Source organism: Frigoribacterium sp. CFBP 8751 (genome assembly GCF_014841545.1).
Taxonomy (GTDB): domain Bacteria; phylum Actinomycetota; class Actinomycetes; order Actinomycetales; family Microbacteriaceae; genus Frigoribacterium.
In genome coordinates, this window is the sequence record NZ_JACYUB010000002.1 from 284,587 (window position 1) to 730,337 (window position 445,751).

Below are 445,751 nucleotides of genomic sequence, written 5' to 3' on the forward strand. Positions count from 1 at the left end.
GCGGCCGGACATCTGGAAGAACGCATTCCCGAGAAGGGGCAGGACGTCGTGGCCACGCTCGGGCGCTCGTTCAACGGGATGGCCGACGCCATGCAGCGCCAGATCTCGCAACTGGCCGAACTGTCGCGCGTCCAACAACGCTTCGTCAGCGACGTCTCGCACGAACTGCGCACGCCGCTCACCACGATCCGTCTGGCCGGTGACGTGCTCTACGACCAGCGCACCTCGTTCACGCCCTCGGCCGCCCGCACGGCCGAGCTGCTGCACACCCAGGTCGACCGGTTCGAGCTCCTGCTCGCCGACCTGCTCGAGATCTCGCGGTTCGACGCGGGTGCCGTCGAACTCGAGACCGAGCCCGTCACGGTCGTGCGTCTCGTCGAGGACGGCGTCGACGAGTTCGGTCCCCTCGCCGCCGAATCCGGCAGCGTCGTGTCGGTCGTCGCCCGGGGTGGGTACTTCGAGGCCGAGATCGACCCGCGACGGCTGCGCCGCATCCTGCGCAATCTGCTGGGCAACGCGATCGAGCACGGCGAGGGTCGGCCGATCGAGGTCGAGGTCGACAGCGACGCCACGGCCGTCGCGGTGGCCGTGCGCGACAACGGCGTGGGCATGAGCCCCGCCGACGCCGCACGGGTGTTCGACCGGTTCTGGCGGGCCGACCCCTCCCGCAAGCGCACGATCGGGGGCACGGGGCTGGGCCTGGCGATCAGCCTCGAGGACGCGGCCCTGCACGGCGGCCGGCTCGAGGTCTGGTCCGAGCCGGGGTCGGGCAGCCGGTTCGTCGTCACCCTGCCCCGCGTGGCAGGCGGTCGCATCGAGGGGTCGCCCCTGCCGGTCGTGCCGCCGGACCGCCGGGGCGAGACGACCGTCCCGGTGACGGGCGAACCGTGGTCGGGTTCGGTCCCGGCCGTCGAGGCGCCGGGTTCGTCGACCCTGTCGTCGTCGCAGAGGGGAGTCGACGATGACTGAACGGCGACGGAACGCGTGGGGCCGTCGGTCGGCGGTGCTGGCGGCCCTCGTGACCGCCGCGATCGCCCTGACCGGGTGCGTGGGCATCCCCGACGGCGGTCAGGTGCAGCGAGGCGACACCGTGAGCGACGACGTGGTGAGCGACTTCGTCTTCCGGCCCAACGGTCCCGTCGCCGGCAGCTCGCAAGAAAGGCTCCTGCGGGACTTCCTCTCGGCGGGCACCGGGTCCCAGGACAACTACGGGGTGGCGCGTCAGTTCCTCAGTGCCGGCTTCGCCGACGAGTGGGAACCGCGGGCCAGCGTCACCATCCGCCCCGGGGTCGGGTCGACCTCGCGGGTCGGCGGGTCGACGCTCGACTACGCCTTCGTGGGCTCGGCGACGGTCGACTCGGCGGGGCACTACACCCCGGCCACGTCGTCGACGACGACGTCCCTGGCGTTCTCGTTCGTCCGCGAGGGCGGCGAGTGGCGCATCAGCGACGCCCCCGACGGCATCATCCTCTCGCCGGCCACCTTCGACTCGGTCTTCCGGTCGCACGCCGCCTACTTCTACGACCCCACGTTCACCTATCTCGTGCCGGACGAACGGTGGTTCCTCGCCCGGTCGTCGACGAGCACGCGCCTCGCGACGGCGCTGCTCGACGGGCCGTCGGACTGGCTGCAGGGCGCCGTGGTCTCGGCCTTCCCCGAAGGGACCCAGCTGTCGCTGACGGCCATCACCGTGGACGACGGGACGGCCCGTGTCGACCTCACCGCCGACGCCCTCGAGGCGACGCCCGACGCCCGGGCCCGGATGCAGGCCCAGCTGCTGGCGAGCTTCTCGACCCTCGCGACCGTGACGGCCGTCGAGCTCAGCGTCGAGGGTGCCCCGCTGTCGGTGCCGGCCATGCAGCAGCCCGTGCCGGTGCGTGACCCCGCGGTCGACGCCCGGCCCCTCGTGCTGACCGAGGGCGTGCTCGGATTCGCCACCACGAGTGCCACGAGCCGGCTCCCGGGGCTCTCGGACGCGGTCGAGGCCCTCCGGCCCCGGTCGGTCGAGCTGTCGGCGGACCAGACGAGCGCCGCCGTCGGCACCTCGTCGGGCACGTACGCCGTCACGGCCTCGGGAGGAGCCCGGCTGGTCGACGCCCGGACCGGACTGGTCGCCCCCTCGCTCGACGACGCGGGCTTCGTCTGGTCGGTCGTCGCCGACGACCCGTCGAGTCTCACCGCGTACGCGCTCGACGGCACGCCCCACCCGGTGGTGGCGTCGCTGCCGGCGGGTCCGAGCGTCACGACGTTCCGCATCTCGCGCGACGGCACCCGCGCGTTGCTGTTGCTCGACGACCAGGGCGAGTCGCGCCTCCTCGTGGCCGCCGTCGTGCGGGACGCCGACGGGGTCCCGCTCCGGCTGGGCCAGCCCCTCGAGCTGTCGGCTCCGGACGGCGCGCCCGTCGACGCGACCTGGGCCGATCAACTGACCGTCGCCGTCCTGACCTCCGTCGGCGAGTCGTCGCGCGTGACGATGTCCGAGGTCGGCGGGGACTCGTCGAGCGCCGGCCGCCCGTCCGGCGAGGCGGTCGCGATCGTCGGCGGCAACGGTTTCGACCGTCTGCTGCTGCTGGGTGCCGACGGCGACGTGCTCGAACCCCGGGGCAGCAGCTGGCAGGCGACGGGGCTGACGGCCGACCTGGTGGCGACACAGCGCTGACACCCGGGGAAGGACTCCTCCCCAGGACGGGCCGCCGGACGGCCGTCCACCACGGACGACGGAGGCACGGTGTACGCGCCCGGGGGAGTCCACGCTGTCGGCATGCCCCGGCCCTCGCGTCCCCGTCCGGTCCACGTCGTGCGGGACGCCCTCGCGCGGGCCGGCCGCGAGGCGCTGTCCGTCGTGTCACCCGTCTCGTGCGCGGGGTGCCGGAGGGCCGACGTCGGTCTGTGCGACGACTGCCGGCGTCGACTCGTCCCCGAGGTCGTCCGGGTCGACCTGCCCGACGGGCTCCCGGTCTTCGCCGGACTCGTCTACGCCTTCGAGGCGCGGGGTGTCGTGCTGGCCTTCAAGAACGGCGGTCGGGTGCGCCTGGCCGAGGTGCTCGCCCCGGCCCTCGCCGCCGCCCTCGAGTGCTGTGCCCGCCACGCGACGGCCGAGGGTGCACCCGCCGTCGACGGGGGCCCGGGCGATCGGCCGCTGCTGGTCGTCGCGGTGCCGTCGTCGCGACGGGGGCGGCGTCGGCGGGGCTACGACCCGGTCGACGTCGTGCTGCGCCGGCTCGGCCTCGTGGCCGGCACCCGCCTCCTCGTGCCGACGGCGCGGGCCGGCGGCGGCCAGAAGGGCCGCGACCGGCAGCAGCGTCTCAGCGGACGCGAGGGCAGTCTGCGCGTCACCCGCGATCTCTCGGGGTCGCGTGTCGTCCTCGTCGACGACGTCGTGACGACCGGCGGCACCCTCCAGGAGGCGCGGCGCGCGCTGGCCGCCCGGGGCGCGGTCGTGGTCGGTGCGGCCTGTCTCGCCGCCACCCCGTTGCGGTCGAGCCGAGGTGGCCCCTGAGCGAACGGTGAACGGTGCGTGACACGGGGGTGTCCGGGTGGCTACGGTGGGGCGAAAGGCGTGAAAGGACATCCGCCTGGCTGACAGGCGGCACGTCGATAGCCACAGGAGGTCGTCATGGAAATTTCCGTCACGGGTCGAAACGTCGGCATCACCGATCGTTTCCGCGAGTACGCCACCGAGAAGGCAGACAAGGTCGCCGCGCTGGCCACGAAGGCCCTGGCCCTCGAGGTCAAGGTGTCGCGGCATCACGAGAAGTCCGGCGGGCAGGCGGGCGACGACCGGGTGGAGATCACCCTGATCGGCCCCGGCCCCCTCGTGCGGGCCGAGTCCACGGCCGCCGACAAGTACGCGGCGTTCGATCTCGCGATCGGTCGCCTCCTCGAACGGGTGCGCCGGGCGAAGGACCGGCAGAAGATCCATCGTGGGCAACACCGACCGACGTCCCTGCGCGAGGCCGCCACGGCCGACTTCAGCGGTGTCGGCGTCACGCCCGCAGCGGCCGAGACGCTCGACCAGGTCCGCACCGGGGCCGTGACGGTGGTGGGCGACGAGGCCCCCGACGACGAGCTCGACGAGGACTACTGCCCCGTGGTCATCCGCGAGAAGGTCTTCGCGTCGACGCCCATGTCGGTCGACGACGCGCTCTACTACATGGAGCTCGTCGGTCACGACTTCTACCTCTTCATCGACGCCGAGACCGAGCGCCCGAGCGTCGTGTACCGGCGCAAGGGCTGGGACTACGGCGTGATCGGGCTCGACCAGGACTCGCCCGACCTCCAAGAGACCGCGACGGCGCTGCGGGCGGGCCTGGTGAACTGACCCCCGAGGCATCCGGCGGCCGACACCCCGGGAGGCGCGGGCACGTCCCTGCCGCCTCCCAGGGGGTCGGCCACTACGCTTGCTAAGATCGTGGGCCGGTCCAGGACGGACCGTCGACACCTCGGTGCTCCGATGCGGATCACCTCAGCGAGACCGCGGAGCGTTCCGCGGGTTCGACCGAACACATGGGAGCACACCAGTGGCCAACGTCCTCGAGAAGGTCCTCCGCGTCGGCGAGGGCCGCACGCTGCGCAAGCTGAAGGCCTACGCCAAGGCGGTCAACGAGCTCGAGGACGACTTCACGACCCTCACCGACGACGAGCTGCGCAACGAGACGGTCGAGCTGCGCGAGCGCTACGCCTCGGGTGAGTCCCTCGACGACCTGCTGCCCGAGGCCTTCGCCGCCGTCCGTGAGGCGTCGAAGCGCACCCTGGGACTGCGCCACTTCGACGTGCAGCTGATGGGTGGCGCGGCGCTGCACCTCGGCAACATCGCCGAGATGAAGACCGGTGAGGGCAAGACCCTCGTCGCCACCACGGCGGCGTACCTGAACGCCATCGCCTCCCGCGGCGTGCACGTCATCACGGTCAACGACTTCCTCGCGAGCTACCAGTCCGAGCTGATGGGGCGCGTGTTCCGTGCACTCGGCATGACGACCGGCTGCATCCTGTCGGGTCAGACCCCGGCCGAGCGTCGCGAGATGTACGCCGCCGACATCACCTACGGCACCAACAACGAGTTCGGGTTCGACTACCTCCGCGACAACATGGCCTGGCAGGCGCAGGACATGGTGCAGCGAGGCCACTTCTTCGCGATCGTCGACGAGGTCGACTCGATCCTCATCGACGAGGCCCGCACGCCGCTCATCATCTCGGGTCCCTCGTCCGGCGAGGCCAACCGCTGGTTCACCGAGTTCGCCACCATCGCCCGGCGTCTCGTGTCGGGTACCGACTACGAGGTCGACGAGAAGAAGCGCACCGTGGGCGTGCTCGAGCCCGGCATCGAGAAGGTCGAGGACTACCTCGGCATCGACAACCTGTACGAGTCGGCGAACACCCCGCTCATCTCGTTCCTCAACAACGCGATCAAGGCCGACGCCCTGTTCAAGCGTGACAAGGACTACGTGGTCATCAACGGCGAGGTGCTGATCGTCGACGAGCACACCGGCCGCATCCTCAGCGGGCGCCGCTACAACGAGGGCATCCACCAGGCCATCGAGGCGAAGGAGGGCGTGTCGGTCAAGGCCGAGAACCAGACCCTCGCGACGGTCACGCTGCAGAACTACTTCCGCCTGTACAAGAAGCTCTCCGGCATGACCGGCACGGCCGAGACCGAGGCCGCCGAGTTCATGAGCACCTACAAGCTCGGGGTCGTGCCCATCCCGACCAACCGGCCGATGCAGCGCATCGACCAGACCGACCTCGTCTACAAGAACGAGACGAGCAAGTTCGACCAGGTCGTGGAAGACATCGTCGAGCGGCACGAGAAGGGTCAGCCCGTGCTGGTCGGCACGACCAGCGTCGAGAAGAGCGAGTACCTCTCCCGACTGCTCGCCAAGAAGGGCGTCAAGCACGAGGTTCTGAACGCCAAGAACCACGCTCGAGAGGCGGCCATCGTGGCCCAGGCCGGTCGTGCCGGTGCCGTGACCGTCGCCACCAACATGGCCGGTCGCGGTACCGACATCATGCTCGGCGGCAACGCCGAGTTCCTCGCCGTCGCCGAGATGAACGCCAAGGGGCTCAGCCCGGTGGACACCCCCGACGAGTACGAGGCCGCGTGGGACGACGTCTTCGCCGCCCAGAAGGCCGCCGTGCAAGAAGAGGCCGAGAAGGTCGTCGAGGCGGGCGGGTTGTACGTCCTCGGCACCGAGCGTCACGAGTCCCGTCGCATCGACAACCAGCTGCGCGGTCGGTCGGGTCGTCAGGGTGACCCCGGCGAGAGCCGTTTCTACCTGTCGTTGACCGACGACCTGATGCGCCTGTTCAACTCGGGTGCCGCCGAATCCCTCATGGGCCGCGGCAACGTGCCCGACGACCTCGCGATCGAGAACAAGATCGTCGGGCGGGCCATCCGCTCCGCTCAGTCGCAGGTCGAGTCGCGCAACGCCGAGATCCGCAAGAACGTGCTGAAGTACGACGACGTCCTCAACCGTCAGCGCGAGGCCATCTACGGTGACCGTCGACACATCCTCGAGGGCGACGATCTGAAGGATCGCAGCCAGAAGTTCCTCGAGGACGTCGTCAACGAGGTCATCGACCAGCACACGGGTGACGGCAGTCCCGACGACTGGGACCTCGACGCCCTCTGGACCGAACTGGGCACCCTGTACCCGATCTCGATCACCATCGACGAGGTCATCACCGAGGCCGGCTCGAAGGGCAAGGCGACCCGGGCGTTCCTCGGTCAAGAGATCCTCTCCGACGCCAAGGTCGCCTACGACGCGCGCACCGAGACCCTCGGCGAGCCCGCCATGCGCGAGCTCGAGCGTCGAGTCGTGCTGTCGGTCATCGACCGTCGCTGGCGGGACCACCTGTACGAGATGGACTACCTGAAGGACGGCATCGGTCTCCGGGCCATGGCCCAGCGCGATCCGCTCGTCGAGTACCAGCGCGAGGGCTACGCGCTCTTCCAGAGCATGATGGGGCAGATCCGCGAAGAGACCGTGGGCTTCCTCTTCAACCTCGAGGTCGAGGTACAGGGCCAGGTCGGTGCCGCCGAGGCGCCGGTCATCGCGGCCAAGGGGCTCGAGGCCGAGAAGCAGCCGCAGGCGCAGCTCGCCTACTCTGCTCCCAACATCGACGGCGAGGTCGAGGTGCGCAACCAGCGCGGTCAGCTCGAGAAGGGCGCGACCGCCAAGGCACAGAAGGCCCAAGACGAGGCTGAGCGCTCCGAATCGCCCGAGATCGCCGCGGCACGGGCTGCCGGCGGCCCGGCTGCCCGTCAGACGGATGACGGCAAGGTCGGCGCCTTCGGCCAGAAGACCGGTGGCTCCGAGGCGCCGGTCAACCGGGCTGAGCGTCGGGCGTCCGGCAAGAAGACCCGCTGATCACCTCGTCCGACCGACGATCGATGCGCCCCCGAGCCTGGTTCGGGGGCGCATCGTCTGTCACGAGGGTCTCGGTCGACCGTCAGAGCACGTGCACGGCGGCTGCTCGCCACCGGCTGTCGTAGGTCTCGAGACGGACGGCGACCGCCCGACTGCGACCGCGCCCGTGCAGGACGACGACGGATTCGATCACCCCGTCGGCGGGCGAGCTCGACCGGATGCTGCCGATCGTGAACACCGGTCTCTGTGCACGGGTGCCGTGGGCCGATCGGGCCCGGGCTGCCAGGACGACGCGTTTGTGCAGGGTGCGGTAGACGTCTTCGGTGACCCACCGCGAGACCTGGTCGAGCTCACGTGCCCCGGCGAGGATCTCGACGACGCAGCGGACCAGGTTCTCGACGAGCAGGTCCGGATCGTCGGGGAACGGTGATTCGGACGGGGTGCCGGCCGGTGGGACGGGTCGGACGTGGGATCTGGTGCCGGACGGGCGACCGTCGGGTATGGGGGCCGATGCCGGAGCGGTCGGCTCCGCCCGGCCCGGGTCGCCGAGCGGCGGCACGGGCCTCAGGTGCGGGCGAGGTGGTGCTGGGGGCCCGAGGGGCTCGGCAAGGGCGAGGGCGTGGGTGTTCGAGGGCATGGGCAGTCTTCCTGTTCACGTGCGTCCGGGCATGACTAGAAGATATGACATGTGAGATGCCTAAACCAGACCGACTCGACGGTCTGTGGAGAATTCGCCGGCATGCGGTCGTGCTCGGAGGCGACCGACGTCCCCGGACGGGTCGTCGACCTAGACTGAACGGGTGTCGACGCTCAGTGATCTCGTTCTCGCCCAGGGCCTCTCGAGCGAGGTGGACGTCGAATGGCTGCACCTGCTGGTGGGGGACTGGCAGCTGCTCGCCGACCTCGCCTTCGCCGACATCGTGCTCTGGGTGCCCACACAGGCCGGCAGCTTCGTCGCCGTCGCCCACGCGCGTCCGTCGAGCTCGGCCACGCTGTTCTACCGTGACTTCGTCGGACAAGAGGTGCGCCCCGAGTGGCGCGAGCAGATCGAGCAAGCCTTCACGACGACCCGCATCGTCGACTCCGCCGCACCCGACTGGTACGAAGAGACGCCCACGCGCGTCCGGGCCGTGCCCGTGCTCCGGCGCCTGGGGGCCAGCCGACCCGACGTCACCGACGCGCCGATCGCGATCATCACCCGGCACACGAACCTCAGCGAGGCCCGCACTCCGAGCCGCCAAGAGCTGACCTTCAACCAGTGCTCCAATGACCTCTTCGCCATGATCGCCGCCGGTGACTTCCCCGACCTCGGGGCTCCGACGGGTCCGCGACGAGGTGCACCCCGCGCCTCCGACGGGCTGCTGCGTCTCGACGTCGACGGCATGGTGACCTTCGCGAGCCCCAACGGCCTGTCGGCGTTCAACCGCATGGGATTCGCCGGCGAGCTCGAGGGCGAGTCGCTGGCCGAGGTCACCACCGGGCTGCTCGCCGGCAAGCTCGTGATCGACGAGTCCCTGCCGCTGGTCGTCACGGGTCGGGCGCCCTGGCGCACCGACATCGAGGCGCGGGGGGTCACGGTGTCGCTGCGGGCGATCCCGTTGCGTGACCGCGGTGAGCGCGTCGGGGCGATCGTGCTCTGCCGCGACGTGACCGAGCTGCGTCACCAGGAGCGCGAGCTGATCACCAAGGACGCCACGATCCGTGAGATCCATCACCGGGTCAAGAACAACCTGCAGACGGTTGCCTCGTTGCTGCGCATCCAGGCCCGACGCACCCGTACCGACGTCGCCCGCGAGGCGCTGACCCAGGCCATGCGCCGCGTGCAGTCGATCGCCGTCGTGCACGACACGCTGTCCGAGGGGCTCAGCCAGAACGTCGACTTCGACACCGTCTTCGACCGGGTGCTCATGCTCATCGCCGAGGTGGCGTCGAGCCACAACACGACGGTCCGCCCCACCATGACGGGCAGCTTCGGCGCCCTGCCGAGCGAGTACGCGACGCCCCTGGCCCTCGCGCTGACCGAACTCGTGACCAACGCCGTCGAGCACGGTCTCGACGGCCGCGACGGCGAGGTCGAGATCGTCGCCGACCGCCGGGCCGAAGAGCTCACGGTCAAGGTGCGCGACAACGGCGTCGGCCTGCCCGAGGGCAAGGTCGGCGCGGGCCTCGGCACCCAGATCGTTCGCACGCTGATCCAGGGTGAGCTCGGCGGCACCATCGACTGGCACACCCTCGTCGGCAACGGCACCGAGGTCACCATCGAGATCCCGTTCCGGTGGCTCACCCAGCCCTGACCTCGTGCGTACCTCCGGACGCGACGAAGCCCGGCACCTGTGATCAGGTGCCGGGCTTCGTCATCGGCCGAGGGGCCGGAGGTCGTCCGCCGGAAGCGGTCGACGAGGGATCAGCTGGCGCGGCGGGCGCGAGCGGCGCGACGCTTGAGCGCACGACGCTCGTCTTCGCTCAGACCGCCCCAGACGCCCGAGTCCTGAGACGTCTCGAGCGCGTACTGCAGGCAGGTCTCGGTGACGGTGCAGCGCCCGCACACGGCCTTGGCCTTGTCGATCTGGTCGACGGCGGGACCCGTGTTGCCGACGGGGAAGAAGAGCTCCGGGTCAGCCTGCAGGCAAGCGGCTTTGTCGCGCCAATCCATCGATGGGTACTCCTTAAAAGTGCAGAACCAGGCACGTCGAAGCGCCTGGTTCGGGATGGGGAAAGAGAAGAATGCGGGAGGCGCGCACCGCAATGTGCGCGTCACTTCGACCTCGAATATGGTCGCATACTGGTACGGCCAAATCAAGGATTTTTCGGAGGCTCACACGTGACCACAGCAGGCCCTGACGGCCCCCGAGACGAGACCGGTCGGTCTGCCGAGGCCCGTCGACCCGCCCTGCTCTGGGTCGTGATCGTGCTCCTCGCGGCCGAGTTCCTGCTCGTCGCCGCGACGGCGGTGTTCCTGCTCGTCGAGCTGCTCGTGGCGCGCCCCGACTCGTATCCCTCGGCCGTCGCGATCTTCGTGCTGACCCTGCTGGCGACCGCCTGGCTGGCGTCCATCGTCGTCGGGACCCTGCGGGGTCGAGCCTGGATCCGTGGAGCGGCGATCGTCTGGCAGGTGCTGCAGTTCGCGGTCGGCATCGGCAGCCTGCAGGGCGTCTTCGCGAACCCGACCATCGGCCTCGCGCTCCTCGTGCCGGCCGTCGCGGTCGTCGTCCTCCTGCTCGTGCCGTCCGTGGTCGCCGCCACCTCGGCCCGCGATCAAGAGCCGCACGTCTACTGACGGTCCTCGAACGCAGGAGGGCCGGTGCCGGCCCCGAGGACCGGCACCGCGCCTCCTGCGTTCGCGTCGACGACAGGCGTCAGTCGAGGCCGAGCTTCTTGCGGAGCGACGCCACGTGCCCCGTCGCCTTGACGTTGTAGAGGGGCAGCTCGACGCCACCCTGCTCGTCGACCACGAACGTGGACCGGATCGTGCCCGTCACGATGCGGCCGTAGTTGTTCTTCTCTCCGTAGGCGCCGTACGCCTGGTGGACCGTCAGCTCGGGGTCGCTGAGCAGCGGGAAGTTCAGCCCCTGCTCGTCCTTGAACTTCTGCAGCGCGCCGGGCTCGTCCTTCGAGACGCCCAGCACCTGGTAGCCCGAGGACTTCAACGAGTTGATGTTGTCGCGGAAGTCACACGCCTCCGTCGTGCAGCCCGGCGTGGACGCCGCCGGGTAGAAGTACACGATGACCTTCTGCCCCGAGTAGTCGGCGAGCGAGACGGGCGAACCGTTCTCGTCGTCGAGGGTGAACGTCGGCGCGGCAGCGCCCTTCTCGAGCTTCGTGGACATGGTGCTCCGATCTGCGGGCGCCGCGGACGGCGCCGGTGGTTCTGAGTGGGTCAGATCTCATGCTAGTGTTGACCGTCGTTGCGAGAGATCGCAGCACGCACCTCTAGCTCAATTGGCAGAGCAACTGACTCTTAATCAGTGGGTTCTCGGTTCAAGTCCGAGGGGGTGCACGAAAGAATTGGGTCCCCCGTGTTCTGCTTCGCAGAACCGGGGGATTCTTTCGTCGTGTGGGTCTGGTCCGCTCCGCGGACCGCGGCCCACCCTGCACGGGGAGCGAGCCGGACCCGCCAGGTCGCCGTTGCCCGGGGGTGACGTCGCTTCGCTCGTCACGGGGGTGACGTTGCTTCGCTCGTCAGGGGGGTGACGTTGCTTCGCTCGTCACGGGGGTGTCGTTGCTTCGCTCGTCACGGGGTGCACGGGGGTGTCGTTGCTTCGCTCGTCAGGGAGATGCCGTCGGCTCACTCGTCGCGGCACGGGGACGGGGACACGGCAGAGGCGCGGATGACCTTGACGGTCTGCCCGCGCCTCCTGCGTCCGATGGGGTGAGGCTACTGGCCGTCGCGGGGGACCTGCGAGGCGGCGTCGCGGCCGGTCACGGGGTAGGGGCCCGTCATGCCCTCACGGAGGCGGGCGGCGGCGAGGATGCGGTCGCGCTGCAGGTGCCAACCGAGCATCAGCAGGGGGATGATCACGACGAGCGACATGACCGTGAACGACCCGATCGGCCAGTCGATCGCCATCAGGACGACGACCGCGGCCAGGAAGGCCAGCGTCAGATAGCTCGTCACCGGCGCACCCGGCAGCTTGAACGAGGGCTCCTTCGCCTTGCCCTGTTTGGCCCACTGACGGAGTCGCATCTGGCAGAGGATGATCGTGCCCCAGGCGGTCAGGATGCCCAGGGACGCGATGTTCAGCACGATCTCGAACGCCGTGTTCGCCCCGACGATGGCGTTCAGCACCACGCCCAGCAGGGTGATGCTCGCGGTCAGCAGGATGCCGCCGAACGGCACCCCGCCCTTCGACATCTTCGTCGTGAACTTCGGGGCCGAACCGTTCATGCCCATCGAGTGCAGCACCCGACCGGTCGAGTAGAGGCCCGCGTTCAGGCTCGACAGCGCCGCCGTCACGACCACGAAGTTCATGATCGACCCCGCGATGTCGCCCACCTCGGGGCTGCCGATGCTGCCGAAGAACGTGACGAAGGGGCTCTCGCCGGCCTTGTAGGCCGTGTAGGGCAGCAGCAGCGACAGCAGCACCAGCGACCCGACGTAGAACACCGCGATGCGGATGATGACCGTGTTGATCGCGCGGGGCACGACCTTCTCCGGGTTCTGGGTCTCGCCCGACGCCGTGCCCACCAACTCGATCGCGGCATAGGCGAAGACGACGCCCTGGACCACGATCACGGCCGGCAGCAGTCCGTTCGGCAGGATGCCCGACGACGCCACGAGTCCCCAACCGGTGTCGACCGCGGCACCGTCGTGTGTGACGGGGAAAGCCGCCGCGAGCCACACCACGCCGACCACGAGGAACACCACGAGGGCTGCGACCTTGATGATCGCGAACCAGAACTCCATCTCGCCGAAGACCTTCACGGCCAGCAGGTTGACCGAGAGCACCACGGCGAGGGCCACCAGGGCCAGCAACCAGTCGGGTGCCGCGGTGAACGCCGACCAGTAGTGCAGGTAGAGGGCGACCGCGGTGACGTCGACGATGGCCGTCATGGCCCAGTTCAGGAAGTACATCCACCCGGCCGCGTAGGCGAACTTCTCACCGAAGAACTCGCGGGCGTACGAGACGAACGACCCCGACGATGGGCGGTGCAGCACCAGTTCGCCGAGGGCCCGCAGGATGAAGAACGCGAAGACGCCACAGATCGCGAACACGATCGCGAGAGCCGGACCGGCCGAGGCCAGACGGCCGCCGGCTCCGAGGAAGAGCCCCGTGCCGATCGCCCCGCCGATGGCGATCATCTGCAGCTGACGCGGCTTGAGACCGTGCTGGAAGCCCTCTTGCTCGTGCGAGAAGTCTTGCGGGAGGTGCGTCTCGGTGGAGGCGTCGCCGCCCCCGTTCGTGGGACTCGTCATCGGTCGACCGTAGCCCCTATCGGTTTCGTCCGCATCACCGTCGCGAGACAGGCGAACCCCCAGGAGGCGCGGTGCCGATTCACATGCGGGTAACGAATGGGTGACGATCGACGAGCCCGCAGACATGGGCGACACGCCGGGACGCACCGTGACCGGGGTACGCCGGAGGCGTGGTCGGGCCGGTTCGCAATTCGGATGGACGACGGATGTCGGCTACGGTCGTGGAGGCCCGGGAGACCGGGCCCGTCATCATCAGGACGCGCCGACCGATGGTCCGACCAGTTCGGGTTCCGGTCGTCGTACGGTCTGGTGGCGCGAGGGTCCGGTCCCATGACCGACCCGGCGGAGGACAGGTTCGCCCCGTGGTTCCACGGTGGGCTTGAGCCGACACGGTCCGCACGCGTCGTCGACCCGTTCGCCCGACCCGATCGCCGCCGACGGCGAGCCGGCCCGAGCGGCCGGTGCCCTCTCGGCGTGCCTGGAGACACCTGTGACCACTACGCCTGCCGTGCGTGCCCGGAACCTGTACAAGGTGTTCGGCCGCCGACCCAAGGACGCCGTCGCCCGACTCGAGGCGGGTGCCTCCCGCTCCGAGGCCGCAGGCCTCGGCACCGCCGCCGTCATCGACGCGTCGTTCGACGTCCAGCCCGGCGAGATCTTCGTCGTGATGGGGCTGTCCGGCTCGGGCAAGTCGACCCTCATCCGCATGCTGAACGGCCTGCTCGAGCCCACGTCCGGCTCGGTCGAGGTCGCGGGCTCCGCGATCTCGGACGTCCCGGCCAAGCGGCTCCGCGAGGTGCGACGGCAGAACGTGTCGATGGTGTTCCAGCACTTCGCACTGCTGCCGCACCGCACCGTCATCGACAACGTCGCCTACGGCCTCGAGGTGCAGGGGGTCGCGAAGGCGGCTCGTCTGGCGAAGGCTAGGGAGGTCACCGAGATCGTCGGCCTCGCGGGTTGGGAGGACAAGCTGCCGAGCCAGCTCTCGGGCGGCATGCAGCAGCGCGTCGGCCTCGCCCGCGCCCTCGCCGCCGAGACCGACATCCTGCTGATGGACGAGGCGTTCTCGGCCCTCGACCCGCTGATCCGCCGCGAGATGCAGGAGCAGCTCGTCGAGCTGCAGGCGAAGCTCGGCAAGACGATCGTCTTCATCACCCACGACCTGAACGAGGCGATGTTCCTCGGGGACCGCATCGCCGTGATGCGTGACGGCCGCATCGTGCAGATCGGCACGCCCGAGGACATCCTCACCGACCCCGCGAACGACTACGTCGCCCAGTTCGTGCAGGACGTCGACCGGGCCCGGGTCCTCACGGCGGCCAGCGTCATGGAGCCCGCCCGGGCGGTCGTCCCGCTCACGGTCGGCCCGCGGGGCGCCCTGCGGTCACTGCGCGACCTGCAGACCGCCGCCCTGTTCGTCACCGGCCGCGACCGCAAGCTCCTCGGCTGGGTGCGCGACCGACACGTCATGCGCCAGGTCAAGGCGAACGACACCGACCTCGCGGCCATCGTCAACGCCGAGTTCTCGAAGGTCGGGCCCGAGGCGGCCCTCGTCGACCTCTTCGAGCTGGCCGTCGAGAGCCCGCTGCCGATCGCCGTCGTCGACGGCGCCGACCGTCTGCTCGGCGTCATCCCGCGCGTGACCCTGCTCGCGGCGCTCGGCAACGTCGACACGACCACCTCGCCCATCCCCGTGCTCGAGCCCGTCACCCGCATCTCGGACGTCGAGCTCGACGCCACCCTCGAAGGAGCAACCCGATGAACGAGTACCTCCGCATCCCCTTCGGCTCCTGGGTCTCGGACGTCGTCGACTGGATCACCACCAACCTCGGCGGCTTCTTCGACGTCGTCCGCCTGGTCTTCACGTTCTTCTACGAGTGGGTCGCGTACTTCCTGAGCGCGCCTCCGTTCTGGGCGGTCGTCATCGTGATCGCGGCCCTCGCCTTCGTCGCGAAGGGCTGGAAGTTCTCGGTCGGCACGGCCGTCGGCCTGCTGTTCATCGGCACGGTCAACCAGTGGGACAACGCGATGTCGAGCCTCGCCCTCGTGCTCGTCGCCAGCACGCTCGCGATCGCTCTGAGCATCCCCCTCGGCGTGCTCGCCGCGAAGTCGACCGTGGCGTCGCAGATCATCCGGCCCGTGCTCGACTTCATGCAGACGACGCCCGCCTTCGTCTACCTGATCCCGGCCCTGCTGCTGTTCCGCGTCGGCGTCGTGCCCGGCATCGTCGCGACCATCGTCTTCGCGATGGCCCCCGGCGTCCGCCTGACCGAGCTCGGCATCCGCGGGGTCGACAAAGAGGTGGTCGAGGCCGGCCAGGCATTCGGCTCGTCGCCGTGGCGCATCCTGCGTCAGATCCAGCTGCCGCTCGCGAAGCCCAGCATCATGGCCGGCGTCAACCAGGTCATCATGCTCTCGCTGTCGATGGTCGTCATCGCCGGCATGGTCGGCGCGGGCGGGTTGGGCGGCGACATCGTCGCGAGCCTCAACCGCATTGACGTGGGGCTGGGCGCCGAAGCCGGAGTCTCGGTCGTCATCCTGGCGATCGTCCTCGACCGCATGACGGCGGCCCTCGGGTCCGACCGTCGCGGTCGGCGGCTGGCCAGGGCGCAGAACCGCCGGTCCGTTCCTCCGACCCCGGCTCCCGACCGCGCGGAGGCCGAGCAGCCCCTGCCCCCGGCCGACCGCCGCGAACCCGCGACGGCCTCGGCCTAGACCCCGACCACCTGCGGGACGGGAGCACCACGTACCCACCCGACCCGCGCCTCCTGCACCACCCGAAAGGACCACATGAAGAAGCGCACCATCGCCGCATCGATCGCCCTCGGCACCACCGCCGTCCTCGGACTGGCCGCCTGCTCGCCTCCCGGCAGCAGCTCGTCGGCCGAGGGCGAGACCCTCGACAACGGCGACCAGGCCGTCGTCGACCTCGCCGTGTTCAACGGCTGGGACGAGGGCATCGCGGCCTCCTGGCTGTGGAAGACCGTCCTCGAGGAGAAGGGCTACACGGTCAACCTCAAGCCGGCCGACGTCGCTCCCGTCTACAGCGGCCTCACGACGGACGACTACGACGTCGTGCTCGACACCTGGCTGCCCACGACCCACGCCTCGTACATCGAGCAGTACGGTGACGACCTCACCGACCTCGGCGCCTGGAACGACGGCGCCAAGCTCGCGGTCGCCGTGAACGAGGACGCCCCGATCGACTCGCTCGACGAGCTGGCGGCCAACGCCGACCTGTTCGGTGGCAAGATCGTCGGCATCGAGCCGGGGGCGGGCCTCACCGCCGCGGTCCAGGACGAGACGATCCCGACCTACGGCCTGGACGACATGCAGCTGCAGACCTCGTCGACCGCCGCCATGCTCACCGAGCTGAAGAGCGCGACCGATGCGGGCGAGAACATCGCGGTGACGCTCTGGAGCCCCCACTGGGCCTACGACGCCTTCCCGATCAAGGACCTCGCCGACCCCGAGGGCACCCTGGGCGACGCCGAGGGCATCCACTCCTTCGGCGGGAAGAGCTTCACGGCGAACTTCCCGCAGCTGACCGAGTGGCTGCAGGGCTTCGACATGGACACCGAGACCCTGTCCTCGCTCGAGAACGCCATGTTCAACGGTGACGAGGTCGACGGCGACGACTACGCCCCCGTCGTCGAGAAGTGGATCTCCGAGAACCAGGACTACGTCGACGGCCTCACCAGCTGATCCGATCCCGGCACGACGTCGCCCCGGCCGAGCCCCGCTCGACCGGGGCGACGTCGTGCCGGGCGACCGGCGGGGTGCCGGGACCGGGACCCGTCGGTGGGTGACGCAGCCGGGTGAAACCACAGCCGGACGACATCCGACGCACAGGCAACCCCGAGGTCACACCCCGGGAGGCGCGGGTAGCGTCGTCGACGGACGTCACCGAGACGCCCCCGCAGCACCCGCACCTGCAGCACGAGAGGCACCAGACGTGAGCACCACCGCACCGACCGACGTCCTGAGGAGAATGGCCCGCGTCATCACGCGCACCATCTCGTCCGACCTCGTCCAGGTGTCGACCCCCGACCGCGTGCTCGGCCACGTCCGGGCCGAGCAGGGCACGTTCGTCGCGCTGCGCGGCGCCGACCCCCGCTGGGGCGAGGTCGTCGGGCGGTATCCCTCCGAGGGGCTCGCCCTCGAGGCCCTGCGGCAGCGCAAGCGCTCGATCTGATCCACCGCCACGCCGGGCCGCCCTCGAGCGGCTCCTCGGTCAGGCCGGACGGACGCCCGGGAGCCTAGCCGCCGACGCCGGCGAAGAACGACGTGAGCTGGCGCGTGATCCGATCGCGCGCCTCCTCGTCCGAGATGGTGGCCGAACCGTCGCCCGACTGCTCGCCGTAGCTGCCGAACTGCGCGTGGTTCGACCCGTCGATCTCGACCACCGATGCGCTGCCCGGCAGCATGTCACGGTACGTCGCGATCTTCGCCGGGGTGCTCAGGCCGTCCTCGGAACCCCCGATGCTCAGGACCGCCAGCTGGTCGTCGTCCGAGAGATCGGTGGTCGCGCAGTACGAGCCGAGGAGCACCAGCGCGTCCACCGTCCGGTCGTCGGCGGCGTACTGACAGGCGCGCACGCCGCCGAGCGAGTGGCCACCGACGGCCCACGTGTCGACCTCGGGGGCGAGGTCGGTGAAGGTCGAGAACGGACGGGGGTCGAGGATGCCGAACCCGAGAGTGGGTCGTTCGACGACGACGGTGACGCCGGTGGCGACGAGCCCCGCGAAGGTCTGCTCGTAGGCCTGCGGGTCGACCCGGGCGCCGGCGACGAAGACGAGACCCTGGCCGGTGGGGGTCGTCTCGGCCGGTCGCATCACGACCGTGTCGGGCCTGCTCGTCACCTCGACCCGGTCGTCGGCGGACACCGAGGCGAGCGAGGCGGCCGTCGCCGACATCGGCGTCTTGGCCCAGACGAAGAACCCCGTGGCGGCGAGCACCACGACCGCGAACAGCCCGAGGGCCACCCCCTTGAGCACGCGTCGTCGTCGTGACCGGTGACGCAGGGGCGTCGACGGCATGGCGGACTCGTGACGGGAAGCTGTGGATCGTCTCACCGTTCCATCGTCCCAGGGTCGAGCCGGGACGGAGCCGTGCGTCATGCGTCAGGCTCGGGGGATGCCCTGGATACAACTCGTCATCTCGCTCGTCGCCGCCGTCGTCCTCACCTTCGTCGTCTCGGCCGTGGTCGGTGCGGTCGTCGGAGTGGTCGCGAAGCGCAAGGAGTGGGCGCAGGCGTTCGTGAAGCGCATGCGTCGCCCGTTCCGCGCGACGCTGCTCGTCGTGCTGCTCGTCATCGCCCTGACCACGTCGTTCGACTCGCTGCTGCCCGCGGACTACCCGGGGGAGGGCTGGGTCTCGCAGTCCTTCCGGTGCGCCATCATCGTCGTCGTGGCCTGGTTCGTGGGTGCCCTCGCGATCTTCTTCGAGGACCTCGGTCTGTCGCGCTACCGGGTCGACACCCCCGACAACCGGGTGGCCCGTCGCGTCCGGACGCAGGTGCTCATCCTGCGCCGGTTGACCGTGGCCCTGATCGTGATCCTCGCCGCGGGCACCGTGCTGCTCGGGTTCCCGGGCGTCGAGGCGGTGGGCGCGAGCGTCCTCGCCAGCGCGGGACTGGTCTCGGTCGTCGCGGGCCTCGCGGCTCAGTCGACGCTGGCCAACGTCTTCGCCGGCATCCAACTGGCCTTCAGCGACGCGATCCGCATCGACGACGTCGTCGTGGTCGAGGGGCAGTGGGGCCTGATCGAGGAGATCACGCTCTCGTACGTGGTCGTGCACGTCTGGGACGACCGCCGACTCGTGCTGCCGTCGACCTACTTCACGACCACGCCGTTCGAGAACTGGACGCGGCGCAACAGCGAGCTGCTCGGCGCGGTCGAGTTCGACCTGGACTGGCGCGTCGACCCGGGCGCCATGCGGAAGGAGCTCGACGTGATCCTCGCGGGCACCGACCTCTGGGACGGGCGCACCAAGGTGCTGCAGGTCACCGACGCCCAGGCCGGCTACGTGCGCGTCCGCGTGCTGGTCACGGCGAAGGACGCCCCGACCCTGTTCGACCTGCGCTGTCTCGTCCGCGAGGACCTCATCGCCTGGCTGCACGCGAAGAGCCCGCAGTCGATCCCGCGGACGCGGGTGCAGATGGTCGAGGCCGAACCGGTGCCGACCGGGCGGGCTCCCCGCTCGACGTCGGACGCCTCCGGTCTGTTCAGCGGCGACAACGCGGACTCCGAGCGCACCGCGCTGTTCACGGCGGCCATCCCGATCCACGACATCGCCGAGTACGAGGCCTCGCTCGGCGCCGAGGCGGAACACGACCCGCACGTCGCGGGCCGGCCCGGGGGCTCGCCCGTCGGCCGTCCCGACGGCGACCCGGCCGGGCCGACGCCCGGCGTCGACGGGCGTCGCTGAGGCGACCACACGGACGAGGAGGCGCGCCCCGCCAGAGCGGGACGCGCCTCCTCGGTGTCTCGGCGGACGTCAGTCGTCGTCGTTCGCGGCCTCGATGACGTTGCCCACGGCGATCGCGGTGGACGCCGCCCAGCTGATCGCCATGAGGGCGAGGCGCCAGTCACGCGGCCCGGCGCTCAGGCTCTTGAGGAGGCTGATGCCGGAGAAGATCGCGCTGATGATCGCGCCGTTGAAGAGGAATTTGCGCACGGTGGGGCTCCCAGGGGTCGTTTCGACCACGGTACCGCGTGACGTCGCACGAGTCCGGGTGGGGGTAAGTTGAGCTGCCCGGCGTCCCGTGCCGGTGCGTCCCGCGGTCGAAGGAGAATGCCGTGCGCACTGCCGTGCTCGGAGGACTGTTCGTGGCGCTCGGCCTCGTGGCCGTCGTCACCGGAGTCCTGACCGGCGACGAACTCCTCGCCCTCGTCGAGCGGGTCGCGCCCGTGCTGGGGTTCGTCGTCGGCCTCACGATCGTCGCCGAGTTGGCAGCGGAGGCCGGCCTCTTCGCCTGGTTGGCGTCCGCCTCGGCCCGGCTCGCCGGAGGTCGGGTGTTCGTGTTGTGGCTCCTGGTCGTGGCGCTCGCCGTGCTCTGCACGGTGTTCCTCTCGCTCGACACGACGGCCGTGCTGCTCACGCCGGTGGTCGTGATCGTCGCTCGGCACGCGGGCCTGCCGCCGATGCCGTTCGCCCTGACCACGGTGTGGCTGGCGAACTGCGCCTCGATGCTGCTGCCGGTCTCGAACCTCACCAACCTGCTCGCCCTGCACGAGCTGGGGTCGCCGGCCCCCGTGCAGTTCGCCGCCCTCGTCGCGCCGGCCGCCGTGGTGGGCGTCGTCGTCCCGGTCGTGGCGATCGGACTGCGCTACCGCCGTCAGCTGGTCGGCCGGTTCGAGGCGCCGTCGTCCGAGCCCGTGGCCGATCGCGTGCTCTTCGGCGTGGCCGCGGTCGCGACGGGACTGCTCGTGCCGGCCCTGGTCTCGGGCGTCGAGGTGTGGATCCCCGCGGCCGTCGCCGCGGTCGTGCTCGTCGTGGCCACGGCCGTGCGGCGTCGGGGCGTCCTGCGGCTGGGCCTGGTGCCGTGGGGCACCCTGCTCTTCGCGGGCGGGCTCTTCCTCGTCGTCGAGGCCGCCCACTCGCTCGGCCTCGCCGACCTGCTCGGTGCCGTGGTGGGCACGGGTGACCAGCTGCCGGACCTGCTGCGGCTCGCGGGCGGCAGCGCCGTCGCCGCGAACGTCGCGAACAACCTGCCGGCCTACCTCGCCCTCGAACCGGTGGCCGGATCACCGGTGCGGCTCGTCGCCGTGCTCGTCGGGGTCAACATCGGCTGCCTCGTCACGCCCTGGGCCTCGCTCGCGACGCTGCTCTGGCACTCCCGGCTGTCGTCGATGGGCGTCGAAGTCGCGTGGGGGCGGTTCGTGCTCGCCGGGCTCGGGGTGGCGGCGGTCGCCGTGCCGCTCGCGGTCGTCGCGACGGTCCTGGTCGTCTGAGGGGGCCGGGCGTCGGCGCCCGACGCGGGTGCGGTCGCGAGGTGACGACGCGCGAAGGCGAGCGTCCGCCTCAGCTGGCCGAGCCGCGCCTCCTCGTCCCCGGCGGTGTGCACCTCGGCGGCGACGACGCCGGACCATCCCGACCGGGCCAGGTGGGAGAGGACCTCGGCGACCGGCTGCGTGCCCTGACCCGGCACGAGGTGCTGGTCGTGCAGCCCACCCGGCCGGGACGACACGACGCCGTCGGTCAGGTGGACGTGGCGCAGGCGGGGCCCCAGGGCCAGGGCGAGGTCGAGTGCGTCGCGACCGGCCACGGCGGCGTGCGAGAAGTCGAGGGTGGCCGCGTCGACGTCGGTCGCCACGGGATCGGGCCCGGGGCGGTAGGCGTCGAACCCCACGGGCCCGAAGCGGAGGGGGAACATGTTCTCGACCGCCAGGGTGACGCCCGTCACCTCGGCGATCTCGCGGACGACGTCCACGAAACGGGCCGCGAACGACCTCTGCCAGACGAACGGCGGGTGGACGACGACGGTCGAGGCACCCAGCTCGAGGGCCAGCTCGGCCGACCGGCGGAGCTTGTCGACCTGGTCCCGGCCGAAGGCGAAGTGCGCGACGGGCAGCACGGGGGCGTGCACCGAGAGCACGGGCAGGCCCCAGCGCGCGGTCGTGACGCGGAGGAGGTCGGCGCGGCGGGTCGTCCGGTCGGCCGTCACCATCACCTCCACCCCGTCGAAGCCGGTGAGCCGCGCGAGCCGGAAGGCCTCGTCGGTCGACAGCGGGAAGACGCAGGACGTGCTCATTCCGACCGTGATCACGCGGCCAGGCTACGACCGGGGCGGCAGGGCGACGTCGACCCCGCGGTGAACAGTGCGGGAACGGCGGACTACAGCCAGTCGCGACGCTTGAACTGCCACCAGAGCAGGCCGCCGATCGCCACGATCAGCACGCACGACGTGACGAAGCCCGCGGGGGACTGGAACCCCGGGTACGGCACGTTCTGACCGTAGAACCCCGTGATCGCCGTGGGGACGGCGATGATGGCCGCCCAGCTCGTCACCTTCTTCATGATGAGGTTCATGCGGTTGGACTGCAGGTTGAGGTTCGTGTCGAGGATGGTCGAGACGAGGTCGCGCAGCGAGTCGTTCTGCTCGGCCACGCGCAGCACGTGGTCGTAGACGTCCTGGAAGTACGGGTGCATGGCGGAGTCGACCTCCTTGAGGTCGCGGCGCAGCAGGGTGTTCAGCACCTCGCGCATCGGCGACGCGACCCGCCGCAGCTGGACGAGGCTCTTGCGCAGGGCGAACGAGCGCTTCTGCACGTCGATGGTGCGGGGCGCGGGGTCGAAGAGGTCGTCGGCGATGCCCTCGATCTCGTCGTCCAGCGCGTCCGTGGCGTCGAAGTGCCGGTCCACGACGCAGTCGAGCAGACCCCAGAGGAAGTACGAGACGCCGTGCGACGCCAGGTCGCGGTTCTGGTCGAAGGTCGCCTGCAGCCGGGTGACGTCGAACTCGGGATGGTGGATCGTCACGAGGGCACGCTCCGTGATGAACGCCTTCACCTCGCTCGTGTCGAGCACGCCGCTGGCCCGGTCGAACCGCACGTCGTAGAGAGCGGTGAACAGATGGTTGTCGTAGCGGTCGACCTTGGGGCGCTGTCCGTCCTGAAGCGCGTCCTCGACGGCGAGCTCGTGCAGACCGAGTTCGTCCTCGAGCGAGGCGAGGTCGCCTGCTGTCGGGTCGGTGAGGTCGATCCACACGTGGCAGCCGTCGGTCTCGAGGTGGTCGCTCACCTCGTGCAGCGGGAAGTCGTGGGCGATCAGCTCGCCCCCGCGGTAGGCGCGCGTGACGATGGTCGTGTCGGACTGGTCGCCCTCGTCGGCGGTGCCGTGGGGCCCCTCGGTGCGCGGGGGACGGGTGTCGGTCATGAGGCGCATGCTATTCCCGTGACCTCGTACACGAAGCAGCGTGCCGACGCCCCCGTCGGGTTCTTCGAGGCCGAGGCGGCCGGGCTCGCCTGGCTCGCCGAGGCCACACCCCGAGGAGGCGCGCGCACCGTGGGCGTGCAGGCCGCGTCCCCGGGGCGCATCGACCTCGATCCCGTGCACGAGGTCCGACCCACGGCCGAGGCCGCCCGGGCCTTCGGCGAGGCGCTCGCGGTGACCCACGCGAGCGGCGCGGACGCGTTCGGCGCGCCTCCTCGGGGGTGGACGGGCCCGTGCTTCATCGGCAGCCGATCGATGACCGTGCGACCGAAGGCGACCTGGGGCGTCTTCTACGCCGAACAGCGGGTCCTGCCGTACGCCCGCGTCGCCGTCGAGGCGGGCAGCCTCGACCGGGCGGGCCTCGAGGTCGTCGAGCGGGCGTGCCGCGTCGTCGCCGACGGTGCCTTCGACGACGACGTCCCGCCGGCTCGCCTCCACGGCGACCTGTGGGCCGGCAACGTGCTCTTCGACGGCGGGGGAGTCGTGCTGATCGACCCGGCGGCCCACGGCGGGCACCCCGAGACCGACCTGGCGATGCTGGCGTTGTTCGGCTGCCCGCACCTCGACGACGTGCTGGCAGGCTACGAGACGCGCTCGCCGCTGGGGGAGGGATGGCAGGGCCGCGTGCCGCTGCACCAGCTGCATCCGCTGGCCGTGCACGCCGCCGGTCACGGGCCGAGCTACGGCGTGGCGCTGGTGCGGGCCGCCGAGGCGACCCTGCGCCTCGTCTGACCGGCGCCGCAGAGGGGTACGCCGGCCGCCAGGGGGCGTCTGGGCGCCGCTGATAATCTGGCCGTCCCGCGTCCGTGCGGGCGATCCGACAGGAGCTGACCCACCCCCATGCCTGACACCCCCGCACGCTACGGCTTCGTCGTCGTCTCCAACCGCCTCCCCGTCGACCGGGTCGTCGCCGACGACGGTTCGGCGTCCTGGCAGCACTCGCCCGGGGGTCTCGTCACCGCCCTCGAGCCGGTCATGAAGGCCAACGACGGTGCGTGGGTGGGCTGGGCGGGACAGCCCGACCTCGAGTTCGAGCCCTTCGAGGCGGACGGGATCGAGATCGTCCCCGTGCCGCTCAGCGCCGACGAGGTGCAGCGCTACTACGAGGGCTTCAGCAACGACACGCTGTGGCCGCTCTACCACGACGTCATCGCGGCACCGACCTACCACCGGGTCTGGTGGGAGTCCTACGTGCAGGTCAACCAGCGCTTCGCCGACCGGGCCGCCGAGATCACCGAAGAGGGCGGCACCATCTGGGTGCAGGACTACCAGCTGCAGCTCGTGCCGAAGATGCTGCGCGAGGCCCGACCCGACGTCACCATCGGGTTCTTCAACCACATCCCGTTCCCGCCGCTCGGCATCTTCTCGCAGCTGCCCTGGCGGCAGCAGATCGTCGAGGGCCTGCTCGGCGCCGACGTCATCGGCTTCCAGCGGGCCGACGACGCGTCGAACTTCTCGCGCGCCGTCCGACACCTGCTCGGCTACTCGACGACGCGCCCCTACATCGAGGTGCCGGTCGACGACGAGTCCGCGCCGGTGTCGCGCCGCGGCACGAAGGTGCGCCGGGTGCTGGCGAAGCACTTCCCGATCTCGATCGACGCCGCCAGCTACGAAGAGCTCGCCGCCCGACCCGACGTCCAGGCCAGGGCCCGCGAGATCCGCGAGGGCCTCGGCAACCCCAAGACGATCATGCTCGGCGTCGACCGTCTCGACTACACCAAGGGCATCCGGCACCGCATGAAAGCCTTCGGCGAGCTGCTCGCCGACGGTCGGCTCAGCGTCGAGGACGCCACGCTCGTGCAGGTCGCGAGCCCGAGCCGCGAGCGGGTCGAGACGTACAAGCAGCTGCGCGACGAGATCGAGTTGACCGTCGGCCGCGTGAACGGCGACTACGGCACCATGAGCCACACGGCCATCAGCTACCACCACCACGGTTACCCCCGTGAAGAGATGGTGGCGCTGTACCTCGCCGCCGACATCATGCTGGTCACGGCCCTGCGCGACGGGATGAACCTGGTCGCGAAAGAGTACGTGGCGGTGCGTCGCGACAACGACGGCGTGCTCGTGCTCAGCGAGTTCGCCGGCGCGGCCGACGAGCTCAAGAGCGCCCTGCTGATCAACCCGCACGACATCGGCGGCCTCAAGAACACGATCATGCGTGCCGTCGAGATGCCCAAGCGGGACCGCACCACGCGCATGCGGGCCCTCCGCCGCCGCGTGCTCGAGAACGACGTGGCCAAGTGGTCGGCGTCCTTCCTCCAGGCCCTCGAGAACGTGCGACCGGGGCAGCAGATCACCCCGGCCCCGGCCCCGGCCTCGGACGCGACGGGCGGCGACGCCTCGTGACCGGTTCCGACTCCCTGGCGCTCAGCGACGCGCTCGGTCGCCTCGCGACGACCCCGCGCCTCCTCGTGGCCCTCGACTTCGACGGCACCCTCGCCCCCGAGGTCGACGCGCCCCTGCAGGCCCGGGCGCTGCCCGCGGCCCTGGACGCGATCACGCGCCTGTCGGCCCTCGACCAGACCACCGTGGCCCTGGTGTCCGGGCGCGACCTCGCCTCGCTGGTCGAGGTCAGCCAGACCCCCGACGAGGTGCTGCTGGTCGGCTCGCACGGCATCGAGGTCCGGATCGACGGTCACGAGACCTCCTTGAGCGACGACGAGCGGGCTGCCCGCGCGCGCCTGTCCGACGCCGTCCACGGTGCGGCCGAGGGGCGTGAGGGCGTCTTCGTCGAAGAGAAGCCCGCTGGCCTCGCCCTGCACACGCGGCTCGCGGACGCCGCGACGACCGAGGCCGTCCACGGTGCCGCCCGCGAGGCCGTCGGTGCGCTCGGCGGCATGCACGAGCGGATCGGCAAGAACGTGCTCGAGTTCGCCGTCCGGGCGACCGGCAAGAACGACGGCATCGACCAACTCCGTGAAGCCGTCGAGGCCACGGGCGTCCTCTACGCGGGGGACGACGTGACGGACGAGGACGGCTTCCGAGCGCTCGGCCAGGGCGACCTGTCGATCAAGGTCGGCCCGGGAGAGACAGGGGCGATGCACCGCGTCGCGGACCCCGCCGCGATGGCCGACCTGCTCGTCGAACTGGCCGGTCTGCGTGAGCACCTGGGGCATGCCTGACCCCGCATGTCTTGCACGGGTGTGATGATCCGGTCTGAGCATTCCCAGGCGACCGCAAGGTAGTCTGGACTCTCCGCCGCGACTCCCCGCCGCCGCTCAGCCGAGCCGGTTCGACGAGGTCGCCAGCCGACGGAGGTCGCCGTGATCGTAGTCCTGACAACGTTCGCCGTGGCGGCCGTCGTCGTGGCCTGCGTCGGAGGGCGACTCGGTCGATCGCTCTTCCTCTGGGCGTCCGTCGTGCCCTTCGTCGCCTTCGTCTTCACGGCGTTCCAGGGGCCCGCGGTGCTGTCGGGTGAGGTTCCCACCGAGGCCGTGCCCTGGATCCCGCAACTCGCCATCTCGCTCACGCTGCGCATGGACGTGCTCGCCTGGGTGCTCGCGCTGGTCGTGACCGGCGTCGGCGGCCTCGTGCTCGTCTACTGCGCCCGGTACTTCGAGCGCGACGAGGCCGGTCGAGCTCGGTTCGCGGCCGTGCTCGTGGCCTTCGCGGGGGCCATGTACGGCCTCGTGACGAGCGACGACGTCTTCGTCCTGTTCGTCTTCTGGGAGGCCACGAGCGTCTTCTCGTACCTGCTCATCGGGCACTACACGGCGAAGCAGGCGAGCCGCGGTGCCGCGTTGCAGGCCCTCATCGTCACGACCGCGGGCGGGCTGGCGATGCTCGTCGGCCTCGTGATCCTCGCCGTCCAGGGCGGCACCAGTTCGCTGTCGCAGCTCGTCGAGCAGCCGCCCACCGGCACGGTGGTCACGGTGGCCGTCGTACTCGTGCTCGTCGGGGCCCTCTCGAAGTCGGCACTGGTGCCGTTCCACTTCTGGCTGCCGGCCGCCATGGCCGCACCGACGCCGGTCAGTGCTTACCTCCACGCCGCGGCGATGGTCAAGGCGGGCATCTACCTCGTCGCCCGGCTCGCGCCCGGCTACCACGACCAGCCCGGCTGGCAAGAGATCATCGTCACCGTCGGGGTCGTCACGATGGTCCTGGGCGGCTACCGCGCCCTCCGCCAGCACGACCTGAAACTCGTCCTGGCCTACGGCACGGTGAGCCAGCTGGGCTTCCTGACGATCGTGGTCGGTTTCGGCACCCGCGACGCGGCCCTCGCCGGGCTCGCCCTGCTGGTCGCCCATGCCCTGTTCAAGTCGACGCTCTTCCTCGTGGTGGGGGTCATCGACCACCGGGCGGGCACGCGAGACCTCCGCAAACTGTGCGGGCTGGGTCGCCAGGCGCCCGTCCTCCTCGTGGTGACCATCCTCGCCCTCGCGTCCATGGCCGGCGTGCCGCCCACCTTCGGCTTCGTCGCGAAGGAGGCCGTCCTGACGGCACTCTACGACGACGCCGTGACCGGCTCGGCCTGGGGCGTGATCGCGCTGGTGGGTGTGGTCGTCGGGTCGATCCTGACCACCGCGTACAGCCTGCGTTTCCTCTGGGGGGCCTTCGGGCGCAAGAAGGGCGTCGAACCGGTCGACTTCGTCCGCGAGCACGTGGACTTCCTCGCGTCGCCGATCGTCCTGGCCGTCGCCGGTGTGGTCCTCGGTCTGGTCTCGTACCAGGTCGGCCCGGTGTTCGCGCGCTACGCCGACACGCTCCCCGCCTCACCGGGCGAGCACGAGCCGTACTACCTGGCGCTGTGGCACGGAGTCGAGCCCGCGCTCGGTTTCACCGCGATCTCGCTCGTCGTCGGCGGCCTGCTGTTCTGGCAGCGTGACCGGGTGTCGCAGGTGCAGAAGGCCGTCTCGTTCCTGCCCCGCGCCTCCGAGGGGTACGTGCGCATCATGGCGACCATCGACCGCACGGCGTCACGGACGACCGCGACGACGCAGCGCGGCTCGCTGCCGTTCTACCTCGCGACCATCCTCGTCGTGTTCATCGCCTCGTCGGCGGTGACGCTGGCGCTCAACAGCGACTGGCCGACCACCGCCGTGCTCTGGGACTACCCCGCGCAGCTCGCCATCGGCGGGTTGATGATCATCGGCGCCATCGCGTCGGCGCTGTCGAACAAGAGGTTCCAGGCCGTGGTCCTCGTCGGCGTGACCGGCTACGGCATGGCCGCGCTCTTCGCCCTGCACGGGGCCCCCGACCTGGCCTTGACGCAAGCCCTGATCGAGACCATCACCCTCATCGCGTTCGTCCTCGTGCTGCGTCGGCTGCCGGCTCGCCTGGGCGAGCGGAACGGGCGCACCCACCGCGCGATCCGGGCCGTCATCGGCGTCTCGGTCGGCTCCGTCATGGCCGCCATCGCCGTCGTCGCCCTCGGGGCGCGTTCGATCCCCACCATCTCCGGCGCCTTCCCCGATCTCGCCGTCGACGGTGGCCACGGCCGAAACGTCGTCAACGTGACGCTCGTCGACATCCGCGGGTGGGACACCATGGGCGAGATCGCCGTCCTCATCGTCGCTGCCACGGGCGTGGCGAGCCTCGTCTTCCTGACCTCCCGCGCCGACGTCCTGCCCCGGCCCGAGCGGCGCACGCGCGCGCAGCGCTTCCTGGCACGGGTGCGACCCGTGCGCGAGCCGGCCCCGGTCGTGCCCGCCGGCGGGGCGACGGCACAGATCGGCGACAGCACCGAGGGCGACCGGCGCGCCTGGCTGTTGGCCGGGCGCAAACTCGCTCCGCAGAACCGGTCCATCTTGCTCGAGGTCGTCGTCCGGCTGATCTTCCACGCCATCATCGTCGTCTCGATCTACCTGCTCTTCGCCGGTCACAACCTGCCCGGTGGCGGCTTCGCCGGCGGTCTGGTCGCGGGCTTCGCCTTCGTGGCGAGGTACCTCGCCGGCGGGCGGTACGAACTCGGCGCAGCCGCACCCCTCGACGCCGGCAAGCTCTTGGGCGCCGGTCTGCTCACGGTCGCCGCGACGGCACTCGTCCCGCTCTTCTTCGGCGTCGACGCCCTCACGTCGACCTGGTTCGAGGCCGAGGTGCCGCTGCTCGGCCACGTCGAGTTCGTCACGTCGACGTTCTTCGACGTCGGCGTCTACCTCGTGGTCGTCGGACTGGTCCTCGACGTGCTCCGCAGTCTCGGAGCCGAGGTCGACCGTCAAGAAGAAGAGGACGCGTTCGGCCACCCGAGCGAGGTGTCCGAACCCGAAGAGGAGCCGCTCCCCGTGTCCGTCGCCGGTACGTCCCCGACCGAGCGGGGGCGCGCATGAGCGTCTCCCTCGTCCTGATCGTCGTCATGGCCGCGCTCTACGCCTGCGGCGTCTACCTGCTGCTCGAGCGCAGCATGACCCGGGTGCTGCTGGGCTTCCTGCTCGTCGGCAACGCCACGAACATCCTCATCCTGCTCATGTCCGGGCGACGCGGCGCGGCTCCCGTGGTCGACGGACAGGCCGATCCGGCCGACTTCGCCGACCCGCTGCCGCAGGCCTTCGTGCTGACGGCCATCGTCATCACCTTCGGCATCTCGGCCTTCATGCTCGCGCTGATCTACCGGTCGTGGCGACTCGCCCAGGGCGACACCCTCGCGGACGACGCCGAAGACCTCGAGATCGGACGTCGAGGCGTCCCGGCCGAAGAAGAGTCCGAGCAGGGCGACGGCGACGACGAGGCCGGTGGTGACAGCGAGTTCGGCAGCCGGGCCGAAGCGGCCGTCCCGGCCGACGATCGGCGGGCGAGCGACGACCGTCTGCCCCACGGCGACCGGCCCCACCACGACGAGAAAGGGCACCGAGCATGACCACCAGCTACCTCGTGCCGCTCGTCGTCCTGATCCCGCTGCTCGGTGCGGCGGCGGCACTGATCCTGGGTCGGCGGCCCCGGCTGCAGGCCGTCGTCTCGATCGTCGCCCTGGCCCTCGTCGTCGTGATCAGCCTCGTGCTGCTCGTCGTCGTGGACACGCAAGGAGCGATCGCCGTGCAGGTGGGCGGTTGGCAGGCGCCGTTCGGCATCACGCTCGTCGTCGACCGTCTCGCCGCGCTCATGCTCAGCATCTCGTCGATCGTCCTGCTGGCGGTGTTCGTGTTCTCGGTCGGGCAGGGCCAGGCCGACGGTGACGGCGAGGCCCCGGTCTCGATCTACAACCCGACCTACCTCATCCTCGCCACGGGCGTCTTCAACGCCTTCATCGCGGGTGACCTCTTCAACCTCTACGTGGGCTTCGAGATCCTCCTGGTGGCCAGCTACGTGCTGATCACCCTCGGCGGCACCGAGCAGCGCATCCGGGCCGGCGTGGTCTACATCGTCGTCAGCCTGGTCTCGTCCGTGCTGTTCCTCGCGTCCATCGCGATGATCTACGGCGCGCTCGGCACGGTCAACATCGCCGACATCGCCCAGAAGATGGACACCATCCCGCCCGACGTGCAGACGATCATCCACGTCATGCTGCTGACGGCGTTCGGCATCAAGGCCGCCATCTTCCCGCTGTCGTTCTGGCTGCCGGACTCGTACCCGACCGCTCCGGCCCCCGTGACCGCCGTGTTCGCCGGGTTGCTGACGAAGGTGGGCGTGTACGCCATCATCCGCACCGAGACGGTGTTGTTCGTCGAGAGCAACGTCAACGTCTATCTGTTGATCATCGCGTTGCTGACGATGATCGTGGGCATCCTCGGAGCGGTGGCCCAGGCCGACATCAAGCGACTGCTCTCGTTCACGCTGGTCAGCCACATCGGCTACATGATCTTCGGGATCGCCCTCGGCACCGTCGAGGGTCTGGCGGCGACCATCTACTACGTCGTGCACCACATCACGGTGCAGACCACGCTCTTCCTCGGGGCGGGGTTGATCGAACGGCGAGGCGGCACGGCGTCGATCACCCGGCTGGGCGGTCTGCTCAAGGCGGCGCCGATCGTGGCCGTCCTCTTCTTCATCCCGGCGCTGAACCTGGGCGGCATCCCGCCGTTCTCGGGTTTCATCGGCAAGGTGGCGCTCTTCGAGGCCGGCGCCCGGCTCGACGATCCGCTCGTGTACGTCCTCATCGGAGCCGGGGCGCTCACGTCCCTCCTCACGCTCTACGCCCTCATGCGTGCCTGGAACCTCGCGTTCTGGCGTCCCAAGGCCGACGTGGACGACCACGAGTCGCCCTTCACCGAGCATCTCGAAGAGGCCCCGGGGCGGGTGGCCGTCCAACAGCGTCGCACCAACCCCCGCACCATGGTGGGCGCGACCGCGGGCATGGTGCTCGTCTCGCTCGCCCTCACCTTCGCCGCCGGCCCGCTCTACGGCGTCGCCGAACGGGCGGCCGGTCGGGTGTACGGGTCGAACGACTACGTGCAGACGGTCTTCCCGGGCGGCCGAGGCGAGACGACGTCCGACCCGTCGTCGCCCGAGCCCGAACCGGCCTCGGACTCCGCCGACGAGGGGAGCACCCCGTGACCGGTCGTCCCACGCGCGGCGAGGTCGGCCGCAGCCTCGCCCGTCAGCTTCCCCTGCTCGTCGGGCTGGTCGTCCTCTGGATGGCCTTGTGGAACCAGTTCACCGTCCTGGCCTTCGTCACCGGCGTGGCCGTGGCTCTGCTCGTGACCCGGGTGTTCTTCCTGCCGCCGGTCGAACTGAGCGGCCGGTTCAACCTCTGGTACGCCGTGGTCTTCCTGGCGCACTTCGTGGTCGACCTGGTGCGCGCCTCCGTCATCGTCGCCTGGCAGGCCGTGCGTCCTCGTGGGGTGACCTCGAACGCCATCGTCGCCGTCCAGCTGCACACGAGGTCGGACTTCATCATGACCCTGGTCGCCGAGGCGATCTCGCTCGTTCCCGGGTCGCTCGTGGTCGAGGCCGACCGCGAACGGTCGATCCTCTACCTGCACGCCCTCGCCGTCGAGGACGTCGCCGGCGTCGAGGACGTCCGTGACGGCGTCCTGGTCGTCGAGGCCCGCCTCGTCCGGGTGCTCGGCAGCGACGACGACCGACGTCGCATCGCCGACGGAACCCCGGCCGCCGCCGAGGTCCACGAACCGATCAGCCCGTCCTCGTCCCACGAAGGAGGTCCCTCGTGACCGTCGTCGCCTACGTCGTCGGTGCGCTGTTCGCGTTCGCCGGGCTCGCGTCGGTCATCCGCATCGTGCGGGGGCCGTCGATCCTCGACCGCATGATCGCGTCCGACATGCTGCTGACCACCCTGATCTGCGTCCTCGCCGCCGACATGGTGTTCAACGGCCACACGCGGACCATCCCGGTCATCCTCGGCCTGGCGCTGACGGCAGTCCTCGGTTCGATCACGGTCGCGCGGTACGTCTCGAAGCAGGACCCGTCGTGATCCCCGAGATGGTCTACGAGGTCGCCGCCTCCGTCATGTTGATCGGTGGGGCGCTGCTGTCGGTCGCGGCAGGCATCGGGCTCCTGCGGTTCCCCGACGCCCTGTCGCGCATGCACGCCGCGACCAAGCCACAGATCTTCGGCCTCATCCTCGTGCTGGCGGCGATCGCGCTCGACCAGCACACCGTCGGCACGATCGCGTCCCTGCTCGTCGTCCTCGTCTTCCAGATGCTCACCGCCCCCATCTCGGCGCACATGATCGGGCGGGCGGGGTACCGCAACGGCGACCTGTTGCGGGACCAGTTGGTCGTCGACGAACTCGACGACGCCGTGGCCCGGGCCGCCGGCGAGATCGCCGAGACCACCGAGGGCGACGTCGCCGATCTCGACGTGTCCGACCTGCCCGTCGGGTCGGCCGACGCCCTCGCCGTCGAGATGGACCGGGTGGGCGACTCCTCAGGGCTCGACGACAGTGAGGGCGACGACGAGGCCCGCGACCACGAGGGCCGGCGCACCCGCTCACGCGACGCCGCGGCGGGGGAGCCGGGCGAGCTCTGAGGCCTCCGGCCACGATGGACGGCACGGGCCCGGTCACGGCCTAAACTCGACCCATGCCAGAGAAGCCCACCCCGGACGGGATCGACATCAAACCCCGCAGCCGCGTCGTCACCGACGGCGTCGAGGCCACCACGTCGCGAGGCATGCTCCGTGCCGTCGGCATGGGCGACGAAGACTGGAGCAAGCCCCAGATCGGCATCGCCAGCAGCTGGAACGAGATCACCCCCTGCAACCTGTCGCTCGACCGACTGGCCCAGGGCGCCAAAGAGGGCGTCCACGCGGGCGGTGGTTACCCGCTGCAGTTCGGCACGGTCTCGGTGTCGGACGGCATCTCGATGGGCCACGAGGGCATGCACTTCTCGCTCGTCTCGCGCGAGGTGATCGCCGACAGCGTCGAGGTCGTCATGAACGCCGAACGTCTCGACGGGTCGGTGTTGCTCGCCGGCTGCGACAAGTCGCTGCCGGGCATGCTCATGGCCGCGGCCCGCCTCGACCTCGCCAGCGTCTTCCTCTACGCCGGCAGTGTCGCCCCCGGCTGGGTCAAGCTCAGCGACGGCACCGAGAAGAACGTCACGATCATCGACTCGTTCGAGGCGGTCGGTGCCTACAAGGCCGGCAACATGAGCGACGACGACCTCAAGGCGATCGAGTGCGCCATCGTTCCGGGCGAGGGTGCCTGCGGCGGCATGTACACCGCCAACACCATGGCCAGCGTCGCCGAGGCCCTCGGCATGAGCCTCCCCGGTTCCGCGGCCCCGCCGTCGGCCGACCGCCGCCGCGACTACTTCGCCCACCGTTCGGGCGAGGCCGTCGTCGAGATGCTCCGCCTGGGCATCACGACGCGCGACATCCTCACGAAGAAGGCTTTCGAGAACGCCATCGCCGTGGCGATGGCCTTCGGCGGCTCGACCAACGTCGTGTTGCACCTGCTCGCCATCGCGTACGAGGCCGAGGTCGACCTCACCATCGACGACTTCAACCGCATCGGTGACAAGGTGCCGCACATCGGCGACCTGAAGCCCTTCGGCAAGTACGTCATGAACGACGTCGACCGCATGGGCGGCGTGCCCGTCGTCATGAAGGCCTTGCTCGACGCGGGCCTGCTGCACGGTGACTGCCTGACCGTCACGGGCAAGACCGTGGCCGAGAACCTCGAGTCGATCAAGCCGAAGCCGCTCGACGGCGAGGTGCTGCGGACGCTCGACAACCCGATTCACGCGACCGGCGGTCTCACGGTCCTCAGCGGCTCGATGGCTCCCGAGGGGGCCGTCGTCAAGACGGCCGGCTTCGACGCCTCGGTCTTCGAGGGGCCTGCGAAGGTCTTCGAACGCGAGCGTGGCGCGATGGACGCCCTCACCGAGGGGCGCATCGAGGCCGGCGACGTGGTCGTGATCCGCTACGAGGGCCCCAAGGGCGGCCCAGGCATGCGCGAGATGCTCGCCATCACCGCAGCCATCAAGGGCGCTGGGCTCGGCAAAGATGTACTACTCTTGACGGACGGACGATTCTCAGGCGGCACAACCGGCCTGTGCATCGGCCACATAGCACCCGAAGCGGTCGACTCCGGTCCGATCGCCTTCGTGCGCGATGGTGACTTGATTCGGGTCGACATCGCCGCTCGCTCGATCGACCTACTCGTCGACGCCGCAGAGCTGGACGCCCGCCGAGACGGCTGGGCACCGCTTCCTCCGCGCTACACCCGCGGTGTCCTCGCGAAGTACGCACGCCAGGTCCGTTCCGCGGCCGAAGGCGCCGTCACCTACTGACGCCTCCCGCCCCCGGGCCGAGCCGACCTGTCGTCGCACCCACGTGCCCGGCGGTGTCCCGTACCGTCACCATCGATCATCGACCACGAACAGGGAACCGGCACTGATGCCTGCAGAGTCCACCCCCACGCCCGGCACCGCGACACGGACGGCCCGGCCGAGCGCTGGCGCGTCCGTCGGGGCGCCCCCCGCGCCTCCCGTGCTGACCGGATCGGGTGCCATCCTCAAGTCGCTCGAGCACCTCGGCGTGACCGACGTCTTCGGGTTGCCCGGCGGCGCCATCATCCCCTTCTACGACGAGTTGATGGCCTCGACCGCGATCCGGCACATCCTGGTCCGCCACGAGCAGGGTGCCGGCCACGCCGCCGAGGGCTACGCCGCCGCGTCCGGCCGCGTCGGCGTCGCGATCGCGACGTCCGGCCCCGGTGCGACCAACCTCGTCACGGCCATCGCGGACGCCTACATGGACAGCATGCCGCTGCTGGCCATCACCGGGCAGGTCTTCTCGACCCTCATGGGTACGGATGCCTTCCAGGAGGCCGACATCGTCGGCATCACGATGCCGATCACGAAGCACTCGTTCTTGGTGACCAAGCCCGAGGACATCCCGGCGACGCTCGCCGCGGCGTACCAGATCGCGAGCACGGGCCGTCCCGGCCCCGTGCTCGTCGACATCACGAAGGACGCGCAGCAGAACAGCGCCCCCTTCATCTGGCCGCCCGTCGTCGACCTGCCGGGCTACCGGCCGGTCACGAGGGCACACGGCAAGCAGATCACCGCTGCGGCCCAGATGATCGCCGATGCGAAGAAGCCGGTCTTCTACGTCGGCGGCGGCGTGATCCGCGCCGAGGCATCGGCCGAGCTCAGAGCCCTCGTCGAGTTGACCGGGGCTCCCGTCGTCACCACGCTGATGGCCCGCGGCGCGTTCCCCGACACCCACCCGCAGCACCTCGGCATGCCCGGCATGCACGGCACCGTCCCGGCCGTGCTCGGCCTGCAAGAGAGCGACCTCATCATCGCCCTCGGCGCGCGGTTCGACGACCGGGTGACGGGCAAGGCCGAACTGTTCGCGCCCGATGCGAAGGTCGTGCACGTCGACATCGACCCGGCCGAGATCTCGAAGATCCGCATCGCCGACGTCCCGATCGTGGGTGACGCCAAGATCGTCATCCCCGACCTCACGAGCGCCTTCGCCGAGGTCACGGGCGGCGTCAAGCCCGACATCGCCGCCTGGTGGGAGCACCTCGACGGGCTGCGCGAGCAGTTCCCGCTCGGCTACACCCAGCCCGACGACGGCCTGCTCTCGCCGCAGGCCATCATCCAGCGCATCGGTCAGCTCTCCGGCCCCGAGGCGATCTACGCCTCCGGCGTCGGCCAGCACCAGATGTGGGCGGCCCAGTTCATCGAGTACGAGCGACCGCACGCCTGGCTCAACTCGGGAGGCGCGGGCACCATGGGCTATTCGGTCCCGGCCGCCATGGGGGCCAAGGTCGCCCAGCCCGACCGGGTGGTGTGGGCGATCGACGGCGACGGTTGCTTCCAGATGACCAACCAAGAGCTGGCGACCTGCGTCATCAACGACATCCCGATCAAGGTCGCGATCATCAACAACTCGTCGCTCGGCATGGTGCGGCAGTGGCAGACGCTCTTCTACGAGGGGCGCCACTCGTTCACCGACCTCAACACCGGTCACGAGACGCGGATGGTGCCGGACTTCGTCAAGCTCGCCGATGCCTACGGCGCCCTCGGCATCCGGGTCCGCACCGAGGACGAGGTCGACGCGGCCATCGAGCTCGCCCTCGCGACGAACGACCGACCGGTCGTCATCGACTTCGTCGTCAGCCGCGACGCGATGGTCTGGCCGATGGTGCCGCAAGGGGTCTCGAACTCCGAGATCCAACACGCCCGTGCCCTCGCTCCCGAGTGGGACGACGAGGCGCCCGGCACGAGCGCCTCCGACACCACCCGTGACGGCGACATGACCGGAGAACACGCATGAGCCACGTCCTGTCCCTGCTCGTCGAAGACAAGCCGGGTCTGCTGACCCGGGTGGCCGGCCTCTTCGCCCGCCGCGGGTTCAACATCGAGAGCCTCGCCGTCGGCAAGAGCGAGGTCGAGGGCCTGAGCCGCATCACGGTCGTCGTCGACGTCGAAGAACTGCCGCTCGAACAGGTCACCAAGCAGCTGAACAAGCTGATCAACGTGATCAAGATCGTCGAGCTCGACTACTCGCAGTCCGTGCAGCGCGAGCACCTGTTGATCAAGGTGCGCGTCGACAACACGACCCGCTCACAGGTGCTCGAGGCCGTCACCCTCTTCCGCGCCTCGGTCGTGGACGTGTCGACCGACGCCCTCGTCATCGAGGTCACGGGCGACACGGGCAAGACGACCGCGCTGCTCCGGGTGCTCGAGCCCTACGGCATCAAGGAGATCTCGCAGTCCGGCCTGCTGGCCATCGGCCGCGGTGCGAAGTCGATCACCGACCGCGTCTTCAAGAACTGAACCCGCGAGGGGTCGCGCACCGCACCTCCTCGCCCTCACGCCCCACCGTCACCACCCAAGGAGAACCACACCGTGACTGAAATCGTCTACGACAACGACGCCGACCTGTCGATCATCCAGGGCAAGAAGGTCGCCGTCATCGGCTACGGCTCGCAGGGCCACGCCCACGCGCTGAACCTCCGCGACTCCGGCGTCGAGGTCGTCGTCGGGCTGAAGGAGGGCTCGAAGAGCCGCGCCAAGGCCGAGGAGGCCGGCTTCACCGTGCAGACGCCCGCCGAGGCCTCGGCCTGGGGCGACGTCATCGTCATCCTCGCTCCCGACCAGGTGCAGCGCCACGTGTACGCCGACGACATCGCCCCCAACCTCGCCGACGGCAAGGCCCTCGTCTTCGGACACGGCTTCAACATCCGCTTCGGCTACATCGAGGCGCCCGAGGGCGTCGACGTCGTCCTCGTCGCCCCCAAGGGCCCCGGACACACCGTCCGTCGCGAGTTCGAGGCGGGCCGCGGCGTCCCCGTGATCGTCGCCGTCGAGAAGGACGCCTCGGGTTCGGCCTGGGACCTCGCCTGGTCGTACTCCAAGGGCATCGGTGGCCTGCGTGCCGGCGGCATCAAGACGACCTTCACCGAAGAGACCGAGACCGACCTCTTCGGCGAGCAGGCCGTGCTCTGCGGCGGCACCTCACAGCTGATCCAGTACGGGTTCGAGACCCTGACCGAGGCCGGTTACCAGCCGCAGATCGCCTACTTCGAGGTGCTCCACGAGCTGAAGCTGATCGTCGACCTGATCTGGGAGGGCGGCCTGGCCAAGCAGCGTTGGAGCGTCTCCGACACGGCCGAGTACGGCGACTACGTCTCGGGCCCCCGCGTCATCACCCCCGACGTCAAGGACAACATGAAGGCCGTCCTCGCCGACATCCAGTCGGGTGCCTTCGCGAAGCGCTTCATCGACGACCAGGACGCCGGCGCCCCCGAGTTCCAGCAGCTGCGCAAGAAGGGCGAGGAGCACCCGATCGAGGCCACCGGCCAAGAGCTGCGTGCCCTGTTCGCCTGGAAGCAGCAGGACTCCGACTACGTCGACGGCAGCGCTGCGCGCTGACCCGACATCGTCACTGAACCACCCGAGAGGGCCCCGCACCACCCGGTGCGGGTCCCTCTCGCCGTCCGTCGGCCAGGTGACGTCGTGGCATGATCTAAGGCATGGCTCAGAGCAAGAAAGCAGTGCACTTCGGCGCCGGCAACATCGGCCGCGGCTTCGTCGCCCAGTTCCTCCACGCGAGCGGCTACGAGGTCGTCTTCGCCGACGTGAACGACGACCTGATCGGGGCGCTGCAGTCGCAGTCGTCGTTCGAGGTCCACGAGGTCGGTGAAGACAGCCGCACGACGGTGGTCGACGGCTACCGAGCGATCAACAGCCGCACCGACGAGGCGGCCCTCGTCGCCGAGATCGCGACCGCTGACGTCGTGACCACCGCGGTCGGCGCCCGCATCCTGCCGTTCGTGGCACCGGTCATCGCCAAGGGGCTGGCCCAGCGGTCCGCCGACCTGGCGCCGCTCTCCGTCATCGCGTGCGAGAACGCCATCAACGCGACCGACTCGCTCGCGGCCGCCGTGCGTGAGCACGACCCTGCCGAGAACGCCGTCTTCGCGAACTGCGCCATCGACCGCATCGTGCCCGAGCAGGCCGGTGGCACGCTCGACGTCACCATCGAGTCGTTCTTCGAGTGGGTCGTCGAGAGCACGCCGTTCGGCGAGCACCGCCCCGACATCGAGGGCGTCACCTGGGTCGCCGACCTCGAGCCCTTCATCGAGCGCAAGCTCTTCACGGTCAACACCGCCCACGCCGCGGCCGCCTACCACGGGTTCCGCAAGGGGCTCGCGAGCATCCGCGAGGCCCTCGACGACGCCGAGGTCATGGCCGAGGTCCGCGGCGTCCTCGCCGAGACCAAGGGACTGCTCGTGGCCAAGCACGAGCTCGACGCCGCCGAGCAGCAGGCCTACATCGAGAAGAACCTGGTCCGCATCGCCAACCCGCATCTTCCCGACACCACCGAACGCGTCGGCCGCAATCCGCTCCGCAAGCTCAGCCGCCACGAGCGGTTCGTCGGACCGGCGGCGCAGGCCGCCGAGCGCGGGCTGCCCTACGACGCCCTCGTGCGCGCCGTGCGTGCCGCTCTCGACTTCTCGGTGCCCGACGACGTCGAGAGCGTCGAGCTGCAGTCGCTGCTGACCTCGGGCCTCGGGGCCGACGAGCTCACGCGCACGCTGACGGGCGTCCAGGACGACCACCCGCTGTTCCCCGCGTTGCTCGCGGCGGTCTCGTCCAAGCTCACCGCATGACGCCAGCCGAGCCGCAGGCGCCGGCCGGTGGCGACCCCGACGACGCCCTGACCTGGGGCGACGAGGCCGACAGCAGTCACGTCGAAGGGCCCACGCCGACGGGTCGTCCGCGTCGCGGCAGGCGGTCCGACTCCACCGACGACGAGCTCGGCGTCGACCTCGACGACGAGTCGGGCGACGCGGACGCCGAGGACGACGTCGACGACGGCCCGGCCGTGATGAGCTCGGCGTCGCTGGTCGTGCACGGCGTGCTCGGTGGCGTGTTCCTCCTCTGGGCCGCGGGCTGGATCGTCGCCGTGGGCGACTTCACCAACCCGTTCACCGACGCGATCTCGTCGCTCATGTGGAACCTCGGCGAGTTGTTCGCCGTGGCGGCTCCGATCGCGTGGTTCGTGGCGGTCATCGTGCTCGTCCCCGTCGACCGCACCGGGCGCCGTCTCGCCTGGATGGCCCTCGGGGCGCTTCTCGTGGCCCCCTGGCCCCTCGTGATCGGAGGCTCCGCATGAGCGACCACGAGCACGACGCCGTCTCGGTGACGGCCGGTGACGCGAGCGAACCGGGCCGCGCCTCCTTCTTCTTCTACCTCGCGGTGGCGATCGTCTTCGCCGTCTTCTTCGCCTTCGACCTGTTCGAGGCGATCTCCAACCTCGTTCTCGTGCCGCAGGTCTTCACGCAGAACAACGACTTCTACCGTGAGAACGGCCTCGACGGCCTCGTGGTGTCGCCGCCTTGGGTGCCGCTGATCGTCGGGGTCGTCGTGCCGCCCCTGGCGTTCGTGGCCGCGATCGTGGTGGGTCGCCGTCGCGAACTGTGGAAGTTCACGCTCGCGCTGTTCGCGGCCCTCGGTCTCGTGGCTGCCGTCTCGCTGACCCTCACGACGTACGTCACGACCGTCTGAGCGAGCCGAGGAGGCGCGGGTCGGGTCCTCGACGCCGCCCGTCGGGTCCAGCGTCATCCGGGCGTAACGATCCGCGCGAGTCGATAGAGTCGTCACCAGCCGCGCCCACGGCGCGTCGCGGCTCCTCACCGAACACCACCCAGAGAAGGACGTCCGCCCCGTGGCCAAGCCCGTCGTGTTGATCGCAGAAGAACTGTCACCCGCCACCGTCGACGCCCTCGGGCCCGACTTCGACGTGCGATCGGTGGACGGCACCGACCGCCCCGCCTTGCTGGCCGCCCTGGCCGACGCCGACGCGATCCTGGTGCGATCGGCGACGCAGGTCGACGCCGAGGCCATCGCCGCCGCTCCGTCGCTCAAGGTCGTCGCGCGCGCCGGTGTCGGGCTCGACAACGTCGACATCAAGGCGGCCACCACGGCCGGGGTCATGGTCGTCAACGCTCCGACGTCGAACATCATCTCGGCCGCCGAGCTCACGGTCGGCCACATCCTGAGCCTTGCGCGCCACATCCCGGCCGCGCACTCCGCCCTGGCACAGGGGCAGTGGAAACGGTCGAAGTACACCGGCGTCGAGCTGTACGAGAAGACGGTCGGCATCGTCGGCCTCGGGCGCATCGGCGCCCTGATCACGGCGCGCCTGCAGGCCTTCGGCGTGAACGTCGTGGCCTACGACCCCTACGTCACGCCGGCCCGCGCCCAGCAGCTCGGGGTCACGCTCCTGTCGCTCGACGAGCTGCTGGCCACGAGCGACTTCGTGACCATCCACATGCCCAAGACCCCCGAGACCACCGGCATGATCGGCCTCGAGCAGATGAAGGCCATGAAGAAGTCGGCATTCGTCGTCAACGTCGCCCGCGGCGGCCTCATCGACGAGGACGGCCTGTACGAGGCCCTCACCACCGGCGAGATCGCCGGCGCCGGGCTCGACGTGTTCGTGAAGGAACCCCCGGTCGACCAGAAGCTCCTGGGTCTCGAGAACGTCGTGGTGACCCCCCACCTCGGTGCCTCCACGGACGAGGCGCAAGAGAAAGCCGGCGTCTCGGTGGCCCGATCGGTACGGCTCGCGCTCGGCGGCGAGCTCGTGCCCGACGCGGTCAACGTCGCCGGTGGCGTCATCGACCCCTACGTGCGTCCCGGCATCCCCCTGGTGGAGAAGATCGGTCAGGTGTTCTCGGGCCTCGCCGACAGCCCGTTGACGAGCGTCGACGTCGAGGTGCGCGGCGACCTGGTCGAGTACGACGTCAGCGTGCTGAAGCTGGCGGCCCTCAAGGGCATCTTCACGAACATCGTCAGCGAGTCGGTGAGCTACGTGAACGCCCCGTTGCTGGCCGAGCAGCGCGGGATCACCGTGCGTCTGCTCACCGACCCGACCAGCGACGAGTACCGCAACGTCATCACCCTGCGCGGCTCGCTCAGCGACGGTTCGCAGATCTCGGTCTCGGGCACCCTCACCGGGACGAAGCAGGTCGAGAAGATCGTCGAGATCAACGGCTACGACGTCGAGGTCCCCATCGCGGCCCACCACCTCGTCATGGTGTACACCGACCGCCCCGGCATCGTCGCGGTCTACGGTCGCGAGTTCGGCGACGCCGGCATCAACATCGCCGGCATGCAGATCGCCCGACAGAGTGCCGGCGGTCAGGCCCTCAGCGTCCTGACCATCGACAGCCCGGCCCCCGACGAGCTGGTCGAGAAGGTGCGCGTCGCCATCGACGCGAAGACGCTGCGCGAGATCGACGTCACGCTGTAGTCGTCACGGCGCCCGACGACGAACCGCCCCTCATCCGGTCAGACCGGAGAGGGGCGGTTCGTCGTCGGGGGACCTACAGGTCGAGTGACTCGTGGGCCTCGAGCTTCACCGCGTCACCACCGACCGATTGCGCGGAGGCCTTCATGCGGTCGAAGTGCATGGCGAGTCCGGGCGCGGAGAGGGTCTGCTCGTGGGTCGGGAACGCCAGTCGGGGCTTGACCGCCGCGACGTAGTCGATGACCTCGGACACCTTGAGCCACGGTGCTCCGACGGGGGTCGCGAGGACGTCCACCGGCACCGGCGGCACCGTGAACTGGTCGCCCGGGTAGAACAGCGAGCCGTCGACGAGCACGCCGACGTTGTCGATGACCGGGATGCTCTCGTGGATGACCGCGTGGCGCGAGCCGTGGAACGCGAGCGTGAAGGGGCCGACCTCGACGGTGTCGCCGTCGGCGACGACGTGCACGTCGAAGCCCTCGGCGGCCGTGGCCACGCCCGACGGACCGTAGACGGTCGCGTCGGGGTTCGTGGCGAGCAGGTGGGTCAGCTGGTCGGGGGTCCAGTGGTCGGCGTGCTCGTGGGTGACCACGACGGCGTCGACGTCGTGCAGGTCGACGAGGGGGGCCGTGAACGACCCGGGGTCGACGACGAGCTTGCGCCCGTCCTTCTCGAGGATCAGGCAGGCATGTTCGAGCTTCGTGAGGCGCATGAGAGCGACTGTACGCGTGTCGGGTGGCTCGATCTCGACGCGCCGGTGCCTCGATTTGTGACGGGCTCGCGGGGTGTGGCATACTCGACGAGTTGCAAATACGGCCCCATCGTATAGCGGCCTAGTACGTCGCCCTCTCACGGCGGTAACACGGGTTCGAATCCCGTTGGGGTCACCACCAGCACCGACAAGAAACCGCCAGGCTCTCGCCTGGCGGTTTTCTCGTTTCCGGGACGGCACGGCACGGCACGGAGCGGAACGGCACGACCCGAGACAGAACGAGACCGCCGGGCTCGCGCCGGGCGGTCTCGTTTCGTGCCTGCTGGCTCAGCCCTTCGTGGCACCTGCCAGCAGGCCGCGGACGAAGAACCGCTGCAGGGCGAAGAACACGATCAGCGGCACGATGATCGAGATGAACGCTCCGGCCGTCAGCAGCTCCCACGACTGGCCGTACGACCCCGAGAGGTCCTGCAGGGCCTTCGTGATCGGCAATCCCTGCCCGGACGTGAAGACGGTGGCCACGAGCAGGTCGTTCCAGACCCACAAGAACTGGAAGATGCCGAACGAGGCGATCGCGGGCATCGACAGTGGCAGCACGATGCGGAAGAACACCTGTCCGTGACCGGCTCCGTCCATGCGGGCGGCCTCGATCACCTCGGCCGGGATCTCCGAGATGAAGTTGTGCAGCATGAAGATCGCCAGCGGCAGCGCGAAGATCGTGTGCGCGATCCAGACCTTCGCGAACGAACCGTCGAGGCCGTTCACGCCGAGCCCCGGCAGGATGTACAGGCCACCGATGCGCAGGCCGTCCGAGAACAGTCGAAGCAGCGGCACGAGAGCCATCTGGATCGGGACGATCTGCAGGGCGAACACCAGCACGAACATGGTGTTGCGTCCCTTGAAGTCGATCCAGGCGAACGCGTACGCCGCGAGGCTCGCGATCGTGATCGGGATCAGAGCGGCGGGCAGCGTGATGACCAGCGAGTTCAGGAACGCCTTGCCCAGCGTGAGGCTGTCACCCGAGTTCAGGGCGTTCACGTAGTTGTCGAGCGTGAACCCCGGGTTGGCGAAGACGGTCCACCATCCGGTGGTCTTGATGTCGTTCGCGGGCCGGAACGACGAGATGAAGAGGCCGGCCGTGGGCAGGGTCCAGATCACGGCGATGATCAGCGCGGCGATGGTGGCGCCGCGGCTGGTCGTGCCCTTCTTCAGCTTGCCGCTCGAGGTCTCGATCTTCGCGATTCCTCGCTTGAGCTGTCTCTCGGTGCCCGAGCCGACGGCGACCCCGACGGGGGTGGGTGTGGCAGTCATCGGATCTCCCTCTGCTTCTGGATCTGACGGGCGTTGTAGATCACGATCGGCAGCACCAGCACGAACAGGATGACGGCCAGTGCCGAGCTGTAGCCCGTGCGGCTGCCGAGCTGGAACTGCCGGACCATCTCGAACGCGAGGATGGTCGTGTCGTTGCGGCCCCCGGTCATGGCCGAGACGATGTCGTAGACCTTGAGGGACGCGATCGAGATGGTGGTGAGCACCACGATGATGGTCGTGCGGATGCCGGGGACGGTGATGTGCCGGAATGCCTGGAACCCGTTGGTGCCGTCGAGTGACGCTGCCTCGAGCTGCTCGGCGGGGACGCCCTTGATGGCGGCCGACAGCACCGTCATGGCGAACCCGGCCTGCGTCCAGATCAGCACGATCACGAGCAGGAGCGTGTTCCACGGCTCGAGCCCCAGCCAGTCCACGGGCTGGCCACCGAAGGCCACGAGGACACCGTTGAGCAGACCGATCTGCTCGCCCTGGCGGATGTCGTAGAAGAACTTGAAGATGATCGAGGCGCCCACGAACGAGATGGCCATCGGCATGAACACGAGCAACTTGAGGAACTTCTCGCCGCGGCTCTTGTCGATGAAGACGGCGTAGGCCAGACCGATCGCGGTCGCCGTGATCGGTGCCAGCAGCACCCAGACGAGCGTGTTGCCGAAGGCGGTGAGGCCGTCGGGGCTCGTGAACACCCAGACGAAGTTGTCGAGACCGGCGAAGCCGGAGCCGTCGTTCTTCATGAAGGCCTGGCCGGCGGTCGTGATGGTCGGGTAGATCAGCCCGATCAGGAGGAAGAACACGGCCGGGGTCATGAAGGCGATCAGCTGCAGCGAGTACCCGGCTCCGCGTTTCGAGCGGTAGTCGAGCAGGAACAGACCGCCGCCGAGGACGGCGGCGACGGCGGCGACCCAGATGACCGAGTTGTAGAGGCCGAACGCCAGCAGCACGACGACCGGGACGACCACGCAGACGGCCAGTCGGATGATCGTGTACTGCAGGCCTCGGCGGGGGGCGAACTCGACGAAGACGAGCACCACGGCCACGAGGGCGGTGAAGGCGACGAGGATCAGGGGGATCTGCGCCAGGGGCGGGATTCCCGCCAGCCACTGGAAGAAACTGGACATCTCTGTCCTTTCACGTTCGGGTCCGAGCAGGACGCGGCCGGACGCCGTCGCCCGGGGCGGCGAGCGGGGCGGCGAGCGGGCGCGGGGTCAGGGGCCACCGACGTGCGGTGGCCCCTGTGGCGCGGGTGTTACGAGGTGTAGCCGGCCTGGATCTCGTCGAGCACCGTGTCGGTGTCGGTGCCGTCGATCCAGTCGACCATGCCCTTCCAGAAGCTGTCGGAGCCGACCGACTTGGGCATCAGGTCGGAACCGTCGAAGCGGAAGGTGGTGTCGGTGCCCTGGAGGATCTCGACGGCGCCCTTGAGCAGGTCGCTGCCGGCGTTCTCGGGGTCGAGGCCCTTGTTCGCGGAGATGACGCCACCGAGGGAGACGCGGCTGTTGGCCCAGTCGGCACTGGCGAGGTACGCCTGCACCTTGGCGGTGTCGTCGTCGTTCGAGAACGCGGCGACGAACTCACCACCACCGGTGACGGCTGCCGGGTCGTCCTCCTTCATCGGCGGGGTGAGGAAGGCCCAGACGTCGCCGTCCTCGGCGACCGTCGCCGGCTGACCGCTCGCGTTGTTCGCGGCCGTCAGGAAGCCCTCGAAGAACGAGGCCTGGTGGGTCAGGGCGCAGCTGCCGTTCGCCACGTTCGTCGCGACGTCGCCGAAGGCGGTCGAGTTGATCGACTTGACGTCGCCGTAGCCGGCGTTCACGAGGCTCGGGTCGAGCAGGATGTCGCCCACCGAGTCGAACGCTGCCTTGATCTCGGGGTCGGTGAACTTCGTGTCACCCGCGACCCACGAGTCGTAGGCGTCGGGGCCGGCCTCGCGCAGGACGAGGTCCTCGACCCAGTCGGTGCCGGGCCAGCCCGAGGCCTCGCCCGAGTTGAAGCCGGCGCACCACGAGGGGCCGCCGGTCTTCTCCTGGATGGTCTTCGAGAGGGCGACGAGCTCGTCGTAGGTCTTGGGGACCTCGACGCCCCACTCCTCGAACTTGGCGGGGGAGTACCAGACGTAGCCCTTGACGCTGGCCATCAGGGGGGCGCCGTACTGCTTGCCGTCGACCTGACCGTACTTCTGCCAGTCCTCGGACCAGCCCTCCTTGACGTTGGACAGCGCATCGGCGGGCAGTTCTTGCACCTTGCCGGACGCGACCGTGTCGGCCAGCAGGCCGGGCTGGGGGAAGATCGCCAGGTCGGGGGTGTCGCCACCCTGGACCTTGATGCCGATCTGCTTCTCGAACTCTTTGTCGCCCGTGTACTTGATCTCGATGTCGTTGGCCTTCTCCCAGTCGGCCCAGGACTGCTCGAGGAGCGTGGCCTCGTCGCCGTTGATCGTGCCGTAGACGTTGACGACGCCGTCGGCGGTTCCGACGTCGCCGGCACCCGCGCCTCCGGCGTTGGGGTCGTTGGGGTCGGCCGTGCCGGAGCAACCGGCCAACAGGAAGCTCGACGCCGCCAGGATGGCCAGGGGGCCCGTGAAGCGGCGGTGCAGGGATGCTCGCATTGGTGTCTCCTCATTGAGTCGCAAGAGCGGACGGCCCGTGCTGTCGGGATGATCGTCCGCCGCACGTCGTCGTCGACGCGCGTCGACGATGAGTGTCACATACTCGCAGGAGGCGCGCAACCGGATCTGCTAGGTCGTCCGCTCGGGGGGAGCAGGCGCCGAGGTGCCCCGCACGACGAGCCGTGGTGCCACGAGGACGTGGGGGGCGTCGTGGCGTCGACCCTCGATGCGGTCGACGAGATCGTCGACCGCGGCGGCGGCGATGTCGGCGCCGGGCGGGTTCACGGTGGTGAGCGGGGGTGAGGTCATCTCGGCGGCGAGGTCGCCGATGCTCAACGCGACGACCGTGAGATCGTCCGGGATCGACCGGCCGGCCGTCGCCGCGGCCTGCACGAAGCCGGCGAGCGCCATCTCGTTGAAGGCGAGCACCGCCGTCGGTCGGGCCGCCGAGGCGACGAAGGCGTCGAAGGCCCGGCGGCCCCCCGGGACGGAGTCGTCGGCCGAATGCGTCTCGAGCGTCAGGCCCCTCTCGCCGACGGGGCGGACCAGCGCCCTCGACGTCCGGTCGAGCGGACCGGACCCGCGCTCGGGGGTCCGGATGCTCTGCCCGAGGAAGAAGACGCGCCGGTGGCCGAGGTCGGCGAGGTGGTCGACCGCCTGACGGGCCAGCGAGTCGTAGTCGGCGTCGACGAACCAGAGCCCGTCGACGTCGTCGGGGCGCCCGATGTTCGTGAACGGCAGACGGGACCGCGACAGCACGGCCACGCGGTCGTCGCGTGCCGTGAGCTCCATCAGGATCACGCCGTCGACCAGGCCCTCGCTCACGAGGCTGCCGAGTCCCTCGACGTCGTCGATGGGGTTCGACCACAGCAGCAGGTGGTAACCCCGGCATCTCGCCCGGTCGGTGGCCGCCGCCACGTACTCGAACTCGGACGACGTGACGCCGCGGCGTCCGTACGGGTAGTGCAGGGCGAGGATGCCGCCCCGCGCGCCGGCGAGACCCCGGGCGAACGCGTTGGGCGTGTAGTTCAACTCGGCCATCGCCGCTTCGACCCGGCGGCGGGTGGCGGCGGAGATGGTCCGTCGCCCGCTGATGGCGTACGACACGGTGCTCGACGAGACGCCTGCCAGACGCGCCACGTCGTCACGGGTTGCCGGCATTCTCGTCCACCTCGTCGTCGATCGTGTGCACAGCATACGAGCGACGGCCCGGTGGTCCGCGCGGCCGACCGGTCCGTCAGAGGCGGGTCAGGAGGGCCACACCGGTCGGAACTGCACGCTGATGCGAGGACCGACGGCCTTCTTGGTCTTGGCGATGGCGTGCTCGTGGGTCCGTTGGCAGCTTCCGCCCATCACCAGGAGGTCGCCGTGGCCGAGCGGGAACCGCCGGGTCGTGCCGGTCGAGCGGGACCGCACCGCGAGCGTACGCGGTGCCCCGAGCGAGAGGATGCCCACCATCGTGTCGCGGTCGATCGTGCGCCCCACGTGGTCGCCGTGCCAGGCGATGCTGTCGTCGCCCGTCCGGTAGAAACACAGCCCCGCCCGGTCGAAGCGCTGCTCGACGGGGGCACCGCGCTCGTGCGCGTAGTAGGCGTTGAGGTCGTCTCGAGCCTGGGCGAGCACGGGGTCCGGGAGTGCGTCGCCCACGTCGTAGGACGAGACGAGCCGGGGCACCTCGACCACCCGGTCGTACATCTGGCGGCGGTCGGCTCGCCACGGCACGTCGGTCACGAGACGCTCGAACAGGGCGTCGGAATTCGACGCCCAGCCCGGGACGACGTCCAGCCAGGCGCCCTCGTCGAGGTCGAGGTGGTCGACGCGCCCGACGAGCGGCGCGAGGTCGGGGCCGTCGGACAGGCCGTCGAGCAGAGAGGCGGTGAAGGGGAGGCTCATCCCGACACCCTACGCTCGATTCGAACACGTGTTCGAGCCGGGCGGACGAGGCGTCACCCTCCGGACGAGCCCGTCGGGACCGCGAGGCGATCGGGGGAGACCAGCACCCGCGCGACCCCGTCGACGTCCACGTCCACCAGCCGCCCCGCCCAGGCGTAGACCTGCAATTCCGCGGCGTGTTCCCAGAGGGCGCGCCCGCTCGAGAGGTCGAACGCCACGAGGGTCGACCGGCCGCCCGAGCTGCCGTACGCCAGGGCGTAGCCGACCGTCCGCCCCGCGGCCGCGAGGACGGCTCCGTCGGGCAGCGACACCCGTGCGCCGGCCGAGCCGGTGGACCCGTCGAGTGCGCGGACCACGACCGGGCCGGGGCCCGCGGCGGTCGCCGTCGCGAAGACGCGGTCGTCGGTCTGACCGGGCAGGCCCTCGAGGGCGGACGAGCTCGACGCCCGGTCGGTCCACCGCGCCTCCCCGGTCGCGAGGTCGAGGCACGTCACCGTCCGCGAACGCACGTCGGTGACCGCGAGGCACGACCGCGTCACCGAGTAGCCGCCCCGGACGTCGCGGTCCGAGCTCCAGAGACGCTCGCCGCCGGCGGTCAACGCGACGAAGCCCGCGTCCCCGCGTCCCGTGGCCGCGCCTCCTCGGGGGGCGTAGACGACGTCGTCGTGGACGACGTAACCGATCAGCCGGTCGAGCCGCGCACCCCAGGGGCGCTCGACGCCGGTGACGAGGTCGACCTGGACCGAGCCGTCCGCCCGGGCCACGACGAGCCGGTCGGTCAGGGCGAGGGCGACGCCCGTGGTCGAGGCGGGTCCACTCCACACCACCCGGTCGAGGTCGCGGGCGTCGCGCAGGTCGTAGCGGTAGACGCCTCCGACGCCCTGCTGTCGTCCGGTGACCACCACGGCTCCGACGGTCTGGAACTGGTCCCCGTCGCCGGCCGAGCCGGTCTCGACCACCTCGACGGGACGCCCGGTCTCGAGGGACAGCGTCGCCAGCACCTGTTCGCCGTCCACCGCCGCCCGGACGAGCACGAGTCCTGCCCCGGGCACCGTCGTCACGGACGACACGAGGGCGGGTCCGGTCAGGTCGAGCCCGGCGAGGTCGTCGGCGACGTCGTGCACCCAGCGGAAGGTGCCGCGGTCGACGTCGAGCGCACCGACCCGTGTGCCGACTCCCTGGGTCGGGGTGGCACAGTCGCCGTCGTTGGCGAAGCCGTAGGTCCAGGCCCCGGCGGCGCTCACGAGCGCGAGCCCCTGCTCGACGGGTGTGGCCCGGTAGCGGAGGCACTCGGCGGGGGCCTCGGGCGCGAGGGCGGCCCGCAGGTCGACCCGCCACCCGGTCGTGCCGGGTTCCTGCCGGAGGTCGTCGACCTCGACGCCCTGCCAGGGCGGGTCGGCCCCGTACTCGGGCTGCGTCGGTGCGACGAGGGCCGTCGTCGCGAGCGCGGCCAGGGCCACGACGGCGTAGGTCATGGCCAGCCGGCGTCCCGGCCTCACGACGTCGCCCCGACGCGGGCGGTGTCGACGAGCCGCCGGGCGACCCCCTGCTCGTCGATCCGCACGAGGTGACCGCCCCAGAACGCCACGCTGCCCGACGTCGAGGTCGTCCAGAGCGGCCGGCCGTCGTCCAGGTCGAGGGCCGCCACGTTCCGCCCCGACGAACGACCGTCGTCCGTCTGCAGGTAGAGCACCGACCGGCCCGCCGCGGCGAGGTCGTCGAGCAGTCCGACGGACGAGCTGAAGCGGGTGTGTCCGTCGGTGCCGTCGAGGGCGAGCAGGCGTGACCCACCCGATCGCTGCACGACGACGAACACGTCGGCCGCGCGCTGACCCGGCACGGCCTCGACCGCGAACGGGGCACCCAGGTCGGTCGTCCAGCGGACCGTGCCGTCGCGGGGGTCGAGGCACTCCGCCGCCGTGTCGCCGCCGGTGACGACGACCACGCACGACGGCGTGACCGCGAGCCGACGGCCGCTGGTCGGGCGGCTCCAGACGGCCTCACCGTCGTCGTCGAGGGCCTCGACGGTGCCGTTCGCACGGGTGCGCTCGATGCCGAAGGCGACGACGCGGCGCCCGTCCTCGGTCGTCACGGACGAGCCGACGGGCGGTACGGCGATCTCGCCCGGCGACGCCGCGAACGGTCGTTCCCGGCCCGTGGCGGCGTCGACGAACACGGTCTCGCCGCCCCGCGACACGAGGGCGCCGTCGTTCAGCAGCGCCGGCGAACTGCCCGAGTCGACCCCGCCCTCCCACACCGGGTCGGCGAGACGCGAGGCCTCCACCAGTTGGTAGCGGTCGCCCGACCCGGCGATGCCCGAGAACGTGCGCAGCTGCAGGGGTCCCCGCGAGTCGACGCTGACGCTGGGCAGGTCGCGCCGGCCGCGGGTCGACTCGACGAGCGAACCGTCGCGCAGGTCGAGGGCGGCCAGCACGGTCGCCCCCGTGGTCTGGGTCTGCACCAGCACGCGACCGGCCGACGGGACGACCTGCGTCGCGGGGATGCTCAGGGCGTCGGTGTCGGGGACGTCACGGGCCAGGTCGTGCACCCAGCGGACCGTGCCCGTCGCCGTCTCCACCAGCCCGATCAGGCTCGTGTCCGCCGCGGACGCGTACGACCGACAGGCCGGCGCGCCCAACGCGTCGCCGAAGTCGAGGTCGACCGAGGTGCCGACCGCCACGAGTCCGTCGACCGCCGGGGACGCCCAGAAGTTCAGGCACCGACGGGGTGCGTCCGGCGCGAGCGTCGCCGCCAGGTCGAGGGTCCAGCCGGTCGCGTCCGGCGACCGTCTGAGGTCGTCGACCGCGAGCCCCGTCCAGGGGCGGCCGTCGCCGTACCGCGGTGCCACCGAGACCGCCCCGGCGGCCACGAGCGTGCACGCCACGACCAGTGCGCCCAGCACGCCGACGAGGCGACGACCCGGGGAGGCGCGGCGCCAGCGGCCGGCGACCCGCGCCTCCCGGGGGTGGTCGCGTGCGCGCTCGGGGTGGCTCATGTTCGGCCTCCTCGTCGAGCGCAGCCGTCGTCCGCCCGACGGGTGTCGTCATGCTATTCGGAGCCCTCGCCCCGGGCGCTCGCCGCAGCCGTCGGGTGCGCCGGGAATGGCCGTCGTGGGGGCGGGGTTCACCCCACGACCGTCGAGAAACCTGCCCGAAACACTGGCGTAGACTCCACGGATCATCTTGCCGTCGATACAGGAGAAGGGGCGTGCCCGTGGGTAGGACGCTGGCCGAGAAAGTATGGGACGACCACGTCGTCGTCAAGGGCGAAGACGGCGCCCCCGACCTTCTCTACATCGACCTCCACCTCGTGCACGAGGTCACCAGCCCCCAGGCCTTCGACGGACTGCGCCAGGCCGACCGGCCCCTGCGTCGCACCGACCTGACGATCGCGACCGAGGACCACAACACGCCGACCCTCGCGATCGACAAGCCGATCGCCGACCTGACGAGCCGCACGCAGATCGAGACGCTCCGCCGCAACACGGCCGAGTTCGGCGTCCGCCTGCACCCGTTGGGCGACGCCGAGCAGGGCATCGTGCACGTCGTCGGCCCCCAGCTGGGCCTGACGATGCCGGGCATCACGGTCGTCTGCGGCGACTCTCACACCTCGACCCACGGGGCGTTCGGGGCCATGGCGTTCGGCATCGGCACGAGTGAGGTCGAGCACGTCATGGCGACGCAGACGCTGCCGCTCAAGCCGTTCAAGACCATGGCGGTCACCGTCGAGGGCACGCTGCGCCCCGGCGTGACCGCGAAGGACATCATCCTCGCGGTCATCGCCCAGATCGGCACCGGCGGCGGGCAGGGCTACGTGCTCGAGTACCGCGGCAGCGCGATCCGCGCCCTCTCGATGGAGGGGCGCATGACGATCTGCAACATGTCGATCGAGGCGGGTGCCCGGGCGGGCATGGTCGCGCCCGACCAGACCACGTACGACTACCTGCAGGGTCGGCCGCACGCTCCCACGGGTGCCGACTGGGACGAAGCCGTCGCCTACTGGGACACCCTGCCGACCGACGACGACGCCGTGTTCGACGCCGAGATCTTCCTCGACGCCGACACGCTCGAGCCCTTCGTCACGTGGGGCACCAACCCGGGCCAGGGCGTGTCGCTCAGCGACTCCGTGCCCGACCCCGAGTCGGTCGTCGACCCCAACGAGAAGGCCGCGGCGACGCGTGCGCTCGAGTACATGGCCCTCGAGGCCGGCACGCCGATGAAGGCCATCCCGGTCGACGCCGTGTTCATGGGGTCGTGCACCAACAGCCGCATCGAAGACCTGCGTGCGTTCGCGTCGATCATCCGCGGTCGCACCAAGGCCGAGGGCGTGCGCGTCATGGTCGTGCCGGGGTCGGCTCGCGTCCGGCTCGAGGCCGAGGCCGAGGGGCTCGACCAGGTCTTCATCGCGTTCGGCGCCGAGTGGCGCTTCGCCGGGTGCTCGATGTGCCTCGGCATGAACCCCGACCAGCTCGCACCGGGCGAGCGGTGTGCGTCGACGTCGAACCGCAACTTCGAGGGTCGCCAGGGCAAGGGCGGTCGCACGCACCTCGTGTCGCCCCTCGTCGCCGCCGCCACCGCGGTGCGCGGGACCCTGTCCTCGCCGTGGGACCTCCGGTCGGACGACGACCACGCCGCCGCGGCGGCCTCCGACGCCCGGGCGACCGACGAACCCGTCCTCGCCGACGGCACCGATCGAGCAAGGGCCCTCTGATGCAGAAGTTCACCACCGTCACCGGGGTCGCCGCGCCGCTGAAGCGCTCGAACGTCGACACCGACCAGATCATCCCGGCGCAGTTCCTGAAGCGGGTCACCAAGACGGGCTTCGAGGACGCCCTGTTCTTCGGGTGGCGCAACGACCCCGAGTTCGTGCTGAACCGGCCCGAGTTCCAGGGCGCGCGCGTCCTCGTCGCCGGGCCGGACTTCGGCACCGGTTCGAGTCGTGAGCACGCCGTGTGGGCGCTGCGCGACTTCGGCTTCGACGTCATCATCAGCTCGCGCTTCGGCGACATCTTCCGGGGCAACTCCGGCAAGCAGGGACTGCTCGCCGCGGCCGTCGCCGAGGACGACGTCGAGCGCATCTGGGCCGAGATCGACCGCCGGCCCGGCGTCGAGATCACGGTCGACCTCGTGGCCCAGACCGCCACGGTCGGCAGCCTCACCGTCGGATTCGAAGTCGATGCCTACACTAAGTGGCGTCTCCTCGAAGGCCTCGACGACATCGGCCTGACGCTCCGCGACGAAGCGGCCATCACAGAATTCGAATCCCGCCGCGCCGCCTGGCGCCCGAAGACATTGCCGGTGAAGTAAGTGAACTCTCTCGTCCAAGACGCAGCAGCAGCAGGTGCCCGTGTGGGGTTGACCTCCGATGAGATCGTCATCCGCGGCGGCAAGCCGTTGATCGGTCGCATCGAGGTGCGTGGTGCCAAGAACCTGGCCACGAAGGCCATGGTCGCGGCCCTCCTGGGCGACACCCCCAGCATCCTCAAGGACGTCCCCGACATCAGCGACGTCAACGTCGTCCGCGGCCTGCTCTCGGTGCACGGCGTGCGCATCACCGACCCGGCTCGCGGCGAGATGATCCTCGACCCCTCCAACGTCGAGTCGGCCCACTTCGCCGAGATCGACGCCCACGCCGGCTCGAGCCGCATCCCGATCCTCTTCTGCGGACCGCTGTTGCACCGCCTGGGCGAGGCGTTCATCCCCGACCTCGGCGGCTGCCGCATCGGCGACCGACCCATCGACTTCCACCTCGACGCCCTGCGGGCCTTCGGTGCCGTCGTCGACAAGTCGTACAACGGCATCCACCTCACCGCGCCCGACGGCCTCACCGGCGCCAACATCGAGTTGCCCTACCCGAGCGTCGGAGCCACCGAGCAGGTGCTGCTGACCGCGGTGCTCGCCAAGGGCGTCACCGAGCTGCGCAACGCCGCGATCGAGCCCGAGATCATGGACCTCATCGCCATCCTGCAGAAGATGGGCGCCGTCGTCTCGGTCGAACCGAACCGCGTCATCTTCATCGAGGGCGTCGAGAAGCTCCGCGGCTACACGCACCGGGCGATCAACGACCGCAACGAGGCCGCGAGCTGGGCCTCGGCCGCACTCGCCACCAAGGGCGACATCTTCGTCGAGGGTGCCGACCAGAAAGACCTGATGACGTTCCTCAACGTCTTCCGCAAGGTCGGCGGCGACTTCGACGTCCACGAGGACGGCATCCGCTTCTTCCACCCCGGTGGCGAGCTCAAGCCCGTCGTCGTCGAGACCGACGTCCACCCCGGGTTCATGACCGACTGGCAGCAGCCGCTCATCGTCGCGCTCACGCAGGCGCAGGGCACCTCCGTCGTCCACGAGACGGTCTACGAGAACCGCTTCCAGTTCACCGAGGCCCTCAACGACATGGGCGCCGACATCACGGTCCACAAAGACGGACTGCCCGACCACGACCGCCGCGTCGCGCGTCGCGAGTTCGAGCAGGCCGCGGTCATCAACGGACCGACCGCCCTGCACGGAGCCGACATCCGCGTGCCCGACCTGCGCGGCGGGTTCAGCCACCTCATCGCGGCCTTGACCGCCGAGGGCGAGTCGAAGATCAGCAACGTCGGCATCATCAGCCGCGGTTACGAGCACTTCATCGCGAAGCTCCGCAAGCTGGGTGCCGACTTCGACTTCAAGGGCTGATCGACCGGTGTCGACAGCCGACCCCGACGCCCCTGTCGTCCCGGTCCCGGCGCGCAGGCGTCGCAAGGAGAAGGGCGCGTTCTTCCGAGTCCTCGCGACTCCTGCCGCGCCCCTCTTCGACCTCATGGCCCGGATCGACATCGTCGACGGCGACAAGCTGCCGACCGAGGGCGCCTTCGTCCTCACCCCGAACCACTACACGAACATCGACCCGGTGGTGGTCGGTCGTGTGATGTGGTCACTCGGGCGGGTGCCGCGCTTCCTCGCGAAGGCGTCCCTGTTCCGGGTGCCGGTGTTCGGCCGCATGATGCACGCGATGGGGCACATCCCCGTCGAGCGGGCGGGTCGCACCCACGACCACGACCCCCTGGCGGCCGGGCGTCTGCTCGTCGCCCGGGGCGGTGGCGTGATCGTCTACCCCGAGGGCACCCTCACCCGCGACCCCGACCTCTGGCCCATGAAGGGCAAGAGTGGTGCCGTGCGCCTCGCCCTCGCCGCCGGGGTGCCGGTCGTCCCGATGGCGCACTGGGGCAGCCAGCACCTCATGGGTCGCTACTCGAGTCGGCTGCACGCCTTCCCGCGCAAGCGCATCGCCGTCGTGATCGGCGACCCCGTCGACCTCTCGGCCTTCCGCGATCGTCCCCTCGACCAGGCCTCGGTCACGGCCGCCACCGCCCTCGTGATGGACGCCGTCACCGAGCTGGTCGAGCGGCTGCGGGGCGAGAAGGCACCCGTCGAACGCTGGAACCCCACCAAGAACCACCAGAAGGAGACAGGCCGCTTTGAGTAGCTCCGAGTCACGCGAAGGCGCCATCGAGGCCCTCGGAGAAGGGGCGGTCACGACCGAGGCGATCTCGATCGTCATGCGCGACTCGATCCCGCGCCGGGTCGCCGTCCTGGGATCGGGCAGCTGGGGCACGACCTTCGCCAAGGTCCTCGCCGAGGGGGGCGCGGACGTCACGCTCTGGGCCCGTCGACCCGAGGTGGCCCGCGAGATCACCGAGAGCAAGCGCAACAGCGACTACCTGCCGGGCATCAACCTGCCCCGCACCCTCGTCGCGACCCCGTCGGTCGAGCAGGCCCTGGCGGGTGCCGAGCAGGTCTACCTGTCGGTCCCCAGCCAGACGCTCCGCGACAACCTGACCGCGATCCGCGGCATGGTCCCGTCCGGCGTGCCGGTCGTCAGCCTGATGAAGGGCGTCGAGAAGGCCACCGGGTTGCGCATGAGCGAGGTGATCGAGGCCGAGCTCCGCATCGACCGCGACCTGATCGCCGTCGCGTCGGGGCCCAACCTCGCCCTCGAGATCGCGAAGCGGCAGCCCACGGCCGCCGTCGTGTCGTCGTACAGCCTCGACACGGCGACCCTGGTGGCGGCCACCGCCACCAACCCGTACTTCCGGTCGTTCGTGAACACCGACGTGATCGGCACCGAGTTCGGCGGAGTCCTCAAGAACCTCATCGCGGTCGCCATCGGCATCGTCGACGGCGTGGGGTACGGCGAGAACACCAAGGCCTCGATCATCACGCGCGGGCTGGCCGAGATGACCGCGTTCGCGGTGTCGTTCGGGGCCAAGGCCGAGACCCTCGCCGGCCTCGCCGGCCTGGGTGACCTCATCGCCACCTGCGAGTCGCCGCTCTCGCGCAACAACACCGCGGGTCGGCTGCTCGGGCAGGGTTACGCCTTCGGCGACGTCGTGCGCCAGATGAACCAGACCGCCGAGGGGCTGGCCTCCGTCGCTCCGATCCTCGAACTCGCCCGGTCGCGCGGTGTCGACATGCCCATCGTCCAGCAGGTGGCCGAGGTGCTCGCCGGTACACTCGACCCGCGCAACATCGCCCCGCACCTCACCGAGACGGACGAGCCGCAGGGCGAGTGACCGCCGGTCGTCCTCGCCGGGGGCGTGCGACGACCAGAGCCCGCCCACCGCGGGTCGGCCCGCGGGCCGTGACACCGACGAAAGGCCCCTCATGGCGAGCACCGAGCCCACCGCGACCACCCGCCTCGCCGCGGCCGACATCTCGTCGGCCGACATCTCGTCGGTCGACGTCTCGTCGGTCGACGTCTCGTCGGTCGGGACCTCGGCACCCGGGGCGGCGAAGACCGTCGTAGTCGTCCTCTTCGGTGGCCGCTCCAGCGAGCACTCGATCAGCTGCGCCACGGCCGGGGGAGTCCTCTCGGCGATCGACCGCACCCGCTACGACGTGGTGCCCGTGGGCATCACCGTCGACGGGGCGTTCACCCTCCAGCCCGACGACGCGGCGAGCTTCGCGCTCGATGCCGAGACGCTGCCGACCGTCGTCGACAACGGCACGCGCGTGCACTGGCCCGAGTCGTCCACCACCCGTGAGCTGACCGTCACCGAGCCCGACGGCACGACGCGCCTGCTGGGCGAGGTCGACGTGGTGTTCCCGATCCTGCACGGTCCGTTCGGCGAGGACGGCACGGTGCAGGGCCTGCTCGAACTGACCGGGCTGCCCTACGTCGGGGCGGGCGTCCTCGCCTCGTCGCTCGGCATGGACAAGCACTTCACCAAGACGGTGCTGCAGGCGGCCGGCGTGGCCGTCGCCCCGTGGCGCACCGTCCGCCGTCGAGACTGGGATGCCGCGCCCGACCGTGTCGCCGGCGACGTCGAGGCGCTCGGCTACCCGATGTTCGTCAAGCCCGCCCGAGCCGGGTCGAGCGTCGGGGTGTCCCGCGTCGACTCGCCCGCCGATCTCGCCGCGGCCATGGCGAAGGCCTTCGCCGAGGACCACAAGGTGCTCGTCGAGTCCGCCGTCGTCGGTCGCGAGATCGAATGCGCCGTGCTCGGTGGACGCGACGGGGCGGCGCCCCGCACGTCGGTCGCGGGCGAGATCGTCCTCGCGGACGACACGTTCTACGACTTCGAGTCGAAGTACCTCGGCGCCCCCGGGGCCGACCTGGTCTGCCCCGCCGATCTCGCACCGGGCGACCTGGCCGAGATGCAGCGGCTCGCCGCCCTGGCGTTCGAGGCGATCGACGGCACGGGCCTGGCCCGGGTCGACTTCTTCTTGACGGACGACGGGTGGGTGATCAACGAGGTCAACACGATGCCCGGCTTCACGCCCATCTCGATGTTCCCCGCCTGCTGGCTCGCGAGCGGCCTCAGCTACCCCGAGCTGATCGACGAACTCATCGCTCTCGGCCTCGAGACCGAGCGCTGACGGAGCTCGTCCGCCCCCGAGACCGGCCCTAGGGCGTCGGCGTCGCGGTCGGCTCGTCAGCCGACCCGGCGGAGCCGGGCAGGTCGCCGGCTCCGACGCACTCCTTGCCGTCATTCGGCAGGTAGCCGACCGCGTCGGCCAGGTCGCGCAGCACGTTGCCGCCGTTCGCCTTGGTGGTGTCGACGATCACCTGCACGCCGGGCTCACGGCCGTACGTGGTGAGGATCGAGGTCTCGGCGTCGTCGGGGTCTTGATCGACGAGCCAGTCCACGCCCTGGATGTCGTAGCAGGGCAGGTCGGACACGGCGGGCGTCTCGACGCCGCAGTGCAGCAGCACGCTCGTCGGCGAACCCCAGGCGCCGGTCGCCTGGGCGTCCGTCTCGCGGCGGTCCTGTCCGTCGTCGACGACCTCGGGCAGGTGGACGGTGACCTGCGCGCAGGCCGGGTCGTTCGCCCCCGCGGCGGGCTGCATCGGGACGGCTTGCGAGCAGCCGACGAGCGTCGTCGCGAGACCGGCCCCGACGAGCACGAGGGCCTGGACGCGAAGACGGGGACGGAGGCGCGCGGTGAGGCGCGAGGACGGGTTCGACATCGCATCCAGGCTACCGTTCAGCACATGGAACGACGCTCCACGGACCCCCGCCCGGCCGACGCCGACACCGTCGAGGGCGTCGGCGAGCTCGCCACCCTCGCCCGCATCCTGCCCCGCCTGCCCCGCGGCGACGACACGCTGCTCGGTCCCGGTGACGACGCGGCCGTGGTCGCGGCACCCGACGGCCGGTTCGTCGTCACGACCGACCTCATGGTGCACGGCCCCGACTTCCGACGCGCGTGGTCGACGTCGTACGACCTCGGCTGGAAGGCCGCGGCGTCGAACCTGGCCGACGTGGCGGCGATGGGCGCTCGGCCCACGGCGCTGGTGGTCGCCCTCGCAGTGCCCGGCGACACCGGCGTGACCGAACTCGAGGCCTTCGCGGACGGTCTGCGTGCGGGTTGTTCCGTGATGGCCCCGGGCACGGGGGTCGTCGGCGGCGACCTCTCGGTGTCGCCGACCTTCACGGTCGCGGTGACGGCGTTCGGCGACCTCGAGGGGCGCCCGCCCGTGCGGCGGGACGGGGCGCGCGTCGGCGACGTCGTCGCGGTGTCCGGCGCGCTCGGCCGCTCGGCGCGCGGGCTCGACCTGCTGTTCCGCCTCGGCGTCGACCACGACGGGGTGCCCGACACCGCCGCGGCCGCCGCCCTGCGCGAGCGCGACCCGGACGTCGGCTGGCACCTCGCCCCCACGCCACCCGTGGCCGACGGCCGCTCGGCGGCGCTTGCCGGGGCGACCGCGATGCTCGACCTGTCGGACGGCCTCGCCCTCGACGCCGGCCGGGTGGCCCGCGCCTCCGGCGTCGTGGTCGACCTGTCGGCCCGGGCGCTGGGCGACGACCCGCGGCTCGCGCTCTCGGGCGGTGAGGACCACTCCCTGTTCGCCACGTTCCCGCCCGACGTCGCGCTGCCCGGTGGTTTCCACGCCGTCGGCACGGTCCGTGATCCGGCAGGAGGCGCGCCCCGCGTCACCGTCGACGGTTCCGACCTCGGCGAGTCCGGCGGGTGGGACCCGTACCGCCTGTGGTCGGGGGCGCAGGGCTGACGAGCCGGCCCGCGCCTCCTGCCGGGGGTCAGTCGCGCAGCGCGAACCAGACCGTCGTGTCGCCGTACTGTTTCTCGACGTCGAGGGTGAGGCCCTCGGGCCAGCCCGGTTCGCCGTCGCGCGAGGCGCGCTCGACGACGACGAGGGCCTGTTCGTCGAGCGAGGGCAGCAGGGCCGTGAGGTCGGCGGTGAGGTCGGTGGCCGACAGCTCGTAGGGCGGGTCGAAGAAGACGAGGTCGACGAGCGCCGAGCCGCCCTCGAGGTACGACCGCACGGGCTGGGTGACCACGTCGACGCGCGGGGGAGTGCCGCGCGGCGGTCGGGGTGCCCGCGCCAGCACGGACTCGACGTTGCGGCGCAACACCTTCGCGGCGGCCGGGGCCTTCTCGACGAGGACGACCGAGGCGGCCCCTCGCGACGCCGCCTCGAGCCCGAGGCCCCCCGTGCCGGCGTAGAGGTCGAGCACGCGCCGGCCCCGGATCTCGTCGCGCGCGTCGAGCGACGAGAACAGCGCCTCGCGCACCCGGTCGCTCGTGGGCCGCGTCCCGACCTTGGGGACGACGAGCGAGAGGTTGTCGGCGAAGCCGGAGATGATGCGGGACATGGGGTCAACCATGCCAGGTCGACGCGCGACACCCGGCGCGCACCGGGCACGCACCCGGCACGCACGCGGTTCGAGCATCCCGACAACGCATCACCGTCGACCGCCCCGCCCGGTCGTCGGACCTGCACAACCGAGTTGGCGGTGCCCGCCGACGTCGGCAGCATCGGTGCCATGACCAGCGTCGATCGTACCGTCAGGCCCTCCTTCACGAAGTCGCTCTTCGCGGGGCGCATCGCCTCCGAACTCGTCTTCCCGTACCCGCAGATGACGGCGGCCGAGAAGGCCCGGGTCGAGACGGTCTCGGCGTCCGCCCGTGAGGTGCTCGCCGGCTACGACCCGCTGAAGGCCGAACGCGAGGGATGGATCGGCGACGACCTGGTACGCGAGCTGGGCGAGCGGGGCCTGATGGGACTCTTCGTCTCCGAGGAGTACGGCGGACTCGGGCTCGGCCAGAGCGCCTACTGCCGCGTGTACGAGGAGTTCGGTCGGGTCGACGGCACCCTGGCCACGGTCATGGGGGTGCACCAGTCGATCGGCACCAAGCCGCTGCACCTCTTCGGCACCGACGACCAGAAGGCCCGTTGGCTGCCCGACCTGGCGAGCGGCCGCAAGCTCGCGGCGTTCGTCCTCACCGAGCCGAACGTCGGCAGCGACGCCTACGCGCTCGAGACCCGGGCCGAGCGGCAGAGCGACGGCAGCTGGCTGCTGAACGGCGAGAAGCGGTGGATCGGCAACGGCGACAAGGACGTCCTGACGGTCTTCGCGCAGAGCGACCTCGGGCACGTCGCGCTGATCGTCGAGAAGGGCATGGAGGGGCTGAGCACCGGCCCGCGGTTCGAGACGCACGGCCTCAAGGCCAACCACCTGCAGCGCGTGCACTTCAAGGACGTCCGGGTGCCCGCCGAGAACCTCCTCGGCGAGCCGGGCGACGGCTTCCGCATCGCGGTCAACACGCTCAACAACGGTCGCATGTCGATGGGCACGGCCATCGCGGGCGGCATGAAGAGGTTCCTCGAGCTGAGCCTCGACCACACGGAGGCGCGGCACCAGTTCGGCAGACCGCTCGCCGACTTCGAGATGGTCGGCGACAAACTCGCGTGGATGACCCAGCAGATCTACGGCGTCGAGTCGATGTCGTACCTGACCACGGGCCTCGTCGACCGCGGCGACACCGACTTCGCGCTCGAGTCCGCGCTGACCAAGGTCGCGGCGAGCGACACCGGCTGGTACGCCCTCAACCGGGCGGTGCAGCTGCACGGAGGCGAGGCGTACATGGAAGGTCACCCGCTCTCCAAGGCCCTGCGCGACTTCCGGATCTTCCCGATCTTCGAGGGGGCCAACGACGTCCTGCGCGCGTTCGTCGCCCTGAACGGCCTCAAGACGCTCAGCGAAGAGCTGCCCGACGTGGCGTCGCTCCGCATCGGTGAGCCCGGACGGGCGCTCGGGGTGCTCGCGCCGTACGTCGCGGGCCGCGTCCAGCGCCGCATCCGGCCCGAACGGCCGGTCGGGGTTCATCCCGCACTCGCCAAGCAGGCCGCCGAGCTCGGAGACCAGGTCTCGCGGCTGCGCGAGCGCACCGAGGGGGCGCTCCGCAAGCACGGCAAGAAGGTGCAAGAGAAGCAGCTCGTGCAGAAGCGCCTCGCCGACGCGGCGAGCGGCATCTACGCGCAGACGGCCGTCCTGTCGCGGGCCTCGACGGCCCTGCAGGAGGCGCGGGCCGACTCCGACGCGGAGCGTCACCTCGCCGTCGGATTCTGCAAGCAGTCCGCGCGCGGGGTGGGGCGACAGCTGCGGGCCCTCGAGGTGAACGACGACGGGCACGTGGCCGACCTCGCGAAGGCGACCCGCGCCTCCGGCGGGTACTCCTTCTCGCTCTGACCGCGGGTCGGCCCGACGGGGCCGGCGCCGTTCGGCGAGGGGGCTGTCGGGGGCGGGCACTAGCGTGGGGTCCGTGCCCGACTCACCCCTCGACGCGTCGCTGGCCGGGGCCCTCGGCGGCCGGACGGCCACCGCCCTGCAGAAGGCCTTCGGCCTGCGCACGGTCGGCGACCTGCTGACGCACTTCCCTCGGCGCTACGCCCGGCGGGGCGAGCTCACGGCGCTCGACCAGCTGCCGCTGGGCGAGTCCGTCACGATCGTGGCCCAGGTGCTGGACGTCCGCGAACGCACGATGCGCGCCCGGCGCGGGTCGATCCTCGAGGTGCGCATCGGCGACGGCCAGGGCATCCTCACGCTCACCTTCTTCAACCAGGCGTGGCGGGCCAAGGACCTGGTGCCGGGTGCCCGGGGCATCTTCGCCGGCAAGGTCGGCGACTACCGGGGGCTGCGCCAGCTGGCGCACCCCGACTACGAGCTGTTCGACGCCTCGCACGAGGCCGTCGCCGGGGTCGGCGACCAGCAGGCCCAGAAGTGGGCGAAGCAGCCCATCCCGATCTACCCGGCCAGCGCCTCCGTGGCGTCCTGGCAGGTGCAGAAGTCGGTCGAGGTGCTGCTCGACGGCCTGCCGCCGATCGACGACGCGGTGCCGGCGTCGGTCCGGTCCGAACTCGACCTGATGCCGGTGTCCGAGGCGTACGAGCGCATCCACCGTCCCGAGACCGATCGCGACCACCTCACGGCCCGCGACACCCTGCGGTTCGACGAGGCCTTCGTGCTGCAGAGCGCCCTGCTGCAGCAGCGAGCGCTCGTGCGTCGGTCGGCCGCGACCCCCCGTCGGGCCGCACCCGACGGCCTGCTCGCCGCCTTCGACGCCGCCCTGCCCTTCGAGCGGACGGGCGACCAGCGCCTCGTCGGCGACGAGATCACCCGCGACCTCGAGGCCGAGGTGCCGATGAACCGCCTCGTGCAGGGCGAGGTCGGCTCGGGCAAGACCCTCGTCGCCCTGCGGGCCATGCTCGCGGTGGCCGAGAGCGGCGGCCAGTCGGCCCTGCTGGCCCCGACCGAGGTGCTCGCGGCTCAGCACCTGCGATCCATCACGGCCACCCTCGGTCCCGACCTGGCGGCCCGCCTCCGCCCGACCCTGCTGACCGGCCAGATGACGGTCGCCCAGCGCAAGAAGGCGCTGCTGTCCATCGTCAGCGGCCAGGCGCACGTCGTCGTGGGCACCCACGCCCTGATCAGCGAGGCCGTCGAGTTCTTCGACCTCGGCCTCGTCGTCGTCGACGAGCAGCACCGCTTCGGCGTCGACCAGCGTGAGGCGCTGCGCAAGAAAGGCGCCACACCGCCGCACGTGCTCGTCCTGACCGCGACGCCGATCCCGCGCACCGTGGCCATGACGGTCTTCGGCGACCTCGACGTGTCCACCATCGCCGAGCTGCCGAAGGGGCGCCAGCCGATCGAGTCGTTCGTCGTGCCCCTCGCCGACCACCCGACCTGGGGCGGTCGCATCTGGCAGCGCTCGGCCGAAGAGGTGGCGAAGGGGCGACAGGTGTTCGTCGTCTGCCCGGCGATCGACGCGGTCACGGCCGAACCCGGCGACCCGCCCGATGCCGAGGTCGCACCCGGCGACGACGCGCACGGGGCCGACGTGGCCGAGGCGCCGGCACCCGAACGCGCGAGCGTCGAGGGGGTCATGGCCCGGGTGCCCACCATCCCCGTGTTGGCCGGGCTGCGCATCGAGCCCCTCCACGGACGCATGTCGTCCGACGAGAAGGACGACGTCATGCGTCGCTTCGCGGCCGGCGACATCGACGTGCTCGTGGCGACGACGGTCATCGAGGTGGGTGTCGACGTGCCGAACGCCTCGACCATGGTCGTTCTCGACGCCGACCGGTTCGGCGTCTCGCAACTGCACCAGTTGCGCGGTCGCGTGGGCCGCGGCGGTCACCCGGGGCTCTGTCTGCTCGTCACGCACGCGGCGGCCGACACGATCGCGCGTGAGCGGGTGGACGCGGTCGCGGCCACGCTCGACGGCTTCGAGCTCGCGCAGGTCGACCTCGACCTGCGTCGCGAGGGCGACGTGCTCGGCAACCTCCAGTCGGGCGGCCGTTCGTCCCTGCGTCTGCTGCGGGTGGCCCGCGACGGCGACCTCATCGGCCTCGCCCGCGAGCACGCGGCCGAGGTCCTCGACGACGACCCGCGCCTGGTCGACCACCCCGCCCTCGCGGCGGCCATCGCGCGTCGACTCGACGACCGGGGCCGCGAGGCCATGGGCAAGAACTGAGCGCGCCGTGGTGCGTGACGCGTCCTCGACGCCGCCTTCGCCCTGGGTGTCCGTCCGGGGTCGGCGGGATACAGTGACCGGATGAGCAGGATCGCCGTCGTGCCGGGTTCGTTCGACCCCGTGACCCTCGGGCACGTGGACGTGATCGCCCGAGCCGCCAACATCTTCGACGAGGTCCACGTCCTCGTCGTCCACAACCCCGAGAAGAGTGCGCTGCTGCCCCTCGCGCAGCGCGTCTCCCTGCTCACCGAATCGCTCCGGGCGGCCGGGCTGCCCGAGACCGTCACGGTCCACAGCTGGAGCGTCGGGCTGCTCGTCGACTACTGCACCGAGGTCGGGGCGAGCGTGCTCGTCAAGGGCATCCGCTCGCAGGTCGACGTCGCCTACGAGACCCCGATGGCGATCATGAACCGCAGCCTCGCCGGTGTCGAGACCGTCTTCTTGCTCCCCGACCCGGCCCATGCCCACGTGTCGAGCTCGCTCGTGCGGCAGGTGGCCTCGCTCGGCGGGGACGTGTCGCCCTACGTGCCCGACGCCGTCGCCGCCTACCTCAGCACGACCTGACCCCGACCCCACCCGACGAGGACGCCGCGATGACCACGACCAACGACCCCACCGTCGAGCCCGCCGCCGTCCGCGCGACCGGCTCCGGGCCCACGATGTCGCTCGCCGAGGTCCAGCAGCGCGCGAGGGGCATCCTCGAGGCCGTGGCCACCGTGATCGACGGCAAGGACGGCGCCATCTCGACGGCGCTCACCGTCCTGCTCGCCGAGGGCCACCTGTTGATCGAGGACGTCCCGGGGGTCGGCAAGACCCAGCTGGCCCGGGCGCTCGCCAAGGCGGTCGACGCGACCGTCACCCGCATCCAGTTCACCCCCGACCTGCTGCCGAGCGACATCACGGGCGTCTCGGTCTACGACCGGCAGAGCGGGGGGTTCGAGTTCAAGCCCGGTCCCGTCTTCGCCAACGTCGTCATCGGCGACGAGATCAACCGCGCCTCGCCGAAGACGCAGTCGGCGTTGCTCGAGAGCCTCGAAGAGCGCCAGGTGACCGTCGACGGCACCACGCACCCGCTGCCCTCGCCGTTCCTCGTCGTGGCGACGCAGAACCCCGTCGAGATGGAGGGCACCTACAACCTGCCCGAGGCCCAGCGCGACCGGTTCATGGCCCGCATCTCGCTGGGCTACCCCGACGCCCGCAGCGAGTTGCGCATGCTGCAGCAGCGTGAGCGGGTCAGCCCCCTCGACACCCTGCGCCCGCTCGTCTCGCTCGACGAGCTCACGCGCATGATCGCCGCCGTCCGCACGGTCTACACCGCGCAGGCGGTCGAAGAATACGCCGTGCGGATCGTCCAGGCGACGCGCGTCCACCCCGACGTGCGTCTCGGGGCCAGCCCCCGCGCGACCCTGCAGCTCATGCGGGCGGCCAAGTCCTGGGCCGCCCTCAACGGCCGTGGCTACGTGGTCCCCGACGACGTCGACGCCCTCACCGGTCCCGTCCTCGGCCACCGGGTCATCCTCGCCGGTCGAGCCGGTGCGGGGGCGGTCTCCGCGGCCTACGACCTCGTCGCCGAGGTCGTCGAACAGACCCCCGTCCCGCTCGGCGACGCGACCGACGCGCGCTGACCGTGAGACGGGGTGGGGTCCCCAGGCCGACCGGCCGAGGCGTCGGCGTGCTCGCCGCCGGGGTGCTCGTCGTGCTCGTGGGCTGGCTGCTGCAGGCCCCGGCCCTCGTGTTCGCCGGCTCGACGCTCGTCGTGCTGATCGTGGCCGTCACGGTGTCGCTGCTCTTCCGCACGGCCGACGTGCGGGTCGCCCGCCGTTTCACCCCCGACCGCGGCGTCGCGGGGTGGTCCGCCGTCGAGACGGTCACGGTCCTTCCCCGAGGGGGGCGGACCTCCGGTACGGTGCGGGTCCGCGAGCAGCTGCCGTTCGGGCGACTGTCCGACTCCGAGGCCGCGGCCGTCCTGCTCGTGCCGGGCCGCGCCTCCTCGGCGGTCTTCCGTCACCACGACCTGCCGCGCGGTCGGCACCGCATCGGCCCCCTGCACGTCGACCTCCTCGAGTCGTACGGCGTCGCCCGGCGACGGGTCGTGGCGGCCGGCGTGGCCGAGTTCGTCGTCGTGCCCGACGTCGTCGAGGTGGGTCTCGGGCGCGAGTCCCGTGCCCTGGGTGACGGGTCGAGACGGCAGCGCGAGCACAGCCTGGCCGGTGGCGAGGACGATCCGGTCACGCGCGAGTACCGCCGGGGTGACCCGATGCGTCGGGTGCACTGGAAGGCGACGGCCCGGCACGGTGAGCTCATGGTCCGACAAGAAGAGCAGCACGGCCTGCCCAGCGCGCGGGTCGTCATCGCCGTCGCGGCCGAGGGATGGTCCGACGCGCGTCCGACGGTGCCGCCGACGAGCGGCGTCCGGGTGAGGCCGGCGACCGCCTCGATCCCGCTCGTCAGCGACGCGTTCGAGTGGGCGGTCTCGTTCGCCGCGACCATCGCGGTCGAGATCGGCCACGCGGGGTCCGCGACCGTGCTGACGACACCCGGCGGCACGCTCGTCGCCCGGCACGACCCGGAGTCGACCACGGGGTTCCTCGACGACCTCGCCGACCTGCGGCTCGACGACGCGCTCGGGGCACCGGCTCCCGCCCCGTCGCCCCGGGAGCCCGTCGTGGCGGTCGTCTCGGGCCTGGGCCGGCTCGACCTCGAGCTGCTCGTCGCCTCGAGGGCTCCCGGGTCGTCGGCGATCGCCGTCGTCGTCACGGCCGCCCTGCCCCTCGGCGCCGGCCTGACCTCACGACCCGCACGCCTCGCCGACGGTCCGGGCCGGGGCGACGACCGCGTGCTCGCCCCCGACGAGGTCGCCGGCGCCCTGCGTGACTCCGGCTGGCGGGTCGTCGAGACCGACTCGAGCGTCGACGTCGGCCGCCTGATCACGACCTCGGGGGTCCTCGATGACTGACTCGTCGACGCGCGTGGGGTTCTTCGGGGCCGAGCCCACGGGCGCGGCCCGCTGGCAGACCACGGCTCTGCTCTGGCTCGTGCTCGTCCTCTCGCTCGCGAGCCTGCACCCCGTCTTCGTCGGGGTGGGCTGGTGGATCACCGGTGCCGTCGTGGCCGCCGTGGTGCTGGGGGGTTCCCTCGCCGTCCGGGCGCTCGGAGGAGCCTCCTGGGCGGGCGTGGTCGGCGGGGCGGTCCTCGGCGCGCTCGTCACGACGGCCTTCGCCTCGGGGGGGACGGCCCTGCTCGGCGTCGTGCCGACGGGTGCCACCTTCGCGCGCGTCCCCGAGCTCTCGGCTCAGGCCAACGCGGCCATCGTCGAGGGATCGGCCCCCGTCGAGGTCAACGACGGCCTGCTGGTCACGGTGGCACTCTCGGTCCTCGTCGTCGCCGTCGTCACCGACCTGCTGTCGTCGGTGGGGCAACTGCCGGTCGTGACCGGGGTCTTCCCGGCCCTCGTCCTGGCCGTGCCGACCTTCGTCCCGGGCGTCGTGACGAGCTGGCCCTGGGTGGTGGCGACCGTGCTGGCCTACCTCGTGCTGCTGATGGTCTCCACGGGGCGACGACCCTCGCGCGCCGGTCTCGTCGGTGCCGCCGCGTCGGTCGCCGTGGCCGGGCTCCTGACCGCCGTCGTTCCCCTCACGGGCGTGGCGCCGTTGACCGGTTCGGGCACCGGTGCCGGCCTCGCGACCGGCGTGAACCCCATCATCGACCTCGGCGACGACCTGCGGCGGGGTGCCCCGGTCACCGTCCTGTCGTACCGGACCGACGATCCGCAGGGCACCTACCTCAAGCTCGTCGACCTCGTCGACTTCTCGGGCCGCACCTGGAGTCCGGCCGACGTGCCGCTCGACCCGCTCAACACGCTCGACACCCTGCCCGACGCTCCCGGCATCGACCCGGGCACCGCACGACGAGACGTCACGACGGACGTCACGATCGGGGCGCTCCGCAGTCCGTACCTGCCCGTCCCGGTGCCGCCGACCACCATCGAGGGGCTCGACGACGGGTGGCGGTTCGTCGACGAGAGCGGCGTCACCGTCCGCAGCGACTCCGAGGGCACGCAGGGCCTCGAGTACGAGGTGACGAGTCGGCCCGTCGACCCGAGCCCCGAGCAGGTCGTCGCCTCGCTCGACGACACGGGGCCCGACATGGCGCCCTACCTCTCGGTCGACGAGGTGCCGCAGGCCGTCACCGACCTCGCCGCCGAGGTGACCGTCGGCTCGGCCAACCCGTTCGACGCGGCCGTCGAGCTGCAGGACTTCTTCCGCGACGGCGACTTCACGTACTCGGAGGACACCCCTGTCCAGCGCGGCTACGACGGCAGCGGCCTCGACGCGATCGAGACGTTCCTGCAGGTCCGCAGCGGGTACTGCGTCCACTTCGCCTCGGCGATGGCGGTCATGGCCCGGACGCTGGGCATCCCCTCGCGGGTGGCCGTGGGCTTCCTGCCGGGCGACCTGCAGGGCGTCGGTGACGACGCCGCGTTCCGGGTGAGCAGCGACGACCTGCACACCTGGCCCGAGCTGTACTTCGCCGGGCTCGGCTGGGTCCCCTTCGAGCCGACCGTCGGCCTCGGCGCCCCTCAGCAGTACCTGCAGCAGACCGGCGTCGAGCCGAGCGACGTCCCCAGCGACGACGCGAGCACCGCGCCCGACGCGAGCACGGCCCCGTCGGCCTCGACCGCCCCGACCGGTGCGGCTCCGAGCGTGAGCGCCACGCCGACGTCCGCCGCCTCGGGTCCGGGCTCCGGCGTCGGGCCGGTCCCGTCGATCGCCCTGTCGGTGCTCGCGGCGCTCGTGCTCGCCGCCCTCGTCGTCCCCTCGGGTCTGCGCGCGGGCCGCCGACGTCGCCGATTGTCGGCGTCCCCGCCCGACCTGGCGCTGCACGCCTGGCACGAGGTGGTCGACACCGCTCGAGACCTGGGTGTCCCGGTGACGGCCACGATGACCCCGCCGGCCGTCGCCGACCTGCTGGCGCAGCGACTCGGGGTGGGGGGCGTCGGCCACGGTGCCGTGACCGGCACGGCGACGGCGCCGTCCTCCGGCCGGACGAGCAGGGCCGAGGAGGCGCGGGTCGCCTCGGTCGCGCTGCTGGACGCCCTGCAGGCCGAGCGCTTCGGGGCCGAGCCGGCCGCTCGGCAGGTGCAGGCGGACGCGCGCCGCGTGATCGACGGGCTCCGCGCCTCCTCGTCCGTGGGGCAGCGCGTCGTGGCGACCATCGCGCCGCGATCGCTCGTCGGGGGCACGGAGGCGGCGTCCGGCTCGACGGCGTAAACTCTCTCTTCGTGCCTCATTTCAGCCAGACCGCCTACACCGTCCCGGTGTTCGACCTCGTGCACCGTCCGGGCGAGATGCGCGAGCACGAACTCGACGTCGTCGTGCCCGAGAAGCTCGGCGAGGGACAGATCTCGGTGCCGAAGGGTGCCGAGATCGCTATCGACGTCAAGCTCGAGGGGCTGCACGACGGCATCCTGGTGTCCGCGCACGTCTCGGGCACGGCGGTCGGTGAGTGCAGCCGATGCCTCCGTGACATCTCCGAGCCCGTCGAAGTCGATTTCGCCGAGCTTTTCGCGTACGATGTCGACGAAGCTTTTGACTATCAGGTTCAAGACGATCACGTGGATCTTGAACCCGTGGTCAGAGACGCAGTGGTTCTGTCACTGCCCTTCCAGCCGGTCTGTCGGCCGGATTGTCCGGGCCTCGACCCCGAAACGGGCGAGCGCGTGGACGACATCCCCGACTACCAGCCCCGCGAGATCGCCGACCCCCGCTGGTCGGCCCTGGCAGGGTTCCAGGCTGAATCGGCACCCGCCGACGGCACGTCACAGGGAACCGGTCACGACGACCAGCGCCCGGCCGACGAGCAGCACTGAACACCACCGCGTCACCCACCATCGTCAGACCCAGGCACCCGTGAGGGTGCCGACAGAGAGAAGAGAAACCCATGGCCGTCCCGAAGCGCAAGCAGTCACGCTCCAACACGCACGCTCGTCGTTCGCAGTGGAAGGCCACGCCGGTCCAGCTCGTCAAGACGATCGAGAACGGCAAGGTCACCTACAGCCTGCCGCACCGTGCCAAGGTCGTCGAGGACAGCGCCGGCACCGCCCTGTACATGGAGTACAAGGGCCGCAAGGTCGCCGACGTCTGATCACCGACGTGAACCCGTCCACCCTCGCGGTGAGCGCATGAGTCAGCCCGAGTCGAGCCCTGGTGCCGACCGGGCTGTTCTCTTGTCCCGACTGCAGATCGAGCTCAGCGACGACCTGATCGACCAGGCGCTCACGCACCGGTCGTACTCGTACGAGCACGGCGGCGTCGGCAACAACGAGCGCCTCGAGTTCCTCGGCGACTCCATCCTGGGCCAGGCCGTCACGGTCATGCTCTTCACCGAGAACCCCGACCTCGACGAGGGCGACCTCGCGAAGCGTCGGGCCAGTCTCGTCAGCACCGTCGCCCTGGCCGAGGTCGCACGGATCATCGGTCTCGGCCCGTACCTGCGCCTCGGTCGCGGCGAAGAGTTGACCGGCGGTCGGGACAAGCACTCGATCCTGGCCGACACCGTCGAGGCCATCATCGGCGCGACGTACCTCGAGGCCGGGGGCGAGGCTGCCACGGCACTCGTGCTGCGTCTCGTGGCGCCGCTGCTCGTCGACCCCGATCGTTTCGGTGCCGCGATGGACCCCAAGACCAGCCTGCAAGAACTGGCTGCGACCCTGGGTCGGGGCATGCCTTCGTACTCGGTCACCGACAGTGGTCCCGATCACGACAAGCGTTTCCACGCGGTCGTCGCCCTGGGTGACGAGCAGGGCGTCGCCGAGGGGTCGGGCAGCAGCAAGAAGCAGGCCGAGATGGCCGCCGCCCTCGGGGCCTGGACGTCGCTCAACGCGTCGGCCGCCGGGGTGGCCGCCGCCCGTCGGGCCGCCGCCTCCACCGCCTGACCGTGCCCGAACTGCCCGAGGTCGAGGTCGTCCGGGCCGGTCTGCACCCCGTGGTGGCCGGTGCCGTGGTGACGGCGGTCGACGTCCTCGACCAGCGGTCGCTCAAGCGGCACCGCGGTCCGAGCGACGACTTCGTCGACCGCTTGGTCGGTGGCACGATCGACTCGGCCGTCCGCCGGGGCAAGTTCCTCTGGTTCCCCTTCGAGCCGGCCGAGCCGCACGAGCAGCCCCTGGCCCTCGTGGCTCACCTCGGCATGAGCGGTCAGGTCCTGCTCCGCAGCCGGGACGCCGAACCCGATCGCCTGATGCGCATCCGGCTCGAGGTCGACAGCCCGTCGCTCGGCCCCGTGCGACTCGCCTTCGTCGACCAGCGCATCTTCGGCTCGATGGCCCTCGACGAGACCGTGCCCACGCTGGACGGGCGGGCGGCGGGGTTCGCCGGCCCGCGCCTCCTGGGGTCCGACGCCGAGGCCGCGGTCGAGGCCGGGACGGACGCCCGGCCGACCACCACCGCCGGTACCGACGCCGATCCGGACGCCTGGGTGCGCCGGGTGCCGCAGCAGGTCTCGCACATCGCGCGCGACCCGCTCGACCCGGCCTTCGACGAGCCGCGGGTGATCACCCGCCTGCTGGCCCGACGCACCGGTGTCAAGCGCGCGCTGCTCGACCAGGGTCTGCTGAGCGGGGTGGGCAACATCTACGCCGACGAGAGCCTCTGGGCCGCGCGGGTGCACCCCGAGCAGCCGACCGAGTCGTTGTCGAGGGCGCGGGCCCGCGTGCTGCTGGCCGAGGTGCGGGTCGTGCTGCTCAAGGCCCTCGGCGAGGGCGGGACGAGCTTCGACGCCCAGTACGTCAACGTCAACGGCCAGTCGGGTTACTTCAGCCACCGCCTGGCCGCGTACGGGCAGCAAGGTCGCCCCTGCCCGCGGTGCGGCACCCCCATCGTGCGCGAGGCGTTCATGAACCGCTCGAGCCACTTCTGCCCTCGCTGCCAGCGGGTGCGCACGCGCTGACCCCCGCCTCGTCCGGCGCCGCCCGCCTCCCCGGACGGCGGGGCCTCCACCCGTATCCTTGAGAACGGGTCACGACCTGCCGTCGACGCCCCGGTCCGCCCGGTCCACCACCCGTCACGAGCCCCGAGGAGGCGCGGCGCATGTACCTGAAGAGCCTCACGCTCAAGGGCTTCAAGTCGTTCGCCTCGGCGACCACGTTCGCCTTCGAGCCGGGGGTCACCTGCGTCGTCGGCCCGAACGGTTCGGGCAAGAGCAACGTCGTCGACGCCCTCGCCTGGGTGATGGGCGAGCAGGGGGTGAAGAACCTCCGCGGCGGCAAGATGGAGGACGTCATCTTCGCCGGCACCTCGACCCGCGGTCCGCTCGGTCGGGCGCAGGTGGTGTTGACGATCGACAACTCCGACGGGGCCCTGCCGATCGACTACACCGAGGTGACGATCAGCCGTACCCTCTTCCGCAACGGTGGCAGCGAGTACGCCATCAACGGCGAGGGGTGCCGGCTGCTCGACGTCCAAGAGCTGCTCAGCGACTCCGGCCTCGGCCGCGAGATGCACGTCATCGTGGGGCAGGGGCAGCTCGACGCCGTGCTGCGCGCCACCCCGGAGGACCGCCGGGGCTTCGTCGAGGAGGCCGCCGGCATCCTCAAACACCGTCGTCGCAAGGAGAAGACCCTCCGCAAGCTCGAGGCCATGCAGACGAACCTCACGCGGCTCAGCGACCTCGCGGGCGAGCTCCGCCGTCAACTCAAACCGCTCGGGCGCCAGGCCGAGATCGCCCGCGAGGCGCAGACCATCGCCGCGGTCGTCCGGGACGCCCGCGCCCGTCTCCTGGCGGACGAGGTCGTCGCCCTGCGGGAGTCGCTCACGGCCCGGTCGAGCACCGAGGCCGAGCGCAAGAGCGAGCGCCTCGTGCTGCAGGACCGCCTCGACGAGAACAAGCAGCGTGAGCACCGCCTCGAGCAGGCCATGGTCGGCGACGCCGTCGACGACGCCCGCCGGGTGGTCTTCGGACTCGAGTCGGTCCACGAGCGCCTGCGCAGCCTGTCGAGCCTCGCGCAGCAGCGGCTCCAGCTGCTCGCCCAGCAGGCGGACCAGCCCGCCGTGGCGACCACCGTCAGCGCGGGCATGGTCGCCGACGCCCGCGACGAGGCCGAGCGCCTGCGCGGCGACGTCTCGCAGGCCGAGGCGGCGGTGGGGGCGGCCGGGGCCGAGCTGGCCACGGTCCGTGCGTCCCTCGACGCCCTCGACGTCGAGATCCAGGCGCAGAGCGTCCTCGTCTCGCAGCACGACCTCGAGGCCACCCGCCTGCGTGGCGCCCTCGAGACGGCGCGGTCGGGGCTCGCCGCCGTCCGGGGCGAGCAGCTGCGTCAACGCGCCGCGCTCGAGGCCGCCGAGGCGCGTCGGGACGCCGGACGGGCCGAGTACGCCGAGCTCGAGCAGCGGTCGCCGCGTGCCGACGCCGACGGGGTCGATCACGCCGCCGTCCAGGCCGAGGCCGAAGAGCAGCTGACGGCTCTCACGGCGAGCGTCGACGAGCTGCGCGACCGCCTGCACGCGGCCGAACGCGAGCGCGACGCCCTCGCGGCCCGGCGGAGTGCCCTGTCGCTCGCCCTCGACCAGAACGACGCCACGGCCGCTCTCGTGGCCGCGGGCCGACCGGGCATCCGAGGCCTGGTGGCCGAGCACGTGCAGGTGCGTCCCGGTTACGAGGCCGCCGTCGCCGCGGCGCTCGGCAGCGTGGTCGACTCGGTGCTGGCCGACGACGTCGAGGCCGCGGTCGACGCCGTCGCGCACGCCACCGAGGCCGAGCTCGGCCGGGTCGAGGTCGTCGTGGCCGAGCCCGTGCGTCCCCTGTCGACGCTCGACGTCGACCTCCCGACCGGAGCCGTCGCCGCCACCGCCGTCGTCACCGCGCCTCCCGGGGTGCTCGGGCTGCTGGCCGCCACCGTCGTGGCCGACGACCTCGTGGTCGCGCGCTCGGCCTGGCAGGCACTCGCCGGCCACCCGGTCCCCGTGACCGTCATCACACGGGCGGGCGAGGTGCTGACCGACTACGTGCTGCGCGGCGGGTCGGGTGCCGAGCGGTCGCGCCTCGAGCTCGTCGCCGAGCGCGACGCGGCCGCCGTCCGGCTCACCGGCGTGGCCACCGAGATCGAGCGCCTCGCCCCCGAACTCGCCGAGCTGCGGGACCGCCTCGCCGCGACGCGCACCCGTGCGAAAGAGGCGGCGGCAGCCGCCCGGGACGAGGAGGCGCGGGTCACCTCCCACGGGCAACAGCTCGGTCGTCTGCGTGCCCGGGTCGAGGCCGCCGAGGCCGAGGTCGACCGTCTCTCCGACGCCCTCGACGCGTCGGTCGAGGCCGTCGACGCCGCGAGCCGTGCCGTCGACGCGGCGTCGGCCGCCCACGACGAGCACGCTGCCCGCCCGCGGCCGCTGCTCGACGCGTCGGCGCGTGACGGCCTGCTGGCCGAGGTCGAGAGCGCGCGGGCCGTCGAGACCGAGCGTCGCATCGCCCTCGAGACCGTCCGCGAACGGGTCCGCGCCGAGATGGCCCGGGCCGAGGCACTGCAACGCCAGCTCGACGAGCAACGGGCGGCCGCCGAGCTCCAGGCGCGTCGGACGGTGGTGCGGCAGCGGCAGACGGCCGCCACGTCGTCGGTGCTCGAGGCCCTGCCGCCGACCCTGGACGCGGTCGCCCGGTCGGTGGCCGAGGCGCGCGCGGTGCTGGCCGAGGCCGAGGCGGCCCGGGCAGAGCAGAACACCGAGCTGCAGGCGCTGCGCCGGGCCGAGCGTGAGCTGCGCGACCGGCTCGCCACCGTGACCGAGAGCGTGCACGGACTCGAGATGGAGATCTACGAGAACAAGCTGCACCTGTCCGGGCTGCTCGAACGAGCCGGCTCCGAGCTCGGCCTCGTCGAGGACGTGCTCGTGGCCGAGTACGGACCGCACGTGCCCGTGCCGGGTGACGACGAGGTCGTGGTCCGACCGTCCGTCGACGCCGAGGTCGACCTGGTCGACGTCGAGGCCGCGGGCGAGGACGACGCCGCAGGCGAGGACGACGCCGCGGGGGAGCGTGCCGCCCGTGCCGCCGATCGCGCACCCGACGGCGCCACCGACCTCGACGACGCGACGCTCCCCGGGGGCGACGCCGCGCCTCCCCGGGGCGTGCCCTTCGAGCGGGCGGCCCAGCAGCGCCGGCTCGCCGTGGCCGAGAAGAAGCTCGCGCGGCTCGGGAGGGTCAACCCGCTGGCCCTCGAGGAGTTCGCGGCGCTCGAACAGCGCCATCTCTTCCTGACCGAGCAGCTGGCCGACCTGACCGGCACCCGCAAGGACCTCCTGACGATCATCGACGAGATCGACGACAAGATGCAGACCATCTTCGCGAGTGCGTTCGCCGACACCCAGGCCGCCTTCGACCAGGTGTTCCCGATCCTCTTCCCGGGAGGCAGCGGCTCGCTGCACCTGACCGACCCCGACGACCTGCTGGCGACCGGCATCGAGGTGACGGTGAAACCGGCCGGCAAGAAGATCGAGCGGCTGTCGCTGCTGTCGGGCGGCGAGCGGTCGCTGGCCGCCGTGGCGCTGCTGATCGCGATCTTCAAGGCCCGGCCGAGCCCGTTCTACATCATGGACGAGGTCGAGGCGGCCCTCGACGACGCTAACCTCGGCCGGTTGCTGACCATCTTCGAGGACCTGCGCGAGTCGAGCCAGCTCATCGTCATCACGCACCAGAAGCGCACGATGGAGATCGCCGACGCCCTCTACGGCGTCTCGATGCGTCAGGACGGCGTCAGCGCCGTCGTCGGTCAGCGCGTCGTCGCCGAGCGCGGCACCGCCGCCCCCGCCGCCTCCTGACCCCCGTTCGCCCTCCCCGAGCCGAACCACCCGCCCTCACCCCTGCCCGCTCCGCCCGCTCGTCCCCGCCCGCCCCTCCTGTGCACATCGCGACCAGGAGGCCTCCAGCCGTCTGCTCGGGGAGAACTGAGCGGCGCGTCGCGCAGGAGTTGTCGGGTTCGGCCCGCCGTGAGCCCTGCGAGCGGTCGGGTTCGGCACGCCCCGACCCCTCCGAGCGGTCGGGTCCGGTACGCGGTGATCCCTCGCGTCGGTCGGCTCGGACCATGCCAGGGCCAGGGGCCTGACCCGACACGACCCGACGAGAAACGCAGGAGGCGCGACCTGCGTGGCCGCGCCTCGTTCGTTCTCGTCGTGCCCCGTGGGGCACCGGGTGTCAGTCGATCGGCGTGTCGAGGACCCCGCCGTTGATGCTCAGCACGTGCCAGGCGGTGCCGTCCCACTCGACCGTGTTCGCCGCGGCGTTCTCGATGTGCGGGACCTCGCGGCCGAGGATCTCGGCGAGGGTGAAGCGGATGATCGTGCCGTGGCAGACGACGACGATGTGGGCGTCGTCACCGTCGAGCGGCAGTCGCGTGTCGCGGATCATCTCGAGCGCGCCGACGCCCCGGGCGGCGACCGACTCGCGGGGTTCGATGTCGGGGTAGTCGGCGTTGGGCTGGTCGGGGATCGGCGACTCGGGGGTGCGGCCCTCGTGCGAGGCGTAGTCCCGCTCGATCAGTTCGTCGTAGGCGTCGCCCAACTCGATGCCGAGCTCGGCGGCGATGATCTCGGCGGTCTCGCGGGCGCGCCCGAGCGGCGACGACACGATGGCGCTCCACTCGACGCCGGCCAGCAGCCGCGCCGCCTCGAGGGCCTGGCCGCGACCCGTGTCGTTCAGCGGGATGTCGGACGAGCCCTGGAGCTTGTGGGCGAGGTTCCAGTCGGTCTGACCGTGGCGGATGAGTTCGAGGCGCATCGGGGTGTTCCGTTCCATGGTGCGGCCGCGGCGGTGCCGCGGGGGAGTGACGGCGGGCGGCCCCGCATGGAGGCCGCCCGCCGGGGGATCAGTGGTCGTCGTCGGTGCTCGCCGTGACGCCGGCCTTCGCGCGGGCGTCCCGTCGGGTCTTCGCGAGGCTGGCGACCGTCGCGACGGCGATGGTCAGCACGATGAAGCCGAGCGAGAACCAGATCGGGATCTCGGGGATCCAGGTGATCGGCTCGCCGCCGTTGATGAACGGCACCTCGTTGACGTGCAGGGCGTGGAACAGCAGCTTGACGCCGATGAAGGCGAGGATGACCGCCAGGCCCTGGGCCAGGTACACGAGGCGCTCGAGCAGACCCGAGATGAGGAAGTACAGCTGACGCAGGCCGAGCAGCGAGAACGCGTTCGCCGTGAAGACGATGTAGGCCTCTTGCGTGAGGCCGAAGATGGCCGGGATCGAGTCGAGCGCGAAGAGCACGTCGGTCAGGCCGATCGCGACCATGACGAGGAAGAGCGGGGTGAAGAGGCGCTTGCCGTCGACCTTGGTGGTCAGCTTCTGGCCGTCGTAGTCCTGCGAGGTGGGGATGACACGGCGCAGGGCACGGATGAGCTTGCTGTCCGCCTCGTCCTTCTCGTCGTCGCCGTGGCCGCCCTTGACCTGGCTGTAGGCGAGCCAGAAGAGCAGGATGCCGAAGAGGTAGAAGACCCACGAGAAGTTCTCGATGATGACCACGCCGGCCGCGATGAACAGACCGCGCGAGAGCAGGGCGATGGCGATGCCGACGAGCAGCACCTTCTGCTGGTAGATGCGGGGCACCGCGAAGCTCGTCATGATGATCAGGAAGACGAACAGGTTGTCGACCGAGAGGGCCTTCTCGGTGATGTAGCCGGCGAAGTACTCGCCACCGAAGGTCCAGTTCGAGAAGACGCCGACGCCGACGCCGAACAGGACGGCGATGCCGATGTAGACGCCCGACCAGATGGCCGACTCGCGGATGGTCGGCTCGTGCGGCGTGCGGACGTGACTGAAGAAGTCGAAGAACAGCAGGCCGATGATGCCGGCGATGGTGATCGCCCAGGTCAAGAAATGGACGTCCATGTGTGTACCTCCAGTACGCAGCGGGTACCGAAGGTCTCCTCCACTCGCGTCGCGTCCTGATCAGGACGGCTGCGAACCGGTGCACCGGGTCGAGATCGGTCTCTTCCGTATTGACGACGCCACCGCGTGGGAGTACTCCCCTTCAACCTGGCGAGCTTACAGCCTCTGCACGTCCGCGGTCTCGTCCGGGGCCGAATAAGCTGGCCCGCATGGCTTCCCCCTGGTCCCTCTCCGGTGCCCTCCGTGGCATGTTCGCCAAGAAGACGATCGACGAGACCACGTGGGACGACCTCGAGGCCGCCCTGATCGGCGCCGACTTCGGCCCCGACGTGACCGAGCAGATCATCGACGACCTGCAGGCGAAGGTGCAGCGCTACTCGACCACCGACCCCGCCGACCTCAAGCGCATGCTGCGCGAGACGCTCGAAGAACGGCTCTCGAAGCTCGACTCGACCCTCAAGCTCAGCGCCCGACCCGCCGTCGTGCTCATGGTCGGCGTCAACGGCGTCGGCAAGACGACGACCATCGGCAAGTTCGCCAAGTTCCTGCGGAACTACGACCGCTCGGTCGTCGTGGGGGCGGCCGACACCTTCCGTGCGGCGGCCGTCGAGCAGGTCGCGACCTGGGCCGAGCGTGCCGGCGCCCGCATCGTCCGCCCCCAGCAGCAGGGCCAAGACCCTGCGTCGGTGGCCTTCCAGACCGTCGAGCTCGCCATGCGCGAGGGCATCGAGATCGTCCTGATCGACACGGCGGGGCGACTGCAGACGAAGTCGGGCCTGATGGACGAGCTCGGCAAGATCAAGCGCGTCGTCGAGAAGCAGACCGAGATCGCCGAGGTGCTGCTCGTGCTCGACGCGACGACCGGCCAGAACGGCCTGGCCCAGGCGCAGGCCTTCATCGAGCACGCCGGGGTGACCGGCCTCGTCCTGACGAAGCTCGACGGCTCGGCCCGCGGCGGATTCGTCCTCGCGGTGCAGGAGCAGACCGGCATCCCGATCAAGCTCGTCGGTCAGGGCGAGGGCATCGGCGACCTCACCGGCTTCACCCCCCACGTGTTCGTCCAGAACCTCATCGCGTAGGCGCCCACGCGCCCCGGCACGGACGCAGGAGGCGCGGGTCACGCGACCCGCGCCTCCTGCGTCCACCCCGGGGCGCGTCACACGGCCTGGCGCCCGGCCCCCGCCTCGAGCAGGTGGCGCAGCGCTTCGGGCACGACTCCGCCGCGTGCCTCGGTCGCCCGCGCCCACAGTCGACCTGCACGGTACGACGACCGCACGAGCGGCCCGGCGAGCACACCGCTGAAGCCCATGTCCTCCGCGATCTCGCGGAAGTCGACGAACTCGTCCGGGTGCACCCACCGGGCGACCGGCAGGTGCCGGGGGCTGGGGCGCAGGTACTGGGTCAGCGTGATGATGTCGGTGTGCGCCTCCCGGAGTCGTTCGAGGGCGTCGATGACCTCACCTCGTTCCTCACCCATGCCGAGGATCAGGTTCGACTTCGTCACGAGGCCGGCGTCGTGACCCTGCGTGATGACGTCGAGGGACCGCTCGAAGGTGAACGCGGGGCGGATGCGCTTGAAGATGCGCGGCACCGTCTCGACGTTGTGGGCGAAGACCTCGGGCCGGGCGTCGAAGACCTGCCCGAGCAGGTCGGGGCGAGCGTTGAAGTCGGGGACGAGGATCTCGACGCCCGTGCCCGGGTTCAGCTCGTGGACGCGGCGGATGGTCTCGGCGTAGAGCCACGCGCCTCCGTCGTCGAGGTCGTCGCGCGCGACGCCGGTGACGGTCGCGTAACGCAGCCCCATCTCGCGCACCGACTCGGCGACGGACAGGGGCTCGCGGCGGTCGATCGGGCTCGGCTTGCCCGTGTCGATCTGACAGAAGTCGCAGCGGCGCGTGCACTGCGAGCCGCCGATCAGGAACGTCGCCTCGCGGTCCTCCCAGCACTCGAAGATGTTCGGACAGCCGGCCTCCTGGCAGACGGTGTGCAGCTTCTTGTCGACCACGAGCTCGGTCAGGGCGCGGTATTCGGGGCCCTGCTTGGCGGTGGTCTTGATCCAGGTCGGCTTCTTCTCGATCGGGGTCTCGGCGTTGCGGGCCTCGACGCGCAGCAGCCGTCGGCCCTCGGGGGCGGTCGTCGTCATCGGTGGGCTCCCACGGGGTCGGGTCGGGCCGGCCGGCGTCCGCCGGTCTCGAGGCTGGTCAGGTACGCGGTCAGGGCCGTCTCGAGGGCGTCCGCGACGTCGGTGACGGCCACGCGCCTCCCGGAGGCGCGGGTCAGGCTGGTCACGCCGGCGTCGGTGATGCCGCAGGGCACGATCTGGGCGTAGGGGGACAGGTCGGCGTCGCAGGTGAGGGCGACTCCGTGCATCGTCACGCCCTCGGCGACCCGCACGCCGACCGCCGCGACCTTGTCGTCACCGAGGGGCCCCGGCACCCAGGCACCGCTGCGCCCGGCCACTCGCACGGCCGACACTCCGACGCCCGAGCACACCTCGATCAGGCACGCCTCGAGCGCGCGGACGTGCGCGACGACGTCGAGCGGCTCGGGCAGGCGCACGATCGGGTACGCCACGAGCTGGCCGGGGCCGTGCCAGGTGATGCGTCCGCCGCGGTCGACCGGGACGACGGGGGAGCCGTCGCGAGGCAGGTCGGTCGGCTGCGTGCGCGTACCCGCCGTGTAGACGGACGGGTGCTGGCAGAGGACGAGTGCCGAGTCGAGCCGGCCGGCCACCACGTCGGCATGCAGTCGCCGCTGCAGGCGCAGCCCCTCGCGGTAGTCGAGCGGCGGACCCGTCAGGCCGACACGTCGCGTCGTGGTCATGCCCCGAGGGTAACCTCATTGATGCACCGAGTACAAGAAAGCCGAGCCGAGGAGGTGCGGCCACGCAGCGCGGGACGCCGACGGTCGGTTAAGATGGGCGCACCATGGCCACTTTTGGAACCCTCTCCGACCGCCTCGCGGAAACCTTCAAGAACCTCCGCAACAAGGGCAAGCTGAGTCCCGCCGACGTCGACGGCACCGTGCGCGAGATTCGTCGCGCCCTGCTCGACGCCGACGTCGCGTTCGACGTCGTCAAGGCCTTCACGAACACGGTGCGCGACCGCGCCCTCGGCGACGAGGTCAGCAAGGCCCTGAACCCCGCGCAGCAGGTCGTCCAGATCGTCAACGAAGAACTGGTGCAGATCCTCGGCGGTCAGCAGCGTCGGCTCGAGTTCGCCAAGAACCCGCCGACCGTCATCATGCTCGCCGGCCTCCAGGGTGCCGGCAAGACGACGCTCGCGGGCAAGCTGGCCAAGTGGCTCGCGAAGGACGGCCACACGCCCATGCTCGTGGCGGCCGACCTCCAGCGTCCCAACGCGGTGACGCAGCTGCAGGTCGTCGGAGAGCAGGCCGGCGCCCACGTCTTCGCGCCCGAGCCCGGCAACGGCGTGGGTGACCCGGTGAAGGTCGCCAAGCAGGCCATCAAGTACGCCCGCGACAAGCAGTACGACACGGTCATCGTCGACACGGCCGGTCGTCTCGGCGTCGACGCCGAGCTCATGAAGCAGGCCGCGAACATCCGCAAGGCCGTGGACCCCGACGAGGTGCTGTTCGTCATCGACGCGATGATCGGTCAGGACGCCGTCGCCACCGCCAAGGCCTTCCAGGACGGCGTCGACTTCACCGGCGTCGTGCTCTCGAAGCTCGACGGCGACGCCCGCGGTGGTGCCGCCCTCAGCGTCGCGTCGGTCACCGGCCGCCCCATCATGTTCGCGTCGACGGGCGAGTCGCTCGACGACTTCGAGCCGTTCCACCCCGATCGCATGGCGAGCCGCATCCTCGACCTCGGTGACATCCTCTCGCTCATCGAGCAGGCCCAGCAGGCCTTCGACGAAGAAGAGGCGATGGCGGTTGCGCAGAAGATCGCGACCGACTCCTTCACGCTCGACGACTTCCTCACGCAGATGCAGCAACTGCGCAAGATGGGCTCGATCAAGGGCATGCTCGGCATGCTGCCGGGCGCCAAGGGCATGCGCGAGCAGCTCGAGAACTTCGACGAGCGCGAGATCGTCCGCACCGAGGCGATCATCCAGTCGATGACGCAGCAAGAGCGTGCGATGCCCAAGCTGCTCAACGGCTCGCGTCGCCTCCGCATCGCGCGCGGTTCGGGCATGACCGTCACCGACGTCAACCAGCTCGTGCAGCGCTTCGAGCAGGCCTCGAAGATGATGAAGACCGTCGCCAAGGGCGGCGTGCCCCAGGTCCCCGGCATGGGCCCGATCCCCGGCGCCTCGTACGCCGGCAAGAAGGCGCAGCCCAAGAAGAAGGGCTCGAAGGCCGGCAACCCGGCCAAGCGCGCCGCTCAGAACGCCGCCCTCGCCACCGGCGCCAAGCCCGCTTCGTCCGCTCCCGGCGGTTCCGGCTTCGGACTCGGCGGCGGTGGTGGGGCCACGGCCGGCGGCACGGCACCCTCGCCCGAAGAGCTCGCGTCGCTGCAGAAGATGCTCGGGCGCGGCTGACCCGACCCGCGCCTCCTGTTGATCGACGACGCCCGTCCCGCATGACGCGGGGCGGGCGTCGTCGTCCGTGCCCGACGTCGTCCGTGCACGACGTCGGACGCGGCGACTCACTCGGCTGCGGACAACCCCTCGTCGAACTCGCGGACCAGCGAGGCCACGACGGGCCGGAGGTCTCCGCCGTGGGCGGCGGCGACGGCGAGCTGGCGCTGGTAGCTGGCCCCGCGGTCGGTGATCACCGCGAGCGAGTGCAGTTCGTCGAGGCAGCCGAGGCGTTCGGCCGCCGGCTCGAGCGACGTCACGAGTTCGCGCAGGTCGTCCGTCACCAGTCGTTCGTCGCCGGCCGCGTTCTGGATCACGATGGCGTCCATGCCGTACCGGGCGGCGCGCCACTTGTTCTCGCGGACGAACCACGGCTGCATGCTCGTCAGGGTCTCGCCGCGGTCGAGCCGCTCGGACATGTCGTCGACGAGGCACTGCACCAGTGCCGTCACGGCGGCGAGCTCGTCGGTCGTCGCGATGCCGTCGAAGACGCGCGTCTCGAGGGTGCCCCACTTCGGCGAGGGACGCAGGTCCCAGCGCAGTTCGCTGTGGTCGTCGATCACGCCGGTGTGGGTCATGTCGGCGACCATGGCCTCGTATTCGGACCAGGTCGCGAACTGGGGCGGCAGACCCGCCGTCGGCAGCTGCTGGAACATCAGGGCCCGGTTCGAGGCGTATCCCGTCTCTTCCCCGACCCAGAACGGGCTGGACGCCGTCAGGGCCTGGAAGTGCGGCAGGTAGGTGAGCATGCCGTTGAGGATCGGCAGCACCTTGGCGCGGTCGTCGATGCCGACGTGCACGTGGACCCCCCAGATCATCATCTGGCGGCCCCACCAGCGCGTGCGGTCGATCAGCGTGGCGTAGCGCTCCTTGTCGGGGGTCACCTCCTGGTCGACGTAGCGGCTGTAGGGGTGCGTTCCGGCACACATCAGGTCGGCGCCGAGCACCGAGGCGGGGCCGCGGACCTGGTCGATCGTGCCCTTCAGGTCGTCGACGGCGTCGGCGACGCGGTGGTGGACGCCCGTGACGACCTCGACCGTGTTGGTGAGCAGTTCGTTGGTCAGCCGCTCGGGGCCGCCGTCGTTCACGTGCGCCAGGTCGGCGAGGATCGCCGGGGCGTGCGGCGCCAACTCGCCCGACTCGTGGTCGACGAGGGCGAGCTCCCACTCGACGCCGAGGGTCGACCGCTCTGAGGTCGTGAAATCGATGCGCATCCGCGTGGCCTTCCCGTGGGCGTCAGGGCGGGTCCATCCTGCCAGCCGGGGCGCGCAGGGGGCCGTCGACGGAGCAGGTGGGCACGTCCTGAGTCGTCCGATGACGCCGGGGAGGCGCGGTGCCCAACACGACGCGAAGCAATTCGTGCAGATGGCCTTTCGTCTGCAACAATGGGAGGTCGAGTCTTCTGTCGTCCGACCCTCTAATCAGGCGACGTTCGACTCCCATCAGAGCTTTCGAGCCGAGTGTGCCCCCACGCTCACGGCTGGCTACTCGCCCACATCACATCACACAGGAGAATTGTGGCTGTCAAGATCCGTCTCAAGCGCATGGGCAAGATCCGCGCCCCCTACTACCGCATCGTCGTCGCCGACTCGCGCACCAAGCGTGACGGTCGCGTCATCGAAGAGATCGGCAAGTACCACCCCACCGAAGAGCCTTCGTTCATCGAGGTCGAGTCCGAGCGTGCGCAGTACTGGCTCTCCGTCGGCGCACAGCCGACCGAACAGGTCGCCGCGCTGCTGAAGCTCACGGGTGACTGGGGCAAGTTCAAGGGCGACGCCGACGCCGTCAGCACCGTCAAGACCAAGGCCCCGAAAGAGGCCTTCGTCGCCGACGAGAAGAAGAAGCCGGTCCTCGTGCCCAAGACCGAGAAGCCCGCCGTCAAGGCCGAGGCTCCCGCCGAGTCCAGCGACGACGCCGAGACCACCGAGGCGTAGTCGGTGCTCGCACCTGCACTCGAACACCTCGTCCGGGGGATCGTCGATCACCCGGACGAGGTGCAGGTCGTGGAGAAGAACTCCCCGCGAGGCGACGTCCTCGAGGTGCACGTCCACGCGGACGACCTCGGTCGCGTGATCGGCCGCGCCGGCCGCACCGCCAAGGCCCTCCGCACCCTGATCACGGCACTGGCCGACGGCAAGCGTGTCCGGGTCGACGTCGTCGACGGCGATCTCTAGAGCCGTGCCGTCCGACCGCAAGACCGAACTCCGGGTGGGGCGCCTCACCAAGGCCCACGGCCTCAAGGGCGCCCTCAAGCTCGAACTCTTCACCGACACCCCCGAACAGCGCTTCGTGCCGGGTGCCGTGTTCCGCCTGCAGGTGCCCGCCGACAGCGCCTGGCACGACAAGACCCTCACCCTCACCGAGTTGCGCTGGTACAACAGCCACCCGGTGGGCTTCTTCGAGGGCGTCGACGACCGCACTGCCGCCGAGTCCCTCGTCAAGGCGATCCTCTGGGTCGACCAAGACACGGACGAGCTGCCGCACGAGGACGACGCCTGGTACGACCACCAGCTGGTCGGCCTCCGCGTCGAACGTGACGGTGTCGTCGTCGGCACCGTGGCCCGGGTCGATCACCTGCCGGCCCAAGACCTCCTCGCGGTCGACACCGCGTCGGGCGAGGTTCTCGTCCCGTTCGTCTCGGCCCTCGTGCCGAAGGTCGACGTCGAGGCCGGCGTGGTCGTCGTGACCCCGCCGCAAGGGCTGTTCGAAGAGCTGGCCGACGACACGGACGACGAGCCGGCGTTCGACGGCGTCGACGAGCCGGCCTCCGAGGGCGAGTCCGCTCCCGACGACGAGCGCTGACGCGTGCGCATCGACATCGTGTCGATCTTCCCCGAGTTCTTCGGGGTGCTCGACATCTCGTTGCTGGGCAAGGCCCGGCAGCAGAAGCTGCTCGACGTCGCCGTGCACGACCTGCGTGACTTCACGCACGACCGGCACCGCACCGTCGACGACACGCCCTACGGTGGCGGGGCCGGCATGGTCATGCGTCCCGAGCCCTGGGGCGAGGCGCTCGACCACGTCTTCGGCGACACGTCCACGCCCGACGACACGATCATGATCGTCCCGTCGCCGGCGGGCACGCCGTTCACCCAGGCCATGGCGCGGGAGCTCGCGTTCGCGCCTCATCTGGTCTTCACCTGCGGCCGGTACGAGGGCATCGACCAGCGCGTCGTCGAGCACGCCGCCACCCGGGCGACGGTGCGTGAGATCAGCCTCGGCGACTACGTGCTGAACGGCGGCGAGGTCGCGGTCACGGCGATGATCGAGGCCATCGGGCGTCTCGTCCCGGGTGTCGTGGGCAACCCCGAGAGCCTCACCGAAGAGAGCCACGAAGACGGCCTGCTCGAGTACCCCAGCTACACCAAGCCGGCGTCCTGGCGTGGTCTCGACGTCCCTCCCGTGCTGCTCAGCGGCAACCACGCGGCCATCGCGACCTGGCGTCGTGAGCAGCAGCTCGAACGCACCCGTCGGGTGCGGCCCGACCTGCTCGGCTGACGGGGTCCGCGGGTCGAGGTGCGGGCCAGGGTCCGCGGCCCCGCCTCGTCCAGGTCAGCCGCGTGCGGTGAGCACGAGCGGTCCGTCCTCGGTGACGGCCACGGTGTGCTCGACGTGCGCCGCCCTCGAACCGTCGATGCTGCGCAGCGTCCAGCCGTCGGCGTCGGTGACGATCTCGTCGGTTCCGCGCATCAGCCAGGGTTCGATCGCGACGACGAGCCCGGGCCGCACCGGCCAGCCCCGGCCCGCGCGTCCGTCGTTCGGGACGTGGGGATCGCCGTGCATGGTCCGTCCGACCCCGTGGCCGCCGAACTGCAGGTTGACGCCGTAGCCCGCGCTGCGGGCGACCCGGCCGATGGCCGCCGAGACGTCGCCCAGCTTGGCGCCCGGCCTCAGGGCGGCGATGCCGGCGTCCAGAGCGACCTCGCACGTCTCGATCAGGCGGAGGTCCTCGGGCGACGCCTGCTCGCCGACGACGAACGACACGGCCGAGTCGGCGACCCAGCCGTCCACCGAGGCGGCGAAGTCGAGGCTGAGCAGATCGCCGTCGCGCAGCCGGTGGCGGTGCGGCAGGCCGTGCAGGGCCGCGTCGTTGACCGACGTGCAGATCACCTTGCCGAACGGACTCGCACCGAACGACGGGTGGTAGTCGACGTAGCAGCTCTCGGCGCCCGCCTCGCGGATCATGCCGTGCGCGAGCTCGTCGATCTCGAGCAGGTCGATCCCCGGTCGTGCAGCAGCCCTGGTCGCCTCGAGCACGCGGGCGACGAAGGCTCCGGCGGGCCGCATGCGCTCGATCTCGTCGGGCGTGCGCAGTTCGATCATGCAGCCATTCTTCACGATCGTTTCGTAGCCTCGACCGCATGACGATGCGCCGGGTCTTCTACCGCCTCCTCTGGGTGGCCGTGTTCGTGCTTCCGCTCTGGGTGCTGCTGGGCCGGGCGTTCTTCGGCGTCCCGTTGGGACTCCAGTTCGTGGGCCAGCTGCTGCTCGTGCCCCTGCTCTTCGTGGGGCAGGCGGTGGCCACCGGTGTGGTGGTGGGTCGCCGCAGCGTCCGACAGGCGAAGGCCGTGTCGTGGGCCGACGTCGGTCTGCTCACGCTGTCGTGGCTCGGGCAGCTCGGTCTCGGGTTCTTCATCGTCGACAGTTCCGCCGAGTCGGCGTCCGCGTCGGCCTTCACGCAGGTCGCCGGCGGGGCCTCGTCCCTCGACCTCTCGACCGCCCTGTTCGCGCTCTGTGCCGTCGTGACGATCGCGGCGGGCGTCGGCCTGTTCGCCTCGGCCCTGTGGCAGTTCGTCAAGGAGGCGCGGGCCCGCATGGCCACGTCGCTCGCCGATCTCGAGAGGGTCGCGTCGGGCACCGGGGCCGCCGCGGGGCGTCGGCCCGGCTACGGCGACGACGGCCCCGTCATCACCATCACGCCGCGAGGCTGACACGGGCGCCCGCGCTGTGGCACAATAGGCGCTTGTGCCTGCGCACGACTCTGCCACAGGGGAGTCTGCCGATCCAGAGCACACCTTCTTCATCATGACGGGCGCGTGACGTGCCCCAGACACGCAGTCGACCTGTGGCGGTTGCAGAGAGCGAACGACAATGCACATCCTCGACGCGGTTGACTCCGCCAACCTCCGCTCGGACGTCCCCGACTTCCGCGCCGGCGACACCGTCAAGGTGCACGTCAACATCATCGAAGGCACGCGCTCGCGCGTCCAGGTCTTCCAGGGTGTCGTCATCGGCAAGCAGAACGAGGGCATCCGCGAGACCTTCACGGTCCGCAAGGTGAGCTTCCAGGTCGGCGTCGAGCGCACCTTCCCGGTGCACTCCCCGGTCATCGACCACATCGAGGTCGTCAGCCGTGGTGCCGTCCGTCGCGCCAAGCTGTACTACCTGCGCGAGCTGCGCGGCAAGAAGGCCAAGATCAAGGAGAAGCGCGACAACTAGTCACGCGTCCCCGCGACATCCACCGAGCTCCCCGCCATCTAAGATGGCGGGGAGCTCGGGTGGTTAAATGACGAATGACACAGTGAGGCGCGCCCTGCGTCCTCGACGCGACGACGGCGGGAAGCGCGGCATCGGCACGTTCGTGCGCGACGTCCTCGTCATCTTCTTGGCGGCCCTCCTCATCTCGTTCCTCATCAAGACGTTCTTGATCCGGTCGTTCTACATCCCGTCCGGGTCGATGGAACAGACGCTCCAGATCAACGACCGCATCATCGTGAACGAGCTCGTGCCCGACCTCGTCGACGTCAAGCGTGGCGACGTGGTGGTGTTCACCGACCCGGGTGGGTGGCTCGACGGCACGGCGCCGATCAGCACCACCACGGGCAACCCGGTGTCCGACGGCATCTCGTGGTTCCTGACGCTGGTCGGGCTCGGTGCACAAGACAGCAACGACCACCTGATCAAGCGGGTCATCGGCCTGCCGGGTGACACGGTAGAGTGCTGCAACGACTTCGGCCAGATGTCGGTCAACGGCGTCCCCCTCGACGAGCCCTACGTCAACCTGCCTCCGGGCGAGACCCGCGTCTCGGCCGACGACTTCTCGGTCACGGTCCCCGCCGACTCCCTGTGGGTCATGGGCGACAACCGCTACAACTCGAAGGACAGCCGCTACAACGGCGCCACCCCGAGCAAGGGGTTCGTCCCGATGAGCGACGTCGTCGGGCGCGCCTTCGTCATCAGCTGGCCCACCGACCGTTGGACGTGGCTCGGCGACTACCCCGACGTCTTCCGCGGCACCGAACGAGAGGGCGAATGAGCCCCGTCGTCGACCCCACGCTCGAATTCGAGCGCGAGCTGCACGCCACCGGAGCGACCTGGGTGATCGGCTGTGACGAGGTGGGTCGGGGTGCCATCGCCGGGCCGGTCGCCGTCGGGCTCGGGGCGGTGCACGTCGAGTGCCTCGACGTCCCCGCGGGTCTGCGCGACTCGAAGCTCCTGTCCGAGAAGCGACGCGAGGCCCTTTACCCGCTGGCGACGTCGTGGGTGTCCCATCACGCGGTGGGCTTCGCCGAGGCGCACGAGGTCGATCGGCTGGGCATCGTCGTCGCGCTCGGCCTGGCCGGCAAGCGTGCCCTGACCGCGCTGCACCACGCCGGCGTCGGCATCATGCAGTCCGTCGTGGTGCTCGACGGCAACCACGACTACCTGTCGCCCCAGCTCACCACCCCTCCCCGCATCACGACCCGGATCAAGGCCGACCGCGACTGTGCGTCGGTGGCGGCGGCGTCGGTCATCGCCAAGGTCGAGCGCGACCGGCTGATGATCGAGGCCGACGGCGTCCACCCGGGCTACGGCTGGGCCGGCAACAAGGGCTACGGCTCGTCGGCGCACTACGGTGCACTGTCCGAGTTGGGGCCGTCGCCACTGCACCGTCTCACCTGGTTGCACTGACTCCCGGGGCAGAGGTCCGAACCGGCAGGCCTTCGGCGTCCGCCGCCCCGGGGGCCGCGTAAGATGATCCTCCGATGGACGAGGACGATTTCGAAGACTACGACCGCGAGGTCGAGCTCGCGCTGTACCGCGAGTACCGCGACGTGGTGTCGCAGTTCCGCTACGTGGTCGAGACCGAGCGGCGCTTCTACCTGGCCAACGAGGTCGACCTCGTCCGGCGCGACACCGAGCACGACTTCTACTTCGAACTCTCGATGACGGACGTCTGGGTGTGGGACGTCTACCGTTCCGACCGTTTCGTCAAGTCGGTCCGGGTGCTCACCTTCAAGGACGTGAACGTCGAAGAGCTCACGACCCGCGATCTCGAGCTGCCGAAAGAACTCGCCCTCGACGAGTAGTCCCGGCCGCGACGTGACCCGTTGCCGCGGGATGCGACTCGTCTGACACGGCTCGTCCCCAGCCGTCACCGGATCGGTGGCGTCCCCAGACGATGTCCCGCCCGCCCCCCGAGGGACAGGCCTCCGCCAGCCTGCTGGCAGGAGGTCAGACATGGCGAAGAAGGACGAATTGGGTCGGCGCGGCGAAGACGTCGCGGCCGAGTACGTCGAGGCGCAGGGCATGCGGGTCGTCGAGCGCAACTGGCGGTGTCGCGAGGGCGAGATCGACCTGGTCGCCCTGGACGGAGACGTGCTGGTCGTCGTCGAGGTCAAGACGCGGTCGGGCACCGGCTACGGCCACGCCCTCGAGGCCGTGACGCCGGCCAAGCTGGCGCGTCTGCGACGGCTGGCGGGCGCCTGGTGCCAGGCGCATCCCTCCACGACGCCCCGGGGGTTGCGCATCGACGTCGTGGGCATCACGGTCGAGCGGTGCGCGGGGCACGAGCGCATCGACCACGTCCGCGGGGCGGGAGCATGAGCGTGGCGCGGACGAGGGCGGTCGCCCTGCTGGGGGTCGACGGTGCCCTGGTCGAGATCGAGGCCGACATGGGTGCCGGGCTGCCGGCGTTCGTGATCATCGGTCTGCCCGACACGTCGCTGGGCGAGGCCCGCGACCGGGTCCGGTCCGCCGCGACGAACTCCGGGTGCGCCTTGCCGGCGCGCAAGCTGACCGTCAACCTGTCACCGGCCTCGCTGCCCAAGCAGGGGTCGTCCTTCGACCTCGGCATCGCCATCGCGGCCTTGGCCGCAGCCGAAGTCGTTCCCGCCGAGTCCGTCGAGCGCGTCGTCCACCTGGGCGAGCTCGGTCTCGACGGCCGACTCCGCCCCGTCGACGGCGTCCTGCCCGCCGTGCTGGGTGCGCGTCGGGCGGGGGCCACCACCGTCATGGTGCCGACCGACAACGCCGACGAGGCGGCCCTCGTGCCCGGCATCCGCGTGGTGCCCGTGCCGAGCCTCCGCGAGGCCGCCATCTGGCACGGCGCAGGTCTCGAACCCGAACCGGTTGAGGCCATCACGAGATCGCGCTCCGAACCGACGGTGCCGGCCGAACTCGACCTCGCGGACGTCATCGGCAACGTCGACGCCGTCGAGGCGCTCGTCGTCGCCGCGGCCGGCGGTCACCACCTCCTCATGGTCGGCCCTCCCGGTGCGGGCAAGAGCATGCTGGCGGCCCGCCTGCCGGGACTGCTGCCCGACCTCGACGCCGACTCGGCCCTCGAGGTCGCGTCGATCCGCTCCTTGGCCGGGGTCGCCGTCACGGGCGATCTCGACCGGCGTCCGCCGTTCGAGGCGCCTCACCACACGTGCAGCGCGGCGGCCTTGGTCGGCGGCGGCAGCGGGGTCATCCGGCCCGGTGCCGCGTCGAGGGCGACCCGCGGCGTGTTGTTCCTCGACGAGGCGCCCGAGTTCCAGCAGACGGTCCTCGACTGCCTTCGCCAGCCTCTCGAATCGGGTGAGACCGTCGTCCACCGGTCGAGGTCGGTGGCTCGCTTCCCGGCGAGGTTCCAGCTGGTCGCCGCGGCCAATCCTTGCCCCTGCGGGCAGTACGGTTCCCGCGACTCCGACTGCAGCTGTTCCCCGCATCAGCGGCGTCGGTACCTCGGCAAGCTCTCCGGGCCGCTCGTGGACCGCATCGACCTGCAGTTGCGGGTGGCCCGCATCAGTTCGTCCCAGTTCCGAGCCTCGGCCGACGTCGTCCCGACGACGACGCGCCAGGCTCGCGACCGCGTCGACCGGGCCCGTGACCGTGCCGCCCGTCGGCTCGACGGCACCCCCTGGCGGTTGTCCGGCGAGGTCCCCGGTACCTGGCTGCGCGACCCGGCGAACCGCCTGGCCGTGGCTGACTCGCAGCCCGTCGACCGGGCTCTCGAGACCGGTGCCCTGACGATGAGGGGCTACGACCGCGTGCTGCGCGTCGCCTGGACCCTCGCCGACCTCGACGGCGACCCTGCCCCCGTCCGCCGTCACGTCGTGCGGGCCCTGAGCATGCGGCAGTCGCTGTGAGCGACCTGCTCAGGGCGACCTCCACCGAGCTGGCCGATCTCGTGCGGCCCGTCCTGCCGGACGTCGACGATCTCAGCGAGGCGCAGACCGTCCGGGCCTTCGCCCTGGGCGCCTGGACGGGCGTGGTCGAACCGGGGGACGCGGTGGGCGGGGTCGTCCGGGCGTTGCTCGGGCCGACCGTCGGTCTCCGCGTCGTGCTCGAGGCTGCGGTCGGTCGGGACGAACCCCGCCCGGGTCTCCTGTCCGGGGCGCTGGTCGAGGCCGGGGCGACCCTCGACGACGTCGAGCGGCTCGACCTCGTGCGGGCGTTGAAGAGGTGGCGGCCACGACTCGAGACCGGGGTGATCCTCCGGTCGTTCCACACGGCGACCGTCGTGGGATCGAGGCTGCTCGTGCCGGGTACGCCGTTCTGGCCCACGGTCCTCGACGAGCTCGGAGACCATGCCCCCGTGGCCCTCTGGGCGCGAGGTCCGGCGTGCGTCCCGGTACCGGCGTCGAGCATCGCCATCGTCGGTTCGAGAGCGGCGACGGCCTACGGCGAGCAGGTGTCGGCCGAGCTCGCCGACGGCGTGGCCGACCGCGGCCTCGCGGTCGTCTCGGGTGCCGCCTACGGCATCGACGGTGCGGCCCACCGGGCGGCCCTGGCCGCGTCGGCGACGACGATGGCGGTCATGGCCGGGGGAGTCGACCACCTCTACCCGGCCGGGCACGACGGCCTGCTGCGACGCATCCTCGAGACGGGTCTGATGATCTCCGAGGCCCCCTGCGGGGGCAAACCGTCACGGTGGCGTTTCCTGCAACGCAACAGGCTCATCGCGGCCCTGACGGCCGCGACCGTCGTCGTCGAGGCCGGCGGACGCTCGGGGTCGCTGAACACGGCCGCTCACGCCCAGTCGCTCGGTCGTCCGGTCGGGGCCGTGCCCGGTCCGGTGACCTCGCCGTCGTCCGTGGGCTGCCATGCCCTGATCCGATCCGGTCTGGCCGAGTGCGTGACGAGTGCCGACGAGGTCCTCGCACTCGCCGGGGTGCCGACCGACCTCGTCGTGGCGTCGTACCAGGGGCGGCGGCTCGACCCCGAGACGATGCGGGTGCTGGACGCCCTCAGCACGACGGCGACCCGCGAGACCGACGAACTGGCCGTCGCGAGCGGTCTGTCGCTCGAGACGGTCCGCGACGTGCTGGCCGAACTCGACCTCTCGGGCGCGGCCCGACGGCACGGGTCGGGGTGGCGACGGGTGCGGGGGCGCCGTGATGGTTAGCCTGTCGGCATGCGAGGGCCGGGGTCGAGACGCGAGGGGCGGACCCTGCCGTGACGCGCCTCCTGGGCGAGGTCGAACGGTTCGCGGACCACCTGCACGACGGTCGGGGGCTCAGCGACCACACGGTGCGGTCGTACGGTGCCGACCTCGACTCGCTCGTCGTCTTCGCCGAGAAGCGGCTCGGCCGCCCGGGCGAGGTCGGCGACCTCGACCTCGACCTGCTGCGCGACTGGCTCTGGCAGGGCACGCAGGCCGGGCTCGCCCGGGCCACCCTCGCCAGGCGGTCGGCGAGCGTCCGGGCCTTCACCCGATGGCTCGACGAGACCGACCGGACGCCGGTCGACGTCGGCGCGCGGCTTCGCGCGCCGAAGCCCGAGAGTCGTCTGCCCCGCGTCCTCACCCGTGAGCAGGTCGACGGCCTGCTGGCCTCCCTCGCCGTCCGTGCCGACACGGGCGACCCCGGTGCGCGTCGGGACCTCGCCGTCGTCGAGCTCCTCTACGGGGCGGGCCTGCGCGTGTCCGAGCTCGTCGGTGCCGACCTCGGCGACGTCGACCTCGAGAGACTGACCGTGCGGGTGACCGGCAAAGGGGCGAAACAACGCGTCGTGCCGTTCGGCGTCCCGGCGGCCGAGGCCCTGGGACGCTACCTCGAACGCGCCCGCCCGACGCTCGTCACCCCGGCCACGGACCCTGCGTTCTTCGTGGGGTCCACCGGAGGGCGGCTCGGTACGAGGGCCGTCTACCGCTTGGTCGCCGGGCTGCTCGCCGACCTCCCGGGCGGGGGGCCGGCGGGGCCGCACGCCCTGAGGCACACGGCGGCCACGCACCTGCTCGACGGGGGCGCCGACCTCCGGGCCGTCCAGGAGTTGCTCGGCCACGCGAGCCTCGGCACCACGCAGATCTACACGCACGTCTCGACCGACCGGTTGCGGGACAGCTACCGTTCGGCACACCCGCGCGCCTGACGGCGCAGAGGACACCGGCACGGCCCGAGGCGCCTGACGCACGCGCCCGAGCGACGCGTTCCGAGTGGCACCGGTGCTCAGCGGGGCCGTGTCGGCAGCAGCACCGACGGTTCGATCCCGCCCAGGAACAGCAGGGGCGAGACGTACTCGCCGTCGATGCGCGCCCCCACGTGCAAGCACGGCCGGTCCGAACAGTGCCCCGGCACGAGCACACCGACGGTCTGCCCCCGCGTGACGACGTCGCCCTTCGAGACATCGGCCACCACCGGCTCGAAGCTGCTCAGCACTCCACCCGAGTGGGCGATCGACAGCACAGGGCGGTCCACCACGACCCCGGCGAAGTGCACCACCCCGTCGTCCGGCGCGGTCACGACCGAGCCCTCGGTCGTCCCGACGTCGATGCCGCGGTGCCCCGGCGACCACGGGTTCGGCGGCCCGACGAAGGGCCGGACCACCGGGTGGGGCGAGGCGACGGGCCAGGCCCACACCGCGCCTCCTGCGTTCTCCGCCGGAGGTGATGCGAACGCCGGCGAGGACGTGGACGACCCGGCGACGAGGACCGCCAGGACCGTCGTCGAGGCCCCGACGAGGCGGCGGAGCGACCGCGGAGGACCAGAACGCATACCGGTACCTTGCCGGTTGCGCAACCTTTCTCGGCGAGGCGTAAGGTTCACCCGTGCACGAACACCCCGTGCACACCGTTTGTGGGGGAGTCGTGGCCACGAGCCCTGCTCCTCGAGCCGTGAAGGAGTACAGGTGTCGAACACCACTGCAACGACGAAGAGCTTGAACAGGCGGGTGACCGCGCTCGCCGTGGCGGCGGCCATCGGCGGGTTCCTGTTCGGCTTCGACTCGTCCGTCATCAACGGCGCCGTCCAGTCCATCACCGACGAGTTCGGCCTCACCGAGTTCGCCTCGGGCTTCGCGGTCGCCTCGGCCCTGATCGGTTGTGCCATCGGTGCCTACGTCGCCGGCCGTCTCGCCGACAAGATGGGCCGCATCAAGGTCATGCTGATCGGTGCCGGTCTGTTCCTGATCAGCTCGATCGGTGCCGCCGCGGCCTTCGCCGTCTGGGACCTCGTCCTCTGGCGCGTCATCGGCGGCCTCGGCATCGGCATCGCCTCGGTCATCGCTCCCGCCTACATCAGCGAGGTGTCGCCCAAGGCCATCCGTGGTCGTCTGGCGTCGTTCCAGCAGCTCGCCATCACCCTCGGCATCTTCGCCGCCCTGCTCTCGGACCAGCTCTTCGCGGTCACGGCGGGCGGTGCCTCCGAGCCGTCGCTCTTCGGCCTCGCGGCCTGGCGCTGGATGTTCCTGGTGGGCATCGTGCCGTCGGTCGTCTACGGAATCCTCGCCTGGCGTCTGCCCGAGTCGCCGCGGTATCTCGCCGGTGACGGGCGTGAGGCCGAGGCCAAGAAGGTCCTGCAGTCGATCGTCCCCGCCGAGACGGTCGAGACGAGCCTGAAAGAGATCACCGACTCGATCCGCACCGAGGCCGAACTCGAGAAGAAATCGTCCATCCGCGGCAGCCGCTTCGGCCTTCAGCCCATCGTCTGGGTCGGCATCATCCTCGCCGTGCTGCAGCAGTTCGTCGGCATCAACGTGATCTTCTACTACTCGACCACCCTCTGGCAGGCCGTCGGCTTCCAGGAAGAGGACTCGTTCCTCATCTCGACCATCACCGCCGTCGTCAACGTCGCGGTGACCTTCATCGCGATCGGGCTCGTCGACAAGGTCGGTCGCCGGCCGATGCTGCTGACCGGCTCGATCGGCATGTTCGTCAGCCTCGCCGTCACCGCCCTGGCGTTCAGCCAGGCCACCACCTCGGCGAGCGGCGACCCCTCGCTGCCCGGCGCCTGGGGCCCGGTGGCGCTCGTGGCCGCGAACCTCTTCGTCGTGTCGTTCGGTGCCACGTGGGGCCCGCTCATGTGGGTGCTGCTCGGCGAGATGTTCCCGAACAGCATCCGTGCCACGGCGCTCGGCGTGGGCAGCATGGCGAACTGGATCGCCAACTTCATCGTGACGGTGTCGTTCCCGACCCTCGCCGCCCTCAGCCTCACGCTGTCGTACGGCATCTTCGCGTTCTTCGCGCTCGTCTCGTTCTTCTTCGTCCTGGCGAAGATCCCCGAGACCAAGGGCCGCTCGCTCGAAGAGATGGGCATCTCGGCCGTCCAGGCCGACACGGGTCGGTCCACGAAGGCCTGAGCCCGGCAGAAGCACTCTCGGCAAGCGAACGTCCCGTCCAGATCCTGGGCGGGACGTTCGCTTTCCGAGACTGCTCTCGGTCACCGACGCGTCGTCCGAGCGCAGCGCACTCGGGTGTCGACCACCGCCTCTCCTCGCCCGAGGTGGTGCTAACATGAGCGATGCAGCCTGCTCAGCAGGCTGACTTCGCGTGCCCTGTGCGTCCTCGGACGCACCGACGTCGAGGCGACCTGGTCGCCTCGCGCCGCTCCCGGCCTCCACGTCCACTCGGTCCGAACGCGCCTCACGGTGTGCTCGGCGGACGTGTGCCCGGGCACCAGGCAGTGGCGACCGACCGGTCGCCCGACAACCGACAAGCAGGCGCACCCGCGGGTGCGCCCAGAAACAAGGAGAACGACCATGGCCGTCGTCACCATCCGCCAGCTGCTCGACAGCGGCGTCCACTTCGGACACCAGACCCGCCGCTGGAACCCGAAGGTGAAGCGCTTCATCCTCGCCGAGCGCTCGGGCATCCACATCATCGACCTGCAGCAGTCGCTCGGCTACATCGACAGCGCGTACGACTTCGTCAAAGAGACCGTCGCCCACGGTGGCACCATCCTCTTCGTCGGCACCAAGAAGCAGGCCCAGGGCTCCATCGCCGAGCAGGCCAACCGCGTCGGCCAGCCCTTCGTCAACCAGCGCTGGCTCGGTGGCCTCCTGACCAACTTCCAGACGGTCTCGAAGCGCCTCGCCCGCATGAAAGAGCTCGAGGACATCGACTTCGACGACACGACGCAGGGCTTCACCAAGAAAGAACTGCTGATCAAGAAGCGCGAGCTCGACAAGCTGCACAAGACGCTCGGTGGAATTCGCAACCTGACCAAGACGCCGTCCGCCCTCTGGGTCGTGGACACCAAGAAAGAGCACCTCGCGATCGACGAGGCCAAGAAGCTGGGCATCCCGGTCATCGGCATCCTCGACACGAACTGCGACCCCGACGAGATCAACTTCCCGATCCCGGGCAACGACGACGCGATCCGTTCCGTCGGCCTGCTGACGCGCATCGTCGCCGACGCCGCTGCCGAGGGCCTCGTGCAGCGTCACCAGAAGCCCGAGGACGCCGACCAGCCCGTCGAGCCCATGGCCGAATGGGAGGCCGAGCTGCTCGCGCAGGGCGAGGCCAAGGCCGCTGACGCTGCTGCCGAGGCACCTGCTGCCGAGGCGCCCGTCGCCGAGGCCCCCGTCGAGGAGAACGACGCCGATGCACAGGTCGCCGCGAAGCCCCTGGGCGAGCCGGTCGTCGAGCCCGTCGCCGAGGCGACCGAGGCCACGGCCGCCGAGCCGGCCGACGCCGACTCGAAGTAGTCCTCCTCCACCTCTCCGACTCCACGAAAGGAAGTCAGACACATGGCCAACTACACCATCGCTGACGTCAAGATCCTCCGTGACCGCCTCGGCGCGGGCATGGTCGACAGCAAGAACGCCCTCGAAGAAGCCGACGGCGACATCGAGAAGGCCGTCGAGATCCTCCGCGTCAAGGGGCTGAAGGGCGTCGCCAAGCGCGAGGGCCGTCAGACCACCGCCGGTCTCGTCGCCGCCAAGCCCGGTTCGGGCTACGCCACGTTGATCGAGCTCGCCAGCGAGACCGACTTCGTCGCGAAGAACGAGAAGTTCGTCGCCCTGGCCGACCAGGTCCTCGAGGCCGTGCACGCGGCCGGTGCCTCCAGCGCCGCCGAGGGCAACGCGGCCGCGATCGGCGGCCAGACCGTCGAGGCCTTCGTCAACGACGAGGCCGCCCTCATGGGCGAGAAGGTCGAACTGCGCACCGTCAACCGCATCGAGGGCGAGCAGTTCGCCATCTACCTGCACAAGACCTCGAAGGACCTGCCCCCGCAGGTCGGCGTGGTCGTCGGCTACACCGGTGACGACGCCGAGACCGCTCGCTCGATCGCTCAGCACATCGCCTTCGCCGCGCCGACGTACCTGTCGCGCGACGAGGTGCCGGCCGAGCAGGTCGACAAGGAGCGTGCCATCGTCGAGGAGACCGCGAAGAACGAGGGCAAGCCCGAAGCGGCCCTGCCCAAGATCATCGAGGGTCGCCTCACCGGCTTCTTCAAGGAGATCGCCCTGCTCGACCAGGCCTACGCGAAGGACAACAAGTTGTCGGTCGCCAAGGTCGTCGACGAGGCCGGACTGTCGATCACGGGCTTCGCCCGCATCAAGGTCGGCGCCTAAGCAGCACCGTGACGGGGCCCGAGACGAACGTGTCTCGGGCCCCGTTCCCGTGCCCGGCCGAGGTGACGACGCCGGGCGCATCATCGGCGACGGACGGCGACCAGCCCGAACTCGCTAACCTGGCTACGGCCACGACGAGACGGAGACTCGCATGACATCGGAAACCACCGGACGACGACGCGTCCTGCTGAAGCTCTCGGGCGAGGCCTTCGGCGGCGGCCAGCTCGGCGTGAACCCCGACGTGGTCGGTGCCATCGCCCGTGAGATCGCCGACGCGGCGACCGACGTCGAGATCGCGATCGTTGTCGGCGGCGGCAACTTCTTCCGTGGCGCCGAGCTCAGTCAGCGCGGCATGGACCGAGGCCGAGCCGATTACATGGGCATGCTGGGCACGGTCATGAACGCCCTCGCCCTCCAGGACTTCCTCGAGCAGGCCGGTGCCGCCACGCGTGTGCAGTCCGCCATCGCGATGACCCAGGTCGCCGAGCCCTACATCCCTCGTCGTGCCGAGCGGCACCTCGAGAAGGGACGCGTCGTCATCTTCGGTGCCGGCGCCGGTCTGCCGTACTTCTCGACCGACACCGTCTCGGCCCAGCGGGCTCTCGAGATCGGGGCCTCCGAGGTCCTCGTCGCCAAGAACGGCGTCGACGGCGTCTACTCGGCGGACCCCCGCCACGACCCGTCGGCGGTCAAGCTCGACCGGCTCACGTACCAAGAGGCACTGATGCAGGGGCTCAAGGTCGTGGACTCGACCGCCTTCAGCCTCTGCATGGACAACGGCATGCCCATGCACGTGTTCGGCATGGAAGGCGAGGGCAACATCGCCCGCGCCATCCGTGGCGAACGCATCGGAACCATCGTCAGCAACTAGACGACTAAACTCGACCGCGAACCGAACAAGGAGCACCAGTGGCGATCAACGACGTACTCACCGAGACGCGCGAGAAGATGGACAAGGCGCTCGACGCGGCCAAGAACGACTTCGGCACGGTGCGAACCGGCCGCATCAACCCGGCTCTGTTCCAGAAGATCCCGATCGACTACTACGGCAGCCCGACCCCGCTGGCCCAGCTCGCCTCGCTCCAGGTGCCCGAGGCGCGCACGATGATCGTCACGCCGTACGACAAGACGGCCCTCAAAGAGATCGAGAAGGCCATCGCGACCTTCCCGAACCTCGGGGCCAACCCGACGAACGACGGCACCATCGTCCGCGTCACGATCCCCGAACTGACGCAGGAGCGTCGCAAAGAGTTCGTCAAGCTCGTCCGCAGCAAGGGCGAGGACGCCAAGGTGCAGGTGCGCAACGTCCGTCGCAAGTCGAAAGAGGCGCTCGACGCCCAGAAGACCGAGGTCGGCGACGACGAGGTCGCCCGCGCCGAGAAAGAGCTCGAGTCGATCACCAAGGGTTACATCGACTCCATCGACGACGCGCTGAAGAAGAAAGAAGCGGAGCTGCTCGAGGTCTGATGAGACAGCGACCCGACGGCGCCGGCCCCGACGACTCGTCACCGGCTCAGAAGAGCACCCTCGGCAGTCGCCGGGCCGACTTCGACGCTCGTGCGCAGGCGGCCCGGCACGACATCGAGAACCAACTGCGAGCCGGCAAGGCGCGCCTCGACTCGCGCAACGAGAAGTTGACGGCGCGCACCGGACGCAACCTGCCGGCCGCCATCGCCGTGGGTGTGCTGCTCGGGGCTGCGGTCCTGCTGAGCCTGATCTTCGTCAAGGCGTTCTTCATGATCGTGGCGGCGGCCCTGATCGGCTCGCTGTGCTTCGAACTCGCCAGCGCCCTCCGCTTCGCCGGGCGCGACGTGCCCCGCCTGCCGAGCGTCCTCGCGGGCGTGGCCGTCGTCCCCGCGGCCTTCTACGGGGGAGCCGGGGGCCACTGGGCCGCACTCGTCGGTGGCATCGTCGTCGTGTCGCTGTGGCGTCTCGTCGAGTTGGCCCGTCCTTCGCACCGTGGTGGCGCCTCCTCGCTCGGTCGTGACCTGGGTGCCGGGGCGTTCGTTCAGATCTACTGCTCGTTCCTCGGCAGCTTCATGGTGCTGATGGCCGCCCGGCCCGACGGCCAGTGGTGGACACTGTCGGCACTCATCGTGGTGATCGCCGTCGACACCGGCGCCTACGCGACCGGGCTCAACTTCGGCAAGCACCCGATGGCTCCCCGCATCAGCCCGAAGAAGACCTGGGAAGGTTTCGCCGGCTCGGTGGCCGCCAGCCTCATCGCGGCCGTGCTGCTGTCGGTCTTCCTGCTCGACGAGCCGTGGTGGTTCGGCCTCGTCTTCGGCGGCGTCATCATCGTGACGGCCACCATCGGCGACCTGTCCGAGTCGCTCATCAAGCGTGACCTCGGCATCAAGGACATCAGCACCTGGCTGCCCGGTCACGGCGGTTTCCTCGACCGGCTGGACAGCACGCTGCCGTCGGCCGCTGCGGCCTACGGTCTCTACCTGCTCTTCGCGTAGGGGCGTTCCGACGACGGTGACGGGCCGCGCGTCCAGCCGCTTGCCATCGGGCCATGCGGCATGATGGTGGCCGTGAGCAGCACATTCCCGATCGTTCCCAAGGGCAAGCGGGGTTACGACGTCGACGAGGTCGACGCGTTCCTGGACGAGGCCCGCAAGGCCTATGCCGGCGATGCCAGCCTCGGCATCGACTCCGCCCGCATCCGACGCACGGCCTTCGGGTTGACCAAGAACGGTTACTCGACGGCACACGTCGACGCCGCGCTCGAACGTCTCGAGGACGCCTTCGCCAGTCGCGAGCGTGAACGAGCGGTCTCGTCGGGGGCCGAGTCCACGTGGTTCTCGACCGCACGGTCCGGCGCCGAGGACATCGTGGCCCGACTCGAGCGACCGCAGGGACATCGGTTCGACCGGGTCGGCATCCTCACGACGGGGTACCACCCGCGCGACGTCGACCGCCTCACGCGGCGCCTGCACGGGTACTTCACCGACGGTCGTCCGCTCAGCATCGACGACGTCCGGGGATCGGTCTTCCGGGCCAAGCGTGGTGGCTACCGGGAGAGCCAGGTCGACCTCCTGCTCGACACGGTGGTCGACGTCATGCTCGCCGTGCGCTGACGGCCACGGCCACGGCCACGGCCACGACCACGACCACTGCTGCCGCTCCGCCCGGCGGCGGGTGCATCCCGACACGCTGAGGCGTCGACCCTGGCTCTCCGGCGTCCCATCGGTTACCCTGGACGGACTCATGGGCAGGCACGCAGCGAATCCGACCCCCGGTCCCTCTCGACGAGAGCACCCGGCCGCGGTCGAACGACCCTCGACCCGTCGGCGCGTCCGCGTGCCGGCTTCGCAGAGCGTCGTCCGACGGTCGGCGGCCGGGTCCCTCGCGACCACCGGGCCCGCCCGCGACACCGCCTCCGCTGCTCGTCGACCGGGTGTCCCTCGTCGAGTCGTCCTGCCTCTCGTCGGTTTCTGTGCGTCGTTCGCGTTCGTGTCGGCATCCCTCGTCAACCCGCTGGCCGGTGCCGAGGCCGCGACGACCGTTCCTGGTGCCGCGTCGGTGCTGACCGCCCCCGGCCAGACCCTCACCGTCGCCGGTGCTGCCGTGACGGTGGCCGATCGGGACGCCTACGGAGTCACCGAGTACGTGCCGCCGCCGCCGCCGCCCGTCGTGGTGGCCGAGACCGAGAAGCCCGAGGCCTCCTCGGGTGCGACCTCCGGCACCGCCAAGAAGTCCTCGGCCGCTCCCGTGGCGGGAACTCCCGATCCGGGCAGTGCCAAGGCCGTCGCTGCAGAACTCGTCGCAGCTCGTGGCTGGGGTTCCGACCAGTACGACTGCCTCGTGTCCCTGTGGCAGAAAGAGTCCGGCTGGAACGTCTACGCGTCCAACCGTTCGAGCGGTGCCTACGGCATCCCCCAAGCGCTGCCCGGCAGCAAGATGGGTTCCGTCGGTGCCGACTGGCAGACCAACCCCGCGACGCAGATCACATGGGGCCTCAACTACATCGGTGGCCGGTACAGCACACCTTGTGGTGCCTGGGGTCATTCGGTCGCCAACAACTGGTACTGACCTCCCGCGCGCCCTCGACCCCGAGGGCCGTTGCTACGCTGGTCGTCATGCCCCGCAGCAACCGCTCCCGTCGCTCGCGCGACCGGCGTGAGGCCGACGAGGCGTACGACATCAGCCGGGCGTCCTTCGGCGGCCTGACGGTCGAGACCAAGCACGGACGTTCGTTCAACGTGCAGTCGGTCTCGGCGTCGTCGGCCGTCAAAGAGTACGTCTGCCCCGGCTGCTCGCTGGGCATCGCTCCCTCGACACCGCACGTCGTGGCCTGGCGCGCTGACGGGCTCTTCGGCGCCGAGGACGACCTGGCGGCGCGCCGTCATTGGCACACCCACTGCTGGAGGATCTCGTGACGACCCCCGACACCCACACCCTCGAGATCCGCGGGGGAGTCCTGCTGCCCGCGCGCCGCGAAGACGTCGAACTGCACACCGGCGACGGTCTCACGCTGGTGGGCGAATTGAGCCTCCCGGCGGACCGCGAGCCCGTCGGCACGATCGTCGCGCTGCACCCCCTGCCCACCGCCGGCGGGTTCATGGACTCCCACGTCATCCGCAAGGCCGCGGCCCGCCTGCCGGCTCTGGCCGACCTCGCCGTGCTCCGCTTCAACTTCCGCGGGGTGTCGTCCCCCCGCGGCCGGTCCGAGGGCGAGTTCGGCGAGGGAGTGGCCGAAGCGGCCGACCTCGCCGCTGCCGTGGCCTTCGTGCGCGAGCGGGGCCTGCCCGTCCCGTGGTTGGTGGGTTGGTCGTTCGGCACCGAGGTCGCCCTGAAGCACGGCCTCGACGTCGAGGTGGCGGGGGCCGTCCTGTTGTCCCCGCCCCTGCACCGCACGTCCGATGCCGAGCTCGAGGCCTGGCACGGTTCCGGACGGCCCGTGGTCGCCGTCGTCCCCGAGTTCGACGACTACCTGCGGCCCGACGAAGCGCGACGACGGTTCGCTCTCGTGCCCGAGGCCGAGGTCGTCGCCGTCGAGGGTGGCAAGCACCTCTGGGTCGGTGAGAAGCAGACCAGCCGCGTGCTGGCCGAGATCGTCGGTCGGGTCGCCCCCGGTGCCCTGCCGCTGTCGTCCACCTGGCCACCCCGCGCCTCCTGACGGCACGGCCGCCGGGTGGCGGCCCGCGTCGCCCACCATGGGCGCGGCCGGCGGTGCCGATCGCCTCAGAGCTGGTTCTGGCGCGGGACATAGACCTCGCGGATGATCAGCAGGATCGACGCGGCGACCGGGATGGCGATGAGGGCGCCGAGCACGCCCAGCAGCGTGCCACCGACGAGGGCCGCGATGACGACGATCACGCCCGGGACGCGGACCGCCCGACGCATGATGCGAGGACTCAGCAGGTAGGCCTCGACCTGCATGTAGACGAGGTAGTAGACGGCTGCGGTGACCCAGGTGGCCGGTGACTGGGGCAACAGCGCGATCTGCGCCAGGACGATGATCGCCGAACCGCTGATGGTGCCGACGAGGGGGATGATCGAGCCGAGGAACGCGATGAACGCGAAGACTGCCGGTTGTTGGGCGCCGATGATGGTGAGGAACACGAAGCTGAGGATGCCGTTGAGTGCCGCCAGCGTGAACTGACCGATGACGTACCGACCCACCGACTGGCTGATCTGTTCGGAGATGTCGATGAACGTGGCCCGTTTCGAGGCCGGGACGAGCTGGTACAGGGCGCGCTTGACGCTGTTGATCGACGACGTGAAGTAGATCGTCAGGATGACCACGACGACCGTGCCGAACAGGCCGTTGCCGATCGCGACGCCGACGGCGAGGACTCCGCCACCGATCGTGACGACGTTGTCGGGGTTGGTCAGGAAGTCGACGATGGAGTCGAGGGCGTTCTGCACGTCGAAGACGTTCTGCGGGACGAGTTCTTGCAGGTTGTCGACGAACTGCTGGGTGGTGACGCTCTGCAGGTACGAGGTCAGCGCCTGGATCAAGCTCGTGGTCTGCTGCACGATGACGGGCACGATCGCGAACACGACGCCCACGAAGGCTCCGACCACCGCCACGAGGACGATCACGATGGCGATGCCCCGGGGCACCCGGCGCTTCTCGAGCCACGAGACGATCGGGTCGAGGCCCAGCGAGATGAACAGGGCCGCGCCCACGTAGGTCAGGATCGTCGAGAGTTGGCCGACGGCGCCGCCGATCACGAGGGCGACGAGCACACCCAGGCCCGCGAGCAGGCCGATGCGGAACGGATTGTGGATCTTCACGGGCGGGCTCCTGTCGACGGCGCGGGCCGGTCGAGGCCACGGCGGCACCGACTGCCCGACACGGCCTGTCGCCCTACTCTGGCGTACCGCCGCCGACTTGTCCGATCATGCCACGCAGGTTCTCGAAGTAGTCGGCGACGGCGTCGCGTTCGCGCGTGATCTCGGCCAGGCGCTCTTCGGCGTCGCCGATGAGGTCGTCGGCCCGCTGCTGAGCATCGGCCAGGATCGACTGCGAGCGTTCGTCGGCGTTGGTGAGTACCTCGTGAGCCGTCTCGTCGGCATCCGTCCGCGTCGTGCGTGCGTACTCGTTCGCGCTGCGCTCGAGCTCGTCGGCCTCGCGTCGCACCTCGGAGGCACGACGGGTGGCCCCGGCGAGCTGCTCGGCCGCCGAGTCGAGCAGTTCTTGGGTCTCGGCGACGGCTTGCTGGTGTCGCTGCGTGAGCTCGACCTCGGCCTCGTCGCGACGGGCGAGCAGCTCGACCTCGAGGTCGGCTCGTCCCTGGTCGACGTCGCGACGCAGGTCGGCCGTGGCCCGCTCGCGGTCGGCCTCGAGCCCGGCACGGACCCGGATGTCGTCCGCGGCCAGTCGGGCGCGCTGCGCCTCGGTCTCGTCCGCCAGGGCGGCGCGGGCCTCGGCGGTCTCGGCGGCGAGCTCGGCGCGGGCCTGCTCGATCTCGGACGCGAGGCCGGCCCGACGGTCGGCGTCCTCGCGGGCGAGTCGGTCGGCCTGCGCCTCGCTCTCGCGGGTGAGGCGCTCGTCGGTCTCGACCGTGACGCGCTCGATGCGCTCCCGTGACGTGGTCTCGGCGAGGTCGAGCTCGTCACGGCGACGCCGGGTCTCTCGGTCGAGCTCGGTGCGGGCGTCGGCCACCTCTTTCTCGAGTTCGGCTCGGGCCTGTCCGATCTCGGCCGCGAGGCGGTCGCGACCGGTGGCGATCTCGCGTTCGAGTTCGACCCGGGTGGACTCGACCTCGTCGGTGAGGTCGGCACGGGTGGCATCGACGTCGCGGGCGAGGAGCGCCCTGGTCTCGGCGACCTCGTGGGCGAGCTCGGCTCGGGCCGCGGCGACGTCGCGCTCGAGTTCGGCGCGCTGGGCCGCGACGTCGTCGGCCAGATCGGCGCGGGCGGCTGTGATCTCGCGCTCGAGTTCGGCGCGGCGGGCGCCGACCTCGGCGTCGAGGTCGGAACGGGTGGTCTCGTCGAGCCGGGCCAGTTCGGCGCGGACCGTGACGCCCTCGCGGTCGAGGTCGGCGCGCTGGCGCTCGGAATCGCTCTCGAAGACGGCTCGGGCCTCGCGTGTGTCGGCGGCGAGCGTCTCGGCTTCGTCGCGGGCCTCGGCGAGGTCGCGGGCGACGGCGGCCCGCTGCTCGGCGACCTCGTGCTCGACCTCGGCCCGAAGCGCTGCGGCCTCGCGTCGCGCCGTCGAGACGTTCTGGGCGGCCTCGGTGGCCGCCGAACCGCGGATCGAGATGGCGTCGCGCTGAGCCTCTTGCAGCAGATCGCGCGCCTCGGCCTTAGCACGCGCGACCAGGCGGTCGGCGTCGGCGGTCGACTCGGCGACCTGCGCCGCGGCACGGCCCCGGGCGTCGTCGAGCACGGCCGCGGCCCGTTCGGTGGCGTCGTCGACCAGGCGCTTCGCCTCGGCCGTGGAGGACGAGCGCAGGGCCTCGGCGTCGATGTCGGCCTGGCTGATCAAGAGGGTGGACTGCTGTTCGGCCAGACGCAGGGTCTGCTCGAGCTTGCTGCCGAGGCCCGAGTACGTCGGGGTGCCGGCCTCTTCGAGCTCGGCACGGATCTCGTCCACCCGCTGCTGGAGGAACGCGACCTCGCTCGCCCGGTCGGCCCGGTCGGCGTTGGCCTTGATGAGCTCGCGCCGCAGGTCGCCGAGCACGCGGTCGACCTCGTCCTTGCGATAGCCCCGGAGTTCGATGCCGAAATCGGCTTCGTCAGCGGCCACGATGTCTCCTTCGGTGCAGGGTTCGGGCCAGGGGAGCGCGGCCCGCGACACGATGCTAGTGGGATGCCCTCGACGGACGCCGACCGACAGGTTAGGCGCCTCTCAGCCTCGTCGGATACGCTGAGCCGTCTTAAATTCTGCTGCCGCGCCCGGCCTCCTGGCCAGGCTCGTGCGAGGCCCGTCGTCGACCACGACGGTTCCTGGCGCCCCGACCGGGATGGTGGCTCGGAGGGAGAGAAACGTGCGTTTCATCGTCGCAGTCGTCGTCGTCGTCCTGGCGGCGGTGATGGTGGCGTTGGGCTTCGCCCAACGCACCGTCTTCGCGCCCCCGCCGAGCGTGTCGTCCCAGGTCGACACCAGCGACTCCGACGCGACCGTGACGGTCGTCCCGGCCTCGGCACTGCACGGTCACGACGGGCGTCAGACGGTGTCGGTCTCGGGTGGCGACACCGCCTTCGCCGCCTACGGCCGCACGTCCGACGTGCTCGGCTGGGTGGGTGACGCGAGCTACAACGAGGTCGAGTACGACCAGACCACCGGCGAGCTCGCCAGCCGCACGGTCGCCGGCGACACCACCGAGGTCCCCGACCCGACCGACTCCGACCTCTGGTTCGACCAGTTCACCGGCAGCGACCTCACCTTCTCGCTCGACGCGCCCGACGACGTCTCGCTCGTCATCGTCTCGGACGGCACGCAGCCGGCCCCGGCCGACGTCCGCATCACCTGGCCGCTCTCGACCGCGACGCCGCTGGCCGGCCCTCTGATCGTCGGCGGCCTCGTGGTCCTGTTGATCGGCATCGGCCTGTACGTCTGGGCGATCCTGCACCACCGACGCACGCGCGGCCCGCGCCGGCGCTCGGGCGACGGCAAGCGACCCCGTCTGTCGCGTCGGGCCGGCCGCAAGGCGGTCAAGGCGCTCGACGCCGCCGGCACCGAGACGCTCGCCCCCGGACGTGGTCGTGCCCGCGCCATCCGTCGTCTCTTCGCCGTGGCACCGATCGTGCTCGTCTCGTCGCTCGCCCTGTCGGCCTGCACCGCCGACTACTGGCCCCAGCAGGCGCCGGCGGCCGGTTTCGACTCGGCCACCCCGACGCCGACGCCCACCTCGACCGATGGCACCGAGTCCGGTGACCAGGGCACGGCGCTGCAGCCCCCCGTGATCAGCGTCGCCCAGGCGAAGAGGATCGTCGAACGCATCTCGGCCACCGCGACCGAGGCGGACGCCTCGCTGAACGCCGATCTCGCGGCCACCCGCTTCACGGGTCCGGCGCTCGAACAGCGCCAGGCCAACTACACGATCCGTTCCAAGGACGCCGCGGCCGCCGCCCCCTTGGCCATCCCGACCGGCACCGTCACGCTCACGTTGCCCCAGCAGGCCGATTCGTGGCCACGGTCGGCGTTCGTCGTCGTGCAGGACGCCGACACGAGCGTCGCACCCGTCGCCCTCACGCTCGAACAAGAGACCGCCCGAGACCCGTACAAGGTCGAGTACGCCGTCAGCCTGCAGACGCAGACCCCGTTGACGGTCGCCCCCGCGTCGATCGGCGCCGCCCGGCTCTCGCCCGACGTCAAGCTGCTCAAGCTGCAGCCCGACCAGCTGGCCGAGGCCTACGGCGACATCCTGCGCAACGGCGACGAGAGCCAGTACGCCGCCCAGTTCCAGACCGACGGCGACAGCCTTCGTGAGAAGATCGGCAAGGCCTACAAGGACGCCAAGCGGGCGGCCCTGCCGACCACCGCGTCGATCGACTACACGTCGCAGGCCGACGACGAGACCCCGGTCGCGTTTGCCACCAACGACGCCGGCGCCATCGTCTCGGTCGCGTTGAACGAGATCGAGACCGTCAAGCCGACGGCCACCGGCGCCAAGGTCAACCCCGAGGGCACCGTCAAGACCCTGCTGGGCCTCGACGAGTCGTCGAAGGGCATCGAGGCGACCTACGGTGTCGAACTCTTGTTCTCCGTCCCGCCCGTCGGCAGCGACGACCCGATCGTCCTGCTCGGTTTCAGCCAGGCCCTCACCTCTGCCAAGGAGCTGCCATGACCAACCTTCCCCCCGTTCCCGCAGGTCTCCGCGGCGCCGTCGACCTCTCGTCGCTCGTCAACCGCCCGCCGGCCCCGGCCCCGGCCGGCCCGTCGGACGGCTCGCCCGTCGGCGGCGAGACCGCGGGAGGCGCGGGTGGCGCCCCGGCCCCGGCCGCCGGTCAGGTCGCGGTGCCGGGCCTCGTGCTCGACGCGACCGACGCCACCTTCACGCAGGTCCTCGAGATCAGCAACACCGTCCCGGTGATCGTCGACCTCTGGGCGGAGTGGTGCGGCCCGTGCAAGCAGCTCTCGCCGGTCCTCGACAAGCTGGTCGGCGAGTACGCGGGCCGCCTGCTGCTCGTCAAGGTCGACGTCGACGCGAACCCCCAGCTGACGCAGGCCTTCCAGGCCCAGTCGATCCCCGCGGTCGCCGCGGTGATCGGCGGCCGACCCGTGCAGCTCTTCGTCGGAGCCCTGCCCGAGGCCCAGGTGCGCGACGTCTTCGAGCAGGTGCTCGAGCTCGCCGCGCAGAACGGCGTGACGGGCACCGCGGTCGTCGACGGCGCCCCGGTGGGTGAGGCCGACGAGGTCGAGCCCGCGCCCGAGCCCTTGCCCCCGCACCACCAGGACGCCTACGACGCGATCGACCGGGGCGACTACGCCGCGGCGATCACGGCCTACAAGACCGCCATCGCCCAAGATCCTCGTGACCAGCTGGCCGTGGCCGGTCTCGCCCAGGTCTCGCTGCTCGAGCGGCTGCAGGGCGCGTCGCTGGCCGACGTCCGTGCGGCGGCCGCCGCCGCCCCCACCGATCTCGACGCCCAGCTCGACGTGGCCGACCTCGACCTCAGCGGCGGCCACATCGACGACGCCTTCGACCGCGTGCTGACCGTCTTCCCGTCGCTCGACCCCGAGGGTCGTGACGCGGCCCGGGCTCGCCTCCTCGAGTACTTCGAGATCGTCGGGGTGGACGACCCCCGGGTGGCGACCGCCCGCCGTCGTCTGGCGATGCTGCTGTACTGAGCCGCGCCTCCTGCGTGGACGACGGAACCCCCGCGACCCGGAAGGGTGGCGGGGGTTCCGTCGTCGAGAGGCCGTGGCTCAGCGGCGCAGCTTGAGCCAGACGACGCCGAGCGGCGGCAACTGCACGTCGGCCGCGGCGGGGCGTCCCGCCCAGGGGTCGTCGGTCGCGGTGACGCCGCCGAAGTTGCCGACACCCGAACCGCCGTAGACCTCGGCGTCGGTGTTGAGGATCTCGTCCCAGCGACCGGCCGCGGGCAGACCGAAGCGCATGCGCACCGGCTCACCCGAGAAGTTCGCCAGGACGGCGATCGACTCGCCCGAGCCGGACTTGCGCATGAAGGCCACGACGCTGTGCTGCGCGGCACCGCCGTCGATCCACTCGAAGCCGTCGGTGTCGAAGTCGTGCGCCCAGAGAGCGGGCTCGTCGCGGTAGACCTCGTTGAGGCGGGCCACCAGGCCGTGGAGCCCCTGGTGGGCGGGCTGGTCGAGGATCCACCAGTCGAGCCCTCGTTCTTCGCTCCACTCGCCGGGTTGCCCGAACTCGCTGCCCATGAAGAGCAGCTGCTTGCCGGGGTGGCCCCACATGTACGCGAGGTAGGCCCGCACGTTGGCGAGCTTCTGCCACTCGTCGCCGGGCATCTTGTTGAGCAGGGACCCCTTGCCGTGCACGACCTCGTCGTGGCTGATCGGCAGCATGAAGTTCTCGCTGAACGCGTACACGAACGAGAAGGTGATCTCGCCGTGGTGGTGCGAGCGGTAGAGCGGGTCCTCCGCGACGTAGCCGAGGGTGTCGTGCATCCAGCCCATGTTCCACTTGAGGCCGAAGCCGAGGCCGCCCTCGCTGGTCGGGCGGGTGACGCCGGGCCAGCTGGTGCTCTCTTCGGCGATCATGACGATGCCCGGGTGGCGCTTGTAGGCCGTGGCGTTCGCCTCTTGCAAGAAGCTGATGGCTTCGAGGTTCTCGCGTCCGCCGAACTCGTTCGGCAGCCATTCGCCCTCGTTGCGGCTGTAGTCGAGGTAGAGCATCGAGGCCACGGCGTCGACGCGCAGCCCGTCGATGTGGAACTCCTCGAGCCAGTAGAGCGCGTTCGAGACGAGGAAGTTGCGCACCTGCGAGTCGCCGAAGTTGAAGACCAGCGTGCCCCAGTCGGGTTGTTCGCCGCGGCGCGGGTCGGAGTGCTCGTAGACGGCGCGGCCGTCGAACTTCGCGAGGGCCCACTCGTCCTTCGGGAAGTGCCCGGGCACCCAGTCCATGATCACGCCGATGCCGGCCTGGTGCAGCCGGTCGATCAGGTGCCGCAGGTCGTCGGGGCTGCCGAAACGGCTGGTCACGGCGTAGTAGCCGGTGACCTGGTAGCCCCACGAGCCACCGAAGGGGTGCTCGGCGAGCGGCATGAACTCGACGTGGGTGAAGCCGAGCTCGCCGACGTACTCGATCAGCTGGTCGGCCAGTTCGCGGTAGTTCAGCCCGGGTCGCCACGAGCCGACGTGCAGTTCGTAGACACTCATCGGGCCGGCGTGGACGTCGTTCTCGGCGCGGGAGGCCATCCAGGCGTCGTCGGACCAGGCGTGGGCGGCCTTGGTGATCACCGAGCCGGTGAGCGGCGGCACCTCGGAGGTGCGCGCCATGGGGTCGGCGCGCTCGACCCAGACGTCGTCGGGGGTGAGCACCTCGTACTTGTAGATGCCGTCCGTCACGCCCGGCACGAAGAGCTCCCAGACGCCGTTGCCGTCGAGGCGGCGCATGGCGTGCCGCTCGCCGTCCCAGCCGTTGAGGTCGCCCTTCACGCGGACGGCACGGGCGTGCGGCGCCCAGACGGCGAACGAGGTGCCGGTCACGCCCTCGTGCTCGCGCACGTGGCTGCCGAGCATCTTCCAGAGCTGCTCGTGGCGGCCCTCGCCGAAGAGGTACAGGTCGAACTCGGTGACGGTGGGGGCGAAACGGTAGGGGTCGTCGGAGACCCACGCCGCGCCTCCTTCGTAGGTCGCCTCGATCGTGTACGCGCCGACGGGCTCGCTCGTGACGCCCTGCCAGAGGCCGTGGGCCACGTGCTCGAGCGCGAACGACGCCCCGGAGGCGCCGGTCACGGTGACCGTCTCGGCCAGCGGTCGGACGACGCGGACGGCGGTGCGGCCGCCGCGGGGGTGGGCGCCGAGGACGGCGTGCGGGTGGCCGTGGGTGCCGGCGGCGGCGGAGAAGACCTCGTCGTCTCCCAGGGAGAACAGGCCGTCGGTGTCGCTCGTCTCGGCAGGGTCGACCCGGGTGTCGGTGCCCTGGTCGAGGCCGGCGTCGGGGCCGGTCGGGGGAGTGGTGGTCATCGGGGCGCTCCTACGGGGCTCGGTTGAGGTCGACGGAGAGCACGTGCACCGGTTCGACGAAGGCGTCCAGTCGGACGTAGTTGTCGTCGCCCCAGGTCCACGACTGACCGGTGATGAGGTCGCGCACGGTGTAGGTGCCACCGGGCTGCAACCCGAACTTCGTGACGTCGAGGTGGACGGTCGTCTCGCGCGCGGAGTGCGGGTCGACGTTCGCGACCACGATGATGCCGTCGGCGCGTCCACTGCGGGTGTGCGCACGCGACAGGTACTTCGAGAAGACGAGGATCGACTCGTCGTCGCTCGAGTGGATCTCGAGGTTGCGCAGCTGACGCAGGGCCGGGTGGGAGGCGCGGATGCGGTTGAGCTGCGTCAGGTACGGCGCGAGCGAGGCCCCGGCCTCTTCGGCGGCGGCCCAGTCGCGGGGCTTGTACTCGTACTTCTCGTTGTCGATGTTCTCTTCGCTGCCCGGTCGCGCCACGTCCTCGAAGAGCTCGTAACCCGAGTACACGCCCCAGGTCGGAGAAGCGGTCGCGGCGATCGCGGCCCGGATCTTGTAGGCCGCGGGTCCGCCGAACTGCAGGTAGGGCGTGAGGATGTCGTGCGTGTTGACGAAGAGGTTCGGGCGCAGCCAGGCGCTCGTCTCCTTGGACAGCTCGTCGAGGTACTCCTCGAGTTCCCATTTCTCGTTGCGCCAGGTGAAGTACGTGTACGACTGGTGGAACCCCACCTGCGCCAGTGCCTGCATCATGGCCGGCTTGGTGAACGCCTCCGAGAGGAAGACCACCTCGGGGTTCGTCTGCCGGATCTCGTGCAGCAGCCACTCCCAGAAGCGCACCGGCTTCGTGTGCGGGTTGTCGACGCGGAAGATCGTGACGCCGAGCTCGATCCAGTGCCGCACGATGCGCAGCACCTCGCGGCTCACGCCCTCGTAGTCGTTGTCGAAGTTGAGGGGGTAGATGTCCTGGTACTTCTTGGGCGGGTTCTCGGCGTAGGCGATCGTGCCGTCGGGCAGGGTCGTGAACCACTCGGGGTGCTCGGTGACCCAGGGGTGGTCGGGCGAGCACTGCAGCGCCAGGTCGAGGGCGAGCTCGAGGCCGGCGTTCTTCGCGGCGTCGACGAACCAGCGGAAGTCCGCGACGGTGCCGAGGTCGGGGTGCACCGCGTCGTGCCCGCCGTCGGCCGAGCCGATGGCGTACGGCGAGCCCGGGTCGGCCGGACCGGCGGTCAGCGAGTTGTTCGGGCCCTTGCGGAACGTCGTGCCGATCGGGTGGACGGGCGGGATGTACACGACGTCGAAGCCCATGCGGGCGATCGACGGGAGCCGGCGGGCCGCGGTGCGGAACGTCCCGCTCTTCCACGTGCCGTCGGCCTGCTTGCGAGCGCCCTCGCTGCGGGGGAAGAACTCGTACCAGCTGCCGAGGCCGGCACGGCTCCGCTCGACGCGGAGTGCCTCGGGCGCGCTGCGCGTGACGAGGCTCGCGAGCGGCTTCACCAGGAGGACAGCGGCGAGGCGCGGGTCGGTGGCGACGCGGAGGCGCGCGGCAGGGGAGAGGGCGGGATTCGCGAGTGCCTTGGCCGCGTCGCGGATGAGGGTCGTGTCGGGGTACTCGTCGACGGCGTCGGTCAGCAGTCGACTGCCGAGGGCGAAGGTGACCTCGACGTCGAGTCCGGCCGGCACCTTGATCTCGGCCGCGTGCAGCCACGTGGCCCAGTCGTCGGTGTAGGCCTCGACCTGCCAGGCCCAGTCGCCTTCGGTCTCGAGCTGCACCTGGGCCGTCCACCGATCGGTGCCGGGGATGCCGGCGACCATGCGGTGCCGGGTCTCGGCGCCCTCGGGGTCGATCGTGACGAGGTCGGCCCCGATCAGGTCGTGGCCCTCGCGGAAGACGGTCGCCCCGAAGGTGACCACCTCGCCGGAGAAGGCCTTCGTCGGGAACACTCGGTCGGGTGTCGTCGGGGTGAGGCCCGTGATGGGGATCCGCCCGACTCTGGGTTCGTATGCTGTCGCCACGCTGTCGACCGTACCCGGTCTGGCCCGCCCGGTCCCGACCCTGACGCGACCCGGGCCCCGGACGGGGTGCCGGGGGCGGATCGGGGTGCGGTTCGCGCATTTCGGGGTACAAACGCGTGTCCACCCTGTCACCGACAGACGTCACGGTCCGTTTTGTCCCCCCAACTGGGTGCATGCATCGGCATGGATGGCCTGTCGGCATTTCGGGGGACCGCGTAATGTCGGATCTGTCGTCGCGGCCTGCCCGCCCGAAGAACCCGAACTCCTCGAGAGCCCGGCGCCCGACGACATCGATCGGTCGCCCGACCCGGAGCCGACAGCCCCTGCATCGCCGTGTGCCACCCCGACGTCGACCCGACCGACGGCGCACGGCGGTGCTCGAGCGCGCCTCGGCGTGCGGAACAGGACCCACATGAACAAGCTCGTCAAGGGTGCCGTCGCCGGTGCCGCCGGCATCGCCCTCCTCCTCGGCGGCGCCGGGACCTTCGCCCTCTGGAACGCCAGCACCGAGGTCAACGCCGCCAGCGTCGCCTCGGGCACCCTCTCGCTCACCCAGTCGTCGGCGGGCAGCTGGACCGACGTGACCAACGGTCGCAGCACGGCCCTGACGGCCGCCCAGGTCGCCGCCTACAAGATCGTCCCCGGCAGCAAGCTGCAGTTCACGCAGCCGATCACCATCGCCGCCTCGGGCAACGACCTGCGGGCCGACCTCACCTACGACGCGGCCTCGGTCACCGGCAGCCTCAAGCCGTACGTGACGAACACGCTGACCCTCTCGACGGCCGCCGGCTCCACGACCCTGCCGTCCGGCGTCACCGCGGGCAGCACGGCCGGCAGCTACGTCGTCGCCCCCGTGTCCGCCGGCAGCACGTCGGCCGTCGCGACCTTCGTCGTCGAGTTGCCCTCGACGGTGTCCGACGCCGCGAGCCAGGGCGGCACCCTCGACCTGAGCAAGCTGACCTTCACGCTCAAGCAGCGCGCCATCGCGTAGCCGGTGCCGGTGGCCCGACGGCCGCCGCACCCCGCCTCTCCGACCGGCGACCGGACCGCACCCGACGCGGTCCGGTCGCCCCCTCCCGTCCGACCCGCCCGACCAGGGGCTCACGGGCCACCGCATCGCACGACCGACCACCAGGGGGTGAGACGTTGACCGGACAGCCCGGCGGACGCGCGCGTCACCGCTCGCCCGAGCGCGCCTCCTCGTCCCGTCGTCCGCTGCGCTCGCTGTGGGCGGGGACGGCGATCGTGGCCGGGGCGGTCACCGTCGCGCTCGTGGCGACCGGCGGGACGTACGCGCTGTGGAACTCCGCGGTCGCCCCCACGGCCGTCACGGTCGCGTCGGGCACGGCGGGACTCTCGGTCGGCGGCGTCAAGGCCCTCGACACCTCCGCCCTCGGCCCCGGCGGCGCCACCGCGGGCACGTTCAGCGCGACGAACACGGGCTCGGTCGCCCTGGCCATGCGGGTGTCGGCCGGGACCACCACGGCGTCGGCATCCGCCCTGCCGGGCGAGCTCACCGTGACGCTGGCCGCCGTCACGAAGTCCGCGGACTGCGTCGTGGGCGTCGGCGGGTACTCGGCGAGGCCCTCGACCTTCGACACCGGCAGCGGCTACTTCACGCTGCCGGCCGGCGTCACCGTCACCGGCTGCGTCGTCGTCACGCTCGACTCGGACGTGCCGGCGACCCTGCAGAACCAGACCTCGTCGATCGGGCTCGTCCTGACCGGGACGCAGGTGGCCCCGTGACCCGGCGCCGCGTCGTGAGCGGACGGCGGCACGCGATGGGCCCACGGCCCCGGTCCGGCGTGCGCTCGGTCCTGGCCGCCGTCGTCGTCGGCGTGATCGTCGGCGTCGCCCTGGCCTCCGGAGGGGCGGCCTCGGCTCTCTGGACGGCGTCCGCCACCCTCACCGAGCAGGTCAAGGCCGGCGCCGTCGGGCTCACGGCCGGCACGGTCGACGGCCTGCAGGCCGACTACTCCGGATCGACCCGGTCGCTCACGGCGCCCTGGACCTTCACGAACTCGGGCACGGTCGCGGCCACGTACTCGACGCGCGGCAGCCTGAGTTCGGGAAGCTCCGCCGACCTCGCCGCGTCGATCGCCGTCGTCGGCTGGCCCGTGTCCGCGGCGTCCGCCTGCACCTCGACGGCGGCCGTCGGCTCGGGGAGCGTCAGCGGCACCTGGTCGGCCGCGCCGAACCTGTCGGGCAGCCTCGCCGCCAAGGCCAGCGCGACCTGGTGTCTCCGCACCTCGATCGCGACCTCGTCGCCCACCGGACGCGTCAACCCCGTCCTCACCGTGTCGCTGGCCGCAGGGTCGTGGACCGCCACCCCGCAGGACCGCCGCATCGTGCAGAACAACACGATCGTCCCCGCGCAGACCGCGGTCTGCCGCACCGACGGCGAGGCCTACGCGTGGCTCGACTTCGACCCGTCGACCCGCGCGACCGCGACCCGCTACGCGACCTACGTCGGCAGCACCCGGGTCTCGAACAACGAGCAGACCGGCGACTACCCGCACTTCGCCTTCACCCGCGACAACGTGCCGAAGGACCCCTTCGGCGACGGCCTGATCAGCGTCGACATCCGCGTGATGGTCGACGGCCAGCCGACCGACCTCATGGCCGTCGGCACGCTCAAGGTGGTCTACGACCAGTACGGGACGAGGAACATCCAGTGCGGGTGACCGGCGGCCGGGCGATCGCGGTCGTCGTCGCGGTGCTCGTCGCCACCGGCGGCGTCCTGTCGGCCGCGGCTCCCGCCACGGCCGCCGCCGCGCCCCGCCTGATGGTCAGCGGTGACGGCGAGCACTGGCAGGGCCGCCTCGACTCGGCGCTGTTCGGCGACGACCTGCGGCTCGTCCCCGGGGCGAGCACGACGGGCACCTTCTGGGTGAAGAACCTCTCGAGCGAGCCGGCCGCGCTCAGCGCCCGCCTCGTCGACGTCACGACCTCGTCGCCCGCCTTCGCCGAGGCGGTCACGGTCAGCTCGCACTCCGACCTCGACGTCGGCGACCTGCCGCCCGTCACCCTGGCCGGTGACGGCTGCACCCCCGTGCTCGCGCCCGTCCGGCTCGCCGCGGGGCAGGAGGTGCCGGTCACCGTCTCGGTCGCCCTGGACGGTTCCGCCGCCGACGGCACCGGCGACCAGACCCTCGACTTCGGCGTGCTCGTCACGCTCACCGGCCTGGCCGGGGCGGCCGTGCCGGCGGGGTGCGCGTCGGCCGGGACCGCCGGTGCGGCGGACGTGGGCGCGGACACGGACACCGACACGAGCGCAGGAGGCGCGGGGGGCGACCGCGTCTCGAGCGCGACGATCGAGGCGGTGACGCCCCGCGCCTCCTCGGCTGGTGAGGCCGGCGGGGCGGCGTCCTCCGTCGGCGACGGCGGATCGGACGGAACCACCGACGCGTCGGGCACGGACACCGAGCTGCCCGTCCACGCCCTCGACGTGCTCGACGACTTCGTGCCCGTGCCGTTGCGCGGCAGCTGGCTGCCGCTGCTGATCGCGGCGATCGCCGTGCTGGCGGGTGCGTTCGTGGCGGTCGGCCGGCGCCGCCCGGGCGACGAGGACACCGCGGGGGAGCAGTCGTGAGCGGCCGCCGTGCCGCCGTGCGGGAGAAGGGCCTGCTGCACGCGCTCGGCCTCGGCCTCAGCGCGGGGCTGTTCGTCCTCGTGCTCGGGCTCGCGACGGTGCTGATCGTCGTGCCGAAGGTCGCGGGGGCCACGCCGCTGACCGTGCTGACCAGCTCGATGGAGCCGCGACTGCCCCCGGGCACCCTGATCGTGGTGAAGCCGACGCCGGTCGACGAGATCCGGATCGGCGACGTCGTGACGTACCAGATCGAGAGCGGACGACCCGAGGTGATCAGCCACCGGGTGATCGAGATCGTGTCGTCGTCGGACGGCGGCACGGCCTTCGTCACGAAGGGCGACAACAACTCCGAGCCCGACGCCGCCCTCGTGCTGCCCGAGCAGATCCGCGGGACGCTGTGGTACTCGCTGCCCTGGCTCGGCTTCGTCAACCAGGTCGTGAACGGCGACGCCCGGTCGTGGATCGTGCCGCTGCTGGCGATCGCCCTGCTGGGCTACGCGGGCTACTCCCTGGCCACCGGCCTGGTCGAGGCACAGCGTCGGCGGGCGCGGACGCGGAAGGCCCGTCCGGCCCCGCGCTGAGCGAGGGGCCGGACGGGCCCGGGGGAGGCGTCTACTTCGTGAAGCCGACGACCGTCCAGTCCACGTCGCTGGCCCCGGCGCGGGCGCCGAAGTTCGCGAGCTTGGGGCTCTGGAACGAGATGTACGGCGCCTGGATGATCGGCATCGAGTGCCCGATCTCCCAGATCTTCTCGTCGGCCTGGTTGTACAGGTCGGCGGCCTTCTCGGGGTCGCCCTCGGCGACGGCCTGGCTGAGCAGGTCGTCGATCTCGGGGCTCGATACGCGGCCGTAGTTCTGGCCCTGCTCGTCCGAGTTGTAGATGCTGACGCCGGACGCCTGGTAGCCGGTGCCGGCCCAGACGAAGATCGTCATGTCGTAGTTGCCCGGGGTGACGTTGTCCTCGAAGAACGAGTCGACGCTGACGGCGTTGATCGTCAGCTTGATGCCGACCGCGGCGAGCTGGCTCTGCATGACCTCGGACAGCTGCTGCGAGATGGGGGTGCCGGACGGGATCGTCACGGCGATCTCGAGCTGCTTCCCGTCCTTCTCGAGCACGTCGCCGTTCAGCTCCCACCCGTCGTCGGCCAGGATCTTCTTCGCCTCGTCGACGTCGTAGTTCCCGGTCTCCTTCGCGTTGTCCTGGTAGGCGCCGTCGGTGCTGAGGAAGAGGTGGTTGTTCAGCGTGGTCAGCTCGTAGGGCAGGGTGCCCGTGATGACCTTGCCGAGTGCCTCGCGGTCGACCGCGTGCTGGATCGCCTGACGGATCTTCTCGTCGGCGAGCACGCCCTTGGTGCTGAAGTCGACGTGCGTGTAGCGAGCCGACGGTGCCGCTCGGATGTCGGTGTCCTTCGCGTCCTTCAGGCGGTCGTAGCGCTCCGACGAGTTGCCCGTGACGAAGTCGATCTCACCGTTCAGGTACGCGTCGACGTCGGCGTCGCTGTCGAGGGCGCGGAAGACCACCGAGTCGAGCTTGGGGGCGTCGCCCCACCACTTGTCGTTCGGCACGATGGTGACGGTCTGCGCGGTCGTGTCGATCTTCTCGACCTCGTACGGGCCGCCCGAGACGGGCAGGGTGTCGACGTAGGCCGTGTTGAAGGCGTTCGGGTCGTTGTAGAGGCTCGCCGGGTAGAGCGGGGCGAACATGCTCTTCCAGTCCGAGAACGGCTCGGAGTAGGTCACGACGACCTGCTTGTCGCTCGAGCCCGCCTCGACCGAGGCCATGCGGTCGGGGCCGAGCGTGCTGCCCACCAGGTACTCGGGGTTCGAGCCGTCCAGTGCGGTCTTCCAGGCCTGGAAGTCGGCGACCGTGATCGGGGTGCCGTCGTTCCACACCGCGTCGGGGTTGATGTCGTAGGTCACGACCAGCGGGTCCTCGCTGGTGGCCTCGGCGCTCGTGACGAGGTTCTCGTCGATCTGGGCGACGCCCTTCTCGTCGATGCGGAACGGCTGGGGCAGCACGGCGCTCTCGATCAGCGAGGCGTCGGCCAGGGCGCCGTCGAGCTGGCCGTAGTTCCACTGCGAGGGCAGCTGGCTGAGCGGCAGGGTCAGCGTCCCGCCCTGCTCGACGTCGGCCGCCGCCGTGGCGTTGATGTCGCCGTCGGGGGACAACTGGCCGTTCTTGGCAGCCCCGTCGCCGTCGTCGCCGCCGCCACCGCTGCACGCCGTGACGACGAGGGCGATGCTGACGAGGCCGGCTGCGAGGCCGAGCTTCTTCGTGATCTTCATGGCACTCCGAACTGAAGGGTGGTGAAAAGTGCTGATCAGACGGGATGCTGCATCGTCATCGACTCGTGCGGGCACGCGTCGCGACACCTCCCGAGAGCTGACCGCGTGTGCCCAAATGTACGGACGCCTTGAATCCACGCAAACTTTCATGTGAATTTGTTACACGCTCGAAACCTGGCCAGCTGGTCGGGTCGCGGGGTACGTCTAGTGTGATCTGCCATGGCTCGATTCCTCGCCCGCCGGCTGGTGTACTACGTCGCCCTGGTCTTCATCGCGACGTCGCTCACCTACTTCCTCGCCTCGGCGACCCTCAACCCGCGCTCCGTGTACGCGGACCGCAACCCGCGTCCGTCCTCCGAGATCGTCGACGCGAAGCTCAGCTCGATCGGGGTCAACGACAAGGACCCCCTCGGCGAGAGGTACGTCCACTGGCTCGGTGGCGCGGTCACCGGCGACCTCGGGCAGACCATCCAGGACAAGCCGGTCGCGGCGGAATTCGGGCCGAGGCTGGGAGTCAGCCTGCGCCTCCTGCTGGTGGGGTCGATCCTCGGCATCGTGCTCGCGGTCGTGGTCGGCACCTGGAACGCCATCCGGCAGTACGCGTTCTCGGACCGGGTGTCGTCGGTGCTGTCGTTCGTCCTGATCTCGACGCCGGTGTTCCTCACGGCGGTGTTGCTCAAGATCGGGGCGACGAAGCTCAACGACGTCCTGGGGTACCAGCTGATCACCTTCACGGGCGAGGCGACCCCCAACCTGACCGGCGGGCTCGCCACGATCGCGTGGGACCGCATCGCCCACCTCCTGCTGCCGACCATCTCGATCGGCGTCGGGTTGATCGCCGTCTACAGCCGGTACCAGCGGGCGACGATGCTCGACGTGCTGCAGGCCGACTACATCCGCACCGCCCGCGCCAAAGGACTGCGACGTCGCCCGGCCATCTTCAAGCACGGGCTGCGCACGGCGTTGATCCCCATGACGACGCTGTTCGCCTTCGCGTTCCTCGGCGTGCTGACGGGAGCCACCTTCACCGAGAAGATCTTCGCGTGGAACGGCCTCGGCGCCTGGTTCATCGACGCCGTCCAGGCCAACGACATCAACGTGGTCGTCACGTACACCCTCTACAGCGCCGTCGTCGTGCTGCTCGCCGGCTTCGTGTCCGACGTGCTCAACGCGGTGCTCGACCCGCGCGTCCGAGCGCAGAAGTAGGGCCGCCCCATGACCCGGTTCACACCCGACCTGCTCGAGGGGCCGTCCGACGCCGTCGTGCCCGAGTCGCGAGAAGAGGTCGCGGCGACGTCGCCGAACCGCCTCGTGCTGACCTTCCGGCGGCTCTTCGCGAATCGCGGTGCCACCGTCGGCCTCGTGACGATCGTGCTGCTCTTCGTCTTCGCCTTCGTCGGCCCGCTCGTCTCGCCGTACGCCTACAACTACATCGACTACACGGCCCTGTCGTCGCCACCGAGCGGCGCGCACTGGTTCGGCACGAACAACATCGGCCAGGACGTCTTCGCCCAGACCGCCCGGGGCCTGCAGAAGTCGCTGCTGATCGGTCTGCTGGTCGCCCTGTTCTCGACGGTGATCGCCGGCATGCTCGGCGCGATGGCGGGCTACTTCGGCGGCTGGATCGACCGGGCCGTGATGGTGTTCGTCGACCTGCTGCTCGTGCTGCCGTCGTTCCTGATCATCGCGATCCTCTCGCCGCGCCTCAAGCAGTACGGCTGGTTGATCCTCGTGGCCCTGCTCGCCCTCTTCGGCTGGATGATCACGGCCCGTGTGGTGCGCTCGCTCACCCTCAGCATCAAGGAGCGGGAGTTCATCCGGGCCGCCCGGTACATGGGCATCGGCCACTTCACGATCATCGTGCGACACATCCTGCCGAACGTCGCGTCCTTCCTCGTGATCGACGCCACCATCGCGATCGGCGCCGCGGTGCTCACCGAGTCGGGGCTGTCGTACTTCGGCTTCGGCGTCCAGCCGCCCGACGTCTCGCTCGGCACGTTGATCGCCCAGAACCAGAGCGCGGCGACCACCAAGCCGTGGCTGTTCTTCTTCGCGGCCGGTGCGCTCATCGTGTTCGCCCTGGCGAGCAACCTGCTCGGCGACGGGCTGCGCGACGCACTCGACCCGACCTCGACGGCGGGCCGAACGGGCCGCCGCCGCCGCACCCGCGGTCGGACGGCCGAGAGCCGAGGAGGCGCGGCGCCGCTCGGACGCACCGGCGGCGTCTCCGAGGCGGCGAGCCCCGCCCCCGGGGCCGACGTCGGCTCACCGGCACCGACCCGCACGAACGACGAGAAGGGGGAGCGCGCATGACGCTCACCGAACCGGTCGACCGCACCCGCGCCTCCTCGGCTCCGGTGCTCGAGGTGCACGACCTCACCGTGACCTTCCCGACCCCGGACGGCGACGTGCGCGCCGTGCGCGGCGTCGACCTGACGCTGCGCCGCGGCGAGGTGCTCGGCATCGTCGGCGAGTCGGGCTCGGGCAAGTCGGTCACGAGCCTCGCCGTGCTCGGGCTGTTGCCGGCCACCGCCAAGGTCACCGGCTCGATCACGCTCGACGGCGAAGAACTGCTCGGCCGCGGCGACAAGGCGATGTCGGCGATCCGCGGCAAGCGCATCGCCATGGTCTTCCAGGACCCGCTCTCGGCCTTCACCCCCGTCTACACGGTGGGTCAGCAGATCGCCGAGACCGTGCTGATCCACCGCGGCGGCACGAAGAAGCAGGCCCGCGAGCGGGCGATCGAGCTGCTGGGACTCGTGGGCATCCCCGAGCCGGAGCGACGCGTCGACTCGTTCCCTCACGAGTTCTCGGGCGGCATGCGGCAGCGCGCGATGATCGCCATGGCGATCGCCAACGACCCCGACGTCATCCTCGCCGACGAGCCGACCACGGCCCTCGACGTGACGATCCAGGCCCAGGTCATCTCGGTGCTGCGCACGGCGCAGCGCGAGACCGGGGCCGCGTTGCTGTTCGTCAGCCACGACCTCGGCGTCATCGCCGGGTTCGCCGACCGCATCGCCGTGATGTACGCCGGCCGCGTCGTCGAGACGGCGACGGCCGACGACCTCTTCGCCCACCCGCGCATGCCCTACACCGTGGGTCTCATCGGCGCGCTGCCGCGGCTCGACCAGCGGTCGGACCAGCCGCTCGTGCCGATCCCGGGGACGCCGCCGTCGTTGCTCTCGCTGGCCCCGGGGTGCCCGTTCGCGGCACGGTGCCCGCTGGTGACGGCCGAGTGCCGAGTCGACGAGCCCGCGCTCGAGCAGGCCCCGGCGGTCGAGGCGGGTCACCGCGCGGCGTGCCTGCACGCCGACCAGCTGGTGGGCGAGGGCACCGACCCCGAGGACGTCTACGACCTGCCGCCCGTGCCGACCTCCGGCCTGGCTGCGGTGCCGCGGGCGTCGCGGGACCGGGTGCTGCACGTCGACGGGCTCGTCAAGACGTTCCCGCTCACCAAGGGGTCGGTCTTCAAACGTCGCGTGGGCAGCGTCTGGGCGGTCGACGGGGTCGACCTCGACGTGCGCGAGGGCGAGACGCTCGGCCTGGTCGGCGAGTCCGGCTCGGGCAAGAGCACGACGTTGCACGAGATCATGGACCTCCGGGTGCCCGAGGCCGGGACCGTCGAACTGCTCGGCACGGCCCTCGACCGCAAGCTCGACGGATCGACGGTGAAGCGCCTGCGCGGCGCGGTGTCGATGGTCTTCCAGGACCCGATGGCGAGCCTCGACCCGAGGCAGCCGGTCAGCGACATCATCGCCGAGCCGTTGCTCGCCATCGGTCGGCCCCGCGACGAGGTGTCGCGTCGGGTGCCCGAGCTGATGCGCCTCGTGGGGCTCGAACCCGCCGCCGCGACGCGCTACCCGCACGAGTTCTCGGGCGGGCAGCGGCAACGCATCTCGATCGCGCGGGCGCTGGCCGCCGATCCGAAGCTGATCGTGCTCGACGAACCGGTGTCGGCGCTCGACGTGTCGATCCAGGCCGGCGTGCTGAACCTCCTGGCCGAGCTCAAGGCGAAGCTCGACCTGTCGTACCTGTTCGTGTCGCACGACCTCTCGGTCATCCGCCACGTGGCCGACCGCGTCACGGTGATGTACCTCGGACGCACCGTCGAGACGGGCCCGGTCGACGAGGTGTTCGAGCACCCGCTGCACCCGTACACGCAGGCGCTGCTGTCGGCCGTGCCCGTGCCCGACCCGGTCAAGGAGCGGGCACGTGAGCACATCGTGCTGCCGGGTGACCCGCCGACGCCGACGGTCAAGCAGACCGGCTGCCGGTTCCGCAGCCGCTGCCCGCTCTACGCGATGCTGCCCGAGGCGCAGCGGTCGCGCTGCGAGGACGAGGTGCCCACGATGCTGCCGCACGGCCGCGACGGCGCCGACCATACGGCCGCCTGCCACTTCGCCCGCGAGAAGCAGCTCGTCTGAGGCCGCGAGACCCCAGGATCTCGCCGAGGCCCCCGTGCGCGAACCGGGGTCTCGGCGGATGCCTGGGGTCTGAGCTCGCCGAGGGTCAGCGGAGGAGCGCGAGCGTGAGGGCGACCACGAGCACGTCGACCGCGACCGTGGCCCAGAAGGCGAGCTGGAACGACCGCTTGCTCGTCTTGTGGCGCAGCAGCTGTTGGGCGACGAGGGCCGCGGGCCAGCCGCCGAGCAGGCCGAGCAGCAGAAGCGTCCGCTCCGGCGTGCGGCGCCGTCCTCTGCGGGCCGCGGACTTGTCGAGTGCGTAGACGAGGGCCGTCAGCGCGTTGACGCCGACGAGTCCGCCGACCAGCCAGGGCGCGAGTCCGTCGAGTCGCGGGGACGTCGAGTCGCGGGTCAGGGTCCAGACGGCTGCGGCGGCGCCGAGCGCGACCACCAGCCCGACGACGAGGGCGACCGTGCCGGACCGCGTGGGACGGGGTGCCCGGGCCCGAGGCGCCGACCAGCGCGAGCCGACGGCGGACACCCGCACGGCCGCCGGGCCTCGGTCACCGTGGCGGTCGACCTCGTACGAGAACGTCTCGCCGAGCCGCGGTCGGGCGGTGCCGCGGCCGAACGCCGTGATGTGGACGAACGCGCGGCCCCGTCCCGAGGTCGGGGTGAGGAACCCGAAGCCGCGGTCGTCGTCCCACGAGGTGAGCGTGCCCTCGATCCGGGCCGGGCTGCCGTTCATGCGCCCGACCCTAGCCCGCGTCGCCCGTGCCGCATTCGGCCATCCCGCCACGAGGTCGACATCCCGCCACGATTTCGCGTGGCGGATTGTTCACTTCGTGGCGGCGTGGCGGCAGATCCGAGGAGGCGCGGCACGGGTCAGTCGCGACGGATCGCCGCGTAGGTGCCCCCGGTGGCGCGCACGAGGTCGTCGGGAGCGATCTCGATGTCGAACCCGCGCCTCCCGCCGCTGACGAAGACCGAGGCGAAGGAGGCGGCGCTCGCGTCGACCACGGTCGTCGCGGCGGTCCTCTGGCCCAGCGGGCTGATGCCGCCGACGACGTAGCCCGTGCGACGTTCGACCAGGGCGGGCTCGGCCAGCGAGGCCTTCTTCGCCCCGGCGGCGGCCGCGAGCGCCTTGAGGTCGAGTCGGCCCGACACGGGGACGACGCCCACGACGAGGGTGCCGTCGGCGTCGACCACGAGGGTCTTGAAGACGCGGTCCACGGACAGGCCGAGCTCGGCGGCGGCCTCCTCGCCGAAGTTCGTCGCCGTGTCGTGGTGCTCGTAGGTGTGGGCCGTGAACGGGATGCCGGCCGCGGTGAGCGCGACGGTGGCCGGCGTGGCGGGGCCGCGCGCGCCTCCTGCGTGTTTCGTGCTCACGGGGTGGACTCGACCGTCGTGGCGCGGAACACCACCACGGTCGGCCCCGAGACGAGCAAGTCGTCACCGGGGGCCGACGCCTGTGGCAGGCTGCGGTCGTCGCTCGACCAGAGCGCCTCGTACGCCGTCACCCCGTCGTGCCGGGGGAGCGTCACCGGGACGGCGGTCTCGGCGGCGTGCACCACGACGAGCACCGTGTTGGGGGCCTCGTGCTCGGGCGTCGAGGCCGCGAGGTACTGCATCGTGCGGACGCCGGGGTCGTTCCACTCGTCGGGACGCATCTCGTCGCCCGAGGCCGAATGCCACGACATCTCGTTGGCGCTGAGCGTGCAGGCGCCGTCGAGGCCGAACCTCGACGGTCGCAGGGCGGGGTTCTCGGCCCGCAGCCGGGTCAGCGTGGCGACGTCGTCGTGGAGGGCCCGGTGCCAGGGTTCGTCGGACCAGTCGACCCAGGTGAGCTCGCTGTCGGTGCAGTACGCGTTGTTGTTGCCGTGCTGGGTGCGACCGCGTTCGTCGCCGGCGGTCAGCATCGGGATGCCGGCCGACACGAAGAGGGTGGCGAGCAGGTTGCGCATCGACCGGCGGCGGGCGTCCGAGATCCAGGGGTTGACGCTGTCGCCCTCGACGCCGTGGTTGAACGACCGGTTGTCGTCGGTGCCGTCGCGGTTGCCCTCGCCGTTGCTCAGGTTGTGCTTGCCGTCGTACGAGACGAGGTCGAGCAGGGTGAAGCCGTCGTGCGCCGTGACGAAGTTCACGCCCGACAGGGGACCACGCTCGTGGGCGTAGACGTTGCTCGACCCGCTGAGCTTGGAGGCGAAGCTGCCGAGCCCCGACGGGGGAGCGCCCTGCGAGCGGGCGGCGGCGATGTCGGTCAGCCAGAAGTCGCGGGCCCGGTTGCGGAACCGGTCGTTCCACTCGATCCAGCCGTCGGGGAACGCGCCGGTCTGCCAGCCGCCCAGGCCGACGTCCCACGGCTCGGCGATCATCTTCACGCCCTCGAGGGCGGGGTCGTCGACGATCGCGTGCAGCAGCGGGTGCTCGGGGTCGAAGACGTGGTCCGCGCCGCGACCGAGGGTGGCGGCGAGGTCGAAGCGGAACCCGTCGATCTGCACCTCGTCGGCCCAGTACCGCAGGGAGTCGAGCACGAGCCGCGAGGCGGCCGGCGTGCTCGTGTCGAGCGAGTTGCCGCACCCCGTGACGTCGACCGGCCGCCCCTCGGCGTCGTGCCGGTAGTAGGCCGACCCGTCGAGACCGCGCAGGCTCGTGACCGGGCCGCCGACCTCGCCCTCTTCGGCGGTGTGGTTGTAGACCACGTCGAGGTAGACCTCGATGCCGGCCTCGTGCAGCAGGCGCACCATGCCCTTGAACTCGCGCAGGACCGCCGAGGCGCCGGCCAGCTGCGCGTCGCGGCTCGCGTAGGCGGCGTGCGGGGCGAAATAGCCGAGGGTGTTGTAGCCCCAGTAGTTCTCGATGCCCTGTGCGACGAGGCGCTGCTCGTCGACGTGTTGGTGCACCGGCAGCAGCTGCACGGCCGTGACGCCGAGGCCCGTCAGGTAGGCGATGGTCGACTCGGCGGCGAGGCCGGCGTAGCTGCCCCGCAGCTCTTCGGGCACGAACGGGGCCAGCCGGGTCAGGCCGCGGACGTGCGCCTCGTAGACGACAACCCGGTCGAGCGGCGTGCGGGGCTTCGCCACCCCGCCCCAGTCGAACGACTCGTCGACGACGGTCGACTGCCACGTGCCGCGTCCGGTGCGACCGAGGCCGCGTGCGTACGGGTCGAGCAGCTCGAGCGACGGGTCGAAGGCGTTGCCGCCCCCGGCGGGACCGTCGGCGCGCAGCCAGTAGCGACGCCCCGGGGTGAGGGCGCCGTCGGTGGCGCTCCACACGTCGTGCTCGTCGCGCACCATCGGGACGACACGGTCGTGCGGGGCGTCGTCGACCACGACGTCGACGCGGGACGCCGACGCCGACCAGACGCGCAGCGTCGGCCCGTCGGGGCCGGGACGGATGCCGAGATCGCGCAGGGGGTCGGGGTCGGTCACGCGTTTACAGTAGAGGAGGCGCGTGTCGGCCCCGAAATCATCGAGCGTCACCGCCCCACCCAGCCTGAGGACCCGAACATGAGCGTCTACCTCGACCACGCGGCCACCACGCCGATGCACCCGGCGGCCATCGCCGCCTACGCCGAGGCGCTCGGCACGGTCGGCAACCCCTCGTCCATCCACTCGGCCGGCCAGAACGCCAAGCGCGTCCTCGAGGAGGCCCGCGAACGCGTCGCCGCGACCCTCGGCTGCGACCCGATCGAGGTCGTCTTCACCTCGGGCGGCACCGAGGCGGTCAACCTCGCGATCAAGGGACTCTGGTGGGCGAGGCAGTCCGACCGACCGCGCCCGCGCCTCCTCGTCCCCGCCGGCGAGCACCACGCCACCGTCGACACCGTCGAGTGGCTCGAACGGTACGAGGGCGCCGTCGTCACCTGGCTGCCGCTCGACGAACAGGGTCGGCTGCGCGTCGACGCCCTCGCCGCGGCCCTCGACGAGCACGACGACGTCGCCCTCGTCAGCCTGCTCTGGGCCAACAACGAGGTCGGCACGATGCAGCCCGTCGACGAGGTCGTGGCGCTCGCCGCGGCCCACGGGGTCCCGGTGCACTCGGACGCCGTCGCGGCCTACGGGCAGGTGCCCATCGACTTCGCGGCCTCCGGGCTCGCGGCGCTCAGCGTCAGCGCCCACAAGATCGGCGGACCCATCGGCATCGGTGCGCTCGTGCTGTCGCGATCGGCGACCGTCGTGCCCCTGATCCACGGCGGCGGACAGCAGCGGCAGGTGCGGTCGGGCACGCAGGACGCCCCGGCCGCCGTCGCCTTCGCCGTCGCGGCCGAGCAGCCGCACGGGGCCTACGAGCCGTTGCGTGACCGACTGATCGCCGGGGTGCTGGCGTCGGTGCCCGGGGCGGTGCTGCGGGGCGACCCCGTCGACCGGCTGCCCGGCAACGCCCACTTCACCTTCGACGGGTGCGAGGGCGACTCGCTGCTGTTCCTGCTCGACGCCGCCGGCGTCAGCGTCTCGACCGGTTCGGCCTGCCAGGCCGGCATCCCCGAGCCGTCGCACGTGCTGCTCGGCATGGGCCTGCCCGCGGACGCGGCCCGCGGCGCGCTGCGCATGACGATCGGGCACACGAGCACCGACGCCGACGTCGACGCGCTGCTCGCGGCGCTGCCGACGGCCGTCGCGCGCGCCACGACGGCCGGCTACGCCGACCGGGCCCCGGTGCTCGGCGCCCGCTGATCCGACGCCGGGACGGCGTCCCCTGCGGCGCCCCCCGAACGGGTGGGTTGTCGCCCCCGCGCGGGGGTGGTGTACTCGTCGTCAACACACGTGAGCACGTCTCACCGGCCGGGCCCCACCATCCCGCGCCGCCGCCGCATCCCGGCACGCCGCCCGCTCACCACGGGCGTCCATGGCACCACCCGAGCGCCGCCCTCACCAGGCTGCGCGGATCAGGAGCACCACCATGCCGCAGCACAGCCCTGCCTCCGACGCCCCTCGCGACGACGCCTCCCTCGACGACGTGGCGACGCTCGACCGGGCCACGCCGAGACCACGGCGCCTCCGCAAGATCGCGGCGCTCACCGCCGGCGGTGCCCTCGTCGTCGGCGGCCTCGGTTACACGGTCGCCGCCTGGACCGACAGCGAATGGGTCTACGCCGGCGACGGTTCCGGGGGCCCCGGCATCGGCACGGGCACCTTCGAGGTGCAGCAGAGCGTCACGTCGCCCTACACGGCGGGCTTCGCCGACTTCGAGGCCAACCCCGGCCAGGCCATGCTCTTCACCCCGGGCTCCCAGACCCTGAGCCCCGGCGAGAGCGTCTACGCCGGCGTCGCCCTCCGCACGACCGCGACGACGACCGTCCCGGCCGACGTCCAGGTCCGGGCCGCCGTCCCCGCGACGGGCGTGACCGTCGCCGACGCCGGGGGTTCGCTCTTCTCCGCGCTGACGGTCCGCGTGGCCACCGTCGCGGTCTCCGGCACGGGAGCCGCCCCGACCTGCACCGCCGCCGCCTTCACCGCGCCGACGACCATCGGCACGGGTCCGCTCGCCTCGACCGGTGCCACGGCGCCGCAGCGCCTCGCCGCCGGGTCGGCCAGCACGCAGTTCTACTGCTTCGAGGTGACCCTGCCGCAGAGTGCCGCGACGGCCGCGTCCACGGCCCTTCAGGGCCGCACGGTCGCCCCGGCGTGGGAGTTCGCCTCGACCAGCGTCGAGTGACGGGCCGACCGATGGTCGACATCGAGACCCGGCCCCGAGCGGAACGCGGGGCCTCCGGGGTCGAGCCGCGCCGGGCGGACCGACGTGAGCGCCGTCGCCGTCGGCCGCGCCGTCGTGCGGTCGAGGTCGCGAGCACCGTCCTGCTGTCGGTGGTCGGCCTCGTCGGTGCGATCTGCCTTCTGTGGCTCGCCGTCTCGACGGTCCTCGGCCTGTCGCTCGTGGTCGTCCTGACCGGTTCGATGAGTCCCACCGTGCCCGCGGGCGGTGCCGTCGTCACGCGGCCGATCGCCGCGGTCGACGTGCGGCCCGGCGACGTGGTCACGGTGCCCCGGCCCGGCTTCGAGGTCCCGGTGACCCACCGCGTGGTCTCGACGAGTGCCGTGCCCGGGGACGCCGCCGCGCGATCCCTCGTGCTGCGGGGCGACGCCAACGACACCGACGACCGCGATCCCTACGTCGTGCGCGACGCCCGGATCGTCGTCGCCTCGGCCCCGGGCCTCGGCTTCGTCCTGACGACGATGTCGACCCCGCCGGCGCGAGGCCTCGCGGTCGCCGTCGTCGGTGCCGCCGTCGTGCTGGCCTTCTGGCCGACGCGACGCGGCGCGGCCCGTCGAGGGTGAGGACGACCGTGGACCCGGCGACCGGTGCGGACCGCGGGACCGCCACCCGCGGGCGCCGCGCCGCGCCGACGCTGCTGGCCGTCGTGGGGACGGCCGCGTTCGTGCTCGGCGGTGCCCTCACCGTCCAGGCCGGCACCGCCCGGGCCCTCGAGCCCGTGCCCGAGACCGGCCTCGACGGCCACCTCGTGCTGGCCGACGAAGTGGTCGGCACCGAGGACATCGCCCCCGCGGCCCCGGGTCGCTGGCAGATCGCGACCGACGTCACCACCGGCGACCGGGTGGCCCTCGGCCTCGAGCTGGTCAGCTCGGGCTCGCTCGTCGACGACGAGGCCGGACTGACGTTGGGGGTCGAGACCTGCGACGTCGAGTGGCAGCAGGTCGAGACGACGCCGCTGTGCGCGACCGGGGCGCGGACCGTGACCGCCCCGACCCGCGCCTCCTCGTTCGTCGACGGCAGCCCCTCGTGGCCGGTGCGTTCGGTCGGCAGCACGGGCCGGGTCTTCGTGCTCGTCAGCCTCGGTCTCGCCGGAGGACGTTCGGCGGACGACACCTCCTCCATGGGTCGGACCGCCCGCGTGGGCGTCGGCATCACGGCGACGGCCCTGGACCCCGTCGAGACGCTCCCGGCCGAGCCCGTTCCCGAACCCACCGTCACCGCCACCCCCGGTGACCCGGCGGAGCCCGGGCCCGACGCGACGGACGAGGCGGCACCCGGCCCCGCGATCGACGGCTCGGACGACGGACGCCCCGGCGACGGACGCCCCGTCGGCGTGACCCTCAGCGGTGTGGCTGCCCCGCGCTCCCTCGCCTTCACCGGAGGCCTCTCGCTCGGTCCGGCGATCGCGGGTGCCGGCGCCCTGCTCGTCGGCCTCGCGTTGCACCTCCGGGGACGACGCCGGGCGGTGACGTCGTGACCGGCACGCACGCCGGGCGACGACGCCCGACGGGTGCCGGCCGTCTGGTCGCGGCGCTCACCGCGCGCCGGGCCGTCGTCGCGGTCGCGGCCGTCGTCGCCGTCGTGGGCGCCGTCATCGTGCCCCCGCCGCCCGTGACGACCGCCGCCTGGACCGACTCCGAGCGCGCGTACGGGCTCGTCGGCACCTCGAAGTTCACCTGCGGCACCGACACCGGCTACGCGGCCGCCGCGTCCAGCCGGTTCGTGCGCGGCAGCCTGGCCGGCACCGACCTCGACACCGTCGCGGCCGTGCGCGGGGCGGACCTGACGCGCACCCGATCCGGCGTCGTCACCGCGGTGCCGACGTCGCCCGCCCCGACCACGGACGCCGGAGGCACGACGACCTTCCGCAATCCCCTCTCGGCGAGCGCGGGGTCGGGTCTCGTCGGCCTCGACCTGGCCGGGCTCGGCACGAACCTTCCGGCGGGATCGGCCGGGGCGCTGAACCAGTTCACGCGGGTCGCCCCGACCGGCACGGCGGCCGCCGCCTCGGGCCTGGTGAGCGATTCGGGCGGTCTCGGCGTGACGTCGACGACCCCGGCGTCGGCCCTTCCCGGCCCGGCCCGTGTCGGCCTCACCTCGGTGCTGCCCGCCTCGACCGCCCTCGACCGGGCCGACCTGACCGTGGGGGCGGTGGCGTCGACGGCGACCCTCGACGGGTGTCGGGCCCTCGAGAGCCGCATCTGGGGCGACGGCAGCGTGACGGGCGTGACCCGCGACTACGGCGTCGCCGGTCTCGCGCTCGAACTGCGCAGCCCGGCGGTGGCGGGGCTGTCCGGACAGGTGTCGAGCACGGTCACGAGCCTGAACACGGCAGTTACGAGACTCGTCGGCGTGGACGGGACGATCTCTGGCACTGTCAAGACAGGGGTGTTGGGCACGGTCAACGCCTTGACGAACCTCCTCAGCCTGGGATCGGTCAGCGGCGACGTCAGCATCTCGGGCCTGAACTTGCAGACCGCGGTCGATCCGCTCGTGGCGGGCTCCCTGACGAGCGCCGACGGCACGGTGACCATCACCCCGGCGACAGGACTGGTGACGGTCGACCTGGCCAAGCTGTCGGGACCGTCCGGTGGCATCAACGGGCTGGCGCCGAACACGGAGATCGTGCTCAGTGCGACGGCGATGAACGCGATCACGGCGACGGTGAGTGGGCTTCTCGACGGGTTCACCTCGTCCCTCGTCACGGCGCTGAGGGCCGCGGTCGACAAAGCGACCCTGAACGTCGCGTTGCGAGTCGACCTCACCGCGACGCTGCTCGGAGTCGCCGTGCCGGTCCTCAAGGTCGACGTCGTCGTCCAGGGGTCGCTGTCACAGGTGCTCGCATCGCCGTCGACCGCCAAGGCGTCCGTGACCGGCACCGTGTTGCCCGTGCTCGGTCTCGGTGCGGCCCTCAGCGCGGTGCTGAACGGACTCCTCACGCCCCTGGCGAACTCCGCCCCGACTCTGGTGGGGTCGATCGCGAGCCTGCTGACGACCACCCTCGTCACCCCGATCACGACCCTGGGTACCACGCTCTCGACCGCGCTCGCCCCGGTCGTTACCGCGGTGGGCACCCTGACCACCCGTCTGCCGTCCGTGCTGTCGCTGCGCGTCAACCTGCGCCCCGACCAGGCCGGCTACCCCGGGGGCGTCGTGACCACCGCGCCGGCCGACAAGTGGTCGACGAGCCCGTACCAGGTGGGGGCGCTGCGGGTGGCCCTGTCGGCCGGTGCGACGACGGTCACCTCGATCGACTTCGCGACCTCCCGCGTCGGCCCCGTCAGCACCCTGCCCCGGTAGTCGCCGCGCCGGCCACGGCGACGGCGTCGACCCGAGGAGGCGCGGGTCGGGCCGCGCAGGCCCCCTCGCGTCAGACTGGGCCCATGCAGCTCTACTCGGCCTCGCCCCTCGTCCGTACCCGCCAGGTGACCGGAGACGTGGTCGCGATCGGCCTCGTCGTCCTCTTCGTCGTGCTCGGGGTGAGCATCGCGTCCTTCATCGGCTCGTTCGCCGACCTCGGCAGGCAACTCGAGGAGGCGGGGGCCGGCTTCCAGGGCACGATGCAGGACGCGTCGCGCGCGCTCGAGGGGTTGCCCTTGGTCGGCGGTGCCGCCAGCGCACCGTTCGACGGGGCCAGCGGCGCCGGACAGTCCCTGGCCGACGCCGGACGGCAGCAGCAGGAGGGTGTCGCCCGGGCGGCACTGGTCGCCGGACTCGTCGTGGCCGGGGTGCCGAGCCTCGTGGTGCTGTGGGTCTGGCTGCGTGGGCGGATCGCGTTCGTGCGCCGCGCCTCCTCGGTCCGTTCGCTGCTCGCCCTGCCGTGCGGCGAGGACCTGCTCGCGCTGCGGGCCCTGACCGGCCGCGACGCCAAGGCCGCCCTCGCCGTGTCGCCCGACCCCGTCGCGGCCTGGCGTGCGGGGGAGCCCGCGGTCGTCCGCCGCCTCGCCGACGTGGCCCTTCGCGAAGCGGGCGTCGCCCGGCGCTGACCGGCGCCGGCCGGTGCCGCACCGGGGGGAACGGGACGAGGGAACCTTTCCGCCCGATCGGACATGTAGGGGAAGCGGCAACGGATCAGAGGGGACGTCGACATGACGACGAGAAGCGAGCGCGACGGATGACGGCGACGGGGGACGACGAGGTCTGGGCCCGGGCGGTCGCCGGGGACGCGGCCGCCTTCGGGGCCGTCTTCGACCGCCACCAGGACCGGGTGCACGGTCACGCCCTGAGGTTGTGCCGTCACCGGCACGACGCCGAGGACGTCACGGCCGTGGTGTTCCTCGAGGCATGGCGCCGTCGGGACGCGGTCCGCGTCGTCGACGGCTCGGTCCTCGCGTGGTTGCTGGTGACGACGGGCCACGTCGCCCAGAACCTCGCGAGGTCCACCCGTCGCCATCGTCTCGCCCTGGCCTCCCTGCCGCCGCACCCCGTCGTCGACGATCCCGCCGACGGCGTCGCGGCGCGACTCGACGTCGTCGATCGGGACCGGCGGCTGCGCCTCGCCCTCGACGGCCTCGCGAAGGCCGATCGGGACGTCCTCGGGCTCTGCGTGCTCGAGGAGTTCCCGATGGCGACCGCGGCCGAGGCGCTCGGCGTGCCGGTCGGCACGGTCAAGTCCCGACTGTCGCGGGCCAAGGCGCGACTCGCGCGAGCGATGTCGGCCTCCGAGCCGTCCACCGAACGACCCGTCACCCTGAACGGAGAGACCCGATGAGCGACGCACCGAACGTCCGTCCCGACGACCGGCACGGTCGGCCCGGTCTCGATCGTGATCGTGCCGAGGCCATCCGCGGCCTCCTGACCGAGACCGTCGAGCGCGAACCCGAACGCGTCCGTTCGACCCGTCGCCGCCGGGTCGTCCTGCTGTCGGTGGCCGGGGTGGCCGCCGTGGCGCTCGCCGTCGGGGGCGTCGCGCTCGCCGGGGGTGGCCCCCTGCCGTCGGGAAACGGTGAAGCGGCCCCCACCTCGCTCCCGTCCGATCGACCCGAGGACGATCCCGGCACGTCGCCGGGTGTCGTCGAACCGGCCGGAACGCCGTCGGCGACACCGGTCCCACCACCGGCACCGACACCGGTGGTGGACGATCCGACGGCCCCGTCGACCTGGGTCGTGTCCACCGATCGGATCGGGCCGCTGGTCCTCGGCGGCCTGCTCGAGGAGCAGGCCGCCCGGCTCAGCACCTTCGACCGGCACCCGGACGACGGCTACGGCTGCCCGGCGTCGTTCTTCTCGGACGGCCGGGGACTGAGTCTCGCCCTCTCGCGCGGGTCGTCTCCGGACGCGACCGAGATCGCGACCGTCTCCGCCGACCCGACGTTCGACGACCCGGCCGCCCTCGCGAGCGCCACCCCCCGGACCGCGTCCGGCATCGGGCTCGGCGACGACGAAGCGACACTGCTCGCCGCCTACCCGGATGCCGAACGCACGCTCGACCACCACGAGAACTACGGGACGCAGTACGCCGTCGCCGGCGACGACGGGCAGTACCTCGTCTTCGTGGTGGGGACGTCCGACCGGATCACCGACATGAGCGTGGGCACGACGCGCATCGCCCCGCCCGAGTACTGCGGATGAGACGAGACCTCACCCTGTCGGCGGGAGGCGCGGGGCGGGTGGCGCGAGGCGCGCGGCGGGCGGCGCGGGGCACGGGCAGGCCCGGCCCACCCGGGCCGGGTAAGCTCGGGGACCATGATCGCACTGGATTTCTCTGAGCAGATTGCCGCCCTCCGGGCCACGTTCGAAGACATCCGTGCGGTGATCGGGCAAGACCGTCTCGTCGCCGAGATCGCCGAGCTCAGCGAGCAGGCCTCGGCCCCCGACCTGTGGGACGACACCGACAACGCCCAGAAGGTCACCAGCGCCCTCAGCCACCGGCAGTCCGAGCTCGAGAAGCTCGAGACCACCGAAGCGCGGCTCGACGACCTCGTGGTGCTCGTCGAGATGGCGAACGACGGCGACGACCAAGAGAGCGCCGACGAGGCGCAGGCCGAGCTCAAGGCGTTGCAGAAGATGATGGACGTCCTCGAGGTGCAGACCCTGCTCGACGGCGAGTACGACCCGCGCCCGGCCGTCATCACGATCCGCGCCGGGGCCGGTGGCGTCGACGCCGCCGACTTCGCCGAGATGCTGTTGCGCATGTACCTGCGCTACGCCGAGAAGCACGGCATGTCCGCCACGGTGATGGACACCAGCTACGCCGAAGAGGCCGGCATCAAGAGCGCCACCTTCGAGATCGACGCCCCGTACGCGTTCGGCACGCTCAGCGTCGAGGCCGGCACGCACCGGCTCGTGCGCATGAGCCCGTTCGGTGCCGCCGGCAAGCGTCAGACCAGCTTCGCCGCGGTCGAGGTCATCCCGCTGATGGAAGAGACCGAGTCGATCGACATCCCCGAGAACGACATCCGCGTCGACGTGTTCCGGTCGTCGGGCCCCGGCGGTCAGAGCGTCAACACGACCGACTCGGCCGTCCGCCTGACGCATATCCCCACCGGCACCGTCGTCTCGATGCAGAACGAGAAGAGCCAGATCCAGAACCGGGCCGCCGCCATGCGCGTGCTGCAGTCGCGCCTCCTGCTGCTGCAGAAAGAGGCCGAGAACGCCAAGAAGAAAGAGCTGGCCGGCAACATCACGGCCAGCTGGGGCGACCAGATCCGCAGCTACGTGCTGGCGCCGTACCAGATGGTCAAAGACCTCCGCAGCGAGCACGAGGTCAACAACCCCTCGAACGTCTTCGACGGTGACCTCGACGGCTTCATCTCGGCGGGCATCCGCTGGCGCAAGCGCGACGACCAGGACTGACCAGGCGTCGCCTGCCCGGCGGCTCCCAGCACATCCATAGCCGCCTCGCCGCAGCGAGTCGCTGCGATGATCGTCGCGGACCGCGCTTAGGGTGATCCCCGTCATGATTCGGTTTGATGAAGTCACCAAGGTCTACGTCGGCAACCCCCGACCCGCGCTGAACGCCGTCACCCTCGAGATCCTCAAGGGCGAGTTCGTGTTCCTCGTCGGGGCGAGCGGCTCCGGCAAGTCGAGCTTCCTGCGGCTCGTGCTGAAGGAAGAGAAGCCGTCGCAGGGGCAGATCCACGTCCTCGGCCAGCGTCTCGGCACCCTCTCGAGCCGCAAGGTCCCGTACTTCCGGCGCAACCTCGGGGTCGTGTTCCAGGACTTCCGGCTGCTGCCGCAGAAGAACGTCTTCGACAACGTCGCGTTCAGCCTGCAGGTCATCGGCAAGAGCAAGGGCTTCATCCAGGAGGCCGTCCCCGACGTCCTCAAGATGGTCGGCCTGGTCGGCAAGCAGCACCGTCTGCCGCACGAGCTGTCGGGTGGCGAGCAGCAGCGCGTCGCGATCGCCCGCGCGATCGTCAACAAGCCGGCGATCCTGCTGGCCGACGAGCCCACCGGAAACCTCGACCCCTCGACGAGCGCCGGCATCATGACCCTGCTCGAGCGCATCAACGCCGGTGGCACGACGGTCATCATGGCGACGCACGACGCCGGCATCGTCGACCAGATGCAGCGTCGGGTCATCGAGCTCAGTGCGGGCAACATCCTCCGCGACGAGCGTCACGGTGGTTACCAGACCCAGGCGGTGCCCATCCAGGCCATCGGGGTCGAGGACCTCAGCACGAGAGGAGCCGACGCATGAGACTCGGACTCGTCATGAGCGAGGTCGGCAGCGGCCTCCGTCGCAACGCCTCGATGGTCGTCTCGGTCGTGCTCGTCACGTTCATCTCGCTGACCTTCGTCGGCACCGCGGCCCTCCTGCAGATGCAGATCACGCAGATGAAGGGTTACTGGTACGACAAGGCCCAGGTCGCCGTCTACCTCTGCACCGACACCGACACGACCGGCAACTGCACCGGCGCGATGGCGACGAAGGACCAGATCGACGGCGTCCGCGCCCAGCTCGACAGCGACGTGCTGACGCCCTACGTCGACAAGTTCTACTTCGAGGACCAGACCCAGGCCTACGACCGCTTCAAGCAGCAGTTCGCCGACAGCCCGGCGACCGAGTTCGTGCAGCCCGCCTACCTCAACGAGACCTTCTGGGTGAACCTGAAGGACCCGACGCAGTCCGACGTCCTCACCGAGAGCCTGTCGAGCCTGGCCGGCGTCCAGAGCGTGGTCGACCAGCGCGGGTACCTCGATCCGATCTTCGCGGTGTTGAACGCCGCGAGCTACACGGCCATCGGCATCGCCTCGCTCATGCTCATCGCGGCCGTGCTGCTGATCGCCACGACCATCCGCTTGAGCGCGTTCAGTCGGCGACGAGAACTCGGCATCATGCGCCTGGTCGGTGCGTCCAACCGGTTCATCCAGACGCCGTTCATCCTCGAGGGGGTGATCGCGGCCCTCGTGGGATCGTTGCTCGCGGGAGGGGCGATCATCGCGATCGTGAACTTCTTCGTGAAGGGCTACCTCGCGGTGACCTTCCAGGGCACGCCGTTCATCGGCCTGCGCGACGCGGCCCTCGTCGTGCCGATCGTCATCGTCGTCGGCATCCTGCTCGCGGCCCTCAGCGCGAACGTCGCCATCAGGCGCTACCTCAAGGTCTAGGAGCCGGCCACGTGAAGGAGGCGCGGTGCCCGTCACACGGGCACCGCGCCTCTTCGGCTGTATACTGAACGGCTGCCTGTCGGCAGCACCCCCACCCGAACGACCAGGAGGCCAGCGTGGCGAAAGAACGCGGTGAGAAGGTCGTGGCCACGAACCGCCGCGCGCGCCACGACTACACGATCGACACCACCTACGAGGCGGGCATCGTGTTGAGCGGCACCGAGGTCAAGTCGTTGCGACAGGGTCGTGCGTCACTGGTCGACGGGTACGCCTTCGTCGACGCCGGCGAGGCGTGGCTCGACGCGGTGCACATCCCCGAGTACACCGAGGGCACCTGGAACAACCACGCGCCCCGACGCAAGCGCAAGCTGCTGCTGCACCGTCACGAGATCGACAAGATCGGGCAGAAGACCAAAGAGGGCGGCTTCACGGTCGTGCCGCTCAAGATCTACTTCAGCGACGGCCGGGCCAAGGTCGAGATCGCCCTCGCCAAGGGCAAGCGCGAGTACGACAAGCGCCAGACCCTGCGCGAGCGCACGGCGACCCGCGAGGCCCAGTCGGCGATGTCGGCGCGCAAGCACCTGGGGGAATGACCGACCGGGCGTGACCGGTGGCGCGAAGGCGTCCGACGACGTAGACTGATGGGCCGCACGGAAACGTGCGTTGGTAATTCAAGAGCGTGTGACGACGGCCCCCTCATGGGGATGATCGGTTTCGACATCGCCTGTGTGCGAACGAGAAGCGGGCCGAGGATCCAGGGTTATCTCGTAAACGATCTCTGGAAAACAATAAGTGCCAATAACAAGCGCACTGACTTCGCTCTCGCTGCGTAAGCAGTAGAGCCACATGGAGTCCGTCAGTCTGGTGACCGCCTTCTAACCAGATCCTGACGTCATTTAGATGGCTTGCTGTGTGACTACGCCTGGGGGTCACACGGGACTTGCACTCGGGCTGGGCTCGTCGACCTAAAAGCCAGTAACAAAGGTCGGAGCCGAGCAGAACGCCTCATCTGGCTACGCCCGTAGAATGCGTGCAATCTCAGCGATGGACGGGGGTTCAATTCCCCCCATCTCCACCATCGGTCGTCGTCACACCCTCTCGAACACGAACGCCCCCACCAGATCAGGTGGGGGCGTTCCTGCGTCCGCGGCCTCACGTTCCGCGCCGTGTCGCACCGCCGGATGAGCATCGCGCCGCCCATTTCGACGGTGCGATGGTCATTCGGCGGTGCGACACCCCTTCGGCCACGTCGGGTGGCCGCCGCCGGACGCGGAACGGCCCCCGCCGCTGCCGAGGCAGCGACGGGGGGCGTCGTCGTGGTGCGGGTGTTACTCGCCGGCCACGTCGCTGGTCGCGAGCTTCGCGCGACGGCGAGCGAGGACCATCAGCGTCGAGCCCAGCAGCAGGACGGCGGCGCCGATGCCGATGGCGGCCTCGGTGCCTTCGCTACCGGTGAAGGCCAGGCCCGTGGGGGTGGCGATCGGGGTGGCGGGAGTGCCGGCCGGGACGACCGCGGCGATGAGGCTGAAAGCCACGTCGGCCGAGGGGTCCGAGACGATCGGCTGACCGGCGGCGTCGAGCACCGGCAGGCCGTCGGCGTCGAGGAGGAACGACACGGCGGCAGCCGTGTAGTCGTTCGGCGTCAGGGCGAGGGTGACGGTCCAGTTGCCGGCGGCGTCGACGACGATCGGGTCGGCGGGGTCGGCGGGGACCGCAGCGGCGGCGGCGCGTCCGTTCTCGGCGGCCTCGAGCTCGTCCAGCTGGTCCGTCGGGACGACGGCGAGCAGGATGTTCGAGCCGGGGGTGCCGGTGCCCTCGAAGGTGACCTGGTCACCGACGACGACCTGACCCTGGGTGGGCGAGGTGATGACCGGGGCGTCGAGGACGACGGCGGTCGGGGGAACGACCACGGCGGGCAGGCTGAACGAGCGGGTGACGTCACCCGAGCCGGCGCCGCCCGTGACCTGGGTCACGTTGACGGTCTGCGCCACCGTGGCGTCGTCCGGGTAGGTGTAGTCGAGCGACCACTGGCCGTCGACGACGGCGACGGCGCCGGTACCGGGGAGGCGGTTGCCGTCGGTGTCGAGGACGTTGACGGTCGAGCCGGAGGTGCCGGTACCCGAGAAGGTGACGGTGCGCGTGGCGGTGGTCGTGCCCTCGGCGGGCGTGACGACGTCGAGCGTCTGGCCCTGCGGCAGGACGAAGGCGACGGGGGTGTCACCCGTGCCGGCGCCGCCGGTGACCTGGGTCACGCGCACGCTCTGGTTGCGGTCGACGGTCTCGGGGTAGGTGTAGACGAGCGACCACTGGCCGGCGACGACGACGACGGCGCCGGTACCGGGGAGGCGGTTGCCGTCCGTGCCGAGCACGTTGACGGTCGAGCCCGAGATGCCGGTGCCCGAGAAGGTGACGGTGCGCGAGGCAAGCTGCTGAGCGACCTCGGGGGTCGTGACCGAGAAAGTCTCGGCCGGGGTGACGGCGGGCAGGACGAAGGCGCGAGCCTGCGGGTCGCTGAAGCCGCTGCCGCCGTAGAGGCCGGTGACGTAGACGCTCTGGTTGACGGCGTCGGTGTCGGCGTACGTGAGCGTCGTCGACCAGGTCGTCGAGTTCCCCGTGTTGATGCGGTCCGCGCGGGTGCCCGAGTCGTCGGTGCCCTTGTAGACGTCGACGGTGGCTCCGGCCGCGACGGTGCCGGACACGACGACGGTCCGCGACGCCGTGGTGGCGCCGGCTTCCGGGGTCGAGATGACCAGCGAGGCGGGGGCGGCCTGTGCCGCGGTGACGGAGAGGAGGGCCCCTCCGAGGGCGAGCGTGAGGACGGCCGGAACGGCCACCGCACGGCGCCAAGAGAACTTGGTGATCACGTGGTGAGTGCTTTCTTGATCGGTGGTGCAAGCGTCATCGCTTGTCCGCCACGGCCCAGCGCCGGGTGAGACACGCAGTGCCGGCCCGGAGGGCAGCACCCCCTCAAGCTATCTTCAACCTGAGAGAACCACACTGTTCGGTCCAGAAAGCGCCGGGTGATTTCAAAGACACCCACGCATCACCCCTGCGCGGGGGCCATTCAGCCCAGAATCTGCTATCGACCTGTTCGGGGGGTGATCATGCCGGCGCCGGGCCCGACGACCCCCGCCGCACGAGTGACGCGGGCGGCGCCTCGACCGACGCCACGCCCTCGCCCGCCAGCACGGCGAGCAGCATGCCCGCCGCCACCTCGCCGATGCGCTGCACGTCGTGGCTGACCGCCGACAGCGACGGTGTCGACAACTGGCACTGCGACGAGTCGTCCCAGGCGACGAGCGTCAGCCGGGTCGGCACCTCGACCCCGAGGCGCTGTGCCGCGGCGAGGCCGCCGAGCGCCATCTGGTCGTTGTCGAAGACGACGGCCGTCGGCGGCATCGGCTCCGAGAGCAGACGCGAGAGGGCGGCCGCGCCGGCGTCCCACGAGTAGTCGCCCTCGATCGTCCGGACGACGGACGAGGAGGCGCGACTCGCGGCGACCAGCGCCTCCTGCCTCACCTGCGTGTGCAGCAGCGCCGCCGGGCCCGACACGTGCGCCAGCCGACGGTGCCCGTCCGCGACGAGCGCGGCCACCGTGTCGCGCATGGCGACGCCGTCGCCGGTCCAGACGGCGGGCAGGTCGCCCGAGAGCGCGGGGTCGCCGAGCACGACCGCGGGCAGGCCGAGCTCGCGCAGCAGGGCGGGGCGGGGGTCGTCGTCGGTGAGGTCGACCAGCACCACCGCGCCGAAGTCGCCCGAGGTCGCCCACCGCCGGTAGGCCGCCAGTTCGGCGTCGCGATCGGCGAGGGCCTGCAGCAACAGGGTGTGGCCCCGGGGACGCAGCACGCGTTCGATGCCGGCGATGAGTTCGTGGTAGAACGGCTCCGCCCCCAAGATCTCGCCGGGGCGGACGAGGGCGAGACCGACGCGACGGCGGTCGCCCGGCCCGGCAGGGGCCACCCGGGTGTCGACGATCGAGTCGGTCATGCGCCCGAACCTACAGCCCCCGACAGGTCGGAGCGACGCCCGTGGTGACCCGCGACCCCGATCCGACCGCGCCTCGGCCCGCCTCGTACCCGCGGCCCACGACGCAGTCCCCGGCGCAGCCCGCACCGCAGACGAGCCGCGAACTCGTCGTCGACCTCGTGCGGTCGTCGGGTCCGATCAGCCGGGTCGAGCTCGCGCAGGCCAGCGGGTTGACGCAGGCGTCGATCTCGACGATCGTCCGGCGGCTGCTCGACGAGGGCCTCGTCCGCGAGACCGGTCGGGCGGCGTCGACGGGCGGCAAGCCCCGCACCATGGTCGAGATCAACCCGCGGGCTGTCTACGGCATGGGCGTGCAGATCGGCGCGGACTCGCTCACCTACGTCGTCACCGACATGCGCGGGGGAGTCGTCGGCCGCCTGCAGGTCGACGCCGGACCGGCCGCGTCTGACGACGTCACGGCCGCCGCTGTCCGCGTCGTGGACGGCTTCCACGACGTCGTCGGCAGCCTCGGACTCGCGAGCGGGGCGGTGGCCGGCCTGGCCGTCGTCGGCCCGCGGGCGACCCTCGCGCACGGTGTCCGCACGGGCCCGCGCTCCACCGAGAGCGCTCTCCACGCCGGGCTGCACGCCGCGCTGGCCCTGCGCCTCGGCCTGCCCGTCATCGTCGACAACGACGCGGCGGCCGCGGCGCTCGGCGAGTTCTGGAGTCGCCAGGTGCCGCGCTCCGAGACGTTCGCCTGCGTGTACCTCGGCACGGGGGTCGGATCGGGCATCGTGCTCGACGGGGCGCTGCACCGCGGCGCGAGTTCGGGCGCCGGCGAGCTCGGCCACGTCTCGATCGACCTCGACGGTGAGCCCTGCTACTGCGGCAACCGCGGCTGCCTCGAGCTCGCCGCCTCGCCGGGGGCCGTCGTGGCTCGGGCGCACCGCGACGCCGCCGCGTTCGACGACCTCGGCCTGACCTGGGCTCCGGGCGGGGTCGCGCGGGACTTCGACCTGCTCGCGCGGGCCGCGATCGCCGGTCACGTCGCGGCCGACGCCCTGGTCACCCGGGCGGCCGGGCAACTCGCCGCGGGCGTCGTCACCCTCGCCAACCTGCTCGACCTCGACCGCGTCGTCCTGAGCGGCCCCGGGGTCGCGGTCGCCGGCTCGATCTACGCCCGCGCGGCCGTCGAAGCCCTGGCCCGCACGGCGTTCTCGCGGGGCGTCCACACGACACGGGTCGAGGTCTCGACCGACCCGCGCGACGCGGCCGCGATCGGCGCGGCCGCCCTCGTCGTGCAACGCGCCATCTCGCGCTGACCCCGCGGCGCGGTGCGGCAGGAGGAGCAGGTCACGATCCCGACACGGGCTCACGACTTTCTTGACTCGCTTACGTAAGTCGTCTAAGAAAGACCCCGGGACCAGGCGACGGCGCCTGGCCAGACGAAGGGTCGACGATGCCTCTCTCCATGACCAACCGCCGACGGGTCGGATTCGGTGCGATCGCACTCGCGACCGCCGCGGGCCTGGCGCTCACCGGCTGCACCGCCTCGAGCGGAGGCGACGAAGGCGGGATCACCGCCAACACGGGCCCCGCGGGCGACCTCACCGCCAACTTCAACCCGTTCTCGGCCACGGCCGACAGCACCTCGCAGGGCCTGCTCTACGAGCAGCTCTTCTACTACAACGTCCTCACGGGCGCCGACCCCAAGCCGATGCTGGGTGAGGACTACGAGTGGAACGACGACGGCACCGAGCTGACGGTCGACCTGCGCACCGGCGTGCAGTGGAGCGACGGCGAGGACTTCACGGCCGACGACGTCGCGTACACGTTCCAGACGATGCTCGACAAGCCCGAGCTGAACCGCGTCGGCTTCGAGGGCACCGTCGAGGCCACGGACGACGACACGGTGGTCTTCACGTTCGACGACACCTCGTTCGTCAAGGGCCCCGACATCCTCGGCCAGGCCGCGATCGTGCCCGAGCACGTCTTCTCGAAGCTGTCCGACATCGCCACCGACCCGGTCGAGAAGCCGATCGGCACCGGCCCGTACATGCTCGACACCTTCACCCCGCAGAGCTACGTCTATAAGGCGAACCCGAACTACTGGCAGTCGGGCAAGCCCGAGGTCAAGAGCATCCGCTACATCGCCCTGGCGAACAACACGTCGGCCACCGACGCGATCGTCGGCGGCGACCTCGACTGGTCGAGCATCTTCATCCCCGAGGCCGACAAGGTGCTCGGCAGCAACCCCGACGTCAGCTACGTCGCCACCCCGCTGCAGCAGATCACGTTGATGACCTGCTCGAACGCCGACCTCGGCTGCACCGGCCCGCAGACCGACCCGGCCGTGCGCCAGGCGATCTACAAGGCGATGAACCGCGACCAGCTGAACGACCTGGCCTTCTCGGGCACGAACAAGCAGATCTCGCCGACCTTCATGACCCTCGGTCGTGACGACGACTACATCAGCCCCGACGTCGAGAAGGAGACGCCGATGACGGCCGACACCGAGGGCGCCGACGCGCTGTTGCAGTCCGCCGGCTACGCGAAGGGCTCGGACGGCATCTACGCCAAGGACGGCCAGAAGCTGCAGCTCGAGATCCAGGTCGTCACGGGCTACTCGGACTACATCGCGGCGATCGACGCCATGGCCGAGCAGCTGCGCGCGGTCGGCATCGAGATCACGCAGAGCGCCAAGTCGTACAACGAGTGGGTCGCCGCCCGCAACAACGGGCAGTTCCAGCTGACGATGGACTCGCTCGGCCAGGGCCCCTCGACCGACCCGTACTACCTTTACAACGGCAACTTCGACTCGACGACGACCTCGCCGGTGGGCGAGCAGGCGATCAACAACTTCGCCCGCTACTCGAACCCGACCGTCGACGCCGCGATCGTCGCGGCCGAGCAGACGGACGACGTCGCGGCGAAGACCGAGCAGTACTTCACGATCCAGAAGGAGATCGTGAAGGACATGCCCTACATCCCCGTGCTGCTGCAGTCGACGCTGACCGAGTTCAACAGCGCGAAGGTGACCGGCTGGCCCACGGGCGACGACGACACCGAGAACTTCCCGGCGACGTGGAAGACCTGGGACAACGCCCAGACCGTCCTGAACCTGAAGCTCAAGTGATCGTGGTCGGAACCGAGAAGGTCAGGAGGCGCGGGTGAGGTACGTCGCCCAGAAGGTCGGCTTCTACGCGGTCGCGTTGTTCGCGGCGCTGACGCTGAACTTCTTCATCCCGCGGTTGCTGCCCGGTGACCCGGTGGACATCCTGCTGGCCAAGATGCAGCAGAAGGGACCGGTCAGCGAGGCGACCGTGACCAGCCTGCGCCTCCTTCTCGGTTCCGACTCGGACGAACCGCTGTTCTCGCAGTACGTGCAGTACCTCGGCAACCTGGCCCGGGGGGACCTCGGCATCTCGGTGTCGTACTTCCCGGCCGGGGTGTCGACCATCATCGGCCAGGCCATCCCGTGGACGATCGCCCTGATCGGCATCGCGACGATCTTGTCGTTCGTCTTCGGGGTGGGCCTCGGCACCCTCGCCGGGTGGAAGCGCGGCTCGGTGCTCGACAACTTCATCCCCGTGACGACGATGTTCCAGGCGGTGCCGTACTTCTGGCTCGCGCTCATCCTGTTGTACGTGTTCGGCAGCGTCCTGCGGGTGTTCCCGCTGTCGGGCGGTTACAACGTCTACGAGGCGACGCCGGGGCTCAACTGGACGTTCGTCCAGAGCGCGGTCCTCTACGGCACGCTGCCGGCGCTGACGATCATCATCTCGTCGGTCGGCGGCTGGCTGCTCGGCATGCGCAACATGATGGTGTCGACCCTCAGTGAGGACTACATCGTCACCGCCGAGGCCAAGGGCCTGTCGCCGATGCGCATCCGGCAGTCGTACGCGGCCCGCAACGCCGTGCTGCCGCAGTTCGCGGGCTTCGCGATCTCGCTCGGGTTCGTCGTGTCGGGCTCGATCGTGACCGAGCAGGTGTTCTCGTACCCGGGCATCGGCAACGCGCTCTTCACGGCGACGCAGAACAACGACTACGCGCTGATGCAGGGCATCTTCCTGGTCATCACCCTCGCCGTGCTGGGGACGAACTTCATCGTCGACCTGATGTACGGCTTCATCGACCCGCGCACGCGCGCCAAGCGTTAGGACGACGAGCATGTCCACGATCGACCTCGGCCAGCTCGCCGACCCGAACTCGCCCACCGGTGACAGCGGCGCGGGCGCCGGCCGGAAGGGCCTCACGCGGGTCTTCCCGCACGTGACGCCCAAGCTCTGGGTGGGGGCCGGCATGATCGCCGCCATCGCCCTGTTCGGCCTGGTCTTCCCGTTCGTCGTCCAGAACCCGCAGGCCATCAGCGACGTCGGCCTGAGCGCCCCGAGCGGTGACCACCTGCTCGGCACCACGCAGACGGGGCAGGACGTCTTCGCCCAGCTCGCCTACGCCACTCGCGGCTCGCTGCTGATCGGGGTGCTGGTCGGCGTCGTCGCGATGGCGCTCGCCATCGTCTTCGGCGTCATCGGCACCTACGTCGGCGGGTTCGTCGACGAGGCGTTCTCGTTGTTCTCGAACGTCGTGCTGGTCATCCCCGGCCTGCCGCTCGCGATCATCGTGTCGAGCTACGTGCCGCAGAAGGGCCTCGTCGTGATCGCCTTCGTGATCGTCATCACGAGCTGGGCGGCCAGCGCCCGCGTGCTGCGCGCCATCACGCTGAGCCTGCGGTCGCGGGACTACGTCGCGGCGTCGCGGGTGTCGGGCGAGAAGACCTGGCGCATCGTCGCCGTCGAGATCCTGCCCAACGTGCTGCCGGTGCTGGCGAGCCAGTTCTTGTTCGCGGTGATCTTCGCGATCCTCGCCGAGGCGGGCCTGTCGTTCCTGGGGCTCGGCGTCTCGGGACAGTTCACCTGGGGCTCGATGCTGTACTTCGCCCAGAACGGCCTCGCGCTGCGACTCGGCGCCTGGTGGTGGTTCGTGCCGCCGGGGCTGATGATCGCCCTCCTCGGCTGCGCGCTGTCGCTGATGAACTTCGCCATCGACGAGATCATCAACCCGAAGCTGCGCGACCAGACCCGGGCCGGCGTCAGCCGGGCCGACCGCAAGCGACTGGCGCGGGCCGAGGCTGCCGCCGGCACCACCGAGGGGGCCACCGCATGAGCACCGTCCTGACCGTCGAGGACTTCAGCGTCGACTACGCCGTCGAGCACCCCGTCCACGCCGTCAAGAACGTCAGCTTCGAGCTGGCCCGGGGCGAGATCCTCGGGCTGGCGGGGGAGTCGGGCTGCGGCAAGACGACCCTCGCCTACGGCATCAACCGGCTGCTCAAGTCGCCGGCCGTCATCACCGGCGGGCGGGTGGTCTTCCACGACTCCGAGGGGGCCGACATCCTGCTGCCCGAGCTCGACGACAAGGCCCTGCGGGCGTTCCGCTGGGACAAGCTGTCGATGGTGTTCCAAGGGGCGATGAACGCCCTCAACCCGGTCACGACGATCCAGGCACAGCTCGAGGACGTCTTCAGGACGCACCGGCCGTACTGGAAGAAGGCCGACCGCGTCGAGCGGGCGGGCAAGCTGCTCGAGACCGTCGGGGTCGACCGCAGCCGGCTCAAGTCGTACCCGCACGAGCTGTCGGGTGGCATGCGCCAGCGCGTGATGATCGCGATGGCGCTCGCCCTCGGCCCGCAGATGATGATCATGGACGAGCCGACGACCGCCCTCGACGTCGTGGTGCAGCGCGAGATCCTGCGCGAGATCAAACGGTTGCGCGACGAGCTCGGCTTCGCGGTGATCTTCATCACGCACGACCTGCCGCTGCTGCTCGAGATCAGCGACCGCATCGCCGTGATGCGCGCGGGCGAGATCGTCGAGATCGGCGAGTCCACCGAGCTCTACACGAACCCGCAGCACGAGTACACGAAGAAGCTGCTCGGGTCGTTCCCGAGCCTGACCGGCGACCGCGGGGCGTTCATCCGCAGCGGGGTCGACGAGACGGCCGGGGGCGACGCGACCCGCGCCTCCTCGGGGCACGAGCAGGCGACGTCCGTCGCCACGAGCACAGGAGGCGCGGCGTGAGCACGCTCGAGTTCCGCAACGTCGTCAAGGACTACCGGGTGCGCGGGGGACGGGGTGAGAAGGGTCGCCTCCGCGCGGTGGACGACGTCAGCTTCACGCTCGAGGCCGGCAAGACGGTCGCCCTGGTCGGGGAGAGCGGCAGCGGCAAGTCGACGATCGCCAAGATGCTGCTGCAGCTCGAGCGGCCGACGAGCGGGTCGATCGTGCTCGACGGCGCCGTCGCGCCCCGGCACGGCGAGGCCCTGCGGCGCTACCGCAGCGACGTGCAGATGGTGTTCCAGGACCCGTTCGCGTCGCTCAACCCGTTCCACTCGATCGGGCACCACCTGGCGCGGCCGCTGTTGCTGCACGGCAAGGCGACGCGGTCGACGGTCGACGAGAAGGTGCGCGAGCTGCTCGGGCGGGTGCAGCTCGGCCCGGCCGCCGACGTCGCCGCGCGTCGACCCCACGAGCTGTCGGGCGGGCAGCGGCAGCGCGTGGCGATCGCCAGGGCGCTGGCGCCCGAGCCGCGCATCCTGATCGCGGACGAGCCCGTGTCGATGCTCGACGTGTCGATCCGGCTCGGGGTGCTCAACCTGCTGGCCGAACTGCAGCGACAAGAAGACCTGGGCGTGCTCTACATCACGCACGACCTGGCGACGGCCCGCCACTTCTCGGACGAGATCCTCGTGATGTACAAGGGGCAGGTGGTCGAGCGGGGGACCCCGGACGACGTCATCCTGAACCCGCAGCACCCGTACACGCAGCAGCTCGCCGAGGCCGCCCCCGACCCCGAGAAGCGCATCGCCGAGCGGCGCGCCGCCCGCGCCTGACCGGCACCGCGCCTCCTGCCGTCCGCCTCCTGTACGCGGACCGCACCGCACCTCCTGCACCTGAACAGCCCGCACCTGCACACCTCACACCCACCCGGCCATGAACCCGGTTTCGAACCCTGCACCCCGTTGCTTTCGGGTGTTTCGTTCGAAACCGGGTTCATGGTGGGGCGGGCCCGACTCCACGCCACACCCTCGATCGCTGGGAGCGACATGAGCACCACCGAGACCACCACCACGGCCACCGTCGTCACGACCCGCGCGACGCAGCGCACCGCCCGCACCCTGCACACCGGCTGGAGCCTGCGCAGCACCGCCGGCCCCGTGCCTCCCGAGATCGCGGCCGTCGACGTGCCCGCCACCGTCCCGGGCACGGTGCACACCGACCTGCTGGCGGTCGGCCTGATCGTCGACCCGTACCTCGACGCGAACGAGCACCTGCTCACCTGGATCGGGCAGGCCGACTGGTCGTACACGTCGTCCTTCGACTGGCAGCCCGACGGGCACGACCGCCACGAGCTGGTGTTCGCGGGCCTCGACACGGTGGCCACCGTGCTGCTCAACGGCGAGGTGGTGGCCGAGACGCGCAACCAGCACCGCACCTACCGCATCGCGGTCGACGACCGGCTGCGCGAGGGGTCGAACGACCTCGAGGTGCGGTTCGGCTCGCCGGTGGCCTACGCCGATGCGCAGAGCCTGGCGCTCGGCTACCGACCGCACGTGAACCACCACCCCTACAACGCGATCCGCAAGATGGCGTGCAGCTTCGGCTGGGACTGGGGTCTCGACACGGCGACCTCGGGCATCTGGAAGCCCGTGACGCTCGAGTCGTGGTCGTCGGTCCGGCTGGCGGCGGTGCGACCGGTCGTCACGGTCGACGGGGCGCGGGGCGTCGTCGACGTGCACGTCGACCTCGAGCGCGCCGGGGCGGCGGCCGGGCCGGTGACGGTCCGGGCGACCGTCGGCGACGTCACGCAGGAGGCGCGGGTCGAGCCGGGCGCGGACTCCACCGTCGTGCAGGTGGTCGTCGACGACCCCGAGCTCTGGTGGCCGCGCGGTCACGGCGGGCAGCCGCTCTCCGACGTGAGGGTCTCGGTGACCGGGGGAGCGGGCGGGGACGCCAGCCGCGCCTCCTCGGGGGGTGACGGCGACGGGGTCGACGCGACCCGCGCCTCCTCGGGTGTCGACGCGCCGGGCGCCGAAGCGCCGGCCGGCGAGGGCTCGGCGGACGACGTGCTCGACGAGTGGTCGTCGCGGATCGGGTTCCGGACCGTCGAGGTGCAGGTCGACCCCGACGAGATCGGCACGAGCTTCACGGTCGTGGTGAACGGCGAGCCGCTGTGGATCAAGGGGGCGAACTGGATCCCCGACGACGCGCTCCCGCACCGCATCGGGCGTGACCGCTACCGGGAGCGCATCGAGCAGGCCGAGTTCGGCAACGTGAACCTGCTGCGGGTGTGGGGTGGCGGCATCTTCGAGTCCGACGACTTCTACGAGTTGTGCGACGAGCGGGGCATGCTCACCTGGCAGGACTTCCTGTTCGCCTGTGCGGCCTACGCGGAAGAGGACCCGCTGCGCGGCGAGGTCGAGGCCGAGGTGCGCGACAACGTGACGCGGCTCATGACCCACCCGAGCCTGGTGCTCTGGACGGGCAACAACGAGAACATCTGGGGTCACGACGAGTGGGGTTGGGAGCGTCGGCTCGACGGGGCGACCTGGGGGCTGGGCTACTACCTCGACCTGCTGCCGGCGTTGGTGGGCGAGCTCGACCCGGGGCGTCCGTACGCGGCGGGCAGCCCTTGGTCGGGCAGCCTGGACGTGGCGCAGAGCGACCCCGACCACGGGTCGGTGCACCTGTGGGAGCAGTGGAACCGCAAGGACTACCCCACCTACCGTGACGTGGTGCCGCGCTTCGTGGCCGAGTTCGGCTGGCAGGGGCCCCCGACCTGGTCGGCGATGACGCGGGCGATCCACGACGAGCCGCTCACCCCCGAGTCGCCCGGCATGATCGTGCACCAGAAGGCGATGCAGGGCAACGACAAGCTGACCGACGGGCTGCTGGCGCACTACCCGCTGCCGAACGAGATCGAGGCGTGGCACTGGGCGATGCAGCTGAACCAGGCGAACGCGGTGCAGGTGGCGCTCGAGCACTTCCGGTCACACGCTCCGCGGTGCAGGGGGGCCGTGGTGTGGCAGATCAACGACTGCTGGCCGGTGACGTCGTGGGCCGCGGTCGACGGCGACGGGCAGCGCAAACCGCTGCTCTACGCGATGCGGCACGCCTTCGCCGACCGGCTGGTGACGATCCAGCCGCGGGACGGCGGCCTCGCGGCCGTGGTGGTCAACGACACGGAGGAGGCGCTGGTCGGCCCGCTCACGCTGCGGCGCGTCGCGTACGACGGTCGCGTCCTCGCCTCGGAGCAGGTGTCGCTCACGGTGGCGGCTCGCGACACGGTGACCGTACGGGTGCCCTCGACGGTGGCGGAGTTCGGGGCGCCCGAGTCGGAGCTGCTCGTCGCGTCGGTGGACGGGGTGGCGCGCGGGCTGTGGTTCCCGGTCGAGCCGCGGGACTCGGCGCTCGCCGCGGCGGCGTTGACGACGTCGGTGACGGTGCTGGCCGCGGGGGCGGGCGTTGCCGGGGGCGTGGGCGTGGCGGCGGGCGCGGGCTACCGGGTCGAGGTGACGGCGGGTTCGCTCGTGCGCGACCTGGCGCTGCTCGTCGACAAGGTCGACCCCGCGGCGACGGTGGACGAGATGCTCGTGACCCTGTTGCCGGGCGAGACGGCCGTGTTCACGGTGGCGTCCGACGCGGTCGGCGTGGGGCAGGAGCTCGTCTCGGGGCGGGTGCTGCGCACGGCGAACGAGCTGATCGGGTGAGGCGATGCGACCTGGTCGGCGTCAGGCCGGCCAGGTCGCCCAGACCGCGACGCCGTTGAAGACGACGTGCGCGACGATCGCGCCGCCGAGGCGTCCGGTCACGCTCGCGAGGGTGCCGACGATCAGGCCGAAGACGAAGGTGCTGACGACGATGATCGTGGCCGTCGTCGGCGCGACGTTCAGCCCGACCGCGACGTGCAGCACGGCGAAGAGCGCGGCCGACACGATGACAGCGCTCGTGGTCGCAAGGACCCGCAGGAGCCGCGTGTCACCCGTCAGCGCCCGGTCCAGTGACCGCAGGAGCAGCCCGCGGAAGAAGACCTCCTCGACGAGGGGAGCGACGAGCACCGGGGCCAGGATCAGCACGACCGACGTCGCCAGGTCGGGGCCGCCGTCGAGGGTGGGCTGAGGCGCCAGCCCCGTGTCGCCGGTCGACACGAGGTTGAGGCCGGCGTCGAGCCCCCGGGCACCCATGCCGGCGGCGAGTCCCCAGACGAGGTCCGTCCATCGGAACGAGAGACCGAGCGTGCGTCGCGCGCCGCCTCGGCCGAGCCCGGTGCAGGCGACGACGACGGCGATGACCAGCGGCACCCACACGACGACGTAGCTCGCCGCGGTGCCGAGCGCCGGGGAAATGCCGGGGGACCGAGCGATGAGGTCGCCGACGATGCGGGCACCCACCACGACGGCCCCCAGCGCGAGCGCCGCGTAGGCGAGGTCCCAGCGCGCGGATCGGGTTCGAACGTCTCGGCTGTCGATGTGGGGGGCCGCCATGCCCCCAAAACTAGGGCACGAGAAACGCCGGGAGGCGGAGCAACATGTCGTCCAGGCGGAGTCGACACCGCCCCGAGGATCGAAACGTCCGCCGTGGCTCGTCCGAGGTGCCAGGATCGACCTACGACGAGGAGGTCGAGTGCTGGACAGTGCCGGAACGCGGCCCCGGGAGGGCGCCGGATCGATGGCGGGTGCAGGCCGAGCCGTCTGGATCGATCTGTTGCGTGGCTGCTCGATCCTCCTGGTGATGGTCTTCCACTCGTACATCTTCGCCGCGAACGACACCGGTGTGAGATCGTCCGTCCTCGATGTGGTGACAGGGACGTTCGAGCCCCTGCGGATGCCGACGATGATGCTGCTCTCGGGTCTGTTCGTGCCCCGTTCCCTCGAGAAGGGAGCCCGGCCGTATCTCGTCGGCAAGCTGCGAAGGATCGGCTACCCGTACCTCGTCTGGTCGGTGTTCATGCTGGTCTTCCTGTTCGTGGGTTCTCTGACGGTGGGGCTTCGATTCGACCCGGCCTGGGTCGGGCGTGTCTTCTACGACCCCATCGAGCACCTCTGGTTCCTCGGGTACCTCTTGATCTATTTCGTCCTGGCATATCTCTTCAGGTCGTTGCCGAGCGTTCCCGTGATCGCCGTCGCGGTCGGCCTGTCACTCCTGCCGCTCGCCTTCGAATGGCAGCACTTCTGGCAGTTGCTCGCGTTCTTCCTCGTCGGTGTCGCTGTCAGCGGTCGAGCCGGCCCCCGACTCGCCCTGCCGACGGTCCGCGGTCGGGCGTGGTTCCTGCTCTTGACGACCCTCGCGGTCTCCATGGGGCTCGTCGTCACCGGTCTCATGGATTCCTTCCGCTTCTGGCTCTTTCCCTTGTCTCTCCTGGGCATCGTGGGAGCTGCGGGTATCGCGCGGCGCGCTCCCTCGAGCCGAGTGACGGGTGGCATCGCCTTCGTCGGACGACATTCGATCGTCTTCTACCTCGTGCACTGGCCCGTCGCGATCGTCTCGTCCGAGATCGCGGCGCACCTGCTCGCGCTTCCTACGCTGGCCGTGTCAGGAGTGAACCTCGTGGCGAGTACGGCGGTGTGCACCCTGCTGGCGTTCGCCTACGGCCGCTCGGCGATCGTCCGGGGACTCTTCGTCGCGCCGCAGCGGAGGGGCTGGCGCTAGCTCGCGTCATTGGACCTACGAGGCCTGCTCATGTGGGAACATTGCCGAGATGTACCCCGGATCAGGGCGGGTGCAACATCGAGCAAGGGGAACCCAGCCGTGGAGCTTCGCGACTACATCACCGTCCTCCGCAAGGGGTGGGCCTTCATCGTCGTCATGGTGTTGGTCGGCGTGGGGGCGGCTGCCGCCTACTCGCTCGTCAAGACCCCGGACTACAGCGCCTCGGCGCAGGTCTTCGTCTCGACGCAGACCAGCGGGAGCGTCGCCGACCTGGCCCAGGGGAACACCTTCACCCAGCAGCGTGTGAAGACCTACGCGAGCCTCGTCACGACGCCGATCGTGCTGCTGCCTGTCATCTCGAGTCTCGGTCTCAACATCACGGCCGAGGAGCTGGCCGAGAGCATCACCGCCAGTGCGCCGCTCGACACGACCTTGATCCAGATCGACGCCGTCTCGGACGACCCGGTCAGGGCTGCCGACATCGCCAACGCGACGTCGCAAAGTCTGACGAACGCCGTCGAGCAGATCGAGTCGACCGGTGACAGCGGTGGGTCCCAGGTCAAGCTGACCCGTGTGCAAGAGGCCCAGGTGCCCGTGTCGCCCGTGAGCCCGAACGTGCCGCTCAACATCGCTCTCGGATTCCTCGTCGGACTCGGGATCGGCATCGGCATCGCCGTCCTCCGTCACGTTCTCGACAACCGCGTCCGCAACGAGGCCGACGTGGAGCGCATCAGCTCGGCGCCTGTCGTCGGCGGCATCGCGTTCGACCCGAAGGCGCAATCTCGTCCGCTCATCGTGCAGGCCGACCCTCGCAGCCCGCGTGCCGAATCGTTCCGCACGCTGCGGACCAACCTGCAGTTCCTCGACCTCGGGGGTCGCGCCCGCACGTTCGTCATGACGTCATCGGTGCAGAGTGAGGGCAAGAGCACCACGGTGGCCAACCTGGCCATCGCCCTCGACAGTGCCGGGGCCAAGGTGATCGTCATCGACGCCGACCTGCGTCGTCCGAAGCTCGGCCAGTACATGGGTTTGGACGATGCGGCCGGTCTCACCGACCTCCTGATCGGTCGCGCCGAGCTGTCGGACGTCGCCCAGCCGTGGGGTCGCGGCCAGCTGCACGTGCTCCCGGCCGGGCAGATCCCGCCGAACCCGAGCGAACTGCTCGGCTCCCGTGCCATGTCCGACTTGATCCGCGAACTCGAGATGCGTTTCGACTACGTACTCTTCGACGCGCCGCCCTTGTTGCCGGTGACGGACGCTGCCATCCTCTCGAAGAGCGCGAGCGGTGCGATCGTCGTCGTGTCCGCCGGCAAGACGCACAAGAACCAGCTCGCCGGCGCGGTCAGCGCCCTCGAGAGCGTCGGCGCTCCCATCGCGGGCTTCGTCATGACGATGATGCCGACCAAGGGCCCCGACGCTTACGGCTACGGGCGTTACGGGGGAGCGTACGGCTACGGCATCGACGACGATGGCGACACGAAAGCGGAGAAGAAGGAACGCATCCGCGTCGGCAGCGCCGCTCGCAAGGCCGCGAAGTGACCTCGGCCCGTCCGTTCACGATCCTCGTCGTCTGCACGGGCAACATCTGCCGATCGCCCTTGGCCGAGCAGCTCCTTTCCGCTCGGCTCCTGGGTGCGGCCACGCCGTTCGTCGTGACGAGCGCGGGAACGATGGCGCAGGACGGGGCTCCGATGGACGACCTCGCGGCCGAGCAGTCGCGACGTCACGGCGGCGTGCCGGACGGGCACGAAGCCACCTACCTGACCGAGAAGCTGGCCGAGAGCGCCGATCTCGTTCTCACCGCCTCACGCGAGCACCGATCCGCCGTCGTACGTCTGTCGCCCCGGGCGACTCGGCGCACCTTCACGCTGCGTCAGTTCGCGCGACTTGCCGACTCACTCGGCCTTGCCGAACTCGAGGCGGCCGGGGACACCGCAGAGGTGGTCCGCCTGGTCGCCGGACAGCGCGGCATGATCCCTCCCGCGACCGACCCGGACGCCGAGGACGTCGTCGACCCGTATCGTCGATCGGTCGACGTCCACGAGAGGGCGGCCTCGGACGTGGATGACGCCGTCACCTCGATCGTGGCGGCCCTCCGGGCACCGGATCGTCGCTTCTCGGACGCCGGCGGAGGACCGGCCGCATGAGGTCGGCGGGGGAGAGCATGGGGGGTGGTCGCGGGGTGTGGTGGTTCGCCCTCCTCGGTGTGCTGGTTCTCGTCGACGTCGGGCTCATCGTCGCAGCCGTCTCGTCGACGCAACCTCGGGCACAGGCCGAGGCCGGACCGATCCCGACCTTCTCGCAGGAGCCAATCAAGGACGTCGTTACCCCGCCGCCCTCCGAGACGCCCACTCCGACTGCCTCGTCATCTGCTGCGGGGAGCGACAGCACCCCGCAGGTGTTCCTGTCGGCCGTCAGCGAGACGGAAGCCTGGCGGGCGACGAGCGGCGACTGCGCGGGAACCCCGGCGCGTGTCGAGCGGACCACCGACGGCGGAGCTACCTGGGACGCGGTGACCATTCCCTTCGACCTGAGGACCGTCGTGGCCTTGAGTGCGGGGTCGGAGCGCACCTCGGTGTACGGGGGTGTCGGTGACACCTGCGGCCTGGGGTACTGGTCCACGTTCACCGCAGGGGAATTCTGGAAGGAGTACCCCTCGGACGCCATCGGTGTTTCGTATCTCGACCAGGCGACCTCGACCGTCGTCTCGGCGACGGATGTCTCACCTGCTCCCTGCGACGCACCGAGGCGTGTCCTGGTGCAAGACACCACGACGATGGTCGTCTGCGACGGCCTCCTCGAGACGTCGGGATCGGCAGGGTGGACGCCGCTCATCGTTGCCGGCGTTATGGACGCCACCCCTGCGGTCCCCGGATACTTCCTCGCCTTGCGAGACGCCGAGGGCTGCGACGGCATCGCCGTCGCCACGGTCGCCACGCCCCTGTCCGAGGGCGTCGAGCCGACTCGCGTGGGTTGCGTCTCGGGCGCCGACGGAACCGTCGCCATCGCGGTCACCCGGGTGGGAGACGTCATCTGGCTCTCGTCGGCCGACCGGTCGTGGGTCTCGACGGATGGCGGTGTGACGTGGTGACCACACGCGAGCCCTCGGCTGCGGTCGTGCCGTTCGACTGGAGCCGTGTGTACGCGCGTCGGCTCGCCATCACCGATCTGCTCGTCCTCGTCTGGGTCGTCTTCGGAGTCCAGATCGCCTACTTCGGACTCGATGCGAACAATGTCGCGTTCTCCGGCAGGCTCAACGAGTTGCGGTTCAGCTACTACGGCTTCTCGATCGCCCTCATCGTGGCCTGGATGGTCATGTTGAGGCTGTTCGACACCCGGGATTACCGGGTTCTCGGGGGCGGGACCGCAGAGTACCGAGCCATCGCCGACAGTACGGCCCGACTCTTCGGGCTGGTCGCCGTGGTGTCGTACCTGTTGAAGATCGACATCGCGCGGGGCTACATCCTGATCGCTCTTCCCCTCGGCATCGTCGTGTTGATGCTCTCGCGGTGGATGTGGCGCCAGTGGTTGTCGTTGAAGAGGCAGAGCGGCGCGTATTCCGCGCGGGTGGTCCTGGTGGGCTCGCCGACGACCGCCCTCCACATCGCTCGCGAACTCGCGCGTCATCCCGAAGAGGGCTACTTCGTCGTCGGTGCGTGTGTCACGTCGGGTGCCGTCGGAACCATGCTGCCCGGGACGTCGATCCCCATCCTCGGGGATGTGTCCGACGCGCTGTCATCTCTCGACTCCGCCGCGGCGGACACCGTCGTCATCACGGGATCTGAACAACTGGGCCCTCAGGAGATCAAGACCCTCAGCTGGGGGCTCGAGGCCGGTCAGCGTCACTTGATCGTCGCTCCTAGCCTCACCGACGTCGGAGGACCCCGCATCCACACACGACCTGTCGCCGGGCTTCCCCTCATCCACGTCGAGACCCCTCGCTACGCCGGCAGCAAGCTCTTCACGAAGCGCGCATTCGACATCCTGGGATCTGGGGCGTTGGTCATCGTGCTGTCTCCGGTTCTGGTCGTGCTCGCTTTGGTCGTGAAGCTGACGAGCCGGGGGCCCGTCTTCTACCGGCAGGAACGGGTCGGGCTGAACGGAGAGCACTTCGACATGCTGAAGTTCCGGTCCATGCGTGTCGATGCCGATGCCGAACTTGCTTCCCTCCTGGCTGCCCAGGGCTCGAGCGACACGCCACTCTTCAAGGTGAAGGACGACCCTCGTGTGACGTCGATAGGACATGTGCTGCGCAAGCATTCATTGGACGAGTTCCCTCAGCTGTTCAACGTCCTCCTCGGGTCGATGAGCCTGGTCGGCCCTCGCCCCCAGCGCGACGGCGAGGTGGCGCTCTACGACGATGCAGCGCGCCGCCGGCTTTTGTTGAAGCCAGGCATGAGCGGCCTCTGGCAGGTCGGCGGTCGGTCGTCCCTTGGGTGGGAGGACGCCATTCGACTCGACCTCTATTACGTCGAGAACTGGTCGATCACGGGCGACCTCGTTATCCTCTGGCGGACAGTTCGTGCAGTTCTTGCGCCGGGTCGAGACGCCCACTGATGGCCGTTGCACAGAGCCCGGGACCGACCTCCAGGTCCGGCGCCGTTGCCGTCGTTGTCGCACTCACGTGGTTGCTCGTCGGCCCGCGGGTGGAGCTCGTGGGCGTCGGTGGCGCATCCTTGCGACTCGAGGATTTCGTTCTCCTCTTTCTCGGTATCTTCGCGCTTAAGAATTGGAAGAGTGTCCGCGAGCACCGTCTCATCCGTCCCGGGATCGGGCTCGTTCTCGTCGTTGCACTTATCGCTGTGGGGGTGGCCACAGCGCTCGGAGCGGTTCAGCCCCTTCCGTCGCTTCTCTACGCCCTTCGGCCCGTCGAATACTGGGTGGTCTACCCCGCACTCGCCATCGTCTTGTGGCGCGATCGATCTCGGGTCGTGTCTTACGTCCAGTTCTGCCTGGCACTCGTCACCGTCCTGAACACCGGTGTCGCCGCACTCCAATACCTGGGCGACGTGTCCATCGGCTTTTCAAAGTTCAGCAACCAGAGGGGGGCGGGCCTCACCGCCGGCCCCTATGAGCTCGGGGCGATCTCCGCGTTGTTGGCGTGTTACTGGTTCGCGCACCGTCGCCACGTTCTCGTGCTGTGTTCTCTCGCGTCCGTGCTCATGTCGCAATCTCGCGTGTCACTGATCGCCGTGGTGATCGCGCTCCTGATCATCCGGTTCTCGGTTCGTCGCGCAACCGAGGGCGGGCAGGGACCTCCGGCTCGCATTGGCAGGTCGAACGGGCCACATCCTCTTTCGGTGGTGACGTGCATGGTCCTCGTCGTGGGTGCCGTCGTCGCCGGTCCTACTCTCAACGCCACGCTCGTGCAGCCAGCCCTCGCCCGCGCTCAGAGTACGTCCCTTAGCTCGAGTTGGACATCGGCATCGTCGGTCGTGGCGCGGACACCGCACGTGCAGACAAGTGACGAATATGCGTTGATCGCCTACGACGGCATCGGGGAGAGCATCCTCAATGCCACGGCTTCAGCGGATGCGAGCAGCGCCGTACGCTTCTTCCGGTGGCAATTGCTCCTTCGAGAGACGACGGCTGATCCTGTGCACGTCGTCTTCGGTCTCGGTCCGTCTTTTCCCGGTCCGTCCGTCGACGGTGCTCTCTTGCGCATCTTCTTCGAGACCGGTCTGCTCGGCATCGTTGCCTGGGGTCTGCTGGTGAGGAAGTGGCTGCAGGGTGTTCCGGTCTGGTTCGCGGCGGCAATCGTCAGCCTCCTGGTCGGCTCGATGTTCATCGACCTCCTATTTGCACTGCGACCCATGGTCGTCGTCTGGATGCTCTTCGCTCTTGCCGGCGGTCCGAGATCTAAGAATGAGACAGCGATGAAGTCGAGGTCCCCGGCGGTGCTAAAAGGCACTGGCCGGGCGTCGAAGAACGAGGTGGTTTGAATGATCTCAGTTGACATGATCGTCCGTTCCGACGCGCTAACGAAGGGCGGAGGCGACATGATTCAGGTCGACCAATACAGAAAACATCTACCGACAGAGATGTTCGACGTGCGGATCGTGCCGTTCCACCCGACGATGGCTCTGCGCGATGATGCACTGGTGCACGTGGTGAATGTAGACAGGCCCTTCGACTTCGTCCTGGCCACGTCAGCGGCACGCGGCCGACCCATGATCGTCAGCCCGATTCACCATGACCTAGCCGCCGTCCGGCGCATGCGTTCGGCCGAACGTGGGCTCGGCGCCCGAAGCCTGGTCGGACGACTGCTTTCCGAGAGTGGTCGCGAGTGGGCCGCCACCTGTGTCCGTTCGCTCAAGCAGAGATCGAGCACACGCGACGCGTTCGTGGTGCTGCGGACGATGCTTGGACAGCTGAGACGAGTGTCTCGTGTTTGGTCTGACGTCGGACGGGCGTTAGATGACGCTTATTCCGTTTTCCTCCTCGCACCCGGAGAGGGCCGGTCACTGTCGCGTGACACGGGATGGAAGGGTCAGAATTCGGCTCTTGTCCCCAACGGTTCGCCGTTCGACACGTCTCGGCCGGAAGGTCAGCCGTGGCTGAGCCGAGACATTGACCTGATCGTGGTGGGCCGAGTGGAACCTCGGAAACGGACTCTCGATCTAGTTCGCCTGGCGGCGGCGCGGGGCGTTGACATCACTGTCGTCGGGCCACTCCATGCTCATGAGAGCCCGTTCGGGATGGCCTTTCGTGCGGCGGTGGAGCAATCGCCGACAATCACATGGACAGGTCCGAAGTCGTCCGAGGAAGTGCTCGAGTTGATGGGCCGGTCGAAGGTCTTGGCGAACGCGTCCTGGGTCGAGGTCCAGAGCCTGGTCGAGCTCGAGGCGGCCCACCTGGGCTGTTACGTCGTCTCGTCCGGGACAGGTCACACTTCTGACTGGATTCCGGCCAGTGTCTCGACCGCGGAAAACGACGATCTCGTCGACTTGCTCGAGCGGGCCGTTCACCTCGCCACTTCTTTAACAGGACCCGAAGCGGTCGCTTACCCGCACACGTGGGCGAGTGTGACAGCGCATGTCGCCGATGCCTACGTAGCTGCATCGGAGACTGTCCTCAGATGAGCCGTCCAGGCACACCGACGATGGTCGAACCTGCCGGATAGCTCTTCGTCACGACGGAACCGGCCCCCACCACGCATCCGGCTCCGAGCTCGACGCCGTCCAAGATGGTCACTCCATGACCCAGCCAGCACTTGTCGCCGATCTTGATTCCACGTCGGACGACGTCTTTGTCATCGGCTGTGCCGTGGGCATCGCGTGCGTGGTTCTCAGCGACCATCGTCACGCGCGCGCCGATCTGACACCGAGCGCCGATCTCGATGGGCCCACCGACGCCGAGGATGACCGATGGCCCGACGTACGTGTGGGACCCGATGGAGAGGCCGTCACCGGGATTGGACGGGTGGGATGAGCATTGAATCCATCCGTTCTCACGAAGTGTGACTCGATCCCCGAGCTTGATGCCGTTCTTGGACAACGCGAGGATCGTGAAGTTGTTGCCGACGAAGCACAGGCGCCCGACCTGAATCTTGTTCCAGTACGAGATGTCCGTTCCCCGGCCCAGAAAGAAGGGAAGCCGGACGGATCCCAGCCTCCACGAGTTCAGCACACCCCGAATGGCGGGCCGCAAGCCCTTTCGCAGATACCAGCCCACGAGCTGTCTCTTGCGGGCAACTCCGGTCATGGAGCTGTGCGCGTCGGTCTTGTCTGTACTCGTCAAGGAGTTTTCTCGTTTCGTATGAGGACGACGATCAGGGAAAAGCAGGCGACCGCGTACGCGGCGACCAGGGGCAGAGCCATCGTCGTCGGAGTCACCGACGTGCCCGTGGACACGGACAGGCATCCGAGCCCGACGACCGCAAAACATGCCATGGCCGCGTGCAGGGCGCTCTTCCCTCTGCCCTCTCGCGCTGCTCGGGCACTCAGTAGGACGAACAAGCCTCCGAATACGCCAGCCAACGCTGTGACGGGCAGCGCTGAACCGGAAGGGCGGAAGGCCTCACCGAAAAGTACTGGAACCACGAGGTGGCCGACGCCGGTACCGAGGGCGCCCAGTGTCAAGAGCAGCGAGACGGCAACGGACGAGGACCACAGGACGCCGCGAGAGTGAGCAAGGCGCAGAAATCGTCCTTCGAGCGTCGTCGCCGCCAGGATCAGCACGGAGGTGGCGATCTTACTGACTGCGTAGAAGCCGAGCAGTGCCGTCGACGCCAGACCGCCGTAAATGACGGCGTCGATGTTAGAGGCCAGGAGCGGCGCCAAGAGGGCCGGCGCCAGAACGGCGGCTTCTTTCAGCAATCGCGTGGAGTCGCCTGCGGTGGGCGCCGGGTCATCCCCGAGCGACTCCGTCGCCTCGAGCCTTTTCGACCGCAGGACCCGGGAACGGATCGCCGTGCCGATGCGGAGCGCTTCGGCAGCCAAGGTCACCACGATGCCGGTCGCGACCGTCAATGAGCGTGAGAAGAAGAGAACGAGATTGAGGACAAATTCTGCGGCGGGCGGTCCGCCCGCCAGAGCAGCCACCCGGCCTTGGTTTCCCTGCCATTGCGCCTCGGCGACTTCCAGTTGTGTCGTGGCGAAGAGCGGACCTGCGAACGAGGCCAGCAGCAGGCCGTATCCGACAGGGGCACCCACCTGGAGGAAGGCGACTGTGACGAGGGGCAGACCGATGACGATCCCGACGGCGGTCGTCGCGAGGATTCCCCATCGTCCTAGGAGCGAACCCGGCCGGGCTTGTCGGTGGGCCCGTTGATAGTGGGCATGCCGATAACCGAGCGCAGACGCAGCGGCGATGATCGTGAAGCTCGACTGGAAGAACGCGAATTCTCCGCGACCGTCCGGACCGAAAAGTCGGGCACGGAGGGGTGCCAGGAGAAAGGGTAGGAGGCTGGCAACAATTACCGCGATGGTGAGCACCGAATCCCGCCCGAAGGAGTTGCGGGTCGGCATTAGCGTCGCACTTGAGTCGAACGGCGCGCGATGCCCGCGATGAGTGACGTCGCCAGGAATCTCATGTGAATCGCGCCTATCACGAGTAACGCCTGAGCGGCAGACTTTCGCAGATTCTTCTCGTAATACGTAGCCATGGCATCGTGGAAGGCACGGTGTGACGCGGGGCTCCGAGGCCAACCGCTGGAAACGCCCTTCACATGAACGGACGGTTCCATCTCGACGACGACGACCGAACGGCCATCACGCTGCGCGTCCCGGCACAGTTGCAGGTCCTCACCGTACATCCAGTAGTCCAAATCGAAGATCGAACCAGAACCGTCACGAAAGGAGGGGCTCAGCATCATGAGCGCACCTGTCGTCGCCTCGACTCTGCTGTATGCCGTACCGGAGGGAAGGCGGGAGGGAGTAACGGACGAGCGGGTGCCTGCGTTGTAACGCCACTGGCGCGGAAGCAGCCGGCCGAACACCCCGTAGAGGGAGCCTGACGCGAGGCTCGGGAGCGATCGTCTGCTGGCGTTGTCCTCGACACCGTCGAGCCCCACGAGCGGAGTCGTCGCTATCCCGACGTTCGGAATCTCGCGAATGGCCTCGAGAAGGCCTCGGACGGTGCCACGACGCAGTACCACGTCCGGGTTCAGGCACAAGATGGGTGCTTCCGAAGAGGTGAGGGCCTTCCTGCCGACCTCGTAACCACCGGCAAAGCCCGTGTTCGTCGACTCGATCAAGACGACGTCGAGGGGATGATCTCGGACAAATTGCCGGATCACGGTCGTGGTGTCATCAGAACTTCCGTTGTCGACCACGACGACCCGCAGAATGTCGTCGCCTTCTGCTTCGAGCGACGTAAGGAAGGCCGCAATCGTCGACGCACTGTTGTAGGTGACCGTGATGACGACACACGTGTCTGACCTGATGCTCGAGATGGTTGGTCCCCTGCCCTTATCCGCCCGGTCGAGATGCGTCATCTCGATGACGCTAGGGTCAGAGCCTAGGTGCAATGCACCTCAATAACCGAGTTACTACCGCTGGGTGTCGTGCATCGACACGAACCCCCTCGTGAGAGATCGTGAATGATGAGCATTCTCGTCGACTGGAAAGTCAACGCGGGCGATCGAAGAATCCAGATGGCTCTCACGCTGTTCCGGCTCGCCGGTTCGGTGAGGCGACCCACGAGTCGTTGCCCTGGACCGGTAGCGCGATTGGTGTCAGCCCTCTACACATTCCTCGTCGAATGGATGTGGGGCATCGAGCTACCGTGGGCTACGACTGTTGGTCCGCGCCTCCGCATCTTCCACGGGACGGGTCTGGTCGTGAACGCGGACGCTCGACTGGGGGCTGACGTGGTGCTTCGGCAAGGTGTCTGCATCGGGTCTCGACATGACGGTGGCCCGTCGCCCGTCATCGGCGACGGAGTCGCCTTCGGAGCCGCGTCCCTGGTGTTGGGTGGAATCCGATTGGGGGACTCCAGCGCGATCGGTGCGGGCGCCGTAGTCCTTGTCGACGTTCCCGATCATGGGCGAATGGTTGGAAACCCCGCTCGGCTCCTCTGATCGTCTCGATCAGTCGGGTCGTCCGATCACGTCCGCGACTTCAGAGGCGACTATTTGCCGGCCGGCCTCGTCGGGGTGGATACCGTCCTCGAGAAAAGTCAGAGGCGTGTCATTGACGGACACGTACTCGAAATCGAATCGGAGACTCGCCTCCTCGAGGTAGGCGCCGACGTCACGAACACGGGCGTGGGGAGCCGTAGGTGGGTCGAACGGTGCGACGACGATGACTCGACGGGGACGGTCCTCATCGATCGTGGAGAAGGCGTCGTCGACAGCAGTTTGGACGTCTTCGTCATCAAGGACCGCATCGTTAAGACCGAGCGCGATCACGAGGACGTCGGGCCGGGTCTCGAGCATGATGGCCAACCGTGGCTGGATGGGGTCGTCCTTACAAGGTCCGGCATTTAGAAAGCCCGTCCCCTGCTTTCCATCGACCAACACGTCCATTCCGGTCATCAGACCCACGTCATAGGGAAAGGCGTCCAGTGGATTCGGTAGTTCCGCCCCCTGTGCCCACGAATCGCCTATGACGCCCAGAAGGGGTTTGCCACCCTCGATCGATGCCAGCCGGGCGTCACCGACTCGGGCTTCGATGCCTTCGGACGCAAGGCAAGACCGCCATAGTCTGTACTCATGGCGCACGGACGGCACCGCCGCCGCACCCACGACGACCGCAACCACCACGGCGGCGCCGGCTATTACAATCTTTCTTGTTCGTCGCATCCCCATACTTCATCAAAGTAGCGGTGTTTGGCCTCTTCGCCCGAGCGGACGGGGAGTGGCAGGGCTTCTGCTTAGATGTGAACATGACAGGGCGTCGAGTGTCATCGCGTGACGTCTCGCCGAGAAGGACCGTCCTCTGGGTCCTCGTGGCAGGCCTCTTCCTTGTTGTGTGCGCAGGTGCGTGGATCGGCATCAGAGGAGGGTTGGCAGTCCACCATCTCAACTCGGCGGCCACTGCGGCGCGTGAAGCCCAGGCAGCGGTGCTTGCGGCTGACACCGGTGGTGCGGAGACCGCGGTCTCGCGTCTGCATGACGAAGTCCATGCCGCCGAAGGTCTGACGGACGACCCGATATGGGCGGCAGCGGAGTCCCTTCCATGGGCCGGGCGCAACCTGGCTGCTCTTCGAGATGTCACCACGATCCTGACCGACATCACCGACGATGCTGTCACGCCCGTCGTCCATGTCGCAGGCCGTCTGGATGTGAAGCAGTTCACTCCGGACGGGGCAGGCATCGACCTTCAGCCCCTTCTGGAGGCCCGACCGGACGTCCTGTCGGCTGATGCGTCTTTGAAGGGCGGGTTGTCGTCCGCCGAGAACATCGACCGGAAGGGATTGATAGAGCCCCTTGCCGACGCGGTCGATCAGCTCGTCGATGTCCTGGGCGACGCCAGCGCCCAGGTCGACGTCGTGGCTCGCGCGGTCGACCTGGCCCCCGGCATGCTGGGCGCGGACGGCCCCCGCGACTATCTCGTCCTGTTCCAGAACAACGCCGAGCTCCGCGCCACGGGCGGCATCCCCGGGGCCGTCGCCTTGCTCCGGGTCGAGGGCGGCAAGATCTCGCTGGTCCAGCAGGCGTCGTCGGGTGACTTCCCCCGAGCGGATGCTCCGGTGCTGCCCCTGCCGGTCGAGACGCGGGGGCTCTACGGAGCCATCACGGGTCAGTACATCCAGGACGTCAACCTCACCCCGCAGTTCCCGCTCAGCGCGCAGCTGGCCCGCGAGATGTGGAAGCGGCAATTCGGCACCGAGGTGGACGGTGTCCTGTCGATCGACCCGGTCGCCCTCAGCTACCTCCTGACGGCCACCGGCCCCGTCACCCTGCCGACCGGCGACGTGCTGACGTCGGACAACGTCGTCTCGACCCTCCTCAGCACCGCCTATTCGCGATACTCCGACCCGACTCAGCAGGACGACTTCTTCGCCGGGGCCGCGGCCACGGTCTTCTCGAGCATCTCCTCGGGCAACCTCGACGCGTCGGCCCTGCTCGCCGGCCTCGCTCGAGCGGGGGAGGAGCGTCGCGTCTACTTGTGGAGTGCCGACGACACCGAGCAGAGCCGGATCGCCGAGACGACCCTGGCAGGCGAACTGCCGACGAGCACGGCCGACCAGCCGAAGTTCGGCGTCTACTTCAACGACGGCACCGCCTCGAAGATGGACTACTACCTCGGTACCAAGATCTCGGTCGGCCAGGCCGTGTGCCGTCAGGACGGCAGGCCCAGCTGGGTCGTCGACGTGACCCTGAGCAACAACGCCCCGGCTGACGCGGCGACATCGCTGCCCGAATACGTCACGGGAGGCGGTCAGCTGGGGACGCGGGCGGGCGACATCAGCACGAACGTGAGCATCTATGCCCCCAGTGCGGGGGTGTTCGTCACCGCGGCCGAGGATGGCGCCGAGGTCGGCTTGCAGACGGCCTCTGATTCCGGATTGTCGGTCATCCAGTACCAAAAGACGCTCTCACCAGGACAAACGTCGATGATGCGCGTCGAGTTCCTGGGGGGCGACGCGATCGGGGACGCGACAGCTTCGCTTCCCGGCATCGAATCGACCCCTACTGTTCACGGGACCGAAACACAATCCCTAAAAATTAACTGTGAATCGCGCCTAAGCTGAGGGAGCGTCCAGTTTCCGCAGGGGGAACTTGAAGAGGCGCCAACCAACGTCTCAGGGGATCACACATGAAGAAGTTCGTCGCCACTGCTCTGCTCATCGTCGTGGGGCTTTTCGCCGTCCCGACCGCTGCCAGCGCCTACGCGCCTTCCACCAACGTCACCGTCAGCGGCAACGCTGTCGCGGGAAGCGTCGTCGTCGTCAACTTCGCCGGTGCCACCTTCGCACCGGGCGAGACCATCAACATCGCCGTGACCGGCGAAGGCCGCGTCACGCTGGCCGCCATCGAGACGGTGTCGATCACCAAGACGGCTTCCGCCACGGGTGCCGCCACGGCCAACGTCACGCTGCCCGCGAACGCACGAGGCACGTACGCGCTCACGGCGACGGGCCAGACGTCGGGTCGCGTGGCCACGGCCGCTCTGACGGTCGTCGCAGCTGACGCCGGATCCGCTGCCGTCGGTGGCAACAACGGCCTGGCCTTCACCGGCTCGACCGTCCCCACCCTCGTCATCTGGGGTGCCGCCGGCGCCGTCCTGCTCGGCATCGCGCTCATGGTCGTCCTGACCCTGCAGCGTCGCGCGCGCAGCAACGCGTAACACCAGCTCTCACCACGAAGGCCCCGGGCATCAGCCCGGGGCCTTCGCGCGTGCCGGGGGCCTCTCGGATCGAGCGCGGGCCTTCCGCCCAGGTCGACCTGGCCGCTGCCCCGGTCGGGTGGTTGCCGGACCCGTCACGGCCGTCCTTCACACCATCGGCGCCGTCACGCTCGAGAGGCGGCCCGCCGATGTACCACGTCGAGCACCACGACCCCGACCAGGGCCCCGATGACGGCCCCGGTCGTGTTGGCCAGCACGTCGTCGGCCGAGGCGAAGCGGCCGGGCAAGAAGACCAGCTGGCCGAGCTCGATCGTCGAACTCGCCACGAGGCCGGCCACGGCGCCCCACCACCAGCGGTCGAGGCCGACGAGCAACACGACCACCACGCCCAACGGCACGAACAGGGCGATGTTGGCCGTGAACTCGACCGTCGAGTAGTCCACCCACACCGGCACGCCGATCCCGTGCAGCACGTCGAGCCCGCGCTGCAGCGTCGGACCGAACCCCTCGTCGACCGGCCGGGCCGTGAAGGCGATCGACGCCAGCACGAGGGCGTAGACCACGGCTGCCGCGATCGCCCCCGCCCGCACCCTGCGCTCCGGGGTGCCGACCGGCGTCGGCGACCCGACGACGACCGCCGCACGCGCCACGAGCAGCCCGAGCGCCAGCCCGACCGCAGCCGCCCACAGCAGCGACGCGAGGCGTCCGCCCGTCGCGCCCGCGTCTCCTGAGGTCACCGCGGCGTCCGGACTCGTGGTGAGGGCCACGAGAACGCTCGCGACCACGACAGCCCCGACGGCCACGGCACCTGCCGTGCCACGATGACGCCGCGGCGCGGCCAGAGCCACCACGGGCAGCACCGGCACGACGGCGGCGCTCACGGCCAGGGCCTGGACGAACCCGTCCGACAACGTCAGCAGCCCCGCCGATCGGGCCGCGCCGACGATCGTGGAGGCCGCCGCCCGGGCGAAGGTCGCGACGAGGGCCACGTCGGTCACGGCCCCGAGGGCGACGACCAGACAGGTGAGGTACACCGCGAGCACGACGGCCGCGGTGACGCGGCGGCGGCGGGCGGTCATCGCCCCACGCTAGCGGCCCCGCCCCGCACCTGAACGCTCGCTGTGATTCGGTCGCCCTGCCCGAGCCGGGCAATAGCCTGCGAGAGATCGGGCACGTCCCGTGCTCGCACGTGATCAAGGAGGATCACCATGGCAACGAATCACGCGGTCGCCTACAAGGGCCCCGGCCAGGTCGAGGTCATCGACGTCGACTACCCGACCTTCGAGCTGAAGGACGGCCCCGGCGTCAACCCGGCCAACGTCGGGCGCAAGGTCAACCACGGCGCGATCCTGCGCACGGTCGCCACCAACATCTGCGGCTCCGACCAGCACATGGTCCGCGGCCGCACCACCGCCCCGACGAACCTCGTGCTCGGCCACGAGATCACCGGCGAGGTCGTCGAGGTCGGCCCCGACGTCGAGTTCATCAAGGTCGGCGACATCGTCTCGGTGCCGTTCAACATCGCCTGCGGCCGCTGCCGCAACTGCAAGGAACGCAAGACCGGCATCTGCCTCAACGTCAACCCCGACCGTCCCGGCAGCGCCTACGGCTACGTCGACATGGGCGGCTGGGTCGGCGGTCAGGCCGAGTACGTGCTCGTGCCCTACGCCGACTGGAACCTCCTGAAGTTCCCCGACGCGGACCAGGCCATGGAGAAGATCCTCGACCTGGCGATGCTCTCCGACATCTTCCCGACCGGCTTCCACGGCGCCGTCACCGCGGGCGTCGAGGTCGGCTCGACCGTCTACGTCGCCGGAGCCGGCCCCGTCGGCCTCGCCGCCGCCACCGGAGCCCTGTTGCTCGGCGCCAGCGTCGTCATCGTCGGCGACATGAACGCCGACCGCCTCGCACAGGCCCGCAGCTTCGGCTGCGAGACCGTCGACCTGACCAAGGGCGACCCGGCCGACCAGATCGACCAGATCCTGGGGGAGCCCCTCGTCGACTGCGGCATCGACGCGGTCGGCTTCGAGGCCAAGGGGCACGGCGGCGGGTCGGGTGACGAGGCGCCTGCCACGGTGCTGAACTCGCTGATGGACATCACCGCGGCGGGTGGCGCCCTCGGCATCCCGGGGCTCTACGTCACCGGCGACCCGGGCGGAGTCGACGAGGCCGCCCAGAAGGGCTCGCTGTCGCTCAGCCTCGGCACCGGCTGGGCCAAGTCGCTGTCGTTCACCACGGGCCAGTGCCCGGTGATGAAGTACAACCGACAGCTGATGATGGCGATCCTCCACGACCGCACGAGCATCGCGAAGAACGTCCACGCCCAGGCGATCAGCCTCGCGGACGCCCCGCGCGGCTACGCCGAGTTCGACAAGGGCGCCGCCACGAAGTACGTCCTCAACCCGAACGACCTGATCAAGGCGGCCTAGCGCCCGTCGCCCCCCGCGCCTCCTCGGCTCTCGGTCCCCCCGACCGACGGAGCCCGGGAGGCGCGGGTCGGCCCACCCGGGCTGCACCCGTTCCGCAGCCACTCGCGTCGTTGCATGCCGTGCACGGTGTATGACGGAACGATCCCATGACGAAGACATCCGACACCCCTGCCCCGGGAGGCGCCGACGCCGCCCGCTCCGCCTCCGGCCACGGCCGCGCCGCCCGCTCCGACGAGGAACGCCAGAAGTGGCGCGCGTTCGCCGTGTGCGTCGGCGTCGCCGCCCTGACGATCCTCGACCTGTCGAAGGTCAATGTCGGCCTGCCCAGCATCGAGGCGTCGCTCGGCGCCGGGCCCACCGCCCTGCAGCTGATCGTCGCCGGCTACGCCCTCGCCTTCGGCCTGTCGCTCGTGCCGTCCGGCCGCCTCGGCGACCTCAAGTCGCGCCGCATGATGTTCGTCATCGGCCTGACCTCGTTCACCGTCGCCAGCCTGCTCTGCGCCCTCGCCCCGACCATCGAGTTGCTCGTCGCCGCACGCATCCTGCAGGGCGTCGCCGCCGGCATCCAGATGCCGCAGGTGCTCGGTCTCATCCAGCAGCTCTTCCAGGGCAAGGAACGCGGCCGCGCCTTCGGCTTCTTCGGCGCCATCATCGGCGTCAGCACCGCGTTCGGCCCGACCCTCGGCGGCCTGCTCATCGCGATCGGCGGCCCCGAGGACGGCTGGCGCCTGCTGTTCTGGATGAACATCCCGCTCGGCCTGATCGCCATCTTCTTCGCCCTCAAGCTGCTGCCGAAGACCCGCACGGCCTCGAACGGCCACAACGAGCTCGACCTGTTCGGCATCGTGCTGCTCGGCCTGACGATCTTCACCCTCATGCTGCCGTTCGTGCTGACGACAGGCCAGGGGGACGACCCCCTGCGCTGGCTGTTCTTGATCGGCTTCGTCGGGTTCGGCGCCGCCTTCGTCTGGTGGGAGCAGCGCTACAAGGCCCGCGGCAAGTCGCCGGTCGTGCACTTCAGCCTGTTCTCGCTCGCGTCGTACCGCAACGGCACCCTGATCGCCACGGTCTACTTCTGCGCCCTGCCCGCGACCTTCCTGCTGACGACGTTGTACCTGCAGCAGGGGCTCGGCCTCGAGCCCGTCTACGCCGGCATGGTCACCATCCCGTTCGCCCTGACCAGCGCCGTCGCCGCGTTCTACGGCGGACGCCTCGTCGACCGCTTCGGTCGCAGCCTGGTCGTGCTCGGGCTCATCCTCGTCGCGGTGGGCTTCGTCGCCCTGCTGCTCGCTGCCGTGCTCACCCCGCGCGACATCACGCCCTACGCCATGGGCATCGGCATGCTCATCGCCGGCACGGGTGGTGGCTTCGTCATCTCGCCGAACCAGACGCTGACGTTGGCCGAGGTGCCCGTCGAGATGGGCGGCGTCGCCGGCTCGATGGGGCAGGTCGGCCAGCGCGCCGGCACGGCCATCGGCACGGCGGCCGCGGTCTCGACGTTCTACTCGGTCATCGCCGGGGCCGGGGGAGCCGAGGGCGCCGACCTCGACATCTACCACGAGGCCTACCGCAACGGCTTCTTCGTCACGATCGCCCTGGTGTCCGTGGCGCTCGTGCTCGGGCTGATGGACCTCCGCGCCCGCAAGAAGGGTCGCGTGGGCGACGGGGCTGAGACCGCTGCTGCGTAGTCGGTGACCTCCGTCGTCGGGGTGACCCGCGCCTCCTCGCTGAGACGCGCCTCCTCGCTGAGACGCGCCTCCTCAGCGAGACGCGCGGGGTGGCATGCCCCGCAGGTCAGAGGCGGGCGAAGGCCTCGACGACGTAGCTCGTGACGTCGACCTGGCGCGTGCCCGGCAGGGCGATCGACGCGGGGTCGACCGAACCGGCGGCGGTGCTGGTGGTGGCGGAGACGGAGACGGCGGGCGTGACGAACATGGTGGGCCTTTCGGTCGGCTGATGAGGCGGTTGACGGGGCCCGGCCGCCCGTCACAGGGAGACGGGCGGCGGAGCCCCTGACGTCCCTGCCCGAGATGCTCGGTGCTCCTGCTGGAGCCGGCGACGTCGTGCGACCAGTCAAGCCGTCCGGACGTTGCGTGAACATGAGCGCAGGGCTGAGTCGCCCTCCGTCGCAGGGATGAACCTCGACCACCGTCATCCCGCCACGAAAAACGAGCCGCCACGCAAAAACGTGGCGGCTCGTGTACTTCGTGGTGGCGTGGGCCCCACAGCGGTCAGGCAGGAGGCGCGGCCACGACCTCGAGGACGCTCTCGTGCAGCAGTCCGTTCGTCGCCATCGCGGTGCCGTGCCAGGGGCCCGGCTGGCCGTCGGCGCTCGTGAAGCGACCGCCGGCCTCCTCGACGACGACGGCCACGGCCGCCATGTCGTAGGGCTGCAGGTCGAACTCGCCCGCGATGTCGAGCGCGCCCTCGGCCACGAGCATGTACGACCAGAAGTCGCCGTACGCGCGCGTCCGCCAGACCCGACCCGTCAGTTCGAGCAGCTGCGGCAGGCGCCCGGCGTCGATCCAGTACTCGAGCCCGTTGAAGCTCAGCGACGCGTCGGCCAGGTCGCGCACGCCCGACACCCGCAGCGGCCCATCGTGCTCGGTCGAGAAGGCGCCACCACCTTGCGTCGCCCACCAGCGCCGGCCGAGCGCCGGAGCGCTGACCACGCCCACCACGGGCACCCCGTCGACGACGAGCGAGATCAAGGCCGCCCAGACCGGCACCCCGCGCAGGAAGTTCGCCGTGCCGTCGATCGGGTCGACCACCCACTGGCGGTGCGAGGGAGCGTCGTGGCCGTACTCCTCGCCGTAGAAGGTGTCGTCGGGGCGGGCGACGGCGACCCGCTCGCGGATCGCCCGCTCGACGGCCTGGTCGGCATCGGTCACGTGCGAGCGGTCGGGCTTGAGCGACACGTGCAGGTCGGCCGACCGGTACCGCTCGGTGCTGATCGCGTCGGCCAGGTCGGCCAGCTCGAGCGCGAGCGCCAGGTCGTCCGCCCAGGGCGTCCCGGGCGATCGGTCGGACGAGGAGGCGCGGGTCGGCTCGGCAGCATCGGTCACCCCGTCAGCGTACCCAGCCCGCCCTGCTCGTCCGCGCGCTGCCCGCCTGACCGACCCGCGCCTCCTGGGCTGGCGTCGCCGAAGCGGGCGTGTTCGTCGACGGCGGGCCTGCGCGGCCGGCCGTCGAGCACGGACTCGCCCGCTTCACAGGTCGCGGCGGTGCGCTAGCCGAGTTCGTCGCTGCGCGCGTCGTCGGCGGCCGCCGCGAGGTCACGCGCGCTCACGCCGCCCTTGGACGCGAGCAGCGACTGCAGCGACTCGAGCCGTTCGCGACCGACGTCGCCGAGCTCGCCGGCCTCGATGCGGTCGACGATCTCCCAGTCGTGGGCCTCGGCCAGCGGGATGCCGTCGACCGGCTCGCCCTCGGCCGGGATCGCGTGCGCCGCGAACGACTTGAGGATGTTCTCGGGGTCGACGTGGCCCAGGCCGAACGAGCGGACGCCCGGGGTGTCGACGATCCAACCGCCGGTCGGCACCTTGAACGACACCGTCGACGACGACGTGTGCCGCCCGCGTCCGGTGACGGCGTTGACCACGCCCACCTCGCGACGCGACCCGGTCAGGGCGTTGACGAGGGTCGACTTGCCGACGCCCGAATGGCCGACCGTGACCGTCACGTGCCCGTCGAGGATGCCGCGCAGCTCGTCGAGCGCGGGGGAGACCTGCCCGCCCGGAGCGACCTCGTCGAACGAGGTCGACGTCGTCGTGACGATGCGCAGGTCGAAGCACGAGAAGTGCGCCGCGAACGGTGCCGGGTCGGCGAGGTCGGTCTTGGTGATGCAGAGGATCGGTTCGACCCCGGCGTCGAACGCCGCCACCATGTAGCGGTCGACCAGGCGGGGCCGGGGCTCGGGGTCGGCGGCGGCGACGACGATCAGCATCTGGTCGGCGTTGGCGACGATGACGCGCTCGACCGCGTCGCTGTCGTCGGCGCTGCGCCGCAGCAGGGTCGAGCGGTCGTGCACCTTGACGATGCGGGCGAGCGACCCCTCGGAGCCGCTCGTGTCCCCGACGACACCGACGCGGTCGCCGGTCACGACGCTCTTCTTGCCGAGCTCGCGGGCCCGCGCCGTCGTGATCTCGCGTTCGTCGGGGGTGCCGGCGTCCATCAGCACGCCGTAGCGGCCACGGTCGACCGTCCAGACGACGCCCTCCTCGGCGTTCGCGTAGGCCGGGCGCTGCTTGGTGCGCGGCTTGTTGCCCTTGGGGTTCGGGCGCACCCGCACCGAGCTCTCGTCGTACTGGGCGTAGTCGCCCTCGTCCTCGGCGTCGTCGCCGTCGCTCCACCAGCTCATCGTGTCTCGCTCATCGTCGACCGTGCCTCGCTCGTTCCGTGCCGTGCCCCGCTCATCGTCGTCGGCCCGGCGCCTAGAGGAACCCGAGCAGGTCGATGTCGGCGGGGCTCTGGCGGACGGACCGGCCGAGCATCTCGTCCCACAACTCGACGAACTGCGGCAGCGTCTTGCCCACGACGCGCACGTCGTCGAGCTCGACCCCCTCGACCGCGAGGCCGATGATCGCCGCCGCCGTCGCCATGCGGTGGTCCTCGTAGGTGCGCCACTGGCCCGCGTGCAGCGGGGACGGCTCGATGCGCAGGCCGTCCTCGAGTTCGGTCACCGCGCCTCCGAGGGCGTTGATCTCGGCCGCCAGGGCCGCGAGGCGATCGGTCTCGTGACCGCGCAGGTGGCCGATGCCGGTGATCGTGCTCGGGCCCGACGCCAGGGCGGCGAGGGCGACGAGTGCGGGGGCGAGCTCGCCGCCGCGGGACAGGTCGACGTCGACCCCGGGCAACGAGCCGCCGCCGACGAGGCCCACGCCGCCGTCGACGGTCAGGGTGTCGCCGTCGAGCGTGACGGTCGCGCCCCAGAGCGGCAGCAGGTCGATCAGGTCGGCCCCGACCTGGGTCGTGTCGGCGGGCCAGTGCGCGATGGACACGGTGCCGCCCGCGACCAGGGCGGCCACGAGGAACGGTGCCGCGTTCGACAGGTCGGGTTCGATGATGACCTCGCGCCCTGCGATCGGCGTCGGCGGCACGACCCAGGTGCCGACGGCGGGCGAGGCGACCTCGACCCCGCGCTGGGCGAGCGCGTCGATCGTCATCTCGATGTGGGGCAGGCTCGGTAGGCGTTCGCCGGTGTGGGTCAGGGTGAGGCCGCGCTCGAAGCGGGGGGCCGACAGCAGCAGCCCCGAGACGAACTGGCTCGAGGCCGACGCGTCGATCTCGACGTCGCCGCCCTCGACCTCGCCGGTGCCGTAGAGGCTGAACGGCAGGGCGCCGCGGCCGTCGTCGTTCACCTCGACGCCGAGGGCACGGAGCGCCTCGATCGTCGTGCGCATGGGTCGCTTGCGGGCGCTGGCGTCGCCGTCGAACGTGACCGGGCCGAGGGCCAGCGCCGCGACCGGGGGCAGGAACCTCATGACCGTGCCGGCCAGGCCGCAGTCGATCGTCGCCCCGCCCTGCAGGTCGCCCGGCGTGACGACCAGGTCGGGCCCGAAGGGGGAGTCGTTGGGGAACTCGGTGACCGTCGTACCCAGCGCCCTCAGCGCCTCGATCATCAGCGCCGTGTCGCGCGAGTGCAGCGGCAGGCGCAGCGTCGAGGGCGACGACGCCAGCGCCGAGAGCACCAGTTCGCGGTTCGTCAGCGACTTCGACCCGGGCAAGGACGAGGAGGCGCGCAACGGCCCGGAGGCGGTGGGCGCCACCCAGCGCCCCTCGTCGACCTCGGGAACCTTTCCGTCGCCGTAGGGAGAGAACTCGGGCCCGGAATACCTGTACACCTGCATCGGTTCACCACAGTAATGCAGCAAGAACCTGGAGGACCTGTGCCTGTCGCACTCGCACCGAGGGAAATCACCGTCGCCGAACTAGAATCGGCCCTGATGAGCACCCCCGAGGGCCACGAGCCCACACCGACCGATGCCGCCGTCGAGCCGACCGAGGCCGACGTCGACGCCGCCCTCGAGGCCGTCGACGCCGACGCCGTGAAGCGCGCCCTGTTCGAAGAGCAGGCGCTTCCGTTCATGGACCAGCTCTACGCCGCGGGCATGCGCATGACGCGCAACCCCGCCGACGCCAGCGACCTCGTCCAAGAGACCTTCGTCAAGGCGTACGCGGCGTTCGCGCAGTTCCAGCAGGGCACCAACCTGAAGGCCTGGCTCTACCGCATCCAGACCAACACGTTCATCAACACGTATCGCAAGAAGCAGCGCGACCCGTACCAGGGCACGATCGACGAGTTGGAAGACTGGCAGATGGGCGGCGCCGAGTCGGCGACCCGCGCCTCCGGCTCGACCCGCTCGGCCGAGGCCGAGGCGATCGACCACCTCCCCGACAGCGCCGTGAAGGACGCCCTGCAGAAGGTCCCCGAAGACTTCCGCATGGCCGTGTACTTCGCGGACGTCGAAGGCTTCTCGTACCAAGAGATCGCCGACATCATGAAGACCCCCGTGGGCACCGTGATGAGCCGCCTGCACCGCGGCCGTCGCCTGCTCCGTGAACTCCTCGCCGACTACGCGCGCGATCGTGGCATCGCCGTCCCCGTCGGCCCGTCGAAGGGCGCAAAGAAATGACCGATTGCGGTTGCACCAAGGCCAAGGCCGAACTCGAGGACTACCTGCACAACGAGTTGTGCCGCGAGGACGCGGCCGACATCCGCGAGCACATGGCGAACTGCGGCGACTGCTCGGGCGAGCACAAGGTCGGCGTCGTGCTGACCGAGGCCGTCCAGCGCGCCTGCCGCGAGACGGCACCCGAAGACCTGCGGGCGACCGTCCTGGCACGGTTGCGCGAGCTGCAGTCGGCGCACCGCTAGTCGTCGCGCTCCGTGCCGAGCCGGTCGTCACATGACGAACGGCTGCGCTAGCGTCGAGGCATGACCGCAACGGTGCAGCCCCTCGGCATCCCGACCACCAGCGACCTCGACGACCTCGTGTCGTTGATCGGCCTGCTCGGCTACGCGCTCGACGCGGACGTCCTCTCGCGGCGGCTGGCACGGCTGACGGCCGACGCGGGGCACGAGACCTGGGTCGTGCGAGGCGACGACGGGCGCATCACGGCGGTCGCCGGTGGCCACGTCGTGTGGGCCTACAACGACGATGCGCCGACGGCTGAGCTGCTGTTGCTCGTGGTGTCGGCCGAGGCGCGCCGCGACGGCGTGGGGTCGTACCTGCTCGGTCACTTCGAGACGTGGGCCCGGGGGCACCAGGCGCGCGTGCTGAACGCGGTCTCGGCTGCCGCGACCGACTCGGCCAACCGCTTCTACCGCAAGCGTGGTTACCACGAGGCCGGCGTCCGCTACTCGAAGCTCGTCTGACCGCCGCGGCTTCCCACCGCTGCGACGGCGGCGTCATCGTCGGCTGAACCTGCCGCCGGCGGTCGGCAGCTCAGGACTCACGGTGCGCTGGGCGCGCGTAGACGCCAAGAGGGGCACGTATTCCTGAGTTGCCGACGACGGACCCCCGTGGCCGCTGATGTCGCAGGTCGCGTGTCACCTGTCACCTGTCGCGCGTTCTGGATGGTGTGTCGGGTGTCGCGGTCGGCAATTCCTGGCCGGTGTCGTCGCGCAGCGTTCTGAGCGGTGCTGAGCGCACAGGAGTCCTGAGTTGCCGACAGCAGGCCGGGGCCGGGGCCGGAGCGGCGGGGTGCTCGTTCTGCTCGACCACGGGCGCGGGAGCCGACAGCGTGAGGTGTGGGCGGGCCGGTGTCGGCAACTCAGGAGAACGGTCGCGAATCGGGCGGCTGGCGCGCGGCGAGGCGACAAAACTCCTGAGTTGCCGACAGCGGGCCGGGGCCGGAGCGGCGGGGGCCGAGTTCGGCTCGGAGAGTCGGCGCGGAAGCATGCGTGCCCGCGGGTGCAGTCGGGCGCACGTCGGCAACTCAGGAGAACGGTCGCGAATCGGGCGGCTGGCGCGCGGTGAGGCGACAAAACTCCTGAGTTGCCGACGCGCGACGCGCGACGCGCGACGCGCGACGCGCGACGCCGGCGACGGGGGCAAGAGGCGAGGGTGGACGACGGGACAGGCGAGACGACCGTGGCCGCGCCCCCGGCAGGAGGCACGGCCACGGTCGAGCGGGCAGGCGACCCTCTAGAGGTCGAGCGCCTCGGCGATCAAGGTCGCCTGCTGCGCGGCGCTCGCCTTGTTCGACCCGGCGGCCGGCGAAGCCGACGCGGGACGTGACGCGACGCGGATCTGTCGGTCGAGGTGCTTCTGCAGCTCGAGCACGACGAACGGCCACGCGCCCTGGTTCTCGGGCTCTTCTTGAGCCCAGACCAGCTCGGCGGACGGGTAGCGGTCGAGCACGCGGCGGATCTCGTCGAGCGGCAGCGGGTAGAGCTGCTCGAGACGGACCAGCGCGACGTCGTTCTGGACGCCCCGCTTGTCGAGCTCGGACGAGAGGTCGTAGTGGATCTTGCCGCTGTGCAGGACGACGCGCTTCGTCGACTCGGGTTCGGACACCCGCGTGCAGTCGAGCACCGGCTCGAAGCGACCCGAGGTGAAGGCGTCGACCCCGCTGGTCGCTCCGCGCAGCCGCAGCATGGCCTTCGGCGTGAAGACCACGAGCGGACGACGCGGGCGGGCGTAGGCCTGACGGCGCAGCAGGTGGAAGTACGACGCGGGCGTCGACGGCCGGGCGATCGTCATGTTGTCCTCGGCACAGAGCTGCAGGAAGCGTTCGATGCGGGCGGACGAGTGGTCGGGGCCCTGACCCTCGTAGCCGTGCGGCAACAGGAGCACGACGCTCGAACGTTGTCCCCATTTCTGCTCGGCCGACGAGATGAACTCGTCGATGACCGTCTGGGCGCCGTTGCTGAAGTCGCCGAACTGGGCTTCCCACAAGACGAGTGCGTCGGCCCGTTCGACCGAGTAGCCGTACTCGAAGGCCATGGCCGCGTACTCGCTGAGCAGCGAGTCGTAGATCCAGAGCTTCGCCTGGTTGTCGGCGATGTTCTGCAGCGGCAGCCACTCCTGGCCGTTCTCACGGTCGTGCAGCACCGAGTGCCGCTGCACGAAGGTGCCGCGACGGCTGTCCTGACCGGCGAGGCGCACGGGCGTGCCCTCGGTCAGCAACGAGCCGAAGGCGAGCAACTCGGCGAAGGCCCAGTCGATGCCGCCGTTGCGGCTCATGTCGACGCGCTTCTTCAGCAGTTGCTGCAGCTTCGGGTGCACCGAGAACCCGGCCGGCGGGTTGTCGTGCGCGTCCCCGATGTCGTGCACGAGCTCGAGCGAGACCCCCGTGGTCTCGGGCTCGCCCCGGGCGTCGTCCTGCTGGGCGACGGGACGCTCGAGGTCGGCGACGTCGCCGTCGTCGCTCGTGACGACCGGGATCGACCCGGTCTGGGCGGCGTGCGTCTCGGCGAAGGCGCGCTCGAGGCGCTCCTGGAAGTCGCGGTGGGCGCCGTCGTACTCGTCTTGCGTGATGTCGCCTCGACCGACGAGGGCCTCGGTGTAGAGGGTGCGCACCGAGCGCTTCTGCTCGATGAGGTTGTACATCAGCGGCTGGGTCATCGAGGGGTCGTCGCCCTCGTTGTGGCCGCGTCGGCGGTAGCAGACGAGGTCGATGACGATGTCGCGCTTGAACTGCTGACGGTACGAGAACGCGAGCTCGGCGACGCGGGCCACGGCCTCGGGGTCGTCGCCGTTCACGTGGAAGATCGGCGCCTGGATCGTCTTGGCGACGTCGGTGGAGTACACAGAGGTGCGCGACTCGGACGGCGGCGTCGTGAAGCCCACCTGGTTGTTGATGACGATGTGGATGGTGCCGCCGACGCGGTAACCGCGCAGCTGCGACATCTGCAGCGTCTCGACCACGACGCCCTGACCGGCCATGGCCGCGTCGCCGTGGATCAGGATGGGCAGCGTGCTGAAGGCGCCGGTCGTCCCGCGGTCTTGCTTGGCGCGCACGATGCCCTCGAGCACGCCGTCACCGGCCTCGAGGTGCGACGGGTTCGCGGCCAGGTACACCGGGATGGTCTCGCCGACGGCGCTCGTGAACTCGCCCTCGGTGCCGAGGTGGTACTTGACGTCGCCCGAGCCCTGGACCGTCTTGGGGTCTTGCGTGCCCTCGAACTCGCGGAAGATTTGACCGTAGGTCTTGCCGGCGATGTTCGTCAGCACGTTCAGGCGCCCGCGGTGGGCCATGCCGATCGCGACCTCGTCGAGGCCTTCGCGGGCGGCGTGCTGCATGACCGTGTCGAGCAGCGAGATCGTGGACTCGCCGCCCTCGAGGCTGAAGCGCTTCTGGCCGACGTACTTCGTCTGCAGGAAGGTCTCGAAGGCCTCGGCCTCGTTGAGCTTCGCGAGGATGCGCATCTGCTCGTCGTGCGAGGGCTTCGTGTAGGGCACCTCGAGGTGGTCCTGGATCCACTTGCGCTGTGCCGGGTCCTGGATGTGCATGTACTCGACGCCGATGGTGCGGCAGTACGAGTCGCGCAGGATGCCGAGGATGTCGCGCAGCAGGGCATGGGTGCGGCCGCCCAGGCCGCCGGTGACGAATTCGCGGTCGAGGTCCCAGAAGGTGAGCCCGTGGCTCTCGATCGCGAGGTCAGGGTGCGTGCGCTGGCGGTACTCGAGCGGGTCGATGTCGGCCATCAGGTGGCCGCGCACGCGGTAGCTGTTGATCAGCTCTTGCACGCGGGCCGTCTTGCTGACGCGCTCGGCCAGGTTGACGTTGATGTCGGCGTTCCAGTGGATCGGCTCGTACGGGATGCGCAGCGCCGCGAAGATGTCCTCGTAGAAGCCGCGCTGCCCGATCAGCAGCTCGTGCACCTTCTTGAGGAACTCTCCCGAGCCCGCCCCCTGGATGACCCGGTGGTCGTAGGTGCTGGTCAGCGTGATGGTCTTGCCGATGCCCAGCTCGACCAGGGTCTTCGAGGCCGAGCCCTGGAACTCGGCCGGGTAGTCGAGCGCACCGGCGCCGATGATGGCCCCCGCGCCCTTCATCAGACGGGGCACGCTGTGCACGGTGCCGATGCCGCCGGGGTTGGTCAGCGAGATCGTGTTGCCCTGGAAGTCGGCGGCCGCGAGTTTGTTGTCGCGGGCCCGCTTGACGATGTCCTCGTAGGCGGTCAGGAACTCGCCGAAGTGCATCTCTTCGGCCTTCTTGATGCCGGGCACGAGCAGGGCACGGGTGCCGTCGGGCTTCGGGATGTCGATCGCGAGGCCGAGGTTGAGGTGCGCCGGCGTGACGACCGACGGCTTGCCGTCGACCTCGTCGTAGAAGACGTTCTGGCTGGGGAACTCTTTCAGGGCCTGCACCAGGGCCCAACCGATGAGGTGGGTGAACGACACCTTGCCGCCGCGCGCGCGCTTGAGGTGGTTGTTGATGACGATGCGGTTGTCGATCATCAGCTTCGCCGGGATCGTGCGGACGCTCGTCGCGGTGGGCACGGTGAGGCTGGCGTCCATGTTCGTGGCGAGCGACTTGGCCATGCCGCGCAGGGGCGAGACGACGTTCTCGGCCTCGGGCGTGGGCTGCTCGCCGGGGGTCGTGGGCTTCGCCTTGGCCTTGTCGGGCACCTGGGCCGGGATCGGCTTCGCCGCGGGTTCGACCGAGGTGGTGCGCGCGGCGGCCTTCTGACCGGCGGCCGCGGCGGCGGCGGGTGCCGGGGCCTCGGCCGCCGGCACGGCACCGGAGGACGCAGGAGGCGCGGGTGGGGTCTCGACGGACGGTGCGGCGGGCGACGTGGGCGCGGACCCGCTCTCGGGCGGCGTGTAGGCCTCGAGGATCGGCCACCACGACTCGTCGACCGAGTTCTTGTCGACCACCCACTGCTCGTAGAGCTCGTCGACGAGCCACTCGTTGGCCCCGAACTCGGCTGCAGCGCCGTCGTCAGTTGTACCGGTCACGTGGCTTGACACAGCCGATCGCCCACTCTCCGTTGATTGTTGATCAGTGCGTGGGCTGCGACGCCCACCTCTGCCAGCTTAAGCGCAAACGGCCGGTCCTCGGCGGGACGACTCACAGGGATTACCGTGGACCCATGCGGTTCTACGAGACGACCCCCACGCACGATCTGACCTACTCCGACGTGTTCCTCGTCCCGAGCCGGTCGTCGATCACCAGCAGGCTCGACGTGTCCCTCGCCCCGGGCGACGGCACGGGCGCCACGATCCCGATCGTGTCGGCCAACATGAACTCGGTCACGGGCCCTCGCCTGGCGGCGACCCTGGCCCGTCGCGGCGGGCTCGGCGTGCTGCCGCAGGACATGCACCTGCAAGACCTCGACGCCGCCATCCGCTGGGTCAAGGCCCAGCCCGTCGACTACGACACGCCCTACTCGCTCGACGCGGGGCAGACCGTCGAGCAGGCGCTGTCGGTCGTCCCGGCCGTCGAGGGCCACGGCATCGTCCTGCACGACGGCACGGGGGCCTACCTCGGCTGCATCGCCACCTCCCGCCTGGCCACGGCCCCGCGGGACGCGGTGCTCGGCGACCTGCTGCACGGCGCCCTGACCTCGCTCGACGCGGACGACGTCGACAGTCCGCGCGACGCGTTCGACCGCATGGTGGCGGCCGACATCCACTTCGCCCCCGTGCTGCGGCACGGTCGGGTCGTCGGCACGGTGAGCCGCAAGAGCGCGCTGCGCTCGACGATCTACCAGCCCGCCGTCGACGCCGACGGCCGGCTCCGCGTCGCCGCGGCGGTCGGCATCAACGGCGACGTCGCGGGCAAGGCGAAGGCCCTCGCCGCGGCAGGCGTCGACGTCCTCGTGATCGACACGGCGCACGGCGACCAGGACGGCATGATCCGGGCCGTCCAGGCGGTGTCCGCCCTCGACCTGGGCCTGCCGATCGTCGCGGGCAACGTCGTCACCGAAGAGGCCGTGAGGCACCTCGTCGCCGCGGGCGCGTCCATCGTCAAGGTGGGCGTCGGGCCGGGTGCCATGTGCACCACGCGCATGATGACCGCCGTCGGTCGTCCCCAGTTCTCGGCCGTGCTCGAGACGGCGGCGACCGCCCGTGCCCTCGGGGCGCACGTCTGGGCCGACGGCGGCGTGCGCTACCCGCGCGACGTGGCGCTCGCCCTCGCGGCGGGCGCGTCGTCGGTGATGATCGGCTCGTGGTTCGCCGGCACCATCGAGGCTCCGGGCGAGCTCGCGAGCGACGAGCGAGGCCTCTACAAAGAGAGCTGGGGCATGGCGTCGACCAAGGCCGTGCGCGGTCGCTTCGAGCGCCTCGACCCGTACGAGCTGGCCCGCAAGACGCTCTTCGCCGAGGGCATCTCGTCGTCGAAGATCTACCTCGACCCGCTGCGTCCCGGCGTCGAGGACCTCCTCGACATGATCACGTCGGGCGTCCGCAGCTCGTTCACCTACGCCGGGGCGACGTCGGTCCCCGAGTTCGCCGAGCGTGCGCTCGTCGGCGTCCAGTCGGCGGCCGGCTACGAAGAGGGCAAGGCGCTCCCCGTCAGCTGGTGAGACGGGGCCGAGATCGCGCGACGGGAACCGTCCCGGTGCCGTAAGATCTCCCGTCTATGGATGACCCTCCGTCTCAGACGACCGCACCCTCCCACCATCTCGCGCCGTGCCTCCTGACCACGGGCCCTTCGGCCGCCGAGCGGGGTGACTCCGCCCGGTGAACGAGTGGATACTGCTCGCGTTCGGCCTGCTGCTCACCGTCGGCACCGGCCTCTTCGTGGCCAGCGAGTTCTCGCTGGTCAACCTCGACCGGTCCGACCTCGAGGCCCGTCAGTCCCGAGGTGAGAAGGGGCTCGCCCCGACCATCGGGGCGCTGCGCATCACGTCGACCCACCTGTCGAGTGCCCAGCTCGGCATCACGCTGACGACCCTGCTGACCGGCTACACGATGGAGCCCGCGATCTCGCGCCTCCTGTCGCCGCCGCTCACCGCGGTCGGCGTGCCCGAGGGGGTCGTCGCGGTCGGTGCCCCGATCGTCTCGATCGTCGTCGCGACCCTGCTGTCGATGATCATCGGCGAGCTCGTGCCCAAGAACTTCGCCCTGGCCCTCCCGCTCAAGACGGCGAAGCTGGTCATCCCGTTCCAGGTGCTGTTCACCACGGTGTTCAAGCCCGCGGTCGCCCTGCTCAACAACACGGCCAACGCCGTGCTGCGCGCCATGGGCATCGAACCGAAAGAAGAGCTGTCGGGTGCCCGGACGGCCGAAGAGCTGTCGTCGCTCGTGCGCCGCTCGGCGACCGAGGGCAGCCTCGACCGCGACACGGCGACCCTGCTCGCCCGCACGCTCGTTTTCAGCGACCACACCGCCTCCGACGTCATGACCCCGCGGCCCCGCCTGTCGACCGTCGCGCGCGGCGACTCGGCCGAGACCGTCCTCGAGTTGGCTCGACGCACCGGCTACTCGCGGTTCCCGGTGACCGACGACGGCATCGACGACGTCGTGGGCCTCGTCCACGTCAAGCAGGCCGTCTCGGTGCCGCGTGAGAAGCGAGCCGACGTGCCCGTCTCCGCGCTGCTGACCGACGCCGTCCGCGTGCCCGAGACGATGACCCTCGACAACCTGCTGGGCGAGGTGCGCGGTCGCGGCTACCAGATGGCCGTCGTCGTCGACGAGTACGGCGGCACCGCCGGTGTCGTCACCCTCGAAGACCTGATCGAAGAGCTGGTCGGCGAGGTCAGCGACGAGCACGACCGCAGCCGGGTCGACGTCGTCCGCTCGCGCAACTGGCTGACCTTCCCCGGCCTGCTACGGCCCGACGAACTGCTCGAGCGCGCCTCGGTCAAGGTGCCGGAGGACGGCCCCTACGAGACCGTCGGCGGCTGGCTGATGAGCGAGCTCGGCCGCCTGCCCAAGGTCGGCGACGTCGTCGAGACCGACGACGGCGCGTTCCGGGTCGAACGGCTCGACGGCCGACGCATCGACCGCATCCGCTTCACGCCCACGCCCGACGACGTGCCCGAGGTCACGACGACCGAGCCGGGCCGACGCGACGGCCGTGGGCGGGACGACCGCGACCGGTCCGGTCGTCGTGACCCGAAGGCACCGCGCGAGGAGGCGCGGCCCGAGAAGGTGCGCACGGGCGTCGAGGACGACCGTCGCGCGGTCCGCACGAAAGAGGTGACCCGATGAGCAGCGACTGGTGGGGCATCGTCTGGCTCGTGGTGCTGTTGGCCGGCAACGCGTTCTTCGTGGCGGCCGAGTTCGCCGTGATCTCGGCCCGCCGGTCGCAGATCGAGCCCAAGGCCGAGGCCGGCAGCCGGGCCGCCAAGACCACGCTCTGGGCCATGGAGCACGCGACGATGATGCTCGCGACGACGCAGCTCGGCATCACGATCTGCTCGCTGCTGATCCTCAACGTGTCCGAGCCGTCGATCCACCACCTGCTCGAGGGGCCGCTCGGCTGGACCGGGCTCAGCCCCGAGCTGGTCAGCGTCGTCGGTTTCGTTATCACGCTGGTGCTCGTGTCGTTCCTGCACGTCGTGTTCGGCGAGATGGTGCCGAAGAACATCTCGTTCTCGCTGCCGGACCGTGCCGCGCTGCTGCTGGCCCCGCCGCTCGTCGCCATCGCCCGCGTGCTGCACGTGGTCGTGCTGGCCCTCAACCACTCGGCGAACGCCGTGCTGCGGGCCTTCAAGGTCGAGCCGAAGGACGAGGCGACCAGCGCCTACACGGTCGACGAGGTCGCGACGATCGTGGCCCAGTCGCAGCGTGAGGGCATGATCACCGACGCCACCGGCACCGTGCGTGCGGCGTTCGAGTTCACCGAGAAGACCGTCGCGCAGACGGCCGTCCCGATGGACGAACTCGTGACCCTGCCCGAGGACGCGACGCCGCACGACGTCGAGCGCGCCGTCGCCCAGCGCGGCTTCTCGCGGTACGTGCTGGTCGACGACGGCGGTGACCCCACGGGGTACCTGCACCTCAAGGACGTCATCGACCTCGACGAGGACGAGTTCGCCGACCCGGTGCCGCCGAAGCGCATCCGGCAGCTGATCTCGATCTTCCAGGGCACCGAGCTCGAGGACGCCCTGGCGACCATGCGCCGCAGCGGCGTCCACGTCGCGCGGTCCTTCGACGAGACCGGCGCCACGCGCGGCGTGCTCTTCCTGGAAGACATCCTCGAAGAGCTCATCGGCGAGGTGCAGGACGCGACCCGGCGTCGCTGAGCGAGCCTCCGCAGACGACGCGACCCGCGCCTCCTGACCCGAGAGGGTGAGGAGGCGCGGGTCGCGTCGTGCAGGGCCGTCGCGGCCCCGGGCGGCTCAGCGCACGCGGAACGGGGCTCGCTCGTACTGCGACGGCACGTAGTCGAGCTCGACCCCGAGTTCTGCCGCGGCGCGCAGCGGGAAGTGCGGGTCGCGCAGGAACTCGCGCGCCATGAGCACGACGTCGGCGCGACCGCTGGCCACGACCTCGTTCGCCTGCTCGGCGCCGACGATGAGGCCGACGGCGCCGGTCTCGACGCGGCCCTGGGTGCGGACGTGCTCGGCGAAGCGCACCTGGTAGCCGAGGCCGACCGGGATGCTCACGCCGGCGACGAGGCCGCCGGTCGAGATGTCGAAGAGGTCGGCGCCGGCGTCGTGCGCCCAGGCGGCGACGGTGGCGGTGTCGTCCTCGTTCCAGCCGCCGTCGGCCCAGTCGGTCGCCGAGAAGCGGACGAGCAGCGGGTACTCGTCGCCGACCTCGGCCCGCACGGCCGCGACGACCTCGAGCAGGAACCGCGCACGGTTCTCGAGCGACCCGCCGTACCGGTCGTCGCGCTCGTTGCTCAGCGGCGAGAGGAACTGGTGCAGCAGGTAGCCGTGGGCGGCGTGCAGCTCGATCAGCTCGAAACCGGCGTCGACCGAGCGGCGCGCGGCGACGCGGAACGCCTCGACGAGGTCGCCCACCGCCTCGGTGGTCAGCGCGACGGGCTCGTCGTAGCCCTCGAAGGCGACGGCGGAGGGGGCGACGGTGGTCCAGCCGCCCTGTTCGGCGGGGACGGTGCCCTGCGTCTCGCTCCACGGGCGGAAGGTCGAGGCCTTGCGGCCCGCGTGGGCGAGCTGCACGCCGGGCACGGAGCCCTGCGAGCGGATGAACGCCGTGATCGGGCGGAACGCCTCGACCTGCGCGTCGTTCCAGAGCCCGAGGTCTTGCGGCGAGATGCGGCCCTCGGGCGTGACGGACGTGGCTTCGGCGATGACCGCACCCGCGCCTCCTCGGGCGAGCGAGCCCAGGTGCACGAGGTGCCAGTCGGTGGGGACGCCGTCCTCGAGCTCTGCCGAGTACTGGCACATGGGGGCGACCCAGAGGCGGTTGCGGAAGGCCTGGCCGCGCAGGGTGATCGGGTCGAAGAGGCCGACGCTCGTGCCGGTGGGCACCGCGGTGGCGTCGGGGGTGGTCGTGGGGACTGCGTCCGTCTGGGTCACGAGGGGGGTCATCGCCTTTCGGTGGGGAGGGCCGCGAGCTCGTCGACGAAGCGTCGGAGCGGCTCGGGCCCGGTGTAGAGGTGCCCGGTGATGCCGAGCGCCTGGGCGGCCTCGACGTTGTCGGACCTGTTGTCGATGAACACCGTGGCGGCGGCCGTTGTTCCGAGTTCGGCCAGGGCGTGCTCGAAGATGGTGGCCGACGGCTTGAGGTCGTCGAGTTCGGCGCTGACGAAGACGTGCTCGAACAGCTCGCCGAGGGGCGAGTGCCGGAACGGCGACGCGAAGTCGAGACCGGCGTTCGAGAGGATCGCCAGGCGCGTGCCGCCGTCGGCCAGGTCGGCGATGACGTCGAGTGTGCCGGGCTCGGGGACGAACCACGACGGGAAGTCGGCGGCCCAGAGCTCGTGCACGCGGGTGTGGGTCCAGGCGGCGCCGGTGTCGGCCTCGATCGCACGCCAGTACGCTCCGGCGCTGAGCGTACCCCGGTCGAGGGCGTGGCGGTGGCGACCGTAGCAGGGCCAGAGCACGTCCGGGTCGACGCCCGCGAGGTCTTCGATGCGGCGGCGCGACGCGTCGTCGGGGAACCGCGCGATCACCTCGCCGTAGTCGAAGACGACGGTGCGGCCGGGGAGTGAGATGCTCATCGGCCCACCGTATCGGCGGGCACGGGTCGGTCGGGGCCGACTACCGTCGGGGCGTGACCTCCGACACCCGCTTCACCGACTGGACCCCTTCCGACGCCGCCGACCGGATCGCCGTCCCCGCGGTCGACGACGACAAGTACAGCCGGGGCGTGCTCGGCGTCGTGACCGGCTCGAGCTCGTACCCGGGCGCCGCCGTGCTCGGGGTCGAGGCCGCGCTGCACACCGGGGTCGGCATGCTGCGTTACCTCGGCCCCGCCCGCGCGTCCGACTTCGTGCTGCACCGTCGACCCGAGGCCGTCACGAGCCCGGGTCGCGTGCAGGCATGGTTGCTCGGCTCGGGGGTCGACCCGGACCACCTCGACGACGAGACGCGCGACGGGTTCGCGACCGCCGCCTCCTCGGGGGTGCCGCTCGTCCTCGACGCCGGGGCGTTGTCGCTGCGCGAGCACGCGACCGGGCCCGTCGTGCTGACACCCCACTTCCGCGAGCTGGCGAAGGCGTCGGGACGCGAGGTGGACGACGTCGCGGCCGACCCGGCGGGCGCCGCCGAACGCGCGGCGGGGGAGTGGGGTTGCACGGTGCTCGTGAAGGGCCACCGCACGTACGTCGCGTCGCCGGGCGGCACGCGGCTGGTCGCCGCCAGCGCCCCGTCGTGGCTCGCGACCGCCGGTGCGGGTGACGCGCTCGGAGGAGTCCTCGGGGCCCTGGTCGCGACCCACGCCGACGAGATCGCCGGGGACGAGGAGGCGCTGGCCCGGTTGGCCGCGACGGCTGCGGTCGTCCACGGCCTCGCGGCGTCCCGGGCGGGTGCCGGGGGACCGTTCACCGTGCTCGGCCTGGTCGACGCCCTGCCCGCCACGATCGCGGACCTGCTGCGCCGGGGCTGAGCCCGGCCGTGGCGGGCCCGACGCGAGCGCCCGAGGGTCAGGAGGCGGGGGTCGCCGCCACGAGGAACTCGACCGTGCCCTGGTCCTCGACCTTGACGAAGCCGAGGCTCGGCGCGTCGACGCCGTAGTCCGAGAAGGTCACCGGGATCGATCCGCTCACCTGCACGCCGTCGCCCGAGAGCGCCGCCTGCAGGGGTACGGTGACGGTCTTCGTGACGCCGTGCATGGTCAGCTCGCCGGTCGCCTCGACCTTGGCCACCTCGCCGTCGGACGGGACGGCCGCCTCGATCGGCTGGGTCAGCGTGAAGGTGGCCGTGGGGTACTGGTTCACCTGCATGGCGGTGCCCTTGAAGTAGTCGTCGCGGTTGCTGCTGTCGGTCGCGATCGAGGCGACGTCGACGTCGATGGTCGCGGCCGAGATGGTCGTGCCGTCGACGGTGATGGTGCCGGAGACCTGGTCGGTCTTGCCGACGACGGTGACGTCGGTGCCGTTCAGCACCTCGTCGACGCGGTAGCCGGCCGTGCTGCCGTCGCCGATGCTCCAGTCGCCCGTGAGTTGGCTGGGGTCGAGCGTGCTCGAGCCGGGGGTGAGCGAGGCGGTGGGTGCGGCGTCGGGTTCACCGACGATCACGTCGCGGTAGAAGGCCGGCCCGGCGAAGGCCGCGGTGGCCCCCAGGACGACGACGACGGCTGCGGCGATGCCCAGCCCGATCTTGGTCTTCTTCTTCATGGTGTCTTCGTCCTTCGGAGGGGTCGGCGTGACGCGCGGCGAGTCCACGGGGCTGGCTCCGATGGTGGCGTGCCTCTTTTGCAAGAACCTGGGAGGCGCGGGTGAAGACGGTGGGCGTCAGGGCGCGGTGAAGCGGGTGAGGAACTCGCGGGTGCGGGCCTCGCGCGGCGCCGTGAACAGCTGGGCGGGCGGGCCCTGCTCGGCGATGCGGCCCCGGTCGAGGAAGACGACCCGGTCGGCGACGTCGCGGGCGAAGGCCATCTCGTGCGTCGCCATGAGGATCGTCGTGCCGACCTCTTTCAGCGTGCGCACGAGGTCGAGCACCTCGCCCACCAGCTCGGGGTCGAGCGCACTCGTGATCTCGTCGAGCAGCAGCACGGCGGGGCGCGGGGCCAGGGCCCGGGCGATGGCGACCCGCTGCTGCTGACCGCCCGAGAGGCGGTCGGGGTACGCGCCGGCCCTGTCGCCGAGGCCCACGCGCGTGAGGACCTCGAGGGCGCGCTCGTTCGCGGCGGCCTTGGGCTGGCGCAGCACGTGGCGACTGGCGAGCGCGACGTTGTCGAGCACGGTCAGGTGCGGGAAGAGGTTGAAGTGCTGGAAGACGACGCCGATCCGGGCACGGACGGCGTCGACGCGCACCCGGGGGTCGGTGATGTCGTCGTCACCGAGCACGATGCGGCCGTCGTCGATCTGTTCGAGCAGGTTCACGGTGCGCAGCAGGGTCGACTTGCCCGAGCCGCTGGCCCCGATCAGCGCCACGACCTCGTCTCGCGCGACGTCGAGGTCGATGCCGTCGAGCACGACCGTGTCGCCGAACGACTTGCGGACGCCCTCGAGGCGCAGCACCGTCTCGGGGCCGTGAGCGGCGGGGGTGACGGGCACCGCGCCTCCTGCGGTGGGCTCGGGGGTGGGGGTGCTCATACGACGCTGCCCGCCTGTTCGCGACGACGGAGGCGCGCCGACAGCCAGTCGGTCAGCCAGATGGTGGGCAGGGCGAGCAGCACGAAGAGCAGCCCCGCGAGCACGTAGGGCGTGAAGTTCGCCGCGGTCGCCGTCTCGATCTGCGCGGCGCGGACGGCGTCGACGGCCCCGAGCACCGAGATGAGCCCGACGTCTTTCTGCATCGAGACGAAGTCGTTCATGAGGGCGGGCGTCACCTTCCGCAGAGCCTGCGGGAACACGACGAGGCGCAGGGTCTTGGCGTGGCTGAGACCGAGGGACCGTGCCGCGAGGCGCTGCGACGGGTGGACGGCGTCGATGCCGGCGCGGATGACCTCGGACACGTAGGCCGAGTAGGTGAGGATCAGCGCGATGGTGCCCCAGAACTCGGCGGGCAGGCGTGGGATGCCGAGGCCGAGGCCCGGCACACCGAAGCCCACGAGGTAGAGCACGATGATCAGCGGCATGCCACGGAACAGGTCGGTGTAGCCCCGCACGAGTGCCCGGACAGGGAAGAACACCGGCCCCCTGAGGGTGCGCAGCGCGGACAGGACGGTGCTGACGACGGCGACGCCGACGGCCGCGACCAGCAGGACCCGCACGTTCAACCAGAGGCCCTCGACGACGCGGGGCCAGGCCGAGGCGAAGGTCGCCCCGTCGAGGAAGCTGAACTGGACGCGGGACCAGCCGGGCGTGCTGGTGACCGCCCACCAGGCGAGGGCGGCGAAGGCGACCGTGCTGACGGCCGCGATCACGACGGAGCGGGTCGACTGCCGTCGCCGGAACGCGCGTCGGTCGAGTTCGAGGTCGCTGACCACCACCGGGTCGGCCGCGACCGTGCGAGGCGCTACGACAGCTCTTTCACGTCGTAGTCGGCGAGCCACTGCTGCTGCAGCTCGGCGAGGGTGCCGTCGGCCCGGAGGTCGTCGACGGCTTTCGTGACGTCGGCGGTCAGCGAGCTGCCGAGCGGAAGGACGATGCCGAGCTGGTCGCTCGCCCCGTCGGTCGCGGGCAGCTGACCCAACACGACGCCGCCCTCGACGAAGTAGGTGGCGGTCGGGACGTCGAGGACGATGGCGTCGACCTGACCGGCCTCGAGCGCCGCCTTGGCGTCGTCGTTCGAGTTGTAGGCCTGCACGCCGCCCTCGGGGTCGATGGCGTTCTCGGCGGCGGTGAAGCTCGTCGTGCCGCTCTGGGCACCGATCGCGAGGCCCTTCAGGCCGGCGATCGAGGTGGCGTCGGCCGCGGCGGTGCCGGGCAGGGTCACGACCGCCTGGCGCGTCTCGTAGTAGGCGGGCGAGAAGTCGACGGCCTTCTTGCGCTGGTCGGTGATCGAGAACTGCTGCAGGTTGAGGTCGAAGGTCTTCGGCCCCGGCGCGATGGCCTCGTCGAACGTGGTGCGCACCCAGACGACGTCGGAGTCGTCGTAGCCGAGCTTCTCGGCGACCGCGTAGGCGACGGCGGCCTCGTAGCCCTTGCCCGAGGTCGGGTCGTCGTCCTCGACCCACGGGCCGTAGGCCGGCTCACCCGTGGCGACGGTGAGCTCGCCCTCGGTGACGGGGCCGACGGCCGCGGCGCCGTCACCCGAGCCCCCGTCGGACGAGCAGGCGGCGAGCGACCCGGCCAGCACGAGGGCGGCGGCGGTCGCGACGAGTCGGAGGGAGGCGGGTCTGCGCATGAGTGGGATCGTAGCGGCGACCGCCGACGTCGGCCGACGCATGACGCCCGGTGTCGGGACCGACGGCTAGCCTGTGGGCATGCCGACCCCCGTGCCCTCCGCGTCGGCCGACCCCGGTGCGCCCGCCGTCCGTGACGCGCGGTCGTCGGGCACCCGGCCCGTGGTCGACGGTCGCACCGCGTTCGTCGAGCGGGCGAGGTCGCTCGCGGCGTCACCCGTCGTGCTCGGCATCGCCTTCGTGCTCGTGCACGCCTGGCTCGTCCGGCTGAACCTCGTCGGCGGCAACCGCACCCTGGGCGACGTCGACGTCGTCTACCGCACCTGGATGCAGCAGGGCATCGGGGGCGGCGACTGGGTGGGCGTCGACCGACCGTGGGTCTACCCGCTGCTCGCCGCGGTGCCGATGCTGGTCGCCCGGCTCGGTGGCGACTCGGGCTACGGGGCGGTGTGGCTCGTGCTCGTGTCGCTGCTGAACGCCGCGGCCTTCGTCGTGCTCGTGGCGCGGCGGCGCGCCGGGTCCGTGGCCGCCGCGTGGTGGTGGCTCGCGTTCCTCGTCGCCCTCGGGCCGATCGCCCTCGGTCGCATCGACGCCGTCACGGTCGCCGTCGCGCTGGTGGGGCTGCTGCTCGTCTCGACGCGGCCCTCGCTCGCGTCCGCCCTGCTCACAATCGCGGCCTGGGTCAAGGTCTGGCCCGCCGCCCTCGTGGTGGTCGCCGTCCTCGCCGTGCGTCGTCGGGTCGAGGTCGTCGTGGCCGCGACGGTGACGAGCGCGGTCGTGGTGTCCGTCTCGCTCGTGCTCGGCAGCGGGTGGAACGTGGTCGGCTTCGTCGGCCAGCAGGCCGGTCGCGGTCTGCAGGTCGAGTCGCCCGCGGCGGTGCTCTGGCTCTGGCGCGCCGCCGCCGGGGTCCCCGGCACCTTCGTCTACTACGACCGTGAGATCCTCACCTACCAGATCGCCGGCGACGGGGTCGGGTTCGCCGCGAAGGCGATGAGCCTCGTGATGGCCGCGGTCGTGCTGGGCGTCGTGCTGCTGGGGCTGCGGGCGGTGCGCCGCGGGGTGACGGCCACGCGCCTCCTGGGTCCGCTGTCGCTGGCCGTCGTCGTCGCCCTGATCGTGACCAACAAGGTCGGCTCGCCGCAGTTCGTGGCGTGGCTTGCGGTGCCCGTCGTCGTCGGGCTCGTGCTCGCGCGGTCGGGCGGGCCGCGGTTCGCCGTGCCGGCGGTGCTGGCCGTGGTCGTGGCGGGGCTGACGCAGGTGGTCTACCCGCTCGAGTACGACGCCCTGCTCGCCGCGCGAACCGACCTGGTGGCCGTGGTCACCGTGCGGGCCGTGCTCGAGCTGGGTCTGTTGGCGTGGACCGTCGTCACGCTCTGGCGCGTGCGCCCGGCACACGCGAGGATGGACGCATGATCGTCGCGTTCTCCGTCTCGCCCAGTGGTGCCGCCCCCGAGGGCGGGCCGTCCGCCGGCTCCGAGCCCGACTCGGTCCACTCGGCCGTGGCGGCCGCCGTCGCGGTCGTACGGGCCTCGGGCCTGCCGAACCACACCTCGTCGATGTTCACCGAGGTCGAAGGCGAGTGGGACGAGGTCATGGCCGTCGTCAAGGCCGCCACCGAGGCCGTGGGGGCTTTCGGCTCGCGCGTCTCGCTCGTGCTCAAGGCCGACATCCGACCGGGGCGCACCGGCGAGCTGACCGGCAAGGTCGAGCGGCTCGAGGCGGCGCTCGGCGCCACCGATCACGCGGCCTCGCCGGTCACGGCCGCCCCGGGGGCGTAGGCCCCGTGCCGGGGCGACCGAGCCGCCGGGGGACCGCCCTCCTGGCCGGCGGCGTCACCGTGGTGCTGGTGGCCGCCGTGGCGATCGGCGTCGGTGTGTCCCAGGGCGAGCCATCCGCGCCGTCGACGAGCGCGAGCCCGACCGTCGTGGCCGCACCCACCCCGACACCGACGCCGACCCCCGAGGCCGTCCCCGCGCCTCCGTCGCCCGAGGCCCTCGCGGGACTGCCGCTGGCGTTCTACGACGCCGTCATCCCCGCGCTCCTCGACGGTGCCGACGTCACGCCCGAGAACGCCTGGGCGGTGGCCACGCCGACCGCGCCGCTCGTCGCGCTGTACGCGAGCCCGGCGGCCGACGCCGTGCCGGTCGCCACGCTCTCCTCGACGGTGCCGACCCTGAACCTTCCCGCGGCGACGGCGGTCTGGGGCTCCCGAGAGGGTGCCGACGGCGGCATGCTGCTCGTCTCGACACCGTCCCGCAACGCGACGCCCGGTGACGGAGGCGTGCCGGCGGCGCCGAGTGCGACCTTCGGGTGGGTGCGCGCCGCCGACGTGTCGGTGGTGGGCGCGGCGTCGAGCGTCGTGGTCGACACCGCGGCGTCCACCCTCTCGATCGTCGGGCCGGACGGGGTGGCGTCCGCCTCTGAGGCCGTCCGACTCGGCACGCCGGACGACCCGACCCCGTCGGCGACGGCGACCTACATGCAGGCGAACTACGTCGACCGCTCGATCGGGTACACGCAGGGCAACCCCATCGCCCTCACCGGGGCCCACTCGTCGCTCCTGCCCGAGTACGGCGGCAACTCCGCCCTCACGGCGATCCACTTCTATCCCGACCCGACCGGGGCGTCCCACGGGTGCGTGCGGGCGTCGGCGGCGATGACCGCTGCGCTGGCCGCCCTGCCGGTCGGCACCGCGATCACCTTCACCTGACCTCGTCGCACACCGATCGGGTCGGCGGCACCGATCGCCCCCCGATACCGATCGGGCCCGCGACACACTGGTGTCACGTGCCGACAGGGTCGTAGACTCGTCTTCGCATCGCGCGGTCGAATCGATACGACCCGACGTCGAGCACCTGCCGGGTGTCGACGCCGCCCTCGGGCCCGCGCCCCTCCCAGCTCGACGGCGAGCCGTGGCAGGCTCCCTCGCTGACACCCCTCGAACTCGAAGGCCCTCGCTCGTGACCCACCTCTCCCGCCGTCGTCGCACGGCCGCCCTGATCGCCCTCGCCCTGGGTGGTTTCGGCATCGGCTCGACCGAATTCGTCGCCATGGGCCTGTTGCCGAACATGGCGGGCGACCTGCTCCCCGACCTCTACTCGCGGTCGGCGGACGCCGGCATCGCCCAGGCCGGCTGGTTGATCAGCGCCTACGCCCTCGGCGTCGTCGTGGGGGCCCCGACCATCGCCGCGATGTCGTCGCACTTCCCGAAGAAGAAGCTGTTGCTCGCCCTGCTCGCCGCCTTCACGGTCGGCACGATCGCCTCGGCGCTGCTGCCGTCGTTCGGCTGGGTGCTCGCCGCCCGCTTCGCCGCGGGCCTGCCGCACGGCGCCTACTTCGGCATCGCGTCCATCGTCGCCGCGTCGATCATGGGCCCCGGCAACCGAGGCAAGGGCGTCGCGCTCGTGCTCAGCGGCCTGACGATCGCGAACGTCATCGGCGTGCCCTCGATCACCTGGCTCGGCCAGCAGTCCGGCTGGCGGGTGGCCTACCTCGCGGTCGCCCTCATCTTCGCGCTGACCTTCGTCGCCGTCGCCTTCGCCGTGCCGCACCAGGACGGCGACGCGTCCGCCTCGATGAAGCGCGAGCTGCGGGCGTTCAAGCAGCCCCAGGTGTGGCTCGTGATGGGCATCGGGGCCATCGGCTTCGGCGGCTTCTTCGCCGTCTACAGCTACATCGCCAACGCCGTCACCGAGGGAGCGGGCGTCTCCCAGGGCATCGTGCCGTGGGTGCTCGTGACGGTCGGCGTCGGCATGACCATCGGCAACCTGCTCGGCGGCTGGCTCGCCGACCGCTCGCTCAAGCTCGCCATGTACCTCGGCTTCGTCGGCCTCATCGCGGCCCTCTCGGCCTACGCGCTCACCTCGAGCTCGATCGTCGGCATCTTCGTCAGCACGTTCTTCGTCGGCCTCGTCGGCTCGAGCGTCGGCCCGTCGGTGCAGTCCCGCCTGATGGAGGTCGCGGGCGAGAGCCAGGTCATCGGCGCCGCCCTGAACCACTCGGCCATGAACCTCGGCAACAGCTTCGGCGCGTACCTGGGCGGCGCGGTCATCGCGGCCGGCCTCGGTTTCTCGGCGCCCGGCTGGGTCGGCGTCGTGCTCGCCCTCGCCGGAGTCGTCCTCACCATGATCAGCTTCGGCATGCAGCGGGTCGACGACCGACGCGGTGGGGCCCGGGCCACGGCCGCCGAACGCGAGTCGGTCTCGGCGTAGGCGTCCTCGGGGCGCCGGCCCGCGCCTCCTGAGGCCGTGCGCGACCGCCTGCGGGAGCGGATTGCCGGTCGCTGCACGACCGACGTCCCGTCGCCGTGCCGAACCCGATCGCGCCCCTAGGCGTGCCGACCCCGACTCGTCTCGTTCATTCGGCCGTGCCGAACCCGACGGGTCTCGGGCCGTCGGGCGTGCCTAACGTGACTTGTCTCGGACCGTCGGGCGTGCCTTACCCGACTCGTCTCGGGCCGTCAGGCGTGCCGAATCCGACAGAACGTGTTCGACACGCCGCTCAAGTCCTGGCTCCACCCCGTGTCGAGCGCTGGCTTGTCGCGATTTGCACAGGGCAGGGCAGGGCACGGCAGGGCGGCGTCGCGGGGGAGCGGCGGGTCAGGAGGCGCGGGTCGCGCACACGACGAACGGCCCGGCCCACGAGGGGGCCGGGCCGTGCTCCGGGGTGACGCCGGGCGTCAGAAGCTGGTCTGGGCCGGCGTGTCGGTCTGCAGCAGGATGCCGTCCTGGATGGCGCGCTTCCGCAGGGCGACCTTGGTGCCCACGTCGTAGCCGGCCACGCGGTACTTCTCGCGGATGCGCTTGAGGTAGCTCTTCGCGGTCTCTTCGCTGATGCCCAGCTGGTAGGCGACGGCCTTGACCGGCTCGCCACCGCCGTAGAGCGCCATGACCCGGCGTTCTTGTGCGCTGAGCTTCGGCACGCCGCCGACCTCGGCGGCGTTCAGGGCCAGGTCGAGTTCGGCCGAGATGTACGACTCGCCCTTGGCGGCCGAGCGGATCGCCTCGACGATCATCTCGGCGTCCTCGCTCTTGACGAGATAGCCCAGGGCGCCGGCGGCGAGGGCCTCGCGCACGACGTTCGGCTCGGAGTAGGTGCTCATCAGGACGGTCTTGACGCCCGTCGTCTTGAGCGTGTTGATCTTGAGCGAGATCGGGATGTTGTCCTTGAGGTCGAGGTCGAGCAGCACGACGTCGACGGGGAACTCGGGGTGCGTGAGCAGCTCGGGCCAGGACGCGACCGCGGCGACCATCGAGATGTCGCTCGCGGCACCACGAATCCACTCGCTGAGGGCGCCCAGGAGCATCTTGTGGTCGTCTACGAGGGCGAGGCGGATGCGGTCGTCGTGGTCTGACACGTCGGGACCTTCTTTCAGGACGGTGTGGGGTTCATGCTACGGGCGGGGGTGGTGATCGGGCCGGACCACGCGGGGTGCTCGGCGGCTCAGGCCTCGGCGGGGTTGTCGACGATGCAGCTGACCGAGATCTTGACGCTCGATTCGTGGGACGACACCACGTACTCGCCGGCGCGCTCGAGAGCGTTCCAGGTGGCGGGCGTGACGCGGTTGCGGCGGATGCCCGTCGTCGAGATCACGACGGGTACGCAGACGCTGCGACCGGCGAACGACTGGGACGCGGCGGTCACCGGGCCGAGGGCCAGCTGGATGGTCGTGCCCGGTGCTCTGCTCTTCGAGTCGCCGAGCAGCAGCCAGACGCCCTGCAGCAAGCCGTCGCGCTGTGCCGGGGCGAGGAGGCCGGCCAGCGACGACGGGTCGACCAGCGTGACCGACCGGCCGAGGTACTCGGACTCGGTGACCGCGTGGTGCAGCCAGGTCTCGCGCCGCCCCTCGATGAGGTGCAGGCGGAGTTCGGTGGCGAGCGACGCGGCCTGCGAGGCGACCTTGGGCGAGAGGGGCAGCGGCACGTCGCCGTTGGCGACGCCGTCGAGCAGCTTCTCGGCCGCGAGGTCGAGTCGCGCCAGTTCGTCGCTCGCGAGCATGCCCACCGCGAAGCGGGGTTGCGACACGTTGCTCTGCACGAGCACCCGGTCGAGCTCGACCTGCACCATGCGACGGAACCGGTGGACCGCGAAGGTGGCGATGGCGCTCGGCAGGACGGCCAGGGCCACGACGGTGATCTGCTGCGGGCCCGAGTCGCTGGTCACGGGGGTCGAGAGCGCCACCATGACGACGAGCGCCACGAACAGCAGGGCGGTGGCGATGACGACCTCGCGCACGGGCCTCAGGGTGACGATCGGCAGCAGGCCGAAGCCGACGGCCACGCTCGAGGTGGCGTAGGCGCCCACGTCGTGCAGGGGCCAGATGGCGACGAAGTCGAGCGCGACGACGACGGCCAGGACGACCCCGATCACCGCGAACACCCCCGTGGTGAGTCTCTCGCCCCGGACGGTCACCAGCACGGCCGTGCCGATGAAGGTCGCGACGTACAGCAACCACGAGATCAGGACGGGGGCCACGTCGGGATAGGCCGACAGGTGGCTGAGGAAGAAGGCGAGGCCGTAGACGGCCTGGAGTGCGGCGACGACGGCTGCGCCGACGCCGAGGTAGCCGGTGCCGAGGGTCGCGCCGGCCGCTCGCGCCTGGCGCAGCGAGCGTGCGCCCGTCGAACTGATCGGCAGGCCGCGGGCGGCTCGGCGGCCCCGGACGACTCCGAGGGTGTTCTCGTCGATGCTCATCGTGGGGCCTCCAGGACGACGGTGGTGCCCGAGCCGGGGGACGAGAAGAGGCGGGCGCTGCCGCCGACCTCGTGCAGCCGGCCGACGACGGACTCCTTGAATCCCAGGCGTTCTTCGCTGATGCCTGCGAGGTCGAAGCCGACACCGGCGTCGGTGACCATCGCGCGCACCATCGAGTCGTCGTGGATGATCGTGACGTGGGCCTCGGTCACCCCGGCGTGACGACGAACGTTCTCGAGGCACTCGGCGAGGGCCAGCAGGAAGGCGTCGAGCACGTGCGTGGGCAGCAGCACCTGGCCGGTGCCGTGCCAGCTCACCTCGAGACCCATGCGGCCGAAGCGCTGCTTGACCGACTCGAGGGTCTGGCCGAGCGGGGACTCCTCGACGGTCTCGAGGCTGTAGTCGCCCGAGGCCTGCGGTTGCGGTGTGCCGCCGAGACGCAGGTGGCGCAGCAGGCGGGCGTCCTCGGCGGCCTGGTCCTGCAGGGCCTGGGGCGTGACGCCGAAGCCCGAGTGGGCGAGCAGGGTCAACGTGGCCAGCACCGTGTCGTGCAGCAGGCGTGCGCCCTGTCGTCGTTGCGCCTCGGTCTCGCTGGCCTGGCGTTCGGCCCGGTGGGCGTTGCCGATGCTGTAGATGCGGCGGGCCGCCAGGGGCACGGCGCGCCCGAGCCAGAGGCCCGTGACGAAGCAGGAGACCCAGCCGAGCAACACGGCGGCCACCGGGAAGGTGAGGAGCGAGCCGGTGGCCAGGGCCACCAGGGCCAGCTCGACGACGAAGGCCACGATCGCCGTGGTCAACCGCGGTCGACTGGACGAGAGCATCAGGCTGAAGGCGGCGGTCGCACCACCGGCCAGGGGGATGATCGCGGTGGCGAGCGGGCCGTCGTCGGGCCCGCCGGCGGGCAGCAGCGCCACCACGGTCGCCGCGATGCCCGAGGCCAGTCCGACCGGGACCCAGACGCGGGCGCGCGGCCCGGTGACGAAGAGCAGCGACACGACGAGCAGCGCGACGAGCGGGGCGATGGCCGCGAGGTGCAGGGGGTCGGTCACGCCGGGGATCGCCAGGGCCACGATCGAGACCGCCGCGCAGGCGAGCCCCAGGGTGCTGGTCGTGCTGCTGAGCAGACGATCGCGCTCTTGGGCGAAGATGTCCATGATTCGTGAGTGGCTTCCGACGGTGGCGTCACGGCTGCCGGGTGGCTGGTGACTCCTCATGTTTTCACACCCAGCCCCTTCTCAGGGGGTCGTGCGGGGCCAGAATCGCCGACTGCCGAGGTAACGATCCGGTCGCGACGCCGAACTGTACCCCGCGGTGTCCACCGAACTGGGGTCAGGCGAACAGGCGACGCAACTGGGCGCCCACCGCGTCGCCCTCGATGAGGAATCCGTCGTGTCCGTAGGGGCTCTCGACCACGGCCACGTCGTCGCCGTCCAGCCCGTGCCGCAGGTGTCGTGCGATCACCCGCTGGTCGGACACGGGGAAGAGCCGGTCGCTGTCGACGCTGAGCACGAGCGTCCGGGCCGTGATGCGGTTCAGGGCCGCCGCCACGCCACCACGGTCGCGCCCGACGTCGTGCGAGTTCATCGCACCCAGCAGGGTCACGTAGCTGCCCGCGTCGAAGCGCCGGGTGAACTTGTTGCCGTGGAAGTCGAGGTAGCTCTCGACCTGGAACCGCCCCGGGCCGCCGAGCGGCGAGATCTCGCTCTGCCAGCTGCGACCGAACCGGGCGTTCAGCTCGTCGGGCGAGCGGTAGTTGAGCAGGGCCATCCGCCGGGCGAGCGCGAGGCCTCGGTACGGGCCGTCCACGGAGTCGTAGTAGTCCCCGCCGTCGAAGGCGGCGTCCATCCGGATCGCCTCGTACTGCACCGTGTTCAGGGCGATCTGGTCGGCGCTCACGACCGGCGGCGCGGCCAGCACGGCGAGCCGGTCGACGCGCGCCGGGTGCGTGACGGCCCACTCGAGGGCGTGCATGCCGCCCATCGACCCGCCCACGACCGCGGCCCACCGCTCGATGCCGAGGCGGTCGGCCAGTGCCGCCTGGGCGGCGACCTGGTCGCGGATCGTCAGGTGGGGGAACCTCGACCCCCACTCGACGGCGTCCGGCGCGAACGACGAGGGGCCGGTGCTGCCCTGGCAGCCCCCGAGCACGTTCGGTGCGACGACGAACCAGCGGTCGGTGTCGATCGCGAGCCCGGGGCCGACGACGCCGTTCCACCAGCCGGCCGTGGGGTGGCCGGGGCCGGCCGCTCCGACGACGTGGCTGTCTCCCGTCAGGGCGTGCGAGACCAGCACGGCGTTGCCGCGGTCGGCGTCGAGTTCGCCCCAGGTCTCGTAGGCCATCCGTGGGCGGGGCAGCGTGACGCCGCTCTCGAGCTCGAGATCGTCCAACGCTTCGAAGAGCCGGGCCCCGGGATCGTCCCCGTCGCGCCAGGCGCCGGTGACCGGCGGGCGGCCGAGCATCGCCAGGCGCGTGCGCTCGCTGATGACGCTCGACGGGACGGTGTCCTCGGGTGTGCTCTGCCAGTCCATGTGACGTCCATCCTGGACGAGCCGAGGAGGCGCGGTGCGTTTGTTACGCGCACCGCGCCTCCTCGGATCGGTCACCTCGTGCCTCGCGGAGGCTGAGACAGTATGTGACATACTGTGTCGGTCCGTCGAGCTGGAGGAACCCATGCATGCAGTCGTGTCCGCCCGAGACGTCGTGAAGGCCTACCCCGGTCCCCGGGGAGGGGAACGGCGAACCGTCCTCGACAGCGTCTCGCTGAGCGTCGCGCCGGGTGAGATGGTCGTCGTGGTCGGGCCGAGCGGGTCGGGCAAGTCGACGCTGCTGCAGTGCGCCTCGGGGCTCGACTCCGTCGACGGCGGCTCGGTCGTCGTGGCCGGGATCGACCTGGCGGCCCTGCGTCCCGAGGCGGCCGCCCGGTTCCGCCGTTCGACGATCGGCTTCGTGTTCCAGTCGTACAACCTGGTGGGCGCGCTCACCGCGGCCGAGAACGTCGCGCTGCCGCTGCGCCTCGCTACCGGCCGTGCCGACCGGCGGGCCGTGCGCGAGGCCCTCGGCGCGGTCGGGTTGGCCGACGCGGCCGACCGCCGGCCCGGCGAGCTCTCGGGCGGGCAGCAGCAACGGGTCGCCGTGGCGCGGTCGCTGGCGACACGTCCGGCCGTGGTCTTCGCCGACGAACCGACCGGTGCCCTCGACACGGAGTCGGGCACCCGCGTCCTCGACCTGCTGCGCGACTACGCCTCGGGCACGACGTCGGTGGTCATGGTGACGCACGACCTCGAGGCCGCCGCTCGGGGTGACCGAGTGCTCGTGCTCAGGGACGGGGTCGTGCACGCCGAGCTCGTGGCCCCCGGCCCGGACGACGTCCTCGCCGCCGTCGCGGGGGCCCGAGGGGGATCGCGGTGATCGCGCGGCTCGTCGTCGCGGACCTCGTCGCCGGCTGGCGCACCTGGCTCGGCGCCTTCGTGGTTCTCTTCCTGTCGGGTGTCGTCGCGCTCGTCTGCGCGGGGGACGTCTCGACCGCCCGCGCCATGGACGACCCCGAGCAGGCCGCCGCCCTGATGAACCACGCGATGATCTACTCGGCGATGAACGGCCTCGTCGTCGTCGGCGGCGTCGCGCTCCTGGTCGGCTACGCCGTGCGTCTGCAGCGCACCCGCCACGCGCTCTGGCAGTTCGCCGGCCTCACCCCGCGCTCGATCGCCGCGGTCGTCCTCGCGCAGGTCGCCACGGTCTCGGTCCTGGCCTTGGTGGCGGCCTCGGTCGCCGTCGTGCCCGTGCTCGACCTGCTGTTGAACGGCCTCTCGCGACCTGTCCGGGCCGATCCCGACGCCCCGCTGGTCTCGATCGCCCTGAGTCCCGGCCCCGTCGCCGTGGCCGCCCTCGTCCACGTCGGCGTGGCCGTCGCCAGTGCGGGCCTCGCGGCGCGGCGGGCCGGGCGGACGCCGGCCCTGGTCGCCGTCCGGAGGTCGCTCGACGAGACCGTGCGACCAGGCGTCGGACGACTCGTGGCCACCGGGCTCACGGGGGTGCTCGCCGTCGGGGCCTACGTCGGCTACCTCCTCGGCGATCGCGGCGTGACGGGGCTCTTCCCGATCGCGTTCATCGCACTCTTCGCCGCCGCCGCACCCTGGCTGACCGGCACCGCCATGCGCCTCTGGACGGCTGTCCTGCCGGCGGGCGTCGGCACGACCTGGTTCGTGGCCCGACGCAACGCCCTGCACGCCGTCGCCCGGAGCCAGGCGTCCGTGGCCCTGTTGACGGTCGCCGCGGCGCTCGGTGCGTTCACCGGCACCATCGGTCTCTGGGACGATCCCGGAACGCTCGTCCAGGGCCTGGCCCTGTTCGGCGTGCCGGTCGCGGTCGTCCTGCTGACCGCGGGCACGACGATCTTCATGGCGACACCCGACAGGCGCCGCGAGGGCGCAGCGCTGGTGGTCGCGGGAATGACCTGGCGGGCCGTGACCCTGGCTGCGGCGATCGAGGCACTGGTGGTCACCGGGACGGCGGGACTCGTCGCCACGGTCCTCGCCCTGCCCGCGACGATCGTGCCCTTCGCCGGGCAGCAGGCCGTCGACTCGCTGCGTCCGCTGCCCTGGGTGCTGCTCGTCGGGTTCTCGCTGGTCGTGGTGCTCTCGATCGCCCCGGTGCTGGCGGCGCGTCGTCGTCCGCTCGTGCACGACCTCGGGGTGGCGGCCTGACCGACGGGTCGGCCGCCACCGGCAGGCGCCCGTCCTAGCTGCTGCGGAGCGCCTCCCGGGTGACGGCGCGCGCCGCCGCGAAGCCGGCGTCGAGGTCGGCCTTCAGGTCGTCCACGTTCTCGAGGCCGACCGAGAGGCGGACGAGTCCCGGCGTGACGCCGGTCGTCAGCTGCTGCTCGGGGGTGAGCTGCGAGTGGGTCGTCGACGCGGGGTGGATGACGAGGCTCCGCACGTCGCCGATGTTCGCGAGGTGGCTGAACAACTCGAGCCCGTCGACGAGGGCGCGTCCGGCGTCGACCCCGCCCTTCAGCTCGAACGACAGCACGGCGCCGACGCCCCTGGGGGCGTACTTGTTGGCCGCCGCGTACCACGGGCTGGTGGGCAGACCCGCGTAGTACACCGCGGCCACGTCGTCACGCGAGTCGAGCCACTCGGCGATCTCCTGGGCGTTCTGGACGTGCCGCTCGATGCGCAGGCTGAGCGTCTCGATGCCCTGGATCAGCGAGAACGCCGTGTCGGGGCTGTTCGAGGCCCCCAGGTCGCGCAGGAGCTGCACCCGTGCCTTGATCACGTACGCGAGCGCGTCGCCGACGGCCTGCGTGTAGACGGCCCCGTGGTACGACGGGTCGGGCTGCGTGAGGCCGGGGAAGCGCTCCGCGTTCGCCGACCACGGGAACGTGCCGCCGTCGACGATGAAGCCGCCGATGACCGTGCCGTGTCCGCCGAGGAACTTCGTCGCGGAGTGCACGACGATGTCGGCGCCGTGCTCGAGCGGCCGGATCAGGTACGGCGTCGCGATGGTGTTGTCGACGATCAGCGGCACGCCCTCGGCGTGCGCGACGCCCGACACCTTCTCGAGGTCGAGGATGTTGATCTTCGGGTTGCCGATGGTCTCGGCGAAGAACAGCTTCGTGTTCGGCCGCACCGCACGGCGCCACTCGTCGGCGTCGTCCTGGTTCTCGACGAACGTCGTCTCGATGCCGAGCTTCGCGAGCGTGTACTTGAAGAGGTTGTAGGTTCCGCCGTAGATCGACGACGACGACACGATGTGGTCGCCCGCCTCGGCGATGTTCAGCACGGCGAAGGTCGACGCGGCCTGGCCCGACGCCACCAGCAGGGCACCCGTCCCGCCCTCGAGCGCGGCGATGCGCTTCTCCACGACGTCGTGGGTGGGGTTCATGATGCGCGAGTAGATGTTGCCGTTCTCGGCCAGGGCGAAGAGGTCCTGCGCGTGCTGCGCGTCCCGGAAGACGTACGACGTCGTCTTGTAGATCGGCGTGGCACGGGCGTGGGTCGTCGGGTCGGGCTGGGCCCCGGCGTGGATCTGCTGCGTCTCGAACTTCCAGGCGGGCTGGGCGTCGGTCATGGTCTGCTCCTGCGGTCGGGGTGCGTGAGGTGGGGTCCGTCCGCCGGGTGGTCGGCGGGGTCTGCGGTGACAGCCACGGTACGGACCGGGCCCCCGACCGTCCACGATGCCGGACACGCGACGTAACGGGGCCGCTAGCGTGGGCCGGGTGCGTCCGCAGCGGGCGACGACGACGAACGACGCAACAGGAGGCACACGTGACGAAGCGGGTCGTGGTGACGGGAGCCAGCTCGGGCATCGGAGCGGCGACGGTGCGGCTGTTCCGCTCGCGCGGCTGGGACGTCCTGGCGGTCGCCCGGCGCGAGGAGCGCCTCCGTGCGCTCGCCGACGAGACGGGGGCGACCTGGTTCCCGGCCGACCTCACGCGCGACGACGACGTGGCCGCCCTCCGTGCCCACGTCGAGTCGACCGGGCCGTTGCACGCCCTGGTCAACAACGCCGGCGGCGCCTTCGGTCTCGACAGCGTCGAGAACGGCTCGATCGACGACTGGCAGCGCATGTTCGACGTGAACGTGCTCGGCACCAAGCGGGCGGTCACCGCCCTGTTGCCCTCGCTCCGCGGCGGAGCCGAGGAGGCGCGGGGCGCCGACATCGTCACGGTCACCTCGATCGCCGGTCACGTCGCGTACGAGAACGGCGGCGGCTACAACGCCTCGAAGTTCGCCGAGCACGCCCTCGTGGCCGTGCTGCGGCTCGAGCTCGCGGGGGAGCCGATCCGGGTGATCGAGATCGCCCCGGGCATGGTGCACACCGAGGAGTTCTCGCTCGTGCGCTTCGGCGGGGACCAGGACCGAGCCGACGCCGTCTACCGCGACGTCGAGGCGCCGCTGACGGCCGACGACGTCGCCGAGGCGATCGTCCACTCGGTCGAACTGCCCGCCCACGTCAACCTCGACCTGGTGACGATCAAGCCCGTGGCACAAGCGGCGACCTACAAGGTGGCCAAGGGCGAGCTGAAGGTCAAGAAGGACTGACCGGGCCGGGGGAGCCCGCGGACCGGGCGGCGCGCAGCCGGGCGAGGTCGCCCTCGACGAGGTCGCGCAGCCGCTCGTGGCGTCCGTCGTCGTAGTCGTCGTCCGGGCGCGCCGCCCAGCCGAGCCGATCCACGACGGTCTGGCCGACGTCGTCCCAGGCACGTGACCGGGCGGCCGCCACGACCTCGGCCACGAAGTCGTCGTCGTCCCGGCGCGAGGCCAGCGCCCGGGCCACGCCCTTCGAGGCGGCCTCGCGCAGCTTGAGCGCGTCGACGTCCTCGGGGCGGTAGTCGAACTGGTGTCGGGACTGCCCGTACGACCGGCCGGTCATGCGCCGCAGCCGCCGCACCCGCACGGCGGCCGCGGCCTGCTCGGTGGTCAGGCGGTCGATCTCGTCGCGGGTGACCCGGGTCGCGACGGCCTCGTCGAACGGCAGGCGCTCCTGCAGGGCGCGGCGGATGATCTGGTTGGTCACGGCGACGACGAGGGCGGAGCGGACGATCAGCAGGCCCTCGTCGACGGCGCGCTCGAGCGCCGTGCGTTCGGCGCGTCGGCGCGTTCCCGGTCCGTGGGGCACTGGTCGACGTCCTCTCGTGGTCTGACGGGTGAGGCCCCGACCCTACCGGCGTGCCGGGGGCTGCCGACCGGGCGGGTGGCCCGGGCGCGGGGGTCGGGGCGGCGCACCACACGGGTCACGAGCGGGTGGTTCCGACGCGGGGCGGCCCGGCGGACGACCGGGCGGACCTCGCCGACGGTGCCCGCGCCTCCTGCCGTCCGGTGGCCCGGGGGCCGCGGAACCGCGCAGGACGGCGGGCATCACCCGGGGGGAGCCGACGCGGGTCGGGCCCCACCCGGACGTCACCCGGACGAGGCCCCCTCGAACGGGGGACCCCCTCGTGCCTCGTCTTCCCAGGAGGCGCCCCGTAGCGTTGTCGAGGTCAGGACGCTCCGAACCCGAATCCGGGGCGTGCCTCTGCCGCGGTCGCCCGAATCGACCACCGGCCGACGACGCCGGGCCACCCACCCGACGACGTCCCCCGAACGCACCCTCCGACGATGGTCGCCACCCGAACGCGCCGCCCCGCGGCGTGACCGGCGCCCGTCGACGACCCCAGAGGAACCCCCGTGACCCTCCGCGTCCGCACGCCCCTCCCCGCCGTCCGCCCGTCCACCTGCCGCTCCCCCCGGGGAGGTGTCGCGTGAACCGCCCCGCCCCCCGCGTCAGCGTCGTCGTCTGCGCCGACGAGTCGACCCCGTTCGACGGTCTGACCGCAGCGCTCGACTCCGTCCTCCGCGACGGGGACGTGCACGACGTCCTCGTCGTCGTCGACCGTGCGCCGCGACTCCGCGACCACCTGCGCCACCGCTACGACGACCTCGTCGTGGTCGACAACACCCGCACGCCGGGGCTCGCCGGCAGCCGCGACACCGGCATCGAGTCGGCGCGAGGCGACGTCGTCGCGTTCCTCGACGCGGACTGCGTCGCCCACGCCGGCTGGGCCCGGGCGCTCGCCGCGCCGTTCGACCAGGTGGACGTGATCGCCGTCGTCGGCCGGACCGAGGCGACCTGGTCCGGTGCCGCCGCGTCGGCACTGCCCGACGACCTGCTCTGGGCCGTCGACTGCACGCCCCGCTCGCGTCCCGACGGTCTCGTGGGGCTCGACGACGTGGCGGGGGCGACCGTGGCGTTCCGCCGCTGGGACCTCCTGCAGGTCGGCGGCCTGGCCAGCGGGGTCGACGTCCGAGACGCCGTGCCCCGCGGTGCCGAGTTCGTCGAGCTGTGCCTGCGCCTGGCGGCGGACGAGCCGGAGGCGCGGGTCGTGTCGACCTCGTCGGCCCGCGTCTCGCGCACCGTCCGTCCCGGTGAGACGAGTCGGCGGTCCGTCGTCGGCGCCGCCGTCGACCGGGGTGTCGCCCAGATCGCCCTGCGACGCGCGGTCGGAGGGGACGGCGACGCCGACACCGACCGACGTGTCACGGCCGGCCGACTGGCCCTCGGTGCGTGGCGGACGCTCCTGCGCCGTCGTCGCGGGGCGACCGTGCTGGCAGCCGGGTCGATCGGTCTCGTGGCCGGACGCGTGCTCGGTCTGGTGCGCGGGACGCGCATCGGCCTCCCGGTCGACCAGCTCGAACCGCTGCGCTCGGCCACCGTCCGCCACTGACCGGGGCCAGGACCTCGACCTCGACCTCGACCTCGGGGACGGGGCGGGTCGACGGCTCCGGCGTCCACCGCGCGCCTCCCACGGACGACGCCGGTCGGCACGGCCCGCGGGGTCGCACGATGGGGGCGTGCCCATCCCGACCAGAGTCGCCGGCCTCGAGGCCCTCGACGAGTTCCTGCCCCGCGCCGGTTCCGCCTACGCCCGTGACCGCAATCATGACCTGGGGGTCTCGCGGCGCACCGTCTCGGGGCTGTCGCCGTACCTGCGCCACCGCCTCGTGACGGAACGCGAGGTCGTCGGCGCGGTCCTCGAGCGGCACACGCTCGGTGCTGCCGAGAAGTTCGTGCAGGAGGTGTTCTGGCGCACCTACTGGAAGGGCTGGCTCGAGCAGAACCCCGAGGTGTGGCGCCGGTACCGCCGGGACGTCGACCGCGCCGTCGACGCCGGCGTCCCCGCGGGGTACGAGGAGGCGGTCGCCGGCCGCACCGGGATCGACGCGATGGACGCCTGGGTGCGTGAGCTCGTCGACACCGGGTACCTCCACAACCACACGCGCATGTGGTTCGCCAGCATCTGGATCTTCACGCTCGGCCTGCCGTGGCAACTGGGCGCCGACTTCTTCTACCGACACCTGCTCGACGGCGACGCGGCCTCGAACACCCTGTCGTGGCGATGGGTCGCCGGCCTGCAGACCGCCGGCAAGACCTACCTGGCGACGGCCTCGAACATCTCGCGCTTCACCGACGGCCGGTTCTCGCCCGCGGGCCTCGCCACCACGGCCCGGGCCCTCGACGAGGAGCCGCTGCCCCCGCGGACGCCCGTCGAGGCCGCCGACGTCGTCGGCTCCCCGGGCGGGCGGGTCGGACTGCTGCTCCACGAGGAGGACCTCGAGCCCGAGAGCCTGCTCGCCGAACGCCCCGGTCTCGTCGCGCAGCTGTCGGCCACCGCCGTCGTCGCCGACCCCGGGTCACGGTCTCCCCAAGGGGCCTCGGCCGCCGTCGTGGCCTTCACGACGGGCGCCGTCGACGACGCGGCGACGCGCACGCCGGACTCCGGCGGTCGGCCCGCCCGGACGCTGTCCGACGCGCTGCCCGCCACCGTCGTCGAATGGGCACGGTCCGAGGGCCTCGACACGGTGGTGACGCCGTACGCGCCGGTCGGTCCGGTCCAGGAACGTCTCGAGACCCTCCGTGCTGCCCTGTCGGTCGAGGGGATGGAGCTCGTCACCGTCCGACGGCGCTGGGACGGCGAGGCCTGGCCGTCCGCCTCCCGGGGCTTCTTCCCGTTCCGCGGTCGCATCCCCGAGCTCGTCCGCCGGCTCTGAGGCGGCCCGGGCGAGGGCCGGGGCGGCAGCTCGTCCGAGGCTGTGGACCGTCCAGGCGGTCGTCCGTACCGTGGAGGTCATGGACCAGACCACGCCGGGGGCCGAACCCGATCCGGTGTCGCGCACCGCGCCTCCGTTGCTCCGTCCCGCGTTCATCCGACAGCACTGGGGCGGCCTGGCCTTCGCGCACTGGCGGGTCGAGCCCGACCGTGTCGCACCGTTGCTGCCGCCCGGCACGCGGCCCGACGTGTTCGACGGATCGACCTGGGTCGGGCTGATCCCGTTCAAGCTGACCGGCAGCGCCTTCGGGCCGCTGCCCGCCGTGCCCTGGGCCGGGGACTTCCTCGAGACGAACGTGCGGTTGTACTCGGTCGACGCCCTGGGCCGTCGGGGCGTGGTGTTCCGCACCCTCGAGGCCCAGCGTCTCGTGTCGGTGCTCGCCGCGAACGCGGGCCTCGCTCTGCCGTACCGGTGGGCGTCGATGCACGAGTCCCGGGCCGACGGGGTCGTGACGTACCGCAGCACCAGGCTCGGGCCGGGGGCGAACCCGTCGTCACGCCTGTCCGTCCGACCCACCGACGAGGTGGTCGAGGGCGATCCGCTCGCCGAGTTCCTCACCGCCCGATGGGGCATGCACGTCGCCCGGGGCGGGCGCACGAGGTACTGGCCGAACCGGCACGACACCTGGTCGCTGCGCCGGGCCGAGCTGGTCGACCTCGACGACGAGCTGGTGGCCGACGGCGGCCTGCCGGGCGTCACCGACCGTGAGCCCGACTCGCTGCTCTGGTCCGACGGCGTCGACACCGTCTTCGCGCCTCCCGGGGGTGCCTGGGTCCCTGCGTGACGCGTGGTGGCGTACGCGCGTTACGGTTGTCGGCATGGTCACCCCACCCGACGACAGCCAGGCCGCCCCCGCACGACCCGAGGTCGAGGCTCCCGAGAGGGAGGTGCTCGGCTGGCTCGAGTTCGGAGAGGCCGCGCGGCACCTGGCCTCGGACGTCGTCCAGGCGGGGTTCACGCCCGACGTGATCGTCGCCGTCGCCCGCGGGGGGCTCGTGCTCGCCGGGGCCGTGGCCTACGCGCTCGACACCAAGATGTGCGGCTCGATCAACGTCGAGTTCTACACGGGCGTCGACGAGCGACTGCCCGAGCCCGTCCTGCTGCCCCCGACCCTCGACGCCCCCTCGCTCGAGGGCAAGAAGGTGCTCGTCGTCGACGACGTGTCCGACTCGGGGCGCACCCTCGTGCTCGTGCGCGACCTGCTCGCCGAAGTGGCCGCCGAGGTGCGCACCGTCTGCCTGTACAGCAAGCCCCGCACCGTGCTCGAACCCGACTTCGTCTGGAAGCGCACCGACCAGTGGATCACCTTCCCGTGGAGCGCCCAGCCGCCGGTCACGCGTGAGGTCGGCGCGGGGGTGGGCGCGTGAGCATCCACCTGGTGGGCGGCGGCTGGTCGCCCGACGACACCGAGCTCTACGACCTCTTCGTGGCCGAGGCCGCCGTCCGCGGGGCCGCCGTCGGCCGGGGCGTGCCGCGCATCGCCGTGCTCATCGTCGTCGCCGACGACTCGCCGTCCGCCGAGTTCCGCGACGGCTACCCGGCCATGCTCGCCGCCGGCGGCCGCTGCGAGGCCCTCACCACGATCGTCGCCGCGGGTGACGAGTTCGACACCCGCGTGCTCAGCGACGTCGACGGGTTGCTCGTCGCGGGCGGGCTCACCCCGGCCTACCTCGACGCCGTCGCGCCGCTGATCGACCAGGTGCGCCTGCTCGTCGCCGACGGGCTGCCCTACCTCGGCTTCTCGGCCGGTGCGATGATCGCCGCCGACCGTGCCGTGCTCGGCGGCTGGTTGATCGGCGACGTCCCGGTCTGCCCCGAGGACGCCGCCGAAGACCTGGACGAGGTGACCCTCGCCGACGGACTCGGCCTCGTCGACCTCGCCATCGACGTGCACGCCGCCCAGTGGGGCACCCTGACCCGACTCATCGCCGCCACCGAGGCCGGACTCGTCCGCGGCGGCGTCGCCATCGACGAGAACACCGCCCTGGTCGTCGGCGAGGGCGCCCTCGCGGTGCTCGGCACCGGCAGCGTCTGGCGGGTCGAACCGCAGCTCGACGACGACGGCGAGATCGTCGGCGTCTCGGTCGGCACGCTCGGGGTCGAGTGACCGTCGAGGCGCACGACCACCGTCGACCCCTCTCGGAGCAGATCGACCCGTCCTGGGCGACCGCACTCGAGCCCGTGGCCGACCGCATCGCCGACATGGGCGAGTACCTGCGGGCCGAGGTGCGGGCGGGGCGTGGTTACCTGCCCGCCGGCGCGGACGTGCTGCGCGCCTTCCGTCAGCCCCTCGACGAGGTGCGCGTCCTGATCGTCGGTCAGGACCCCTACCCGACGCCCGGCCACCCGATCGGGTTGTCGTTCGCCGTCGACCCGCACGTCCGACCGGTCCCGCGCAGCCTCGCGAACATCTACCGCGAGCTGCACGACGACCTCGGCGTGCCCGTCGTCGAGCACGGTGACCTGACCTCGTGGTCGCGCCACGGCGTGCTGCTGCTCAACCGGGTGCTCACGGTGCGTCCGGGCGAGACGGCGTCGCACCGCGGCAAGGGCTGGGAGCCGGTCACCCAGCGCGCCATCGAGGTGCTGGCCGCACGGGGCGGGCCCCTCGTGGCCATCCTGTGGGGCCGTGACGCGTCGGCGCTCAAGCCGATGCTCGGCGACGTCCCCTCGATCGAGTCGCCCCACCCGAGCCCCCTGTCGGCGTCGCGCGGGTTCTTCGGATCGCGGCCGTTCAGCCGGGCGAACGAGCTGCTCGTCGCCCAGGGTGGCGAACCCGTCGACTGGACGCTGCCGCCCGCCGTCTGAGCCGTGACCGGTCGGCGTCCGTCCCGGAAGCGGGCGTGTTCGTCGGATGCGGGCCGCCCCGAGCGCCCGCCGACGACGAACACGCCCCGCGTCCGCGCCGGGCCCACGTCCGGCGTGGCAGAGTGGGCCCGTGCTCGAAGAGGAATACCAGCCCCGCCGGCGCCTTCCCCGGGCCCTGCGGCCCCCGGTCCCGGTCGAGCCCGGGTTCTCGTTCGAGATCCGCCCCGCGACGCCCGCCGACCTGCCCTACGTGCGCGAGATCTACAACCACTACGTGGCGAACTCGTCGGTCACCTTCGACGAGGACGCCATGACCCTCGCCGAGTGGCGTCGCAAGTACGCCTTCGTCACGAAGCTCGGCATGCCTTTCCTCGTCGCGGTGAACCCGTCCGGCGAGGCGCTCGGCTACGCGGTCGCGACCCCGTGGGGTGGCAAGGCGGCCTACCGCTACACGGTCGAGAGCTCGATCTACCTGCGGGCCGCGTCGACCGGCAAGGGCCTCGGCCGTGCCCTGCTCGAAGCACTCGTCGAGGCCTGTCGTGACGCCGGCATCCGCGAGATGATCGCGGTCATCGCCGACAAGAACGCCGAGGCGTCGATCGGCCTGCACGAGCGGATCGGCTTCACCGAGGTCGGTCGCATGGGCCGGGTCGGCTTCAAGTTCGGCCGCTGGCTCGGCACGGTCACGATGCAGAAGTCGCTCAAGAAGCGCCGCCGCGGCTGAGCCTCAGAGCGACGGCCCGACGATCTCGCGCAACACGCGTTCGGTCGCGTCCGCGGTGGCGGGCTCGCCGCGCCAGAGCATGCGGACGATCAACCCGTCGACCGCCAGGGCCACGACGTCGACCCGCTCGGTGGGCACGCCCGCCCGCCTCAGCGCGTGCTCGAGCGACGAGTACCAGAGGTCGGCGTCCTCGCGCAGCGACTCGTCCCGCATGGCGGTGAAGAGCAGCTCGTACTGCGCCCGGGCCGACCCGCGCTCGGTGATCGCGTACCGGACGAGGGTCTCGGCCAGGTCGGCCAAGGAGGCGCGCTCGAGTCGGTCGAACGACCGCACCCAGTCGGTGGTCGCGTGGCGCAGCGCCGCGCGCAGCAGGTCGTCGCGTCCGGCGAAGTAGTACGTCGCCGCCGAGACCGGGACGCCGGCGGCGCGGGCCACCGCCCGGTGCGTCACGGCCGAGGGGCCGCCCGCCTCGAGGACGGCCAGGACGCCGTCGAGCAGCGCGCGCCTCCTGGTCTCGCCCTTCGGGGTGAGGGCCTGGCCACCGGGGCTGGCGGAAGGGCCGCCGGGGCCGACGGACGGGCTGCCGGGGCCGGGGGCCGAGCCGCCGCGGGCCCGGCCGTCACCCGCCGTCGTGTCGGTCACCGGGGTCAGGCCGCGGCCTCGTGGCGACCGCCGAGCTCGAGCATGGTGACGCCGCCGATGACCAGGACGATGCCGCCGAGCTGGACGAGGGTCAGGGGCTCCTTGAAGAAGATCCAGCTGATGAGGGCGACGAGCACGACGCCGACGCCGGCCCAGATCGCGTAGGCGATGCCGAGCGGCACGCCCTTGGTCAGCGACTGCGAGAGCATCGCGAACGCGAAGACGTAGCCCACGACGACCGCCGCGTACTGCCACCACTTGGCGTCGGGGCCGCTGGTGACCTTGAGGAAGCTCGTGGCGAAGACCTCGCCGACGATGGCGAGCGCGAGGAAGAGGTAACCCATGACGGTGTCCTGTCGAGACGTGCGACGGTCCCGGCGGCGACCTGCGGCCGAGGGAGCACGAATGGGACAAATGTACCAGAAACAGCCGTCCGTGCCCGGGGCCGCGGCCTAGGCTCGACGGGTGTTCGAACTCCACCACCTGAGCGCCCACGAGCAGTGGGACTGGCTGCGCCGCGGCGAGGTCTCGCCCCGCGAGCTGACCACCCACTACCTCGAGCGCATCGCCCGCCTCGACGGCGACCTCGGCGCGTTCGTCACGGTGACCGGCGAGGCCGCCCTCGAGCGGGCCGACGCCCTGGCCGCCGCCGGGCCCTCGGTCGCGCCGCTCTGGGGGCTGCCGCTGGCCGACAAGGACCTCAGCGACCGGGCGGGCGTGCCGACCTGGTCGGGATCGCGGCTGAGCAGGGGGCGCGTGCCCGAGGCGTCGTCCGAGATCACCGAGGTGCTCGACGAGGCCGGCGCGATCAGCGTGGGCAAGACGGCCACGCCCGAGTACGGGCTGACCGCGTACACCGAGACGCTCGTCGGTCCTCCGACGCGCAACCCGTGGTCGCTCGAGGCGGGCGCGGGCGGCTCGAGCGGTGGGGCCGCGGCCGCCGTCGCCGCCGGGCTGCTGCCGTTCGCGCCCGGCTCGGACGGCGGCGGCAGCATCCGCATCCCGGCGGCCGCCACGGGCCTCGTCGGCCTCAAGCCCTCGCGGGGGCGGGTGCCGGCGCAGTCGGGTCTGACCAGCCTCGCGGGCCTGCCGGTCGGCGGGGCGCTGGCTCGCTCCGTGGCCGACGCCGCCCTGCTGCTCGACGCCATGGTGTCGCCCGACGGTCGCGACCCGCGGCACCACCAGGCGCTCTGGGCTCCGCTGTCACCCGACGGTGCCTATCTCGGCACCGCCGTGCGCGGCGAGGGACGCTTCCAGATCGCGGTCATGACGACCAGCCCCTGGGACGACGCGTTCGACGTCCGGGTCGACCCGCGCCTCCTTGGCGTCCTCGGCGAGACCGCCGACCTGCTCGCGACGATGGGGCACGGGGTCGACGAGACCAGCCTGCCGTCGTCGGACTACCCGGCGCTCTTCCGCACGATCTGGCAGGCGGGGGCGGAGGGCATCCCGGCCGAGACCGAGGCCGAGCTGGCACTGCTCGAGCCGATCACCCGGTGGCTGGTCGAGCAGGGCCGACGCGTGACGGCACGCGAGCTGTCGGCGGCGCTCGTCGGGCTGGCGGCGTTCGAGCGCGCCGTCGTCGAGCGGTTCTCGGCCTTCGACGCCGTCCTGACGCCGACGCTCGCGATGGTGCCGCGCCCGATCGGCTGGTACGACGCCGAGGACGCCGAACGCAACTTCGAGCAGCAGTGCCTGTACTCGCCGTTCACGTCGTTCGTCAACGTGGCCGGGTTGCCCGCGATCAGCCTCCCGGTGGGCGAGGTCGACGGCGTGCCCGCCGGCGTGCAGCTGATCGGGCGACCGGGACGCGAGGACGTCCTGCTCGCGATCGGCGCCCAGCTCGAGCGGCGGCTGCGGTGGCAGCGTCGGCACCCGCCGATGTGGTGAGCCCGCCTGCGCCCTGTGACGAGTCGACCTGCCTCCCTGTGACGAGCCGTGGTCTCAGTCGAGCGTCGGCACCGAGTCGACGAGCGTCCGTGTGTAGTCGTGCTGCGGTCGGCGCAACACGTCGTCGGTGACCCCCTGCTCGACGACGCGACCGTCGCGCAGCACGGCGACCCGGTCGGCGAGGTGCTGCACGAGCCCGATGTCGTGCGAGACGAGCAGCAGCGACAGCCCGCGTTCGTCGCGCAGCTCGCGCAGCAGGTCGAGGATCTGCGCCCGCACGGTGACGTCGAGAGCACTCATGGGCTCGTCGCCGATCAGCAGCCGCGGCCGGTGCACGAGGGCCCGGGCCAGGGCGATGCGCTGCCGTTGGCCGCCACTGAACTCGTGGGGCCAGGCCTCGGCGTCGCGCGCCGCCAGACCCACGCGCTCGAGCATCTCGGCCACCAGGCGGTCGTGGTCGCCCTCGACGCTCAGCGCACGCAGCGGCTCGGCCACGGTGTCGCCGACGCGCATGCGGGGGTCGAGCGAGCTGTAGGGGTCCTGCAGGACGATCCCGGTCTGCCGCCTCAGCCAGCGCAGGCGGGACGCGCGGTCGGGGGCGACCGTCCGGCCGTCGAACGTCACGGTGCCCGAGGTCGCCCGGTCGAGGGCGAGCAGCAGGCGCACGAGTGTCGACTTGCCCGAGCCCGACTCGCCGATCAGGGCGACGCTCTCGCCGGCCGCGACCTCGAGGTCGGCGTCGACGAGCGCGTGGCGCACCGGCCCCGGCTGGAAGGGCGACCGGCGCGGCAGCGTGAAGGTGCGGGTGAGGCCCCGGGCGACGAGCAGAGGAGGCGCGGGTGCGGTCGTCGGGTCGCTCACGAGGTCCTCCAGGTCGTCGCCCTCGTGGCCTCGACGAGTCCGCGGGTGACCTCGTGCTCGGGGCGGTGCAGCAGCTGCTCGACGGGGCCGCGCTCGACGACGCGCCCGTGCGACAGCACCGCCGCGTGGTCGGTGATGCGCGAGAGCACCGCGAGGTCGTGCGTGACGAAGAGCAGCGACGTCCGCTGCTCGTCGACCAGGCGCTGGAAGAGCGCGAGCACCTCGGCCTGCGTCGTGACGTCGAGGGCCGTGGTCGGTTCGTCGGCGAGCACGAGCCCGGGGCAGTTGATCAGGGCCATGGCGATGCCGACGCGCTGCCGCTGACCGCCCGAGAGCTGGTGCGGGTAGAGGTCGACGACGGCCTCGGGGTCGGGCAGGCCGACCTCGGCGGCGGCGGCCACCGCCCGGGCGCGGGCGTCGCGGCGACCGACGCGGCCGTGCAGGCGGAGGGGCTCGGCGATCTGCCGCCCGACGGTGACGACGGGGTCGAGGGCCGTGCGGGGGTCCTGGAAGACCGTGCCGACGACGCGGCCGCGCAGGCCGGCCAGCTCGCGCTCGGACGCCCCGAGCAGCTCGCGCCCGTCCAGCCGGATGCTGCCCGTGGCGCGGGCGCCGTCGGGCAGCAGGCCGAGGACGGCCAGCGTCGTCATCGACTTCCCCGAGCCGGACTCGCCGATCAGCCCGACCCGCGCCCCGTCGGGCACGTCCAGCGAGAGGCCGTCGACGACGCGGCGGTCGCCGACGGTGACGGTCAGGTCGTCGATCACGAGGCTCACGAGACGACCCCCGGGGTGGTCGGGGTGCCCGCGGCACCCGGGGCGGTCGCCCGCGGGGGAGCGGTGGACGGGCCCGACGTCGAGGGGGAGCCCGGGGTGCCGCGTCCCCTCCGCCGGGACCGCAGCCGGGGATCGGAGGCGTCGCGCACGGCGTCGCCCAGCAGGTTGAGCGCCAGCACGGTCAGCGTGATGGCCAGCCCGGGCCAGACGACCGAACCGGGGTGCACGCCGATAAACTTCTGCAGGTCGCTCAGCAGGCGCCCCCACGAGGCGGTGTCGGCGGGGGCGCCGTAGCCGAGGAACGACAGCCCCGCCTCGGCGAGCACGCTCGTGGCCATGGACAGCGAGAGCTGGACGACGACGACGGGCGCGATGTTCGGCAGCACGTGGCGACGCAGCACGGCCCCGGTGCCGAGCCCGTTCGCCCGGGCGGCGAGCACGTAGTCGGTCCGCGCGACCTGGCGGATCTCGGACCGGCTGACCCGGGCGATCGTCACGCCGTAGCCGACGCCCACGGCGACGACCACGACGGTGAGCGACCCGCCGAACGCCGCGGCGAGGGCCATGGCGATCAGGAGCGTCGGGAACGCCACGAGCACGTCGATCAGCACGGCGACCGACTCGCGCACCCAGCGGGCCGTCAACGAGCCCAGGGCGGCCAGGCCGACCCCGACCACGGTGGCGACCACGCCCGAGGCGACGGCGACCACGACCGTCGTCCCGGTGGCCGCGAAGACGTAGCTGAAGATGTCCCGGCCGACCGAGTCGGTGCCGAAGGGGTGCCCGAACGAGGGCGTCAGCCAGGCCGAGTACGGGTCGGTGTCGAACGGGTCGAGCGGGGTCCAGACCCGGCTGACCAGGGCCGACAGGACGATCAGGGTCAGCCAGCCGACACCGAACGCGCCCTGCGGTCGACGCAGCAGCTCGCGGACGAACGCACCGCGCCTCATCGGTCGCCCTCGCGGAGGCGCGGGTCGAGCCGTCGGTGCACGAGGTCGATCACGAGGCCGATGAACAGCACGAGCGTGGTCAACGTCATCAGTTCACCCTGCACCTTCGTCAGGTCACGGCGACCGACGTCGGTCACCAGCATGCGGCCGAGTCCCGGCAGCGTGAACAGCTGCTCGATGACGACGGCCGACACGATGAGGCCCGCCACCTGCAGGCCGAGGATCGACACGACGCTGAGCATGACGTTCGGCAGCCCGTGCTTCACGAGGGCACGCGACCGGGTCATGCCGTTGGCGGCGGCCGTCCGCACGTAGTCCTGGTCGAGGGCCCCGAGCGCCGCCGAGCGCGTGAAGCGCAGCAGGACGGCCCCCTCGACGATGCCGATGGTCAGGGCCGGCAGCACGAGCGAGCGCAGCGCCCGCCCGGGCTCGCTCCACCCGTCGGCCGGGAACCCCTGCGTGGGCAGCAGCCGCAGCGTCACGGCGAAGACGCCGATCAGCAACATCCCCGCCCAGACGACCGGGACGGCCGCCAGCAGCTGGGCCCCCGTGCCGAGGACGACCCCGGAGGCGCGGCCGCGGCGGAGCGCGCTCGTCACGCCGAGCGGGATGCCGATCAGCAGCCCGAAGACCAGGGAGAGCGCCGCGAGCGGCAGGGTGACGGCCAGCTTGTCGAGCACCTCGTCGATCACCGGCGTGCCGGTGACGAGCGACTCGCCCAGGTCGAGTCGCACGAGCCCGCCGGCCCAGTCGAGGTACTGCACCACGACGGGCCGGTCGAGGCCGAGCTGCTGACGCAGGGCGGCCACCTGCTCAGGCGAGCCGGTCGTCCCGGCGATCGCCTGGGCGACGTCTCCCGGCAGCAACCGCAGGGTCGCGAAGATCAGCACGCTCGCGACGGCCAGCCCCCCGACGAAGAGGAGCAGGCGGCCGACGACGAAGCGGGTCACTCCGTCGTGGCCAGGTCAGCCAGGTCGAGGCGGGTCGTGGTCGAGCTCGTCGGGAACCCGGTGACTCCGTCGTGGATCGCCGTCAGCGTGGTGGCTGTGTAGAGCCACTCGGCGGGGGCGTCGTCCGAGACGATCTTCGCCGCCTCGGCCAACTTCTCGTCGGCGACCTGCGGGTCGGTGGCCGCGATCGACTCGGCGTAGAGCTGCTGCACGGGCGCACTGTCGTAGCCCCAGTAGTAGTCCGGGTTCGCCCAGTTCGAGAAGTCGTGAGTCTCGGCGTGGTTCACCATGCTGAGCTCGAAGTCCTTGTTCACGTAGACGTCGTCGAGCCAGGTGCCGAAGTCGACCTGCTGCACCGTCAGCGTGACGCCGACGGCCTTGAGCTGCGTCGTCAGCACGTCGCCGATCGCGGTCGGGTAGACGTTGGGGTACTCGAGGGTGAGCGACAGGTCGCCGTCGTGGCCGGCCTCGGCGAGCAGGCTCTTCGCCTCGTCGGGGTCGTAGGCGTCGACGCTCGTGAGGTCTTCGTAGCCGGGGTCGAGTTCGGGGATCGGGCCGCCCTGGTCGACGGCCGACCCGCCGACGGCGGCGATCAGTGCGTCGTTGTCGATCGCGAGTCGCAGGGCCTTGCGGACCTTCGCGTCGGTGAAGGGTGCGACGGCGTTGTTGAACGCGAGCGTGTACTTGTCGGTCGTCCTGCCCTTCTCGAGCGTGATGCCGTCCACGCCGTCGAGCTGGCTCGACAGGGTCGCGTCGACCGCGGTCTGCACGTCGACGTCGCCCGAGATCGAGGCGTTGATCGCCGCGGACGGGTCGGTCACGTAACGGAAGGTGACGCCCGCGACCTTCGCCGGGGTGCCCCAGTAGTCGTCGAAGCGCCCGAGCTGCACGTTGTCGCCCTGTCGCCAGCTCGTCAGCTCGAAGGGGCCGGTGCCGTTCGCCGTCGTCGAGAGGTCGTTCGTCGCCGACTGCTGCAGCACGAGACCGGCCCGCCCCGTGAGGTCGAACAGCAGGGACGAGTCGGGTCGCGAGAGCGTGAGCACGACGGTGTCGGCGGCGGGCGCCGTGATGGTCGAGACGGCGGCGAGGTCGGCGTGGTTCGCGAGCGAGGCGTCGTCCTTGACCTGAGACAGCGACCAGACGACGTCGTCGGCCGTCATCGCGGCACCGTCGTGGAAGGTCACGCCGTCGTGCAGCGTGAACGTGTAGGTGAGGCCGTCGTCGCTGACCGTGTGGCTCGCGGCCAGCACGTCGCGGATCTCGTTGTCCTGCGTGCGGCCGACGAGGCCCTGGTAGACGTTGTCGATCAGCACCTGGTCGAGGGCGATGCCGGCCGTGGTGCGGATGTCGAGGTCGCTCGGCTCGAGCACGAGACCGACCGTGACGGTCGCGTCGGGGTCGGGGGTGCCCGACCCGTCGGGGGACGAGGCGGACGAGCAACCCGTCACGACGAGCAACAGCGCGGCGACGGCGGCGGAGAGGGGGAGGGTGCGCACCTGGTGGGGCCTTCCGGGGATGGCCGTGGCGGATCGTCCACGGCGACGAGGGACCGGGGGCGCGGGAGAGCCCCTCGGTCGTTCGGCGGGGGAGTCCCGGTCGCTGCTGAACCGGTCCACGCGATCCGCCACCGTGTTGCTGTCGGACACGGTACGGCCCCTTGTGCCGGGCGTCGCTGACGGACTCCCGAACCCGACAGAACTTACCATCACGGCAGCGAGGTCGCTGTCAATCGAGAGACCCGTGTGGCGGATGAGGCAAGCCTTACCTATATTGAAGGGGACATGCTCCTCGTAGACCAGAACCCGCCCCTGCCGCACGACGCCCTGCGCGTCCTGTTCGCCGCAGACGCGACGTCGATCCCCGTCCTGCGAGAGATGCTCTCGGTCCTTCCGATCTGCGCCCGGGGTCAGGTGTTCGTCGAGGTCGAGAGCGCCGACGACGTCGTGCCGCTCGCCTCGCCGGGTCGCGTCACGGTGACCTGGCTCGCCCGTGACCGCCGCTCGGGCGTGCCCGGCACCAGCACCGCCTGTGCCCCCGGTCAGGCCCTCGAGCGGGCGGTCCGGGCCTGGCTCGGCGAGATGTACGTCGAACCCGAGACCGTCGCGACGGGCGACCACGTCGTCTGGATCGGCGGCCCGCCCTCGTTCGCCTACGACCTGCGGCACGACCTGCACGAGCTCTTCCACGTCGGCACGCCCGCCGACGCCTGAGCGGCGCCCCTCGATGACGATCACGTCCACCGCCACCGCCACCGCCACCGTCGAGCGCCCGGCGAAGCCGGCCCACCGTCCCTACCGCGTCCGGGTCGCGGCCGTCCGTCGCCTCGCCCCGTCGTTCGTGCGCATCACGTTCACCGGCGACGACCTCGGCGACTTCGGGGTCGACGGCCTCGACCAGCGCATCAAGGTCGTGCTGCCCCTCGAGGCCACCGGCTACGACACGTTCCCTACCGTCGACTGGTACGCCTCGTGGCGCGCCCTGACGCCCGAGCAGCAGAACGTCTTCCGCACCTACACCGCGCGAGCCGCCCGCCCTGCGCTGCGCGAGGTCGACGTCGACTTCGTCTGCCACGGCGACACCGGCCCCGCCTCGGCCTGGGCCGGTCGTGCCCGGGTCGGCGACGACCTCGTGCTGATCGGTCCCGACGCGACGAGCGGCGTCACGGGCAGCGGGGTCGAGTGGTCACCGGGTGACGCACGCACCGTCCTGTTGGCCGGTGACGAGACGGCGGCCCCGGCGATCTGCTCCATCGTCGAAGCACTGCCGAACGACGCCAAGGGGTGCGTCTTCATCGAGATCCCGACCGCGGCCGACGAGCTCGACCTCGTCGCGCCTCCCGGTGTCGACGTCCACTGGCTGCCGAGGCGGGACGCCACGTCCGGCCACGGTGAGGCCCTGGTGATCGCCGTCCGTCGCTGGACGGCCCGCTACGTCACCGCCTGGCACCACGGCGTCGAGGTGAGCGAGGTCGACGTCGACCACGACCTGCTCTGGGACGTCCCGCAGGGCGACGACCCGCGCGGTGCCGCCGTCAGCTCCGACCTCTACGCCTGGTTCGCGGGCGAGGCGGGGGCGATCAAGACGCTCCGTCGCTTCCTCGTCAGCGAGGTCGGCGTCGACCGACGCCAGGTCGCCTTCATGGGCTACTGGCGGGTCGGCAAGTCCGAGTCCTGAGGCGAGGGTCTCGACGACGAAGGAGGCGCGACCACGTCGGTCGCGCCTCCTTCGTCTCGTCCCCTGGTCGCGCCTAGACCTCGGCGGGCAGGCCGACGAGCTCGGAGGTGCGCTCCCAGAGGGCCTCGGCGAGCAGCGGGTCGGTCGCCTGACGGTGCAGGCGACCGTGCGGCGTCAGCTGGTCGAAGTAGGTACCGCTCTCGACCGCGATCGTCGTGGGCCCGGCGAGCTGGATCAGCGGCACGGCACCGGCCGGGGCCGAGATGCCGTAGTTGCCGTTGGTCAGCACGTTCGCGACCCGCATCGAGCGCGAGTCCGAACCGAAGCCGGTGACCACGATGCCCGGGTGGAACGAGAACGCCTCGAGCCCGGTGCGTTTGGCCAGCTCGCGGATGAAGAGGACGGTCTCGATCTTGGTCGTGCCGTACTGACGCCACCCACCGCCCCAGCGACGTTTAGCCCAGTTGAGGTCGTCCAGTCGCACGTGGCCCAGCAGGTTGGCCGTGCTCGCCGTCGAGACGACGCGGCCCCCGCTCTCGACGAGGCGGGGCAGGAGCAGCCGGGTCAGGAGGAACGGTGCGAGGTGGTTCGACTGCAGGGTGCGCTCGAAGCCGTCCGCCGTGACGCCCCGTTCGCTGACGAGACCGCCGGCGTTGTTCGCGAGGGCGTCGATCCGCGGGTAGCGGTCGAGCAACCGGTCGGCCAGCGACCGGACGTCGTCGAGTCGGTCGTAGTCGACCAGGAAGGCCGTTCCGCCCACCTCGTCGGCGACGGCCTGCGTGCGCTCGGGATCGCGCCCGACGACGCCGATCTCGGCGCCGCCCTTCGCGAGCTCGCGGGCGGCCTCGCGGCCGATGCCGCTGCTCGCCCCGGTGATGATCACGGTGCGGGTCATCGATATCCGCCCTTCTCGAGGCCGGCCTCGATCTCGAATCTGTTCGACAGCGGGTCGCTGCCGGCCAGGAAGTACAGTACGGGCATCAGCATGCCGTACCTCCGCCACTGACGGACGTGCACGGCCTCGTGTTCGAGGACGCGCGGCCCGTCGTTGTCCCGGGTGAGGTAGACCCGACCGACGCAGGTGCCGCCGCGCTTGAACGCCCAGCGGGGCAGTCCGCTACACACGATCAGGTCACCGACCACGCGGACGCGCCCGACGCTGAGCGGCACCCCGACCGCGAGCCCCACGGCCGTCGCCCAGGCGCAGCCGAGTCTCGAGATCGGGGAGTCGAGCAGCGGGTTCCTCACGGACGGCCGTACGTGTCCAGCAGGCGCAGCCAGACCTCGCTGACCGTGGGGTACGAGGGGACGGCGTGCCAGAGCCGGTGGATCGGCACCTCGCCGACGACCGCGATCGTGGCGGCGTGCAGCAGGTCGCTGACGTCCGGGCCGACGAAGGTCGCGCCGACGATCACCTTGCGGGACTCGTCGACGACCAGACGCGCCTGACCCTTGTACTCGTCCGAGTGGATCGCCGAACCCGCGACCGCGGCGAGGTCGTAGTCCACGACCTTGACGTCGATGCCGCGCTTGCCGGCGGCGTCGGCGGTGAGGCCGACGCTCGCGACCTCGGGGTCGGTGAAGGTGACCTGCGGCACGGCCGCGTCGTCGGCCGTGGCGACGTGGGCGCCCCACGGCTCGGCCTGCACCGGCTTGCCGAACGCGCGGGCGGCGATGACCTCGCCCGCGGCACGGGCCTGGTACTTGCCCTGGTGGGTCAGCAGCGCGCGGTGGTTGACGTCGCCCACGCCGTAGAGCCAGTCGGTGCCCTTGACGAGCATGGTGTCGTCGACGTCGAGCCACTCGCCGGGGGTCAACCCGACGTTCTCGAGGCCGAGGTCGGTGGTGCGGGGCACGCGGCCGGTCGCGACGATGATCTCGTCGGCGATCACCGTCGAGTCGTCGTCGAGGGTGACCTCGACCGTGTCGTGCTCCGTGCGCAGCACGTTCGAGGGCGAGACGCCGAGGCGCACGTCGACGCCGAGACCGCGCAGCGAGTCGGCGACGAGTTCGCCGGCGAAGGGCTCCTGCCCGCCGAGCAGACCGCTGCGCGCGATCAGGGTGACGGTGGAGCCGAGCTGCTGGTACGCCGTGGCCATCTCGGCCGCGACGACGCCGCCGCCGACGATGACGACGCTCTGCGGCATCGACTTGACGCTGGTGGCCTCGCGGCTGGTCCAGGGCTTCGCCTCGGCGAGACCGGGGATGTCGGGCAACAGAGCCGACGAACCGGTCACGGCGGCGACCGCGTACTTCGCCTGGTGCACCTCGCCGTTCACCGTGACCTCCTTGACGCCGGTGATGGTGGCGTGACCGCGGATCAGGTCGATCCCGGCGCCCTCGACCCAGTCGGCCTGGCCCGAGTCGTCCCAGTTGCTGGTGAACGAGTCACGGCGACGCAGCACGGCGGCGACGTCGACGTCGCCGGTCACGGCCTGCTTGGCCCCGTCGAGCGTCTTGGCGGCACGGACGACGGCGCTGGACCGCAGCAGCGCCTTCGAGGGCATGCACGCCCAGTACGAGCACTCGCCACCGACGAGCTCGGCTTCGACGAGGCCCACCTTGAGGCCGTTGCGGGTGGCGTAGTCGGCCACGTTCTCGCCGACAGCGCCGGCTCCGATCACGATGAGGTCATAAGTCGTCATGGCCCCGACGCTAGTCTCACCGGGACCTGCGTTCTCAGGCGGGTTCACCCGGGGGCATGGCCGTTTCGTGAAACTCTCCTGGGTCTTTCCTGAACGGCCTGAGCGAGATCCGGGAGGCGCGGGTAGCGTCCCTCACATCAGCGCACCACCGCGATCCTTGCGGCGGAGCGCGTCAACCTACGAGGAGGCACACATGGGACTCGACGACAAGATCAAGAACGCCGCTCAGGACATCGCCGGCAAGGCGAAAGAAGCTCTCGGCGACCGCAAGGGCGACGACGAGCTGAAGGCCGAAGGTCAGAAGGACCAGGCCGGTGCCTCCGCCAAGAAGGTCGGCGAAGACGTCAAGGACGTCTTCAAGTAGGCCGATCCGCCTCGTTCTCGAGCCCGTCCACCCTTTGGGGTGGGCGGGCTCTTTCGTGTGCCCACGGCCGAGGAGGCGCGGTCAGCGTCCCGTGAACTCCGCGGCGGTCCGCGACACGAAGGCCTCGAACCCGATCCGGGCGTCATCCGACGCGAGCAGCCGCACGAGCTCGGGCTGCAGACGGGCCTCGGCCGCGGCGTCGCCCTCGCGGACCGCGAGTCGGGCGTTCTCCAGGGTCGCCTGCACGGCCAGGGGGGCCTGCGCCGCGATCCGTCGGGCGAGGTCGAGGGCGTGGTCGAAAGCCGATCCGACGTCGACCAGGTCTTGCACGACCCCGATGCGCCGCGCCTCCTCGGCGTCGAGGAGGTCGCCGGTCAGCAAGTACCGCATGGCGTCGCCCCAACCGACCCGGCGGGGGAGGCGGACGGTCGCGCCGCCGAACGGGAGGATCGCCCGGCTCACCTCGATCTGACCGAAGCGGGCGTCGCGGCTCGCCACCACGACGTCGCTCGCCAGGGCGAGTTCTACCCCGAGCGTCAGGCAGGTGCCCTGCACGGCCATGACCACGGGCTTGCTCACCTGACGACCGTGCACCTGCCACGGGTCGAGGCCCCCCTCGGGGACGACGTCGAGGCCCTCGGCCGTCACCGCGGGCACCACGTCGCCGAGATCGAGGCCGGCGGTGAAGTGGTCCCCGTGGGCGAAGAGCAGCCCGACGCGCAGGTCGGGGTCACGGTCGAGCTCGCCGTAGGCCAGGGCCAGCTCGCGCAGCATCCGGAGGTCGGCGGCGTTGCGCTTCTCGGGCCGGTCGAGGCCGATCAGCAGCACGTGGCCGTCGCGCTCGACCGTCACTCGCGGACGGTCCTCGCCCGAGGCGGCGCGGTCTGCCGGGTCGGCGCTCGTCGGACCGGCGCTCATCGCGAGAGGGCCCCGAGGATGCGCAGGATCGCGCCCATGTCGTCGGAGGCCGCCGCGGCGTCGACCGGTGCGAACGAGCACAGGCCGGCCCCGACGAGGGTGAACCGCTCCTTCAGGGCCGTGATCGTCTCGATCAGCACGCCGAGCTCGAGCCCGAACGGCTGGGGGTCGAGCAGACCCTCGATCACTCCCGGGTCGAGCACGTCGAGGTCGACGTGCAGGTAGACCTCGGTGGCGCCCGAGGCCTCGACGGCGGCGACGACCTCGGCGGGGTCGAAGTCGAGCGACGACACCGACGGGACGTGGCGACTCTCGATGTAGCGATCTTCGGCGTCGTCGTAGCTGCGCGCCCCCGCGAGCACCACCCGGGCGGGGTCGAGCGGTTCGGGCGTCGGGCCGGGTCCGATGGTCGGGAGGTCTTCGGTGGCGTCGCCGATCAGGGCCCGCAGCACCATGCCGCTGAAGGCACCGCTTTCGCTGCTGCGTGGACTGTGCAGGTCGGGGTGGGCGTCGAACCAGACGACGGCGGTGCGGGGGGTGACGGCGTGACGGACGGCCGCGAACTCGACGCCGCAGTCACCGCCGACCACGATGGCGGGGGAGTCGTCGGTCCGCAGCTCGCGCCCGACGGACTCGGCGATGGTGAGGACCGACGAGAGCCGGTGCACGCGCGTGCCGAGCGAGTCGCCCGCACCCACCGGGACCTCGACCACCGTGGTGGCCGTCGACGGCAGGTCGCCGAGGACGGCGTAGGCGCCTTCGGCCAGCCGCATCGCACGCGACGACGGAGAACCCTGCCACTGTGGAACCACGACGAACCTCACGGGCGTCAGTCTGTCACGAGCGGGTGCCCGTGCTCCAGGCCCAGGGGCGACTCAGTGCTCCGACGGCGCGTTCGAGGGGCCCCCGCCCGACGAACCGCTGCCAGAGGGTGGCGTAGAGGAGCGTGAGGACGACGGCGACGACCAGGTGGACCAGGGGAAGGCCGTAGGCGGCGGTCGGGTCGGACAACCGGTACACGGTGAACAGCGGCGCGGTGATCAGCACGTGGGCCGTGTAGACGGTGAGCGGTTGCGCGCCCGTGGCCGCGAGGGGTCGCAGGACGGTGCGGACGACCGCAGCCGCGCCTCCTCGTCCCTGCCGCTCGGGCGTCACGGGACGACGCGCGGTGGTGGCGAGCAACAGCAGCCCGAGCGCGGCGGCGGCGACGCCGCCCGAGCCCACGATCTCGGCCGGCATGCCCTCGTGGTCGGCCGGGTCGAGCCAGGGGACCGAGGAGGCGCCGGGCAGGAAGCGCGCCGAGTACCCCACGATCGCAGCCGACGTTCCGACGACGAGCAGCGTGACCTGGGTGCGGGTGCGGGCGAGGTCGGAGCGCGCCGCGGCGAGACCGACGAGCACGAAGGGCGTCCAGACCAGAGCCGGGTAGGCGCCGACCAGGAGGGCCTCGGTCGCGAGACCGGGGGCGCCGGACAAGGCGGTGTCGCCGTAGGCGTCGACGGGGACGAACGAGGCCAGCCACGGGGCCACGACGGCGAGCAGCGCCGCCGCCGCGAGCAGCACGGTCCGAGGGGCGAACAGCAGCCCCAGCGCCAGGACGAACATGACCCCGTAGTACGGCAGGATCACCAGGAGGTAGGGATTCCAGGCCTGCAGGGCGAGGCCGAGAACGATCAACAGCCCGGCACGGATGGCGATGCCGCCGACGACCCGCCCTCGAGTGCCGCGGGGCGTCGGCCTCGCGCCTCCTGACATGAGCCCGAGCGAGACCCCCGCGAGGGTCGCGAAGAGGATCGCCGACCGCCCGTCGAAGACGCGCTCGTCGAGCAACAGCCGAGGCCACATGTGGGCGGCGAACATCCCGATCACGGCGAGGCCGCGGGCGACGTCGACTCCCATCAGGCGGGGTGCCGCCCGGCGCGCCGGCACCGGCGGGACGTCCGCCGGTGCCGGAGTGCGGGGCAGCGGCTGGCTCACTTGTCGAGCGCGCCGAGCTTGAGGGCGGCGAGGCGGGCGTCGACCTCGGTCTGCTCACCGAGGTCGTCCAGGCTCTCGAACTGCGCGTCGAGGCTCGAGGCGGCGAGTTCTTGACGACCGAGCATCTTGGCCTCTTCGCGGCGGACCTTGTCCTCGAAGCGGCTGATCTCGCTCGTCGGGTCGAGGACGTCGATGCTCTGGACGGCGTCGGCGACCTTGGTCTGCGCCTCGACCGTCTTCGAGCGAGCGTTGAGCTCGTCACGCTTGGCGGCGAGCTGGTCGAGCTTGGACCGCATGCCGGTGAGGCCCGTCTTGAGCTTGTCGACGACGTCGGTCTGGGAGGCGATCTGCGGTTCGGCGGTCTTCGCCTCCTTCTCGCTCTGCAGCTGCTTGCCGAGCGCCACGCGGGCGAGGGCGTCGAACTTGTCGGCGTCGACCGTGTTGCCCGACGAACGCAGTTCGTCGGCCTTGTTGCTCGCGGCGAGTGCCTTGCGCTCCCAGTCCGCGGCGGCGGCGACGTCCTCGGCGTGGTCCTGCTCGAGCAGGCGCAGGTTGCCGATGGTGGTCGCGACGGCCTCTTCGGCCTCGGCGATGCTGTTGGTGTAGTCGCGGACCATCTGGTCCAGCATCGTGCTGGGGTCCTCGGCCTGGTCGAGCAGGCCGTTGATGTTCGCGCGGGTCAGTTGCGCGATGCGTCCGAAGATCGACTGCTTTGCCATGGTGCGTCCTTTCGAGAGGTGGTGCCGTGGGGTGGTGCTCGTCGTATTCGTGGTGCTGCTCGTGCGGGCGGGGCGGGGTGGGGCGAGCGGACCTAGAACCGGCCGCCGCCGGAGCTGCGGCCGCCGCCGCCACCCCCGCCGCCGAAGCCGCCTCCGCCGCCCCCGCCGAAGCCGCCTCCGCCACCGCCGCCGAAGCCGCCTCCCCCGCCGAAGCCGCCGCCACCCCCGCTGAAGAGTCCACCGAGCAGCATGCCGGTGACGATGCCGCCGAGATCGGCCCCGGCCGACCCGCGCGTGCCGACGCCGCCGCCGAACGGGCTCGCCTGCTGGTAGGACGAGACCTCGGCCTCGGCGCCGGCCGCTGCGGCCTGCGACAGCTGGACGGCCTGGTGGGCCTCGAAGAGGGCGGCGTCGCGGTCGGACGTCGCGAGCGACACCGCGGTGGCCAGGTGACGCTCGGCCTCGGACAAGCGGGTGCGCGGCTGCGGGCCGATGCCGCCGCGGCGCGTCTCGATGAAGTCACGGGTGGCGCTGATCTGGCTGCGGGCGGTCAGCAGCGCCTGGTCGAGGGCCGCCTGGGCCCGGCGCTGCTTCTCGGTGTCTTCGCGCACGGCGGCGAGCACCTGGTCGATGCGGTCGTTGGCGGCACCGAGCGAGGCGACGACGGCGAGCGGGTCGTCGGTCGTCGTCTCGGCCAGCGTGACGGAGGCCCGTGCGGCCGAGACGGAGCCGGCGACGTCGACGCCCTGCGGGGCCGTGCCGTCGGGCAGCCCTTCGGCCGTCGCGATGTCCTGCCGAAGGTCGAGGGTCATCGCCGTGATGGTGCTGCCCGCCGTCCTCAGCGACTCGGCGGCCCCGTCGACCGCGGACAGCAGCTGGTCGACCTGCGCCAGGGCCTGACGGGCCTCACGGACGGCGATGACGGCCTCGGAGGTGGAGGACGACGCCACTGCGGTCGCCGCCGTGCGGGTCCGCTCGTCGGCGAACTCGAGCAGGCGATCGGCCTGGTCGTCGTTCTGGTCGATCGACGCGACCGCCCGTGCTGAGTAGATCGTGGTCAGTTCGCCGATGACGGTGCGGGCCTCGGCGAGCCGGGCCCGTCGCGTCTCGATCTCGCCGGGGAGCGCCGCCACGTCGCGCGGAGCCCGACTCTCGGCCTCGCGCAGCTCGTCGAACGCGGCGGACTGTTCGGCGAGCGACGCGTCGGCCGCCTCGCACAACTCGATGATGCGGGTGGTCCACTCGCGGCGTTGCTCGGGGGAGTCGGGAACGGAGTCGTCCAGCTTCTGCTGCAGGGCGAACGCCTCGCGGGCGTGCACCCGGGCCGCGTCGAGGGCCTCGGCGAACGGCCGGGCCGCGTCGTCGCCGAACTGTGCCGCCGCGAAACCGACCTCGTGTGCGCCCGCCGTCAATTCGTCGTCGAGGGCGACCAACACCCGTGCGGCACGCTTGTCGAGTTCGTCCTGGCGCGCCTTCTGTGCGTCGGACTCGCTGCGTCGACGTCGTGCCCGGCGGACCACGACGACGACGGCGATGGCCGCCGCGACGAGGACCAGCACGAGCAGCGCCCAGAGCACCCAGCTGAGGTCGGGGCCGGCCTCGTCGTTGCGGATGCCGTCGGCCAGGGCGACGGCGGCACCGGCCCAGTCGCCATCGCGCAGCTCGGGGACGACGACGTCGGTCTGCAGCGCCTCCCGGTCGGATTCCGGGATCACGGACGTGTCGGCCGAGAGGTCGTAGAACTGGTCGTCGACCGCCACCGAGAGCAGCACGTCGTTCGCACCCAGTTGGTTCAGGGACGCCGTCGCCTCGCCCCAGGCCGTGCGGTCGGAAGGCGAGGAGAAGGAGTCGACGTAGACGACGAAGAGGTTGACGCCGGTGTCGGTCGAGAGGCGGTCGAGGGCGTCGGTGACCTCGGTCTCGTCCGCGCTCGACAGGACGTCGGCCTGGTCGACCACGTAGGCGCCCGAGAGGTCGACCGGCTCGACCGCCTGGGCGGGGACCGCGCCGAGGGTGATCGTGCCCACCACGGCCAGGACCGCCGCGGCGACGGTGGTCACCGTTCGTCTCGTCGGTCGTCGGCCGGTCGTCGATCTCGTGCTCACGACGCTCCCCTCGCTCGTTGCGGGGGAGTCTATCGACGGCCCCCGTCAGACCGCCCGCGTCGTGATGCGCACGGATCGGTCGACGACGACCCGGTCACGGGACGGGTCAGGAGACGAAGAGCAGACCGACCGACGCGACGGCACAGACCGCCCCGACCGCGTAGAGCACGACCCCCACGGTGCGGGGTGCCCGTCCGTCGTCGTGCGGAGGGTGGACGCGGGCACGGTGCGGGCGGTCCGGGTCGTAGTGCACGGTGAGCTCGGTCTCGAGCGGCGTCGTCACCGGGACGTCGCCGAACTGCGTCTCGTGCAGCTGCCCGTCGACGTCCATCCACCGGGCGGTCGCGGCGCGGGCCCAGTCGGGCGGCGGGATGACCACGCCGACGGTGCTCTCGAGGCGGGTCGCGCGGCGCCGCAGCACCCAGCCGGCCAGGAGGAAAGGCGTGCCGACGATGAACCCGAACCAGCCGAAGAGCTCCACCACCGGCGAGATGACGGAGAAGGCGTCGCTCATGCCACGATCGTACTGTGCCGCCGCGCACCCCGTGACGAACCCGGAGCCCCGTGAACCCCAGCCCCCTCGGCCGTGTGCCGTCGCCCTTGCTCGCCGTCGCGGCGATCGTCTCGGTGCAGTTCGGGGCGGCCCTCGCCAAGACGCATTTCGAGGCCCTGGGGCCCCTGGGCGCCGCTGCGCTCCGCCTCGCGTTCGGCGCCACCCTGCTCGTGCTGGTCTTCCGCCCGCGCCCGTGGCGGTGGCCCGGCCGCACGTGGCTCGGAGTGCTCGTGCTGGGTCTCGCCCTGGCCGGGATGAACTCGCTCATCTACCTCGCGATCGACGTCGTGCCGCTCGGGGTCGCGGTCACCCTCGAGTTCCTCGGTCCGCTCGTCGTCGCACTCGTGCAGACCAGGCGGTGGTGGGACGCCGCCTGGGCCCTCCTCGCCCTCGCCGGGGTCGTGCTGCTCGGCTCCGACTCGACCGGCTCGATCCCGATCGCCGGTGTGCTGCTCGCCCTCGGCGCCGGGGCGTTCTGGGCCTGTTACATCCTGGCGAACGCCGCCCTCGGTCGCGGTCGCGACCCGATGGGTGCCCTCGCGACCGCCATGCTCGTCGCCGCGGCCGTCGTGGTGCCGTTCGGAGCACACGACGCGACGGTGGCCGTCCGGGCCGACCCGCGCCTCCTGCTGGTCTTCCTGGTGGTGGCGGCCCTGACCTCCGCGATCCCGTACGCCCTCGAGTCGGTGGCGTTGCGGCGACTGCCGACCCGCGTGTTCGGCGTCCTGTCGAGCCTGGGGCCGGCGGTGGCCGCCCTGGCCGGGCTCGTCGTGCTCGGCGAGGCGCTGGGGGTGCGCGAGGTCGTCGCCCTCGCCTGCGTCACGGCGGCGAGCGTCGGGGTCACGATCGCGGCCGGTCGACGCCGGCGTCGTGGGCCCTTGCCCGAGGCCCCGCCGGCCTGATCGGACGCCGAGGCCTCGCGTCCGTCCGAGGGGCGAGTCAGAAGACCAGTCTGACAACTCCACGGGGACTTGTACCCCACATGCGGGGTACGCTGCGATGACGGCCCGGTTACGAGGGCCGGAGAACGATGAAGGAGACATCATGGGTGCTGTCTTGGAGCGCACGTCCCGAGCGGAGGTCGTCCCCCTGGGTGACGGATTCCACCGCGTGTCGACGCCGACCGCCGGGGTGATCGGGTTCGTGCACGAGTCCGACGGGTTGTTCGAGGTGCTGCGGGGCCGCGTCCGCACCGCCGTCCGGCGTGAGGGTTCGTACCGCACGCTCGATGTCGCGGTGATCGCGCTCACCTACAGTTGAGTTCGACCCACCACTGACGCACGCCTTCGGGCGGACGTCCTCGAGGCCTCGCCGTCGGCGGGGCCTCACCTCTCTGTCCACCCTCGCCTCGCCGGAAGGCCCCCCGTGACCGTCGTCGGGTACGCCCGCATCTCGCGAGACGACCCGTCGTCCGATCGGCAGACCGAGCGCCTCAGGGCGGTCGGGTGCGACCGCGTCTTCGTCGACCACGCCACCGGCACCAGGCAGTCCCGCCCCGAGTTCGCCAAGGCCATCGGCAGCCTGCGCGAGGGTGACGTCTTCGTCGTGACGAACGTCGACCGCATCGGCCGCTCGGTCGCCGAGCTGGTCGGCGTGATGGCGACCCTCGACGCGCTCGGCGTCGCCTTCCGCTCGATCGACGAGCAGATCGACGAGCTCAACGCCTACGGCCGCTTCTTCTTCCGCGTCACCGCCGCCCTGGCCCGCTTCGACGAGCAGGTCGGCGGCGAGCTCCACCGCGCCGAGACCCGCAAACGGCAGGAGGCGCGGGTCGCGCAGACCCCGAAGCCTCCGGTCTCGAGACGCCGCCTCGACGCCGCCCGCCAGTTGCGCGCCGGGGGAGCGAGCATGCGCGAGGCCGCCGAGCACGTCGCCGTCTCCGAGCGGGTCCTCCGCCGCGAGCTCGAGCGCGACGACGCCGACCGCGCCCGCCGCCAGCAGCCCGACTGATCCGACAGGGCCGCTGTCCGACCGGCGACGAAGGACCGTCGCATCGAGAGGGCCTCGAGAAGAGAAGTGGTGCCCCCAGGCAGATTCGAACTGCCGCCCCTGCCTCCGGAGGGCAGTGCTCTATCCCCTGAGCTATGGGGGCCCGGGAACGTCGTCCAGGTTAGCAGCGAATCGGTCCGGTCTGGGACGACCTGACGGTGTGGGGTGCATCGTGGGGGAGTGACCGACGACACCCGCACCGACCGAGCCGACACCGGCACCCGCTCAGACCGAACCGACCCCGACGGCCCGACGCTGCGCGAACGCCTCCGCTCCGCCAAGGTCTTCCACCCCGAGCTGCCCACCTTCGACGTCGACGACGTGGCCGACGACGCCGTCGACCAGTTCGTCGCGTGGCTCGTCGAGGCCGTCGACCAGGACGTCGCCCAGCCGCACGCCATGGTCATCTCGACCTCGTCGTCCGACGGCGACGTGACGGCTCGCACCCTGTTGCTCAAGGACGTCGACGACGGCGCCCTCTGGTTCGCCACCTCGTCGATCAGCCCGAAGGGTCGGCAGATCGCCGAGAACCCCCGGGTGGCCCTCACCCTCTACTGGCGTGAACAGGGCCGTCAGGTCCGCGTGCTCGGTCGGGCGACGCCCGGCCCGCGCGACGTCAGCGAGAAGGACTTCACCGCTCGCCACCCCGACTCCCGTGCCGTGGCGATGACGCAGACGCAGAGCAGCCCGATCACCGACGAGGCCGAGACGCGTCGTCGCCTCGCCGAGGCCAAGGCGGCGATCGAGTCCGACGACACCCTCGTGCCCGACGACTGGACCGCGTGGCGGGTGGACCCCACCTCGATCGAGTTCTGGCAGGCCACCACGGGCCGCGACCAGGTGCGCCTGCGGTACGACCGCGACGGCGACGGCTGGACCCGCGCCTCCTTGTGGCCCTGACCGCCACGGCGGGCGCCGACGGCGCGACCGCGACCGAGGCCGTGACCTTGGCGCGGACGTAACGCGGCGACACGCACCTGGCGGGCCGTCGGCCGCGACGGCAGCATGGTCGCATGACCTCGTACCGCGCCCCGTCGATCCGCCCGAGCGACCTCACCGTCGCCTCGATGCGTCTCGCCGTGGTCGAGGTGACGCGGCACCGGCCGCATGCTCCCGAGTACCACGCCTACGTCGACGACATGAACTCCCGGGTGAGGGCGACCGCCGAGGCCGCGGGCTGGCAGGCGACGCGCCTCGCCGCGGGCGACCTCGGCACCGACGAGCTGCTGCGGGTGACCGCCGACGCCGACGCGATCGTCGTCCTCGGTGGCGAGGACCTCTCGCCCCGTCATTACGGAGGCGCGACCGGCTACCCGGGGGAGGGCCGCCACGACCCCGTGGCCGACGAGGCCCAGCTCGCGCTCGTGCGCCACGCGGTCGCCCGCCGCACCCCGCTGCTCGGGGTCTGCCGCGGCCACCAGGTGATCAACGTCGCCCTCGGCGGAGACCTCGTGCAGCACCTGGACGACCACGACGGGGTGCACCGCACCCCCGACGCTCCGGTCGATCAGCTCATGCACCCGCACGCCGTCGGGCTCGAGCCCGGCAGTCGCCTCGCCCGGGCCCTCGGCACCGAGCCCGTCGTGCAGAGCGCGCACCACCAGGCCGTCGGCCGCCTGGGCCGGGGCCTCCGCGTCGTCGGCCGCGCCTCCGACGGCACCGTCGAGGCCGTCGAGCACGACTCGGCCCCGGTGGTGGGCGTGCAGTGGCACCCCGAAGACAAAGGAGCCCCGGTCGGTCAGCTCGAGGCGCTGTTGGCGTCCTTGGCCGCCTCCGTCGAGGCGGGGCGCCTCGCCGCGTCCGCTGGCTCGCGAACGGACCAGGAGGCGCTGGTCGCCTAGGCCGCGCCCGTCACCCGAGCGCGCCTCCCGCGCCCGCGCCTCCCGCCCCCGCGCCTCCCGCGCTCAGTCGACCTGCTTCAGCGCGGAGAGCACGGCCGACACGACCGGCTCGGCGTCGCCGGGTTCGAGGAACGTCGTCGAGCGGGCCACGACGAAAGCAGGGGACGAGAACGCCTCGGCCGTGCCGATCTCGCCCGGGGTGTCGAAGTAGCCCTCGACGCCGAAGGTCGGCACCGAGTTGCTGGTGGCGACGAGCTCGTTGGCCAGTTCGTCGAGGCTGTCCGGGTCGAAGTGCGCCACGCCGACCGTGACGGTGGTGCCGCCGGAGTCCTGCCACGTGCACGTCGTGCCGTCCGCGTCGGCCACTTGCTGCAGGGCCTCGCCGTCGCGACTCTCGTCGCCGCTCGCGCTCTCGTCCGGCACGGCCGTCAAGCCCGGGTACCAGGACGCGAGCGAGCCCGTGTCGAGCAGGTCGTCGCAGTCGATCGTGAACGGGGTGCTCACGAGGTCGGGCGTCGGCGTCGCGGTCGGCGTCGCGCCGGGGGTCGCGGAGGCCTGCGCATCCGACGTCGGCGTGGCGCTCGGTGCGGCCTGCGACGGGGCCGTGCAGGCGGTGAGGGACAGGGCGAGGGCACCCGTCACGACGAGGGTGCACAGGACGACGGGGGAGCGGGTCGGGGCAGGGCTCATCCCCCCATCATCACCGACGGCGGGCTCGTCGTCGGCCCCGTGGCTGCCGGTAAGATCGACCCTCGTGACTCCCGCCGAACTCTCCACGTCCCTGCTCGCCGTCGTCCAGGGCGTCCTCGAGCGCCGAGGCACCGTCGACGTGGCGGTGACCGAGGGCGACGTGGCGCTCGAACGGCCGAAGAACCGCGACCACGGTGACTGGGCATCGAACGTGGCGATGAAGTTCGCCAAGCGCGTCGGCACGAACCCGCGCGAGCTCGCCACCGAGATCGCCGCCGAGCTGGCCGAGGTCGACGGGGTCGCCGACGTCGACGTCGCGGGCCCCGGGTTCATCAACATCCGCCTCGACGCCGCCGCCGCGGGTCTGCTCGCGCGGTCCGTCGTCGAGCAGGGCGAGGCGTACGGCCGCGGCGACTACTACCGCGGCGTCACGATCGACCTCGAGTTCGTCTCGGCCAACCCCACCGGCCCGATCCACCTCGGCGGCGTGCGCTGGGCCGCGGTGGGCGACAGCCTGGCCCGCGTCTTCCAGGCCCAGGGCGCGCTCGTCACCCGCGAGTACTACTTCAACGACCACGGCGGGCAGATCGACCGCTTCGCGCGCAGCCTCCTGGCCAGCTCGCTCGGCGAGCCCACCCCGGACGACGGCTACGGCGGGCAGTACATCGCCGAGATCGCCGCGCGTGTCGAGGCGACCTTCGACGGCGACGTGCGCGACCTGCCCCGTGACGAGGCGCAAGAGCTGTTCCGGGCGGTCGGCGTCGACTTCATGTTCGCCGACATCAAGACGTCGTTGCACGACTTCGGCGTCGACTTCGACGTCTACTTCCACGAGAACTCGTTGCACGAGTCGAAGGCCGTCGAGCGCGCCGTCGCCCGCCTGCGCGAACTCGGCCACGTCTACGAGTCCGAGGGTGCGACCTGGCTGCGCACCACCGAGTTCGGCGACGACCGCGATCGCGTCATCGTCAAGAGCGACGGCGAGGCCGCCTACATCGCCGGTGACCTGGCCTACTACCTCGACAAGCGCGAGCGCGGCTTCGAGCGCAACCTGATCATGCTCGGCGCCGACCACCACGGCTACGTCGGCCGCATGATGGCGATGTGCGCGGCGTTCGGCGACGAGCCCGGCGTCAACCTCGAGATCCTCATCGGCCAGATGGTCAACCTGCTGCGCGACGGCGAACCGATGCGCATGTCCAAGCGTGCGGGCACCGTCGTCACGATGGAGGACCTCGTCGACGCCGTCGGCGTCGACGCCGGCCGGTACTCGCTGGTCCGCAGCCCGGTGAACAGCTCGATCGACATCGACCTCGACCTGCTCACCAAGCGCAGCAACGACAACCCGGTCTTCTACGTCCAGTACGCCCACGCCCGCACCCGCGCGGTGGCCCGCAACGCCGAGGCCGCCGGGGTGACGCGTGACGCGTTCGACGCGTCGCTCCTCACGCACGAGACCGAGAGCGCCCTGCTCGGAGCCCTGTCCGAGCTGCCCCGCGTCGTCGTCCAGGCCGCCGAGCTGCGCGAGCCGCACCGCGTGGCCCGCTACGTCGAAGAGCTCGCCGGCACCTACCACCGCTGGTACGACAACTGCCGCGTCACGCCGCTCGGCGACGACGAGGTCACCGACCTGCACCGCACCCGCCTCTGGCTCAACGACGCGGCGGGCCAGGTCATCCGCAACGGGCTCGGCCTGCTGGGCGTCTCGGCACCCGATCGCATGTGATCTCCCACGCCGCGCCTCCTCGGTCTCGACCGCAGGAGGCGCGGCGTGAGCGATCCTCGCCGCCCGGCTGACAAGATGGCCCGATGAGCGACATCGAGTCCGACTTCTTCGAGGCCAAGCCCGTCGCCCGTCGCCGGGGCCGAGGCGTCGGCATCTTCTTCTTCGTGCTGGTGGGGCTCGTCGTGGTCCTCGGCATCCTCGCCGTGGTCGCCGACCTCGTCGTCCGGACCGTCGCCGAGGACCAGGCCGAGAAGCAGATCTCGCAGCAGCTCGGCGACGCCGCCGGCCCCGTCGACGTCCAGATCGGCGGTTTCTCGATGCTCTGGCAGCTCGTGCAGGGCAGCATCGACCAGGCCACCATCTCGTCCGCCGGATCGTCGGGCGGGCTCTCGTTCGACTTCGACGTCCGGGACGTCCCGACCGACCTGAGCGGTTCGACCGGCGCGATCACCGGCACGGTCACCGCCGACGCGGCGACCGTCAACGGCCTCGCCGCCGTACAAGAGAGCGGCGGAGCGATCTCGTTCGGCGACGGACAGGTCACCTACGCCCGCGACTTCACGATCCCGCTGGTCGACACGGTCGTCCCCGTGGACGTCGTCGCCACGCCCTCGATCACGAGCGAGGGTCGAGTCATCTCGCTCACGCCGACGACGGCGTCGCTCCGGGACACGTCGGTGTCGCTCGACCTCGCACCCTTCATCGGCGGCTACGCCTTCGACGTGTGTGCGGCGCAGTACCTGCCCCAAGGCACCACCCTCACCGGCGTCGACGTCACGTCGACGGCGGCGACCCTCGACGTGACCTCACCGGGCCTGCCGATCTCGTCGAGCGGCATCGGCACCAAGGGCTCCTGCTCCTGACCTCGCCTGCGCCGTCGAGGACGTCCCGACCGTGGCCGTCACGGTCGCCGGCGGTCGGTAGGCTCTGATGTCGTTCCCCGTCCTTCGAACCCCCGAGGTCCGCGTGTCCCCGAACCCCCTGGCCCCTGCCTGGCTCGTCGAGCCGACCGACGCCGACGCCCTCGATCCGGCGGTCTGGTCGGCGACGGCCCAGCGGTCGTCCGACGGTGAACTCGTGCTCGGCGGCGTCACCGCCTCCGACCTCGTGGCGTCGTTCGGCACGCCGCTGTACGTCCTCGACGAGGACGACGCCCGCACCCGGGCCGTCGAGGCCGTCCGCTCGTTCGAGCGCGAGGCGGCTCGCATCGGCACGAAGGCGACGGTCTACTACGCCGCCAAGGCGTTCCTCTCGGCCGAGGTGGCCCGCTGGGTGGCCGAGGCGGGCATGGCCGTCGACATCTGCACAGGCGGCGAGTTCGCCGTCGCCCGGGCCGCGGGCGTCGACCCGGCCCGCATGGGGTTCCACGGCAACAACAAGTCGCTCGCCGAGATCGACCGCACCGTCGAGGCCGGCATCGGCACCGTGGTGCTCGACAACGCCGCCGAGGTCGGCCGGGTCGCCGCGGCGGCCGAACGGCACGGGCGCGTCCAGCGCGTGCGCCTCCGGGTCAACTCGGGCGTCCACGCCTCCACCCACGAGTACCTCGCCACCGCCCGCGAAGACCAGAAGTTCGGCGTCCCGCTCTCCGAGACCGCCGACATCGTCGGCTCGATCCGCCGGCAGCCCTCGCTCGAGTTCGTCGGGCTGCACTCGCACATCGGCTCGCAGATCTTCGGTTCGGACGGCTTCGCCGAGGCCGCCCGTCGCCTCCTCGCCGTGCACGCCGACCTGCTCGCGACCGGCCCGGTCCCCGAGCTCAACCTCGGCGGCGGTTTCGGCATCGCCTACACGAGCGCCGACGACGCCCGCCCGCTCGACGACCTCGCCGTCGCCCTGGTCGACATCGTGCAGGCCGAGTGCCTCCGCCTCGGCGTCGACGTGCCGCTCCTCGCGGTCGAGCCCGGGCGCGTCATCGTCGGGCCCGCCGGCACCACGCTGTACGAGGTCGGCACCATCAAGGACGTCACGGTCTCCTCCGACGAGGGCAGCGCGGTGCGACGGTACGTCAGCGTCGACGGGGGCATGAGCGACAACGCGCGGACGGCCCTCTACGCGGCCGACTACTCCGTGCGCATCGCGAACCGCACCTCCTCGGCTCCGCCCGCGCTCGTGCGCGTGGCCGGGAAGCACTGCGAGAGCGGCGACCTCGTCGTGCTCGCGGACTACCTGCCCGGCGACGTCGCCCCGGGCGACCTGCTCGCCGTGCCCGCCACCGGCGCCTACTGCCACAGCCTCGCGAGCAACTACAACCACGTCGGGCGTCCCCCCGTCGTGGCCGTCCGTGACGGTCGGGCCCGCGTGATCGTGCGGGGCGAGAGCGAAGCCGACCTGCTGGCCCGCGACGCCGGCCTCGACTGACCGACCCGCGCCTCCTGACCTCGTGCGAGCACCGCACCCCGACGACGAAGCACCCGAGAACGGACTGACATGATCGAATACCGCAACGTGAGGGTCGCCCTGCTGGGCGCCGGCTCGGTGGGGTCGCAGGTGGCGCGGCTGCTGCTCGAGCAGGGCGACGACTTCGCCGGGCGCGCGGGGGCCGGACTCGAGCTCGTCGGCATCGGCGTGCGCGACGTCGACGCGCCGCGCGACGTCGACCTGCCGCGCGAGCTGTTCACGACCGACGTCGAGTCGCTCATCGTCGGTGCCGACATCGTCGTCGAGCTGATCGGCGGACTCGAGCCGGCCCGCAGCTACGTGCTGCAGGCGCTCAACTCGGGGGCCGACGTCATCACGGGCAACAAGGCCCTGCTCGCGAGCCACGGCACCGAACTCTTCGACGCGGCCGAGCAGGTCGGCGCGCAGGTCTACTACGAGGCCGCCGTGGCCGGGGCCATCCCGATCATCCGCCCGTTGCGCGACAGCCTCGCCGGCGACCGCGTCCAGCGCATCATGGGCATCGTCAACGGCACGACCAACTTCATCCTCGACCGCATGGACACCGACGGCTCGAGCCTCGAGGACGCCCTGGCGACGGCCACGGCCCTGGGGTACGCCGAGGCCGACCCCACGGCCGACATCGAGGGCTACGACGCGGCGCAGAAGGCCGCCATCCTGGCCAGCCTCGCCTTCCACACGGCCGTTCCCCTCGCCGCCGTGCACCGCGAGGGCATCACCTCGGTCACGCACGACCAGGTGGTCGCCGCGCGCAAGGCCGGGTACGTCGTGAAGATCCTCGCCATCTGCGAACGCCTGGTCGACGACGAGGGAGTCGAGGGCGTCAGCGCCCGCGTGTACCCGGCGCTCGTGCCGCTGAGCCACCCGCTCGCGGCCGTGCACGGAGCCAAGAACGCCGTCTTCGTCGAGGCGGAATCGGCCGGCGACCTCATGTTCTACGGCGCCGGCGCCGGGGGAGTCGAGACGGCGTCCGCCGTGCTGGGCGACCTCGTCTCGGCCGCTCGACGGCACGTCATCGGAGGCCCCGGCGTCGCCGAGTCCACCCACGCGAACCTGCCCGTCCTGCCGATCGGCCGCGTGTCGACCCGGTACCAGATCGCGCTCGACGTGGCGGACCAGCCGGGCGTGCTCGCCGAGGTCGCCGGGGTGCTCAGCGACCACGGCGTGAGCGTCCACAGCGTCGAGCAGACGTCGGGTGCGACGCCGGGCGTCACGGTCGAGGGTGACGCCGTGGCCACCGCTACGCTGATCATCGGCACCCACCGGGCGCGCGAGTCCGACCTCGCCGCGACGGTGACCGCCCTGAAGAACGCCACGGTCGTGAACTCCGTCACGAGCGTGCTGAGAGTCGAAGGAGCCTGATGGCCCACCAGTGGCAGGGTGTCCTGCGCGAATACGCCGACCGTCTCGACGTCACCGACGCCACCCCGATCGTCACGCTGGGCGAGGGCGGCACGCCGCTCATCCCGGCTCCGGCGCTGTCGAACCGCACGGGCGCCAAGGTCTACGTCAAGTACGAGGGCATGAACCCGACCGGTTCCTTCAAGGACCGTGGCATGACGATGGCGATCTCGAAGGCCGTCGAGCACGGTGCCAAGGCCGTCATCTGTGCGTCGACCGGCAACACGTCGGCCTCGGCTGCGGCCTACGCCGCCCACGCCGGCATCACCGCCGCCGTGCTCGTGCCCGAGGGCAAGATCGCCATGGGCAAGCTGAGCCAGGCCGTCGCACACGACGGTCAGCTGCTGCAGATCCAGGGCAACTTCGACGACTGCCTCGACATCGCGCGCGACCTCGCCGCCAACTACCCGGTGCACCTCGTCAACTCGGTCAACAACGACCGCATCGAGGGCCAGAAGACCGGTGCCTTCGAGGTCGTCGACGTGCTCGGCGACGCCCCCGACTTCCACTTCATCCCGGTCGGCAACGCCGGCAACTACACCGCCTACACGCGTGGCTACCGCGAGGACCTCGAGATCGGTCGCGCAACCAAGCTGCCGCGCATGTTCGGCTTCCAGGCCGCCGGCTCGGCGCCGATCGTCGCGGGCGAGGTCGTCAAGGCCCCCGAGACCATCGCCAGCGCGATCCGCATCGGCAACCCCGCCTCGTGGCAGCTCGCCCTCGAGGCGCGCGACCTGACCGACGGCTGGTTCGGCGCCATCACCGACGAGGCCATCCTCGCCGCGCAGAAGATCCTCTCGGCCGAGGTCGGCGTGTTCGTCGAGCCCGCGTCGGCCATCAGCGTGGCGGGTCTGCTCGAGCGCGCGGACGCCGGGGTCATCCCCGCCGGTGCCACCGTGGTGCTCACCGTCACCGGCCACGGCCTGAAGGACCCCCAGTGGGCCCTGCGTCGCTCCGACGGCAGCGACGTGCAGCCGACAGTGGTAGCGAGCGACACGGCCCGGGTGGCCGAGGTGCTCGGTCTCGCACCGGCCTCTGCATGACCTCCGGGGTCGTCGGGCGTTCGGTGCTGGTCAAGGTCCCCGCGACCTCGGCCAACCTCGGCCCCGGCTTCGACACGCTGGGCCTCGCGCTCTCGCTCTACGACGAGCTCGAGGTCACGGCGACCGACGAGCCCGGCGTCTCGGTCGAGGTCACGGGCGTCGGGGCCGGTCAGGTGCCCACCGACGGGTCGAACCTCGTCGTGCAGGCCGTCGCGGCGGCCTTCGCGTCGGTCGACGTCCCCTTGCCCGGCCTGCGCCTCCGGGCTCGCAACGCCATCCCGCACGGCCGGGGACTCGGGTCCTCCGCGGCCGCGATCGTCTCGGGCATCATGGCCGCGAAGGGGCTCCTCGAGGGCACGGTCGAGCTCGACTCGGCGGCGTTGCTCGCCCTGGCGACCGACATGGAGGGGCACCCCGACAACGTGGCGCCGGCGCTGTTCGGCGGCCTCACGATCGCCTGGATGAACTCGCACGGCCCGTCGCACAAGCGCCTGCTCGTGCACCGCGGCGTCTCGCCCGTGGTGTTCGTCCCCGAGTCGACCCTCTCGACCAAACTCGCCCGCAGCCTGCAGCCCGCCTCCGTGCCGCACGAGGACGCCACGTTCAACGTGTCGCGGTCGGCGCTGCTGGTGGCGGCGCTCGTGCAGAGTCCCGAGTTGCTGCTCGCTGCCACCGAGGACCGCCTGCACCAGAGCTACCGCGCCAGCGCCATGCCCGAGACCGACGCCCTCATCCGCATGCTCCGCGACGCCGGGCTCGCGGCCGTCGTCTCCGGGGCCGGTCCCTCGCTCCTGGTGCTCGGCAGCGACCCGGCCCAGCGCCTGTTCGCCGCCGAACTGGTGCGCGAACACGCCGTCTCCGCGTGGCGTCCGTTGATGCTGGCCGTCGATCTCAAAGGTGCTACAGTGGTGCCGCACCCGGTAGAAAACTCAGATTTCCTGGGCATCTAGCTTCGTCCCCGCCGTTCTTCGTGGGGGCTACCGCGTGGGGTCACAAGTCTTCGAGTCCCCGGGTCGCACATCCCGTAGTGCACATCTAGCAGTGCTCGTCTGCCGATCTGGTCGGCGCGCACCGCACCTCCCAGGCCTCCTGCTCATCCCGGGCAGCTGCTCGTTCAGGGCAGAGCCGGCACAGGGTCAGCCCCTCGGGGCGAACCCGATCAGTGCAGGTCCGAGGCCACGAGGTGTGACCAGCTCTGCCCCGCCGATCAACGCGGGGGAGCGAAAGGAACCCATCACTCGTGACTGACGTCCAGAACGGCGCCGCTGCGCCGTCCACGCCCGAACTCACCGCCATGCGCCTGCCCCAGCTGCAGGCCCTCGCCTCGTCGCTGGGCATCAGCGGCATCTCGAAGCTGCGCAAGGGCGACCTCGTGGCCGCCATCGCGGCGAAGCAGGGCGAGGGGGCCGCGGTCGAGGTCGCCCCCCAGCCGACGCTCGACGGTGTCGTCGACGCCGGCGTCCCGGCCTCGGTCGAGACCGCCGTGGCCGAAGGCACCGAGGCCGCCACGGTCGAGGCGGCCACCCCGCCCGCCGAGGCACCGACCCGCGCCCGCCGCGGCTCGCGTCGTGCCACGTCCGCCGCCGGGGCTCCCGAGTCCCGTGCCGCCGGCGAGCACGTGAACGCCGGCGACACCGGTGTCGCCCCTCTCGTCGAGGTGCCCGCCACCGAAGCCGCCACCGTCGGCGCCCCCACCGCCGAGCAGGGTTCGACCGAACAGGGTTCGACCGAACAGGGTTCGACCGAGCAGGCCCCGGCCGAGCCGGTCGCCGCCTCCGAACGTCCGTCGCGCCGTCGTGGCTCGCGCCGCGCCTCCGACGCGTCCGTCGCCGCCGACGCCGCGCAGCCCGGCGCCTCGGTCGAGACCCCGGCCGCCGACGAGTCGACCTCCACCGAGACGGCCCCGTCCGCCTCCGCCGACGAGGTGGGCTCCGACCCGCAGGCCCAGACCGACCAGGCCCAGACGGACCAGCAGGGCGGAGACCAGCAGACCGGTGGCCAGCAGGGTGGTGGCCGTCGGAGCCGCAACCGCAACCGTGGCAAGGGCGGTCAGCAGCAGGCCCAGGCCGACCAGAACGGTGGCCAGCAGAACGGTGCCCAGAAGGCCGACGCTCCGCAGAACGGCCAGCAGCGCGGCGGCCAGCAGCAGAACGGCCAGCAGCAGAACGGCCAGCAGCGCGGCGACGAGCAACGCGCCGAGCAGCAGGCCCAGCGTGAGGCCGGCGAGAAGAACGACGCCGCCCGCGGTGAGCAGTCCGGCAACGGCCCCCAGTCCGGCGGTCAGAACGACGAGGGCGGCCGACAGGGCCGTGGCCGTCAGCGTGACCGCAAGCGTGGCCGTGGTGGCCAGAACGACGACGTCGAACCCGAGATCGGCGAGGACGACGTCCTCATTCCCGTCGCGGGCATCCTCGACGTCCTCGAGAACTACGCCTTCGTGCGCACCACGGGCTACCTGCCCGGTGCGAGCGACGTCTACGTCTCGCTCGGCCAGGTCAAGAAGTACCACCTGCGCAAGGGCGACGCGGTCGTCGGTGCCATCCGTCAGCCCCGCGAGGGCGACCAGGGCCAGGGGCGCCAGAAGTACAACGCGATCGTGCGGATCGACTCGATCAACGGCCAGCCCGTCGACGAGGCGGCCAAGCGCGTCGAGTTCAGCAAGCTGACCCCGCTCTACCCGCAGGAGCGCCTCCGACTCGAGACCGAGCCCCAGAAGCTCTCGACCCGCATCATCGACCTCGTGTCGCCGATCGGCAAGGGGCAGCGCGGCCTCATCGTCTCGCCGCCCAAGGCGGGCAAGACCCTCGTGCTGCAGTCGATCGCCAACGCCATCGCGATCAACAACCCCGAGGTGCACCTCATGGTCGTGCTCGTCGACGAGCGCCCCGAAGAGGTCACCGACATGCAGCGCACGGTCAAGGGCGAGGTCATCGCCTCGACCTTCGACCGCCCCGCCGAAGACCACACGACGGTCGCCGAGCTGGCCATCGAGCGCGCCAAGCGCCTCGTCGAGCTGGGCCACGACGTCGTCGTGCTGCTCGACTCGATCACGCGTCTCGGTCGTGCGTACAACCTGGCCGCACCCGCTTCGGGCCGCATCCTCTCGGGTGGCGTCGACTCGTCGGCCCTCTACCCGCCGAAGCGCTTCTTCGGCGCGGCGCGCAACATCGAGAACGGTGGTTCGCTGACCATCCTCGCGACCGCTCTCGTCGAGACCGGTTCGAAGATGGACGAGGTCATCTTCGAGGAGTTCAAGGGCACCGGCAACATGGAGCTCCGCCTGTCGCGCCACCTGGCCGACAAGCGCATCTTCCCCGCCGTGGACGTCAACGCCTCGGGCACGCGTCGTGAAGAGATGCTGCTCAGCCCCGACGAGGTCAAGATCACCTGGCGCCTGCGCCGGGCCCTGGCCGGACTCGACCAGCAGCAGGCCCTCGAGATCGTCCTGCGCAACCTGCGCGAGACGCAGTCGAACGTCGAGTTCCTCGTCCAGGTCCAGAAGTCGGTCCCCGCCTCGAACGGACACGACTCCGGCCACAAGGAGCACTGAGCGTGTTCGAGTCGGTGGCCGTGCTGCTGGCCGAGCACGACGACCTGCAGACGCAGCTCAGCGACCCGGCCGTCCACGCCGACGCCGCACGCGCCAAGAAGATCAACCGCCGCTACGCCGAGCTCAGCCGCATCGTGGCTGCCCACTCGGCGTGGCAGCAGGCGGGTGAGGACCTCGAGGCCGCCCGTGAACTCGCGAAAGAGGACGAGGCGTTCGCCGACGAGGTCCCCGGCCTCGAGCAGGCGCTCGACGAGTCCCAGGAACGCCTGCGGCGCCTCCTGATCCCGCGCGACCCGGACGACGGGCGCGACGTGATCATGGAGATCAAGGGCGGCGAGGGCGGGGCCGAGAGCGCCCTGTTCGCGGCCGACCTGCTGCGCATGTACCTGCACTACGCCGAGTCGAAGGGCTGGAAGTCCGAGATGATCGCGAGCGACGACTCCGACCTCGGCGGCTACAAGAACGTGCAGGTGGCGCTCAAGTCGAACGCGTCCGACCCGTCCCAGGGCGTCTGGGCCCACCTCAAGTACGAGGGCGGTGTTCACCGCGTCCAGCGGGTGCCGGCGACCGAGTCGCAGGGGCGCATCCACACCTCGACCACGGGCGTGCTCGTGTTCCCCGAGGTCGACGAGCCCGAAGAGGTCGACATCAGCCAGAACGACCTCAAGATCGACGTCTACCGGTCGAGCGGCCCTGGCGGCCAGTCGGTCAACACGACCGACTCCGCCGTCCGCATCACCCACCTGCCCACGGGCATCGTGGTCGCGATGCAGAACGAGAAGAGCCAGCTGCAGAACCGCGAGGCCGGCATGCGCGTCCTGCGGGCCCGCATCCTGGCCCGTCAGCAAGAAGAGCAGGCGGCCATCGCGTCGGACGCCCGCAAGAGCCAGATCCGGGGCATGGACCGGTCGGAGCGCATCCGCACCTACAACTTCCCCGAGAACCGCATCGCCGACCACCGCACCGGCTACAAGGCGTACAACCTCGACGCGGTCATGGACGGTGCGCTCGGCCCGGTGGTCGACTCGTGCATCCAGGCCGACGAAGAAGCGCGTCTCGCCGAGATCGGCGACACCGCGTCGTGAGCGACGCGATCGCCACGGCCTTCGAGGGCGTGACGACGGTCGACGCCGGCCTCCGGGTCGCGTCGGCCGTCCTCGCCGACGCCGGGGTGCCGTCGCCCGACGTCGACGCCGAACTCCTGCTCGCCCACGTCACGGGCCTGGCCAGGGGAGTCGTCCGGGCGAGGGCCGTCACCGCGTCGCCCTTGACGACGGACGAGCAGGAGGCGCTGGTCGCCGCGATCACGCGCCGTGCCTCCCGCGAGCCCCTGCAGCACATCACGGGGTGGGCGTCCTTCCGGCACCTCGAGCTGCACGTGGGGCCCGGCGTCTTCGTCCCCCGGCCCGAGACCGAAGGCGTCGCCCAGCTCGCGATCGACGCTCTCCGTGCCGTTCCGGACTCGTCGCCCGTCGCCGTCGATCTCGGAACCGGCAGCGGGGCCCTCGCGTTGGCGATGGCTTCCGAGGTGCCGACGGCCACCGTCGTCGCCGTCGAGCTCTCTCCCGACGCGGCGGTGTGGACGCGTCGCAACATCGCCGCGGTGGGTGTCGACAACGTGCGACTCGTCGAGGGCGACCTCACCGACGCCGTGCCCGAACTCGATGCCACGGTCTCGGTCGTGGTGTCGAACCCGCCGTACGTGCCCGTCGGCATGGTCCCGCGCGACCCCGAGGTGCGCCTCCACGATCCTGCCCTCGCCCTGTACGGCGGCGAGGACGGCCTCGACCTCGTCCGGGCTCTGTCCCTCACCGCCCGACGGCTGCTACGCCCCGGGGGAGCGCTCGTCATCGAGCACGGCGAGCTCCAAGGAGGCGCGATCCGCGACCTCCTGACGGCCGACGGATGGCGCTCCCCGGCCACGCACCCCGACCTCACCGGTCGCGACCGGGCCACGACGGCGGTGCGCTGACCGGGTTCTCCCGGTCCGTCGCACTATCATCGTCAGGTCATGGCCACTTTTCACGACTGCTCCGTCGACTCCGAACTGCTCGCCGGCATGCGCATGGCGCGCGGTGCCGTCGGGCGAGGCGAGCTCGTCGTCCTGCCGACCGACACCGTGTACGGCGTCGCGGCCGACGCGTTCGATCCGACCGCCGTGCAGCGCCTGCTCGACGCCAAGGGCCGAGGCCGTCAGTCACCGCCTCCGGTGTTGATCAAGGGGCAAGAGACCCTCGCCGCGCTCACCGACCGAGTGCCCGAGGTCGTCCGTCCGCTGCTCGACGAGTTCTGGCCCGGCCCGCTCACGGTCATCTTCCGCGCGCAGGCGTCGCTCAGCTGGGATCTCGGCGAGACGCGCGGCACCGTCGCCCTGCGCGTGCCGAGTCACCGCATCGCCCTCGAGTTGCTCGAAGAGACCGGCCCCCTCGCGGTGTCGAGTGCGAACCTCACCGGCCGCCCCGCGGCCGAGTCGGCGGGCGACGCGCGCCGCATGCTCGGCGACTCGGTGTCGGTCTACCTCGACGACGGCGCCGCGGGCACGACGTACGAACACCGGCCCGGCGCCAACACGGGGTCGACGATCGTCGATGCCACGGGCGGTGCCGACGGGGTGCTGCGCATCGTGCGCCACGGCGTCCTGTCCGACGCCGACATCATCCGCGTCGTCGGGGTCGACGCCCTCGCGTGAGGTACTACCTCCTCGCGCTGGCGATCTCGGCGGCGGTCAGCTTCGTGCTGTCCGTCGTGGTGTGGCGGGTGGGCCTCAAGTACCGCCTCTATCCCAAGATCCGCGAGCGTGACGTCCACCAGACGCCGACGCCACGACTCGGGGGCATCGCGATGTGGGCCGGCATCGTCGTCGCGCTCCTCGCGGCGTGGTTCGTCTTCCCGCTGATCTCGGGAGTCGACTACTTCCGTCTCGTCTTCGCCGACGCAGGGCCCCCGTTGGCCATCATCGGCGCCGCCACGATCATCGTCGTCATCGGAGTCGTCGACGACCTGTACGACCTCGACTGGATGACCAAGCTGGCGGGTCAGATCATCGCCGCCGGCGTACTCGCCTGGCAGGGCGTGCAACTCGTCTCGCTGCCCATCGGGGGCAGCCTGGCCATCGGCTCGCCGTACATGTCCCTCGTGCTCACGGTCCTGACGATCGTCCTCGTGATGAACGCCGTGAACTTCATCGACGGTCTCGACGGCCTCGTCGCCGGGGTCGCCATCATCGCCAACGGCGTCTTCTTCGTCTACAGCTTCGTCATCTCGATCACCATCGGCCAGACGGAGTACTTCAACCTCGCGGCCCTGCTCTCGGCCGTGCTGATCGGGGCCTGTCTCGGCTTCCTGCCGCTGAACTGGCACCCGGCCAAGCTCTTCATGGGCGACGCGGGTGCGCTGCTCACCGGCCTCGTCATGGCGACGAGCGCGATCTCGGTCACCGGGCAGATCGACCCGGCCGGGATCTCCCGGACGGCCCTGCTGCCCGCCTTCATCCCGATCATCCTGCCCTTCGCGATCCTCGTCGTGCCGTTGCTCGACTTCGGCCTGGCCGTCCTCCGGCGACTGAGCGCCGGCAAGTCCCCGTTCACGGCCGATCGCAAGCACCTGCACCACCGCCTGCTCGACATGGGTCACTCCCACTTCCAAGCCGTCCTGATCTTCTACGCCTGGACCCTCGTGGCGGCCGTCGGGGGATTGATGTTCCTCTTCGTGAAACCGACCTACCTGGTCGCCGTGTTCCTCGGTGTCGGCCTGGTCGCCTGCACGGCTGCCACGTTGTCTCCACTCAGCCGGCGCAAGAAGGTCGAGATCGCGGTCCAGACGACCCGCACGGGTGACCTGTCGACGACGGAGTCGGACCGGTTCGACCCGCTCGACGCCGCCGCGGACGTCCTCGACCCGCACGACACCGACACCGCGGCCAAGGCCGTGGTGCCCGAACTGACGAACCCGAAGGACCCCGCATGAACGCCAGCTCGATCTTCACCCAGATCCTGAAGTACACGGGCGTGCTCGCCCTCGTCATCGCCGTCGTCGGAGGGGGGCTCGGTTACTTCTTCGCCGGCACCGACGGCCTGTGGAGCGCCCTCGTCGGGGTGGGGCTCGCGATCCTCTTCGCGGCGATCACGGCCGCGAGCATGCTGGTGGCGATCCGTTTCACGCTCGGGGCGTTCTTCGGAATCGTGATGGGCGCCTGGTTGCTCAAGCTGGTCATCTTCATCGTGTTGCTGGTCGCGTTGCGCGACCAGCCGTTCGTGAACGACGTGGTGCTCTTCCTGGCCCTCGTCGTCTCGATCATCGGCACGCTGGCCGTCGACGCCCTCGTGGTCGTCCGGGGGCGCCTGTCGTACGTGAGCGACGCCGCGCTGCCCCCCGCTCCGCAGGACTGACGACCATGCGTGCACACGGTGAAAATACCTCGACCGATTCGTGGAAGCTCCCATTACCTTGATAGGGTTGACGACGTTCCCCGGCCGCGTCTCCAGCGTGCACGGATGACAAACCCCACCAATCGTCGCGACACTTCAGGGTGCTCGCCCCGACACAGGAGATAGCGCTGATAGCGAACGCTGTGAACCTGCTCTCCGCTGCCGAAGCCGGCCACGGGGACGGGGGATTCCACGCCCCGACTCTTGACGAGTTCTTCCCTCCCGCCATCTTCTTCGAGGGCACCCCCTTCGAGCTGAACCGCATCATGCTGGTCCGCCTCTTCGCGATCGCGGTCATGTTGCTGCTGTTCTGGCTGGCCCTGCGCAAGGGGCGGCTCATCCCGTCCCGCGGGCAGAGCATCGCAGAGCTGGGCCTCGACTTCGTCCGCATCCAGATCGTCGAGGAGATCCTCGGCGAGAAGCTCGGACGCAAATACCTGCCGTTGCTGGCCGCCATGTTCTTCGGCATCTTCGCCATGAACATCACGGGCATCATCCCCGGCCTCAACATTGCGGGCACGTCGGTCATCGCCATGCCCCTGCTGTTGGCGGTCGTGGCGTACATCATGTTCATCTACGCGGGTTTCCGTGAGGCCGGCGGCGCGACGTTCCTGCGCAACGCCCTCTTCCCGCCCGGTGTGCCGTGGGTCATGTACATCCTCTTGACGCCCATCGAGTTCATCAACATCTTCATCGTGCGGCCGATCTCCCTGGCCCTCCGACTCCTGTTGAACATGATGGTCGGCCACCTCTTGCTGGTGCTCTGCTTCGCGGCGACGCACTTCTTCTTCTTCAGCATGAGCGGGGGCTTCATGGCCTTCGGTGCTCTCACCCTCATCGGTGGCTTCGTGATGACCATCGTCGAGATGGCCGTCGCCGTGCTGCAGGCCTACGTCTTCACGCTCCTCGCCTCGGTCTACATCCAACAGGCCGCGGCGAAAGAACACTAAATACAGACGAAGCACGTCATCCGACGTGCATCGCCCAACCGGAAGGAAACACAAGTGGACACCACCACGATCCTCGCTGAGATCAACGGCAACATCGCGACCGTCGGCTACGGCCTCGCTGCGATCGGCCCCGGCATCGGCATCGGCATCGTCGCGGGCAAGACCGTCGAGGCCATGGCCCGCCAGCCCGAGCTGGCCGGCCGCCTGCAGGTCACGATGTTCCTCGGCATCGCGTTCACCGAGCTGCTGGGCTTCATCGGCCTCGCCGCCGGCTTCATCTTCTCCTGATCAGTTAGGACGACACACCGATGATCGAGACGATCCTCGCGGCCGAGGGTGGTGCGCCCCAGGGCGCCGCCATCTTCTTCCCCGCTGGTTACGACATCCTCTGGTCCTTGGTCGTCTTCGTGGTCATCGCCGCGTTCTTCGGGCTCTTCGCGATCCCCAAGTTCCGCAAGATCCTCGACGAGCGTGCCGAGCGCATCGAAGGTGGCATCAAGCACGCCGAGGCCGCACAGGCCGAGGCTGCCAAGGCCCTCGACGAATACAAGAAGCAGCTGGCCGACGCTCGTGCCGAGGCCGCTCGCATCCGTGAGGCTGCGCGCGCCGAGGGCAACGAGATCATCGCCGAGCTCAAGCAGCAGGCGCAGGCCGATGCCGACCGCATCACCGCCTCCGCCCACGCGCAGATCGAGGCCGAGCGGCAGGCCGCCGTGGCGTCGCTCCGGTCCGAAGTCGGATCGCTGGCCATCGACCTCGCCTCCGGCGTCATCGGTGAGTCGCTGAGCGACGATGCCAAGGCCTCGGCCGTGGTCGACCGCTTCCTGGCCGAGCTCGAGGCGGACGAGAACGCTAAGGCGGGCCACTGACGATGGGTTCCATGTCCCGAGAAGCACTCGGTTCGGCGCGGTCGGTCTTGTCCGACCTCGGCGGGTCGGTCGACCTGACGACCGGCGAGCAGTTGCTCGACGCCGGTCGGGTCATCGGCGGCTCCGTTCAGCTGCAGTCGTATCTCGCCGACCCCGCTGTCGACGTGGCGACGAAGAAGCAGCTGCTCGACCGGCTCTTCGGGTCGTTCTCCGAGTCGACGCGAGCCGTGCTCGTGTCGGTCGTCGGCAGCCGCTGGTCCTCGTCCGACGACCTGCTCGCCGGCATCGAAGAGGTCGCCTTCCGGGCGATCGCGACGACCACCCCGGCCGACAGCAGCATCGAGAACGAGCTGTTCGCGTTCGACGCGGCCGTCCGCACCGATGCCCAGCTCGAATTGGCCATCGGCTCCAAGCTGGGCGACCCCGCCTCCAAGGCGGACCTCGTCGAGCGTCTGCTGGGAGGCAAGGCCAGTCGCCAGACCGTCGTCATCGTCGTGCACCTGGTGCAGCAGCCTCGTGGGCGTCGGATCGGTGAGCTCCTGCGTCACGCGGCCGACATCGTCGCCGACCAGTCCGACCAGCTCGTCGCCACCGTCACGAGCGCCGTCCGCCTCGACGATGCCCACGTCACTCGACTGCAGCACGGCTTGGCCAAGCAGTTCGGGCGTAGCCTGCGCATCAACCAGGTCATCGATCCCGCCGTCGTCGGCGGTCTCCGGGTCCAGGTGGGCGACGAGGTCATCGACGGCACCGTCGCGACCAAGCTCAGCCTGCTCCGCCTGCAGCTCGCCGGCTAGTCACGCTCTCACACACAGACTCGAGGCCTCCCGAAGCCTCGCTACGAATAGGAATCACAATGGCAGACATCAAGATCAGCCCGGATGAGATTCGCGACGCGCTGAAGGACTTCGTCTCGTCGTACGACCCGTCGAAGGCCTCGACCACCGAGGTCGGCCACGTCACGGACGCAGCCGACGGCATCGCGCACGTCGAGGGTCTCCCCGGCGTCATGGCCAACGAGCTCATCCGCTTCGCGGACGGCACGCAGGGTCTGGCCCAGAACCTCGACGAGGACGAGATCGGCGCCATCGTGCTCGGCGAGTTCTCCGGCATCGAAGAGGGCATGGAGGTCACCCGCACGGGTGAGGTCCTGTCCGTCCCCGTCGGTGACGGCTACCTGGGTCGCGTCGTCGACCCGTTGGGTGCTCCCATCGACGGTCTCGGCGACATCGCCACCGAAGGTCGCCGCGCCCTCGAGCTGCAGGCTCCTGGTGTCATGCAGCGCAAGTCGGTCCACGAGCCCATGCAGACCGGCATCAAGGCGATCGACGCCATGATCCCCGTCGGCCGTGGCCAGCGTCAGCTCATCATCGGTGACCGCCAGACCGGCAAGACGGCCATCGCGATCGACACCATCATCAACCAGAAGGCCAACTGGGAGTCCGGCGACGAGAACAAGCAGGTTCGCTGCATCTACGTCGCCATCGGCCAGAAGGGCTCGACGATCGCCTCGGTCAAGGGTGCCCTCGAAGAGGCCGGAGCGATGGAGTACACGACGATCGTCGCGGCTCCCGCCTCGGACCCCGCCGGCTTCAAGTACCTCGCCCCGTACACCGGTTCGGCCATCGGTCAGCACTGGATGTACAGCGGCAAGCACGTCCTCATCATCTTCGACGACCTGTCGAAGCAGGCCGAGGCCTACCGTGCCGTCTCGCTCCTCCTGCGTCGCCCGCCGGGACGTGAGGCGTACCCCGGAGACGTCTTCTACCTGCACTCGCGTCTCCTCGAGCGTTGCGCCAAGCTGTCCGACGAGTTGGGTGCCGGTTCCATGACGGGTCTCCCCATCATCGAGACCAAGGCCAACGACGTGTCGGCGTACATCCCGACCAACGTCATCTCGATCACCGACGGCCAGATCTTCCTGCAGTCCGACCTCTTCAACGCCAACCAGCGTCCCGCGGTCGATGTCGGCATCTCGGTGTCCCGCGTCGGCGGTGACGCTCAGGTCAAGTCGATCAAGAAGGTCTCGGGCACGCTGAAGCTCGAACTCGCCCAGTACCGCTCGCTCGAGGCGTTCGCGATGTTCGCGTCCGACCTCGACGCGGCGAGCCGTCGACAGCTCGCACGGGGTGCTCGTCTGACCGAGCTCCTCAAGCAGCCGCAGTACTCGCCGTACCCGGTCGAGGACCAGGTCGTCTCGATCTGGGCCGGCACCAACGGCAAGCTCGACGAGGTCCCCGTGCCCGACATCCTGCGTTTCGAGCGAGAGCTGCTCGACTACATGGGCCGCAACACGTCCGTGCTGTCCGACCTCCGGGAGAAGAACGTCCTGTCGGACGAGATCGTCGCAGCTCTCGAGAGCGGCATCGACTCGTTCAAGCAGGAGTTCCAGACCGGTGAGGGCAAGCCCCTCGCCTCCGTGGGACGCGAAGAGTTCGAGGCCACCGACGCCGACGACGTCAACCAGGAGAAGATCGTCAAGACGAAGCGCTGACGCGCCCGTTCGACGTTCACGACTGACGAGACAACAGGAGAGTAATGGGAGCCCAACTCCGGGTCTACCGGCAGAGGATCCGCTCTGCGCAGACGACCAAGAAGGTCACTCGCGCGATGGAGCTCATCTCGGCCTCGCGCATCCAGAAGGCGCAGGCCCGGATGAAAGCCTCCGGGCCGTACTCGCGAGCCATCACACGCGCGGTGTCGGCCGTGGCGACGTTCTCGGACGTCGACCACGTGCTGACCACCGAGCCCGAGACGGTCGAGCGTGCCGCGATCGTCGTGTTCACGTCCGACCGCGGTCTCAACGGCGCGTTCAGCTCGAACACGTTGAAAGAGAGCGAACAGCTCGCACAGCTGTTGCGGAGCCAGGGCAAAGAGGTCGTCTACTACCTCGTGGGTCGCAAGGCCCAGGGATACTTCGCCTTCCGACGTCGTGACGCCGAGCAGGTGTGGACCGGCAACACCGATCAGCCCGAGTTCGCCACGGCGAAAGAGATCGGCGACGCGGTCGTGTCCAAGTTCCTCACCGAAGCGGCCGAAGGTGGCGTGGACGAGATCCACATCGTCTACAACCGTTTCGTGAACATGGTCAGCCAGGTCCCCGAGGTCGTCCGTCTGCTTCCCCTCGAGGTCGTCGAGGGCATCGAAGAGCCTGGTGAGGACGAGGTCCTGCCGCTGTACGACTTCGAACCCGATCCGACCGAGGTGCTCGACGCTCTGTTGCCGGTGTACATCGAGAGCCGCATCTTCAACGCCATGCTGCAGTCGGCCGCCTCCGAGCACGCCGCCCGTCAGAAGGCCATGAAGGCTGCCAGCGACAACGCCGACACCCTCATCCGCGACTTCACCCGTCTGGCCAACAACGCGCGTCAGGCCGAGATCACGCAGCAGATCTCCGAGATCGTGGGCGGCGCAGACGCCCTCGGGTCGGCCAAGTAGAGCTCTGCACCACAGCATCATCATCCGAAGAGAGAGAAGCCATGACTGACACCGCAACCGCACCGGTCGCGACCGAGTCGGCTCCCGGCGTCGGGCGCATCGCCCGGGTCACGGGCCCCGTCGTCGACATCGAGTTCCCGCACGATGCCATCCCCGGCGTCTACAACGCGCTGACCACCAAGATCACCATCGGTGACACGACCACGCAGATCACGCTCGAGGTGGCCCAACACCTCGGTGACGACCTCGTTCGTGCCATCGCCCTCAAGCCCACCGACGGCATCGTCCGCGGGCAAGAGGTCATCGACACCGGCGCCCCCATCTCCGTGCCCGTCGGCGACGTCACCAAGGGCAAGGTCTTCAGCGTCACGGGCGAGATCCTCAACCTCGAGGGTGACGAGACCGTCGAGATCACCGAGCGTTGGCCGATCCACCGCAAGCCCCCGAAGTTCGACCAGCTCGAGTCGAAGACGCAGCTGTTCGAGACGGGCATCAAGTCCATCGACCTCCTGACGCCCTACGTGCAGGGTGGCAAGATCGGCCTCTTCGGTGGTGCGGGCGTCGGCAAGACCGTCCTCATCCAAGAGATGATCCAGCGCGTCGCACAGGACCACGGTGGTGTGTCGGTGTTCGCCGGTGTCGGCGAGCGTACCCGTGAGGGCAACGACCTCATCGCCGAGATGGACGAGGCGGGCGTGTTCGACAAGACCGCCTTGGTCTTCGGCCAGATGGACGAGCCGCCGGGAACCCGTCTCCGCGTCGCGCTCTCGGCCCTCACCATGGCCGAGTACTTCCGTGACGTGCAGAAGCAGGACGTGTTGCTCTTCATCGACAACATCTTCCGCTTCACGCAGGCCGGTTCCGAGGTCTCGACCCTGCTCGGTCGCATGCCTTCTGCCGTGGGTTACCAGCCCAACCTCGCCGACGAGATGGGCGTCCTCCAGGAGCGCATCACCTCGACGCGTGGTCACTCGATCACCTCGCTGCAGGCGATCTACGTGCCGGCCGACGACTACACCGATCCGGCCCCCGCGACGACCTTCGCGCACCTCGACGCGACCACCGAGCTGTCGCGCGAGATCGCGTCGCAGGGTCTCTACCCCGCGATCGACCCGCTGACCTCGACCAGCCGCATCCTCGACCCCCGTTACCTGGGCCAGGCGCACTACGACACGGCCATCCGGGTCAAGGCCATCCTGCAGAAGAACAAAGAGCTGCAAGAGATCATCGCCATCCTCGGTGTCGACGAGCTGTCCGAAGAGGACAAGATCACGGTGTCGCGTGCCCGTCGCATCCAGCAGTTCCTCTCGCAGAACACGTACATGGCGAAGAAGTTCACCGGTGTCGAGGGATCGACCGTCCCGCTGAAGGACACCATCGAGTCCTTCACCGCGATCGCCGACGGCGAGTTCGACCACGTCGCCACGCAGGCCTTCTTCAACGTCGGTTCCATCTCGGACGTCGAAGAGAAGTGGGCTCAGATCCAGAAGGAGAACGGCTGATCGTGGCTGCTCTCACTGTCAGCGTCGTCTCGGCCGATCACGAGGTGTGGTCGGGTGAGGCGTCGTCGATCGTCGCTCGCACCGCCGAGGGTGAGATCGGAATCCTTCCCGGTCACGAGCCGATCCTCGCCATCCTGGCCTCAGGCCAGGTCAGGGTCCGGTTGTCCGACGGCACCACCGTCGAGGCGACCGCTAACGACGGCTTCCTCTCCGTCGAGAACGACACCGTGACGGTCGTCGCGCGCAACGCGCAACTCAACTGATCACCAGCTGTCCGCACCACCGAGTTCGATGCTGTTCCTGCTGCCCCCGTCCGAGACCAAACTCGACGGGGGCAGCGTCGGTTCACGGCTCGACGTGGCGGCACTGTCGTTCGACGAACTCGAGGGCCCACGCCGCGCCTCCTTGGCTCTGCTCGACGAGATGTCGGCAGACGTCTCGGCCGCCGCCGTCGCCCTCAAGCTCGGACCCACCCAGGCTCACGAGGTCGAGCGCAACCAGCAGGTGACCGTGTCGCCCACGATGCCCGCTCTGGCGCGCTACACGGGCGTCCTCTTCGACCCCCTCGATGTGGGGCTGCTCGGTGACGACGCGTGGAACTGGGCCCACCGACACGTGGTGGTGCACTCGGCCCTGTTCGGGTTGCTCCGGGCCGGTGACGAGATCCCGGCCTATCGGCTGTCGCACGACTCCAAAGTGCCTGGGACGACGTTGAAGAAGCTCTGGCGCGGACCGGTGTCCGAGGTGCTGGCCGGCGTCGACGAACTCGTCGTCGACCTGCGATCGGAGGGATACGTCGGTCTCGGGCCGACGGGGCCCCGATCGACGTACGTCAGGGTCGTCTCGGATGCGGGCGACCGGCGTCGGGCCCTCAACCACTTCAACAAGAAGAGCAAGGGGTTGTTCGTCCGGGCGCTCCTGACGGATCGCCCCGAACTGCGCGACATCGGCGATCTGACGCACTGGGCCCACGGTCGGGGCTTCGTGCTCGAGCCAGGGGACGAGACGGTCCTCGTTGCCGAGTCTGTCCTCGCGGCCTCGGTCTGATCGTCGGGCGAACGACCGGTCCCGGCTCAGTCGAGCGGCACAGGACCGTCTCGGAACGCGATGCCCTCGTGCCGCAGGAGCCACTTCTTCGTCTCGACCCCCTCGCCGACGGTGTATCCGGTGACGCCGCCCGTCCGGCCGAGCACGCGATGGCAGGGGACGAGCAGAGGGAGCGGGTTCGTCGCGACGGCTCCGCCGACGGCTCGACCCGCCCGGGGGTTGCCGAACGTCCCGCCGAGCCGTCCGTAGGTCGTGGCCCGACCCCACTCGACCTCGAGCAGAGCGGACCAGACCGAGCGCTGGAAGCTCGAACCCACCAGCCGGAACGGTAGGTCGAAGCGGGTGCGCACCCCCTCGAAGTAGCCGTCGACCTGTCGTCGGGCGGCGTCGAGGAGGCTGTCGGGCCGTTCGGGGTGATCGTCGTGGGGCAGCACACCGTCGCGCTCGATCGCCAGGCCCTCGACGGCGAAATGCCGGCTGACGATCTCGATGCGTCCGACGGGGGAGTCGAGCCGGACCAGTCCCGGCGGTTCGTCGTCGCCGGCTCGGCCGGGCGGCAGCGGGGGCACGAGGACGAGGTCGGTCATGGCGTCACGCTAGGGCGAGTGTCCGGGCCGATTGAGGGTGTCCGGCGCCGATGTGCGTCGATGGCATCCCGCCGAGCGTGGGGAGGAGACGTCGTGCGGCGCTACTCCGACGAGGTGTGGGTCGCGCCGCGCGCTAGCGTGGAGGTCGTGGTCGCCGACGCGCACCACGGCCCCCGGTGAGAGGAACGAGATGCCCGCCGAACATCGTCCAGACCCGTGGCACGAACTCCACGGCATCGACGACACCGTCGTCGGCCGTCGCGCCCGTCCCTCGGGCCCCGCGGACGCGGACGACACGGTCCTCCGAGCGTCCCCTCCGGTGCCCGCGCCGACGGGCCGAGAGCCGAACGCGTCCGCCCGTCCCGCCCCGCGCCTCCACGGGGTGAGGGTGGCCGGGCAGGACCTGCTGCTCGACTCGCCCGTCGTGGTCGGGCGCCGGCCCGCCGGTCCGCGCCTCGGGTCGGGGCCCGTCCCACGGCTGGTGACGGTGCCGTCTCCCCGCCACGAGGTCTCGGGCGCCCACGTCGACGTGCGCCAGCAAGGAGGCATCGTCGTGGTCACCGACCTGCGTTCGACGAACGGGACCCGGGTGACCGAGCCCGGACGCGTTCCCGTGGTTCTGCGGCAAGGCGAGTCGCTCGTCGCGCGTGCAGGCACGATAGTGGACGTAGGTGACGGGAACCTTCTCGAGATCCTGCCTCCCCAGCGCATCATCCCGACGAAAGAACCCCTCCTGTGACAGAGCTCGGCCGCCCCACGACCGCCCACGCCCTCGGCCTCGACGGCCCGGGGCTCACCTTCGACTGGGCGGGGGTGACCGACGTGGGTCGTCGCCGAGCCCACAACGAGGACAGCTACCTCGCCGCGGCCCCGCTCTTCGTCGTCGCGGACGGCATGGGCGGACACAGCGCCGGCGACGTGGCCAGCGACGCGGTCGTGCGCCGCATGAGCGAGATCGCGTCCCGACCGTTCGCCACGACGGACGACGTCGAGACGGCTCTGCGCGTCGCCACCGAGGACATCGCCGTCGCGGCGGCCGACACCGAGCTCGGGGTCGGCACGACGGCCACCGGGGCGTTCCTGTCCCGCGAAGCAGACGGCGCCGAGGTCGACTTCACGGTCTTCAACGTGGGTGACTCGCGTGTGTACATGTTCGAGGACGGCCGCCTGCGCCAGGTCACCGTCGACCACTCCGTCGTCCAGGAGATGGTCGACGCCGGGCTCCTGCACGCGGACGACGCCGAGAAGCACCCCGACAGCAACGTCATCACCCGGGCGGTCGGGTTCGACGTCGATCCGCGACCGGATTACTGGCGGGTCCCCGCCCGGCCCGGCCTGCGCCTCCTGGTCTGCTCGGACGGCCTCACCAAAGAGCTGTCGGCGGACCGGATCGCCGAGGTGCTGGGCGGTGTCGAGGGTGCCGAGCAGGCGGCGACGGCCCTCGTGGAGGCCGCCGTCGAGGCGGGCGGGCGCGACAACGTGACGGCTCTCGTCGTGGACGTCCGCGGCGTCGAGACGCCGGACGCCGACTAGGCGCGACACGCATCCGCGGACGACCCGGCCCCCGAAGTGGGGGGAGTCGGCCTGTCCACAGGGGGGCCCACGGGCCTCTCGGGCGTCAGGGGCTCCCACGTAGAATGGCAGCGGTCGGACCGACGCCGACCAGCTCCACCCAGCCGACCCGGCATCGATCCCCAGAGGAGGCGACGTGGCTCGACGACTGCCTTCAGCGCCCCCCGTGCTGCCGGGATTCTCACACGTGCGCGTGCTGGGGTCGGGCGGCTTCGCCGACGTGTTCCTCTACGAACAGAACATGCCGCGCCGGCAGGTCGCGGTGAAGGTCATGCTCAGCGAGGTCGTGAACGACCAGGTCCGACAGATGTTCCAGGCCGAGGCGAACCTCATGGCCCAGCTCAGCGCACATCCGTCGATCCTCACGGTGTTCCAGGCCAGCGTCTCGGCCGACGGCCGCCCCTACCTGGTCATGGAACTCTGCTCCTCGTCGCTGAGCGAGCGGTACCGGCGCGACCGCATCCCCGTCGCGGACGTGCTGCGCATCGGCGTCAAGATCGGCAGCGCGGTCGAGACGGCCCACCGGCAGGGTGTCCTCCACCGCGACCTCAAACCGTCGAACATCCTCATGACGGCCTACGGCCATCCGGTGCTGTCCGACTTCGGCATCGCCGCGTCGCTCAGCGAGAGCGAGCCGCAAGAGGTCGTCGGCATGTCGATCCCGTGGTCGGCGCCCGAGGTCTTGCTCGACGAGACGAACGGCACGATCGAGTCCGAGGTGTGGTCGCTCGGCGCGACGGTGTATTCGTTGCTCGCGGGCCGGAGCCCGTTCGAGGTCCTCGGCGGTGACAAGAACGGCGCCTCCGACCTCATCGGTCGCATCGACAAGGCCAAGCTCGTGCCCACCGGTCGGACGGACGTCCCGCCCACGCTCGAGCGACTGCTCGCGCGGTCCATGTCGCGTCGCCCCGAGAACCGCCAGGCCAGCGTCCTCGAGTTCGTGCGCGAGCTCCAGCAGGTCGAGAGCGAGATCGGCGTCGTGCAGACGCCCATCGAGGTGGCCGTCGACGACTGGGCCCTCGCGACCGTGGCAGACCTCGAGGACAAGACGCGCCTCCGAGGGGTGACCCCGGTGCAGGCCTCCCGGCGTCGTCGCCGACGTCGGGCGACCGAGGCCCAGGTCCAGGCGCAGCACGGCGGTTCGTCGCAACAGAGCCGCGCGGTGCCCCGCAGCACGGGAACGCGCCCGGCGCGACGTCGGTCCGTGCTCGTCATGACCTGGGTCCTCGTGGCGGTGTCCGTCGTGGGCATCGGCCTGGCGGCCGCGGCGACGCTCGTGCTCGTCCGCTCGACGTCGACCGACATTCCCCGGGTGGCCGACGTCGCGTCGTCGAGCGACGGGTCCTCGGTGGTCTTCACCTGGAGCGATCCGGGGCTGCGGGCAGGTGACACCTACATCATTTCGACTGGCGGGCAGACGAGCCAGCAGTCCGCCGACCGGTTCGTCGCCACCCCCGCCGACCCGGGTGACGAGGTCTGCATCACCGTCACCGTGAGCCGCGGTGGTTCGACCGGCCCGGCGAGCAACGAGAACTGCGCGACGGCGGGTCAGGGCTGATGGGACGGCTGCTCGATTGGGCTGCCCGTCGTCGATCCGCCGTGGTCACGGGCGTCGGAGTGGTCGTGGTGACCACGCTCGTGACGACGATCGCCGTGGCCAGCAACGGCTACGAGGCCCAGCGAGTAGACCTGTCCGACGGCACCGTCTGGGTGGCCAACGGCGAACGATCTGCGATCGGCCGGGCGAACACCGACGTCCTGCAGCTCAACTCCGCCGTGCGCGGCACCGGTGCCGACCTCTCGGTGGCTCAGCGCGGGCAGGACGTCCTGCTCGTGGACCGCAGCAACGCCACGGTCGGCGTCGTCGACACCGCGACGGCCGAGGTCGCCGAGAGCGTCCCGCTGCCTCCGGAATCACCCGACGTGTCGATCGCGGGCGACCGGGCGCTGGTCGTCTCGCAGGGCACGGGCGAGGTGTGGAGCCAACCGCTCTCCGACCTGTCGTCGTTCAGCACCGAGGTCGACCCCGATCTCAGCCTCGGCAAGGGCCTGGTCACCAGCGTCACGGCCGACGGGACCGTGGCCGCCTACTCGACCGACACCGGCCGGGTGTCGCTCTTCGACGGCACGGTGTCACCCGACGTCACCGAGACGCACGACGTGCCCGCCTCGTCGTCCGCCGGGTACCAGGTGGCCTCCGTGGGCAGCCACTGGGCCGTGCTCGACGCCGTCACCGGGGCCCTCGTCGTCGACGGACGGCAGGTCGACCTGTCCGACCGGGCGTCCGGCGGACTCGCCCTGCAGGCCGGGTCCGACACGGGCGACGAGGTCCTGGTCGCCACGTCCACCGGACTCCTGTCCGTGGCGGTCGACTCGTCGCGGGTCACCGAGGTCGTCGGCGGACGCGAGGGCGAGCCCGCACGACCCGTGGTCGTCGGCGACTGCCGGTTCGCCGCCTGGGCGGGTGGTTCGGCGTGGAGCGACTGCGCATCGGCCCGCGGGGGAGTCCTCGACCTCGACCAGGTCGCCGGAGGCGCGGACCTCGTCTTCGACGTCAACGCGCGTCGGGTCGTGCTGAACGACCCGGCGACGGGGCGGTCGTGGGCCGTGCAGCGTTCCGGCCAGCTGATCGACAACTGGTCCGACCTCTTCCAAGAGGACCGCGACCAGGAGGAACAGCAGGAGAACGACGACGAGCAACCGCCCGAGCTCGATCTCGATCAGAAACCACCGGTCGCCGTCGACGACGCGTTCGGCGCGCGACCGGGTCGTGCGACCACCGTGCCCGTCCTGCTCAACGACTACGACCCGAACGGCGACCCGCTCGTGGTCGACGACGTGTCCCCGCTCGACGACTCCGTCGGCAGGCTCGACCTCGTCAACGACCGGCAGCAGGTGTTGCTCACCCTCACCGACTCGGCCTCGGGCGCGTTCACGTTCGACTACACGATCTCGGACGGTCGGGGCGGGCAGGCGAGTGCGACGGTCACCGTCACCGTGCGCCAGCCGTCCGAGAACTCGCCGCCGCAGCAGGCGCGCAGGACGACCGCGTCGGTGTCGTCGTCGGGGCGTGTCACCACCTCGGTCCTGGGCGACTGGGTCGATCCCGACGGCGACGCCTTCTACCTGACCTCGGCGGGTGGGGTGGCCGGGGTGTCGTACAAACCGTCGGGGGACGTCGTCTACCAGGACGCCGGCGCGGGCGACACGACCGTGGACGTCCCGTTGACCGTTTCGGACGGCCGTGACGAGGGGCGAGGGACGCTCTCGATCGATGTGATGGGGGCGGGCCAGGTCCCGCTCGAGGCCCTGCCGTTCTCTCAACAGGCCTACGCGGGCCAGCAGCTGACCGTGAGACCGCTGACCTACGCCCGGGGCGGTACGGGCACGATCAAGCTCAACAGCGTCCCGGCGAAGGACGACGTCACCGTCACGCCGAACTACGAACAGGGCACGTTCCGGTTCCTCAGCGACACGCCGGGGACCCATCTCCTCGAGTACACCGTGACGGACGGCGACCAGACGGCGACCGGCACGGTACGGGTGGACGTCCAGTCCCCTCCGGACGCGGGCACGCCTCCGATCACGACGCCCAAGACGATTTTCGTCGAGACGCTGGGCACGCAGACGCTCGACGTCGTGGCCACGGATCGCGACCCGGCCAACAACGTCCTCATGCTCACGGCGACCGACGCCGTACCCGCCTCGTCGGGGGTCAGGGTCGAGACCCTCGACCAGCGCTACGCCCGCATCACGCTCGCGGCTCCGCTCGACGACGGGCCGGTCACCTTCGGCTACACCGTCAGCAACGGCCTCGCCTCGGCCACCGGCACGGTGACGGTGGTCGAGATCCCGCGCCGGGCGATCACCCAGCCCCCGATCGCGACCGACGACCAGGTGACCGTCCGGGTGGGGGACTCGATCGACATCGACGTCCTCGCGAACGACGAGCAGCCGGACGGCGACGAACTCACGCTGGTGCCGCGACTCGAGAGCGACGTCCCGGCCGGCAGCGGGTTGTTGTTCGCGTCGGGCAACCGTCTGCGGTACCTGGCCCCCTCCACCCCGGGCAACGTCACGGCGACGTACACCGTCGAAGGTCCGGACGGACAGCGGGCGTCCGCCCAGGTCGCCATCGCGGTCCGCGAGGTCGACGCCGGCAGCAACGCGGCCCCCTCGCCCCAGTCGGTGACGGCGCGCGTGGTCGCCGGCGAGACCGTCCGCGTCGGCGTCCCCCTCGACGGGATCGATCCCGACGGCGACTCGGTCCAGCTGCTCGGGGTGGGCACGAACCCCGAGAAGGGCAGCGTGGCGACGGTCGGCACCGACTACGTCGAGTACCAGGCGAACGCCAGCTCGGCGGGCACCGACAGCTTCACGTACACGGTCGTCGACGGGTTGGGGGCCCGGGCGACCGGCACGGTCCGCGTGGGCATCTCGACCCGCGCCGACGGGTCGCGCAACCCCATCGCCGTCGCGGACGCGGTCACCATGCGACCAGGGGGTTCCATCACCGTCCGGGTGCTCGACAACGACTCCGACCCCGACGGAGGCACGTTGTCCGTCGACGCGGTCGAGCCGAACGGCGACGGCGTCGTCGCCAAGGTCGTCTCGGGGACGATGGTGTCGGTGACGCCCCCCGAGACACCGGGCACGTACGGCCTCGTCTACACCGTGTCGAACGAACGCGGTGGTCAGAGCTCGACCTTCGTCACCGTGACGGTCGACCCGGATGCGCCGCTGAACTACCCTCTCGCCGACGACACGGTGCTCGGACTCAGCGACATCGCCGGTCGGCAGACCGTGACGGTCAACCCGCTGACGAACGTGTTCTTCTCCGACGGCAGCACGTCCCAGCTCGACCTCGGACTGGCTCCGGGCTTCGGCTCGACCGCCGAGGTGACGCCGAACTCGCGCGTGACCGTCCGCATCACCGACTCGAGCCAGATCGTCCCGTTCTCCGTCTCGAGGAAGGACGACCCGGGCATCCGCGCCTACGCGTTCATCGTCGTGCCCGGGTTCGACGACGCCCTTCCCCAGGTCGACCGGACCGTCCGTCCGATCACGGTCGAGAGCGAGAAGGCCGTCACCATCGACCTCGACCGTTACGTCATCTCGGCCGGTACCAACGGCGTCCGACTGACCGACCCCGGAACGGTCCGGGCGACGAACTCGAACGGTGACGATCTCGTCGTCGACGACACGACCCTCCGCTTCACGTCGGCCGACCTGTTCTCGGGCACGGCCTCGATCTCGTTCCAGGTGACCGACGGCCGCTCGGCCGACGACCCGGACGGACGGACGGCGTCGCTCGTGCTGCCCATCACGGTGACGTCGCGAGAGAACCAACCGCCCGTCTTCAACGGCGTCTCGGTCGACCTCGAACCGGGCCAGTCCCGCACACTCGACCTCACCAGGCTCACCACGTATCCGTATCCGGACGACGTCGACGAGCTCAGCTACTCGATCGAGCAGAGCGGTGTGGCGGGCTTCGGCTACGACCTGTCGGGGTCCAAGCTCACGGTGTCGGCGGATGCGGGGGCCGCCAAGGGGACGAGCAGGTCGCTGCCCGTCGCCGTCAGCGACGCACTCAATCCGGGCCGGAGCGGTGCCGTCACCCTGTCCGTGGTGGGATCGACCCGACCCCTCGCCCAACCGGCGGCCGACCGTGCCGTCGTCAAGCGCGGGGCGTCGACCACGGTCGACGTGCTGCAGAACGACCAGGCCACGAACCCCTTCCCCGGCCAGGCGCTCCGGGTGGTGGCCATCAGGGGGCTGAACGGGTCGTCCGTCCCGGCCGGTGTCTCCATCACGCCGAGTGGTGACAACCGCAGTCTCGCCGTCTCGGTCGCGGCCTCCGCAGCCCCGGGCGACACGAACCTCCAGTACCAGGTGGCCGACGTCACGAACGACCCCGACCGCTACGTCTGGGGCACCGTCACGATCAGCGTGCAGGACGTTCCGAACGCCCCCAACGCACCGGTCCGATCGGGCACCTTCACGGGGGGAGAGCTCACCCTCAGCTACACGGCACCCGCGGCCAACAACTCGCCCCTGACCGGCTACCGTCTGACCGGCACCGGCTCGGCCGGCGGTTCGTACTCCAGGAATTGCGGACTGGCCACCGTGTGCACCCTGACCGACCTGCCTGCCGGTCAGCGGTTCTCCTTCTCGGTCGTCGCCACCAATGCCATCGGAGACTCCGCCTCGTCGGCATCGAGTCCGGCGTACAGCGCCGACTACGTGCCCGCCGCACCCACCGGCCTCAGCGCGACCGCGGTGTCGTCGGGCCAGGGGGACACCCGGATCTCCTGGACCGATTCGCCCGACCCTCGCCCAGGATCCGCGATCCAGTCGTACGTCGTCGAATGGTCGGGGCCCACGACGGGATCTCAGACCGTTCGCCGTGGGGCGCAACAGAGCGTGATCGCCGGGCTCCTGCCGAACCAGAACTACACGGTGAACGTGTACGCGAAGAACGACGCCGACGTGGACAGCGAGGCGGCATGGGCCCGGGCGTCCCTGACGCGAGTCGTCCCCGTCGGGAGCCCCGGGGTGCCCCAGGTCACCGCCACCCCGGTGAGCGGTGGCGTGCAGATCACATGGACGCCGTCGACCGCGAACGGGGGATCGGCTCCCGCATACCGGGTGGTCCGCATCGCGAACTCGGACGGGCCGGTGTCCTGCGACACCGCCGGTGACGCCGTCCCCCTCGCCGGCGGGGGAGCGATGGACTCGTCCGCGGAGGACGGGGTCACGTACCTGTACGTCGTGAAGGCGGACAACGGCACCTTCTGTTCCGCGGGTTCAGGTCGTACGACGGCGCTCAAGGCCCCGGGTGCTGCTCGCGCGACCGTGGCGACGGATGAGAACGGCGGAGGCCGTTTCGACGTGAGGGTCTCCGCGGCCGACGTGGTGACAGGCACGGCCGCACGGTACGAGTGGTCGCAGAACGGGCAGACGGGTTGGCAGGCCGTCGCGACCGACGGCTTCATCTCCTCCGGGGGCTACGGCACGGAACTCGAGGTCTACGTCCGAGGCTGTCGGGACGCCTCGGAGACGTTCTGCGGCACGGCGTCCGGTCGCTACGCCGCGACGCCCGTGACCGTCAGGCCGGTCATCGTCTCGTGCGTCCCCGGCGAACCCCTCGTGGTCAACCTGCCGTCGAACGGTAGCCTCGACTTCTCGGCGACGGTCGAATTCAATGTGTCGCCCGTCATCCTCGACAACTGGCAGTCGGGTAACGGGAACGGCGAGTACACGACGTCGTCCCGGGTCGAGCCGACGGCGACGGAGGTCCGCATCCGCGGGACGGTCGACGGAAAGACCGACAGCGGCTACGCACAAGTCACCTGCGGCTAGAGCCCACGAACGACACATCGAGGAACGAAGACACATGAGCATGACCCCCGAGCAGGCGACCTGGTTCTCCGACATCTTCGGACGCCTGGTGGCCAACGTCGACCAGGTGCTCCTGGGCAAGACCTTCGTCGTGCGACTGTCGTTCACGGCTCTGCTGAGTGAGGGGCACCTGCTGCTCGAGGACTTCCCGGGGACCGGCAAGACCTCGCTCGCCCGCGCGATCGCCCAGAGCGTCCAGGGCACGAGCAACCGGGTCCAGTTCACGCCCGACCTCCTCCCCGGCGACATCACCGGCGTCAGCATCTACGACCAGAAGGCCGGTGAGTTCGAGTTCCACCGTGGGCCGATCTTCTCCAACATCGTGCTCGCCGACGAGATCAACCGGGCCAGCCCCAAGACGCAGTCCGCACTGCTCGAGGTCATGGAAGAGAGCCGTGTGACGGTCGACGGCGTCAGCCACCCCGTGGGGTCGCCGTTCATGGTGATCGCCACGCAGAACCCGGTCGAACAGGCCGGCACCTACCGTCTTCCCGAGGCCCAGCTCGACCGGTTCATCATGAAGACCTCGATCGGCTATCCCGACCACGCGGCCACCGTACGCATCCTCGAGGGCTCGGCCACGCGGGTCCACGAGGGCAGCCTCAACCCGATCGTCCAGGCGGGGGTCATCACCGAGATGGCCCAGCTCGCCCGAACCGTGCACGTCGAGCCCACCATCAGCGACTACGTCGCCCGACTCGTCGACGGCACGCGCACCGCCCAAGAGGTCCGCCTCGGCGTGAGCGTGCGCGGCGCACTGGCCCTCGTCCGCTCGGCCAAGACCTACGCGGCGTCCCTCGGCCGCCACTACGTGATCCCGGACGACGTCAAGTCGCTCGCCGAGCCCGTGCTCGCCCACCGGCTCGTGCTCGACCCCGAAGCGGAGTTCGACGGCGTCACGCCGTCCAGCGTCGTCAGCCAGCTGCTCATCGAGACGGCGCCACCCGCCGAACGGGTAGCCGTGTGAGCGAGCGTCCCCGAGGCACCGACCGGGCTGCCCGGCCCGTGCCCGGGTCGACCGCGGACGGCTCCCGCGCCGGTCGCACGCGACCGCGGGGCGGCACCCGTGGTGTCGACCAACGCTTCGACTCCGCGTTCTCGACGGGGACGCAGGGGCTGACGAACGCCCGGACACGGATCGTCGGCGACCGCACCGGCATCGGAGCGGACCTCCTCGTCCTGCTCGTCAGGACGACCCGTGGAGCTCGCCGGGGCGTCCGCGGGGCCTTCACCAGCGCCTCCTCGGTCGTCACGCCCTTCGGGTGGTCGATGCTCGTCGCCGCACCGGTGGCGCTGCTCGTCGGCTACCTGCTCGGCTGGACCGAGTTCGTGGTGGTCGGTTTCGCCGCGATCGTCCTGCTGCTCGTCGCGGGGCTGGCGCTGATCGGCCGGAACTCCGTCCGCATCACCCTCGAGATCCCGCACGAACGGGTGGCCGTCGGCGCAGAGGCCGCCGGCACCGTGCGGGTGCGGAACGCGAGCGCCCGCCGAATCCTCGGCGTGTCCGTCGAGGTCCCCGTCGGCCGGGGGCTCGCCGAGATCGACCTGCCGAGCCTGCGGTCGGGCGACGAGGTCACCGAGTCGTTCGACCTGCCCACCACGCGGCGGGGCGTCGTCGCCGTCGGACCGGTCAGCACCGTCCGCGGCGATCCGGTCGGCCTGGCCCGACGCGAGATCGAGTGGACCGGCGTCACCGAGGTGTTCGTCCATCCCCGCACCATCGGCATCCCGAGCACGAGCACAGGTCTCATCCGCGACCTCGAGGGAAACCCGACGCGCGACCTCTCGCCCAGCGACATCTCGTTCCACGCCCTGCGCGAGTACCAACCCGGTGACGAACGACGGAACATCCACTGGAAGTCGACCGCCAAGACCGGCACCTACATGGTGCGGCAGTTCGAGGAGAGCCGTCGCAGCCACCTCGTCATCGCCCTGAGCCTGGCGGCCGGCGACTTCGCGAACGAGGACGAGTTCGAGCTCGCCGTCAGCGTCGCGGGCTCCCTCGGGGCCCGCGCGATCCGAGACGCCCGGGAGGTCAGCGTCGTCGTCGGCGAGACCACCCCCGAGTTCGCCAAGCGCAAGAACCTCGAGATCCGCTCGCTGAGCACGCTGACGCGCAACCGGTTGCTCGACGAGCTCGCGGTCGTCACCACGGCCGAATCCGCCCTCGCCATCGCCGACGTCTCGCGGGTCGCCGGCGACCAGGTCGTGGGGATCTCGGTGGCGTTCCTCGTCGTCGGGTCCACGACGACCGTCACCGAGATGCGCGCTGCCGCCATGCAGTTCCCGCTCGGGGTCGAAGCGGTCGCGATCGTGTGCGACCCCGAGACGGTCCCCGGCATGAGGCGCATCGCCGATCTCACCGTGCTGACCATCGGCTTCCTCGAGGACCTGCAGAAGTCGCTCGCCCGGACGGCGAGCGCATGACCGCCGTCGACGAGGTCCGGACGCCGGTGGGGCCGGTGACACCTCCTCCCCGCGTCCGGTCACGCACCCGGCCGTCGCGACTGCGGGCGCCGTTCGTCTCCTCCGTCGTGGCGTTGTTCGCGGCTTCGCTCGGCACCGCGACCGCGACGTTCTGGCCGGTGTACGAAAGTGCCGCCTTCGTGGTGCTCGTCCTCGTCGCCTTCGCCGTCGGTGTGGTCATCGCGCTCGGCTCGGCCGTCCTCCGGCTGTCGAGCGTGTGGGTGTTCGTCGCCACGGTCGTGGCGTACCTGCTGCTCGGAGTGCCGCTGGCCGTGCCGTCTCAGGCCCTCGTCGGCGTGCTGCCCACGGGCAGGGGCCTCCTGACGCTGGTCTCGGCGACGGCTCTCGGCTGGAAACAGCTCGTGACCATCGCCCTGCCGGTGGGCAGCTACGAGGCCTTGCTGGTCCCGGTCTTCGCGCTGGTCCTCGTCGGCACGGTCGTCGGGATCTCCGTCGCCCTCCGCAGCCGACGCGGAGAAGTCGCCGTCGTCGTCCCGGTCGTCGTGTGGATCACGGCGATCGTGCTCGGTCCGGGCGACCCCTGGTGGCCCCGCGCCACCGGACTCGCCGTGCTCGTGACGGTGGTCGCCTGGGTGGTCTGGTGGCGCCTCCGTCGGCGTCGCGTCGCGCTCGACGCCCTCTCCGCCCGCGCCGCCCCGAGATCGGCCGGGCACCGCCCGGTGGCGGTCCGGGCCGTGGTCGGCACGCTCGTCACGCTGGTCGTCGCCGCCACGGCCGGCACGGTCGCCGTTTCGGCGATCCCGCCGGCCACGTCGCGAACGGTGGCCCGCACGGTCGTCGAGCAACCGTTCGACCCGCGCGACCACGTCAGCCCGCTCAGTGGCTTCCGGGCCTACGAACAGGAGCCGATGGTCGACCAGACGCTCCTCACGGTCTCAGGCCTCCGTGACGGACAACGACTGCGTGTCGCCACGCTCGACACCTACGACGGTGTCGTCTACAGCGTCGGCAGCGGGGAGGTCGACAGCGCCTCCGGGTTCTTCACGCGGGTGCCGTCCGAGGTCGACCAATCCGAGGTCGACGGAGACGCGACCTCGGTGGACGTCACGGTCGGTGCCTACGACGACCTCTGGCTCCCCACCGTCGGCCGGCTCGAGTCCGTCTCGTTCGACGGAGCCACGGCGGACGCCCGGCGGGACGCCTTCTTCTACAACGACGTCACGGGAACCGCGGCCGTCCTCGGCGGACTCCGGCAGGGCGACTCGTACCGGCTGGACGCGGTCGAGCCCCGGCAGCCCGGCGACGACGAACTCGACGCGCTCACGCCGGGTACGGCGACCGTGCCGACACCGCGGGACGTGCCCGACGAACTGTCGTCCTCGCTCGAGGAGGACGTCGCCGGGGTCGAGGGGCCGGGGGCGCGCCTCCGGGCGGCGCTGGGTGCGCTGCGCGAGGACGGTTACGTGAGCCACGGGGTCACCGCCGACGAGCCCGTCAGCCGATCGGGGCACGGCGCGGACCGCATCGCCCAGCTCTTCACCGACCCCGTCATGATCGGCGACGCCGAGCAGTACGCGACGGCGGCCGCGTTGATGGCCGATCAGTTGGGGTTCCCCGCGAGGGTGGTCATGGGATTCGCGCCGGAGGCCGATGGTGGCAGTGTCGAGGTCACCGGCTCGAACGTGTCGGCCTGGATCGAGGTCGACACCGCCCAGTACGGCTGGGTGGCGCTCGATCCGAATCCGGCCGAGCGGCCGATCCCCGAGGACCAGGTGCAGGACCCCACGCAGATCTCCCGTCCCGAGTCCGTCGTCCAGCCCCCGCCCCTGGACCCTCAGATGCGCGACGACCAGACCCCACCGCAGTCCGAGCAGGACGACCCCGAGGACCCTCCGGCCTGGTTGGCCGTCGTCCTGGCGATCGTCCGCGTCGTCGGCTGGAGCGCCCTCGTCGCCGGCCTGCTCGCGGCCCCGTTCGTGACGATCGTCGCCCTCAAGTCGCGGAGGCGACGCCGCCGCCGGACGGCGACGAGTCCTTCCGCCCGCATCAGCGGCGGCTGGCACGAATTCCAGGACGCCGTGGTCGACCACGGCATCCGCACCCCGCCGGCCGCGACGCGGAGCGAGGTCGCCGCCGTGGTCGGTGGTTCGCGCCCCGCGGTGCTGGCCCGAGTGGCGGACCGTGCGGTGTTCTCACCGAACCCGCCCGCCGAGTCCGACGCCGACCGCGTCTGGACGGCCGTCGCCGAGATGCGGCGGGCCCTCGGGGTGGGGCTCACGAGGCGGCAGCGTTTCGCCGCGGCGGTCTCGCTCCGATCCATGCGTGGTTACCATGGGCGCACCCCTCCCGAGCGACAGAGGAACGACTGATGTACTGCCCCACCTGTGCCAGCCCCCTGCCCGTCGGCGCGATGTTCTGTGGCGAGTGCGGTCGGGCGGTCTCCAGCGCAGACCTCGCGGCCGCCCGCCGTCGGGCCGATGCCGCCGCCGAGCACGTCGACGCCGCCAGCGCCCCCGACCTTCCCGAGGCTCCCTCGCGGGCGACGTCGCACCCCCGCCGCGGCGATGCGGAACCACCGTGGTGGGTGCGCGATCGCCAGACGGACGCCGGCGCGGCCGAGGTCGGGTCGACCAGCACCGACCACCCCCGGTCCGGGGTGCCCGCTTCGGTCCCCGAGCCCCCGGCGTGGCCCGTCGACGACCGACCGGTCGAGCGCAGGGTCGAGGACGACCGTCGAACACCCGCCGAGGAGGCGCAGGCGGGGTCCCCGAGGCCCCCTCGTCCCGACGCTCCCGCGATTCGCGACGGTCAGGTCGACGCCCCCAGAACAGTGGCTCCTGATGCGGTCGAACCGCCCACGCCGCTGCGATCGCCCGCCAAGCACCCCGACAACGGACCTCGCCCCACGTCGGCCCCGCTCTGGACGGCGTCCCTGACGCCCGTCGGGTCGGACGAACCGTCTCCCGGCGCAGCGTCCGCCACCGAGCACCCGACCTCCGAGGCGGCCGAGGTCCGCCCGGACGACGAGCTCGGGTTCGCCGAGGTCGAGCCGTCCGCCATCGACGAGGGCGCCCCTCCGGTTGAAGCCGACGATCGTGAAAGGGCCGACGGCCTCGAGGTCTCCGCGTCGTCCGGCGAGCCCGCTCCCGCATCCGTCCCCACGCCTGAGGTGGCCCCGGTCGAACGGCCCACGCCTCCCGTGGGGCCCCCGCCTCTGGTGCGTCCGACGGCCGACGCGCCCCGGGACGGAGACACCGCTCCGTTGGCCGCTCTCGGCCGGGACTTCCGTCCGTCGAACCCCGGTGCGTCGCGGCCCGCTCCCATCGAGTCCGGTCGACCCGAACCCGTGCCGCTCGTCGAGCCCGTGCCGCTCGTCCGGCCCGGATCAGGCGTCGTGCCCGAACGGTGCACGCACTGCGGCGCGGCGATCGGCGAGGACGACATCTTCTGCGGTGAATGCGGTGCCGTCGTGCAGTCGGTCGCCCTGTCGTTCACGGGGCCCGTCGTGCCGCTCCCGCCCGAATGGCGACCGGACGACGGGTCCGCCCTCCGCCGCGGTCCCGTCCTTGAGGACGGTGAGTCCGCCGGATCAGGCGCCGACGACGCCGGCACCGACGACGCCGACAGCGACGACGTCGCCACCGGCGGCGTCGGCACCGTCGACGACGGCACAGACGACGTCGGCACCGACCAGGGTGATGCGGGCTCCCGAGGCGACGTCCCCGCACAGGGTGACGTCGAGGATCAGCATCAGGCGGCAGCACGCCCGGCCCCTGCGCCGATCGACCACGTCCCGGGCTTCCGGGCCGAGCGCCCGGCCGTGACGCCGACGCCGATCGTCGCCGACGTGCCCCCGGCCCCGACCTCGTCCTCGGCCCCGCCCTGGCGGCCTCGTCGTCCCCCCGTCGACCTGCCGGTGGACGACGACGACGTCGACGAGACCCGCATCGTCCGTCGTGGTTGCCTGGGCACCCAGTACGTCCTGCAGTTCAGCACGGGTGAGAGCATCACGGTCGACGGCACGGGCCTCGTCGGTCGGGCACCGACGCCCCAACCGGGGGAGCGGTTCGATCAGCTCGTCCGGATCGTCGATCCCGGAAAATCCGTGTCGAAGACGCATCTCGAGTTCGGCCAAGAGGCGGGGACCCTGTGGGTCAGCGACCGGTGGTCGGGCAACGGCACGGTCGTCCGACCTCGTGACCTCCCGCCCCGCCGTGCCGATCCGGGTGTCCGGGTGCGGGTGACGCGTGGCACCCGGGTCGAGATCGGCGAGCAGTTCTTCGTCGTCGTCTGACCGACGGCTCCTCCCCACCCGGCAGGGTGGGCGGGTGTTCCCCGGCCCCGTCCAGCGGGCACCGATCGGGGCGACCAGTTCGCTCCACTGGATGCATGGACCCCTCGAACCCCGGGACGCTGTCGACCTCCGCCACGTCCTCGACCCCCCTGACGTCCCCGCGCGTCGCCCCGCGCGTGCGACTTCCACCGGCACCGGCCCGGCCCCGTCCGACGGCCGCGCCGGTCGCGGCGATGTCGACGGGTGCCGTCCTCTCGGGGTGCGGTGCTCTCGTCCCCTGGACAGGCCTGCCCGCCGTCCTCGTGTCCTCGGTCCTCACGGCTCTCGCGGTCCTGGTCGGCTGGGCCGTCGACCGTGTCGTCGGGGCGACCCTCTCGGCCCGTCGCGAACGATCGCGATTCCTGGAGTCCCTCGACGCGGTCGACGAGGTCGTCGCGCGCTTGCGAGCGGCACGGTCGCGTGAACTGGCCGACTGGTACCCGACGGCCGATCGGTTCGGTGCGTCCGACGCCGGACGTCGTCCGACCCGGGTGCTGGTGCTCGGGGTGGGTCGCGCCTCCAGCGGGCTGGTGCTCGAGGGGCGTCCCGAGGACGACCTCGAGGCGGCCGACCCGGCCGTCGCCCGACTGGCGCGCCTCCGCGCCGAGGCGGCCACCCTCGACGAGGCACCGCTCTGCGTGCCCCTCTCGTCGACCGTCCGTGTCGTCGGACCGCCTGTCGTGGCCGAGGCCGTGGCATCGGGCCTCCGCCGTCAGCTGCGGTCCGCGGGGGCTTCGGTGGCCCAGGCGGCCGAGGCCGTCGACTGCGTGCTCGTCGGCACGGTTCCCGCGGTGGGGGACCTGCCCGCGGCCGAACCGCCGCCGGTCGACACCGTCGTCGTGATCGGTCCGGACGGCGACGCCACGGTCACCCTCAAGGACGGCCGGCCGTGTCGGCAGAGCCTGCGGGTCGCCTTCGTGTCGGTGTTCGACGACCCCGCTCGACGGGTCTAGCGGTCGAGACCGCTGCCGAGACGGATGCGACCCACGAGACCGTCACCTCCGGTGACCTTCTCGAGCGTCCGCTCGATCACACGATCGGCGGCGGCCGAGTCGACGGCCCCCTCGTCGACCAGGAGGCGCAGCGCCACCAGGGTGCCGGCCCTCACGTTCCCGTCGAGCACCTTGACGGCCACGGCGACGCCGTCGGTCGTGCCCATCACCATGACGCCCTCGGCGCCCAGCTTGGCCAGCACGCCGAGCTCGTCGATCGTCACCGTGTTGGCGCGACCGGGGCCGTCGATCGCCCAGGCGTCGCCGAGGACGGCCTCCACGAGGTGCGCCGCGTGCTCGTCACGTCCCGCGCCGGTCGGGCGGACCGACCCGGTGATGCGGGCGATCGCCCGGGCCAGGCCGACCACGGTGGTCGCGATCACCGGGGCGCCGCAGCCGTCGACACCGGCGTGGTCGACGGTCTCGCCGGTGAACTCGGCGACCGTCTCGCGGACGGCGGCCTGCAGGGGATGGTCGGTGGCGACGTAGCTCGACGGGTCCCAGCCGTTCTCGGCGCAGGCCAGCAGGAACGAGGCGTGCTTGCCCGAGCAGTTCATGGCGAGGCGGCGCTTCGCGGAGGCCTCACGGGCGCTGGCCCGGTCGCCGGGCCAGTCCGGCGGGCAGAGGAGGTCGTCCTCGGTGCTGCCCGAGCGGCCGAGCAGGGCCTCGACCACGTCGAGGTGGGCCCGCGTACCGGCGTGGCTCGCCGTCGCCAGCACGGCCTGAGGGCCGTCGAGCGAGACTCCCGACCGCAGCACCGTGAGCGCTTGCAGCGGTTTGAGGCAGGAGCGCGGGTAGATCGTCGCCTCGGCGTCCCCGACCCGACGCAGTTCGTGCCCGTCGGCGTCCACGACGACGCCCGCACCGAGGTGACGGCTCTCGTCCCAGCCCGAGCGTTCGAGCACGGCCAGCTCGACGCTGCCCGAGGCGGTCAGAGGGTGACGGGAGGGCACGGCGGGGCGGGGGTCGGTCATGATGGGGAGTGTACCGAGGCCCGCCACGCGACCACGTCGCACCGACGAGGGGCCCGAGAGGGAGGCAGCATGCTCGACCACGACTACGCCGTCGACGTCCAGTGGACGGGCGACCGGGGCGAGGGCACCACCTCGTACCGTTCGTACGGCCGGGACAACACGATCGTCGCCCCCGGCAAGCAGCACGACATCCTGGCCTCGGCCGACCGCACCTTCCACGGCGACGCCGACCGGTGGAACCCCGAGGAGCTGCTGCTGGCCGCACTGGCGCAGTGCCACCTCCTCAGCTACCTGCACGTGGCCGCCACCGCGGGCGTGGTCGTGGTCGCCTACGAGGACGCCGCCGTGGGGCGCATGACGCAGACGCAGGACGGCGGCGGACGGTTCACGTCGGTCACCCTGCGGCCCCGGGTGACCGTCGCCGACGACGGCATGGTCGAGCGCGCCCTCGAGCTGCACGCCGAGGCGAGCCGCAAGTGCTTCATCGCGGCGTCCGTCGCCTTCCCCGTCGGGCACGAGCCGACCGTGGTGGCGGCGTCCAGAGAAGCCGACCGGGCGTGAGGCAGAATGGCACGGCACCTTCGCCGCGCCGAGTCCCACGGCGCGAGCCCCGTCACTCCGACCGAGAGATCCCCATGCGCCGCTCCCTCGCCCTCCTGGCCGTCCCCGCCCTCCTCCTGTCGTTGGCGGCCTGTGCCGGCGACGCCGGTGGATCGTCCGACACCGCCACGTCGACCAGCTCGGCGTCGTCGACCTCGGACGTCCCGCTGCGGGCCTCGGGCGAGCCCCAGGCCCCGCAGGCCGGCTTCCCGACCGTCGAGCTCGACGGCGACGGCCGTCCGACGGTGACCGTCCCCGAGGCCGACGCGCCGACCGAGCTCGGCGTCGAGACCCTGATCAAGGGCGACGGTCCCACGGTCCAGGCCGGCGACACCGTCACGGTCCAGTACCAGGGCGTCATCTGGAACACCGGTGAGATCTTCGACGAGAGCTGGTCGCGCGGTGCGCCGGCCACCTTCTCGACCGACCAGGTCATCACCGGCTTCGCGGACGGCATGGTCGGGCAGACCGTCGGGTCGCAGACCGTCGTCGTCATCCCGCCGGCCGACGGCTACGGTGAGGCCGGCGCCCCGCAGGCGGGCATCTCGGGCACCGACACGCTCGTCTTCGTCATCGACATCCTCGCCGTCTCCTAGTCGGCCGTCGCCGTCGACCCCCGAGACGACTCTTCGATGACCCGCACCGCGCCTCCTCGTCCGTCCACCCGTGTCCGTCGGGGACGGCTCGTCGCCCTGGCGGCCGTTCCGCTCGTCGCCCTCGTGCTGAGCGGTTGCACGGGTGGTTCCGACCAGCCGTCTCCCACGGCGAGCGGCGCGACCGGCGACTGCAAGGCGCCGACGTCGGGGGCGCTGTCCGACGGCGTCGACGTCACGGGCGAGGTCGAGAGCAAGCCCGAGGTCGTCTTCGACACCCCGCTCGAGGTCCCGTCGACCCAGCGCACCACCTTGATCGAGGGCAGTGGCGAGGTCGCCGGGCCGGGCGCGGTGGCGAACGTCCGCATCGCCGTCTACGACGCGACGACCGGGGCCGAGGTCACGTCGGCCGGTTTCGACGAGGGCCAGCAGCCCACGCAGCTCACGGTGAGCACCGACTACTACGTGCCGGGCATCGTCGACGCGATCGCCTGCGTGCCCTCGGGTAGCCGCACGGTGACCGTCGCCTCGGCGGCCGACATGACGACCGCGACCGCGGGGGAGCAGGCCGCCACGCCCACGCCCGTGGTGATCGTCGCCGACGTCGTGTCGATCGTGCCGACCAAGGCGACGGGCGAGGCCCGGCCTCCGGTGGACGGCTTCCCGAAGGTCGAGCTCGCCGACGACGGTCAGCCGACCGTGACGATCCCGCCCGGCACCGAACCGCCGTCCGACCTGCAGATCGAGGTCCTCAAGAAGGGCGACGGCCCTGTCGTCCCCGACCCCGCGAACGTCACCGTCCAGTACCAGGGCGTCAACTGGACCACCGGCGAGGTCTTCGACCAGAGCTGGGGCAAGGGCACGCCGACGCCGTTCTCGACCGACCAGGTCGTGCCCGGATTCGCCAAGGCCATGATCGGTCAGACGGTCGGCTCGCAGGTGGTCGTGATCATCCCGCCCGCCGAGGGCTACGGCGAGGCCGGTCAACCGTCGGCCGGCATCGGGGGCACCGACACACTCGTCTTCGTGATCGACATCCTCGCCGTCGCCTAGGCGCTGGTCGCCCAGGCGAGGGTCGCCGAACCACGGGTCGTCTCGCGGCGGCGGACGGCCCCGGAGGCGGTCGCCCTAGGCTGGCCCCATGCGACGCATCACGATCCTCGGCTCCACCGGTTCGATCGGGGTCCAGGCCCTCGACGTCGTCCGGGCCCATCCCGACCTCTTCGAGGTCGTCGGCCTCTCCGCCGGCTCCGACCGTCAGGGCGTGGCGGCCCAGGCGGCCGAGTTCGGTGTCGAGCACACGGCCCTCGGCACCGACGAATCGGTGCAACTCGTCCGCGACGTCCGCGCCGACGTCGTCCTGAACGGCATCACGGGGTCGGTCGGCCTCGCGCCGACCCTCGCCGCCCTCGACTCGGGTGCGTCGCTCGCCCTGGCGAACAAAGAGAGCCTGATCGTCGGCGGCGACCTCGTGAAGGAGCGAGCCGCTCCCGGCCAGATCGTGCCGGTCGACTCCGAGCACTCGGCCATCGCGCAGGCCCTGAGGTCGGGCTCCGATCGCGAGGTGCGCCGGCTCGTCCTGACGGCGTCGGGCGGTCCGTTCCGCGGCCGCACGCGGGACTCGTTGGCCGACGTCACGCCGCGCGAGGCGCTCGCGCATCCCACCTGGGACATGGGCCTGGTCGTCACGACGAACTCGTCGACCCTCGTCAACAAGGGGCTCGAGGTCATCGAGGCGCACCTGCTGTTCGACGTCGACTACGACCACATCGACGTCACGGTGCACCCGCAGTCGATCGTCCACTCCATGGTCGAGTTCGTCGACGGCTCGACCATCGCCCAGGCCTCGCCCCCCGACATGCGCCTGCCGATCTCGCTCGGACTCGCCTGGCCCGACCGCGTCGAGGGCGTGGGCGTCCCGCTCGACTGGACCCGCGCCTCCACCTGGACCTTCGAGCCCCTCGACGAGCGGGCCTTCCCGGCCGTCCGGCTCGCGAAGCAGGTCGGGCGGGCCGGGGGCACCCATCCGGCCGTCTTCAACGCGGCGAACGAGCAGGCCGTCCTGGCGTTCCACGCGGGACGCGTCGGGTATCTCGACATCCTCGACGTGGTCGAGGCGGTCGTCGACCGGCACACCGCGGGCGAGAACAGCCTCGAGGGCGTGCTCGACGCCGAGCGCTGGGCGCGTGCCGAGGCGGACGCGCTGCTGGCCCGCTGAGCCCGCCGCCCCAGTTCGGGGCTCCCAGCGTCGTCATGGCGTCGGCGCGGTGGACGTCCGGCCACGGGCGGCTACCCTTGCCCGGTGCAGACGATCCTCCTCTTCGTGCTCGGCGTCCTGGTCATGGTCGTCGGGTTGGCCGTGTCGATCGCCCTGCACGAGGTGGGCCACCTCGTGCCGGCGAAGAAGTTCGGTGTGAAGGTCGGCCAGTACATGATCGGCTTCGGGCCGACCGTCTTCTCGCGCAAGAAGGGCGAGACCGAGTACGGCGTCAAGGCGTTGCCGCTCGGCGGCTACATCTCGATGTCGGGGATGTTCCCTCCCGGAAAGACCGGGGGAGGCGCGCGCCAGTCGAGCACCGGCTTCTTCAACACCCTCGTGCAGGACGCCCGGACCGCCAGTGCCGAGACGATCGACGAGGGCGACGAGTCGCGGACCTTCTACCGCCTGCCCGTGTACAAGCGCGTGATCATCATGCTCGGTGGCCCGTTCATGAACCTGCTCATCGCGATCGTGCTGTTCGCCGTGCTGCTCTGCGGCTTCGGCGTCCAGCAGGCGAGCACCACGGTCGGCAGCGTCAGCACCTGCGTCCTGCCCGCCGGGTCGACCGAGACGAGCTGCCCGTCCGACGCACCCGAGGCTCCCGCCTACGCCGCGGGCATGCTCAACGGCGACCGCATCGTGTCGATCGACGGCACGACCGTCTCCGACGGCGACCAGATCACGGGCATCCTGCAGCGTTCTCCCGGCGAGACCCTGGCCGTCGTGGTCGACCGCGACGGCACCGAGCGCACGCTCCAGGTGACGCCGGCCCTGTCCGAGCGGTACGTGACCACGTCGAGCGGGGCCGTCGCGACGAACCCCGACGGCAGCTCGCAGACGCAGGAGGTCGGCTTCGTCGGCATCGGCTTCGCCTACGAGAAGGTGCGTGAACCCGTGACGGCCGTGCTGCCGGCCGTGGGCGACAACATCGCACACGTGGTCGGCGTCATCGTCACGCTGCCCCAGCGTCTCGTCGGGGTGGCGCAGGCCGCCTTCGGCGGGGCCGAGCGCGACCCGAACGGCCCCGTCAGCGTCGTCGGCGTCGGGCGCATGGCGGGCGAGATCGCGAGCCTCGACACCATCCCGGTGGTCGACCGCATCAGCACCCTCGTCGGTCTGCTCGCGAGCCTCAACGTCGCGCTGTTCGTGTTCAACCTGGTGCCGCTGATGCCGCTCGACGGCGGACACGTGGCCGGCGCCTTGATCGAGGCGATCCGCCGCGGCTTCGCCAAGCTCTTCCGCCGACCCGACCCGGGCCCCGTCGACACGGCCAAGGCCATCCCCGTCACCTTCGCGATCGTCATCCTCCTCGGCGGCATGACGGTTCTGTTGACCTATGCCGACATCGTGAACCCGATCGACCTCTTCGGCTGACGTCAGGTCACGGACGTCGCGTGACCGGACGGTCACCCGCCCGTCACGCGGCGTCCAGCGCCGAGGTTTACGATGACACCGTGCCAGCAGTCAATCTCGGAATGCCGAAGGTCCCCGAAGTCCTCGCCCCGCGTCGCAAGACGCGGCAGATCAAGGTCGGCAAGGTGCTCGTGGGTGGCGACGCCCCCGTCAGCGTGCAGTCGATGACCACGACTCCGACCCCCAACATCAACGCCACCCTGCAGCAGATCGCCGAGCTCACGGCCAGCGGCTGCGACATCGTGCGCGTGGCCGTGCCGAGCCGTGACGACGCCGAGGCCCTTCCGATCATCGCGAAGAAGAGCCAGATCCCGGTCATCGCCGACATCCACTTCCAGCCCAACTACGTGTACCAGGCGATCGACGCCGGCTGCGCGGCCGTCCGGGTCAACCCCGGCAACATCCGCAAGTTCGACGACCAGGTGGGCAAGATCGCCGCCGCGGCGAAGGCCGCGGGCGTCTCCATCCGCATCGGCGTCAACGCCGGCTCGCTCGAGCCCAGCATCCTGCAGAAGTACGGCAAGGCGACGCCCGAGGCGCTCGTCGAGTCCGCCGTGTGGGAGGCCTCGCTGTTCGAAGAGCACGACTTCCACGACTTCAAGATCTCGGTCAAGCACAACGACCCGATCGTCATGGTCAAGGCCTACCGTCAGCTCGCCGAGCGCGGTGACTGGCCGCTGCACCTCGGCGTCACCGAGGCCGGGCCCGAATTTCAGGGCACGATCAAGTCGGCCACGGCGTTCGGCATCCTGCTGAGCGAGGGCATCGGCGACACCATCCGCGTCAGCCTCAGTGCTCCGCCCGCCCAAGAGGTCAAGGTCGGTCTGCAGATCCTGCAGTCGCTCAACCTGCGCGAGCGCAAGCTCGAGATCGTCAGCTGCCCCAGCTGCGGCCGCGCTCAGGTCGACGTGTACAAGCTCGCCAACGACGTCACCGAGGGGCTCGAGGGCATGACCGTCCCTCTGCGCGTCGCCGTCATGGGCTGTGTCGTCAACGGCCCGGGCGAGGCCCGCGAGGCCGACCTCGGCGTCGCGTCCGGCAACGGCAAGGGGCAGATCTTCGTCAAGGGCGAGGTCATCAAGACCGTCCCCGAGTCCGAGATCGTCCAGACGCTCATCGACGAGGCCAACCGCCTCGCCGCCGAGATGCCCCCCGGCGAGCTCGGCTCGCCCGAGGTCGTCACCGTCTGATCCGGCACGCCCGGCGGGCGACGCGACCCCTTCAGGAGGGGCGGTGCGAGAATCCTCGCACCGCGCCTCCTGCCTGCGGTCGCGTCCCTGCCCGGGGCCGCCCTGACCGTGTGTCGTCGTGTGACGCCCCGATGTGACGCGCCCCGGGGCGTCGGCCAGCATGGAGTGCGCACCGCGACAGCCTCGGCCCACCCCCGAGCGGTGCTCCCGCAGCGCCCCGAGAGGAACCCATGACCAGCAGCGCCCCCCTGATCGACGCCCCCAAGAAGGGCCCCGGTCGACTGATCGCCATCATCGTCGCGGTCGTCGTCGTGCTCGCCGCCGTCGGCATCGCGATCGGAGTCAGCCGTGGCGGTGGCGACGACGAGACCGTCCGCATCGGCGTCGTCGGCGCGAGCGACCCGTACTGGGCCGACTTCGTCCAGGCCGCGGCCGACGAGGGCATCACGGTCGACCTCGTGGACTACTCGGACTACGAGCAGCCGAATCCGGCCCTCGCCGACGGCGAGATCGACCTGAACCAGTTCCAGCACATCGTCTACCTCGCGCAGTACGACGTGGCCTCGGGCAACGACATCGTGCCGATCGGTTCGACGGCGATCTACCCTCTGCCGCTGTACTCGTCGAAGTACACCGACCTGAGCGACTTCCAGCAGGGCGACACCATCGCGATCCCCGACGACTCGAGCAACCTGGCCCGCGCCCTGCTCGTGCTGCAGTCGAACGGCCTGATCTCGCTGAAGGACGGCGGGACGATCTTCTCGGGCGTCAACGACGTCGACGAGTCGAAGTCGAAGGTCAAGGTCGCCACGGTGAGCGCCGACCTCGCCGCCACGTCGCTGCCCGACTACGCCGGTGCGATCATCAACAACGACTTCGCGACCAAGGCCGGCCTGTCGACCGACGACGTCATCGCCCAGGACGACCCCGAGGACCCCTCGTCGGTGCCCTACGCCAACGTCTTCGCCGCCCGCGCCGAGGACAAGGACAACGCCACCTACCAAAAGCTCGTCCAGATCTACCAGGACACCAAGGCCGTCACCGACGGCGTGGTCGACAACTCGGGCGGCACGGCGATCATCACGAAGATCCCCGTGGGCGACCTCGAGAAGTCGCTGACCGAGACCGAGAAGCTCGTCGAGCAGAACGGCTGACCCCACCAGGTCGCAACCCCCGGCCCGGACCGCGCGCAGGCACCCGCTCGCGGTCCGGGCCTCCGCCCGTGCCGAGGAGAACGCGTGCCCGCCATCACCCTGACCGACGTCGTCAAGACGTACCCGCCCCGCGAGAAGGGCGCCCCACCGCTGACCGCGGTCGACGGCGTCAGCCTCGAGATCGCCGAGGGCGAGATCTTCGGCATCATCGGCTACTCGGGCGCGGGGAAGAGCACCCTGGTACGCCTGGTCAACGCCCTCGAGCCCACGACGAGCGGGAGCATCCGCGTCGACGGTCGCGAGATCACGGGCCTTCGTGAGCGTGACCTGAGGGGGGTCCGGGCCGGCATCGGCATGATCTTCCAGCAGTTCAACCTCTTCTCGTCGAAGACGGTCTGGGGCAACGTCGAGTTCCCGCTCAAGGCAGCGGGCGTGCCGAAGTCCGAGCACCAACGGCGGATCAGCGACCTGCTGCACTTCGTCGGCCTCGGTGACAAGGCCCACGCGCGGCCGGACCAGCTCTCGGGTGGGCAGAAGCAGCGCGTCGGCATCGCCCGCGCGCTCGCGACGAACCCCCGCATCCTGCTCGCCGACGAGGCGACGAGTGCCCTCGACCCCGAGACGACGAGCGAGGTGCTCGCGCTGCTCAAGCGCGTCAACGCCGAGCTCGGAATCACCATCGTCGTGATCACCCACGAGATGGACGTCATCAAGTCGATCGCCGACCGGGTGGCCGTGATGGACTCCGGACGCGTCGTCGAGACCGGCCCCACCTTCGAGGTGTTCTCCGACCCGCAGCAGGCGTCGACCAAACGGTTCGTCTCGACCGTCATCGCGGGCACGCCGCACGGCGACGAGCTCGAGACGTTGCGGGCCCGGCACGACGGCACCCTCGTGTCGGTGCGCATCGCCGAGGGCGGCGTCGACCAGCGCGACGTCTTCGCGCTGCTCGCCCGTCACGGCCTCTCTTTCGAGATCGTCTTCGGGGGCGTGAACGACATCCAGGGGCGCACCTTCGGCACCCTGACCCTCGCCGTGACCGGTGACGACGCGGCCGTCCGGGCGGCCGTCGCCGAGTTGGGCGACAACGCGACCGAACTGCCCCCCTCGCCGACGGCCTCGGCCGCACCCACGGAAGGACGCTGACATGGACTCCCTGATCGAACTGCAGCCGATGCTGTGGCAAGCCGCCGTCGAGACCGTCTACATCGTCGCCCTGACGCTGCTCTTCGGCGGCATCGGCGGGCTCGTGCTCGGCCTGGCGCTCTACCTGACGCGGGGCGGGGCGTTGTTCGCGAACCGCGTCGTCTACGGTGTGCTGAACGTGGTCGTCAACGTCTTCCGACCGATCCCGTTCATCATCTTCTTGGCCGCGGCCCAGCCGTTGGCGAGGTTCGTCATCGGGTCGGGCAGCGGCAACCCGGCCATCATCTTCACCCTGTCGCTCGCCGCGTCGTTCGCGATCTCGCGCATCGTCGAGCAGAACCTGCTCACCGTGCAGCCGGGCGTCATCGAGGCCGCACGAGCCGCGGGGGCCGGCCCGGCCCGCATCATCGGAACGGTGCTGCTGCCCGAGGCGCTCGGACCGCTCGTCCTCGGATACACCTTCATCTTCGTCGCACTGGTCGACATGTCGGCGGTGGCCGGGTACATCGGCGGCGGCGGGCTCGGCAACTTCGCCCTGCTCTACGGCTACCGGCAGTTCGACCCGGTCGTCACGTGGGCCGCGGTCCTGCTCATCATCGTGCTGGTGCAGCTCGTCCAGTTCCTCGGCAACTGGCTGGCGAGGCGCGCGCTGCGGCGGTGAGGCACGGCGGCCGTGGGCAACGGCGCTGTCGGGGTACTGGTTTACAGTGGGGCGCGTGACCGACACCGCCACCGCCAGCCAGACCCCGCCGCCGGCCTCGGCCCCCGTGACGCCCGCCGAGCTCGAGCGGGCCCGGCAGATCGTCGGGGCCGTGTCGGAGGCGTTCGGCCGCAAGGTCGTGGGTCAGACCGCCCTCCGTGACACCCTGCTCGTCGCCCTGATCACCGGCGGGCACGTCCTGCTCGAGAGCGTCCCGGGGCTTGCCAAGACGACCGCCGCCCAGACCATCGCGCAGTCGATCGACGCCAGTTTCCGGCGCATCCAGTGCACGCCCGACCTGCTGCCGAGCGACATCACGGGCACGCAGATCTACGACGCCCAGAAGTCCACGTTCGTCACCCAGCTCGGGCCCGTCCACTCGAACTTCGTCCTGCTCGACGAGATCAACCGGTCGAGCGCCAAGACCCAGAGCGCCATGCTCGAGGCGATGCAAGAGCGGCAGACCACCATCGGTGGCACGGTGTACCGGCTGCCCTCGCCCTTCCTCGTCCTGGCCACGCAGAACCCGATCGAGCAAGAGGGCACCTACCAGTTGCCCGAGGCGCAGCTCGACCGCTTCCTGTTGAAAGAGATCCTCGACTATCCGACCCCGGCCGAAGAGGCAGAGATCATCCGGCGGATCGAGAGCGGCGTCTACGACGAGGCCGCGTCACCCTCGGCCGGCGTCGGCCTGGCCGACGTCGTCTACCTGCAAGACCTGGCCAAGCGCGTCTACGTCGACGCGTCGATCGTCAACTACATCGTGCAGCTCATCTACGTCACCCGGCACCCGCAGCAGTACATCCCGGCCACCCTCGCCGACTACGTCGAGTTCGGTGCCAGCCCGCGGGCGAGCATCGCCTTCATGCAGGCGGCCCGTGCCCTCGCCCTGCTGCACGGTCGCGACTACGTCATCCCCGAGGACGTCAAGCACCTGCGGCACTCCGTGCTGCGCCATCGCATGATCCTCAACTACGAGGCCACGGCCGACGAGGTCGCGCCCGAGACGATCATCGACGCCGTGTTCGGCGCCGTCCAGACCCCCTGACCCCGGTGGCCAGCCTGCTGCTGCGCGTGCGCACGAAGATGGGGCTCTTCGCCCACCGACGCACCATCGACCTGCTCGAGGGCGGATACGCCTCGGTGCACCACGGGCGCAGCCACGACTTCGACGACCTCAGGGCGTACGTCCCGGGCGACGAGGTGAAGGACATCGACTGGAAGGCCACGGCCCGTCACGGCGAGCCGTTGGTCAAGCGGTACATCGCGAGCCGGCGGCAGAACCTCGTCCTGGTGATGGACACCGGTCGAAACATGGCGGCGACGGCCACGAGCGGCGAGTCCAAGAAAGACATCGCGCTGATGGCGGCGGGCGCCCTCGCCTACATCGCCGCCAAGCACGGCGACGTCGTGTCCCTGGTGGCGGGTGACTCGTCGGGGACCCGCGCGCACCCGGCCGGCGCGACCGAGGCCCACCTCGAGACCCTCCTGCGTCAGGTCGACCGACGGGTCGACCTCGACGCCCCGACGAGCGACCTGGCCTCGGTGCTCGAGTGGGTCGCGCGAGGCATCCGGCGTCGCTCGATGCTGTTGGTGGTCACCGACGACGTCGCGATCGACGAGCGCATCACACGATTGCTCCGCCGTCTGCGCGCCCAGCACGAGGTGGTCTGGCTGACGATCGGAGACGCCGACCTGATGACGCGAACGGGGCACGCCGGCGAGGTCTTCGACGTCCGAGAGATGTCCGGGCTGCCGGCCTACCTCCGGGAGAACGCGCAGCTCCGACGCGAGTTCGACGACTCGTCCGTCCGACGCGTGGGCGACACCGAGCGCGAGCTCCTCGCCCTCGGCATCAGCAGCCAGCGACTCGGCAGCCAGGCCGAGGTCGTGCCGGGCCTCTTCGCCCTGATCGAGAAGCACCGTCGTGTCGGGCGCTGACGACTTCTTCGGGCCCTACCAGTACCCGCTCTGGGTGCTCTGGCTCGTGCTCGGCCTGGTCGGGCTGGCCCTCGTGGTCGCCTGGTACGTCTTCGTGTTCCGCTTCTCGGCACGGCGACTTCCCCCGGCCCGGCGAGCGGCCCAGGCGGCGTCCCGACCGGCCGCCCTCGCCGACACCAAGGCGAAGTACCTCGCCCTCATCGACGAGGTCGAGACGGCCGCGAGTTCGGGGCGGCTGAACGACCGCGGGGTGCACTCCCGGCTCAGCCTGCTGTTGCGGTTCTTCGCGCACGAGACGAACGGCGTCGACACGCACGTGATGACCCTCGCCGACCTGCGCGAGTCGAACCTGCCCCGGCTCGCGGGGGCGGTCGAGCAGTACTACCCGCCGGCCTTCCGGCTCGAAGAGCCCGGCGACCCCGCCCGTGCCGTCGCCACCGCGAGAGACGTGGTGGCGTCATGGGGCTGATCTTCTGGTGGTTGCCGCTGGTCGCCCTGGCGGTCGTGGCGGTGGCGGCGTGGCTCTACGTGCGCTGGAGGCGCCGAGACAGGGCGCGCCTCCGTCGTCTCGGCGTCCCGGTCGCGCACGGCGAGCGACTGACCGCTCTGCCCGCCTACCAGCGCGTCGTCCGGCGCTATCGTGCCGTCCTCGCGGTCGTGCTCGTCGCCATGGTGGCCCTGACCGGCATCAGCGTCCTGCTCGCCGCCCGGGTCTCGAGCACCGACGTCGTCGAACCCCAGTCGTACAAGCGCGACATCATGCTCTGCCTCGACGTGTCGGGCTCCATGACCGAGGTCGACTCCCAGATCGTGGACACGTTCTCGACCCTCTCGCAGGGGCTCGACGGCGAACGCATCGGGCTCTACCTCTTCGACAGTTCGGCCGTGCAGGCGTTCCCGCTCACCGACGACTACGACTTCGTCCGCACGCAACTCGAGCAGTACCGCGACTCGTTCGACACCATGGGCGAGAACGGGACCCGCTACTGGACGGGCACCGACCTCGGTGACGGCGCCTCGTTGATCGGTGACGGCCTGGCCTCGTGCGTCCTCGGCTTCGGCGACGACGACAGCACACGACCCAAGTCGGTCGTGCTCGCCACCGACAACTACGTCAACGGCAAGGCCCTGCTCACGCTCACCGAGGCTGCCGACCTGGCGGCCGAGCGCGACGTCCGGGTGTACGCCGTGAACCCCGCCGACCACGCCACGGACGCCGTGGCCGACCAGGTCGCCGCCGAACTGCGAACCGCGGCCGAGTCGACCGACGGTGGCTACTACGCCCTCGACGATTCGGCGACCGTGCCGCAGATCGTCGACGAGATCGACGCCCGTGAGGCGGGGCTGTTCACGGGGGCTCGACGACTCGTGGTGACCGACCACCCGCAGGCTCTGGCGATCGCCGCCTTGCTCGTCGCGATGGGCGGGCTCGTGATGCTCTGGCGGGTGCGGCTGTGATCGCGGGGGCGCTGGTCTTCCAGCCCGTCCTGCCCTGGTGGCTCCTCGGCGTGGCCGCCGTCGCCCTGCTCGGGTTCACCGGCTGGCGCGTCGTGGCCGAGCGGAGCCGGCGGCGGGCCCTGCTCACCTGGGTGCGACGTCTCGTGATCGTCGCGTTGTTGCTCGTCGTCGCGGTACGACCGAGCCTCCCCGGTGGGTCGGCTCAGGCGTCGGTCGCCCAGCTCAACGTCTTCTTCGTGGTCGACACGACCTCGAGCATCGCGGCGGAGGACTGGGGTGACGGCCAGCGTCGTCTCGACGGGGTGCGGTCCGACATCGCCGAGGTGACCTCGCAGCTGGCGGGCGCGCGGTTCTCGTTGCTGTCCTTCGACAGCACGGCCGTCCTGCGGACGCCGCTGACCGACGACGCCTCCGCCGTGGTGGCCGCCGCGGACGCCATGAACCAAGAGGTCACCTACTACTCGAGCGGCAGTTCCGTGAGCGAGGCGAACGACCTGCTGGCCGAGCGGCTGACCGAGGCTCGGCAGAGCGCCCCGGAGCGGGCCAACGTCGTCTACTACCTCGGCGACGGCGAGCAGACCAGCGGCACCGAGCCCGAGAGCTTCGCGGCCTCGGCCGGCGACGTCGACGGCGGTGCCGTCTTCGGCTACGGCACCGAGCAGGGAGGCAAGATGCGCGTCTTCGACGGCTACGGCGACGAGTACTCGACCGAGGAGTACATCCAGGACCGCACGCAGGCCGGTGATCCCGACGCCGTCTCGAGGATCGACGAGGACGCCCTGCGGCGCATCGCCGATCAACTCGGCGTGCCGTACGTTCACCGCACGGCCGACACGTCCGTGGACGCTGCCGTCGCCGACGCCCGCGACGGGGCCGTCGCCTCCGACGAGGGACGAGCCGACAGCCTGATCGACCTCTACTGGCTCGCCGCGATCCCGGCGTTCCTCCTGCTGTTGATCGACGTCGCCCTCGTGGCCAGGGCCCTGGGCGAGGTCCGTCCGACACGAGCCCTCCGCGACGAGCGTGGGCCGGGCCGCGGGCGTGACCGTGCTGCGGCGTCGGCCGTCGACGCCGCCCGACCCGAGGGGGGAGCACGCCCGTGACCGACACCCTCGTCCCACCGCCCGTCGACGAGATCCGCCGCGCCCACGAGGCCGAGGCCGGGCCCACCGTCGAGCAGTACCGCAAGCGCCTCCGGCGTCGGCTGCTGCTCTGGTCGGCCCCGGTCGTCCTCGTGGTGTTGCTCGTCGCGCTCAAGCTGCTCAGCCTGCCCACGTTCGCCGCCCTGACGCAGTGGTCGTACGGCGATCAGCAGTTCGAACGCAGCGCCTCCCTGTCCGAGCCGCTCGGCGTCGCCAACGTGGTCGAGCCGTGGGTGCACCACTTCGACCGGGGCACCGCCTACGCACAGATCGGCGTGCTCGACGTGGCACGGCAAGAGTTCGTCACGGCGCTCGACCTCGCCCCCGACGACGCGACGATCTCGTGCGTCATCCGGGTCAACCTGGTGCTGACGATCGAGGCGCAGGGCGACGCGGCCCTGCTCGAACTGCGCTACGCCGACGCCGAGGCGCTGTACGAACTGGGACAGAAGACCGTCGACGAGGCGCCCGAGGGCTGTTTCCAGCCGCCGGACGACCCCCGACAGCCCGACACGTCCCAGCCGCTCGACGACGCCCAGCAACGCCTCGACGAGAAGGGGCAGCAGGCCCAGGGGGGCCAGGGCGACGAGCAGCAGCCCGGCGGCGACGACGGCAGCGATCCCGGTGCCGGGGGAGACGAGCCCGACGAAGGCGAGGGCCAGGCCGAGTCCGACGACCCCCTCGACCAGCTGCAGCAGCAGGGCGAGGAGAGCCAGCAGCAGCAACAACAAGACACCGACCGCGACCGCTACTACGAGCAGAACCCGGGCGACTACGACGGCAAGCCGTGGTGAGCTGGGCGCGCCCCTAAGCTGGACGGGTGTCCACACGTCTCTCCCAGCTCTTCGTCCGCACCCTCCGAGAAGACCCCTCCGACGCCGAGGTGACCAGCCACCGCCTCCTCGTTCGCGCCGGGTACATCCGACGTCAGGCGCCGGGCGTCTTCGCCTGGCTGCCGCTCGGCCTGCGCGTCAAGGCCAGGATCGAGGCGGTCATCCGCGACGAGATGCAGGCGGCCGGTGCCCAAGAGGTGCACTTCCCCGCCTTGCTGCCGCGTGAGCCCTACGAGGCCACCGGCCGCTGGACCGAGTACGGCGACGGCATGTTCCGGCTGAAGGACCGCAAGGACGCCGACTACCTGCTGGCCCCCACGCACGAGGAGGCCTTCACCCTGCTGGTGAAAGACCTCTACTCGTCGTACAAGGACCTTCCCCTGACGCTGTTCCAGATCCAGGACAAGTACCGCGACGAAGCGCGGCCCCGGGCCGGCCTGCTGCGTGGCCGCGAGTTCACCATGAAGGACGCCTACTCGTTCGACGCGTCCGACGCCGGGCTCGACGAGAGCTACCAGAAGCAGCGCGACGCCTACGAGCGCATCTTCACCCGTCTCGGCCTCGAGTACGTCATCGTCAAGGCGGACGCCGGGGCCATGGGCGGTTCGCGGAGCGAGGAGTTCCTGCACCCGACCGTCATCGGCGAGGACACGTTCGTCCGCTCGGCCGGCGGCTACACCGCGAACGTCGAGGCCTTCACGACGATCGTCCCCGACACGGTCCCGCTCGCGGGTCTCGCCCCCGCCCGCCGCCTGGCACCGGCCGACACGCCGACCATCGACTCGCTGGTCGCGCAGCTCAACGAAGACGAGGCGCGCGACTCCGGGCCCTGGACGGCCGCCGACACCCTGAAGAACGTCGTCGTCGCGCTCAGTCATCTCGACGGAACCCGCGAACTCGTCGTCGTCGGCCTGCCCGGTGACCGCGAGGTCGACATGAAGCGGCTCGAGGTCGCCTTCGCGCCGGCCGAGGTCGAGGCCGCCGGCGACGCCGACTTCGTGAAGAACCCAGTCCTGGTCCGCGGATACCTCGGCCCCCAGGTGCTCGGCGGCGAGTCCGACTCCGGCATCCGCTACTTCGTCGACCCCCGCGTGGTCGAGGGATCGGCCTGGGTCACCGGGGCGAACGAGAAGGGCGTGCACGTCGCCGACCTGGTCATGGGTCGCGACTTCACCGCCGACGGCACCATCGAGGCCGCTCAGGTCCGCGAGGGCGACCCCGCTCCCGACGGCTCCGGCCCCATCGAGACCGCCCGCGGCATGGAGATCGGCCACGTCTTCCAGCTCGGTCGCAAGTACGCCGAGGCGCTCGGCCTCAAGGTGCTCGACGAGAACGGCAAGCAGGTCACGGTCACGATGGGGTCGTACGGCATCGGCGTCACGCGCATCCTCGCGGTGATCGCCGAGGCGAACAACGACGCCAAGGGCCTGATCTGGCCGGCGAACGTCGCTCCCTTCGACGTGCACGTCGTGGCGACGGGCAAGGACCCCGTGGTCTACGAGGTCGCCGAGAAGCTCACCGCCGACCTCGAGGCCCACCGTCTCGACGTCCTCTACGACGACCGTCCCAAGGTCTCGCCCGGCGTCAAGTTCGGCGACGCCGAACTACTCGGCGTGCCGCAGATCGTCGTCGTCGGCCGCTCGGCCGGCGAGGGCGTCGTCGAACTCTGGGACCGCCGCACGGGTGAGCGCACCCCGGTCCCCGTGGCCGAGGCCGTCGCGAGCCTCACGGCCCCGCGGGCGTCCTGAGCGCCGGCACCGCGCCTCCTCGTCCCGGTCGGGACGACCCCGAGGAGGCGCGGTGCCGACCCCGGCGAACGGTCCGCCGGGCGCCCCGCTCTCGGGTACCGTAGAGCCATGCTGTGCGCGCCATCGTGCGTGCAGCCTGCAGATCTGAATAGTGGAGGCCCTCAGTGGACATCGACCTGAGCGTGCTGCGTCTCATGGAGCGCGAGCGTGAAATCCCCTTCGACGAACTCGTGCGCATCATCGAGCAGGCCATCCTGACGGCCTACCTCAAGCACACGAACCAGCCCGAGAGCCGCATCCCGGCTGCTCGCGTCGAACTCGACCGCAAGACCGGACACGTCTCGGTCTTCGCCATCGAACGCGACGACGAGGGCGAGGTCGTCGGCGAGTCCGTCGACAGCCCCAGCGACTTCGGCCGGATCGCCGCCTTCGCGGCCAAGCAGGTCATCAACCAGCGCCTGCGCGACATCGGCGACGACAAGGTGCTCGGCCAGTTCAAGGGCCGTGAGGGCGACATCGTCGCCGGTGTGATCCAGCAGGGGCCGAACCCGCGCATGATCCACGTCGACCTCGGCACGGTCGAGGCGATCCTGCCGCCCGAAGAGCAGGTGCCGGGTGAGAAGTACGCCCACGGGTCGCGCATCCGCGTGTACGTCACGGGCGTCAGCAAGGGCACGAAGGGGCCGCAGATCACGGTCTCGCGCACCCACCCGTCGCTCGTGCGGAAGCTCTTCGCCCTCGAGGTGCCCGAGATCGCCAGCGGTGTCGTCGAGATCGTCTCGCTGGCTCGCGAGGCCGGTCACCGCACCAAGATGGCCGTCCGGGCGACCGAGCCCGGCGTCAACGCCAAGGGGGCCTGCATCGGCGAGATGGGGCAGCGCGTCCGGGCCGTCACCACCGAGCTCAACGACGAGAAGATCGACATCGTCGACTACTCGAGCGACCTGCCGACCTTCGTCGCCAGCGCGCTGTCGCCGGCCAAGGTCTCGTCGGCCTTCGTGATCGACGCGTCCACCAAGGCCGTGCGGGCTCTCGTGCCCGACTACCAGCTGTCGCTCGCGATCGGCAAAGAGGGTCAGAACGCCCGCCTCGCCGCGAAGCTGACGGGCGCGCGGATCGACATCCAGCCGGACAGCATCCTCGAAGACGACTGATCTCTCCGACACGACCACGACACGACGAGGGCGACCGGCGCACCACGCCGTTCGCCGTCGGCGTCTCCCGTCCGACGACCCGAGGGGGTAGGGTGGAACCCGTCAGAACGTGCATCGGTACTCGAGCGCGCGCTCCACGATCCGCACTCGTGCGGGTCGTCGCCCGAAACGGACGTCTCGTGGTCGATCCGACCGCGACCCTTCCCGGGCGGGGTGCGTGGTTGACGCCGTCGATCGACGCGTTCGAGTCGGCAGTGAAGCGCAGGGCTTTCCGCCGTGCACTCCGCCTCGACTCCGAACCCGACGTCGACGAGCTCCGCGACCACCTCACGCGGATCACCACGTCACGACCCATCGCCACGACAGAACAGGCTGAACGGCACATGGACAACTAATGAGCAACCACCAATGAGCGGCTCGAAATGAGACCCGTCCAGAACTGAAGGCTCTTCCCGTCTCGGGAAGGGCCCGAGACAGGAGAACTGTGGCTAAACCACGCGTACACGAGATCGCCAGCGAGCTGGGGATCGACAGCAAGACCGCACTAGAGAAGCTCAAAGAGATGGGCGAGTTCGTCAAGGGACCGTCGTCCAGCGTCGAGCCTCCCGTCGCCCGCAAGCTGCGCCAGGCCTTCGCCGGTGCCGCGAAGCCTGCGACCCCCGCTGCCAAGGCTCCTTCGACCGGTGCCGCCGCGCAGCCCGCGAGCTCGGCACCCAAGCCCGGCGGCCCTCGTCCGGCTGCTCCCAAGCCCCCCGTCGCCGAGCCGACGCCCGCCCCCGTGGCGGCGGCCGAGCCCGACGTCGACGCGGCGCCCGCGCCCGTCGCCCCGCTGACGGTCGCCGAGCGACAGGCCCAGGCCGAGGCGCAGCGCGCCGCAGCGGCGTCAGCCGCCAAGGACGGCGCGGCGGCTCCCGCCGACGACGCCGCGAAGCCCGGTGCCGCCGGTCCCAAGCCCGGCGGCCCCCGCCCCGGTGCCCCGCGTCCCGGCAACAACCCCTTCGCCAGCAACCAGGGCATGGGACGCCCCAGCGCGCCTCGTCCCGGCGGCTCCGGTGCGGCCAGCAGCATGCCGCGCCCTGGTGGCGCCGCAGGCCCCCGCCCGATGGCCCCGCGTCCCGGCGCTCCCCGTCCGGGCGCCCCGCGTCCCGGTGTGGGTGCAGGCCCCCGTCCCAACGGCTTCGGTCAGCGTCCCGCCGGTGGCGGCGCAGGTCGTCCCGGCGGTGCCGGTGGTGGCTTCCAGCGTCCCGGTGCCGGTGCTCCCGGCGCGGCCGGCGGTTTCCGTCCCGGCTTCAGCGGACCCCGTCCCTCCGGTGGTGGCGGTCGCGGCCGTGGCCCCGGTGGCGGTACGGCCGGTGCGTTCGGTCGCGGTGGCGGCAAGAGCAAGGCTCGCAAGTCGAAGCGGACGAAGAGGGCCGAGTTCGAGATGCGCTCGGCTCCGTCGCTGGGTGGCGTCAGCGTCCCCCGTGGCGACGGCAGCACCATCGTCCGTCTCCGTCGCGGTGCGTCGATCAGCGACTTCGCCGACAAGATCGACGCGAGCCCCGGCAACCTGGTGACCGTCCTCTTCCACCTCGGTGAGATGGCGACGGCGACCGAGTCGCTCGACGAGGCGACCTTCCAGGTCCTCGGCGAGGAGCTCGGCTACAACATCCAGGTCGTCTCGCCCGAGGACGAGGACAAAGAGCTGCTCGAGGGCTTCGACATCGACCTCGAGCAGGAGCTCGAAGACGAAGACGAGTCCGTCCTGCAGATCCGTCCTCCCGTCGTCACCGTCATGGGTCACGTCGACCACGGCAAGACGCGTCTCCTCGACGCGATCCGCAACGCCAACGTGGTCGCCGGCGAAGCCGGTGGCATCACGCAGCACATCGGCGCCTACCAGGTGTGGGCTCCGCACGAGGGCGTCGAGCGCGCCATCACCTTCATCGACACCCCCGGTCACGAGGCGTTCACCGCCATGCGTGCTCGTGGTGCCCAGGTGACCGACATCGCGATCCTCGTGGTCGCGGCCGACGACGGCATCATGCCGCAGACGGTCGAGGCGCTGAACCACGCCCAGGCGGCCGGCGTGCCGATCGTGGTCGCGGTCAACAAGATCGACAAAGAGGGTGCGAACCCGGCGAAGGTGCGTCAGCAGCTCACCGAGTACGGCCTCGTCGCCGAGGAGTACGGCGGAGACGTCATGTTCGTCGACGTGTCGGCCCGTGACAACAAGAACATCGACGCCCTCCTCGAGGCCGTCCTGCTCACGGCCGACGCCGGTCTCGACCTGCGTGCCAACCCCGACAAGGACGCCCGCGGTGTCGCCATCGAGGCCCGCCTCGACAAGGGCCGCGGTGCCGTCGCGACGGTGCTGATCCAGTCCGGCACGCTGCGCGTCGGTGACGCCATCGTCGCCGGCACGGCGTACGGACGCGTCCGCGCCATGGTCGACGAGAACGGCGACTCGGTCGACGAGGCCTACCCGAGCCGGCCCGTGCTGGTCCAGGGTCTGTCGAGCGTCCCCCGAGCCGGTGACACCTTCCTCGTCACCGAGGAGGACCGCACGGCTCGTCAGATCGCCGAGAAGCGAGAGGCCGTCGAGCGCAACGCGTCGCTGGCCAAGGCCCGCAAGCGCATCTCGCTCGAGGACTTCACCCGTGCTCTCGAAGAGGGCAAGGTCGAGGCTCTCAACATCATCATCAAGGGTGACGTGTCCGGTGCCGTCGAGGCGCTCGAAGAGTCCCTGCTCAAGATCGAGGTGGACGACAGCGTGCAGCTGCGCATCATCCACCGCGGTGTGGGTGCGGTCACCGAGAGCGACGTCAACCTGGCGACGGTCGACAACGCGGTCATCATCGGGTTCAACGTGCGTCCCGACACGAAGGCTCGTGAGCGTGCTGCTCGCGAGGGTGTCGACGTGCGCTTCTACTCGGTCATCTACGCGGCGCTCGAGGACATCGAGAACTCGCTCAAGGGCATGCTCAAGCCCGAGTTCGAGGAGAAGCAGTCCGGTGTCGCCGAGATCCGCGAGATCTTCCGTTCGTCGAAGGTCGGCAACATCGCCGGTGTCATCGTGCGGTCGGGAACGATCACCCGCAACGCTCGTGCCCGCGTCATCCGCGAGGGCGTCGTCGTCGGCGACAACCTCGCGATCGACTCGCTGCGTCGCTTCAAGGACGACGTCACCGAGGTGCGGACGGACTTCGAGGCCGGCATCGGTCTCGGCAAGTTCAACGACATCCAGATCGGCGACGAGATCGAGACCATCGAGATGGTCGAGAAGCCCCGGGGCTGACCCAGGGTCATCGCAGTACACGAGGCCCCGCTCCGACTACGGTCGGGGCGGGGCCTCACCCCTCTCGCCACGGCGGCGAGCAGCACGAACAGGAGTGAACAATGGTTGACGCGCAACGCGCCCGCAAGATGGCCGACCGCATCCACGAGATCATCGCTCGGCGTCTCGAGCGCGGCATCAAGGACCCCCGCCTCGGGTTCGTCACGATCACCGACGTCAAGGTGACCGGCGACCTGCAGCACGCCTCGGTCTTCTACACGGTCTACGGCACCGACGAGGAGCGTCGTGACACCGGTGCGGCCCTCAAGTCGGCGACCGGCATGCTGCGCAGCGAGGTGGGCAAGAACATCACCGCACGCCTCACGCCGAGCCTCGAGTTCATCCTCGACGCACTGCCCGAGAACGCGGCCTCGATCGACCGCCTGCTGCAGGAGGCCCGTCAGCGCGACCACGAGAGCCAGTCCCTGGCCTCGTCGGCCGAGTACGCCGGCGACGCCGACCCGTACGTCAAGCCGCGCGACCTCGACGCGGACGACGACCTCGACGACGCCGAGGACGACCTCGACGACGACCTGGCCCTGGACGACGAGCTCGAGGCCCCGGCCGCAGGCGCCTCGACCGAGCCCGACGGCTCCACCCGCTGACCGCAGCGTCCCTCCGGACGCCCGCCCGCCTCAGTCGGGCAGGCGATAGCCCTCGTCGGGCGACCCCGTGGCCAGGCCGTCACGGAGCAACCCGGCGAGGGCTCTCGCGCGTTGCCCGTCGTCCGTCCAGACCGTCTCGATCTCGGCCGAGCTGACGGGCACGTCGCTGGCCCGCAACTCGGCCATGATCAGCCCCCGCACCTGGCGGTCCGATCCTTCGAAGCGGGCCTGCGTCCGGAGGCGCGGCCCGGCATGCGCAGGACGACCCGCCAGCACCCACGCGCACTGCTCGACCAGCGGGCAGACGTCGCACTTCGGCGACCGCGCCGTGCAGACCAGCGCACCCAACTCCATGACGCCCGCGTTCGTGACCCGCGCCTCCTCGAGGTCGTCGGGCAGCTGCGACTCCATCAGGGGCAGGTCGCGCGAGGCCTTGGGGGCCCACGGTTCGGCGAGACCCTCGACGGCACGGGCCAGGACGCGGCGGACGTTCGTGTCGACGACCGGGTGACGGTGACCGTAGGCGAAGACCGCGACGGCACGTGCGGTGTAGTCGCCGATGCCGGGCAGTGCCAGGAGAGACGGGACGTCCTCGGGCACGACGCCGCCGTGCCTCTCGGTGATCGCCACGGCGGCGGCGTGGAGGGCCAGGGCCCGACGCGGGTAACCGAGGCGCTCCCAGGCCCGCACGGCCTCGGATGCAGGCGACGCCGCCAGGTCGCCCGGCGTCGGCCAGCGTTCGAGCCACTGCTCGAGGCGCGGGACGACGCGGGCCACGGGGGTCTGCTGCAGCATGATCTCGCTGACGAGCGTGCCCCAGGCCGTGAATCCGGGACGCCGCCACGGGAGGTCGCGACCGTTCTCGCGGAACCAGGCGTTGACGGCGGGGGAGATGCTCACCGTAGGAGCCTACGGCTCGCCCTCGACCTCCCCGGCGCTGTGTCGGCGGTCGGGCGTACGGTGTCGACATGACCACCCGATGGGCCCCTGCCAAGAAAGACACGCTGCGCGAACTGGCGACCGAGATCGTCCACAACTACGGGCGCGGCCGCGTGCTCGTCGCGATCGACAGCGACGGAGGCGCTGGTGCGGCCGGTCTCGCCGACGACCTCCTCGAGGCCTTCCGCGAGCTGGGGCACGCGGCGTTCCGCGCCTCGCTCGACGGCTTCGAGAAACGTCCCGACGCGGCGCCGCGCGACTCCGCTCCCGTGCTGGACGAGAGCCTGTTCCGCCGGGTCCTGGTCGAGCCGTTCCGGCTCGGCGGCAGTGCGGGCTGGGTCGAGCGGGCCTGGGACGCCGACGCGGACCGTTCCGTCGAGTCCGCCTGGGTCACCGGTCCGGCCGACGCGGTCCTGCTCGTCGACGGCACCGACCTCGCGCGCCCCGGCCTCGCGGGGCTGTGGCACTATCGCGTCTGGGTCACCGCCGACGATTCGCGACTCGACGCCCGGGCCGAGGCCTCGGCCGTAGTGGACAACTCCGACCGCGAGCACCCCCGTCGACGCTTCGACGACGCGTGCTGAGCGCGTCCCCGGCCCCGTCGCGGTCCGGCTGCGCTAACGTCGTCGGGTGAACAGCGGCCTCCTCCTCGTCGACAAGCCGCAGGGCATCACCAGCCACGACGTCGTCTCGCGCGTGCGCAAGGCCGCGGGCACGCGCAAGGTCGGCCACGCCGGCACGCTCGACCCGCTGGCCACGGGACTGCTCGTGCTCGGCCTGAACTCGTCGACGCGCCTCCTGACGTTCCTGGTCGGCCTCGACAAGGGCTACGACGCCACCATCCGTCTCGGCGTCTCGACCACCAGCGACGACAGCGACGGCGAGGTCGTCTCGACGACCTCGGCCGGCGGCGTCACCGACGACGCGATCGACGCCGGCGTGGCACGACTGACCGGGCCGATCAGCCAGGTGCCCACCACGGTGAGCGCGATCAAGGTCGACGGCCGTCGCGCCTACGACCTCGCCCGTGCCGGGGTCGAGGTCGAGCTGAAGGCCCGCGACGTGACGATCACCGAGTTCACCGTGCTCGACCGACGCGACGCCGTCGTCGACGGGGTGCCCGTGCGTGACCTCGACGTGCGGGTCTCGTGCTCGTCCGGCACCTACGTCCGGGCTCTGGCCCGCGACCTCGGAGCCGACCTCGGCGTCGGGGGACACCTGACCGCGCTGCGTCGGACGCGGGTGGGGCCGTTCGACGTGACCCGCGCCTCCGTCCTCGAGGGCATCGACGTCGCTCCGGCGCTGCTGCCTCCCGTCGACGTCGCCCGGACCCTCTTCCCGGAGTGGTCCATGACCGCGGCCGAGGCCGTCGACCTCGGGCACGGCAAGCGCGTGGCCGTCGATCTCGACGACACCCCCGGGCCGGTCGCCGCCGTCACGCCCACGGGCAGGCTCGCGGGCCTGGTCTCGGTGCGGGCCGGCGCCGCGAAGCCCATCGTGAACTTCCCGACCGACGAGGTGCAGGCATGATCGAGTGGTTCACCTGGGTACAGGTCGTGGTGGCCGTCGTGGCGGGAATCGTCTGCGTGGTCGCCTGTTTCGCGAAGCGTCAGCCCGACGACATCACCGTCGGCACCGGGGCCGTCGTGCTGCTGCTCCTCCTCGTGCAGCTCGTCGTCGCGATCGTGGCCCCGTTCGTCGGCAACGCGCCGACGGGCAACCTCGTCGAGTTCTACATCTACCTCGTCTCGGCCATCCTGCTGCCGCCGCTCGCGACCGTCTGGGCGCTCGTCGACCGCACCCGCTGGAGCAACCTCGTGCTGGCCACCTCGTCGTTCGCGATCGCCGTGATGGTCTACCGCATGTTCCAGATCTGGACCGTCCAGGGCCTCTGACGCACCCGGTCGGCGGCGGGCCCGCCGGAGTCCTATCCTTGACGGGATGGTCACTCAGAAGTCAACGCGCGCGGTCGGCCTCGGCCGGGTCCTCATCGCCGTGTACGCCCTCCTCGCCCTCGCCGCCACCGGTCGGTCGGTCTTCCAGATCACGACCCAGTTCTCCGAGGCGCCGCTGGCCTACACCTTGAGCGCGTTGTCGGCCGTCGTCTACATCGTCGCCACCGTGGCCCTGATCGCGCCCGGCCAGGGCTGGTACGCCGTGGCCTGGGCGACCATCAGCTTCGAGCTCGTCGGCGTCCTGATCATCGGTCTCGTGACCGTGCTCGACCCCGAACTCTTCCCGCACGACACCGTGTGGTCGTTCTTCGGGCGCGGGTACGGCTTCGTGCCGCTCGTCCTGCCCGTGCTCGGCATCCTGTGGCTGCGTCGGCAGGGGCGCGCGACGCAGGCGGCGGGTGGCACCGGTGCCGAGGGCGCGGGGGCCGGCGGGTCTCCTCGCGACCCGGGCACGACGAGGTAGCGCGCGTGCAGTTCTACGACCTGGTCGGCGACGTGCCGCCCGACTTCGGGCCGAGCGCCGTCACCATCGGCAAGTTCGACGGAGTCCACGTCGGCCACCGCGCCGTGATCGACATGCTCGAGGGGGTGGCGCGCGACGAGGGTCTCGTGTCCACCGTGGTCACCTTCGACCGGCACCCGTTGGCGGTCCTGCGACCCGACGACGTGCCGACGGCCCTCGTCAGCAACCGGCAGAAGCGCGAGCTGCTCGACGAGGCCGGGGTCGCCGCGACCCTCATGCTCACCTTCGACGCCGAGCTGCGGGCGCTGACGCCCGACGAGTTCGTCGACCGCATCCTGGTCGGGGCCCTGCACGCCCGCGTCGTGTTCGTCGGTGACGACTTCCGCTTCGGCGTGCGCGGCAGCGGCACCGTCGACACCCTGCGCGAGCTCGGTGCCTCCCGCGGGTTCCGGGTCGTGTCGATCGACGACGTGCGACCGAGCGGTGGCCGTCGGGCGTCCTCGACCTGGATCCGTGAACTGATGGACGCCGGTGACGTCCGCCAGGCCGGCGTCCTGCTCGGGCGCGAGCCGTCGGTGCGCGGCATCGTCGTGCACGGAGAACAGCGCGGCCGAGAGCTCGGCTTCCCGACGGCCAACCTGGCCCGCGACAGCGAGGGGTTCGTCCCGGCCGACGGCGTCTACGCCGCTCGCGTGGTGGTCGGCGACACGCTCTACCCGGCGGCGGTCTCGGTCGGCAACAACCCGACATTCGAGGGGGTGCCGGCCAAGCAGGTCGAGGCGCACCTGCTCGACGTCTCACTCGACCTCTACGGGCTCGAGGTCACCGTCCACTTCGTCGACTGGGTACGGGGCAACGTGCGCTTCGACGGGCTCGAGGCCCTGATCGCGCACATCCGGGCCGACGTGGTCCGCACGCGCGAGATCCTGGGGCTGCCGACCGCCTGAGGCCCCGTGGGCCCGACGGTCGTCACCATGTCGAGGAGGCGCGGGTCGGGTCGTCGACGCGACCCGTGCCTCCTCGGCTGGTCAGTACGACGTCGTGTCGTCACCCGCGCCCGAGGCGCGGCCCGTCTCGAGGCGGTGCGCCAGGTCGGCGAGGATCGTGCCGCTGGCGCTCGTGCCGAAGCGCGTGACGCCGAGGTCGAGCATCTCGAGCACCGTGTCGAGGCCGCGCACGCCGCCCGAGGCCTTGACCTGCACCGAGTCGGAGACGGCGTCGCGCATGAGGCGCAGGTGCGGGAGCGTCGCCCCGCCACCCGCGAAGCCGGTGGACGTCTTGACGAAGGCGGCCCCGGCGCGCTCGGCGGCCTTCGAACCCGCGACGATCTGGTCGTCGTCGAGGTGGGCCGTCTCGAGGATGACCTTGACGAGCGTGTCGCCGGCCGCCTCGACCACGCCGCGCACGTCGTCCTCGACCTCGTCGGTCATGCCGCTGCGCAGCCAGCCGATATTGACGACCATGTCGAGCTCGGAGGCGCCGTCGGCGATCGCCTGCCGCGACTCGGCGGCCTTCGCGGCCGTCGAGGTCGTGCCGTGGGGGAAGCCGATGACGGTGCCGACGAGCACGCCGGTGCCCTCGAGGCGCTCGACGGCGTGCGCGATGTCGGAGGGGCGGACGCAGACGCTGAAGACGTGGTTCGCGGCGGCGTCGTCGAGGGCGGCGTCCACCTCGGCGCGGGTGAGTTCGGGCTTGAGGATCGCGTGGTCGATCATGCCGGCGACGGCGGAGACGGTGGGGAGCTGCTGGGTAGTCATGATGGGGTCCAGCGTAGCTTGGGCCCATGTCTGCGAACACTCCCGACGGCGTGCCGTCGAGCACCCCCGTCACGAGCGACACCGACCACGCCGTGGCCTCCCGCCGGGTGCTGGTGACCGGGGCGACCGGGTACATCGGCGGGCGGTTGACGCCGCGCCTCGTGGCCGCCGGGGCGGACGTGCGGGTGCTCGTGCGCTCGCCCGAGAAGCTGCGCGACGTGCCCTGGTCCGGCGACGTCGAGGTCGTCCAGGGCGACCTGACCGACCCCGAGACGGTGCGTCCCGCCATGGAGGGCGTCGACGTCGTCTACTACCTCGCCCACGCGATGGGTGGCAAGGGCGACTTCGAACGCGCCGAGGCCGATGCGGCGCACACCGTCGCCGACGCCGCGCGCGACGCGGGCGTCCGGCGCATCGTCTACCTCGGCGGACTGCACCCCGAGGGCGACCTGTCCAAGCACCTGCAGTCGCGCAAGGACGTCGGCGACGTGTTGCTCGCGAGCGGCGTCCCGACCGTCGCCCTGCAGGCCGGCGTCGTCATCGGCTCGGGCAGCGCCTCGTTCGAGATGGTGCGCCACCTGACGGACGTCCTGCCCTACATGCCGGCACCGAAGTGGGTCCGCAACTTCATCCAGCCGATCGCCGTCCGCGACGTGCTGCACTACCTGCTCGGCGCGGCCGACGTGCCCGACGACGTCAACCGCACCTTCGACATCGGCGGCCCCGACGTGCTCCGCTACGGGCAGATGATGAACGGGTACGCCCTCGAGGCCGGCCTCAAGCAGCGGCCGATCGCGTCCCTTCCCGTCTTCACGCCGTGGCTCGCCTCGCAGTGGGTCAACCTCGTCACGCCCGTGCCCCGCGCCCTCGCCGTCCCGATCATCGCGTCGCTCCAGTACGACTGCGTCGTCCGCGAGCACGACATCGACACCGTCGTGCCCCCGCCCGCCGAGGGGTTGCTGCCCTACCGTCGCGCCGTCCACCTCGCCCTGCAGCGTGAACAGGACGGCGACGTCGAGACCAGCTGGCAGGACTCGTCGGTCGCCGGCGCACCGAGCGACCTGCTGCCGAGCGATCCCGACTGGTCCGGGCACATCGTCTACACCGACGACCGGCAGACGGACACCTCTGCTCCGGCCGCCGAGCTCTGGAAGGTGCTCGAGAGCATCGGCGGCGAGAACGGGTGGTACTCGTTCCCGCTGGCGTGGTCGGCCCGGGGCTGGATGGACCGACTGGTCGGGGGAGTGGGCCTCCGGCGAGGCCGTCGCAGTGCGACCACCCTGCGGGTCGGCGACGCCCTCGACTGGTGGCGGGTCGAGAAGCTCGAGCGCGGCCACCTCCTGCGGCTCCGGGCCGAGATGAAGGTCCCGGGAGGCGCGTGGCTGGAACTCACGGTCGAGCCGCGTCCCGACGGTGGTTCCCACTACCGCCAGCGCGCGGTGTTCTTCCCGCAGGGGCTCGGCGGGCGCCTCTACTGGTTCGCGATCCTGCCGTTCCACGGCGTCATCTTCTCGGGCATGCTGCGGCGCATCACGGCGACGGCCGAGCGGGAGGCGGCCGCCCGGGCGACCGGTGGCCGGGTGGCCGGTGCCGCGGCCGGGGCCGCGACCGACGCGACGGCCGTGGCGTGACCGACCCGCGCCTCCTCGTCCTGGCGTCGTCGCCCGGGCCGCTGTACCCGGCGGGCGACGAGGCCATGTCGCCGGTGCCGTTGTGGCTCGGGGTCCTGTTCGGGGTGCTCGTCGTCGTGTCGTCGTTCGTCGTGCTGCTGCCGCGCGTCCGCCACGCGCTCGACCGCGTGTGGTCGAAGAGGCCGCGACGCTTCCGACAGTGAGGACCGGGCTGCGGCGCGCGCGCCGGTTCGCGGCTCCCAGCGGGTGATGGCACGATGGGGGCACTTCAGCAGACCACCAGGAGGTCGTGATGACACACCGAGAGACCGTCGCCTTCGTCGGCGACAGCTTGACCGAGAACGGCGACTGGGCGGCGTGGTTGCCCGACGAGCAGGTCGTCAACCTGGGCGTCGGGGGCGACACGGTCGCCGGCCTGACGGAACGGCTCCACGACGTCGTGGCAGCGAACCCCGACTCCGTCGTGCTCATGATCGGCACCAACGACTTCACCGCGCGACGCTCGGTCGAACAAGTGGTCCGCGGCATCGAGAACCTCATGGTGGCGATGCGTCGTGAACTGCCCGGGACGCGACTGCTGCTGCAGTCGATCGCGCCGCGGGGGGCGGAGTTCGCACCCCGCCTGAAGGACGCCAACCGGCACCTCCGCCAGTTCTCGTCGACCGTCCGGGCGCAGTGGCTCGACCTCTGGCCCGCACTCGCCGACGAGTCGGGCGACGCCCTGCGACCCGAGTTCGCAGCCGACCACGTCCACCTCACCGACGCCGGCTACCAGGCCTGGCTGGGCGAGTTGCAGCCCGCCCTCGAGCGCCTGCGCGACGAGCCTCCGATGAGCCGTCCGATCAGCGTGCTCGACGTCGCCTACGACATCGAGTAGGCGGTGCCCACCCCCACTGCCCCCGCGTTCACGCGTCCGGCCCTGGCGCCCGGCTTGATCGCGGCCATCGCGCTCCTCGCGGGGACCGCGTTGCTCGACTCCGACGTCTTCACCGTGTTCCGGTACGTCGTGTCGATCTTCGCCCTGATCGTCCTCGTGTTCGCCTACCGGGGGCGGCTCTGGTGGGCGCTGCCCTTGCTCGCCGCCGTGGCCGTCCTCTGGAACCCGGTGTTCGTGGTGCCCGTCCAGCCCGAGCTCTGGCAGGGCCTGCAGTTCGTCGCCGCCGCGCTCATGATCGCGGTAGGGGTGCTCGTGAAGGTGCCGACCGAGGCCGCGACGACCACGAAGTCCGCCCCGGTCCGGGGGCGCCGCTGACCGTCAGGGGCAGCGGATCCTCCGGGGTGCCTCCGACCCCGTAAAATGCCGAGGGTGCGTCCGCCCGCCCGAGGCCCGCACGGAAGGTTGAGTCTGCATGGCCACGGAGATCCCCGGTACGTCAGAGATGGTCGGCACGTCCGAGAGTCCTCTGCTGACCCCTCGTCACCGAGCCGGTGGTCTCGACCGAGAGGACGTCGTGGTCCGCAAGGGGCAGTTCACGCTCCTGAACGGTCACCTCACGCCCCAGCAGTCGATGATCGAGGACCTCCTCTACATCCGTCGGGTGCTCGACGCCGCCCAGGTGCCCTTCCTGCTCGTGCGCGGCAACGACGTCCGCCCCGTGATCGCCGTCGACACGGTGCACCGCGACCGCTTCACCGCCGCCATGATCGCGGCCTCTGCCACCGAGCCCTTCTACGCCAAGCCCCGCAAGGGTCAGGCGTCCCTGGTCGTCGAGGGTGGGCTCGAGCTCGAGACCGAGCGCGTCTTCCGCGTCTACCGGCCCCGGGTCGAACCCATCGGCCGCCTCCGCTACGGTGCGGGCACCGCCGTGCAGGTCGAGTTCTGGATCATCACCGACGACGAGATCCTCGCCCCGACCGAGAACGCGCTGATGCGCACCGAACTCCCTCGTGCCGAGGCCGTCGAAGAGACCGTCGAACGGTACGGCATCGAGTGGCCCACCCTCGAGCACATGTTCGACGACCACGCCACCGACATCACCTTCGACATCGACATCGTCTTCTCGTGGGTCGACGGCAACTCGATCGAGTACCAGCGTGCCCGCGCCGCGCAGGCCAAGCGCCACGTGGTCGGCGAGGGTGACGACTCGGCGGCCCGGTTCCGCCAGATCGACGAGCTCAAGTACGCCCTGCGGTCGGTCTACATGTTCGCGCCGTGGGTCCGCAACATCTACATCGCGACCGACTCGCCCGTGCCCGAGTGGTTGGGCGAGCACCCCCGTGTGCGCGTCGTGCGCAGCGAAGAGTTCTTCAGCGACCTCTCGATGTTGCCGACGCACAACTCGCAGGCCGTCGAGTCGCAGCTGCACCACATCGAGGGGCTCAGCGAGCACTTCCTCTACTCGAACGACGACATGTTCTTCGGGCGACCCGTCGCGCCGAGCATGTTCTTCTCACCGGGATCCGTCACGAAGTTCATCGAGGCCGACACGCGCATCGGGCTCGGGCACAACAACATCGACCGCAGCGGGTTCGAGAACGCCGCGCGGGTCAACCGGCGCCTCCTGCAGCAGCGCTTCGGGCGCGTCCTCACCCGCCATCTCGAGCACACCGCCGCACCGCTGCGCCGCAGCGTCCTGTTCGAGATGGAGCACGAGTTCGCCGACGAGTTCGCCGCCACGGCCGGCAGCCCCTTCCGAGCGAAGGAGAACATCTCGGTCACCAACTCGCTCTACCACTACTACTCGCTGATGACGGGCCGCGCGATCGTGCAGGAGAACGCCAAGGTCAGCTACATCGACACCACGATGGTGTCGGGGCTGGCGTCGTTGTCCGAGGTCTTGAAGAAACGTGCGTTCGACTTCTTCTGCCTCAACGACGGCAGCTTCCCCGAGGTCACCGACGAAGAACGGACCGCCACGGTCACGGACTTCCTCGAGCGCTACTACCCGTTCCCCGCACCGTGGGAGAAGGACGAGATGCAGCGCATCGCCCTCGAGAACGCCGAGCAGGACAGACGGGCACTCGGTGCCGAGGCGGCTCAGTCGGGTGAGGCGACGGGATCGTCGTCGCACCGGGGGCTCGAAGGATCGGACTGACGCCGGTCTCGCCCACGGGCGAAGCCCGTGCGACCCGGGGGCGGGGTGCCCGCAGGGCGTTGTCCCCGTGGAGTCGGAACGGTCCGTGCGGTCCGTCAGGCCTCCGAGGTGCCGAAGCGGGCCGCTTGCTCCCCTGAGAGGGCTGCGTCGAGACGCGCGAGCATGTCGGCACCCATCGTGGGCAGGTCGTCCAGCCGGAACCATCGGGCCTCGGTGTTCTCGCCGTCCGCGGGGGAGGGCTCGCCCGAGACGTAGCGCATGACGAAGGTGTGGTCGAGGTACTGCGCGCGGTCACCGTTCGGGTAGACGACCTCGCCGGTCACCCCGATCGACGCCAGCCGCTCGGGGACGACGTGCAGGTCGGCTTCCTCGAGGGTCTCGCGGACGGCGGCGTCGGCAGGGTGCTCACCCGGGTCGACGATGCCCGTCACCGGCGTCCAGGCACCGGTGTCGGATCGGCGGACCAGCAGCGTCTCGTCGCCGCGGACGACCACCGCGGTCACTCCGGCCAGCCACAGCGGTGCCGTGCCGATCTTCTCGCGCAGGGACAGGACGAAGTCTGGGGTGGCCATGTCAGCACCCTACCGACGGCCCGCCGTAGGCTGACGACATGCGACTGCCCTGGACCCTTCACGGCTCGGACGTGCGGCGGATCTCCGACATGGCGGGCGAGTCGCTGCTGTTGGCGGGTGGGGGCAGGGCGATCCTGCTGCAACTGGCGAACCCCGGGGTGGGGCACGGTGTCGCCGAGCACAGCGACTTCGTCGAGCGTCCGTTGTCGCGGCTGCACGGCACCATGACGTATCTCTACGCCATCGTCTTCGGCACCCCGTCCGAGGTGGCCCACGTCCGCCGTGTCGTCGGGCGGGCGCACCGTCCGGTGCACGACGGAGGGTCGTCGTCGGTGCGGTACGACGCGTTCGACCCCGGGCTGCAGCTCTGGGTGGCGGCGACCCTCTACGACTCGGCCGTGCAGCTGTTCGAGCGGGTGCACGGGCCGATCGACCCGGCCCATGCCGAGACCGTCTACCAGGATTACGCCCTGGTGGGCACGTCGCTGCAGATGCCACGCGAGCTGTGGCCGGCCGACGTGGCATCGTTCCGGCGGTACTGGGACGACGCCGTCGATCATCTCGTCGTGGACGACGTCACGCGTCGGGTCGCGCACGAGCTGTTGCACCCGACGACGGGACCGTGGTGGCTGAGAGCGGTGATGCCGCTCGCCCGGCTCGTCACCGCGGGGTCGCTGCCGAGCAGCGTCCGCGACGACTTCGGGCTGCCGTGGTCGACCGGCGCCCAGCGTCGCTACGACCGGGTTATGCGCGTCACGGCTGCTGTCGTCCCGCATCTGCCCCCGCGCCTCCGGCACGTGCTCCGCGACGGGTACCTGCGGCGGCTGCGCTCGGCGATGGTGGCCGAGGCTCGGACGCGCACCCCCAGCTGACCCGACCCGTCGCCGGCGTCCGGGTCGGCACCGCCTGTCTCCCGTCCCGGGGCCACGTCCCTCGTCGGCAACTCCTGCTGCCTGCCGCACGACGGGCCCGGTCGGGCGGCGCAGACGGTCGCGCGGCGCAGCAGGCCGGAATTGCCGACGGTGGGCGGGATCAGCCACGGCGGGCGGGACCTGGCCGGCAGGCGAGACCCACTAGGCCCGCGCGGGCGGGGTGATGGCGGGCGGGCCCGCTCGGTCAGAGCGTGTCGATCGGCCCCGTCAGCGTCAGGTCGCGCGGCACGACGGGCACCGGGGCCGTGTCGGTCGCCCGGTGGCGGGGGGCTGCCGGGGCGATGCGCACGCCCGCGACGGCGAGCCGTTCGGCCACCACGTCGGCCGGGACGTACTCGCCGACGGTCTCGTAGGTGCCGATCGGCACGACCGAGTGCACGACCGTGCCCTCGTAGACGTGCACCAGGTTGAACGCCTGGGCACCGTCGCGGCCCCGGGTGCCGCCGCCGGCGACGTTGAGGTCTTGTGTGTAGCAAGTGGCCGACGCGACCGACACGGGCACGCCCGCGAAGGTGGCGTTGGTCGAGTAGTGCAGGTGTCCGGCGATGATGGACCGGACGTCGCTGCCCTCGATCACCTCGGCCAGGGCCGCCTGGTCGCGAAGCTCGACGAGCGCCGTGAGGTCTTGCACGCTCGGGACCGGCGGGTGGTGCATGGCGATGATCGTGCCGTCGGGGGCGTCGGTCGAGAGCTCTTCGGCCAGCCAGTCGAGCTGGTCACCGGACAGTCGGCCGAAGTGGTGGCCCGGCACGGTCGTGTCGAGGGTGATGACGCGCAGGCCGTTGACGTCGTACACGAGGTCCACGGGTCGCTGCGAGGGCAGCTGCCCGAAGAGCTCGGACCGGAACGCGCTGCGGTCGTCGTGGTTGCCCATGGCCCAGATGACCTGGGCGCCGAGCCGCTCGGCGACGGGCTCGATCAGGGCGCGGAGCTTGCGGTAGGCGTCGGGCTCGCCCTTGTCGGCGAGGTCGCCCGTGAAGACGATGGCCTCGGGCCGCCCGTCGGACGCCTCGATCTCGTCCATGATCTGACGGAGCCGGGCCTCGCTGTCGACTGCGCCGTAGAGGTCGCGGTCACCGCCGACGAGGTGCGTGTCGCTGAGGTGCAGGATGAAGTGGTTCGGCCTGGGGTGTTCGGCCGTCCGGAGATCCATGGTTCTCTCAATCGATGTCGCCGACGCGGGCTCGGGACGAGACCCTCGTTGTTGATTCGTCACCAGTCCATCACCCGTTTGCCATGAGTGGGGTGAACGTGCGCGCGCGTTTCGGTGAACGGTCGTCGAACAGGCCGCATTCCCGAGCGACGACGCTAGCCCGGCACACGGGACGACGCGACCCCCAGGAGGCGGGGGTCGCGTCGTCGGCGCAGCGAACGGTCCGAGGCGTCAGGGCTTGAGGACGACCTTGATGCAGCCGTCCTCCTTGTTCTTGAAGACGTCGTACATGGCCGCGGCCTCGGAGAGCGGCACCGGGTGGGTGACGAGGTCCTCGGTGCCGAGCGGGTCGGTGGGGTCCTCGACGAGCGGCATCAGCGTGTCCATCCACTTCTGGACGTTGCACTGGCCCATCTTGATGGTGATCTGCTTGTCGAACAGCGTGAGGAAGGGCGTGGGGTCGGCGGTGCCGCCGTAGACCCCGCTGAGCGAGACGGTGCCGCCGCGGCGGACGATCTCGAAGGCGAGGTGCATGGCGCCGAGGCTGTCGATGCCGGCCTTCTGCATGACGGCCTGGCCGATCGTGTCGGGCAGGGCGGCCGCGAACTTCTGCACGAGGCCGATGCCGGCGTGCTCGTGGGCCTCCATGCCGACCGCGTCGACCACGGAGTCGGGGCCTCGGTCGTCGGTCATGCGCTTGACGACGTCGGCGACGTCCTTCGTCAGGTCGAGGACCTCGACGCCGTGGCGCTCGGCCATGGCACGACGCTCGGGCACCGGGTCGATGCCGATGACGCGGTAGCCGCGGTACTTGCCGATGCGCGACGCGAACTGGCCGACCGGGCCGAGGCCCAGCACGACCAGGGTGCCACCCTCGGGAACCTGGGCGTACTCGACGCCCTGCCACGCGGTCGGAAGGATGTCGCTGAGGAAGAGGTAGCGCTCGTCGGGCAGGTCGGCGCCGACCGTGACGAGGTTGGCGTCGGCACGGGCGATGCGCAGCTGCTCGGCCTGGCCACCGGGGACCTGGCCGTAGAGCTTGCTGAAACCGTAGAGCGTGGCGCCCGAGTCGTACTCGGTGACCTGCGTGGTCTCGCACTGCGAGAAGAGTCCGCGGTCGCACATGAAGCAGTGGCCGCAGGCGATGACGAAGGGGACGACGACGCGGTCGCCGACCTTGATGCGGCTGACCTCGGAACCGACCTGGGTGACGACGCCCATGGTCTCGTGGCCGAGCACGTCGCCCTTGTCCAGGAACGCGCCGAGTGCGTCGTAGAGGTGCAGATCGCTTCCGCAGATCGCGGCCGACGTGACCCTGATGACCGCGTCGCTCGGCTCGATGATCGTGGGATCGGGGACGTCCTCGACGGAGACGTTGGTGACGGACTGGTACGTGAGTGCCTTCATCGTTCCCGTCTACGCGCCCTCGCCCGGTGCCTCCTGGACGAGGGGTACAGCGGGTACCGAAAAGCCTCGGGGCGGCCGGGCCTGGGCCCGACCGCCCCGAGGCGGATGACGCGTGTGGTGTCGCCTAGGCGACGGCCGTCGCGGAGGCGACGATGTTGACGACCTTGCGGCCGCCCTTGTTGCCGAACTCGACCGAGCCGGGGGCGAGGGCGAAGAGGGTGTCGTCGCCGCCGCGGCCGACGTTGACGCCGGGGTGGAAGTGGGTGCCGCGCTGGCGGACGATGATCTCGCCGGCGAGGACGACCTGGCCGCCGAAGCGCTTCACGCCGAGGCGCTGTGCGTTCGAGTCACGACCGTTGCGGGTGGACGATGCGCCCTTTTTGTGTGCCATGTGGTGTCAGCCCCTTAGTTGGTGGTGATCGAGGTGATCTTGACGCGGGTCAGGTCGGCACGGAAGCCCATGCGACGCTTGTAACCGGTCTTGTTCTTGTAGTTCTGGATGACGATCTTCGGGCCGCGCAGGTCGTTCAGGACCTCGCCCTCGACCGTGACCTTGGCCAGGTCGTCGCCCGACAGGATGGTGTCGCCGTCGACGTGCAAGACGGGGACGAACGAGACGGTGTCGGCGGTCGCGGCCTTGAGGCGGTCGACGGTCAGGATCGTGCCGACCTCGACCTTCTCCTGACGGCCACCGGCGCGCACGATTGCGAAAGCCATGGGAACTCCAAAAAAGTGGGGGATGTGACGCCCGGACTGCCGGACGACGTCGTGGTGCCACGAAGGCAACTTGGATAGTCTTTCACAAATGTCACGACCGATCAAACTTCGCCGCCCGCCGCAGTTCACGGCCGAGATCGTCGACGACGCCCGCGAACGCCTGCTCGACCTGCTCGACGATCTGAAGACGCTCACCACCGACCACGCCGACGACATCGAGGTCTGGGGCTCGGCCGTCACGGCCGCCGGCTGGGAGATCGCGAGCCTCGGCCAGTGGCTCGGCTTCGAGGGCGAGGCGGTGTTGCTGCTGGGTGGCGCGTCGTACCCCGAGATCGCCGAGCACCAGGGCACGAGCGCGTCGGCCGTGTACGCCCGCGTCGGCCGGTCGCTCACCCTCGCGCCCTACGCGCACGCCTCCGGCGCCGACGGGGCGACCACCCGCGTCTCGGCCGAGGGCCTCGACCAGGCCCGGGCCGAGTACGACCAGGAGGCGCGGGCCGGCGACCCGACGGACGTCGCCCCGGCGGCCGCGCCCGTCGGCGACTCCCTGGCCGACCGCGTGCCCGAGGTGCTGCGGAACGGGGCCCGGCGCACCACCGAGATCGTCGCCGCCCTGCCCGACTACCGGCGCAGCAGCGTGCTGTCCACTCTGAGCGTCCTGGCTCGACAGGGAGTGGTCGAACGGGTGGGGCACGGCGTCTACGCCCTACCCCACCCGCCGTCCGACTGACCCCGCGGGTGGTCGCCCGATCAAGCCGGTGCGACGGCCCCGGCCCCGGCCCCGGCCCCGGCCTCGTCGAGTCCGAACGCCCGCAGCTCGTCGTCGGTGAGCATCCGCGACCGGATCAGGAAGCGCTTCCCTTCGGGGCTCTCGACCGAGAACCCGGCCCCGCGACCCGGCACGACGTCGATCGTGAGGTGCGTGTACTTCCAGTACTCGACCCCAGCGGTTGGGGGTCGTGGTGGGGGAGTGCTTGGCCCGCAAGTACGGGGCTGAGGCGTCACGAGGGGTTGGGCGTCATGGCCCTCCGCCGGGGCTCCAGCGGACTAGCTTCGGACTGTGCAACGAGTTCGACAGCCTGAACAGCGCTGTCGCTTGGACGCTTCAGCGCAAACCCGAGATTCGTGACCTCATCAGCGGGTCCGCCCTCGAGCAGGGGGAGGGTTCCCCCTCGTAGGCCTGCTCAGCCCCTCGGGGTCAGGCGGTGTCTATTGTGGACACTTTTTTCGCAGGGCGACATGCGAGATGGCCCCCCTGCCAAGCAGCATGAGGGGCCATCGCCTCAACAAAGTCGATGAGGAATGCTGATTGCGTGCGTGTTCAGGCGACGCTTCCGGTCGTCGCGATCGAGCGCCACACGTCGAACTGACGATCGTTGCCACCGATGGGGTAGCCCCACGCTGCCACGGCGCAGTCCAGCTCTTCGCCGGCCCTGAGGCTGCGGTAGTAGTTCGGACCAACGACTGCGATGCCCCGGTTGGGTGCCTGGATGAGGATCATGTCTGAGTCTTTCCGTTTGGTGTCTGCAGGAGGAGTGGTTGGAACGTAGGCGCGAACAAAGTCGAAGTGCCAGGCTTCTCGTGGGCTGAAGGAGTCTCCGGTGGGTTCCCACCCATATGCCGGGGCGTTGGAGTTCATCCAGTTCTTTTGCGCCGTGCCATATGACGCGACCCCAGCGCCGAAGTCTGCGGCGACACCCCAACCGTGATTCGAAGTACCGGGCACCGCCGCTGGGCTCTGCCCTTGGCGAAGCGCCCAGTACGATCCCTCGAATGAGATGTTGGTGGCGTAGCTGACGCGCGTATACCGGGATGTGAAGTATGTGTACTGAAGGTCGTAGGTTCTGTACGCCTCGGTGATCGGGAGCGCCCTTCCGAAGGCGCTGTTGAAGGCTGCATTGAGCTGGCCGTATGACTGTGCGGCGTCTGGGCGTAGGTAAGGACTTCCGGTGCCGACGCTTACTTGCGTCATGGCTGAGGTCGGAACGCGTCCGTTTGCGTGGCCTCCCCACTCGCGATTGATAGCGACACGGGCAGCGTTTTGCTCAGCCAGGGCGAAGGTCTTCATGCCGGCCGCTTCGGCTTGACCACCGCGCAATGAGGGCGTCAGAACTGCTGCGGCCACGCCTGTTGCTGCAGCAAAGCCGAGAATCTGCCGTCGACTCACCCCGCCCAGGGGAATGTCATCCGGCCGGATGTTTCGAGGTTTGTTCACGTCTCGACCATGGCAGACGCCTGGATCGTGCCAACAGTCCGAATTTATACCGACAAGTTTGTACCCTTTGCCCGCTTCAGGGCCTCAACGACTCTGGATGCCTACGTCCCCTCCTGCCTCAGGCTGAGGATCGGACACGGTAAGCGGCAGCAGCCGCGATGGCTGCTGCCGCTCCCGCGGACCATTTGCGGACTGCTCAGTCTTTGAAGTAGTCCAATTCGGCCTCGGTGAGCATCCGCGACCGGATCAGGAAGCGCTTCCCTTCGGGGCTCTCGACCGAGAACCCGGCCCCGCGACCCGGCACGACGTCGATCGTGAGGTGCGTGTACTTCCAGTACTCGAACTGGCTGCGCGACATGTAGACCTCGATCGGGTCGATCCCGTCGACGTGCAGGTCGCCGAGGTGGACGTCGACGGCCCCCACCCGGAAGAACCCGACGGGGTAGCACATGGGCGACGAGCCGTCGCAGCAACCACCCGACTGGTGGAACATCAGCGGGCCGTGCTGCGCCGTCAGGGACACGAGGAAGGTCGCTGCCTCGGGTGAGACGTCGACCCGGGAGGGGGTGGCGGCGACCGCCCCGGAGGCGGGGGCTGGCGTGACCACGCCGACCCGCGCCTCCTCGGCTGACGCTGCTGACGCTGCGGGCGCCGCAGCGGCCGTCTGCTCGGGCGTCATCAGAAGAAGCCCATCGGACCGTCCGCGTAGCTGACCAGCAGGTTCTTGGTCTGCTGGTAGTGGTCGAGCATCATCTTGTGGTTCTCGCGACCGATGCCGGACTGCTTGTAACCGCCGAACGCGGCCCCGGCCGGGTACTGGTGGTACGTGTTCGACCAGACGCGACCGGCCTGGATGTCGCGGCCGGCCCGGTACAGCTGGGCGCCGTTGCGGCTCCAGACTCCGGCGCCGAGGCCGTAGAGGGTGTCGTTGGCGATCTTGATGGCGTCGTCGTAGTCGCTGAAGCTCGTCAGAGACAGGACGGGGCCGAAGATCTCCTCCTGGAAGATCCGCATCGAGTTGCGGCCCTCGAAGATCGTCGGGTTGACGTAGTAGCCCTCGGTCAGGTCGCCGCCCAGGTCGGCACGGTCGCCGCCGAGCAGCAGCGTCGCGCCTTCCTGCTTGCCGATGTCCATGTAGCTCAGGATCTTCTCGAGCTGGTCGTTCGACGCCTGGGCGCCGATCATCGTGTCCATCGAGAGTGGGTTGCCCTGCTTCACCTTCTTCACCCGCTCGACGCCGTCGGCGGTGAACTGGTCGTAGATCGACTGCTGCACGAGCGCCCGGCTCGGGCAGGTGCACACCTCGCCCGAGTTGAGGTTGAAGAACGAGAAGCCCTCGAGCGCCTTGTCGTAGAAGTCGTCGCGTTCGTCGGCGACGTCGGCGAAGAAGACGTTCGGGCTCTTGCCGCCGAGCTCGAGCGTGACCGGGATGAGGTTCTCGCTCGCCATCTGCATGATGAGGCGCCCGGTGGTGGTCTCGCCCGTGAACGCGATCTTGCGGATGTTCGGGTGGCTCGCCAGGGGAGCGCCGGCCTCGACGCCGAAGCCGTTGACGATGTTGAGGACGCCGGCGGGCAGGAGGTCCTTGATCAGGTCCATGAAGACGTGGATCGACGCGGGCGTCTGTTCGGCCGGCTTGAGGACGACGCAGTTGCCGGCCGCGAGGGCGGGAGCGAGCTTCCACACGGCCATCAGCAGCGGGAAGTTCCACGGGATGATCTGCCCGACCACGCCGAGCGGCTCGTGGAAGTGGTAGGCGACGGTGTCGGCGTCGATCTCGCCGGTGGAACCCTCTTGTGCCCGGATGGCTCCGGCGAAGTAGCGGAAGTGGTCGATCGCGAGCGGAACGTCGGCGGCGAGGGCCTCCCGGATGGGCTTGCCGTTGTCCCAGGTCTCGGCGACGGCGAGCATCTCGAGGTTCGCCTCCATGACGTCGGCGATCCTGTTGAGGATCAGCGCGCGCTGGGCGATCGTCGTCTTCTTCCACGAGTCGAACGCGCGCCAGGCGGCCTCGACCGCCTTGTCGACGTCGGCGGCGTTGCCCCGGGCGACCTCGGTGAAGACCTTGCCGTTCACCGGGCTCGGGTTCTCGAAGTACTGCCCGCTCGCCGGGGCGACGTACTCGCCGCCGATGAAGTGGTCGTAGCGGGGCTTGAAGGCCACCTTCGCGTCGGGCCGTCCCGGCGCGGCGTAGGTGTTCGGGGGAGTGGTGACGGTCATGACGGTCCCTTTCGACGACGGTGTCGGGTCGGCGGCGGGGGTCGCCCGCCGGTGGCGGCAGGCTACGTCGGGGGAGGTTGCATCGGGTTGCGCGTCACGGCCCGCAAGCGGGCGGGCGCGGTCGCCGGGTTCCGGGGTCGCGGGGCTCCGGAGGCGCGGGGTCGCGTGGTCCCGGAGGCGCGGGGCGCGAGGGCGCGTCAGTCCCCGTTCTCGAGCGCCTCGAGGTGCGCGACGAGGTGCGTCCGTCGGGGCGATCCGGGGGGCAATCGACGCAGCAGCTCGAGCAGGACGCGGACGTCGTCGCGACCCGCGGTCGACTCGGAGTACGACAGCAGGGTGTCGATCGAGCCCCCCGTGAGGAGCGCGTCCCGGACGGTCGCGGCGACCTCGGCCCGCAGCGCGACGATGCCGGGTGCCGTGGACGAGGGAAGGGCCGGGCCGGTGTCGGCCCGCACGGCCGCGCGGTGGGCCCCACGATCGACGAGACCGACGAGCGTGTCGAGGTCGAGCGTCACCGGGCGGGGCAACCGGTACGGGCGCGACAGCGGGACCAACGTCGGGTCGAGGGCCTCGACGACGTGGCGGAGGCGGACCATCTCGGGCCGGAGGGTGGAGACCGCGTCGACGTCGCCGTAGACCGCGTCGGCCAACTCGTGGGCCGTGTAGCCGGCAGGACGGTGGGCGAGCAGGGCCATGATCTCGGAGTGCCGGGCACCCAGCGCGATCCGGCCCTCCCCGACCGTGAGCACCGCCTCGTCCCGACCGAGGGTCGTCAGGCCTGCGGGGGCGTCGGGCCCCGGGTGGACCGGGTGGACCGGGTGCCGCGGGGTGCGGGTCGGGGCGCGACCGGCCGCGGCGAACCCCAGGAGCGCGAGATGCGCCTCCACGGCCGCGACCGTCGCCGTGACCAGGGGCAGCGTCAGCGAGCCGGCCGCCCGCTCGTCGCCCGTGATGTCGACGACGCCGATCAGGTGCCCGTCGACGGGGTCGTGGACCGGCACGGCCGTGCAGCTCCAGGCCCGCACGCGGTGGTTCCAGTGTTCGTCGCCGCGGATCTGCACGCCCCGGTCGAGCACGAGGGCCGTGCCCGGGGCCGAGGTGCCGACCCGCGCCTCCGACCATCCGGCGCCGGCGACGAACAGCATGTCCTCGGCCCGGCGGCGGGCCGCGGGGTCGCCCTCGACCCAGAGCAGGCGGCCGTGCTCGTCGCCGACGGCCACGAGCAGGCCCGAGCCCGCGACGTCGTCGACCAGGAGGCGGCGGACGACGGGGAGCGCGAGTGCGAGCGGGTGGTCGCGGCGCCAGTCGTCGAGGTCGTCCTCGGGCAGCTCGAGCCGGGGCAGGCCGTCGGGATCGAGCCGGTGCCGTGAGGCGCGGTCCCACGAGTCGCGCACCACCCGGCGCTGCGGCCCGACGTCGCGGGGCGGACGGCTCGCGGTCAGCGTCATGGAGCACCAATCGTCGTCGATCGGGGCGAGTCGGCCGTCGTGCGGCGTCGTCGCCGGGGTGTTGTCAGCGTACGGCGGCGTGCGGCCGCGGGGAAGGTCGCCGCGTGGGGGTCTGCTGTGACCTCAGGGTCGACGCACCGCGTCGCGGGTGGCCGTGATCGTCGCGTCCAACGCCTCGGGCCACGGGGTCGGTCCGATGCCGAGCAGGCGTTCGCTCTCGGACGAGTCGACGACGAAGGGCGAATCGAACTGGTACTGCATCGCCCGCACCTCGCGGAGGAACGGCACCGTGCGGGTCAGGCCGGCCCACAGCAGCTGATTCCACGGTCGGACGCGACCGGTCAGGCCGTACCGGCGCCGCGCCTCCTCGGCGATCTCGACCCGGGAGGCGTGGGTGGCGTGCGGTGTGAGCCAGGCCCGACCCCACTCGTCGCGATCGATCGCCGCCACGAGGGTCGAGACGACGTCGGGCAGGTACGCCCAGGCGTGCGGCTGGGTCACGTCGCCGACCGCGTGGGCGGTGCGGCCCGCGACGAGCGGCCCGAAGAAGTCGCTGCCGAGGTGGGCGTTCCGCCCGGCGCCCGGCCCGAAGTAGTCGCTCGCGCGCACCTCGACGGCCCGGACGCCCCGGTCGGCCGCGGCGAGGAGGCGCGTCCAGCTGTCGGCGCGCACCCTGCCCTTCCCCTCGGCGGAGGCGAGGGGCGTGTGCTCGGTCATCGGCTCGGTCACCGGCCCGTGGCCGTAGAGGTTGCCCATCAGCACGATGCCCGCCCCTGTGGTGGCGGCCGTCTCGATCAGGGCCGTGGTGATGGCCGGCCACTCGACGCCCCAGGCGGGGTAGGGCGGGTTCGAGCAGACGACGATCGTGTCGGCACCGTGGGCCGCGCGCGTCAGGGCGGCGGCGTCCTTGGCGTCGAGCGTGAACGGGGCGGCCCCGGAGATCACCGTGCCGCGGCGGGTGGCGACGCGTACGGTGTCGCCCCGCTCGGCGAGGCGGCGGACGAGGGGGGTGCCGATGGCTCCGGCTCCGACGACGAGATGGGTGGGCATGGGGTCCTCCTGGGGTGATGAGCGAGAGCGGTGCTCTCGGATCTGACCCTAGGGTCGGGCAGCTCGACATGCAAGAGCGGTGCTCTCGTTTGTGTCCCGTGCTCTCGGAGGACAGGATCGGGGCATGACCACGAACGCAGGGGACGACGACGGCGCCCGGACCGCCGGAGGCGTCCGCGAGCGGGCACGGATCGAGATCGTCGAACGCGCCCTCGCCTCCGCCCACCGGCAGCTGGCCGAGGTGGGCGCGGCCGCCCTCTCGGTGCGAGCCGTGGCCCGCGACCTGGGCATGGCCTCGTCGGCGATCTACCGGTACTTCCCGAGCCGCGACGCCCTGCTGACCCGCCTCATCACCGACGCCTACGTCGACCTCGCCGACGTCGCCCGGAAGGCCGAACAGGCGGTCGACCGCGCCGACCACCAGGAGCGGTTCCGTGCCACGGCCCGCGCGACCCGCCGCTGGGCGATCGCCGACCCGCACCGCTACGCCCTGCTCTACGGGTCGCCCGTCCCCGGGTACGCGGCCCCGGTCGACACCGTGGAACCGGCGATCGCGGTGGGTCTGCTGTTGCTCGGGGCGGTCGACGACGCGGCGGCGAGCGGAGCCTCGCTGCGGGCGATGCCCGTGCGGGCCGGCCTGTCCGACGAGTTCGCGCAGCTCGCCCAGGGCCTGGGAGCATCGGTCGCCCCCGGCGTGCTGGCCTCGGGCATCACTGCCTGGACCTCCCTCTACGGTCACCTCGGCTTCGAGCTCTTCGGTCACCTCACCGACGTCGTCGTCGATCGCGACGCCTGGTTCGAGACCTTCCTCGACGAGCAGATCGCGCGGATCTGGGGCTGACGTGCCGCGCGCGGCAGGACGCGCCCCGACGTCAGGAGGCGCGGGTCCCGGCAGGAGGCGCCGGTCCCGGCAGGAGGCGCGGGTCAGCTCGCGCAGTCGATGCAGAGCCGAGCGGTGGGTCGCGCCTCGAGCCGGGCCTCGCCGATCCGGGCCGAGCAGCGCTCGCAGCGGCCGAAGGTGCCGTCGGCGAGCCGGGCCAGGGCGGCCTCGGCGTCGCCGGCACGGTCGAGGGCCGAGCGTCGGACGGCGTCGAGCTGTGACCGCTCGTAGGCGATAGTGGACCCCTCGGGGTCGTGCTCGTCGTCGACGTTGGCTCCCTCGCGGGCCGCGGCCACCGCCTCCATGTCCCCGAGCAGTCGCGCGGCCAGCGCCTGCGCCTCGTCGCGCGTGACGCGCAACCGGTCGGAGGGGTCGATCACGAGGCGGCGCCTCAGGCCCCGACGAGCGACGGCACCTCTTCGCCCGGGCGAGGCGGTGCCGGGGGAGTCCCGTCGCCGAACGGACGGCCGCCGAGCTGCTCGCGACCGTGCTCGGTGAGCCACCCCGAGGCGTCCGGCCCGACCGGGACGATGCCCGTCGGATTGATGTCGGAGTGCACGACGTAGTAGTGCGCCTTGATCTGGTCGAAGTCGATCGTGTCGCCGAACCCGGGGGTCTGGAACAGGTCGCGGGCGTAGGCCCAGAGCACCGGCATCTCGGTCAGCTTGTTCCGGTTGCACTTGAAGTGGCCGTGGTAGACCGCGTCGAACCGGGCGAGCGTCGTGAACAGCCGGATGTCGGCCTCGGTGATGGTGTCACCGACCAGGTACCGCTGCCCGGCGAGCCGCTCGGACAACCAGTCGAGGCGCTCGAAGAGGGTGCGGTAGGCCCGCTCGTAGCTCTTCTGCGATCCGGCGAAACCGGCGCGGTAGACGCCGTTGTTGACGTCGCGGAAGACCACGGCGTTCACCTCGTCGATCTCGCCGCGCAGGGCCTCGGGGTAGAGGTCGGGGGCGCCCTCGCGGTGGTGGGCGGCCCACTCGGTCGCGAAGTCGAGCGTGATCTGCGGGAAGTCGTTCGTGACGACCTTGCCGCTCGGCACGTCGACGATCGCCGGCACGGTGATGCCGCGCGGGTAGTCGGGAGTGCGGGCGAAGAACGCCTCCTGCAGGCGCTCGATGCCCAGCACGGGGTCGCGACCGTCGGGGTCGAGGTCGAAGGTCCAGCTGCGGGCGTCGTGCGTGGGGCCGGGCAGACCGAGCGAGATCGCGTCCTCGAGCCCGAGCAGGCGTCGCGAGATGACGCTGCGGTTCGCCCACGGGCACGCCCGGGCGGCCACGAGGCGGTAGCGGCCGGCCTCGACCGGCCAGCCGTCGACTGCGTCGCGCGTGATGCGGTCCTCGATGTAGTTGGTGTCGCGGGTGTACTCCTGGCCCGGCTCGACGTAGCTTCCCTTGGCCTGCTGATCGCTCATGGCGCCACCCTACGCACGGGGCGTCGGCAATTCCTGGCCGCTGCGACGCGCGCGGACGAGCGGCGGCCCCGGCGGGCGGGGTGGCGACAGGGGTCAGGAATTGCCGACGGCCAGGGACGAGGAGGCGCGGGTCGCGTTCCAGTCCCGCCACATCGCCTTGAGGTCCCACGCGTTCTCGGCCTCGAGCGAGATGCCGCGCTCGCCGGTGCGACGCGTGCGCCCCTGGATCACCATCAGCTGCGTGCCGAACAGCAGGGAGCCGGCGCGGGCCTGCGCCTCTTCGAAGAAGGTGGAGTCGGAGCAGCCGCTCCCGTCGTCGAGGCTGATGAAGACCACGCGCTTGCCGCTGCGCATCGGCGGGGTCTGGGTCGCGATGCGGATGCCCGCCACGAGCACGGTCGTGCCGTTCCAGTGGTCGCGCAGGTCGGCGGCGCGCACCACGCCCAGGTCGTCGAGCATGGGCCGGTAGCTCTCGATCACGTGTTCGCTGACCTCCATCGACAGGATGTCGAGCTCGTCGGCGACCCGCTGCCGGGCGTCGACGTCGGGCGTGCCGGTCGGCACCGTGTCGGAGTCGTCGATCGAGAAGTCGAGCTGGTTCTCGACGTCGGTCGCCTTGGGGCGCGACGACCGGCCGGTGAGCGCCCGCACCCGGGCCAGGACGTCGCCGCGGGTGCGGCCGGGACCGGCGACCGAGTCGAGTGCACCGACCTGCGCCAGGCGCTCGAACAGCGACCGGGACGGCGTCGCCCGTTGCCAGAAGTCGGTGATCGAGTCGTAGGGGCGGTTCACGACCACCCGGGCCAGCTCGGCGTCGCTGATGCCGTGCACGTCGGCCAGCGACAGCCGCAGCCCGAGGTCGCCCACCCGGGTCGGCGCGATCGGGGTCGCCGGCGGTCGGAGGCGCTCGACCCGGTAGACGTCGGTCGAGGCGTTGACGTCGAGCGGCAGCACGGGGACGCCCATGCGTCGCGCCTCGGTCAGCAGCAGCCGTTTCGGGTACATGCCGGGGTCGTGGGTGAGGACGCCGGCCAGGAACTCGGCCGGGTAGTGGGTCTTCAGCCAGGCGCTCTGGTAGGTCGGCAGGGCGAACGCGGCCCCGTGCGCCTTGCAGAAGCCGAACGACCCGAAGCCCTTGAGTGCGGCCCAGATCCGGTCGACCGCGGCGTCGTCGAAGCGTCGTCGCCCGGTCGCGGGGTCGAGGTTGCCCCGGGTGCGCTCGCGGAAGGTGGCCTCGAGCGCGTCGTCGTCGCCCTTGCCCATGTGCCGCCGGATCTCGTCGGCCTCGGCGAGCGACACCTGCATCGTCGCCTCGAGGATGCGCAGCACGTGCTCGTGGTAGATGACCACCCCGTAGCTGTCGTCGAGGAACGACGCGAAGCTCGGGTGCAGGTAGTCGGGCTGTTGGAACCCGTGCTTGGTGTCGAGGAACGGCGCGATCATGTTGCCCTTCATCGGGCCGGGACGGAACAGCGAGATGTCGGCGATCAGGTCTTCGTAGCGGTCGGGCTGCATCTTGCCGATCAGCTCGCGCTGCCCTGGGCTCTCGATCTGGAACATGCCGAGGGTGTGCGTGGTGCGGATCGCCTCGAAGGTGGGTTCGTCGTCGTGGGGGATCTCGTCGAGCTCGATGCGGCCCTGACGGTTCACGTAGGGCACGTCGACCGGCAGGGCGCCGGCTAGGGCGGCACGCGGGCCGTTGACGCGCTCGATCTCGTCGAGGGCGTAGGCGAGCGAGCTCTGCATGCGGACGCCGAGGACGTCGAGCTTGAGCAGGCCGGCGTCGTTCATGTCGTACTTGTCGAACTGGCTCATCGGCAGGCCGATGCCGCTCGGCTGGACGGGGGTCGTGCTGAGCAGGTCGGAGTCGCCGAGGATCACCCCGCACGGGTGCATCGAGATGTGCCGGGGCAGACGGTCGAGCCGTTCGCTGAGGTCGACCAGCAGGTCGATCTGGTCGTTGCTGCGGGCCAGTTCGGCGATCTCGCGCAGTTCGGGTTTCTCGGCCATCGCGGTGCGCAGGTCGCGGGCGTTCGACCGCCAGACGTTCTTGGCCACGAGGTCGATCTGCTCGTCGTCGAGCCCCAGTGCGAGACCGGCGTCGCGCACCGCACCGCGCCCTCGGTAGGTGGACTGCATCGACATGAGCGTGACCCGGTTGCTGCCGTACCGGTCGAAGATCGCCCGGTAGACCTCGTGCCGCCGGGCCGCTTCGACGTCGATGTCGATGTCGGGCAGGGTCTCGCGCTTGTTGCCGAGGAACCGTTCGAACAGCAGGTCGTGCTCGATCGGGTCGACGTTCGAGATGCGCAGCAGGTAGGTGACGAGGCTGCCGGCACCGGAGCCCCGCGCCGCGTTGCGCACCCGCAGGTCGCGCATCAGCGCCGAGACGTCGGCCACGGTGAGGAAGTACCCGGCGAAGCCGAACCCGGTGATGATGCCGAGTTCGTAGCGCATGCGGTCCTCGACCTTGTCGCGCAGGGCCCGGTCGGCGTCGCCGAAGCGTTCGGTGACACCGGCCTGGGCCTGCCGGAACAGCGCCTGGTCGGGGTCGCCGTCGACGCCGATCGCGCTGAGCTCGGGCACCTTCGGGCGGCCCCAGCCGAGGTCGGCGACGGGGTCGAGCCGGCACCGGTCGGCCAGGCGCTCGGTCGCGGCGAGCATCTCGTCGCCGGCGCTGCGGGGCAACGACGAGGCGTCGCTCACCAGACGGGCCAGCCGGCGCATGTCGGCCGGGTCCTTGAGGTACGCCTGGGCGTTCGGCTGCGGCCGGAACGAGCCGAGCGCGGCCAGGTGGCCGGCCGAGTCGAGCACGTCGGCCGTGACGGCCTCGTCGGGATCGAGGTACCGCACGGCGTTGGTGAGCACGGCCGGCACCCCGACGTGGTCCGCGAGCTCGAGCATGCGTGCCGCGTGCCGGATGCTGCGGCTCTCGCCCGGCTCGGTCAGATGGCAGACCACCTCGACCACCACGCCGCCCGGCAGCGTCGCCGCCCAGTCGGCGAGTGACGCAGCGGCCTCGCCGTGTCGCCCCGCCTGGACCAGCCGACCCACGTCGGAGTCGGGCCCCAGCAGCACGGTCGCCGCCGGCTCGGTCTCGCCCTGGACGAAGCCCCGCACCCGGGACCGGGCGATGGTCGCCACGCTGTTGGCGCTGCCGCTGGCGCGCCGGGTGGCTCGACCGTGCGACGCGCTGATCAGCCGGCACAGCGCCGCCCACCCCGCCTTCGCCGGCCCGCCGCCCCGCGCCCCGTGCGCCAGCACCACGATGCGGTCCACCCCGCCGGCCCCGCCACCGCCTCCGTCGAGATCCACGCCGCCCACGAACCCCTCACGGTCGTCCCGGCAGCCCAGCTCGACCCCGACGATCGGGTCGACGCCCGCCGTCCGGCAGGCCCCGACGTGACGGATCGCCCCGTACAGCCCGTCCCGGTCGGTGATCGCCGCCGCGTCGGCACCCGCCGCGACGGCGGCGTCGACGAGCGCCTTCGGGTGCGCCGTGCCGTGGTGGGCACTGAACGCCGACGCGACGCGCAGGTGGGTGAAGCTCATGGTCGGTACCTCGGGCTGCAGAACCCCCGGCCGGGTCGTTCGAACAGGTGTTCGACCAGTGTACGTCGCTCCGATCGAGCGTCGCACCCCCCCTGGTCCGTCCCTCCTGCGGCCTGTCATCATCGGGGCATGCCCGATCGACGCCCCACCCCGACCGATCGACGGGCCACCCCGACCGATCGACGGGCCGCCCTGCGTCGCGACGCCCACACCGCGACCCACTGGACCCGCGTCCTGCTGGCCCAACCGCGCCTCCTCCTCGCCGTGAAGACCGCGCTCGCCGCGGCCCTCGCCTACTGGATCGCGCCGCAGGTGCCCGGCGTCGCGGCCGACTACCCGTACTACGCGCCGCTCGGGGCCGTGATCGCGATGTACCCGACCATCAAGAGCTCGCTGCGTCAGGGGTTCCAGGTGCTGGTCGGCGTGATCGTGGGTATCGCCCTCGCCACGGCGGTCTTCTCGCTGCAGGACGGTCAGCCCGGCGTGTTGGCGGTGGCGCTCGTCGTCGGGGTCGGCGTGCTCGTGGCGGGCATCCGCTGGCTCGGCGCGGGTCGCGACTGGGTGCTCACGGCCGGGCTCTTCGTCCTGCTGCTCGGCGGCGCGAACGCCGAGGCCTACTCGCTCGGCTACATCGTGCAGATCGGGGTCGGCGTCGTCGTCGGCGTCGTGGTCAACCTGGTGCTCGTGCCGCCGCTCTACGCCTCGCGCGCCGAGGAGCGCCTCCTCCGGGTGAAGGACTCGCTCGCCGACCGGGCCGACGAGGTGGCCGGCGTGTTCGAGACCCCTTGGCCCCTCGAGGACGACGAATGGGAGCGTCGCGTGGGCGTCCTGCCGAGCACCCTCCGCCGCGTCCGGGACACCGTCGCGTACGCGGACGAGTCCCGTCGCATGAACCCGCGGTGGTTGCTCCGCCGCCGTGACCTCGGCCAGGAGTACGCGGATCTCGCCACGTACGAGCGCGTCTCGTTCCACCTCCAGGACGTCGCCGAGGTCTCGGGCATCCTCGGTCGCCGGATCGGCCGCCAGATCGGCATGCCCGACGACCTCGCGCCCGACGTCGCCCACGCCGTGCACGGCGTCGCCACCGTCATCCGGCGCCACGGGGCCGAGGACGTCGACGCGTTCACCGACGCCCGGCGACGCGTCGCCGACCTCTGGGACGCCGTCGACCGCCACCGCGACCGCCCGACCACGGACACGAGCGGCGGCGTCTCGATCGCCGTCTCGCTCGGGCGCATCATCGCCGCGCTCGACCCCGACGACACCACCGCGCCCCGCCCCGAGGACGACGCCGCCGAGGAGGCGCGCACGGCCGACGACGACGGCACCGGCGGCCAGGTGGGCGGCACCGACAGCACGGGGCCGGTCGACGACGACAGCGCGCCCCGCGACACCGCCCCGCACGACACCGTCCAGGACGGCGACGCCGACCCTGCCCGCTGACCCCGATACGGCGCTCACCCCCGGGGAGCAGTACGGTTGACCGGGCACCGGCGCCGAGACGCGACCCGTGCCCTCCGCGGCCGGGGCGGTCGACGGGAATGCCCGTCCCCCCTGTGCGTTGACACCCGTGGCCCCGAGAACCCCCGCCGCCTGATCGACCAGCGACGACACGATCGTCGCCCTCCCATGAAAGCTGCACTGTGACAGACACCACCACCCTCATCATCCTCGGAGCCAGCGGAGACCTCACCGAGCGTCTGCTGCTCCCCGGCCTCGCGAGCCTGCTCAAGAGCGACCGCGGCGTCGACGTCCAGCTCATCGGCACCGGCCGCAGCGAGCGCAGCCCCGAAGAATGGGACGACGTCGTCAAGACCGCCTTCAACGGCGACGCCGGCAGCGACCTCGCCAAGAAGACGCTGGCGTCCAGCCGCTACATCCAGGGCGACCCGACCACGGTCGAGCACCTGAAGGCCCTGTTCGAGGCCAGCGAGGGCACCCCGGTGATGTACTTCGCCCTGCCGCCCGCCATCAGCACCAAGGTGATCCAGGCGCTCGCCGAGATCGACCTGCCCGACGGCCTGCGCCTCGCCCTCGAGAAGCCGTTCGGCTCCGACGAAGAGAGCGCTCGCGAGCTCAACGCCGAGTTGCTCAAGATCGTCCCCGAAGAGCGCATCCACCGCACCGACCACTTCCTCGGTCGCGCGACGGTCCTCAACATGATCGGCCTGCGCTTCGCCAACCGCCTCTTCGAGCCGGTCTGGAACAGCGAGAACATCGAGAAGGTCGAGATCTTCTACGACGAGGTCCTCGGCCTCGAGGGTCGCGCCCAGTACTACGACAAGGCCGGCGCGCTGATCGACATGATCCAGAGCCACCTGCTGCAGGTGCTCGCCGTCATCGCGATGGACGCTCCGTCGAGCATCGACTCGGTCGAGCTGCGCAGCGAGATCGCCCGCGTCCTGCGCGCGACCTGGGTCAAGGACGCCGACCCGGTCGCCTCGAGCCGTCGCGCCCAGTACGCGGCCGGCACGATCGACGGCAAGGACGTCCCCGCCTACGCCGACGAGGACGGCGTCGACGACGAGCGCCAGACCGAGACCCTCGCCGAGGTCGAGTTCGAGGTCAAGACCCGTCGCTGGGCCGGCGTCCCGTTCATCCTGCGTTCGGGCAAGGGCATGACGAAGATCCGCAAAGAGGTGCTCATCACCTTCAAGCCGGTCCCCGCGCTGCCGGAGGGTCTCAACGGCTCCTCGACGCCCGACACGCTGCGCATCGAGATCAGCCCCGAGACGATGGAGCTCGGCGTCACCACCAACGGCTCGGGCAACCCCTTCGACCTCGAGAAGTCGACGATGTCGGTCACCCTGGGCAAGCCCGAGCTCACGCCCTACGGCGAGGTGCTCAGCGGCATCTTCCACGACGACCCGACCCTGTCGATCCGTGGCGACGTGGCCGAGCGCTGCTGGGCGATCGTCGCCCCCGTGATCGAGGCCTGGAAGGCCGACCAGGTGCCGCTCGACACCTACGCCGCCGGGTCGACCGGCCCGTCGGACTGGCCCGCCTGATCCTGGTCGCCCACTCCTGACCGGCAGACCTCGACGGCCGCCCCGCTCTCGCGAGCAGGGCGGCCGTCGTCGCGTCCGGCAGCCGAGGAGGCGCGGGTCGGGTCACCCGCGGTCGTGCGCCTTCCCGATCGCGTCCGCCGCGCGCACCAGCGCCAGGTGCGACAGCGCCTGCGGGGTGTTGCCGACGTGGCGTCCCGTCGCGACCTCGATCTCCTCGGAGAGCATCCCGACGTCGTTGCAGTAGCCGACCAGCCGGTCCATCAGGGTGACGGCGTCGTCGACGCGCCCCGAGGCGGCGTACTGCTCGGCCAGCCAGAACGAACAGGTCAAGAACGGGTTCTCCGCCCCGTCCAGGCCGTCGATGCCGCTCTCGGTGCGGTAACGCCTGAGCAGACCGTCCTGCAGCAGGTCGTGCTCGATGGCGGCGACGGTGCCGAGCATCCGGGGGTCGTCGGCGGCGACGAAGCCGACCTGCGGCAGCTGCAGCAGGGACGCGTCGACCTCGGTCGTGCCGTAGTGCTGGGTGAAGGAGGCGCGGTCGGCGTTCCAGCCTCGTGTCTCGATCTCGGTGCGCACCTCGTCACGCAGTCGGCGCCACCGGTCCACGGGGCCGTCGAGGCCGAACTGCTCGATGCCCTTGATGGCCCGGTCGAGAGCGGCCCAGATCATCACCCTCGAGTGGGTGAAGTGCTGCAACTCGCCGCGGATCTCCCAGATGCCGTTGTCGGGCCGGGCCCAGTTGTCCTCGACGTACTGCATGAGGGCACGCTGCAGGGGCCACGAGTACTCGCTCTCCTCGACGCCGAGCAGGCGGGCTTCGTGCAGGGCCACCATCACCTCGCCGAAGATGTCGCCCTGGTACTGCTGGTACGCGGCGTTCCCGATGCGCACCGGTGAGGCCCCGTCGTAACCGGGCAGATGCCCGAGCTCGCTCTCGTGCAGGTACCGCTCGCCGGCCAGGCCGTACATGATCTGCACGTCGGCGGGGTCGCCGGCGATGGCACGCAGCAGCCAGCCGCGCCAACGGTCGGCCTCCTCGGCGTAGCCGTGCAGGATGAGTGCCTGCAGCGTCATCGACGCGTCACGCAGCCACACGTAGCGGTAGTCCCAGTTGCGCGAGCCGCCGAACTGTTCGGGCAGGCTCGTGGTCGCCGCGGCGACGATGCCGCCGGTGTCCTCGTTGGTGAGGGCTCGGAGGATCAGGAGCGACCGGTGCACCTCGGGGCCGTAGGCCTCGGGGGCCGAGCAGCGTGAGGCCCACTCCTGCCACCAGGCGACGGTCTCGTCGATGCCGGCCGGCACGTCGAGGGGCGCCGGCGGTTCGCGATGGGACGGGTACCAGGTGAGGCTGAGGTCGACCGTCTCGCCGGGGGATACGTCGAACGTCGCCTCGTGCGTGTGGTCGGTGGCCGTCAGTCGGGGGCCGCGGACCACGACGGCGTCGGGCCCGGCCGTGGCGACGAGTGCCGTCTCGTCGCCCTCGGGGATCTGACGGACCCAGGGGAGGGCCGTCCCGTAGCCGAACCGAATCGCGAGGTCGACGTGCATCGAGACGGTGCCCGAGACCCCGGTCACCCGGCGGGCGACGTCGGCCCGCCGATCGCCGTAGGGCATGAGGTCGATGACCTCGACCACGCCGGTGGGCGTCGTCCAGCGGGTGACGAGCACGAAGGTGTCGTCGACGTATCGCCGGGTCGAGGTGGCGGCGGCGTCGGAGGGGGCCACGAGCCACCGTCCGGCGTCGTGGTCGCCGAGCAGGGCACCGAAGGTCGACGCGGAGTCGAAGCGGGGGAGGCAGAGCCAGTCGATGCTGCCGTCGGAGCCGACGAGGCCTCCGGTGTGCAGGTCGCCGATCAGCGCGTAGTTCTCGATGGGCAGGGGCATGCGCTCATCAAACCAGTGCGGCCTCGGTCGGGGTCGGCGTTGCCGGCGTCAGCGTTGCAGCGTCGGATCGGGCCAGAGCGTCTCGACCTTGGGCTTCTGTCGCCGGGTGCGAGCCCAGACGACGAACCCCGCGAGGGTGAACGCGCCGTAGAAGACGTACATGAACGCCGAGGCGTAGTAGCCGGCGCTGAACAGCAGGGGAGTGCCGACGAGGTCGACCGCGACCCAGATCAGCCAGAACTCGACCCAGCCCTTGGCCATGCCGTAGGTGGCGAGGAGCGACCCGGTGAAGATCCAGGCGTCGGCCCAGACGGGTTCGTACGACCCCAGCAGGCGGAAGACGGGAGTCAGCACGGCGGTGCCGCCGACCAGGCCGACGACGATCAGCACCCGGTTCTTCCACCCCGCCCAGCGGGGCTCGACGGCCACTCCGCCGGTGTCGCCGGCGTGCTTCCAGCGGTACCAGCCGTAGATCGACACGACGATGAACATCACCTGGCGTGCGGCCTGCCCGAGCAGGTTCACCGGGTTCGGGGTGTCGAACACCGCGCCGAGGAAGACGGTGAACAGCAGCGCGTTGCCCACGATGCCGATCGGCCAGGCCCAGACCTTGCGTCGCATGCCGCCGAGGGCGCTGAGCAGACCGAAGACGTTGCCCACCACCTCGCGCCAGAGGATCGTCTGGTCGCCGATGTGCAACTGGGCGTCGAACAACCACAGCAACGGATTCATCGAGAGGCTCTCTTCGGTCGGGGAGGCGGGTGGTGCGGGACCACGGCGTCCCCGAGGCGCGGGGCGCCTGGTGCTGCAACGAGTGTGGCACGGGGGGAATTCCCGACGTCACACGGCTCACTGCCGTCGTCGTCCGACGGACGCCCAGGGGTCAGGCGAAGAGCTGTTGCTCGACCCGGTCGTCGAACACCCCGAGCAGCAACCACGAGTCGCCCCGGCCGTCGAGCGCCAGGTCGAAGGTGCCGTCCACCCGGTGGGCGCCGTCGGTCAGCGGCACCGCGTCGACCCGCCAGACCGTCATCTCGAGCAGGTGGGCGCTCGCCCCGCGCGGCGCCCGGGTCGCCGACCGCCACCAGTCGGTGCGCGTGACCCAGAGCTCGGGCGAGCTGACGACGCCGTACACGACCCCCCGCCACTCGAAGCGCAGGGGCGCCCCGTCGGCGGTCGTCTCGACCGGGACCTTCTCGTCCACCCTCATCTGCCGACCTCTCGTTCGAATGTGTGTTCGAACGGAGTCTACGAACCCCCACCGACATCGGCCACCCCCTCTGTGGGCGGAAGCCGAGGTGCTGGGGTCGCACGCGGCCTCACCAGCCGGGCAGCGCCTCCTCGACGTGGGTGACGGCCTCACGGGGCAGTCCCGCCTCGTCCGCGAACGACCGCCACCTCCGCACCGCGTCACGCACCTCGTCGACGATGCCCGACGCGTCCCGCACCAGGAAGCGATCGGCCAGGCGCATCACGTCGGCCCGCGAGACGTCGCGGTAGACGCCGTCCACCCCCATGAGGTGCTGGTACGTCCACCGCCCGGTCGGGTTGTGCGCGAACGTCACGTCGTACGCGGGCGACAGTCCCCACGACGCCTCGGGCCCCGCCAACAGGAACGACGAGTTCTTCGTGTGGTCGTCGTTGTTGGCCGCCAGCACGTTGAAGACCATCCGGCGGAACGCCTGCGCCATCGCCTCGTCGCCCAGTCCCAGGCGACGCACCACGTCGAACAGCTGCCCGTAGTCGTGCGCCTGCCGCTGCCGGAAGTCGAGATGGGCCGCCCCGCACAGCGTCAGGACGTGCGCCTTGCCCTCGACCCGACGGTCGAACCGACGCGTCATGAAGTGCGAACGCCCGTTCTCGTCGAGCAGCCGGCACTCGGCCATGTCGATCCCCGCCGCCCCCGCCATCAGCGAGTACGCGTACTCGACCCGACCGGCGAGGCCGCCCGACCCCAACTCGGAGTCCGGGCCCAACCCGTCCAACTTGATCAACCAGTGCTCGAACCCGTCCGGCGCCGCGAGCTGACCCGACCGGATCTCACCCGTCCCACGGTTCCACGCGACCACCGCCTTCGCCCGCGCCCCACCCGCCGACGTCCCCACCTGGATCAAGGACCGGATGGCCGACTCGGTCCCGTGGTCGTCACTGAAGCTGGCGTCCAGCACGCTGCGTGCCCCCTCGACCAGCGCGCTCAACTCGAGCGCACTCGTCGTCCGTTGACGCGGTCCCCTCGACGGCCGGAACTCCAACGCCCCCATGGCCCGGTCCGCCATGTACGCCAATCGGTCCAGGGGGCTCACCTGCTGCCGCGACACCCCCTGCCGCACCAACCAGGCGTCGATCACCGCGTTGCCGAAGTCGTCCGGCATCGCGTCCGCCAGCACGGCAGGAAGCCGGTGGAAGGTCGCCTCGGGCAGCTGCGGGAAGACATGCCGCCGCGTGCGGACCGGCATCGTCAGCGGCGCCAGCTCGATGCCTCGAGCCACCCAGTCCGGGTAGTACTCGAAGACGTACGCCCCGAGCCCCGGGTCGAGCGCCACGGCCCCCACCCGCAGGCCCCATGCCGTCACCTCGACCGCCCGGACGGGGACCCAGCTCACGAGCCGCCGCCCGACGATCGTGCGCCTCGTGGGCGGTACACCCGACGTCGCGGCTCGTCGCCCGACGACCTCAGCACGTCGAGCGGGCTGACGGCGCTCGCCGGGGCGATGTTCCCGAGGGCGTCGTCGGCACCCAGTGCCCGCAGGACGCGGACGAGCGAGCGCAGGGTGCTGCCCCGCCCGGCCTCGAGTGATTGCACCGTGCTGGGTGACAGGTCGGCCCGTCGAGCGAGCTCGAGCTGATCGAGCCCCTGGTCGAGCCTCAGGCGACGGACCTGTTCGCCGACCTGGCGTTCACGCTCGTCGGTCGAGACGAGCGGGGGCGCGCTCGCGGAGGGTGTCTGATCGTCGTCGAACGCGATGCTCCAATCACGGGATGAACCACGATAACAGCGATCTCCACCCAGAAGACAGGACTATCCCACTATTCCGAGAACATCACGAATGGCCGGGGTCAGTCGATCACGCCGTTGTCGAGGAGTTGCTCCCACAGGCCGGCGCCGTCGGGTGCCGACACCCAGACCACGTCGCTGCCCTCGGCGTGCTCCGACCGCGACCGGCCTCCGGCCAGCACGGCCTCGCTGGGCGACAGCTGGCGGATGGCCACGGCGGCGACGTTCTCGGGGTGGTCGTGCAGGAACGTCCCGTACAGCTCTTCGTCGTGCTGCCCGTCGTCGCCGACGAGCAGCCACTTGAGCTCGGGGAACTCGTCGGCGAGACGGCGCAGGGACTCCTGTTTGTGCTGGCGTCCGCTGCGGAAGATCCGGTCGTGGGTGGGGCCCCAGTCGGTCAGCAGCAGCGCGCCGCTCGGGTACAGGTTGCGGGACAGGAAGCGGGACAACGTCGGCGCCACGTTCCAGGCCCCCGTCGACAGGTAGATGACGGGGCACCCGGGGTTCGCCGCGTTCAGGCGTTCGTAGAGCACGGCCATGCCGGGCACGGGACGCCGGGCGTGCTCGTTCAGGACGAAGGTGTTCCAGGCGGCGAGCAGGGGCCGGGGCAACGAGGTGACCATCACGGTGTCGTCGATGTCCGAGACGATGCCGAACCGCGCCTCCGGATCGATGACGAAGATCGGCGCCTCGACCGGCACCGACCCCTCGGTGGTGAGGGTCGCGACGTGCCAGCCGGGTTCGAGGTCGACGGCGATGCGAGCGTCGAGCACGCCGCCGCGGTCGGCCTGGACGCGCTGGACGCGACCGCCGAGCGAGATCTCGACCAGGGCCTTCTCGACGGGCACGCTCGTGAAGCTGCGCCACCCCCGGACGTTGAGGCGGTCGACGCCCGACAGCGTGCCCGTGCGGGTGAGCAGGACGCGCGACAGCACCCGGGCCCATCCCGGAGCGCCGTAGCCGGTGTACGGCACGACCGTGGGGAGGAGTCCTCGACGCCGAGCCCGCTTCTCACGGAAGCGGTGGACCGAGTTCTCGATGCGGGCCGCTCGGTGCAGGAAGGGCTCGACGGCGGCGGGCGGTGCCTTGCGGGTGTCGGGCATCCGCTCAGTCTCGCACGACGGGTCGTCGAACGGGCGGGTCAGTCGACGGGAGCGAGCAGACCGGGGTGGTCGACCGACGACGAACCGACCTCGGGGCCGACCTCGTGGTGCAGCAGGCGCTCGGCGATCTCGTCGCTGAGGCCCGCGATGCCCTGCACCAGGTCGTCGTCGCCCTCGGTCTCGGGGTCGAGCCAGTCGTCCATGACGTCGGTGCCGACGAGCACCGGCATGCGGTCGTGCACCTCGGACACCGGACCCGAGGAGGCGCGGGTCAGCACGGTCGTCGACAGCAGCCACCGAGACGGGGCGCCGACCTCGGCCGACGGGTCGCGCCACCACTCGTAGAGCGCACCGAAGAGGACCACCTCGTCATCGGGCAGCCGCACGAGGACGGGGCGCTTCGAGCCGTCGGGCAGGGTCTGCCACTCGTACCAGCCCGTGGCCGGGACCAGGCCACGGCGCGAGACCACGGCGTCGCGGAACGAGGGTTTCTCGGCGGCCGACTCGGATCGTGCGTTGAACAGCGGGGGACCGGAGTCGGGGCCCGCCGAGCCACCGGGCACGAGACCCCAGCGGGCCGACGCGAGGCGTCGGACCGGCGGGCCACCGGCGTCGTCACCTCGAGGTGCCGCGTCGACGAGGAGACTCACCGGCCGAGTCGGAGCGATATTCCAGGAAGGCTCTGGGAGAGTGTCTCCTGATACATCGACGTCGAACAGGGCCACCAGGTCGCTCGAGGCGCGTGCCATCACGAATCGTCCGCACATGCGATCCATTCTGGTGGCAGCCGCCGACATCCGGTGACCGACACCTCGGTCCCCTTCCGACGTCATCGCACCGTGCCCGACCCCGTCGAGGCATCGCCACGAAACGGAGAAACGTTGCTCGTCACCGACGTCAATGACGCATTGCCCGGGGGTTCACCGCTGCTCAGGAACGAGCCCGTCCAGGCTCGCAGTTCCGCGCGGCTCACCGGGCTGCTCGACGCGGCCGCGGCCATCATCGACGAGATCGGCTACGAGCGTCTGACCACGGCCATGGTCGCCGAGCGGGCAGGTGCCTCGATCGGCACGGTCTACCGCTACTTCCCCGACCGCATCGCGGTCGTCGACGCCCTCGCCCTGCGTTCCGTCCAGCGTCTGACCGTCCGGGTCGGCGAGGCCGTGTCCGACGACGCCGTCACCGACTGGCGTCGTGCCGTCGACCTCTTCGTCGACGCCAAGGCCGAGATGTACCGCAGCGAGCCCGGTTTCCGGTCCATCCGCTTCGCCGACGCCCCCGACGTGCGCACGCCCGAGACGCGCCAGTACACGAGTCCGCTGGCCGAGCAGTTGCTCGCCGTCTTCGTCGACCACTGTGCGGTCACGCGCACCGACGAACTCGAACTGGGCCTCCAGGTGGCCGTCGAGATCGCGAACGCCCTGCTGGCGCGTGCCTTCATCGACGACGCCGAAGGCGACGACCGCTTCGTCGGCCAGTGCCGCATCGTGCTGGCGGGCTACCTCGAGCCCCTCGTCGACGCGCGCTGACTCCGCGGGCCGCGTGACGGCGGGTGTCACGGGCCCTGGCGGGGTCGCTGACACATCGTCGAGATCTGTGGTTGGGTGAACGCCCTGGCAAGTGTCGATTCGTGCTGCCCACGAGGAATGAGCCACCCATGATCGAGTTCCGCTCCGTGACGAAGCAGTACCCCGACGGCACCCTGGCGGTCGACGACTTCAGCCTCGTGATCCCGTCCCGCAAGACCACGGTCTTCGTCGGGTCGAGCGGGTGCGGCAAGACGACGATCCTGCGGATGATCAACCGCATGGTCGACCCGACGTCCGGCGTCATCGAGATCGACGGCAAGTCGATCGGCGACCTCGAGCCCGTCGGCCTCCGCCGCAGCATCGGCTACGTCATGCAGAACTCCGGACTGCTGCCGCACCGCAAGGTCGTCGACAACATCGCCACCGTCCCCGTCCTCACGGGCACGTCCAAGAAGGTCGCCCGCGACCGAGCTCTCGAGCTGATGGACACGGTCGGGCTCGACCGCGACCTGGCCCAGCGCTACCCGAGCCAGCTGTCCGGCGGGCAGCAACAGCGCGTCGGTGTCGCCCGCGGCCTCGCCGTCGACCCGAACATCCTGCTCATGGACGAGCCCTTCGGTGCCGTCGACCCGCTCGTCCGGTCCGACCTGCAGCAAGAGCTCATCCGGTTGCAGCGCGAACTCGACAAGACCGTCGTCTTCGTCACGCACGACATCGACGAGGCCTTCTATCTGGGCGACCAGGTCGTCATCCTCGAGAAGGGTGGCCAGATCGCCCAGCAGGGCAGTCCCGCCGAGATCCTCTCGGCGCCCGCGACCGACTTCGTCGCCGAGTTCATCGGGGCCAACCGGGGCAAGCGCGCCCTGCACGTCGAACAGACCCCGACCGGTCAGGTGGTGGTCGACGGCGACGGACGCACCGCCGGGGTGCTGACCGAACCGGTCCGAGGTGGGCGGACGTCGTGAACTGGATCTGGTCCAACAGCGACTACATCCTCGACAAGACGATCGTGCACCTGGGTCTGAGCGTGCCGCCGGTCATCCTGGCGTTCGTCATCTCGCTGCCGATCGGCTGGGCGGCCAATCGCTTCACCCGTCTTCGTGGAGTCGTCCTGGCGGTGGCCGGGTTGTTCTACGCCGTGCCGTCTTTCGCGCTACTCGTCGTGCTCCCCGGTCTGATCGGCTACAGCATCCGAAGCAACACGAACCTCATCATCGGACTCACGCTCTACGGCATCGCCCTCATGGTCCGGTCCGTCGCCGACGGTCTCCAGTCGGTCGAAGCTGACGTCAGACAGTCCGCGACGGCGGTCGGATACTCCGGGTGGCAGCGCTTCTGGCGCGTCGAGATCCCCCTGGCCGGTCCGGTGCTGCTCGCCGGTCTCCGGGTCGTCCTGGTCAGTACCATCAGCCTCGCGACCGTGGGCGGCATCCTCGGCATCAACGGACTCGGGCTGCTCTTCAACGACGGCCTGCAGCGCGACATCATGGCCGAGATCGTGGCCGGGATCGTCCTCACGATCGTCATGGCCCTGGTCCTCGATGGGCTGCTGGTGCTGCTCGGACGCGCTCTCATGCCCTGGACGAGGGGTCGGTCCGCGACACGGACGGGCACGCCCACCGTGGCCCGCCAGAAGGTCGTGGCACCGTGAACCTCTTTCTCGACGCATTCGCCTGGCTCGCCGATCCTGCCCACCTCTCCGGTGCCGACGGGGTCCCGACCAGGTTGGGCGAGCATCTCTGGTACACGATCGTCGCCGTGGTGATCGCTTCGGTCCTCGCAGTCCCGGCTGGTTACCTCATCGGGCACACGGGTCGTGGCCGAACCCTGGCCGTCGCCCTGACCGGTGGCGCCCGGGCGTTGCCGACCGTCGGGTTGGTCTTCCTCCTGGCGCTCCTCGTGGGGATCGGCATCACCGCGCCGATGATCGCGTTCGTCGTCCTGGCGATCCCCTCGGTCCTGGCCGGTGCCTATTCGGGCTTCGAAGCCGTGGATCGCAAGACCATCGACGCCGCCCGGGCGGTCGGCATGACCGAGTGGCAGATCGTCACCAAGGTCGAAGTGCCCCTCGGGCTGCCCCTCCTGATCGGTGGCATCCGTTCGGCCACGCTGCAGGTCGTGGCCACGGCGACCATCGCCACGGTGGTCGGGGCCGGGGGCCTCGGCACCTACATCTTCCGCGGCCTGCGATCGAACGACTACACCCAGATGCTGGCCGGCTCGATCGTCGTCATCGCCCTCGCGGTCGTCCTCGAGATCCTCTTCTCGATCGTCCAGCGTCTCGTCGTCCCCGCCGGGGTCACGGCCGGACGCCCCTCCGACACCCGCTCCAAGGCCGCCCGGCCCGGGGCGGTCACGGCAACACCCCTCACGAAAGGCACACAGTGATCACAGCGAACAAGAAGGGCCGGCTCACCGTTCTCGGCGCAGTCGCGATCGGGGCCATGGTGGCCCTGGCAGGGTGCGCGTCGAGCGACCCGCTGAGCTCCGGCGACTCGTCCGCGTCGGGCGACGGCGACACGCTCGTCATCGGATCGCAGCAGTACTACTCGAACGAGATCATCGCCGAGCTCTACGCCCAGGCGCTCGAGGCCAAGGGCTACAAGGTCGACCGTCAGTACCAGATCGGTCAGCGCGAGGTCTACCTGCCCGAGCTCGAGTCGGGCAAGATCGACGTCTTCCCCGAGTACACCGGCAACCTGCTGCAGTACTACGACAAAGAAGAGACCGCGAAGTCGCCCGAAGAGGTCGAGACGGCCCTCGCCGCCGCCCTGCCCGACGGTCTGACCGCGTTGAAGGCCGCTGCGGCGTCCGACCAGGACAGCTACAACGTGACGAAGGAGTTCTCCGAGGAGAACGACATCACGAGCCTGGCCGACCTGAAGAACTACTCGGGCACGCTCACGTTGGGTGCTCCGCCCGAGAACGCCGAACGCCCCTACGGCCCTCCCGGCCTGAAGAGCATCTACGGCGTCGACGTCACCTCGACCCCCATCGACGACGGCGGTGGCCCGCTGACGGTCAAGGCCCTCACCGACGGCAGCGTCCAACTGGCCGACATCTACACGGCCAGCCCGTTGATCACCGAGAACGACCTCGTCACCCTCGAGGACCCCGAGAACATGATCCTGCCGCAGAACGTGGTCCCGATCGTGTCCGACAAGGTCGACTCCGACGCACAGGACGTCATCGACAGCGTCGACGCGGTCCTGAGCGCGTCCGACCTGCAGCAGCTCAACTCGAAGAGCCAGACCGACAAGGAGTCCTCGGCCACCATCGCCAAGGACTACCTGACCGAGAAGGGCCTGCTCGACAGCTAGGCATCCCCGTCGAGGGCCCCGTTCCGTGCGCGGAACGGGGCCCTTCGTCGTCCGGGGCCCCGCCCGCGGAGCGACCACGAGGAGGCGCGGGTCAGGGCGCGTCGTCGCCCGCGTCCCCGTCGGGCCGGGCCATGTGGCGTTCCTCGCGGCGGTGCAGGACCTTCTTCACGACGACGACGAGCAGGACGAACACGGCGATGATGCCGACGAAGACGTAGCCGGCCTGGTGCAGGCCGTCCGCGAGCTCTCGGTAGCTGCCCGCGGCCGCCGCGCCGACGGAGACGTAGGCGAGCGCCCAGAGGATGCACGCGGGGGCCGTCCAGGTGAGGAACGTCCGGTAGCGCATCGGGCTCGTGCCCACGGTCAACGGGATCAACGAGTGCAGCACCGGCAGGAACCTCGACACGAAGACGGCGATGCCGCCCCGTCGGGCGAGGTAGTTCTCGGCCCGGGCCCAGTTCGCCTCGCCGAGGCGTCGGCCGAGGGCACTCGCCCGGATCCTCGGCCCGAAGAACCGGCCGAGAGCGAAGCCGACGCTCTCGCCCACCAGGGCGCCCAGGACGAGGGCGACCACGAGTGCCCCGAACTCGAACGGTGACGCCACCGCCGTCGCCGACACGATCGCCACCGTGTCGCCCGGCACGACGAGGCCGAGGAGAACCGACGTCTCGAGCACCATGGCGACACCGGCCAAGACCGTCCTCAGCACGGGATCGACGGACTGCACCGTGTCGAGCAGGGTCGTCAGCACGTCGTTCACCCGCCCGAGCCTATTCACAGCGAGTGCACGGCGCCCGGGTACCGTAAGCGACAGGTGTCGTCTATCTGCGGATCTATGCTCGTCACGTCCCGACGGTGCGACGCACGACCACCACCACCACCATCCGAGGGAGAAGGCACATCCTGATGAACGAGCTGCTCGACCCGCTGCTGTTGTCCCGCTGGCAGTTCGGGCTCACCACGATCTACCACTTCCTGTTCGTGCCCCTCACGATCGGCATGGCGTTCACGGTGGCGGTGTTCCAGACGGCATGGGTGCGCACCGGCCGCGTCCACTACCTGCAGCTGACCCAGTTCTTCGGCAAGATCTTCCTGATCAACTTCGCCATGGGCGTCGTGACCGGCATCGTGCAGGAGTTCCAGTTCGGCATGAACTGGTCCGACTACTCGCGATTCGTCGGTGACGTGTTCGGCGCCCCGCTCGCGCTCGAGGGCCTGCTCGCGTTCTTCCTCGAGGCGACCTTCATCGGCATCTGGATCTTCGGCTGGGACAAGGTGCCGCCGAAGCTGCACCTGCTGAGCATCTGGGGCGCGACCGTCGGCAGCATCCTCTCGGCGTACTTCATCATCGCCGCGAACGCCTTCATGCAGAATCCGGTCGGCTACGACATCAACGATGAGAAGGGCCGGGCCGAGCTCACCAGCATCTGGGAGGTCCTGACCAACAAGGTGGCCCTCGCCGCGTTCCCGCACACGATCTTCGCCTGCTTCATGGTCTCGGCCGCGGTCATCGTCGCGGTCGCCGCCTGGCACCTGTCGCGCAACCAGCACCTCGAGACGATGCGGCCGGCCCTGCGGTTCGGTCTCTGGACGATGGTCGCCGCCGGCGCGCTCACCTTCATCACGGGCGACCAGCTCGGTCTCGCCATGGTCGAGACCCAGCCCATGAAGATGGCGGCCGCGGAAGCGCTGTACAAGACCAGCACCGGTGCCGACGCCTCGTTCTCGATCTTCACCCTGGGCACGCCCGACGGGGTGCACGAGCTCTTCAGCATCAGGGTGCCGTACCTGCTGTCGTTCCTGTCGACGCACACGTTCGACGGCACGGTCGAGGGCATCAACGATCTGCAGGCGCAGTACGTGCAGCTCTACGGTCCGGGCGACTACACCCCGATCATCTGGGTCACCTACTGGTCCTTCCGCTGGATGATGGGCCTCGGCATGGTCAGCGTCCTCGTCTCGCTCGTCGGCCTCTGGATCACCCGCAAGGGGCGCCTGCCGCAGAACAAGTGGGTGTGGCGGGCCGCGGTCTTCAGCTACCCGATGCCCCTCCTCGCCATGATCGTCGGCTGGGTCTTCACCGAGATGGGACGGCAGCCCTGGCTCGTCTTCGGGCTGCTCAAGACCGAGGACGGCGTCTCGCCCGGGGTCACCGGCCTGACGGTGCTCATCTCGCTCGTCGCCTTCACGCTGATCTACGGCACGCTCGCGGTCGTCGAGTTCAAGCTCATCGTCAGGGCCGCCCAGAAGGGGCCGGCCGACGCCCCCGAGCCCGACCCCGTGTCGGGCGAGATCCGACACGAGGCGACGGTCTACTGATGTCCACGACCCCCATCGAACCGACGCGAGAAAGGCTCTGACCATGGACCTCCCCACCCTCTGGTTCGTCATCCTCGGGTTCTTCTTCGTCGGATACTTCGTGCTCGACGGCTTCGACTTCGGGGTCGGCATGTCGCTGCCCTTCCTCGGCCGTGACGACACCGACCGGCGCGTGCTGATCAACACGATCGGCCCGGTCTGGGACCTCAACGAGACCTGGGTCATCGTCGCCGGTGCGTTCCTGTTCGCGGCCTTCCCCGAGTGGTACGCCACATTGTTCAGCGGCTTCTACCTCCTGATGCTGCTCATCCTGCTGGCCCTGATCGCGCGGGGCGTCTCGTTCGAGTACCGCCACCAGCGTCCCGAGTCCTCGTGGAAGCGCCGCTTCGACCTCATGATCGTCGTCGGCTCGGCCGTGCCGGCGTTCGTCTGGGGGCTGGTCTTCGCCAACGTCGTCCAGGGCGTGCCGCTCGACGAGGGGCACAACTACACCGGGACGCTGCTCGACCTGCTGAACCCCTACGCCCTGCTGGGCGGCCTCACGACCCTGCTGCTCTTCTTCACGCACGGCGTGGTGTTCGTCACGCTCAAGACCGAGGGCGAGATCCGTGGTCGGGCCAGGCGTCTCGCCACCCGGGCCGGGGTCGTCACGATCGTCGTCGCCGCGGCCTTCCTGGCCCTGACCTCGCTGATGCACGGGACCCTCGTGTCGGTCGCCCTCTCGGCCGTGGCCGCCGTCACCCTGATCGCGTCGTTCGTCGCGAACCTCCGCGGGCGTGAGGGGCGGTCCTTCGGCCTCATGGCCGTCACGATCGCCCTGGCGGTGTCGAGCCTGTTCGCGGCGCTCTTCCCGGGGGTGATGCCGGCGAGCAACGACCCGGCGAACAGCCTCACGATCGCCAACGCTTCGAGCTCCACCTATACCCTGACGATCATGAGCTGGGTCGCCCTCGTCTTCGTCCCGCTCATCCTCGGCTACCAGGGCTTCACCTACTGGATCTTCCGCAAACGGATCACCCGTGCGGCGATCCCGGCCGCGCACTGAGCCGGCGTCCGTGAAGCCGCTCGATCCGCGCCTCCTGCGCTACGCCTCCGCCGCCCGGGTGTTCCTCGGGCTCGGCGCCGTGCTCGGCCTCGCGCAGACGGTCGCGATCGTCGCCGTGGCCTGGTTCACGACGACGGCCGTGGTCCGGGTCGTCGAGGGGAGCACCTCCGGGCTCTCGACCGCCCTGCTGGGGCTCGGCGTCTCGGTGGCGGCACGGTCGCTCGTGGCGTGGGCGCTCGAGGTGACGGCCGCGCGGGCCGCGGCGCAGGTCAAGAGCCAGCTGCGGTCCCGGGTGGTCCGTGCGGTCGCCGACCGGGGGCGCGCCTGGGTCGACCGCCACTCCTCGGCGCGCGTCGCGACCCTCGTCGGCCCGGGCCTCGACGCTCTCGACGAGTACTTCGCCCGCTACCTGCCCCAGCTGGTGCTCACGGCCCTGGCGACACCGCTGGTGATCGTCGTCATGGCGCTGCACGACTGGTTGTCGGCCCTCATCGTCGTGCTGACGCTGCCGTTGATCCCCGTCTTCATGGTGCTGATCGGGTGGACGACCCGTGCCGCCCAGAACCGGCAGTGGGACCGCCTGACGCACCTCGCCTCGTCGTTCGCCGACGCCGTGGGCGGGGCGTCGACCCTCAAGGCGTTCGGTCGTGAACGGCGTCAGGTCGAGCGGATCGGCCGGCTCACCGACGACTACCGCGTCGAGACGGTCACGGTGCTGCGCGTGTCGTTCCTCAGCGGCTTCGTGCTCGAGCTCGCGGCGTCGTTGTCGGTCGCGCTCGTCGCCGTGTCGATCGGCATCCGGCTCGTCGAGGGATCGATGGGTCTGACCGCCGGGCTGTTCGTGCTGCTGCTCACCCCCGAGGCCTACCTGCCCCTGCGCCAGGTCGGAGCCAACTACCACGCCGCGGCCGACGGGGTCGCGGCGGCGGAGGACGTCTTCGAGCTGCTCGACGACGAGTCGGGCGACGTCGCGCCCCCGCCGACCGGGCCGACCGGGTCCGCCGGGTCGAGGACCGTCGACGATCGGGCCGAGCCCCCCGTCGAGGCCGACGCACTCGTCGTCGACCGGGTCTCGGTGAGCCGAGGAGGCGCGGTGCGGCTGGCCGAGACCTCCTTCGTCGCCGAGACGGGTCGCGTCACCGCGGTCGTCGGTCCGAGCGGGGCCGGGAAGTCCACCCTGCTCGACGTCGTGCTGGGTCTGGAACGGTGCGGGGGCCGGGTGGTCTGGCGCTCGTCGGGCCGTGCCCCCGCCCGCCACGAGATCGCCTGGTCGGGCCAGTCGCCGATGCTGTCGTCCGGCACCGTCGCCGAGAACGTCGCTCTGGGAGACGCGGGTGAGCCCGACACCGAGGCCGTCGTGCGCGCCCTCGACCTGGCCGGCGCGGCCGGCCTCGACCCGGCGCTCGTGCTCGGGGCCGGCGGCCAGGGGTTGTCCGGCGGCCAGGCGCAGCGGGTGTCGGTGGCCCGGGCGCTGTACCGGCTCGACCGGGTCGGGGCGCGCCTCCTGCTGGTCGACGAGCCCTCGTCGGCCCTTGACCGCGTCACCGAGGCCCGGGTCGTCGACGGCCTCCGCCGCATCGCGGCCACGGGTGTCGCCGTGGTCGTCGTCACGCACCGCCGCGCCGTGAGCGACGCGGCCGACGTCGTCGTCCCGATCGGAGGCCTCTCGTGACCCGCTCGTTGCTCCGCACCGCCCAGCCCGCCGGGCGTCGGGCCGCCCCCGGCATCGTCTCCGGGTCGCTCAGCGCCTTGTCGGCGGTGGCGTTGCTCGCGGCGTCGGCGTACCTGATCACGCGGGCCGCCGAGCAGCCGCCGATCCTCTACCTCTCGCTCGCCGTGGTCGGCGTCCGCGCCTTCGCCCTGACCCGGGCGGTCTTCCGCTACCTCGAACGGTTGTCGAGCCACGACGCGGCCTTCCGCCAGCTGGCGGTGGTCCGCACCGAGCTCTACCGGCGCCTGATCCGCGTGGCCCCGGCGGGCCTCGGCCGCACCGACCGCGGCGACCTGTTGGCGCGCGTCGTCGGGGACGTCGACGCCCTTCAAGACCTGCCCCTGCGGGTCGTGCAGCCGCTCGTGGTGTCGGGCCTCACCTCGGTCGTCGCGGTCGTCGGCGTCGCCCTCGTGTCCCCGGCCGCGGCGGTCGTCCTGGCGGGTGCCCTCGTCGTCGCGTTCGTCGTCGGCTGCGTCGCCGCCGACCGGCTCGCCCGCCGCAGCGAGCGCACCCTCGCCGACCGGCGGGGGGTGCTCTCGGCCGCCGTCGTCGATCTCGTCCAGAACCTCGACGTGCTCGCCGCGTTCGAGGCGGTGGACCGCCAGCTCGGCCGGGTCGCGGGACTCGACGACGACCTGCGCCGCGCCTCCTCGCGTCGTGCCCTGACCGCGGGCGTGGTCGCCGCCGTGCTCTCGGCGCTGTCGGGTGCCGCCGTGCTCGCGACGATCCCCGTCGTCGCGCCCGGCGTCGCCTCGGGAGGGCTGACCGGCCCGGCCTTCGCGTTGGTGGCCCTCGTGCCCCTCGCCGTCTTCGAGGTCGTCGGAGCCGTCCCGACGGCCGTGCTGGCCTGGCGTCGCGTCCGGGCGAGCGGTGACCGCGTCGAATCGGCCGTGCCGGTCGAGGTGCCGGCCGGCGTCGTCGACGACGAGGCCGTCGGAGGGGCGGACCCGGGCCCCGTGGAGCCTGTCCGCGCGGGCGGCTCCGCCGTGTCGGCCCCGGCACCCGCCCTGCGTCTGCACGGCGTCTCGGCGACGTGGCCGGGGGCGGCCGGCCCCGCTCTCCGCGGCGTCGACCTCGAGGTGGCCGTGGGCGACCGCCTCGTGGTCGAGGGGCCGAGCGGCGCGGGCAAGACCACGCTGGCCTCGGTGCTGGCCCGGTTCGTCGAGCACACGGGTCGCTACGAGGTCGGGGGAGTCGACACGGCGACCCTCGCCCCGGCCGCCGTCCGGGCCGCGGTCGGCCTGATCGAACAGACGCCCTACCTCTTCGACGAGTCCCTGCGTCAGAACCTGCTCTTCGCCCGCGACACGGCCACAGACGACGACCTGCTCGCGGTGCTGGACCGCGTCGGGCTGGGTCGCTGGGCGGCCGAGCGTGGCGGGCTCGACGCACCCGTGGGTGAACGGGGAGTCCTCGTCTCGGGTGGCCAGGCCCAGCGCATCTCGCTGGCCCGAGCCCTTCTGCGGGGGTTCCCGGTGCTCGTGCTCGACGAGCCCACGGCCGGACTCGACCCCGAGACCGCCCGACGGCTCGTGCGCGACGTCCTCTCCACCGCCCGGGACGACGGCTCGACGGTCGTCGTGATCTCGCACGTGGAGGTGCCTGCCGAGCTGGTCACGCGTCGCGTGCGCATCGAGGCGGGCCTGCTGAGCGAGGTCGAGGTCGGACCCGACGTCGCCCTCGACGACGACGCCTGACGGCTCGACACCTTCGCGGTCGTCGGACTGCGGTCGTCGGACCGCCGTCGTCGGCTGCGGTACTCGGGCTGCGGTCAGGTGCCGACCGGGCGTCGCAGGCGGTCGAGTCGGCCGCGCCAGAGCGCGAGACGCCCGGGTTCCTCGGCCGGGGCCGGGCCGTCGACCCAGCCGGTGACGATGCGGATGCCGTGCAGTGCGCCGAGGCTCCAGACCTCGAACCCGTCGAGTTCGTCCGGCCGGGTGTGGTCGTGCAGCACGTCGACGCCGAGGACGGCGGCCAGCGTCGTCAGGCTGCGGACCGTCACGCCCGGCAGGCGGGGCAGGTCGTCCGCCGGCAGGCACAGGGCGTCGCCGCGCCACCAGACGATCGAGCTCCAGGCGCCCTCGACGACGTGCCCCTCGGGCGAGAGCAGCACCGCCTCGTCGGCCCCTCGGGACCGGGCGTCGGCCACGAGCGATCCGAGGGCTGCGAGGTCGGGCCCCTTGACCGTGGGCTGCGTGCGGGGGTCACGGTCGGCCGTCGCGAGGACGACCGAGCGGCGGCGCGGGGGAGCAGGCCGGAGGCGCAGCCGCAGCCGCAGCCGTGCCTGACCGTCGGCGTCGGCTCCGTCGCCCGTGACGAGCTCGGCGCGCGGGAACCAGGCACCCGTCCGGGGCATCATCGCGACGGCCGCCGTCCAGAACGCCGAGACCTCGTCGACGTCGGGCCCCCCGGGCACCTCGGCGACCGAGCCGGCGAACCGGTCGCGGTGCACGTCGAGCGCGAGCGCCGCGCCCTCGTCCACCAGCCACGAATCGGCCACCAGGAGGCGCGGGTCGGCCTCGCCCGACCCTCCGCCCCCGCTCGTCGTCAGCTCGTCGCCCTGCCAGACGTGCAGCACGTCGCCTCCCGGCCGCTCGGCACTCATCGGGTCGGGGCTCCACTCATAGGATCAAGGGTATGCGCCCCGCGGTCGTCCGATCCTCCCTGCCGTGGCGCGACCCCGAGGCCGTCGTCCGGCACCTGGCCGCGACCGGCGACGTCGTCTGGCGCGACGCCGGGGTGGACGCCGTCCGGGGCCGGTCCGTCGTCGGGTGGGGCCCGGCCCGGACGGGTGACGTCCGCGACGGTGGCGCCGACCGGCTCTGGCACGAGGTGCGCGACGACCTGGCCGACGTCGAGCCCGACAGCCACCCGCTCGGCTGGGCCGGCTGGCTCGGCTACGGCTTCGGCTGCCGACTGCTGGACCGTGACGACACCGAGGGGCACCGCCCGGCGGCCACCGCCTCGACCGTCGCCGCCGACGGAGACCCTGCCGACCTCGCCCTGCTCGACGTCGACCGCGCCCTGGTCTTCGACCACGCCGCACGTTCGGTCGAGGTCGTCGCGCGGGCCGGCGACCCGTGGCCCCTCTCGGTCGCCGAGACCTGGGCCGACGTGCCACCCGTGCCCCCGGTGCCCGGGTCGACCCGCGCCTCCTCGGTGGGCTCCGCCCCACCCTCCGTCCGCTGGCGGCACCGACCCGACGAGTACCTCGACCTGATCGAGGGGTGTCGTCGAGCCATCGCGGACGGCGAGGCGTACCAGCTCTGCCTGACGACGGCGGTCGACGTCGACGGGCCGGTGGACGCGCTCGAGACCTTCGCGCGCCTCCGTCGGTCCTCGCCGGCTCCGCACGCCTCGTTCGTGCGCATCGGCGGCGTGGCCGTCGTCGGGGCGTCGCCCGAGTCGTTCGTCGAGGTGACGACCGACGGCCGGGTGTCGTCGTCGCCGATCAAGGGCACGCGACGCCGCGGGTCGGGCGCCGACGACACGGTGCTCGCACGCGAGCTCGTCGAGAGCGACAAGGAGCGCGCCGAGAACGTCATGATCGTCGACCTGGTCCGCAACGACCTCGCCCGGGTGGCCCGCCTCGGCACGGTCGAGGTGTCCGAGCTGCTCGCCGTGCACTCGTACGAGCACGTCCACCAGCTCGTCAGCACGGTCAGGGCCCGGCTGGGGGCGGGGCGCACCGCGGCCGACGTCGTCGAGGCGGCCTTCCCGGCCGGGTCGATGACCGGCGCGCCGAAACGTCGGGCCGTCGAACTGCTCGCCGACCTCGAGGGGGCGCCCCGGGGCGTGTACTCGGGTGCGACGGGCTGGCTCGGACGGGACGGCTCGGCGAGCCTCGCGATGACCATCCGCTCGATCGTGGTGCACGGTGGCCGCGCGGCGGGTGCGGGACGGCCCGCGCGACCGGCGGGTGCGCGCGTCGGCGTGGGCGGTGGCATCACCATCTCGTCGGTACCGGTCGACGAACGCGACGAGGTCGAGCTCAAGGCGGCGGCCCTGCTCGCCGTGCTCGGCGTCCGTGCCGCCGACGGGGCCCCGGTGCGCATGTCGTGACGGCGCGCGCCGTTCGGTAGCCTTGGCGAGGATCGCCGAGCCCAGCGCACGTCGCCGTGCCCTCGCGCGGGCGGTCCGAACCCACCGCACCGACTGCCAGCAGTGAATGAGAGCCCCGTGGCACACGAGCACGACACGACCGCGACCGACGCCTCCTCGGCCACCCCGCCCCACGACGGCGTGCCCGAACGCGAGTACGACGTCGCCCGCCTGCAAGAGAAGTGGCAGGCCCGGTGGGACGCCGAGCAGCCGTTCGTCGTCGACCCCGACGACAAGCGCCCCCGCAAGTACATCCTCGACATGTTCCCGTACCCCTCGGGCGACCTGCACATGGGTCACGCCGAGCAGTACGCGCTCGGCGACATGGTGACGCGGTACTGGCGCCAGCAGGGCTTCAACGTGCTGCACCCGATCGGCTGGGACAGCTTCGGGCTGCCCGCCGAGAACGCGGCCATCAAGCGCGGCGTCGACCCCCGCGAGTGGACCTACGCCAACATCGCCCAGCAGAAGCAGAGCATGAAGCTCTACGCCCCGTCGTTCGACTGGAGCCGGGTGCTGCACACGAGCGACCCCGAGTACTACAAGTGGAACCAGTGGCTGTTCCTCGAGATGTACAAGAAGGGCCTGGCCTACCGGAAAGACAGCTGGGTCAACTGGGACCCGGTCGACCAGACCGTGCTCGCCAACGAGCAGGTGCTGCCCGACGGCACGAGCGACCGGTCGGGTGCCGTCGTGGTCAAGAAGAAGCTGACGCAGTGGTACTTCAAGATCACCGACTACGCCGACCGCCTGCTCGACGACCTCAACCAGCTCGAGGGCCGCTGGCCGACCAAGGTGCTCAACATGCAGCGCAACTGGATCGGCCGCTCGATCGGTGCCGACGTGCACTTCACGATCGAGGGCCGTGACGAGAAGGTCACGGTCTTCACCACGCGTCCCGACACCCTGTACGGCGCGACGTTCATGGTCGTCGCCCCCGACTCCGACCTCGCCGCCGAACTCGTGGCCGACGCGACCGACGACGTCAAGGCGACCTTCGCCGAGTACCTCGTCGACGTGCAGAAGGCGACCGAGATCGAGCGTCAGTCGAGCGAGCGCCCCAAGACGGGCGTGCCGCTCGGCCGGGTCGCGGTCAACCCCCTCACCGGTGACCCGATGCCGGTCTGGGCCGCCGACTACGTGCTGGCCGACTACGGCCACGGCGCGGTCATGGCCGTGCCCGCGCACGACCAGCGCGACCTCGACTTCGCCCGCAAGTACGACCTGCCGGTGCGGGTCGTGGTCGACACGAACGCGCCCGTCACGGGTGTCATCCCGAAACTCGAACTCGACGAGGACGGCCAGGCGATCCTGCCCGACGACCTGCCCGACCTGAACCCCCGCGAGACCGGCGTGGCCCTGACCGGCGACGGCCGACTGATGAACTCGGGCGCCCTGACCGGCCTCAGCAAGTCGAACGCCATCAAGCGCGTCGTCGAGCTGCTCGAGGCCTCCGGCGACGGCAAGGCGGCCAAGACGTACCGCCTGCGCGACTGGCTGATCTCGCGCCAGCGTTTCTGGGGCACGCCCATCCCGATCGTGCACGGCGCCGACGGCGTCGAGGTGCCGGTGCCCTACGACGAGCTGCCGGTCCGGCTGCCGTCGACCGAGGGGCTCGACCTCAAGCCGAAGGGCAGCTCGCCGCTCGGTGCCGCCGAGGACTGGGTGAACGTGCCCGACCCGCGCGACGGGTCACCGGCGCGCCGCGACGCCGACACGATGGACACGTTCGTCGACAGCTCGTGGTACTTCTTGCGCTTCCTCGACCCGACCGACGCCGACCGCGCCTTCGACCCTGCTCAGGCCAGCAAGTGGGCCCCGGTCGACCAGTACGTCGGAGGCGTCGAGCACGCCATCCTGCACCTGCTCTACGCGCGCTTCATCACCAAGGTGCTCTTCGACCTCGGCCACGTCGACTTCACCGAGCCCTTCAGCGCGCTGCTGAACCAGGGCATGGTGCTGCAGGACGGCGCGAAGATGAGCAAGAGCAAGGGCAACGTCGTCAGCCTCTCCGACGAGATCGACAAGCACGGCGTCGACGCCATCCGCCTGACCATGGCCTTCGCCGGCCCGCCCGAGGACGACATCGACTGGGCCGACGTCTCGCCCGCGGGCTCGGCCAAGTTCCTGGCCCGGGCGTTCCGTCTGGCGAGCGACGTCGACAGCTCGCGCGACGTGGTGTGGGCCGACGGCGACCAGGCCCTGCGCCGCGTGACGCATCGATTCCTCGCCGAGGCCCCGGGGCTCAGCGAGGCGTTCAAGTACAACGTCGTCGTCGCGCGCCTGATGGAGCTCACCAATGCCGTCCGCAAGGCGATCGACTCGGGGCCCGGCGCGTCCGACCCGGCCGTGCGCGAGGCGACCGAGACCGTCGCGCTGGGGCTGTCGCTCTTCGCTCCCTACACCGCCTCAGAGATGTGGGAGAAGCTCGGCTACGACGGAGGCGCCCTCGCCACGTACGGCTGGCGGAAGGCCGATCCGACCCTGCTCGTCGAGACGAGCGTCACCGCGGTCGTCCAGGTCAACGGCAAGGTGCGCGACCGGCTCGAGGTGTCGCCCAAGATCGGCTCCGACGAGCTCGAGGCGATGGCCCGCGAGTCCGCGGCCGTGCAGCGCGCGATCGGTGACAAGCAGATCGTCAACGTCATCGTGCGGGCGCCGCGCCTGGTGAACATCGCGGTGAAGTAGCCGCCCGGGGGCGCGTCTCGTCCCCACCCGTCGACGGCCGTCCTGGTTCCCCAGGGCGGCCGTCGTCGTCCGCGCGGGCGGACGCCCGCTCGTACCGTGACGGGTCATGACCGTCAGCTTCCGCACCGCCGTCGACCCGTCCGAGCCGGGTGGTCCGCGGTGGCGCGTGGGGCTCGGCGCGGTCGTCGTCCTGCTCTTCGTCGTGTTGGCGGTGAGCGTCGCCGTGTCGGCGTTCGCCACCCGAGGAGGCGCGGCGGACGAGATCGTGACCGTCGAGCCGAGCACCGGGGCCGAGGCCGGGGCAGGGTCCGGCACCGCGCCTCCCGGGGGTGCCTCGGTCGTCTTCGTGCACGTCCACGGCCGGGTGGCGGCACCCGGCCTGTACGAACTGCCGCAGGGCGCCCGCGTGGTCGACGTGGTCGCCGCGGCCGGCGGCTTCACGGCCGAGGCCGACCAGGCGGCCGTCAACCTCGCGAGGGTGCTCGTCGACGGCGAGCAGCTCCGGGTGCCGGCCGTGGGCGAGACCGTGGACGACGCGGTGGCGGGCGGTGGTGGTGCGACGGCGGGTGGGCCGGCGGCGGGCGGGCCGGTGCCCGGGGGAGCGGCGGCGGTCGGCGGTGGTGCGGTCGACCTGAACCTCGCGGACGACGCGGCGTTGCAGACGTTGCCCGGGGTGGGCCCGGCGACCGCGGCGGCGATCCTGTCCTGGCGTGACGAGAACGGGCGCTTCCGCAGCGTCGACGACCTGCTCGGCGTGCCGGGCATCGGTCAAAAGACGCTCGAGAAGCTGCGCGACCGGGTGCGGGTGTGACGCCCGGTCGCGTGCTCGACCTGCGGCTCGGGGTGCCCGTGGCCGTGGCGTGGGTCGGGCTCGCGGTCGGCTCGACCCGGCCCGGGCTCTTGCCCGTCGTGGCCGCGGCCGCCCTCGTCGTCTGCGTCGTCGCGGTCGGGCTGGTGGTCGTCGCGCGGGTGGGCGTGCTCGTGGCCGGGCAGGTCCTGCTGGTGGTCGCCCTGAGTGCGGGGACGTGCGCGGGGCTGACGGGCCAGGCGGCGGTGCGCGACGATCGGCGCCACCCGCCGGGGCTCACGACGTCGGTCGGTCACGCGGTCACCCTCGAGGGGCGCCTGCTCGACCGGGTCGAGGGACGGGCCGACGTCCTGACGATGTCGGTCGATCGGCTCGACGTCGGCGGGGGGACCGTGGCGCTCGGGGCTCGCGTGCCGGTGCGGGTGTTCGGGGCGCGAGTCGACGGTCGCCGCTCGGTCGAGATCGGCACCCGGGTCTCGGCCCGGTTGGTCCTCGCCCCGGCGAGGTACGGCGAGTCGGTCGCGTTCGAGGGGCGGGCGGTCGAGCCGCTCGCCGTCCGCTCCGAGCCCGGGCGGGCGTCGGCGTGGTCGAACGGGCTCCGGTCGGCGTTCCGCGCCGTGGCCGCCGACTTGCCGGGCGACGGCGGAGCCCTGTTGCCCGGGCTCGCGATCGGCGACACGTCGGGTGTGCCCGACGACCTCGACGACGACATGACGCAGGCGTCGCTCAGCCACCTCACGGCCGTGTCGGGCTCGAACTGCGCGGTTCTCGTCGCACTCGTGATGCTCGTCGGGTCGGTGCTGAAGGTCCCGCGGTTGCTGCGGCTCGGGGCGGCCGTCGTCGTGCTCTCGGCGTTCGTCGTGCTCGTCACGCCCGAGCCGAGCATCGTGCGGGCCACCGTCATGGCGGTGCTCGTCCTCGTGCACCTCGCCGTCGCCCGACCGATCGCCGGCGTGCCCGTCGTCGCGCTGGCGGTCGCCGGGCTGCTGTTCGTCGACCCGTGGTTGGCCCGCGACCTCGCCTTCGTCCTGTCGGTCCTCGCGACGTCGGGGCTGGTCGTGCTCGGCGGGCCGCTGACCGCCCTGCTGGCGCGCCTCGTGCCCGAACCCGTGGCGGCGGCCCTCGCCGTGCCCACGGCCGCGCAGCTCGCCTGCCAGCCCGTGTTGCTCGCCCTCGAGCCGAGCATCGCCCTGCACGGCGTCGTCGCGAACGTGCTCGCCGGCCCGGCGGCTCCGGTGGCGACCGTGGGCGGACTCGTCGTCTGCGTGCTCGCGCCCTGGGTCCCCGTGACGGCCACGGTCGTCGCCTGGGCCTCGTGGCTGCCGTCGTCCTGGGTCGCGGCCGTCGCCCGGTCGGCGTCGAGCTGGCCGGGCACACGACTCGCGTGGGACGGCTCGGCGCCCGGCGTGGCCGCCCTGGTCGGCGTCACGGCCCTCGTCGTCGTCGCCGTGGTCGCCCGGGCCCGGGGCCGCACGCGAGCCGTCGCGACGACGTTGTTGGTGAGCGTCCTGGTGGCGACCGTCGGCGTGGTGGGCGGGCGCACCCTGGTGACTCGCGCCTCCGTGCCCGACGACTGGGTCGTCGCCCAGTGCGACGTGGGACAGGGAGATGCCGTGCTCGTCCGGAGCGCGCGGGCCGTCGCCCTGATCGACGTCGGCGACGACGAGGCCGCTCTCGACCGATGCCTCTCGACGTTCGGCGTGCGCCACGTCGACCTGCTCGTGCTCACCCACTTCGACCGTGACCACGTCGGGGCGATCGACTCCGTGGTCGGTCGGGTCGGCACGGCTCTCGTCGGGCCCGTGGGGCGCTCGGACGACGCCGAGGTCGTGGCGGCGCTGCGCGACGGTGGTGCCGAGGTCCAGGAGGCGCAGGTCGGCACCCGGGGACGCCTCGGCGACCTCACGTGGCGGCTCCTCTGGCCGCCCTCCTCGACCCCGGCGGGTAACGACGCCAGCCTCGTGTTGCGCCTCGACCCGGGCGGGTCCTGCCGGGTCGGATGCCTCTCCCTGCTGGCCCTCGGCGATCTCGGTGAGACCGCCCAACGCCGTCTCGCCTCGTCACCCGACGGCGAAGAGGGGCTCGGACGGGTCGACGTCGTGAAGGTCTCGCACCACGGGTCGGCGGACCAGCACGCCGAGCTCTACGAGCGGGTGTCGGCCCGGGTGGGGCTGATGGGGGTGGGTGCCGACAACTCGTACGGTCACCCGACCGACGTCGCGCTCGACCTGGTCCGGCACGGCGGGGGAGTCGTGGTCCGCAGCGACGAGGCGGGTCAGGCCGCGGTCACGCCCGTCGACCGTGGGGGCGGCGACGTCGGCCTGCGGATCTGGCGGGAGCACGCGGGGCCCCGGGACCCTGACGACACGTCGGGCACGTCGGTGGCGTCCTCTAGCATCGGAGGTGGCGCGGCGGGCCCCGCGTCCGTGGGACGACGTCCGAGAGGCAGCATGGCAGCGCGAGCGAGTGGCAAGACGGCGAAGAAGGCCTCGGTCGCGATCGACCAGGTGGGGTGGGACAGAATCCGGCCCGCGGCCGTCGTGCTGGTGAGCGGGCCCGAGCAGTTCCTCGCCGATCGGGCCTCGCGCCAGCTGCGCGACCAGCTCGCTGCAGAAGACCCCAGCCTCGAGGTGCACGACCTCGAGGCCGACCACTACCAACCCGGTGAACTCGTGACCCTGGCGAGCCCGTCGCTCTTCGCCGAGCCCCGCCTCATCCGCGTCTCGAACGTCGAGAAGTGCACCGACGCGTTCCTCACCGAGACGCTGCGCTACCTCGACACACCCGCCGACGACACGACCCTGGTGCTGCGCCACGGGGGCGGGGTCCGCGGCAAGAAGCTGCTGGACGCCGTCCGGGGCGGCACGGGCGGCGGTCTCGAGGTCGTCTGCGCCGAGCTCAAGAAAGACACCGAGAAGCTCGAGTTCGCCGCCGCCGAGTTCGCCTCCGAGCGACGACGCATCTCGCAGGGGGCGCTGCGGGCGCTCGTCACGGCCTTCAACGACGACCTGGCCGAGCTCGCCAGCGCCTGCCAGCAGCTGATCAGCGACGCCGCGGCCGAGATCACCGAGGCCACCGTCGAGAAGTACTACTCGGGCCGGGTCGAGACGAACGCCTTCAAGGTGGCCGACGCGGCCATCGCGGGTCACCAGGGCGAGGCCCTCGTGTTGCTCCGTCACGCGTTGTCGACCGGGGCCGATCCCGTGCCCGTGGTGGCGGCGTTCGCGATGAAGATCCGCACGATGGCCAAGCTGCAGGGTTCCTACGGCGGCTCGGGTCAACTCGCCTCACGCTTCGGGCTCGCCCCGTGGCAGGTCGAGCGGGCGCAACGCGACCTCCGTGGCTGGTCCGAGGACGGGCTGGGCCGGTGCATCGAGCTTCTCGCCGAGACCGACGCGGCCGTCAAGGGTGCCGAACGCGATCCGGTGTACGCACTCGAGCGGATGGTGACCATGATCTCGACGCGCGGTGCCCTGTTGTCGTGAAGAGCGCCTCCTGACCGTCCGGACGACTGTCCAGTCGGCGTCGGCATGCGACGAAGGGCCCGTCTCGATCGAGACGGGGCCTTCGTCGTCGAGCCCGGAGGCTCGGGGGAGGGGAGCCTAGAGGGCGCCGACCTGCTTCGCGATGGACGACTTGCGGTTCGCGGCCTGGTTCTGGTGGATGACGCCCTTGCTGGCGGCCTTGTCGAGCTTCTTCGACGCGAGGAGCAGAGCCGAGGTGGCCTTGTCCTTGTCGCCGGCGGCGATGGCCTCGCGGGTGGCGCGGACGGCGGTCTTGAGCTCGCTCTTGACGGCGCGGTTGCGGTCCTGGGCCTTCTTGTTGGTGCCGATGCGCTTGATCTGCGACTTGATGTTTGCCACGTGAACTACTTTCTGGATTCTGTGTCTCGGACGGGTGTGCGCCAGCCGAGCGTCCGACCGACGTGAATCGGTGGACCCGGTGCTGCCGCCGGTGATGGCCACCGGAGCGGCTCTCGGCTGCGATCGCGTTCCGCCACTGCAGACGTAACGCGCAAGCCAACAGGCAACGTTACCAGCAGCAGGCTCGACTCTCAACGAGCGTCGGCCCGACGGCGTGCCGTGTCGTGCGTAGTACCGTGCCATCATGCCCCAGCTCGCGCCCCACATGACCACCGTGCCCGCGTCCGGAATCCGTCGGGTGTTCGAGCTGGCGGCCCAGCTGGACGGCGTCGACATGCTCGTGGTGGGCGAGCCCGACGTGCCCGTGGCCCGCCACATCGCCGATGCCGCACGCCGCGCCTGGGCCGACGACCGCACGGACTACACGCCGAACGGGGGCATCCCGGCCCTGCGCGAGGCGCTCGTGGCCAAGCTCGCCCGGGAGAACGACGTGCACGTGGACCTCGAGCAGGTCTGGGTCACCGTCGGCGGGACGCAGGCCCTGCACCAGACGATGGGGCTCCTGCTGGCGGCGGGTGACGAGGTGCTCGTGCCGGACCCCGGCTACACGACCTTCACGATGAACGCCCGCATGCTCGACGCCGTGCCCGTGCCCTACACGCTGGCACCCGACCTCGACTTCCACCCCGACCTCGACGAGCTCGAGAACCTCGTGGGGGACCGCACCCGCGCCCTCGTCGTCAACAGTCCGTCGAACCCGCTCGGCGTCGTCTACCCAGAAGAGACGCTGCGCCGTCTGCTCGACTTCGCCCGCCGGCACGACCTCTGGGTGATCAGCGACGAGGTCTACGAGTACTTCACCTACGGGCCGAAGCACGTCAGCCTCGCCTCGCTCGACACCGACGACCGGGTGTTCAGCGTCTTCTCGATGAGCAAGACCTACGCCATGACGGGCGTGCGGGTCGGCTACCTCGTGACGCCCAAGGGTCTCGCCGAGACGATGCGCACGGTCCAGGAAGCGGCGATCAGCTGTGTGGCCGAGCCCGACCAGCACGCCGCCCTCGCGGCCGTCGTGGGGGATCACCAGCCCGTGGCCGATGCCCGGGAGCACTACCGGAGCAACCTCGACCTCGCCACGACGCTGCTCGACGAGCGGGGCATCCGATACCTCGAGCCCACCGGCGCCTTCTACCTCTGGATCGACGTGAGCCACGCCTCGCAGGGCGACGTGGCGGGATGGGCCGAGCGGTTCCTGCTGTCGGAGCGCGTCGCGGTCGCACCGGGCAGTGCGTTCGGCCGGAGCGGCGAGGGGTGGATCCGCGTCTGCCTCGCGTCCGCGCCCGAGGTGATCACCCGCGGGCTCGGCAAACTGCCCGCGCCGGTCGACCCCCGCTGACATCCGGGGGTCAGCCCCCTGGGGTCGCCGCGAGGGTCTTCCTAGGCTCGGAGCATGACGAACCAACCCGTACACACCACCGTCTCCGCCCCCACCACCGGCGTGCGCTCGCCCCTCGCCGTCTGGAGCCTCGTCCTCGGCCTCGCCTCGATCGCCTTCGGCTTCACCTTCGTCGTGCCGATCGCCGGTCTCGTCCTCGGCATCCTGTCCCGCCGCCGTGAGCCCGAGGGGCGCACCATGGCGCTCGTCGGCATCATCTCGTCCGCCGTCATGCTCGTGGGCACGCTGATCGCCCTCGCCGTCGGCCTGGCCGTCGTCGGTGGCGCGGGCGTCATCGCGCTCCTCCCCGGCACCACCGCCTGACCCGCGACCCGGCCGACCGGCCAACCCGCCCGCCCGCCCGGCCCGTCCCGCGGTCCGGCCGTCCGGCACCGCAGTCGTGCCCGCGCGCTCGCCTCCAGGGCCTGCCCCGCGTCGGCAACTCCTGTCTCCCGTCGCGGCACGAGCGGCGGACCGGGGAGGCGCGGTGTCGTCCGGGGCACCAGGCAGGAGTTGCCGACGGCCGGGCCCCGCGCGGCTCGACGCCCGATCCGTCGCCCGGGCGTGGGAGAATCGTGCGGTACCCCCGCCCACCACCCCCAGAGGATCGTGTGAGTCCCCAAGCAACCCGCGCACTCGAGCCGGCGTCGACCGAGCCCGAGTCCCTCCGCAACTTCTGCATCATCGCGCACATCGACCACGGCAAGTCGACCCTGGCCGACCGCATGCTCGGCATCACCGGCGTCGTCGAGTCGCGCGCGATGCGTGCCCAGTACCTCGACCGCATGGACATCGAGCGCGAGCGCGGCATCACGATCAAGAGCCAGGCCGTCCGCATGCCGTGGGAGCGCGACGGCGAGACGTTCGCGCTCAACATGATCGACACCCCGGGCCACGTCGACTTCAGCTACGAGGTCTCCCGTTCGCTGGCCGCCTGCGAGGGCGCGATCCTGCTGGTCGACGCGGCCCAGGGCATCGAGGCCCAGACCCTGGCGAACCTCTACCTGGCACTCGAGAACGACCTCGAGATCATCCCGGTGCTCAACAAGATCGACCTGCCGGCGGCCGACCCCGACAAGTACGCCGCCGAGTTGGCCGGCCTGATCGGCGGCGACCCCGCCGACGTGCTGCGCGTCAGCGGCAAGACCGGCATGGGCGTCGAAGAACTCCTCGACCGCGTGGTCGACCGCATCCCCTCGCCCGTCGGCGTCAAGGACGCACCGCCCCGCGCGATGATCTTCGACTCGGTCTACGACAGCTACCGCGGCGTCGTCACGTACATCCGCATGATCGACGGCACCCTGCACCCGCGCGAGAAGGTGCAGATGATGTCGACGAAGTCGACGCACGACATCCTCGAGATCGGCGTCTCGTCGCCCGAGCCCGTCCCCAGCCAGGGGCTGTCGGTCGGCGAGGTCGGCTATCTCATCACCGGCGTGAAGGACGTCCGCCTCTCGAAGGTGGGCGACACCGTCACGACGGCGGCCAAGCCCGCGACCGAGGCCCTCAGCGGCTACACCGAGCCGCTGCCCATGGTCTTCTCGGGGCTCTACCCGATCGACGGCAGCGACTACCCCATCCTGCGCGAGGCCCTCGACAAGCTCAAGCTGTCGGACGCCGCGCTGGTGTACGAACCCGAGACCTCCGTGGCCCTGGGGTTCGGCTTCCGCTGCGGGTTCCTCGGCCTGCTGCACCTCGAGATCGTCACCGAGCGCCTCGAGCGTGAGTTCGGCCTCGACCTCATCACGACGGCGCCGAGCGTCATCTACGAGGTCACGACCGAAGACAAGCAGACCGTCACGGTCACCAACCCGAGCGAATTCCCGGGCGGCAAGATCACCAGCGTCAGCGAGCCCATGGTCAAGGCGGGCATCCTCGCGCCCAAGGACTACGTCGGCGTCATCATGGAGCTCTGCCAGCAGCGCCGCGGCACCCTGCTCGGCATGGAGTACCTCGGCGAGGACAGGGTCGAGATCCGTTACGCGATGCCCCTCGGCGAGATCGTGTTCGACTTCTTCGACAGCCTCAAGTCGAAGACGGCGGGCTACGCCAGCCTCGACTACGAACCCATCGGCGACCAAGAGGCCGACCTGGTCAAGGTCGACATCCTGCTGCAGGGCGAACAGGTCGACGCGTTCAGCGCGATCGTGCACCGCGACAAGGCCTACGCCTACGGGGTCCTCATGACGGGCCGGTTGCGCGAGCTCATCCCGAGGCAGCAGTTCGAGGTGCCCATCCAGGCCGCCATCGGTGCCCGGATCATCGCCCGCGAGAGCATCCGCGCCATGCGCAAGGACGTCCTGGCCAAGTGCTACGGCGGTGACATCTCGCGCAAGCGCAAGCTGCTCGAGAAGCAGAAAGAGGGCAAGAAGCGCATGAAGACCATCGGTCGGGTCGACGTGCCCCAAGAGGCCTTCATCGCCGCCCTCAGCGGTGACGTCGAGAAGAAAGACAAGAAGTAGGGCGCATGCGTCGAGCCACCCACACCGAGACCCGCACGACCTACGGCGAGGTCGGGGCGACGCAGGCCCCCGACCTCATGCAGTACCCGCCGAAGGGATTCAAGCCGGCCGAGTACCGGGCGCGCGTCGGCCACGGCGACGCCCGCTTCGCCGCGGCCTGGATCGCCACGATGACCTGGCAGATCCAGGAACGCAGCGGCATCCGCGTCCGGGTCGACAGCGTGCCGCCGGCCGACGAGAGCGAGTACACGCCCGTCCAGTTCGACGAGCACGGGCAACCGGTCGACGCGGCCGAGTGGACGACCGCGCGCGACGAGTCGCGGTACTCGCCCGACGGCACACCCCTCCTCACGGCGGGCACGACGGCCACGCTCAGCATCGAGGCCTACGGGCGCACGGTCGAGGCGCCGGTCCGCGTCGTCTACGTCATCGACGAACCGAAGCGCAAGGGCTTCGCGTACGGAACCCTCGACGGCCACCCCGAGAGCGGCGAGGAATCCTGGATCGTCGACCAGACCGACGACGGTTCGGTCTGGCTCTCCATCAGGTCGTTCTCCAAGCCGTCGAGCGCGAAATGGCGCCTCGTGGCACCTTTCCTGCGACGCACGCAGGCGCAGTACACGAAGCGGTACCTGCGGGCCCTGAGCCTCAACGAGAAGGGCGAGCAGACCGACGAGGTCGTCGTCGTGGAGGACACCGAGGCCGGGGTCGGCGATCCCCGCGGCGACGACCGGCCCCCGACCGGTCCGCGCGGCGACGCCTCGGGAACCGGCGCCTGACGGTGCCCGGAGCCCTTCCCCTCGGCGATCCCGCCCCCGTCGACGGACGCCTGCCCGAGACCGTCGCGGTCGGCGCGGACGACCGCAACTTCGGGGTCTACCTGCACGTCCCGTTCTGCCGCGTGCGCTGCGGGTACTGCGACTTCAACACGTACACCGGCGACGAACTGCGGGGCGCACGCCGGGACGACTACGCCGGGCAGGCCGTCGCGGAGATCGAGCTCGGGGGACGTGTGCTGCGCGAGGCGGGTCTGCCGCCGCGCCGCGCCTCCTCGGTGTTCTTCGGCGGGGGCACCCCGACGATGCTGCCCGCGGGCGACCTGACGTCGATGCTGCACGCGATGGTCGACACCTGGGGTCTCGAGCCCGGCGCCGAGGTGACGACCGAGGCGAACCCCGACTCGGTCGACGCCGCGTACCTGCAGCAGCTCGCCGACGCCGGGTTCACGCGCGTCAGCTTCGGCATGCAGTCGGCCGTGCCGAGCGTGCTCGCCACCCTCGAGCGTACGCACGATCCCGAGCGCATCCCGTTCGTGGTGCGCTGGGCGCGTGACGCCGGGCTCGACGTCAGCCTCGACCTCATCTACGGCACGCCCGGCGAGACCCTCGACGACTGGAGGCGTTCTCTCGACGTCGCCCTCGAGCAGCAGCCCGACCACCTCTCGGCCTACTCGTTGATCGTCGAGGACGGCACGAAGCTCGCCCGCCAGATCAAGCGCGGCGAGGTCCCGATGCCCGACGACGACACCGCGGCCGACATGTACGAGGTCGCGGACGACCGGCTCGCCGCGGCGGGGTACGACTGGTACGAGGTCAGCAACTGGTCGCGTGGCGTCGAGCACCGCTCCCGCCACAACCTGGCCTACTGGCAGGGCCACGACTGGTGGGGCGTCGGCCCGGGCGCGCACAGCCACGTCGGCGGCGTCCGGTGGTGGAACGTCAAGCATCCGGCTGCCTACCAACAACGCATGGCCGCGGGCGAGTCACCGGCCGCGGGGCGCGAGACCCTCGACGACCAGACCCGTCGGGTCGAGCGCGTCCTGCTCGGGGTGCGCATCCGCGAGGGGCTGCCGACCTCCGAGCTCGACGACGACGGGCGCCAGGCGGTCGCCGGCCTCATCGCCGACGGCTGGGTCGAGGGGCGCCCGGCCCTGCAGGGTCGCGTGGTGCTCACCCGTGAGGGGCGCCTCATGGCCGACGCCGTCGTGCGGCGCCTGCTGCCCGACTGACCCGGCGTGCCCGGATCGAGTCACGTTCTCGGTCGGCGCCCCGAGGCGACGGACCCGGAGGCACGGGCCCGGGAGGCACGGGCAGGGGAGGCACGGGCCCGGAACGCAGGAGGCGCGGCTCCCGGGGGAGTCGCGCCTCGCGTCGTGCCCGTCCGGGCCGGTCGACCGCCTACTTGATGAACTCGATGGTCAGCGGGTACTTGTACCACTGGCCCTTGTTGGCCGCGACGGCGGCGATGATCGAGAAGATGATGACGAGGATGCCGGCGACGAGTGCGAGCACGCCTCCGATGACGATGATCGACAGGATCGCCGAGATCACGTAGACGATGGCCATCGTGATCTGGAAGTTCAGCGCGGTCTTGGTGTGTTCCCGGATGAACGGGCCACGGTCCTTCAACACGAGGTAGCCGACGAGAGCGGGGACGAACGCGAAGATGATGCCGCCGAGGTGGATGAGCGTCGACCACAGCTTCTCGTCCTCGGGGCGCATCGGCTGGACGGGCTGCGGCTGGTAGCCGGGCTGCTGGCCGTAGCCGGCGCCGGGCTGCTGGCCCTGACCGGGCTGCTGGCCGTGGCCGTAGGGCTGGCCGGGCTGCCCGTTCTGGCCGGGTCGCCCGTTCTGCGGGCCGTTCGGCTGGGCGGGAGGGTTCTCGGTCATGGCTGCACCTGTTCGTGAGTGTCCTGCGGATGTCCCCGCCACCCTAGGGCAGCCGGGCGCGGCGCGAGTAGGCCTCGCGACGGAGGTGTCGTACGATTGGCAGTCCGGCACGTCGAGTGCCAGGACCGGTCGCCCGGCGGGCGGACGACCCGGGGCGTCGAGCGAAGAGAGGTGCGTCATGGTCTCCGAACGCGGTCTCGAAGTCCTGCGCGTCATCGTGCACGACTACGTCGCGTCCCGTGAGCCCGTGGGCTCCAAGTCCATCGTCGAGCGACACCAGTTCGGCGTCTCGGCGGCGACGATCCGCAACGACATGGCGCTGCTCGAAGAAGAAGAGCTCATCGCGGCCCCGCACACCTCGTCGGGTCGGGTGCCGACCGACAAGGGCTATCGGCTCTTCGTCAACCAGCTCGCCGACCTGAGACCCCTCAGCGCCGCCCAGCGTCAGGCCATCGAGACCTTCCTCGGCGACTCCACCGACCTCGACGAGGTGCTGGGGCGAACGGTCCGTCTGCTGTCGCAGCTCACGAACCAGGTGGCGCTGGTGCAGTACCCCACCTTCTCCCGGGCCCGCGTGCGTCACGTCGAACTGGTCAGCCTGGGCGACGGCCGCGTCATGACGGTGCTCATCACCGACAGCGGCCAGGTCGAGCAGCGGGCCGTCGACATCCGCACCGCCGTCGACGAGTCCTTCCTGTCCGAACTGCGGGCCGCCATCAACGCCGCGGTCGGCGGACGGCCCCTCGGTGAGGCCTCCACGGCCCTCACCGACCTGCCGACGCGCTTCCGCCCCGATCTCGCGGCGGTCGTCGGCGTCGTCGTCGCGAGCCTCACCGAGCAGATCGCCGCCGGACGCCAGGACCGCCTCGTCATGGCCGGTGCGGCGAACCTGGTGCGCACGGGCGACGACTTCAGCGGTGACCTCTTCCCAGTGCTCGAGGCGATCGAAGAACAGGTCGCCCTGCTGCGGTTGTTCGGCGAGATGCAGCTCGACGCCGTCGACGTGGCCGCGAGCATCGGACGGGAGAACGCCTCGTTCGGGTTGTCGCAGGCGTCGGTGCTGGCCAGCGGGTACTCGACGCAGGGCAGCGAGATCGCGAGGCTCGGCGTCCTCGGGCCCATGCGCATGGACTACTCGACCAACATGGCGGCGGTGCGTGCCGTCGCCCGTTACCTGTCGTCGCTGCTCGCCGAGCGGTAGCCGACGCCGACGGCCCCGGCCGTTCCACGACCCCATCCCGTCCCGGTCCGCCGGGCCCGGCCCCGCCGGGAAGACCACCACACCACACCAGAGGCAGACGAGAACCAGTGGCAGATCATTACGACGTCCTCGGAGTCGACCGTCAGGCGACCCCGGAAGAGATCAAGAAGGCGTACCGCAAGCTCGCTCGCGAGCTGCACCCCGACGTCAATCCCAGCCCCGACGCGTCCGAACGGTTCAAGGACGTCACGCACGCCTACGACGTGCTCAGCGACCCGCAGCAACGCGAACGCTACGACCTGGGTCCGCAGCCCGGCTTCAGCGGCGGTGGCGGTGGCGGGGCCGCCGGCTTCGGCGACATCTTCGACGCGTTCTTCGGCGGTGGTGGTCAGGGCCAACGTCAGGGGCCGCGGTCCCGGCGCGAACGCGGGCAGGACGCGCTCCTGCGCCTCGAGGTCGACCTCGAGGACATCGTCTTCGGCACGCAGCGCGACATCGAGGTCGACACGGCCGTCCTCTGCGACACGTGCAGCGGCTCGTGCTGCGCACCCGGCACCTCGCCCCAGACCTGCGACATCTGCGGTGGCTCCGGGCAGATCCAGCGCACCGTGCGCTCGCTGCTCGGCAACGTCATGACGTCGAGCCCGTGCGGAACCTGCCGTGGGTACGGCACCGTCATCCCCAACCCCTGCCCGACGTGCCAGGGCCAGGGGCGCGTCCGGGCCCGGCGTTCGATCCCCATCGACATCCCCGCGGGCGTCGACACCGGGCTCAGGCTCCAGTTGCCCGGTCAGGGCGAGGTCGGCCAGGCCGGCGGCCCGAACGGCGACCTCTACCTCGAGGTCAAGGTGCGGCACCACGACACCTACAGCCGCAACGGCGACGACCTGCTGGCGACGCTCGAGGTGCAGATGACCGACGCCATCCTCGGCACGACGACGACGCTCACCGGGCTCGACGGCGAGATCGAGGTCGAGATCAGGCCCGGCACCCAGAGTGCCGACATCCTCACCGTGAAGGACCGCGGCATCACCCGACTGCGCGGAACGGGTCGCGGCGACCTCAAGATCGGCGTCCAGGTGGTCACCCCGACCAAGCTCAGCCACAAAGAGCGCGAGTTGATCGAGAAGTTCGCCTCGGGTCGGCGCTCTGCGGCTCCCGAGCTGTCGCACTTCCAGCAGGGCCTCTTCGGCAAGTTGCGCGACCGCTTCCTCAACTTCTGATCGTGGCGCACTTCTACCTGGTCGACGACCTGGTCGCCGCCGAGGTCGGTTCGACCGTCGAGCTGACCGGTTCCGAGGCGCGGCACGCGGTGACGGTCAGCCGTGTCCGGGTGGGCGAAGCGCTCACCCTCGGCAACGGTCGGGGCTTGGTGGTCCAGGGCGAGGTGAGCGAGGCGGCGCCCGAGCGGCTGGTGCTGCTCGCGACGCGGGTGGTGCGGCACGAGGCGCCGACGACGCGGCTGGTCCTCGCCCAGGCCCTCGCCAAGGGCGACCGCGACGAGCTCGCGGTACAGGCCGCGACCGAGCTCGGCGTCGACGAGATCGTCCCGTGGGCCGCGGCCCGCAGCATCTCCCGTTGGGAGGGTCCCAAGGTCGCCAAGGGGCTCACCCGCTGGTCGTCGATCGTGCGCGAGGCGACCAAGCAGTCGATCCGTCCGTGGGCGCCCGAGGTGTCCGGGCTCGCGACGACGCGGCAGCTGGCCGAGCGCGCCTCCCGCGATCTCGTCCTCGTGCTCGAGCCGTCGGCCGAGCAGGCGCTCACGGCGGTCGACCTCACCGCAGGAGGCGCGGTGCCCGACCGCGTCGTCGTGGTCGTCGGTCCCGAGGGCGGGGTGTCGCCCGCCGAGCTGCAGCAGCTAGCCGAGGCCGGTGCCCGCGCCGTGCGCCTCGGGGACGCCGTCCTGCGTACCTCCACGGCCGGTCCGGCCGCCCTGTCCGTGCTGAGCGTGCGTCTCGGCCGCTGGTGACCGCCACGCCCCCGGGGGTCGTGTCGGCGGTCGTCGCTACGATGGGCAGCATGTCCGAGACCTCCGACGAGCCCACCGTCTTCAGCCGCATCGTCGCGCGCGAGATCCCCGCCGACATCGTGTTCGAGAGCGACACGGTCATCGCGTTCCGCGACATCGCGCCCCGGGCACCCGTCCACCTGCTCGTGGTGCCCAAGACCCAGGCGTACCGCGACGTCGTCGAACTCGCCGAGGGCGACCCCGCGCTGCTCGCCGAGCTGGTGGCGACCGCCTCCCGGCTCGCGGCCGACCCGGCGGCGTTCGGGGAACACTACGGGTCCGAGTTCCGTTTGATCTTCAACACCGGCGCATCCGCCGGGCAGACCGTGTTCCACGTGCACGCCCATGTGCTCGGCGGATCCCTGGAGGAAGGCACCCTTGCCCACTAGCGACACGAATGCCACCGGCCCCTCGACACCGACGACGGGCGACGACGTCCGGCGTGTCGACGTCACCGTCGACGGCGTCGCCATGGTCCAGCTGCTGGGCCCGCAAGACCGCCTGCTGCGTGCGGTCGAGAAGCAGTACCCCGAGGTCCGCGTGCTCGTGCGCGGCAACGAGGTCACCCTCGAGGGGCCCTCGTCCGCGGTCGGCCGGGCCGAGGGGCTCGTCGACGAGCTCGTCTCGATGGTCCGCGGCGGCCACGACCTCGGCCCGGCCGAGGTCGCGACGTCGGCCCGTCTGCTCGACTCGGGGCAGGGCAGCCCGTCCGAGGTCTTCGGGCAGCCCATCGTCACCAGCCGCGGCAAGGGCGTGCGGGCGAAGACACCGGGTCAGAAAGAGTACGTCGACGCGATCGACCAGCACACCATCACGTTCGGCATCGGCCCGGCCGGTACGGGCAAGACCTACCTGGCCATGGCCAAGGCCGTCCAGGCACTGCAGCGCCGCGAGGTCCAGCGGATCATCCTGACGCGCCCCGCGGTCGAGGCCGGCGAGCGGTTGGGCTTCCTGCCCGGCACCCTCACCGACAAGATCGACCCGTACCTCCGACCGCTCTACGACGCGCTCAACGAGATGATGGACCCCGAGATCGTGCCCAAGCTGCTCGCGGCCGGCACCGTCGAGGTGGCCCCTCTGGCCTACATGCGCGGTCGGACGCTCAACGACGCGTTCGTCGTCCTCGACGAGGCGCAGAACACGACGCCCGAGCAGATGAAGATGTTCCTCACCCGGCTCGGCTTCGGCTCGCGCATGGTCGTCACGGGCGACGTCACCCAGGTCGACCTGCCCACGGGGGCCAGCGGGCTCCAGCTCGTCACGACGGTGCTCGACGGCATCGACGACATCCATTTCGCCCGTCTCACCAGCGATGACGTGGTGCGGCACACGCTCGTGGGCCGCATCGTCGACGCGTACACGACCTACGACGCCGAACGTCAGGCCCAGCAGCACCGCCGTCACGAAGCGGCGAACGACCAGGTCGAAGCGGGCAACCGCTCCGAGCGCCGGGCCGACGCCCGCGACCGCCTGCCGAAGAAGGGAACCCGGTGAGCATCGAGGTCGCCAACGAATCCGCCGTCGAGGTCGACGAGGCCACGATCCAGCGCCTGGCCACCTTCGCGCTCGACCAGATGCACGTGCATCCCGAGGCCGAGCTCGCGATCGTGTTCGTCGACGAGGCCGCGATGGAGCAACTCCACGTCCAGTGGATGGACGAACCCGGCCCGACGGACGTGCTGAGCTTCCCGATGGACGAGCTGCGTCCGGGCACCGAGGACGAGCCGACGCCGGCCGGCCTGCTCGGCGACATCGTCGTGTGTCCGCAGGTGGCCGTCGCACAGGCCGCCACGGCGGGGCACAGCCCCCTCGACGAGATGCTGCTGCTCACCTGTCACGGCGTCCTGCACCTCCTCGGGTTCGACCACGCGGAGCCCGACGACGAGCGCGAGATGTTCGGTCTGCAGCGCGAGATCCTCGCGGCCTTCGCCGCGGCCGACACGAGTCGGTGACGCCGTGATGGTCACGGTCTTCGTCGTCGTGGCGGTCTTCCTGGTGGTCTTCGGTGGCCTGTTGGCCGCGGCCGACTCGGCCCTCGGCGTGCTCAGCCGCCAGGACCTCCTCGACGAGGCCGACGACGATCCGCGCCACGCGACGGCGTTGACCGCCATCGCCGCCGACGTCGGGGCGCACGTCAACGCCGTCAACTTCGTGCGCATCCTGGCCGAGACGTCGGCGGCCGTACTCGTGTCGCTGTCGTTCGCGTTCTCGGTCGAGCCCTGGTGGTTGGCCCTCCTGCTCTCGGCGCTCATCATGACGGTCGTGTCGTTCGTCCTCGTCGGCTCCAGCCCGCGCAGCGTCGGTCGCGCCCACGCTCGTGGTCTCGTGCGGCTCACCTCGGGGCTGGTGCGGTTCGTCCGGGTCGTCCTCGGGCCCCTGGCCGACGCCCTGGTGGCCGTCGGCAACCGGGTGACCCCCGGTCGTCCGCGCAGCGCGTCGTTCTCGTCCGAAGAGCAGTTGCTCAGCATGGTCGACGAGGCGACCGAGCTCGACGTCCTCGAAGAGGACGACCGCGAGCTCATCCACTCGATCTTCGAGTTCAGCGACACCGTGGTCCGCGAGGTCATGGTGCCCCGCACCGACATGGTCACCCTCGACGCCACCGCCTCCGTCGGATCGGCGATGAGCCTCTTCCTCGGCCGAGGCGTGTCCCGCGTGCCCGTCGTCGGCCGCGATTCCGACGACGTCGTCGGCATCGTCTACCTGCGCGACCTCGCCCGACGATTGCACGAGCACAGCGGCGACGACTCGGCTCCCGTCACGACCCTCGCCCGTCCGGCGGTCTTCGTGCCCGAGTCCAAGAAGGCCGACGACGCGCTGCGACAGATGCAGCTCGACAAGAACCATCTCGCCATGGTCGTCGACGAGTACGGCGGCATCGCCGGCCTCGTCACGCTCGAGGACCTCATCGAAGAACTCGTCGGCGACATCAGCGACGAGTACGACCGCGAGGTCGCCCCGCAGCGCGAGGTCTCCGCAGGGGTCTTCCGGGTGAGCGCCCGTCTCCCCGTCGACGAGCTCGGCGACCTCTTCGGCCTCGAGCTCGACGACGACGACGTGGACTCGGTCGGCGGGTTGCTCACCAAGGTCCTGGGGCGATTGCCCGAGCAGGGGTCGGTCGTCCGCGTGTCGGGTCTCGTGCTCACGGCCGATCGCACCGAGGGTCGCCGGCACGACCTGCAGACCGTGCTGGTCGAGCGTGATCCCGACCTCGCGGACGCACAGGCCGCATTCGCCGACGCCGCTCGCGACGACTGAGCACCGGGTCGCGTCGACCCTCCACCTCCCACCCGTTCCACCACGTTCACGAAAGGCCCCCATGTCGACCACCGGAGACGACCTCACCCCCTCGGCCGCGCCTCCTCGGGGGTCGACCTACCGAGCCGGGTTCGTCTCGTTCGTCGGTCGGCCCAACGTCGGCAAGTCGACGCTGACCAACGCCCTCGTGGGCCAGAAGGTGGCCATCACCTCGTCGAAGCCGCAGACGACCCGACGGGCCATCCGCGGCATCGTGCACCAGGCGACCGGTCAGCTGGTCCTGGTCGACACCCCGGGCATGCACCGTCCGCGCACGCTGCTCGGCGAGCGGCTCAACGACATCGTCCAGACCACGCTCGGCGACGTCGACGTGATCGGGTTCTGCGTGCCGGCCGACGAGAAGCTGGGCCCGGGCGACCGGTTCATCAACGAGCAGCTCGACCAGTACCCGAGGGCCAAGAAGGTCGCGATCGTCACCAAGACCGACGCGACGTCGCGGCCGGCGGTCGCCGAGCAGTTGCTGGCGGTCAGCCGGCTGCGCGACTGGGAGGCCATCATCCCGTTGTCCGCCGTCAGTGACGTGCAGCTCGACGTCCTCACCGCCGAACTCATCAAACTCATGCCGGTGTCGCAGCCGCTCTACCCGTCCGACGCGGTGACCGAAGAGGGCCTGACCGACCGGGTGGCCGAGTACGTGCGTGAGGCCGCCCTCGAGGGCGTGCAGGACGAGCTGCCGCACTCGCTCGCCGTGACGATCGACGACATGGTCGAACGTGACGACAAGGACCTCCTCGAGATCTACGCGAACCTCTTCGTCGAGCGCGACAGCCAGAAGGCCATCGTCATCGGCAAGGGGGGTCAACGCCTGCGCGAGGTGGGTGAGCGTGCGCGGGCGCAGATCGAGCCGCTCATCGGCAAGCAGGTCTTCCTGTCGATCCGCGTGAAGGTCGCGAAAGACTGGCAGCGCGACCCGAAGCAGCTCGGTCGGCTGGGGTTCTGACACCCTCTCCCGGTCGCTCGGCGCGTCCCGGGCGGGCGGTTGGCCCTCGTCCCTGCGGATGATCGTGATGGTCCCGAGGTCGTTCACGCACGGCGGCCGGCCCGGACGGGCCACCGCAGGTCGTACGGTGGTCGGGTGATCTTCCGACGCCTCGCTCCCTACCAGGTCGCCGTCGACCTGTCGGCGGCGTTCCTGCTCGGCGTGGTCGGCCTGGTCTTGTCGGACGGCGTCGTGACGACCCCGTTCGTCGTGCTGGGCATGACGGTCACCTTCGCCCTGAGGCGGCTGTCGCCCGGGCTCGCCCTCACTCTTGCCTGGCTGGTCGCCGCGTCCCAGATGGTCACGGGCAGCACGCCCGGTGTCACGAACCTCGCGATCTGCGCAGTGCTGTACTCCACGGCCGCGTACGGCACCGACCGGGTCAAGTGGTCGGGCCTGGTCTCCGTGGGCGTGGGCGCCCTCCTGGGCACGTTCTACCTCTCGTTCGTGCAGCAGAGCCTGTTCGGCGTCGACTACGACATCTACGCGGTGACCGACGTCGTCCGCATCCTCCTGCAGCTGGGGATCAGCCTCCTCGGATTCCTCGCCCTGCTCGGTCTGCCCTGGGCCGGCGGGCTGCTGGCCCGGGCGAGATGGTCCGAGCGGCTCAGCCGTGAGGCGCGGCTCGTCGCCGAGCGCGAGACCGCCCGTGCCGAGAACGACGCCGCCCGGGCCGAGCGCGAGGCCGCCCGAGCCGAGCGGGACATCGCCGTCGAGCAAGAACGCAACCGGATCGCCCGGGACATGCACGACGTCGTCGCCCACTCGCTGGCCGTCGTGATCGCCCAGGCCGACGGGGCCCGTTACGCCGCCCGGGTCGACCCGACCTCGGTGGACGGGGCGCTCACCACCATCGCCACGACGGCTCGGGAGGCCCTCGGCGACGTCCGCGTGCTCCTCGGTCAGTTGCGGCACAGCCAGGGAGAGGCGCCGCAGCCCGCCCTCGGTGATCTCGACCGGCTGCTCGACCAGATGCGCGGCTCGGGCCTCACGGTCGACCTGCGCGTGACGGGTGAACCCCAGGTGCTCGGGACCAACCGGCAGCTCGCCGTGTTCCGCATCGTCCAGGAGAGCCTGACCAACGTCCTCCGGCACGGTGCCGTCGACCAGCCCGTCGGCCTGCACTTCGACTGGCGCTACGAGGCCCTGCACCTGGTGGTCTCGAACGTCGTGCGACCGCCGACACGTCCGGTCGACACGACCGGCGACGAGCGGCGGGGCGGCCACGGGCTCGACGGCATGCGGGAGCGTGCCACCCTGGCGGGCGGCTCGCTCACCACCCAGAACGCCGACGGACGCTTCGTCGTCCACGCCATCGTGCCGACCCTGGCACTGACCCAAGAGGTACGCATCCGATGATCGACATGCCCGGCCGCTCGACGGCACCCATCCGCGTCGCGCTGGTCGACGACCAGGCCCTGTTCCGTGCGGGCATCAAGATGCTGGTCGGCTCGCAACCCGACCTGGAGTTCGTGGGCGAGGCCAGCAACGGCGACGAGGGCGTGGCGATGGTCGCGCGCGCCACCCCCGACGTCGTCCTGATGGACATCCGCATGCCCGTCATGGACGGCATCGCCGCCACCACCGCCGTCCTGGCGCAGGCCGAGGCCGCCTCGCGCCGTCCGCCGCGCATCATCGTGCTGACGACGTTCGACCTCGACGAGGCCGCCACCCGCGCCATCCGAGGAGGCGCGAGCGGTTTCGTCCTCAAGGACGCCGACCCCGAGTTCCTGCTCGCCGCGATCCGCACCGTGCACGCGGGCAACGCCGTGATCGCGGCGTCCGCCACGCGAGAGCTCTTCGAGCACTTCGACGGACGTGCCTCACGCGCCCGGGCCGTGCCCGAGTCGTTCGGCACCCTCACCACCCGGGAGCGGGACATCTTCGACCTCGCGGCGCGGGGCCTCAGCAACTCCGAGATCGCGTCGCGGGAGTTCCTCAGCGAGGCGACCGTCAAGACCCACATCAGCCGTGTGCTGTCGAAGCTGTCCCTGCGTGACCGGGTGCAGCTCGTGGTCTACGCGTACGAACACGGGCTCGCCGAGTAGGTCCGAGCTCGAGGCGAGTCCCTGGCCGACGTCGACAGGACGCCGGTCGGGCGCCGTGCCAGGGCCTTCACGCGTACCGGCGCCGACACCGGCACCGTGCAGAGACTGACCGCAACTGATGAGGATGCTGTGACCGAGCGGCGTGGCTCGTGTCGGCTCACTCCGTGGCGGCAGAGTGTCACCTGGGTGGTCATCACCCCGATCCTCCGCCGAAAGAAGCTCTCGAATGAACTGGTTGCTGTCGGTCCCGTTGTTGTCGTCGACGTCGCTGCTGGTGGTCGACGTGGTCGCCGTCCTGATCGCGATCGCGCTCCTCGTCCGTCCGCGGACCCGACGGACGTGGTGGCGGTGGATCGCCCTCGCGGTCCTCGCCGGGGCCGGCCTGGGCGCCGTCGTCACCTGGTGGCTCGGCGACGTGCGCGACGTGCTGGGACTGTCGCCCACCTGGGTGGACCGTTTCTGGGTCGCCGCGGTGGTCGCCGGCCTCGGGGTGGTCGTCGTCAACCTCATCCGTACCCGGTGGTGGCGCAAGGTCGTGGCCGTCGTGGCGGTCCTGGTGTTCGCCCTGGCCGGCGGACTGGCGCTGAACCGGGACGGCAGCGTGTACCAGAACCTGTCGCAGGCGCTCGGCCTGGACGAGGTGCCGGCTCTTCCGGCGACCGCCACCGCGCCTCCGTCCGCGGCCTCCGCGTCGACGGAGTTCGACCCGACCCTCTGGTCGACCTGGAAGGCCCCGTCCGACCTGCCCGCCACGGGCCGGTACGGCAGCGTGTCCATCCCCGGCACGGTCTCGCACTTCCCGGCACGCGACGCCGTCGTCTACCTGCCTCCGGCGGCCCTCGTGGCGAACGCCCCCGCCCTCCCCGTGATGATCATGATGTCGGGGCAACCCGCCGAACCGAGCTCGGTGGTCACGGCCGGCCACCTCGTCGAGACGCTCGACGCCTTCGCGGCGAAGAACCACGGTCTCGCACCGATCGTCGTCGTCCCCGACCAGTTGAGTGCCGACGCGCACAACCCGATGTGCGTCGACGGCGTCCTGGGCAACAGCGCCACCTACATCACCACCGACGTGGTCGACTACATGACGAGCCACTTCCACGTGGCCTCCGGCCCGAGGGCGTGGGCGGTCGGCGGGTTCTCGCAGGGCGGTACCTGCTCGATCCAGTTCGCCGCGTCGCGACCCGACCTGTTCTCGACCTTCATCGACGTGTCGGGTGAACTCGGCCCGTCGATCGGCGACGAGAAGACCACGATCGACCAGGGCTTCGCCGGGAACCGAGCGGCCTACGAGGCGGCCCAACCGCAAGCGATCATGGCGAAGCACGGGCCCTACGCGGACACCGCGGCGTTCTTCGCCGTCGGTGCGACCGACGGCCCGTACGGTCAGATCATGACGGTGAACTCGGCGGCGGCGGCGAAGGCGGGCATGGCGGTGACGCGCTACGTCTCACCGGGCAGCGGACACGACTGGACGACCGCGACCAACGGCTTCGCCCACGGCATCGGGCAGTTCTACCCGCGCCTCGGCCTGAGCGCGGCGGTGCAGACCCCGTGAGCGCCGACGTGACCGAGGCCGGCCCGGACGCACCGACACCGCCCGATCCCCACGAGCCCGTGCCCCACGAGCCGGGGCGGGTGCGACAGGTCGCAGAGGGCATCGGCACCCGTCTGGTGGCGTTCGCCCGCGTCCGTCCCGTGAGTCTCGCGCTCGCGCTGCTGCTCGTCGTGCTGGCTCTCGCCTCGGGCAGCCTGACGCACGCTCCGAGCGAGCGGCTGCGGGAACTCGTCGGCGCGGGGCTCGACCCCTTCGAGGACCGCACCTCGTGGCTGCTCGTCTTCGGGTCGGTGTTCTTCGCCGGCGGTCCCGCCCAACTCGTCCTGGCCGTGGTCGGCGTCCTCGTGCTCGTGGGCGCCGCCGAGCGCCGCATGGGCCCGTGCCGCACGGTCGCGGCCTACCTCGTGACGGCCGTCGTGGCGACCGGCGTCGGCGTCGCGGTCCAGGCCCTGGGGCAGGCGCTCGGCGAGACCTGGGCCCTCGAAGTGGCCGCCGAGTCCACCCTCCACCCGCTCACGCCGGCCCTCGGCACGATCATGACCGCCAGCGCGTTCTCCGGACCGCTCTGGCGACGCCGCATCCGGCTGGTCGGCTTCTCGTTCGTGTTCGCCTTCGTGCTGTACGACGGGCATCCCTCGGGTCTCTACGCGCTCCTCGGCGCCCTGGTCGGGCTCGCGTTCGGGGTGGTCCTGGCCGGCCGTCCCGCCGAGCGCGGATGGCTGCGCAGCTCGCACCACGAGGTGCGACGCCTCGCCTCGACCATCGTCGCGGTGACGGCCCTCGGTCCCGTCCTGACCCTGCTCACCCGCAGCCCCATCGGGGCGCTCTCGCCCCTCGGCATGCTGTTCCGTGACGTCCTGCCGGGGCGGTCGCTCTCGGCCGCCTGCGCGGCGGCGGGACAGGGCGCACCCGACCGGCACGCGCCCCCGATCGGGGCCTGCGCGCGGGCCGCGGCCCTCGCGGGCATCGACACCGTGCCGACGGTCCTGCTCAGCCTCCTCCCACTGGCGGTGCTGCTCGTGTGCGCCTGGTACCTGCGGCGTGGTCGTCGCCTCGCCCTCGACGTGGCCGTCGCGGTCAACGGGCTGCTCGCCGTCTTCGCCGGTCTCTACTACGTGGTGCTCCCCGTCACGACCGATCCGGTCGTCGACCAGCCCCGCCACGTGGTCGAGAGGGGCGTGCTCGCCGTGCTGGCGGTCGCCGTGCCGGCCGCGGTCGCCGTCGGACTGTTCCTCCTCCGTCGTCACTTCGGCATCGGGGCCGAGGGGACGCGACGGCCGCGGTTCGCCCTCGTCGTCGTGCTGTCGGGTGTCGTGCTGGCGGTGACGTTCGCCGTCCTCGCGTGGCTGGGGCGCGCCTCCTTCGTGCCGACGATCGAACCGTGGACGCTGCTGCTCGACGTGCCCGAACGCTTCGTGCCGGTCGGTTTCGTCGGGCTCACCCGCATCGGGCCGGTGCCCGACGGCGGCGTCGTCCGGGCCGCGTTCGAGTGGGTGGGGCCGCTCTGGTGGCTCGTCGTGCTGGTCGGGCTCGTGGTGGGTGCGACACGGCCGGGGGACGTCCGTCCCGACGCGGCGCGTGCCCAGGTGCGCGAGATCGTCCACCGGGGTACGCCGGGCACCTTGTCGCACATGGCCTTGTGGGAGGGCAACCGGTACTGGTTCACGGCCGACGGTCGCGCGGCCGTCGCCTATCGCGTCGTCGCGGGGATCGCGGTCACCACGGGTGAGCCCTTGTGCCCGGCCGACCGGCTCCCCGAGGTCACGCGTGAGTTCGCGCGCTGGTGCGACGACCAGGGGCTCACCCCGGTCTTCTACAGCGTGAGGGGCGAACTCTCGCCCCTCTTCGCCGACATGGGCTGGTCGACGCTGCCCGTCGGCGAAGAGACCGTGCTCCACCCGGCCACCTTCGCCATGACCGGCAAGAAGTGGCAGGACGTCCGGTCGAGCATCAACCGCGCGACCAAGAACGGGGTCCGGGCCGAGTGGACCCGCTACGCCGACCTCCGGCCCGCGGTCGCCCGCCAGATCGGCGAGATCAGCGAGCAGTGGGTCGCCGAGAAGAACCTGCCCGAGATGGGCTTCACACTCGGCGGCGTGGACGAGTTGCGTGACCCCGACGTGGCGCTGATGCTCGCACTGGACGAGGACGACTCGGTCCAGGCGGTGACGAGCTGGTTGCCCTCCTGGCGCGACGGAGAGGTCGTCGGCTGGACGCTCGACTTCATGCGACGCCGACCCGACAGCATGAACGGCGTGATGGAGTTCGTCATCGCTTCGTCGGCACTGGCCATGAAAGAGCAGGGGGTCGAGTTCCTCAGCCTGTCGGCGGCACCGCTCGCGACGAGCGCGTCCTCCGACGGCCCGGCGTCACAGACCGAACGTGTGCTCACCTTCCTCGGACGGGTGCTCGAACCGGCCTACGGCTTCCGGACCCTGCTGACCTTCAAGAAGAAGTTCCAGCCCGAGTTCGTGCCCCTCGTCATGGCCTTCCCCGATCCCGTGCAGCTGCCGGCCATCGGCACGGCCCTCGGTCGCGCCTACCTGCCCGACCTCTCGGTCGGTGCCGTCGTGCGGCTCGTCCGCACGGTGGTCTGATCGCGCGGGGGAGCCGAGGAGGCGCGGTGCCCGTCCGCGACGACCCGCGCCTCCTCGGTCGGTGCTAGCCTCGTCACGTGTTCACCGGCCTGCTCCTTCTTAGCTGCCGCGGCGAGTCCTGACCCAGGCCCCCCTCGTCGCGGAGTTCGTCGTCGGCCGACACCCCCGCGAAGAGCAGCCCCTCGAGGGCGAGAGAGACCACAGGACATGAAGAACGCACAGCAGCCGTCGGCCATGCCGATCCACAAGTACCGGCCCTTCCACGAGCAGATCGCCGTCGACCTGCCCGACCGCACCTGGCCCTCGAAGCGCATCACCGAGGCGCCGCGCTGGTGCGCCGTCGACCTCCGCGACGGCAACCAGGCCCTGATCGACCCGATGAGCCCCGAGCGCAAGCGCATCATGTTCGACCTGCTGGTCGGCATGGGCTACAAAGAGATCGAGGTCGGTTTCCCGAGCGCCTCGCAGACCGACTTCGACTTCGTGCGCAGCCTCATCGACGAGGGCGCCATCCCCGACGACGTGACGATCCAGGTGCTGACCCAGGCGCGCGAGCACCTGATCGCCCGCACCTACGAGTCGATCGCCGGCGCCAAGCAGGCCATCGTCCACCTGTACAACTCGACGAGCGTGCTGCAGCGCGACGTCGTGTTCCGCACCGACCGTCAGGGCATCGTCGACATCGCGCTCGAGGGCGTCCGGCTGTGCCTCGAGGCCGAGAAGACCATCCCCGAGACGGCCGTCTTCTACGAGTACTCGCCCGAGAGCTACACCGGCACCGAGCTCGACTTCGCGCTCGACATCTGCAACCAGGTGATCGAGGCCTTCGACGCGACGCCCGCGCGTCCCGTGATCGTCAACCTGCCGGCGACCGTCGAGATGGCGACCCCCAACGTCTACGCCGACTCGATCGAGTGGATGCACCGCCACCTGGCCCGTCGTGACAGTGTCATCCTGTCGCTGCACCCGCACAATGACCGGGGTACCGGCATCGCCGCCGCCGAGCTGGGTTACCTGGCCGGGGCCGACCGCATCGAGGGCTGCCTCTTCGGCAACGGCGAGCGGACCGGCAACGTCGACCTCGTCGCGCTGGGCATCAACCTGTTCACCCAGGGCATCGACCCGCAGATCGACTTCAGCGACCTCGACATGGTCAAGCGCACCGCCGAGCACTGCAACCAGCTGCCCGTGCACGAACGCAGCCCGTGGGCCGGCGACCTCGTCTACACGGCGTTCTCCGGCTCGCACCAGGACGCCATCAAGAAGGGCTTCGAGGCCATGGCCGCCACCGCGGCGTCCCGCGGGGTCGACGTCGACGAACTGGAATGGGCCGTGCCGTACCTGCCGGTCGACCCCAAAGACCTGGGACGCAGCTACGAGGCGGTCATCCGCGTCAACTCGCAGTCGGGCAAGGGCGGCGTGGCCTACCTGCTCAAGGCCGACCACGCCATCGACCTGCCCCGCAAGCTGCAGATCGAGTTCAGCGGCGTCGTCCAGTCACGCACCGACGAAGAGGGCGGCGAGATGACGAGCGCCCACATCTGGTCGATCTTCCAGGACGAGTACCTGCCCGCCGACGAGGCCGACGACAAGTGGGGCCGCTTCGAGCTGACCCGCACGAGCACCGCGAGCGACATGTCGGGCGAGACCGTGCTCGACGTCGACCTGCGGGTCGGCGAGACGGTCGAGTCGACGTCGGCCCGTGGCACGGGGCCCATCGCGGCGTTCATCGCCGTCCTCGCCGAGCAGGGCGTCCAGGTCAAGCTGTACGACTACGTCGAGCACACCCTCAGCGCATCGGGCGACGCTCAGGCCGCTGCCTACGTCGAGCTCGACGTCGACGGCACCCGGCTCTGGGGCGTCGGCATCGACGCCGACATCTCGACGGCCTCGCTCAAGGCCATCGTCTCGGCCGTCAACCGCGCCATCCGCACGACGACCGACGTGCTCGAGCTCGCCTCGGTCTAGGCGGCCCGCTCCGTCCCGACCCGCCCCCGGTGCCCTCGGCGCCGGGGGCGTCGACGTGTGGCAGCAGGTGTCGTGTCGCCGGAGGTGTCGTGCGGCCGCAGGTGTCGGCAACTCCTGGCTGGTGTCGCGCGCGGGTGCGGTTCTGCGGCGTGTCGGGGTCCGCTGGCGCAGGGTGCAGGAGTTGCCGACGAGAGCGGGCAACTCCTGCCTGGTGTCGCGCGCGGGTGCGGCGGCGCGGCCGGCGGCGTGCCGGTACAGAGAGCCGAGCGCCGGCGGCCGGGGTCAGCGGGGCCGGCGCCAGCGGGGGAGCCGGCTGAGGGCGCGCTGCTCGGGCAGGGTCCAGCCGAACCGGACGGCCAGCATCCGGATGACCAGCGTGATCGACGTGCCCGCGATGGCGGACACGGCCACGGGTGCGCCGAGCGACACCGCCACGACCAGCACGATGGTCCCTCCGGCCGCCGCGACGGCGTAGAGCGAACCGACGTGCATCATCGCGATGGTGAGGTTCATCAGCAGGTCGCGCAGCACCGAACCGCCGACGGCGGCGATGACCCCGACGAACACGGCAGGGATCTCGGGCAGTCCGAGCGAGAGTGCCTTGGTCGACCCGATCGCACCGAGCAGTCCGATCGTCAGGGCGTCGAGCACGGTGATGACTCCGGCCAGCCGGGTGAACACCCGCTGCAGCGCCATGCCGACGATCGCGGCCGCGACGGCGACGAGCAGGTACCAGTTGCTCGTCATGGCCCGTGGCACCTCGCCGAGCAGGACGTCGCGCAGCACGCCGCCGCCGAGACCGGTGGCGATGCCGATGATGGCGATGCCGAGCAGGTCGAGACGACGGTCCTTGTACTCGGACGCGAACATCGCCCCCTGCAGGCTGCCGATGCCGACGGCGAGGAGGTCCACCCACAGGGGTACGGCGAAGGCTGTGGCGTGCACCTGACGTTTGTACCACGCGTGCGATGCTTGGTCGGTGCCCGTCTACCGTGATGAATGCGTCGTGTTGCGCACCCACAAGCTGGGTGAGGCCGACCGCATCCTCACGATGCTCAGCCGCAACCACGGCAAGATCCGGGCCGTGGCCAAGGGCGTCCGGCGGACGGCCTCGAAGTTCGGCGCGCGCCTCGAGCCGATGATGGTCGCCGACCTCCAGCTGTACGAAGGCCGCTCGCTCGACATCGTGCAGCAGGCCGAGTCGCTCGGCTCGTACGGCGCCGTGATCGCGGCCGACTACGAGAGCTACACGGCCGGCAGCGTCATGGTCGAGACGGCCGACAAACTGACCGAGGCCGAGGCGGGTCTGCAGCAGTACCTCCTGCTCGTCGGGGCCCTCCGTTCGCTTGCGCGGCACGAGCACGCCCCCCAGCTCACGCTCGACTCGTACCTCCTGCGTGCGCTCAGCATCGCGGGCTGGTCGCCGAGCTTCGGCGACTGTGCCGTGACCGGTGCCCCCGGGCCGCACTCGGCCTTCGTCGTCCAGCTCGGTGGCGTGGTAACCGACTCGCACGCGCCTCCGGGCGCTCCGCGGTTGACGCAGGAGGCGCTGGCCCTGTTGGGCGCGCTGCTCACGGGGGACTGGGACCACGCCGAAGACGCGCCCGACGCGACCCGCAACCAGGCGAGCGGCGTCGTCGCCGCCTACACGCAGTGGCACCTCGAACGGGGACTGCGATCGCTGCAGCACGTCGACCGGGTGCCCGGAAGGGAGAGACAGTGAAGAAGACCCACCGCGACGCCGCCGACTTCCGCCCCCTCGACTGGACCGGCGTCCACCCGCCGGCGATGCCGCGGGGCGCCGTGCCCGAGCACGTCGCGATCGTCATGGACGGCAACGGCCGCTGGGCGAACGGGCGGGGGCTCACCCGCGTCGAAGGGCACAAGGCCGGCGAGATGTCGCTGCTCGACGTGGTCGCCGGGGCGATCCAGATCGGCGTGAAGCACCTCAGCGTCTACGCGTTCTCGACCGAGAACTGGAAGCGCTCACCCGACGAGGTGCGCTTCCTGATGGGGTTCAACCGCGACGTGCTGCACCGTCGACGCGACCAGCTGAACGCCTGGGGAGTGAGGGTCCGCTGGGCCGGGCGGAAACCGCGGCTGTGGGGGTCGGTGATCAAAGAACTGCAGTTCGCCGAAGAGCTGACCGAGGGCAACGACGTCCTGACGCTGACGATGTGCGTCAACTACGGCGGGCGGACCGAGATCGCCGACGCGGTGCGCTCCATCGCCGACGACGTCGCTGCCGGGCGGCTCAAGCCCTCGGCCGTCGGCGAGAAGCTGATCCAGAAGCGGCTCTACGCGCCCGAACTGCCCGACGTCGACCTGTTCGTGCGCAGCTCGGGCGAGCAGCGCACGAGCAACTTCATGCTCTGGCAGTCCGCCTACGCCGAGATGGTTTTCCTCGACCGACTGTGGCCCGACTTCACCCGCACCGACCTGTGGCAGGCCGTCGAGACGTACGCCTCGCGCACCCGACGGTTCGGGGGAGCGGTGGACGCCCCCAGCCCGGCCTGACCGGACGTCCGTCAGAACTGGATGTTCGCGCCCAGGAAGATCCGCTCGGCCGGCCACAGGAACTGCAGGGTCAGCGGTCCGTCGCTCGCCCGGTGGAACCAGGCGTTGGCGAAGACCGTGGACTCGCCGGGCAGCAGGTACCAGTTCGCGCTGTCGGCCGGGAACTTCGACTCGAGCGAGGTCTCGTAACCCATCTGGGTCAACAGGTCCTGCCCGGCGAAGACGTCCTGCGTGGCGAGGTCGTTGCCGTACGACGAGTAGTCGGCGCTCAGGTCGGTCAGGTCGAGCCGACGCTGCGAGTTGTTCGTCAGGACGTACGCCGTGACCTGGACGTCGGTGCCCGCCGGGTAGGGGTCGGTGCCGTCGGGGCGGGCGTAGATCGAGGGTGCCGAGGTCGTCAGCTCGCCGACGCCGTAGACGTAGATCGTGAGGTCCTTGTAGTTGACCTGGCCGAGCAGCGTGCCGCCGGGGGCGAGGGCGTCGGGTTGCGACCCCGAGCCGCCTCCGGTGCCGGGGGCGCCGGTCACCTGGGGCTGCGGCGCGCCGGTGGCACCCGGGCCCGAGGTCGGCGCCGACCCGCCTGCGCCGACGGGCGTCAGGTCGTCGAGGCTCGGGAAGCAGCCGGTCAGCCCGACGAGGGCCAGCACCGAGACGGCGATGCCGACGGTCAGTCTTCTGCGCACGACCTGCACCTCTCCTGGTTCGTCGGGCCAGCCTAACCCGGCGCCGTCGACGGCTCGCCCCGACGGACCGGCACGAGGCCCAGCGCGTCGCCGTCCACCTGCTCGAAGGCGTCGAGAACCGCCCGCACGCTCGGCACCCGGTCACCCCCGCGCCCGTGGACGACGTGCACCACCCGGGCGAGACCCTCGTCCAGTCCGACCACGCGCACGCCGGGAGGCACGGCGGCGGACACCAACGACAGCCCCGGCAGCAGGGCGACGCCGAGCCCCGCCGCGACGAGACCGAGCACGGCGAGGGCGTTGTCCGTCTCGAGCACGATCTCGGGCTCGAACCCCGACGCGGCGCAGGTGGCGAGCAGATGGCCTCGGCAGCGGGGACAGCCACCGATCCACCTCTCGTGCGCCAGACCCGCGAAGGCGTCGCCCCGGGCGAACGGGTGCGCCGTCGGCAGGGCCAGCACCGTGCGGTCGACGAAGGAGGCGCGGTGCAGCAGCCCGTCGAGGTCGCGTTCGCCCCCGGCGTCACCCCCGTGGCGGAAGGTGATCGCGACGTCCGCCGAGCCGTCCCGCAGTCGTGCCAGCGCCTCCGGCGGTTCCGCCTCGACGTAGTCGACCGTGAGGCCGGGGTGCCGGTCGCGCAGGCGCGACAGCACGTCGGGGACGATCGTGGACGACGCGCTGGGGAAGCCTGCCAGCGTGACGCGACCCGTGGCGACGCCGCCCAGGGCGTCGAGGTCCTGCCGCGCGGCGTCGAGGGCCGCCTGCACGTGGACGGCGTGGGCCGCGAGCCTCCGTCCGGCGTCGGTGAGCGCGACACCGCGTCCTGCCCGCAGCACGAGCGGCTGACCGACCTGGCGTTCGGCCCGCCGGAGCTGCTGGCTGACGGCGGGTTGGCTGTAGCCGAGCAGGGCGGCGGCCGCCGTGATCGTGCCGGTGTCCGCGACGGCGCGGACGACGCGCAGCGACGCGAGGTCGAGATCGTCGGTCATGCTCGAATCATAAGTCGTCGTGATGGATGACCTCAGACACTGGCGGTTGTCCTGCGATCTCGACGAGAGGAGCCTGAGGGCATGACCGAGCCCCGTCCCGACCTCTTCGCCCCTGCGCCGGGCTACCTCGCGGCCTGCACCATGGGCCTGCCGATGCGGTCGACGGTCGAGGCGTTGCGGGCCGACCTCGACCGGTGGTCGTCCGGTCGGGCCGGTCCCGTCGCCTACGGCGCCGTCGTCGAGGAGGCGCGCGCGGCCTTCGCCCGGCTGGCCCGGGTCGACGTCGGCCGCGTCGCCATCGCGTCCCAGACGTCGGCGATGGTCGCGGTGCTCGCGGCCTCGGTGCCGGACGGTGCCGAGGTGCTCGTGCCCACGGGCGACTTCAGCTCGATCGTCTACCCCTTCGTGGTGCAGGAGGCGCGGGGCGTCCGGGTGCGGAGCGTCCCGCTCGACGAGCTGGCCGGCTCCGTCGGGCCCGACACGCACCTCGTGGCCTGGTCGGCCGTCCAGTCCGCCACGGGCGAGGTCGCCGACGACGCAGCCGTCGTCGCCGCGGCGGCCCGCCACGGGGCCCTGACGCTGTGCGACCTGACCCAGGCCGCCGGCGTGCGACCCGTCGACGCCTCACGGTACGATGCCAGCGTCACGCACGCCTACAAGTGGTTGTGCTGCCCGCGCGGGGTGGCGTTCCTCACCCTGGGGGAGCGGCTGCAGCGCATGACGGTGCCGGCGCAGGCCGGTTGGTACGCGGGCGACGACGTGTGGGGCTCGTGCTACGGCCCCGAGATGCGGCTCGCCGCGGACGCCCGGGCGTTCGACGTCTCGCCCGCCTGGCAGGCCTGGGCCGGAGCGCTTCCCGCGCTCCGCACGTTCGCCGGGCTCGACGCCGACGAGACCTGGGCGCACGCCGCCGGGACGGGCGACGCGCTCTGCGCGCGGCTCGGGATCGAGGCGCAGGGCCGAGCGATCGTGACCTGGGCCGATCCCGACGGACGCGACCAGCGCCTCCTCGGCGACGCCGGTCTCGTGGTCTCGGGACGCGCCGGTCGCGTCCGCGTGGCGTTCCACCTCTGGAACGACGAGAGCGACGTCGAGGCCGTCGCCGCCGCGCTCGGCCGGTGACGCTCCGCCGCTAGAGTTGCCGGGTACCTCGACCGACCGGGCACCCAGCTCGCGCCTCAACTCATCGGAGCATCACACGTGGCAGCACCCAACCGTCTCGATTCCGTCATCGCCCTGGCCAAGCGCCGCGGCTTCGTCTTCCAGTCGGGAGAGATCTACGGCGGTTCGCGCTCGGCCTGGGACTACGGGCCCCTCGGCGTCGCCCTGAAGGAGAACATCAAGCGCCAGTGGTGGCAGACCATGGTGCAGGGCCGCGACGACGTCGTCGGCCTGGACTCGGCGGTCATCCTGCCGCGTCAGGTGTGGGAGGCCTCGGGTCACGTCGAGGTCTTCAGCGACCCGCTGGTCGAGTCGCTGCACACCCACAAGCGCTACCGCGCCGACCACCTGCTCGAGGCGTACGAGGCCAAGCACGGCCACCCGCCCGAGAACGGCCTGGCCGACGTCCGCGACCCCGACACCGGGCAGCCCGGCTCGTGGACCGAACCGCAGAACTTCTCGGGCCTGCTCAAGACCTTCCTCGGTCCGGTCGACAACGAGCAGGGCATGGCCTACCTGCGACCCGAGACCGCGCAGGGCATCTTCACCAACTTCGACAACATCCTGCAGTCGTCGCGCATCAAGCCGCCGTTCGGCATCGGCCAGATCGGCAAGAGCTTCCGCAACGAGATCACGCCCGGCAACTTCATCTTCCGCACGCGCGAGTTCGAGCAGATGGAGATGGAGTTCTTCGTCGAGCCCGGCAGCGACGAAGAGTGGCACCAGTACTGGATCGACCAGCGGTTCCAGTGGTACGTCGACCTCGGCATCGACCCCGAGAACCTCCGCCTCTACGAGCACGCCGCCGAGAAGCTCTCGCACTACTCGAAGCGCACCGTCGACATCGAGTACCGCTTCCGGTTCGCCGGCGGCGAGTTCGGCGAGCTCGAGGGCATCGCGAACCGCACCGACTACGACCTCAAGACCCACGCCGCCGCCTCGGGCAAGGACCTCACCTACTTCGACCAGGCCAAGAACGAGCGCTGGACGCCCTACGTCATCGAGCCCGCCGCCGGTCTGACCCGCTCGCTCATGGCCTTCCTCGTCGACGCGTACACCGAGGACGAGGCGCCGAACGCGAAGGGCGGCGTCGACAAGCGCACCGTCCTGAAGCTGGACCGGCGCCTGGCCCCGATCAAGGTCGCCGTCCTGCCGCTCAGCCGCAACGAGCAGCTGTCGCCCATGGCCCGCGGGCTCGCCGCCGACCTCCGCAAGTACTGGAACATCGACTTCGACGACGCAGGAGCCATCGGCCGCCGCTACCGCCGCCAGGACGAGATCGGCACGCCGTTCTGCGTCACCGTCGACTTCGACTCGCTCGACGACGACGCGGTGACCGTGCGCGAGCGCGACACCATGGCCCAGCAGCGCATCCCGCTGGCCGGATTGCGGGCCTACCTGGCCGAGCAGCTGCTCGGCGCGTAGCCGCCCGCGTCGGCGCGCCCGCGGGCCCTCGTCGTGCACTCGCTGCACGACGGGGGCCCGCGTCGTGCACCCGCCGCGCGTCGCACCGACCTTCGTCGGCAACTCCTGCCTGCTGCTGCGACGTGACCCCAGCACGCGGCGTGTCGTCCGTCGACGACGCACGAGGCAGGAGTTGCCCGCGCCCGACTGGCGCTCCGTGCGACGAGGACTCGCCCCCAGGGTTCCCGGGCGAGGCCGTCGTCCCCAGGCCGCCCGTACTGCCCACGGCCGACGGGCACCGCTCGGGACGCTGTGGGGCATGACCACGATCTCCGAACTCGTCTCCGACGCCGGTGGCTTGTTGCACAAGCGTGATCTCGTCGCGCTGGGTGCGACGGACCGCCATCTGACCGTCGCCGTCCGCTCCCGCGCGGTCCGTCGCCCGCGACGCGGCTGGTACTCGACGTGGCCGCGCCATGATCCGCGTTTCGTGGCCGTCGCGGTGGGGGGACGCCTCACCGGTGCCGCCGCCCTGCACCAGCTCGGGGCGTGGTCGTGGCGACGTCCGCCGATCACGGTCTCGGTGCCCGAGACCGCGTCCCGCCTCCGACGGCGACGGGGCGTCCGCATCGTCTGGGACCCCGTCGACCTCGGGTCCCGTGGCTCGACCTGGGCGGTGGACCCGCGAGACGCCCTCGCCCGAGCGGTGGTCGAAGCGGAGTCCCTCGAGGACGCGGTCATCTTGGTCGACTGGGCACGGAGCGTCGGCATCGTGACCGACGACGAGGACGCCGCCGAGGTCCTGGCGCGGAAACGCGCCGACGCTGCTGGGCTGGTGGCCTGGAGCGACGGGGGAGCCGAGAGCATCCTCGAGTCGACGGCCGGGACGAGGCTCCGTCGGGCCGGGCACCACGTCGTGCGACAGGTGCCCGTCGGCACCACGGGCAAGATCCTCGACATGCTCGTCGACGGTGTCGTCGGTCTCGAGACCGACGGTCGCGTGCACCACGAGAGCCGCTTCGACCGGGACCGCCTCAAGGACGCCGACATCGCCCTCGACGGACATGTTCCGTTCCGGGCGGGGACCATCATGGTGCGTGACCTGTGGGCCCGCACGTCGGCCGCGATCGAGGCCCTGATCACCACGGCGGGCGGCCCGAGACCGCCGTCACGTGTCGGCAATTCCTGCCTCCCGCGAGTGCTCGGGCCCCGAGGCCGCAGGAACTGGCGGCTCGCGCCACCGGGCCGACGCAGGGGGCAGGAGTTGCCGACAGGGTGAGGCGGGTGAGGGCGAGGCACGACGGGGCGATGGAAGTGCCGAGGGCGCGGGGAATGGGGAGGGCCCGGCACGAGTTGGGACTGCCGTGACCGCAGACTCCGCCACCCCGTCCGCGACCGTCAAGGTCGACATCTGGTCCGACATCGCCTGCCCCTGGTGCTTCATCGGCAAGCGCAAGTTCGAGGAGGCCGTGCGACGCTTCGGCGGCCCCGTCGAGGTCGAGTACCACTCGTTCGAGCTCTCTCCCGACACCCCGGTCGACTTCGAGGGCGACGAGGTCGACTTCCTCTCGAAGCACAAGGGCATGCCCGCCGACCAGGTCCGCGGGATGCTCGACACCGTGGCCGGCATCGCGTCCGAGGTCGGCCTCGCCTACGACTTCGAGCACCTGCAGCACACCAACACGGTCAAGGCGCACGAGCTCCTGCACTTCGCCAAGGCGAACGGTCGTCAGACCGAGATGAAGGAACGCCTGCTCCACGCCTACTTCGAGGAGGGCCGACACGTGGGCCGCGTCGACGATCTCGTCGCGCTGGCCGGCGAGGTCGGCCTGGACGAGCAGGAGGCGCGCGAGGCACTCGAGACCGGGCGTCACGTCGCCGCCGTGCGGGCCGACCAGGCCCAGGCACAGGCCTTCGGCATCACCGGAGTCCCGTTCTTCGTCCTCGACGGCAAGTACGGCATCTCGGGCGCCCAGGCTCCCGAGACCTTCGTCCAGGCCCTCGAGCAGGTCGCCTCCGAGGTGGCCCGATGAGAGAGCCCGTCGGGGTCGAGGTCGATAAGCCGACCGCGACGTTCACCATGCTCGGCTCACCGGACGCCGCCGCCTGCGAGGGGGACTCCTGCCTCGTCGTCCCGCCCGGCATCGCCGACACGTCCGTCGACCGGACCTCGGACGACGAGCCCGGGAGGCGCGGCGTCAGTCGCTGATGTCGGCCACGGTCGCGTCGTACCCGGCGATCAGGTCGTCGGCGTCGACGAAGGCGCTGAAGCCGTGGGCTCCGGCACCCAGGGCGACGCGCCTCCCCACGATGCGGGAGTCCGCGACCACCGGCCAGGCTGTCGAGCTGCCCAGGGGAGTGATCGTGCCCCGTTCGTACCCGGTGACCTCGAGGGCGACGTCGGCGCTCGGCATCGACAGCTTGTTGACGCCGACGACCGCTCGGAGCTTCGCCCACGAGATCTGCCGGTCGCCCGGGACGAGCGCGAACAGGAACGACCCGTCGTGTCGCTTGACGACGAGGCTCTTGACGATGTCGGAGGACCGCAGTCCGAGCAGCGCGGCAGCGGCCTCGAGCGAGTCGGCCGCAGGACGCGCCACGATCTCGACGGCGAGACCGCGGGCGGCGGCGTCCGTGCGCACCCGCCCCGTGCCATCGACCGACCTCGGGGCGCCCCCGGCACCCCCGACGTCCGCGTCGTCCACACCACTCGTCAGCCCGCCGTCGCTCATGGGAGAATCGTAACGATGTCCACCACCACCCTGCCCTCGCGCGGCCTCTCGATCGGACCGATCGACGTGGCCTCGCCCGTCGTGCTCGCCCCCATGGCCGGCATCACCAACACGGCCTACCGCCGCCTGTGTCGCGAGTACGGCGCCGGTCTCTACGTGAGCGAGATGATCACGAGTCGGGCTCTGGTCGAGCGCACGCCCGAGTCGATGCGCCTCATCCAGCACCACGAGTCCGAGACCCCCCGCAGCATCCAGCTCTACGGCGTCGAACCCAACACGGTGGCCGAGGCGGTCACGATGCTCGTCGCCGAGGACCGCGCCGACCACATCGACCTCAACTTCGGCTGTCCGGTCCCCAAGGTCACCCGCAAGGGCGGCGGCTCGGCCCTGCCCTGGAAGATCGGCCTCTTCCGCGAGATCGTCGAGGGTGCGGTCAAGGCCGCCGGTGACATCCCGGTGACCGTCAAGATGCGCAAGGGCATCGACGACGACCACCTCACCTACCTCGAGGCCGGTCGAGCCGCGCAGGGCGCTGGTGTGGCGAGCATCGCGTTGCACGCGCGCACGGCGGCCGACTTCTACTCGGGCACGGCCGACTGGTCGGCCATCGCGACCCTGAAGCAGACGATCACCGACGTGCCGGTCCTCGGCAACGGCGACATCTGGTCGGCGGCCGACGCCCTGCGCATGGTCGACGAGACCGGCTGCGACGGTGTGGTCGTCGGCCGGGGCTGCCTCGGCCGCCCGTGGCTGTTCGGTGACCTCGCCGCGGCCTTCCGCGGCGAAGACCTGAAGGCCGAGCCGACCCTCGGCGAGGTGGGTCGGGCCTTCCGGCGTCACGCCGAGCTCATGGTCGAGTTCTGGTCGGGCGACGAGGGGCGGGCCTGCCGTGACATGCGCAAGCACGTCGCCTGGTACTTCAAGGGTTACCCCGTGGGCGGCGAGGTCCGGGCGGCTCTCGCCCTGGCCGACTCGCTGCAGCAGATCGACGACCTGCTCGCCACGATGGACCCCGACGAGCAGTACCCCGGCGAGGCGGCCGAGGGGCCGCGGGGGCGCGCAGGCAGCCCCAAACGTCCTGCTCTTCCCGACCGGTGGCTCGAGAGCCGCGACCTCGACGATGCCTTCAAGGCCGAGCTCGCCGCCGCCGAGCTGCACCACAGCGGCGGCTAGGCACACCCGTCCCCGACATCCCTTCCCGTCCCGACCGAGAGGCCCCGGTGTCCACCGAAGCCCTGCCGAGTGCTGCCCCCGGGTACGACCCCGCCGACTCCGAGCGCTGGTTGCCCGAGCAGCACTCCAACCGGCGCAGCGACTTCGCCCGCGACCGGGCCCGTCTGCTGCACTCGAGCGCGCTGCGCCGCTTGGCGGCCAAGACGCAGGTGCTCAGCCCCACCGCCGGCCTCGATTTCGCCCGCAACCGGTTGACGCACTCGCTCGAGGTCGCGCAGGTCGGTCGTGAGCTCGCGACGAGCCTCGGCCTCGACCCCGACGTCGTCGACACGGCCTGCCTCGCGCACGACCTCGGCCACCCGCCGTTCGGGCACAACGGTGAGCGAGCCCTGAACGAGTGGTCGTCCGACATCGGGGGCTTCGAGGGCAACGCGCAGACCCTGCGGCTGCTGACCCGCATCGAACCCAAGGTGATCGACGCGACCGGGCGGAGTTTCGGGTTGAACCTGACCCGCGCGAGCCTCGACGCCAGTTGCAAGTACCCGTGGCCGGCAGCGCAGGGCATCCCCGACCCGGGCGGTCGCATGAAGTTCGGCTTCTACGACGACGACACGGCCGCCTTCGAGTGGCTGCGCCGGGGCGCCCCGCGTCGGCGACGGTGCGTCGAGGCCCAGGTGATGGACCTCAGCGACGACATCGCGTACTCCGTGCACGACTTCGAGGACGCCGTCGTCAACGGGTACGTCGACGTCGCGGCCCTGGGGGCCCGGGTCGACCACGACTCGCTCGTCACGGCCATGCACGCGTGGGTCGGCGGCGAGCTCAGCCGCGACGAGCTGACCGAGGCCTTCGACCGGTTGCAGGCACTGCCGTTCTGGCTCGAGTCGTACGACGGCAGCCGGTTCGCGCAGGCCCGCCTCAAGAACCTCACGAGCCAGCTGATCGGCCGGTTCGCCGGTTCGGCCACGCAGGCGACCCGCGACTCGTATCCCGGTGACGCCCTGATGCGCTTCGGTGCCTCGGTCGTCGTGGCCCCCGACGTGATCGGCGAGATCGCCGTGCTCAAGGGCATCGTCGCGGCGTTCGTCATGACGAGCGACGACCGGCAGCCGATCTACCTGCGGCAGCGCGAGGTGCTCACCGGCCTCGCCGACGCCCTCTGGCAGGCGGGCCCTTCCGAACTCGACCGGGGGTTCGCGGCCGACTGGGCCTCGGCCGACGACGACGCCGCGAGGCGTCGCGTCGTGGTCGACCAGGTCGCCTCCCTGACCGACCAGAGCGCCACGGCCTGGCACGACCGGCTGACCGCCGACCGCTGAGGCGACCCCCCAGGAGGCGCGGGTCCTCCCCAGCCCCGCCGCGCCTCCTCGTCCTCCCGCGGTCGGCCCTCCCGGGGTCGGCGCCGTCGGTGGCGCGACCTAGAATCGACAGGTGCCCGGCCTGATCAAACGCAACGACATCGACGAGGTCCGGTCGCGCACCAACATCGCCGACATCGTGGGCGACCACGTCACGCTCAAGGGCGCGGGCGTGGGGTCGCTCAAGGGCCTCTGCCCGTTCCACGACGAGCGCAGCCCGAGCTTCCACGTGCGGCCCCAGGTGGGTCGGTACCACTGCTTCGGCTGCGGTGAGGACGGCGACGTCTTCAGCTTCGTGATGAAGACCGACCACACGACCTTCCAAGAGGCGGTCGAGCGCATGGCCGCGCGCATCGGCTTCGAGCTGCACTACGAAGACGGCGGTCAGGCCAGCGACCACGGCAACCGGGCGCGGCTGATCTCGGCGAACGAGGCGGCTCGAGAGTTCTTCGTGGACCACCTGACGGCCGCCGACGCCGAGCCCGCCCGGCGGTTCCTCGGCGAGCGGGGTTTCGATCCGGCCGCGGCCGAGCGGTTCGGCGTCGGCTTCGCCCCCAAGTCGTTCGACGCCCTGCGGTCGCACCTCAAGGGGCTCGGCTACCGCGACGAAGAACTCGTCACCGCGGGGCTGTTGAGCCAGGGCGACCGCAGCCCCTACGACCGCTTCCGGGGGCGGCTGGTGTGGCCGATCCGCGACGTCACGGGGTCGACCATCGGGTTCGGCGCCCGTCGGTTGCTCGAGGACGACAAGGGGCCGAAGTACCTCAACACCCCCGAGACGCCGATCTACCACAAGTCCCAGGTGCTCTACGGGCTCGACCTCGCCCGCCGGGACATCTCGAAGGGCAAGCAGGTCGTCATCGTCGAGGGCTACACCGACGTCATGGCCTGCCACCTGGCCGGGGTCACGACGGCCGTGGCGACCTGCGGCACCTCGTTCGGCGTCGACCACATCAAGGTGCTGCGTCCCATGCTCGGCGACGTCAGCGGGGCCGACACGTCGACCGGCGGCGAGGTCGTCTTCACCTTCGACCCCGACGAGGCGGGCCAGAAGGCGGCGTCCCGCGCGTTCGCCGAAGAGCAGCGGTTCGCCGCACAGACCTTCGTCGCCGTCGCACCCGACGGGCTCGACCCGTGCGACCTGAGGCTGAACCGCGGCGACGACGCCGTGCGCCGCCTCATCTCGACCAAGCGGCCGATGTTCGAGTTCATGATCCGTCGACTGATCGACGGGCACGACCTCGAGACCGTCGAGGGCCGGGTGTCGGCGCTCCGGGCGGCCTCCCCGGTGGTGGCCGGCATCCGTGACCGGTCGATGACGCAGGGCTACGTGCGGTCGCTGGCGGGTTGGCTGGGGCTCGACCCGGCGGACGTGGCGCGGTCCGTCGACGACGCGGGTCGCGCCTCCTCGGCGCAGAACGCGCTCGAACGGTCACAGCCGAAGAGCGTCTCGGACGGTCGGCAGTCGATCACGAGCCTGCCCCCGGTGCCCGACGAGCCGGCCGGCCCGAGCCTGTTGACGCTGCCGGCCGACCTGACGACCCGCACCGAGCGCGACGCGCTCATGGCGATGCTCCAGCACCCGGCGACGGTCGGCTTCGAGCTCATGCAGCGTGCGGCCCGGGCGCGCATCGAGAACAGCGCCCTGGCGGTCGTCCGCGACGCGATCGGGGCGAGCCTCGACCGCTTCGACTCGGCCGACTGGCTCGACGTCGTGCTCGGCCAGACCCCGTCGCCGTTCGACACCCTCGCCAAAGAGCTCGCCGTCGCCCCGATCCCCGAGCGCGAGGGGCGCGAGATCACGACCTACTGTCGGGGCATCGTCGTCTCGATCGTCGAACGCGACCTGATCCGCGAGAAGTCCGAACTGCTCGGGCAGTCGTTCCGCACCGACATGAAGACCGAACCCGAACGCTGGCGCGAGATCCAGGTGAGGATCGCCGCGGTCGAGGCCGAGCGCCGGTCCGTCCGACAAGAGTGAGGTCGGCGGCCGTCACGTGGTGCGCGGGCCTGAACGCGCATACATCGCGAGGATGCGCCGCCGGCCCCGAGACGACCAGTTGGCAAGGGTTCGTTGCGGGCCTGTAAACAGTTGCGCGATGAGCCCGTCTCAGGCTCACGTGTGTGTTACCAATGGACGTTCCCTGAAACGGCCGCGTCCACAGCACGGCCCGGGGCCCCTTGCACACAGAGAAAGAGGTAACCGGATATGACATCCGACTCCACGCTCGCCCGACGCGCCCTCGCCGTCGTCGGTGGCGCCGCTGCCACCGCACTCGTCCTCTCGGGCTGCGCCTCCGGTGGTGACGCGACCGACGCCCTCGACGGTCTCAGCATCGGCACGACCGACGTCATCACGTCGCTCGACCCGGCCGGTTCGTACGACAACGGCTCGTTCGCCGTCCAGAACCAGGTGTTCGGGTTCCTGACGAACGCCCCGTACGGCAGCCCCGACGTCGAGCCCGACCTGGCCGAGTCCGCCGACTTCACCAGCCCGACCGAGTACACGGTCACGCTGAAGGACGGACTGACCTTCGCGAACGGCAACGCGCTCACCTCGAGCGACGTCAAGTTCAGCTTCGACCGCCAGCTGGCCATCGCCGACCCCAACGGCCCGTCGTCGTTGCTCGGCAACCTGGCCAGCACCGACGCGCCGGACGACACGACCGTCGTCTTCACTCTCAAGTCGGCCGACCAGACCTGGCCCCAGGTGCTCTCGAGCCCCGCCGGCCCGATCGTCGACGAGGACGTCTTCTCGGCCACCGGGCTGACCGACGCCGACGACATCGTCAAGGGCAACGCCTTCTCGGGCCAGTACACGATCACCGACTACTCGCAGAACGAGACGATCGCCTACGCGGCGAACGACGCCTACGACGGCGTGCTCGGTGCTCCGAAGACCGACTCGGTCACGGCGACGTACTACACCGAAGAGACCGACCTGAAGCTGGCCGTCCAGAACGGCGACGTCGACGTCGCGAACCGTAGCCTGAGCCCGACCGACCTGGCCGACCTGGCCAAGGACGACGCACTCACCGTGCACAACGGCCCCGGCGGCGAGATCCGCTACCTGGTGTTCAACTTCAACACCATGCCCTACGGCGCCACGCAGCCCGACGCCGACCCGGCCAAAGCCCTGGCCGTGCGTCAGTCGGTGGCCGACACGGTCGACCGTGCCGCCCTCGCCAAGGACGTCTACAACGACACCTACACGCCGCTCTACTCGGTCGTCCCCGACGGCCTGACCGGTGCGACCAAGCCGCTCGAGGGCCTCTACGGCGACGGCCAGGGCGGCCCCGACGTCGACAAGGCCGCCGCGGCCCTGTCGGCCGCCGGCGTCAGCACCCCGGTGTCGATCGACCTGCAGTACAGCCCCGACCACTACGGGGCGTCGAGCGACGAAGAGTACGCCCTGATCAAGTCGCAGCTCGAGGCGAGCGGCCTGTTCACCGTGAACCTGCAGTCGACCCTCTGGGACACCTACAGCACCGAGCGCCGCGAGGACGCCTACCCCGTGTACCAGCTGGGGTGGTTCCCCGACTTCTCGGACGCCGACAACTACCTGACGCCGTTCTTCAGCGCGGACAACTTCGTCGGCAACCACTACGACAGCCCGACCGTCCAGGGTCTGCTGACGCAGGAGATCGGTGAGCAGGACGCCTCGGCCCGCGAGGCGACCATCGGCCAGATCCAGGACGCCGTCGCGGCCGACCTGCCCACGCTGCCGCTCTTGCAGGGCACGCAGGTCGTCGTCTCGCAGTCCGACGTCAAGGGCGTGGACGACACGCTCGACGCGTCGTTCAAGTTCCGTTACGGTGCGCTGAGCCGCTGACGCGCCGCCTCGTCTCCTGAGCCCCGCCGGTACGCCGGTCGGGCTCGGGGGTCGGGGGACTCCGCACCACGGCCGTACGCCGAGGGGGCGACCCGCGACACCGCGGGGCGCCCCCTCCGGCCTGCGACCGGCACCACACCATCGAAAGGCCCAACGACGTGACCCTGATCACCGACGGCTCCCTCACGGCGCCGCCCACCTCCAGCCCCGGGAAGTCCCGAAGTTCCGGGGGCGGCGGCCTCGGACGCTACATCGTGATCCGCGCGATCCTGATCGTGCCCACCGTGTTCATCCTCGTCACGCTCGTGTTCTTCCTGATGCGCGTGGTCGGCAACCCGATCACCGCCTCCGTCGGCGGCCGACTCACCGAGGCGCAGCTGCAAGAGCGTCTCGCCGCCGCCGGCTACGACCGCCCCGTGATCGTCCAGTACCTCGAGTACCTCGGCCAGATCGTCCGGGGCGACTTCGGCACCACCGCGACCGACAACCGCGAGATCAGCGGCATCCTGCTCCAGTACGGCAGCGCCACCATCGAGCTCGTCTTCTACGCGCTGATCGTCGCGCTCGTGCTGGGCATCCCGCTCGGCATGCTCGCCGCCTACGTCCGTGACCGCTGGCCCGACGCGATCCTGCGCGTTCTCGCGATCCTCGCCTACGCCACCCCGGTGTTCTTCGCCGGCCTGCTGCTCAAGCTCACCTTCTCGGTCTGGCTCGGCTGGCTGCCCCTCGGCGGTCGTGCCAGCACTCGGGTCGCCATCGCCCTGGGGCGCATCGACCACCCCACGGGCATCTACATCGTCGACGCCCTGCGCACCGGCAACTCGACGATCATCGTCGACGTCCTCTCGCACGCCGTGCTGCCCGCCCTCGCGCTCGGCGTCCTGACCGCCGGCATCTTCCTGCGACTCGTGCGCACCAACGTCATCGGCACGCTCGGGTCCGAGTACGTCGACGCGGCCCGCTCGCGGGGCGTCAGCGAGTTCCGGCTCGTCCGGGCGCACGCGCTCAAGCCCGCCCTCATCCCGATCATCACCGTCATGGGCCTCCAGATCGCGATGCTGCTCGGCGGCTCGGTGCTCACCGAGACGACCTTCGGCTGGCGGGGGCTCGGCTTCCAGTTGCAGCAGTACCTGTCGGCCCGCGACTTCATCGCCGTGCAGGGCATCGTCGCCGTGCTCGCCGTCATCGTCGCCGTGACCAACTTCGTGGTCGACGTGATCGCCGCCCTGATCGACCCCCGCGTGAGGTACTGACCATGACCGATGCAGCCGTCGCGGCCGACCGCCGCGAACCCCTCTACAAGCGCCTTCCCGTCGTCGCCCAGATCCGCCGCTCGGTGGGACTGCAGCGCGGCATGTTGCTGACCGGCGTCGTCATCGTCGCCGTGTTCGTGCTGCTGGCGATCTTCGCCCCGCTCATCGCGCCCTACGGCTTCGGCCAGCTGCGCGGTGCCACCGAGGCCTTCCCGCGCCAGGCGCCGCCCTCGGCCGAGCACCTGTGGGGCACCACGGTCGGCGGCTACGACGTGTTCAGCCGCGTCATGTGGGGCACCCGCACCGCCGTGGCCGTGGTCATCGTGGCCGTCGTGCTGTCGATCACGATCGGCGTGACGCTCGGCCTGGTCTCGGGCTACCTCGGCGGGTGGCTCGACCGGGTGCTCGTCGTCATCGCCGACGCGGTCTACGCGTTCCCGTCGCTGTTGCTCGCCATCGTCGTCTCGATCGTCATCAGCGGGGGCCAGTCCAGCCTCTGGGGTGGCATCGTCTCGGCGGGCATCTCGATCACCGTGGTCTACGTCCCGCAGTACTTCCGGGTCGTCCGTGCCGAGGCCACGAGGCTCAAGGCCGAGGCGTTCGTCGAGTCGGCCAAGGTGAACGGCAGCAGCACGGGCCGCATCATGTTCAAGCACGTCCTGCGCAACGCCACGCGCAGCCTGCCCCTGATCCTCACGCTGAACGCGTCCGAGGCGATCCTGACCCTGGCGGCCCTCGGCTTCCTCGGCTTCGGCATCGGCCCGACCGCGGCGGCCGAGTGGGGCTACGACCTGAACCGTGCTCTGTCCGACACGGCCAGCGGCATCTGGTGGACCGGCGTGTTCCCCGGTGCGGCGATCGTGCTGATGGTGCTCGGCATCACGCTGATGGGCGAGAGCCTGAACGACCTGGCCGACCCGCGCCTCCGGACCCGCCGTCGCGCGAAGCGCAAGACGAAGGCCGGCCGCGGTGCCCAGCAGGCACCGACCACGACGAACGACGAGGTGACCGCATGAGCGCCGACACGACCACGACCGGCCGACCGGCGGCCCCGCGCGACGAGCGCCCCGTCGCCGTCGGCATCACCGACCTCGAGGTCACCTTCGCGACGGACGGCGGTGACGTCGCCGCCGTGCAGGGCGTGACGCTCGACGTCCGCGCGGGCGAGGTGCTGGCGATCGTCGGCGAGTCGGGCAGCGGCAAGACCGTGACCGCCAAGACGATCCTCGGCCTGTTGCCCGAGACGGCGGTCGCCACCGGCGCGGTGCTGCTCTCGGGGCAGAACGTCCTCGAGGTCGGCCCCAAGAAGGTCCGCGAGCTGCGCGGCACCGACGTGGCCATGGTCTTCCAAGAGCCGTCGACCGCACTCAACCCCGTCTACACGGTGGGTTGGCAGATCGCCGAGGGCCTCCGGGCCCACGGCAAGGTCGGACGCAAGGAGGCGCGGGTCAAGGCGATCGACATCCTGCGTCGCGTGGGCATCCCCGACCCCGAGGCCCGCGTCGACTACTACCCGCACCAGTTCTCGGGCGGGCAGAAGCAGCGCGTGGTCATCGCGATGGCGCTCGTCCTCGACCCGTCGGTGATCGTCGCGGACGAGCCGACCACGGCCCTCGACGTGACCGTGCAGGCCGAGATCCTCGACCTGCTGCGCCGCTGCCGCGACGAGTTCGGCACGGCCATCGTGCTGATCACGCACAACATGGGCGTCGTCGCCGACCTCGCCGACCGCGTCGCCGTCATGTACCTCGGCAAGGTCGTCGAGCAGGCCCCGGCCGTCGAGCTGTTCGCGAACCCGCAGGACGACTACACCAAGCGCCTGCTCGGCTCGGTCCCGAAGCTCGAGGCCCGCGGTCACACGCAACAGGAGCAGCCCGCCGACAGCGAGGTCGTCGTCCGTGCCCGGGGACTCGAGATCGAGTACCCCGGTCGCCTCGGCCGCGGCGGCTTCCGGGCCGTCAAGGGAGTCGACTTCACCATCGCCCGCGGCGAGGTCCTCGGCCTGGTCGGCGAGAGCGGTTCGGGCAAGACGACGATCGGACGGGCCATCGCCGGGCTGACGAAGGTCACCGGGGGGTCGCTCGAGGTGCTCGGCATCGAGATGAACGGGGTGCACGAGCGTGACTTCAAGCCGAAGCGCGCCGACATCGGCTTCGTCTTCCAGGACCCCGCGTCGAGCTTCAACCCGTTGCTGACCATCGCCGAGTGCGTGGCCGAGCCGCTCATCGTGCACGGCCGTGCGAAGGACGCCCGGGCCGCCCGTCCGCGCGTCGACGAACTGCTCGAGGCGGTGCAGCTGCCGAAGTCGTTCGCCGACCGCTACCCCCACGAGCTCAGCGGCGGGCAGCGTCAGCGGGCGAGCCTCGCCCGGTCGCTCGCCCTCGACCCGACGTTGCTGATCGCGGACGAGCCCACGAGCGCCCTCGACGTGTCGGTGCAGGCCCGCGTGCTCGAGCTCTTCACCGAGTTGCAGGCGCAGCTGGGCTTCGCCGCGTTGTTCATCAGCCACGACCTCGCCGTCGTCAACATGCTGGCCGACCGGATCGGCGTGCTGTTCCACGGCGACCTGATCGAGAGCGGTCCGAACGACCAGGTCCTCGGCGCACCCGAGCACCCCTACACGCAACGCCTGCTGGCGTCGTTGCCCGTGCCCGATCCGATCGAGCAGGCGTCTCGTCGTGAGCGCCTGGCCGCCCTGGACCGCCGCGCGGCGGGCGACGCCGCCCTCGGAACCGCGACCGGCGGGGTGGCCTGACGGTGCCGGGCCGCGAGCTCGACCTCGACCAGCCGGTCGTCACCGACGACCTGTCGCTGCTCTACCCGGCGCGGGCGGGCCACCCGGCCGTGCGGGCCGTCGACGGGGTGACCCTGCGGGTCGAGCCGGGCGAGATCGTCGCCGTGCTCGGCGAGAGCGGCTCGGGCAAGTCGACGCTCGCGATGGCCCTGGCCGGGCTGACCGGCACGGGACGCGTCGACGAGGGGCGACCCCGTCTGGTCGGCGGCACAGCGCGCGTCTTCGGCCAGGACGTCGGCAAGCTGTCGGGCCGGCGACGCGACCGGCTCTCGGCCATGGTCGGCTATCTGGCGCAGGACGACGGCGAACGGCTCAGCCCCGACCTGACCGTCGGCGAGGCCATCGCCGAACCCATCTACCTGCGCGACCGGAAGTTCGACCGCACCGAGGCCGGACGCATCGTCGCCACGCTCGTCGACGGCGTGCACCTGCCGCTCGGCACCATGCTCAAGCAGACCTGGGAGCTCAGCTCGGGTCAGCGGCAGCGTGTCGCCCTGGCTCGCAGCCTCGTCCTCGAGCCGCCCCTCCTGATCGCCGACGAGCCCGCTCGCGGGGTGGACGTGCTCGTCCGCCAGGCCGTCCTCGACGTGATCAAGAACCTGCACGAGGGGCGTCAGTTCTCGGCTCTCGTGGTCACCTCGTCGGTGGCCGAGGCGCGGGCGATCACCGACCGCGTCGCCGTCATGCGGGGCGGTCGTCTGGTCGGGCTGGGCGACATCGACGACGTGCTCCGGACCGGCATCGACCCGTACGTCAAGGTCCTCTCGCAGACCACGCCCATCGACATCATCCGCCCCGAAGAACGCGAGTCCGCGCGTCCGCTCGATCCCGACGCCGAGCCCCGCGGCGAGCAGGCACCGTGACCACCGAGCCGGCCTCGGGCCCTGCCGCGGCGGACGCCGTCGTCGCCTCGGCGGACGCCGCCGTCGTGACGAGCCCGGGAGGCGCGCGCGGCCACCGCGCGGTCGTCACCCCGGGTCCCGTCCTCGCGCCGGGGCGTCGTCCGACCCCGGGCGCCGTCTCGGTGGCCCCCCGTCCGACCCCGGTCTTCGTCGACGCCGTGCGTGCCGGGGGAGCAGACGTCGTCCCGCTCGGCCCGGACACCCGCGGCCTCGTCTGGCTCTCGTACCGTGACCCCGACGGCCTCGCGAGGGCCCTCGACGAGAACCCGGGCGTCGAGTGGGTGCAGCTGCCCTACGCCGGGGTCGACGCCTTCGCCGAGGTCATCGCCGCACGGGCCGACCGCGTGCTGCCGCTCTGGACCAGCGCCAAGGGGGCGTTCGCCGAGCCCGTGGCCGAACACGCCCTCATGCTGGTGCTGTCGTTGCTGAGGGTCGTGCCCCAGCGCGTGCGCGCGACGTCCTGGGCCACCGAACAGCAGGGCCGCTCGCTCTACGGCCGGCACGTCGTCGTCGTCGGCGCCGGCGGCATCGCGATCGAGCTGATGCGCCTCATGACCCCGTTCGACGTGCGCGTGACGATCGTGCGCCGGTCGAGCGAGCCCGTGCCCGGGGCCGACCGCACGCTCCCCGTCGAACGCCTCGACGAGGTGCTGCCCACCGCCGACGTCCTCGTCCTCGCCGCTGCGGCCACGCCCGGCACGTCGGGCCTTCTCGACGCCCGTCGGCTCGCCCTGCTGCCCCAGACGGCCGTGCTCGTGAACGTCGCCCGGGGCAGCCTGGTCGACACGGACTCCCTCGTCGAGGCGGTCAGGGCGGAGCGTCTCTGGGGAGCCGGGGTCGACGTCACGACGCCCGAGCCGCTCCCCGACGGCCACCCACTCTTCGGCGAACCGCGCGTCATCGTCACGCCGCACCAGGCGGACACCCCCGAGATGACGGCCCCGCTGCTGGCCGAGCGCATTCGCCACAACGTGCGGGCCTTCCTCGGCGACGGCGACTTCGTCGGGGTCGTCGACCCGCACGACGGGTACTGACGTCGCGGTCGCGGACGTCCGACGCGCCGCGTCACCACCGTGGTCCGTCGGGGCCTCAGATCTTTGCTAGTGTTGTCTCCGCTGTCACGGACGAAAGTCCGGGGCGGTTGCCATTCCTCGATAGCTCAATTGGCAGAGCAGCCGGCTGTTAACCGGCAGGTTGTTGGTTCGAGTCCAACTCGGGGAGCGAAGGCCCAGAGGCTCCACCCTCTGGGCCTTTTCTCTTGCCCGGTTCGTCCTTTTTCTCTTGTCCGTTCCGTCCGGGGCCGAACGCGAAGGAGGCGCGTCCTGCGGTTCGCAGGACGCGCCTCCTTCGTCCAGGGGCGGCTCGGTCCGAGGTCAGTCCTCGAGGTGGTCGACTCCCGGCAGCCAGGTGCTGCCCGGCTGGCCCCAGCCCTTCTTGCGGACGGCCTTGGCGGCCGCCTTGTGGAACGGGTGCTCGAGCCGGTCCGCGTACAGGATGCCGTCGAGGTGGTCGTACTCGTGTTGGAAGATGCGGGCGAGCCAGCCCCAGGCCTCGATCTCGACCTCGTCGCCGTCGAGGTCGGTGGCCCGCAGCACGACGCCGTCGGCGCGGCGCAGCGGGAACCTCTCACCCGGCACCGACAGGCACCCCTCGGACTCGGAGTCGTCGTCGAGCGGCTCGATCGAGAGCGGGCTCTGCCACAGCGTCGGGTTGATCGCGACGCCCCGCCACAGCTCGCCGTCGTCGTCGGTCCACGAGTAGACGAACAGGCGCTTGCCGACGCCCACCTGAGGGCCCGCGAGGCCGACGCCCGGGGCGGCGTCCATCGTCTCGAACATGTCCGCGACCAGCGTGCGCAGCTCGTCGTCGACGACGGTCACCTCGGAGGCGGGGGAGTGGAGCACGGGGTCACCCGTGATGGAAATGGGTCGAACGGCCATTCGTCCAGACTATCCAGCGCCACGGCGCTAGCGTGGACGCCGTGACGACGGACATCGGGGAGCTCACCCAGCAGGTATCCCTGACCCCCTATCAGGCGCTCGGCATCCCCATCGCCCTGATCGGTGCGGTGTTCCTCTCGATCGGCGCGCAGCTGCAACACCAGGGCGTCGCCAAGGTCGAGCGGCGGATCGGTGCGGCCAAGAGCGGGATGAACGTCCGTCAGGTGCTCGCCCTGGTCGGCCGCCCCTCGTGGGTGCTGGGCACGCTGATGCTCGGCCTCGCGATCCTGTTCCAGTTGACCAGCCTGCGCATCGCGCCGTTGCTGGTGGTGCAGCCGCTCGGCGCGGTCGCACTGGTGATCACGGCGATCCTCAACTCGCGGTCCACCGGTCGACGACTCGACCGCCGCGCCAAGCGGGCGATCCTGTTCTGCGTCGGCGGGGTCGGGCTCTTCGTCACCGTGGCGGCCTTCACGGCCATCGAGCCCGAGATCACCACGCGGCAGCTCGTCACCGTCCTCGTGATCCTCGCCGTCGTCGGCTCCGTGCTGGGCGTCGCCTTCGCCCTGTTGCGCCGTCGTCGCAGCGCGCTGTTCTACATCATCGCGGCGGGCGTGCTCTACGGCTTCGTCGCGACCCTCGCCAAGGTCGTCCTCAACCGGGTCTTCGCCGGCAACTTCGACTGGTTGACGATCGTCTGCATCGTCTTCCTGCTCGCCGCGGGCCTGCTCGGCGGGTACTTCGTCCAGAACGCCTACTCGTCCGGCCCGCCCGACCTCGTCATCGCCGGCCTCACCGTCGTCGACCCGCTCATCGCGGTCGGCATCGGCATCGTCGTGCTCGGCGAGGCACAGAACGCCCCCGCGATCGCCGGGGTCTTCTTCGTCGTCGCGGCCGCGATCGCGGTCTACGGCGTGTTCCAGCTCGCCAAATACCATCCCCAGACCCGAGCCTGAGCTACCGTGGGGTCGTCTCTTCTGTCGGTCTCACGACCGTTCGGATGCCTGACGCGACGCACACCTCACCGAGCACGAGAAGGACGCCACGACCCGTGACACCTGCCCCGACGCCCTCGGAACCCGGCCGACCCGACGACGCGACGTCGGCTGACGCCGCGACCCGCGCCTCCTCGGGGTCGTCCGGCCGGCTGACCGTCCTCATCGCGGGCGACACGTTCCCGCCCGACGTCAACGGTGCCGCCAACTTCACCGAGCGGCTCGCCGTCGGTCTCGCCCGGCGTGGGCACGACGTCCACCTCATGGTGCCGGCGGCCAGCCGCCACCACGGCACCTTCCTCGAGCAGCACGGCGGCGTCACGTTGACCGTCCACCGGCTCTACTCGACGCGCTGGCCCCTGCACGACTGGCTGCGCTTCGCGACCCCGTGGCGCGTGCAAGAGCACGCCGAGAAGATCTTCGACGAGATCCACCCCGACGTCGTGCACATCCAGTCGCACATCGTGATGGGCCGCGGCGTGGCGCAGGTCGCCGAGCGCCGGGGCGTGCGCATCGTGGCGACGAACCACTTCATGCCCGAGAACCTGCTCGAGCACACCGGCCTGCCCAAGGGGCTGCGCGCCAAGGCGACCCAGATGGCGTGGAACGACGCGAGCAAGACCTTCCGCAAGGCCGCGGCCATCACGACACCCACACAGAAGGCCGCGACCTTCCTCGAGAAGTCGGTCTCGGTCACCGGTGTGCTCGCCGTCTCGTGCGGCATCGAGGCCGGCCACTACACGGCCCTCGACACCCGCCCCGAGACGAACCGCATCGTCTTCGTCGGCCGGGTCACGGCCGAGAAGCAGATCGACGTGCTGCTCAAGGCGATGACCCTCCTCGACCCGGCGCTCGGCGCCACCCTGACGATCGTGGGCGGGGGAGATCTGTTCAAGCAGCTCCAGACGACCAGTCGCGACCTGGGGCTGGCCGACGTGGTCACCTTCGCGGGCTATCTGTCCGACGACGAGTTGCGCCACACGCTCACCGAGTCGACCGTGTTCGCGATGCCCTCGATCGCCGAGTTGCAGAGCATCGCCAGCCTCGAGGCGATGGCGTCCGGGCTGCCGATCGTCGTGGCCGACGCGATGGCTCTGCCGCACCTGGTCGACGAGGGCGAGAACGGCTACCTCTTCCGTCCGGGCGACAGCCGCGACCTCGCCGACAAGCTCACGACGGTGCTGACCGCACCCGACGACGAGTACCTCGCCATGCGCCGGGCCAGCCTGAAGATGATCGAGGGGCACGACATCGAGCGCACGCTCAGCGTGTTCGAGAGCCTGTATCGTGGTCAGCCGGTGGTTCCCTCCACCGACGCGGCGTCCGACCGCGCGCACTGACGGTCGACCGCGGCTCCGCCCCGGCCGGCCCCGGCTCGCACCGGTGGCCGTCGCGAGGGGCGGTAGCTCAGCCGGTTAGAGCAGTCGACTCATAATCGATCGGTCACGGGTTCAAGTCCCGTCCGCCCTACGCAGGGTCTCCGGGCGCGGTCTTTCGTGTCCCGGCGAGCCGCGGCCTCCGGGCCTGCTGTGAGCGCGGCCGCGTCGTCGCCCGACGCGGGTCGTGCGTGGCACGATGTCGTCCATGTTCACCAAGCGGCCCCGACGACCGGAGCCCGACCCCGACGCCTGGGGCGGCGACTCCTCCGACGACGGCGGGCGATCCGGACCGGCGCGCATGGGCGTGGGGGCCCAGGTATACGTCCTCGACTCGGACGAGGACGCGGCGACGCCGTTCCCGTACGGCCCGACGGGCATCGTGGTCCGGGCCGGGGGCAGCGCCTGGCAGGGAGTGTCGGCCATCGGCGGCTCGGCCCGCACCTGGTGGGTCGAGTTCGACTCGCCCCAGATCGACCGTGACGGCGACGGGCCCGTCTCGCAGGCCCAGGTCGCGGAGCGCTGGCTGCGCCTCGCCCCCCTCGCCTGAACCGCCGCCCGGCAGCGACCGCCCGGCAGCGACCGCCCTCCACCGCGCGTGCTGTCGCCGAGAGTGCCGCGCTTCTCGCACGACGTCCTTCCGCGGTGGCTTCGGCCACCCCGCCGCGTGGTCGGCAACTCCTGCCCCCTGCTGCGTCGTTCCTCGGCGGCCCCGTGTTTCCGGGCCCTGGCTTCGGCGGTGCAGCACCAGCCCTGAGTTGCCGACACGTCGCACGTCGCACGCCGCTCGCCTCCCGCCGAGGTCGAGGTCGAGGTCGAGGCCACGTCGGCCGCGACACGTTCCCTGTGTCGGTCGCACGGTCCGGGAATGCCACGCCCCACCCTGCGGTTCACCGAAGTGCATGCAAACGCATGCAGATGTTCTAAGGTGGAGCAATGCAATTCGGAATCTTCAGCGTCGGCGACATCACGACCGACCCCACCACCGGTGCCACCCCGACCGAGGGCGAGCGCCTCAGGGCGATGGTCACCATCGCGAAGAAGGCGGAAGAGGTCGGCCTCGACGTCTACGCCGCGGGCGAGCACCACAACCCGCCCTTCGTGAACTCGAGCCCGACGACCCTCCTCGCCTACATCGCCGCGCAGACCGAGCGCATCGTGCTCAGCACGGCCACGACCCTCATCACCACGAACGACCCGGTGAAGATCGCCGAGGACTTCGCGATGCTCCAGCACCTCGCCGGTGGCCGGGTCGACCTGACGCTCGGTCGCGGCAACACGGGCCCGGTCTACCCCTGGTTCGGCAAGGACATCCGCCAGGGCATCAACCTGGCGATCGAGAACTACGCCCTGCTGCACCGTCTCTGGCGCGAGGACGTCGTCGACTGGAAGGGTCACTTCCGCACCCCGCTGCAGGGCTTCACGTCGACCCCGCGTCCGCTCGACGGCGTCGCGCCCTTCGTCTGGCACGGCTCGATCCGCAGCCCCGAGATCGCCGAGCAGGCCGCGTACTACGGCGACGGATTCTTCGCAAACCACATCTTCTGGCCCGCCTCGCACACGAAGCAGATGGTCGAGCTCTACCGCAGCCGCTTCGAGCACCACGGCCACGGGCGTGCCGACCAGGCGATCGTCGGTCTCGGCGGTCAGGTCTTCCTGGCCAAGAACTCGCAGGACGCCAAGCGCACCTTCCGTCCCTACTTCGACAACGCCCCGGTCTACGGCCACGGCCCCTCGATGGAGGACTTCACGAGCCAGACCCCGCTCACCGTCGGCAGCCCGCAGGAGGTCATCGACCGCACCCTCGGCTTCCGCGACTACGTCGGCGACTACCAGCGCCAGCTCTTCCTCATGGACCACGCCGGCCTGCCCCTGAAGACGGTCCTCGAGCAGCTCGACATCCTCGGCAGTGAGGTCGTACCGGTGCTGCGTCGCGAGTTCGCCGCGAACCGTCCGGCCGACGTGCCCGACGCCCCCACGCACGCCTCGCTCGTCGAGGCCGCGACCCGGGCATCGCAGTCCACGACCGCACCCACCGTGCACGACGCGCTCACCGCGTCGTCCGCCCGCTGAGACACGCAGGAGGCGCGCCATGAGCACCAAGAAGATCATCGCCCTGTCCGCGGGGCTGAGCCAGCCCTCGTCCACCCGTCTGTTGACCGACCGCCTGGTCGAGGCCACCACGCGCGACCTCGTCGGCCGCGGCTCGTTCGTCGAGGTCGAGGTCGTCGAGCTGCGTGACCTCGCGCACGAGGTGACGGACGCGATGCTCACCGGTTTCGCGCCTCCTGCCCTCGCCGAGGCGCTCGAGAAGGTGTCGAGCGCCGACGGCGTGATCGCGGTCACACCCGTCTTCTCGTCCTCGTACAGCGGCCTGTTCAAGTCGTTCGTCGACGTGATGGACCACAAGGCGCTCACGGGCACGCCCGTGCTGATCGGGGCGACCGGAGGCACGGCCCGCCACTCGCTCGCCCTCGAGTACGCGGTGCGACCGCTGTTCGCCTACCTCCAGGCCGTCGTCGTGCCCACCTCGGTGTTCGCGGCGTCCGAGGACTGGGGAGAGGGCGACGGCACCTCGACCACGCTGCCCGAGCGCGTGACGCGGGCCGCGGGGGAGTTCGCCGAGCTCGTCGCCCGGCACGAGGGCGCACTCGACGACCCGTTCGCCGCGGTCGTCCCCTTCGACGAACAGCTGCGACGCCTCGCCGTGGGCGGCGACGACCCGCAGCCCTGAGGCGCCGGACGAGGAGGCGCGGTGCCGGTCTCGACCACGTCCCGCCCGTCGGGGCATGAACCGCGCCTCCTCGGCGTTGCCCACCGTCAGACCCCAGGAGGACCGATGACCGACAGCACCGCCGACACCACCCGCACGCCCGACGACGCCGCGCAGGCCGAGCTCGACCGATTCCACGTCCTGCGGAGCACCCGTGTGGTGTCGCCGCAGGGGCCGCTCGCCCTGACCGGAACGCAGTGGGTCGACCTCGAGCAGACCGTCTGGGGCGTGCCGGGCCGTTGGGCGCCGACCCCGCAGGGCGTGTCGGGGTTGGCACTGACGGCGGTCGCCGCGGACGGCATCCACGTCGACGGCGATCTGGTCGACGGCACCGTGATCGTGGCGGGCGACGATGCGACGGCCCCGAGCAGCCTCCGGTTCTCCGAGACCACGACCGGCACGGTGATCGCGAACGACGACCACACCGGGTACGCCCTGCGCGTCTGGGACTCCGCGTCGGACGCCGTCACGGGGTTCGGCTCGATCGACGCCTTCCCGTTCGACCCCGACTGGGTCGTCACGGCCGAGTTCGTGCCGACCGCGCCCGACACCCAGGTCGACATCCGCCACCAGGCGGACCTCGAGCTCAGTCGGCCCAAGCCGTTGCCCGGGCTCATCCGCTTCACCCGCGACGGGGTCGACCACGAACTCGCGGCGTTCCCGTCGGGTGACGGCGATCGGTTGCAACTCGTCTTCGGCGACGCGACGAACGGCGACAGCACGTACTCGGTCGGGCGGTTCCTCTTCCCGACGCCGAACGGCGACGGCACCATCACTCTCGACTTCAACCGGGCCGTGCTGCCGCCCTGCGCCTTCTCGTACGCCTTCAACTGCCCGATCCCCCCGGCGCAGAACCGGTTCGCGTCACCGATCGAGGCAGGCGAGAAGAACGTCCTCGACAGCGTCGGGCAGCCGCTGCACTAGGGGCCGGCCGACGGCGTCGGCGCGGGGTGGGATGATCAGGCGGTGTTCTTCCTGCTGCGTCGACTGCCCGACGGTGACGTCGAGCTGACGCGGTACGAGCGCGGCGCGTCGGGGCGACTCGAGGCGGCGGGGGTCGACGTCATCCCCGCGGCCGACCTGCCGGGGCGCGTGGCCGCCCTCGAGCGGGAGGCCTCGCCCCGCTGGGTCTGGGACGACACCCCGCGGTGGTACCCGCGCCTCCTCGACGCCGGGGTCACGGTGGCCCGATGCGTCGACCTCCGGCTCGTGCACGCCATCCTGCGGCGCTCGACGGCGGCCCCCGGCTTCCCGGTCGGAGGTGCGGCTCCCGGGCCGTGGGACGTCCCCCAGGCGGCGCCGGGGGAGTCCGACGGCCTCTTCGAGGTCGTCCCCGACTCGCTGCCGGACCCGGCCGCCGAGTTCCTCGCCCAGCGCGAGGCGGTCGAGGCCTCTCCGACCCGGGGTCGACTCGAGCTGCTCGTCGCCGCCGAGTCCACCGGCGCGTTGATCGCGGCCGAGATGCGCCACCGGGGCATCCCGTGGTCGCCTCGGGTGCACGACGAACTGCTGACCGCCGCCCTCGGGCCGAGGCCCACCCCGGGTGAGCGACCGGCCCGCATGCGCGACGCCCTCGACGAGGTGCGGCAGGCGCTCGACGCGCCCGACCTCAACCCCGACTCGCCGGCCGAGCTGATCAGGGCACTGAACCGGGCGGGCGTGCTCGTGCAGTCGACGCGTCAATGGGAACTGCAACGGCACGAGCACCCCGCGATCGACCCCCTGCTCCGCTACAAGAAGATGCAACGGCTGCTCGTCGCCAACGGCTGGGCCTGGCTCGACGCCTGGGTGCACGGCGGGCGCTTCCGCCCCGACTACGTGCCGGGCGGAGTCGTGACCGGCCGCTGGGCCACGAGCGGAGGAGGCGCGCTGCAGCTTCCGCGGGCCGTCCGCGGCGCCGTCGTGGCCGACCCGGGCTGGAAGCTCGTGGTCGCCGACGCCTCGCAACTCGAGCCGCGCATCCTGACCGGGTTGTCGGGCGACCGCTCGATGGCCCGGGCCGGATCGGGCGACCTCTACGAGGGCATCGTCGCCAGCGGAGCCGTCGCGACCCGCGCCGAGGCCAAGGTCGCGATGCTCGGAGCGATGTACGGCGCGACGCAGGGCGAGAGCGGCCGCCTCGTGCCCCGCCTGGCCCGACGGTTCCCCGACGCCATGGCACTCGTCGAGTCGGCGGCCCGCACGGGTGAGGCCGGGGGAGTCGTCGACACCCTGCTCGGCCGCAGTTCACCGCGTCCGTCCGACGACCCGGCCGCTTCCGGGGGCGCCGGGGCGGGCGCACTGCCTCCCGAGATGGGCGTGCGGCCCGCCGATCGAGACGCCCGCTCGTGGGGGCGGTTCACCCGCAACTTCGTCGTCCAGGGCACGGCCGCCGAGTGGGCCCTGTGTTGGATGGGTGCGCTGCGCCGGCGCCTGCACGAGAGGTGGGGGGCCGGCGTCCCCGCACCCCACTTCGTGTTCTTCCTGCACGACGAGGTGGTCGTGCACGCACCGGCCGCCGTCGCCGACGAGGTCGCCGGGCTGGTCGCCGAGAGCGCGGTCGAGGCCGGTCGACTGCTGTTCGGCGACGCCCCGGTCACCTTCCCGGTGACGGTCGCCGTCGTGGACGACTATTCGCAGGCGAAATGAGCCTCCGGGTCCAGCGAGACGCCGCGCCATTCGCAGGTGTTACACAGTTGTGATTTCCCAGCCCCGTCGGTCATAATTCACAGAACGGGCACCGTCCCGCGAACCACCGGGCCTCGGCCCGCACAATCGAAGAACGCACACGAATCACGTCTGACAGGTCGATGGGGAAGTCGCACCTGAACCAGATGGAGGAATCGTGGCTGCTGCAACCGCTCGGGGAGTGCTCTACGTGCACTCGTCCCCTCGTGCACTGTGCCCACACGTCGAGTGGGCCGTCGGTCGTGCCCTCGGGCACGGCGTGAACTTCGCCTGGGTCGACCAGCCCGTGCTGCCCGGCGCCCGCCGCACCGAGTTCTCGTGGCAGGGCGACGAGGGCTCCGGCGCCCGCATCGCCTCCGCCCTGCGCGGGTGGGAGCACCTGCGGTACGAGGTGACCGAAGACCCGGGTGAGTCCCACGACGGCGGTCGCTGGATGCACTCGCCCGACCTCGGCGTCTTCTTTGCACAGACCGACACGGCCGGCAACACGGTCATCCCGGAGGACCGCATCCGCTACGCGATGGAGATCGCGGGGTCGAACACCCTCGAGCTGCACCGCGAGCTGCGTCTCGCCCTCGGCCAGGCCTGGGACGACGAACTCGAACCGTTCCGTCACAGCGGCGAGGGCAACCCCGTCGTCTGGCTGCACAAGGTCGGCTGACCCGCCGCGCCTCGGGCTCGGTGCGCGCCGGGCTACCCCGGTGACGACGGAGGAGGCGCGGGTGGCGTGATCACGCCACCCGCGCCTCCTCCGTCGTCACCGGGGTAGNCCCTCGGGCAGGGGGCGGGGTTCGCCGACGACGACGTCCATGTCGATCTCGTCGTCCATCTGCGTGACGTTGATCGTCTGCGGTGCGAGGCGCTCGTGCAGGGCCTTGACCGTGAACAGCGCCTCGATGCCGCCCGCGCCGCCGAGCAGGTGGCCCGTGGCCGCCTTGGTCGCCGAGACGATCAGCTTCGAGGTGTGGTCGCCGAAGACGCGCTTGATGGCGTGGTACTCGGCGATGTCGCCGACCGGGGTGCTCGTCGCGTGGGCGTTGACGTGGACGACCTGGTCGCGGTCGACCCCGGCGTTCTCGAGCGTCGCGATGACGGCCCGGGCGGCGCCGGTGCCCTCGGGGTCGGGAGCGGTGATGTGGTACGAGTCGCTGGTGACCGCACCACCGATGAGCTCGGCGTAGATGCGGGCCCCGCGGGCCAGGGCGTGCTCTTCCGTCTCGAGGACGAGCGCAGCACCGCCTTCGGCGAGGACGAAGCCGTCGCGCGTGACGTCGTAGGGACGGGATGCCGTGGCGGGGTCGTCGTTGCGCTTCGAGAGAGCCTGCATGGCGGCGAACGAGGCCAGGGGCATCGGGTGGATGGCCGCCTCGGAGCCGCCGGCGACGGCGATGTCGGCCAGGCCGGACTGCAGGTGCTCGTAGGCCATGGCGATCGACTCGGTGCTGGAGGCGCAGGCCGAGACGACCGTGCGGGCTCCGGCGCGTGCGCCCAGGCTCATCGAGATGGCGGCGGCGGGACCGTTCGGCATGAGCATGGGGACGGTCATCGGCAGGACGCGTCGCGGGCCCTTCTCGCGCAGGGTGTCCCACCCGTCGAGCAGCGTCCAGACGCCGCCGATGCCGGTGGCCCAGTCGACGATGAAGCGCTCGGGGACGACCTCGGGCGAGCCGGCGTCGGCCCAGGCCTCGCGGGCGGCGGTGAGCGCGAACTGGCTCGACGGGTCGAGGCGCTTGATCTCTCGACGGTCGAGCACGTCGGCCGAGGGGGTGCGTGCCTGGCCGGCGAAGGTGACGGGCAGCTCGTACTTGGCGACCCAGTCCTGTTCGAGCGTGGTGATGCCCGACTGGCCGGCGAGCAGGTTCTGCCAGCTCTCGGTGGCGGTGCCACCGAGCGGACTCGTGGCGCCGAGTCCGGTGACGACGATCTTCTTGGTCATTGACGTTCCTTCTGGGAGGGCCGGTCGGTGGGCTGTGCCGATGTACGACGACGCCGTGACCCGGGCTGCAGCCGAGGCTGGTGGCGTGGGGTCGACGGCGTCGAGGGCACAGCGGCGGGGCCCGATCGCCGTCAAGGCGACCGGGCGGCCGACGTCTTAGTTCTGCGCCTTGTGGATGTACGTGACGGCGTCGCCGACGGTCTTGAGGTTCTTGACCTCTTCGTCGGGGATCTTGACGTCGAACTTCTCTTCGGCGTTGACGACGATGGTCATCATGGAGATCGAGTCGATGTCGAGGTCGTCGGTGAACGACTTGTCCATCTCGACGGTGTCGGTGGCGATCCCGGTCTCGTCGTTGACGAGCTCGGCGAGGCCGGCGAGGACTTCTTCGGTGGACAGTGCCATGGTGTTGTCTCCTTGAGGGGGTGTCGATGTGACCGGGGTAAAGCCTATACAGCGCCCCGCGGTCGGGCGGGCAGCGGCGCGCTAGGGCAGCACGACCACCTGGGCGCCGAACACGAGTCCGGCACCGAAACCGATCTGCAGGGCGAGGCCGCCGCTGAGCTCGGGGTGCTCGTCGAGCAGTCGGTGGGTCGCGAGCGGGATGCTCGCGGCCGAGGTGTTGCCGGTGGTCGCGATGTCGCGACCGATCACGACGGACTCGGGCAGGCCGAGCTGCTTGGCGAACTCGTCGATGATGCGCATGTTGGCCTGGTGGGGCACGAAGGCCGAGAGCTGGTCGGCGGTGACGCCCGCGCGGTCGAGGGCCTCTTTCGCGACCTTCGCCATCTCCCAGACGGCCCAGCGGAAGACCGTCTGACCTTCTTGGCGGAGGGTCGGCCAGGGGACCTCGCCCGCGCCCTCGCGGTATTCGGTCATGGTGTTGGTCATGCCGATGGCGTCCCACTTGGAGCCGTCGGAGCCCCAGACCGTCGGGCCGATGCCGGCACTGTCGGACGGACCGACGATCGCCGCACCCGCTCCGTCGGCGAGGAGGAACGAGATCGTGCGGTCGGTCGGGTCGATGACGTCGCTGAGCTTCTCGGCACCCACGACGAGGACGTACTCGGCGAGGCCCGACTTGACGAACGAGTCCGCCTGCGCGATGCCGTAGGTGAAGCCGGCACAGGCTGCCGAGATGTCGTAGGCGGCGGCCGGGTTCGCGCCGACGCGCTCGGCGAGCAGCGAGGCGACCGACGGGGTCACGACGCCGGCACCGATGGTCGACACGAGGACGGCACCGATCTGGTCGGGGCGGATGCCGGACTTGGCGATGGCCTCGGTGGCGGCGGCCTCGGCGAGGTCGACGACCTTGACGTCCTTGCCCGCGCGGCGACGGGTGATCACTCCGGTGCGCTGCTGGATCCACTCGTCGCTGGAGTTGATCGGTTCGATGATGTCGGCGTTCGGCACCACGTTCTCGCCCCGGGCGGCGCCGAGTGCGTAGATGCGGGTGAACTGCGCACCGGTCGTCTGGTTGAGCTGGGGGGTGGTCATGCTGCTCCCTCGATGAGGTCGACGGCGGCCTGCAGGTCGTCGGGTGTCTTGACGGCGACCGAGGGGACACCCCTCAGCGCACGCTTGGCGAGACCGGTGAGGGCTCCCGCCGGGGCGAGTTCGATGATTCCCGTGACGCCGGCGTCGGCGAACGAGCGCATGGTCGCGTCCCATCGGACGGGGGACGAGACCTGACCGACGAGCAGCTCGACGAAGCGGGCGCCCGAGTCGACGGCGCTGCCGTCGTGGTTGGTCCAGAGCGTCGTGGACGGGTCGGCGGCCGCGACCGAGGCGGCGGCTGAGCGGAGGCGGTCGACGGCGGGCTGCATGTATCGCGTGTGGAAGGCGCCGGCGACCTGGAGGGGCACGACGCGGCTCTTGACCGGCGGGTCGGCCGCGAGCTCGGCGAGGGCGGCGGTCTCGCCGGCGACGACGATCTGGCCGCCACCGTTGTAGTTGGCGGGGAAGAGCCCGAGGGCGTCGAGACGGGCGAACAGTTCGGCCTCGTCGCCTCCGAGCACGGCGCTCATGCCCGTCTCGACCAGGGCGGCGGCGTCGGCCATGGCCCGGCCCCGTTCGGCGACGAGCGTGACGGCGTCGACGTCGCTCAGCACGCCGCTGACGGCCGCGGCGGTGAACTCGCCGACCGAGTGGCCCGCGACGCCGGCGACGGCGGAGCGCTCGACACGGCCGAAGAGGGCACGGGCGGTCAGGATGCCGGCCGCGACGATGAGGGGCTGGGCCACGGCGGTGTCGCGGATCGTGTCGGCGTCGGACGTGGTGCCGTGGGCGACGAGATCGAGGCCAGCCGCGTCGGAGAGCGACGTCAGCAGCTCACGCTGGTCGGGGTCGGCCAGCCAGGGTTCGAGGAATCCGGGAGTTTGGGAGCCCTGACCGGGCGCTACGACAACGATCACTGGTCCATCATGCCAATGAGTAGCGGGTCTGCGGTGTAGCAACTCGACCAAAGATGGCGGGAACGTTGTCGAAGCGCACAGACGGACCCCAGGGATGGCCGACGATCACTTGCGGCGGACCCCGGACCCGTCGGGGTCGGCGATCGATCCGAGCACGAGTGCGGATTGCAGGATGAGCGCCTCGCGAGCACCCGTGGCGTCCCACCCGATGACGTCCGTGACGCGCTTGAGACGGTAGCGCACGGTGTTCGGGTGCACGAAGAGTTCGCGAGCCGTGGCCTCGAGCGAGCGCCCGTTGTCGAGGTAGCACCACAGGGTGGTCAACAGCTCGGTGGAGTGCGCCTTGAGTGGCTTGTAGATCCGGTTGACGAGCGTCGATCGCGCCACCGGGTCGCCGGCGAGGGCACGCTCGGGCAACAGGTCGTCAGCGAGGACGGGGCGGGGTGCGTTCCGCCAGGCCCGGGCGACGGCGAAACCGGCGAGGGCGGCCTTCGCGCTCTTGGAGGCGTCGACGAGGCTCGGCACTTCGTGGCCGAGCACGAGGTGCCCGTCACCGAAGCCGGGTTCGAGGGCGTGCGCGATCTCGGTGAAGCTGGGGTGGGTCGAGGAGGTGCTGCTCTCGTCGAGAGGGTCGGCCCGCCCGATGACCAGCACCAGTCGGCTGCCCTGCACTCCGATCAGCACGTCGGCTTCTCGGTGCCGGGCGGTGCGCCGCAGCATGTCGACGTCGAGCATCCGAGGGGCCGTGCCGACGAGGACGGCGACCTCGCCGTGACCGTGCCAGCCGAGCGCGGCGATGCGGCTGGGCAGCTCGTCGTCGTACTCGCCGCTCAGGATCGAGTCGACGACCAGGGCTTCGAGACGGGCGTCCCAGAGTCCGCGGGCCTCGGCGGCCCGGGCATAGACGTCGGCTGAGGCGAAGGCGATCTCGCGAGAGTAGAGCAGGATCGCCTCGCGGAGCGAGTCGTCCCCGTCCTTGACACGTTCTTCGACCACCTCGACGGTGATGCGGATGAGCTGCAGCGTCTGGGTCAGGCTGACCGAGCGCAGCAGCTCACGCGGGGCGGCGCCGAACACGTCCGCCGCGATCCAGGGGGTGGACCTGGGGTCGGCGAACCAGCTGATGAACGAGGTGATGCCGGCCTGGGCGACGAGCCCGACCGCCGAACGGCGCCCCGGGGGCATGTCTCCGTACCACGGCAGCGTCTCTTCGAGGCGCTTGATGGTCGCGGTGGACAACTCGCCCGAGACCGTCCGCAGCCACGCGAGCGTGCGCTCTTTCGTGGCCGCGGACGGCTGGAGGGGCGAGGTGGGCACCCGCTCGGTGCTCACGGGGTCGTCAGGCCTCCCCACCGGCGGTGCCGCTGGTACCGGCGGTGACGTCGTGCAACTGGTACCGGTCGATCGCTTGCTGGACGACGCCCGGGTCGACCTCGCCCCGGCGGGCCAGGGCCTGCAGGGTGCGGACGACGACCGACGGGCCGTCGATCTTGAAGAAGCGGCGGGCAGCCGCCCGGGTGTCGCTGAAGCCGAAGCCGTCGGCACCGAGCGTCAGGTAGTCGCCGGGCACGTACTCGCGGATCTGGTCGGGCACGGCCGCCATGAAGTCGCTGGTGGCGATGAACGGACCCTCGGCACCCTGCAACTTCTCGGTCACGTACGGCGTCTTGGGCTCGTCGTTCGGGTGCAGGAAGTTGTGCTCTTCCGCGGCCAGGCCGTCGCGGCGCAGTTCGGTCCAGCTGGTGACGCTCCAGACGTCGGCCGCGACGTTCCAGTCGTCGGCGAGCAGCTGCTGGGCCTCGAGCGCCCACGGCACACCGACGCCCGACGCGAGCAGCTGGGCACGGGGGCCCAGGTTCTCGGCGTCCTTGAGCTTGTAGATGCCGCGCACCACACCGTCGACGTCGAGGCCCTCGGGCTCGACGGGCTGGGCCATCGGCTCGTTGTAGACGGTGATGTAGTACATGACGTTCGGGTCGGAGTGCGACGCGTTGCCGTGCTCGTCGGTGCCGTACATGCGGTCCATGCCCGACTTGACGATGTGGCCGAGCTCGTAGCCGAAGGCCGGGTCGAACGAGATGACCGCGGGGTTCGTCGAGGCGAGCAGCGGCGAGTGGCCGTCGGCGTGCTGGAGGCCTTCGCCGGTCAGTGTCGTGCGCCCGGCGGTGGCGCCGATGATGAACCCGCGGGCCATCTGGTCGCCGGCTGCCCACATGGCGTCGCCGGTGCGCTGGAACCCGAACATCGAGTAGAAGACGTAGACCGGGATGAGCGGTTCGCCCTGCGTGGAGTACGAGGTGCCGACGGCGGTGAAGGCCGCGAACGCACCGGCCTCGTTGATGCCGACGTGGATGATCTGGCCCTGCGGGCTCTCCTTGTAGGCGAGCAGCAGTTCGCGGTCGACCGACGTGTAGTGCTGGCCGTTCGGGTTGTAGATCTTGGACGTCGGGAAGTAGGCGTCCATGCCGAAGGTGCGGGCCTCGTCGGGGATGATCGGCACGATGCGGTGCCCGAAGTCGGGCGAGCGCAGCAGGTCTTTCAGCAGGCGGGCGAACGCCATCGTGGTGGCGACCTCTTGCTTGCCCGAGCCCTTCTTGACGACGTCGTACGTCTTCGCCTCGGGGACGGCGATCTGCGTGTACTTGCTGCGGCGCTCGGGCACGTAGCCACCGAGCGCGCGACGACGCTCTTGCATGTACTGGATCGCGTCGTCGTCCTGGCCGGGGTGGTAGTACGGCGGCAGGTACGGGTTCTCGTCGAGCTGGGCGTCGGTGATCGGGATGCGGAGCTCGTCGCGGAACTGCTTGAGGTTGTCGAGCGTGAGCTTCTTCATCTGGTGGGTCGCGTTGCGGCCCTCGAAGGACTTCCCGAGGCCGTAGCCCTTGACCGTCTTGGCGAGGATGACCGTCGGCTGGCCCGTGTGCTCGGTCGCGGCCTTGAACGCGGCGTAGACCTTGCGGTAGTCGTGGCCGCCGCGCTTGAGGTTCCAGATGTCGTCGTCGGAGTAGTCCGCGACGAGTTCGAGCGCGCGGGGGTCGCGGCCGAAGAAGTTGTCGCGGACGTAACCGCCGCTCTCGGCCTTGTAGGTCTGGAAGTCACCGTCGGGCGTGGTGTTCATGAGGTTGAGCAGCGCGCCGCTCGAGTCGTTGGCGAGGAGGGAGTCCCACTCGCGACCCCAGACGACCTTGATGACGTTCCAGCCGGCGCCGCGGAAGAACGACTCGAGCTCTTGGATGATCTTGCCGTTGCCGCGAACCGGACCGTCGAGGCGCTGCAGGTTGCAGTTGATGACGAAGTTGAGGTTGTCGAGGCCTTCGTTGGCCGCCACCTGCAGCTGACCGCGGCTCTCGACCTCGTCCATCTCGCCGTCGCCGAGGAACGCCCAGACCTGCTGGTCGCTGGCGTCCTTGATGCCGCGGTTGGTGAGGTACTTCGCGACCTGCGCCTGGTAGATGGCGTTGATCGGCCCGAGGCCCATCGACACGGTCGGGAACTGCCAGAACTCGGGCATGAGGCGCGGGTGCGGATACGAGCTGAGTCCGCCGGAGGCGTGCGACTTCTCTTGGCGGAAGCCGTCGAGCTGGTCGGTGCCGAGACGGCCCTCGAGGTAGGCGCGGGCGTACATGCCGGGAGAGGCGTGGCCCTGGAAGAACACCTGGTCGCCGCCACCGGAGTGGTCCTGACCGCGGAAGAAGTGGTTGTTGCCGACCTCGTACAGGGCGGCCGACGAGGCGTAGGTCGAGATGTGGCCGCCGACCGAGATGCCGGGGCGCTGTGCGCGGTGCACGGTGATCGCGGCGTTCCAGCGGACCCACTTGCGGTAGCGGCGCTCGAGTTCTTCGTCACCGGGGAACTCGGGCTCGTCTTCGGGGGCGATGGTGTTGACGTAGTCCGTCTTGGGGACCATCGGCACGCCCAGGTGCAGCTCGCTCGACCGGGTGAGCAGGCTCTTCATGATCTCGCGGGCACGTTCGTGACCCTGCGCCTTCACGAGAGCGTCGAGCGACTCGCGCCACTCGGCGGTCTCTTCGGGATCGCGATCGGCCTTGTCGACCGTGTACGGGTCCTGATCGTTAACCGTCACCCTTGACCTCAATCATCTGTGTGGAGCAGCCGTCTCTTGGAGGGCCACCGCGTGGAGTGGACAAACAGATGTCAGGCCCGTCGTGCCCGGGTTCCGAGACGCACTCCGCCTGACCAGCCCACTCTAGTTGCCCGGACCGATGCAGGCTCGGCACGCGCTGGGAACGCCCGGTCACGCCGCCGCTTGAAATCCGACGCGTGAGGCGTAGGATCGGCGATCGTGTCAGTCGCCGACCGCCCGGGTCGACGCGAAAGGAACGCACCCATGGCTCTGGAGAACGCCATCCAGGCTCCCGACTTCGACCTGCCGAACCAGTTCGGCGAGCGAGTCCGGTTGAGCGACTTCCGGGGCGTCAAGCCCGTGGCCCTGGTCTTCTTCCCCCTGGCGTTCAGCAGCACCTGCACCAAAGAGCTCTGCACGTTGCGCGACAACCTCGCGATGTTCCAGGACCACCGCGTCGAGTTGATGGTCGTCTCGGTCGACTCCAAGGCCACGCTGCGCGCCTTCGCCGAGGAGAAGGGCTACGACTTCACCCTGCTGGCGGACTTCTGGCCGCACGGCGAGGTCTCGAAGGAGTACGGCGTCTTCCTCGAGAACAAGGGTTTCGCGACCCGCACCACCTTCCTGATCGACGTCGACGGGGTGATCCGCGAGCACTTCGGCACGGAGCCCGGCCAGGAGCGCTCGCTCGCCGACTACCGCGCCGCGCTCGACCTCCTCGTCCCCGTCACGGTCTGAGTCCCCGGGGCCACGGCCCAGGAGGCGCGGGTCGGCTCGTCCACCCGCTAACCTGTACTCGCTCGCCCGGCTCATCCCGGCGCGAGGGCCTTTAGCTCAGTTGGTAGAGCGCCACGTTTACACCGTGGATGTCATCGGTTCGAGCCCGGTAGGGCCCACGAGCAAAAGTCCAGATCAAGACTCTTTTGGCATGTCCCGGGTGCTCTGCCGCAACCCAGGCCCGCGTTCCGTGTTGGTGTGGTGTTGGTGGAGCCCCACCGCAGTCCCTCAAGCACGGGACGCTGGCGACTGTGCCCGGAGGATCGGGGTGAGGCGGTGGGGATCTGGTTCGGTCAGCGCTCAAGCCCCGAGCCCGTGCGGCTTGCTGAGCGTCAGTCGGTGACGGAGACCTGAACCACTTGCGGTTTTCCTGCCCGAATGCTGGTGTTGGCGGCTACGTCAAATTCTCGTGGCCGGGGCAGCCTTGGATCAACGAGGTGATCTCCCGCCGGGCTTCGTATTGTGGCCGCCCGCAATCGGTGGTCCACCGGACGCCTATGGGGGTCACTGTCTATGGTTGGTTGAGGTCCAGCGTGGAAGTGCTGTTTCGAGTTCGCGGAGTCGGTGGGTCGGCATTTGCCCGGTGCGGTGCAGATGGCGTTGGCGTTGGAGCCAGCGGCCTATGGCGACGCCGTTGGCGTCACGGTCTCGCGAGCGGGGGAGTGTTCCGATCTGGACGGTCCAGGCATGGGTGCGGTGGAGCATGGATGTGAAGTGGTTGTCGTGGCGATGAAGCCTTGAGGTTGGGTCGGGGGAGTTGCGGAGTATCCAGACCATGCCGAGTTTGTCGAGTGCAGTGATGCGGTCTGCGGGGAGTTTTCCGGCGCGGTAGTCGGCTCGGCGGGAGTCGACCCACCGTCCAAGGGGGAAACCGTGGGAGTTGATGTACCAGTTGGCGGTGAGGCAATCGCCATGGTCCTGGCGGTAGAGCAGTAGAGCGTTCAGCCCTTCTGACCATTACTGGTCTCGGTTTCGGACTTCCCAGACAAAGTCGCTGGTGTGTAGCTCTGGCCAGAGTCGTTGTGCCGCGGAAGGGTCCCTGAGGTTCTGCCGTCGACGTGATTGCACCCAGATCCCGAGCGGGAAGTTGTGGGAGTCTCGGTAGGCGTTCGGTACGAGACCGTGGCCGTGTTCCGTGACGAAGCGCGCGAAAGAGGTAAGCGCGGCTGTTCGGTCCAATATGACCCACTGCATGCCTGCGGCGGCGAGTTGTTCAAGGCGCTTCTGGGGAAGGCGTTTTTGGCGGGCGAGGGTTCGCTGGCGGTGCAGCCAGGCGCCGAGGCTGTCGCCCTGGTGGGTGACGTACGACCGGGGGACATTGGCGTGACCGTTTGTGTCTGCAAACACGATCAGCGCAGCGAGCATCTGGGCCCAGCGCTGTTCGCGATCTGTCACGAGGACAGTCTCACAGGGCCGGTTGATGTCTCGACGTGGGTATGTCTCGCCTGTTGCTCGTGGCGGGCCTACGCTCGTGGTTGCCGAGGGTGGTTCCCCGGCATGGGTTTCGGCGTGAGGCAGGTACCTGATTCTCCGTTTTCGGCCAAGCCCGGCGTGGCCTTCCCTTGGGGAGGGCACGCCCCCAACCCCGCAGCAACGCGTAAGGCTGCCAGCGCGTCCGCAGCGCGACGTTAGCTCTCTGCCGGAGTAGACAGCTGCCGCCTGAGGTGTCTTTGGGGAGGTCTACGCCGAGGTGTGCTGGGTGAGTCCGTGTTCCGTTTTTTCCCAGTAGTGCGGGTTGGTGAGCAGCTGCCAAAGGCCCTTGTAGGCGGCGAGGGAGTGCAGGATCCAGTAGACGGGGTTCAGCAGCGTCCAGGCCATGAGGTGGAAGGTCCCGCGCTTGAACGGGCCCATCATCGTCAGGTAGACCATGATGCTGTTTCCCACCAGGAAGTTCAGCAGGCAGATCACCAGCAGCCAGGGGGGGAAGACTGCCGAGATCACGCTCGCCGACACGAAGAGGGTGACGGCTGAGAGCAGGTAGAACGGGATCACGCCGAGGAAAATCGCGGGCGTCCCGCCGATCAGCAAGGTAAAGGCGGCGAACCGGACAATCCCGATTTCGCGGATCAGTGCCAGCGGACGGCGGGCGTGGACCAGGGTCGTCTGCATGTAGCCCTTGATCCAGCGGCTGCGTTGCCGGACGAAGTTGGGCATCGAGGTGTTCGCCTCTTCCATCGTCGTCGAGTTGATCACCCCGACCCGGTAGCCGATGGCGCTGGCGCGGATGCCGAGGTCGGCGTCCTCGGTCACGTTGTACGGGTCCCAGCCGCCGAGCTCGCGGAGCGCGTCGACCCGGAAGTGGTTTGAGGTGCCGCCGAGCGGGATGGGCAGGTCGGCGTGGTCGAGGCCTGCGAGCATGTAGTCGAACCAGTAGCTGTACTCGAGCGTGAACATGCGGGTGAGGGCGTTCTCGTCGGCGTTGAAGTAGTTCAGGGCGGCCTGCACGCAGACCGTCTCAGCGCCTCCTCGCTCGAACGCGATCAGGGCTTTCTTGAGTTGGTCGGGGTCGGGGGTGTCCTCGGCGTCGTAGATGACGAGGAAGTCGCCTGAGGCGAGGGCGAGCCCCACGTTGCAGGCCCGGGGCTTCGTCTGCGGGTGCCCCCGCGGCACGGTCACGACGTGGAAGTGGGCCGGCGGAGAGGCCGACTCGATCGCGTGCCGGGTCTCGAGGTCCTCCTCCTCGATCAGGATCAAAACCTCGAGCTTCTCGACCGGGTAGTCGAGGTCGCCGAGGTTGTCGATCAGCTGCGCGACGATGTTGGCCTCGCGGAACACGGGCACCAGGACCGTGTAGACGGGCAGCTGGTCGTCGCGCAGGCTGGCGACCTCGCTGTCGGTCACGCGCTCGACGACGTCGTATCGGGCGCCCTGCATGGCGACGACGAACTTGAACGCGGTGCCCGCGAGGAACACGACGCTGATGGCGGCGACCAGGCCCGTCACGACCTGCCAGGGCCACACGACGGCGAGCCCGGCGAGCACGACGAGCGTCGCGATGCCGCCGATCGCCTGCCCGCGTGAGAACACGACCTTCGCCGAGAGCTCGGGGCTGCGGTCGAAGAGCGCGTTCGCGGCACGGTCGGCCACGTGGGCGCTGAAGAGTTCGACGAGGACGCCCTTGAGCTCCCACTCGGGGACGGCGAGCAGCTCGACCGGGGCGGCCAGCTCCTCTTCGAGGCCGTCGCGGAGCGAGGCGTCGGAGGCGCGGTGGGCGGTGGCGACGAGCAGGGTCCCGTCGGGGAGGCGGCGGACCGGAATCCAGTCCTCGGCGACGTACCGGGCAGGGTCATGCACGGCGAGGGCGACGTCGACGTCGTCGGCGCGGAGGGTGTCGCGGTCGGTGCTGCGGTGCCGGGAGGTGGGCGTGATGTCGGTCATCGCAGGCCTCCGGCGAGTGTTCCCAGGGCCTGCATCCAGTCGAGGACGACGGGTCGGTTGAACGCTGCCGCCCAGGCGATCACGACCTGCAGTAGGGCGATGGTCGTGATGAGGACGCTCGCCCTGGTGGTGGAGGCGGCGGGCAAGATGGCGACCCCCATCACGATCATGGTGAGGTAGATGTTTCCGCCGGCGTTCCCGGGGACCAGTCCGAGGACGTAGCCGCAGATGAGTGCCGCGAACAGGGTGGTCGAGATGAGCGCGGCGCCGGGGCGGCGGACCAGGAACGCCAGCAACCAGCCGCTGACCATCGACGCCAGCAGCAGGAAGCCGTCGAGCGTCGTGACGAGGTAGGGCAGGATGGCCCATCTCGCTGGGTCGTAGTCGAGGCGGCTTGCGAGTAGCGGTGTCGAGCTGTGCAGGAACACCAGCTCGAGGAACGCCAGGGAGGCGAGCACGGAGAAGGTGGGGAAGAGCACGACCAGGATCGACGAGGCGCGGGCGCCGCGTTCCCCGCGACGGGCGAGACTGATCAGCGGCGCAGCCAGCGCGGCGACGGTCACGTAGAGCAGCCCGCTGGCCTGGACCAGGGAGGTGGTCATGAAGAGCATGCCGGCACGGAACCCTGCTTGGGTGTCGCGGCCGGCGAGGAATCGGAGCATGTCCGCGGCTGCGAGTCCGAAGAGCGCGACACCGAGGAAGCCCTGCAGGTTCTGGGTGACCGTGTACACGAAGAGCGGGTTGCCGCCGAGCGCGAGGCCGAATGCCAGCATCTTGACGGGGTGGAAACGTCGCTGGTGCATCACCTCGAGCATCTTCTGGAGGAACACCCCCGCAGCCAGTGCCCCGACGACGGCGAGTCCGGTCTCCCCGCCGGGCACGACGGCGATGATCAGGGCACCGAGCGGCGGCCACACCGCGCCGAGTTGGGTCAGATCGAGGCTGGACCAGCTCAGGCCCGCGAGCCCGGCGAGGTGGTCAATGTTCGGGGTGGTAGTCGACATTAGGGCGCCTGCGCGGGAGCCGACGACGCCGAGCAGCAGATATGGGAATGCGAGCACGAGTCGCAGCAGCCAACGCCGCCAGGCCAACCGAGGGAACGGATCGATGCGTGCACGCGCGATGCGTCCCGTCCCCGCGGACGCAGCCCTCTCTGCCTCACGAAGCCGCAGTGAGGCGGTACGCACATCGGTAAGGGTCACCACGTCGCTACCTCGGTCTCGAGAGCTTCGTCCAGGGCGGTCAGGGTGTCCACGACCTGGCCGAGGTCATCCCCGAAAGCTTGGATAAAAACGGCAGCGAAATACGTCCGGAGGTCCGCGGCGATGTCAAGACCGGTGGGCAGTGCAGTCACGACCACGCTGCGCCGGTCCGCCAGCGCGGGCCGTCGCTCGGCGTGCCCATAACGCTCAAGCCGATCAACGAGCGGGGTCACGGCCCCGCTCGACAAGCCCACGGCACGGCCGAGACGACTGGCCGGGAGGGGTCCGCGGGACGCGAGCACGAGGAGGGCGCGAAGATGAATAGGCGTCACACGGTGGTGCGTTGCAAGGGCGGCGGTGGCGTCGGCGTTGTGCCCAAGGAGCCGCTGGAAAGCATCGACAGCGTTGCCCAACGTCGGGGCGAGGGGATCGAGCGATGCGGCTGAGGCGGTGGTCATGATCGTCTTTCTTAATCGAATATCTCGAATTATGCTCATCTCAGTATCAATTAATCTTGATCATCGAGATAGACCCAACTTGGGGGGGGCAAGCCCAGAGAAAGCTGATGTGTAGCCGTTGGGTATACCCCAGCGCCACGGCTTCGATGATGCGCGGCGCGCGTGGCGTTAGAGCGCCTCTGAGGCCTTTTGCCACAGGTGTGTGTCAGGCCCTAGGGATGGTGCAGCACAAAACGCAGGTCGTGGCGTACGTCCGGGTGAGCTCGGTGGATCAGAACCTTGGCCGACAACTCGAGGCCGTCGGGGACGTGGACCGGGTCTTTGAGGAGAAAGTGTCGGGCGGGTCTAGAGCGGATCGGGTCGCGCTGCTTAATTGGATCCGGTACGTCCGCGAGGGCGACGTCGTGAAGGTCGCTTCGATGGACCGGCTGGCACGGTCGTTGGGGGATCTTCGAGAGATCGTGGACGAGATCACGGGCAAGGGCGCCTCGGTGGTGTTCGTGAAGGAGCAGCAGACCTACAGCCGTGATACGGACGATGCGATCGGCCGGTTGATGCTGAACCTGTTGGGGGCGTTCGCGGAGTTTGAGCGGACCCTGATTCGTGAGCGGCAGCGGGAGGGTATTCGTCTTGCCCAGGCGTTTGGTAAGTACACGGGCCGCGCACAAAAGATCACCGCCGAGCAGCTGGTGGACGCGCGCCGGCTGATCGACTCCGGGGTGCCGAAGGCCAAGGTGGCCCGGGATCTACAGATTGACCGGACGACCCTGTACCGCGCCCTTGCGCGCAACGCCAACGATGGGCCGGTAGGGGAGTAAGAGTGAGGCAACGCGCCTATCGGTGGGTGGGCTGCTCTAATGGCTGACGATCGCGGACGGGTCCGGACTCCGTCGGTAACCTAGGTCCCGATGCGCCATTCCGGGTAGGTCCAGGGTGACTCCCAGTCCAAGACTTCCGAGAGGGTTTCTACGCGAGCAAATTCCGCCAGATAAGCCTCCGCAATCGACTTGTCCTCCAGGACCACTGCGTTCTCCATGGAGCGGCCCCCGTTCAGGGAGAAGTTGAATGACCCGGTCCATACGGCGGTCGGGTCAACGAGCTCGTATTCACCGCCTGGGAGAGTACGAGGAGTTATGCGTACTAGAAACTTATGATGCATCCGGGGCATGGCCGGCCGTTTGTCGAAGTTGTGGTTGCCTACACATCGAATTGGATCGATGCTCGGGTCGATTGATGAGCTTGCACTCCACAGAGGAGACGGGAATTCGAAGCGATCGAATCCGCCTTGCAAACTGTCGTACTTGGCTCGAAGCCTTCGGGGCCAATCCGAGCCAGACCCGGCATCGGGCCGCAGAAAATCCTCTTTCTGGACCACTAAAGCGACCGGTTTTGCTGCCAAGGCGTCGAGGATGTCGAAATCTGTCAGCCATGCAACGCAGCCGGCTAGTGCTTCCGATGCATCGATGAAGTCGATCAGAGCTTCTTTTAGGTCGCCAAAGTACGCCGTGACTTCGGCCCCTTTTGCTGAGCGATGAGCGTCCGTCCAGTCGTATCCACCATCTGAGTCAATGACGGGAGATACGGCGTTGAGGTTTCCCGATGGGTCGGCCGGCGAGCCCGGGCCGGCGTGGTACCTGCTGCTCCCGGAGTACGGCCTGTCCCGATTTATGCTCACAAACAGCAACCTATCGCTGGCTCGAGGTCAGAAGTAGGCCATCCGCCTAAGGCGCTCAGGCATATTTCTAGCGAAGCCGTTAGCCGGTCGTTCATCGGGACACCATTTGGCTCTCGTCCTGGCTGGGGGAGGTCAAGTGGCGTCTGGCCTGCGTATTCGCGTATGCCTGTCCCGCAAAAATGCCCGGTGATGGGGGTCTGAACGCTACAGTCATTCGATGCTCATCGGATACGCCCGCGTCTCAACGTCGGGACAGGATCTCGCAGCACAACGTGACGGTCTCAGGGCGCTTGGTGTTGGCGATGATCACGTGCATGTTGACCACGGCTTATCGGGCACGACTCGAGCACGGCCCGGTCTCCGGGAAGCACTGGCCGCGTGCCGTGCAGGCGACGTGCTCGTGGTCACGAAGCTCGACCGCCTAGCCCGCTCTCTCCGCGATGCGACAGCGATCGCGGACGAGCTCACGGAGAAGGGCGTAGCCCTGAATCTCGGGGGAGCGGTCTACGACCCCACCGACCCCGTTGGCCGGCTCCTGTTCAACGTCCTCGGCATGGTGGCCGAGTTTGAGGCCGACCTCATCCGTGCCCGCACGCGCGAGGGCATGGCGATCGCGAAAGCAGCCGGCAAGCTTCGCGGCCGCAAGCCGAAACTCACCGCCTCGCAGGAGAAGCACCTCGTGCAGCTCCACCGCACGGGTGCGCACACGACTAGCGAGATCGCCGAGCTCTTCGGCGTGGCCCGCTCGACTGTCTATCGTGCGGTTCAACGAGGGGAGCAGCCGTGATGTGGTTCCTCAAGCCGGGCAAGGCGAGAACGAGACCGTTGGTCGCGGAAGACAACGCTGTTATCGACCATGGCGGATTTGTGGAAACTGAGGTGACGGATCGGGACGTGATCGCGATCCTGCTGGTCGTCGCGCTCACGCGAGAGGCCGATGAATGGTGCGGCCCTGAGCTTGCCGTCGCTTGGTTGATGGCGGGCCATGAAGGATTGAACCTTCGCCTTCTCGCTGGTGAGTCCAAGAGCCTGCCTTCTAGCGAGAACCTTCGATACCTCCTCGCGATCGGCACCGATCTGGGGTTAGCCGCCGACGATGACGAGGCGGGCCGGCGTGCTCTTGTTGTCGAGAGTCTGCGCTTGATCGCTGACCGCAACAACAGGCTTCTGCAGCTTTCGGAAGCCTTGCGAGGATTCAGTTTCAGATTCAGGGATGACACGTGGGTGCCTGCGGTCGAGGCCTTGCTGATCATGAGCCGTGTCGACGAGCTACCACCAGAAGAGAGGGCGGATCTCATGGCCACCGAGGCCGCCGACTTGCTCGCCGCGCCCGGGCCCTTGCATGAGTAGCGCCAGAAGACCGGGCAGGCGCAGAGGACAGAAGCGCGAGATTGGTATGTCGCAGTAACCGATCCGGCTACGCGACCCCTAGCGCTGGGCAGGCCCCTCAGTAGTCGATGTCGGTAGAAAGGACCCATGGACTCTGCTGCCCAACCACCCGTAGGTACGCCGTGGCATCAGGCGACTTTCGGTGCTTCCTTCGTCAGGTTTTGGCGAGGCTACGCCATCTTCCGAGGTCGGGCAGCTCGGGCCGAGTTCTGGTTCTGGGCATTGTGGTGGTTCCTCATCAGCCTCGTGGCCAACATCGCCTTCGGGGCAGGTGTGCTGACGTTCTTCGCGGGCCCGTCAGGCCTAGACACACCGCCGCCTCAGGTCGAGCAGGCCCTCGAAGCCTTCAACCCGTTTCCAGTGTGGGGCTACCTTCTCTCGATCCTGCCGCTCGGAGCACAGATCGCCTTGGGCCTCTTCACCGTCCTAGCGCTCGCGTCGCTCATGCCCTGGATCGCAATCAGCGTTCGGCGCCTGCACGACACCGGCAGATCGGGGTGGTGGGTACTCCTGGCTGCCGTGCCGCTAGGCAACGCCGTGCTCGCGGTCCTTCTCGCCCTGCCTTCAATCGATAGGGCACAGGCGGTGCGATGAGTCGCCCCTCGTCTCGATAGACGATCGTCCAGGGAGCTGGGCACAAAGTGGTCTGATACTTGGACGTGGCCATGAACAAGTACGACCCTCTTCCGGGAAAGACTCAGCGCGGGGTTCGTACTGCTGGTTTGACCATGGCTGCGATGGGCGTGCAGGGGACATTCCTCTACCGAGCCATCTTCGACGTGCTCACCTTTGCCTCGTGGGTGCTCTGGCTAGGCGTCTTCGTCATCCTCCTTGTTGGCTTCATCTACAGAGGCATCAAGGACGCTCGTCTGAACCGGGCAGAGCAAGCAGCGTGGGACGCAAAGTTTGAGGAACAGGAACGGCAGAAACGCACCTCGTCTTCGCGGAACTCCGACAAGCGGCTTGGGACAAGCCTGCCCGACGACTGGACCTAGTCAGCCACGATGCCCAATAGGGGATCGTCCCTCGGGCGCTCTGGGATCGCGTGCTGTGTCGTGTGTGCCACCAGCGCCCCAGAACGGGTCGCTTTATCGCCGTCCCGCGATCAAGAGCTAGGTCCAGGAGACCCAACCCTGTAACTTCGCGCTTGATGACCGTGTTGCCGACCATTATTCAGACGAGCGTTGGGCCTTCAGTAGAACGACCGTCCCCGGAACTTCTCACCGAACTTCTTCCGGAACTCGATCAGTGCCTGCGTCAGGCTGGAGTTCCCGCCGACGCGCTGAGACCGGGGCTGCACCGCGAGGTGATCACATCCAGGGCCGCGGCAGCGGGACTCACGCTTCATCCAGAAGTCGTGACTTGGTTCGAGTGGCAGAACGGAGCGTCACCCCGGAGGCCTGACCTCGTTCATGCACTCCCTCAGGTGCGGCTCGCGAGTCTGAACGAGGCACTAGCCCGATACGCGGACACACAGGAGATGCTCGAGAGCTGGTCGGACGACCCAGAACTCCGAGAAATGCATTGGGGTCGGGACACCGGGTGGCTCGCATTGGTCGACGAGAGCACCGGCCTGACAGTCGAGGCCTCCGCCCCTCCCGAGCGCTCGCCAGGCATCCACAACGCGCACAACATGTTCACCCTCGAGACGGACACCGGGAGAGCTGTGTCACTGTGCACGTACGTCACGTGGCTCGTCGAAGGGCTGCGGGCTGGAGCACACGACTTCAGTGCTGTGTCCGGTCTCTGGGCCAGCGACATGGACAAGATGTCTTCAAGTCAGGTCCGAGCTCAGTTCTACTGAGCCGTGCCTGCGGTGTCCAAGGTCAGGCGCACACAAACTCGATAAACGGAGTTGAAGTCGGAAATGGCTGGGCCTGGGCCTGCACCCTCGTCTGTGTGCTCACGTCGCGCCGAGCCATCGTGTTACGTCACTGAAATGGACGTCTCCGTCCCGATAGACGATCGGTCACCGGGGCGCCGTAGTCGGTACTTGCACCGTGGGCGGCAGAGCAACCTCGTTGAGCTAGTTCGATGCAGCCCAAAGGACGCCGCAGCCCAAGGTCACGATGAGCACGACAGCACTCGCGCCAAGCCATGGCCTCGCGGGAGGTGCCCACGTCTGCTTGCCTCATCCATGGTGACGGACAGTCTTCACAATTCCGACCACGCCCAGTAGGAGACCGGCTACTGCGCCTGCAGCGAGGGCAAGAAGAATGGAATCGGTCCCCGACATGCGTTGAGCCTATGCGCCCGTTAGCTTCACGCAGACGATGGTCTGCTGAGGCGGCAACGGCGCCGGCTGTTCCTTGCCCCTTTGCGGGCGAGGGGCGATGGCAACCCACTTCTGTGGCCTGCCCATTAGGGGATACCCTCGTGGGAAGCCCCGGTATCGGACCGGGGCACCCCACCAGCATCGGATGTACGGCGGCGTGAGGTGATTGGTCAAAGACCGAGTGCTGACAAGAACGCGAGCTTTTTCTCGTTGTACGTGTCGGTCCATTTGCCCGGCATCGCCATGTAGCCGTGGCCCAGAATCGCCGAGCTCGCCGGCGGAACGTCGACGGCGTTCGTCACTCCGAGCTGGTCGAGGCGTTCGTGCAGGTTCTCGGCCTGATCCGGGAACGTGCCGGTGTTCCCGTCCGCGATGAACGTGGCGGGGAAGTCTGCGGTCACGTGGTTGGTGACGGATGCTTCCTCAATTAGGGCCGCGGAGGTGCCCACGTAGCTGCGTGCAGACAGTCCGAAGATGAGGTCCTTCACCGGTTGCGGCGTCTGCGTCTCGCCTGTCTTCTCCAGCTCGAGCGCAGGACTGTCGAGCATGACTGCTCGCAGAGCGTCACCTATGACCGGTTCCACTCCGATACTCGCGGCATAGGTCGGGTTGGTCTGGATGTTCGCGAACTGGCCGGCGAGCTGGCCGCCGGCGCTTCCTCCTCCGATGACGACGTCGGACATGTTCAGGCCGTACTGCTCGGCATTTTGCTGAAGGAAGGAGACTGCCTGTGAAACTTGTTTCACCTGTGTGGGGTACTTGACGGTCGGGGCAAGGCCGTAATCGAGGCTGACGAAGTTGAACCCACCGTCGAGGACGGGGTCTGTGGTGACGGCAAAACCGCCACCGGGTGCGTTCGGGTCGCCGTCGGACTTAGTCCCACCGATCCAGCCGCCACCGTGGATGTAGATGTAAGTGGGCCGCTTGACCGATGCGTCGTCATCGGCGATGTAGATGTCGAGATAGCTGCTGGGGTACTCATGGCCGTATCGGACGTCGCTCGTGAGCCCATCTCCGTTCGCTGTCACGCTGACAGCTCCCTCGGGTCCTCGGGGTTGGAACGATGGTGTCTGACCGGCGGCGGCTTGGATCGGGATGGCCACCGCCGCGGGTGCCGCGGCAACCAGGAGCACGACAGTGGAGGTCACCGCGGCGATGACGACGAGAAGGCTGTTCACGACGCTCCGCAGGGTGCTGAGAAGGGATCGAGTAGACGCAGTGACACGCTCCTGCCTGAGGGCGCGGCGACGCGTCCTGCTCAGCTTCCAGAAACCGGCGAAGCACGAGAAGGCAACCACCAGTGCAAACCCTAGGGCCACTGCCCACGCGGGGTACCAGGCGGTCACGAGCCACGCGATCTGCGCGCTGGCGCTGATGATCGCCGAGAGGATCGTCACCCAGGCCGCCTTGCTGCCCCCCGGGCGGCGCCAGGCCACACCTGCGGCCAGCAAGCCCACGAGGAGCAAGGCTCCCGCGGGGGGGTAACGGACGAAGAACGGTTCGGCCCAGGCAACGAGGAGCACGTAAAGGCCACTGGTGAGCAGCGCCCAACGAGTCCAGCGGGGGCGTTCGATTTGGGCGAGGGTCGGGTCGACCATGAGTCCTCCAAAATTGCGGTTGTCTGCAACTATACGCTTCAGTGCAGAAGTACAGAAGAGGTAAGGTCGGCATATGGCTGCAACTTCGCTGAGGGAGCGCTCGAAGGAGCGCCGGTACCGTGCTGTTCTCCTTGCCGGCATGCGGCTGTTCGCCGAACAGGGCTACGACGCGACGACAGTGGCGCAGATCGCTGAGGAGGCGGAGGTGTCGACCCGGTCTGTGTCGGCGTACTTCCCGACGAAGCTCCACATCGCCACGGCGTCCTCGTCCGCGGCGGCTGATCGCTTGATCCTCGCGTTGCGCTCACGTGACGAGGGCGAGTCGATCGTCGATCGTGTCGTTCAGTGGCTCCGCGAAGAACCGGCTTTTGTTCCGGAGGAGGAGTGGCGGCTCAGAGCCGCCATGCTTGAGCGGAATCCGGTGCTGCAGGGGTCCGGACCAGAGGATTCCCCTCCCCTCCTCGCCATCGCGGCCGACGCGATTGCGGAAGACCTCGACGTCCCGCCGGATCACCCGGGGGTGCAGATCACCTTGGGCATCGTTGCGGGGATCGTCGTGCGGGTGGAGCTGCTCGTCGGATCACACCGCGAGGACGATGAGACCCTGAAACTGATTCACGATGCCCTCTCAGGTGCTATCGATGCGGTCAGGAGAAGCAGCCGATCTTCGGACTGATCGCGATGTCGCGACGCCCTCGAGGCATCATGCGCTCATGCGCTCATGCGCTCATGCGCTCATGCGCTCATGCGCTCATGCGCTCATGCGCTCATGCGCGCAGGAACGCTAGGAACCCATCGAGGTGCGCGGCGACGTCGACCGTGGGGTCATAGAGCCACTGCATCTGGAGCCCGCGCGCCATGGCGGTGAGTTGACGCGCGGTGAGGTCGAGGTCCACGTCCGCGCGCAGACGACCCTTTTCCTGCTCACGCTCAAGCTCCCGACGAACGTCGGCATTGAACAGATCGATCCGGTGGTGGGTGAAGTCGTGCCCCGGGTGGTCCTTCCGAATTGCCTCCGCCTGCATGGTGGCGTCGAGCTGGATCAATCCCGGAAAATCCTCGTTCTGTCGCACGAGCTCCGGGAGTGCAGCCAGCAAGCCCCGCTCGGAGAGCGACCGCTCCAGAAGGGGCCGGTCCCGCTCCGCCTGACGGTCGAAGACGGCCTGCAGCAGGTCCTCCTTAGAGGGGAAGTGGTAGCTGAGGGCGGCGTGACTGACCCCGAGCTCCTCTGCGATCTTCCGCAACGACAGGCGCTGGAAGCCGTGCGTCGCGAATATCTCGAACGCACGGTCGATGAACAGGTCTCGCCGCTGCAGTCCGTTCGCGTATCGTCCGCGCCGCTTTGACACGGCCGGCTGTTCCGTTGCCTCCGGCGCCATCTGCTCTCCTTCGATCCGCGAGACCCGCGCCCTGCACCTCATCCTCGCACGAACATTTGCCAAACTGAATAATTGCCGCCCCGAATGCTTGCCATCCTGGACAATTTTGATCTACTGTCAGCCGCAGCCGGGTTCGCCGGTACCCACGACGAGGCCTGGCCTCGATGTCTTCGAAGGAGAAGGTCATGACAGAAGCGATTCCGGCGTCCCCTCGCGCGGTGAACGCCTGGTGGGTGGGGACAGTGGCCGGCATGGCGTCCTTCGTCGATGGCGCGGCCCTGAACGGTGTCGGTTTCGCGTTGGTGATCCTCCAGCAGACGATCGGTCTCACCCCCGGGCAGATCGGGGTGCTCACCAGCGCACTCACCTTCGGGGTGGCGGTCGGCGCTCTGATCGGCGGTCGCCTTGGCGACCGCTTCGGGCGGCGTCGGGTGTTCGTGGTCACGATGATCTTCATCGCCCTCGGCGCATCGGTCCCGATCGTGGCCACCGCGTTCCCGCTGCTGCTGCTGGGTCTGGGTGTCCTCGGTGTAGCGATCGGGGCAGATATCCCCGTCTCCCTCGCGACCATCGCCGAAGCGGCGACAGATCAGAACCGCGGCAAGATCCTCGTGATGTCCAACCTCCTCGCCGGAGTCGGCATCGGCGCCGTCGTGCTCGTCGCCACCCTCACCGGCGGGACCGGGATCTTCGCCGCGCAGGCCATCTTCGGCCTCATCGCCGTCGTCGCGGTCATCGTCCTCGCGCTGCGGCTTACGATCCCCGAATCCACCAGCTGGCGAGCTGCTCGCCTTGAACAGACACAGGGCGTGCACACCGTGCGCGCTGACCGCTCGAAGCTGCGGGACCTCATCACGCCCCCGCTGCGCTTCCCGTTCCTCATCCTCGTCGGGTTCTTCACGCTGGTGAGCATCCCGATCACGCTCTTTGGCTCCTACGCGGCCTACATCGGAGCGAACTTCACCGGCACTCCCGTGTCCGAATTCTCCGTGTTCGTGCTGTTCCTCGTGCCGCTCGCGATCATCGTTCAGGTCATCTTCATGCGAGTGGTCGACACCCGTTTCCGCCTCACCTTCTTCATCCTCGGCGGAGTCCTCTACGTCGCGGCATACCTCATTCCCGTCATCCTCGGGATGAACCTGGCCACGCTCGTCACCACGGTGCTCGTTTCCGGCATGGGCACCGTTTTTTGCGGAGAGCCCATCTTCCGCGTGTGGGTGAACGAGGCGTTCCCGACCATGCTCCGCTCCACCGGCCAAGGCGTCATCTTCGCCATCGCCCGCCTGGTGCCAGCACTGCTCCTGGTCCCCGTGCCGTTCCTTCTCTCGAGCTCAATCAACGGCTTCCTGATCGCCCTCTTCGTCCTCGCCGCCGCCGGGATCGCCGTCGGCTGGTTCGGGGTGCGCAGCGGACGCCTCATCAACGAGTTCCACCACGAGACCGAGAGCATCGACATCACCGCCGCCACTTCGTCCTCAGCATCATGACCACCCCCACCCAGAAGGCCTCCACGCCACCCATGAGCACTTCCGCCCCCACCATCCACGGACACGTCGAACCCGGATTCCAACGCGTCGCCGACGCGTTCACTCAGAACTTCACCGAACGCGGCGACACCGGGGCTGCCTGCACCGTCTATCTCCACGGCGTCCCCGTCGTCGACCTCCACGGCGGCACCTTCCGCCACGGACCGTGGACGGCCAACACCCGCAGCATCCTCTTCTCCGTCAGCAAAGGCGTCACCACCATCTGCCTGCTCATGGCCGTCGAAGCGGGCCATCTCACTCTCGATGAACCGGTCGCCACCTACTGGCCGGAATTCGCCGACCACGGCGAGAGCGCACTGACCGTCCGGCAGCTCCTCGCGCACCGCGCCGGACTCATCGCCCCCGACGAGCCCCTCACAGTGGAGGACCTGCGCGCGTGGCATCCGGTCACCGAAGCCCTCGCCCGGCAGAACCCGCTCTGGGAGCCTGGGACCGCGCACTCGTACCACGCCCTCACCTTCGGCTGGCTCGCCGGTGAAGTCCTCCGTCGCACCACCGGACTTCGCCCCGCGGACTGGCTCCACCAGCACATCGCCGGCCCGCTCGGCCTCGGACTCACCTTCGGGACCGACCCCGACACCGACCCGGACTTCGCGCTGCAGGAGCGGCCACTCCCTGACACCGCCGCACCACCGTGGAAGAGCCCGAACATCGACATGCTGGCGCGCGTGATGGGGATGAACGGAGCCATCGACGGCCTCAACCTGTTCGGCTCCGCGAACACCCCCGACCTTCTCGGCTTCGAGATTCCCGCTGCGAACATCGTCGGCACCGCCCACGACATCGCCCGCCTCTACGCCGCGACGATCGGCGAGGTCGACGGAATCCGCTTGCTTCAGCCCGCCACCACCCGCGACGCCCGCCTCCCTCAATCGGTCGGCGCGCCGTTCTTCGGCCCCGACTCGGGGCTTCGCTGGGGCACGGGATTCATGCTCGACTCCACCCCCCGAGGCATGGCCGGCCCCGGCAGCTTCGGCCACGACGGAGCCGGTGGTCAGCTCGGCTTCGCGCATCCCGAATCCGGTGTTTCCCTCGGATACGCGACAATCCGCCCCGGCGGCTACCCCGACGACCGCGCCGAGGCTCTCTGCCGCGCACTGCGCGACAGCCTCTGAAACCCCACTCTTCGAAGGAGAAGAACTCATGCCGCTCGACCCGTTCCTCGTTCCCCTGCTCGAGACCATGCAGGCCGTCCCCGCCGAGATCGAGGACATCGCCGCATTCCGCTTGCAGGAGAACGCAGGCGCTGCCGCACTCGCCGAGCAGCTGCTCGAACCCGCCCCACCCGTCCGAAGCAAGCGCACCGTGACCCTCCCCGTCCAGGACGGGGAGATCACTCTTAACGTCTTCCACCCGGACAGCGACGGCCCCCACCCCGTCCACCTCTACTTCCACGGCGGCGGATGGATCGGTGGCACCATCCACTCGATGGTCATCGACATCCTCTGCCAGGAACGCGCCGCCGGAGCGGACTGCATCGTCGTCGCCGTCGAGTACCGCAAAGCCCCCGAACACCCCTTCCCCACCGCCCTGAACGACAGCTACGCCGCGCTGCTCTGGGTCGCCGAGAATATCGAGAACCTCGGTGCCCGCGCCGACCTGATCACCGTCGGCGGAGGATCAGCTGGCGCCAACCTCGCCGCCGCCCTCTGCCTGAAAGCCCGAGACGACGACGGTCCCGCGATCGCCTTCCAGCTGCTGGAAGTCCCCTCGCTCGACTTCACCTTCAGCAGCCCCTCCATCCGCCGGAACGCCACCGGCTACGGACTCACCGAACAGACCCTGCACCTGTGCCGACGCCTGTACCTTCCGTCCGAGGCCGACGCGACCAACCCCTACGCATCACCGCTGCTCGCCGAGAACCTCAGCGACCTGCCCCCGGCGCACATCATGTCGGCGGAATACGACCCCATCGTCGACGACGGCGCACGCTACGCCGAACGCCTCACCCGCGACCGAGTTCCCGCAACGTTCTCCCTACAACTCGGGCACATCCACGGGTCCAGCGCCTTCACGAGAGTCATGGCATCCGCCCGAGCCTGGCGAGAAGAGGGACTACAAGCCCTGCGAGCGGCCCACGCTCGAAAGTCACCAGTGAGCTGAACCGCGCCCGGTAGGCCATCGTGCTCCGGTCGCTAGCGTGAACGCATGACGGTCACGCTGGTCACCTTGTCGTCCGATGACTGGAGAGTCTGGCGCTCCTTGAGGCTTGCGGCGCTGGCCGAGGCCCCGGAGGCTTTTGGCTCTCGGTTGGCTGATTGGGTCGGTGCTGATGAGGGTCGTTGGCGCGAGCGCCTCTCTATCCCAGGGGCGATGGACGTCGTAGCCCTCGACTCGGGAACGGGCAGTCCGATCGGCATGGTGACCGGAACGCCATCAGCACGGCCCGGTGCTGGCGCGGAACTCATCTCCCTGTGGGTGGATCCCGCAGCTCGGAGAAGAGGAGTGGCGACGTTGCTCATCGATGGCGTGGCAACTTGGGCCGCAGCCGCGGGGGCACCGCGCCTCGAGTTGTCGGTCATGGCCCAGAACGAGTCCGCCCGGCGCACCTACGAGAGGAACGGATTCGCCGTCGCAGCCAGCTCCGGGGATGAGCTCACGATGACACGGGGTCTCTGACGGCGGCAGCCGACTTGCACGCCCGCTTCCTGCCCGATAGACGATCGTCTGGAGGGCGGCACGCTTCCGAGATCGACGTCTAGTCAGTCCTGATGGCGTCCCATACCTCGCCAAGAGACCGGCTGGCCTTCGCTGCTGATGTCCGCCAGACGGCGTTCTGTTCGGATTCGGTGGCCTGGACTTCATCAAGGAAAAGCTCCAGGCTCCGTCCTGTCACGTACTTGAACGGAAGTGCTCGCTTACGCTCAGCAGGGGCGTTCTGATGCCCACTGATGTACTCCTCGTTAGCGAGTCCGGCGATCGCAAGCTGGTCGAGAAAGGCTCGTGGCAGGTCTCTGTTCAGGGCCAGGATGTCGTGTATTCGGTGATCGTCGACCTCGAGCAACGCACCGAATGTGCCTTTGTCAAGACCCTGACGTGACGCGAGCTCCCAGCGCTCCTCGTAGGTACCATTTTGCGCAACCCACAGGGCTGCCGCCGGCGGCAATCTCGTATCGTCGAGCCGGTCTCGCCAGGCATCCCACATGGTGTTGCCTCCAGAGTCGTTGTTCCGTTGAGGCAGACGTTAGCTGGATCGGCATCTGTCGAGCGGTGCCATCCGCCCGATAAGCGATCGTTCAGCGGTGATGAATTGTCCTAGCTCGACTCGCAGTGCCTGGCTCTTGTGACGGGGTGGCCGGCTGTTCCGTTCTGAGTGAGGAGAACAGCAGGGCGAGTAGCGCGAGCAGGCTGATGCCGCTTGCCCAGAGCAACACCAAGTGCCACGGGGTGCGGAGTCCGCCGGAGACCCCGAAGGCGTCAGCAACGTCCATGCCTAGGGGGAATGCGGCGAAGAACGAGACGGGGGCTCCCAGGACTAGCAAGCCGAAATGGAGCGTGGCGATTGTGCTCATCGAGAGCCGAGCCCGACGGCCCATGGTGCTGGCTGCTACTGAGAGCCCTACCCCAACCAGCCCTACAACCACGAGTGACCAGGTCAACGCGGTGAGATCGCTGCCGAAGTCATCGAGTCCCTGTGCTAGCTCAGTTCTCGTGAGCCCCGGGACAGCTGCTCGTGGCTCCAACCAGCCCAGGGACACGACCATGACGCCGGCGTAAAGGGCAACAAGGAGGGGTCCTCCGAGGGTCACGGTACGTGTTGGCACGAGGTCGACCGTATGGCCCGCTCATTCGCCAACGCGTCCACCGGGCGATTGATCCTGTCCCGATAGACGATCGGTCAGCGGTCGGGGCCCGAGGGGCCCGTCCCGCGGATCGTCCCTCCGTCTCAGGCCCCTAACAGAGAGACGGGCAGGGAAGGCTGGCTGTGAGCAGGAACATGCTCGCGTGGAAGGCGACAGCAGCAGCGCCAGTCAGCCAGAGCGCCGGAACAAGTGCGCGGTGGCCACGTAGCATGCGGCGCCCAGAAAGTGCGGACGCCAGGAGCCACAGCGACAACTGCACGCCTACGAGAATTGGCCTAGCCCACAGGAAGACGTCGCCCATGATGTCGCGCCAGAGAACTGCGACGACGATGACGACCAAGGTCGCTGCAAAGCCGACGATCAGGACCACGATCGCTCCCGCATCGATCCTGGCTGAGAGTCGCGGCGGCGCCAGCGGCTCGGCGGTGCTCATGACCCGAGCCTAGGCGGCTCGACAATGTCGCCGACAGCCCCGCAGAGCCTCGTAAGAAGATGCCCGATGCCCGATGCCCGATGCCCGATGCCCGATGCCCGATGGGCTCTCGAGACGGCTTGCTACTTGCCCCGCGACTGCCGAGCACGGTGCGCTCGGTAGCTGACGCCGTAGATAAGTGCCAGAGCCGCCGTCAGAACGGGCGGTACGACTAGGCCGAGCTGGTTCCACCACGAAACTCCACCGACGGAAACAAGCACGAAGACAGCGAGTATGAGCAAAAGCGCGGCCAACACTCCCCACACAACCGCCGCCTTGGCACACCTACTCGCCGGTCCGGGCTGCAGCCAAAAGCTCTCCTTGGGCACGTCATCAGGGTAGGCGCAGCGTCGGGCTGCCGCTAGGCACTGTCCGGTAGGGGATCGCTTGCGCTACATCTCGACTTGCGCGCTGGGGGTGACCGATTGACGCCCGTCTCGCCCAGCGGCGCGACTCACTGCACGCCGGCGGTCTCGAGCTGAGTTGTTGCGGGCACGTCGGTGTCCGTAATTGTTCCGTCCACGACGGTGACGAGAGTGTCGAGTGCGCCACGGTGGACGAGGTCGTGGGTGACGAGCATCGTCGCGGTGCTTTGCTCGTGGGTGAGTCGTGCGATGAGGTCGATGATCTCGGCACCGCGGTCCTGGTCGAGGGCGCTGGTGGGTTCGTCGACGAGCAGGACAGAGGGGTTGTTCACCAGCGCTCGAGCGATGGAGACTCGTTGACGTTGACCGCCCGAGAGCTGCGCGGGACGTTTCCGACCGTGCTTGGCGAGACCGACTGCTTCCAGCAGCTCATCAGCACGAGCGCGGACCAGGTCACGGTGACGGTGTCTGCCACCGCCGAGCTCGGCCATGACCAGTAGCTGTTCCCGGGCAGTGAGCGAGGGAACAAGGTTGGACTGCTGAAACACGATCCCGATCTCGTCCCGGCGAAGTGCTGTTGCTTCGTTTCGGGTGAGGGTGGCTGCGTCGACGTCGTTGATCCACACGTGCCCGGAGTCTGGTCGGATCAGGGTCGCAGCCACGGCAAGGAGGGACGACTTTCCCGAACCGGAGGGGCCCGTGATCCCAGTGACGATTCCGGCGGGTGCGCTCAATGACACATGGTCGACTGCGGTGATGCGGGAGTCGCCATCGGGGAAGGTGAGGGTGACGTTGTCGAGGGTGATCATCGGTTGCTCCCAAGGGCGGTGAGGGGGTCGGCGTTGGTGACGGTTCGGAGCGCGACGGCGGCGCCGGCGAGTCCGAGGACAACCATCACGGCTGCCGGGAGGAGTGTGGTGAGTGGGCTGAGCAGGAACGGCAGAACTCCGCCGGCGAGGGCGCCGAGACCCGAGACGAGCCCGACGCCGACGCCGATTCCGATGACGAGGACGACGAGGGCTTGACCGAGTGCGTCGCGGATGAGGGACCCATTGGAGGCGCCGAGGGCCTTCAAGATGGCGATGTCGCCCGAGCGCTGCATGGTCCAGACAGTGAAGAACGCTCCGACAACGAGAGCGGAGACGCCGAAGAGCATGACGATCATGAGTCCGAGGGACCCGATCTCGGATTTGAACGTCTCGAGCGCGGTGAGGCTGGTCAGCGGTGGTGTGGCTGAGGTGTGGGTGCGGTTCGCGGCGACGTCCCAGTCCGGCGTGCCGGACACGGCGAGCACAGTCGCTTCGCCGTTGCCACCGAGGCGGTGGTCCGTTTCCGCCCACGCGGCCGGGGACAGCGTGACAACGGGGGTGTGGCTGTACCAGGCGTCACCGCCGATGCTGGCGACCCGGTACGTAGTTCCGGTGATCGTGATGTCGTCCCCGACGGAGACGCCGAGTTCCTTCGCTGCGCCCGAGGACAGTCCGACCGAGTCATCGGACTTCGGAGACAAGTCGGTGATCGTCGATTGCGGTGCGTCCTGCGGGACACCGAACAAAGCGACAGCGACCGCGGACGAGTCGTTCCCGGGCACGGTTGCGCGTCCCTGGACGATGCCGACCTGTGTGACCGTGTCCACGCCGGAGGTATCCCGCCACGCGGACACGGTAGCGGTGTCGATCGAGGACTCCGAGAACGAGGGCTGCCCATCCGAGGGCTGTGCAAGAACGAGCCGGTCCCCGGGGAGGCCGAGGACGGCGGACACGTTCTGCGCGGCGAGCCCGCCGGTCAGGCCAGCGAGCGTGCAGATCACGTCGCTGCAGAAGCAAGTGCAGGAGGACCTCGAGACCGCTGCGGACCACGCGTATCGGACCGACGGTGACAGAGACGGGGTGAGCGTGCGTCCGCAGCCTGACGGAGCCCATTCGTGGTCCACTGTCGGGGCTCGAGACGACGGGTACGTCCAATCCGTCGGGTGGGAGCGGCTCGTGTCCTGGGCCCACGACCACGACCAAGTCATCGAGGTGACCGCCATGCCGGGAGACCACCTCATCAAGGGGGACTGCTTATTGCGCCTCGCCCCACGGGTCGGATCGAACGTTCATCCTCTGACGGAGGACGACCTTGACCGGCTCCACTCGGTGGTGACCCTCGGTGCGGCACGGACGCCGTTCCAGGACGTCGGCTTCGCGCTCCAGCAACTCGTCGAGATCGCAGTCCGCGGTCTTGCCAGCGGGACCAACGATCCGTACACGGCTGTCAGCGCACTGGACCTGTCAGCGACGGCGCTCGTGCCCTTGTGGGCGGAGCGTCAGGCCATCACCGCTTACCTCGACGAGGATGCCGTGGCCCGCGTCCTTCCTCACTGGCCGGCGCCCGAGCAGCTCGTCGACACGATCTTCAACGGTGTCCTCACCTACGGAGCAGAGGACCCCATCGTCCTCGACGCGGCCCATCGCCTCCTGGCGCGCCTCGGCGACGTCGCTTCAGGAGCACGGGCCGAACATCTCGCCAGCATCAGATCCAAGCTCGACCAGATCTAAGCCGCAAATCCGCGGGTCGCCAGGCAGTTACGCGATCAGGGACGGTCGTCACTTCTCATCCAGCTCCCCCGAAAGGAACATCATGTGGTTCGACACCTGGTCTCAGTTGGGGCGCATCGTGCTCGTCGGGGTTGCGGCCTACGTCTTCTTGGTCGTGGCCATCCGACTCTCCGGTAAGCGCACCCTCAGCCAGCTGAACGCCTTCGACTTCATCGTGACGGTGGCCCTCGGACCGACGCTCGCGACGATCCTGCTCAGCAGTGACGTCTCATGGTCCGAGGGGGCCTTAGCCCTCGTCGTGCTGACTGGCTTGCAATTCGTTCTCGCCTTCGTCTGGTCGCGTGTGCCTGCCTTCCGGACCGTCATCACCGCGCGTCCCGCCGTCGTTCTCTGGCAGGGCGAGATCCTCACGGATGCACTCCGAGCTGCACGGCTGTCGGAGTCGGAGGTGCGGCAGGCGGTCCGTAGCAGTGGTCGGGGTGATCTTGCCGGTGTGGCCGCCGTGGTGCTCGAGACCGTCGGCAGGTTGAGTGTCATCGGCGAAGACTCACTCGGAGACGGCTCCGCCCTGGAGAAAACGCCACCGGTCTGAGGTCAAACCCGAGAGGGGACGAGGGCCCACGGGCACCGCGGGTTTCTTCTATGCGGTGATGCTGGTGGCACGTGCCAGCGCAGCAGCACCGATGACGCCGGCGTCGTCGCCCAGCTCTGACACGGTGAAGGTCAGCTCTGGGCTAGGGCGCAGCATCCAGTCCTTCGCAGCCGTGTGAAGTCGATCGGCGAGGTCTTGTCCGAGTTTCTCAGCGAGTCCGCCACCGACGACGACACGATCCAGGTCGAGGAGGTTGACTGTCGAACCAAGGGCGACACCCAGCATCTCGACGGCCGTGTCGAACAGCTTCGTGGCCAGCGGGTCGTCTTTTTCCAGGGCCTTGGACCAGACCTTGGAGGTGAGCTTGGTCTTCTCTTCGGCGTCACGGATGTCGAACAGAGAGGTCTCCCACCCGGCCTCGGCCATCGAGGTGGCGACACCGCGCATGGATCGTCGGCCCGCGTAGGCCTCGGCGCAGCCGCGTCGCCCGCAGCTGCAGAGAGCTCCCCCCGCCATCACCACGACATGCCCGATCTCGCCCGCGGCGCCTCTCGAACCGGTGTAAGGGCGGCCGTCGAGGATCAGGCCCCCGCCGACTCCTGTTCCCATCCAGAGCCCGAGAACGTTACGCCCGCCACGAGCTGCACCTGCTGTCCATTCACCGAGCAGTCCGACATTGGCGTCATTGCCCAGTGTCACTGGGACACCGAGTGCGTCAGAGAGCGGAGAAATGAGGTCGACCTCGTCAGTCCATCCGACGAGGTTCGGAACGGTGAGGGCCTTGCCGTCGTGCACGACCCCCGGGATGCCAAGACCGACCGCGGTCGGGGAAGAATCCAGGGAGTGTACGAGGTCGAGGATCACTCCCAGGACGTCGTCTGGCCCGGTCTCCGGAGTAGGTGCTTTCGCTCGAGCAAGGACTTGGTTGGTGTCATCGACGGCACCGACTTCGATGTTCGTGCCGCCGACGTCGATGCCGACGATGACTGTTCCCGTTTCATTCATGCGCGCATGCTCTCAGTATTCAGGCTGGTTCTGGGGAGATCACGAGGCCTGATGTGCTGTGAGCCAGAAATGCCAACTCGACGATCCACCGCCGGTTGAGGGGCCTCATGCGCGTGGAATCAAAAGAAAGGGCGAGAGGGATGGTCGGTGAGAGCCAGATGCAGCGCCTCTGTTTCCCCGCCGGCCCGTTCACGGTCCACGTCAGGAAAAACGCCTCTCCGCGGTGCATCCTTTCCGCGATGACGACGTGAAGAGGAGCTAAGACGCGATCGGCGAAGGCGAAGGCGAAGTCGTGCTGGCTGTAGCGAAGTGAACCCATATGGTGCCCGTGGTCAAGTTCATTGCCAGCTGCAGCATCGGCCAGATTGCGGGGCATGCTGGCCGCGTGTGCGGAGGTCCGGCTCCTAGCGCCCGATACGCGATCGATGACCGGTGCCTATGTCGTGGTGATCAGGGGTGGTGGCGAGCGTCTGGTGGTTCAGGAACCAGACGCCCGCCGGTGTCGCCCTGTCGGGTATTGGGCGGCGTAATTCCCGGGGCCGGTGGCTAGGCGCCGGGAGGATCAGGGTGGTCATGGACGGCACCCGGGTCAATGGGGGAACCATAAGCCCGCAACTCTCTCGCCGCTAGAGGGTTGCGAGAGATTCGCCGACGAGTATCAAAAGCCTGGGCTTATGTCTAGGCCTGTCTGTCGCCCGTGATGTCGGAGATCCTGGTGTAGTCCTGAGGACGGTTCAGGTTCTCAGGGTGTTCGGTTCGCGTAGGTTCGGTGCGGCCGGCGGCGGCAGGGTCTTCTTCGGGTGAGGCCCCTGTCGCCCTTTCGCATTCTCCGGGATTACTTGATCTTTGAAGAGAACATTCCGGTCAAGCCTCAGGTCTGCACGAACCACCAGGGGTATCCGCTTGTGTCGCTGGGCGGTGCGTAGTGTCATGTGAACACCCACCCGCAGCCCAGGCCCTGCTGTCTGCATCCTTTCGGCGCACCTACTTTCGGAGCCTCCATGGGGTACATCGCGTACGACGGTGAGATTCTTGAGTTCAAAGTCGAAGACCGTCTCCTCGCTCACCTGCAGATCGTGATTGTGAACAAGTTTCGCCAGAACGAGTCGTTCATGTTCTCGTGGAAAGAGCCCGTCGAGACGGGGGATGGGCGTTCCACGGTCTGGCTGTCACCGAACATTGGGTTGCGGTTCAAATTTGCGGGGAGCCACACCGTGGAGATCAACCCGACTTGGCTGGCCGCGCTTTACGCCAGTGCCGCGTCCGGGCGAGGCCTCTACCCGGAGGCCGAACCTACTCATGACCCCGGAACGGCTCTTCCCGGGGTGACCGGGGACCACGTCGATTGGGCTAGTGATCGTCCCGAGCCGCCTAAGACCCGGGCAGCAAGGCCACCGGTCGGCACCAAGGCTCGATGACACACATCAGGCGCTCATCGAATAGTCCGTTGGTCCGGGCAGCCCCCTGTAAGTAATCGTTGGCCGGGGTGTCTCAAGAGCCGCTGGACCACGGAGGCACGACCGCGGAGCAACTGCTCCCCTGGCGCTTGTGATCGGCTCTCGCTTAATGGGCGTGCGCAGACAAACCCGTGAGCGACGCCGATTCCGCGGAGGCCACATCGCTTGAGGCATTATCGATGCCTGGCTAGGCCGAACCATTCACGCGCACCCAAGCACGCTCTAGAGCCCCAACGACGATATTGGGGATGACCACGGTCACCATCCTGCCCGAGACCACCGCGGTGACCACGGTCTCCTTACCCGCTGTCACACGGGAGACGACCTCAAAGTCGTTAGGAACTACCCGCTTCATTTTCAAGGGTTCACCCGAACTCGCCGGCGCGGAGCCCCACAGTAGGAAACCGTCCTGGACCTCGGCCCCGTAGGAGATGCCGTGCATCGTCCACGTCGAGCTAAAAGTCACGCTCAACTGTAGGACGGCTCCAAGCGCCGTCTGCGACCGGCGCTTCCCGATCGATGCTCCTTGGCGGGCCTTTCTTAGGAGAGGCGAAGAGTAGATCCAAGCATCGCCGACGGCAACCCCTCTGCGCTTGTCGGGCGGACATCGTCTGACCAGGGGCACCACCGGGGCATGGAACGCATCACGATGCACGTGGACGGAGTCCCGCACGATTTGGCTCAGGGGCAAGACATCAGCCGGGTCAAGGCAGCCGTGGTGCAAGCGGCCCGAGATGGTGCGGACTTAGTCACTGTCACTCTGGTCGGGAACCGGGTGCTGGACGTACTGGTCACGCCGGGCAACTCGATTGCGTTCGAGTCAGTGGCCGTTCTGGAGGATGTCCGGGACGACGATGACCCCGGCGCGCCCTTTGACTACCCGAGCTTTGACGACTTCTTGTGCGAGCTCTGAGTTGTCTACTCAGCCCAACGACCCACTCAGGCTGATCGAAGTGGCCATCTGGGCCTGCCTCGAGGGCATCGTGGAGAACCCGGAACGGCGCAAAGCGTACGTGCGAGATTTCCGCGATCGGCTCCACCAGGTCCGTTCCGACAGGCAGGACTAGGGCCTGATAGTCGATCGTCTTCCGGGTTTTCGCGCCGAATCTCGTTCATGTCGATCGGGGTGGATGAATGGACCTTCCGCACGCATGCCCTGGAGGCGGCTTCGCATCCCCGGTCCGGCCCGAACGGGCAGCCACCCCTCCGTGCCGTGGGCAACGCGCCTCTGACGCGGATGAGGACGTCTTCTGTCGGCGTCAGAGGTGGGTGGTGATCTCGGCGATGCCTGACACGGTGAGGGTGGGTGGCGAGAAGTGCGCGGGGTAGTCCCGCCCGGACCGGTTGATCCAGATCGTCGAGAGACCGGCGTTGGCTGCGCCGTGGATGTCCCAGGG

The 445,751-nt window shown here is 70.6% G+C and carries 404 protein-coding genes, 6 tRNA genes, 1 other RNA gene and 5 pseudogenes (1 of these 416 running past the window's edge); 286 read left to right on the top strand and 130 right to left on the bottom strand.

The window, feature by feature from the left end:
* From mtrB to secA, 5 genes are all read left to right on the top strand, one after another.
* On the top strand, nt 1–969 hold the 3' portion of the coding sequence (gene mtrB, locus IFT88_RS07160; protein ID WP_192120171.1) for an MtrAB system histidine kinase MtrB. The gene continues 795 nt to the left of window position 1, outside the view; 969 of the gene's 1,764 nt are visible here — the last part of the coding sequence; the start codon falls outside the window, past its left edge; the stop codon is at nt 967–969.
* Entirely contained in the window at nt 962–2,659 is a 1,698-nt protein-coding gene (locus IFT88_RS07165; protein WP_192119731.1) for an LpqB family beta-propeller domain-containing protein, read from the top strand. Before mtrB ends, IFT88_RS07165 begins: the two co-directional genes overlap by 8 nt.
* Before the next feature lie 102 nt (nt 2,660–2,761).
* On the top strand, nt 2,762–3,499 hold the full coding sequence (locus IFT88_RS07170) for a phosphoribosyltransferase family protein (protein ID WP_137846606.1): 738 nt from the start codon (nt 2,762–2,764) through the stop codon (nt 3,497–3,499).
* A gap of 117 nt (nt 3,500–3,616) precedes the next feature.
* Complete coding sequence (hpf, locus tag IFT88_RS07175; protein WP_056225716.1) at nt 3,617–4,321, top strand: ribosome hibernation-promoting factor, HPF/YfiA family; 705 nt, start codon at nt 3,617–3,619, stop codon at nt 4,319–4,321.
* Between the two features lie 199 nt (nt 4,322–4,520).
* Nucleotides 4,521–7,367: a preprotein translocase subunit SecA gene (gene secA, locus IFT88_RS07180; RefSeq protein WP_192119740.1), complete on the top strand. Its 2,847-nt coding sequence runs from the start codon at nt 4,521–4,523 to the stop codon at nt 7,365–7,367.
* Between the two features lie 82 nt (nt 7,368–7,449).
* Here the strand turns inward: secA and IFT88_RS17085 are convergent, their stop codons facing one another.
* Complete coding sequence (locus IFT88_RS17085; RefSeq protein WP_249408870.1) at nt 7,450–8,004, bottom strand: Rv3235 family protein; 555 nt, start codon at nt 8,002–8,004, stop codon at nt 7,450–7,452.
* A 163-nt stretch (nt 8,005–8,167) separates the two neighbouring features.
* On the opposite strand from IFT88_RS17085, the gene IFT88_RS07190 reads away from it, so the two are divergent.
* The gene (locus tag IFT88_RS07190; protein WP_192119743.1) at nt 8,168–9,661 is read left to right on the top strand and encodes a histidine kinase N-terminal domain-containing protein; all 1,494 of its coding nucleotides are present in this window, start codon (nt 8,168–8,170) and stop codon (nt 9,659–9,661) included.
* Between the two features lie 110 nt (nt 9,662–9,771).
* Here the strand turns inward: IFT88_RS07190 and IFT88_RS07195 are convergent, their stop codons facing one another.
* Entirely contained in the window at nt 9,772–10,020 is a 249-nt protein-coding gene (locus IFT88_RS07195; RefSeq protein ID WP_043594001.1) for a WhiB family transcriptional regulator, read from the bottom strand.
* Between the two features lie 168 nt (nt 10,021–10,188).
* On the opposite strand from IFT88_RS07195, the gene IFT88_RS07200 reads away from it, so the two are divergent.
* Complete coding sequence (locus tag IFT88_RS07200; RefSeq protein ID WP_043593999.1) at nt 10,189–10,644, top strand: hypothetical protein; 456 nt, start codon at nt 10,189–10,191, stop codon at nt 10,642–10,644.
* Between the two features lie 79 nt (nt 10,645–10,723).
* On the opposite strand, the gene bcp is transcribed toward IFT88_RS07200, so the two are convergent.
* Nucleotides 10,724–11,194, bottom strand: coding sequence for a thioredoxin-dependent thiol peroxidase (bcp, locus tag IFT88_RS07205; protein WP_043593998.1), 471 nt, complete (start codon nt 11,192–11,194; stop codon nt 10,724–10,726).
* A 97-nt stretch (nt 11,195–11,291) separates the two neighbouring features.
* On the opposite strand from bcp, the gene IFT88_RS07210 reads away from it, so the two are divergent.
* Nucleotides 11,292–11,364 (top strand) — tRNA-Lys (locus IFT88_RS07210).
* A 378-nt stretch (nt 11,365–11,742) separates the two neighbouring features.
* On the opposite strand, the gene IFT88_RS07215 is transcribed toward IFT88_RS07210, so the two are convergent.
* On the bottom strand, nt 11,743–13,281 hold the full coding sequence (locus IFT88_RS07215; protein ID WP_043593995.1) for an amino acid permease: 1,539 nt from the start codon (nt 13,279–13,281) through the stop codon (nt 11,743–11,745).
* A gap of 490 nt (nt 13,282–13,771) precedes the next feature.
* Between IFT88_RS07215 and IFT88_RS07220 the strand changes: the two genes are divergently transcribed.
* The 4 genes from IFT88_RS07220 to IFT88_RS07235 all read left to right on the top strand — a co-directional run bounded on the left by IFT88_RS07220 (nt 13,772) and on the right by IFT88_RS07235 (nt 17,476).
* Nucleotides 13,772–15,043 carry a quaternary amine ABC transporter ATP-binding protein gene (locus IFT88_RS07220; RefSeq protein WP_342212099.1) on the top strand — a complete coding sequence of 424 codons (1,272 nt, stop codon included), beginning with the start codon at nt 13,772–13,774 and terminating at the stop codon, nt 15,041–15,043.
* Complete coding sequence (locus IFT88_RS07225) at nt 15,040–15,996, top strand: ABC transporter permease (RefSeq protein WP_082452249.1); 957 nt, start codon at nt 15,040–15,042, stop codon at nt 15,994–15,996. The genes IFT88_RS07220 and IFT88_RS07225 overlap by 4 nt, the downstream gene beginning before the upstream one ends.
* 75 nt (nt 15,997–16,071) lie before the next feature.
* On the top strand, nt 16,072–16,986 hold the full coding sequence (locus IFT88_RS07230; RefSeq protein WP_056225736.1) for a glycine betaine ABC transporter substrate-binding protein: 915 nt from the start codon (nt 16,072–16,074) through the stop codon (nt 16,984–16,986).
* A 250-nt stretch (nt 16,987–17,236) separates the two neighbouring features.
* On the top strand, nt 17,237–17,476 hold the full coding sequence (locus IFT88_RS07235) for a hypothetical protein (RefSeq protein WP_156155483.1): 240 nt from the start codon (nt 17,237–17,239) through the stop codon (nt 17,474–17,476).
* A gap of 64 nt (nt 17,477–17,540) precedes the next feature.
* Here IFT88_RS07235 and IFT88_RS07240 read toward each other — a convergent pair whose 3' ends face one another.
* On the bottom strand, nt 17,541–18,320 hold the full coding sequence (locus IFT88_RS07240; RefSeq protein WP_192119745.1) for an alpha/beta hydrolase: 780 nt from the start codon (nt 18,318–18,320) through the stop codon (nt 17,541–17,543).
* A gap of 97 nt (nt 18,321–18,417) precedes the next feature.
* Between IFT88_RS07240 and IFT88_RS07245 the strand changes: the two genes are divergently transcribed.
* A complete protein-coding gene (locus tag IFT88_RS07245) occupies nt 18,418–19,710 on the top strand; it encodes a mechanosensitive ion channel family protein (RefSeq protein ID WP_192119747.1) in 1,293 nt (430 codons plus the stop codon).
* Between the two features lie 69 nt (nt 19,711–19,779).
* On the opposite strand, the gene IFT88_RS07250 is transcribed toward IFT88_RS07245, so the two are convergent.
* A complete protein-coding gene (locus IFT88_RS07250) occupies nt 19,780–19,959 on the bottom strand; it encodes a hypothetical protein (RefSeq protein WP_043593989.1) in 180 nt (59 codons plus the stop codon).
* A 122-nt stretch (nt 19,960–20,081) separates the two neighbouring features.
* On the opposite strand from IFT88_RS07250, the gene IFT88_RS07255 reads away from it, so the two are divergent.
* Nucleotides 20,082–21,236, top strand: coding sequence for an SLC13 family permease (locus IFT88_RS07255; RefSeq protein ID WP_192119749.1), 1,155 nt, complete (start codon nt 20,082–20,084; stop codon nt 21,234–21,236).
* A gap of 77 nt (nt 21,237–21,313) precedes the next feature.
* On the opposite strand, the pseudogene IFT88_RS07260 reads toward IFT88_RS07255, so the two are convergent.
* Nucleotides 21,314–22,036, bottom strand: a pseudogene (locus IFT88_RS07260) (sugar phosphate isomerase/epimerase family protein); the annotation flags it as partial.
* Nucleotides 22,037–22,119: 83 nt separating this feature from the next.
* Nucleotides 22,120–23,160 carry a magnesium transporter CorA family protein gene (locus tag IFT88_RS07265; RefSeq protein WP_082452362.1) on the bottom strand — a complete coding sequence of 347 codons (1,041 nt, stop codon included), beginning with the start codon at nt 23,158–23,160 and terminating at the stop codon, nt 22,120–22,122.
* 18 nt (nt 23,161–23,178) lie between these two features.
* Here IFT88_RS07265 and IFT88_RS07270 point away from each other — a divergent pair, with 18 nt between their 5' ends.
* The 17 genes from IFT88_RS07270 (at nt 23,179) to serA (ending at nt 42,333) form a co-directional block, all read left to right on the top strand.
* Nucleotides 23,179–23,949 carry a fructosamine kinase family protein gene (locus tag IFT88_RS07270; RefSeq protein ID WP_192119750.1) on the top strand — a complete coding sequence of 257 codons (771 nt, stop codon included), beginning with the start codon at nt 23,179–23,181 and terminating at the stop codon, nt 23,947–23,949.
* A gap of 108 nt (nt 23,950–24,057) precedes the next feature.
* Nucleotides 24,058–25,563, top strand: a complete 1,506-nt coding sequence (gene otsA, locus IFT88_RS07275) for an alpha,alpha-trehalose-phosphate synthase (UDP-forming) (RefSeq protein ID WP_192119752.1) — start codon at nt 24,058–24,060, stop codon at nt 25,561–25,563.
* Nucleotides 25,560–26,339, top strand: a complete 780-nt coding sequence (gene otsB, locus IFT88_RS07280; protein ID WP_192119761.1) for a trehalose-phosphatase — start codon at nt 25,560–25,562, stop codon at nt 26,337–26,339. The genes otsA and otsB overlap by 4 nt, the downstream gene beginning before the upstream one ends.
* A gap of 141 nt (nt 26,340–26,480) precedes the next feature.
* Nucleotides 26,481–29,483 (top strand): Na+/H+ antiporter subunit A, encoded by a 3,003-nt coding sequence (locus IFT88_RS07285; protein ID WP_192119763.1) that lies wholly within the window; start codon nt 26,481–26,483, stop codon nt 29,481–29,483.
* The gene (locus tag IFT88_RS07290; RefSeq protein WP_043593985.1) at nt 29,480–30,010 is read left to right on the top strand and encodes a Na(+)/H(+) antiporter subunit C; all 531 of its coding nucleotides are present in this window, start codon (nt 29,480–29,482) and stop codon (nt 30,008–30,010) included. The genes IFT88_RS07285 and IFT88_RS07290 overlap by 4 nt, the downstream gene beginning before the upstream one ends.
* Complete coding sequence (locus IFT88_RS07295; RefSeq protein WP_192119765.1) at nt 30,007–31,644, top strand: Na+/H+ antiporter subunit D; 1,638 nt, start codon at nt 30,007–30,009, stop codon at nt 31,642–31,644. The genes IFT88_RS07290 and IFT88_RS07295 overlap by 4 nt, the downstream gene beginning before the upstream one ends.
* On the top strand, nt 31,641–32,261 hold the full coding sequence (locus IFT88_RS07300) for a Na+/H+ antiporter subunit E (protein ID WP_043593984.1): 621 nt from the start codon (nt 31,641–31,643) through the stop codon (nt 32,259–32,261). The genes IFT88_RS07295 and IFT88_RS07300 overlap by 4 nt, the downstream gene beginning before the upstream one ends.
* Nucleotides 32,258–32,521: a monovalent cation/H+ antiporter complex subunit F gene (locus IFT88_RS07305; protein ID WP_043593982.1), complete on the top strand. Its 264-nt coding sequence runs from the start codon at nt 32,258–32,260 to the stop codon at nt 32,519–32,521. Before IFT88_RS07300 ends, IFT88_RS07305 begins: the two co-directional genes overlap by 4 nt.
* Nucleotides 32,518–33,078 carry a monovalent cation/H(+) antiporter subunit G gene (gene mnhG, locus IFT88_RS07310; RefSeq protein WP_231567047.1) on the top strand — a complete coding sequence of 187 codons (561 nt, stop codon included), beginning with the start codon at nt 32,518–32,520 and terminating at the stop codon, nt 33,076–33,078. Before IFT88_RS07305 ends, mnhG begins: the two co-directional genes overlap by 4 nt.
* 53 nt (nt 33,079–33,131) lie before the next feature.
* The gene (gene ilvD, locus IFT88_RS07315; protein ID WP_056225753.1) at nt 33,132–34,844 is read left to right on the top strand and encodes a dihydroxy-acid dehydratase; all 1,713 of its coding nucleotides are present in this window, start codon (nt 33,132–33,134) and stop codon (nt 34,842–34,844) included.
* Nucleotides 34,845–34,950: 106 nt separating this feature from the next.
* Nucleotides 34,951–36,843, top strand: a complete 1,893-nt coding sequence (locus tag IFT88_RS07320; RefSeq protein ID WP_082059859.1) for an acetolactate synthase large subunit — start codon at nt 34,951–34,953, stop codon at nt 36,841–36,843.
* Nucleotides 36,840–37,346, top strand: a complete 507-nt coding sequence (gene ilvN, locus IFT88_RS07325; protein ID WP_043593980.1) for an acetolactate synthase small subunit — start codon at nt 36,840–36,842, stop codon at nt 37,344–37,346. The genes IFT88_RS07320 and ilvN overlap by 4 nt, the downstream gene beginning before the upstream one ends.
* 72 nt (nt 37,347–37,418) lie before the next feature.
* On the top strand, nt 37,419–38,444 hold the full coding sequence (gene ilvC / locus IFT88_RS07330) for a ketol-acid reductoisomerase (protein ID WP_054145650.1): 1,026 nt from the start codon (nt 37,419–37,421) through the stop codon (nt 38,442–38,444).
* Between the two features lie 101 nt (nt 38,445–38,545).
* The gene (locus tag IFT88_RS07335) at nt 38,546–39,685 is read left to right on the top strand and encodes a mannitol-1-phosphate 5-dehydrogenase (protein WP_192119767.1); all 1,140 of its coding nucleotides are present in this window, start codon (nt 38,546–38,548) and stop codon (nt 39,683–39,685) included.
* A complete protein-coding gene (locus tag IFT88_RS07340; RefSeq protein ID WP_192119769.1) occupies nt 39,682–40,191 on the top strand; it encodes a hypothetical protein in 510 nt (169 codons plus the stop codon). Before IFT88_RS07335 ends, IFT88_RS07340 begins: the two co-directional genes overlap by 4 nt.
* Complete coding sequence (locus tag IFT88_RS07345; protein WP_043593972.1) at nt 40,188–40,583, top strand: hypothetical protein; 396 nt, start codon at nt 40,188–40,190, stop codon at nt 40,581–40,583. Before IFT88_RS07340 ends, IFT88_RS07345 begins: the two co-directional genes overlap by 4 nt.
* Before the next feature lie 160 nt (nt 40,584–40,743).
* On the top strand, nt 40,744–42,333 hold the full coding sequence (gene serA / locus IFT88_RS07350) for a phosphoglycerate dehydrogenase (RefSeq protein ID WP_043593971.1): 1,590 nt from the start codon (nt 40,744–40,746) through the stop codon (nt 42,331–42,333).
* A gap of 73 nt (nt 42,334–42,406) precedes the next feature.
* Here serA and IFT88_RS07355 read toward each other — a convergent pair whose 3' ends face one another.
* Entirely contained in the window at nt 42,407–43,042 is a 636-nt protein-coding gene (locus tag IFT88_RS07355; RefSeq protein ID WP_043593970.1) for an MBL fold metallo-hydrolase, read from the bottom strand.
* Nucleotides 43,043–43,144: 102 nt separating this feature from the next.
* Between IFT88_RS07355 and IFT88_RS07360 the strand changes: the two genes are divergently transcribed.
* Nucleotides 43,145–43,220: transfer RNA gene (locus IFT88_RS07360), tRNA-Glu, on the top strand.
* 149 nt (nt 43,221–43,369) lie between these two features.
* Here IFT88_RS07360 and IFT88_RS07365 read toward each other — a convergent pair.
* From IFT88_RS07365 to IFT88_RS07395, 7 genes are all read right to left on the bottom strand, one after another.
* Complete coding sequence (locus IFT88_RS07365) at nt 43,370–44,353, bottom strand: carbohydrate ABC transporter permease (protein ID WP_043593968.1); 984 nt, start codon at nt 44,351–44,353, stop codon at nt 43,370–43,372.
* On the bottom strand, nt 44,350–45,489 hold the full coding sequence (locus IFT88_RS07370) for a carbohydrate ABC transporter permease (RefSeq protein WP_043593966.1): 1,140 nt from the start codon (nt 45,487–45,489) through the stop codon (nt 44,350–44,352). Before IFT88_RS07370 ends, IFT88_RS07365 begins: the two co-directional genes overlap by 4 nt.
* A gap of 128 nt (nt 45,490–45,617) precedes the next feature.
* A complete protein-coding gene (locus IFT88_RS07375; RefSeq protein ID WP_192119771.1) occupies nt 45,618–46,976 on the bottom strand; it encodes an ABC transporter substrate-binding protein in 1,359 nt (452 codons plus the stop codon).
* Between the two features lie 129 nt (nt 46,977–47,105).
* Complete coding sequence (locus IFT88_RS07380; protein ID WP_043593963.1) at nt 47,106–48,137, bottom strand: LacI family DNA-binding transcriptional regulator; 1,032 nt, start codon at nt 48,135–48,137, stop codon at nt 47,106–47,108.
* A gap of 87 nt (nt 48,138–48,224) precedes the next feature.
* Nucleotides 48,225–48,869 carry an alpha-ketoglutarate-dependent dioxygenase AlkB gene (locus IFT88_RS07385; protein ID WP_043593961.1) on the bottom strand — a complete coding sequence of 215 codons (645 nt, stop codon included), beginning with the start codon at nt 48,867–48,869 and terminating at the stop codon, nt 48,225–48,227.
* Nucleotides 48,870–48,922: 53 nt separating this feature from the next.
* Nucleotides 48,923–50,368, bottom strand: a complete 1,446-nt coding sequence (locus IFT88_RS07390; RefSeq protein ID WP_207110898.1) for a hypothetical protein — start codon at nt 50,366–50,368, stop codon at nt 48,923–48,925.
* A complete protein-coding gene (locus IFT88_RS07395) occupies nt 50,365–51,864 on the bottom strand; it encodes an outer membrane protein assembly factor BamB family protein (protein WP_192119774.1) in 1,500 nt (499 codons plus the stop codon). The genes IFT88_RS07390 and IFT88_RS07395 overlap by 4 nt, the downstream gene beginning before the upstream one ends.
* Nucleotides 51,865–52,082: 218 nt before the next feature.
* Here IFT88_RS07395 and leuC point away from each other — a divergent pair, with 218 nt between their 5' ends.
* The 6 genes from leuC (at nt 52,083) to IFT88_RS07425 (ending at nt 58,726) form a co-directional block, all read left to right on the top strand.
* Nucleotides 52,083–53,579, top strand: coding sequence for a 3-isopropylmalate dehydratase large subunit (leuC, locus tag IFT88_RS07400; RefSeq protein ID WP_342212115.1), 1,497 nt, complete (start codon nt 52,083–52,085; stop codon nt 53,577–53,579).
* On the top strand, nt 53,579–54,175 hold the full coding sequence (leuD, locus tag IFT88_RS07405; RefSeq protein ID WP_043593955.1) for a 3-isopropylmalate dehydratase small subunit: 597 nt from the start codon (nt 53,579–53,581) through the stop codon (nt 54,173–54,175). Before leuC ends, leuD begins: the two co-directional genes overlap by 1 nt.
* Complete coding sequence (gene murA / locus IFT88_RS07410; RefSeq protein ID WP_043593953.1) at nt 54,176–55,543, top strand: UDP-N-acetylglucosamine 1-carboxyvinyltransferase; 1,368 nt, start codon at nt 54,176–54,178, stop codon at nt 55,541–55,543. It begins immediately after the preceding gene.
* A gap of 7 nt (nt 55,544–55,550) precedes the next feature.
* Nucleotides 55,551–56,333 carry a lysophospholipid acyltransferase family protein gene (locus IFT88_RS07415; RefSeq protein ID WP_342212100.1) on the top strand — a complete coding sequence of 261 codons (783 nt, stop codon included), beginning with the start codon at nt 55,551–55,553 and terminating at the stop codon, nt 56,331–56,333.
* 73 nt (nt 56,334–56,406) lie between these two features.
* Nucleotides 56,407–57,420 (top strand): NAD(P)H-dependent glycerol-3-phosphate dehydrogenase, encoded by a 1,014-nt coding sequence (locus IFT88_RS07420; RefSeq protein ID WP_192120179.1) that lies wholly within the window; start codon nt 56,407–56,409, stop codon nt 57,418–57,420.
* A gap of 91 nt (nt 57,421–57,511) precedes the next feature.
* Nucleotides 57,512–58,726, top strand: coding sequence for a D-alanine--D-alanine ligase family protein (locus IFT88_RS07425; RefSeq protein ID WP_192119778.1), 1,215 nt, complete (start codon nt 57,512–57,514; stop codon nt 58,724–58,726).
* 28 nt (nt 58,727–58,754) lie between these two features.
* On the opposite strand, the gene IFT88_RS07430 is transcribed toward IFT88_RS07425, so the two are convergent.
* Nucleotides 58,755–59,318: a DUF3515 family protein gene (locus IFT88_RS07430; protein WP_192119780.1), complete on the bottom strand. Its 564-nt coding sequence runs from the start codon at nt 59,316–59,318 to the stop codon at nt 58,755–58,757.
* 24 nt (nt 59,319–59,342) lie between these two features.
* On the opposite strand from IFT88_RS07430, the gene thiL reads away from it, so the two are divergent.
* Nucleotides 59,343–60,362, top strand: a complete 1,020-nt coding sequence (gene thiL, locus IFT88_RS07435; protein ID WP_192119782.1) for a thiamine-phosphate kinase — start codon at nt 59,343–59,345, stop codon at nt 60,360–60,362.
* 28 nt (nt 60,363–60,390) lie between these two features.
* Here thiL and rsmD read toward each other — a convergent pair whose 3' ends face one another.
* On the bottom strand, nt 60,391–60,966 hold the full coding sequence (rsmD, locus tag IFT88_RS07440) for a 16S rRNA (guanine(966)-N(2))-methyltransferase RsmD (RefSeq protein ID WP_192119784.1): 576 nt from the start codon (nt 60,964–60,966) through the stop codon (nt 60,391–60,393).
* A gap of 171 nt (nt 60,967–61,137) precedes the next feature.
* Here rsmD and IFT88_RS07445 point away from each other — a divergent pair, with 171 nt between their 5' ends.
* The 11 genes from IFT88_RS07445 to IFT88_RS07495 all read left to right on the top strand — a co-directional run bounded on the left by IFT88_RS07445 (nt 61,138) and on the right by IFT88_RS07495 (nt 76,929).
* Nucleotides 61,138–62,844, top strand: coding sequence for an acyl-CoA dehydrogenase family protein (locus tag IFT88_RS07445; protein WP_157489654.1), 1,707 nt, complete (start codon nt 61,138–61,140; stop codon nt 62,842–62,844).
* A gap of 73 nt (nt 62,845–62,917) precedes the next feature.
* Nucleotides 62,918–65,128: a helicase-related protein gene (locus tag IFT88_RS07450; protein ID WP_192119786.1), complete on the top strand. Its 2,211-nt coding sequence runs from the start codon at nt 62,918–62,920 to the stop codon at nt 65,126–65,128.
* A gap of 81 nt (nt 65,129–65,209) precedes the next feature.
* Nucleotides 65,210–65,692 (top strand): pantetheine-phosphate adenylyltransferase, encoded by a 483-nt coding sequence (gene coaD / locus IFT88_RS07455; protein ID WP_043593942.1) that lies wholly within the window; start codon nt 65,210–65,212, stop codon nt 65,690–65,692.
* 29 nt (nt 65,693–65,721) lie between these two features.
* Entirely contained in the window at nt 65,722–66,753 is a 1,032-nt protein-coding gene (locus tag IFT88_RS07460; protein ID WP_446718824.1) for an AAA family ATPase, read from the top strand.
* 47 nt (nt 66,754–66,800) lie between these two features.
* Nucleotides 66,801–68,084, top strand: a complete 1,284-nt coding sequence (locus tag IFT88_RS17625; protein WP_192119788.1) for a DUF58 domain-containing protein — start codon at nt 66,801–66,803, stop codon at nt 68,082–68,084.
* On the top strand, nt 68,077–70,398 hold the full coding sequence (locus IFT88_RS07470) for a transglutaminaseTgpA domain-containing protein (protein WP_192119790.1): 2,322 nt from the start codon (nt 68,077–68,079) through the stop codon (nt 70,396–70,398). Before IFT88_RS17625 ends, IFT88_RS07470 begins: the two co-directional genes overlap by 8 nt.
* A gap of 11 nt (nt 70,399–70,409) precedes the next feature.
* Nucleotides 70,410–70,997 (top strand): YceD family protein, encoded by a 588-nt coding sequence (locus tag IFT88_RS07475; RefSeq protein ID WP_342212101.1) that lies wholly within the window; start codon nt 70,410–70,412, stop codon nt 70,995–70,997.
* A 71-nt stretch (nt 70,998–71,068) separates the two neighbouring features.
* Nucleotides 71,069–71,272 carry a 50S ribosomal protein L32 gene (gene rpmF, locus IFT88_RS07480; protein ID WP_043593937.1) on the top strand — a complete coding sequence of 68 codons (204 nt, stop codon included), beginning with the start codon at nt 71,069–71,071 and terminating at the stop codon, nt 71,270–71,272.
* 37 nt (nt 71,273–71,309) lie between these two features.
* Complete coding sequence (gene rnc, locus IFT88_RS07485) at nt 71,310–72,062, top strand: ribonuclease III (protein ID WP_043593936.1); 753 nt, start codon at nt 71,310–71,312, stop codon at nt 72,060–72,062.
* A 2-nt stretch (nt 72,063–72,064) separates the two neighbouring features.
* Entirely contained in the window at nt 72,065–73,075 is a 1,011-nt protein-coding gene (locus tag IFT88_RS07490) for a DNA-formamidopyrimidine glycosylase family protein (RefSeq protein WP_192119792.1), read from the top strand.
* A gap of 140 nt (nt 73,076–73,215) precedes the next feature.
* Nucleotides 73,216–76,929, top strand: a complete 3,714-nt coding sequence (locus IFT88_RS07495) for an AAA family ATPase (RefSeq protein WP_192119794.1) — start codon at nt 73,216–73,218, stop codon at nt 76,927–76,929.
* 373 nt (nt 76,930–77,302) lie between these two features.
* Here the strand turns inward: IFT88_RS07495 and IFT88_RS07500 are convergent, their stop codons facing one another.
* Nucleotides 77,303–77,884 (bottom strand): histidine phosphatase family protein, encoded by a 582-nt coding sequence (locus IFT88_RS07500; RefSeq protein WP_192120183.1) that lies wholly within the window; start codon nt 77,882–77,884, stop codon nt 77,303–77,305.
* An 88-nt stretch (nt 77,885–77,972) separates the two neighbouring features.
* Complete coding sequence (locus IFT88_RS07505; RefSeq protein WP_056046204.1) at nt 77,973–78,989, bottom strand: TerC family protein; 1,017 nt, start codon at nt 78,987–78,989, stop codon at nt 77,973–77,975.
* Nucleotides 78,990–79,198: 209 nt separating this feature from the next.
* Here IFT88_RS07505 and ftsY point away from each other — a divergent pair, with 209 nt between their 5' ends.
* Nucleotides 79,199–80,068 carry a signal recognition particle-docking protein FtsY gene (gene ftsY / locus IFT88_RS07510; protein ID WP_043596298.1) on the top strand — a complete coding sequence of 290 codons (870 nt, stop codon included), beginning with the start codon at nt 79,199–79,201 and terminating at the stop codon, nt 80,066–80,068.
* Nucleotides 80,069–80,145: 77 nt separating this feature from the next.
* Here ftsY and lipA read toward each other — a convergent pair whose 3' ends face one another.
* Nucleotides 80,146–81,132, bottom strand: coding sequence for a lipoyl synthase (gene lipA / locus IFT88_RS07515; protein ID WP_056225794.1), 987 nt, complete (start codon nt 81,130–81,132; stop codon nt 80,146–80,148).
* Nucleotides 81,129–81,812 carry a lipoyl(octanoyl) transferase LipB gene (lipB, locus tag IFT88_RS07520; RefSeq protein ID WP_192119796.1) on the bottom strand — a complete coding sequence of 228 codons (684 nt, stop codon included), beginning with the start codon at nt 81,810–81,812 and terminating at the stop codon, nt 81,129–81,131. The genes lipA and lipB overlap by 4 nt, the downstream gene beginning before the upstream one ends.
* Before the next feature lie 104 nt (nt 81,813–81,916).
* Between lipB and ffh the strand changes: the two genes are divergently transcribed.
* A complete protein-coding gene (gene ffh / locus IFT88_RS07525) occupies nt 81,917–83,491 on the top strand; it encodes a signal recognition particle protein (RefSeq protein ID WP_043596303.1) in 1,575 nt (524 codons plus the stop codon).
* Nucleotides 83,492–83,598: 107 nt separating this feature from the next.
* On the opposite strand, the gene IFT88_RS07530 is transcribed toward ffh, so the two are convergent.
* Nucleotides 83,599–84,744, bottom strand: coding sequence for a glutamate--cysteine ligase (locus tag IFT88_RS07530; RefSeq protein WP_043596306.1), 1,146 nt, complete (start codon nt 84,742–84,744; stop codon nt 83,599–83,601).
* A gap of 303 nt (nt 84,745–85,047) precedes the next feature.
* On the opposite strand from IFT88_RS07530, the gene rpsP reads away from it, so the two are divergent.
* From rpsP to trmD, 4 genes are read left to right on the top strand one after another with little or no spacing between them, the layout of a single operon-like run.
* Nucleotides 85,048–85,464, top strand: coding sequence for a 30S ribosomal protein S16 (gene rpsP, locus IFT88_RS07535; protein ID WP_043596307.1), 417 nt, complete (start codon nt 85,048–85,050; stop codon nt 85,462–85,464).
* 3 nt (nt 85,465–85,467) lie between these two features.
* Entirely contained in the window at nt 85,468–85,704 is a 237-nt protein-coding gene (locus IFT88_RS07540; protein WP_043596309.1) for an RNA-binding protein, read from the top strand.
* A 4-nt stretch (nt 85,705–85,708) separates the two neighbouring features.
* Nucleotides 85,709–86,332, top strand: coding sequence for a ribosome maturation factor RimM (gene rimM, locus IFT88_RS07545; RefSeq protein ID WP_231567151.1), 624 nt, complete (start codon nt 85,709–85,711; stop codon nt 86,330–86,332).
* Between the two features lie 3 nt (nt 86,333–86,335).
* A complete protein-coding gene (gene trmD / locus IFT88_RS07550) occupies nt 86,336–87,028 on the top strand; it encodes a tRNA (guanosine(37)-N1)-methyltransferase TrmD (RefSeq protein WP_192119798.1) in 693 nt (230 codons plus the stop codon).
* Between the two features lie 54 nt (nt 87,029–87,082).
* Here the strand turns inward: trmD and map are convergent, their stop codons facing one another.
* Complete coding sequence (map, locus tag IFT88_RS07555) at nt 87,083–87,853, bottom strand: type I methionyl aminopeptidase (protein WP_192119800.1); 771 nt, start codon at nt 87,851–87,853, stop codon at nt 87,083–87,085.
* 38 nt (nt 87,854–87,891) lie between these two features.
* Here map and IFT88_RS07560 point away from each other — a divergent pair, with 38 nt between their 5' ends.
* From IFT88_RS07560 to IFT88_RS07600, 9 genes are all read left to right on the top strand, one after another.
* Nucleotides 87,892–88,461 carry a hypothetical protein gene (locus IFT88_RS07560; protein WP_052505371.1) on the top strand — a complete coding sequence of 190 codons (570 nt, stop codon included), beginning with the start codon at nt 87,892–87,894 and terminating at the stop codon, nt 88,459–88,461.
* Between the two features lie 160 nt (nt 88,462–88,621).
* On the top strand, nt 88,622–88,969 hold the full coding sequence (rplS, locus tag IFT88_RS07565) for a 50S ribosomal protein L19 (protein ID WP_043596315.1): 348 nt from the start codon (nt 88,622–88,624) through the stop codon (nt 88,967–88,969).
* 67 nt (nt 88,970–89,036) lie between these two features.
* Nucleotides 89,037–89,786 (top strand): signal peptidase I, encoded by a 750-nt coding sequence (gene lepB, locus IFT88_RS07570; protein WP_043596317.1) that lies wholly within the window; start codon nt 89,037–89,039, stop codon nt 89,784–89,786.
* Nucleotides 89,783–90,421: a ribonuclease HII gene (locus IFT88_RS07575; RefSeq protein ID WP_192119802.1), complete on the top strand. Its 639-nt coding sequence runs from the start codon at nt 89,783–89,785 to the stop codon at nt 90,419–90,421. The genes lepB and IFT88_RS07575 overlap by 4 nt, the downstream gene beginning before the upstream one ends.
* A gap of 74 nt (nt 90,422–90,495) precedes the next feature.
* A complete protein-coding gene (locus IFT88_RS07580; RefSeq protein WP_043596320.1) occupies nt 90,496–90,819 on the top strand; it encodes a DUF2469 domain-containing protein in 324 nt (107 codons plus the stop codon).
* A gap of 151 nt (nt 90,820–90,970) precedes the next feature.
* Nucleotides 90,971–91,336, top strand: a complete 366-nt coding sequence (locus IFT88_RS07585) for a YraN family protein (RefSeq protein WP_043596322.1) — start codon at nt 90,971–90,973, stop codon at nt 91,334–91,336.
* A complete protein-coding gene (locus IFT88_RS07590; RefSeq protein WP_192119804.1) occupies nt 91,333–92,862 on the top strand; it encodes a YifB family Mg chelatase-like AAA ATPase in 1,530 nt (509 codons plus the stop codon). The genes IFT88_RS07585 and IFT88_RS07590 overlap by 4 nt, the downstream gene beginning before the upstream one ends.
* Complete coding sequence (gene dprA, locus IFT88_RS07595) at nt 92,859–94,121, top strand: DNA-processing protein DprA (protein WP_342212102.1); 1,263 nt, start codon at nt 92,859–92,861, stop codon at nt 94,119–94,121. The genes IFT88_RS07590 and dprA overlap by 4 nt, the downstream gene beginning before the upstream one ends.
* Nucleotides 94,122–94,171: 50 nt before the next feature.
* Nucleotides 94,172–95,086 (top strand): tyrosine-type recombinase/integrase, encoded by a 915-nt coding sequence (locus IFT88_RS07600; protein WP_171007242.1) that lies wholly within the window; start codon nt 94,172–94,174, stop codon nt 95,084–95,086.
* A 77-nt stretch (nt 95,087–95,163) separates the two neighbouring features.
* On the opposite strand, the gene IFT88_RS07605 is transcribed toward IFT88_RS07600, so the two are convergent.
* A complete protein-coding gene (locus IFT88_RS07605) occupies nt 95,164–95,709 on the bottom strand; it encodes a murein hydrolase activator EnvC family protein (protein ID WP_192119806.1) in 546 nt (181 codons plus the stop codon).
* A gap of 133 nt (nt 95,710–95,842) precedes the next feature.
* On the opposite strand from IFT88_RS07605, the gene IFT88_RS07610 reads away from it, so the two are divergent.
* The 10 genes from IFT88_RS07610 to IFT88_RS07655 all read left to right on the top strand — a co-directional run bounded on the left by IFT88_RS07610 (nt 95,843) and on the right by IFT88_RS07655 (nt 104,633).
* On the top strand, nt 95,843–97,291 hold the full coding sequence (locus IFT88_RS07610) for a sugar porter family MFS transporter (protein WP_043596328.1): 1,449 nt from the start codon (nt 95,843–95,845) through the stop codon (nt 97,289–97,291).
* A gap of 399 nt (nt 97,292–97,690) precedes the next feature.
* Nucleotides 97,691–98,638: a 30S ribosomal protein S2 gene (gene rpsB / locus IFT88_RS07615; protein ID WP_043596330.1), complete on the top strand. Its 948-nt coding sequence runs from the start codon at nt 97,691–97,693 to the stop codon at nt 98,636–98,638.
* Between the two features lie 42 nt (nt 98,639–98,680).
* Complete coding sequence (gene tsf / locus IFT88_RS07620; RefSeq protein ID WP_043596332.1) at nt 98,681–99,508, top strand: translation elongation factor Ts; 828 nt, start codon at nt 98,681–98,683, stop codon at nt 99,506–99,508.
* Nucleotides 99,509–99,659: 151 nt separating this feature from the next.
* Nucleotides 99,660–100,379, top strand: coding sequence for a UMP kinase (pyrH, locus tag IFT88_RS07625; RefSeq protein WP_043596333.1), 720 nt, complete (start codon nt 99,660–99,662; stop codon nt 100,377–100,379).
* Nucleotides 100,380–100,456: 77 nt separating this feature from the next.
* Nucleotides 100,457–100,975, top strand: a complete 519-nt coding sequence (frr, locus tag IFT88_RS07630) for a ribosome recycling factor (protein ID WP_043596359.1) — start codon at nt 100,457–100,459, stop codon at nt 100,973–100,975.
* A complete protein-coding gene (locus tag IFT88_RS07635) occupies nt 100,975–101,973 on the top strand; it encodes a phosphatidate cytidylyltransferase (RefSeq protein WP_137846994.1) in 999 nt (332 codons plus the stop codon). The genes frr and IFT88_RS07635 overlap by 1 nt, the downstream gene beginning before the upstream one ends.
* 63 nt (nt 101,974–102,036) lie before the next feature.
* A complete protein-coding gene (locus tag IFT88_RS07640) occupies nt 102,037–102,591 on the top strand; it encodes a DivIVA domain-containing protein (protein WP_056226812.1) in 555 nt (184 codons plus the stop codon).
* A 376-nt stretch (nt 102,592–102,967) separates the two neighbouring features.
* The gene (locus tag IFT88_RS07645; RefSeq protein ID WP_137846995.1) at nt 102,968–103,546 is read left to right on the top strand and encodes an aggregation-promoting factor C-terminal-like domain-containing protein; all 579 of its coding nucleotides are present in this window, start codon (nt 102,968–102,970) and stop codon (nt 103,544–103,546) included.
* Between the two features lie 47 nt (nt 103,547–103,593).
* A complete protein-coding gene (locus IFT88_RS07650; protein ID WP_043596338.1) occupies nt 103,594–103,893 on the top strand; it encodes a hypothetical protein in 300 nt (99 codons plus the stop codon).
* A complete protein-coding gene (locus tag IFT88_RS07655) occupies nt 103,890–104,633 on the top strand; it encodes an alpha/beta hydrolase (RefSeq protein ID WP_342212103.1) in 744 nt (247 codons plus the stop codon). Before IFT88_RS07650 ends, IFT88_RS07655 begins: the two co-directional genes overlap by 4 nt.
* A gap of 65 nt (nt 104,634–104,698) precedes the next feature.
* Here IFT88_RS07655 and IFT88_RS07660 read toward each other — a convergent pair whose 3' ends face one another.
* Together IFT88_RS07660 and IFT88_RS07665 are read right to left on the bottom strand one after the other, a co-directional pair.
* Nucleotides 104,699–105,757 (bottom strand): AI-2E family transporter, encoded by a 1,059-nt coding sequence (locus IFT88_RS07660; RefSeq protein ID WP_043596340.1) that lies wholly within the window; start codon nt 105,755–105,757, stop codon nt 104,699–104,701.
* Between the two features lie 73 nt (nt 105,758–105,830).
* A complete protein-coding gene (locus IFT88_RS07665) occupies nt 105,831–107,714 on the bottom strand; it encodes a hypothetical protein (RefSeq protein ID WP_156155598.1) in 1,884 nt (627 codons plus the stop codon).
* A gap of 241 nt (nt 107,715–107,955) precedes the next feature.
* Here IFT88_RS07665 and IFT88_RS07670 point away from each other — a divergent pair, with 241 nt between their 5' ends.
* On the top strand, nt 107,956–109,758 hold the full coding sequence (locus IFT88_RS07670; RefSeq protein WP_192119808.1) for a hypothetical protein: 1,803 nt from the start codon (nt 107,956–107,958) through the stop codon (nt 109,756–109,758).
* Nucleotides 109,755–110,762 carry a tetratricopeptide repeat protein gene (locus tag IFT88_RS07675; RefSeq protein ID WP_192119810.1) on the top strand — a complete coding sequence of 336 codons (1,008 nt, stop codon included), beginning with the start codon at nt 109,755–109,757 and terminating at the stop codon, nt 110,760–110,762. Before IFT88_RS07670 ends, IFT88_RS07675 begins: the two co-directional genes overlap by 4 nt.
* Before the next feature lie 78 nt (nt 110,763–110,840).
* Here IFT88_RS07675 and glgB read toward each other — a convergent pair whose 3' ends face one another.
* Together glgB and IFT88_RS07685 are read right to left on the bottom strand one after the other, a co-directional pair.
* Nucleotides 110,841–113,081 (bottom strand): 1,4-alpha-glucan branching protein GlgB, encoded by a 2,241-nt coding sequence (gene glgB, locus IFT88_RS07680; protein WP_192119812.1) that lies wholly within the window; start codon nt 113,079–113,081, stop codon nt 110,841–110,843.
* A gap of 10 nt (nt 113,082–113,091) precedes the next feature.
* Nucleotides 113,092–115,092 (bottom strand): maltotransferase domain-containing protein, encoded by a 2,001-nt coding sequence (locus IFT88_RS07685; RefSeq protein ID WP_192119814.1) that lies wholly within the window; start codon nt 115,090–115,092, stop codon nt 113,092–113,094.
* A 412-nt stretch (nt 115,093–115,504) separates the two neighbouring features.
* On the opposite strand from IFT88_RS07685, the gene IFT88_RS07690 reads away from it, so the two are divergent.
* The 5 genes from IFT88_RS07690 (at nt 115,505) to IFT88_RS07710 (ending at nt 119,265) form a co-directional block, all read left to right on the top strand.
* Nucleotides 115,505–116,083 carry an alternate-type signal peptide domain-containing protein gene (locus tag IFT88_RS07690; RefSeq protein WP_192119816.1) on the top strand — a complete coding sequence of 193 codons (579 nt, stop codon included), beginning with the start codon at nt 115,505–115,507 and terminating at the stop codon, nt 116,081–116,083.
* A 155-nt stretch (nt 116,084–116,238) separates the two neighbouring features.
* Nucleotides 116,239–116,838 (top strand): TasA family protein, encoded by a 600-nt coding sequence (locus IFT88_RS07695; RefSeq protein ID WP_192119818.1) that lies wholly within the window; start codon nt 116,239–116,241, stop codon nt 116,836–116,838.
* The gene (locus IFT88_RS07700) at nt 116,835–117,776 is read left to right on the top strand and encodes a hypothetical protein (RefSeq protein WP_192119819.1); all 942 of its coding nucleotides are present in this window, start codon (nt 116,835–116,837) and stop codon (nt 117,774–117,776) included. Before IFT88_RS07695 ends, IFT88_RS07700 begins: the two co-directional genes overlap by 4 nt.
* Complete coding sequence (locus IFT88_RS07705; RefSeq protein WP_192119821.1) at nt 117,773–118,684, top strand: hypothetical protein; 912 nt, start codon at nt 117,773–117,775, stop codon at nt 118,682–118,684. Before IFT88_RS07700 ends, IFT88_RS07705 begins: the two co-directional genes overlap by 4 nt.
* On the top strand, nt 118,681–119,265 hold the full coding sequence (locus IFT88_RS07710) for a signal peptidase I (RefSeq protein ID WP_082452258.1): 585 nt from the start codon (nt 118,681–118,683) through the stop codon (nt 119,263–119,265). Before IFT88_RS07705 ends, IFT88_RS07710 begins: the two co-directional genes overlap by 4 nt.
* A gap of 31 nt (nt 119,266–119,296) precedes the next feature.
* On the opposite strand, the gene IFT88_RS07715 is transcribed toward IFT88_RS07710, so the two are convergent.
* Nucleotides 119,297–120,970, bottom strand: coding sequence for an ABC transporter family substrate-binding protein (locus tag IFT88_RS07715; RefSeq protein ID WP_043596268.1), 1,674 nt, complete (start codon nt 120,968–120,970; stop codon nt 119,297–119,299).
* Nucleotides 120,971–121,189: 219 nt separating this feature from the next.
* On the opposite strand from IFT88_RS07715, the gene IFT88_RS07720 reads away from it, so the two are divergent.
* Genes IFT88_RS07720 through IFT88_RS07730 form a run of 3 tightly spaced genes read left to right on the top strand, consistent with a single transcriptional unit; the run spans nt 121,190 to nt 125,397 of the window.
* Nucleotides 121,190–122,176, top strand: a complete 987-nt coding sequence (locus IFT88_RS07720; protein WP_043596267.1) for an ABC transporter permease — start codon at nt 121,190–121,192, stop codon at nt 122,174–122,176.
* 9 nt (nt 122,177–122,185) lie between these two features.
* A complete protein-coding gene (locus tag IFT88_RS07725; protein ID WP_137847006.1) occupies nt 122,186–123,283 on the top strand; it encodes an ABC transporter permease in 1,098 nt (365 codons plus the stop codon).
* The gene (locus IFT88_RS07730; RefSeq protein WP_043593646.1) at nt 123,280–125,397 is read left to right on the top strand and encodes an ABC transporter ATP-binding protein; all 2,118 of its coding nucleotides are present in this window, start codon (nt 123,280–123,282) and stop codon (nt 125,395–125,397) included. Before IFT88_RS07725 ends, IFT88_RS07730 begins: the two co-directional genes overlap by 4 nt.
* An 85-nt stretch (nt 125,398–125,482) precedes the next feature.
* On the opposite strand, the gene IFT88_RS07735 is transcribed toward IFT88_RS07730, so the two are convergent.
* The 3 genes from IFT88_RS07735 to glgX form a co-directional block, all read right to left on the bottom strand.
* Entirely contained in the window at nt 125,483–126,124 is a 642-nt protein-coding gene (locus tag IFT88_RS07735; protein WP_192119822.1) for a DUF1294 domain-containing protein, read from the bottom strand.
* A gap of 137 nt (nt 126,125–126,261) precedes the next feature.
* Entirely contained in the window at nt 126,262–126,765 is a 504-nt protein-coding gene (gene ybaK, locus IFT88_RS07740; RefSeq protein ID WP_192119829.1) for a Cys-tRNA(Pro) deacylase, read from the bottom strand.
* The gene (gene glgX, locus IFT88_RS07745; protein WP_192119832.1) at nt 126,762–128,807 is read right to left on the bottom strand and encodes a glycogen debranching protein GlgX; all 2,046 of its coding nucleotides are present in this window, start codon (nt 128,805–128,807) and stop codon (nt 126,762–126,764) included. Before glgX ends, ybaK begins: the two co-directional genes overlap by 4 nt.
* Before the next feature lie 78 nt (nt 128,808–128,885).
* Here glgX and IFT88_RS07750 point away from each other — a divergent pair, with 78 nt between their 5' ends.
* The 13 genes from IFT88_RS07750 (at nt 128,886) to ssrA (ending at nt 140,722) form a co-directional block, all read left to right on the top strand.
* A complete protein-coding gene (locus IFT88_RS07750; RefSeq protein ID WP_043593654.1) occupies nt 128,886–130,052 on the top strand; it encodes a cysteine desulfurase family protein in 1,167 nt (388 codons plus the stop codon).
* Between the two features lie 226 nt (nt 130,053–130,278).
* Nucleotides 130,279–131,034: an acyl-CoA dehydrogenase gene (locus tag IFT88_RS07755; protein WP_199859014.1), complete on the top strand. Its 756-nt coding sequence runs from the start codon at nt 130,279–130,281 to the stop codon at nt 131,032–131,034.
* Between the two features lie 11 nt (nt 131,035–131,045).
* Nucleotides 131,046–131,654 carry a signal peptidase I gene (locus tag IFT88_RS07760; protein WP_052505125.1) on the top strand — a complete coding sequence of 203 codons (609 nt, stop codon included), beginning with the start codon at nt 131,046–131,048 and terminating at the stop codon, nt 131,652–131,654.
* Nucleotides 131,655–131,662: 8 nt separating this feature from the next.
* Nucleotides 131,663–132,568, top strand: coding sequence for a hypothetical protein (locus IFT88_RS07765; RefSeq protein ID WP_192119834.1), 906 nt, complete (start codon nt 131,663–131,665; stop codon nt 132,566–132,568).
* Nucleotides 132,565–134,391: a choice-of-anchor G family protein gene (locus IFT88_RS07770; protein WP_192119836.1), complete on the top strand. Its 1,827-nt coding sequence runs from the start codon at nt 132,565–132,567 to the stop codon at nt 134,389–134,391. Before IFT88_RS07765 ends, IFT88_RS07770 begins: the two co-directional genes overlap by 4 nt.
* Before the next feature lie 83 nt (nt 134,392–134,474).
* Entirely contained in the window at nt 134,475–135,077 is a 603-nt protein-coding gene (locus IFT88_RS07775) for a hypothetical protein (RefSeq protein WP_192119838.1), read from the top strand.
* Between the two features lie 128 nt (nt 135,078–135,205).
* Complete coding sequence (locus tag IFT88_RS07780) at nt 135,206–135,802, top strand: RNA polymerase sigma factor (protein ID WP_159826343.1); 597 nt, start codon at nt 135,206–135,208, stop codon at nt 135,800–135,802.
* Nucleotides 135,799–136,662 (top strand): hypothetical protein, encoded by an 864-nt coding sequence (locus tag IFT88_RS07785; RefSeq protein ID WP_192119840.1) that lies wholly within the window; start codon nt 135,799–135,801, stop codon nt 136,660–136,662. The genes IFT88_RS07780 and IFT88_RS07785 overlap by 4 nt, the downstream gene beginning before the upstream one ends.
* Nucleotides 136,663–136,776: 114 nt before the next feature.
* A complete protein-coding gene (gene prfB / locus IFT88_RS07790; RefSeq protein ID WP_043593664.1) occupies nt 136,777–137,886 on the top strand; it encodes a peptide chain release factor 2 in 1,110 nt (369 codons plus the stop codon).
* 103 nt (nt 137,887–137,989) lie between these two features.
* The gene (ftsE, locus tag IFT88_RS07795) at nt 137,990–138,733 is read left to right on the top strand and encodes a cell division ATP-binding protein FtsE (RefSeq protein ID WP_043593759.1); all 744 of its coding nucleotides are present in this window, start codon (nt 137,990–137,992) and stop codon (nt 138,731–138,733) included.
* Complete coding sequence (ftsX, locus tag IFT88_RS07800) at nt 138,730–139,644, top strand: permease-like cell division protein FtsX (RefSeq protein WP_043593665.1); 915 nt, start codon at nt 138,730–138,732, stop codon at nt 139,642–139,644. Before ftsE ends, ftsX begins: the two co-directional genes overlap by 4 nt.
* Before the next feature lie 116 nt (nt 139,645–139,760).
* On the top strand, nt 139,761–140,237 hold the full coding sequence (gene smpB / locus IFT88_RS07805; RefSeq protein WP_055971963.1) for an SsrA-binding protein SmpB: 477 nt from the start codon (nt 139,761–139,763) through the stop codon (nt 140,235–140,237).
* 107 nt (nt 140,238–140,344) lie between these two features.
* Nucleotides 140,345–140,722: a transfer-messenger RNA gene (gene ssrA, locus IFT88_RS07810) on the top strand.
* A gap of 250 nt (nt 140,723–140,972) precedes the next feature.
* Here the strand turns inward: ssrA and IFT88_RS07815 are convergent.
* Both IFT88_RS07815 and IFT88_RS07820 read right to left on the bottom strand, forming a co-directional pair.
* Entirely contained in the window at nt 140,973–142,508 is a 1,536-nt protein-coding gene (locus IFT88_RS07815; protein ID WP_192119842.1) for a hypothetical protein, read from the bottom strand.
* Nucleotides 142,509–142,746: 238 nt separating this feature from the next.
* Nucleotides 142,747–143,631, bottom strand: coding sequence for a LacI family DNA-binding transcriptional regulator (locus IFT88_RS07820; RefSeq protein ID WP_192119844.1), 885 nt, complete (start codon nt 143,629–143,631; stop codon nt 142,747–142,749).
* Nucleotides 143,632–143,672: 41 nt separating this feature from the next.
* Here IFT88_RS07820 and IFT88_RS07825 point away from each other — a divergent pair, with 41 nt between their 5' ends.
* The 7 genes from IFT88_RS07825 (at nt 143,673) to IFT88_RS07855 (ending at nt 153,379) form a co-directional block, all read left to right on the top strand.
* Nucleotides 143,673–144,932, top strand: a complete 1,260-nt coding sequence (locus IFT88_RS07825) for an ROK family protein (protein ID WP_199859015.1) — start codon at nt 143,673–143,675, stop codon at nt 144,930–144,932.
* A 137-nt stretch (nt 144,933–145,069) separates the two neighbouring features.
* Nucleotides 145,070–146,746 (top strand): ABC transporter substrate-binding protein, encoded by a 1,677-nt coding sequence (locus IFT88_RS07830; protein ID WP_199859016.1) that lies wholly within the window; start codon nt 145,070–145,072, stop codon nt 146,744–146,746.
* Nucleotides 146,747–146,780: 34 nt separating this feature from the next.
* The gene (locus IFT88_RS07835) at nt 146,781–147,770 is read left to right on the top strand and encodes an ABC transporter permease (protein WP_123570318.1); all 990 of its coding nucleotides are present in this window, start codon (nt 146,781–146,783) and stop codon (nt 147,768–147,770) included.
* Between the two features lie 10 nt (nt 147,771–147,780).
* Complete coding sequence (locus IFT88_RS07840; RefSeq protein WP_082059830.1) at nt 147,781–148,776, top strand: ABC transporter permease; 996 nt, start codon at nt 147,781–147,783, stop codon at nt 148,774–148,776.
* A complete protein-coding gene (locus IFT88_RS07845; protein WP_192119846.1) occupies nt 148,773–149,690 on the top strand; it encodes an ABC transporter ATP-binding protein in 918 nt (305 codons plus the stop codon). Before IFT88_RS07840 ends, IFT88_RS07845 begins: the two co-directional genes overlap by 4 nt.
* Nucleotides 149,687–150,502, top strand: a complete 816-nt coding sequence (locus IFT88_RS07850; protein ID WP_137847019.1) for an ATP-binding cassette domain-containing protein — start codon at nt 149,687–149,689, stop codon at nt 150,500–150,502. The genes IFT88_RS07845 and IFT88_RS07850 overlap by 4 nt, the downstream gene beginning before the upstream one ends.
* Nucleotides 150,503–150,715: 213 nt before the next feature.
* The gene (locus IFT88_RS07855; RefSeq protein ID WP_192119848.1) at nt 150,716–153,379 is read left to right on the top strand and encodes a glycoside hydrolase family 2 protein; all 2,664 of its coding nucleotides are present in this window, start codon (nt 150,716–150,718) and stop codon (nt 153,377–153,379) included.
* A gap of 21 nt (nt 153,380–153,400) precedes the next feature.
* Here the strand turns inward: IFT88_RS07855 and IFT88_RS07860 are convergent, their stop codons facing one another.
* Nucleotides 153,401–154,153 carry a CPBP family intramembrane glutamic endopeptidase gene (locus tag IFT88_RS07860; protein ID WP_192119850.1) on the bottom strand — a complete coding sequence of 251 codons (753 nt, stop codon included), beginning with the start codon at nt 154,151–154,153 and terminating at the stop codon, nt 153,401–153,403.
* 184 nt (nt 154,154–154,337) lie between these two features.
* Between IFT88_RS07860 and IFT88_RS07865 the strand changes: the two genes are divergently transcribed.
* From IFT88_RS07865 to IFT88_RS07895, 7 genes are all read left to right on the top strand, one after another.
* A complete protein-coding gene (locus tag IFT88_RS07865) occupies nt 154,338–155,318 on the top strand; it encodes an acyltransferase family protein (protein ID WP_192119852.1) in 981 nt (326 codons plus the stop codon).
* A gap of 99 nt (nt 155,319–155,417) precedes the next feature.
* Entirely contained in the window at nt 155,418–156,857 is a 1,440-nt protein-coding gene (locus tag IFT88_RS07870; RefSeq protein ID WP_192119854.1) for a polysaccharide biosynthesis tyrosine autokinase, read from the top strand.
* Nucleotides 156,854–157,465 carry an arsenate reductase/protein-tyrosine-phosphatase family protein gene (locus IFT88_RS07875; RefSeq protein WP_342212104.1) on the top strand — a complete coding sequence of 204 codons (612 nt, stop codon included), beginning with the start codon at nt 156,854–156,856 and terminating at the stop codon, nt 157,463–157,465. The genes IFT88_RS07870 and IFT88_RS07875 overlap by 4 nt, the downstream gene beginning before the upstream one ends.
* On the top strand, nt 157,462–158,409 hold the full coding sequence (locus IFT88_RS07880) for a hypothetical protein (RefSeq protein WP_192119856.1): 948 nt from the start codon (nt 157,462–157,464) through the stop codon (nt 158,407–158,409). Before IFT88_RS07875 ends, IFT88_RS07880 begins: the two co-directional genes overlap by 4 nt.
* Nucleotides 158,403–159,875 carry an exopolysaccharide biosynthesis polyprenyl glycosylphosphotransferase gene (locus IFT88_RS07885; protein ID WP_192119858.1) on the top strand — a complete coding sequence of 491 codons (1,473 nt, stop codon included), beginning with the start codon at nt 158,403–158,405 and terminating at the stop codon, nt 159,873–159,875. Before IFT88_RS07880 ends, IFT88_RS07885 begins: the two co-directional genes overlap by 7 nt.
* The gene (locus tag IFT88_RS07890; RefSeq protein WP_192119860.1) at nt 159,875–161,260 is read left to right on the top strand and encodes a hypothetical protein; all 1,386 of its coding nucleotides are present in this window, start codon (nt 159,875–159,877) and stop codon (nt 161,258–161,260) included. Before IFT88_RS07885 ends, IFT88_RS07890 begins: the two co-directional genes overlap by 1 nt.
* On the top strand, nt 161,261–162,400 hold the full coding sequence (locus tag IFT88_RS07895) for a glycosyltransferase (protein WP_192119862.1): 1,140 nt from the start codon (nt 161,261–161,263) through the stop codon (nt 162,398–162,400). It abuts the gene before it with no gap.
* Here IFT88_RS07895 and IFT88_RS07900 read toward each other — a convergent pair.
* The 4 genes from IFT88_RS07900 to IFT88_RS07920 form a co-directional block, all read right to left on the bottom strand.
* Entirely contained in the window at nt 162,393–163,058 is a 666-nt protein-coding gene (locus tag IFT88_RS07900) for an acyltransferase (RefSeq protein WP_171007314.1), read from the bottom strand. The genes IFT88_RS07895 and IFT88_RS07900 overlap by 8 nt on opposite strands.
* Nucleotides 163,055–164,287, bottom strand: a complete 1,233-nt coding sequence (locus IFT88_RS07905; protein WP_192119863.1) for a hypothetical protein — start codon at nt 164,285–164,287, stop codon at nt 163,055–163,057. Before IFT88_RS07905 ends, IFT88_RS07900 begins: the two co-directional genes overlap by 4 nt.
* Nucleotides 164,287–165,255, bottom strand: a complete 969-nt coding sequence (locus IFT88_RS07910; protein WP_192119865.1) for a glycosyltransferase — start codon at nt 165,253–165,255, stop codon at nt 164,287–164,289. Before IFT88_RS07910 ends, IFT88_RS07905 begins: the two co-directional genes overlap by 1 nt.
* Nucleotides 165,256–165,849: 594 nt before the next feature.
* On the bottom strand, nt 165,850–166,563 hold the full coding sequence (locus IFT88_RS07920) for an SGNH/GDSL hydrolase family protein (protein WP_192119869.1): 714 nt from the start codon (nt 166,561–166,563) through the stop codon (nt 165,850–165,852).
* Between IFT88_RS07920 and IFT88_RS07925 the strand changes: the two genes are divergently transcribed.
* Together IFT88_RS07925 and IFT88_RS07930 are read left to right on the top strand one after the other, a co-directional pair.
* Nucleotides 166,551–168,458, top strand: coding sequence for a DUF4012 domain-containing protein (locus tag IFT88_RS07925; RefSeq protein ID WP_192119871.1), 1,908 nt, complete (start codon nt 166,551–166,553; stop codon nt 168,456–168,458). The two genes, IFT88_RS07920 and IFT88_RS07925, sit on opposite strands and share 13 nt — an antisense overlap.
* A gap of 65 nt (nt 168,459–168,523) precedes the next feature.
* Complete coding sequence (locus IFT88_RS07930) at nt 168,524–169,054, top strand: sortase (protein WP_192119873.1); 531 nt, start codon at nt 168,524–168,526, stop codon at nt 169,052–169,054.
* 164 nt (nt 169,055–169,218) lie between these two features.
* Here IFT88_RS07930 and IFT88_RS07935 read toward each other — a convergent pair whose 3' ends face one another.
* Complete coding sequence (locus IFT88_RS07935) at nt 169,219–170,133, bottom strand: VanZ family protein (protein ID WP_192119875.1); 915 nt, start codon at nt 170,131–170,133, stop codon at nt 169,219–169,221.
* Nucleotides 170,134–170,262: 129 nt separating this feature from the next.
* Between IFT88_RS07935 and fdhA the strand changes: the two genes are divergently transcribed.
* Both fdhA and IFT88_RS07945 read left to right on the top strand, forming a co-directional pair.
* Nucleotides 170,263–171,483: a formaldehyde dehydrogenase, glutathione-independent gene (gene fdhA, locus IFT88_RS07940; protein ID WP_043593702.1), complete on the top strand. Its 1,221-nt coding sequence runs from the start codon at nt 170,263–170,265 to the stop codon at nt 171,481–171,483.
* A 146-nt stretch (nt 171,484–171,629) separates the two neighbouring features.
* Entirely contained in the window at nt 171,630–173,171 is a 1,542-nt protein-coding gene (locus tag IFT88_RS07945) for an MFS transporter (protein WP_192119877.1), read from the top strand.
* 106 nt (nt 173,172–173,277) lie between these two features.
* Here the strand turns inward: IFT88_RS07945 and IFT88_RS07950 are convergent, their stop codons facing one another.
* The 4 genes from IFT88_RS07950 to aroA form a co-directional block, all read right to left on the bottom strand.
* Nucleotides 173,278–173,418: a hypothetical protein gene (locus IFT88_RS07950; RefSeq protein WP_156155470.1), complete on the bottom strand. Its 141-nt coding sequence runs from the start codon at nt 173,416–173,418 to the stop codon at nt 173,278–173,280.
* 296 nt (nt 173,419–173,714) lie between these two features.
* Nucleotides 173,715–174,476: an inositol monophosphatase family protein gene (locus IFT88_RS07955; protein WP_199859088.1), complete on the bottom strand. Its 762-nt coding sequence runs from the start codon at nt 174,474–174,476 to the stop codon at nt 173,715–173,717.
* 236 nt (nt 174,477–174,712) lie between these two features.
* Nucleotides 174,713–175,843: a ribosome small subunit-dependent GTPase A gene (rsgA, locus tag IFT88_RS07960; protein ID WP_192119881.1), complete on the bottom strand. Its 1,131-nt coding sequence runs from the start codon at nt 175,841–175,843 to the stop codon at nt 174,713–174,715.
* A gap of 73 nt (nt 175,844–175,916) precedes the next feature.
* Nucleotides 175,917–177,332 carry a 3-phosphoshikimate 1-carboxyvinyltransferase gene (aroA, locus tag IFT88_RS07965; RefSeq protein WP_192119883.1) on the bottom strand — a complete coding sequence of 472 codons (1,416 nt, stop codon included), beginning with the start codon at nt 177,330–177,332 and terminating at the stop codon, nt 175,917–175,919.
* A gap of 96 nt (nt 177,333–177,428) precedes the next feature.
* On the opposite strand from aroA, the gene IFT88_RS07970 reads away from it, so the two are divergent.
* Genes IFT88_RS07970 through IFT88_RS07980 form a run of 3 tightly spaced genes read left to right on the top strand, consistent with a single transcriptional unit; the run spans nt 177,429 to nt 178,861 of the window.
* Nucleotides 177,429–178,118: a sigma-70 family RNA polymerase sigma factor gene (locus IFT88_RS07970; protein WP_043593709.1), complete on the top strand. Its 690-nt coding sequence runs from the start codon at nt 177,429–177,431 to the stop codon at nt 178,116–178,118.
* Nucleotides 178,115–178,360 (top strand): zf-HC2 domain-containing protein, encoded by a 246-nt coding sequence (locus IFT88_RS07975; RefSeq protein ID WP_043593711.1) that lies wholly within the window; start codon nt 178,115–178,117, stop codon nt 178,358–178,360. Before IFT88_RS07970 ends, IFT88_RS07975 begins: the two co-directional genes overlap by 4 nt.
* Nucleotides 178,361–178,420: 60 nt before the next feature.
* Complete coding sequence (locus IFT88_RS07980; RefSeq protein ID WP_056225910.1) at nt 178,421–178,861, top strand: GNAT family N-acetyltransferase; 441 nt, start codon at nt 178,421–178,423, stop codon at nt 178,859–178,861.
* Nucleotides 178,862–179,633: 772 nt separating this feature from the next.
* On the opposite strand, the gene IFT88_RS07985 is transcribed toward IFT88_RS07980, so the two are convergent.
* Nucleotides 179,634–183,407: a multifunctional oxoglutarate decarboxylase/oxoglutarate dehydrogenase thiamine pyrophosphate-binding subunit/dihydrolipoyllysine-residue succinyltransferase subunit gene (locus IFT88_RS07985; protein ID WP_192119885.1), complete on the bottom strand. Its 3,774-nt coding sequence runs from the start codon at nt 183,405–183,407 to the stop codon at nt 179,634–179,636.
* 122 nt (nt 183,408–183,529) lie between these two features.
* On the opposite strand from IFT88_RS07985, the gene guaB1 reads away from it, so the two are divergent.
* From guaB1 to IFT88_RS08000, 3 genes are all read left to right on the top strand, one after another.
* Nucleotides 183,530–184,966, top strand: a complete 1,437-nt coding sequence (gene guaB1, locus IFT88_RS07990) for a GMP reductase (RefSeq protein ID WP_043593715.1) — start codon at nt 183,530–183,532, stop codon at nt 184,964–184,966.
* A gap of 157 nt (nt 184,967–185,123) precedes the next feature.
* Nucleotides 185,124–186,596: a CNNM domain-containing protein gene (locus IFT88_RS07995; protein WP_137848188.1), complete on the top strand. Its 1,473-nt coding sequence runs from the start codon at nt 185,124–185,126 to the stop codon at nt 186,594–186,596.
* Nucleotides 186,593–187,633 carry a hemolysin family protein gene (locus IFT88_RS08000; protein ID WP_043593716.1) on the top strand — a complete coding sequence of 347 codons (1,041 nt, stop codon included), beginning with the start codon at nt 186,593–186,595 and terminating at the stop codon, nt 187,631–187,633. Before IFT88_RS07995 ends, IFT88_RS08000 begins: the two co-directional genes overlap by 4 nt.
* Before the next feature lie 96 nt (nt 187,634–187,729).
* Here the strand turns inward: IFT88_RS08000 and IFT88_RS08005 are convergent, their stop codons facing one another.
* Nucleotides 187,730–188,887, bottom strand: a complete 1,158-nt coding sequence (locus IFT88_RS08005) for an NADH:flavin oxidoreductase/NADH oxidase (protein ID WP_192119887.1) — start codon at nt 188,885–188,887, stop codon at nt 187,730–187,732.
* A complete protein-coding gene (locus IFT88_RS08010; protein WP_192119889.1) occupies nt 188,884–189,519 on the bottom strand; it encodes an HAD family hydrolase in 636 nt (211 codons plus the stop codon). The genes IFT88_RS08005 and IFT88_RS08010 overlap by 4 nt, the downstream gene beginning before the upstream one ends.
* Before the next feature lie 53 nt (nt 189,520–189,572).
* Between IFT88_RS08010 and IFT88_RS08015 the strand changes: the two genes are divergently transcribed.
* On the top strand, nt 189,573–190,406 hold the full coding sequence (locus tag IFT88_RS08015; protein ID WP_192119891.1) for an NAD(P)H-hydrate dehydratase: 834 nt from the start codon (nt 189,573–189,575) through the stop codon (nt 190,404–190,406).
* 37 nt (nt 190,407–190,443) lie between these two features.
* Here the strand turns inward: IFT88_RS08015 and IFT88_RS08020 are convergent, their stop codons facing one another.
* The 4 genes from IFT88_RS08020 to IFT88_RS08035 all read right to left on the bottom strand — a co-directional run bounded on the left by IFT88_RS08020 (nt 190,444) and on the right by IFT88_RS08035 (nt 193,753).
* Nucleotides 190,444–191,136 (bottom strand): YceI family protein, encoded by a 693-nt coding sequence (locus IFT88_RS08020; protein WP_043593719.1) that lies wholly within the window; start codon nt 191,134–191,136, stop codon nt 190,444–190,446.
* A 117-nt stretch (nt 191,137–191,253) separates the two neighbouring features.
* Nucleotides 191,254–192,057, bottom strand: a complete 804-nt coding sequence (locus IFT88_RS08025) for an amino acid ABC transporter ATP-binding protein (protein WP_192119893.1) — start codon at nt 192,055–192,057, stop codon at nt 191,254–191,256.
* The gene (locus tag IFT88_RS08030; protein ID WP_231567041.1) at nt 192,054–192,893 is read right to left on the bottom strand and encodes an amino acid ABC transporter permease; all 840 of its coding nucleotides are present in this window, start codon (nt 192,891–192,893) and stop codon (nt 192,054–192,056) included. Before IFT88_RS08030 ends, IFT88_RS08025 begins: the two co-directional genes overlap by 4 nt.
* Nucleotides 192,894–192,922: 29 nt before the next feature.
* Entirely contained in the window at nt 192,923–193,753 is an 831-nt protein-coding gene (locus tag IFT88_RS08035) for an ABC transporter substrate-binding protein (protein WP_192119895.1), read from the bottom strand.
* A 79-nt stretch (nt 193,754–193,832) separates the two neighbouring features.
* Here IFT88_RS08035 and IFT88_RS08040 point away from each other — a divergent pair, with 79 nt between their 5' ends.
* From IFT88_RS08040 to IFT88_RS08055, 4 genes are all read left to right on the top strand, one after another.
* Nucleotides 193,833–195,164 (top strand): glycosyltransferase 87 family protein, encoded by a 1,332-nt coding sequence (locus IFT88_RS08040; RefSeq protein WP_192119897.1) that lies wholly within the window; start codon nt 193,833–193,835, stop codon nt 195,162–195,164.
* Entirely contained in the window at nt 195,161–195,529 is a 369-nt protein-coding gene (locus IFT88_RS08045) for a thiamine-binding protein (protein ID WP_192119899.1), read from the top strand. Before IFT88_RS08040 ends, IFT88_RS08045 begins: the two co-directional genes overlap by 4 nt.
* A 5-nt stretch (nt 195,530–195,534) precedes the next feature.
* The gene (locus IFT88_RS08050) at nt 195,535–196,461 is read left to right on the top strand and encodes a L,D-transpeptidase (protein WP_192119901.1); all 927 of its coding nucleotides are present in this window, start codon (nt 195,535–195,537) and stop codon (nt 196,459–196,461) included.
* Between the two features lie 250 nt (nt 196,462–196,711).
* Complete coding sequence (locus IFT88_RS08055) at nt 196,712–197,962, top strand: MFS transporter (RefSeq protein WP_192119903.1); 1,251 nt, start codon at nt 196,712–196,714, stop codon at nt 197,960–197,962.
* A gap of 467 nt (nt 197,963–198,429) precedes the next feature.
* Here IFT88_RS08055 and IFT88_RS08060 read toward each other — a convergent pair whose 3' ends face one another.
* The 4 genes from IFT88_RS08060 to metX form a co-directional block, all read right to left on the bottom strand.
* The gene (locus tag IFT88_RS08060) at nt 198,430–199,107 is read right to left on the bottom strand and encodes a response regulator transcription factor (RefSeq protein ID WP_043593728.1); all 678 of its coding nucleotides are present in this window, start codon (nt 199,105–199,107) and stop codon (nt 198,430–198,432) included.
* A gap of 86 nt (nt 199,108–199,193) precedes the next feature.
* Nucleotides 199,194–200,444 carry a hypothetical protein gene (locus IFT88_RS08065; RefSeq protein ID WP_043593730.1) on the bottom strand — a complete coding sequence of 417 codons (1,251 nt, stop codon included), beginning with the start codon at nt 200,442–200,444 and terminating at the stop codon, nt 199,194–199,196.
* Entirely contained in the window at nt 200,441–201,598 is a 1,158-nt protein-coding gene (locus IFT88_RS08070; protein WP_043593732.1) for a sensor histidine kinase, read from the bottom strand. The genes IFT88_RS08065 and IFT88_RS08070 overlap by 4 nt, the downstream gene beginning before the upstream one ends.
* Nucleotides 201,599–201,773: 175 nt before the next feature.
* Nucleotides 201,774–202,973, bottom strand: a complete 1,200-nt coding sequence (gene metX, locus IFT88_RS08075; RefSeq protein WP_192119905.1) for a homoserine O-acetyltransferase MetX — start codon at nt 202,971–202,973, stop codon at nt 201,774–201,776.
* Nucleotides 202,974–203,127: 154 nt separating this feature from the next.
* Here metX and IFT88_RS08080 point away from each other — a divergent pair, with 154 nt between their 5' ends.
* Together IFT88_RS08080 and IFT88_RS08085 are read left to right on the top strand one after the other, a co-directional pair.
* Complete coding sequence (locus IFT88_RS08080; RefSeq protein ID WP_342212105.1) at nt 203,128–203,853, top strand: ABC transporter ATP-binding protein; 726 nt, start codon at nt 203,128–203,130, stop codon at nt 203,851–203,853.
* Nucleotides 203,850–205,148: an FtsX-like permease family protein gene (locus tag IFT88_RS08085; protein ID WP_192119909.1), complete on the top strand. Its 1,299-nt coding sequence runs from the start codon at nt 203,850–203,852 to the stop codon at nt 205,146–205,148. Before IFT88_RS08080 ends, IFT88_RS08085 begins: the two co-directional genes overlap by 4 nt.
* Nucleotides 205,149–205,182: 34 nt before the next feature.
* Here IFT88_RS08085 and IFT88_RS08090 read toward each other — a convergent pair whose 3' ends face one another.
* A complete protein-coding gene (locus IFT88_RS08090; protein WP_043593735.1) occupies nt 205,183–206,514 on the bottom strand; it encodes a bifunctional o-acetylhomoserine/o-acetylserine sulfhydrylase in 1,332 nt (443 codons plus the stop codon).
* Between the two features lie 197 nt (nt 206,515–206,711).
* Here IFT88_RS08090 and IFT88_RS08095 point away from each other — a divergent pair, with 197 nt between their 5' ends.
* Nucleotides 206,712–207,488: an SDR family oxidoreductase gene (locus IFT88_RS08095; RefSeq protein ID WP_342212106.1), complete on the top strand. Its 777-nt coding sequence runs from the start codon at nt 206,712–206,714 to the stop codon at nt 207,486–207,488.
* Here IFT88_RS08095 and IFT88_RS08100 read toward each other — a convergent pair.
* Complete coding sequence (locus IFT88_RS08100; protein ID WP_192119911.1) at nt 207,475–208,065, bottom strand: hypothetical protein; 591 nt, start codon at nt 208,063–208,065, stop codon at nt 207,475–207,477. The genes IFT88_RS08095 and IFT88_RS08100 overlap by 14 nt on opposite strands.
* A 622-nt stretch (nt 208,066–208,687) precedes the next feature.
* Here IFT88_RS08100 and IFT88_RS08105 point away from each other — a divergent pair.
* The 7 genes from IFT88_RS08105 (at nt 208,688) to IFT88_RS08135 (ending at nt 214,566) form a co-directional block, all read left to right on the top strand.
* Nucleotides 208,688–209,650: a glycosyltransferase gene (locus IFT88_RS08105; protein WP_192119913.1), complete on the top strand. Its 963-nt coding sequence runs from the start codon at nt 208,688–208,690 to the stop codon at nt 209,648–209,650.
* A 127-nt stretch (nt 209,651–209,777) separates the two neighbouring features.
* On the top strand, nt 209,778–210,974 hold the full coding sequence (locus IFT88_RS08110; RefSeq protein ID WP_192119915.1) for an FAD-binding domain-containing protein: 1,197 nt from the start codon (nt 209,778–209,780) through the stop codon (nt 210,972–210,974).
* 79 nt (nt 210,975–211,053) lie between these two features.
* The gene (locus IFT88_RS08115; RefSeq protein ID WP_192119917.1) at nt 211,054–211,818 is read left to right on the top strand and encodes a YqjF family protein; all 765 of its coding nucleotides are present in this window, start codon (nt 211,054–211,056) and stop codon (nt 211,816–211,818) included.
* A 34-nt stretch (nt 211,819–211,852) separates the two neighbouring features.
* Nucleotides 211,853–212,401, top strand: coding sequence for a phosphoribosyltransferase (locus IFT88_RS08120; RefSeq protein ID WP_056225946.1), 549 nt, complete (start codon nt 211,853–211,855; stop codon nt 212,399–212,401).
* On the top strand, nt 212,398–213,141 hold the full coding sequence (locus tag IFT88_RS08125) for a Type 1 glutamine amidotransferase-like domain-containing protein (RefSeq protein ID WP_043593745.1): 744 nt from the start codon (nt 212,398–212,400) through the stop codon (nt 213,139–213,141). Before IFT88_RS08120 ends, IFT88_RS08125 begins: the two co-directional genes overlap by 4 nt.
* Complete coding sequence (locus IFT88_RS08130) at nt 213,138–213,842, top strand: uracil-DNA glycosylase (protein ID WP_056225949.1); 705 nt, start codon at nt 213,138–213,140, stop codon at nt 213,840–213,842. Before IFT88_RS08125 ends, IFT88_RS08130 begins: the two co-directional genes overlap by 4 nt.
* Nucleotides 213,843–213,972: 130 nt before the next feature.
* Nucleotides 213,973–214,566, top strand: coding sequence for a GNAT family N-acetyltransferase (locus IFT88_RS08135; RefSeq protein WP_056225952.1), 594 nt, complete (start codon nt 213,973–213,975; stop codon nt 214,564–214,566).
* A gap of 3 nt (nt 214,567–214,569) precedes the next feature.
* On the opposite strand, the gene IFT88_RS08140 is transcribed toward IFT88_RS08135, so the two are convergent.
* Both IFT88_RS08140 and IFT88_RS08145 read right to left on the bottom strand, forming a co-directional pair.
* Nucleotides 214,570–215,208 carry a TetR/AcrR family transcriptional regulator gene (locus IFT88_RS08140; RefSeq protein ID WP_052505129.1) on the bottom strand — a complete coding sequence of 213 codons (639 nt, stop codon included), beginning with the start codon at nt 215,206–215,208 and terminating at the stop codon, nt 214,570–214,572.
* 5 nt (nt 215,209–215,213) lie between these two features.
* Nucleotides 215,214–215,552, bottom strand: a complete 339-nt coding sequence (locus IFT88_RS08145; protein WP_043593751.1) for a DMT family transporter — start codon at nt 215,550–215,552, stop codon at nt 215,214–215,216.
* A 121-nt stretch (nt 215,553–215,673) separates the two neighbouring features.
* Between IFT88_RS08145 and IFT88_RS08150 the strand changes: the two genes are divergently transcribed.
* Entirely contained in the window at nt 215,674–217,098 is a 1,425-nt protein-coding gene (locus IFT88_RS08150) for an amidase family protein (protein WP_192119919.1), read from the top strand.
* Between the two features lie 54 nt (nt 217,099–217,152).
* On the opposite strand, the gene IFT88_RS08155 is transcribed toward IFT88_RS08150, so the two are convergent.
* The 5 genes from IFT88_RS08155 to IFT88_RS08175 are packed head-to-tail and all read right to left on the bottom strand — an operon-like array spanning nt 217,153 to nt 222,131.
* Nucleotides 217,153–217,959: an ABC transporter ATP-binding protein gene (locus IFT88_RS08155; protein WP_231567086.1), complete on the bottom strand. Its 807-nt coding sequence runs from the start codon at nt 217,957–217,959 to the stop codon at nt 217,153–217,155.
* The gene (locus tag IFT88_RS08160) at nt 217,956–218,735 is read right to left on the bottom strand and encodes an ATP-binding cassette domain-containing protein (RefSeq protein ID WP_192119921.1); all 780 of its coding nucleotides are present in this window, start codon (nt 218,733–218,735) and stop codon (nt 217,956–217,958) included. Before IFT88_RS08160 ends, IFT88_RS08155 begins: the two co-directional genes overlap by 4 nt.
* Nucleotides 218,732–219,685 carry an ABC transporter permease gene (locus tag IFT88_RS08165; protein ID WP_192119924.1) on the bottom strand — a complete coding sequence of 318 codons (954 nt, stop codon included), beginning with the start codon at nt 219,683–219,685 and terminating at the stop codon, nt 218,732–218,734. Before IFT88_RS08165 ends, IFT88_RS08160 begins: the two co-directional genes overlap by 4 nt.
* On the bottom strand, nt 219,682–220,635 hold the full coding sequence (locus tag IFT88_RS08170) for an ABC transporter permease (protein WP_043595096.1): 954 nt from the start codon (nt 220,633–220,635) through the stop codon (nt 219,682–219,684). The genes IFT88_RS08165 and IFT88_RS08170 overlap by 4 nt, the downstream gene beginning before the upstream one ends.
* Nucleotides 220,632–222,131 (bottom strand): ABC transporter substrate-binding protein, encoded by a 1,500-nt coding sequence (locus IFT88_RS08175; protein ID WP_342212107.1) that lies wholly within the window; start codon nt 222,129–222,131, stop codon nt 220,632–220,634. The genes IFT88_RS08170 and IFT88_RS08175 overlap by 4 nt, the downstream gene beginning before the upstream one ends.
* A 285-nt stretch (nt 222,132–222,416) precedes the next feature.
* Here IFT88_RS08175 and IFT88_RS08180 point away from each other — a divergent pair, with 285 nt between their 5' ends.
* Together IFT88_RS08180 and IFT88_RS08185 are read left to right on the top strand one after the other, a co-directional pair.
* Nucleotides 222,417–222,845: an SIP domain-containing protein gene (locus tag IFT88_RS08180; protein WP_137847884.1), complete on the top strand. Its 429-nt coding sequence runs from the start codon at nt 222,417–222,419 to the stop codon at nt 222,843–222,845.
* A gap of 13 nt (nt 222,846–222,858) precedes the next feature.
* The gene (locus IFT88_RS08185) at nt 222,859–223,809 is read left to right on the top strand and encodes a siderophore-interacting protein (protein ID WP_192119927.1); all 951 of its coding nucleotides are present in this window, start codon (nt 222,859–222,861) and stop codon (nt 223,807–223,809) included.
* Between the two features lie 73 nt (nt 223,810–223,882).
* Here the strand turns inward: IFT88_RS08185 and IFT88_RS08190 are convergent, their stop codons facing one another.
* From IFT88_RS08190 to IFT88_RS08200, 3 genes are read right to left on the bottom strand one after another with little or no spacing between them, the layout of a single operon-like run.
* Nucleotides 223,883–224,704 carry an SDR family NAD(P)-dependent oxidoreductase gene (locus IFT88_RS08190; RefSeq protein WP_056225973.1) on the bottom strand — a complete coding sequence of 274 codons (822 nt, stop codon included), beginning with the start codon at nt 224,702–224,704 and terminating at the stop codon, nt 223,883–223,885.
* The gene (locus tag IFT88_RS08195) at nt 224,701–225,057 is read right to left on the bottom strand and encodes a Fe-S oxidoreductase (protein WP_192119929.1); all 357 of its coding nucleotides are present in this window, start codon (nt 225,055–225,057) and stop codon (nt 224,701–224,703) included. The genes IFT88_RS08190 and IFT88_RS08195 overlap by 4 nt, the downstream gene beginning before the upstream one ends.
* A complete protein-coding gene (locus tag IFT88_RS08200) occupies nt 225,054–226,454 on the bottom strand; it encodes a dihydrolipoyl dehydrogenase family protein (protein ID WP_192119931.1) in 1,401 nt (466 codons plus the stop codon). The genes IFT88_RS08195 and IFT88_RS08200 overlap by 4 nt, the downstream gene beginning before the upstream one ends.
* Nucleotides 226,455–226,647: 193 nt before the next feature.
* Here IFT88_RS08200 and IFT88_RS08205 point away from each other — a divergent pair, with 193 nt between their 5' ends.
* Nucleotides 226,648–226,818 carry a CsbD family protein gene (locus tag IFT88_RS08205; protein ID WP_043595102.1) on the top strand — a complete coding sequence of 57 codons (171 nt, stop codon included), beginning with the start codon at nt 226,648–226,650 and terminating at the stop codon, nt 226,816–226,818.
* 81 nt (nt 226,819–226,899) lie between these two features.
* Here IFT88_RS08205 and IFT88_RS08210 read toward each other — a convergent pair whose 3' ends face one another.
* From IFT88_RS08210 to IFT88_RS08235, 6 genes are all read right to left on the bottom strand, one after another.
* Entirely contained in the window at nt 226,900–227,736 is an 837-nt protein-coding gene (locus IFT88_RS08210) for a crotonase/enoyl-CoA hydratase family protein (protein ID WP_192119933.1), read from the bottom strand.
* Nucleotides 227,733–228,560 (bottom strand): arginase family protein, encoded by an 828-nt coding sequence (locus tag IFT88_RS08215; RefSeq protein WP_342212108.1) that lies wholly within the window; start codon nt 228,558–228,560, stop codon nt 227,733–227,735. The genes IFT88_RS08210 and IFT88_RS08215 overlap by 4 nt, the downstream gene beginning before the upstream one ends.
* A gap of 13 nt (nt 228,561–228,573) precedes the next feature.
* Nucleotides 228,574–229,713, bottom strand: a complete 1,140-nt coding sequence (locus tag IFT88_RS17630; RefSeq protein WP_192119934.1) for a DUF418 domain-containing protein — start codon at nt 229,711–229,713, stop codon at nt 228,574–228,576.
* A complete protein-coding gene (locus tag IFT88_RS08225) occupies nt 229,710–230,432 on the bottom strand; it encodes a PspA/IM30 family protein (protein ID WP_192119936.1) in 723 nt (240 codons plus the stop codon). The genes IFT88_RS17630 and IFT88_RS08225 overlap by 4 nt, the downstream gene beginning before the upstream one ends.
* A 92-nt stretch (nt 230,433–230,524) precedes the next feature.
* Nucleotides 230,525–232,492: a TPM domain-containing protein gene (locus IFT88_RS17375; protein ID WP_192119939.1), complete on the bottom strand. Its 1,968-nt coding sequence runs from the start codon at nt 232,490–232,492 to the stop codon at nt 230,525–230,527.
* A 151-nt stretch (nt 232,493–232,643) separates the two neighbouring features.
* Nucleotides 232,644–233,051, bottom strand: a complete 408-nt coding sequence (locus tag IFT88_RS08235; protein WP_043596924.1) for a hypothetical protein — start codon at nt 233,049–233,051, stop codon at nt 232,644–232,646.
* Between the two features lie 50 nt (nt 233,052–233,101).
* Here IFT88_RS08235 and IFT88_RS08240 point away from each other — a divergent pair, with 50 nt between their 5' ends.
* The 3 genes from IFT88_RS08240 (at nt 233,102) to IFT88_RS08250 (ending at nt 235,040) form a co-directional block, all read left to right on the top strand.
* Nucleotides 233,102–233,992: an EamA family transporter gene (locus IFT88_RS08240; RefSeq protein ID WP_043596926.1), complete on the top strand. Its 891-nt coding sequence runs from the start codon at nt 233,102–233,104 to the stop codon at nt 233,990–233,992.
* Between the two features lie 142 nt (nt 233,993–234,134).
* Nucleotides 234,135–234,350 carry a hypothetical protein gene (locus IFT88_RS08245; protein ID WP_148053617.1) on the top strand — a complete coding sequence of 72 codons (216 nt, stop codon included), beginning with the start codon at nt 234,135–234,137 and terminating at the stop codon, nt 234,348–234,350.
* Between the two features lie 105 nt (nt 234,351–234,455).
* Complete coding sequence (locus IFT88_RS08250; RefSeq protein ID WP_192119941.1) at nt 234,456–235,040, top strand: recombinase family protein; 585 nt, start codon at nt 234,456–234,458, stop codon at nt 235,038–235,040.
* A 67-nt stretch (nt 235,041–235,107) separates the two neighbouring features.
* On the opposite strand, the gene IFT88_RS08255 is transcribed toward IFT88_RS08250, so the two are convergent.
* Nucleotides 235,108–235,182, bottom strand: a tRNA-Arg gene (locus IFT88_RS08255).
* A gap of 77 nt (nt 235,183–235,259) precedes the next feature.
* Here IFT88_RS08255 and IFT88_RS08260 point away from each other — a divergent pair.
* Nucleotides 235,260–235,979, top strand: a complete 720-nt coding sequence (locus tag IFT88_RS08260; RefSeq protein ID WP_192119943.1) for a pyridoxal 5'-phosphate synthase — start codon at nt 235,260–235,262, stop codon at nt 235,977–235,979.
* 113 nt (nt 235,980–236,092) lie between these two features.
* Entirely contained in the window at nt 236,093–236,920 is an 828-nt protein-coding gene (locus tag IFT88_RS08265) for a gamma-glutamyl-gamma-aminobutyrate hydrolase family protein (RefSeq protein ID WP_249408873.1), read from the top strand.
* A gap of 63 nt (nt 236,921–236,983) precedes the next feature.
* On the opposite strand, the gene IFT88_RS08270 is transcribed toward IFT88_RS08265, so the two are convergent.
* Nucleotides 236,984–237,610 (bottom strand): hypothetical protein, encoded by a 627-nt coding sequence (locus tag IFT88_RS08270; RefSeq protein WP_192119945.1) that lies wholly within the window; start codon nt 237,608–237,610, stop codon nt 236,984–236,986.
* Between the two features lie 64 nt (nt 237,611–237,674).
* Between IFT88_RS08270 and argS the strand changes: the two genes are divergently transcribed.
* The 21 genes from argS to IFT88_RS08375 all read left to right on the top strand — a co-directional run bounded on the left by argS (nt 237,675) and on the right by IFT88_RS08375 (nt 259,963).
* Nucleotides 237,675–239,336 (top strand): arginine--tRNA ligase, encoded by a 1,662-nt coding sequence (gene argS, locus IFT88_RS08275; RefSeq protein ID WP_192119947.1) that lies wholly within the window; start codon nt 237,675–237,677, stop codon nt 239,334–239,336.
* 83 nt (nt 239,337–239,419) lie between these two features.
* Nucleotides 239,420–240,199 (top strand): LmeA family phospholipid-binding protein, encoded by a 780-nt coding sequence (locus tag IFT88_RS08280; RefSeq protein WP_192119949.1) that lies wholly within the window; start codon nt 239,420–239,422, stop codon nt 240,197–240,199.
* Between the two features lie 67 nt (nt 240,200–240,266).
* Nucleotides 240,267–241,697, top strand: coding sequence for a diaminopimelate decarboxylase (gene lysA, locus IFT88_RS08285; RefSeq protein ID WP_199859019.1), 1,431 nt, complete (start codon nt 240,267–240,269; stop codon nt 241,695–241,697).
* Nucleotides 241,698–241,766: 69 nt separating this feature from the next.
* Complete coding sequence (locus IFT88_RS08290) at nt 241,767–243,098, top strand: homoserine dehydrogenase (protein ID WP_192119951.1); 1,332 nt, start codon at nt 241,767–241,769, stop codon at nt 243,096–243,098.
* Complete coding sequence (gene thrC, locus IFT88_RS08295; protein WP_056226012.1) at nt 243,098–244,180, top strand: threonine synthase; 1,083 nt, start codon at nt 243,098–243,100, stop codon at nt 244,178–244,180. Before IFT88_RS08290 ends, thrC begins: the two co-directional genes overlap by 1 nt.
* The gene (gene thrB, locus IFT88_RS08300) at nt 244,177–245,130 is read left to right on the top strand and encodes a homoserine kinase (RefSeq protein ID WP_192119953.1); all 954 of its coding nucleotides are present in this window, start codon (nt 244,177–244,179) and stop codon (nt 245,128–245,130) included. Before thrC ends, thrB begins: the two co-directional genes overlap by 4 nt.
* Nucleotides 245,131–245,474: 344 nt before the next feature.
* Nucleotides 245,475–247,730: a transcription termination factor Rho gene (rho, locus tag IFT88_RS08305; protein WP_213016675.1), complete on the top strand. Its 2,256-nt coding sequence runs from the start codon at nt 245,475–245,477 to the stop codon at nt 247,728–247,730.
* 2 nt (nt 247,731–247,732) lie between these two features.
* Nucleotides 247,733–248,815, top strand: coding sequence for a peptide chain release factor 1 (gene prfA / locus IFT88_RS17105; RefSeq protein WP_192119957.1), 1,083 nt, complete (start codon nt 247,733–247,735; stop codon nt 248,813–248,815).
* The gene (gene prmC / locus IFT88_RS17110) at nt 248,812–249,702 is read left to right on the top strand and encodes a peptide chain release factor N(5)-glutamine methyltransferase (RefSeq protein ID WP_446718825.1); all 891 of its coding nucleotides are present in this window, start codon (nt 248,812–248,814) and stop codon (nt 249,700–249,702) included. Before prfA ends, prmC begins: the two co-directional genes overlap by 4 nt.
* A gap of 39 nt (nt 249,703–249,741) precedes the next feature.
* Nucleotides 249,742–250,419 carry an L-threonylcarbamoyladenylate synthase gene (locus tag IFT88_RS08320; RefSeq protein ID WP_043594499.1) on the top strand — a complete coding sequence of 226 codons (678 nt, stop codon included), beginning with the start codon at nt 249,742–249,744 and terminating at the stop codon, nt 250,417–250,419.
* On the top strand, nt 250,416–251,696 hold the full coding sequence (locus IFT88_RS08325) for an MraY family glycosyltransferase (RefSeq protein ID WP_043594501.1): 1,281 nt from the start codon (nt 250,416–250,418) through the stop codon (nt 251,694–251,696). The genes IFT88_RS08320 and IFT88_RS08325 overlap by 4 nt, the downstream gene beginning before the upstream one ends.
* Entirely contained in the window at nt 251,693–252,118 is a 426-nt protein-coding gene (locus tag IFT88_RS08330; RefSeq protein WP_043594502.1) for a hypothetical protein, read from the top strand. The genes IFT88_RS08325 and IFT88_RS08330 overlap by 4 nt, the downstream gene beginning before the upstream one ends.
* A 182-nt stretch (nt 252,119–252,300) precedes the next feature.
* Nucleotides 252,301–253,107, top strand: coding sequence for a F0F1 ATP synthase subunit A (gene atpB / locus IFT88_RS08335; protein ID WP_043594504.1), 807 nt, complete (start codon nt 252,301–252,303; stop codon nt 253,105–253,107).
* Nucleotides 253,108–253,161: 54 nt separating this feature from the next.
* The gene (gene atpE, locus IFT88_RS08340) at nt 253,162–253,395 is read left to right on the top strand and encodes an ATP synthase F0 subunit C (RefSeq protein WP_043594505.1); all 234 of its coding nucleotides are present in this window, start codon (nt 253,162–253,164) and stop codon (nt 253,393–253,395) included.
* A gap of 20 nt (nt 253,396–253,415) precedes the next feature.
* Nucleotides 253,416–253,976 (top strand): F0F1 ATP synthase subunit B, encoded by a 561-nt coding sequence (locus IFT88_RS08345; RefSeq protein ID WP_192119959.1) that lies wholly within the window; start codon nt 253,416–253,418, stop codon nt 253,974–253,976.
* Between the two features lie 2 nt (nt 253,977–253,978).
* A complete protein-coding gene (locus IFT88_RS08350) occupies nt 253,979–254,773 on the top strand; it encodes a F0F1 ATP synthase subunit delta (protein WP_043594508.1) in 795 nt (264 codons plus the stop codon).
* Between the two features lie 59 nt (nt 254,774–254,832).
* On the top strand, nt 254,833–256,470 hold the full coding sequence (atpA, locus tag IFT88_RS08355) for a F0F1 ATP synthase subunit alpha (protein WP_043594509.1): 1,638 nt from the start codon (nt 254,833–254,835) through the stop codon (nt 256,468–256,470).
* Nucleotides 256,471–256,514: 44 nt separating this feature from the next.
* Nucleotides 256,515–257,414 (top strand): F0F1 ATP synthase subunit gamma, encoded by a 900-nt coding sequence (locus tag IFT88_RS08360; protein ID WP_043594511.1) that lies wholly within the window; start codon nt 256,515–256,517, stop codon nt 257,412–257,414.
* A 41-nt stretch (nt 257,415–257,455) separates the two neighbouring features.
* The gene (atpD, locus tag IFT88_RS08365) at nt 257,456–258,916 is read left to right on the top strand and encodes a F0F1 ATP synthase subunit beta (RefSeq protein ID WP_043594513.1); all 1,461 of its coding nucleotides are present in this window, start codon (nt 257,456–257,458) and stop codon (nt 258,914–258,916) included.
* Between the two features lie 2 nt (nt 258,917–258,918).
* Nucleotides 258,919–259,179, top strand: a complete 261-nt coding sequence (locus tag IFT88_RS08370) for a F0F1 ATP synthase subunit epsilon (protein ID WP_192119961.1) — start codon at nt 258,919–258,921, stop codon at nt 259,177–259,179.
* A gap of 28 nt (nt 259,180–259,207) precedes the next feature.
* Nucleotides 259,208–259,963 carry a YaaA family protein gene (locus IFT88_RS08375; protein ID WP_056226030.1) on the top strand — a complete coding sequence of 252 codons (756 nt, stop codon included), beginning with the start codon at nt 259,208–259,210 and terminating at the stop codon, nt 259,961–259,963.
* A 26-nt stretch (nt 259,964–259,989) separates the two neighbouring features.
* Here IFT88_RS08375 and IFT88_RS08380 read toward each other — a convergent pair whose 3' ends face one another.
* Nucleotides 259,990–260,550, bottom strand: coding sequence for a methylated-DNA--[protein]-cysteine S-methyltransferase (locus tag IFT88_RS08380; RefSeq protein ID WP_082059908.1), 561 nt, complete (start codon nt 260,548–260,550; stop codon nt 259,990–259,992).
* A 190-nt stretch (nt 260,551–260,740) separates the two neighbouring features.
* Here IFT88_RS08380 and IFT88_RS08385 point away from each other — a divergent pair, with 190 nt between their 5' ends.
* The 9 genes from IFT88_RS08385 (at nt 260,741) to IFT88_RS08425 (ending at nt 277,236) form a co-directional block, all read left to right on the top strand.
* A complete protein-coding gene (locus IFT88_RS08385; protein WP_043594518.1) occupies nt 260,741–261,289 on the top strand; it encodes an FHA domain-containing protein in 549 nt (182 codons plus the stop codon).
* A complete protein-coding gene (locus tag IFT88_RS08390; protein ID WP_043594520.1) occupies nt 261,286–262,083 on the top strand; it encodes a PP2C family protein-serine/threonine phosphatase in 798 nt (265 codons plus the stop codon). Before IFT88_RS08385 ends, IFT88_RS08390 begins: the two co-directional genes overlap by 4 nt.
* A 175-nt stretch (nt 262,084–262,258) precedes the next feature.
* Entirely contained in the window at nt 262,259–263,680 is a 1,422-nt protein-coding gene (locus IFT88_RS08395) for a serine/threonine-protein kinase (protein ID WP_056226036.1), read from the top strand.
* A gap of 65 nt (nt 263,681–263,745) precedes the next feature.
* Nucleotides 263,746–269,484 (top strand): Ig-like domain-containing protein, encoded by a 5,739-nt coding sequence (locus IFT88_RS08400; RefSeq protein ID WP_192119962.1) that lies wholly within the window; start codon nt 263,746–263,748, stop codon nt 269,482–269,484.
* 34 nt (nt 269,485–269,518) lie between these two features.
* Complete coding sequence (locus tag IFT88_RS08405) at nt 269,519–270,490, top strand: AAA family ATPase (protein ID WP_043594523.1); 972 nt, start codon at nt 269,519–269,521, stop codon at nt 270,488–270,490.
* Nucleotides 270,487–271,950 carry a DUF58 domain-containing protein gene (locus tag IFT88_RS08410; protein WP_235472185.1) on the top strand — a complete coding sequence of 488 codons (1,464 nt, stop codon included), beginning with the start codon at nt 270,487–270,489 and terminating at the stop codon, nt 271,948–271,950. The genes IFT88_RS08405 and IFT88_RS08410 overlap by 4 nt, the downstream gene beginning before the upstream one ends.
* The gene (locus IFT88_RS08415; protein WP_192119964.1) at nt 271,947–274,319 is read left to right on the top strand and encodes a transglutaminase-like domain-containing protein; all 2,373 of its coding nucleotides are present in this window, start codon (nt 271,947–271,949) and stop codon (nt 274,317–274,319) included. The genes IFT88_RS08410 and IFT88_RS08415 overlap by 4 nt, the downstream gene beginning before the upstream one ends.
* A complete protein-coding gene (locus tag IFT88_RS17380) occupies nt 274,319–276,244 on the top strand; it encodes a zinc-ribbon domain-containing protein (protein ID WP_192119966.1) in 1,926 nt (641 codons plus the stop codon). Before IFT88_RS08415 ends, IFT88_RS17380 begins: the two co-directional genes overlap by 1 nt.
* A 95-nt stretch (nt 276,245–276,339) precedes the next feature.
* Nucleotides 276,340–277,236 (top strand): hypothetical protein, encoded by an 897-nt coding sequence (locus IFT88_RS08425; protein ID WP_192119968.1) that lies wholly within the window; start codon nt 276,340–276,342, stop codon nt 277,234–277,236.
* Here the strand turns inward: IFT88_RS08425 and IFT88_RS08430 are convergent.
* On the bottom strand, nt 277,233–278,249 hold the full coding sequence (locus IFT88_RS08430) for an asparaginase (RefSeq protein WP_043594528.1): 1,017 nt from the start codon (nt 278,247–278,249) through the stop codon (nt 277,233–277,235). The genes IFT88_RS08425 and IFT88_RS08430 overlap by 4 nt on opposite strands.
* 69 nt (nt 278,250–278,318) lie before the next feature.
* Between IFT88_RS08430 and IFT88_RS08435 the strand changes: the two genes are divergently transcribed.
* The 20 genes from IFT88_RS08435 to rbfA all read left to right on the top strand — a co-directional run bounded on the left by IFT88_RS08435 (nt 278,319) and on the right by rbfA (nt 299,502).
* The gene (locus IFT88_RS08435) at nt 278,319–278,810 is read left to right on the top strand and encodes an OsmC family protein (protein ID WP_056226848.1); all 492 of its coding nucleotides are present in this window, start codon (nt 278,319–278,321) and stop codon (nt 278,808–278,810) included.
* Nucleotides 278,811–278,884: 74 nt separating this feature from the next.
* Nucleotides 278,885–279,445: an FKBP-type peptidyl-prolyl cis-trans isomerase gene (locus tag IFT88_RS08440; RefSeq protein WP_192119970.1), complete on the top strand. Its 561-nt coding sequence runs from the start codon at nt 278,885–278,887 to the stop codon at nt 279,443–279,445.
* 36 nt (nt 279,446–279,481) lie between these two features.
* Nucleotides 279,482–280,495 carry an FKBP-type peptidyl-prolyl cis-trans isomerase gene (locus IFT88_RS08445; RefSeq protein ID WP_192119972.1) on the top strand — a complete coding sequence of 338 codons (1,014 nt, stop codon included), beginning with the start codon at nt 279,482–279,484 and terminating at the stop codon, nt 280,493–280,495.
* A gap of 88 nt (nt 280,496–280,583) precedes the next feature.
* Entirely contained in the window at nt 280,584–281,660 is a 1,077-nt protein-coding gene (dxr, locus tag IFT88_RS08450; RefSeq protein WP_137846965.1) for a 1-deoxy-D-xylulose-5-phosphate reductoisomerase, read from the top strand.
* A gap of 84 nt (nt 281,661–281,744) precedes the next feature.
* Nucleotides 281,745–283,076, top strand: coding sequence for a M50 family metallopeptidase (locus IFT88_RS08455; RefSeq protein ID WP_235472187.1), 1,332 nt, complete (start codon nt 281,745–281,747; stop codon nt 283,074–283,076).
* 80 nt (nt 283,077–283,156) lie between these two features.
* On the top strand, nt 283,157–284,305 hold the full coding sequence (gene ispG / locus IFT88_RS08460; RefSeq protein WP_192119974.1) for a flavodoxin-dependent (E)-4-hydroxy-3-methylbut-2-enyl-diphosphate synthase: 1,149 nt from the start codon (nt 283,157–283,159) through the stop codon (nt 284,303–284,305).
* Between the two features lie 230 nt (nt 284,306–284,535).
* Nucleotides 284,536–285,459 (top strand): MetQ/NlpA family ABC transporter substrate-binding protein, encoded by a 924-nt coding sequence (locus tag IFT88_RS08465; protein ID WP_056226058.1) that lies wholly within the window; start codon nt 284,536–284,538, stop codon nt 285,457–285,459.
* Between the two features lie 84 nt (nt 285,460–285,543).
* A complete protein-coding gene (locus IFT88_RS08470; RefSeq protein ID WP_192119976.1) occupies nt 285,544–286,605 on the top strand; it encodes an ATP-binding cassette domain-containing protein in 1,062 nt (353 codons plus the stop codon).
* A 1-nt stretch (nt 286,606) separates the two neighbouring features.
* Nucleotides 286,607–287,266 (top strand): methionine ABC transporter permease, encoded by a 660-nt coding sequence (locus tag IFT88_RS08475; RefSeq protein ID WP_043596109.1) that lies wholly within the window; start codon nt 286,607–286,609, stop codon nt 287,264–287,266.
* 55 nt (nt 287,267–287,321) lie between these two features.
* Nucleotides 287,322–288,353, top strand: coding sequence for an AAA family ATPase (locus IFT88_RS08480; protein ID WP_192119978.1), 1,032 nt, complete (start codon nt 287,322–287,324; stop codon nt 288,351–288,353).
* Nucleotides 288,354–288,358: 5 nt separating this feature from the next.
* Entirely contained in the window at nt 288,359–289,246 is an 888-nt protein-coding gene (locus tag IFT88_RS08485; RefSeq protein ID WP_171007238.1) for a DUF58 domain-containing protein, read from the top strand.
* Nucleotides 289,233–289,715: a hypothetical protein gene (locus tag IFT88_RS08490; protein WP_043596112.1), complete on the top strand. Its 483-nt coding sequence runs from the start codon at nt 289,233–289,235 to the stop codon at nt 289,713–289,715. The genes IFT88_RS08485 and IFT88_RS08490 overlap by 14 nt, the downstream gene beginning before the upstream one ends.
* Complete coding sequence (locus tag IFT88_RS08495) at nt 289,706–290,704, top strand: vWA domain-containing protein (protein WP_192119980.1); 999 nt, start codon at nt 289,706–289,708, stop codon at nt 290,702–290,704. The genes IFT88_RS08490 and IFT88_RS08495 overlap by 10 nt, the downstream gene beginning before the upstream one ends.
* Nucleotides 290,701–291,807, top strand: coding sequence for a VWA domain-containing protein (locus IFT88_RS08500; RefSeq protein ID WP_192119982.1), 1,107 nt, complete (start codon nt 290,701–290,703; stop codon nt 291,805–291,807). The genes IFT88_RS08495 and IFT88_RS08500 overlap by 4 nt, the downstream gene beginning before the upstream one ends.
* Complete coding sequence (locus tag IFT88_RS08505; RefSeq protein ID WP_192119984.1) at nt 291,804–292,640, top strand: hypothetical protein; 837 nt, start codon at nt 291,804–291,806, stop codon at nt 292,638–292,640. Before IFT88_RS08500 ends, IFT88_RS08505 begins: the two co-directional genes overlap by 4 nt.
* Nucleotides 292,641–292,666: 26 nt before the next feature.
* Nucleotides 292,667–294,427: a proline--tRNA ligase gene (locus IFT88_RS08510; RefSeq protein WP_043596115.1), complete on the top strand. Its 1,761-nt coding sequence runs from the start codon at nt 292,667–292,669 to the stop codon at nt 294,425–294,427.
* Between the two features lie 164 nt (nt 294,428–294,591).
* Nucleotides 294,592–295,581, top strand: coding sequence for a transcription termination factor NusA (gene nusA / locus IFT88_RS08515; RefSeq protein ID WP_043596117.1), 990 nt, complete (start codon nt 294,592–294,594; stop codon nt 295,579–295,581).
* Between the two features lie 92 nt (nt 295,582–295,673).
* Complete coding sequence (locus IFT88_RS08520; protein WP_043596118.1) at nt 295,674–295,976, top strand: YlxR family protein; 303 nt, start codon at nt 295,674–295,676, stop codon at nt 295,974–295,976.
* A gap of 89 nt (nt 295,977–296,065) precedes the next feature.
* The gene (gene infB, locus IFT88_RS08525; RefSeq protein WP_192119986.1) at nt 296,066–298,858 is read left to right on the top strand and encodes a translation initiation factor IF-2; all 2,793 of its coding nucleotides are present in this window, start codon (nt 296,066–296,068) and stop codon (nt 298,856–298,858) included.
* Nucleotides 298,859–298,959: 101 nt separating this feature from the next.
* The gene (gene rbfA / locus IFT88_RS08530) at nt 298,960–299,502 is read left to right on the top strand and encodes a 30S ribosome-binding factor RbfA (protein ID WP_192119987.1); all 543 of its coding nucleotides are present in this window, start codon (nt 298,960–298,962) and stop codon (nt 299,500–299,502) included.
* A gap of 30 nt (nt 299,503–299,532) precedes the next feature.
* On the opposite strand, the gene IFT88_RS08535 is transcribed toward rbfA, so the two are convergent.
* Nucleotides 299,533–300,402: an A/G-specific adenine glycosylase gene (locus tag IFT88_RS08535; protein ID WP_043596122.1), complete on the bottom strand. Its 870-nt coding sequence runs from the start codon at nt 300,400–300,402 to the stop codon at nt 299,533–299,535.
* A 68-nt stretch (nt 300,403–300,470) separates the two neighbouring features.
* Between IFT88_RS08535 and IFT88_RS08540 the strand changes: the two genes are divergently transcribed.
* From IFT88_RS08540 to IFT88_RS08560, 5 genes are read left to right on the top strand one after another with little or no spacing between them, the layout of a single operon-like run.
* Nucleotides 300,471–301,025 carry a hypothetical protein gene (locus IFT88_RS08540; RefSeq protein WP_192119989.1) on the top strand — a complete coding sequence of 185 codons (555 nt, stop codon included), beginning with the start codon at nt 300,471–300,473 and terminating at the stop codon, nt 301,023–301,025.
* 46 nt (nt 301,026–301,071) lie between these two features.
* A complete protein-coding gene (gene truB / locus IFT88_RS08545) occupies nt 301,072–301,971 on the top strand; it encodes a tRNA pseudouridine(55) synthase TruB (protein WP_056226091.1) in 900 nt (299 codons plus the stop codon).
* Nucleotides 301,968–302,336 carry a hypothetical protein gene (locus tag IFT88_RS08550; RefSeq protein WP_043596125.1) on the top strand — a complete coding sequence of 123 codons (369 nt, stop codon included), beginning with the start codon at nt 301,968–301,970 and terminating at the stop codon, nt 302,334–302,336. The genes truB and IFT88_RS08550 overlap by 4 nt, the downstream gene beginning before the upstream one ends.
* Before the next feature lie 46 nt (nt 302,337–302,382).
* Complete coding sequence (locus IFT88_RS08555; protein ID WP_235472188.1) at nt 302,383–302,859, top strand: hypothetical protein; 477 nt, start codon at nt 302,383–302,385, stop codon at nt 302,857–302,859.
* A 5-nt stretch (nt 302,860–302,864) separates the two neighbouring features.
* Entirely contained in the window at nt 302,865–303,806 is a 942-nt protein-coding gene (locus IFT88_RS08560; protein ID WP_056226094.1) for a bifunctional riboflavin kinase/FAD synthetase, read from the top strand.
* 81 nt (nt 303,807–303,887) lie between these two features.
* On the opposite strand, the gene deoC is transcribed toward IFT88_RS08560, so the two are convergent.
* Nucleotides 303,888–304,616, bottom strand: a complete 729-nt coding sequence (gene deoC, locus IFT88_RS08565) for a deoxyribose-phosphate aldolase (RefSeq protein WP_192119991.1) — start codon at nt 304,614–304,616, stop codon at nt 303,888–303,890.
* A 26-nt stretch (nt 304,617–304,642) separates the two neighbouring features.
* Between deoC and IFT88_RS08570 the strand changes: the two genes are divergently transcribed.
* The 5 genes from IFT88_RS08570 (at nt 304,643) to IFT88_RS08590 (ending at nt 309,282) form a co-directional block, all read left to right on the top strand.
* The gene (locus IFT88_RS08570; RefSeq protein WP_192119993.1) at nt 304,643–306,247 is read left to right on the top strand and encodes an SDR family oxidoreductase; all 1,605 of its coding nucleotides are present in this window, start codon (nt 304,643–304,645) and stop codon (nt 306,245–306,247) included.
* Entirely contained in the window at nt 306,244–306,450 is a 207-nt protein-coding gene (locus IFT88_RS08575) for a hypothetical protein (RefSeq protein ID WP_056226098.1), read from the top strand. Before IFT88_RS08570 ends, IFT88_RS08575 begins: the two co-directional genes overlap by 4 nt.
* A gap of 89 nt (nt 306,451–306,539) precedes the next feature.
* Entirely contained in the window at nt 306,540–307,124 is a 585-nt protein-coding gene (locus tag IFT88_RS08580) for a GDSL-type esterase/lipase family protein (RefSeq protein ID WP_043596132.1), read from the top strand.
* Between the two features lie 3 nt (nt 307,125–307,127).
* A complete protein-coding gene (locus IFT88_RS08585; RefSeq protein WP_043596134.1) occupies nt 307,128–307,499 on the top strand; it encodes a DUF6804 family protein in 372 nt (123 codons plus the stop codon).
* Nucleotides 307,500–307,626: 127 nt separating this feature from the next.
* Nucleotides 307,627–309,282, top strand: coding sequence for a stealth family protein (locus tag IFT88_RS08590; protein WP_231567141.1), 1,656 nt, complete (start codon nt 307,627–307,629; stop codon nt 309,280–309,282).
* 95 nt (nt 309,283–309,377) lie between these two features.
* Here IFT88_RS08590 and IFT88_RS08595 read toward each other — a convergent pair whose 3' ends face one another.
* Entirely contained in the window at nt 309,378–309,854 is a 477-nt protein-coding gene (locus IFT88_RS08595) for an NUDIX hydrolase (protein ID WP_192119995.1), read from the bottom strand.
* 38 nt (nt 309,855–309,892) lie between these two features.
* Here IFT88_RS08595 and IFT88_RS08600 point away from each other — a divergent pair, with 38 nt between their 5' ends.
* The gene (locus IFT88_RS08600) at nt 309,893–310,726 is read left to right on the top strand and encodes an oxygenase MpaB family protein (RefSeq protein WP_192119997.1); all 834 of its coding nucleotides are present in this window, start codon (nt 309,893–309,895) and stop codon (nt 310,724–310,726) included.
* A 244-nt stretch (nt 310,727–310,970) separates the two neighbouring features.
* Here the strand turns inward: IFT88_RS08600 and IFT88_RS08605 are convergent, their stop codons facing one another.
* The 4 genes from IFT88_RS08605 to rplU all read right to left on the bottom strand — a co-directional run bounded on the left by IFT88_RS08605 (nt 310,971) and on the right by rplU (nt 314,063).
* A complete protein-coding gene (locus IFT88_RS08605) occupies nt 310,971–311,939 on the bottom strand; it encodes a phosphodiesterase (protein ID WP_043596140.1) in 969 nt (322 codons plus the stop codon).
* A gap of 231 nt (nt 311,940–312,170) precedes the next feature.
* Nucleotides 312,171–313,346, bottom strand: a complete 1,176-nt coding sequence (locus tag IFT88_RS08610; protein WP_192119999.1) for an alcohol dehydrogenase catalytic domain-containing protein — start codon at nt 313,344–313,346, stop codon at nt 312,171–312,173.
* A 124-nt stretch (nt 313,347–313,470) separates the two neighbouring features.
* Nucleotides 313,471–313,737 carry a 50S ribosomal protein L27 gene (rpmA, locus tag IFT88_RS08615; RefSeq protein ID WP_043596143.1) on the bottom strand — a complete coding sequence of 89 codons (267 nt, stop codon included), beginning with the start codon at nt 313,735–313,737 and terminating at the stop codon, nt 313,471–313,473.
* A gap of 14 nt (nt 313,738–313,751) precedes the next feature.
* Nucleotides 313,752–314,063: a 50S ribosomal protein L21 gene (rplU, locus tag IFT88_RS08620; protein ID WP_054144935.1), complete on the bottom strand. Its 312-nt coding sequence runs from the start codon at nt 314,061–314,063 to the stop codon at nt 313,752–313,754.
* An 88-nt stretch (nt 314,064–314,151) separates the two neighbouring features.
* Between rplU and IFT88_RS08625 the strand changes: the two genes are divergently transcribed.
* Nucleotides 314,152–314,793 (top strand): hypothetical protein, encoded by a 642-nt coding sequence (locus tag IFT88_RS08625; RefSeq protein ID WP_192120001.1) that lies wholly within the window; start codon nt 314,152–314,154, stop codon nt 314,791–314,793.
* Between the two features lie 20 nt (nt 314,794–314,813).
* On the opposite strand, the pseudogene IFT88_RS08630 reads toward IFT88_RS08625, so the two are convergent.
* The 6 genes and pseudogenes from IFT88_RS08630 to IFT88_RS08655 form a co-directional block, all read right to left on the bottom strand.
* Nucleotides 314,814–315,002 (bottom strand): annotated as a pseudogene (locus IFT88_RS08630) (DUF779 domain-containing protein); the annotation flags it as partial.
* A 382-nt stretch (nt 315,003–315,384) separates the two neighbouring features.
* Nucleotides 315,385–316,278 carry a D-alanyl-D-alanine carboxypeptidase family protein gene (locus IFT88_RS08635; RefSeq protein WP_192120003.1) on the bottom strand — a complete coding sequence of 298 codons (894 nt, stop codon included), beginning with the start codon at nt 316,276–316,278 and terminating at the stop codon, nt 315,385–315,387.
* Nucleotides 316,279–316,474: 196 nt separating this feature from the next.
* A complete protein-coding gene (locus IFT88_RS08640; protein WP_192120005.1) occupies nt 316,475–316,957 on the bottom strand; it encodes a DUF779 domain-containing protein in 483 nt (160 codons plus the stop codon).
* Entirely contained in the window at nt 316,957–318,498 is a 1,542-nt protein-coding gene (gene exaC / locus IFT88_RS08645) for an acetaldehyde dehydrogenase ExaC (RefSeq protein ID WP_192120007.1), read from the bottom strand. The genes IFT88_RS08640 and exaC overlap by 1 nt, the downstream gene beginning before the upstream one ends.
* A gap of 197 nt (nt 318,499–318,695) precedes the next feature.
* The gene (locus IFT88_RS08650) at nt 318,696–319,946 is read right to left on the bottom strand and encodes a GAF domain-containing protein (protein WP_192120009.1); all 1,251 of its coding nucleotides are present in this window, start codon (nt 319,944–319,946) and stop codon (nt 318,696–318,698) included.
* Nucleotides 319,947–320,069: 123 nt separating this feature from the next.
* A complete protein-coding gene (locus tag IFT88_RS08655) occupies nt 320,070–320,996 on the bottom strand; it encodes an NAD-dependent epimerase/dehydratase family protein (protein ID WP_192120011.1) in 927 nt (308 codons plus the stop codon).
* Nucleotides 320,997–321,120: 124 nt separating this feature from the next.
* Between IFT88_RS08655 and IFT88_RS08660 the strand changes: the two genes are divergently transcribed.
* Nucleotides 321,121–321,837 (top strand): TetR/AcrR family transcriptional regulator, encoded by a 717-nt coding sequence (locus IFT88_RS08660; RefSeq protein ID WP_192120012.1) that lies wholly within the window; start codon nt 321,121–321,123, stop codon nt 321,835–321,837.
* Between the two features lie 83 nt (nt 321,838–321,920).
* Here IFT88_RS08660 and IFT88_RS08665 read toward each other — a convergent pair whose 3' ends face one another.
* From IFT88_RS08665 to IFT88_RS08675, 3 genes are all read right to left on the bottom strand, one after another.
* Entirely contained in the window at nt 321,921–322,256 is a 336-nt protein-coding gene (locus IFT88_RS08665) for a TraR/DksA family transcriptional regulator (protein WP_052505360.1), read from the bottom strand.
* A gap of 11 nt (nt 322,257–322,267) precedes the next feature.
* Complete coding sequence (locus tag IFT88_RS08670) at nt 322,268–323,290, bottom strand: glutathione S-transferase family protein (protein ID WP_192120013.1); 1,023 nt, start codon at nt 323,288–323,290, stop codon at nt 322,268–322,270.
* Between the two features lie 93 nt (nt 323,291–323,383).
* Nucleotides 323,384–326,842, bottom strand: coding sequence for a DNA polymerase III subunit alpha (locus tag IFT88_RS08675; RefSeq protein WP_192120014.1), 3,459 nt, complete (start codon nt 326,840–326,842; stop codon nt 323,384–323,386).
* Between the two features lie 129 nt (nt 326,843–326,971).
* On the opposite strand from IFT88_RS08675, the gene IFT88_RS08680 reads away from it, so the two are divergent.
* Together IFT88_RS08680 and IFT88_RS08685 are read left to right on the top strand one after the other, a co-directional pair.
* On the top strand, nt 326,972–328,285 hold the full coding sequence (locus IFT88_RS08680; protein WP_192120015.1) for an FUSC family protein: 1,314 nt from the start codon (nt 326,972–326,974) through the stop codon (nt 328,283–328,285).
* Nucleotides 328,286–328,485: 200 nt separating this feature from the next.
* Nucleotides 328,486–329,850 (top strand): glucose-6-phosphate dehydrogenase, encoded by a 1,365-nt coding sequence (locus tag IFT88_RS08685; RefSeq protein WP_043596156.1) that lies wholly within the window; start codon nt 328,486–328,488, stop codon nt 329,848–329,850.
* 102 nt (nt 329,851–329,952) lie between these two features.
* Here IFT88_RS08685 and IFT88_RS08690 read toward each other — a convergent pair.
* From IFT88_RS08690 to IFT88_RS08720, 7 genes and pseudogenes are all read right to left on the bottom strand, one after another.
* A pseudogene (locus IFT88_RS08690) lies at nt 329,953–331,746 on the bottom strand (glycoside hydrolase family 15 protein); the annotation flags it as partial.
* A gap of 36 nt (nt 331,747–331,782) precedes the next feature.
* Complete coding sequence (gene pnuC / locus IFT88_RS08695; protein WP_192120019.1) at nt 331,783–332,466, bottom strand: nicotinamide riboside transporter PnuC; 684 nt, start codon at nt 332,464–332,466, stop codon at nt 331,783–331,785.
* Nucleotides 332,467–332,617: 151 nt separating this feature from the next.
* A complete protein-coding gene (locus IFT88_RS08700) occupies nt 332,618–332,944 on the bottom strand; it encodes a DUF6504 family protein (RefSeq protein WP_055972315.1) in 327 nt (108 codons plus the stop codon).
* A gap of 109 nt (nt 332,945–333,053) precedes the next feature.
* Nucleotides 333,054–334,337: a type II toxin-antitoxin system HipA family toxin gene (locus IFT88_RS08705; protein WP_043596162.1), complete on the bottom strand. Its 1,284-nt coding sequence runs from the start codon at nt 334,335–334,337 to the stop codon at nt 333,054–333,056.
* On the bottom strand, nt 334,334–334,744 hold the full coding sequence (locus tag IFT88_RS08710) for a helix-turn-helix domain-containing protein (protein WP_192120206.1): 411 nt from the start codon (nt 334,742–334,744) through the stop codon (nt 334,334–334,336). Before IFT88_RS08710 ends, IFT88_RS08705 begins: the two co-directional genes overlap by 4 nt.
* Before the next feature lie 47 nt (nt 334,745–334,791).
* Nucleotides 334,792–335,832 (bottom strand): App1 family protein, encoded by a 1,041-nt coding sequence (locus IFT88_RS08715; RefSeq protein ID WP_054144876.1) that lies wholly within the window; start codon nt 335,830–335,832, stop codon nt 334,792–334,794.
* A gap of 38 nt (nt 335,833–335,870) precedes the next feature.
* Nucleotides 335,871–336,665 carry an SOS response-associated peptidase family protein gene (locus tag IFT88_RS08720; protein ID WP_082060105.1) on the bottom strand — a complete coding sequence of 265 codons (795 nt, stop codon included), beginning with the start codon at nt 336,663–336,665 and terminating at the stop codon, nt 335,871–335,873.
* 48 nt (nt 336,666–336,713) lie between these two features.
* Here IFT88_RS08720 and IFT88_RS08725 point away from each other — a divergent pair, with 48 nt between their 5' ends.
* The 5 genes from IFT88_RS08725 to IFT88_RS08745 all read left to right on the top strand — a co-directional run bounded on the left by IFT88_RS08725 (nt 336,714) and on the right by IFT88_RS08745 (nt 340,681).
* On the top strand, nt 336,714–337,361 hold the full coding sequence (locus IFT88_RS08725; protein WP_056226854.1) for a TetR/AcrR family transcriptional regulator: 648 nt from the start codon (nt 336,714–336,716) through the stop codon (nt 337,359–337,361).
* Between the two features lie 128 nt (nt 337,362–337,489).
* A complete protein-coding gene (locus tag IFT88_RS08730) occupies nt 337,490–338,326 on the top strand; it encodes an ABC transporter ATP-binding protein (RefSeq protein WP_056226144.1) in 837 nt (278 codons plus the stop codon).
* Nucleotides 338,323–339,012: an ABC transporter permease gene (locus IFT88_RS08735; RefSeq protein WP_043596171.1), complete on the top strand. Its 690-nt coding sequence runs from the start codon at nt 338,323–338,325 to the stop codon at nt 339,010–339,012. Before IFT88_RS08730 ends, IFT88_RS08735 begins: the two co-directional genes overlap by 4 nt.
* Nucleotides 339,009–339,749 carry an ABC transporter permease gene (locus IFT88_RS08740; protein ID WP_056226147.1) on the top strand — a complete coding sequence of 247 codons (741 nt, stop codon included), beginning with the start codon at nt 339,009–339,011 and terminating at the stop codon, nt 339,747–339,749. The genes IFT88_RS08735 and IFT88_RS08740 overlap by 4 nt, the downstream gene beginning before the upstream one ends.
* Nucleotides 339,746–340,681 carry an ABC transporter substrate-binding protein gene (locus IFT88_RS08745; RefSeq protein WP_231567138.1) on the top strand — a complete coding sequence of 312 codons (936 nt, stop codon included), beginning with the start codon at nt 339,746–339,748 and terminating at the stop codon, nt 340,679–340,681. Before IFT88_RS08740 ends, IFT88_RS08745 begins: the two co-directional genes overlap by 4 nt.
* 91 nt (nt 340,682–340,772) lie before the next feature.
* On the opposite strand, the gene IFT88_RS08750 is transcribed toward IFT88_RS08745, so the two are convergent.
* On the bottom strand, nt 340,773–341,441 hold the full coding sequence (locus IFT88_RS08750) for a VTT domain-containing protein (protein ID WP_192120021.1): 669 nt from the start codon (nt 341,439–341,441) through the stop codon (nt 340,773–340,775).
* A 146-nt stretch (nt 341,442–341,587) separates the two neighbouring features.
* Between IFT88_RS08750 and IFT88_RS08755 the strand changes: the two genes are divergently transcribed.
* From IFT88_RS08755 to cydC, 4 genes are read left to right on the top strand one after another with little or no spacing between them, the layout of a single operon-like run.
* Nucleotides 341,588–343,000, top strand: a complete 1,413-nt coding sequence (locus tag IFT88_RS08755) for a cytochrome ubiquinol oxidase subunit I (protein ID WP_192120023.1) — start codon at nt 341,588–341,590, stop codon at nt 342,998–343,000.
* Between the two features lie 43 nt (nt 343,001–343,043).
* Nucleotides 343,044–344,045: a cytochrome d ubiquinol oxidase subunit II gene (gene cydB, locus IFT88_RS08760; RefSeq protein ID WP_056226153.1), complete on the top strand. Its 1,002-nt coding sequence runs from the start codon at nt 343,044–343,046 to the stop codon at nt 344,043–344,045.
* A 10-nt stretch (nt 344,046–344,055) separates the two neighbouring features.
* Nucleotides 344,056–345,717, top strand: a complete 1,662-nt coding sequence (gene cydD, locus IFT88_RS08765) for a thiol reductant ABC exporter subunit CydD (protein WP_192120024.1) — start codon at nt 344,056–344,058, stop codon at nt 345,715–345,717.
* Entirely contained in the window at nt 345,714–347,453 is a 1,740-nt protein-coding gene (gene cydC, locus IFT88_RS08770) for a thiol reductant ABC exporter subunit CydC (RefSeq protein WP_192120027.1), read from the top strand. The genes cydD and cydC overlap by 4 nt, the downstream gene beginning before the upstream one ends.
* 74 nt (nt 347,454–347,527) lie before the next feature.
* On the opposite strand, the gene IFT88_RS08775 is transcribed toward cydC, so the two are convergent.
* Nucleotides 347,528–348,361, bottom strand: coding sequence for an aminotransferase class IV (locus IFT88_RS08775; protein ID WP_192120029.1), 834 nt, complete (start codon nt 348,359–348,361; stop codon nt 347,528–347,530).
* A 32-nt stretch (nt 348,362–348,393) separates the two neighbouring features.
* Here IFT88_RS08775 and IFT88_RS08780 point away from each other — a divergent pair, with 32 nt between their 5' ends.
* The 5 genes and pseudogenes from IFT88_RS08780 (at nt 348,394) to holA (ending at nt 356,838) form a co-directional block, all read left to right on the top strand.
* Nucleotides 348,394–349,818 carry an anthranilate synthase component I family protein gene (locus IFT88_RS08780; RefSeq protein WP_192120031.1) on the top strand — a complete coding sequence of 475 codons (1,425 nt, stop codon included), beginning with the start codon at nt 348,394–348,396 and terminating at the stop codon, nt 349,816–349,818.
* A 180-nt stretch (nt 349,819–349,998) separates the two neighbouring features.
* Nucleotides 349,999–352,545 carry a leucine--tRNA ligase gene (gene leuS / locus IFT88_RS08785; protein ID WP_342212119.1) on the top strand — a complete coding sequence of 849 codons (2,547 nt, stop codon included), beginning with the start codon at nt 349,999–350,001 and terminating at the stop codon, nt 352,543–352,545.
* Nucleotides 352,546–352,651: 106 nt separating this feature from the next.
* Nucleotides 352,652–353,356: a ComEA family DNA-binding protein gene (locus tag IFT88_RS08790; RefSeq protein ID WP_192120035.1), complete on the top strand. Its 705-nt coding sequence runs from the start codon at nt 352,652–352,654 to the stop codon at nt 353,354–353,356.
* A gap of 353 nt (nt 353,357–353,709) precedes the next feature.
* Nucleotides 353,710–355,143 (top strand): annotated as a pseudogene (locus IFT88_RS17390) (ComEC/Rec2 family competence protein); the annotation flags it as partial.
* 660 nt (nt 355,144–355,803) lie between these two features.
* Nucleotides 355,804–356,838 (top strand): DNA polymerase III subunit delta, encoded by a 1,035-nt coding sequence (holA, locus tag IFT88_RS17125; protein WP_043596213.1) that lies wholly within the window; start codon nt 355,804–355,806, stop codon nt 356,836–356,838.
* 117 nt (nt 356,839–356,955) lie between these two features.
* Here the strand turns inward: holA and rpsT are convergent, their stop codons facing one another.
* Nucleotides 356,956–357,216 (bottom strand): 30S ribosomal protein S20, encoded by a 261-nt coding sequence (gene rpsT / locus IFT88_RS08800; RefSeq protein ID WP_043596189.1) that lies wholly within the window; start codon nt 357,214–357,216, stop codon nt 356,956–356,958.
* Nucleotides 357,217–357,460: 244 nt separating this feature from the next.
* Between rpsT and IFT88_RS08805 the strand changes: the two genes are divergently transcribed.
* The 5 genes from IFT88_RS08805 to hemW all read left to right on the top strand — a co-directional run bounded on the left by IFT88_RS08805 (nt 357,461) and on the right by hemW (nt 363,121).
* Entirely contained in the window at nt 357,461–358,612 is a 1,152-nt protein-coding gene (locus IFT88_RS08805; protein ID WP_043596190.1) for a pyridoxal phosphate-dependent aminotransferase, read from the top strand.
* A 54-nt stretch (nt 358,613–358,666) separates the two neighbouring features.
* Nucleotides 358,667–358,975, top strand: a complete 309-nt coding sequence (locus IFT88_RS08810) for a DUF4190 domain-containing protein (RefSeq protein WP_192120039.1) — start codon at nt 358,667–358,669, stop codon at nt 358,973–358,975.
* A gap of 287 nt (nt 358,976–359,262) precedes the next feature.
* A complete protein-coding gene (lepA, locus tag IFT88_RS08815) occupies nt 359,263–361,113 on the top strand; it encodes a translation elongation factor 4 (RefSeq protein ID WP_192120041.1) in 1,851 nt (616 codons plus the stop codon).
* Nucleotides 361,114–361,118: 5 nt separating this feature from the next.
* Complete coding sequence (locus IFT88_RS08820) at nt 361,119–361,892, top strand: DUF1990 family protein (RefSeq protein ID WP_082059736.1); 774 nt, start codon at nt 361,119–361,121, stop codon at nt 361,890–361,892.
* Nucleotides 361,893–361,894: 2 nt separating this feature from the next.
* Entirely contained in the window at nt 361,895–363,121 is a 1,227-nt protein-coding gene (hemW, locus tag IFT88_RS08825; RefSeq protein WP_192120043.1) for a radical SAM family heme chaperone HemW, read from the top strand.
* A 169-nt stretch (nt 363,122–363,290) separates the two neighbouring features.
* On the opposite strand, the gene IFT88_RS08830 is transcribed toward hemW, so the two are convergent.
* Nucleotides 363,291–363,782 carry a DUF4870 domain-containing protein gene (locus IFT88_RS08830; RefSeq protein WP_231567002.1) on the bottom strand — a complete coding sequence of 164 codons (492 nt, stop codon included), beginning with the start codon at nt 363,780–363,782 and terminating at the stop codon, nt 363,291–363,293.
* 178 nt (nt 363,783–363,960) lie between these two features.
* On the opposite strand from IFT88_RS08830, the gene hrcA reads away from it, so the two are divergent.
* The 13 genes from hrcA to leuA all read left to right on the top strand — a co-directional run bounded on the left by hrcA (nt 363,961) and on the right by leuA (nt 379,459).
* The gene (gene hrcA, locus IFT88_RS08835; protein WP_192120045.1) at nt 363,961–364,983 is read left to right on the top strand and encodes a heat-inducible transcriptional repressor HrcA; all 1,023 of its coding nucleotides are present in this window, start codon (nt 363,961–363,963) and stop codon (nt 364,981–364,983) included.
* 107 nt (nt 364,984–365,090) lie between these two features.
* Nucleotides 365,091–366,206: a molecular chaperone DnaJ gene (gene dnaJ, locus IFT88_RS08840; protein ID WP_192120047.1), complete on the top strand. Its 1,116-nt coding sequence runs from the start codon at nt 365,091–365,093 to the stop codon at nt 366,204–366,206.
* A gap of 2 nt (nt 366,207–366,208) precedes the next feature.
* Nucleotides 366,209–366,952, top strand: coding sequence for a 16S rRNA (uracil(1498)-N(3))-methyltransferase (locus IFT88_RS08845; protein WP_043592557.1), 744 nt, complete (start codon nt 366,209–366,211; stop codon nt 366,950–366,952).
* Nucleotides 366,953–367,002: 50 nt separating this feature from the next.
* A complete protein-coding gene (locus tag IFT88_RS08850) occupies nt 367,003–367,380 on the top strand; it encodes a histidine triad nucleotide-binding protein (protein ID WP_192120049.1) in 378 nt (125 codons plus the stop codon).
* A complete protein-coding gene (locus IFT88_RS08855) occupies nt 367,370–368,485 on the top strand; it encodes a PhoH family protein (protein ID WP_043592558.1) in 1,116 nt (371 codons plus the stop codon). The genes IFT88_RS08850 and IFT88_RS08855 overlap by 11 nt, the downstream gene beginning before the upstream one ends.
* Nucleotides 368,482–368,943, top strand: coding sequence for an rRNA maturation RNase YbeY (gene ybeY, locus IFT88_RS08860; RefSeq protein WP_043592560.1), 462 nt, complete (start codon nt 368,482–368,484; stop codon nt 368,941–368,943). The genes IFT88_RS08855 and ybeY overlap by 4 nt, the downstream gene beginning before the upstream one ends.
* Nucleotides 368,944–368,950: 7 nt before the next feature.
* Nucleotides 368,951–370,249, top strand: a complete 1,299-nt coding sequence (locus IFT88_RS08865; RefSeq protein ID WP_052505052.1) for a hemolysin family protein — start codon at nt 368,951–368,953, stop codon at nt 370,247–370,249.
* A 61-nt stretch (nt 370,250–370,310) separates the two neighbouring features.
* A complete protein-coding gene (gene era, locus IFT88_RS08870) occupies nt 370,311–371,249 on the top strand; it encodes a GTPase Era (RefSeq protein WP_043592564.1) in 939 nt (312 codons plus the stop codon).
* Between the two features lie 135 nt (nt 371,250–371,384).
* Nucleotides 371,385–372,647, top strand: a complete 1,263-nt coding sequence (locus IFT88_RS08875) for a sensor histidine kinase (protein WP_052505053.1) — start codon at nt 371,385–371,387, stop codon at nt 372,645–372,647.
* Nucleotides 372,644–373,336: a response regulator gene (locus IFT88_RS08880; protein ID WP_369813993.1), complete on the top strand. Its 693-nt coding sequence runs from the start codon at nt 372,644–372,646 to the stop codon at nt 373,334–373,336. The genes IFT88_RS08875 and IFT88_RS08880 overlap by 4 nt, the downstream gene beginning before the upstream one ends.
* Before the next feature lie 226 nt (nt 373,337–373,562).
* Nucleotides 373,563–374,894: an alpha/beta hydrolase gene (locus IFT88_RS08885; protein WP_043592565.1), complete on the top strand. Its 1,332-nt coding sequence runs from the start codon at nt 373,563–373,565 to the stop codon at nt 374,892–374,894.
* Nucleotides 374,891–377,491 carry a phosphatidylglycerol lysyltransferase domain-containing protein gene (locus IFT88_RS17395; protein ID WP_192120051.1) on the top strand — a complete coding sequence of 867 codons (2,601 nt, stop codon included), beginning with the start codon at nt 374,891–374,893 and terminating at the stop codon, nt 377,489–377,491. Before IFT88_RS08885 ends, IFT88_RS17395 begins: the two co-directional genes overlap by 4 nt.
* A 207-nt stretch (nt 377,492–377,698) precedes the next feature.
* Nucleotides 377,699–379,459, top strand: coding sequence for a 2-isopropylmalate synthase (leuA, locus tag IFT88_RS08895; RefSeq protein WP_056226187.1), 1,761 nt, complete (start codon nt 377,699–377,701; stop codon nt 379,457–379,459).
* 282 nt (nt 379,460–379,741) lie between these two features.
* On the opposite strand, the gene IFT88_RS08900 is transcribed toward leuA, so the two are convergent.
* Complete coding sequence (locus tag IFT88_RS08900) at nt 379,742–380,404, bottom strand: trimeric intracellular cation channel family protein (RefSeq protein ID WP_043592569.1); 663 nt, start codon at nt 380,402–380,404, stop codon at nt 379,742–379,744.
* A 34-nt stretch (nt 380,405–380,438) separates the two neighbouring features.
* On the opposite strand from IFT88_RS08900, the gene recO reads away from it, so the two are divergent.
* Together recO and IFT88_RS08910 are read left to right on the top strand one after the other, a co-directional pair.
* A complete protein-coding gene (gene recO / locus IFT88_RS08905) occupies nt 380,439–381,182 on the top strand; it encodes a DNA repair protein RecO (RefSeq protein WP_043592571.1) in 744 nt (247 codons plus the stop codon).
* Entirely contained in the window at nt 381,179–381,976 is a 798-nt protein-coding gene (locus tag IFT88_RS08910) for an isoprenyl transferase (protein WP_342212109.1), read from the top strand. The genes recO and IFT88_RS08910 overlap by 4 nt, the downstream gene beginning before the upstream one ends.
* A gap of 11 nt (nt 381,977–381,987) precedes the next feature.
* Here the strand turns inward: IFT88_RS08910 and IFT88_RS08915 are convergent, their stop codons facing one another.
* Both IFT88_RS08915 and IFT88_RS08920 read right to left on the bottom strand, forming a co-directional pair.
* Complete coding sequence (locus IFT88_RS08915; protein WP_137847072.1) at nt 381,988–382,659, bottom strand: hypothetical protein; 672 nt, start codon at nt 382,657–382,659, stop codon at nt 381,988–381,990.
* Between the two features lie 32 nt (nt 382,660–382,691).
* Nucleotides 382,692–383,648: a LysR family transcriptional regulator gene (locus IFT88_RS08920; protein WP_043592577.1), complete on the bottom strand. Its 957-nt coding sequence runs from the start codon at nt 383,646–383,648 to the stop codon at nt 382,692–382,694.
* An 81-nt stretch (nt 383,649–383,729) separates the two neighbouring features.
* Here IFT88_RS08920 and IFT88_RS08925 point away from each other — a divergent pair, with 81 nt between their 5' ends.
* From IFT88_RS08925 to IFT88_RS08945, 5 genes are all read left to right on the top strand, one after another.
* Nucleotides 383,730–384,770 carry an aminotransferase class V-fold PLP-dependent enzyme gene (locus IFT88_RS08925; RefSeq protein ID WP_192120052.1) on the top strand — a complete coding sequence of 347 codons (1,041 nt, stop codon included), beginning with the start codon at nt 383,730–383,732 and terminating at the stop codon, nt 384,768–384,770.
* A 78-nt stretch (nt 384,771–384,848) separates the two neighbouring features.
* Entirely contained in the window at nt 384,849–386,234 is a 1,386-nt protein-coding gene (locus IFT88_RS08930; protein WP_043592579.1) for a glycine--tRNA ligase, read from the top strand.
* 298 nt (nt 386,235–386,532) lie between these two features.
* Nucleotides 386,533–387,492, top strand: coding sequence for a glycyl-tRNA synthetase (locus tag IFT88_RS08935; RefSeq protein WP_192120055.1), 960 nt, complete (start codon nt 386,533–386,535; stop codon nt 387,490–387,492).
* Between the two features lie 85 nt (nt 387,493–387,577).
* Entirely contained in the window at nt 387,578–388,246 is a 669-nt protein-coding gene (locus IFT88_RS08940) for a DsbA family protein (RefSeq protein WP_192120057.1), read from the top strand.
* Nucleotides 388,243–388,422 carry a hypothetical protein gene (locus IFT88_RS08945; protein ID WP_192120059.1) on the top strand — a complete coding sequence of 60 codons (180 nt, stop codon included), beginning with the start codon at nt 388,243–388,245 and terminating at the stop codon, nt 388,420–388,422. The genes IFT88_RS08940 and IFT88_RS08945 overlap by 4 nt, the downstream gene beginning before the upstream one ends.
* Here the strand turns inward: IFT88_RS08945 and IFT88_RS08950 are convergent.
* Nucleotides 388,412–388,945: an aminoacyl-tRNA deacylase gene (locus tag IFT88_RS08950; protein WP_192120061.1), complete on the bottom strand. Its 534-nt coding sequence runs from the start codon at nt 388,943–388,945 to the stop codon at nt 388,412–388,414. The genes IFT88_RS08945 and IFT88_RS08950 overlap by 11 nt on opposite strands.
* Nucleotides 388,946–388,960: 15 nt before the next feature.
* Between IFT88_RS08950 and dusB the strand changes: the two genes are divergently transcribed.
* The 10 genes from dusB (at nt 388,961) to IFT88_RS09000 (ending at nt 401,478) form a co-directional block, all read left to right on the top strand.
* Complete coding sequence (gene dusB, locus IFT88_RS08955; protein ID WP_137847078.1) at nt 388,961–390,118, top strand: tRNA dihydrouridine synthase DusB; 1,158 nt, start codon at nt 388,961–388,963, stop codon at nt 390,116–390,118.
* Nucleotides 390,119–390,165: 47 nt separating this feature from the next.
* On the top strand, nt 390,166–391,437 hold the full coding sequence (locus IFT88_RS08960; RefSeq protein WP_231567003.1) for a deoxyguanosinetriphosphate triphosphohydrolase: 1,272 nt from the start codon (nt 390,166–390,168) through the stop codon (nt 391,435–391,437).
* Nucleotides 391,438–391,549: 112 nt separating this feature from the next.
* Nucleotides 391,550–393,457, top strand: coding sequence for a DNA primase (gene dnaG, locus IFT88_RS08965; RefSeq protein WP_192120063.1), 1,908 nt, complete (start codon nt 391,550–391,552; stop codon nt 393,455–393,457).
* Between the two features lie 228 nt (nt 393,458–393,685).
* Nucleotides 393,686–395,308, top strand: coding sequence for an ABC transporter substrate-binding protein (locus IFT88_RS08970; protein ID WP_192120065.1), 1,623 nt, complete (start codon nt 393,686–393,688; stop codon nt 395,306–395,308).
* A 158-nt stretch (nt 395,309–395,466) separates the two neighbouring features.
* Nucleotides 395,467–396,561 carry an ABC transporter permease gene (locus IFT88_RS08975; RefSeq protein WP_043592590.1) on the top strand — a complete coding sequence of 365 codons (1,095 nt, stop codon included), beginning with the start codon at nt 395,467–395,469 and terminating at the stop codon, nt 396,559–396,561.
* A gap of 2 nt (nt 396,562–396,563) precedes the next feature.
* Entirely contained in the window at nt 396,564–397,577 is a 1,014-nt protein-coding gene (locus IFT88_RS08980) for an ABC transporter permease (protein ID WP_192120067.1), read from the top strand.
* Nucleotides 397,574–399,316 (top strand): dipeptide ABC transporter ATP-binding protein, encoded by a 1,743-nt coding sequence (locus tag IFT88_RS08985; protein WP_192120069.1) that lies wholly within the window; start codon nt 397,574–397,576, stop codon nt 399,314–399,316. The genes IFT88_RS08980 and IFT88_RS08985 overlap by 4 nt, the downstream gene beginning before the upstream one ends.
* 2 nt (nt 399,317–399,318) lie before the next feature.
* Nucleotides 399,319–400,218: an ATP-binding cassette domain-containing protein gene (locus IFT88_RS08990; protein ID WP_192120071.1), complete on the top strand. Its 900-nt coding sequence runs from the start codon at nt 399,319–399,321 to the stop codon at nt 400,216–400,218.
* 161 nt (nt 400,219–400,379) lie between these two features.
* Entirely contained in the window at nt 400,380–401,291 is a 912-nt protein-coding gene (locus tag IFT88_RS08995; protein WP_446718826.1) for an NAD(P)-dependent oxidoreductase, read from the top strand.
* Nucleotides 401,292–401,405: 114 nt separating this feature from the next.
* Nucleotides 401,406–401,478 (top strand) — tRNA-Asn (locus tag IFT88_RS09000).
* A 152-nt stretch (nt 401,479–401,630) separates the two neighbouring features.
* On the opposite strand, the gene def is transcribed toward IFT88_RS09000, so the two are convergent.
* A complete protein-coding gene (gene def / locus IFT88_RS09005; RefSeq protein WP_043592595.1) occupies nt 401,631–402,197 on the bottom strand; it encodes a peptide deformylase in 567 nt (188 codons plus the stop codon).
* Nucleotides 402,198–402,238: 41 nt separating this feature from the next.
* Here def and IFT88_RS09010 point away from each other — a divergent pair, with 41 nt between their 5' ends.
* The 9 genes from IFT88_RS09010 (at nt 402,239) to IFT88_RS09050 (ending at nt 410,669) form a co-directional block, all read left to right on the top strand.
* Nucleotides 402,239–403,153: a DMT family transporter gene (locus tag IFT88_RS09010; protein WP_043592833.1), complete on the top strand. Its 915-nt coding sequence runs from the start codon at nt 402,239–402,241 to the stop codon at nt 403,151–403,153.
* 95 nt (nt 403,154–403,248) lie between these two features.
* Complete coding sequence (locus IFT88_RS09015; RefSeq protein WP_231567004.1) at nt 403,249–404,532, top strand: glycosyltransferase; 1,284 nt, start codon at nt 403,249–403,251, stop codon at nt 404,530–404,532.
* Between the two features lie 56 nt (nt 404,533–404,588).
* Nucleotides 404,589–404,662 (top strand) — tRNA-Ile (locus tag IFT88_RS09020).
* 114 nt (nt 404,663–404,776) lie between these two features.
* A complete protein-coding gene (locus IFT88_RS09025; protein WP_192120073.1) occupies nt 404,777–405,118 on the top strand; it encodes a hypothetical protein in 342 nt (113 codons plus the stop codon).
* Between the two features lie 386 nt (nt 405,119–405,504).
* Complete coding sequence (locus IFT88_RS09030; RefSeq protein ID WP_192120075.1) at nt 405,505–406,641, top strand: LLM class flavin-dependent oxidoreductase; 1,137 nt, start codon at nt 405,505–405,507, stop codon at nt 406,639–406,641.
* A 19-nt stretch (nt 406,642–406,660) separates the two neighbouring features.
* Entirely contained in the window at nt 406,661–407,302 is a 642-nt protein-coding gene (locus tag IFT88_RS09035) for an FMN reductase (RefSeq protein ID WP_192120078.1), read from the top strand.
* Between the two features lie 105 nt (nt 407,303–407,407).
* Complete coding sequence (locus IFT88_RS09040; protein WP_192120080.1) at nt 407,408–408,265, top strand: DUF1684 domain-containing protein; 858 nt, start codon at nt 407,408–407,410, stop codon at nt 408,263–408,265.
* A 42-nt stretch (nt 408,266–408,307) separates the two neighbouring features.
* Entirely contained in the window at nt 408,308–409,969 is a 1,662-nt protein-coding gene (locus IFT88_RS09045) for a bifunctional 3'-5' exonuclease/DNA polymerase (RefSeq protein WP_342212111.1), read from the top strand.
* A 196-nt stretch (nt 409,970–410,165) separates the two neighbouring features.
* Nucleotides 410,166–410,669: a DUF3145 domain-containing protein gene (locus tag IFT88_RS09050; protein WP_056226237.1), complete on the top strand. Its 504-nt coding sequence runs from the start codon at nt 410,166–410,168 to the stop codon at nt 410,667–410,669.
* Between the two features lie 109 nt (nt 410,670–410,778).
* On the opposite strand, the pseudogene IFT88_RS09055 reads toward IFT88_RS09050, so the two are convergent.
* From IFT88_RS09055 to aceE, 6 genes and pseudogenes are all read right to left on the bottom strand, one after another.
* Nucleotides 410,779–411,944, bottom strand: a pseudogene (locus IFT88_RS09055) (beta-ketoacyl-[acyl-carrier-protein] synthase family protein); the annotation flags it as partial.
* Nucleotides 411,945–412,100: 156 nt separating this feature from the next.
* Nucleotides 412,101–412,349 (bottom strand): acyl carrier protein, encoded by a 249-nt coding sequence (locus IFT88_RS09060; RefSeq protein WP_043592609.1) that lies wholly within the window; start codon nt 412,347–412,349, stop codon nt 412,101–412,103.
* An 81-nt stretch (nt 412,350–412,430) separates the two neighbouring features.
* Complete coding sequence (locus tag IFT88_RS09065; RefSeq protein WP_137847086.1) at nt 412,431–413,441, bottom strand: beta-ketoacyl-ACP synthase III; 1,011 nt, start codon at nt 413,439–413,441, stop codon at nt 412,431–412,433.
* Nucleotides 413,438–414,358, bottom strand: coding sequence for an acyltransferase domain-containing protein (locus IFT88_RS09070; protein WP_192120082.1), 921 nt, complete (start codon nt 414,356–414,358; stop codon nt 413,438–413,440). The genes IFT88_RS09065 and IFT88_RS09070 overlap by 4 nt, the downstream gene beginning before the upstream one ends.
* A 105-nt stretch (nt 414,359–414,463) precedes the next feature.
* Nucleotides 414,464–415,675 (bottom strand): PucR family transcriptional regulator, encoded by a 1,212-nt coding sequence (locus IFT88_RS09075; RefSeq protein WP_043592836.1) that lies wholly within the window; start codon nt 415,673–415,675, stop codon nt 414,464–414,466.
* 22 nt (nt 415,676–415,697) lie between these two features.
* Complete coding sequence (gene aceE, locus IFT88_RS09080; protein ID WP_192120084.1) at nt 415,698–418,442, bottom strand: pyruvate dehydrogenase (acetyl-transferring), homodimeric type; 2,745 nt, start codon at nt 418,440–418,442, stop codon at nt 415,698–415,700.
* 264 nt (nt 418,443–418,706) lie between these two features.
* Here aceE and IFT88_RS09085 point away from each other — a divergent pair, with 264 nt between their 5' ends.
* A complete protein-coding gene (locus tag IFT88_RS09085) occupies nt 418,707–419,180 on the top strand; it encodes a peroxiredoxin (RefSeq protein WP_192120086.1) in 474 nt (157 codons plus the stop codon).
* 85 nt (nt 419,181–419,265) lie between these two features.
* Nucleotides 419,266–419,338 (top strand) — tRNA-Val (locus tag IFT88_RS09090).
* Between the two features lie 385 nt (nt 419,339–419,723).
* On the opposite strand, the gene IFT88_RS17760 is transcribed toward IFT88_RS09090, so the two are convergent.
* The 5 genes from IFT88_RS17760 to IFT88_RS09115 all read right to left on the bottom strand — a co-directional run bounded on the left by IFT88_RS17760 (nt 419,724) and on the right by IFT88_RS09115 (nt 424,257).
* Nucleotides 419,724–420,164: a helicase associated domain-containing protein gene (locus IFT88_RS17760; RefSeq protein ID WP_192120218.1), complete on the bottom strand. Its 441-nt coding sequence runs from the start codon at nt 420,162–420,164 to the stop codon at nt 419,724–419,726.
* A 12-nt stretch (nt 420,165–420,176) separates the two neighbouring features.
* Complete coding sequence (locus IFT88_RS09100; protein ID WP_192120088.1) at nt 420,177–420,614, bottom strand: Helicase associated domain protein; 438 nt, start codon at nt 420,612–420,614, stop codon at nt 420,177–420,179.
* A gap of 285 nt (nt 420,615–420,899) precedes the next feature.
* Nucleotides 420,900–422,597 (bottom strand): glycosyltransferase family 2 protein, encoded by a 1,698-nt coding sequence (locus IFT88_RS09105; protein WP_192120090.1) that lies wholly within the window; start codon nt 422,595–422,597, stop codon nt 420,900–420,902.
* Nucleotides 422,594–423,601: a hypothetical protein gene (locus IFT88_RS09110; RefSeq protein ID WP_249408876.1), complete on the bottom strand. Its 1,008-nt coding sequence runs from the start codon at nt 423,599–423,601 to the stop codon at nt 422,594–422,596. The genes IFT88_RS09105 and IFT88_RS09110 overlap by 4 nt, the downstream gene beginning before the upstream one ends.
* 194 nt (nt 423,602–423,795) lie before the next feature.
* Nucleotides 423,796–424,257: a MarR family winged helix-turn-helix transcriptional regulator gene (locus tag IFT88_RS09115; protein ID WP_192120094.1), complete on the bottom strand. Its 462-nt coding sequence runs from the start codon at nt 424,255–424,257 to the stop codon at nt 423,796–423,798.
* A 218-nt stretch (nt 424,258–424,475) separates the two neighbouring features.
* Here IFT88_RS09115 and IFT88_RS09120 point away from each other — a divergent pair, with 218 nt between their 5' ends.
* Nucleotides 424,476–425,075, top strand: a complete 600-nt coding sequence (locus IFT88_RS09120) for a recombinase family protein (protein ID WP_199859025.1) — start codon at nt 424,476–424,478, stop codon at nt 425,073–425,075.
* An 80-nt stretch (nt 425,076–425,155) separates the two neighbouring features.
* Here IFT88_RS09120 and IFT88_RS09125 read toward each other — a convergent pair whose 3' ends face one another.
* Nucleotides 425,156–425,932: a hypothetical protein gene (locus IFT88_RS09125; RefSeq protein ID WP_192120096.1), complete on the bottom strand. Its 777-nt coding sequence runs from the start codon at nt 425,930–425,932 to the stop codon at nt 425,156–425,158.
* 217 nt (nt 425,933–426,149) lie between these two features.
* On the opposite strand from IFT88_RS09125, the gene IFT88_RS09130 reads away from it, so the two are divergent.
* The 5 genes from IFT88_RS09130 (at nt 426,150) to IFT88_RS09150 (ending at nt 429,125) form a co-directional block, all read left to right on the top strand.
* Nucleotides 426,150–426,719, top strand: coding sequence for a recombinase family protein (locus tag IFT88_RS09130; protein ID WP_192120099.1), 570 nt, complete (start codon nt 426,150–426,152; stop codon nt 426,717–426,719).
* Nucleotides 426,716–427,282 (top strand): hypothetical protein, encoded by a 567-nt coding sequence (locus tag IFT88_RS09135; RefSeq protein WP_192120101.1) that lies wholly within the window; start codon nt 426,716–426,718, stop codon nt 427,280–427,282. Before IFT88_RS09130 ends, IFT88_RS09135 begins: the two co-directional genes overlap by 4 nt.
* 126 nt (nt 427,283–427,408) lie before the next feature.
* On the top strand, nt 427,409–427,915 hold the full coding sequence (locus IFT88_RS09140) for a DUF805 domain-containing protein (RefSeq protein WP_192120103.1): 507 nt from the start codon (nt 427,409–427,411) through the stop codon (nt 427,913–427,915).
* 71 nt (nt 427,916–427,986) lie between these two features.
* Nucleotides 427,987–428,316 carry a hypothetical protein gene (locus IFT88_RS09145; RefSeq protein WP_192120104.1) on the top strand — a complete coding sequence of 110 codons (330 nt, stop codon included), beginning with the start codon at nt 427,987–427,989 and terminating at the stop codon, nt 428,314–428,316.
* A 155-nt stretch (nt 428,317–428,471) separates the two neighbouring features.
* Nucleotides 428,472–429,125, top strand: a complete 654-nt coding sequence (locus tag IFT88_RS09150; protein WP_192120107.1) for a hypothetical protein — start codon at nt 428,472–428,474, stop codon at nt 429,123–429,125.
* A gap of 641 nt (nt 429,126–429,766) precedes the next feature.
* On the opposite strand, the gene IFT88_RS09155 is transcribed toward IFT88_RS09150, so the two are convergent.
* Complete coding sequence (locus tag IFT88_RS09155) at nt 429,767–431,194, bottom strand: alpha/beta hydrolase (RefSeq protein ID WP_192120109.1); 1,428 nt, start codon at nt 431,192–431,194, stop codon at nt 429,767–429,769.
* Between the two features lie 73 nt (nt 431,195–431,267).
* Between IFT88_RS09155 and IFT88_RS16795 the strand changes: the two genes are divergently transcribed.
* Complete coding sequence (locus IFT88_RS16795; protein WP_199859026.1) at nt 431,268–431,870, top strand: TetR/AcrR family transcriptional regulator; 603 nt, start codon at nt 431,268–431,270, stop codon at nt 431,868–431,870.
* A gap of 91 nt (nt 431,871–431,961) precedes the next feature.
* On the opposite strand, the gene IFT88_RS09165 is transcribed toward IFT88_RS16795, so the two are convergent.
* Nucleotides 431,962–432,573, bottom strand: a complete 612-nt coding sequence (locus tag IFT88_RS09165; RefSeq protein WP_192120111.1) for a TetR/AcrR family transcriptional regulator — start codon at nt 432,571–432,573, stop codon at nt 431,962–431,964.
* Between the two features lie 185 nt (nt 432,574–432,758).
* On the opposite strand from IFT88_RS09165, the gene IFT88_RS09170 reads away from it, so the two are divergent.
* The 4 genes from IFT88_RS09170 to IFT88_RS09185 are packed head-to-tail and all read left to right on the top strand — an operon-like array spanning nt 432,759 to nt 436,739.
* Nucleotides 432,759–434,060: an MFS transporter gene (locus IFT88_RS09170; protein ID WP_274604749.1), complete on the top strand. Its 1,302-nt coding sequence runs from the start codon at nt 432,759–432,761 to the stop codon at nt 434,058–434,060.
* Nucleotides 434,061–434,092: 32 nt separating this feature from the next.
* A complete protein-coding gene (locus IFT88_RS09175) occupies nt 434,093–435,235 on the top strand; it encodes a serine hydrolase domain-containing protein (RefSeq protein WP_192120115.1) in 1,143 nt (380 codons plus the stop codon).
* A gap of 28 nt (nt 435,236–435,263) precedes the next feature.
* Nucleotides 435,264–436,223: an alpha/beta hydrolase gene (locus tag IFT88_RS09180; RefSeq protein WP_192120117.1), complete on the top strand. Its 960-nt coding sequence runs from the start codon at nt 435,264–435,266 to the stop codon at nt 436,221–436,223.
* Between the two features lie 45 nt (nt 436,224–436,268).
* On the top strand, nt 436,269–436,739 hold the full coding sequence (locus IFT88_RS09185) for a GNAT family N-acetyltransferase (RefSeq protein WP_192120119.1): 471 nt from the start codon (nt 436,269–436,271) through the stop codon (nt 436,737–436,739).
* A gap of 79 nt (nt 436,740–436,818) precedes the next feature.
* Here the strand turns inward: IFT88_RS09185 and IFT88_RS09190 are convergent, their stop codons facing one another.
* From IFT88_RS09190 to IFT88_RS09205, 4 genes are all read right to left on the bottom strand, one after another.
* The gene (locus IFT88_RS09190; RefSeq protein WP_192120121.1) at nt 436,819–437,265 is read right to left on the bottom strand and encodes a hypothetical protein; all 447 of its coding nucleotides are present in this window, start codon (nt 437,263–437,265) and stop codon (nt 436,819–436,821) included.
* Nucleotides 437,266–438,014: 749 nt separating this feature from the next.
* Entirely contained in the window at nt 438,015–438,356 is a 342-nt protein-coding gene (locus IFT88_RS09195) for a hypothetical protein (RefSeq protein ID WP_192120123.1), read from the bottom strand.
* A 493-nt stretch (nt 438,357–438,849) separates the two neighbouring features.
* A complete protein-coding gene (locus IFT88_RS09200; protein ID WP_192120125.1) occupies nt 438,850–439,569 on the bottom strand; it encodes an ABC transporter ATP-binding protein in 720 nt (239 codons plus the stop codon).
* Complete coding sequence (locus tag IFT88_RS09205; protein WP_446718827.1) at nt 439,566–440,642, bottom strand: ABC transporter permease; 1,077 nt, start codon at nt 440,640–440,642, stop codon at nt 439,566–439,568. Before IFT88_RS09205 ends, IFT88_RS09200 begins: the two co-directional genes overlap by 4 nt.
* Here IFT88_RS09205 and IFT88_RS09210 point away from each other — a divergent pair.
* The gene (locus tag IFT88_RS09210) at nt 440,587–441,300 is read left to right on the top strand and encodes a DUF2254 family protein (RefSeq protein ID WP_342212120.1); all 714 of its coding nucleotides are present in this window, start codon (nt 440,587–440,589) and stop codon (nt 441,298–441,300) included. The genes IFT88_RS09205 and IFT88_RS09210 overlap by 56 nt on opposite strands.
* An 82-nt stretch (nt 441,301–441,382) precedes the next feature.
* Nucleotides 441,383–441,892 carry a DUF421 domain-containing protein gene (locus IFT88_RS09215; RefSeq protein WP_192120131.1) on the top strand — a complete coding sequence of 170 codons (510 nt, stop codon included), beginning with the start codon at nt 441,383–441,385 and terminating at the stop codon, nt 441,890–441,892.
* A 48-nt stretch (nt 441,893–441,940) separates the two neighbouring features.
* Here the strand turns inward: IFT88_RS09215 and IFT88_RS09220 are convergent, their stop codons facing one another.
* Both IFT88_RS09220 and IFT88_RS09225 read right to left on the bottom strand, forming a co-directional pair.
* A complete protein-coding gene (locus IFT88_RS09220; RefSeq protein WP_192120132.1) occupies nt 441,941–442,897 on the bottom strand; it encodes an ROK family protein in 957 nt (318 codons plus the stop codon).
* 19 nt (nt 442,898–442,916) lie between these two features.
* A complete protein-coding gene (locus IFT88_RS09225) occupies nt 442,917–443,273 on the bottom strand; it encodes a DUF7882 family protein (protein ID WP_192120134.1) in 357 nt (118 codons plus the stop codon).
* Between the two features lie 625 nt (nt 443,274–443,898).
* Here IFT88_RS09225 and IFT88_RS09230 point away from each other — a divergent pair.
* The gene (locus IFT88_RS09230) at nt 443,899–444,315 is read left to right on the top strand and encodes a DUF7882 family protein (RefSeq protein WP_192120136.1); all 417 of its coding nucleotides are present in this window, start codon (nt 443,899–443,901) and stop codon (nt 444,313–444,315) included.
* Between the two features lie 673 nt (nt 444,316–444,988).
* Nucleotides 444,989–445,267: a hypothetical protein gene (locus IFT88_RS09235; RefSeq protein ID WP_192120138.1), complete on the top strand. Its 279-nt coding sequence runs from the start codon at nt 444,989–444,991 to the stop codon at nt 445,265–445,267.
* Nucleotides 445,268–445,751 lie beyond the last annotated feature (484 nt).

Bases quoted from the DNA above. Each gene is read 5' to 3' on its own strand.
- IFT88_RS07165 (WP_192119731.1), top strand. From the start codon at position 962: ATGACTGAACGGCGACGGAACGCGTGGGGCCGTCGGTCGGCGGTGCTG.
- IFT88_RS07170 (WP_137846606.1), top strand. From the start codon at position 2,762: ATGCCCCGGCCCTCGCGTCCCCGTCCGGTCCACGTCGTGCGGGACGCC.
- hpf (WP_056225716.1), top strand. From the start codon at position 3,617: ATGGAAATTTCCGTCACGGGTCGAAACGTCGGCATCACCGATCGTTTC.
- IFT88_RS17085 (WP_249408870.1), bottom strand. From the start codon at position 8,004: ATGCCCTCGAACACCCACGCCCTCGCCCTTGCCGAGCCCCTCGGGCCC.
- IFT88_RS07195 (WP_043594001.1), bottom strand. From the start codon at position 10,020: ATGGATTGGCGCGACAAAGCCGCTTGCCTGCAGGCTGACCCGGAGCTC.
- bcp (WP_043593998.1), bottom strand. From the start codon at position 11,194: ATGTCCACGAAGCTCGAGAAGGGCGCTGCCGCGCCGACGTTCACCCTC.
- IFT88_RS07215 (WP_043593995.1), bottom strand. From the start codon at position 13,281: ATGACGAGTCCCACGAACGGGGGCGGCGACGCCTCCACCGAGACGCAC.
- IFT88_RS07225 (WP_082452249.1), top strand. From the start codon at position 15,040: ATGAACGAGTACCTCCGCATCCCCTTCGGCTCCTGGGTCTCGGACGTC.
- IFT88_RS07230 (WP_056225736.1), top strand. From the start codon at position 16,072: ATGAAGAAGCGCACCATCGCCGCATCGATCGCCCTCGGCACCACCGCC.
- IFT88_RS07240 (WP_192119745.1), bottom strand. From the start codon at position 18,320: ATGCCGTCGACGCCCCTGCGTCACCGGTCACGACGACGACGCGTGCTC.
- IFT88_RS07245 (WP_192119747.1), top strand. From the start codon at position 18,418: ATGCCCTGGATACAACTCGTCATCTCGCTCGTCGCCGCCGTCGTCCTC.
- IFT88_RS07265 (WP_082452362.1), bottom strand. From the start codon at position 23,160: ATGACCGACACCCGTCCCCCGCGCACCGAGGGGCCCCACGGCACCGCC.
- otsA (WP_192119752.1), top strand. From the start codon at position 24,058: ATGCCTGACACCCCCGCACGCTACGGCTTCGTCGTCGTCTCCAACCGC.
- IFT88_RS07290 (WP_043593985.1), top strand. From the start codon at position 29,480: ATGAGCGTCTCCCTCGTCCTGATCGTCGTCATGGCCGCGCTCTACGCC.
- IFT88_RS07295 (WP_192119765.1), top strand. From the start codon at position 30,007: ATGACCACCAGCTACCTCGTGCCGCTCGTCGTCCTGATCCCGCTGCTC.
- ilvD (WP_056225753.1), top strand. From the start codon at position 33,132: ATGCCAGAGAAGCCCACCCCGGACGGGATCGACATCAAACCCCGCAGC.
- IFT88_RS07320 (WP_082059859.1), top strand. From the start codon at position 34,951: ATGCCTGCAGAGTCCACCCCCACGCCCGGCACCGCGACACGGACGGCC.
- ilvN (WP_043593980.1), top strand. From the start codon at position 36,840: ATGAGCCACGTCCTGTCCCTGCTCGTCGAAGACAAGCCGGGTCTGCTG.
- IFT88_RS07335 (WP_192119767.1), top strand. From the start codon at position 38,546: ATGGCTCAGAGCAAGAAAGCAGTGCACTTCGGCGCCGGCAACATCGGC.
- IFT88_RS07340 (WP_192119769.1), top strand. From the start codon at position 39,682: ATGACGCCAGCCGAGCCGCAGGCGCCGGCCGGTGGCGACCCCGACGAC.
- IFT88_RS07345 (WP_043593972.1), top strand. From the start codon at position 40,188: ATGAGCGACCACGAGCACGACGCCGTCTCGGTGACGGCCGGTGACGCG.
- IFT88_RS07355 (WP_043593970.1), bottom strand. From the start codon at position 43,042: ATGCGCCTCACGAAGCTCGAACATGCCTGCCTGATCCTCGAGAAGGAC.
- IFT88_RS07365 (WP_043593968.1), bottom strand. From the start codon at position 44,353: ATGACTGCCACACCCACCCCCGTCGGGGTCGCCGTCGGCTCGGGCACC.
- IFT88_RS07370 (WP_043593966.1), bottom strand. From the start codon at position 45,489: ATGTCCAGTTTCTTCCAGTGGCTGGCGGGAATCCCGCCCCTGGCGCAG.
- IFT88_RS07375 (WP_192119771.1), bottom strand. From the start codon at position 46,976: ATGCGAGCATCCCTGCACCGCCGCTTCACGGGCCCCCTGGCCATCCTG.
- IFT88_RS07380 (WP_043593963.1), bottom strand. From the start codon at position 48,137: ATGCCGGCAACCCGTGACGACGTGGCGCGTCTGGCAGGCGTCTCGTCG.
- IFT88_RS07385 (WP_043593961.1), bottom strand. From the start codon at position 48,869: ATGAGCCTCCCCTTCACCGCCTCTCTGCTCGACGGCCTGTCCGACGGC.
- IFT88_RS07395 (WP_192119774.1), bottom strand. From the start codon at position 51,864: ATGAGCCACCCCGAGCGCGCACGCGACCACCCCCGGGAGGCGCGGGTC.
- leuD (WP_043593955.1), top strand. From the start codon at position 53,579: ATGCAGAAGTTCACCACCGTCACCGGGGTCGCCGCGCCGCTGAAGCGC.
- IFT88_RS07420 (WP_192120179.1), top strand. From the start codon at position 56,407: ATGCGCGACTCGATCCCGCGCCGGGTCGCCGTCCTGGGATCGGGCAGC.
- IFT88_RS07425 (WP_192119778.1), top strand. From the start codon at position 57,512: ATGGCGAGCACCGAGCCCACCGCGACCACCCGCCTCGCCGCGGCCGAC.
- IFT88_RS07430 (WP_192119780.1), bottom strand. From the start codon at position 59,318: ATGTCGAACCCGTCCTCGCGCCTCACCGCGCGCCTCCGTCCCCGTCTT.
- thiL (WP_192119782.1), top strand. From the start codon at position 59,343: ATGGAACGACGCTCCACGGACCCCCGCCCGGCCGACGCCGACACCGTC.
- rsmD (WP_192119784.1), bottom strand. From the start codon at position 60,966: ATGTCCCGCATCATCTCCGGCTTCGCCGACAACCTCTCGCTCGTCGTC.
- IFT88_RS07445 (WP_157489654.1), top strand. From the start codon at position 61,138: ATGACCAGCGTCGATCGTACCGTCAGGCCCTCCTTCACGAAGTCGCTC.
- coaD (WP_043593942.1), top strand. From the start codon at position 65,210: ATGAGCAGGATCGCCGTCGTGCCGGGTTCGTTCGACCCCGTGACCCTC.
- IFT88_RS07460 (WP_446718824.1), top strand. From the start codon at position 65,722: ATGACCACGACCAACGACCCCACCGTCGAGCCCGCCGCCGTCCGCGCG.
- IFT88_RS07470 (WP_192119790.1), top strand. From the start codon at position 68,077: ATGACTGACTCGTCGACGCGCGTGGGGTTCTTCGGGGCCGAGCCCACG.
- rpmF (WP_043593937.1), top strand. From the start codon at position 71,069: ATGGCCGTCCCGAAGCGCAAGCAGTCACGCTCCAACACGCACGCTCGT.
- rnc (WP_043593936.1), top strand. From the start codon at position 71,310: ATGAGTCAGCCCGAGTCGAGCCCTGGTGCCGACCGGGCTGTTCTCTTG.
- IFT88_RS07495 (WP_192119794.1), top strand. From the start codon at position 73,216: ATGTACCTGAAGAGCCTCACGCTCAAGGGCTTCAAGTCGTTCGCCTCG.
- IFT88_RS07500 (WP_192120183.1), bottom strand. From the start codon at position 77,884: ATGCGCCTCGAACTCATCCGCCACGGTCAGACCGACTGGAACCTCGCC.
- IFT88_RS07505 (WP_056046204.1), bottom strand. From the start codon at position 78,989: ATGGACGTCCATTTCTTGACCTGGGCGATCACCATCGCCGGCATCATC.
- ftsY (WP_043596298.1), top strand. From the start codon at position 79,199: ATGGCTTCCCCCTGGTCCCTCTCCGGTGCCCTCCGTGGCATGTTCGCC.
- lipA (WP_056225794.1), bottom strand. From the start codon at position 81,132: ATGACGACGACCGCCCCCGAGGGCCGACGGCTGCTGCGCGTCGAGGCC.
- lipB (WP_192119796.1), bottom strand. From the start codon at position 81,812: ATGACCACGACGCGACGTGTCGGCCTGACGGGTCCGCCGCTCGACTAC.
- ffh (WP_043596303.1), top strand. From the start codon at position 81,917: ATGGCCACTTTTGGAACCCTCTCCGACCGCCTCGCGGAAACCTTCAAG.
- IFT88_RS07530 (WP_043596306.1), bottom strand. From the start codon at position 84,744: ATGCGCATCGATTTCACGACCTCAGAGCGGTCGACCCTCGGCGTCGAG.
- map (WP_192119800.1), bottom strand. From the start codon at position 87,853: ATGATCGAACTGCGCACGCCCGACGAGATCGAGCGCATGCGGCCCGCC.
- IFT88_RS07560 (WP_052505371.1), top strand. From the start codon at position 87,892: ATGACGATGCGCCGGGTCTTCTACCGCCTCCTCTGGGTGGCCGTGTTC.
- rplS (WP_043596315.1), top strand. From the start codon at position 88,622: ATGCACATCCTCGACGCGGTTGACTCCGCCAACCTCCGCTCGGACGTC.
- lepB (WP_043596317.1), top strand. From the start codon at position 89,037: ATGACGAATGACACAGTGAGGCGCGCCCTGCGTCCTCGACGCGACGAC.
- IFT88_RS07575 (WP_192119802.1), top strand. From the start codon at position 89,783: ATGAGCCCCGTCGTCGACCCCACGCTCGAATTCGAGCGCGAGCTGCAC.
- IFT88_RS07580 (WP_043596320.1), top strand. From the start codon at position 90,496: ATGGACGAGGACGATTTCGAAGACTACGACCGCGAGGTCGAGCTCGCG.
- IFT88_RS07585 (WP_043596322.1), top strand. From the start codon at position 90,971: ATGGCGAAGAAGGACGAATTGGGTCGGCGCGGCGAAGACGTCGCGGCC.
- IFT88_RS07590 (WP_192119804.1), top strand. From the start codon at position 91,333: ATGAGCGTGGCGCGGACGAGGGCGGTCGCCCTGCTGGGGGTCGACGGT.
- IFT88_RS07605 (WP_192119806.1), bottom strand. From the start codon at position 95,709: ATGCGTTCTGGTCCTCCGCGGTCGCTCCGCCGCCTCGTCGGGGCCTCG.
- rpsB (WP_043596330.1), top strand. From the start codon at position 97,691: ATGGCCGTCGTCACCATCCGCCAGCTGCTCGACAGCGGCGTCCACTTC.
- tsf (WP_043596332.1), top strand. From the start codon at position 98,681: ATGGCCAACTACACCATCGCTGACGTCAAGATCCTCCGTGACCGCCTC.
- pyrH (WP_043596333.1), top strand. From the start codon at position 99,660: ATGACATCGGAAACCACCGGACGACGACGCGTCCTGCTGAAGCTCTCG.
- frr (WP_043596359.1), top strand. From the start codon at position 100,457: ATGGACAAGGCGCTCGACGCGGCCAAGAACGACTTCGGCACGGTGCGA.
- IFT88_RS07635 (WP_137846994.1), top strand. From the start codon at position 100,975: ATGAGACAGCGACCCGACGGCGCCGGCCCCGACGACTCGTCACCGGCT.
- IFT88_RS07640 (WP_056226812.1), top strand. From the start codon at position 102,037: ATGGTGGCCGTGAGCAGCACATTCCCGATCGTTCCCAAGGGCAAGCGG.
- IFT88_RS07650 (WP_043596338.1), top strand. From the start codon at position 103,594: ATGCCCCGCAGCAACCGCTCCCGTCGCTCGCGCGACCGGCGTGAGGCC.
- IFT88_RS07675 (WP_192119810.1), top strand. From the start codon at position 109,755: ATGACCAACCTTCCCCCCGTTCCCGCAGGTCTCCGCGGCGCCGTCGAC.
- glgB (WP_192119812.1), bottom strand. From the start codon at position 113,081: ATGACCACCACTCCCCCGACCGGCCCCGACGCCGGCCTCGACCAGGGC.
- IFT88_RS07690 (WP_192119816.1), top strand. From the start codon at position 115,505: ATGAACAAGCTCGTCAAGGGTGCCGTCGCCGGTGCCGCCGGCATCGCC.
- IFT88_RS07715 (WP_043596268.1), bottom strand. From the start codon at position 120,970: ATGAAGATCACGAAGAAGCTCGGCCTCGCAGCCGGCCTCGTCAGCATC.
- IFT88_RS07720 (WP_043596267.1), top strand. From the start codon at position 121,190: ATGGCTCGATTCCTCGCCCGCCGGCTGGTGTACTACGTCGCCCTGGTC.
- IFT88_RS07725 (WP_137847006.1), top strand. From the start codon at position 122,186: ATGACCCGGTTCACACCCGACCTGCTCGAGGGGCCGTCCGACGCCGTC.
- IFT88_RS07730 (WP_043593646.1), top strand. From the start codon at position 123,280: ATGACGCTCACCGAACCGGTCGACCGCACCCGCGCCTCCTCGGCTCCG.
- IFT88_RS07735 (WP_192119822.1), bottom strand. From the start codon at position 126,124: ATGAACGGCAGCCCGGCCCGGATCGAGGGCACGCTCACCTCGTGGGAC.
- IFT88_RS07750 (WP_043593654.1), top strand. From the start codon at position 128,886: ATGAGCGTCTACCTCGACCACGCGGCCACCACGCCGATGCACCCGGCG.
- IFT88_RS07755 (WP_199859014.1), top strand. From the start codon at position 130,279: ATGCCGCAGCACAGCCCTGCCTCCGACGCCCCTCGCGACGACGCCTCC.
- IFT88_RS07760 (WP_052505125.1), top strand. From the start codon at position 131,046: ATGGTCGACATCGAGACCCGGCCCCGAGCGGAACGCGGGGCCTCCGGG.
- IFT88_RS07775 (WP_192119838.1), top strand. From the start codon at position 134,475: ATGCAGCTCTACTCGGCCTCGCCCCTCGTCCGTACCCGCCAGGTGACC.
- IFT88_RS07780 (WP_159826343.1), top strand. From the start codon at position 135,206: ATGACGGCGACGGGGGACGACGAGGTCTGGGCCCGGGCGGTCGCCGGG.
- IFT88_RS07785 (WP_192119840.1), top strand. From the start codon at position 135,799: ATGAGCGACGCACCGAACGTCCGTCCCGACGACCGGCACGGTCGGCCC.
- prfB (WP_043593664.1), top strand. From the start codon at position 136,777: ATGATCGCACTGGATTTCTCTGAGCAGATTGCCGCCCTCCGGGCCACG.
- ftsE (WP_043593759.1), top strand. From the start codon at position 137,990: ATGATTCGGTTTGATGAAGTCACCAAGGTCTACGTCGGCAACCCCCGA.
- ftsX (WP_043593665.1), top strand. From the start codon at position 138,730: ATGAGACTCGGACTCGTCATGAGCGAGGTCGGCAGCGGCCTCCGTCGC.
- IFT88_RS07820 (WP_192119844.1), bottom strand. From the start codon at position 143,631: ATGACCGACTCGATCGTCGACACCCGGGTGGCCCCTGCCGGGCCGGGC.
- IFT88_RS07830 (WP_199859016.1), top strand. From the start codon at position 145,070: ATGCCTCTCTCCATGACCAACCGCCGACGGGTCGGATTCGGTGCGATC.
- IFT88_RS07840 (WP_082059830.1), top strand. From the start codon at position 147,781: ATGTCCACGATCGACCTCGGCCAGCTCGCCGACCCGAACTCGCCCACC.
- IFT88_RS07845 (WP_192119846.1), top strand. From the start codon at position 148,773: ATGAGCACCGTCCTGACCGTCGAGGACTTCAGCGTCGACTACGCCGTC.
- IFT88_RS07855 (WP_192119848.1), top strand. From the start codon at position 150,716: ATGAGCACCACCGAGACCACCACCACGGCCACCGTCGTCACGACCCGC.
- IFT88_RS07860 (WP_192119850.1), bottom strand. From the start codon at position 154,153: ATGGCGGCCCCCCACATCGACAGCCGAGACGTTCGAACCCGATCCGCG.
- IFT88_RS07865 (WP_192119852.1), top strand. From the start codon at position 154,338: ATGGCGGGTGCAGGCCGAGCCGTCTGGATCGATCTGTTGCGTGGCTGC.
- IFT88_RS07880 (WP_192119856.1), top strand. From the start codon at position 157,462: ATGAGGTCGGCGGGGGAGAGCATGGGGGGTGGTCGCGGGGTGTGGTGG.
- IFT88_RS07890 (WP_192119860.1), top strand. From the start codon at position 159,875: ATGGCCGTTGCACAGAGCCCGGGACCGACCTCCAGGTCCGGCGCCGTT.
- IFT88_RS07895 (WP_192119862.1), top strand. From the start codon at position 161,261: ATGATCTCAGTTGACATGATCGTCCGTTCCGACGCGCTAACGAAGGGC.
- IFT88_RS07905 (WP_192119863.1), bottom strand. From the start codon at position 164,287: ATGCCGACCCGCAACTCCTTCGGGCGGGATTCGGTGCTCACCATCGCG.
- IFT88_RS07910 (WP_192119865.1), bottom strand. From the start codon at position 165,255: ATGACGCATCTCGACCGGGCGGATAAGGGCAGGGGACCAACCATCTCG.
- IFT88_RS07920 (WP_192119869.1), bottom strand. From the start codon at position 166,563: ATGCGACGAACAAGAAAGATTGTAATAGCCGGCGCCGCCGTGGTGGTT.
- IFT88_RS07930 (WP_192119873.1), top strand. From the start codon at position 168,524: ATGAAGAAGTTCGTCGCCACTGCTCTGCTCATCGTCGTGGGGCTTTTC.
- IFT88_RS07935 (WP_192119875.1), bottom strand. From the start codon at position 170,133: ATGACCGCCCGCCGCCGCCGCGTCACCGCGGCCGTCGTGCTCGCGGTG.
- fdhA (WP_043593702.1), top strand. From the start codon at position 170,263: ATGGCAACGAATCACGCGGTCGCCTACAAGGGCCCCGGCCAGGTCGAG.
- IFT88_RS07945 (WP_192119877.1), top strand. From the start codon at position 171,630: ATGACGAAGACATCCGACACCCCTGCCCCGGGAGGCGCCGACGCCGCC.
- IFT88_RS07950 (WP_156155470.1), bottom strand. From the start codon at position 173,418: ATGTTCGTCACGCCCGCCGTCTCCGTCTCCGCCACCACCAGCACCGCC.
- rsgA (WP_192119881.1), bottom strand. From the start codon at position 175,843: ATGAGCTGGTGGAGCGACGGCGACGACGCCGAGGACGAGGGCGACTAC.
- aroA (WP_192119883.1), bottom strand. From the start codon at position 177,332: ATGCAGGTGTACAGGTATTCCGGGCCCGAGTTCTCTCCCTACGGCGAC.
- IFT88_RS07970 (WP_043593709.1), top strand. From the start codon at position 177,429: ATGAGCACCCCCGAGGGCCACGAGCCCACACCGACCGATGCCGCCGTC.
- IFT88_RS07975 (WP_043593711.1), top strand. From the start codon at position 178,115: ATGACCGATTGCGGTTGCACCAAGGCCAAGGCCGAACTCGAGGACTAC.
- IFT88_RS07980 (WP_056225910.1), top strand. From the start codon at position 178,421: ATGACCGCAACGGTGCAGCCCCTCGGCATCCCGACCACCAGCGACCTC.
- guaB1 (WP_043593715.1), top strand. From the start codon at position 183,530: ATGCGGTTCTACGAGACGACCCCCACGCACGATCTGACCTACTCCGAC.
- IFT88_RS08000 (WP_043593716.1), top strand. From the start codon at position 186,593: ATGAGCAGCGACTGGTGGGGCATCGTCTGGCTCGTGGTGCTGTTGGCC.
- IFT88_RS08005 (WP_192119887.1), bottom strand. From the start codon at position 188,887: ATGACCCCCCTCGTGACCCAGACGGACGCAGTCCCCACGACCACCCCC.
- IFT88_RS08010 (WP_192119889.1), bottom strand. From the start codon at position 189,519: ATGAGCATCTCACTCCCCGGCCGCACCGTCGTCTTCGACTACGGCGAG.
- IFT88_RS08020 (WP_043593719.1), bottom strand. From the start codon at position 191,136: ATGAAGAAGAAGACCAAGATCGGGCTGGGCATCGCCGCAGCCGTCGTC.
- IFT88_RS08025 (WP_192119893.1), bottom strand. From the start codon at position 192,057: ATGAGCACCCCCACCCCCGAGCCCACCGCAGGAGGCGCGGTGCCCGTC.
- IFT88_RS08035 (WP_192119895.1), bottom strand. From the start codon at position 193,753: ATGCGCAGACCCGCCTCCCTCCGACTCGTCGCGACCGCCGCCGCCCTC.
- IFT88_RS08040 (WP_192119897.1), top strand. From the start codon at position 193,833: ATGCCGACCCCCGTGCCCTCCGCGTCGGCCGACCCCGGTGCGCCCGCC.
- IFT88_RS08045 (WP_192119899.1), top strand. From the start codon at position 195,161: ATGATCGTCGCGTTCTCCGTCTCGCCCAGTGGTGCCGCCCCCGAGGGC.
- IFT88_RS08065 (WP_043593730.1), bottom strand. From the start codon at position 200,444: ATGAGCATCGACGAGAACACCCTCGGAGTCGTCCGGGGCCGCCGAGCC.
- IFT88_RS08070 (WP_043593732.1), bottom strand. From the start codon at position 201,598: ATGGACATCTTCGCCCAAGAGCGCGATCGTCTGCTCAGCAGCACGACC.
- metX (WP_192119905.1), bottom strand. From the start codon at position 202,973: ATGGACTGGCAGAGCACACCCGAGGACACCGTCCCGTCGAGCGTCATC.
- IFT88_RS08090 (WP_043593735.1), bottom strand. From the start codon at position 206,514: ATGACCGACGCCCAGCCCGCCTGGAAGTTCGAGACGCAGCAGATCCAC.
- IFT88_RS08115 (WP_192119917.1), top strand. From the start codon at position 211,054: ATGGACCAGACCACGCCGGGGGCCGAACCCGATCCGGTGTCGCGCACC.
- IFT88_RS08120 (WP_056225946.1), top strand. From the start codon at position 211,853: ATGGTCACCCCACCCGACGACAGCCAGGCCGCCCCCGCACGACCCGAG.
- IFT88_RS08145 (WP_043593751.1), bottom strand. From the start codon at position 215,552: ATGGGTTACCTCTTCCTCGCGCTCGCCATCGTCGGCGAGGTCTTCGCC.
- IFT88_RS08165 (WP_192119924.1), bottom strand. From the start codon at position 219,685: ATGAGGCGCGGTGCGTTCGTCCGCGAGCTGCTGCGTCGACCGCAGGGC.
- IFT88_RS08180 (WP_137847884.1), top strand. From the start codon at position 222,417: ATGCTCCTCGTAGACCAGAACCCGCCCCTGCCGCACGACGCCCTGCGC.
- IFT88_RS08185 (WP_192119927.1), top strand. From the start codon at position 222,859: ATGACGATCACGTCCACCGCCACCGCCACCGCCACCGTCGAGCGCCCG.
- IFT88_RS08190 (WP_056225973.1), bottom strand. From the start codon at position 224,704: ATGACCCGCACCGTGATCATCACCGGGGCGAGCAGCGGCATCGGCCGC.
- IFT88_RS08200 (WP_192119931.1), bottom strand. From the start codon at position 226,454: ATGACGACTTATGACCTCATCGTGATCGGAGCCGGCGCTGTCGGCGAG.
- IFT88_RS08205 (WP_043595102.1), top strand. From the start codon at position 226,648: ATGGGACTCGACGACAAGATCAAGAACGCCGCTCAGGACATCGCCGGC.
- IFT88_RS08210 (WP_192119933.1), bottom strand. From the start codon at position 227,736: ATGAGCGCCGGTCCGACGAGCGCCGACCCGGCAGACCGCGCCGCCTCG.
- IFT88_RS08225 (WP_192119936.1), bottom strand. From the start codon at position 230,432: ATGGCAAAGCAGTCGATCTTCGGACGCATCGCGCAACTGACCCGCGCG.
- IFT88_RS08235 (WP_043596924.1), bottom strand. From the start codon at position 233,051: ATGAGCGACGCCTTCTCCGTCATCTCGCCGGTGGTGGAGCTCTTCGGC.
- IFT88_RS08245 (WP_148053617.1), top strand. From the start codon at position 234,135: ATGGGTGCTGTCTTGGAGCGCACGTCCCGAGCGGAGGTCGTCCCCCTG.
- IFT88_RS08265 (WP_249408873.1), top strand. From the start codon at position 236,093: ATGACCTCGTACCGCGCCCCGTCGATCCGCCCGAGCGACCTCACCGTC.
- IFT88_RS08270 (WP_192119945.1), bottom strand. From the start codon at position 237,610: ATGAGCCCTGCCCCGACCCGCTCCCCCGTCGTCCTGTGCACCCTCGTC.
- IFT88_RS08280 (WP_192119949.1), top strand. From the start codon at position 239,420: ATGAGCGACATCGAGTCCGACTTCTTCGAGGCCAAGCCCGTCGCCCGT.
- lysA (WP_199859019.1), top strand. From the start codon at position 240,267: ATGTCGTTCCCCGTCCTTCGAACCCCCGAGGTCCGCGTGTCCCCGAAC.
- IFT88_RS08290 (WP_192119951.1), top strand. From the start codon at position 241,767: ATGATCGAATACCGCAACGTGAGGGTCGCCCTGCTGGGCGCCGGCTCG.
- thrC (WP_056226012.1), top strand. From the start codon at position 243,098: ATGGCCCACCAGTGGCAGGGTGTCCTGCGCGAATACGCCGACCGTCTC.
- thrB (WP_192119953.1), top strand. From the start codon at position 244,177: ATGACCTCCGGGGTCGTCGGGCGTTCGGTGCTGGTCAAGGTCCCCGCG.
- rho (WP_213016675.1), top strand. From the start codon at position 245,475: ATGCGCCTGCCCCAGCTGCAGGCCCTCGCCTCGTCGCTGGGCATCAGC.
- IFT88_RS08320 (WP_043594499.1), top strand. From the start codon at position 249,742: ATGGCCACTTTTCACGACTGCTCCGTCGACTCCGAACTGCTCGCCGGC.
- IFT88_RS08330 (WP_043594502.1), top strand. From the start codon at position 251,693: ATGAACGCCAGCTCGATCTTCACCCAGATCCTGAAGTACACGGGCGTG.
- IFT88_RS08345 (WP_192119959.1), top strand. From the start codon at position 253,416: ATGATCGAGACGATCCTCGCGGCCGAGGGTGGTGCGCCCCAGGGCGCC.
- IFT88_RS08350 (WP_043594508.1), top strand. From the start codon at position 253,979: ATGGGTTCCATGTCCCGAGAAGCACTCGGTTCGGCGCGGTCGGTCTTG.
- atpA (WP_043594509.1), top strand. From the start codon at position 254,833: ATGGCAGACATCAAGATCAGCCCGGATGAGATTCGCGACGCGCTGAAG.
- IFT88_RS08360 (WP_043594511.1), top strand. From the start codon at position 256,515: ATGGGAGCCCAACTCCGGGTCTACCGGCAGAGGATCCGCTCTGCGCAG.
- atpD (WP_043594513.1), top strand. From the start codon at position 257,456: ATGACTGACACCGCAACCGCACCGGTCGCGACCGAGTCGGCTCCCGGC.
- IFT88_RS08375 (WP_056226030.1), top strand. From the start codon at position 259,208: ATGCTGTTCCTGCTGCCCCCGTCCGAGACCAAACTCGACGGGGGCAGC.
- IFT88_RS08380 (WP_082059908.1), bottom strand. From the start codon at position 260,550: ATGACCGACCTCGTCCTCGTGCCCCCGCTGCCGCCCGGCCGAGCCGGC.
- IFT88_RS08385 (WP_043594518.1), top strand. From the start codon at position 260,741: ATGCCCGCCGAACATCGTCCAGACCCGTGGCACGAACTCCACGGCATC.
- IFT88_RS08405 (WP_043594523.1), top strand. From the start codon at position 269,519: ATGAGCATGACCCCCGAGCAGGCGACCTGGTTCTCCGACATCTTCGGA.
- IFT88_RS08415 (WP_192119964.1), top strand. From the start codon at position 271,947: ATGACCGCCGTCGACGAGGTCCGGACGCCGGTGGGGCCGGTGACACCT.
- IFT88_RS17380 (WP_192119966.1), top strand. From the start codon at position 274,319: ATGTACTGCCCCACCTGTGCCAGCCCCCTGCCCGTCGGCGCGATGTTC.
- IFT88_RS08425 (WP_192119968.1), top strand. From the start codon at position 276,340: ATGGACCCCTCGAACCCCGGGACGCTGTCGACCTCCGCCACGTCCTCG.
- IFT88_RS08430 (WP_043594528.1), bottom strand. From the start codon at position 278,249: ATGACCGACCCCCGCCCCGCCGTGCCCTCCCGTCACCCTCTGACCGCC.
- IFT88_RS08435 (WP_056226848.1), top strand. From the start codon at position 278,319: ATGCTCGACCACGACTACGCCGTCGACGTCCAGTGGACGGGCGACCGG.
- IFT88_RS08440 (WP_192119970.1), top strand. From the start codon at position 278,885: ATGCGCCGCTCCCTCGCCCTCCTGGCCGTCCCCGCCCTCCTCCTGTCG.
- IFT88_RS08445 (WP_192119972.1), top strand. From the start codon at position 279,482: ATGACCCGCACCGCGCCTCCTCGTCCGTCCACCCGTGTCCGTCGGGGA.
- dxr (WP_137846965.1), top strand. From the start codon at position 280,584: ATGCGACGCATCACGATCCTCGGCTCCACCGGTTCGATCGGGGTCCAG.
- IFT88_RS08465 (WP_056226058.1), top strand. From the start codon at position 284,536: ATGACCAGCAGCGCCCCCCTGATCGACGCCCCCAAGAAGGGCCCCGGT.
- IFT88_RS08475 (WP_043596109.1), top strand. From the start codon at position 286,607: ATGGACTCCCTGATCGAACTGCAGCCGATGCTGTGGCAAGCCGCCGTC.
- IFT88_RS08495 (WP_192119980.1), top strand. From the start codon at position 289,706: ATGGGGCTGATCTTCTGGTGGTTGCCGCTGGTCGCCCTGGCGGTCGTG.
- rbfA (WP_192119987.1), top strand. From the start codon at position 298,960: ATGGTTGACGCGCAACGCGCCCGCAAGATGGCCGACCGCATCCACGAG.
- IFT88_RS08540 (WP_192119989.1), top strand. From the start codon at position 300,471: ATGACCACCCGATGGGCCCCTGCCAAGAAAGACACGCTGCGCGAACTG.
- IFT88_RS08550 (WP_043596125.1), top strand. From the start codon at position 301,968: ATGATCGAGTGGTTCACCTGGGTACAGGTCGTGGTGGCCGTCGTGGCG.
- IFT88_RS08555 (WP_235472188.1), top strand. From the start codon at position 302,383: ATGGTCACTCAGAAGTCAACGCGCGCGGTCGGCCTCGGCCGGGTCCTC.
- deoC (WP_192119991.1), bottom strand. From the start codon at position 304,616: ATGACTACCCAGCAGCTCCCCACCGTCTCCGCCGTCGCCGGCATGATC.
- IFT88_RS08570 (WP_192119993.1), top strand. From the start codon at position 304,643: ATGTCTGCGAACACTCCCGACGGCGTGCCGTCGAGCACCCCCGTCACG.
- IFT88_RS08580 (WP_043596132.1), top strand. From the start codon at position 306,540: ATGACACACCGAGAGACCGTCGCCTTCGTCGGCGACAGCTTGACCGAG.
- IFT88_RS08590 (WP_231567141.1), top strand. From the start codon at position 307,627: ATGGTCGGCACGTCCGAGAGTCCTCTGCTGACCCCTCGTCACCGAGCC.
- IFT88_RS08595 (WP_192119995.1), bottom strand. From the start codon at position 309,854: ATGGCCACCCCAGACTTCGTCCTGTCCCTGCGCGAGAAGATCGGCACG.
- IFT88_RS08600 (WP_192119997.1), top strand. From the start codon at position 309,893: ATGCGACTGCCCTGGACCCTTCACGGCTCGGACGTGCGGCGGATCTCC.
- IFT88_RS08605 (WP_043596140.1), bottom strand. From the start codon at position 311,939: ATGGATCTCCGGACGGCCGAACACCCCAGGCCGAACCACTTCATCCTG.
- IFT88_RS08610 (WP_192119999.1), bottom strand. From the start codon at position 313,346: ATGAAGGCACTCACGTACCAGTCCGTCACCAACGTCTCCGTCGAGGAC.
- rpmA (WP_043596143.1), bottom strand. From the start codon at position 313,737: ATGGCACACAAAAAGGGCGCATCGTCCACCCGCAACGGTCGTGACTCG.
- rplU (WP_054144935.1), bottom strand. From the start codon at position 314,063: ATGGCTTTCGCAATCGTGCGCGCCGGTGGCCGTCAGGAGAAGGTCGAG.
- IFT88_RS08625 (WP_192120001.1), top strand. From the start codon at position 314,152: ATGTCACGACCGATCAAACTTCGCCGCCCGCCGCAGTTCACGGCCGAG.
- IFT88_RS08640 (WP_192120005.1), bottom strand. From the start codon at position 316,957: ATGACGCCCGAGCAGACGGCCGCTGCGGCGCCCGCAGCGTCAGCAGCG.
- exaC (WP_192120007.1), bottom strand. From the start codon at position 318,498: ATGACCGTCACCACTCCCCCGAACACCTACGCCGCGCCGGGACGGCCC.
- IFT88_RS08650 (WP_192120009.1), bottom strand. From the start codon at position 319,946: ATGACGCTGACCGCGAGCCGTCCGCCCCGCGACGTCGGGCCGCAGCGC.
- IFT88_RS08655 (WP_192120011.1), bottom strand. From the start codon at position 320,996: ATGCCCACCCATCTCGTCGTCGGAGCCGGAGCCATCGGCACCCCCCTC.
- IFT88_RS08660 (WP_192120012.1), top strand. From the start codon at position 321,121: ATGACCACGAACGCAGGGGACGACGACGGCGCCCGGACCGCCGGAGGC.
- IFT88_RS08670 (WP_192120013.1), bottom strand. From the start codon at position 323,290: ATGAGCGATCAGCAGGCCAAGGGAAGCTACGTCGAGCCGGGCCAGGAG.
- IFT88_RS08675 (WP_192120014.1), bottom strand. From the start codon at position 326,842: ATGAGCTTCACCCACCTGCGCGTCGCGTCGGCGTTCAGTGCCCACCAC.
- IFT88_RS08680 (WP_192120015.1), top strand. From the start codon at position 326,972: ATGCCCGATCGACGCCCCACCCCGACCGATCGACGGGCCACCCCGACC.
- pnuC (WP_192120019.1), bottom strand. From the start codon at position 332,466: ATGAATCCGTTGCTGTGGTTGTTCGACGCCCAGTTGCACATCGGCGAC.
- IFT88_RS08700 (WP_055972315.1), bottom strand. From the start codon at position 332,944: ATGAGGGTGGACGAGAAGGTCCCGGTCGAGACGACCGCCGACGGGGCG.
- IFT88_RS08715 (WP_054144876.1), bottom strand. From the start codon at position 335,832: ATGCCCGACACCCGCAAGGCACCGCCCGCCGCCGTCGAGCCCTTCCTG.
- IFT88_RS08720 (WP_082060105.1), bottom strand. From the start codon at position 336,665: ATGACGTCGGAAGGGGACCGAGGTGTCGGTCACCGGATGTCGGCGGCT.
- IFT88_RS08730 (WP_056226144.1), top strand. From the start codon at position 337,490: ATGATCGAGTTCCGCTCCGTGACGAAGCAGTACCCCGACGGCACCCTG.
- IFT88_RS08755 (WP_192120023.1), top strand. From the start codon at position 341,588: ATGAACGAGCTGCTCGACCCGCTGCTGTTGTCCCGCTGGCAGTTCGGG.
- cydB (WP_056226153.1), top strand. From the start codon at position 343,044: ATGGACCTCCCCACCCTCTGGTTCGTCATCCTCGGGTTCTTCTTCGTC.
- IFT88_RS08775 (WP_192120029.1), bottom strand. From the start codon at position 348,361: ATGAGTGCCGAGCGGCCGGGAGGCGACGTGCTGCACGTCTGGCAGGGC.
- IFT88_RS08780 (WP_192120031.1), top strand. From the start codon at position 348,394: ATGCGCCCCGCGGTCGTCCGATCCTCCCTGCCGTGGCGCGACCCCGAG.
- IFT88_RS08790 (WP_192120035.1), top strand. From the start codon at position 352,652: ATGACCGTCAGCTTCCGCACCGCCGTCGACCCGTCCGAGCCGGGTGGT.
- holA (WP_043596213.1), top strand. From the start codon at position 355,804: ATGGCAGCGCGAGCGAGTGGCAAGACGGCGAAGAAGGCCTCGGTCGCG.
- IFT88_RS08805 (WP_043596190.1), top strand. From the start codon at position 357,461: ATGCCCCAGCTCGCGCCCCACATGACCACCGTGCCCGCGTCCGGAATC.
- IFT88_RS08810 (WP_192120039.1), top strand. From the start codon at position 358,667: ATGACGAACCAACCCGTACACACCACCGTCTCCGCCCCCACCACCGGC.
- IFT88_RS08820 (WP_082059736.1), top strand. From the start codon at position 361,119: ATGCGTCGAGCCACCCACACCGAGACCCGCACGACCTACGGCGAGGTC.
- IFT88_RS08830 (WP_231567002.1), bottom strand. From the start codon at position 363,782: ATGACCGAGAACCCTCCCGCCCAGCCGAACGGCCCGCAGAACGGGCGA.
- hrcA (WP_192120045.1), top strand. From the start codon at position 363,961: ATGGTCTCCGAACGCGGTCTCGAAGTCCTGCGCGTCATCGTGCACGAC.
- IFT88_RS08850 (WP_192120049.1), top strand. From the start codon at position 367,003: ATGTCCGAGACCTCCGACGAGCCCACCGTCTTCAGCCGCATCGTCGCG.
- IFT88_RS08865 (WP_052505052.1), top strand. From the start codon at position 368,951: ATGGTCACGGTCTTCGTCGTCGTGGCGGTCTTCCTGGTGGTCTTCGGT.
- era (WP_043592564.1), top strand. From the start codon at position 370,311: ATGTCGACCACCGGAGACGACCTCACCCCCTCGGCCGCGCCTCCTCGG.
- IFT88_RS08880 (WP_369813993.1), top strand. From the start codon at position 372,644: ATGATCGACATGCCCGGCCGCTCGACGGCACCCATCCGCGTCGCGCTG.
- IFT88_RS08885 (WP_043592565.1), top strand. From the start codon at position 373,563: ATGAACTGGTTGCTGTCGGTCCCGTTGTTGTCGTCGACGTCGCTGCTG.
- leuA (WP_056226187.1), top strand. From the start codon at position 377,699: ATGAAGAACGCACAGCAGCCGTCGGCCATGCCGATCCACAAGTACCGG.
- IFT88_RS08920 (WP_043592577.1), bottom strand. From the start codon at position 383,648: ATGACCGACGATCTCGACCTCGCGTCGCTGCGCGTCGTCCGCGCCGTC.
- IFT88_RS08925 (WP_192120052.1), top strand. From the start codon at position 383,730: ATGACCGAGCCCCGTCCCGACCTCTTCGCCCCTGCGCCGGGCTACCTC.
- IFT88_RS08935 (WP_192120055.1), top strand. From the start codon at position 386,533: ATGACCACGATCTCCGAACTCGTCTCCGACGCCGGTGGCTTGTTGCAC.
- IFT88_RS08945 (WP_192120059.1), top strand. From the start codon at position 388,243: ATGAGAGAGCCCGTCGGGGTCGAGGTCGATAAGCCGACCGCGACGTTC.
- IFT88_RS08950 (WP_192120061.1), bottom strand. From the start codon at position 388,945: ATGAGCGACGGCGGGCTGACGAGTGGTGTGGACGACGCGGACGTCGGG.
- dusB (WP_137847078.1), top strand. From the start codon at position 388,961: ATGTCCACCACCACCCTGCCCTCGCGCGGCCTCTCGATCGGACCGATC.
- IFT88_RS08970 (WP_192120065.1), top strand. From the start codon at position 393,686: ATGACATCCGACTCCACGCTCGCCCGACGCGCCCTCGCCGTCGTCGGT.
- IFT88_RS08980 (WP_192120067.1), top strand. From the start codon at position 396,564: ATGACCGATGCAGCCGTCGCGGCCGACCGCCGCGAACCCCTCTACAAG.
- IFT88_RS08985 (WP_192120069.1), top strand. From the start codon at position 397,574: ATGAGCGCCGACACGACCACGACCGGCCGACCGGCGGCCCCGCGCGAC.
- def (WP_043592595.1), bottom strand. From the start codon at position 402,197: ATGGCCGTTCGACCCATTTCCATCACGGGTGACCCCGTGCTCCACTCC.
- IFT88_RS09025 (WP_192120073.1), top strand. From the start codon at position 404,777: ATGTTCACCAAGCGGCCCCGACGACCGGAGCCCGACCCCGACGCCTGG.
- IFT88_RS09030 (WP_192120075.1), top strand. From the start codon at position 405,505: ATGCAATTCGGAATCTTCAGCGTCGGCGACATCACGACCGACCCCACC.
- IFT88_RS09035 (WP_192120078.1), top strand. From the start codon at position 406,661: ATGAGCACCAAGAAGATCATCGCCCTGTCCGCGGGGCTGAGCCAGCCC.
- IFT88_RS09040 (WP_192120080.1), top strand. From the start codon at position 407,408: ATGACCGACAGCACCGCCGACACCACCCGCACGCCCGACGACGCCGCG.
- IFT88_RS09060 (WP_043592609.1), bottom strand. From the start codon at position 412,349: ATGGCACTGTCCACCGAAGAAGTCCTCGCCGGCCTCGCCGAGCTCGTC.
- IFT88_RS09065 (WP_137847086.1), bottom strand. From the start codon at position 413,441: ATGACCACCCCCCAGCTCAACCAGACGACCGGTGCGCAGTTCACCCGC.
- IFT88_RS09085 (WP_192120086.1), top strand. From the start codon at position 418,707: ATGGCTCTGGAGAACGCCATCCAGGCTCCCGACTTCGACCTGCCGAAC.
- IFT88_RS09105 (WP_192120090.1), bottom strand. From the start codon at position 422,597: ATGACCGACATCACGCCCACCTCCCGGCACCGCAGCACCGACCGCGAC.
- IFT88_RS09110 (WP_249408876.1), bottom strand. From the start codon at position 423,601: ATGTCGACTACCACCCCGAACATTGACCACCTCGCCGGGCTCGCGGGC.
- IFT88_RS09115 (WP_192120094.1), bottom strand. From the start codon at position 424,257: ATGACCACCGCCTCAGCCGCATCGCTCGATCCCCTCGCCCCGACGTTG.
- IFT88_RS09120 (WP_199859025.1), top strand. From the start codon at position 424,476: ATGGTGCAGCACAAAACGCAGGTCGTGGCGTACGTCCGGGTGAGCTCG.
- IFT88_RS09130 (WP_192120099.1), top strand. From the start codon at position 426,150: ATGCTCATCGGATACGCCCGCGTCTCAACGTCGGGACAGGATCTCGCA.
- IFT88_RS09140 (WP_192120103.1), top strand. From the start codon at position 427,409: ATGGACTCTGCTGCCCAACCACCCGTAGGTACGCCGTGGCATCAGGCG.
- IFT88_RS09145 (WP_192120104.1), top strand. From the start codon at position 427,987: ATGAACAAGTACGACCCTCTTCCGGGAAAGACTCAGCGCGGGGTTCGT.
- IFT88_RS09150 (WP_192120107.1), top strand. From the start codon at position 428,472: ATGACCGTGTTGCCGACCATTATTCAGACGAGCGTTGGGCCTTCAGTA.
- IFT88_RS09155 (WP_192120109.1), bottom strand. From the start codon at position 431,194: ATGGTCGACCCGACCCTCGCCCAAATCGAACGCCCCCGCTGGACTCGT.
- IFT88_RS16795 (WP_199859026.1), top strand. From the start codon at position 431,268: ATGGCTGCAACTTCGCTGAGGGAGCGCTCGAAGGAGCGCCGGTACCGT.
- IFT88_RS09165 (WP_192120111.1), bottom strand. From the start codon at position 432,573: ATGGCGCCGGAGGCAACGGAACAGCCGGCCGTGTCAAAGCGGCGCGGA.
- IFT88_RS09170 (WP_274604749.1), top strand. From the start codon at position 432,759: ATGACAGAAGCGATTCCGGCGTCCCCTCGCGCGGTGAACGCCTGGTGG.
- IFT88_RS09175 (WP_192120115.1), top strand. From the start codon at position 434,093: ATGAGCACTTCCGCCCCCACCATCCACGGACACGTCGAACCCGGATTC.
- IFT88_RS09180 (WP_192120117.1), top strand. From the start codon at position 435,264: ATGCCGCTCGACCCGTTCCTCGTTCCCCTGCTCGAGACCATGCAGGCC.
- IFT88_RS09185 (WP_192120119.1), top strand. From the start codon at position 436,269: ATGACGGTCACGCTGGTCACCTTGTCGTCCGATGACTGGAGAGTCTGG.
- IFT88_RS09190 (WP_192120121.1), bottom strand. From the start codon at position 437,265: ATGTGGGATGCCTGGCGAGACCGGCTCGACGATACGAGATTGCCGCCG.
- IFT88_RS09195 (WP_192120123.1), bottom strand. From the start codon at position 438,356: ATGAGCACCGCCGAGCCGCTGGCGCCGCCGCGACTCTCAGCCAGGATC.
- IFT88_RS09200 (WP_192120125.1), bottom strand. From the start codon at position 439,569: ATGATCACCCTCGACAACGTCACCCTCACCTTCCCCGATGGCGACTCC.
- IFT88_RS09215 (WP_192120131.1), top strand. From the start codon at position 441,383: ATGTGGTTCGACACCTGGTCTCAGTTGGGGCGCATCGTGCTCGTCGGG.
- IFT88_RS09220 (WP_192120132.1), bottom strand. From the start codon at position 442,897: ATGAATGAAACGGGAACAGTCATCGTCGGCATCGACGTCGGCGGCACG.
- IFT88_RS09225 (WP_192120134.1), bottom strand. From the start codon at position 443,273: ATGCCCCGCAATCTGGCCGATGCTGCAGCTGGCAATGAACTTGACCAC.
- IFT88_RS09230 (WP_192120136.1), top strand. From the start codon at position 443,899: ATGGGGTACATCGCGTACGACGGTGAGATTCTTGAGTTCAAAGTCGAA.
- IFT88_RS09235 (WP_192120138.1), top strand. From the start codon at position 444,989: ATGGAACGCATCACGATGCACGTGGACGGAGTCCCGCACGATTTGGCT.